Origin of the sequence: Wolbachia endosymbiont (group B) of Xylocampa areola (assembly GCF_964028205.1) — a bacterium.
Lineage (GTDB): Bacteria > Pseudomonadota > Alphaproteobacteria > Rickettsiales > Anaplasmataceae > Wolbachia.
Window position 1 is genome coordinate 865,073 of sequence record NZ_OZ034771.1, and the last position, 393,759, is coordinate 1,258,831.

The following is a 393,759-nucleotide window of genomic DNA, read 5'->3' on the forward strand; positions in this document are numbered from 1 at the left end:
TTTTTGGTATTTTTCTGCATTTAAGGTAAAAAGTCTTTTAACTGATTACATTAATGACGAAAAAGTTGATATTTCACATGATTTTAAGGGGTTTCCTTTTAACCTAGTTTTTCGTGTAACGAATCCAAAATTTTCTAATGAGCAATTAACTGTTTCATCTGAAGCTTTAATGATAAAAAACAGATTATTTGATAAGTCAGTATATATCTATATACCAAGCAATAAAGTAAACATTGCTGTCCGTAGTGATGAGAAAAAGAATATAAAGTGTCACACACACGTGAGTAGCCACTTTGTTGTTAAACTAAATGATTTACTATCTTCATTAAAATTCAACAGAAATAGCACTGTAATAGACTATATAGATACATTTCGTTACGAAGATTATGGATTAAAATGTGATGTTTTAGAAAATCAGCAAAGTGTTATAACTGAAGTGAATGATAAAAGTAATTACATTCAATTTCACTTTGATAAAGAACTGAATGAAAATACTAAACTAGAATTTGATTTTTATACTTACCGTTATAAACATACTGCAAGTCCTGAAAATTACCTTAGTGTCGACGCTAAATTAGATTATGAATTTGTAAACCATATTTCAGCTTCTAAGATTAATTTCAACATAGAAAAATTTTTGATTGAGAGTAATAACTTTTCTATTGCTGCGAATGGTGGAGTAAGTAATTACAATTTAGTTACATCTTCATTTGAAGATAAAATCAATGTAGCCATATCAAATTATAAAGAATTAATTTCGTTTGTGACTAATGATTCAAAGACTGCAGATAAATTGGAAAAATCAATATCTTCCTTATCAGAAAAAATCACTAATAACGACATTCAATTTTCAATAAAGTACGACAATAATGTAGGTTCAGGCTTTATTGGAAAATTATCCACTACTGATTTTATCACTCAATTCACCAAGAATGAGAATAGTAATTAGCTTACTTTTTACATTGATATTCCATTTAAGCATAAATGCTTTTACTTTGGATGATAAACTAAGAGACGAAAGCATGGAAGAGCGAGCAAGTAGCTTATTTGCAGTAATAAAGTGTCCAGTATGCTCTGGTGAATTATTATCCGAATCTGAGTCTCAAGTTGCATATGGTATGCGTAAGACAATTCGCAAGAAGATCAGTGATGGATATACTAACGAGCAAATAGTTTCAGAGTTAAAAAATTCTTATGGAGATTCAATTATCATTGTACCACCTGTAAAATCTAGTACCTACATTTTATGGTTTACTCCTTTTATAATTCTTCTTATTGGATGTTTTCTAGTACGAAAATCAGTTCAGAAAATAGATAAAGTAGTAAAAAGATAACTATAGAGTAAAAGTGAGTTTACAACAAATGCAAGTAGCTACTATACGAACATTTGAGTTTAGATCAAAGATTGTAAGGTTAAATCTTCCATCCAAATAACCACGCACTCTACCTGCTTATCTGGGTAGACTTCTTGCACTAAGGTTTTATAGATCAACATTTGCTTTTTTATTTCATTTGATGAGGAAATAGAAACGTTATGGTGTGATTTATAGTCAATTATGATTGCTTTGTCTTCTGTTATGCACAGTCTGTCTAGCCGCACTAATACTGGTTTTCCGTCAATTGTTCCACTAAGTGGAATTTCTGATTTGCCCTCCAAGTCGAACAGGTAATCATATTTTTCATTAAAGGTTAATATTTTGCTGTAAATTTCATCCTTATCTTCACTAGTGTTTATGCTATCAAGATATTTCCTAACCCAATTTTTTCTCCTGTCTTTCTCTATCTTGGGCATATATTGCAATATACTGTGAATTATTAAGCCTCTTGCATAGCTGTCTGTCGTCCCAATGCTCCTTTTTGTCATTCCAGCATTCTCATCTGTCATCCCAGTGCTTGACACTGGCTTTTTTTCTCCAGGTTCCAGCGTTACGTGCTGCAATGACATTGATAGGTTTGATGGAGGTGAAATCACTGGAACATCAAAATAATCACGTTTTTTATAAATAGAAGGGTAGTTTGCATTCATGCATAGCACTTCAACTTTTTCTTTAAATATCGGCTGTAAGTATAGTTTTTTCCTCTCATATAATGCTCCATATTGAATAACTAGATCATACCAAGAGCCCTTTTGCACTGGCTCTTTGCCTAAAATGTATAACTCATCTTCAGCACGCGTAAGTGCCACGTACAGCAAACGCAAATATTCGTTATAATCCTCTAGTTTTTTCTCTCTTTTTACTTGATTACAATAAGCATTACTATTTTTGCCACACCAAAATGGTGCTTCCGTTGCATCAAACAAAATATTTTCGCTGTTTCTTGGTACCGTATTTGTGTCAACTAAAAACACTATTGGAGCTTGTAGACCTTTTGATTTATGAATTGTCATTATTCGTACAGCATTGAGTTTTGATTGCATATCGTTTTTAATCTCAGGATTATTTTCTTTGATCCACTGAACAAATGCTTGAAGAGATGGGTGCTCAAATTGCAATACGAGGTTCATAAATTCGTCTAGAATCTCGAAGCACTCAAGACCTAGCCTTGCAGCAAATTTCTTCCTGCCTGTGCGCAATATATGAGTGAATAGTGTAAGGGGGGATTTTGTCTGAGATAAATTAATTAGATAGTTTAATTCATTAGAGATAATCTCCTGATAATCTTGAAGTTTTTCCCACAACGACTGTTCTTTACGATTGTATGCAATATTGAATAAATCATCCTCAGTGAAGTTAAATAGCGGTGATTTTAAAACATTTGCAAGAGCAAGATCATTTGCCTGGAGGAGCAAAAATTCAGCTAAAGCTATTAAGTCCTGCACAGCTATGTAATCCATAATTCTAAAATAATCTCGGCCTATAACTGGTACATTTACTTTTTTTAGTTCACTTATTATGTAATCAACTAACACATTTCGCTGCCGTACCAAAATCATAATATCCCTTGGTTCTATATGACGATCTTTGGCGACTAAAATCCGCCCTTCGTTTAACCAATTGTGAATTCTTTGGGCTATTGCCTGAGCAAGTAATCGATCCTTTACTACATAATCTTTCCTCTGTGTTAAATGAATTTGTAAGGCTTGCTGCTCTTCCTCTTCATATCCTGGCAGTAACGGCCAAATTTCAATGTATCCTTGATCGTTTTCTCTATATGGAATATGTTTTATCTTGTTATCATTGAAAGATATTTCTTCACGAAAATTGTTAAATATTCTGTCTACAAGCATCAAAACTTCTGGAGTTGAGCGAAATGACTTTTCAAGTTGACATGATACCCAATCTCTGCCACCGGTTTTCGTGTGAAAATATTGCTGCATGTAATTAAATAGATGGGGATTTGCTCCTTGAAATCTGTAAATGGATTGTTTTACATCCCCAACAACGAATAAAGTTCTCTTTTCGTCACCACCGGTAAAAAATTCATTGCAGAGATTTGTTATAATTTTCCATTGACTGATACTATTGTCTTGCGCCTCATCAACAAGAATGTGGTCTATTTTTTGATCTAGATTAAACAATATCCAATCTTTATAGCCTGGATTGCTAAGGAGATTTGTTGCTAAATTGATGATATCATCATAATCAAGCAGTGCATTCTTTGATTTTTCACTATTATATAGATCAACATATACTTTAAATATACTAAGTAAACTACTGGTTCTTCCGAATATTTGATAAGAATTTATGTCCTTTACATGGGTAAACAATGCATTTTGAATGCTTTCTATCATTTGCTCTACGTCTTCAAATTTTTCCAAAGCACCCTTTGTTATAATGGATGATATGCTCTTTTTTTCGTACGATTCTGATTTGAGAAATACTTTAGCTAAGTTCTCTATCTTGTTGTCATCCAAGTAGCTGACACTGGGATCCATATTTCTTTTTTTTTGGGTCCCAGTGTCAGCTACTTGGATGACAACATTTGGTACGGACGATTTTCTGCTATTACACCAATCATAAAGTATCGCACTGTAACTCTGATCTCTTTTGCTGCCCTCACTTAATATTTTAGCTAATCTTTTTATCTGCTCAATCGTTTCACTCTGTAAATCGTGAATCTTATCTGGGGCACTTAGTTTATCTTTGATATACCCTAAATTATTTTCTAGAGCTGATCTCTTTATACATAAGGTATAGAGCAAATCACTCAGCTTGTTTTCATCAAATTCAGCTGCAATGATATTTATATCGTCCTGCACAGTTTCATTATGAAGCGTTTTTTCAAATATGATGGAATGCAATTCTTTACATTCGCTCAACGTACAATTTGGAGCGATACCAGCTTCTGTAGGAAAGCTGGAGATTAATTTGTAACAAAAGGCGTGTATAGTTTGAATATTAAGACCAAGATTTTCCAGTTCAGAAAAAAGCCTTCTTGCTCTTGTTAAATAATCTTTATTTTCTCTGGTTACACACTGGGCTAATTGTTCTAAATCTGCGACCAATATACCCTCTGGATATATTGCCCACTTACTAAGTGTACTGTAAATGCGATCCTCCATTTCATTTGCTGCAGCATTGGTGAATGTTAAGCAGAGAATATTTCTCTTATTCTCTAATAGAAGTCTTAATACTCTGTCTATTAAGATCTTTGTTTTACCTGTACCAGCTGATGCACTTACCCATACAGAGAAGTTAGGATTTATGGCATTTGATCTCATTAGGAGTGTATAAAGTTTGACTGAAGTGGCATTTCAAGTATAGTAAATAAGATAGTGTTAGTGAAGATATACAGATGGAAAGTTTTTGTGTAAAGGCTCCTGCAAAGATCAATCTTTTTTTACATATTATAAATAGAGAAGAAAGAGGGTATCATTTAATTGAAAGTTTGGTTGTCTTTGCTAAACTTTCTAATTTTTTAGAGATAAAAGTAGGAGAAAAAAACTTTAGATATGATAACTCTACAGTTGAATTTGTAAATTCTGAGTTTAGAATAAATTATCGATATAATACTATAACGAGAGCAGTGAGTCTACTGCTTAGGCATGCTCCTGTACGCACTAAAGTCACTGTGAAGGTTGTAAAAAATGTACCAATTGCTGCGGGATTTGGTAGTGGTTCCTCAGATGCTGGAGCTGTGATACGCATGCTGGGAGAGCTTTGGAACATTGATAGGCAATTTTTAAATGATATAGCTTTAAGCGTTGGTGCTGATGTACCTGCAAGTATAGATAGTAAGCCAGTTTTTGTCAGAGGTGTTGGTGAGGAATTATGCCCCATTAAACAATGCTCTTTACCCACAAGTCTGGTACTTGTGAAACCGAAAAAAAAGTTTTTGAATACATCAGAAGTATTTTCCAAGTATAAAGAGGATTTCTCTCAGCCAATTAAGTGGAGTGATAACACTGAGGAGAATTTGTTAGAGCTTCTTAAAGAGACAAAAAATGACCTGCAAGAAGCAGCAATAAGTCTTGTACCTGAAATTCAGAATGTAATATCAACACTAGAGTCACAAGAAGGCTCTATACTTTCTCGTATGTCAGGTAGTGGTGTAGGGTGTTTTGGAATGTTTGATAGTGAAGAAAGTGCAAAAGCTGCAGCGGCAAATATCAAAAAGGAATATCCAGAATGGTGGGTGTGCGACACGGAATTAATGGTTTGATTTATGCCCTTAATTTCCAAGAAGAAAAATCTTATAGATGGTTACAGGGAAGAAAGATTTTGGGTGAATAATCAAGAATATCATGGCTCAATTATAATTTTTCCTGAAAAGGTGATTGAATTGAAAGAAAGTGATATAAATAACAAGGAGTATTTTAAATCTTTTTTAACAGAGGAAATAGAGATTTTGATAATAGGTACTGGTAAGATACGCGATTGTTCAATGAAGTCTTATCTTATGGAGCAAAAGAATTTAAATTTTGAATTTATGACGACGGGTTCTGCATGCAGAACCCATAACGTTTTAATATCTGAAGATAGATTTGTTGTCAGTTATCTGATAGCATGTTAGAGATATTTACACAGAGTTTTTTTATAAACAGTCTAATTGCGGTAATTATGATTAGCCTAGTCACAGGAGCTCTAGGGTCATTTATGATATGGCAAAGGTTATCGTATTTGGGTGATAGTTTGTCCCATTCTTCATTGCTTGGTATTGCACTTGCTTTGATCTTTAATATCAGCCCATCGGTAAGTATAATGCTCATTGCAATTATGTTTGCTATACTACTTTCTCTTAATTTTAATAAATTATACTCTGCTGATACGATATTGAACATAGTTACCAATGTAGTTTTATCATCGAGTTTAATACTTATGTCTTTTCTTCCATCAGGTAATAATAGTATTATTAGCTCACTTTTTGGTGACATATTAATGATTGACCAAAGTAGTATAATATCAATTTTTCTAACCTCCGTAATAGTTACTTTGATATTAATATTTAGATGGCGCTATTGGCTGATGATTTCGATTAATCAAGATTTGGCAACAGTTGAGAAAGTACATGTTAATTTTGTTAGGCTAGAATTTTTGATTATACTCGCTATCTTTATTGCAATTTCTGCTCAATTAATAGGAATATTACTCATTGCTGCATTTTTGTTAATACCTGCTGCATCAGCAAGACTCATTTCAAAAACTCCAATGCAAATGATTATTGTTGCAACAGTTTTTTCTGTGATTTCTGGAGTATCAGGTTTGATATTATCTGCAAGTTTTGACTTATTAACTGGACCTGCAATTATACTTATCGCAGCTGTGTATTTAATCATTGCTTATTTTATAAGATTGGTGTTAAGTAGATCGACTTAATTTTGGTCTCGGAAGTTCATAATTCATTAACAAATGAGTGTAACTATCTGAGCGTAAAGTAGTTTTTGCTACGTTGTTTTTATGTGCTAATTGTTAATTTGTGGAGTGAAAGATATGGCCGAAGGATTTTTTTCTAGATATATAGGACAGCCTATAAAAAATTTTTATAATTATGTTACGGGAAAGAAAGAAGTGTCTGATGATATGCAGAATACAGCAAATCAAGAAAGCTCAGAATTGTTGGAAACTGATGTGCAATCAAATGATGTACCACCAAATAGTGATAATATAATATAGATGGCATGAGAATCACGCCATCTAAAGTTAAAAAATTCCTTGAGAAACCCGATACTTTAAGTGGTGTATTAATTCATGGGAGTGACAATAGTAAGGTCGATATTTTTGTACAGGAAATAATTGCCAACTTGAATGAGTATTCAGTTCAGGTGATGGATTTTGCAGTAGTGAATAAGTCGCCTGGCTTGTTATTTTCCGAGTTGGCAAACATTTCGATGTTTACTAAAAAAAGGTTAGTTAAGCTGATAAATGTCAGTGGAAGTATATCTAAAGAGTTAAGAAACATATTGGATCATAATATAGGCGATCATTATATAGTAATGATAGCAAATGATCTTCCATATAGTTCTACAACTAAAAGTTATATGGAAAGCTCAAAAATTTTCGGTGTCATTACCTGCTATAAGGACAGCGGTAGTAATCTTTGTGATATTATATCAAGTTACTTGAAACAAAATGATATAGAGTGCACAAGTGAGATAATCTACCACTTGCAGTCTTATTTTAATCATAGCAAACTGCCTATATATTCAGAGCTTGAAAAATTAGTTTTATATCTAGGAAAAAGAAAAGATCTTAAACTTGCTGATATAGATCTATGCTTTTCAACCTCCGGCAATGATTATGTTACACTTGATAATCTGTGCTCTGCAATAGTGAGTAAAGACATGGGACAATTCATCAAAATTTCCGATGTATTGATATTACAAGAGAATTTTTCACCGATAGCATTAATCCGTATTATATCAAATTATTTTCTACGGCTAGAAAGCGTTTTGCTGTTAATACAAAATGGAATGAATGAACAAGCTGCAATTGACCAGCTGAGTCCTCCATTGTTCTTCAAACAATTGCAGAGTTTTAAATCTCATTTGAAAAGTTTGCAACTTTCAGAACTTAAGAAGATCTTAGAAAATTTGATGAGCTTGGAAGTGACTTGTAAAAGAACTGACTTGGACCATAAAATGATCTTTCAGCATGAGATTAACTATTGGTGTTATTCGTTCAGCAGAGTAGTAAAATAAGGTAGACGAGAAAAAACAACTAAATGTTGTCATGAAAGTAGCTGACACTGGGATGGCTTTGTTGCATCACTCAAGTAAAAAGAGCTAGCAGTTACTGACAAAATTCACTATAAGACAAGCATTTAACCTACGAAAGAAAAATATGTCACAAAAAATGAGAGTCAGTAACTGCCATGAATATAACAAATTTCTCCAAGAGAGGGGAAATATTTTTCATTTTATTAATGAAGCAATTGAGAATTGGTACGAAAAAGGTCCAAAAATGGCTGGTGGCAACTATATTTATAGCGATAAAGTTGTGATTTTAGTGCATATAGTCGCTAATCTCTTTAGAATTGGCTTAAGACAAACGGTAGGGTTTATAGAAGGGTATTTGCAGCAAATAGGAAAAAATTTGCAGATTATCAGCTATTCACAAGCTTCAAGGAGGTTTAGAAAACTCAATATTAAGATCAGTGACTGTAGAGTTAACAAAAATGATACGGAAGGTATTGAAATTGCCATAGATAGTACAAGTATCAGATAATACCCCTGGTCACAGTAAGGAAAATAGCGAAGTATCGCAGTTATAAACAGGTAAGAAAGCTGCATGTAATGCTGGAGATAGGTAGCAAAAAAGTCATAGCTGCAAAATATAGTAGAGGAGTTTATTCTGATCATTACGGAACCTGTGATCTTATTGAAAGAGTTGAAGCTCAATATAAGCACACTGTATGGAGATAGGGCATATAACCGAAAGAAATTATATAAATTGTGCAATGAACTTGGGATAAAGACAAAAATTCCTCTGCAAAATAATGCAGTAGAGCATCCAAAGTTAGACTATATGGCAGAGAGAAATGCTGCAATTAGACTAATAAAGTCATATGATAAAGATAATATAAAGATGTGGAAAAGGCAAATAAACTACGGAAAAAGATCTTATATAGAAAGTTTTTTCTCGCGACTGAAACAAATATTCGGATTTAATTTTCGTAACAAATCTGAGGTTAATCGTGAAAAGGAACTGCTACTCAAGTGTTATTTGCTTAACAAATTTACTGATTTTGGTATGGCTAAATTTGAAATAGTTACATGAATTTGTCGTAAATCACCACTACATGAAGTGTTATGCAACAAAGCCCACTGGGATCCAGAAATATGGGATATGTATAGAAGTTATTTTAAAATACAACGTTTTGGCGAGATTATGGATTCCAGTGTTAGCTACTTGAATGACAGGAGCAGAAACTGGAATGACAAGAAATCTAATATTTTCACATTTCCTGAACAATGCTTATTGGTGTCATTCAAAATACATTCGGTGCATTTAAACCTTTTGTATAATTCTTTGGCTTTCTTCTAACCTTGCAATAATGCTCTCTCTACCGATAAAAATTAATAATTTAGCGAGTTCTGGACCTGTTTCTGTTCCTGTTAAAGCGAGGCGCAACTGCATAAATAGATCTTTTGCCTTTATATCAATTGTCTGTCGAATATTTTTAACCCACTCTGATAATGTGTTTTCATTACAATCACCTTGAGGTAATGTGCTTAGCGCTATTTTTATAAACTCTTTATTAAGAACCACAGGTTCTATACCAAATTTGCATATTTTCCACCATTTGGCCACTTCAGAAAACTTTTCTATATTACTCCTTATAAAATACCAAAACTCTGAGCCAATTTGACTTAAACGATCTTGCACCATTTCAAATGGCATTTGTTGTAGCACTTTGCTATTTAGCTTATAAATTTCACTCAAGCTGAATTGTAAAGATGCTGAACTAAATTTTTTGATATCAAATGAGTCAATTAAAGACTGCATATCAATATAAGCTTCTATCGGATCAGATGTTCCAAGCTTTGCTAAATAGCTAGTTAGCGCCATTGATTCAATCTCATCTTCTCTTATGGACTTAATATCCAGCCCGCCTTTCCGTTTCGATATTTTGCTATCATCAAAGTGTAGTAAGGGAAGGTGGGCAAAGATAGGAATTTTCGCTTTTAATGCTTGAATCATTTGAATCTGAACTGCGGTATTAGTTACATGATCTTCCCCACGTACAACATGGGTTACATTAAAGTCAATGTCATCAATAACAGAAGGTAGCATGTACGTATAAATTCCATCTTCTCTTTTTACTACAGGATCGCTGATATGAATTGTTGCAATATTTATTTCGCCTTTAACTTCATCATTCCATTTTACAGTTTTATTTCTATCCAATTTAAATCTGAAATGTGGTTTTCGTCCTTCTTGCTCATAACGAATTTTCTCTTGCTCAGTTAAAAGCAACGCACCTTTATCGTAAACAGGGGGAAGACCTTGTTTTAATTGCAATTTTCGTTTAGTGTCTAATTCTTCTCTTGTTTCATAACATGCATAAATATGACCTTCTTTCATTAACTGTAAGAACACCTCGTTATAGCGCTCAAAACGCTCTGATTGCTTAAAACTTGAATTCCAATTTATGCCAATCCATTTTAGGTCTTCTATGATATTATCTACATATTTGATATCTGAACGCTCAAGATCAGTATCATCAAAACGTAGTAAAAATTTTCCATTTTGATTACGTGTGTACATCCAACAAATGAGTGCAGTGCGTATGTTTCCTACATGTAGGTAGCCAGTTGGGCTTGGAGCGAATCTTGTTAGCATTTAAATGATTACTTTAGTTTATTTTAATTTTATATAAATGTACTGCTAAAGCAAGATTCTTCTTTGTCTTGGTGTTAGTTGCTACAAAGTACAGCGAACATGAAACCTTTTTGTTAGAGTTCCATGATCTGCCTAAAATACTCTGAAAGCACGGCTTTAGTTATTTACTCTAAATATATTATACGTATACTTGTTATTAAATTAAATTTGAAATGATAAGAAATGAGTGAATTTAAATCAATCCGCAATATTGCAATAATTGCACACGTTGACCACGGAAAAACTACTTTACTTGATAACATGTTAAAACAAAGTGGCACGTTTCGTGAGAATCAAGAAGTTCAAGAACGAGTGATGGATAGTGGTGATCAAGAACGTGAACGTGGGATTACAATACTTGCAAAATGTACGTCAATAATGTGGGGTGATGAGAAAATCAATATCATTGATACACCAGGACATGCGGATTTTGGTGGAGAAGTGGAAAGGGTGCTCTGCATGGCAGATGGTGTATTACTACTGGTTGATGCTGCAGAAGGTCCAATGCCACAGACTAAGTTTGTGTTGTCAAAAGCACTAAAGGCAAATTTAAAACCGATTGTGATAATCAATAAGGTTGATCGACCAGACAGCAGAATTGATGAAGTACTAAATGAAATATATGAGTTATTTTTTAACCTTGATGCAACCAACGAGCAACTAGATTTTCCAGTACTCTATGCTTCAGGTAGAAATGGTTGGTGTGCTAAGGAGCTATCTGATGAGAGAAAAGATTTAAGCCCATTATTTTCAACGGTGATAGATTACATAAAACCTTCCGTTTATGATCAAAATGCACCTTTTGCTATGCTAGTTACTTTACTTGAATCTGATAAATTTCTTGGCAGAATATTGACAGGAAAGATTTACCAAGGAATCGCGCAAGTTAACTCAGATCTTAAGGTAATTGATCTTGATGGTCAAGTGGTTGAGCGAGGGAGATTAACTAAGTTACTCTCATTTTCTGGCTTAAAACGCGTTCCAGTAGAGCAAGCTGTAGCTGGTGATATCATTGCCATTGCAGGACTTGAGAAAGCTTCAGTTTCAGACACTATAGCAGCACCAGAAGTTACAACTGCGATCAGCTCAACTCCAGTTGACCCGCCAACAATGGCGATTACTATAAGCGTGAATGACTCACCTTTTGCTGGGCAAGAGGGAACAAAACTTACCTCAACTGTTATAAAAGATCGTTTATATGCAGAAGCAGAAACAAACGTTGCAATTACTGTAACTTTGGCTCCAAGTGGTGAAGCATTTGAAGTAGGTGGACGTGGTGAGTTGCAGCTTGGGGTACTGATTGAAAATATGAGAAGGGAAGGTTTTGAACTTTCAGTTTCACGGCCTCGAGTGCTGTTTAAAGAAGAAGATGGCAAAAAACTTGAACCTATAGAGGAAGTAGTAATTGATGTAGATGATGAGTATAGTGGAATCATCATGGAAAAACTTAGCTTTCGAAAAGGTGAAGTAACTGACATGAGACCTTCTGGTAGTGGCAGAACTAGGTTGACATTTTTAGTGCCATCAAGGGGATTAATTGGCTATCAAGGAGAATTTTTAACTGATTCTCGCGGCACTGGTATAATCAACCGTTTATTTCACAGTTATGCTCCACATAAAGGTTCAATTTCCGGAAGGCGTAATGGGGTTTTAATTTCAACAGACAAAGGCGAAGCAGTAGCGTATGCAATTTTCAATCTGCAAGATAGGGGAATTATGTTTGTTAAGCCACAAGATAAGGTATATTGTGGTATGATTGTCGGTCAGCATAGTCGTGACAATGATTTAGAAATAAATGTACTTAAAGGTAAGCAATTAACAAACGTAAGAGCTTCAGGTAGCGATGAAGCTATAAAGCTTACTCCACCAAAAATAATGACACTGGAGGATATGATAGCATATATAGACGATGATGAATTGGTAGAAGTAACTCCAAAATCTATACGTTTGCGTAAGAAGTTCCTCGATCCAAATGAACGTAAACGTGCAGGAAGGGCGAAGAATAAAGAGTAATCAACGTTCCTGATAAAAATCTGGATGAGCTACTCGGATAACACCATCATAAAGGGAACCAGTGTCAGTTACTTGAGCAGGTATTGGGATGACAAGAGAAGGCTACAAAGGTGTCATGCAAGTGGCTCATCCAGCTTTTTTATAATCATCGAAAACATTGTATTTTAACATTACTTTTATACTTATAAGTTTCTAGGCACTGGATTTGTTGTAGACTTACTCTATCACTTTACCCTCTTATTTTACCACTCTCCTGCCTATATATTTTTATATGAGGATTTTTGCAAAAGTTTCGCATTTTTTGTAACATGATTTTCAGTATGTGTAACCTAAATGCAAATTGATCACGAAACTAGTGTAATTATTGAGGCCATAGAGAAATTTGGTGGTGAGGCAAGGCTTGTTGGTGGATGTGTTAGAGATTCAATTTTACAGCGTGACATTCACGACATCGATCTTGCTACTAATCTGCTGCCTAATCAAGCAGTTAAAGCGTTAAAACTCCGTAATATAAAAACTATTCCAACTGGCTTAAAACATGGAACTATTACTGCGATTTTAAATAAAAGATCCTTTGAGATTACAACGCTAAGGCATGATATAAAGTGTGACGGTAGACATGCGAAGGTAGAATTTACTAATGATTGGCAAGCTGATGCTTCAAGGCGCGACTTTACGTTTAATGCTCTTTATGCGGACAAGCATGGCCATATATACGACTACTTTGGTGGCATTCAGGACTTAAAAACACGAAAGTTAAACTTTATAGGTAACGCTGAAGATAGGATTAAGGAAGACTATCTACGTATTTTAAGAGCGTTTCGTTTTCACGCTAAAATATGCATAGGAGATTTAAGTGATGAAATATTGGATGTGTGCAAAAAGCATTCGCACATGATTCAAAACCTCTCTGGAGAGAGAATAAGAGAAGAAATATTTAAACTCTTGGAATGCAATGATCCTGCTCCAACACTTAAGAGCATGCAAAAATCTGATGTTTTACAAAAAATTATTCCAAAAGAAGTAAAATGCGAAATTTTATCTTCACCACTTCTTATCAACACTAAACCTCCTATAAAACCCTCAGCGTATGTCCATACGCCTTTCCTAGATCCCACAATCGATGCACTAACAAAATTAGCTTTGCTTATTAGGACTGCTGAAGATAGAGCGAGTCTTGGGGAAGAAGTGAGCAAGTTTTTACGTCTTTCAAATAAGCAAAAGAAAAAGCTATTATTTTTATTATCAAACAATATTAAAACAGAGCTTTCAGAAAAAGAGCAAAAGAAATACATATCTTTATTTGGTAAGGAATTATATTGTGACTTAATGAAGATTTGTGGTATTGAGTCTGGAACAAATGTTGATGAGTATATTTTATTTGCCAATATATTCAATGTTCCAAAATTTCCTTTATCTGGGGATGATTTAATAATCATAGGTCATCAACCAGGAAAAAATTTAGGTAGAAACTTAGAATTGCTACGACAACACTGGGAAGACAGCTCCTACACTTTAACAAAGGAGGAGCTGATACTTTATGCTAAGAGCCTACTCTAGTTATCTAGCTAATCTCTTCATGTTTGATATAGTAGTGTGACTCATGGAAGAATTAGGTGTGTATTCTTTTTTAGCTTTATCTGTTAATTGATACTCGTTTACTCTTCCTTGAGTCTGATTACACATTCCCTGATCTGGGCATAAAAATTTATCTCTTATACTTGATGCTAGTTGTAACAACTCGATATTACTTGAAAAAAATTCCATTCTACCTTTTATTAACTCCTCCGAAACAATTTCTTGGAGATTGCTATTATCTTTGCTATGAAAGTTGTTCAAGACAGAATCTGTAATTGCATTAGCAGCTTCCTCATCCCAACTTAAATTTTTCATGCATTTTTTAATAGAAAATAACAGCTTGTCTTTTAACACACCATCACGTAACTCCTTATCTATATTTCCAATATTACAATATTTTTTGACAACTCCTTTAACTTCAGCTTCTATGATCTCACTTGCTAATTTTTTCAAATTATTTTTTAATAATTCAAGTAATTTATTGCTTTCAAATTTACCATCACTTTGATTTGATAGAGATTTTATAGTTTCACCAAGCACGTTATGGCAAAAGTGTTTTCCTTCAAGTTCAGGAAAACCTTTTTTCAACTCTCTATTTTTATGAGATAAAAATTCCTTGAGCTTCTTATTACTGAAAAGATCATAAGAACCATTTGAAAAGCTTGACTTCATAGAATGAAAAAGTGTTTTTTTTGTAGTAGATGCTATACTAATTGCATCTACCTCTTTAGTTTTTTTATCCATATCTTCTAACTTTGTATCAACATTTCTCTTCTCTTTTTTCAATTCCAGTAACTCTTGATTATTTAACTTTAGTTGTTTCTGTAACTGTTCTTGCGCAACTGACAAATTTTCCTTTAAGCTATCTATTTTAACTAACAGACCTCTTTTTTCTTCCTGTGGTTTTGTAATATCAGCTTTCGCTTGATATTCTGCTTGCTTACGTTCCTCTTGTAACTGCTCAATCTGCTTCTCTTTCTTTGCAGAAGTTTGCTTTAAGCTATCATCTATTCCAGCTGATTCCAACTCTTTACCTTTTTCTAATGTCTGTACTTGTTCTTGTAACTTTTTATTCTCTTCTTGTGAAGATTTTAATTTTCCCTCCAAATCTGCCTTTTGTTTCTTTATTTCAACGTTACTTTCTTCTAATTTCTGTGATTTTTCCTGCAATTTGTCAACTTCACTTTCTAAGACTTTTTTCTCCTCTTTAGCAGCATTTAGTTTACTACTTGAATCCTTTAATTCATCTTTTAGATTAGTCTTTTCTTGCACTAATTGTTGCTGAGTACTTTTCAATTTTTTTCTAAGATCCTCTAATTCAGCATCTTTTTCCTTAGCTTGTTCTAATTCTGCTTGTTTCTCCTCAAGTTGATTTTTTAATTCCTTTATTTTAGTATCATATTTGTTTTTCCACTCAATAGCTTTACTTTCTAAATCTGTGTTTTGCGCTCTTAGGCTTTCATTATCTTTCCTCACAGTTTCATTTATGTCTTTATTTTTATCAGTAAGTGAAGTAATTAAAGCGCCTTGTTTGTCTATTTTTTCCTCTCGATCAAGTATGATTTGCTGTTGTTCGTTATTTTTAGTCTCCATTTCCTTTTTCTCTTGTTCTAATACTTCATTTAATTGCGTTAATCTACCTATTTCCCCATCTTTTTCTTCTAACCCTACTGAGAGCATTTCTATTTTATTTGCAAATTCTTTGCTGCACTCAATTAATTCTTTCTGCAAATGTAATATCTCCTCAGACTTTTCCTTGAACTGTGCTAAAAATTCTTCTCCTCTTTTTCGTGCAATTTTTACCAATTCACTATAGTTCTTTTTAAGTCCTGCAAGTTTAGACTTTAACTCTTCATTTTCTAATTCTAAGTCTTCAATCTGCTGTGCTTGTGCTGCAAAAAATTTAGCAAATATTTCTTTTTCCTCTCCTAATGATTTTACTTGTTCTTTAAGTTTAGTAATTTCTTTCTCTTTTTTAGTTAATTCCTGATTTAAATTTGACTGATTTTCCTCCTTCTTACTACCTTCTTTCAACTTTTCTTTTAATCTCTCATTTTCATCCTTCAATTCCTTTTCTCTGTTAGAATTTAAAAGATCATCAGTCTGAACCACATTATCTGCAATATTGTAATGTAGGATACTCTTTGCCCATTGATTCCACTTTTCTGGCAACATTCGTCCAATTGTTTTTAGATATAGCCAAGCAAGCACAGTGGATAAGCTATATTTTTTTTCCTTTTGTTTAGGTTCGTAATTAACCTTATTGTTAGCATTTAGCATAAAATTACCTAATTTTTAAAGTATTGAAGTTATATATATTAATATAATTATTAAATAAATAATAATATAAATGTTAAATTGTGTGAAAATTTTTATAGATTTTAAGTAGAAATACACATGTTCGTAAGCACAGAATTTGCTTTTTCTATTGCTCTTGCTAACATTTCTTGTTCATTGTGCTGATTTTTCACGTTGATTACCTGAGCTGCCAAATTTGCAGGGAAAGTGACCAAACTAACTTCCCATAGCTCCACTTGTTTTAACACTCGAGCTCCGCTTTCATGATCAACATCATACTCTATTGGTATATAGCCAATCGAAAGCCCGTTAATAGTTCCAGTTTTGAGCATTAAATATGCTTCCTCTGCTTTTTGAATACCAAAAAGCAAATGTGCAGTTATATATAGGCCAATATCATTTTCGCAAATATCCGTAATATTACCTATAGGCTCGCTCGGATTGTGCTGCCAAAGAAGTTTTATCTGACTTTTATTTAAGTTATTCTTAAATGCTCCTGGTAATATCAGATCATTTTGCTTATCAACTATATTAAAAACGCTCGCATAGCCAGAAAATACTCCGTTTTCTTCTATGCTTTTTATTGATAATGGTGAATAGAGAAATTTCTTATTCATAAGTCCTCCTTGTAAATTATGGTATTGGGTTTGCCAGCGCTCTGAGCCAGCTTAAAATGTTGTATAGATTGTTTTCCTATATCTCAGGATGAGTATAAGGCACTACAATATAATTCTATTGTATGCAGTGCTTTGAAAATGTGGAAGTACTTTTTTAGTTATAAAATTTGTCATTTTATATACATAAGGGTAGGGTTTGTTGCACATTGGGTTGTTCAACAGCAGCGTTTTCCAGATTTGTAGAAACAGCTTCGTTTGTAGCTTTTCCTAGAAGGAAGCCAAATCCCAATGAAACAGCGGCTATAAAACCATTCATTAATGACTCTGTCCATGTTTCTCCCTCGTATTCTTGATAGATTTTAGAATATATCATTATTGGCTTCATTCGGGTTTAAATTTCTTCCCAACTCTTCTGATGTTTTCTCCCCAGCATCTTGGGATTTTGTTGATGAACTTTTCTGTAAGTTTTCTAATTCTTGTGCGTCCATCAACACCTCACTATTAAAGCTTAAGTACAAATTATACAGCACTATAATTGTTTAGTCAAGGTAAATACTAGTATATTAAGTAAATATTTACTATATTAATATGATTGCTTAAATTCACAACTAATTGTTTGGGGGAATAAAAAGATTGTGTTTTGTAGGTGATTTTCGTAGCGGAAGGTATTACCCCAGTTTTACAACACCCGGGGTAACGATAAAGAAGGAAGTAGGGAAAGTTATTTATAATAGTTTGAAGCTATTACAAGTTTATATGCTCTGTCCTTGAATATTTGTTTGTTCAATAGTAGTACTTTCCAAATTTGTGGAGATAGTAGCAAACATCCTTCTCGCTAAAGCCGTTGACAATGCAGCACCAATTCCAGCTCCAGTTGCAGCTATAAAACCAGGGCCTAATAATTCCATATTTGTTTCAGTGCTGCTGCTAGTTATATTGTTAATTAACATCATCGCGCCTGCTCCTAAAGCTGCTACTAACCCAATCCTTGACGGTTTACTTGTTGCATCAAGAGAATATTGTACTACTTCTCTAAGCTCTGAATTACTGTTTTTTAACGCTACTGCTATTGATGCTGGTAACATGACCATTATTGGCATGGATAATAGTCCTCCAAGTGTTGCACCAATAATTTCACTCGCTTTTGATTTTCCAAGATTAACTCCTAGATTAACTCCTAAGGCTGTTATACCTAATACTCCAATTGAGGTGATAATCCTTACATTTCTCTCTTCCATTTCTCTCACATGCGCCTCATATTGTATTGTAGCTTCTGCTACCGCTAACCCAATACTATTTGGTTGCTGTGGAATCTGATTTACTCGCCCTAACTCTTGTGAAGTTTTCCCTCCAATACTTTTGACGGCATCTTCTAAGTCTAATAACGATCTGTTATTTAACCTTACGTTATCTTGACTATCACAAAAGACAATGTAGTCTAAAATTGTCATTCTCAGATTATTCATTTCTATATCATCATTAATATGATCTTTTAATATACTTATAATCTCTAATGCTCGCTCCTTCATATCTCTTTCTTCTTCTGCACTAGCTGGTGCAAGTATGAGAAAAATTATTCTAAGCAACTCTAGTTGTAAGTTTTTTAAATCCATAATAATTATCATTAATATTGAGTTAAATAATATAGTACTATAATTACTTAATTAAGATTTATATTAATATATTAAGAAATAAGCACTAAAAAATGATATCCTTAGTCGTAAAATACAAAAAGAGCGGAGCACCCAGTGCCACAACACTGGATAACGATAAAGAAGGAAGTAGAGAAAGTTATATGTAATAGTTTAAAACTATTACAAGTTTATATGCTCTGTCCTTGAATATTTGTTTGTTCAATAGTAGTATAGCTCTTCTCATAATAGTCAGAATAAAAAAGCAGAATCAACAGCTTGACGGAAAGACTTAAAAATAGGGATATTTTTTCTAGCTCTGTTCTTTATAGCAAACCACTGATGCTCAATTTTGTTAAAGTCTGGAGAATATGGAGGAAGATAAAGAATTTCAGCACCAACTCCTTTAGCAAGATTATCTATTTTTTTAGATTTATGAAAAGTAGCGTTATCAAGAATTACAGTTTGGCCAGACCTTAAAATTGGAGTTAAAAACTGCTCAAACCAAGCCTCGAAAACATCCTTATTGCAATATCCTTCAAAGGTCAATGGAGCAATGATTTTCTCTTTATTTAGAGCTGCAATCATACTGACCCGCTGAGCTTTTTTACCTGATTTTAGTGAATGAAACCTCTCTCCTTTTCTGCAGTATCCGTATGGGTAGTCTTCTGTATTATCTATTCCAGATTCGTCAATATATACAAGATTTTCATGACGTTTTGTTGCTATAACCTTTGAAAAGTGAGCTCGCTTCTCTTCATTTCTTTCTTTATATCCGTAGGTCTTTTTTTCTTGTAAATCCAATATTTTTAAGTGCACGGTGAATCGTTTGTCTACTGATATTGCCCCAGAGTTTAGCCATCTCTGACTGAGTTTTGCCACCATGGTTTTTTGCAAATTTGGTAAAAACATTCCAGTCAGTAATTTTATGGTTATATCCTACGCTTCCAGGCTTTTTTGACTGAAAATCTCCCGTTTCCTTACGTCTTTTCTGCCACTCATATAGAGTTGTTTTTCCAATTTTAAATCTCTCGGCAACATTTGCTCTACTTTCTCCTTCATCCAATGCTTCCATTGCTTTTTTCCTTAAGTCGTAACTATACGCTGCTGGCATACAAACCCCACTACCATAAATCCATATCTTAACTTGTTTGGATTATTATGAGAAGAGCTATACTTTCCAAATTTTGTAAAGATTCAAATTCTTCTTGCATATCCAGTATGTCTTCTATTACTTGCTGATCTTCATCTCTTTCTTCTAATTGAAATGCTGCTGCTTCTTGAGGTGCTTCTAGCAGTTTTTTTAATATTTCTGTGCGCAGTTTCTCTGTTATTGATTTCCACTGTAGCATTACTAGCATTTCATTTTGCAGCACTGACATTTTCTGTAGTGTTTTCACTTTTTCTGACAGTCCTTTATTTTCTTTTTGCAATGCTTCTATTTTTCTTTGCTGATACTGATTATCTGAATTTGTCATTGGTAATCCATGCATAACCTACTCCAAGTTAAAATTTAGACATTATTAATTAAGTGATACAGTTTCTTTAGTCAATCAATATATTATAACATTAGGATTAACAACTAAAAGAATAGAATGAAATATCAGGCAATATTCCGTATAATTAAACTTTTAAGATGGAAAAATGACAATTCGTGTAGGAATTAATGGTCTTGGTAGAATAGGCAGAAGTGTATTGCGTGCTATTTTTGAAGTAGAAAACTATAGCGAGCAAATAGAAGTTGTGGCGGTAAATGGGTCACTCAGTGCTGAGCAGCATGCACATTTGATTAAATATGACTCTGTTCATGGCAAATTTAACGGCGATATTGATTTTAACGAGTCTGAAAATTGGCTATCTATAAATAGCAGGAAATTTTCTTTATATAGAGAACGTAGCCCTGAAAATATTCCTTGGAATGTTGATGTAGTACTTGAATGCACTGGTGCATTCAACAAGCGTGCGGAAGCAGCAAAGCATAATGCAGAGAGAGTAATTGTCTCTGCTCCAGTTTCAGATGCTGATGTAACTGTAGTTTACGGCGTAAATAACGATATGCTAAAAAAGGAGCATAAAGTGATCTCAGCAGGTTCTTGTACTACAAACTGTCTGGCTCCGATTGTACACATTTTACACTCCAATTTAGGTATAAAAAGCGGTTTTATGACCACTATACATGCCTATACGAATGATCAAAATATTCTTGATGGCAACCATAGAGACTTACGTAGGGCAAGAGCTTGTGGCCTTTCTATGGTGCCAACTACAACTGGAGCAGCAAAAACAATTGGTTCTGTTATTCCTGAGTTAAAGGGTAAGCTAGATGGTACTGCTATTAGAGTTCCGGTTAGCAACGTTTCTATGGTTGATTTTAAATTTTTAGCTGATAAGAGAGCAACAACTAAGGAAATAAACGAAATATTTAAGAATTCAGCAAATCATGTGCTTTCCGTATGTAACGAGCCTTTAGTTTCAATAGACTTTGTCCATAACCCTTATAGTGCAATTGTGGATTTAGCTGGTACATATGTCACAGGTGATATCTGTAGAGTTGCAGCATGGTATGACAATGAATGGGCTTTTTCACTGAGAATGTTAGATATAGCGTTATTGTAAAGTATGAACGAAAACTCACAAAAATATGCTTCATTTTATGAGCACTTTGCGGAACTTAGAAAAAGGGTTATTTTTTGCTTTCTATTTTTTTGTGTTACCTTCGGGTTTTGTTACTACTTTAAAGAAAATATATACCGCTTTTTACTTGCACCTTTAATAGAAGTTACAAAAGATAGTGATGATTTTTCTCTAATCTATACAGACTTAACAGAAGCGTTTTTTGTATATCTCAGGGTTGCAATAATGAGTGCACTGTTGTTTTCTTTTCCTGTGTTTGCATGGCAATTCTATATGTTTCTAGCACCTGGCTTATATAAAAGAGAAAGGGCGGTGTTATTGCCATACTTAATTGCAACACCGGTTTTGTTTGTAACGGGAGCCGCTGTAGTTTACTACTACATATTTCCCTTAGCCTGGAAATTTTTTATTGCTTTTGAACATAGCGGTAAATCTTTCGGTATACCAATAGAGTTTATGCCATCAGTTAGTGAATATTTAGACCTTGTTCTTCAATTCGCGTTCGCTTTTGGTACTGCATTTCAAATTCCAGTCATACTAACCTTAATGGTGAGAGTAGGGCTAATCACTGCACAAAGTTTGTCAAATAAACGGAGAATTGCGATAGTGGTAATTTTCATTATTGCTGCAATCTTAACTCCACCTGATGTACTAAGCCAAGTAGGGCTTGCAATACCAATGCTGGTATTATATGAGCTGTCTATTCTGATATGTAGATATATTGAGAAGAAAGCAAAGGATTGAATCAAGAATATTATTTATAAACAAAGAATGAGCACCAGAGCACTTTTTCTTGTTTGAGTGTTTTTGGCACCACAGTATTTTATTGACTTATTTACTTAAATGTATAATAATTAAAGTATATTATTATTTTGAATAGGAGAATTTTATATGCCAAAATATGAAGAATTAAACGAAACACAACAAGAATTATATGGTAAGTTACAGGCTGCGATGGAAGAACATGAGAATATTATTGATCTTCTTACAGGATTTTCAAAAGAGGATTTGGTGAAAATTCTTACTACTGTGAAATGTATAGAGTTGAAAGATGGTGAAGAACATACTCTAACACCGCTTGCCTACGCTATAAATCTTAAGAACTCGTTAAGTAGTCAGAGATATATTACAAATATTCTAAGTGTAGCTAAAGATAAAGATATATTAGAAAAAGTTCTTACTACTGCGAATATAAAGATCAAGCTCTCAAATGGTCAAGAATATACTTTAACACCACTTGTCCATGCTATTATTCTTGATAAACAGAGAGGCATTCAAGCTATCCTAAATGTAGCTAAAAGAAATAGTATATTAGAAAAAGTTCTTACTACTGCGAATATAAAGCTCAGGTCTTCAGGTAATCACGAATATACTCTAACACCCCTTACCTATGCTATAAATTTTACTAATCAGGAAGCTAGTCAGAAAAGTATTAAAGCTATTATAGATGTAGCTCAAGATAATGATATGTTAAAAAAAGTTTTCGCTAGTATAAAAAAAGATCATCTTAACAAAACCAAGAATATTTTAGAAATACTAAAAAATCAAGAGCAAGATGAAGAGCAAAAAGCTAAAATTGATGGTTGGCTAAAAATACTTGCAAAGAGCATATCTAGTTGTGAAAGTAAAGATGATCCTAACAAAAAAATGCACGATAGAGTTAAGGAGATATGTGAAAAGCAAGAGCAAGAGGATTGGAAATTAACCCTTGAAAGGATCGTGCCTAATCACAAAAATAAAGATATTTATTATGATGTACTTAAGGAAATTTTAGACTCATCATCAAAAGATCCACAGCAAATTGCTGATAGGCTAACAGTACTTAAAAAGATCATTTCTGGTTGTGAAAGTCAGGAACAATCTTTAGTAGATGAAAGCAGCATACCTAAAACTGAAGGAAATATAACTAAAGATACAGTAAAAACTACTAATAAACCAATAATAATTGGCTGTGTTTGTGGTGCCATAGCTGCATTGGCAGTTGGGTTAGGATTGTATTTTGGTGCTGCATTACCGATATTGACTATGATTGGCATAGCTATGGCTGCTGCTGTACTCACTGGACTTGTTGCTGGTGATATTACATATAAAATGTCAAAGCCTAGTGAGGATTTAAATAATGTTGATTTATTATCAGAACAAATTTATTTGAGTCTAGGCGTGTAACAGTAAGGAAGAAGATAATTCTTCCTTTTCTCAAAGTTTTTTTTGTTGATCATATATTCACAGAATTAAGTTCGATAGGTTGCTGTGTAAAAGATTGGGAAGTAGTTTTGTTAGTGTTGAAAATTATAGCTCTTTTCCTAATAGTCGGAACATGATGGAATAGGTAAAGTAGCGAGGAGATATAAATGCCAGCAGCATATAGTTATGATTTAAGGAAAAAAGCATTGGATGTAGGGGAAAGTAGAGCATTTGTAGCCAAGAAGTTTAAAGTTAACATTCTATGAATGGCAAAAAAGTGCAAGAAAATAGGCGATTTTAAATCAAAATGTAGATCCAATAGAGCGTGATTGATATCTTGCTAGTAATAGTGTAACAGCTTTTATTAAGATATTTTTTTGCCATACGGCAGCAATAACAAAGTTAGAAAATTGATGGCTGAATATGTTGGCATTGATAAACAGTATATTATGCTTCAAGCAATATTTACTTTAGTAGCTTCTACAACTTTTTTAGTATAGCTTCTCCTTGGTGCTGTGTACCAACAGCAGTATTTGCACTTGCTACGTGTTTCTTTGTTAAAAATGCTGTACATGCTGCATTTTCTGCAAAAGAACTTTCTCCTGAGTTTGCCGAAATTATTACTGAAAAAGTAGTAAATAATGTTGAGCTCAATGCAGAAGACAACTCTCAATCGAGAAGCTACTTGTATGAGACTGTGTTATATAGCGAAACTAGATTTCACTTTTACACACCTAGATAAGGGGTAAAAGCAGATACTAGAATGACGAAATCGTTATTCTGCTACGCATTATCGCCGTATAACTATAGCTATATATGAACTAAAAAAGTAATATTCACTAGATCTTAATATTTTAGATCTATATTTCAATAAAATATTACAATTAGTATGAATGATCCATTTAAAAGTGAGGATTATAAAAAAAATCTCGATTCTCTGATCAAAGCTATAAAGCTAGGGAATTCAGAGAAACAATATGGTAAAACAGTAACAGATTTATCTCATGCTTTAGAGGGTTTTACAGATAAGGCAGAAGATGTAGCTAAACTTGTTATACGTGATGACTTGAATAATTGTGTAAAGAAGGCAAATAAAAAGCCATTAATTCTTAGGATATTCAATAGAATATTAGGAAGAGATGTTTCGATTAGGAATATAAGTAATTTTATAAAAGATAAATTGCCTCCTTCAACTGCTAGAACAGCAATCGAATATACAGATGTTATTCAAAAAATTTCAGATTTAGAGCGAATAGAAAGAAGTCAAGATAAATATAGGTCATATGGAATAAATTTAGAAAATAGACAGCAAAAGAAAAATCTCTTATATGAGCGAGAAGATTCAGGTTATGGAGGTTCATTAAACGAAGATCCTGAGTATGAAGAAATATCAAATTATCAAGAGGAAAAGAGCAAATCTTTAACAAAAGATTTGCGTAATCTACAATCAATTAAAGAGGAGCCGATTTATGCAACAATTCCTAAAGAACATATAGAAGCAAAAAGAGAAAATAGGAAGAAACAACAACTTCAATCTCTTGCACCACCAAAACCACCAAGAGTACCACCAGTACCAGAGAAAATGTTTACTATCAATCAAAAAATTAGACAAGAACCGAAAAAAGATAAACCTGCAGTACCACCAAAGCCTAAAGATTTAGGCGAAAAAGTAAGCACAGAGCAAAAAATAGTAGTGGAAAAATCAGCTGAGAGTAACCCTACACTACCACTAAAATCTGAAAATCAAGATGGTAAAGAATCAGCAAAAAAAGCTGATGGACCAAAAGTACTAGTAGTTGCTATGAAAAAAGAAGTGACTCGCGAGAGTAGTAAAGTAAAGGCATTAAAAGAAAGATTTGAGCGAAATCAAGTAAAGAACGTGTTGCCTGCTGAAAACAAAACTGCTTCAGTAACACAAACGGATATCAGTGTGAAGAGAAAACAATCTCGTTCATTTCCAGTAGGGAATAAAAAATCTTCGATCAACCATCTTGCCAGCAAAAATTTACCTTCCACGAATGTAAGTGTAAAAGAAATGGTTAAAAAATTTGAAGGGAGAAAAGGTGAAAGATAGTAATATTTGGGTATTTCCCTACTCATGAAAATTAGCTCTTATCATAACATTTTCACAGCCATAAGAGGAAGTTTTTATAAGATTGGGGCTAAAGAAAACTTGCATGTAAATGTATCAAGGTATAAAATTATAAATATTAAGAATGAATAGGTTAGTTATGAATCTTGTAACAAAATCCGCTATCGATTTTACTGCTTCGGCTGTTCTTGCTAGTGGAAAAATAGTTGATGATTTCTGTTTAAGTAAACATATAAAGGATAAGTATGCTGTCCTTTTTTTCTATCCACTTGATTTTACTTTTGTCTGTCCAACTGAGTTGATATCATTTAGCAACAAAATAGAAGATTTTTCAAAACGTGATGTTGAAGTGATAGGAATAAGTATAGATTCAAAATTTTCACACTATAAATGGCGAAACACTCCAGTTAATGATGGTGGTATTGGAGAGGTTAGCTACAATTTAGTGTCTGATATCAAAAAGTCTATATCAAGAGACTATGGGGTCTTATATGATGACTCAATTGCACTAAGAGCAACTTTTGTTATTGATGATAAATTTGTTGTACGTCATCAATCGATAAATGATTTTCCTTTAGGGCGTAATATCGATGAATTCATTAGAATCATTGATGCAATAAAACATAATGAAGAGCATGGTGAAGTATGTCCAGCAGGGTGGAAAAAAGGCAAGCCTGCGATGCAGGCAAGCGATGAAGGAGTGGCTGATTATCTAAACTCACACAGTGCAGAATTATAAATTGAGTACAAAAGTTCTTATTATTGGATCTGGAGCAGCGGGTTATGCTGCTGCTATATATGCAGCACGTGCAAATTTAGAGCCAATTGTAGTAACAGGAATGCAACCTGGTGGTCAGCTTACAATTACTACGGATGTTGAAAACTATCCAGGTTTTATTTCTATACAAGGTCCAGAACTCATGGAACAAAAGAGGTTGCATGCAGAGAAGGCGGGAGCAAGAATAATAGACGATGAGATAAAAAGTGTAGAACAACTTGAGGATTCTAATGAGTATAGATTTAGATCTTGTGGTAATGCTAGTGACTACTATTCGAATGCAATTATAATCGCAGCTGGTGCGCAAGCGAAGTGGCTTGGCCTGGAGAGTGAAAAGAAATTTCAAGGTTACGGAGTTTCGGCATGCGCAACTTGTGATGGTGCATTTTTTAGAAATAAAGTTGTAGCTGTGGTTGGTGGTGGAAATACTGCTGTTGAAGAAGCAATATTTTTAACTCGATTTGCTAAGGAAGTTATACTGATACACAGGCGTGATAACTTAAGAGCAGAGAAAGTAATGCAAGACAGGCTCTTTAAAAATGATAAGATAAAGGTAATATGGAATCATACCGTAGAACAGGTTCTTGGAGAAGAAAATCCAAAAAAAGTTACTGGCATTACAATTAAATCGACGAAAACCAATACAGTTCAGGAATTAAAAGTGGATGGAGTGTTCATTGCAATTGGGCATGCGCCAAATACAGGTATTTTTAAGGGCTTTGTTGAAATGGATCAGCAAGGTTATATAATTACGAAACCTGGAACAACTCTAACCAGTAGGGCAGGGGTGTTTGCCGCTGGCGATGTTCAAGATAAGGTATATCGCCAGGCAGTAGTTGCAGCAGGTACAGGGTGCATGGCTGCACTTGATGCAGAAAAATTTTTGGAATCATAATTAGTTCTAAAATTTTTAACTAAATTACTTGCAATTTTCTTTGTTTTTTTTATAATTATGTTAATAAATTATAGGTTGAGGAGAATTTAGTATGCTTTCGGGAAGTAATGTAGATTTTAGAAGAAGGGTTGTTAGTGATGTAGGATTACGAACTCAAAATCAAACAACTTCAGGACAATCAACAACAAAATTATTTAAAGCTATTGATGATGAAAATCTAGGGGATTTTAAGCGAGCTCTGGCAGAAGGTGCGAATGTTAATGCGTTTGATGAGGGATATACACCATTAATGACTATTATCATGGGTGGTGATGATAGTCCTACAAACTTAAAAATGATGACTTTGCTTTTACAGCACCAGAATTTAAATGTTAATATTCAAGAAGCTAAAGAACTCAATACAGCTCTACATCTAGCTTTTCGTATGGAAAATAGGAGTTTCGTACAGATGTTACTTAGACATCCTGAATTGAATCCAGTCATTAGAAATGATTATGAAGATCGTTATGGGAGCAGAAAAAGTTACACTCCTAAAGAATATATTGAACAAATTGGGAGAGAGCAGGAGAAAGATTTTTCACATCTTACAAAAGAAATATAAAAAGCACAAACAGGAAAACAATTATTGAATGCTCTTTCTCATGGAAATTTCCATGAAGCAAAAAGACTATTAAATGAAGAATTCAACCCTAATTGCTGGAAAAGAAATTTCAATGGAGAAATAGAAACGCTGCTTAGCCTGATTATCAAATCATGTTTACAAGGAATAACACAAGATAACGAGGAAGTATTGACTAAACTTTTAGAACATAAAGACCTAGATTTTAATCAAATAAAACCGATACCAGCTATAGAGCAAAATCCATGGGTGAAGAAAATAATTGAGCAAGTTATGAAGGAGCGATTAACTGATGTTATTAATAAAAAAGATTTGGATGATGTAAAAGAATTAGTGGAAGATAACTGCTTCATAAATAGTGAAATTGTCATTGCTCTGTTGAGGAATGTTAATAATCCAATTGAATCTATTAAAAATTATCTCAATGAGAAATTTCCTGCAAGTATGGAACAGCCTTCAGCAAATGTACATAATGTTGCCCCGGAAATAAACGACGATTTGATTGCTCAAGAATTGCAGCAGCTCGAAAACCTTAGAGATGAGCTTGAAAGAACAAGAACTCAACTTAGAAAAAAAGAGCAAGAGTTGGGTAGGGTTGTAAGTGAAAGAACAAGAGACACTAACAAAATTTCACAGTTAGAAAGGGATTTTAGGCAGGAAAGATCAGCTCAGCAAACAAGGATTAACACTCTCACTGATCAAGTAGCTCGACTTACTAGAGAAAAAAGTCAACTTAAAAACCTTAGAGATGAGCTTGAAAGAACAAAAACTCAACTTAGAAAAAAAGAGCAAGAGTTGGATAGGGTTGTAAGTGAAAGAGACACTAACAAAATTTCACAGTTAAAAAGGGATTTTAGTCAACAGAGATCAGAACTTCAAACTCAAAATCAAGACTTAAATAACAAAAACAGAAAACTTTCAGAAGCAAGCATTTATAATAGAAGGCAAAGTAACTATGCCTCTGCCTCTTTTGTGTTATCTGGAGCGTTTGCTATTGGTGCATGTTTAACAATATCGAATTTAGAAATATGTATTTCACTTGCTGTAGCTGCATTTGTCTTCCTTACAATTGGATGCTACTGTTCATATAAAGCAAGTACAGTACTGAGTGATGTGATAAGCACTGAATTTGGTAATGTTATCAGTTTAAGATAGAGTTAAGGTTTTTACTTCTTGTCTAAACTCTTCTGAAAATTTTTGTACATCCTGAAAATACCTTGATAATTCGAGTGAATGTAAACCTGAGTGGTTTCAAGACTGAAATAGTTGTTGTAAACTTGCTTCTATTATCTTTTAGTTCAAGAAATTAAAAGTTTAACGATGAGAATTATAATTACAGACCAAAGTAAAAAGTAGGCTTTTCCATTTGATTTATTTTTCACCTGTAATTTTTTGTCAGCTATTAGGTTTAATTTTTCTATAAGGCTAAATATTCCCTGAATTGCTTTTATGGGATAAGAGCTTTTAATTTTTTCCCTATACCCTATTTTACTTTCATGTTGATTGTTTATCCATGTTTCAACTACTTTCCACATATTGATTTCTGGATAGACTTTCCTACATGTTCCTTCTAATAAAATCATAGTTTTCTGCAGCAATAACAATTGTGTTTGAACTTTCATATCAAAATCACCAGTTATTTTTAGTAGCTGAGTAAGTAATCGAGCAAATGAAATCTTCTGTATAGGCTGTCCAACAATGGGCTCACCTATTGCTCTGCAAGCTGTAACAAAATTTCTATGCTGTGATGGAACATAACCGGCTCTAAAGTGCATTTTTGCAACGTGATCATAATCCCTATTTAAAAAGCCTTTGAGTATCTCTATAACGTAATAGCATGTCTCACGATCTATTCTACCCATGATTCCACAATCCAGGGCAATAATATTGTTATTACTATCGATCATTAAATTTCCAGGATGCATATCAGCATGAAAAAAACAATCCCTATATACCTGATTACAAAAAGATTCTATAAGATTGATAGCTATTTGCTTTCGGTTATTCAGCTTTTCAACTTCGTATATTGGTATAGCTTCCATCCATTCTAATGTTAAAACCTTTTTTGAAGTTCTACTCCAATCTATTTCAGGTACGTAGAAACCTCTGTCATGTTTAGTATTTTCCTTCAGTTCCGAAGAGTGGGCAGCCTCAAAGCGTAGATCTAACTCTAATCGGCAAATTTCAGCAAAAGTTTTGACTAATTCAACTGGCTTCAGCCTTTTTGATTGTTCACTAAATTTTTCTGCAATTTCTGCAAGCCAAGAAAGCATTTTTATATCCCTTGAGAATGTTTTCTCAATATTTGGCCTCAAAACCTTTACAGCAACTTCCTTACCCTCAATTGTAACTGCTCTATGCACCTGAGAAATTGATGCTGCTGCAATTGGCTTTTCAGAAAAACTTGAAAAAATATCGCTTAATTTACAATTAAACTCACTTTCTATAGTTTTAACTGCTATTTTATACGAAAATGATGGCAATCTATCACATATCAATAGCAAGTTATTTGTTATGTCCTCATTTAAAATATCAGTGCGTGATGAAATGGATTGCCCAAATTTAATGAACACCGGACCTAATCTTTCAAGAGCACGCTTTAGTTTATGACCTTGTATTTTATTTATTGATTTTTTTGATGGTGGAAGTAAATAAGGTAACACATTGTAGCGTGTTAGCACTGTAGTTATTTGCAGAAGACGTAGAATATTTTGAATCATTTCGCTGCGTAACTGCCAAATATTTCATTTATCTCCATAATTTCATCAGGTTTACCTTGATAATAGATAGTATTATTTATGCAAATTATGTAATCTGAGGATGGTAGAGCAGAGTTAAGGTCATGAGAAGTCATGAGAATCGACACTGATCGTTCTTTTGCGATTTTATTTATAATATCATAAAATTTAGATCGTGCGTTAATATCCATTGCACTGACTGGCTCATCTAAAATGATCAAATCAGATTCTGAAATTAAACAGCGTGCAAGCAGCAGTAATTGTGTTTGTCCTGCAGAGATTTCTAATACTTGATTTTTTAGGATGTTACCGATACCAACCAATTCTATTGCTTCTGTAACAATGGGTTGATTTTTCTTCAATTTCTTCGAGGAGCTATTGAAAAGGAAAGACTCAACTGTTATTGGCATCAAATTACCAATACTAAAATTTTGTGGCATATAGCTAATTTTTATATTGTCAGCGAATACAATACTGCCAATAAAACCTTTATTTATACCAGCAACTGCTTTCACTAAAGAGGTTTTACCTCCGCCATTTGGACCAAGTATTGTAACTATATCTCCTCTTTGTACTGATATGTTGATATTATCAAGAACTTTTTTGTTACCGTATGAAAGAGTAAGGTTTTCTATTTTTAGAATGCAGTTATTGACACTACTTAATTTTTTGGCAAAAATTGACTTCTTCTCAACATTTATATGAGACATTTACTGTTTTTTTTTCTATTACTTTCATTTACATTATACTACAATAGTGCCTTTTCATCCAATTTAAAAATTGTAGCTACAATCAAACCTATACACTCACTTGTAGCTTCTGTTACAGATGGAATTTCAAAGCCAGAACTACTAATGTACGAAGTAGTGTCTGAACATAACTACATGCTCAGGCCTTCAGACGCAAGTAAATTAGAATCTAGCAATATTATATTTTATATCGATGATTCTTTGGAAACATTCATTAAAACTTTCGCTAAAGAAAATAAGAAGTTAATACCGCTATCAAGTGCAATCGATCTACTTCCTGCTCGAACACATTCATTTTCTAGTCACATTCAAGATGAAAAAGATTTGCATATTTGGCTGAGTCCTGAAAATGCAAAAAGTATGATACTTTCTATCAGTGCAACATTATCTAATATAGATAAAGAAAATGCCTATCGATACAATACTAACGCAGAGGAGGCTATAAGAAAGATAGACCAAGAAGTAGAAAAAATTACGAAAGAATTGGATGAGTTAAAAAATCAAAAATACATAGTTACTCACGATGCTTATCAATATTTCGAAAAATATTTTGATTTAAGTTACCCAAGCGCCATTCTTTCTATAGAAGAAGATTCTTACATAGGTATGAAGAGTTTAATGAAATTAAAAAAGGTAATGAAAGAGGAAAACGTTAAATGTATTGTTTCTCATTCACGAGAGGATAGCATAAAGCCTAATGTCTTTTCTAGTGACGTAAAAATGGTGATTCTTGATCCTATTGGATCAGATGTAGAGCCTGGAAAGGATGCATATCTAGATATAATCAGCAGCATTGCACAAAATTTCAAGTCTTGTTTCACTGAGTAATGAGTTCTTTTATCTATTCAGATAGCATTGCAAACTTAGTGCTTTCTATTCCAATCACAACTATACCGACATTATCTACCAGAAGTATATCATCCCAGTCTGGGATTCAGTTAAGTTGGTAAGCATAAAAATATTATGTTAAAGCACAATGTTCTTGATGAGATTAGGGCAAGCCAATGTCAGCTACTTGAATGACACCATTTGCTATGCCCTCAAAAATGAATGCTCGTACAGCTGTGTGCCAGCTACTTGCATCTGCTATTTTTACTCATAATTATCTTGCCTGAACGAACTTAAATTCAAGTAGTTAATCATAGAAACAAAAAAAAGAAGATAACCAATATCTTCTTTTACTCTAATTAAAAAGACATTGAATTGTAATTGTCTATTTCATCTGATATAAGCGATAATTTTATGCTCTCAAAACGGAGATTACTTGCAATATCTGTTAACTGTTCACTAAGTGTTACTTTTTCTGGTGAATGGTGTTCAGGAGCTTTAATATTTCTATTACAGTCAGCCTTACACCAAGATCTATTAATTTTTGTCAATAAATCATTACCCTCGTATTTATTTTCACACTGTCTGTGGCACAAATTAAGTAAATCAACACCATGCAATGTCAATGAAGCAGAATCTTGTGTAAATTTTACCATAATATAATCCTTAATCTTATTATATCTATATTAACATATAAATGTGAATATTATACTAATATAGTTACTTTTTATGGCAAGTGGTTTTTGGTTATTTTCTAAACTTTCTTTATAAAAACCATAGGCGCCTATTGGTTTTTAGCTAAAGTAAAGATCAAGTATCTGGAATTCTGGACATAAAATCCTCCTGTGTAAAAAAGATTAGAAAAAAAGTGCGGCGCACATACGACAGAGATTAAGTATGTGTGTGCACCTACGTACGCTGAAGAAGATACGCCACATTTTTTAATGAATTTAATGAAAAAAGTCTGCAGATAAAGATAAATTTTGAGCTCTTAAAATATCTTTTACTATGATTATAGTCAGATTTAAAATATGCGCAAGCAATTTTTTTCTGTAAAAGTTTAACAAAAGAATTCAAAAGTTTGTGAACAACCTCTAAGTGTATGGTCCCAGAGTGTGATGGTATATAGACTATCTGGATCATTTAAAGTGTCAGATCAAGTCCCATTTAAGCAATAAAAAGACCAGATCAGGACAAAAACGCTACCATTTTCAGCCCTTATTCAGGTGGCTCAATTTCCCGTAACTTATATAAGTTACCGTAATCTTTCAAAACCTCAAACAGACTTTCTCTAATGCAAAACAGTATAACTAGTGAGCAATAAGCTACACTCCTTTTAGCTGTAAGCTTTGCATGATAATATACTTACTTTAATTTTTCTTCTTTAAATAATACGTGTCTTCTGACCACTGGGTCATACTTCCTAAACTCGAGCTTCTTGGGAAGGTTCTTAGGATTACGTTTTTTTACACAAAAATAGCCTGTTAGTTTCTCTTCTCCAGTTTTTGTTGTTTTAGTTGCAGTGCTAACTAGCTTGACAAGCAAAGAAGCATTTTTTTTCGCCATAATTGTTAGTGACATAATAAACTCTATGCAAGTTTATTACGCAAAACACTGAAAGTCAACCCAATAATGCAGATCGCAAAATTCTTGACAATCAATAATATATTAAGTAGTATAAGAACATTTCAGAATGAAAAGTAGACGGTAAATAAGTGGTGAGTGATGGCAAAAGGTTATTGTTGATAGAAAGTACTACCTGTTCTAACGAGGTAAGGGTTGCCCTACTAGTTAATGGTAGGGTTGTAGAGTTTGAACAAGAATTCAAGGAAAAAAAACAATTAAGAGGTAATATATACGTTGCTTATGTAAAGCGTATAGAGCCTGCTTTGCAGGCCGTGTTCATTGAGTATGGAAAAAATAAGCAAGGTTTTTTGTCTTTTTCTGAGATATCTCTAAATTACTTTAATATTCCAGAAAAAGAGAAGGAAATTTTCCCTGATGAAGACTATTCGAGCGGTGTGGACTGTTCAAATGATAATTGCACAGAAGAAGGCCTAGATTCTACAGCTAGTAATGAATCCAGCAGTGGTTTTGTGAGGGGGGTACCTTTACATAGAAAATATAAGTTACAAGATGTGATTTCAGTAAATCAAAAGTTATTAGTTCAATTAACTAAGGAAGAACGAGGAAATAAAGGAGCTTCATTTACAACATACGTAACTTTGGTCGGTAGATACTGTGTTTTCATGCCCAATTCCATAAGTAGGGGTGGAGTATCTCGCAGAATTGAAGATACCAACGTTAGAAAACAGTTAAAGGATATATTAAATTCAATAAATTTACCAAAAGGCTCAGGTTTAATAGTAAGAACTGTTGGTGCAGGAAAAAGTAAGAAAGAAATTGAGCAAGATTACAATAATTTGACCTTATTATGGCAAAATATTCAGCAAAACTTCTCTTCTTTAAATGTTCCATCATTAATTTACAACGAAGCAGATGTAGTTATGAGATCTGTACGTGACTTTTGTAGTAATGATACAGAAATTATAGTATCTGATAGAGAAGTTTGTGAAGCGGTAAGAAAATACACTAAAAATGTGTTACAAGGAAAATTGCGTCCTAGATTATATAGAGGTTCTGTTCCAATCTTTACTTACTATCGAGTCGAAGATCAAATTTCTGAATTATATAGCAATAGAGTAGAATTGCCATCTGGTGGGTCTTTGGTGATAACCTTAACTGAGGCATTTGTTTCAATAGACGTAAATTCAGGGAAAATGACAGGAGAAGATAACATAGAAGAAACAGCTTATAGAACTAATATGGAGGCATTATCTGAAATATCAAGGCAAGCGAATCTCAGGGGCTTATCAGGGTTAATAGTTGTTGATTTTATTGACATGTTGAAACTTGAGTATTGCAAAAATGTTGAATTTGCTATCAAGCAGGCGTTTAAAGATGATAAAGCTAAAGTTCAATTTAGCTTTATCAATGACTTTGGTTTAATGGTCTTTTCAAGACAAAGAATTAAACCAAATATACAGGAAATTAATACTACAGAGTGCTTACACTGTAAAGGTATTGGAAGAGTGAAATCAAACGAAGTGGTTGTTGCATCGATACTAAGGGATTTGCAACATATTGCTAATAAAAATCAAAATAAGTCCTTTGATTTAATAGCACGCAGTGCAGTTATAGCGCACATTTTTAATAATAAGCGTGATATGGTTTCTACAATCGAAAAAGAGTTCAATATTACATTAAATGTTAGTATTGATAATAGTTTAGATGCAGATACATTTATTTTAAAGCAAGGAGACCATATTAATTTTAATGATTATAAGCCATTGCAGAATTCTGGATGTCAAATTGTGAATAGCAGGGATAAAGAAGCTGGTAAACTACCGGGCAACTTTTGGTTAACTAAATGGCTTTCGCGCCTTTTGGGCTCTAACAACTAAACGGGACTTGTAATTAACGAGTTTTATACTTATATATTTTACATCAGATAATATTTAAAAGGGAGTATTCATTATGGGAAGAGCAATAGGTATAGATCTTGGAACAACAAATTCTTGTGTTGCAATAATGCAAGGCAAGGATGCAAAAGTAATCGAGAATAAAGAAGGAGCAAGAACTACTCCATCTATAGTTGCATTTACTTCATCTGGAGAAAGGTTGATTGGCGCTCCAGCAAAAAGGCAAGCAACTACCAATGCAAATAATACTTTTTTTGCAACTAAGAGATTGATAGGTCGCCAATATAGCGATCCTGAAATGAAGAATCTAGGTGTACCGTATAAGGTATTTGCAGCAAAAAATGGTGATGCATGGGTTAAAACAACTGATGGTAAAGAATACTCTCCTAGTCAAATTGGTGCATTTATACTACAAAACCTGAAAGAAGCAGCTGAGGCTTATCTTGGGGAAGAAGTAAAGGATGCTGTGATAACAGTGCCGGCGTACTTCAATGATTCTCAACGTCAAGCAACAAAAGATGCAGGAAAAATTGCTGGATTAAATGTCCTCAGAATAATTAACGAACCAACTGCTGCAGCACTTGCTTATGGTCTTGATAAAAAGCACGGACACACAATAGTAGTGTATGATCTTGGTGGTGGTACATTTGATGTTTCAGTTCTTGAAATAGGTGACGGAGTTTTTGAAGTAAAGGCTACAAATGGTGATACTCACCTTGGAGGGGAAGACTTCGATAATGCAGTAGTAAATTATTTACTGGGTGAATTCAAGAAAAGTAATGGCATTGATTTGAAAAACGATCCAATGGCTATGCAAAGAATCAAAGAAGCTGCAGAAAAAGCAAAGGTAGAATTGTCAAGTGCAATGGAAACAGAAGTAAATCTACCGTTTGTTACAGCTGATGCAAGTGGCCCAAAACACTTAAATATGAAGCTAACAAGAGCAAAGCTTGAAAGTTTAGTGAATGATTTAATTGAAAGGACTATAATTCCTTGCAAAAAAGCTCTTGAAGATGCTGGTTTGTCTGCTAGTCAAATTGGTGAAGTAGTTCTTGTTGGTGGCATGACTCGTATGCCAAAAGTCATAGAGAAAGTTAAAGAATTCTTTGGCAAAGATCCACACAGAGGGGTTAACCCTGATGAAGTTGTAGCAATTGGAGCTGCAATACAGGCGGGAATCATTCAAGGTGATGTAAGAGATGTATTACTACTTGACGTAACTCCACTTTCTCTTGGTATTGAAACTCTAGGGGGAGTGTTCACTCCACTTATTGAACGTAATACTACTATTCCCACAAAAAAATCTCAGGTGTTTTCAACTGCAGAAGATAACCAAACAGCCGTTACAATTAAGGTACATCAAGGTGAAAGAAAATTGGCGATTGATAATAAACTGCTTGGTCAGTTTAGTTTAGAAGGAATACCACCTGCTCCTCGTGGGGTTCCTCAAATTGAGGTGACATTTGATATAGATGCAAATGGAATAGCGCATGTTTCTGCAAAGGATAAAGCTACTGGAAAAGAGCAAAAAATACGTATTCAGTCTTCAGGTGGTTTATCGGAGGATGAAATAAATCGGATGGTGAGAGAAGCTGAGGAAAAAGCACAAGAAGATGAAAAGCGTAAGAAATTTATTGAAGTGAAGAATCAAGCGGATAGTTTAGTTCATTCTACAGAAAAATCTTTGACAGAATATGGTGATAAAATTTCTCCAGAAGATAAATCTGCTATTGAGAATGCAGTTAATGAATTAAAGGAAGTTAGTAAGTCTGATAATATTGATGATGCTGATTCAATACAACAGAAGGTTACTAATCTTTCTCAACTTTCTATGAAGCTTGGAGAAGCTATGTATAAGGAATCTCAACAACAACAAGGTGGAGAAAGCTCATCCACAACAAATAATGAGGAAGAAAAAGTAGTAGATTCTGATTATCAAGACATGGATAATAAAGAAGAGAATAAGTAATTCGATTGTCATCCCAGTGCCCAGATACTGTGGGATGACAAGAGGAGCGTATTGTTGCTTAAAGGAACTATTGTGGATATTATTAAGACAATAGAAGAAAAATTACGCGATTCAATAGGTGTAATTGATATTAATATTATCGATGAATCAGCAAAGCATGTAGATCATTATTTTGTTTCTTCTTCGACACTACCTTCACATATCAAATTAGTATTAATATCTAACGACTTTTCTGGAATGAGCTCTTTAAAGAGGCATAAATTGATCTATGAATTATTAAAGAGTGAAATAGAGCGATTACATGCGATTTCTCTTCACTTGTATACGCAAAGCGAATACAATCTAAAAAATAAATAGTAGAAACGTGAGAGAAGAGTCTTTATTAGTTAAAGCAGGAAGAAAATTTAATGATTATAAAGGGTCGATGAACCCACCAGTTTATCATTCTTCTACTATATTATTTCCTACTTACAAGGACTACTTAAATGCAGCAAATGGAGAAAGTATATACGATGTAATCAATGATGGTGTTGCAAGGGATTACAGTTACAGTAATGTTGGTACGCCTACTGTTCATTATTTTTCAAATGCACTGGCTGAAATTGAGGGTAGGGGACAAGCACTCATCTACCCTTCTGGATTATTTGCACTTACTTTTGCTATTTTGACTTTCACTAAAGCAGGTTCACATGTCCTGATACAAGATAATAGTTATTATAGGCTAAAGAGATTTGCCGAAAATGAGCTACCAAAAAGAGGAGTAGAAGTAACTTTTTATAATCCGACACAGGATATAACTGATTTAGTTCAGAGTAATACTTCACTCATCATGATTGAGACTCCTGGTTCTATAACGTTTGAGATTTCAAATATAGAGCATATAGTAAAAGTTGCTAAAGCACGTGGAATCGTAACCGTTTGTGACAATTCATGGGCCACTCCTTTGTTGTTTAAGCCGCTTGATTATGGAATTGATGTTGCACTATACGCGGTGACAAAGTATCTAGCCGGTCACTCAGATTTAGTGATGGGAGCTATGGTTGCTGAAGGTAAAATTTTTAAATTGCTTTATGAGAGCTATAAAAATTATGGAGTCACCATTCAATCGCATGACTGTTACCTTGCACACAGGGGACTTAGAACACTGCAAACACGCATGAGGAAGCATCAAAGTACAGCAATGCAAGTAGCAAAGTGGCTGGAAAAACATCCAAAAATCAAAAAAGTCTTATACCCCGCACTTTTTTCCTATTCTCAGCATGATTTATGGAAAAGTTATTTCAAAGGGGCAAGTAGCGTATTTAGTATAGTACTCGATAGAGAATATTCATGTGAGGAACTAAGCTGCATGGTTGATCACATGAAAATTTTTGGCATCGGTGCTTCTTGGGGAGGATGTGACAGTTTGATATTACCAATAGAACATAGATCTATGTCAAGATCTGTAATGAATTCAGATTATGGTGGAAGTTTTGTGCGAATATTTTGCGGACTAGAAGATCCTGAAGATTTGATTTTTGACTTGAATACTGCATTAATAAGACTGCCATGTTCAAGTGTTAAAGATGATTGTGAGACTGAAAGAGCTACTGCATAACATTGTAAATGCTGACTTTGATATTGAAATCAAAGGCGTCACATGTAATCCTAAGAGAGTTAAAGAAGGTTACCTTTTTGTTTGTGTGTCAGAAAGGAGTAAAGAACACGTAACATGTCTTCCTAATGGATGTGTACACAACTGTGTAGACGTTGTAATACAAGGGGCCAAGAAAGATGTCATCCCAGTGCTCAGACACTGGGATCCAGAAAATTTAATTGTAAACAAGCATACTAGACAATTGTATAATGAAAACTGGATTCCAGTGTCCGCTACTCGAATGACAAGTACTCCAAGTTTTGCAGTGCTTTACCACTCGGACCCTCAAGGAATATACAGTGAAATAGTCAGCAGGTTTTATCAATTCAAACAACCTAAATATGTTGCTGCTGTAACTGGTACGAATGGTAAAACTTCAGTGGTGGAATTTTGTCGCCAGATTTGGCAAGATAATGTAGCGTCTATAGGAACACTGGGAACATGTGTCAATAATAATAGAAAAGATAATAGCCTTACAACGCCAAGTGCAGATGATCTTTATTCCACATTGCGTGACATAAATAATAAGAACGTAGAACACTTAGCATTAGAAGCTTCAAGCCATGGAATCGATCAATACAGAATCCATGGACTCAGGCTCAATGCTGCAGCTTTTACTAATTTCTCTCAAGATCATTTGGACTATCACAAAAGTATCGATGAGTATTTTGAGGCCAAGAAAAGGTTGTTTGATGAGGTATTGCCAAAAGAAAAAACAGCGATTTTAAATGCAGATATAGGCGAATATGGAGAGTTGCTCAACATAGCTGAAAAGCGTGGCAACAAAGTTATAACCTATGGAAAAAAAAACTCTGACATTACTTTATTAAAGCAGATACCCACTGCCAATGGTCAATACCTGACAATTCAAATCGGTGATGAAATTTATAACGCATTTTTTCCGATTTTTGGGCAATTTCAAGCATATAATTTGTTGTGTGCAATCGGTATAGTTATTTCATCTGGTATGGACTATCAAAGAATGTGTATAGATAAACTCGCTTCTCCATCTGGAAGAATGGAAAAAGTGAACACTTTTGCATTTGTCGATTACGCTCATACTCCAAGTGCACTCAAACAAGCTCTGTTGTCTTTAAAATGGCACTTCAATAAAAAGATAGTTCTAGTGTTCGGTTGTGGCGGGAATCGTGATCAAACAAAACGTGCAGAGATGGGTAAAATAGCACAAATGCTTGCAGGTAAAGTTATAGTCACAGATGACAATCCGCGTGATGAAGATCCGGGGAAAATTCGTCACGATATTTTGTTACATTGCCCTGATGCACTGGAGATAGGAGATAGAAAAAAAGCTATAGAGAAAGGTATAAATATAGCACATGATGAAAATATGATTCTGCTAGTTGCAGGAAAAGGACATGAAAGATTCCAAATAATAGAAGGCCAAGCCCTTGAATTTAGTGATGTTGAAGTTATTAGAGAGGGCCAAAAATTTGCTACTGCTGTTTTGCTCTCTCCTTCATCCAATGCCTGAATGGCTTTTTTCCTTAAGTCATAACTGTACGCTGCTGGCATTTTTACCTTCTTGTTACACTAAATCACTATCTTATCTTGTTCCTACTATTATGAGAAGAGCTATACAAGGATATGAAAGTGGAGATTGTGGTTACAAGATTAGTGAGAGAATATAGAAAAATTTAGGATGAAATATTGCGTGATATAGTTCATTTAGTGATAAAGGCTCTTACAGGTATAGTAGCGCTTCATAAGTAAGAATATTTTTACAAAGAATTTAATAATCACAATTTAGGCAATGATGAAAGTTCTTTAAGAAAAAAGTTTAATACTATCAAGAAAAGTTTGCATAGGCATAGCAATATAATACATAATAATCAAAATATTCCAAATTCTGTCAATTTATTTGCACAGTCAATCACTTGAGAATTCGGAAATTGATTTTTAAACCAAGTGTACTGGCGTTTTGCATAATGCCTTGTGTTTGTTTGAGCAATCTGTATTGCTTCGTCTAAAGTAATCTCCCCTTTTAAGTATCTTATAATTTCTGGTACTCCATGTGCTTTCATAGCTGGCAAATGTGGAGATGGGTTCATGCTAAGTAGGTTTTTTACTTCATCAATTGCTCCATTTTCAACCATTTCAATAAAACGAGAATTTATTTTTCGGTATATATCCTCACGTTTAGGTAGAATTGTATATACCTTAAAATTATTGAACAAAGGAGGCTGTCTATTTTCTTGCCATACAAAGATTGTCTTGCCAGTTTCAGTGATAACTTCAAGTGCTCTTGAGAGGCGATGTGAGTCATTAATAAATATTTTACCTTGAATCCTTGGATCTTTGCTTAGCACTAATTTGTAGAATTCCTCTTTACTTAAATTTTTTCTAAGTTCATTTACGTTTTCTCTCACTTCCTGGCTTATTTGTGGAATCGATGATAATCCCTTGATTAAGCTGCTAATGTAAAGCCCACTTCCTCCAGTGATGATCGGTATTCGTGAATTTTTCAGCGCGTTGTTAACTTCCCTATTTAAATCCTCTATCCATAAACCTACGGAATAATTTTCTCTTGCTGAAACATAACCGTATAGCCTATAAAATTCTTTCTGCTTTGGTGGTTGAGCAGTAATTACGGGAATCTCTTTGTATACCTGCTTTGAGTCACAGTTTATTATGCTAATGTTTTTATGCTTTTTTATCAAGTTATCGCATAATTCTGATTTACCTGAGGCTGTAATTCCTGTAATAATTACTATATTATCTTTCATTTATATTAATTTAACTAACCTATGATAGGGTGTAGTAAAAATTTGGATTCTACAATCTAAAATTTGGAGACTTTTATGGCAGAAAATGATAACGATAACTCGTTTACTAAGCGTTTTACAAATAGGACTTCTAATGAGACAAGAGGAGGTTTTTCCAGTAAGTATTCATCTCAAAATACCAAAGAACATGCACTAGGAGCAAAAGGAAAAATTTCTGAATTGGCAAACAAAAAAGCTGAAGCCAAGGAAGCTTTTTCTGAAAGTGGCGGCATAAAGAGTAAAAGCAGAACTATCAATGAAAGATCCTTTGCTGATGCAACAAGAAGAAGTAGATCAGATCTCATATATCTAGTTCGTGGTAAAGATCGAGGAAGATCAGCTTGGCACTATGTATTAGTTGATAAAGATAAAAGAGAAATGTTTCTGGCAAAAAGTAGAACTGGCTCTATAGATGTTGCAGATTATGGAGAGATTTTATATTCAGGATGGGGAGATGATCCACCACAGACGATAGTCGATAAAATCAATGAGGAGTTCGGATTGTAGTAAATCTGTTGTAAAAACGAGCAGTTGCTAATAAAATTTACTGTAAGTATACAACAGTAGCCATTTCGGTATCTTAATTGCTACCATATAGCGAGATAACTGTAAACCCAGAGCTATTGTAGACATAAGTTTTAGCTATATGGTATTTGAAGTAATAAATGCAATAAAAAATAATTTGTTAGCATGCTTTCCAACAGAGACAGTATATGCTCTTGCTTGTAATGCGCTAGGTAAAGAATCTATAGAAAAAATATACCGGATAAAGAAGCGTTCTCAAAACAAGCCACTCTCTATATTTGTTAGTGATGTTGATAGTTTGACAAATATAGCAAAGGTAAAAGAAGAATATATCAATTTAATAAACTACTTTTCTCCTGGACCAATGACCTATATTTTACCACTTCAAGATAACAGTATATTACCAAATGAGTTCTTTAAAGATAGTATAGGCATAAGAATTCCTGATCATCCTATTGCGATTTCAATATTAAATGAACTGAAAACTCCAGTAGTTGCAACTAGTATTAACATTTCAGGAGAAAAAAGTATATGCAAAGCAAGAGATATACCTCAGTCTATTAAGCAACACTTATCTGCAGTAATTGAAGATGATGAATTAGTTTCTGGTATAGAATCTACTATTATTGACTTAACTGGAGACAAGATTAAGGTTTTAAGAAAAGGTAAAATTTCATTACAAACAATAAATAACGAATTTTCAAACTAAGATCTATAGGAGAAAGAATGAAAAAGGTGATAGGCCACAACCAAGCAAAAAAAAAGATAATGAACAACTTGTCTGTTCAATCTTGGCTGATCTGTGGTAAAAAAGGCATAGGAAAAGCAACACTTGCACAATCCTTTTCTAATTGGTTTCTTATCAAAAATTACGATGAAGTAGCATTAGACTTACACATTGTTGAAGGTGATACAATAGGAGTGGAAAAGGTGAGAGAAATGAAAAATTTTCTGTACCTAAGCCCCATTCAATCAGAATATAAGATAGCTATAATAGATAGCTTGGAGGCAATGACTAGCAATGCTAAAAATGCAATATTAAAGATATTAGAGGAGCCGCCACAAAATTCTAAAATACTTATAATTAGCCATAAACTATATGATATACAAACCACCATCCGGTGTAGGTGCTTTCAGCTGAATTTACTTCCGTTAACTTACGATGAAACAAAGCAGGTTGTTTCATCTCAGTGTAAATTCGACGATAAAATATTTAGTGAGATCATTACTTTGTTTCCTGGAACTCCGGGAGTAATAATAAATGCAATAAACAGTGGTGCTTATGAGTCACATAAGCATTTTTATACATTTTTCCGTAATCTAAATAATTCTGATATAGTTAATAAAATAATTAATAGTGAAATTGAGCTAGAACTAGCATCACATATCATTCAAACCTCCATTTTAGAAAGTATAAAGAAAGAAGTAAATAATGTTGAAATTTTGCTAAGTCAATGGAAAGAAATAGATGAACTTTTCGTTGCTGCAAAGCAATTTCGCTTAGATAAAAAGCATGTTTTAGCTAATGTAGTTAACATCATGACACAAAAATATAATACTTTTAACATAAATTCATGATAAAATCCTGATAATTTAATACTTAAAGTATATAGTTTGACTGATAATAAATTAACTTTATGGCAATCAATAGAAGTTTTAACAAAAACCATATTGAACATGCAGAAAGAATTGAGTTTACTCAAGAATACAGCTTTAGACCAAGACGTCACTTTAGAAAAAGGGAAGGAGCTGTCAAGTGGTATCTATGAAGCAAATTTTAAGCTCAATAAGGCAATCAATATAGCTACTTTGCCAAAAATTGGCCATCGCATGCTCAGTGGCGAGTTAGTCATACTTAATCATATTACGAAAGAAGAAGTAAAGATTCCTAGAGATTTTCATTATCTTAAAGTTATTAAACTCAATCATGATGACTATAAACTAACGTTTTGTAATTTTTTAGGTAATGAGTTTTTTGAATATAAAAAGTATGATCCACAATATTCTGATCTTTCAGATGAATATAAATTCGTGGATTTTGGTAGTGTAAAAAAGACTAATAATCTAAAATTTAAGGAGTATGTTGGTCATGCACCTAAATTTTTTGCTGTAGAAGGTCTTATTGAGCCTGGATCTGAAAACCATGTAATTGATCTATTTGAGCTAGTCAGAGAAGGTAAAGGCAGAAAAGTGGGAACCCTTGCTGATGAATTTGGTTATTTTGATGATCAAAATAAATTACACTACTATAATTATCACAAAAGTGCAGAAAGTAATACTTATGATCCTGAAAGCTTCAGTGTAAAAATGATAAATTTAGATGTGAAGAAAATTGATAAATTTCATCTTATTGCAGAACAAGGTGATATAATCATTCATACTATTTTGGAAAATTTAGACATATTTTAAAGTTTTTTTAGAGTTATTATAATTAGGTTATGGAAGTTGAATCAGTAAAAAACAAAAGTTATTTCAGGAAAGCAGTAGAATGGTATTGCCACAGATACCTGTTCTGCGTTGTAGAAAGATCTTGGATGGCGTTAATAACGTTACTTCTCTTAGTATGTTTATTTTTATCATTACTAAACATATACCTATTACTTCCTGTTAAAAAAGATTTAAATTTTGTGAAGTACACGAACCACACAGAAGATGAGTTTTCTACAATACATAAACTTAGTTTTAGTAAAAAAGAAGATGAATACACTTCCATAGCAAGGTACTTGGTAAGTCAATACGTCGAAGCATACGAGTCCTCTCAGATCGTTGAATCAAAGTATCAAGAAAATTTTATAAAAAACAATTCTATATATAAAATCTATCAAGACTTTCAGGAAAAAGTAAACAATGAAGCTGTTTCATCCACAAAAAAAATTACCAACATAAACGTAACAACACTATCTATTGACCGATCGATCAAGGACTTAGTTAAATTTGCTGGAAATGCCACTGTACTTTTTGCAGCTGAGCAAAATAAGAAAATGAAAGACTATGCTGTGGAGGTTAGCTTTACTTTATCAAACATGAAAGCAACTCTAACTGGTATAATACCATTTAAATTTATTGTTAACGGCTATAAATACAGCTGATTACATTTAAAAAATTACTTGGTAGCTAAAAAAATAACTAAAGTGCATACAGCAGTAACAACTGGAGGTAAAATTAGAAGCATTGGTGTCTTTTTAATAAAATAATTTCTAGAAGGTTTTAAGAAAAAGGCATTGTAAATTATCGGTAAGAAGTATAGAGCGTTGAGTATAGTACTGACAATTAACACCAGAGCTACAAATACAGAAAGTGTTACATTACTAGAGTTAAAAACAGCTTGAAAAATGAAAAATTTGCTCCAAAAAGTCGGAGCAGGTGGTACCCCTATCATGGACAATGCACCTATAGTAAATGCTATCATACTAATTGGCATACTACGTCCTATACCGTGAATTCTATCTATGTATTTCTCACCTGTTTTCGTTATTATTGCTCCAGCAGTGAAAAATAAAGTGATTTTTGCAAATGCGTGGCAAACTAATTGAAAAATTGCAATCCTCATGCTAAATTCACTAAAAATTGAAGCGAACAATATAATATATGACAACTGAGAGATAGTAGAATAAGCAAGCAATTTCTTTAATTCCTTTTGCTTTAATGCAATTAACGATGCAGTAATAATAGTAAATCCAGCAGCGTACGGAAGCCATCCTCCAGCAAACCAACTTTGCTGTGCAAAACGTTGCATATTATCGATGCCAAAAGTGTATAATATAACTTTGATGATGATGAACACTCCTGATTTCACAACAGCAACAGCATGTAGTAGTGCGCTTACAGGAGTTGGTGCAACCATTGCTTTTGGCAACCAAAAATGCATTGGCATTAATGCAGCTTTTCCTATTCCATAAATCAGCATAGCAAAACACACTGCAATAAAAGTTATGAACGAAGTATCAAACTTGAATATTCCACCTCTTACAAAGTCTAAAGTATGGAATTCATTATATAAGAGACCTATTGCAGGAAAAAATAACACTAAAGAAGAGAAAAATAGTAAACCAAAGTAATAGCGTCCTGCAATTACTGATTCATTTGTTGAGTTGTGAGTAATCAGAGGGTATGTACTAATAGTTAGAAGCTCGTAAAAGACAAATGTAGTGAGCAAATCTCCAGAAAAAGCAATAAACATTGCACAGCTAATCGCTATTGAAAAAAAGCATAGAAAACTCGAGTAGTTACTATCAGCATAGTTATTTCGCATATAACATATTGCATATATACTGGTTAGTACCCACAAAAATGATATTAATAAACTGAATATTGCTCCACTAGACTCTAACTTTAAACTAATATGCAAATTATTACCAAAGTCCATGAGAATAAATTGAGAATGATCACCATACACCAAATATAAAGTGCATAGAGATGTATACGCAAATAGAAGCATAGAAGAAACAACAGTAATGCTATTGTTCACTCTGGGCCATTTACTAGTAAAAGAAATAGCTAATGCACTTAAAAGTGGGATCAACGCAGTAATTAACAAATAATTCTCAGTAATAAAAAGTGGCAAGGAAAGAGATATTAAAACAAAATCCATTAAGTAATTCATCTTTCTGTTTAGGTAAAGCTAAAATTATATTCAAGTTATAGAGAATTTGCTATTTTTTAGTTGTATATCGGAAGTGTTAAATAAACCATACGCATCAAGTTAAGAAAAAGTGGCGTAAGGAAGAAAGGAAATAAGAAAAAACTATTTTATATATTAAGTAATAAGGTTAGTAATTTATAGATCTTTCTAAAAAATCATCTTATCCTAGATAAGAATTTCCTAAAAAAATAAATGTAACAAATAAAATGCCAATCTTAAATATTGCTATGTTTCACGATAGCTTCTTAATTTGGCACGTATGGTTTGTTAAACACTTCCAGAATTACTCAAAACCGCTACAGACTATATCTTTCTGTATAATCTTTAAATGCACCTCTATTGGAGTCAAAATGTAGCTTCACACTGCCAATTGGCCCGTTTCTTTGTTTTGCAATGATCAGCTCTGCAATATTTCTAATTTTCTCCATTTTCTCTTGCCACTCTCGATGTTTATTACTTCCTTCATTTGGTTGCTTTCTTAATTCATAATATTCTTCTCTATAGAGGAACATTACTATATCTGCATCCTGCTCTATGCTTCCTGAATCACGTAAATCAGAAAGTTGTGGTTTTTTATCATCCCTTTGCTCAACAGAACGAGAGAGCTGTGATAGTGCAACAATGGGAATATTTAGTTCCTTTGCAATTGCTTTTAAACCCTGCGTCACTTCTGAGATTTCTTGCACTCTATTTTCACTACTCCTTTTTGTTGTTCCTCGAATTAATTGCAGATAATCTATAAATACCACCTCTACATTGTATAGTTGATATAGCAGTCGTATTCTGGTACGAAGGGCACTAATTGATAGAGCAGGAGTATCGTCTATTATGAAAGGTAATTCTGATAGATCTGTACTAGCATTAATGAATTCATGTAATTCAAAATCACTAATTCTCCCAGTCAGTGCCTTATAATAACCAATGCCTGAATCTATAGTAATCAATCTTGCGGTTAATTGCTCTGCTGACATTTCAAGTGAGAAAAAAGCTACGTAGTGTTGTTTATCTGTTCTTTTTTGCAAAATCTTACAAGCGTTAAGTGCGATGTTCAGTGCCAATGCTGTCTTTCCCATTGAGGGCCTTGCAGCTATAATTAACAGATCAGATTTCTGCAAACCACCAAGAAGCTGGTTTAGATCTTGAAGTCCGGTTGTAATACCTAGAGCCTCTGGGTTATTCTTCAGCTTGCTAATCTTCTCAACCACATCTTTAATTGAACTTGCAAGCTTTATGTATGTTTTCTCACCTTGCTTTTTTACTGCTAAATTGAACAATTTTGTCATTGCTTGCTCAATTTGTACCTGTGCAGGATTTTCGATGTCATAGTTATAACTATCGTCAATTGTCTCTTGTCCGAGCTTGATTAAGCATCTTCTTAAATAAGTATCACGGATTATTCTGGTCAAGCTATAGATATCAAGAGCAATACTTGCCTTCGCTGCAAGCTTTGCTAGGTACTCAACTCCACCACATTCGGCAAATGCTTTATCATTTTCAAAAAACATCTTAAGGCTTAGTTCATTGGCAACTATGCCGTGTTTTCTGGTTTTAGATATCTGGGTAAAAATGCTTTGATGTAGTGGATCGTAGAAATTGTCTGCTGCAATTATATCTTCAACTGCATCACAAATTCTATTATCACGAATCATTGCACCAATGAGCATTTGCTCTGCTTCTAAATTATGTGGCAATTTACATATTTCTTCTCTTGAATTAATAAGGTTAACTAATTCATTCATTTTAAGTTTTTAGAGTAATGATTGATTATTGTAGAATATTCAATCTCGACTTAAAAGAGAAAAAATTTGACTAATCCTGTGTTGCTTATAGCATTAAAATAGGCCCCTGTGGTGGAATGGTAGACACGGCAGACTCAAAATCTGTTGCTTGCAAGAGCATGCTGGTTCAAGTCCGGCCAGGGGCACTCAAACATTGGAAAGTGCTTTATGTTACACAAGTTTTTTAATCGTTCATTTGCCATTCTTTCTTCTATAAATGCTATTCAAAGGATAAAGAAAGATGAAAATGGAATATGTTACGTAACGGGACTTAGACGCTATTTGTCAGTGCTGCTTGATTTAATCATCATCGTTTTATTTTTACAGTTTTGCGGTCAGGCCTTAAATCAACTCTTTATGAGCTCGGAGAGCAGTAAAATATTAGGCCAAATTGCTGCAAAATATCAAATGCAGGTGCCACTATCTGCAGAGGAAACAGCAATGCAGAGTAAACTAATAAAGTTACTAGTTCTAAATCAGATAGTTCAATTTATTATGCTTTTTAGTTATGTAGCATATATGTGGATAAGATTTGGCGCTACACCTGGAAAATTCTTACTTGGACTTAGAGTTGTGAATGCACAAACTTTTGAAAAATTGACTCTGAAACAAGCAACAAAGAGGTTTTTTTCCTTCATATTGTCAACTGCACCATTATTCTTGGGTTTCATATGGGCAAGTTTCGATAAACGCTGCCAAACTTGGCACGATAAGATTGCAAATACAGCAGTTGTCACAAACAAAAGTCTTAAGTGTGATAAAATGAACTAAATTCGTTTAAAATAAGAAAATTTTAATAGTTTTATTGATAAATTTGATCAAATGCTTAATTAATGATATACTAAAATAGTAGGTAAAAAATATGCCAAGTATTACTCATGATCAAAGTATGGATTCTATTAGCGATAGTATTGTACATATTGATGATAATGAAATAAAAGAATGCGTAATTGAGGCACTAGAACCATTTAAGAACGAATTAGAAGCTCAAAGTTTTGACCTTAATGGGCTAGGAACTTCTGACCTAGTTAAAGCATGGAAGAAGATAGAAGATTTTAAAGGTGCTGAGTTAAAGGATGCTTCTGACCTTGCTGATCTGATAAAAGGGCAAATTGCAGAATTTGATGAAGAAAAATTATGGAAAATGTGTACCTTTAGCAAAATTTCCTATGGTGATGTGGATAGAAAATTAGAGAAAGGTAAATACAAAACTAAAAGGAAGTTTGAAGAAGAAGGTTATCAGATTATAAGATTTTACGATAATGAACTTATTGAAGATAAATATTGCTCAGATGTTGATTATAAATTAGAGCAACACGATGTTGGCTATGCTTTAACTGGTAAAAATTCATATAATCGAGATGCTGGTTATATTTTTATTAAAGATAACGAAGTAGATATAGCTTACCATGGCACTCGTGATTTAAATGATGTGAAGGAAGATCTGCGTGCTTCTTTAACTAAGTTGCCATTTTTGTCTGGAGATAATTATGTTCACTCTGGTTTTTACTCTCTATTCAAACGTTCTTGGCCCAGCGTACATAAAATATTACAAGGGCATGCTAATGATAAAGGATTAGCAATCAAAGATTTAAAAATCAATGTTACAGGCCATAGCATGGGAGGTGCTCTTGCTAGTATAACTGCTTTATGTCTTAATAAAACAGAAGGTGCTGAAGATGTTCATGTTGCAACTTTTGGCTCTCCAAGAGTGTTCTACAATGGTGCTGCTGAAGTTTACAATGAGTGTCTTGGACATAATACTATTAGAGTAGCTTGTCAATCAGATCCGGTACCATGTTTGCCACATGGTAATGCTGGTATGCACTATAAACATGTAGGTAAACCATTAAAATTAGAAACAGGTAAAACTCTGGAGTATTTAGAACTACACTATCATAAAATCGATACCTATTATAACCTTATTGAGAAAATAGAGCAGGAAAAATTTAAATCGGATAGCGAAGCATCTAAGTATCGTCATATTGCTTATATTTGTGGCCTATTTTACCATGCAGTTTTGTCATATGTTGATGTGGATGATAAGGAATTCTTTGAAGAAGTCAGAGAAGAAAATGAAGGCATTAAGCTTTCTGAGATACCAATTCAACGTGCTCCAAATTTAGAAGAGGAATTTAGACAAGGAAAACAAAAAGTAGCTCAGCTTACTAATGAAAAAATTCAACTAGAGGGAAGGTTAAATAGTATACAACAAAGTTTGGTTGGAAAAACTAAAGAGTTAGATGATGAAAAAGGAAAATTAACACAAGAACAACAGAAGACTAATCAACTCAATGATCAAGTAGATAAACTTACTGCAGAATTTAAAGGGACAAAAGATCAGCTTGCAGAAAACAAAGCAGAGTTGGATGAGCAAATTAGCAAAGTAACTAGGCTTAACGGTACTGTAGAAAAACTTGAAGAAACAAATGCTGGATTAGAAAGAAAGAATAGTAATCTGACTAATCAACTGAAGAAGCTTGAGAAAGCAAAAACTAAGCTAGAAGAAAAGGTAGAATGTGCAGAAAAAGAGCTAAAGGATGCTAGAGCTCAATTCAGAGAGAGTGAGGGAGGGCTAAGGGAAGTAAAAGCTCAACTTGAACAGGAAAATAGTAATTTGTCTAGTCAAGCAAGGGAGCTTGAAAGGAAATGTGAGCAAACAGAAGTTCAACTTGTAGCATCAAAGCAAAAATTAGCTGAAGAAACTAGTAAAGTCATGCAACTTAGCAAAGAATCTAATGAAGCAAGAGCTCAGCTTGAAAAGAAGAAAAAAGAGATTGGAAGGCTAAAAGATCAAGTAGATCAAATGACTATACAAAACAATCAATTGGAAGGGCGGCTGGATGATGCAAAGCAAGGTCTAATTGATAAAACTGATGAAGTAACCCGATTAACACAGGTTGCTGATACGCTAAATGGTCGGGTAGCTCAATTGACTACACAAAATGATCAGTTGGAAGGGCAGCTGAATGATGCAAGACAATCGTTCGCTGATCAAATAATGCAACGCGAAAATGAAAATAACGACTTAAAGACAAAGCTGCAAGAAATTGAAAACAAAAGTGAAGTACTAGAGAAGAGTCTACAGAAGCAATTTGAAAGCAAGAATGAAGAGCTAAGTGAAAAATTCTTGAAAGCAAGAACTTACAGTAAAAGGCAAGGTAATTATGCTTCTGTTTCTTTTGTATTATCTGGAGCACTTGCTGTTGGTACAAGTCTAACAATGGTTCATTTAGCAATGTGTGTTTCGCTTGCTGTAGCTGCATTAACTTTTCTTGCAGTAGGATGTTACTGTTCTTATAACGCAAATACCGCACTTAATAACGTTGAAATCGAAAATGGTAGTTATAGAATAGCTGCTTGAGTATTAATTTAAATATTCTTTATTGCTAGTTTTATATCATCACTTTAATTTGGTTGTATTTTACTAAAAAAACTTTAGATTTATTTTATAATCGATACTCAAATATGATTTGGAATTTATTGCAGACAGGGCAAAAGGAAGGCTATAAAATTGCGTATACCAATGCTCGTATTATTGACCCGGAAACTAAACTTGATATAAAAGGTTCATTATTGACTGAAGGGGGTAAAATTGTTGATTTTGGCGAATCATTATTTTCAACAAGTGGAGTTGATGAAATAATAGACTGTAAAGGGCTTGTTCTAATGCCAGGCCTTATTGACATTCACGTACATTTTCGTGAACCAGGTCAAGAGCATAAAGAAACTATACATACAGGCAGCAAATCTGCAGCTGCAGGGGGCGTTACAACTGTAGTTTGTCAGCCAAACACTGTTCCAGCGATTGATAGTGTTGTCTTGGCTCAGTATTTGAAATATAGAGCATTTGAAACTTCGCATGTGAATGTGGAATTTTACGCTAAAATCACCACTTCGGAAGAAAAATTAACTGAAATGGCACTCTTAAAGGAAGCAGGTGCAGTTGGTTTCACCGATGATGGTATGCCAGTTATGAATCCAATGATTATGAGACAGGCACTGCTTTATTCAAGTATGCTTGGTGTTCCTATTGCTCAACACGCAGAGGATTTAAATCTATCTGCTGGTGGCGCAATCAATGCAGGTAAAATTTCTGAAGAATTGGGAATAAAGGGAATCTTGAGTGCGTCAGAGTCGGTTATGGTAAATCGTGATATACTGCTAATGAAGGACATAGAAAATGTACACTACCATATTTTACATGTCTCTTCAAAAGATTCACTTGATGCTATTAAACGTGCAAAAGATTTGGGATTAAATGTTACATGTGAAGTAACTCCTCATCACTTTACTTTAACTGAAGATATAGTAAAACAACACGGAGCAATCGCAAAAATGAACCCGCCGCTTCGCACTGAAGAGGATCGTTTAGCTATGATTGAAGGTTTAAAGACAGGTGTGATTGATTGCATTGCAACCGATCATGCTCCGCATGATCTTAGTTCTAAAGATTTGCCACTTGAAAATGCTGCATTTGGTATTGTTGGCCTTGAAACAATGCTGCCCATTTCACTTGAACTATATCACAGTGGACAAATGGGTCTACTTGATGTGCTTGCAAAATTGACATATAAGCCTGCAGATATCATACATGTGCCACGTGGCCGCATACAGAAAAACCTTGCAGCGGACTTAATTTTAGTTGATTTGGATCATGAATGGAAAATTAAAGTTGACAACTTTGCTAGTAAATCAAAAAATTCCCCTTTCGATGGACGCAAAGTGAAAGGGCGCGTAATACGTACCGTTGTGTCTGGCAAAACTGTATATTTACAGAAGGATTAGTTATCATACAGTTGCGTTCTCAATTTCAATCAATTGTAAATATTCAATATAAGTGGTAAAATATAGCCACTGAATAAAAAATATATGCTAATTAGTACGACATCGGAGCTGGAGAATGCATGTGAAGAATTGATGGCAAAAGATCCAAAATTTATAGCAGTGGACACAGAGTTTATTAGAAACAATTTAACCTACTATCCTAGATTATCACTAATTCAAATTTCTTACGGAGAGAAGAGTTTTATTGTAGATGTGTTAGTACCGGGAATTGACTTATCGCTTATTAAGAAAATAATGCTGAATCGAGAAATAACCAAAGTTTTTCATAGTTGTCGGCAAGACATAGAATCCTTACTCACCGTGCTTAAATGTGTTCCTACTCCCATTTTTGATACCCAAGTTGCTGCTATGTTTTGTCATTATTATCACGACTTTATTGGTTATTCAAAAGTAGTAGAGCAATATCAGGGGGTAGCGCTGGATAAAATTAAAGCTAAAAATTCAGATTGGTTAAAACGGCCATTATCTGAGGATCAATTAGATTATGCAGTAAATGACGTGATACACCTATATGACCTACACCAAATATTGTGCAATAAACTTGAAGAAAATAATAGGATGGGCTGGTTTCAAGAAGAGATGGAATCAATAGTTGATGTCAATAAGTATTTGCATAATCCAAAAGATGCATGGAAGAGGATTAAATTTAATTATGAAGCAAATCCAAGGTTGATGTTAACTGTTAAAGCAGTTAGTGAGTGGCAAGAGACCTTAGCACAGCGTTACAATATAAATCGTAATAAGGTAGTCAATAATGCCGTAATAACTGGTTTAATTGAAAAAAACGTGGAACATATTGATGACATTTTAGATGACCTTAAGAGAAACACAAAAAATATAAAAGAGGAAGATTTATTAGAATTTATAGATATTTTCAATGAGAATGAGAAGGAATTTGTGCAGCAAAATTATACTCTGTCGGATAATTATGATAAATCTGTCTTTGATATACTCTCGATTATTTTAGAGAGCAAATGTAAGGAAAATAACATATCGAGAAAGTTAGTTTCGTCAAAAGATGAGTTAGCTGGATCAATATCTGGGAAGATAGATAAATTGTTCAAGGGATGGAGATATGATTTTTTCGGCAGATCAGTAGAATCGTTTTTGAATGCAGGCTCAAGGTTTGAAATTTTAATGGTAAAATCTGCTGATAGTACAGCTAAAATTCGGAGTAATCTTGTGGAGAATAACCGTATCACGTGTTGAGGTCTAACGAGTTTATTATATCTTTCACTTGAGAAAGAACATTTGCGCTGGTATCGATGATAAAGTCGCTCATTTGCTTTTTTTCTTCAATAGGGAGCTGAATACTAGACATTAGATCCAGCTTTTTTTTATCCATATTACGCTCACTAATCCTTTGAGCTTGCACAACGCTATCTGCATGGATAAAAACAATAAAATCGCAATACAAATGGAATCTCGTTTCCAGCAGGAGTGGAATGTCTAGAACTAGAAGTTTTCTGTTGTTTTCTTTCTCATGAGCAATAAAAAATTCTAATTCATTTTGCACAGCGGAATGTACTAAAGACTGGAATTGCTTCCAATTTTCATCATGTGCTAAAAAATATTTAGACAATACTGTTCTATCAATTTTTCCATTTACTACTACCCCAGGAAATTTTTCTTCTGCATAACTTATTATGTTTTTGTCCACTTTATAAAGCTGGTGTACGACAGAGTCAGCATCAAACAAAGCGGCACCAAATTCTTTAAAGCAATTGGCTACAAAGCTCTTTCCGACTGCAATTCCACCTGTTAGACCTATTATCATATATCAAAGACTTCTTAAAAAGAATATGTGTCGTAGCTGTTATGTCTACTTAAAACTGAATTTGTGTGCATTAAAAGAAAAGCTATTATTTTTTTAGCAATCAAGTAAAATAGAGTGAAAGATTAAGAGGAAATTTTGAAAAATAAGATAAAAAAGATAGCAATTTCAGGGAAGGAAGTATGGCCAATCATCGAGGGCGGCAAAGGCATTGCAGTCAGTGATGGAAGGTCAAGTGGAGCATTCGCTGCAGCAGATGCTGTTGGTACGTTTTCTGGTGCAAATGCTAAACTTATCGATGACAATGGCGAGCTGGTACCACTAATTTATAAAGGTAAAACAAGAAATGAAAAGCACGAAGAGTTAATTAAGTATAGTATTGAGGCTGGAGTTAGTCAAGCAAAAATAGCGAATGAAATATCAAAGGGTCGTGGAAGAATACATATGAACGTGCTTTGGGAAATGGGAGCAGCAGAACAAGTCCTTCATGGCATATTAGAAAAAGCAAAAGGCTTAGTTCATGGCATCACTTGCGGTGCTGGTATGCCTTACAGGCTTGGAGAAATTGCAGCTAAATATCAAGTTTATTACTACCCTATTATCTCATCGGCGCGCGCTTTTAAAGCGTTGTGGAAACGTGCTTACCAAAAAATATCTTCTTTTTTACTTGGTGGAGTAGTATATGAGGATCCGTGGCTTGCTGGTGGTCACAATGGCTTGAGTAATAGTGAAGATCCGGAATTACTACAGGCTCCATTTGAAAGAGTTGCAGAGCTTAGGTCTTTCATGAACGAAATTGGTCTTGCTGAAACGCCAATTGTTATGGCAGGGGGAGTGTGGCATTTAAAGGATTGGGAACATTGGTTTGAAAATTCACAAATCGGACCAATAGCTTTTCAATTTGGTACTCGTCCGCTTTTGACGAAAGAAAGCCCGATTTCTACAGAGTGGAAAAAGAAATTACTCACTTTAGAAGAAGGTGACGTATTTTTAAACAAATTTAGTCCGACAGGATTTTACTCATCTGCAGTAAGAAATAGCTTCATATATGAGCTACAGGAACGAAATTCACGTCAAATGAAATTTTCAGAAAATGTGAGTGGAGAGTTTAATAATGAATTTGCAATGGGTAGCAGAGGTAGAAAGATTTACCTCACTGCAAAAGACAAAGAGCTAGCAAATGCATGGATTAAAGCAGGGTATACAGAGGTAATGAAAACTCCAGATACAACTGTTATTTTTGTGACACCAGGCAAATTTGCGGAAATAAGACAAGATCAAATTAATTGCATGGGATGTTTAAGCCATTGTCTGTTTAGCAATTGGAAAGATCATGGTGACCATTCAACAGGGCGAAAGCCAGACCCACGGAGTTTCTGTATACAAAAGACACTGCAAAACATTGTACATGACGGCAATGTTGAAAATGAACTCATGTTTTCTGGACACAATGTGTACAGATTTAAGCAAGACCCATTTTATGAGAATGGCTACGTACCGACAGTAAAAGAATTGGTGGAAAGGATATTAACTGGGTATTAGGGTATGGTTGAATTGACAAGAAAACGTTACTCTGTTATAATAATTCTTTATTAATTTAATCTTAATTCTGGGGGAATTTTTATGCGTGATAGTGTTTTAAAAAGGTATGCACTTGCCTATATAAAAGAAAATGGCAGTGACAATGGTGTTCAAGAATTTTTATGTTTTTGTGCTATGCAAAATATTGAGAACTGGAGTGATAAAATTTTTGAAGATACGTATAAGGGATTTAAGCGCAGTAATCCAACTAATGATCAGCACAGTACAGAATATGATAGAAGCAATAGGCAACAAACTACAGGCCCTCAAGTCACGCACGTACATATAAACGATAATAGAGGTTTAGATTTTTGGGATTATTTACTACTTAGCAACCTGTTTGGTGGTCGTACTACAGTTATAAATAACCCTGGTTTTGATACTGTTAGCTACCAAAGCAGAGAAGATAAGAAAAAAGACTCAGAAGACAGCAGGAAATTATTAGCTTTAGGGATAGTAGCTGTAGTTGCGTGTGTTGCTTTCCATGCTTTAATGTGTGTTTGGTACAACAGCAGCGAAAAAACGGCTAGAAAGTCAGAAAAAATAGATTATCTAGATAGTCAACTTAAAATGTTCAAAAATATAGAATTTGCAGTTGGTGCAATTTCTTTAGCAGCTTTGATAGGTTGCGCTATTAACCCAGTCTTACCAGTTTGGGGTTTAGTCATTCTTGGCATTAATTCTCTTGTGTGTCTTGCTGGTGGTGTGGCTTTTCATATGAAACATAAGAAAGAGTCAGAAAATATTAAGAAGGCTGAAGAAGCGGTAATTAACTATCATAAATCAGAACCTGGATATGATTTGGGAGATTCTTCTAATCTTGAACCACCACCTCCTTACTCTCCTCAAGATCCTAATACTGCTCCAAGTGCTCCTTCTTATGATGGCACACCTGGGTATGCATTTGGTGATCCTAATGCGACACAACAGTTTGGAGGTTGTGCTGCTAAACCATAAGTTACTAATCGAGGATACCGCTGCAACGCGCAGCGGTATAATGGATTTTCAGATTGCTTGTCTGGTAGGATATGTATTGATTTTTATTACTAGTGCAGATACGATAAAGCTTTAAACTAGTACAAAATGGAGCAATTTGAGAGCTTTTACATCACTACGCCAATATATTACGTAAACGACAAGCCACATATCGGCCACGCATATACTTCCCTTATCTGTGATGTTGCAGCTAGATTTATGAAATTAGCTGGAAAGAACGTCAAATTTACTACTGGTACAGATGAACATGGACAAAAAATTGAAAAAGCAGCTAAAACAAAGGGAATAGAGCCAAAAGAATTTACAGATGAAATAAGTGTTACGTTCAGAAAATTAGCTGAGCTAATGAACTTTGATTATGATGATTTTATTCGCACCACAGAAGAACGTCATGAAAAAGCAGTTATAGCTCTGTGGAATAGGCTTGAAGAGAGAGGGCAAATATATCTGGATTCTTACTCAGGTTGGTATTCAGTTCGTGATGAAGCGTTTTATCAGGAATCAGAGTTGATATATGGCAGAGCGCCAACAGGTGCTGAAGTTCAGTGGATAAAAGAAGAGAGCTACTTTTTTCGTTTATCAAGTTGGCAAAATAAATTACTAGAGTTATACGAAAATCAGCCGAATTTCATCTTTCCTGAGAGCAGAAAAAACGAGGTGGTATCGTTTGTAAAATCAGGACTTACTGACCTTTCGATTTCTCGTACTAGTTTTAATTGGGGAATAAAAGTACCAGAGAATGACAAGCACGTAATTTATGTTTGGATAGATGCGCTCACTAACTATCTCACATCAATAGGCTTTCCTAATATAGAAGATGAGGAATATAAGAAGTTTTGGACAAACTCCTTCAACATTCATGTGATCGGTAAAGACATATTGCGTTTTCACGCTGTATACTGGCCAGCTATTCTTCTTGCAGCAGATTTACCACTGCCAAAGCAAATTGCAGTTCATGGTTGGTGGCTAAACGAGGGGGAAAAAATATCCAAATCCCTTGGTAACGTTATAGATCCAATTAATCTTGCAGAAGAGTTTGGTGTTGATCAACTACGCTATTTTCTCCTTCGGGAAGCAAGTTTCGGTCAAGATGGTAATTTCAGTAAGAAGAACATGATCAGCCGCATAAACTCAGAGCTGGCAAACAATATAGGCAATTTAGTGCAAAGAACAATTTCATTTCTGCACAAGCAATGCTTTGGAGTTGTACCAGTGGTCGATCGCAATTTGCTTAAAGATGATGAGAGTTTACAAAATTGCAAAGCCATAATTGATCAAGTAATGGATCATCTATCAAAGTATGAATTTAACCAGATTATACTCCTGATTATCAATATCTCTTCCAAGGCCAATGCTTACATAGATAAAAGTGCACCCTGGACACTCAGTAAAACCGATAGAGAGCGCATGAATTTAGTGATTTATAAATTACTCGAATATATCAGAATAATTGGTATTTTATTGCAGCCAATTGTTCCAAAGTCAGCAGAAATAATACTTGACCAATTACAGACTCCAAAAGAACAACGTGATTTAAAATCTCTGTGCAACGCATGTGTAAGCTTAGGTGTTACATTACCTAAGCCTACGCCGATTTTTTTGAGGTTTGATATTTAAAGAACCCTTAGTAAACCAGGCTGAATTGGTCGTTGTGTAGTTAATTTGCTTAGTTCAACAGAATCAACAAAGGTACCTTGCTGTTTTGATGTGTTTATACCGTTGTCTACTTTGGAAGAAATGACTTTATTTTTGTTTTGATCAAGCTGCTTTATGATCTCGGCTACAGGAGGATTTGATGAATCTTCTACCTCACCTGGTTTTGTTGAAGAAGAAGCTGAATATGGATAATTATCCCTATTCTTCATTTTCTCTTGTTTTATATTATCACACTGAAAAGACATAGAATCTTGGGATGTATCCCACTCTTCATCATCAGATACATTACTACTATTGCTCAATAAATTATTACTAGGGCTATTTAGTAATGGATTTTCACTGGACATTATATTCTTTAATACTATTGGTAAGTTTAGCGGTTTTACGGGTTTCTTTAGCTCTTTATTGGACGTGTTATTTGGTTCTATAAGTGATTCTTCCAAACTACAAAGAGAATCATCTTGTTTGTCTAAGGAATCTAGCTCTTCATCTTGAAAACCACTTTTATTTCTTTGCTTTAGAACTTTGCTTTTCAAACCCTCATTCATATAATTTCCTTGTTGAATACTCTCACTATTGTTTTGCTCTTTGTCAGTTTTTTGATTTTCAACTTTCCTTATTTGATGTACTTCTTTGTTTCGCGATTGTACGTCGCTCTCTTGCTTTTCAGCAACACTTTCCTCCTCTTGTTTTTGAGGTATTTTTAAACCATCCTTTGGAACTGGCTTCAAAATAACACCTTTTCTTATCTGTTCAAGCAGATCAGAACGATCATGCTTAGATTCATTAGCCTTTTTCGGTGCACCATTCTTAGGTTTCTCCGTATACTTGGAAGCTGTAGGAGGAGGCGGCGGAGATGGTAGTGGTGCAGCATTTTGTGGCAATGGAGGAGGTGGTGGAGGTAGTAGTGGTACAATGGGTATTCCAGACATTACTGGAAATGATGGTGTAGGAGTATTGCTATGTTCAAGTCCTTTTGCTTTCTGTAAATCTTGTGATTGTTTTCTACCAGGATCAACTCCTTTCTCGCTGTTTATTGCAGAAAGGTATGAATAGATAAGATATGCAGCTAAGCTCAACATAACCGATGCAGAAACAAAAGCAATAACTGCAGAAGAAACTGGCACTGCAGCACTACTTAATACTGCTGAAATGATAAAATACGTGCATACTCCAGCTACAGGACCGGATGTACACAATAACAAAATAGCAATTGAATATTTTAAGGCAGTTGCCTTTTTTTGTTCTGCTACAGATGACTTTTGATTTTCACTATCAGAGTGTACACCATTATGTTGTTCAGTCATAGGTTTTTTCGGCACACCCTGTTTAGTATTGCTTCTATCATTTTTAGTTTTGTCACTCGCATTATCTTCTTCTTTATGACTGAGCGCTATTTCTGGTTTCTGGATTCTTAACATGAGTACTATTCTTGCTTCCTTCATCTGCATTTTTGCTATCCACATTATTTTTTTCTTGTATTTTCTTAAATAGTGGATTTTCTGCAAAATTAAGAGATGATTGTTGAACAGGACTCTTAGATTGATCTCTTCTTGGCTTATTGCCACTGCTGCTTTTTTCTGCAGTAACACTAGGAGATTTTCCATCTTTATCGTTATTTTTCGCTGGCTTCCGATTTTTTTCCCAATTTGCAGGTGGTGGAGGTGGGGGTGGTGGCGGAGCTGATGATGGTGTGTTATTATTATTAGTAAGCATTTTTCTTCCTTATTATTAATATTATATTAATGATAATTAAATTATTAGTACTTTTCAATAATTTATGAGTAAGTTAATACTAAGATAATATATAATAAAAAGAAAAGAGAGAGGAGCAGTCTTCTAAGAAGAAATAGAAGCTGTTTTAAACCTCAAGTCATCACTTTGTTACTACAGCACATTATCGATGTTTTGGTATTCAGAATCATAAAAATAGCTTAGTGTTAGCTATTTTTATAATAACCTCTCTTAAACAATTGATATTTTACAGTGTTTTTGGTAAAATAATAGCTTAAGGCTTAGAATAAAAGTTTATGAGTGAAGCACAAGGTCCAAATATTGCAGAATGGCAGGCACAGCAGCAACACCAGGAAGCCGCTAGTGAGAAAAGTGGTTTCGGTCTTGGTCATAGTGACTCTGTTGCAACAATTGTGGATGGAATGAAGTGGATGTTCAACTTTCATGAAGGAGCAATTGCTGCTTATAATAATGTGTTTGAAGGTTTGGTAAGTGGTAGCAGTCTAGTAACGTTATTTGGGAAATCAGGTAATATGTTTGGCATAAAATTTCTTGAAAGTCTTGCTGAATATTTTTCAGGTGGAGGTGGAGAAGATATGCCATCAGAAGGAATGGGTATGGACTACGGTGATGAGGGGCATCATCCGGATGATTATCCCCACTCTAACAATGAAATAGCTCAAAGTGCTGATACTTGTAATGAAAAATAGATCAGCAAATTTTCAATCAACAACAGCTAAAGACCTTTCTGCAACGTTGATTTCTCTTATATCTGTAACTTCGTCATTCTGATTAAACGAAATTTGCAGAGACTTACTACTGTACTTCCTTTTTCCCAAGAAGTTAGCTTGTTTAATTTTATATGAGACATAGTACCAAACATTTTCGTCGAACTTTGATACTAGTGTTGGCGATCCTAAAGTATGAACCACTTTTTCTCTATCATCACCTACTTGTATTTTGCTCCACAGTTCAATATTAATGCCAGGAACTCCGTGATTGTGAATAGTGTGAGTGCAGCTCACTGTAAATAATAAAATAAAAGATATTAATACTCGCATTTCGTCAATTAATTATTTGAAATCATAATACACTGATAAACTATCTGTCGTCAAATTTCAAAAAAGTTAAATTGACTGATTCTCAATATCATTTAATATAATATTTACTTCAAAATAATTAGGTACCTTATGTCATTGCTAGAAGCAGATCCAATATACAAGCCTTTTAATTATCCTTGGGCATATGATGCATGGTTGCAGCAACAAAGGATACACTGGATACCTGAAGAAGTTCCGCTTGCTGATGATGTGAAAGATTGGAAAACTAAACTTTCGAATGTAGAGAAAAATTTATTGACCCAGATTTTTAGGTTTTTTACTCAAGCAGATATTGAAGTAAATAACTGCTATATGAGGCATTATTCAAATATATTTAAGCCAACAGAAATATGTATGATGCTTGCAAGCTTTTCCAATATGGAGACTATACACATTGCAGCCTATTCATACCTTCTAGATACGATTGGCATGCCAGAAAGTGAATATCAAGCATTCTTAAAATATGATGCTATGAGAAAGAAGTATGAATATATGTTAGAATTTGAGGAAAGTAAAAAGCAAGATAAAAAACATGTTGCTAAAACTTTAGCAGTATTTGGTGCCTTCACTGAAGGATTGCAGTTATTTGCATCATTTGCAATTTTGCTCAATTTTCAACGGTTTGGAAAAATGAAAGGTATGGGGCAAATAATTGCTTGGTCAGCACGTGACGAAACCTTGCACACCAATTCAATTATCAATTTGTTCAATACGTTTATTAAAGAGAATAATGAAATTTGGAATGACGAGTTCAAAGAAGAATTATATTCTGCATGTCACACTATTGTTGAACTTGAAGATGAATTTATAAGTCTTGCTTTTGATTTAGGAGATGTTGAAGGGCTATCTGCAGAGGAAGTGCGCAATTATATACGTTACATAGCAAACAGAAGGTTAACGCAATTAGGTCTTAAATCTATATATAATGTTAAAGATAACCCTATTCCGTGGCTTGATGAAATACTAAATGGCGTGGAACATACAAATTTCTTTGAAAATAGAGTAACAGAGTATAGCCGTGCAGCAACTCAAGGCACTTGGGAGGAAGCTTTTGCTAAAAACTATACAAAAAGTGAATAGCAGTAACTTCGGTTCTGTCGCATTTGTAGGGAAGTAGAAAAAAGAATGATATAATTGTCTAAAAATAAAGCAAAGATGTTTCGTATCAATAAAAAATTATTGCCATCCTTCAAAGGATTTAGCTTTTCAGCGATGTTATCTGTATACATGAAATGTCGATTCTCTTTGAGCTATCGAGATTTGGAAGAAATTATGAGTATAAGGGGAGCAAAAATTGACCATGCTACGTTACAAAGTGGGTTATCACCACTGATAGATTAGGCAGTAAGGAAAAGAAAGAAGCAGGTTGGTAGTAGTTGGAGAGACCTACATTAAATTAAACGGTAAATGGGTTTATTTATATAGAGCACTATTGGTAATACTGTAGACTTCCTCTTGTGTGTTAGTAGAGACAAGTCTGCAGCACTTGCATTCTTTCGTAAAGCCTTCAGGAGTAACTATCTTCCTGAGAAAATTGTCATTGATAAAAGCGGCAGTAATACTGCTGCTCTTGATGATTTGAATGCAGAAATTTCTGAAGATTATAGAATCACAGTTCTTCAAATAAAATATCTAAATAATATTGTTGAGAGGTTTATCAAGAAGCGAATAAAGCCTATGCTTAGTTTTAAAAATTTTCATTCCGCAAAGATTACTATTACAGGTATAGAAAATATTCGCATGATTCAGAAAAAACAAATTATCGGAGCTAATGACAATGTTTCTACTTTTGAGAATTTTGCTATGTTAATGGCTCTATAACTCCTATAATCCCAGCTTTAATGATCTTCTTTTCTATGGTTTATAGATGCAACAGAACCAGATAGGTTGCTGTGTAAAAATTTGGGAAATGTTTTTGTTAGTATTAAAAATTACATAATGTATATTATGGAAAATATAAGAAACACAAGCTTTCAGCAAGAGAAAATGCAATTTTTGGTCTTCTCAAACAGCATAAAAAAGTGCCTGTTGAACCTCCAGATTAATGCTCAAAAATGTTCAATTGATACTTTAAAAGTATTACTTTAAAAATACCTAAAGTATCACTTCAAAAGCACTTAAAAATTTTATCTTTTAGGAAAAATTTTCCAAGACTACCCCCTTATTGGCTTTTGTTAGAAAAATATTAAAACTATAACCAAATATGTAATCTTTTATATGATTGTATTAGCTTAGCTCCCTTAATGGTTGTTTCTTTTTTTTTTTTAAATATTAAAATAAATATAACTTTTCAGAGTTATCCACAGTTTTTTTGTTCTCAATTATATATATATATTAGTATTTGGAGATCATATTTATTATAGATCTCCAAAGTACTCAGAAATGTAAAATTATATACTCTACTAGGTTATCAACTTAGTTATTAACAATTCTGTGAATAACTTAAACAAGAAAAAGGGGCTTTTGCACGAGTTTATGGTTACACCTATTATCAGATCTAGGTACCCTAAATAGGATTAAGGGTACCTAACGAAGTAAAAAATTTCGAGAAAAAGGAAGAAGAAACTTCTTCGCTCTACTTAATTAAACTGATATACCTGTCGCTGTATTAGTTTCTTGTTTTACAGTGTCAAACCCTTTTGTCGTATAAACGGTATCTATACAACTCTTAGGCTTTAAAACATCGTACGTAATAGCACCAATCGTAGCTCCAACTAATAATGCAGCGACTAAAGCTATACCAATTATAGTCGGCAATGCCGTTAATGCGGCACCAGTACCAAAATACAATCCTAACCCAACTGCCAATGCAGTTATAGCACCACCAATAGCACCAAATTTCATTCCTTTCTTAGCTGCATTTTTCCTTAACTCACGGTTATCTCCAAAATCTAGTGTCCTTTCCATTCCCCTTAACGTTATTGTATTGAGCTCTTGTTCCAATTCGATTATCCTGATTTCTTCTAGAAAATTTTTATATTTACTTTTCTCTTGATCATCTTCCAGTTTCCCCATCTCTCTTTCTAAAGCACCTTTAATCATATTACGATCTGAATCTTCAGGTAAAGCTTTCCAAAACTCTTTTAATCCAAATTTGTCTTTGATTAAATCTAAAAATTCAGTTATATTAACTGAAGATTTCACAATAATATCAACCATTCTATAATCTTCGCGAATACCATTATCCGATTCTACAAAGCCAAGATCGATACTTAAAAATTCTTTTAATATATTTCTCTTTTTAACCATATCGAAAACGGCTGATTCGCAAATTTTATTATTACCAAGAAGATCGAATAAAAGGCTAACTCTTGTATAAGAAGAATCTTCGTCTCCTTTTTCACCTCTATATAATTTAAAAACAGCAAAAAGATCTTCTGTTTTAGCTTCTTCAAGTATTTGAACTATATCCTTAGTTCCGGTTCCTTTTATTACAAGCTCTAGATCATTGCATAAAGTTTTTTGTTCTTCTGTTAACGCCATATCAAACTCTCCTACTAAAAATAATAATATACTTTAATTATGATATATTTAAATAATAAAGTCAATAATTTAACTAAATATCACAAACACTTAAACAAGAAAAAGGGGCTTTTACTCGAATAGATATTTTATAACGTCTTAATGCTAACTCCACCGACATATAAATTTGCGTGGCTTTTTCCAGTATTAAGCAATGCAAGTCCAATATTGTCGACACTAGAGCGTAGTTCTCCTACTTCTTCATTATGTTCACTGATTACTTTAGTGCCAATATTTGGAAGTGCATTTTTTCCCTTAACAAGGTAAAGTTTCCTTCTGAATTTTTCTTGTCTGCTCATTCGATTTACAACTTCCTGACCTATATAGCACCCTTTATTAAAGCTTATACCATTTATCTTATCGATTAAATATTGCAGCGGAAATGATGAATTTTGCACCATATCTTTTGCTCCATCTGGGACAAGGTTTTTAATTCTAACTTTTTCATACTGAATAAAATCTCCAACCGGTTCTTTTATTTCATCTTCATGTATGATCCTCATTCCTAGCAGCTTGTGCCTTGGATCTTGAAAAATAACTTGTGACTTACTACTACACTTCGCCAACTTAGCATCAAATAAAACTCCAACCTTATATAGTGAACTAATGTCTTTAATCCTCACTCTAAGGTAAGTTTTGAGCAAGTCTAATTTTTCAATTATTTGCTGTAGATGGGCATTTTCACACTCCAAATAAATATATTTATCATGCTCAATGAGGAAAAAATCGTACAGATATTTTCCCTGAGGGTTGAGTAATAAAGAGTAAATTGCCTGCTGGCTACTTAGTTTATTAATATCATTTGTTATAACACCCTGAAGAAAATCTCTCGTATCTGGTCCGTATAAAGATATTAGACTACGGTTTGCTAGCGGTATGTAACCCATAAAACTTCTGTTCAAATCTTAATTATACACTTTTACTAACTCCAACCCTTGAAATGTAACCTTTAGATGACTACATAGAATTGTAGGTTAATCTATTAATGAGGAAACATAAATGTCAAGTGTAAATTTGAATGTATTAGATGATAACGTGCTAATAAAGCCTATTACTGAAGAAAAACAAGGTGGAATTGTACTACCATCAAGTGCTGAAAAGAAGCCTACTAAAGGTGAAGTTATAGCAATTGGTAGTGGTTCACGCAACTCAAGCGGAGAGCGTATAGCTTTAACTGTAAAAACTGGTGATAAGGTTTTCTACAGGCAGTGGGCTGGGACAGAAGTAGAGCATGATAATGAAAAGTATGTCGTGATGAAGGAGTCAGACCTACTTGCTGTTATCAAGTAGGTATTCCTATTTTACTAAACTAATGCGCTATATAGTGCATTATGTATTTTAATATTCTAAATTTTTTATTAATTTAAGGAGTGATAAAAATGGCTAACATAGTAGTATCAGGCGAACAGTTGCAAGAAGCCTTTCGTGAAGTTGCAGCAATGGTTGACTCAACGGTGGGAGCAACTGCAGGGCCTAGGGGAAATACAGTAGGAATTAGCAAGCCATATGGTGGACCAGAGGTCACAAAGGATGGCTATAAGGTAATGAAAGGTATAAAGCCTGAAAAACCATTACACTCTGCGATAGTAAGCACCATTGCTCAAAGTGCTTCTCAGTGTAATGACAAAGTTGGTGATGGTACCACAACATGCTCAATACTGACTAGCAATATGATAATGGAAGCTTCAAAGTCAATTGCAGCTGGAAATGATCGTATTTGTATCAAAAATGGAATACAGAAGGCAAAAGATGTGATATTAAAGGAAATTACATCAATGTCTCGCACAATTTCTTTAGAGAAAATGGATGAAGTTGCACAAGTTGCAATAATTTCTGCAAATGGTGATAAAGATATTGGTAATAGCATTGCTGATGCTGTTAAAAAGGTTGGAAAAGAAGGCGTCATCACTGTTGAAGAGAGTAAGGGTTCAAAAGAATTAGAAGTTGAACTTACAACTGGTATGCAGTTTGACCGTGGTTATCTCTCTCCATACTTTGTTACAAATAATGAAAAGATGAGCGTGGAGCTTGATGATCCATATTTGCTGATTACAGAAAAAAAACTTAATATTATTCAACCTTTACTTCCTATTCTTGAGGCTATTTTTAAGTCTGGTAAACCTTTGTTTATCATTGCAGAAGATGTTGAAGGTGAAGCATTAAGCACTTTAGTGATCAACAAATTACGTGGTCTAAAAGTTGCTGCAGTAAAAGCTCCAGGTTTTGGTGATAGGAGAAAGGAGATGCTCGAAGATATAGCAGCTTTAACAGGTGCTAAGTATGTCATAAAAGATGAGCTTGGAATCAAGATGGAAGATTTGACTCTTGAAGATCTTGGTACTGCTAAAAATGTTAAAATCACTAAAGACAATACCACAATTGTTAGTGAAGACAGCGACTGTGACAAACAAAACAGAGTAAATGCTAGAATTAACCAGATTAAATCTCAGATTGAAACTTCAACCTCTGATTATGACAAAGAAAAGCTAAGAGAGCGTTTAGCAAAATTATCAGGCGGCGTTGCTGTACTCAAAGTTGGTGGAGCAACTGAAGTAGAGGTAAAAGAACGTAGAGATAGAGTAGAAGATGCACTTCATGCAACAAGAGCTGCAATTGAAGAAGGGATAGTTCCAGGTGGAGGAGTTGCACTTCTTTACGCTGCATCTGCTCTTGATAAGCTAAAAGCTTCAAGCGATGAAGAGCAAATAGGTATCAACATTGTCAAAAAAGTTCTCAGTGCTCCAATCAAAAGATTGGTTAAAAATGCTGGTCTTGAATCTGCTGTTATAATTGACTATTTGATTAAGCAGAATGATAAAGAGCTTATATACAACGTTGAGGCTATGAACTACGCTAATGCATCAACAGCTGGTGTAATTGATCCGGCAAAAGTAGTTCGTATTGCTTTTGAAACGGCAGTGTCTGTAGCAAGCGCACTTATTACTACTGAATCTATGATAGTTGATCTACCAAACAAAGAAGAAAATGCTTCATCACCTATGGGTGCAGGAGCAATGGGCGGAATGGGTGGATTCTAAGTAAACAAGAGCCTTGGAGCAACTTGCTCCAAGGTATCTTTCTAGTTCTAAAAAGTCTTACATTTATAAAGGAAAGAAATTTGTGATTTTCTATGCAAAGCCACTACTATTTATATTTGTTACGTCTCTTTAATATTATAACTGCTTAAAAATAAAAAAATAATATATGAAAGTTATAATTGCTAGTATATTACTATTAGTATAATATTATATTAATAAATGATTTATATAATATTTTTATTATAATAGATAGAACTTAAATTATTTTCTTCATAAATAGAGTATTTATGAAAATACGTATATACTCAATCCTACTTTTACTTTTTTCTTGCACTCAATTGTGCGCTGAAGAAGAAGTTGCAAAATTTGATCTGCTCATTGGTAAGGTAAATAAAGCAAACCTTACCATTGAAGGCGCAATAAAGGTTACAATAAAACCAGGTTGGCATATATATTACAAAGACCCTGGAGATTTCGGCCTTCCTACTTCCTTTGACTGTCAGGGTAACATATCAAATATAGATATTCATTGGTCTACTCCCAAGGAACATGAAGATAAAGTTGGGGAAGTTACATTTGTTAGTAACATATATGAAGATATGGTGTTATTTCCCTTTAAAACTAATATCATTCCAAATCAGGAATATGTTGATATTAACTTTCATATAAAGTACGCAATATGTAAAGATAGGTGTATCCCTAAAAATGCCGAGATAAAAACCAGTCAACCACTAAAGGATTTTATGGATTCCGATATCAATAAACTCATAAATGAGTGGTATGAAAAATAGAGCTCCCAGCGAGCAAGTGATAGTTATACGATAGCTTAAAAATGTTATTCCTGTCCCTGAATTTTCCAATAAAGATCTTTCCAAAAATTTCGATCATGAAGCCTTTTGGTCCCCAAAAGGCTTCATTTCAATCAATAACGAAAATTATAACTTTGAAAGAGCTGCTTGCTTATTAACTCCTGTAGTGATTTGTATGCTTTCCACACTTGTTGAAGGATAAAATCCTTTTATTACTTCAGAGCCTTCTCGCTTTAAATATGACAATGCTTCATATAAAGGCTTCGCTTCATATTGTCTTCCTACTTTTACTTCTTTATTTGCAGCTAATTGCTCCCAAGTGACACCATTGCTTTCAATAAACTCTACAGCACCATTATCACTAATGATAATTTTCATTTCACACTCTTCTCCTTCAGCATACCAATTTAAAGTCATATAATATGAGCCGTTAGCTACTTCATAAATTCTTGTTCCATTCTCATCAACTCTGCAGCGTATTCCCCTTGTTTCACATTTGCTTTTACTAGGCAGCAATAATGTAATTCCATCTACACCATATTTTCTGCATATATCACTATTTAAAACATCAACCACATTTATTGATTTTGTAGGATCGCCAAGCATAATTCTGAGTGCAGGCTTAATCTTACCTTTCTTTCTACTTTCTTTAATTCCTATATATTCTAAAGTATTATCTTTTATACTTTCCTTTACATCTTTTGCAATTTTCTGAGCAATTGCACCTACGACATTTTTGCTATCGTACTTATTGGCATGTTTATATTCATACCTGCCATTAACCTCATATCTATACTTTTCCTGTCCTTCTTCATTGGAAAGTACAGTAGAAAAGTGTTTAAACCACTTTTCATCATCATCAATACTAACTTCTTCGTTCTTCTCTTCAGAATCGATAGTCACTTTACTACCTGGATTCACATTTTGAAAAAAATTATCTTTTAGGCGCAAATAAAAACGATTACTTTTATCAAAATAATCCTGATTATTAACTGCTTTTGGATTATCTACCACCATATTACCTCCACACATTAGCTATATAGAGGTATATATCAGTATTGACCTTCTAGGTCAACACTAAACAATAACGAAAACTATAGTTGTTTCTTTTCACCTGCTAAAGATTGTGCTTGTGCTCCATCTACACTTGTTGAAGGTTGCTTCTCAATATGTGTGATTTAGATATTCTCGTGCTTCATCACTATATTTAATGCTCTTGTAGCTTAAACTTCTTATCAACACCTTGCCTAAATGAAAATATTCCTATTTCTTGGAAAAATTTGTTATATTTACCTTGGTTACTGACTCTCATTTTTTATGATATATTTATCCTTAAGCGGTTAAATGGCTATTTTATAATGAATTTTGTCAGTAATCGCTAGTTTTTCTCCTGCTATGCAACAAAGCCCTCTGGCATCCAGATTAGACACTAAGTTGATAAGTATAAAAGCAGCTAACCTTATGTAAAAACACAATATTCCAGTGTTAAGCACTGGAATGACATTGTATGAACATTGTACCATATTACAATCAGTTGTGATTGGTATGACAAGATTAAGAGGTGCTAGAATAATGAAACCGAAGTCATACATAGAAAATAGGTTGGGTATTTTCAACTTTTGCTATATACTCAAGTAAAAATCTCTCTTTTACAGATGGATACAGTAAAGTTTGTTTTCTTACTGCCAACAATACTACTCATACTAGTTGCTGGTGTTTACCTATCGGTTAAACTAAAATGGTTACAGGTGTTTAGACTACCGTATGCCGTTTCACTTATTGGAGCTAAAAGAGGAGAAAATAAATTTTCTTCTATAGCCGCCCTGTTTACAATCTTAGGAGGAAATTTAGGAGTAGGAAACGTTTCAGGCACTGCTGTTGCTCTAAAAACCGGAGGACCAGGATCCATTTTATGGATGGCAATAATTATTGTTGTTACTTCTGTGATAAAATATGTTACTTGTTACCTAAGTATAAAAACCAGAAAAGAAAAAAATGGACGGTTTATAGGTGGACCTGTAGCCTACATGACTGATGCATTTAATTCTAGAAAAGCTACAGTTGTGTTTCTAGTTATTATGATGATGGTTTCAATAACAGTTGGTAACCTTGTTCAGGTAAATTCTCTATCAATACCACTCAGCATGGTAGATATACCTGTAGTCATTGGCGGCATTGTAATGGCCATAATATTTTTTGTTGTTGCAGCTCTCAGCTTAAAAAAAATTAAAATTTTTATATCGGCTATGATACCGATAATGACGGTAAGTTACCTCACACTTTGCGGTATCATATTATTTAAGTTTAGTGAAAATATTCTTCCTTCTCTAAAACTAATAACAAGCAATTTTTTTACAACTAGTAGCTTTAACTCTGGCTTATCTTTAGGTTTAATTTTAGAAATGTTGACTATTATTCAAGTAGGAACTCTGCGAGGTATTTTTGCAACAGATATAGGACTTGGCCTCGAAGGAATTGTACACTCCTCGATTACTCCTAAAAAAAATAACAATAAATTTATCATTGAACAAAGTCTAATCACAATAATATCTCCTTTTATAGTTGCACTCATAGTGTTCATTACAGCAATGGTACTGCTTGTCACAGATTCTTGGATTACTGATTTAGAGAGCACTAACATATGCATATTTGCTTTTAGAAAAGCTATGAATTGGCCCTATATTGACTATTTTATTATGACCATAATGTTTTGCTTTGCATTTACTACTATTTTTACTTGGTTTTTTTGTTCAAAACAAACAATACGCTATGTATCTATGGATAATAAATACACCAAAATCTGGACTGTAGTTTTTACCTTAATCATTCCATTTGGTGCAATTGGTGGAGTTAAGTTACTCTGGGATATCGCTGATATTTCAATTGCTGCTTTGCTACTCATAAACATACTTGCTATACTCAAGCTCACTTCTCAAGATCCAGAAGTATTTACTATGAGTAGCAAATACCTGAAGTTGCAAAAACAGAGCTAAAGCAATATTTTAAGTTGTCATCCCAGTCTGGAATCCAGCCTTTCATGAACTTCATCAAAAATTTTATGTTTTAACATAATACTTTTATGCTCACTAACTGAGTGCGACTGGATCCCAGTGGGCTTTGTTGCACAGCTCTTCGGATAGTGGGTAATGTATAATAAATTCATGAAGCTATATCAAACTTAGCCATGCCTATTTCAGTAAATTTGTTAAGCAAATAACACTTGAGTAGCAGTTCCTTCTCACGATTAATCTCAGATTTATTCCTAAAACTAAATCCAAATATTTGCTTCAGTCGCGAGAAAAAACTTTCTATATAAGATCTCTTCCAATAATTTATCTCTTTTTTCCACCTCTTCATACCATCTTCATCATATGACTTTATGAGCTTGATTGTAGAATTTCTCTCATTCATATAATCCAACTTTGGATGCTCTACTGCATTATTTTGCGGAGGAATCCTTGTCTTTATGTCAAGCTCATCGCACAGTTTGTATAACTTCTTTCGATCTATCTGCATATATCGTGCTTATGTTATACTTGGTATCCACTCTTTCAATAAGATCACAGGCTCCATAGTGGTCGGAATAAACTTCACTACTGTATTTTGCAGCTATAACTTTTTTACTACCTATCTCTAGCATTACATCTTGTTTGCTCATAGCGGCGATACTTTCTATCTGTACCATTTGCCTTACTATGGCCTGGAATATTATTGTAGATGCTGATACCTGTACTATCTATAGCAATTTCAATATCTTCCATATCGTTCTTATCAACTCTGCAGTCGTTGATTTTGATATTAAGCTTTTTAAACCTTCTTGAAGCCTGCGAATAGCTGATAATTTGCAAAATTTTCCCTATTTGCTCAAGATATTTCTCTATAAATCCCACTGTTTGCCTAAGACCAATCCTGAATAGATAGGTTATTATGTGAATTAGAATCACTACTTTGTCGCTGTAGACATTGTTGCCACCTGCTACTTTTGGACTATTTTCGTACCAATTTTCAATGGCATCGTTGATATAATGAAAAACATTTCCCCTTTCTTGAAGAAATTTGTTATATTCATTGCAGTTACTGACTTTCATTCTTATTGGTATATTTTTCCTTTGTCGGCTAAATATCTATTTTATAACAAATTCCATCAGTAACTGCCTGTTCTTTCCTTGAGTGGTGCAACAAAGCCATTCCAGTGTCACGCGCTGGAATGACATACTTTTTGGTGAAAATTACTCTTATATTATAACGTTTGTAGTTATGAATTTGACTATAGGATCAAGTCTAGAAAAATCTAGATTCCAGACTGGAATGACAACTTAAATTGCTTGATGTGAACATAAAATAGCTCATGTCATCACGTTAGCAATACAACTTCTTTAATAAAAACTAAATCAATTCCCGTAATAATTGTACTAGCTAAGGCTAAAAGGCAGAGGGTTATTAGTGAGGGAAAATATGAATACTCAAAGCACACAACAATATCATGAATTCATTCGAGGATTTTTTACTTTATTCGATGAAATAAAAAAGGAAGACGACCCAATTTATAATTCCAGAGTTGGTTTTAATGCAGTAAAGTTTCTAATAAAGCACTCCGTCTGGAATTTGGAGACAGATGAAGACAAAAATAAAGCTTATGAAGTTATTCTTCCAGAGCAGAACAAGATAAAGAAAGCCGAACAAAAGCTTGAAAGTGAAGTTAAAGCAAGGTTAAAAGAGTATGTTGATGATATCGCAGGAGTTTCAATATATGGCGATCACGCAAGTATTACACTGGGAGATGACAAAAAAGAGTTTAAAATCAGCGAGTTTTTAAATAGTGACTTTTGTCAGAAGAAAGGAATTTCGGGATTTTCAACGCTGCATAGTGATGGAAAGAGCGGAATGCACGGTTTTGTTGCCGAAGAAGGAGAGAAAAGAATAAGGCATTATGTTGTAACCGATGGTTCATATGAAATGACTTTGAATTGGCATGACAAAAATGGCAAAAAATGTACTATCAAAATCAAGATTGATAAAGATGGTGTAGATCTCACTGAACGTAATGGTGTTACTGAGGAACAATTAAAAGCAAACACAGATGTAAAAATAGGTGGCTTATTCCTATATCAAATACAATTCAAGGAGAAAGGACAAGAACAAGAGAATCAACAATCATCTGAAACTTTCATAGAAAATGATATTAGTAAAGGTGTTGGCGTTCAAGCTACTCAAGATCAAGAAGTTAAGTTTAAGCATGCAACGACTAGCACTACACATTCTAATAACGCATCTGCTAAAAAGATTCCACCGTCACTGCCAACTAGAACTAGTTCATTACCTAATAATCAGCAAAAAGGTGAGTATCAGCCAATACGGATTAATAGTGGAAATAACTACAATTCTCCATATTCTGATCATTCAAACAGTACTGCTTTCACCAAATCTGTAAGCCAAAATCAAAACGATAGGCAGTCTACATTTACTACGTTTGGATATACTGCATCTGGAAGCCGAAGATCAGATGAAAGTGAGCAAATATCTAATAATCGGCAAAAAGGTGCAATTTTTGATCCTACAACTAATGAAAGCACTGCAGCAGCACAAGACGTTGCATTCAAAAAAGTTAAAGGTGCATTTAAGTATGAAAACGCTAAAGAATCAAGCAATACTGGAAATAAGCAATCACTAAATGATGTAGCTTCGATTCTTGCATGGAAAGCAAAAAATGAGTTATTACGTAGTGAAAGTAAGTATGGTGAAGAATTTTCTGACTTCGAAGATGGTTGGAGCGATAACGAAGATGAGTATATAACGCTTTCAAAACCTCAATCAGATTATAAACAAGAAAAAGATTATCTTAGCACTAAGGAAAACGAAGAAAGAGGAAACGATGAACAAAAAGAAACCGAACAAGAAAATGAATCGCTAGAATACAGCTCAACAGATATAAAAACAAACGATTCGGGCTATTCATCTCCAACTCACTCTAATCATGAACAATCTCGAGTAAATTCTGGACAGTTAAAAGCGAGCCTAATGAATGTTGAACAAAGAGATTATACCCTACTTACGGAATTTACCAGTAGGTTGGATAAAGAAACTCAGAAATTCCCGCTAAAACCAGTAAATCAAAAGAAAATGAGTGAACAAACAAAAGAACATTTATTAGCAGCTGGATTGCTAAAAGACAATGCAGCGGAGGAAGAAATAAACGACTCAGGTTACTCATCTCCAACTTACACTAGCCACGATAATTTTCAGGTAAATCCTGAACAATTAGAGAGGAAATTAGAAACCATTGAACCAAAAGATACATTGGAAAAATTGAATAAAGGATTGAGAGACCAGGCTACTAAAGATTTATTCTCAGAAAGTATGTTGAAAGAAGTAAAAGAAGGTAAAAAATATGACCCTGTACGTAAGTTATTAGAAAGAAAAGTAGCAGAACAAGAAAATGATAATACTAATCTGACTATAGACAAAAATAGCGAACTATATAAATTGCTAGAAAAAGATGCAGCACAACTGAAAGCTGGAATAGTAGAAGAGGAAAGAAAAGATACTTTAACAGAATGCAATGATAGTCCTGATCGCAATAGAATTGCATTAGCAAATAGAAATAGAATCTGGGCTAAACTTATTGCTGAAGAAAAACAAAAAAAGGACAGTGGTATTAGTATAGGTTAAAGTAATTACTTAGCAAGCAATTGGTTTCATGTAATGGTAACCCTATTACAGAAGAGTAAGAACCACGTAAAAATAATACAAACATTCCCGCAAGGCCTTGTATGTTGCATCCCCCTGCCCTGTTTTTCCACTCTTCTGATGCTAAATAATATTTAATTTCTTGTTCGCTGAGACGCTTAAATTTCACTATTGTAACTACAGTCCTAATATGCTGTTTAGATTGATCAGGAATTAATAAACACACACTGGTGTATACTCTATGCCTTCTTCCTGATAACAAGCGAACGCATTTTTCTGCTTGTTCAACGTTTTCAGCTTTGAGCAATATCCTTCTACCACAAGCAACAACTGTATCCACACCAAGCACAAAGTAATTTGGATTTGCACTTTGTATTTTCTCGGCTTTACTTTTTGCCATACGGATTGAGTAATCTTTTGGCAGTTCTTTCTTCAAAGGCGATTCATCTATATCTGCTGGCAAAACCAAACCTGGCTTAATATTTATTTGTTTGAGTAAGGCTACTCGCCTTTCTGATGATGAAGCAAGAATAAGATTATCTAGAGATTGTTCTATCACTTTAGCCTTTTTATTATCCTACCCTTTCTTGCATTCCTATCATAAATACTCATCTCAACTAACACTCTATCGCCTATAATAATACGTATTTTACTTCTTCTCACTCTTCCTGATACATGACAGATAATCTCATGTTCATTGTCCAGCTTCACTCTAAATTCTGCTGCAGGTAGTAAAGCAGTTACTGCCCCTTCCACTTCAAAAATTGTTTTTGATTTGTCTTCTTTTATCATTGTCGTATTATAATTTAATAATCTTTTTCAGTCTACTATAGATTTTAAATTATTATCAATACAGGAGATTTTTATACTCTACTTGAGTATTGCTCTTGCAACTTAACTCCAATCATCTCCTTAACAATGCAAGAGGAAAGCGAGCTACCTACGCTTCTACTCTCTACTACCTTCTCAATAGAAGTTATTTTAGAAGATAAATCATTATCACAATTTTCCTCATCGCTATCAAGTCCACTATCAAAACTTGAAGATCTGGATAACTCTGTCTTCTTTTGTGAGGCACTATCAGGCTCACTAAAAACGTTTCCTGCTAGAGTATAAAATTGATGATTGAAGCTTCTTTGTTCAATAGAACTCATGTTAGAAGATAAACCATTATCACTACCATATCCGCCATCAGAGCTTGAAGATCTGAGTAACGTCATCTTTTCTTCCAGTGGAACACAAGACTCATTATTAGTCTCATTAAAAATATTTCTTGTTGGAGTATAAAATTGATTATTGAGGCTTCTTTGTTCATCAGCATGAATTTTTTCTCCCAGTCCATCAGCTATTTCTACAACTTTATCATCCCATTCATTCTCACACTCTAGCTTGCTTCTTAACTCTTCAACTTCCCATGCTAGTTTGCATATCCCTTGTTCATAAGATTCCAATTGTGCTTTATACTCATCTTTCAACTCTTGCACTTGAAGTTTTAAATTGCTTATATACTGCTCCTTTTCCTTCATTATGTGTGCTGCTTCTTTTAATTTGTCTTCTAACTCCTTCTTTTCTGTATTAACACCTTTTAGCTTACCCTCTAGCTTTCCTTTTGCTTCACATACATTTTTAAGTTCTTGTGCTTTCTCTTGTAACTCTGCTAACACACTTGCTAACTTTTCATCTTTTTGTGCCAGTTCAGTTTGCAATTCCGTGTTTTTTCGCTCTTCTTTTCTAAAACTGTTTTGTAAATCAGTTATTTGTTGTGAAGCAATTTCTGGTTGAGTTTCAGTGTGCTGTAAATTGGCTTCCAATGCATTGCTATTAATAGAAGGAGAAGAAGGAAGGCTATTATCAGCATCAACTTTATGATCTAACTTCCCCTCTGGTTCCTTACCTTGATAAGCCACCATAGATTCATTGTAAAGATTAATAGGAGTAGCCCTATTCTCTTCTAGTGATTCCATTACAGCATCGTATAAGGAGAGACCTTGAATATATAATTCATCGTTTTGCTTTATTAATTCTAGAATCTCCTTCGATGAAACAAAATCTTCACCATTAAATTTTAGTATTTCAGTTATGCCATCTCTACTCACATTCATAATCATGGTACACATTCCTGATCCATCTTTTGCAGGCCAAGTGCTTGTCATTTCATAATATGCACCTTCTTTAAATTCATAATATCTTTTCTTATCTTTTTTACGAGCGTGTATTTCATGTTTTTTATTGCAATAGATATTCAGTTCTTTAATATCTTTCTCTTGCTGTAAAACGTCACTAATCTTTGTTGGCTCACTATTGTCGTAATGAGTAAGGTTAATATTCAAAACTTTATTATTATTGTCAATTTCTTCACAGTAAACTTGAAAGTCCTCTTTCCATTTTCCAAAATACCTACTTGCAACTTCTTTTCCTTCCTTTACTAACTCTATGTATTTACCTATATTTTTCTCAAAGTCCTCATTAACAGGCTTTTCTCTTTCTTTTACTGCTTGATCCACGTACATTCGCTTAAAATCATTATCACCTATTAGATCATTAAAACGCCAATTATCATAAGCTTTTTGTATATCAGCAAAGTCCATCTTTTCTCTCAAAAGCGCTAATAAGCTTATCTTATCTCTCAAATTTTCTAACTCACAATCGAGAAAATCATCGAAACTGCATAACTTTTTATACAGTTCCCTATCTTCTATAATTGAGCGAAGAAATTTCATTATAGTAAGGTTCTTAATGGAAGGCTCATTTTTTTCTGCATCATTAATATAGCTTTTGAGAAATTGAAATATACCAAGCCCATCACTATCTTGGACAAACTTCTCTCTATCATTAACACAATTGTTGCCTTGTGATGAACATAATCTATTATGCAATTTTTGCAAGTCATGTATTGACTTAACTACATATTCTGCAACTGACAATTCTCTCAGCTGATCACTTGTTTTTTCCGCTCTTACTGCTTTGTCTCCCTTAGTCAAACCTGCAATCATAATACGCCTCCTTTAACTATGTTTATATTATAACAATCAACATGTATTTAAGAAAAATCACACTGCTCACTGTACGTTTACGCTGCTACTTTGCATAATAGATTGCTTGAAGTCACACAAGTATCGTTTTTTATTAGATAAAAGTTAACAAGACGTTTTCATAGATTTTTAAGCTTAATAACATCCTCTCTATTGGGACTAGTTGAAATTAGATGAATTGGTACACCTATTAATTCTTCTATTTTTCTCACATATTTCATCAAATTTGCAGGTAATTCCTTAACTGACCTTTTGCCTTGAGTTTTCTCTTTCCAACCAGGAAATTCTTCATATATTGGCTCTAATTCTTTTTGTATTGAATGTGATGCGGGTAAATAATCATACATTTTTCCGCCATACTTATAACCAGTGCCTATTTTAATAGTATCAAAAGAATCAAGAATATCTAATTTGGTTAATACAATGCTTGAAACTCCAGAGAGTTGTACGGCCTGGCGCACTAAAACTGCGTCAAACCATCCGCAGCGCCTTCTTCTATTGCTTACTGTTCCAAGTTCCTTACCTATAGAAAATAAGCTGTCTCCAATCTCGTTATTTTGTTCAGTAGGAAATGGACCATTACCCACTCTTGTTGTATACGCTTTTGCTACACCAATAATGTGAGCATTGTAGGATAATCCTGAGCCTGTTATCGCTTGCGATGCTACGGTATTACTTGAAGTAACAAAAGGGTAAGTTCCGTGGTCGATATCTAAAAATGCGCCTTGAGCGCCTTCAAATATTATTTTCTTACCTTCTTTCATAAAATCATTTAGTATCTTCCACACAGGTTTTTTATATAAAAGAATTTTTTCTGAAATCTCTTGAATTTCCTTTAATATTTCTTCTTTTTTAACTACCTGGTAGTTAAGTCCTTTTCTGATAGCATTATGGTAACTCAGGAGAGCATCCACTCTTTGATTGAGCTCATCTGTGTTTTCTAAGTCACAAAGGCGTATAGCTCTCCTGCCAACTTTATCTTCATAACATGGCCCTATCCCTTTGTTTGTTGTACCAATTTTGTGATTTCCGTTTAAATCTTCAAATAGCTTTTCCTTGTCCTTATGTACGCTAAGTATTAATGGACAGCTCTCGGATACCATCAAGTTGTTATAGTTTACGTCCACTCCTTTAACTTTCAATGACTCTATTTCTGAGACTAGAGCATGTGAATCAAGAGCAACACCGTTTCCTATAATAGATATTTTGTCCGCTCTCAAAACAGCAGAGGGCAGTAAATTTAATTTATAAACCTCATCATCTATTACTATAGTGTGCCCTGCATTATTTCCTCCCTGAAATCTCACAACTACATCTGCATTCTCAGAAAGATAATCTACTATTTTACCCTTGCCTTCGTCACCCCATTGCAGACCAACAATTACAATATTATTCATCACTATTTTCTAGATTAATACGTAAATATTAATGCAGCATGCTACAAATGAAAAGAGAAATCTACGCCTTTCCTATATCCCTAAAATAAAGAAATAGACTATCGACTTTTTTATATATTATAAAATTATTCATCATTATATGGTACAACTTACAGCATATTTATAGTAAGGTGTTAATTATGAAAGAGGCAAAGAAGAGTCCGGTAGTTAGATTAAAGGCCACAGCTAAAGAATTCAATTTTAGTAAATTAAGAGCAGATCAAGATAATAAATTAGCGAATTCCGGTGAAACAATGTTCTTAGATTTTCAAAGAATGAATTTTATTATTAATGAAAAAGAAATAGATAAAAATTTTATTATTGCATTTAAGGAAGGAGCTAAAGATTATAAAAATGAGATTTTTAACCGTGATAATTTTGATAACCTCTCTGAAGAAGGTAAAGCTTTTATGGAACCAGTACTTAAGGAGCTTGATCAAGATAGACTATCTGAAGTTTGGGAAAATCATTGTAATAGCCCTACAGTTGCTGATGAAAAAAAAATTGATGAATATAGAAAGGAATTTGAGAGATTTTATAACGCAGGGAGAAGCTCTTATCATCTATTCTCCAAAAAAGATTACCGTTCATTAGCAAAGGAAATTTTTAAGGAAATGTTTAGATACGCTGAAGCAGAAATCCCAAGTGATGCTATTTTAGAAGAGTTAGTCACCAATTGTAATCAAGCAGGGTATGGGGCTGGTATATTTAATGAATCTCATGCCGCACTCAGTAGTTGTAATTTAACTCCACACAGTCCTAAAAAAGTGCTAAACATTTACTGCACTGATCACAACCACATAAAAGTGAAGTCTGATATGGCAATGCCTATAACCACGCTTAACAATCCGAAAGAGAAAATATGTGACCTATCCAGCTCATTAGAATTCACACTTGAGTCTCAATATGGTGAAGACCTTGTAAAATATGGAGATGGTAAATTATCACTTACTATTCCTGAAGAGTTGAAAAACTATAAAGACAATGGCAAGACCTTGTTTGACACTATTAAAGAATATTTTCAGAAATTCTGTGCAAAATTAGGATTTAAACCTGAGGCAAAAATACAAATAGAGCATAGCTTAGGTACTCAAATCAAAGTAAACAACTATTTAGATGGTACAATATCTACTACAGGATCGGATGCAAATGAAAAATTTACCAATCTTTTAAAGAAAAATCTCAGAGAGAGGTTATTGGGATCAGGAGTTGCTCTAGGAGGTGAAGATGTTGATGATATTATTGAAGTCAGAGTATCTTCAATTATGGATCTACTGCGTGATTATACTAAATTGGAAGATAATAAAGAAAACAGAGAGTTATTAATAAGTGAAGTAGCAGATAATTTAGGGCTTTCCACTCAAGATAAAACAGCATCAGAAGTATTGATGGAATTAAACTCTTTACCTTCTTCGATAAAAGGTCAGGTTAATCATAATCAAGTGCAGTTTGTTGTAAATATTTTTACCAATTTAATTGTTGAAGGAAAAAGCGAAGTATACAAAGAAAAAAATGCAATTGATGCAATTCATCAGAAGATAGATAAGGCAATTGTTGAGCAAGAAAAAAGAGCAACCAACAAACAAGATATAGAGAATGATAAATGGACAGATAAAATAAAAAAACAGAGATTATCTATGGAATCACATGGGCATTTGCATTAAAGATACTGTGTACAGAGGCATAGTATGCTCAATTTTCGCCTTTCATTTAAAGCACTCAAATTGACCAAACACACTCAATCCAAAGCGTTTGTAGATTCGATATCTTGAGTAACTTGACGCAGAGAGAATTGTATACCTTAGTCAACTTTTCTAGCGGTATCCATAAGGTAAATCATTATTTGAGTGTTACACCCAAGCCCTCTTTATTTTCCTCTGTTATCAAGCTAAAAATACCATTTGGTTTCATTATGTATACGAAACTATTATGCTTGCAAGAAAAAAAAACCCTAAAAAAACTGGAAAAGAGAATAGGAATTTGACATAAGCTATTCCCAAATTTTCAATGTTCATATGGTTATAAGCAGTACAGCTATTAATCATCCATTATTGATATACCTGAATTATTCTCAGTAAATAAATCAAGTATAATGTTAGGTACTCTACCATCAACTATGTGAACAACCCCTGCACATTCTTCTACCATTTTAGTATATGACATAAGCCTTTCAACAAATTTTTCTCCTTTAATTTTTCCACAATCAATCGATTCTTTTAAATTTTTAATCAAGACTCTTCCATTGCCAACTTTGTTTATTTCTTCATCTGTATCACTCAAGATTATCATTTTAGATGCGTAAACTGCAAGTGCAATTGCACTTGCAGTGCTATCAGTATCAATATGATATGTTTCTCCATTTTTTCCATAACCGATAGGTGCAATAACTGGTATAGAATCTGATTCTTCAATAAAGAATAATATATCAGGATTGATTTCAGTTGGTCTACCGATAAATCCCATGTCTAGTATTTTTTCAATATTATTTAATCTATTTTCCCTAAGCGTAGTGCTTATCTTTTCAGCTTTTATGAGGTTGCCATCTTTTCCACATAGTCCAATAGCTGAACCACCAGCAGAATTTATATGCTGAACAATTTTTTTATTAATTGAACCACACAGTGCCATTTCAATGATTTTCATAGTGCTTTTGTCTGTAAGTCTGACACCATTTATAAACTTATCATTCATACCTAGCATTTTTAACACTAAGTTAATTTCATATTCTCCGTCATGAACTACCACCGGATTTATACCAAGCTGTTTCAACAGAACAACATTATGCGCAAAAGCACTAAGCAGCGTTTCATCTGAGATTATTACACTGCTGCATTTGATGATAAAAGTTTCGCCTACAAATTTAGGTATGTTAGACAGAACTTCAAATAATATTTCTGTTTTTTCCTTCAATGGCATCTTACCATTTAAAGATTCATCACTTTTCATTTTTTTATCTTGTAAATTTGAAAAACTCATCTCTTACCTTGGTGATTTTATGCTTAACACGAATGCTTATTTGATGAATTGATACATGTTCATTATTAACCCACTTTTGAGTATTTTCTAGAATAGCATCTAGACTTTCCTGATTCACTTTATCTATTTTTGTTAGCACAATATTAAAGTTAATATTATTACATATTAACCAATAAACAAAGTCTTTGTCTATTTCTTTTAATCCTACCTTGCTATCTATAAGCACAAACACTCTTTTTAGATTTCTCCTGTGAATTAGATAGTACTCAATTAGGTTTAAGTATTGTACTGCTTCTTCCTTGCTTGCACAAGAATAGCCATAACCCGGTAGGTCGACAATCCTAAACTTATCATTGTACATAGAGTAAAAATTTATTTGTCTAGTGCATCCAGGTTTAGAAGAAACTCTTGCAGCTTTTTTGCTGTTTATCAGCAAGTTGATTAAACTTGATTTTCCTACGTTTGATCTACCAGCAAATGCAATCTCTGGAGCCGACTCATCTGGTAATGATTTTTTGTCTGAAGCTCCAAATATGAAGCTGCAGATTGATGTTATCTGTTTTGCCATTATACTTAGGTAGAAATATTCGAGACAATTATAGTGTTATTGCTTGATATAAGAAATTTTTTATTTCAGTATATATTACTTACTTAAACAGCTGAAAACTAGACCTGTACTATATGGATATAGAGAATAATTTACAAGACTTAAAAAAAAAGTTTTCTGATGTAGAGAGAAATCTGGAAAACCCTACCAATTTGAGTCAAAAAGAATTCGTTAGTTTTTCAAAGGAATACTCTGAACTCAGACCAATTATCGAGATAATCGATGAATATAATATATTAAAAGAGGAAATTTCAGATTTAGAAGAAATCATGAAAGATGAGAACAGCGATGGTGATATAAAAGAGTTAGCAAAAGAAGAACTTCTTGAGAAGCAAAAGATAGTATTACCGAAAGTAAAAGCAAAACTAAAGTTGGCATTATTACCCAAAGATGAAGATGACTCAAGAAATGCAATATTAGAAATTAGAGCAGGCACAGGCGGAGAAGAAGCAGCATTATTTGCAGCGATGTTATTTCGTATGTATCAAAAATATGCAGAAAGAAGAAATTGGAAGTTTGAGCCAATAAGTATTTCTAATACAGGTATAGGTGGCTATAAGGAAGCTTCTGCACTCATTAATGGAACAGAAGTTTTTGCAAGACTGAAATTTGAGTCAGGGGTGCACAGAGTACAAAGAGTGCCAGAAACTGAATCCTCAGGAAGATTGCACACTTCCGCAGCTACTGTTGCAATATTACCTGAAGTAGAAGAGGTTGACTTTGAAATAGAAGAAAAAGATTTACGCATAGATGTTTATAGATCCAGTGGTCCTGGAGGGCAATCAGTGAATACAACTGACAGCGCAGTAAGGGTCACCCACTTGCCAACAGGGATAGTTGTAATACAGCAAGATGAAAAATCGCAGCACAAAAATAAGGCTAAAGCGCTCAAAGTGTTGAGAGCAAGGCTATACGAAATTGAAAGACAAAAAAAAGAAATGGAAAGGTCAACAATGAGGAAAAGCCAAATTGGTTCTGGAGATCGCTCTGAACGTATAAGAACTTATAACTTTCCACAATCAAGAATAACAGATCATAGAATTAATCTCACTTCACATCGACTAGAACAGATTATAAAAGAAGGTGAACTAGATGAATTTATTGAGGCATTGATTTCACGAAATGAAGCAGAAAGGTTGACTGGAGGGGGTAATGTTACTTTTTGATGGAAATTTGAAACAAAGCATAGGTATCAGGTTAAAAAGAAGTAAAGTTAGTTGTTCATAAGGTTGACAATTATTTAAATTTATGCTATAATTAGCAGCTCTATAACTTACAGAAACCATGGAAGTTGACTTTAATCAATATGTTAATAGTAACACCTTAGAGTTAAATAATCTATATGTATATATGGAAAAGCTAGTAAACTTTTTACAGAAAAAGCAAAATATTACAAGCTTGACTTTATCTAATTGTTATATTGATGCTCAGTGCGGAGAAGTTTTAAATGAAGCATTAGAGAATATTAATCTTCCAAATATTACTGAGTGTAAATTAACTTCTAGCATTATTGGCGCAGAAGGCTCAATAGCAATCACTAAATTGTTAAAGAATGGTAACTTTCCAAATCTTATTAAACTTGATTTAATTTCTAATGATATTGATGTTGAAAGTGGAATAATATTAATGAGTGCGCTAAGGGGTAGTAGTTTTTCAAATATTAAAGAATTTAATTTACTTTATGACAACGTCTGCAACGAAGGCATAGCAGCATTACGTGAATCATAGAACAACAATATGCTTCCAAATCTTATTAAGTTTAGTTTTCCCTTTAGTATTACTAATGATAACAAAGATATGGAAATGTCAAACGAATACCTATTCGGTTAATAGCATCATATAGAAAAAGGCAAGTTACATTTATTTGTTGCTGCTCATAGAACATCCAAATTCAACTATAGACCTGCTAAAAGGTGTAGGAAATCTTACTGCTATTGACATTATTGCGAAAATTCCATCAATTGATAACTTCCTATTCTGTGTAAAAAAATAAGAAAGGAGAGGAAAAAAAGGATTAGTTTCTTTTATGATTATCCAAGAAGTCTAGTCTAAATTCAAGTTTTGTGAATAGGCCTAGCGCTTAAATTTTTGATTAAAAAGGGACAAGTTTAGTAAAAAATAATGATATTATAAGTGGAACATAAAATAGTCCCACTGCAGTACTAATTAGGAGCAATAAAGTAGCTTTATCTGGTTGGTAATTTAAAATATTAGCAAGTATTATACTGGATCCAGAAATTGGAATAATAGCCAGTAACATCAGTGCTTTATAGATGCTTTCATCATATATACCTGTAACATGCTTGTCTAGTAAGACAATTCCCAAAACAAATAACGGCCAGAATATGTACTTTGCTACAATAGTGGTCAAAGCAAGCTTCCAATCTACTTTAAAATTTGTAATTTGTGCAATACTTATTCCAAGCAGCACCATTCCTAATGTGATAAATGTACTTCTGATATTTATCATAACATCCGTCAAAAAAGTGGGTATTTGTATATCATATATACTTAAAAAGAAGCCTAGAATCATCGCATATAATGAAGGAAGTTTGAGTAACTTTAATATGCATTCTTTTGCAGTATAGATACCATTTGCAGCTATATAAAATCCCAAGCTATTTTCAAATAGTGCCATTCCTATGTAACAGACAACATACACAGACACTGAATCTTCATCAAATAAAGCCATGGCAATCGGTAGACCAAAATAACCCATGCTTGTGCTGCCCGAGCTAAACGCTAATATGTTTCTCGTGTTGTCCTTAAATAAAAAAGAAGAAAGATAATACACTGATAAGGACATAGTACTACCTATAAACCATATCAAAATCGGCAGAGAAATTACTTTTAAATTAACTTCTGTATGAGATACTCCGTATAAAATCACTATTGGATTAGCTATATAAAAGAGTATTTGAGATATAGTATTTCTATCAATTTTAAGATATCTTCCTGCTAAGTAACCAATAAGTATTGTAATGTAAATAGGTAATATTTTGAGGAAAAGAGTGAAGAACATACTAGCCTATTGTGATATCTTTGCTGATAAAGTGATATTAGATTTTAAGGTATTGTAAAAGCAAGTAAAATTTATTTTCCAATTAATCAAGTTCATAGTTAGTTAAAAAAGATTCACTGAGTGCCAAAATTTGTTCTTATATAGGACTTAATAATGATATTTTTATGACTAAATTATGTTAAGTTTGTATAAAGCTCCTTGTATATTTTTATAAGCCACTTTTAGTAATTTAGGTAGATTGTTGAAAAAACACTCATCTTGAATGGTTCTCAGGAATTCTTGCCTTAATCATTAAAATCGCACTATTACTTTCCATAATTTTTTTAAAGCCAACTTTTTCGTAAACACGGATTGCACAAACATTTGCTATACCTGGGTCGACAAAGGCATTCTCATAAACTTTAAAGACAAATTTGTTTAAAAATATATTCAAAGCTTGTGAACCAACTCCTTTACCTACATAATTCAGCTCTCCGATATACCAGTCTATAGCAGCACAACTTTCTGGAAGTTCTAAAGTGTTATAGATCTGTTTAGGTGGGAAATCATGTTTGTTGTAATATTGAATATAACCAATATCAACTCCATCACAATTAATAATGAATGCGTGCATTGGTTTTTCAATAATTTGTGTCTTAAATTTCAAACGTTTGAATCCTTTAACGTAGTTGCTATATTTTTTCTCAATTAACTCTGGTGTCCAATTTATATCCGTATCCCACCACTTCTTTATATGGGGCATTTCTACCCATTTTAATAATAGTGAAAAATGTTCTTCTTTCAACGCTTTAAATGTGATATTTTTATTCATTAATTAAAGATTTTAAGTGTTACTACCGTTTTTATTAATTCTATCTCTAATTGCTAAGTTCATTGAAATTGATATTTCTGTACCTAGTTTTCCTGATATAGTACTCTATTTTAACGTACCGGAAGGCACAATTCAATTAACTATTGCTTATAATTTTTTAGGCGTTTGCATAGGAGGGTTATTTTTTGGTCCATTGTCTGAATGCTATGGCAGAAGAAGGATGATGATCATAGGCAACACTTTGCTACTCATCGGTGCTGTTGGCTGTGTTTTTGCGCTGTCAGTTTCTTGGCTTTTAATCTCTCGCTTTATTCAAGGCATTGGTGTTAGCACATCTGTAGTTGTGTTTGCAATTATTGCAGACAGCTATAAAGGCAACGAAGCAGTAAAATTTATTGGAATCATGAATTCTATTATCACAGTTCTCATAGCAATTGCACCAGTATTAGGCAGTTTCATCAACAAAATTGTTGGGTGGCGTGGTAACTATGCAAGTGTTGCAATACTTTGTTTCATCTCTTGGGTTTTGCTGCTTTTTCTGTTACCAGAAACAAAAAAGGACCGTGATATTTTTAGTCTAAAAAAAATGATGAAAGACTATAAAAAATTATTATCAAGTTCAAAATTTATGGTGTTGTCTTTGGCACAGAGCCTTTTTTCTGCGGCTTATATGTCATTCATTACTTGTGGCCCTTTTTTGTATATGGAAACTTTTGGTTTATCCAGCACTATTTATGCGCTACATCAAGGTGCAATGGTTGGGTCTTTCTCACTAATTAGCCTGTTTTCCAGTAAGATCTTAAAGAAACTTGGAGCAATTTGGTGTGTAATTTCCGGTACAGGCGTAATTGCTATTGGATCCCTATCACTTTTAATATTCAGTATAATCATGCCCAGTGCTTACTACTTAGTAACGCTGTCTATGGTTATTTTTTGTATTGGCTGTGGAATTTGTCAAGCAGTCATTTTCAATGCATCATTAAATATTTTCCCTGAAATGAAAGGCACAACTTCTTCTGCAATTTCATTTATTAGAGCTTCTATCATGGCTATTTTTATCGGCTTAACAAGCTACGTTTACGATGGTCAAGCAACCAGTGTAGCTATTCTTGTTTTTTTTGCAGTAGTTCTAATTTACTGTCTATTTATTGTTTTCAAGGTCTGGAAAAATCTATAATCACCATATAGATCCTTCTCATTTCTAGTTATTGCGGTAATATGTATTGTAACTTTGCTGGCTGCTCTAGATGTATCTCTTCCAAATCACCTAATCTATATTAGTTAAAGAGTATTATCTTGCTCATGCGTCTAAAGTTTGAGAGCCAATTTTCAGCAATCCAATCAAATTCCAATTTTTTTCAAACAACTGTTTCTTGCTATTTTTGTACCTTAAAAAATTTAGCTTACTTTTACGCTAGCTTGTTCAAATAGCATTAGTACGATTTACTTTTTTTGAATGTAGAGATTTTCTAGGGATTGTCCTCTTAAATTCTATAGTATCTTGTTTAACATTGAAACGAGAATCCAGTTTCAAGCATTGAAGTGACGAATCAAGAGCTGCTTTTATTCCACCACTCTCAACTACTCGAGTAGTGGACAATGGAATACGATTACTTTCGTTTATACTAATCAGCACGTCAAATTCTATGCTATTATTGTGTTGTTTGATGTTGCTAGCTCTAATTTTACCATTTCCAAACCAAAACTTTATAGAATTACTCGCATCATGATTGATGTCTGCAGAATCAGGCAAAATAGCAAAATTCGCGTTGTTTACAAATCTAGAAAACGCATTTTTGATGTCGTTAAATGTACCGTAATGGTCTATATGGTCGTCATTAATACTTGTTACAACAGCAATATCTGCAGGAATTTTTAACATAGTTCCATCAGACTCATCAGCCTCAATTAAGAAAATGTCACTTTTGCCAAGTTTTGCATTACTCTGATAGGAATTTAATATTCCTCCAACAATTACAGTGGCGTCAGCACCAGAATGATCAAAAATGGAAGCAATCATAGCTGTCGTCGTCGTCTTGCCACTTGAACCTGAAACTGCTATCACATATTTACCTTTCATAATTTTAACCAGCATGTCTGACCTATGCAAAACGGTTTTATTGTTATTTCTTGCTGCAACTAGCTCCACATTATCAGGTTTTATTGCGGAAGAATGTACAACTATTTGAGCTTGTCTAATACTACTTGCATCGTGACCAATATAGACCTCTATACCTAATTTTTGTAACCTATCTATATTGTCGTTTGATCGCGTATCACTGCCTTGAACTTTATAACTGGAATTATGAAGAATTTCAGCAATTGCGCTCATTCCAATTCCACCTATACCGATTATATGTATTACTTCTTTTTTAGTGCTGTGCATATTTGGCAGTAGACGTTTACTTATTACTAAATTTATTATAGTATAATTTAAAATCCTCATGGTATCGAACCATTTCACTAAGTACAATGATAAAAAAACTAGCCTTTCTATGTCTAATATTCGTTTTGATGAGTAGTTGTAGTTTTAGCAATAGGTGTAATCACACCGCAGGTCATTATAAAATTGGCAATAGCTATACAATAAATGGTATCACCTACCACCCAAAATACTGTAGCTGTTATGAGGAAGTAGGAATAGCATCGTGGTATGGAATAGAAGATCATGGCACAATTACAGCTAACGGTGAAGTGTTTAATCGTCACTTGATTTCTGCAGCACATAAGACCTTGCCCCTACCCTGCTTTGTTCGTGTTACTAATTTAGAAAATGGAAGAAAGCTTGTTATAAGAGTTAATGATAGAGGGCCATTTGTTGAAGGTAGAATAATAGACTTGTCAGAAAAAGCAGCACAAGTTTTAGGACTTCATAAGTCTGGGCTTGCGAAGGTAAAAGTCGAGTACTTAAGAAAGAGGTCAGAACAATTGATACAAAATACTCCTCATTACAAAAGGCAATATGAAAAAGAAATGCAGAAACGTCACCCAAAACAAAACAATGCAGAAAGTAAGGGATATGTAGCATTTTTTGTAAACGCTCAGGTAGCTAAATCAGCTGCATCAAAGCTTCGTAATCAAGGAATAGAAAATGTTAGATTGCTTTTCAAGAATGATCAATATTGCGTAAAAGTAAGTTAAAACCTGCATTACAGATTGTGTAGCATGACAGAAACTATTTGACAAATGAGAATGTTCCAAAAGCATGTGCGTTAAATTGAGAAACTATCGTGAAATATAGCAATATTTAAGATTGGTATTTTATTTGTTACATTTCAGGTAGTGACAGCTACCTCAGATGTAGCTGTAAAAAATAATCTACCACTTAAGAAATTTCATTAAAAAAAATAGCATAATCTTATTTCTCTAAAAAATACTATCTTCAACTTGAATATGTTGAAAAATATTTTGCGTATTATCCAAAAAGTCATCCTTTATAGCAGCTAGCTCGGATTGTTTTTGAGATAGATTATCTTCTATTGTTCTATTAAAACAATCAAGATCATTGCACTTTAGTTGAGAGCGCATGTCTCTATTTTCATATAAACCTCGTATAACGTCATAATATGCTCGAGTTTCATCAGTTTCTGGTTGTTGCTTTTCTTTGAGTATTGCCTTTAATTTTGAATCTATGTCTAATTCTCTTTTTATAGCTTCAGTAGAATTTTTATGATATTTTTCATAATCTTCAAAACTTTTTAATATTTTACCTTTGATTTCATTTTGTAACATCTTTAGCAAATCTTTAGCATGAGGTTTTTCAATTTTTTCCTTCCACTCATCATACGTATATTCTTGTCGACTACCATATTTTTTATCTTGACACTCACTTCCTATGTTAAACAGCTCTTTGTTACAGATTTTATCACCCTTATAAAAGTAATCGCTTATATTAATTTTATCGCTAGTTAAAGTTTGTCTAATTGCTGCTTTATTTTCTGCAAGTTCTTCTCTGTACTTGCTAATGCAATTTAGTAATTCTTTTTTGCAATCTGTAGTCATAATCTAGCTCCTTTAATAAAATTAGACCTAATTTAGTGTAAAATAATTAATATTTTATTACTATTTTGGTTATAACTAAGATAGTAATGAGAAGTTCAGTGTCTACAAAGTTCGTTTAAACTATTTTCAAAATGGGTATAATATAATTTTAGGTTAATAAAATGAATTACGATGTAATCATTTCAGGTAGTGGGCTAATTGGTCTTATTACTGCTATTGGCCTGAGTAATGACTCTGTATCTGTAGCCGTAATTGAGAAAAATAGTTTACCACGTGCAGTTGATGATAATCGAGCATTTGCCATTTCTCAAGGATCAAAAAAAATACTAGAAAAATTAGGGATTTGGCGGCTCTTAGAAGGCGAAACTGAACCAATACTTGATATATGCATATTAGATGGAGATAGTCCATTTACTGTGCATTATGACCATAAAATGGTTGGTGAAGAGCCAATGGGCTATGTAATCAAGAGCGCTATTATATGGAATGCAATCAATAAAAATTTTTTGCATAAACTCAATATATATTCTCCACGTTCCTATAAAACAATCTCTTGTGACGAAGGATACATGGAAGTTACTCTTGATAATGATCAAAAATTGATATCATCACTATTTATCTGTGCTGAAGGTAAAAACTCTAGGTTGCCAGAGTTGTTTTCTATACCAATGATAAAATTTGATTATAAACAAAATAGCATGGTATTTAATGTAAAACATGAATTACATCACCAAAACTTAGCTGTAGAGCGGTTTTTTCCTGGTGGTCCATTTGCAATTTTGCCAATGAAAGGTGGCTATACTTCTTCAATAGTTTGGACAGAAAAATGCGAAATTTCAAAAATGCTGATGAGCTTATCCGAAGAGGAATTTGTCATAGAACTCAAAAAAAGATTTGGTTCTTATTTGGGAGAAATTGAATTAGAGGGTGAAAGAAGATTCTATCCTTTGAGTTTTTCTTTTGCAAGAAAGCTGCATAAAAGCAGAATTTTGCTGATTGGCGATGCAGCACATTCAATCCACCCGGTTGCAGGTCAAGGACTTAACCTTGGAATGAGAGATGTAGAGAGTGTTATTAGACAAATAACTGCTGCAAAATCCTCTGGCATTGATGTTGGCAGTAATTATCTATTGAAGAAAATTTCATATGAGAGATACTTTGATAATTTTACTATGGCACTTGCAACTGATGGACTAAATAGAATATTTTCCAACAGAATACTTTGCGCTCAAGTTCTGAGAAATCTTGGTTTAATGGTAGTTGAAAATTCAGATTTTCTTAAAAAAAGCTTCGTTCGACATGCTATGGGGTTTATATAAATCATTAGATTTCTTTCATCATAATCAGGTATCATTAGAGTAGTTGACACTGGAGCTCAAATTCCATAATGTCATGCCAGTGCCCAGACACTGGCATCCAGAAAAATTTATAAGCAAACTTGAGTTATGCTAAATTTGATGAAACGAAAAACTGGATTCCAGTGGGCTTTGTTGCACCACTCAAGGAAAGAACAGGCAGTTACTGATGGAATTTGTTATAAAATAGATATTTAGCCGACAAAGGAAAAATATGCCAATAAGAATGAAAGTCAGTAACTGCAATGAATATAACAAATTTCTTCAAGAAAGGGGAAATGTTTTTCATTATATCAACGATGCCATTGAAAATTGGTACGAAAATAGTCCAAAAGTAGCAGGTGGCAACAATGTCTACAGCGACAAAGTAGTGATTCTAATTCACATAATAACCTATCTATTCAGGATTGGTCTTAGGCAAACAGTGGGATTTATAGAGAAATATCTTGAGCAAATAGGGAAAATTTTGCAAATTATCAGCTATTCGCAGGCTTCAAGAAGGTTTAAAAAGCTTAATATCAAAATCAACGACTGCAGAGTTGATAAGAACGATATGGAAGATATTGAAATTGCTATAGATAGTACAGGTATCAGCATCTACAATAATATTCCAGGCCATAGTAAGGCAAATGGTACAGATAGAAAGTATCGCCGCTATGAGCAAACAAGATGTAATGCTAGAGATAGGTAGTAAAAAAGTTATAGCTGCAAAATACAGTAGTGAAGTTTATTCCGACCACTATGGAGCCTGTGATCTTATTGAAAGAGTGGATACCAAGTATAACATAAGCACGATATATGCAGATAGATCGAAAGAAGTTATACAAACTGTGCGATGAGCTTGACATAAAGACAAGGATTCCTCCGCAAAATAATGCAGTAGAGCATCCAAAGTTGGATTATATGAATGAGAGAAATTCTACAATCAAGCTCATAAAGTCATATGATGAAGATGGTATGAAGAGGTGGAAAAAAGAGATAAATTATTGGAAGAGATCTTATATAGAAAGTTTTTTCTCGCGACTGAAGCAAATATTTGGATTTAGTTTTAGGAATAAATCTGAGATTAATCGTGAGAAGGAACTGCTACTCAAGTGTTATTTGCTTAACAAATTTACTGAAATAGGCATGGCTAAGTTTGATATAGCTTCATGAATTTATTATACATTACCCACTATCCGAAGAGCTGTGCAACAAAGCCATCCCAGTGTCAAGCACTGGGATGACAAGAAGAAAGAGTACTGGCATTACATTAAATGATTCTCCTTATTTTAGCATTAAACGCGATGAAGAAAATCATTTATAATCGCTATAGCAACTAGTGTTGAAACCTGACGTACCTTTTGGCTTGACAAACGAGAGTTTTTATCTGATTTGACAACAAGGGCTTCTAGATGACTTTGAAAGTAAATATTACTATGCTTATCTTCGATAGCTTCTATTAATCCGTCATTGGCAAACGCTGCAATTTTATATCCAAGTAGCTCTAGCCTTCTTCTATTCTCTGTAGTATTACTTACTGTACCTGAATGAGCATTCGGAAAATAAGTTGAAAACCAGCCATTTTGATTAGGTAGTAAAAATCTAGCTACCACTTTTTCCAAACTACTACCTGGAACAATTTTTATCTGCTGAAGAGGTATATTCTCTTTTTGTGGATAGGATGCTGATTTTAAATGATTCTTCTCATCATTAACAACATTTGTTATTTCAATTTCTTTTGCATGCATAATGTCTTGTAAACCACCGCATATGGCAAGCAAATGAATTGTAGGATTGTCATCTACTATTTTTACAATTGCTTCATTCACAAGCTGGCGGTAAGGGTTAAGAGCTGAATGAAAGTTATCTGAAATAAATATTCTGTTTATCTTTTGCTCTTTGATAAATTTTGCAACTTCAACTTTTATTCGATCTAGTATCAGCTTTTTTGCCAATATTTCATCTTGTTTTGCGAACTCTTCTTGGATTTCTTTTAGATTAATTATTTTGTCGTAGTCAATGAATATAGTTTTAACCCCAAAATTATTGAATATCTCATAGATATTTTGAGATTCATCTGTTTGCAATAAACCAACAATTATATTATAATTTACTGCATTTTCCACTGTCAAAGCAGGTAATTCTTTGTTTACTTTTTCACTATAAGCGATATTACTTAATAGTAGAAATGTAATTAATAGTATATTAAATATTCTATTGTAACATTTATACATTATTTCCTAAATAATTATATTAATATTATAATATATTATAGAACATTAAGAAAAAGAATGTGGCCTGAGCAGGAATCGAACCAGCGACACAAGGATTTTCAGTCCTTTGCTCTACCAACTGAGCTATCAGGCCAACTACGTACTTTCATTTTTAGATAAAAAACGTTATCATGTCCATCAAAAGTTTTTGAAGTATAGAAACAAAGAATGAACATTAGTAACAAAATAGGAATTTATCCTGGTACATTTGACCCCATAACTTTTGGGCACCTTGACATAATAAAAAGAGCATGTAAGCTAGTCGATAAGTTGATAATTGGTGTTGCAGAGAATGTTAATAAACATACTAATTTTGACATAAGACTGCGCACAAGCATGGCTAAAAATGAAGTGAAAGGAGCAGGAATTGATGCAGATATTATATCCTTTAATGGGTTGCTAGTGAAGTTTGCCAAAGAGCAAAATGCTTCTGTTATTATTAGAGGACTGAGAGCAGTATCGGATTTTGATTACGAGTTTCAAATGAGTTGGGTAAATTATAAGCTCTTTCCTGAAATCGAAACTATATTTCTTCCTGCATCTGAGGATACTCAATTTATCTCATCAAGTTTTGTAAAGGAAATAGCGAGATTAGGAGGAGATGTTAGCAACTTTGTGTCAAAAAGTGTCCAAAGTGAATTGATTAATCTAAATAGGGTAGAAAATGGAGAATAAGTATTTGTTGTCTTTTTTATTTCCAAACGAGTATGTTAGATGTGTAAAATATTGTAAGCTAAAGGAGAGACATGTTAAAAGTGAGGGATAATAATGTAATAGTTTGCTGCCGTGGTGATGAAAATGATGATGGTTCTGGTCATCCAATAGTATACTTACACAAAGAAGGAGAAATGTATTGTCCTTATTGTAATAAGTCAATGGATGAAATAGTGAGTGCCGAAGAATTTCAATCTGTTGAGGTGAAAGTAATAAGCAAGAAGGAAAGAACCAAAGGTTAATAGTACTTCATTTTTTTAGCTTATGTAAATAGCAATGAGAGGGGCAGTAAAAATGAAACTATCCATACGGTCGAGTACTCCTCCATGGCCTGGTATAATACCTCCACTATCTTTAACATTGTAAACTCTTTTGATGAGTGACTCAGTGAAATCTCCAAGTTGGGCTAGAATAGCAACTATCAAACCAATTATTGGAGAATAAAAAATTGGAAATAAACTCAAAAATATTGAGCCAAAAATTGTACACACTATTCCAGCTAAGACTGCACCAAAAAGTCCTAACCAAGTTTTCCCAGGGCTAATGATTGGACAAATTCTAGTTTTACCAAAATTTTTGCCGAAAAAATAGGCAGCAATATCGATGCTCCAAATAGTTAAGATAAGCCATACTAATGCATATTTTCCCTGTGGTAGATTATATAGGCATATTAGCGAGGCATTTGGTAGTGCGATTAATAGTAATGCGAAAATGTATAAGATTCTATTGCCCTGAGTTAGATTATACCATTCAAAAGAAGATAAAACTGCAATTGAAAAAATTAGTAGATAAAATGATAAATCACTGAAATATGTAGCAAAAGAAAATATGAGTAATATTACTATTGAGGACAATATTCTAACCATAAAGTTATTATCTACCATATTTTTTTTCTCTTTTTGTATAATCTTCTAGTGCTTTGGTCAAATCTTGACAAGAAAAATCGGGCCACAAAGTATCACAAAAATACAATTCAGCATAAGCTGCTTGCCATAATAAAAAATTGCTTAACCTTTTTTCGCCACCAGTGCGAATTAATAAATCCAATTTTGGCAAATCTTTAGTATACAGAAATTTTTCAAATTCCTCTTCCAATACGCAATCAATATTTCCTTTTATGACGTTGTTGATAGCATGTATAATTTCCTGCTTTGCTCCATAACTAACTGCAACAGTGAGTAATAGACCATCGTTCTTATGTGTCACTTCTTCTGCTTTTTTGATTTGATCGAATATTTTACTGGGCAATAGACTTAAATTGCCAATAAAATTTAACTTAATGTTACAATTGTAAATGAATTTCATTTTATCTTCATTAGTTAAAGTGTAGTAAAATAAATTAAATAGGTAGTCTGTTTCGTTTTCAGATCTGAGCCAATTTTCCATGGAAAATGCATACAAAGTTAAGTAAGGTATGGCCAGGACTGTGCAATGCTTAGCAATATCAAATGCAACCTCACTGCCTTTTCTATAGCCATCAATTTTTACCCTTCCTTGATTGTTTGCCCACCTACCATTACCATCCATAATAATTGCTAGATGTTTTGGCAGAGATTCTAGATTCAACATTTGAATTCAACCTGTTCTAATTAGCTTAATGTCTATATCTCTGTATGAAACGTTCACTATATCCACCTAAAACTATATTATTACTGAAAAATCATTGATAGTCTATATTACAAAAATTTTCTCAACCTCGGTGTCAGCTGCCAGTGATTTTACTAAGAAATATGGCAAAAATGGTCTAAATTGAGCGTGTTTTCTTAATTTGATGCGTATGGTTTATTTAACACCCTCTTAAATTTATAAAGCAAAACCTTGGATATAAACACTTTTTAAGCTATGTCATGATATGTAACTGACTTGCATTTTTTCTTTCCGTGTCCCACTTAAGACATTACTAGGCCCATTTTTATCTTCTAGTAGTTTTATAATATCGCTAAGACTAGAATGACTACACATGGATTTTAACTCTTCAAAAGGAGTAAAACCGATTCCATTAACAACTTTCTGATTTCCTAGTAATTCTATTGTATCTACGTAGTTAAGATTATCACGATAAAATATGAGTCGAAATTTTTTAATGTTAAAAGAAATGATATTCTCAACAACCTCCTGATTTTTTAGTAGTCTTACAATATCGCTAAAGAGAAACTTATCATTACAAAGTATGAATTTAAGTTTTTCATAATCAATAAAATTGATGTGCTCAACAACTTGTTGATTTTCTAGCAACCTTATAATCTTGTAACTGCTACTAGTATAATTGCTACTATTAAACTTATCGCTATTATGAATGAGTTCAAATTTTTCATAATCAATAAAACAGAGGTATTCAACAACTTTTTGATTTCCTAATAACTCCATAATATTTTCACCACTAAACTTATTACTCTTGAGTATAAGTTGAAGCTTTTTATCACCAATAGAGTTAATTCGATCAATAGAACTCTGATCTTTTAGTAATTCTGTAACATTTTGCTCACTAAGCTTACCATCACTCTCAACTATCATCCATTGAATAAGACGGATATTCCTAATATCATTTTGATTTTTTGGTGGTATTCCCACATCTGCATCGTTGCAAAACTGAACATCATCAACATGTTTTTCATTAATTCCTTTATTTCCTAGTGCTTCTTTAGCGAAGTTATTCGGATCATTTTTTTCATCTTCCTCGTAATCATAATATCCATAATTTTCTCCATTCTCCTCACTATCACTACTTTCGAATTCATTGTTGATATTGCAAATCTTTCCACCTTTTAGTATTTCTAGAATATTGTGCTCCGCAGGTGCATTATTTAGCATGGACCTAAACATTTCATCATCATAATCGTTGATGTGATTAACAATGCTCTCATCTAATAGTAATTCTTCAATACCTTTGTGACTAAACTTATTATGATACTTGCATAAGATTTTAAGCTTACTGTAATCCATTGAATTGATGCCATCAACAACTCTTTGATTTGATAGTAATTCTCTGTTATAAGTCTTACATATCAGTTGAAGTTTTTCGTTATATAAGTCTTCTGCATTGCCTGCCTTATCAAAATCCATAATCTTATTTCAATTTACTTAGTATTTTAATTTTGCATGTATTAGGAGGAAAGAATCAAGCATAAGGCCTAATGAATTTATTAGTTTATTTATGTTTCTTTTCATGTATAAATTTATAGAAAGTTTTATATAGAAGTTATTTTATGAGCAAAATTATAGAAATCAGAGCGCCAAAAACTCTTGGTGGTGAATCAGTTACGGAAGGTATAGTAAAAATAAAGAAAAATATCGGCGAAGCAGTAAAAGTAGATGACTTGATCTTTGAAATTGAAACTGATAAAACGGCGCTAGAACTAACTGCAGAAGCTTCAGGACAAATAACTGAATTTTTTGTGAAAGAAGATGATATAATTAGCCCTGATCAATTACTGGCAAAACTTGCTGCAGGAGAAGTAGAAGAAGAAGTGAAAAAAGAAGATAAAGGCGAAGGCCCTGATAAAAAAGATGCCCCTTCAGCTCGTAAAATTATGGAAGAAAATGCAATTAGTGCAGAAAATGTAAAAGGAACTGGCATGGGAGGTAGAATAACTAAAGCGGATGTGATAGACCATATGAGTAAAGCTGAACAACCTTCGGTAAAACAATATGAATCGCCAAAAAGTGTAGTAAGTGGAGAGAGAAGAGAAGAGCGAGTGAAAATGAGCAAAATAAGGCAAGTAATAGCTGCTCGTTTGAAAGCATCGCAAAATACTGCTGCAATACTGACCACGTTCAATGAAATTGACATGAAAAACGTCATGGATCTGAGGGCAAAGTATAAAGAAACTTTTGAAAAGAAATATGGAATAAAACTGGGTTTCATGTCGTTTTTTATAAAGGCAGCAGTGCAAGCACTAAAAGAAATTCGTGAGATTAACGCTGAGATTTCAGGTGATGAAATTGTATATAAAAATTACTATGACATAGGTGTTGCTGTTGGCACTGATAAAGGTCTTGTTGTACCAGTTATTCGTGATGCTGATCAAATGTCATTTGCTGAAATTGAACTAACTTTAGTTGCTCTTGGCAAAAAAGCACGAGAAGGTAAGCTGCAAGTATCGGAAATGGAAGGTGCAACATTTACTATCTCAAACGGTGGTGTATATGGTTCACTTCTTTCTACTCCGATAATAAACCCTCCGCAATCTGGAATACTTGGCATGCACTCAATACAAAATAGGCCAGTTGCTGTGAGTAGCTCAATTGAAATCAGACCTATGATGTACATTTCCCTCTCTTACGACCACAGAATAGTTGATGGCAAAGGAGCAGTTACTTTCCTTGTTAAAATCAAAAATTACATAGAAGATCCAAATAGATTGGTTTTGGAAATTTAAACAGATTAAAAAAAGACAAGTAAGTTTTTCTGAAGTTTTTAAGGTGGGTGTTACAGCTGTACAAACATTTGTTTATAAAGGTAACTTATACGAAAAATGGTCAGTACGAGCATTGTGATTTAGGCCTAAAAAATGCGAGTAGCCCATTTGGTGTTATCCAAGTAGCTGACACTGGGATCCAAATTGCAAGTAATGCATTAGGTTGGGTGAGTATAGGTCTTGCGTTATAGAATAACATCATTTACTATGTGCCATATTGCAATGTTTGTAAAGTTGTGTGTGTGGTCCACCAAAAGGGTGTCAGCTACTTGCATGACACTATCTGCTATTTTTCCTTATCTGAATGAATACAAAACGGTTTTTGGTTACTCACGAAATAGATTTGTCCATTTTGCTCTTATTATTTAAAACGCTTTTATGTCAAATATATCAAATTTTTATTGTCCCAAATTTGGGAGAAAAACCCTGGACTTGAAGTCCATCCTTTTAAGAATATAATTTTAAGGTGAAAAATCTGAAAGAATGTGGAATATTATAGAAAAAGCAGTCACTCTGTATATATATCACATAGTGTGGATAACAAAATATCGATATCCAGTACTAGTTGGAGATATTGGACAGAAAGCTAAAGAAGTTGTACAAGAAGTATGTGCAAATAATCAAGTAGAAATTATCAGAGGTAGAGTTGCGTCAAGTCATATACACGTATACGTTTCTGTACCCCCATACTTAAGTATTAGTAAGTTAGTGCAGTTAATAAAAGGAAAAAGTTCCAGAAAAATCCAGCAAAACTTTCCAGAGCTAAAAAAGAGATATTGGGTTGTGGGCAGTAGGCTACTTTGTCAGGACTAGCGGAAATGTAACTGACGAAATGATAAAAAATTATATTGAAAATCACTCTAAAAAAGAAGATAAATTTGGTGACTTTCAAGTCGAAAGTTAGCATTCTATGCTCTCTCTCAATCTTTGGATTTTAATCCATAGTGGTTGAATTGACATATGTTAAAAACATTCTAAGATAAGACTATTTATAGAATAAGGGGGTATATAATGTTAACTAATTCTTTTAAAAAAAGTTTTGAAGCTGTTCAAGGTATATCTGAATCAGTATCGAGTGATAAACCGAATAGGACTTTCAATTTTCCTCCGAATAATAGGGTGAGAGCAGATGATCATCCATTTTTAGGTACCAAGCATGACCGCAAAATTGAATATTTAGATTGTGATGATGAAGAGTCAAAAAGGCGAATTCTTGCTGATAGCTCTCCTTATAATTCAGAAAATGAAAATCACGGTAAATATCTAAAAGGCAAGATTATTGATGAAACTAAGCAAGAAATTGCTCAACACATAGAAAACAGTGATGTAGAATCTGTACAGCTTAGAGTGAGAAGTCCAATTAGAACTATGTTGACTGCAAGAACTGTGCTGAATGATAATAAAGGAAAAATAAACATTAGTAATATTTTAACTAATGATTTTTTTGAAAGCAATAGGATAACGGCGGTTACATTGTTGCTACCTGGAGATGAAAAAAGAGGAATGCGTGGACGAGTTGATGAGCATGGAGTAAGAATTTATGAAGTAGCTAATGGCTCATATAACATGACTTTGAATTGGTACGATGAAGAAAAAGAATGTAAAATGAAAATTAATATTAGTGATGACGGTTCTATCAAGCTTATTGAAAGCAATGATATCACTTGGGAGCAAATAGCTGCACATAAAGAAGTAAAAGTAGGAAAACAATACGAAGCGAAGTCCTTGTATGATGCACTATCCTACTTACGTAAAGAAGGTTCTGAAATAGTAAAAGTTTCACAGAATCCTTCAACAAGTATGGAAAGTGTGACTATATCAAAACAACTTTCTTCTGCTCAAGGAGTAAGTAAATAAGAAGACTTTATGAGCTGCTTGCAAATATAGGCAGCTTATATTTCAGTATCCTTATTTCATGTTCTCTAGAGTATTTTTATTTCCTGTAATCTTTTTATAAAAACCATAGGCGCCAGTTGGTTTTAAAGTAAAGGTCAAGTATCTGGAATTCTGGACATAAAATCCTCCTGTGTAAAAAAAGTTAGAAAAAAATGCAGTGCATATACGACAGATATACACTGAAGAATATATTTTTTAATAAATTTGATTAAAAAGTCTGCAGACTAAAGATAGATTTTGAGCTCTTAAAATATCTCTAATTGTAATTATAATGAGGTTGGAAATATGCGGAAGTAATTTTTATACGTTAGCTACAGTTAAAACATAATTGACTTTGCCTAGTTAATATTTCAAATTATAAAAAAGGCAAATAATTTCTATGATATTGCAGGGTAAAAAAGGGTTAATAACCGGAATAATAAATAAGAGGTCAATAGCATATGGTATAGCAAAGACTCTCTCAGAGCACGGAGCTGAGCTTGCAATCACTTATCAAAATGAAGTAATAAAAGAGAAATTATTACCAATAGCGAATGAATTAAATGTGGAGCTAACACTACATTGTGATGTTTCAAATGAGGAAATCATACATAGTGCTTTTAAAGAAATAGAGGAAAAGTGGGGTGCTATTGATTTTTTGGTACATGCAATAGCATATTCTGATAAAAATGAGCTCAATGGTAAATACGTCGATACTTCACTAAACAACTTTCTCAATGCAATGCATATATCGTGCTATTCTTTTACTGCTTTAGCAAAAAGCGCCGAAAAAATGATGTTAAATGGTGGTAGTTTACTTACTTTATCTTACTATGGTGCTGAAAAAGTTATGCCAAATTATAATGTGATGGGTTTATGTAAAGCAGCACTTGAAGCAAGTGTAAAATATATAGCATGTGATCTTGGGCCAAAGAACATCAGAGTAAATGCAATTTCTGCTGGTCCAATCAGAACTTTGGCATCTTCTGGAATAAGTGACTTTCACTCCATATCGGAATGGAATAGAATTAATTCTCCACTTAGACGCAATGTTACAATAGAAGATGTTGGCAAGGCAGCACTATACTTATTAAGCGACCTGAGTAGTGGTACAACTGGAGAAATTTTACATGTTGATTCAGGGTATAATGTTGTGGGAATGAAGATAGTAGACTAATACAGTACTGCAGATGCATGTGAAGCCTGTGTTTTTTTGTTATCCGAGTAATTGACATTGGAGCCCAGTGTCAGCTACTCGAATGACAACATTTTTTAATTAAATCTCGCACATTAACCATAGAGTTATTATTTTATAAGTATTTGTTGCTGCTGATCTTCTATTTTTACTTCCTCCATTTGGGTTAAGGGATTGTGCGTGAGGGTTGCTCTTGAAGTTGCCTTGCAAGGAAAAAGTCTTTTTCCTCCCGATCTTGGAGTTGCTTTGCAAGCAAGAAATCCTATTGTTCTTGTGTTTGTTTTGCTAAGACTTTATTCTTATTAAGCAGTGGTTAAAAATGAGCATGGCTTTTATTATAGAATGCTCCCCTATAGAAGTATATAGACTATGAAGACTTATCTTACAGGTTGTGGTACTTGTTGTTGATAAAATGTTTTTTCTACACGTGCTTCTTCCACACTGCACCTTCTTGATAAGACTGGCTCCTCAAGGCATTTTATACGTTGCTGTACATCATTAATGCACTGCCATATAACATCACCAATTTTTCCATCAGCATTTTTTGCCAATAACTCATCAAACTCCCTCTCAATCTCTACTCTCTCAGAGATATCCTTTGAAAGATCACAATATTCCAAAATTTCATCTATCTGAAGTTGTTTTGCTAATAGAAAGTCTTCTTGCTCCTGCTGCTGTTTTATTAACTCTTGAGTTACAATTTTAGCCCTAGAGTAATGATTTCCTTCAAGATATATTGTTTCTCTCTCTTTACTACCCCATAACTCGTCATTTAATTTATAACTCTCACGATTAAACATCTGATTTAGTTGATCATTGTTTATCATTTCAGGATTTGGTTCAAACTTTTGTTGTTTCTCTCTGCCGCTAACTTTACAATGGACATTAATTTCAATGTTGGCTAAAGAAGCTAATAATTGAATTTCTTCAATAAAAGGAAAATAACTTTTACTTTCTATTGCTTCTAGATAGGATTGATAGAGTTCAGGTTTGTCAAGAAATGAGCGTGTAATAAAATCACTGTTATATTCGGCATTATAGTCACTCTCACCAATGCCATCAAGAGCCTCTGCATATTCACTTAGATTAAGCACAGCTTGATTATGCGATATATTAAATTTGCTAACAGCTCTACTTACTAACCTCTTCACATTACCTTCAGCATTTTCAATTTTCCTATTTGTTTGCTTAACCAGACCCTTTATTTTATCAGACTTGCCAGTTAAATCCCCTGGCTTATTAAAAAACATATTAAAAACCTTTTCTAGCTGATCCTTTAAAGGAGCTGGCATACTTGGATCATCTAAAGACGTAAATCGACTTAAAAATTTGTGCCATTCCATTCTCATATCTTGCGCTCTTTCAGCTTTATATGTACCAGAACTGTTATCACCAAACACTGCATGAAAAAAGCAATTGCCATCACCTGCAGTATCATATTTAACTACTTGGTTATTAGAAGGTTCTTTTTCTACATTACTCTCTGAAGTCTTGCGTCCTTTAGCATTTTCAATACTGTCAAAACCATTTGGTAATTTCCGTTTTCTAAGCCCAACCATAATTTCTACCTTAATTCAAGCTATATGTTATTATATTAACTAACTTATTAATAAGTAACTAATTAGGTATAGCAAAAATTTTTTAATTATGCAATAATTAAGGCTTTAAATAGCAAATATGAGCTTTAACTGTGGTATAGTTGGGTTACCAAATATAGGAAAATCAACTTTATTTAATGCACTTACAGAGTCAAGTGCAGCTGAAGCTGCAAATTATCCTTTTTGCACAATCGAGCCAAATGTTGGCAAAGTGCCAATACGAGATCAGCGTTTGAAACAAATTGCCTCGATTGCTCACTCAGGGAAAATAATCTACAATCAACTGGAAGTTGTCGATATTGCCGGCTTGGTTAAGGGTGCGAGCAAGGGTGAAGGACTAGGAAATAAATTTTTGAGTCATATCAGAGAAGTTGATGCCATTGTTCATCTGCTCAGGTGCTTTACGGATGACGATATCAGCCATGTAAACAGTAAAATAGATCCAATATCAGATGCTGAAATAGTGGAAATGGAGTTAATTCTAGCTGATATTGATAGCATAGAAAAAAGGCTTCCTCAATTGGAAAAGAAAGCAAAGCAAGGTGATAAAGAGCTAAAGAGACAACTTGAATTAATGCAAGAGGTATTAGCTACTTTAAAATTAGGTAAACCGGCAAGAAGCTTGGAGAATATCGATGAAGATGAGATGAAGTTGCTTCAATTGCTAACAACAAAGCCTGTTATGTATGTATGCAATGTTGAAGATACGAATATCATAACTGGTAATGAACTATCTAAAAGGGTGGAAAAAATGGCGGAAGAAAATAAAAGCAAATTTTATTGTATTTCAGCGAAACTTGAAGCAGATATTGCAAATCTTGATAGTGAAGAGGAAAAACAGAATTTTTTATCAGAATTTGGCTTACAAGAATCAGGACTTGATGGAGTAGCACGTATTATGTATGAAGTGCTAAGTATGATAACTTTTTTTACTGTGGGCCCCAAAGAAGCACGTGCATGGCCAATAAAGATAGGATCAACAGCTGACAAAGCAGCAGGTGTAATTCACACTGATTTTGAAAAGGGCTTTATAAAAGCAGAAACCATAAGCTTTGAAGACTATATAAAATATGGAAGCGAATTAGCTTGCAAAGATGCAGGGAAAATTCGCTTCGAAGGCAGAGATTATATCGTGCAAGATGGCGATATAATGCACTTTAGGTTAATGTGTAGTATACATCTAACTACCAAAGTACCCGGGAGTCCAGCCTTTCTTTATGGCTTCCTCTTCGCTGATCTCATCTAGTTCCACGTCATGGAGAATGGAGCTAGGTGTTGTAACAACTTCTTTCCCCTGTGGTTGTATATTCTTCTCCTCCTCACATAGTACGTACTCCAGACGTTCTTCTAAAAATTCATGTAAAGCTTTACCTTCTATAAGCACATCTTCGTTTTGCTCATCTAATTTCAAAATTTCGTCTAGTTCAACATCTTTACCATTAATAGTTGCCTTACCAATCTCAATTTCACTAGGATTTACATTTAAACTAATAAAACAGTTAACAGAATTACCTTTCTCATCTTCTGCACTCCACCTAATTTTCATATCGCATGTTGCATCTTTTGCAAAATAGTAATTTCTTTTTCCATTATCATTCTTCTCAACCGTTGCTATTTTTTTATCGTTACTGTATATTTCTACTATCTTTACCTCATTTTTATTTCTTTCCATCCCTTCAATTTTGTCAGTGAAAAGACGGCTGATTTCTAAGCTACACCCAGGCTTAGAAATATTAATACTAAGATGATCATAATGATTAAGAGAACGTTTTGCATATGCGCATGGCACATAACATCCATCAAAAAAGGCAACTGCACTATCAGTTTTGAGAAATTCCTGTCCGTTACTCATCCCTTCTTCGACTCGAAGAAGATATCTACCCAACCTCTTTTTAAAATTCTTTCGCTTGTCTTCAGGAATAGACTTTTCATTCAATATACTTATTATTTCTTTTTGCTTACTTAATACTACATAATTAAAAAGGAAAATGTTCTTATTCCATCGATAATAATTCGCTATTTTGTCAAATGGATCTGCAGGCCAGCCTTTATTATAATTTACGTTATCCTTATCATCTTTACACAAATTATCCTTAAGGCCAAAATTCAATTTTCTAAAATCTGATAATACTTCTTCTACCCTATCTTCAAAAAATTGAAGTTTATTTTGAAATTCTTTCCCATAATTCATTTTCTCATTTATTTTAAGAAGATATTCACTAAATTTCTTCCTAAAATTTTCTTGATCTTTGTGGGCAAGCCTCTGATCTAATATATCTGTTATATATTTTCGCTTATTCAATATTACGTAGTTAAAAAGGTCACTTTTTTTCCTCCTTTCATAATCTTCTGCTATTTCGTTAAAACACTCATTACTGTTCTTAAAATCCAATTTTTTGAAGTCTTGGAGCACGTTTTTTACATCATCCTCACTAAATTGAAGATTTGTTTGAGGAGATGCGTCAGTTCTACTTTGATAATCAAGTTGAGGATTTTTTTTAGTAGATTGGACTAATAAACTTTCTGTGCTGTTAGAGAAAGAATGATTATTTTCTTCAGATTGAGAACTTTTCTTTTTAGACGTATTAGTAAAAAAATTAGTTAGTGAACTAAACATTAAGCACCTCTTAGTATTACTATTTAACTATAACTTAATGCCAAATGTTGTAAAGCTAAAATTAATATGTAAATTCATTTTTTTAAGACAATTATAAGTATCTTCCTTCTATAAAAATTTTATAATCAGCATATGACAAATGTTTAAGATATTGATTTTGTTTGTATTTTTATTACTTTACCAGGCAATATTATTAATGAATTAGTCAGACAAATATCTTGGCCAAACTTTACTCCATCCACAAACTCTCCATTTGTTACTCCAGTTGCAATGAACACTGATTCACTTCTTGCCATGTCTTTCACGGTGTAGATTTTTTCTGGGTCAGTGATATTCAAATTTTTTGCTCTTTCTTTTAATTGATCCGTGTCAAATATTAATCTTCCTTCTATCTGCCCACCGATTGAGCTTAGCGCTGCTGCTGCAAGCACTCCTTCTGGAGCTCCTCCTGTACCGATATACATATCGTGATTGCCATTTATTAGCGAAACTATGGCTGCAACATCACCATCATCTATTAATTTCACTTTTGCTCCTAGCTTCCTAATTTTTGCTATTAATTCATCATGTCTTTCACGTTTAAGTACAGTTACTATAAGATCACTTGCTTTACATCCTTTTGCCTTGGCTAAATTGTCCAGATTCTTCTCAATCCTATTTTTTAGTGAGACTACACCCTCTGGGAGATTTTTTCCCACTGCTATCTTTTCCATATAAACATCAGGTGCATGTAAAAAATTACCTTTTTTTGTTGCAGCAAGAACAGACATTGCTCCTTGTTTATAATGAGCGCAAATCGTAGTGCCCTCAAGTGGATCAACAGCGATGTCAATCTCAGGGCCACTTCCTGTGCCAACTTTTTCTCCGATATATAGCATCGGTGCTTCGTCCCTCTCCCCTTCCCCAATCACAATTGTACCATTTATTTCCATTGAGTTTAGCACCGTACGCATTGCATCAACTGCAACCTGATCGGCCTTTTTTTCATTACCAAGGCCTGCCAATTTATATGCAGCAAGTGCTGCAGCTTCGGTCACTTTCACTAACTTATAGGCTAAATCTTCCATCATTTACTCGAGAATTATAAATCAATATATATCATGCCATTTGAGACTGCAAGATTCCTTGACTGATTGTGGGAAAGTTAGTATAACATAAGCATTATAGTAGTGGGTTTAATTATGGCATATAGTGATGGTGATGTTAAGAAGTTTTATCGCAAAATAGCTGCAATTTTAAAATTTGATAATAAAGGGATTGCTAGTCTTGAAGATCTAACAAAGGAAGGAAGTTGGAAAGAAATTAATTTTCAAGATAAATGTGAAGGAGGCCATTCATTAGGAGATTTACTTCTAAAACTTGCAGATGAAAATGACAACCTACGTATTAAAGAATTTTTCCTTAAAAACGGATTCAAGCTTCCTGAGCAAGAACAAGTAACTGCTGATGAAAACAAGGAAAAGGAAGAGCAAAATACACCTAATTTAGAAGAAGATAGAGCAGAACTTAGCAACAAAAATGAAGATGATCAATTTTCTACTTCATACAACAAGATAAAGAAAATTGTAGCTAGCAACCCTAATATAACTGCTGAGGAGTTTTGTAATGAGCTTGAAAAAGAGAAAATAGATATAAAAATAACAAACCAAGATGGTTGGACTTTGCTTTATTATGCTGTCCGTTCAGAAGGACCTGGTATTATCGACGATCGCATTATATTCCTAAAGATTGTTGAGTTACTCACAAATTTAAACATCGGAATCGATTTTAAAGATACTGCTTCCAAAACTGTGTTGGGTACAGCTGCAATAAATAAACAAGCTGATGTTATAAAGATACTCTTGGATAGTGGTAAATTTAATGAAGAAGAAAAATTTAACGCTCTGCGTCTTGCTATTATTCAAGGCAATGTTCAAGAAGTTAAAGCATTTTTAGGTTATGTAAATGCTGAAAGCAGACAAGCAGCTTTAGAGTGTGCTGTGAATAATACACAAAATAATACACAAGAAGAAATTACTCAGGTACTTTTAAACTTTATTACACCAGAAACACCCAATGTAAAAGAAAATAGAGCAAAACCTTGCAGCAGTAATGGAAATATTGGTAATAGACCTGTAGCAACAGTGCCTCCAGTTAGTACTAACGGTAATAATAACAAAAATGAAACGCCTGTATCAACAAGGGCTGACCCAACTGTCACACCAAATAATGATAAGAAAGCTAACGGCTTTGTAGAGGCTCAATTTTCTCCACCACATGAAAAAGAAACTAAATACAAAAAAAGTAAGGAGAGTTTTTACGCCTCATTAAGGAGTGATGTTGTTGGAGTTGTTATTGCAGGATTGTTTGTTGCTGCTGCTGTGATGGTTCCATCTTTAGCTGGTGCATTAGTTTGCAGTGTCCTAGCTATTTTAGTTGTAATAGTAACTGGATTACATGTAAAAAATTCTACACTGCCAAGTTATAGAGCAATGGAAGAAAATAAGGTTGAGCATATAAACCCAAGCATGCAAACGCTGTAAGTTGAGAAACTGGGACTCTAACTCCTAGAACGGTGTTGTAAACCTGTGTTAGTTTCTTCTACTTTATTAAGATTAAGTGGGACTAGTGCGATTCGAACGCACGGCCTTCGGATTAGGAATCCAACGCTCTATCCTACTGAGCTATAGTCCCATGTCTTCTGCTATTTATGCAAAATTATAGCAAAAAGTCTCGCATTTTTCTAGGCACCCTGTACAATTAATTCACAATAATAAAAAATATTTCTGTATTTCTTGAATGTAATACTGTTATATTTAATAATACGATTCCAATTGAAAGATTAATGCTAGTTAACAATATTAGTTACTTTTATAGTAATCAAGATGGCTTTGCTTTAAGCAACATCAACATTCAAGTGAAGAAAGGAAGTGTTGCCTGTTTACTAGGTCATTCTGGCTGTGGCAAGTCAACAATTCTAAAATTAATCGCAGGAATAGAAAATCCAAAATCTGGAACCATTGTTATAAATGATAAATTAGTTGCAAGTAACAAAGTGTCAATTGCTATAGAGCGTAGAAATATCGGATTGATTTTTCAGCATTCTGCATTATTTCCTCATAAAACAGTAATAGAAAATATAACTTTTGCTATTTGCAGTACTTCTAAGAAAGAAAAATACCTTACTGCATTGGAAATCTTAAAGCTATTTAATATAGAAAAATATGAAAACATGTACCCTCATGCTTTATCAGGAGGACAGCAACAATTAGTTGCAATAGCAAGAGTAATGGCGCAAAATCCTGATGTTGTTTTGCTCGATGAACCATTTTCTAATTTAGATATACTGCTCAAATATCGAATAAGGCACCATATATTGTCACTTTTTAGAAGCAAAAATATTCCTGTACTCATGGTAACTCATGATCCGCAAGAAGCGTTGAAAGTTGCAGATTTTATTTACGTGATGAAAAATGGTAAAATTATTCAATCAGGAGTTCCTAGCTACATATACCACAGACCTAAAGATGATACGTTAGCAAAATTTTTTAGTGAGCTTCCTTTTACTCTACAGCTAAACTAAACTTAATGTTAGGCTAAAACTATTATAAGATAATTAAAAACTCTTGATTTATAATTTAATAAAAGTGATATAATTTATGTATCACTTGGCTTCAGTCAAGTTTTAATACCTAAAAGTTAATATTTTCAACGGAGGTACAAATGAGTTTAGGTCCATGGCAGCTGTTTCTAGTCTTAATAATAATCTTAGTTCTGTTTGGTGCAGGTAGGTTACCACAAGTTATGGGTGATTTAGGCAAAGGCATTAAAAACCTTAAACAAGAACTTAAGGATTCAGAGAAACTATCATCTAATGAACCAGATCGTTAGCTTCCTTATGTTTCGTGACACGCACTAAAGTGCGTGTCATTTGTTTAAACAAGGCTAAAGAATTGAAGAGGTATGATTGAAGTACAGTAATAATTATGTTAGTTAGAATGTTATTAAAGGTTAATCGTGGAAGAAAGTGAGAAATTGACTGAAGATAAAAAATTGGCCTCTGATATTCTAAAAGAGGTTGCAGATACCAATAACAACGATAGTGATAAAGTAACATTGTTCGACATCAAAACAGCTTTACATGAGCGCGGTTTTGGTATTTTAATAATCATCTTCTCTTTACCGCTATCAGTACCTATACCTGTTCCACCTGGCTATACAACCATTCTTTCTATACCTTTAATCTTATTTTCACTGCAGCTTCTATTTGGGTTTGATTCTCCTTGGATGCCTAATTGGCTAGAAAGGAAATCTTTTCAACGTTCAACACTAGCTCTCGTGGTAGAGAAAACTTCACCTATATTAAAAAAAATAGAAAAGTTCATGAAACCAAGAATGTCTTTTATTTTTCTTGGTCCGGGTGAAAAGATTCTAGCTTTTATGATGTTGCTTTGTGCAATAATAATAGCTCTTCCATTACCTTTTACTCACTTCCTTCCTGCAATTGGTATAACTCTTATTTCACTCGGCATTATGGGTAAAGATGGATTTTTATCTACGTTAGGAGTGTTAGTTTCATTCTGTGCGTTATTGGTTACCCTTATTGTAATAGTTAAAGGACCAAAACTTATAGCCGGAACACTTTCTCTTCTTAAAAGCCTTATAACTTAAAAGCTTTACAACACTTTAATAAAAGAATGAAGTACAGCATGAAATGAATAATCGATATTGAAATATAGCAATAACTATGTTAGTTAGAAGTTATATTGTTATTAAAGGGTAACTGTGGAAAAAAGTGTGAAATTGACTGAAGATAAAAAATTGGCCTCTGATATTCTAAAAGAGGTTGCAGATACTAATAATAACGATAATGATAAAGTAACATTATTTGATATTAAAACAGCTTTACATGAGCGTGGTTTTGGTATTTTAATAATCATCTTCTCTTTACCGCTATCAGTACCTATACCTGTTCCACCTGGCTATACAACCATTCTTTCTATACCTTTAATCTTATTTTCACTGCAGCTTCTATTTGGGTTTGATTCTCCTTGGATGCCTAATTGGCTAGAAAGGAAATCTTTTCAACGTTCAACACTAGCTCTCGTGGTAGAGAAAACTTCACCTACATTAAAAAAAATAGAAAAGTTCATGAAACCAAGAATGTCTTTCATTTTTCGTGGTCCTGGTGAAAATATTTTAGCATTTATAATGCTGCTTTGTGCATTATCGATAGCAATCCCACTTCCTTTAACTAACTTCATTCCTGCAATTGGTACAACTCTCATTTCACTGGGTATCATGAGCAAAGATGGATTTCTCTCTATAATGGGAGTATTAGTATCATTGTGTGGGTTATTACTTACTCTTGTCGTAATAGTTAAAGGACCACAGCTTATATTTGGAGCATTTTCTTTTCTAAAAAGCTTTGTATATGGTTAAGCTTTACAACACTTTAACAAAAAAAAAAGAGCCCTTTACACCGATCGATAAAGATCATATAAAAATGTACGTTTGTGGGCCAACAGTATATGATACAGCACATATAGGTAATGCACGTTCTATTGTTGTTTACGATGTATTATTTCGACTGCTTAAATTTTGTTATGGAAAAGTTACTTATGTGCGTAATATAACCGACATCGATGACAAGATAATCAATGCAGCAAATGAGAAAAATAGTAATATAGAAAGCATTAGCAAATATTACACTAAAACTTTTCATGAAGACATGGAAAGCATAAATTGTGCAGAACCAACATATGAACCAAAAGCAACGGAAAACATAGATAACATTATCAAGTTAATTGAGTCTTTGCTGCAAGCTGGTCATGCTTATGAATCCAATAAACATGTATATTTTAGTGTAGAATCTTACCCTGAATACGGCGTTTTATCAGGAAAAAAAATTGATGAATTAAACTACGGTAGTAGAGTTGAAGTTGGTGAAAATAAAAAACACCCAGGAGACTTCGTACTTTGGAAACCTGCAAACGAAACTGACTATAAACTTTCAAGTCACTGGAATAGTCCATGGGGAGAGGGAAGACCAGGGTGGCATATAGAATGTTCAGCAATGTCATATGCTTACCTTGGCAAAGATTTTGACATTCACGGTGGGGGTATAGACTTGCAATTTCCTCATCATGAGAATGAAATTGCACAGAGTAAATCTGCATTTGCTGAGTCAACGTTTGCAAAATATTGGGTACACAACGGGTTTCTTACGGTAAATGAAGAGAAAATGAGCAAATCCTTATTTAATATAGTCAAAGTAAGGGATTTGTTAGATAGTGGAATAAAGGGTGAAGTAATACGTTATGCGCTGCTTAAAACTCACTACAGAAAACCACTTGATTGGACAGAAAATGTTATCTCTGAGTCGCAAGAAACTTTAAACAAGTTTTATCGGTTATTACGTAGTACATGTATTGAGGAAAGTGATACAGAAGTCTCTAAAGATTTTATAGAGGCTTTGAAAAACGATTTAAACATTCCTGAAGCTGTAGCCATATTGCATGAAATGGCTACAGAAATCAATAAGACAAGTAATGAATATGAGAAGCTCAAATTAACTAAGAAGTTTGTTAAAAGCGCAAGGTTCATTGGTATTCTTGAGTCAAGTTATCAAGAGTGGTTTGCAAGTGGTGTGAGTCATCAAGAAATAGAAAGGTTGATAGACTTAAGAAAAGTAGCAAAACAAAATAAAGATTATGATACTGCAGACAAAATAAGAGAGCAATTGAAACAAATGGGGGTTACAATTTCTGACAACGAAGATGGTACAACAACTTGGTATGGAAAATTATCTCCTATTGTTTATAGATAGCCTAGTATCATCGCTTATCTTACCCATACATCAAGGTTTTGTACTTTACACTATGTTATGCTTTAGGTCAAACTACGATCAACTACTTATATTACTTTTTGGAGTATTAGGATCCAGTCTTGGTGGAATAGCTAACTGGTATTTAGGTAGAATAACAATTTTTATCAGAAGATCACATCACAAATTAGAGAATGAAGACAAAACACCAAAAATTGTAAGGCACCTACTGATTTGTGCAGTTGCATTGCTTTCGTGGGTACCAGCACTTGGAAGTGTGACTCAGATTTTATCCGGTTACTTCAAGTTAAACCTTTATATTCTTGTTCCCTTAATTATTTTATCTAACTTCCTCTGTTTGTTGTATCTAACGTTTACCATCTAACTAAACATCAATAAACAACTTTTCTTCTGGTCATATTGAGCTAAATTTCTTCTTCAAACTACCTTTTAAAATGCTTTTATTACTTTTTGTCATAATACGATCAAATACTCCTAATAACCTCTTAAGTAAGCTTGGGGTTAGCGAAGAGATAGGATTAACAGATACGTTGTTGTTTTTATCATCACCATTTGCTTTGTAGTCTATTGAAATAATCCCCCTACTCTTTCCACCAGTCAGAAGTTTTCCGATTATAGGGATTTTCAACAAAGATTTGTTAATTGAGTATGCCGGTATTACTTGTCCTTCAACCTGGAATTTATAACCCTTAATATCGAGCGTACCACTAGTGCTAATGCCTAGTTCCGCTCCTTCAAGCCAAGATTCTTCAATTTCAACAGTGCCATCTTTATATGAAAAAGGTGCATTACACTTATAAAAATGTACACCTTCGTTCTTTATAGCATTTACAATACCAGGCAGTGAAGACATTGATAATAAAGTGGTAAGCAGTGGAGCATCTTTGATATAGAAATTGCTGATAGATAACATACCATAATGTTCTCCATTTTCTCTCTTAGAAGATAGATAAAGAGATAATTTGCCATTTTTAACTGATTTACCAATACCTAAAGAACGCAAAAGCATACCTGAATTATCCGAATATATTTCAAGCCCTATTTCACTATGTTCTACTAGTATATTACTGTTATCTTCTAAAAACTGTCCTGTGAATTGACTTCCACTACAATCACCTTTAGCACAAGTTACATTTAGCTTAGCATCTTTTATGATAATTCCTTCTTTCATAATTATATTATCAACATTCATAGTAACTTCTATTTTGTTATTTAATCGATTACTATCTTTGCCAAGTAAACCTAACACATCACTTAAGTTGATTTTCTCACCGTGAATAGTTATGGCATTTTTCTCCTTACCTGATTCAATTTCTATACTAAAATTATTATCAGGTAATTTAAAGTTGCTAGAATTTAAATATAGATTTCCATTTTCTACTCTTCCGCTAAATTTTATGTCTAGATCATTTCCTACAACATCTAGTTTATCTATTAGTAACTTACCTACTCCTTTTAGCCTTGTAGAAAATAAAACTTCATTGTGATCTTCAAAATGGTTTTTCCACCCTAAGTAGCTTGAACGCAACTCGAGCTCTGATAAATCTATATTACCATTAACATACCCTGTTTTGTCTTGATACATTACTGACTCTATATTTGCATTGATATAGCCATCACCGAAATTAAGTATTTGAGCAGGCAAATCTCCAGTCAAACTCCAGGCAAAATTTTCATTTTTATTGCTACTTTTGAGGTCAAATAGCAGCTGTGTATTATTTACCATACCACTGCCATTTAAATCAATAAAATCTCCGCCGAAATCAAGCTTAATCTCATATTTACCAAGACTGCCATTATACGCGACAAAATTATCAATTTCAGAATGAAATTTGGCTAAAAAATCTACTTTTTTATCATCAGCATTTAAATTAAAAATGTGAAAACTGAATACAGATTTTGCTATTCCACCTATACTGTCCCTTGTAATCTTCATCATATCATCCAGCTTAAATTTTATAGGTTCATATAACCCATAAGCATCACTTACAGCCTGACCATTAATTGTGAGAACAGAATCCTCTTTATTAAGAGATTGCATCTCAATTTCGCCACCATCAATATTGAAATTCTGGAACTTAGCGCTATTTACAATAATTTTGAGATTGTTATCCTTGAGGGTTAACTCACCGTTCAAGTTCTCTACTCGTTCAAAATCCTCATCAAATTGAACGCTGCCATTTTCTATATCAGCAACAATTACAATACCTGACAGATCATCATTTATTAAACTATCGATTTTACCGTTAAAACTTATAATTGTATTTATAATATTCCCATCAATATTATTACAATACCACTTTCTAAATTCATTGTTCACTAGACCATCTGGTACATAAGTACATAAATCTTTTGCAACAAGTTTACTAATATTAACTCTAAGCAAAGCATGATTTGTGCCAAAGTTCATTTTACCAATCAAAGAAAGGTAAGTATCATTTAACTTAAAATGAAAGTTTTTTATGCTAATGATTTCATCACTATATGTCAAATTTACATTTACATTAGTCAAGGCTAAGTTTTTACCTGAGTGACTCTCTGTATTTAACACGTATATGTTTCCGTCCACAACTTCATCCTTTCCATTAATTCTAATTGAAAAGTTTCCTTTGAATCCTATTTCTTTGTCCAAATTGTAACTTTTAACTAGTGTGGAAAATTCGTTAAATAGCCCCAACTTTAGGTTATAGAATGTTCCATAGAAATTTAGTAAATTATTACGGTTTTTTATCGTAATGGATAAATCATCTAGAAACCCTTTACCTTCTTTTGTATGGACACGAATATCCAAAACATTGAAATCTTCCCCCTTCCCTACATATACTTTATCAATAAAAAATTCACCTTCCATGCTTTTATTGATAGCAATGTTAGTAATTTTAATCCTTGAGTCTGCATTGAAGTAGAAAAAAAATTTTCTTATTGTCTTTAGCAGATTTTTTGTACTACTCATCTTCTCTGTCATTACAGATGTTATCTCTTTGCTCTCCTCCCTCTTGATATATATGTGTACATTATCAGCTAAAACCTGAGAGAACTTTTTGGAACTTAACTTAAAGTGTACGAAAAGCTCAGGAACTTCTATTGTAAAATCAGGATTTGTTATTTTTAAATCTGTAATGACTAGCTTGCCATCTTGATGCCAAATAACCGAAGTACTCTCCATGCTGACATCCGAATTGGTAAATATCTTTAATATTTTTTTCTTTATATAAAAATTAATATAACTAATATTGATTTCTAGAGGTCCCTCACCTTTAAAAAAGATAAAGAAGCAGGATATAAATAATAAAATTATAGAAAATGATATAGTAATTTTTTTAAGCATTGATTATTGCTTTTCTTGCTAGAATATCAGCTTCCTCATTGTATTTGTCACCATTATGCGCTTTCACCCAATTCCAATTAATTTCGTGTTGCAAAGCAGCATTATCTAATTCTTTCCATAATTCTATATTTTTTACTGACTTCTTATTACTTGTCTTCCAGCCGTTCATTTTCCACTTATTTATCCATTCTGTTATACCGTATTTAATATAGAGGCTATCCGTATACAAACTGATATTACAAGGAAATTTTAATACCTTCAGTCCATTGATCACTGCTGTTAACTCCATTTTATTATTTGTAGTATTTTCTTCTCTACCACAGATGTTCTTTCTATGATTTTGAAATAATATGATTGCTGCCCACCCTCCTGTCCCTGGGTTACCAGAGCATGCTCCATCTGTGTATATTGTCACTTCCTTTTTCTTCATCTTTAACTGTAGTGAATTAATAAAGTATATCGTTGCTTCTATAAAATCACAATTTTTATAGATATAGAGGCAATTTAAGCCGCACCTTTAAATTTTATTATGGAAATAAAAAAAAGTGCTACAACGAGCATTATTAGAAGAGAAAGTAAAAGATAGTTTTTATGTTCTTTCATAGTTAAAATAAGTCAATAGAACAAAAAATAATACTAGCAAATAGAGAAAATAGATAAGAAATTGAGTAAGAAAACATTTTTTTCTGCGAGCTATGATTCTTAAGCCTTATAACTGATATGGCAAACCAAATAAAAACGCAACCTTCAATAATTGCCATACTGAGGTAGAATAATGACTTTTTCAAAAATAGTGCTGGGAGTAAGCTAGTTAATACCAACAATATACTATAAATTAATATATGTTTTCTTGTCTTTTTCGGTCCATGGATAACATTAAACATTGGTATCGATGCTTTTACATAGTCCTCAGATCTATTTAAAGATAGAGCCCAAAAATGTGGTGGAGTCCACATAAAAATTATTAAAAATAGAATAAAACTTTCCCAACTTACAGAGTCAGTTACAACCGCCCAGCCAATCATTGGAGGAAAAGCACCTGCTGCACCACCGATAACGATATTCTGCGGAGTACGCCTTTTTAGCCAAATTGTATATACGAAAACGTAAAATAATATGCTAACTGCAAGTAAAGCAGCAGAAATATAATTTACTGCTATTGCCATGATAAATACTGACAATATTCCAATAGTTATGCCAAACTCAAGCGCGCTTTCTGCAAAAACTCTACCTGAAGGTATAGGACGATTTTTTGTCCTCTCCATAACCAAGTCTATATCTCTGTCATACCACATATTTATTGCACCTGCAGATCCTGAACCAAGAGCAATGCACATAAGAGATATTAGTGCAAGGAAAGGATGAATGCTACCTGGTGCAGCAACCATTCCAGCAATTGCAGTAAACACTACAAGGTACATTATCCTTGGCTTCAGCAAATGCCAAAAGTCCAATATTGTCGATTCAACGTTTAACAAAGCACTTATATACACTTTATTTTACCACTGGTGGCTTTTCGAAAGTATGAAAAGGTGGTGGTGAAGATACCGTCCACTCTAAGGTATCACCCCCCCAAGGATTATCTCCATTTTTTTTGCCCCACTTAAAGAGATGTATAACTATAAATACAAAAAACATAACTGAAACAAAGGACATATATGAGCCAATTGAGGATATATAATTCCAAGGGATAAACGCGTCGGGATAATCAGGTATACGCCTTGGCATACCTGCTAATCCCAGGAAATGCTGGGGTAAGAAAGTGACATTGGTGCTAATAAAAGTGAGCCAAAAGTGTATCTTTCCTAAACACTCGTTATATTGCTTACCTGACATTTTGCCTATCCAATAATAAAAACCGGCGAAAGCTCCAAATAATGCAGCAAGCGACATGACATAGTGAAAGTGAGCAACGACATAATAGGTATCGTGCAAAAGCTTATCTATTCCACCGTGAGAAAGAATTATTCCGGTTATACCACCTCCAACAAACATGAAAATAAAACCTAATGCAAACAGCATTGGTGTCTTCAATTCAATCGCTCCACCCCACATAGTTGCAATCCAACTAAAGACTTTTACACCAGTTATAACACCAATGAAAATTGTGCTAGTGCTAAAAAATATAGCAGCATCCTCGCTAAGCCCAACAGTAAACATATGGTGAGCCCAAACCATGAAGCCAAACGTTGCTATTCCTATCATGGCATAAACCATTCCCATATAACCAAATACTGGCCTATGAGAAAAAGTTGACACAATCTGACTGATGATACCAAATGCAGGAAAAATAATTATGTAAACTTCTGGATGACCAAAAAACCAAAACAGATGTTGAAATAACACAGGATCACCACCACCAGCAGGATCAAAAAAGGAGGTACCTATATTACGATCAGTGAGCAGCATAGTTATAGCACCAGCAAGTACCGGTAAGGCAACAATTAACATAAATGACGTGAGTAAAATAGACCAAACAAATAGTGGTATCTTAGTTAGTGACATACCTTTTGCACGCATATTGAATATGGTAACTATAAAGTTGATCGCCCCAACAATTGATGACATACCAGCAACATGAAGTGCAAGTATAGCAAGATCAACTCCTGCACTTGGGTGAGACATGATTTGCGATAGAGGTGGGTATAAAGTCCATCCTGTTCCAGGACCTTCGCCAGCAAATACCGAGAGGATAAGCAAAATAAAAGATGAAACTAACAACCAAAAACTTAAATTATTCATACGAGGAAATGCCATATCTGGTGCACCAATCATGAGAGGTACGAACCAATTACCAAATCCTCCCATTAAGGCTGGCATTATCATAAAAAACACCATTATTACCGCATGCCCTGTAATCATTACGTTATATAGCTGGTAATTATTGTTAAGTATATTAATGTGCATTAGCTGAGTACGAATAATTACCGATAATAATCCACCAATAATTCCAGCTAATATGGAAAAAATAATGTATAGTGTCCCTATATCTTTGTGATTAGTAGAAAACAGCCAACGTCTTATACCTTTTGGTACATCACTCATATCTATACTCCAAACTTAACTTACTAATTTTTTATCTTCAATCCACTTATTAAAATCTTCTTTACTCACTGCTTCAACAACAATTGGCATAAATCCATGACCTTGACCACATAGTTCATAACATTGCCCATAATAAATACCGGGCTTTGTAACGTTAAACCATGCTTCATTCAGCCTACCTGGTATTGCATCAATTTTTATACCAAAAGCAGGTATTCCCCAGCTATGTATTACATCTCCTGCTGTCACTTGTAAACGAATATTAGTATTGATAGGTAAAATAACGTTATTATCAACAGAGAATAGTTTTAAATCTCTTTCGGTAAGGTCTTCTTTTCCTTTTATATAGCTGTCAAATGAAATACCTTGATATTCTGGGTACTTGTAACTCCAATACCATTGATGACCAATAACTTTTAGTGTTATGTCAGCTTTTGGCACTTTCTCCTGTAGTTTAATTAATTCAGCATTTTTAAAAGCCAATACCCCAACAATAATCGTTGGTATAACAAACCAGATAATTTCTACAAAGATATTATGAGTTATTTTACTGACATTTTTCACTTTGCCCTTACGAAAGCGAAATACTACATAAGCAAGCAGGGCCCATACAAAAAGCATAATTGCAATCATTACACTCATCACAAACGAATGTGACTTAACTACAACCTCCATTATCTCAGTTGCAGGCGCAGGAAATCCAAATTGCCAAGAAGTAGGAGCAGAAGCAATTGATATATTTGAGTAAAACATTATCAATAATGCAAGTAACTTCACCATATTTTTTGCTGTAAAACTAACTGTATAATAATATATATACACTTACTATGCAAACAGAGATTATAGAATTTACACAAGTGTTTTGCTAAATATTGAATCAAAAGTAAATGATGATTAATGTTTTTTTAGCATTTAATAAATATAATAATACGATACTAACTTGAGGAAAAAGCATTTACATGAATCTATTTTAAGTTAAAATATTATAATATTTTAAGTTAAGTATTTACTTTAAGGAAGTTCTATAATAAGTTTAATAGTGTCTGTTATTGCTAATAACCCTCTAGCCTCACACCTAAAAGCAGTAACAGACACTATTAAACTTTAAGTAAGTTTGCCTATTTATAATTCATTGAGGTAAAAATCTTACTAATTCCTTTAATTCTATTATACAGCTGAGTTTACTAATTAACCTTTAATGTTTACGTTAGCATTTGCATCTTAAATCAAAGATTTACATATTATAGAAAATAATTATAAAATAATACACTACTTGTGTGTAAATTTTTTTGCATATCAAACTCTGTAAACAAATTTTCTAGAAAAGCCAAATAAATTATCTCTCTATGAAAGATCTATCGAATGTTGCAATTATAGGTGTAAACAAGAACGATAAAAGAGTGCGAGATTGAGTAACTATATATACTTCTACTGGCATACCAGGATATAGGTATACGTTTTTAAATTGAGCAAGTTCTGATTTTGGTATCACCACTCGCACTGAATAATAACGCCCCATCCTTGGATCATCAAGAGCATCAGGGGAAATATGGTTTACTATACCGTTAATTAAACTTAAGCGACGTGCACTATAAGCGCTCAGCCTTACTTTAACTTTCAGCCCTTCTAGTCCGTCGATAGAGACTATATTGCTATCTTTCTTTTTTGCTGACAGTATCTCTTCTATGTTTCTGGTTAGAACTTTAGCATCTATTATTAGATCATCATCTGATGGTACTATACTCAGGATTGGGACTCCAGATTGTATAACACCACCTTCAGTGTGGTATCTTATATCTGTAACTATACCATCTTGAGGTGATTTAATTATTGTACGTGCTAACGAATCTTCAGCAACCATCAGCCTCTCTTTTAAGTCTGCAATAGATGTATTAACTTCCTTAAGCTCAGCATTTGCTCTTTCTTGAGCATCATTCTTCACATTTATAATCTCTAACTCATTTTCTCCAATCTTTTGCTGTACTTGAGATATTGCAGAACGGTAATGTCCAACTCTACCCTCAATTTCAGCAAACTGTTTTTCTAAAGCTAAAATGTGTGGTTTGCTTATATGGCCACTATCAAGTAATTGTCTTTTTGTTTCTAACTCCTCAGTTATCAAGTCATATTGCTTATGGGCTGCATTTAGTTGAAAATTTAGCCCTGCTAATTCATCATTTAACTGCTTTATACGTTGTTGCAGTATGTCAGTTTTTCCTAATATACTCTTTCTCTGAGAGTTGAACAACTTTACCTGATTCTTTATCGCTTTATTTACAAGTTCATCGTTAGATAATCTTTTAACCTCATCAGAAAATTCTAGCGTATCTAAGTCTCCCCTGATTGCAATAAGTCTTGCTTCAGTTGCCAAAAGTGATAAGAGTTTTTCTTTAATTATACTCAAATTTGCCTTTTCGTTAACATCACTTAATAAAACTAAAGGCTCATCTTTTTTAACTGCTTGACCTTCTTTTACTAAAATTTTGCTTATTATTCCCCCACCCAAGTGTTGCACTATTTTTCTATTTGAAGAGACAATAACTTCTCCACTTGCATGCACTGCTCCGTCAATTGGAGCTATAGCTGACCAAATACCACCTATTCCAAAAAAGATGAATATCACCACTAAACCAAAAAATAGTGGTCCCCATGTGACTTTTAGGACTTCATTTACGTTATTACTCTCACGTTTAAAAATAAAATTTATCATCGCATCAATCCATGCGAACGTCTTATCCAAAAATTGATATTTCTTCTTTCTATTTCCTGCCCTTTGCATATCTATATCATCACTACCAATTAGGCCTGTCAAAGAAAGTCCAGCACTAAGCTTTTTTAACTTACTCATTATAATACTACTGCGAATTCTTGTTAACCAGGATAACACACAAAAACAAAGAATCTATACCTTAAGTACTTTACTTAGACTACGGAACATCAGAATAAACTATTTAGTAACAATTCTTATACTCCATTCAATGGTTCATCATTAGGCTAGAAAATCAAAAAGGTTTTACAATAACCATAATAACTATAATTATTATTAACACTGTTACTGCTTCGTTTAAAACACGAAAATAAACGTGAGTTTTCTTATTCAAGCCCACTGCAAAATTTTTCCTATGCTTTGCAAGTAGGACATGAATAGCAAACATTAAGAATAATGCTAGCGCTTTTACATGAAACCACCCTTCGCGATATGCTTCCCTAATAATCATTAGCATAATTCCAAAACTAAGGGAGAAAAGCATTGCAGGGTTTATGATATATCTAAGGAGTCTCTTCTCCATTATTTGAAGTAAGCTGTCATTTTCTGACCCTGGTTTTACAGATGCATGGTAAACATAAAGCCTTGGCAAATAGAGCATACCTGCCACCCACATAATTACAGAGATAACGTGAAAAGCTTCAAGCCAGTGATAGTAGTCCATATAGATAGTATTATAAAATGTTAAAGATTTCTGGTATGATCTCAGTTTAATAAAAGAAAGTCAATATGAAAGCAGGAAATTTCACTAAAGAGCAAGTGATTGGGTTCTACAGAAAAATGCTTCTAATACGCAGATTTGAGGAAAAAGCAGGACAATTATACGGAATGGGATTAATAGGCGGATTCTGTCACTTATCAATAGGGCAAGAAGCAGTTGCAGTTGGGACTCAAGCTGCATCAAAACCTGGTGATGCTTTTATCACAAGCTATAGAGACCATGGCTTAATGCTTGCATGTAATTCTGATCCAAATGTTGTGATGGCAGAACTAAACGGCAAAGAAACAGGGTGTTCAAAAGGTAAAGGTGGCTCCATGCACATATTTGATGTTGAAAAAAATTTCTTTGGTGGACATGGAATAGTAGGTGCACAAGTCCCAATTGGTACAGGAATAGCATTTGCTAATAAATACAAGAAAAAAGATAACGTTGTATTCACATATTTTGGTGACGGTGCTGCAAATCAAGGACAAGTATATGAATCATTTAATATGGCATCTTTGTGGAAGTTACCTGTGGTTTATATCATAGAAAATAACGAATACGCAATGGGAACTTCTGTGCAAAGATCAACTTTAGTAACTGAACTATATAAAAGAGGAGAGAGTTTTGGTATTCCTGGAAAACAAGTTGATGGAATGGATTTTTTCTCTGTCTATGAGGTAACAAGTGAAATAGCTGAGCACGTACGTGGGGGAAAAGGACCTCTCTTGCTTGAAATGAAGACATATCGATATCGTGGCCATTCGATGTCAGATCCTGCTACTTATCGCTCAAAAGAAGAAGTTGAAGATATGAAGCAAAATCATGATCCTATAAGCACCCTAAAGCAGTATATAACAGACAATAAAATCGCTTCTGATGAAGAATGCAAAGCTATTGATAAGGAAATACGAGATTTAGTAAAAAAGTCAGAAGATTTTGCTAAAAATAGTAAAGAGCCAGGCATTGATGAACTATATACTGATGTTTATAAATTTGTTAGCTAATCAGTTGCCATCAAAATTATGTTTTGGCCTACTATAGATATTTTTTGGCAGCACTTAACTTTATTATATAACAGCCTAGTCAATAGAAACTGTAGTAACTCTTATATTATTGATATACACCGCTCTTGGATCATAGGTTAAATGAGTTTTATTTGACTTTTTGTGCTAGTTTGCAGAATATAAAGTTATTAATTGAATAAAATACATGACAAAAGAAAACTGGGAGACAGTAATTGGACTTGAGGTACACGCTCAGGTTTCTTCTAAGACAAAGCTATTTTCTAGTTCACTAACGGAATTTGGCACTGAGCACAATACTCAAGTTTCTCTAGTTGATGCAGCAATGCCAGGTACACTACCAGTATTAAATTATAGCTGCATAGAGCAAGCAATATGCACCGGACTTGCAATTTCTGCAGAAATTAATAAATGCTCTTACTTTGACCGGAAAAATTATTTTTATCCCGATTTACCACAAGGTTATCAAATAACCCAGTTCTTTGAGCCAATAGTTAAAAATGGCAAAGTTTTTATCAATAATAATGAAAAAGAAATAAGAATCGCAAGAATTCACTTAGAGCAAGATGCAGGAAAGAGTATTCATGAAGAAAGCAAAACTTACATAGATTTAAATCGTGCAGGTGTTGCTTTAATGGAAATTGTTTCAGAGCCAGATCTTCGTTCATCTGCAGAAGCTGCAGAATTCATGAAAAAATTGAGGCAGATTTTGCGTTACATCGGTTCATGTGATGGTGATATGGAAAAGGGGTCACTTCGCTGTGATGCAAATGTTTCTGTTCGCCCAAAGGGTAGTAGCACATTTGGCACTCGTTGTGAAATAAAAAACTTAAATTCAATACGTTATATTGTACAAGCTATAGATTATGAAGCACAAAGGCAGATCAAAATTTTGGAAAGCGGAGGAGAAATAAGTCAAGATACCTTATTGTTTGATGTCACTTTAGGAAAAACAAAAGTGATGAGAAGCAAAGAAGATTCAAGTGACTATAGATATTTCCCTGAACCTGATTTGCTACCTGTTGAAATAAACCAAGACAAAATTGATTCTATTAAATCATCTTTACCCGAGTTGCCAGATCAAAAAAAACTTCGATACATAGAGGAATTAGGTATCAATGAATATGATGCAGACGTTATCACTTCTGATAAAGAAATTGCCGATTATTTTGAAAAATTAGCAAAAAAGCATGATTCAAAGATTGCAGTTACCTGGTTAACCGTCGAGCTTTTCGGTCGTTTAAATAAAACAAATATTGATATTGTTAGCTCTCCAATTAAAGCAGATGCTTTATCCGAGCTCCTCGACTTTATCGTCGATGGAACGATCTCTGCTAAACTTGGCAAACAAGTTTTTGATATTATGTTTGAAACTGGCAAACCGGCATCTCTCATCATAGAAGAGCAGGACCTAAAACAAATAACCGATAGAGGTCAAATAGCAGAAGTTATCGACACAATCATCAATAGCAACCAAGATAAAGTTCAAGAATACAAAAGCGGTAAAACAAAACTATACGGATTCTTTGTCGGCGAAGTCATGAAACTTACCAAGGGAAAAGCCAGCCCTGATGTCGTGAATTCAATTTTAAATGAAAAATTAAGTAATTAGTCACATTTTTTTATTTACATAACAGCACATCTCGTAGATATTCCAAGGTCTTTGTTACGATATCTGTATATCATGACATATAACTTTTTTACCATTTGTTGGTACTGTTTTTAAAATTATGTGAGGTTGAGGATGCCTGAAACTTATCCTGCTTGGGGGTCAAAATGCTCTCGCCATGGTATTGACTATCAAGAGTTGTGGCTCATATTATTTCTCATGCGTGTGATGGATAAAAAATGTCCTTTCCTCCTAGATACAGAATTTAAGTCAGCTGCAGGCTTTGATGATGTTGTTCTCCAATGTAAGCAAAATAAAACAACAATACATAGGTTTGTGCAAGTCAAACACAACCAAGATGGAACTGAAAAAATCAGTGTAGGTAGCTTATTAACAAAGAGTGGTGAGTTTAATTTGTTGAAATACTTTATTGCTTATTTAAAGATCAAAAATAATGCAAAGTTTAGTGGTGGAACAAAGCATTTTCTTTTTGCTACGAATATGGATCTTGATTCACCATATTCAATACAACACGAAGTAAGAAATCTAAGAGCAATGTTAAGTGGAGAAAATAAAGGAAAAGAACTTTCATTTGTAAGAATAGACACAAAAGATGAGTTTCTGGATATAGGTGATAGTGCAAAATATAGAATTAGTGATTCAGATGGTAGTATTGCTCAATACTTGAAACAAAATATGGATTTTATAAAGCGTAAGATAGGTAAGGAAGTCAGCAATAAAGAGATAGAGGACTTTTTAAATGAACTGGTGTTCGTCGTTAACTTACCCCATGAAGCTCAGCTAAGAGAATTATTGCTAGGTGAGTTGAGTAGTAAGTTGAACAAAAAGTTTGGCTATACTGGTGACAATCAAATCTTTTGTAATGATCTTCTAAAAAAAATATCAGACTGGGTAAAAGATATAAAAGCGCGTCCTTTTTCGCACAAAGAGGGAGAAGAGCTTTTTCGAGAAGTGGAGCTATGGGCTAGTACTTTAGGTAAGATAGAACAAGGAGTAGAGAGAATAGAAAGAAAGGTTGATGAGATAGGAGAAGTATTAAATAATCAGCAAGCACGTAAAGAACCTATTTGGTTTAATATGAGGTATCCAGTTAAAACGTTTACTGGTAGAAGTAGTGAATTAAAAGCCTTACATAACGCACTACAAAGGAGTACGGGCAGGCAAGCGGTGATATCGCAGGTTGCTACTATTAGTGGTCTTGGAGGAGTGGGAAAAAGTGAGTTAGCTAGGAAATATGCTTACAAGTATGGAAAGTACTATGGTGGCAATGTTATATGGATAAACGCTGAAAACTTTGAAGATATGAAAAATTCTTTCTTGAGGTTAGCTGGGGATGATAGATTAGGCATTCCTCCCAAAGATAAGCACGGAAGGGACAAAACGATAGAAGCTATTGTTGAAGAAATATATGCTTTTTTTGCAAGAAGGGGAAGGAAAAGCCTATTCATTTTTGATAATGCTGAGGGATATAAAGGTATTAAAAGGTTTTTACCTTCATCTTTACATCCTAGGCATAAAAAACCTTATGTTTTAATTACTTCTCGTGACTGTAAGTGGAATGTGAGAGGAGAAGGTGATATAAAAGTAATACAATTAGATGAGTTTGGTGAAGTAGAAGCTTTAGAATTTGTTAGAAAAGCTTTGAACATAGAGAACAATTTACAGGATAGGGAAATAGAAGAGCTAACAAGAGAATTACAATATTTTCCATTAGCTTTAGGACAAGCAGTTGTATATATTCAAGATCGAAATGAGGAATCAAGATTAAGGGGTGATAAGAGATTTAAAATAAGTGATTACTTAAAAGAGTATCAACAAAATGCAGGTGAATTGCTTAAGAAAGGAGTTTATGAAAATGAAGATCGTTATACTAAAACAGTTTTAACAACTTGGAATGTCACGATGACATATATATGCAAGGAATATGGCTTTGAAGCATTAAGCATTCTTGAAATAATGGCCTATCTTGCTCCTGACAATATCTGCATCAAAGAAATTTTTTCAAAATTAATAACAGATGATAAGGCAAAGCTTTGGAATGCTGTTGAGTTACTTAATCGATATTCAATGATTAAATTAAGGGAAGGAGTAGTAAATATCCACAGGCTAGTACAAAAAGTAACAAGATTAGAATTGCAAGAGAAAGGTAGAGAGGAAGAAGTTCTTAGGAAAGCTCTGGAATTGATAAATAGTCAGTTAAAACGAGAAGAAGAAGCCTTAAGAGGAGGTCTGGATTTGACAAATACCGGTAGTATAACACAATACAGTGTGATTCATATTGCATCCACTTGGAAATATGCAAGTAAGTACAGTAGGTTGATTGATAATTTTTATTTTAATCATATTTGGGTATATCAACGCTATCCTAACTTTGAGCTTATTTTTCCCATAAAGGATACTAATTTACATCTACTTGTTGAAAGTAATGATTATGAAATAATTGAAACCATACTAACGCATATAGAGGACAAACATCCGGATAAGCTTTACGAAATCATTAATGCTAAAAATGGATATGGTTTTTCTCCATTGCATCTGGCTGCTATAAGGGAAGAGATGGATATGGTGAAATGCCTGATCAGCAAAGGTGCTAATGTTGATGCTAAAGATGGACATGATAGAACTCCATTATACTGGGCTATCGAGAGTGGAGGATTTGATATGGTAAAGCTACTGATCGATAAGGGTGCTGATATTGACGCTAAAGATGAAGATGGCAACACCCCATTATATGTAGCTGTTATTAGAGAGTTAGATATTGTTAAACATCTTATTGATAAAGGTGCTGATGTTAACACTAAAAACAAATATGGTGTTACTGCGCTACATGTTGCTGCTTATGATGGAAAGCTGAATGTTGTGAAATGCTTAGTGAATAAATGCGCTAACGTTAACGCTAATGCTGTGGAACTGTTTCGGAGTGGTACTCCATTACACTGTGCTGTACATAGTGGAAAACTGAGCATAGTAAAATGCTTGATTGACAAAGGTGCTTATGTTGATGCTAAAGATGGACATGATAGAACTCCATTACACTATTCTGCTTTGTTTGGAAGTTACGATATTGCAGCATACCTGATTCGAGAAGGTGCTTATGTTGATGCTATGGATAAAGGTGGTAATACTCCATTACACTGTGCTACTGTCAAGGAAAAAGTTGCTGTGGTAAGATATTTTGTAGAACAAGGTGCTGACGTTAACGCTAAAAATAATGAGGGAAAGACAGCATTGGATTATGTAACTGATAATCAAGAGCTTGTGGAGTTGCTTTTAACCCATGATGAAAGTGTTGAAGTAGCTTAAGAGAAAATTATTTATCTGTTTATTTTAACGTCCCAAAAATGTTTAACAAAAGTGTGTCAAACTGAATTTTTAGTTTAACTCAATTTTCAATAGATTTCTTGCATAAACAGGTGTCATCCCAGCTGGAACCCAATATCTGGATTCCAGTGTCACGCGCTGGAATGACATCAACTTTTGAATTCGAGTTATGCAAGAAATCCAACATATTAGGAACGACAATATCAGGTTGAGATGTAGTTCATATGTAAAGGTAACCTCTACTTTTCCTCAGCTTTCTTTCTAGGCTCTGTAAACAAAATTTTAAAGAAGCCATATAGTGTAGCTAGAGACATTTTTAGTCAACTGAGTAATTTTGTTCCTCTAGCCTGAGGTCAAAATAAATTTGAATGGGTTTCCCAGTACGTCAACAAGTGCATGAACTTTAGTCGCAAATCCCCGTCCTCAATTAATTTGACCTGCTAACATTTTGTACACAGAGCCTAGCTCTTTTGCTATTTGCTTGACTTGTTTCTTTACATAGCTTCTAATTTAAATTCTGCTGTCTATTCTCTTTCATTCATAACCTTTTGCAAAACGTTTTTGCTTTCTTCTCTGCTGGTCACTATTGCTTATATAAAGCAAGTACAGTACTGAATGATGTTGCAAGCACTCAGTTCGGCAATATTATCGATTTAAGACGAAGTTAAGATTTCGATTTTTTATTCAAACTCTTCTGAAAGTTTTTATACATATTGAAGACATCTTGATAATTTAGGTGAGTGTAAACTTGAGTAGTTTCAAGGCTTGAGTGGCCAAGCAGCTGTTGTATTGATCTTATGTCAATATCTTCCTGAAGCAAATGAGTAGCAAAACTATGGCGAAATGCATGTGGAGATAAAATTTCTGGTAAGTTTAAAAATCTTCTTATTTTTTGCAAACGATTAGCAACATAAGTTCTTCCCAATTTTTTTCCTCTTACCCCGACAAAAAGATGTCCCGCTTCGTCAAAGTGGGGACAAGCTTTTATATATTTTTGTATACACTTTTTTACTACTGGAAGAATAAATACCTGCCTTTGTTTATCTCCCTTACCTGTTACTATTAAACTTTCATTGCTAATATCACTAACCTTAAGATTCAGTGCTTCAGTGATTCTTAAGCCCGTACCATATAGCAGAACGACAATTGCAATTTCTCTTTTTACCACCCAAGGCTCGCCTAGATCAGGCAATTTCATTTCTTTCAATAGAGTTTCTATGTTAGATATTGAAAGTGCTTTAGGTAGAGTTCTTCTCTGAATTGGCCTTGATAAAGAAAATACCGCTTCATTATTTATTTCATAATTGTTTTTTATATATTTGAAAAAATTTCTGATTACTGACAATGCGCGAGTGTTAGATCTCGCATTTACACCTCTTGCATAACGAGAGGTAAACCAACTTCTCAGTTCAGGTATGCTTAATTTTTCTAAAGAGCCAACATTTACTTCTTCACCAATGTGAGTATTTAGGAAACTTATAAGATCCTTGAGGTCCCTCATGTATGACTCCAAAGTGTTTGGTGAGTAAGACCTGTTGTACTTTAGCCAATCATACCATTTTTCAATGATTGAACCGAGGTCCACAGTTACTTTTTAAAGAAAGCATCGATGCACGCATCCCTAAAGGCTTCATTTATATCAGGATGAGAGTGACAAATTCTGTATATATCCTCTGCTGCTGCACCATATGCCATTGCAACCGCTGCTTCATTGATTAGCGTATCAGCGTATGCTCCTATGATATGTACACCGAGTATTGTATCTGCTTTACTACAAGTCAGAACTTTCACGAATCCCTCAGCATCGTCAGTGACTTTTGCTCTACCGTTTGCAGCAAATTGACATTTACCAACTTTATACTTTCGACCAGCACTTTTTAGTTCTTCTTCAGTTTTACCGATTGAAGAAACTGCAGGGTGGGTGTAAATGACTGACGGTATGATTTCATAATCAACGTGAGGCAATTGCCTTGCTAGTATCTCTGCAACTGCCACCCCTTCTTCCTCAGCTTTGTGAGCAAGCATTGCTCCACCAATCACATCACCAATAGCAAATATTCCTTTTACGTTGGTTTCATAACTATTGTTGACTTTAATAAAGCCACGACTGTCTTTTTCTATTTTTTCAAGACCCTCAGAGCATGGTTTGCGCCCTGCTGCCACCAATACCTTATCCGCCTCTATAGTATTTGTTTGATTATCTTTTACAGAGCAAACTTTCACACTCAAAGAGTTACTACTTTGTTTTATTCCCTCAACTTTAGTGCTAAGTAAAAATTTTATTCCTTGTTTTTGTAGACTAGAAAGTAGAGACTTACTTAATTCTCCATCAATTGCTGCAGCGATTCTGTCAAAAAATTCTACTACAGTGACTTCAGACCCTAGCCTCCTCCATACAGAAGACATTTCAAGCCCTATTGCCCCGGCTCCGATTACGACAAGTTTTTTTGGTACTTCAGTTAAAGACAATGCACCAGTTGATGAAATAATACTTTTCTCATCGATATTAATTCCTGGCAAAGAAATAACGTCAGAACCGGTTGCAATTACTATATTTTTTGTCTTCAGTACCTTACCTTCAACTGAAACTTCAAGATTGCCTTGATCAAAAGAAGTAATTTTTCCAAGTCCATTGATCTTAGTAATTTTGTAAAGGTTAAACAGATATTCTATGCCTTTTCCAAGCTCCTGAACTCTAGCGTCTTTATAGCCTATCATTTCTCTCAAATCGAGACTTACATCCTTAACTTTTATGCCAAGTTTTGATAGATTATTTTTCGCGCTAGCATACTGATAAGAGGAATGGAGTAATGCTTTTGATGGTATACACCCAACTCGCAAACACGTGCCACCAAAAATGCTATTTTTGTCTATACAAGCAACTTTGAGTCCAAGTTTTGCAGCAGCAATAGCGCATTTGTAACCACCTGGACCACCACCTATAATAATCAAATCATAATCAGTCATAAAAAACAAACCTATTTTCTAAAGAATAAACACCATTTCCTTCAGTCGTTATATACATCTTACCATGGGTAAATACTGGAGCATGAAACACATTACCGGGTATTTTAATTACCCTTCCTGTACTTTCAGATCCAGGAAAAGCAAATATTGAACCTTTATTACTTGTTACCCAAAGCGTATGGGCATACATAATTGGAACAAACAATTGCACATTCTCTATAAAATCAGATGTCCAAACTGTTTTTCCACTTTGTATGTCGATGCCAATTACCTTATTATCTTTAGTCACCATGAAAATTCTTCCGCCTTCTTTTTGTTTCTCTGCAGGAATAAGAGGGCTATAATATGACTCAATGTTTGATATACTTTTTACTTGTAGTGGCCTTGACCATAAAATATTTCCTGAGTTTACGTCAATGCTATAAATATAAGAGTTGCTCGTAGCTATTAAGATATTATCGTGTACTCTAGGTGTAGTAGTTACATCTGTAAGCTGTGTATCCAAAAGGTTTGTAGCCAATTTTTGGCTCCACAATTTTTTACCGTCTTCATTAAAAGCTATCAATTCACCATTTGAAAATGGTGCTATTATTTTATCATTGGAGATTGCTGGTGAGATGGAATACAAACCTCGAACCTCATTTATACCATTTTGATAATTCCAAATGGAACTGCCATCTTTTATACTAAATGCATGCAGATAGTTATCAATAGTCAACACTACCAACTTATTGTTTATTACTACTGTTTTCCCTCTTACCGGAGCTCTTAATTCTTTTTCCCATTGAATCTCTCCTGTTTTCGCATCTATTGTGTGTAGAATGTTATCCACTATGAAGAAAACGTTTTCTTTGTAGCTCGATAAACTCATATTACCAATTTTTTTCCTACTTGAGAGGTATAATTTCCAATTTATAACTCTTGGGTTATCGATATCAAAGGAATATAAGGTACCGTGCTTGTCTGGTAAAATAACGCTATTTTCTGTAAGTATTGGAGCTACATATCCTTGAGATAATTTTTTATCTACTAAACTTATTCGTTCGCTTGCCATTGTATAGTTACTATACAATAACATTATCATGACAATTATTATTTTCATTATTTAGTGAAAACAAGATTCATTAATATACATACTAGAAACGTAAATCACAACGAAAATGTTCTTAATTGTGGATCAAAAGCATTAACGTAATGTCATACCATTATGTAAAGATTCTCTTACTGTAATAACTTTTATCAAGTATGGACTAAAAGAAATATCTATAGCTCAAACTAATGCTGTCAGTAATACTACTCCAATATGAAACAGGCAGCATTTTCAGGATGAAAGATATTGTTGTGATGTCATTCATTTGAACTACTCATATCAATTTGAAAAATGTATACTATCTTATGCTATAGTACCTAAAAATAAATGCTCAACATACAAAATAACGCTTCACTTTGCAGGCAATGGATATTCTTGGCAGTACTTGCTCTTGCTTGTTCTGGACTGCTGTCAATAATTGTTATTTTTCTACGATTGCCTTTTATTTCTTCTCTCATTCCTTCTGCACAATATATCTTTGATAATGCACTGGTGATACACGTAAATTTGTCAATTTTGGTATGGATGTGCTCTATAATATCTCTGCTCTTCATCATAAACTTAAAAAACACCAATCATTGGTTTAACTTCTCATGGATTCTCTCAATCCTTTCCATGCTGCTAATGTTTATATCTGCATTTGTTCCAAATACTGAAGTTATCAAAAGTAACTATATACCTGTATTACAAAACAAATTATTTTTACTTGGACTCAGTCTTTTCATTACCAGCATATTGATAAATACAGCTCTAGCCTACATATCAAATAAACAAGACTCATATCTTTCAATCGGACAAATTGGCCTGGTCATTATACTTGTGTCATCATTTCTTTGTGTTGTTTTAGCACATAAAAATATGCCTCCAGGTCTATATCACTCAGACAAGAATTTATTTTATGAATATCTCTTTTGGGGAGGCGGACATTTACTGCAGTTTGCCTTTGCTCAAGCAATGTTTTTAGTTTATTTGATCATACTGAATGCTCGCTATATTAGTCTAAATAAAATTACCATTTTACCACTATTTATAAACACAGTTTTGACCGTAGGTGCGCCGTTTATATACTTTATTTATTCGGCGGATAGTGCTGAATTGATACAGTTTTTTACCTGGCATATGAGAATTGCTGGAGCAGTTCTGCCGTGCTTTTTAACAATATTAGTGTATTGCAACATAAAAACTCTGCTCAATGATAAGGGCAATTATCTTCTTCACTCGTTTGTATTGTTCATTTATGGAGGTGTGCTTGGAGTGCTAACTATTGAAGGAAATGTCACTATTCCTGCGCATTATCATGGTTCTGTAGTTGGTATTACTATAGCTTTTATGAATTTTGTCTACTGGCTGTTACCAAAATTGGGCTGTAAAGAAATAAAAAGCTCCATAGTAAGATTACAGATTTATGCATATAGCTTGGGACATTTTCTCCACATTACTGGACTTGTTTGGCTTGGTGGATATGGTGCCTTAAGAAAAGTTGCAGATCTGCCAAGTATTTCATCAATGTTGGCACGTGCTTGTTTTATTACGGGTGGAGCTATATCAGTTATTGGTGGAATGTTATTCGTAATAATTGTGATTTTACATCTTCTTAAAGGCAAGGCTCGTACCAACTAACCCACAGAAACAAAACTAAAAATTTTAGTGTAAAATTACTATATTTACTTTGTACTATGGCTCAAACAACCTGCTTCAAATTTGGAAAGGCAGTGAAATGAAAAAAACTATATCAAGCTACACTGAATTCTTATTTGCTACTCCTTGTGGTTCTTGTGTTCCATTTACTTGAGAGCTAGGTTTCATTATTAAATCACCAGCTAAGAATGCAGATACTGTTGCTATAACAACGATTAACCACATGTCCAATTTATTTGTATGTTCAAGTGTAATATACACTACTAACCCAACAGCAAGACCAGTACTAGCAGTAGCGATATATGTTGCTTTTTCTTTTAGTTGTTTATTTGCTTCATTTTTGGTTTCTAATATTTTCTTTTCTTGCTGTAACTGCTGGATTTGAGTATTTATTTTTTGTTTCAGTTCATTCGACATTTCACTTTTGAGTTCATTTCTTATTTTATCTTTCAATGTAGTTATTGCCTCTTCTGGGCTTTTTTTATCTTTTAATTCCAGCACGTCTTCAAGCAATTCTACTAAGTCTACTTTTGCTGGGTGAGGCACATAGTATGGATTACTTAGAATATCTATAAGCTCTTTTAAGTTATGAAAGTTAAGCATAATAAACCTCAATACTAAAAATTTATTATGTAATACATTAAAAATTATAAGATCAAGAAAAATTTGTATCATAACAAGGCTAAATTAAATGGCAGACATTAAAATTGCTGTATTTGCTCAATTGTGATAACTTAAAGCTTAAAACTGAGAAATATTTATGTTAGAAGAAAAGTATAGCTTTAGGGAAATTGAAGACAAATACAACATATTATGGGAAGGGAGTAAAGTTTATAAATGGAATGGTGAAAAGGATAATACTTTCACTATAGATACGCCTCCACCAACGATATCTGGAAAGTTGCATATTGGTCATATATTTAGCTATTGCCATACGGACTTTATTGCAAGGTTTCAACGTATGCTGGGGAAAGATGTATTTTATCCAATTGGGTTTGATGATAATGGGCTTCCCACTGAAAGGTTAGTTGAGCAGACCTATAAAACCCGTGCAAAAGAAGTTGGCAGAGAAGAATTTATAGAGATGTGCCATGAAGTTATTGAGAAGTCAAAGCAGGAATTCAAGGAATTGTTTAAATCAGTCGGTATTAGTTATGACTGGAATTTAGAGTATCACACAATTAGTAAAGAAGCTGTGGCACTTTCTCAAATGTCATTCATTGATCTATATAATAAAGAGTATGCATACAAAAAAATGCAACCTATTCTTTGGGACCCAGTCGATAAAACTGCAATTGCACAAGCAGAAATAGAGGATAAAGTCTTTGAGTCATTTTTGAACACGATAGTTTTTTCCACTGAAGAAAATGAGCAGATTAAGATTGCAACTACACGGCCTGAGTTGCTTCCAGCATGTGTTGCAGTTTTTTGCCATCCAGAAGATGCACGCTACACTCAGCTGATTGGAAAAATAGCCGTGGTGCCAATAACAGGAGCAAAAGTTCCAATAATAGCTGATGATAAAGTTAAAATAGATAAAGGTACTGGGCTTGTTATGTGCTGTACGTTTGGTGATGAGCTCGACATATATTGGCAGCAAAAGCATGGTCTGCCGATGAAAATTATTATCGATCAGGATGGTAGGATAAGTCTAGATTCAGTGTATGGTAATAATAGATCCCAGTGTCAAGGCACTGGGATGACAAAGGGGAGTGACATTCCAGTGCTTGACACTGGAATCCAGCCATTAGAGGAGACACACGCTCCAGCGCGTGACGCTGGAATCTACGATGAAGTAAATGGCCTAAGAGTTAAAGAAGCAAGAAAGAGAATTATTGAAATCCTAACTGAAAAGGGCCTTTTAATAGAAAGCACTAGCATTTCTCATTCTGTTAAATGTGCTGAAAGATCTGGTGCGCCGCTTGAAATATTACCTACTTATCAATGGTTTGTCAAGACTTTAGAGCAAAAAACTCAAGTATTAGATAAAGTGAGTAAATGTAATTGGCATCCAGAATCTATGCGTAAACGTATAGAGGTGTGGATAGAAGGGCTAAGTTGGGATTGGTGCATCTCAAGACAGCGTTATTTTGGTGTACCATTTCCAGTTTGGTATTCAAAACGTAAGGGAGAAGAAGGCAAAATCATTCTAGCTGAAGTAAAGGATTTACCTGTAGATCCACTCAAAGATTTGCCGAAAGGGTATATTAAAGAAGAAGTTACTTCAGATCAAGATGTGATGGATACTTGGGCAACAAGTGCGATCACTCCTCAATTAAGTGCACTGGCAGTAAACAGTGAGCTCGGTTTACCAAGCCATCGGTATGATAAGATATTTCCTGCAGATCTGCGCAGCCAAAGCCATGAGATAATAAGAACTTGGGCTTTTTATACGATTTTGAAGGCACATTATCATGCAGATTCACTGCCGTGGAAAAATATCATGATTAGTGGTTGGTGTTTGGCTGATGATAAAAAAAAGATGAGTAAATCAAAAGGTAATATCATCACTCCTCATGTAATGCTTGAAACCTATGGAGCTGACGTAGTACGCTATTGGGCAGCAAACTCAAGACTTGGAGTTGACACAGTCTACTCTGAAAATATCTTCAAAATTGGCAAACGACTTGTTACGAAACTTTGGAATGCTAGCAAATTTGTTTCCATGTTTATGGAAAAACATCAAGCATTGAGCATAAATTCCATCAGTGAGACGATGGATAAGTGGATATTGTCCAAATTATATAAAGTGATAGAAAAAACGACGAACAACCTATTACAGTTTGAATACTGCGAAGCTTTGAGCGCAATAGAAGAATTTTTTTGGAAAGATTTTTGTGATAATTACTTAGAGTTAGTTAAAAAACGTGCATATGGAGATGCATTGGACAGCGAGGCAAACATGAGTGCGAAACAGAGTTTGGCATATGTACTAAATATTATTTTGCGGTTATTTGCACCATTTTTGCCATACATTACAGAGGAAATATATCATCAGTTGTATAGTTATAACTCCGTTCACAATAAAAGTAATTGGCCTAACAAGGAAGAACTTATCTATGATAAGTATTCTGAAGAAATGGGAGATAATTTCGTGCAGATATTAAACCTTGTGAGAAAAATAAAAGCAGATAATAACGTATCAGTTAAGCATCTTATACAAAAGTTGATGATAAAAGCGAGTGTAAAAGAGGATGAGTTAAATTATTCTGCTCAGCATGATTTGCAGTCAGTTTGCAATGCTGAAGTGATAGAATGGGTTGAGGGTACAGAAGCAGAGCTTATAACTGAGAATGGAAAATTTACTGTAAGTTTATTGATTGATGTAACTTAGCATTCGTATTACTATACTAATTATTTAGTTGTGAGGTAATAATGATTGGTAATTCATATAATAATAAAATTGAAGAGCAAAAAGATGATTATCATGACTTCATTCAAAGGTTTTTGTTTTTGCTCGGTAAGATAAAAGAAAAGAATAAATCAATTCACACTGCTGTAGCTAGTCTTCACATATTATCTTTTTTAATAAAATACAATGCCAATTTTAATGAAGATGAATTGTATAAAGCCGTTATCCAAGATTTCAATAATGTAAAGGAGGCGAGACCAGAGCTTCAAGATGAGGCTAAAAAAGTATTGAATGGGTATATTGCAAATGGTGTTGAAACAGTGTCAATATATGGTAGTTGTGCAGAAGTTAAATTGGGAGCTAATAAAAACAAATTCAAAGTCAGTGAGTTTTTGAATAGTAATTTCTGTCAAGATAATGGAATTTCAGGGTTTTCAACTCTGCATAGCAATGGAAAAAATGGAATGCACGGTTTTGTTTCTGAAGAAGGAATAAGGCACTATGTTGTAACTGATGGTGCATACGAAATGACTCTGAATTGGTGTGATGAGGACGGAAAAAAGTGCACTATTATAATTAATATTGATGCTAATGGTATAGAACTTATCGAGCGTAATCGTGTTACTGATGATCAATTGAAAGCAAATAAAGATGTAAAAATAGGTAACTTATTCTTGTATCAAATAAAATTTAGAAATAAGGAGAAAGGCAATCATAAATCATCTGAGATTGTGATAGAAAATAGTAATAGAAATATTAACATTCAAACAACTCAAGAAATTGAGCGTGGCATCAAAAAAGCTCAAATAGGTAGTACTAAAATGCAAGACAAAATTGCACAAGTTGTAGATGAAAGCTTAAACGAAAGAATTAATAAATTGGAAAAAGAAAATACAAGATTAACTGGAAATAATCAAACTATATTAGAACAATTACAGCAAAAAATGAGAGAGGTAGAGGAATTAAATGGAAAGGTAAGGGAAAAAGATGAAGTTTTGGCTGAAATAACACAAAAATTCGGGCAGCTAAGTGATTCGGTAGAGAGTGAATTTGAAAGGAGAAAAGTAGAGAAGGAAAAGTTAGAGGAGAAGTTAAGGAAAGCGCAAAAAGAGATACAAAAGTTAAGTAAAGAAAAAGCTGAATTAGTGCAAGAAAAGCAAGATTTAGAAGAATTTGCTGAAGGTCTAGATGTTAAAGTACAAAGACTAAAGGATCAAATAAGGCAATTAGAGTACAGTGTGGCTGTAGCAGTGAATGAAAATAAAAGATTAAAACAAAAATTGAATGATACTCAAAAAGAGTTGGATGGTAAGTATGGTGAAATCCAGAGATTAGAAAGTCAATCACACGAATTAGAAAGTCAAAAAATAACAGAATTGGAAATATACTTAGAAGAGAAAAAGAAAAAAATAGCAGAGTTAGAGGTGCTGTTGGAAGAAGAAAAGGGGGAAGTTTTTAGTTTAGAATCTAGATTATGTAATTCAGAAGAAGAAAAAAAACGATTACAAGAAAAGTTAAATGAAAAAACTCAAGAAGTGATTAAACTAACTGTAGATTTAGAAGAACTAAGTAAGCAATCGGAAGAGAAAGAAACTAAATATTTCAGTAGGATTAAAGAGTTAGAAAAAATTCTTAATAAAGAAAGAAAAAACAGTGAAGAGTTGGAAAATTATAGCATCAATCTGGAGGAAGAAAGTCAAATTCAACATGAAAAGTACAAAGAGTTACTATTTGAGAAGCATTCTATAAAAGAAGAAATTTCAGATTTGAATGATCAATCTTCATTAGTTCATCAGAATCGTGTGAGCTTAGCACAAGATTTGGCAAAAAACATGATATATTTGTTCAAAGAGAATGTAAGAGAAGGAGATAAAGTGATTATATCGCAGGAAACTGTATTAGAGATTTTGAATAGATTGGAGGAATTAATCAAGAATGTTGGAGTCAGTGATCAAGAAATAAAAGGAGTAATTGAAGAAATATCTGTACAAACTAATGATAGCCTTCCTCCTTCAGATATAAGTAATGGAGATTTATCAGCACTACCAAATAAAGAGCTGGATGAAGCTTCATATTCAGAAGATTTTGGATATTCTAGTAGATGTTCTACTCCTAGATGTTCTACTCCTGTCTGATGCCACCTTGCATTTTGAGTTTAGTTAGAATATCAACTAAAGTTTATCACTGGTAAAATTGTGATAAGTGTTCTCCTCTACAGGTAAGACAATTTTAATCAATATATACAAGACTGCTGCAGTTTTGTGTATAGGTGATGAGCAATTTACTTAATAAATATAATACATTTTATTTTATAGCTAGTTCTCTGGCTACTCTCACGTTACTTACATCTTTAGCGCTTATTAATGTACCTAGTTCTTTAATTCTCGCTTTAGCTGTATTATCTGTTTTGGCTTTTATGATTTTGTATAAAATAATTATTGACACTAGTAAAGTGGAGAAGAAATTTGCTCACAAAGAGCGTGAGTTGACTCAAGAAAAGCACAATTTATACGAGGAAGAAAGAAAATTTGGTCAAAAAATAGAAACTGAGAGGAAATCTTTTCTTAAAGAAAAAAAATCTTTGGAGGAGAAATTAGAAGCAAAAATGATCCATATAATTGGAATAACAGACGAATTAGAAAAAGTAACGAAGGAGAAAGATGAGCTTGCTGCACAAGAAAAAGAACTACTCCATAAAATCTCATATTTGTGTAAACAGTTACAGGAAAAAGAAGCTAATCTAACTGAGAGGAAAAAACTTATAATCGAATTGAAAAGAAAAATAGACAATGATAAATATGAGGAATTATATAAGGAAGTAGAGAAATTATCTAAAGAAAAAGAGGAGTTATCTAAGGAAATAGACAAATTACGTAAAGAGAAAGATATACTGTATATGAAAAAAGAAGAATTACATAAAAGAAAAGAAGAACTTTGTGTGAAATTAGATGAATTACAATGTAAATTTAAAGAAATTGATCAGAAAAATAAAAACTTATCTCAAGAGTTAAAAAGGAAATTTGAAGAGCTAGATAAAGCAGACGGTTTAATTAAAAATCAATCTTTTGAGTTAGACAGAATAAGACAAGATTGTAATAACGAAGTGAAAAATTTAAGAAATTCACTTTTAGAGCGAGACAGTCAAATAAAACAACTTCAATATGTGATAGATAAGATAGAAGAATCAATAAGAGAAAATGAAACAATTAAAGATTATAGCAAAAAAATAATATTAGGGGAGACTCAGAAAATAAAATTTATATTAGGGCAGCTTGTGCAATTCAAGCCAATGAAAGGTTCCAAAACATCGGAGGAAACGTCTGATTCTTTACAGGAAGATCTTGGATATGCCAGTCGTTCACCCACTCCGACCAGATTATCGTGTTCAGTGTCTGTACAAAGCATTGCAAGTGGACCAATCCCTGAATATGGATTGTAAAATGCAACAATTACTCTTATTATAAAAAAAATTATACAAGATAATGAACCCAATAATATGCGCACTGGATACACAAGATTTGAATGAAGCCATATCTTGGGCTAATGGTCTGCGTGATAAGGTTGGCATGGTAAAACTTGGGTTAGAATTTTTTGCTGCACATGGTCCTTCTGGAGTGAGAGAAGTTGCAAAATGCAATGTACCAATTTTTTTAGATCTAAAATTGTATGATATTCCAAACACTGTAGCTAGAACAGTTGAAGCAATAAAAGCTCTAGATGTTGAAATGCTAACATTGCATATCAGTGGTGGAACAAAAATGCTTAAAGAAGCACTAAGTATAGTGCAAGGAAAGAAAATAAAGCTAATTGGAGTAACAGTACTAACTAGTATGGGCAATGAAGATCTGAGTGAACTCGGAGTAGCAAGGGAGGCAAAATCACAGGTAATTTTGCTAGCAAAGCTTGCAAAAAAGATTGGACTACATGGAGTAGTTTGCTCTGCACTAGAAGCTCAAGAAGTGCGCCAAGAATGTGGTAAAGACTTTAAAATTATTACTCCAGGAATCCGTATGAATCGAGGTCATGATGATCAAAAAAGGACAGCAACACCAAAAGAAGCAATAAATTCAGGAGCTGATTATATCGTAATTGGCAGACCCATTACAGAGAGTAGCAATCCCGCAAGTAGTGCAGAGTTAATATTGAAATCCCTTACTGATTGAAGCAGGGCAGATATAGAGTAAAAGCAACAAACGGTATGTATCCGTTCAGCAGGGTGGCAAAACAAGGTAGACGAGAAAAGATAACTAAATGGGTCAGTGCTTGACCATTTTTCTTTTTTTTCTGGATTCCAGCGTCACGCACTGGAATGACAGGGCTGTGAGTGTCATCGAAGTAGCCGATACAGGCCTTTTTCTTCTGTCATCCCAGTGCCCTGAAACTGGGATCCAGTTAAATTTACAGGTATAAAAGTAATCAACGTTTCTGGTGATGATAGAAAAATGGATCCCAGCTTTATACGGCTACGTACTTTATTTGCACATTCTCCTACTCAGTGAAAAAAAGTGCTTGACACAAAAAAATGGATGCTGTATAGTACTGACAATTAAGTATAATACTTAGCGTGGTGTAATGCTACACTGTTTTTTTTACTTCAACAAGTAATCATTATCATTTTTCTCCCGTTACCAAGCAGCTTACGTTCATTTGTATCTACCATGAAGCCAATGCTAGAATCCAGAAAAAAGACCGGTGAATGGCAGGTACGAGCATTATACGTCACAGTTGTATGAACGTTGTTTACCATGAGGGCGCCTCCCAGCACTGGTTGTAAACAAGCGTTTGAGTTATACTAAGCTGCCATTCACCGGTCTTTTTTCTGAATGCAGGTTGCATGACAACGCTGAGATTACTGATAAAGATTACCTTCAAATTACAATAACTATTCTAATTTTATTTTTAAAGGAGGCTATTATGTCACTTACTGATATCGCTCACCGTGTTAATGAACTTGCTTCATCATGGGAGCAATTTAAATTAATAAATGATCGCAAACTAAAAGAAATCGAAAGCAAAGGACCTGAGCAGCTATGCAAGATAAATAGTAATATTGATAATTGCAAAGAGCGCTTAGATTTTATTGAAACTTCAGCTCAACGCCCAGAGATTAGCACAGATTTTAATACAGGTGATAAATATTTTTCTGATTATATCCGCAAAGGAATGGAAAACAGGTTATCACACAAAACCCTAAGTGGAGATGACAATGATATTGGAGGGTATTTAGTTACTCCTCACATTGTAAAACGGATAAACAAGCGTATAGCTGATTCATCTCCAATGCGGCAAATATGTTCTAGTCAAAGAATCTCTACTGAAACGCTGGATTATATTATAGAAGATTGTGACCGTGCTGGTGCAGGTTGGAGTGGTGAAACAGTAGAAGATGAAGATGGTGGCTATAAATCCAAATATGATTTTGCAAAAGACACAAGTACACCTAAAATTCAAAAGATTTCCATCACAACTTACGAGCTCTATGCTCAGCCGCAAATATCACAAAAATTGCTCGATGATGCATTTGTCAATGTTGAAAGTTGGCTTGTAGAAAAGGTTGCCGAAACTTTCAGTAAGAAAGAGAATGAAGCCTTCATTAAAGGTGATGGCACTTTTCAGCCTAAAGGAATTTTAACTTACGAAAATGGAAATGGTCATAATAAGATAGAGCAAATTAAAGCTGATAAGCTAGACAGCGACGCCATAATGATATTGTACTACTCTCTAAATGAACATTACTCTAAAAATGCATCATTTTTGATGAACAGGAGTACGTTAAAGGACGTGAGGCTACTAAAATCTGAAACAGGTCAGTATCTTTGGCAGCCGAGTTTATCGCTTGAAACTCCAGATACTTTGATGGGAATACCGGTATATCAATCTGCTGATATGCCACCTACAATGATTGCAGTAGCGGATTTCAAACAAGCTTATAAGATCGTGGATAACAGAGGAATGAGAATATTGAGAGACCCTTATACAAACAAACCTTATGTTAGATTTTTTGTTACTAAGCGTGTCGGTGGGGAGGTTGTCAACACCAGTGCTATTAAATTATTGAAAATTGCAAGCAAGTACTAAAATTTTTATGAAATAGTTGACATATTATACTTTTTATGTAATAATTAAATTATTGTTAATTTAAGGAGTAAAATATGTTAGAAAAAATAAAAGAGTTTTTTAAGTCGATTGCAAAAAAAATTGCATCAGGCTGGAAGTGGTTGTTTGGTGGTAAACCAAGTAATGCTAAACAAAATCTATCATCAGAGCAAGGAAAGTTTTCAAGCAAGACATTAACAAAAACTTTGGATAATACAGTTAATCATGAGAAGCCAGTAGCTGCAGATTATTCAATCCATAGTAATGGTGATGACAGTCGAGCTGAGATTACGCAATCTAAGGAACGTGATAAACTACCTATTATTGCCGGTATTTGTGAAAACACACCTGGAACGCTGGAACTATTTGTAAAGATAAAACATGCAAGTAAAGTTTTTTGTGGTGATATAGATCTTAGTGGTAATACTGATCTTAATTGGACTGATATTATTGATCGTTTAAAAGTATATACTCAACACGTCCAGTCCGAAAAAGGAGAAGTATTCCATATTACTTGTGATGAACCTAAAGGTGAGAAAAATGGTGTATTCTTGAATATAAAGTCAGTAGTATCTGGGGATAATAAAACTTCGTCTGACGAATTGGCCGCAATGAAGAAGATCTTAGGTCTGAATGAAAAGCAAGCAACCGTTGCCATAACTCAGATATCTAAAGATCCGATTATAGTTCCTAAATCAGAAATTGCTAGTTCTACAACAACACCAGCTGCTAGTAATGGTCTATGTGTTAGTGCATAATAATTGCTATAAACCCTTCAAAAGGAGCATCTTCTTTGGTGCTCTTTTTTTCTTTATACGTTCTCTATAGGAGAAAATTGACAAATTAAACTTTATATATAATAATTAAATTATTAATTTAAGTAGTAAAGTATGTGGGAAAGTATAAAAAAATTTTTTAAGTGGATTGCTGATCGTACAGGAATTTCATGGATTGCAAGAAAAATTTCATCAGGTTGGAATTGGCTGTTGAGTAGTAAAAAAAATACTACTCAAGAAAATACATCACCAGAAAGACCTTCAGGTGAGAATAAAAATAAAAGTAATACAATTCCAATTGTTAGCACCCCTATGCAAAATGAGACTGAAGAATCTGTATCTAAAACAGATATAAACGTCGAGCCAGCAGAAAATTTTCCAGAAAAATCAAATGATGAGCCTAAAGGAGTAGGTTATATTGAACTTGATGAAGATAATGACTTATTGTTAAATTTAGAAAAGGTTATAAAAGTTAAGGATTATAAATATAGTTTAACCGAGGACGAATCTTGGACTCAGCTTCTTATATATTTAAGGTGTGATAAAGGAGAATATTGCATTACTGGTAGTGGTAATAATTACTATGGCGTTTCTGAATATGTAATTGTAAAATCAGTACTAAAGAAGAAAGAAGATGGTAATTATATAGATGATGATAGAATATTAGTTCAAGACAATATTGAGCATGTGAAAAAAATGTTAGGATTGGAGAATGGTGTAACAAATGTTAAAGTAGATAGTATATCTAATCAGCCGTTTGAAGGTACAGCGTTGGAGCAGCATAATCTCAATCCTACTACGGCACAACAAGATGAAAAAGGTACAAAACCAAGTCCAACAATTGGAGTACCAGAAGCACAAACACATTGTACCTCTAATCCGAGCAAAGTAGGAAGCGGTATTATTAATTAGTAAACAAATCCTTCACAAAAGAGCACCTCCTTTGGTGCTCTTTTTCTTTATAAGTTTTCTCCATAGGGAAAATTGACAAATTAAATTTTATATATAATAATTAAATTATTAATTTAAGGAGTGGACATGTTAAAAAAAATAAAAAACTTTTTTAAGTGGATTGCTGATCGTACAGGAATTTCATGGATTGCAAAAAAAGTTTTATCAGGTTGGAATTGGTTATTTAGCAGTAAAGCAAATGCTGCTCAAAAAAATATATCACCAAAGAGACCTTTAGATGAGAATGTAAATAAAAATAATACGTTGCCAAAAACTCTAGATGGTAATCAACTAATACTGCCAAAGCAGATAGATAGACCCAAAGTTTGTCTTGAAGTTATCGATGGTGAACTACTATTAACTATGATAAATAAAAATTATACAATCCTTGAAGAGAAACATAAGAATCCATGTCAATATAATGAATTTCATGCATTTGTAAGATGTGAAAGTGGAGATTTTCATATTACCGGCCCTTATCTCTCACAGAAAAGTATAGGTGGTGAGAGGAAGTCTGTGTCAATAACTTCAGTAAAGAAACAAATTGATGAAGGTTCTGTATTAAGTAATCCATTAGAAATGATACGTGTATTAGGCTTAGGTAAAAACAAAGAGTTCGTTAAAGTGAATAAGATAAATTACAAGCCATTAAAAACAAAAAAAACATCAGTAGTAGGTGGGCTTGAATTTGAAGGGAATAACTTTTGGTTAAATTTGGAAGAGTGTATAAACATTAAGGATTATAAAAGTAGTTTAACCAAGAACGCATATCATCCTAAGTTTCTTGTATATCTAAAGTGTAATAAAGGAGAATATTGCATTACTGGTAGGAGTATTAATTCTCCTGAGTTTGCTAAACATTTAATTGTAGAATCGATAATAGAGAAGAACAAAGATGGGAAGTATATCGATAGCGATAAAATATTAGTTCAAGACAGTATTGAGAATGTGAAAAAAATGTTAGGATTGGAGAATGATGTAACAGAGATTAAAGTGGGTAGTATATCTAATCAGCCATTTGAATCTATAACACCTACTATTACGACACAACAAGCGGGTGACAATACAACTATTGATCCATTGGCAGTAACAAGAGAATCTTCTACTATCAACATTTTTAACGGAAACTTAGAACTACGTCTTGCAGATGATATTCAACAAAATCTAGAGGATTATAAGCATCCAAGAAACAAAGGTAAATATCGTATGAAAATACACTGCAATAAAAACGATTTTAATATTAATTTTAGTAAAAGAGATAACGATGATGGTTCCGTATCTCTAATTATTAATATACTACAAAAAGATAAACTCCAACTTTTTCATGTATGGCAAATGAAAAAGTCCTTAGGCTTCAAGAAAGGTTCAACATTTGTTGTAATAGATTCTATTGAAAGTTTTAAAGCGCCAACAAATAATGGCGTGCCAAGTTCAGAAACTACTAGTCTGGAAGCAAAGAACGCTAACTGTAATAAATCTCTATTAGTTAATGCACATAAAGAAAAAGATGAGCATAATACTGATGCTAGTCACAAGATAATACAACAAGAGGTTAATAATGAGGATAATGAACAAGAGAAGTTTTATTTTGCAGAAAAGGAATTAGATGATGATTTTCATGATGCACGAGAGGAGGACCTTTGTAATGTGTTAAAGGCACAACCTCGCTCAATAACTGGAGAACCAGAAGCACAAATACATTATATCTCTAATCCGAGCAAAGTAGGAAACGGTTATTAAAACAAACCCTTCACAAAAGAGCACCTCCTTTGGTGCTCTTTTTTTCTTTATAAGTTTTCTCCATAGGAGAAAATTGACTAATTACAATTTTTCGTATCAATTTTCAATAGATTCATCGATGTATAGCTATAGTTTTATCAGTGTAAGGCTAAATATGCTAAGCTTATAAAGATGACAAAGCTTCAAAAAAAGCCTAACATAGTGGAAAAAGCTTTATGAAAATCAAAGTTGGAGTAATAGGCTGCTTAGGCAGAATGGGTAAGAAAATACTCAATGAATTAATTACGAATACCAAAGTGGAAATAGCAGGTGCTGTTGCTCGCTTGGGCAGTGAGTATATAGGCTTAGATATTGGGCCTATTGTAGGCAATAATTGCAATTTAGGAATCAAAATTACAAGTTCTATTAGTGAGGTATTTGAATCGTCCGATGTTGTAATAGATTTTACAACTAAAGAATGTATGCTAGAATGCCTTAAGGCGGCCGTGAAATTTAAAAAACCGCTAGTTAGTGGCACAACTGGAATAGAAGGTCTAAATTTAAAAGAATATGCTGCTAAAGTTCCAATATTATGGTCAGCAAATATGAGTATAGGAGTTAATGTGTTGCTGAAATTGGTAAAAGAAGCTGCCAAGCTTTTAGGTAATGAGTATGACGTTGAAATTTGGGAAATGCATCACAATTTAAAAAAGGATTCACCATCTGGAACAGCTATAGAGTTTGGTAAAGCAGTTGCTAACGCTGCAAAAGTGGATTTTGAGCTCAATCAATATTCACATAATAATTCAAATATAAGAGGGAAAGGAGGAATAGGCTTTGCAGTATCTCGTGGAGGTGGAGTAATAGGAGATCACAGTGTCATGTTTGTCAATTCCGATGAACGAGTAGAATTAAATCACAAGGCAATTGATCGTACAACGTTTGCTAGAGGGGCGGTTCAAGCAGCAATATGGTTGTGCGAGAATAAAACTCCAGGACTTTATTCAATGCAGGATTTAGTATGAGCGATAAATACGCTTTCGTTAAAAATTTAAATCTTTGGTATGGCTCTAAACAAGTTTTATTCGATATAAATTTGAATATTTGCAAAAAGAAAGTCACAACTTTTATCGGACCTTCTGGGTGCGGTAAATCGACATTTTTGCGTTGTTTCAATCGTATGAATGATTACGTACCTGGATGTAGAGCGACTGGTGAACTGGTAATCGATGGGCTGGGTAATATATATTCACGTGATATGGATGTTGTATTGCTCAGAGCAAAAGTTGGTATGGTATTTCAAAAACCCAATCCTTTTCCAAAGTCAATATATGATAATGTTGCTTATGGGCCTAAATTGCATGGCATGGTGAAAAATAAGCAAAAATTAGATGAAATAGTAGAAAGTAGTTTAACTAAGGTTGGTTTATGGGAAGAGTTGAAAGATAGATTGCAAGATAGTGCACTAAATTTATCTGGTGGCCAGCAACAAAGATTATGCATTGCTCGTGCAATTGCAGTAAAGCCAACTATTTTATTAATGGATGAACCATGCTCTGCTCTTGATCCAATGGCAACCAATGCAATCGAAAATCTTATACAAGAATTGAAATTGAGGTTCACCATAATTATGGTAACTCATTCGATGAAGCAAGCTAAAAAATTATCTGACAGCATAGTTTTCTTTTGCAATGGCAAGATTGTTGAATTCGGAAGTACTCAAGAAATCTTTGAAAATGCTCAGTCTCCTTTAACGAAGGAGTATATTCTGGATCATTAGCTTAATAATTGATATTTTAATTTTTTCTATGTATAATTTTATCAAGTTTATTGTGATAGGGGGTTAAAATGTTTAGTACAAGTGAAGCAACAAAAAAGTTGTTTAAAGCTATTGAATTTCAAAATGCTAGTGGTGAAAGAATAACACCTGAGGAAGCTTGGAATCATTTTCAACAAGCATTGAAAGAAGGAGCGAATGTTAACGCTTTTGAGGATGGGATGACACCTTTGATGTGCATTATTTCAGCTTTTGTTACTAGTAATAACGAGGAACATCAATATTTAGAGCTTATGGCTAAGTTGCTTGTACAGCATAAAAAAATTGATGTAAATATTAAAAGCAAGCAAGCTGTTATGGAGAGAAGACCAAAGGAACATGATGGTTATCCAGTTTACGAATTTGAGGAGAGAGAAGTAGTAGATAGGAGTCCATATCTTCGCTGCATATACCTTGACAATTCACAACCTGTTAATGAAGGATTTATACCTCAAAATTATGCTCGTGCAGAGGAGGAAATTAAGACCGGCAAGAAGGAAAAAAATACAGCTCTACACATTGCTTGCAAGTTGGGAAATGTAAACATGATAGAAATATTACTTACACATCCAAATATCAAACCTAATATTAAAAACTATGAAAACAAAAGTCCAAGAAATTGTATTGCAGGACATGTCAAGAAAGCAATAGAACCAGAATTCCTAAAGATAGAAGCAGTCGCTCAAAAAAGGAAACAAACTAATTATGCTTGTGCTTTTTTGTTATCTGGAGTATTTGCTGTTGGTCTATGTTTCGTAGTTGACAACCCAGTTCCACTTGCTGCAACTTCGTTGCTTTTTTTTGCAATAGGATGTGGTTTTCTGTATAGAGCAAATACAGTTATTAATGATGTAAGCTTCTCTCAAGTTATTGTGAACGAACGTGCTAGTGATTTATCTGTTCAGGTAAGGTGTCATTCCAGCACTTGATGCTGGTTTTCATTTAATCTCATTGAATTTAGCATAAGCTCAGTTTACTTGTAAATTTTTCTGGATCCCAGTGGGCTTTGTTGCACCACTCAAGGAAAGAACAGGCAGTTACTGATGGAATTTGTTATAAAATAGATATTTAGCCGACAAAGGAAAAATATGCCAATAAGAATGAAAGTCAGTAACTGCAATGAATATAACAAATTTCTTCAAGAAAGGGGAAATGTTTTTCATTATATCAACGATGCCATTGAAAATTGGTACGAAAATAGTCCAAAAGTAGCAGGTGGCAACAATGTCTACAGCGACAAAGTAGTGATTCTAATTCACATAATAACCTATCTATTCAGGATTGGTCTTAGGCAAACAGTGGGATTTATAGAGAAATATCTTGAGCAAATAGGGAAAATTTTGCAAATTATCAGCTATTCGCAGGCTTCAAGAAGGTTTAAAAAGCTTAATATCAAAATCAACGACTGCAGAGTTGATAAGAACGATATGGAAGATATTGAAATTGCTATAGATAGTACAGGTATCAGCATCTACAATAATATTCCAGGCCATAGTAAGGCAAATGGTACAGATAGAAAGTATCGCCGCTATGAGCAAACAAGATGTAATGCTAGAGATAGGTAGTAAAAAAGTTATAGCTGCAAAATACAGTAGTGGAGTTTATTCCGACCACTATGGAGCCTGTGATCTTATTGAAAGAGTGGATACCAAGTATAACATAAGCACGATATATGCAGATAGATCGAAAGAAGTTATACAAACTGTGCGATGAGCTTGACATAAAGACAAGGATTCCTCCGCAAAATAATGCAGTAGAGCATCCAAAGTTGGATTATATGAATGAGAGAAATTCTACAATCAAGCTCATAAAGTCATATGATGAAGATGGTATGAAGAGGTGGAAAAAAGAGATAAATTATTGGAAGAGATCTTATATAGAAAGTTTTTTCTCGCGACTGAAGCAAATATTTGGATTTAGTTTTAGGAATAAATCTGAGATTAATCGTGAGAAGGAACTGCTACTCAAGTGTTATTTGCTTAACAAATTTACTGAAATAGGCATGGCTAAGTTTGATATAGCTTCATGAATTTATTATACATTACCCACTATCCGAAGAGCTGTGCAACAAAGCCATCCCAGTGTCAGCTACTAGGATGACAGGAGTATGAAATGGGTCTACTTGACCATTTAGTTGTCTTTTCTCGTCTACCTTATTTTATCACTCTGCTGAACGGATACCTTTATTTTCAATAATTTTGTTAGCAATAATACGGCTTTCAAAATCGACACTTATTATGTCGGATAGTGAGTTAATATCAGAGTACTTGTCAAAGTTTTCTATTGTTGATTTTACTACCTCTACTACTTCTAAAAAGCCGATTCGTGACTTCAAAAATTCGTTAACAGCTATCTCATTTGCAGCGTTCAAAACAATACTATTTGTATGTGGAGAAGAAGAATTTAACACTTCCATGCTTAGCTTTAGTGAAGAAAAACATTTGTGGTCTGGTTCTTGAAAGGTCAATTTTTTTTGTTTTGTTAAGTCTAACTTGTAGTTCAAAGTTGATCTTTCTGGCCAAGACAAAGCATATGCAATGGAAATTTCCATATCAGTTTCTGCAAGCACAGCAAAGCTAAACCCATCCTGGTAAACTACAACTCCATGTACTATCGATTCAGGATGCACTACTGCTTCAATTCTATTTGGGCTAATTTTAAACAAATGATGTGCTTCTATTATTTCTAGTGCTTTATTCATCATTGTTGCACTATCAACTGATATTTTCTTTCCCATTTTCCAAGTAGGGTGACTTAGTGCCTGATTTACTGTGATATTTCTTAATTGTTCAAGGCTATAATTTAAAAATGGTCCACCAGAGGCAGTGAGTATAATCTTTTCTACACATTTATCATCATTTTGCAAAACTTGAAAAATTGCGTTGTGTTCAGAGTCGATGGGAATTATTTGTACGCTCCTTTCTTTAGCTTTTTTAAGTAGTAACTTACCACCGCAAACAATACTCTCTTTGTTTGCTAGAGCAATAACTTTAGTACCGCTTTCTATAACCTTTATAACTGGCTCAAGGCCTGCGATGCCAACTATTGCAATAACTGAGAGATCAACGTGTAGAGAAGCAACATTTGCTAGACCTGGAGCACCAACTTCTACTTTGACGTTTGTACCAAGTAGATCTTCTTTTAAATCTTTGTAGAACCTTTCATCAGAAATGGCAGCATATTTTGCATTAAGTAGATTTGCCTGTTGTGCTAGCAGAGCAAAGTTAGAATTGGCACTTAGTGCTTCCACCTGATATTCTTCCTTTCTCTTTAAGAGCAAATCTACAGTCTTTTTTCCAATGCTTCCTGTTGATCCTAAAACTGAAACTTTTTTCACTAATTACAATAAAATCTTCTTAGTTATTTAGTAACCAAGCTCATGATCATCACCAACAGATGGTGAAGGACCAGGTGAAAAAGATTGGCCATGATGATCACCTGCATCATGCATATCATGCAAACCATCAGCACTATGAGCCATTTCATTGCTAGCGTGGGGATAATCATCCGGATGATGCCCCTCATCACCGTAGTCCATACCCATTCCTTCTGATGGCATATCTTCTCCACCTCCACCTGAAAAATATTCAGCAAGACTTTCAAGAAATTTTATGCCAAACATATTACCTGATTTCCCAAATAACGTTACTAGACTGCTACCACTTACCAAACCTTCAAACACATTATTATAAGCAGCAATTGCTCCTTCATGAAAGTTGAACATCCACTTCATTCCATCCACAATTGTTGCAACAGAGTCACTATGACCAAGACCGAAACCACTTTTCTCACTAGCGGCTTCCTGGTGTTGCTGCTGTGCCTGCCATTCTGCAATATTTGGACCTTGTGCTTCACTCATAAACTTTTATTCTAAGCCTTAAGCTATTATTTTACCAAAAACACTGTAAAATATCAATTGTTTAAGAGAGGTTATCTAAAAATAGCTGATACTCAGCTATTTTTATGATTCTGATTACTCTATACCAAAACATCGATGATGTGCTGTGGTAACAAAGTGATGACTTGAGGTTTAAGACAGCTTCTATTTCTTCTTAGAAGACTGCTCCTCTCTCTTTCCTTTTTATTTTATTATCTTAATATTAACTTACTCATAAATTATTGACAGATACTAATAATTTAATTATTATTAATATAATATTAATAATGAGGAAGAAAAATGCTTACTAATAATAATAACACACCATCATCAGCTCCGCCACCACCCCCACCTCCACCACCTGCAAATTGGGAAAAAAATCGGAAGCCAGCGAAAAATAACGATAAAGATGGAAAATCTCCTAGTGTTACTGCAGAAAAAAGCAGCAGTGGCAATAAGCCAAGAAGAGATCAATCTAAGAGTCCTGTTCAACAATCATCTCTTAATTTTGCAGAAAATCCACTATTTAAGAAAATACAAGAAAAAAATAATGTGGATAGCAAAAATGCAGATGAAGGAAGCAAGAATAGTATTCATGTTAAGAATCCAGAAACCAGAAATAGCGCTCAGTCAAAAGAAGAAGATAATGCGAGTGACAAAACTAAAAATGATAGAAGCAATACTAAACAGGGTGTGCCGAAAAAACCTATGACTGAACAACATAATGGTGTACACTCTGATAGTGAAAATCAAAAGTCATCTGTAGCAGAACAAAAAAAGGCAACTGCCTTAAAATATTCAATTGCTATTTTGTTATTGTGTACATCCGGTCCTGTAGCTGGAGTATGCACGTATTTTATCATTTCAGCAGTATTAAGTAGTGCTGCAGTGCCAGTTTCTTCTGCAGTTATTGCTTTTGTTTCTGCATCGGTTATGTTGAGCTTAGCTGCATATCTTATCAATTCACACCTTTCTGCAATAAACAGCGAGAAAGGAGTTGATCCTGGTAGAAAACAATCACAAGATTTACAGAAAGCAAAAGAACTTGAACATAGCAATACTCCTACATCATCATTTCCAGTAATGTCTGGAACACCCAGTGCACCGCCACCACCACCTCCTCCTCCTCCATCTTTAGGGAATAATTTCCCTTCTGGGCCTGCAACGGATGCTGATATGTTTGCAGAGATGAAGAGTAAGACACTAAAGAAAACTGATTCTTTTGCAGGTAAACCTGGGGGTCATAACGAAACTTATGCTTTGTTTGCAGAAATAAAAAAAGGAAAAAAACTCATGAGCAAGGAAGAGCGTGACAAGATTGAGAAGAAGAGGTTAAAAGAACAGGAAGCAAAGAAGTCAAGCAATAAAGGAGGTGGGCAACAAGAAAAAAAAGAAGATCTTATGGCTGATTTGAATAAAGTACTTCTGAAACGAAGGGCAGGCCTTCATGGAAAGCAAGGGAGCAACGTACAACAGCCAAGTAACCTGGACGGGGCATTCAATAAAATGTCAGATATGATCCCACCACCACGGAGTCGTAGTAGTAGTGTATCGAGTAGCAGTAGTGAAGAGTATGAACAAGATTGGAGCGATAATGAAAGTACATATTCAACACCTCTAAACCCTCAACTAGACAATAAAAAAAGAAGGGATAGTTCTGACAGTGGTCATGAATCTGATGATAATGTAAAACCTAAATCCACAACTCCACCACGTTCTACACTAAAGGCAGAGAAGCCACCGATATCGCCTAAGCCTGTTAATTCAAAAACGAAATCTGAAGCTTCTTCTCCAACAAAAACAAATACTGTGGAGCTAGCAAGTAGTGAGATGCAAGAATCGTCTACTGTTTCTGTTCAGGAAATCCGAAAGAGATTTGAATAATAAGGAAATGTCAAGAAAAGCACCATACACTTTCCTTCCTTTTTAAAATAAGTTTACCTAAAGGCCTGATTGTACTAAGATTGCTTAGTACAATCAGATTTATCAAATGCGTTTATCTCAATATTACCTGCCAACTTTAAAAGAAACCCCGGCTGGTGCTGAAATTATTTCTCATCAATATTTGTTACGTGCGGGCTTAATCAAGCAGACAGCATCTGGAATTTATTCTTGGCTGCCGCTTGGTCTTTTGGTACTTAAAAATATTGAAAATATTATCAGAGATGAAATTGGTGCAATTGAAGTGTTGATGCCTTGTGTGCAGCCAGCAAGTCTTTGGCGAGAGTCAGGACGTTACGATGATTACGGCAAAGAAATGCTACGTATTAAAGATAGGCATGAAAGCGATATGCTTTTTGGTCCAACACATGAGGAGGTGGTAACTGATTTGATTAGAAATACGGTAAAAAGTTACAAAGATTTACCACTTTGTTTATATCAAATTCAGTGGAAGTTTCGTGACGAAGTAAGACCTCGTTATGGCGTTATGAGAGGCAGGGAATTTCTGATGAAGGATGCATACAGTTTTGATGTAGATTACGAAGGTGCACTGAATTCATATAATTTGATGTATAAAACTTACATAAAAATCTTCAAACGAATGGGGCTTACTCCAATTGGAGTGAGGGCAGATACAGGACCAATTGGAGGAAATTTAAGTCATGAATTTCATATATTGGCAAACACCGGTGAGAGCACTCTATATTATGACAATAAACTTTTTGAATTACTAGAAAGCGAAGATATTGAAAGCCTGAAGAGCATATATGCAGTTGCAGACGATATGCATGATCCTGAAAGTTGTCCTATAACGCAAGAACAGTTAAATGTTAGCAAGGGTATTGAAATAGGGCATATTTTTTATTTTGGTGATAAATATTCGAAACCTATGAAGGCAAGTGTTACTTCTCAAGATGGAAAAAATGTTAACATGCATATGGGTTCGTATGGTATTGGAGTTTCAAGGCTTGTTGGCGCAATAATAGAAGCTTTCCATGATGATAAAGGAATTATCTGGCCAGAGGCAGTAGCTCCTTTTAAAGTTGGTTTGATCAATTTACAAACAAAAGTAACGGAGGCTGCAGATAAAATATACAAAGCTTTGAAAAGCGATGAAGTGCTTTATGATGATACAGACGAAAGTGTAGGAGTGAAATTTGCCAGAATGGATCTGATAGGCTTGCCATGGCAAATAATTATTGGAAAGAAAGCAGTAAGTGAAAATATAGTTGAAGTAAAAAATAGGGCAACTGGAGAGGTAGAGGAAATACAAGTTGAAGAAGCAATAAATCGTTTTAGCGCAAAATGATATACGGTATTGGCACTGACATAGTATATATACCCAGAATATTGAGAATATCACAAAAATACGGGGAAAAATTTCTCAATAAAGTCTATACTAAGAAGGAAATAGAGATAAGCAAAAAATATAATAGCCAAGAAGTAAGAGCAAAATATTTTGCTAAACGCTTTGCTGCAAAGGAAGCTTTTGTTAAAGCGCTAGGCACTGGATTCAGCCAAGGAATTATAATGAAAGATATAGAAATATACAGTAATATCAGGGGAAAACCACATCTTGCTATCACAAAGGATTTCATCTCGAAAGACTACAAGATACACCTTTCTCTAAGTGATGATCAAGATTATGCTACTGCGTTTGTTGTAATTTGCGTTGAGTAGATATTGTTTAGTACATATGATTTCAAAAATTTTTTTGAAATTATACTTTGACCTACACAGATCGACCTTTCTGTGAATCCTGGTTTCTGCTTTCTTCAACTTGTTTTGCAAAAGACGTCTCTTGTGTATTCATATGTTGAAGTGGTTTAGCAATTTCGCGCACAACAGCAGCAACTGCAGTTAAAAACGCCTTGAACAATCCACCTAAAACTCCACCAACTGCTTCTCTACCGTACATACGAGCTTGCTTTTCATTGTCATCAGCAGTTTCCCCTGCCCTCCTTCGTGGATCCATTCTATGAGCAATAACTGAAAACAACACCCCCCTAATTGAAGACTTCACTCGTGCTTTTGCCTTCTGAACATCCCCATCACTTGCTACTTCATGTTTTTCCCTACTATTCATTAGCTCCTTTTGTTGTTGAAAACTTAAGATCTCTTCCATCAGTTGTTTCTTTCTCTTTTCCAGAACTCTTTTCTTGGACTCTGATTTATCGCGAGTGTGTTTTGTGGTTTCAAGTTCTACATCAATATCCTCAGATGCTGCTTGGCTATATAAGGTTTCTATGAGCCTATCTATACTTCGCTTTACTTGCATAGTCCTTTCGTAACTATCTAAATTATCAACTCCTTCATCAATTTGACTTAAAATATCCTCGAAAGGTTTTAAATACTCTTTAAATTGCTCTTCGAGCTGATTTTCATTCTTCAAATTCCTTTCTCTTCTGTCATCGCTATTCTCTTCAACATTATCATCGCCTTCTTCGAAAAGATCCTCATCATTCATAATTTTTTTTAATTTATTCCCACTTATTATTATTGTATATGAAAAAATTAAATTAACACTAATGAAAAGTGTTCACAACTTCAGCACTGGCTAAAACTACAGTGAAGCTGTCAAAAGTGGCAGGATCATAATATCTCTCATACAATTCAACCGAACACCTGAGTTTTATCTTCTCCTTAGCATTAAAACTAATCTCATAATCATTATTAGAGTTTAACATTGCAGAATTACGCAATAATTCATCAGCCAATACTGAATTTAAAATGCCATTAATTTTTATTGTAATCTTTCTACTTCCAGCACAATCAAGCACTTTTCTCCAGCCAAAAGAGGAAATATCTTTCATCTCCTCTTTGTTATTACGCAAAGTAAACCTTAAGTTTCGTATATTATTCAGCACAACAAAATTATTGTCATGACCTTTAATTTTCAGCTGTAATTTGCTCATCGCTACCTCCTTGTATTAAAATATCAAAATTAATTGTTGAATGTAAAACTTCATCATGCTGATTTATAACACAATTACTTTCCAAAATGGTCTCACTACTAATGCTCTTTACCACCAAGCCAACATGCTTTATAGCAGCAAGCATGCTGCTTATATGATAAGTATATATGTCGCATGAAAATCTTACTTTTGTAGCAAAATTAGATAGCATATGCAGGTTAACATAATTTACTATGCGCAATCTCAGATAAGGAATAGTAACCTGCTTAGGCAGGTAATCATAGATGTTAGTAACATATTTCTTTAAATCAGAGTTTGCTTTTAATGCTGCATAAATACTATCATACAACTCATTTATAATTTGAATTTTTTCCATCTCACAGATACGTTTACGAAGATTGCAATTTGCAGGTACAACAGATGGTATCATCCTAGTGCTTACTGCACGAACATTATCTGTCAAGAAGATGTCATCCCATCCCCAGACACTGGTTCACTTTATAATGATGTCGTTCCAGTAGCTCTTTCTTGTAATCCCAGTACTGGGATCCAGGAATTTTATTAAGTTGGTAAGCATAAAAGTAGCCGTTTTATTTTAAAATACAACGTTTTGATGATCATGAAAAAACTGGATCCCAGTACTGGGATGACATCGAAGGGGCTACTCGGATGACACCATCTGTTGTATCTGCTATTGAATGACAAACAGGAACTACAAAACAACCTTTGGTTCGCGAAATGGAGAATACACCTTCTTTACCTCAGATAAATGGCTACTTACTTCTGATTCACGATTTTTATAGAGAGCAGAAACATGCTGTATAATACCTAGCTTTATTTGCTCAGGAACACTATCATAACCAGCTTCATATACAACATCAGCCCTTATTATGTTCAAATAATTGAAAAATTCAATATAGCTTCCTATATCACTAAAATAATAACTAAGTTTTCTATTCTTATCAGTAGCCAATATTATTTTATTCACAGGACCATAGCTTAAATAGATTCTACGAGGTATATAACCTTCATATGAAACTTGCCACGTTTGCTTTACTAGAGACTTTTCCATATGCCACTGAGCATAATCAGTTGCCATAAAAATAAAACTTGAAATCAACTTATCATCTTGATCATTTTCAATTCGTAAAAAAGATTTAACCTCTCCTAAAGTTACTGGAAAAGATTTAGGCTTAGACTTACGTTGTATATTTATGATTGGATACTTTAGTCTTGTTGACATAACAACCCTCCTTTTCTATATATAGCTAAAATAAGTAAGACTTATCTATAAAAAATCTTACTTATTTTAGTTATCACTTAATATTAAATTGCAGCAGCAACTCTATCGTACAAGTATATTGAGAAGAGAACGTATTAACGCTGTTTCTCCTTTTTTTAGGCCGGATTTTAGTAGATTGACATTCTGAGAATGAATGTTATTGAAAGTGAAGTTTAGCTCTTTAGCAAGTAGACTGCGAAATTTCTGCACACTTTCATATGCGATGTTTTCAAGTTCATGTGCAAACTTATCTTGAGCTACAGCTAATATGTCTTCAACTTTCTCATTGAACTCTTCTAGCTTTCTTTCCTTACCTTTAAAATTTTTCGTAAAAGTTTTCATATTAATTGGCCTCAACTATTCTTGTAATTATAATGACAATAAAAAGACTACCGAAGTAAAAAATTAGCACTACAATACTGCAAACAACAGCAGCACACCAAACCGGTTCACTTTATAGCGTAAATTCAAGTATGTCATTCAAGTAGCCCTTTTTTGTCATCCCAGTGCCCAGACACTGGGATCTAAGTTGCTCACAAGCAAACTAGCATAGAAAGGTGGTACAACGTTTTCGATGAGATTGCAGAAAGGCTGGATTCCAGCATCAAGTGCTGGAATGACACCCTCTATATAAACGTTAAGAAATTTACTAATAAAAAAAGGCAAAAGCGTTAGCTAGTTGTTACTCTCTCATCCTAAAAATTGGCGTTCTATACTGTATTTAAACATTTTATAAGCCCGCTTCAGCTTATATTAGGTAGAAATTGTTGTGAAGACATAAAGTGCACATAGCGGAAAGATTTATAAGACGCCAACTGTATAATACTTTTGTCGTTTAATCTGAACAGATTGAAGGTAATAAAACACTTTGAATTTTATAGTAAGGAAGCTGAAAGATTTGTCAAGTAGTTTTCTTATCTTTTACAGGCATAATTTACATGCTACAATCAAATTTTCATAACTGGTGAATAAAAATGCAAAGAGATAAAATTAAAGTAGAAATAAAAAAGTTATCACATGGCAAAAGCTTGCCTCTTCCCTGTTATGCAACTATGCAGAGTGCTGGCATGGATCTTTATGCTGCATTGGACGACTCTGTTATTTTAAATCCACTTGAAAGGTTACTTATTCCAACTGGCATTGTAATTGCAATACCAAACGGTTTTGAAGGACAAGTTCGCCCACGTTCTGGGCTTGCTGCAAAACATGGAATCACTGTCTTAAATTCTCCGGGCACTATAGACTCCGATTATCGAGGTGAAGTTAAAGTTTGCCTAATCAATCTAAGTAATCAGCCATATGAAATAAAAAGAGGAGATAGAATTGCACAAATTCTTATCACTCCTGTACCTGAGATAATTTGGAACAACATAGAAGAATTCTATGCAAAAGAAACTGCTCGCAATGAAGGAGGCTTCGGCTCAAGTGGTAGATAATTTATTGTTTATAAGTTGACAATAATAATTCTTTACATACAACTTTAATTAATTTAAATGAGGCAATTATGTTAATTTTTAAAAACCACCGTGGCCAGCTCCACAAAACAAATACTGCACTTTTAGTACTTACTTCTCTGTATGTTATAGGCGCAGCAGTAGCACTTTCATCACCATATTTGATGTCTTCAACTTATATACTTGTTCCACTTGCAGCTTTTGCAGCTACACCACTTGGAATGAGTGTTTTAGCATTTGTTACTGTTGCACTGATTAGTTTAGCAATATATTCCTTCATGAAAAATAATGAAATATCTGAACTTAAAGCTCCGAGAATTGTTGCTGGTAGCTCTCAAAGATACCTGATGTTGCAGGTAACAAATAAAGATCTTGAATTTATTGAAAAGAACTATAAGAACGAAAATGGTGAATATACTATAGATTTTACTAACTCAAAAGGCGAAGTATTCAAAGCTGAGAGTTATGGTCAGATCAGATATATTGGTAATCCTGATCCAATCTTGCTTGGCAACACTAAACTCCTTGATATACATCAGCTATACAAGAAGAAAGGGGATAGTACATTTGAACAGATAAATTGTGGACAGGAGTTAAAAACGTTAGGTTTAAACGTTGAAGAAAATAATGTTCAAGAACTAACCATCGAATTTGTGCCAAGCTCAATTGTTAAGTCACCAAAAGTTGAACACGAAAAGCCAGAAAGATTATTAATCAGCCAAGTATAAAAGGAATAAGTCTTCCCTTCATTTTTTAGTGTTAATGACTTAAACTTATTGTAGAAACTGTCTCAAAAAATAGATATTCACATACTTGTAAGAAATTTGCTAAGGATTTTTATTTAGTCTGACTGCATCCTTTACCTTATCTAACAACCCATTAATAAAGCCAATTTTGTTTGGAGCATCAAGTAAATCAGATGCAATGTTAGTATATTCATTAATAACAATTGGTGCTGGTGTATCAAAATCAATTAACTCACATACTGCAATACGCAAAATAGATAAGCTTATAAGATTTAATCGTGAAAGTGACCAGCTTGGGTGTAAATAAGACTCTATTATTTTATCATATTCTTCACTGCTTTTTATAACCTTACATAACAAGTTTTCTAAGAACTGATGTTCAAATTCTTCACATTCAAATATATCTTTCAACGTACTTATGTAGTCCTTAAGCTCACAATTTTCCAATTTAAAAGTGCTTTTGTTGTAACTTACAAAAATATTTGAATAAGCAATTTGTACAGCAAGAAATCTTGCCGTACTTCTTTTTATGCGCCACTTTTTATCTACTGGTTTTTCCTCCATTATTTTAATTTATTGTGTAGATCTATCATATGCAAAACAGTTGAGGCTGCATGGCCACCAACGTTCTTTTTATTTTTGTCAGCTCTAATTAGTGCTTTATCTTTGCTGTCAGCGGTAATTACGCCCATACCAAGGGGTATTGCATAATGCATAATAACTTCATTTAAGCCTTCGATTACTCCTTTACAAACGTATTTATAATGATCAGTTTCACCGCGAATCACGCACCCAAGAGCTAAATAACCGTCATAATTAGCATTCTTGCTTTTTACTGCAAAGAGAATTGTAGCTGGTATCTCAAATGCACCAGGAACTTCAATTATGTCATAGCTTGCATGACTTTCTTTTAATCTATCGACTGCACCTTCAAGCAAAAGGTTCGCTATTTCGGTATAATAAATTGAATTAACTATTAGTATTTTCGACATTTATCCCGACTTTTCTTGTTAAGAAGAACTTTATTAAGTATTGTTGAACCAGAGTTATAATATTACTAAATATCCAATATATTACCAGGCCGGCAGGAAAAGAAGAAAAAATAAAGACGGAAATGTAAGGTAAAAACTTCATAACATTTACTTGAATATCATCTTTACTGGTTTGATCTTTCTCACTTAGCTTCTGCTGAATTATCATGGTAGCGCCGAAAATTATAGGTAAAATGCCTATAGAAATAGGAAAGTTATAATTAAACAACCCAAATAATGTAAAAATGTTTGTTGGATCAGAAGCTGAAAGATCCTTAATCCATAAATAAAAAGGGGCGTGTCTCATCTCTATAGTAACAAATAATACTTTATACAGAGCAAAAAATACTGGTATTTGTATGAGCATAGGGAAAATGCTCGACATTGGATTTACATTGTTTCTCTTGAACAACGCAATTGTCTCTTTGTGCTGCTTTAAGCTGTCATTTTTGTACAACTCTTTTATACGAGTTAATTCAGGCTGCAGGCTTTTCACCTTGAACATCGAAATATATGATCTATTAGATAAGGGAAGCATCAAAAGTTTGATTACTAAAGTTAGCAATAATATTGCTAAGCCAAAATTTTTCAAAACAAAGTTAAAATATTCAAGCAGTAAAAACACCGGCTTGGTTATAAAATAAAGAACACCAAAATCTACAGCCTTATCAAACAAAGGTATATTGAGAGTGTCTTTATAAGAATCAAGTAAATTCAATTTCTTTGCCCCAGCAAAAAAGTAGTTCAGAGTAGAAACACTTGCACCAGGGAGTATGTGTTTGTAAGGTTTAACAAAATCTACTTGAAACTTATCAATGTTATTAACATTCGTATGCTTAATACTTACATTTATTTGATCAGATTTTTCAGGTATGATAGCTGTAAACCAATATTTATCAGCAAAACCAAACCAACTTTTTTCACTTGTGCTGGCCTTTATTAAACGTTTCTTGGAAATATCCTTATATGTCCACTCCTCTAGTTTATTGTTAAATGCACCTAGTACTCCTTCATGTGATATCCAATAGGATTCGTTAATATTATCACGTTTACGATTGATTTTACCATAGGGAACCAAAACTACATTATCTTTTGTATTGTTTTCAATAATTTGCTCAACTTTAAACATGTAGTTATCGTCAAGGCTAATTTTCATTCTAAATAAAATGCCATTTTCATTATCCCAAAATAAATTGACCTCTTTTTGATTGAGTTTATCTGCTTGCCATACTGTTTTAGAATCTGGAACTTTAATCTTTTCATTCGGATCGAGCCACCCAAATTCTGCGAAATATACATCTTTTGATTCTGCAGGTGACAGTAACACCACTTGTGGAGAAGAAGAACTCGGTTCTAAGTGGTAGTTAGTTAAGATTAAGTCATCAAACCTTGCACCTTTCAGAGAAATTGATCCTTCAAGCATGTTATTGGTTAAATTAACTCTCTGTTCTCTAGTAGAATTAATAATTTCAGAACGATTTTGGTATATCATAGGAGCAAGGTCGTTAGAAGATTCGATATGTTCAATATTTTCAATCGATGGTTGGCTTTGGCTCGTGTTAAGAAAATTATCATAAATAATATGCCATAATACTATAATCAATATAGAAAGAATTGTTGCTAAAATTAAATTTTTTGCTTCTGACATGAAATTAAATCGAACATACCTCCTTAAAGTATATATTAAATATTGTACTAAAACAATAAAATTTACTTATTTTTAATAATAGCTTTTAACGCTAATCTTAAAAATTTACTCTTATGGCTTCAAATTTTAATAATATGAATGCAGCAAAAAATCTAGTTATTTGGCTACTGATAATAGTCATTACTGCAATGTTTATTGATTCACAAGGGGATAAACTAAGCAATAGGTTTCTGAGCACTTTTCTACCGTACAAAGGAAGGGTTCAAAATGGCGGAAGTATTGAATTTACAAAGTCATACGATGGACACTTTTATATTCAAGCTCAAGTCAATGATCGTAATATAACGTTTTTGCTTGATACCGGAGCAACTGATATTGTTCTATCGCAAAAAGATGCGTTACATGCTGGTATTAACTTACAAAACATTCAAGACTTTAAAATATATGAAACTGCAAAAGGTCAAATAAAAGCTGGTGTTGTTCACATCCCTCAAGTTAAAATAGGAAATTTTTTAATTAATGATGTACACGCTAGTGTTAATACTCACTCTATGTCCCATTCATTACTTGGTATGAGCTTTTTGAGATATTTTCATTTCACTATTAGGGATAATAAGCTAATATTATATCGTAGTTAAACGTTCTATACTCTACTTATCAACGCTCTGCAGGTCAATATAGGAGCAGAGATAAATATTGCGGAACAGGTGCCGATTGCAATGCCAAAAGAAATGATTAAGCAGAAGTCTCTGACCACACCTGTACAAATCAGCACTAAAGGAAGAGCAGCAAGAAGAGTAGTACCTGAAGTTAACATAGTACGAAATAGTGTAGAATTAATGCTAGCATCAACTATTTCATCCATTTCTACATCTTTTCTATTTTTTTTATACTCTCGAATCCGATCGTATATAACCACTGAATTATTGATTGAATAGCCAATCACGGTAAGTAGAGCTGCAACTGATGAAATATTAAACTCAATACTCGTTAAGCTGATAAAGCCAAGAGTTAAAATCACATCATGGATCAGTGCCATTATTCCACCAAGTCCACACTGCCAGCTAAATCTAAGCCAAACATAAAAAAATATTCCAATAATTGCAATTAACATGGCTGATATCCCTTCAAATATCTGCGTTGAGCCTATTTGTGGACCAACATAATCTATTTTACGATAAGTTACTAAATTACCTAATTTGCTTTCTAATATACTTTTAACCTTTTTAATTTTATCTTCATCTCCCTCATCTTTAAACCGCACAACTAAGTTATCACCAGCTTTTGAACTCTGTATCGTAAATCCACTCTCTTTTAATATACCGAGAATAGCATCATCCTTGCTTGAAGATTTTATCTCTATCAAAATTCCACCTGTAAAGTCTATACCCAAATTCATTCCACGCAGCATAAAAGTAAGCATTGAAAAAATGATAAGAATAACGCTAACAAGTGCTGTCAAATTTCTATATTTACTAAATCTTATATCAAGATTATCTGGAATAAGTCTAATTGCCATATTTCCTACTTAAATTGTGATTTTATATACTTTTTAAGCAATCGACTAGCTATTTTCTCTTAGCTTATACTAATAATGATCTTTGATTTACTTAATCTACTTGAAAAAGATATTTGATCAAAAAAATGAAAACAGCCTGGTTGTCATTAATAAAGTGCTACTTAAACATCTTTTTTAATCGATTGATTTCATCAGCAAATTTTGGGTCAGTTCTTATGAAATTTTCCACTTGTTTGACTGCGTGTATAACAGTAGCATGATCTCTACCACCAAAATTTCTTCCAATATCTGGTAAACTTTTTTGCGTAAACTTCTTTGCGAAATACATAGCTATTTGTCTCGGCCTCGCAAGACTGCGGAGCCTTCTATTAGATTGCATATCTGCAATCTTTATATTGAAAAATTCAGCTATTTTTTTCTGTATTTCTTCTATTGTGATTGACCTATGATTTGACCTAAGAAGATCAATTAGGGTCTCACTAGCTGATTCTACTGTCATGCTTCTTCCAATTAAAGAGGTATGAGCAACCTTATTTAATGCTCCTTCTAGTTCTCTTATATTGGATTTTATATTCCTTGCCAAAAATTCTAGGACATCCTTTGGAACATACATATTCATTCGTTCCACTTTCGCCTGCAATATACCAAGTCTTAATTCAAAAGTTGTTTCATTAATATCTGCAACTAATCCCCAACCAAGTCGTGATTTTATTCTTTCTTCTACTCCATCAAGATCACTAGGAGACCTATCAGCTGATATAACCAATTGTTTATTTTGGTCTATCAATGCATTGAAAGTGTGAAAAAATTCTTCTTGTGTACTATCTTTACCACTGATAAATTGCACATCATCTACCATCAATACATCTACTGATCTAAATTGCTCTTTAAATAACATAATATCTTTGCTCCGCAGCGCCGTAATATATTGATACATAAATTTCTCTGCTGATAAATATACCACTTTTCTTTTTGCTGACGGAGAATTGACTATGTCCCAAGCTATAGCATGCATTAAATGTGTTTTACCAAGTCCCACTCCACCATATAGAAATAAAGGGTTGCTTCCTGATATTGGATCTATAGATTCCGCTACACGCTTTGCCGCTGTAAATGCTAACTCATTTGACTTTCCTACCACAAAATTATCAAAAGTGAATCTGGTATCTAGTGGTGAACCAAGATTATGATTATTTTCCTCTCTATTTTTTAGTATCGTATTAGAATTTGAATTTCTTTCTTCAATTAATTGAATATCAATAGAACATACACTTTGATCTTCGCTTTGCCATAATGACAATATTTTTTCCATGTAGTGAACTGTAATCCACTCCTTTATAAATCTTGTTGGTACAGACAACAAAACTTCTCCATTTCTGTTGCTGATAAATCTTAGTGAACTCAGCCAGCTGTTATATGTTGCTTCTCCATAGAGATTATGGAGATAATTTTGGATTTTTTCCCAAGTAACATTGTGGTCCGTTACTGTAATAATCTGATCAAAAAACATAGTAGAAACCTTAGGGTTAGTTAAGTTCATATACCACACCAAGAAAGAATAATAATCAGAAAGATGCAAGATAATCAATAGCTTACTGTAAGATAAAAAGCTAACACTACTTAATACATATCTAAAATTATGAGGATTTTTTGACGAGTTGTAAAGAGTATAAAAGCACTAAAATTGATCATTTTTTTGAAATAAAAACAATCAATTTGTAAATGTCGCTTGTACCGAGGATTAGAAGTATGTTATTAAAAAATAGTAATATATTATGTATAAATAAGATATTAAATTTACTGATAAATAAGTAAAGTACTTGTATAAATATAGCTGATTTAGTATAAATTTATTGAAGTAAATTTGTGATTATATTAAGTAATTTGAGTCATAATACTGTATTCGGTATTGAACTGGAGTTTTACACTGAGGGAATAAAAAAAGAATATTTATTTCTGAATAGCATCAAAAATAAAATAGCTTCTCTTGGATTTTTTTGTGAGAAAGAGAGTTCTTTAAACCAATACGAGATAAAAAGTGATTGTTATACGAGTCCTGATAATTTAATTATGCATTTTGAGTTAGTAAAAAAATTACTGATTGGAACAGCACAAGAGTTCGATGGTAATGTTTCTTTTAAAGCAAAACCTTATTTGGATAGAGCAGGCAGCGCACTAAATGTACATGTTAGCCTCATGGATTCAAATAATAATAACTTATTTTATGGCAATAAGCAAAAATATAGTGACCACCTGATTCACAGCATAGGTGGATTATGTGCAATGATGAAAAAACATATGTTGTTTTTTGCTCCAAATGATGATTCATATTTAAGATTTCAGTACCCAGATATTCATACTCCAACTACGATTAGTTGGGGAGTGAATAACAGAACTGCTGCGATAAGAATTCCCTATTTTGGCAACGATTCCAAAAGATGCCGCCTAGAGCACCGTGTTCCTGGAGCAGATTGTAACCTTGAAAAAGTACTCACAGCAATAATTGAAGGTATAGTTTTTGGTATAGAGAACAAAATTGCTCCGCCAAATAGAGTGTATGGCATTGCATCTGATCCTCAATATAAGATGGAAAGTTTGATATAGCAACTACCTGTTAAACCCTAACCCATTAAACTCCTTTGAGGTAATTGGCCATTCTAGCACTTTCCTCACATCATTATTTACATTCCCATACTGTAATAGCAAGTCTGCAGCAGATAGTTTCTGCGTACTTTTAGATGATCCAAGCCCTATATTGGTAAGGTTGCTCGGTGGCTGCTCAGGAAGTGGATTACCAAGTGCATCCATGTGTTTAGGTAAAGGTTCCATAACAATATTTGTAGCACTAGAAACGAAATGACTATCTGTAGTATCAGCACTTTTAGAAAGTGAATTACCTTTGAAATCCATATGTTTAGGTAGTCCATTTTTCATTTCTTCTTCTGCTCTTTTATTTTTTAATTCTTCTTCTAGCTCAGTTTCAGTTCTTTTTGGTTCTTTTACGGTATCTTTTTCTTCACCTTCATCAACACTGCTATACCCTTCATCTTCTGACATATCATCAGTTTTAACAGACTTAGGTCTTGCTTTATTAAGCAATGAAAGTAATGCGTAAGTAACTGCAGCAGCAGTAACTATAATGGCTATCTTTGCAGCAATGTGAATCATTGTTAAAAATACTAAAGTTGATGAAACACCAACCAACCCAGATACGATCGCTTTATTCTTGCCTTCTATCACACTTAAAACTGCTACCACAATAATCCCTCAAATACCATACTAAAGTCATATTATATAGAAATTTTCTTACGCTTGCAAAACTGTAAAAATTTTAATCATTTACATAAAGCTATATGAGGATTAATTAATATATAATTTATCTTAGCTATAATATGATATAAATACGTATAATGTTTGGCATGAAAAGCTTACTTGTAGAGAGGAATAGAACAGTAATATTATTGCTTATCGTGATTTTTACCTTCGGCTCATACACTTATATAAAGATGCCAAGAGAAAGCAATCCTGATATACAGATTCCTATAATTAGTGTATTTGTCGGGTTTCCTGGTATTTCTGTCGAGGATAGTGAAAAGCTATTAGTGCTTCCTATAGAAAATGAACTAAGATCCATCGAAGGTGTAAAAGAATTGAGAGCTTTTGCAACTAATGATGGTGCTCACATGATAATCGAATTTAGAACAGAGTATAATAATAAAGAAGTGCTCGATAATGTCCGTTCAAAGCTTTTAAACATAAAATCAAAATTACCTATTGAAGCAGAATCTCCGATAATCAATGAAATAGACTTGAGCTTATTTCCGATACTAAACGTTGGCTTGATTGGTAATTTGCCGGAAAGAACTTTAACTGAAATAGCACGCAAACTAAAGAAAGAAATAGAATCTCTGCCAAATGTTCTTAAAGTTGAAGTAGCAGGTATGCGTAAAGAAACAGTGGAAGTTATAATTGAGCCCACAGTTCTAACAAAATATAACATTCAATCAAATGAGATATTTCAAGCTATATCAAACAACAACAGATTGGTAGGAGCCGGATCACTAGAAAATGATACCGGTAAATATTCGATTAAAATATCAGGGTTATTAAAAGACATAGAAGATATTATGAATATTCCTATTAGATCTCAAAGTGATGCAGTTTTGAGAATCAAAGATATAGCAAAAGTATACCTTGGGTTTGAGGATCACCAAGGATTTGCTCGTATTAATGGACTACCTAGCATTGTACTAGAAATTTCAAAACGTAATGGAAAAAACATAATAGACACGGTAAATCAAGTAAAATACTTAATGGACAAAGCAAAAGATCAATTACCTGAAAATTTAAAAGTAGTTTATTTGAATGACCAGTCAAAAAATGTACGTGATGTGCTTGACGACTTGGAAAATGGTATAATATTTGCCGTATTACTAATATTAACCATAATAATGCTCTTTATGGGAACAAGGGCTGCTATTCTTGTTGCACTATCAATACCTGGCTCCTTTCTAATAGGAATAATGGCTCTTTACCTCATGGGTATTACTCTAAATATAGTTGTGCTCTTCAGTTTAATTATGGCAGTTGGCATGCTGGTTGATGATGCAATTGTAATCAGCGAATATGCTGATAGAAAGATGATTTGTGGCATGGATAAAGTAGAAGCCTTTTGCACCTCAGTTCATGATATGTTTTATCCAGTTTTATCATCAACATTGACTAAATTAGCAGTGTTTTTCCCTCTGTTACTCTGGCCCGATACAGTCGGTAAATTTATGCAGTACATACCAATTACAATAATTCTAACTTTAACTGGATCGCTAATTATGGCTTTGGTTTTTATACCAACACTTGGTGCAATATTTGGTAAACCTTCAATAACTTCAAAAAAAGAAATAATAAGAATGAGTGCTATAGAAAGTGGTGAGGTAAAAAATACTGGGCTTATAATAAGAACTTATGTACGTATGTTAGAGAAAGTCTTAGATCACCCCAAAAAATTTGTATGTGTTGTTGTGTTTGTTTTATTTTTGTCTAGTATATTATATTTTACTTTTGGTCCTGGATTAAAGTTCTTTCCGAATGTAGATTCAGATAACATTTTAATCAGCGTTAAAGTAAAAGAAAGCTTATCAGCCAAAGAACGAGATTTGATACTTAAGAAAGTAGAAGAACGTATTTTGGGTGTTGAAAAGGAAATTTATGTTTTTTATGCTCGATCAGGAAAATTTTCAGACAACGTTATTGCCAAAATTCAATTGGAACTTGTAGATTGGCGCTGCAGGCGCAAAGCTACGCAAATACTAAATGATATAAGGAGTAGTGTACAAAACATAAAAGGAGTAATAATTGATGTACAGGAACAAAAGTCAGGACCATCAGCTGACAAGCCAATACAAATTAACTTAAGCGGAAGTGCATCCAACTTGAATTCAGTAGCAGAGAAAATCCTAAAAATTATGGACCAACCTTCATCTGGATTTATAAATATTCAAGATAGTAGATCAGCACCTGAAATAGAGTGGAATATGAGTATTGATAAGAGTAAGGCTACAAGCTCTGGAGTAAGTGTTGCAACCATCGGTGATTTTATAAAGATGGTTACAAATGGAGTATTAATTGGAAAATATAGACCAAATAACACAGATGAAGAAATTGATATTGTACTACGCTTTCCCAGAAAGAATCGCAACATGAAAACTATAGATAACCTTTTTATTAATACAGCAAATGGACCATATTCTATGAGTAGCATAGTGAAATACGTTCCCGAAAAAAAGGCAAATAAACTAAGTAGGATTGATGGATCACGCACAGTAACAATCTCTGCTGACGTTGATACTGGCTATCTTGTTGATGAAAGAGTTAAGTTCATTCAAAATTCGATTACTCAAGACTGTAGTAAAGGAGTAAAGATTGATTTCAAAGGTGATAAGGAAGATCAACAAAAATCAGGAGCATTTTTATTAAAGGCTTTTATATTAGCAATTACATTGATGATATTGGTGCTAGTGGCACAGTTTAACAACATATACTATACATTTATCGTAATGACAGCAGTGTTTTTATCAACAACATGTGTATTTTTCATTTTCTTTCTTATTCAGAAAGTTTTTGTAGTTGTCATGTGTGGAGTGGGGATAATTGCTTTAGCAGGAATTATAGTGAATAATAATATACTATTGCTTGATGCCTTTCATCAGCAAATTAAGGTGCGCAAAAATAACATTAAGCAATGTATAATAAACGCTTCAATTTCTCGCATCAGGCCAATACTACTTACCGTTGCAACTACAGTTCTTGGTTTAATACCGATGATTACTAGGTTAAATATCAGTTTTTTTACGCTACAAATCACATATGATGCTCCATCAAGCCAGTGGTGGGTTGATATTTCAGCAACCATAGCAAGTGGAATATTGGCTGCAACGGTCTTAACTTTATTCTTTACTCCGGCATTGCTTATCATACAAAGACATGAAAAAACTTGACTTAAATTAGCAATCATTTAACATTTAAGATAGCGTTCTTTACCTGTTGAAGCTATAATTATAACTAATTAAATTGGATTTATTTATATGATTGCTAATCGTAAAAGCAGTGTTAATCAGAAAGGCAACAAGAATAACATAGTTGGAAGCCTTGATGTAATAAAAACAGCGGGAGAGCTCTCACTTCAAAAAGGTTTGGATTTTAATATTATAATAAATGCACTTAAAAGTGCTATCGAAGCAGTAGCTCAACAAAAGTATGGTAGCAAAAGTAAAATTGTAGTTAATATAGATAGAAACACAGGCAAAGTTACCTCATATAGACAACTAAAAGTCATTAATGATGAATCAAATGAAAATGAGTGTGACTTAATTAAGTTGACACAAGCTAAGTTAATAAAAGAAGATGCAAAAGTTGGAGATACTATTAGTGAATTGATTTCTCTTAACACTGATCTTGTTTCAGCAAGAATTGCCCAGCAAAAGATTTCTGAAATAATCAAAAATGAAGAGTTAAAAAAGCAATATGAGGAATTTAAAGATAAGGTAGGAGAAATGAGGTATGGCATCGTTAAACAAGTAGAATATTCAGATCTTATTATAGACATAAACGGAATTGGAGCATACCTCCCTTTACGAAACTTAATTGGTGGTGAGTCATTTCGTGAAGGCGATAAGGTTAAAGCTTACATACAGGCTGTTAAGCGCTCTGACGATGGACGTCAAATCATTCTTTCTAGGACTCATGAAGGCTTTTTAGAAGCATTGTTGAATCAAGAAGTACCAGAAATTGCTGACGGATTGATAACAATTAAAGGTATAGCTAGAGACGCTGGTTCAAGATCTAAAATTGCTGTTTTTTCATCTGATAGGAATATCGATCCAGTAGGTGCTTGCGTTGGAGTTAAAGGAGATAGAATAAAAACTATTATACACGAATTAAACGGTGAAAAAATCGACGTCATACATTACTCATCAGATTTGGGTCAATTTGTTATTAAAGCCATTACTCCTGCAGAAGTATCAAAGGTCATTATTGACGAAAATGAAAATTGTATAGAGTTAATAGTTGCTGAAGATCAATTGAGTTTAGCTATAGGAAAAAAGGGTCAGAATGTAAGATTAGCTTCAGAGCTTGTTGGATGGAAAATTGAGATATTAAGCACTCAGCAAGAATCAGAAAGAAGAAATAAAGAATTTAGTCAATGTTCAGTTTTATTTGCTGAAGCTTTAAACTTAGAAGAGATTATGGGCCAATTATTGGTAACAGAAGGTTTTTCAAGTGTAGAAGATATATCTAACACTTCAATTAAGGAACTTGCTTCAATAGAGGGCTTCAATGAAGATATTGCAAATGAACTTCATAATAGAGCAAATAATTACCTGAAAGCAGAGAATGATAGAAAAATAGAAGAGCTAAAAAATTTAGGTATGGAAGACGATGTAATCAACTTAGCCTTATCAATAGATAATAAAATTGCTCTTAGTAAACATAATATTAAAACTTTAGAGGACATAGCAGATTTATCAAATTATGAGTTTTGTAGCATACTCTCTTCCTCAACTAATAATAAAGACAATCTAAAAGATACAGCAGATTTAATAATCATAGAAGCACGTAAAAAGCTTGGATTAATATAAAAACAATATGAATAATGAAGATATCAGTAATAAAAAATTAACCCTACAAGGCTTAAGCAAGCTTAAATTAGACATTAATTTAAACTCTTTAGATAGTCAAAGTACTGGTACTACAATAGTAAAAAAAAGAAGAAAAATTCATTCTGCAGAAGAATATAGTTTATTTGACGAGAGTAAATTAGGCTCTTTAACTAAAAAAGAACAAATTTCCCGCATTAATGCTGTACAGAATGCTACTTTGCTGAAAGAAAGGAATCAGAGAGAACAAGAAGAGAAAATAAAAAAAGAAGAAAGCAATCAAGAAGTTGAAGATAAAAATGAATCACACTCTGTACCTAAAGAAATAAATAAGGAAGTTTTAAGTAATACTAACTCAGTTGAACAAAAAGAAGATAGTATTGAATATGAGAACAATGATAAAAAGTCTTTTAAAGCTAGCAAAGATATATACTCTAAGCATTCTAAGCTAGTAATTACACAGGCAATAGATGAAAGAAATGAATACCTCCCTGTATTTAAGCAAAAATTTGGTATAAGAAGTAAACAATCAAAGTTTACTAAGGGTAAAAATATATCAAGAGAAGTTATTATACCAGACAAAATAACTATCAGGGAGTTATCTATTCGTATGGCAGAAGATAGCAAGAATGTGCTAAAAATGCTCAAAGAAGAAGTTGGGGAGAGCTATAGAGTAGATGATCTAGTAGATCCAGATATAGCATGCGAAATAGCAAAAAAATTTAGTCATACGGCTAAACGAGTAAGTGATGCTGATAAAGAAAAGAATTTACTCTTCATAAGCAACAGAGAAAACTTACCTAAAAGACCAAAACCACCTATCGTTACTTTTATGGGACATGTGGATCATGGTAAAACATCATTGCTTGATGCATTTCGTGAATCCAATGTTGCAGAAAGAGAGTCAGGTGGCATCACTCAACATATAGGTGCTTATCAATTAACGACAAAAAATAAGCAAAAAATTACTTTCATTGATACACCAGGGCATGAGGCATTTACTGCAATGCGTGCACGTGGTGCCAATATTACTAATATAGTTGTGATAGTAGTTGCAGCTGATGATGGAATCATGAAACAAACAGTTGAAGCAATAAACCATGCAAAAGCAGCAAATGTCTCTATTATAGTTGCCATTAATAAAATTGATAAATCACAACCTGGCGATGTAGAAAGAATAATTAATAGTTTGCCTCAGTATGACCTCATCCCCGAAGAACTTGGTGGTGATGTTATAATTGTGCCAGTATCAGCAAAAAAGAAAATCAACTTAGATAAACTAGAAGAGGCAATTTTATTAATTGCTGAATTAATGACGCTAGAAGGAATAGAGGATTGTCGAGCACTTGGATGGGTAATAGAGTCCAAAATAGATAAAGCTAAAGGAATATCAGCTACATTAATAGTTGAAGAAGGAACATTAAAGATTGGTGACATATTGATAGTTGGTACAACATACAGCAAAGTACGCAGTATGGTTAATCACCTTGGTCAAAGAGAAAAAGCGTCACTACCTTCTACTCCAGTTGAAGTTACTGGTTTAAATGGTGTACCAAATGCTGGAGATAAATTTGTTGTTGTAAACTCTGAAAGGCAGGCTCGTGAAATTGTTGAATACAGGTTAGAATTAATCAAGAAAAAGCAAGAAGATTTAGACGAAAGTAATTTAGATATATTCAGTCGTAATGATAGTGAAACAGAAGAACTATCTGTAGTTTTAAAGTGCGATGTCACTGGTTCTATTGAAGCAATATCAAGCTCAATTGATAAGCTTGGTAAAGATCAAGTGAAATTAAATATTCTACACAAAGCAGTAGGAGGAGTAACAGATTCAGATGTGCTGCTTGCAGAAGCATCAAGCGCAGTAATTTTAGCTTTTAATGTAAAAGTGGATTCAAAAATCAGAGAATTAGCAAAACAAAAAGGTATAGAAATACATACTTACAATATAATATATGAGCTTATTGAAGACATGAGGATGTATCTAACTAAAATGTTAAAGCCTGTTACACGAGAGGTTCGTGTTGGTTCTGCATCTGTAAGGCAAATATTTAATTCATCCAAAGCCGGTAATATCATCGGATGTTATGTCACTGATGGAGTTATAAAAAAAGATTCTCTAATTAAGGTAGTACGTGGCAGCAAATTGGTGCATGAAGGAAAGTTAAAAGCACTACGTAGATTTAAAGATGACGTTAAAGAAGTGGGTGTAAATTTTGAATGCGGAATATCGCTAGAGGGTAATATCGATATTAAAGTTGGAGACATTTTGGAAGCTTATCAATTAGTGCAAGAAGAAAGGACGTTATAGTAGTTGAATATGAAAAAGGAAATTAGAAACCTAAAAGTAGCATCGGTATTACATAGGGCAATATCAAAAGTCTTAATGGAAGGTAATGTTCTTAATGAAAAAGTAGTAGTATCTGATGTAAAGCTAAGCAAAGATTTGAAGAAAGCAGATGTATATATTGTGTTATCTTCATTAAACATCCAAAATGATAATGATGATATCAGCACTGTTGTTAATGAAATGAACCAATCTGCATGGTCAATACGTAAATCTATATTGTGTTATGTTGATTTGCGATTTATACCTGAGTTAGTTTTTAAGCCTGATTTAGCATTCGATAATTTTGTCAATGTAAGCAAAATATTACATAATCACACTTAATTAATGTATTTCAACCATTATTTCTCATTAATGAGAATACACAGTTTAACAGGTTTGTGGCTTGTGCTATTTTCTAGCTTAAGCGGCATTCTTTTAGCCTCAACTTCTCTATCGTATCAGGCTCTTTTTCTCCTTGTTTTGTTTACTATAGGTGCATTTTTAATGAGACCCGCAGGGTGCATAATCAATGATATCTTCGATAGAGAAATAGATGCGCACGTTGAACGAACAAAATATAGGCCACTTGCAAGTGGTGCATTAAACATAAAGCAGGCTTTGGCTTTACTTTCACTGTTACTGTCTATTGCCCTGGTAATCTTATTATTAACCAATAAAACTACTCTTATACTTGGAATAATTTCAATGTGCATGATAGTTATCTACCCCTTGCTAAAGCGTTACGTTTGGTGGCCACAATTGTTTTTAGGGTTTACTTTCAACATGGGATCACTCATGGGTTCAGCAGCAATAACAAACCAGATTAGCATAGAATCCTTGCTATTTTATATAGGATGCGTCTTTTGGACGCTTAGTTATGATACTATATACGCTCATCAAGATAAAAAAGATGATGAGAAATTAGGAATGAAATCTACTGCATTATATTTTGGCAATACAACAAAATCTTGGTTGAAAAGATTTTATTTAATATCCTTAATGGCATGGTTGTACGCTGGTATACTATCATCATTAAATAACATCTTTTATATTGCTTTACTTGCCATAGGATTCATATTTCACCACCAACACAAAAATTTCAATCCAGACGATTCTAATCAATGCATGTCCATATTTAAAAATAATTCCCAGATAGGACTCCTGCTCTTTTTCGGTATCCTTTTAGATAGAATTCTAAATTCTACTTTTGTATCCGTTCAGATGCATGGCTAATGTGTAAATATCGAAGCAAAAATGGTGTCATTCCAGTGTCAAGTACTGGGATGACAGGGGATGACACCATTTATTTCTATGGCTGTCTTTTCTATCTTATTTTGTCACCCTGCTGAACGGATTCTACTTTTTAGAACATATCTTGAAAGGAAATCAGGAAGATAATATGATAGGATCAGTAAAAAATATATACCAGGTGATGTAAGTGACAAAGAATGGAAATTTCTTGAGCCAAGAGTTGCACAAGGTGTGGCCAAGAAAGCACAAAATAAGAACAATTATTAATGTTATACAATACATAATGAAAGGTATTTGCCAGTAGAGCAAAAGATTTTCCTCTATGGAAGACAGTGTATGATTATTTTTTTAGGTGGCGTAATAGTCACACATTGGTTGAATGCATACAAAACAAAGGCTAGTGTGCCCATTGATGTTATAAGATCAAATTACCAACCTTTTACTAGATGAAATCAAAAAGCTAAGGAATTAAGCCTTACCTTGATTTATTAAACCTCTATCCTGAATTAAATGACCTTGAACAGAAGTATTACTTAAATAACTTTGAGGCTCTAAGTTTATTTGCTGTTCTTCAACTTCTAATGTACTATCTCTATTGTGTAATATCTGCTCTATTGATTGATTTACTATTAAATCTAGTTCCTTATTAAATACAACCATAAATTTGTTAAACTTCTTTGGACTTAACTTACCTGTTTCTCTATCGTGGCATGCTTGCTCTACATATGAGTTTAAAAATCCTGAAATCTCATTAAACTTACCACCCGTGATTTTTGCAGTAACCTCTTTCTGCATTTCTACACAATCAATATTTAACCGATGCATTGATACCCCACTTTTTAATGCAGCTTGTTCTACTACTTTCTCAAATTCCTCTATAATATTTAATGCATAGCCCTGTGCTTCTAATGGTGATATAGACTGAACTACTGTGGAAATATACTTCTGACCTGTGATTTTCCTTATAAATACATCTAATAAAAGAAGTACACCGTTGTTATCAATACCTTGAACTGTAATAGCTTTAGAAGGTTCCATACTTATAGCTGCCTTAAAAGGAGAAGAAATAAACTGAAAAACACCTTTAACAGTATCTACTGTAGTGTAAGCAAAAATATTGATCCATGAAGATGGCTTGCTTGCTCCGCTTGTAACTCCTATTTTATCATTTTGCAATGAATTTTCATCTTCTTTTACAATACTACGGCGATTATGGACACCTATTGATAGAGAACTGCCTTCCTCTTGTGAGTATCGATGACGCCTATGTCTTATAAAATGTTGTGTAGTTTCTTCATTTTTCCTTATTCTTTCCTCTAGAAGGTTTCGTATTTCTAAGCTGTTTTCTTCATTAAGCGTATTTGCCATGGCTAAAGCTCCTCTAGCATCAACATAATCACTTTTATCAAGAATGAGCTTAACTATATTTAAATTACCATAAGCAGCTGCAAAGTGCAAAGATGTCCAACTATCTTTATTTTTAGCGTTAACGTCAGCATGTTTACTTATAAGAAATTTAGCTACTTCTAAATGACTGCTTTTAACAGCCCAATGCAAAGGAGTATTGCCATTATTGTTCTTAGCATCAATATCAGCTCCTTTGTTTATAAGCTCTTTTACTACATCTAACCTACCATAACTTGCAGCCCAGTGTAAAGGGGTATTACCATATTTGTTTCTTTCATTAATATTAGCTCCTTTCTCTATGAGCTTTTCTAATACATCTAAGTGATCATTTTTAGTAGCCAAGTGCAAAGGAGTACTGCCATTATTGTTCTTAGCATTAACATCAGCCCCTTCCTCTATAAGCTTTTCTATTACACTTAAGCTACCATAACCTGCAGCATAGTGCAGAGGGGTATTATTGTATTTATTCTGCTCATTAACATTAGCCCCTTTCTCTATAAGCTTTTCTACTATACTGCAGCGCTGGTTAAGAGCAGCCCAGTGCAGAGGAGTAGCATCGTGATTGTTCTTAGCATTAACATCAGCCCCTCCCTCTATAAGCTTTTCTGCTACCTGTAATTCATCTGCAAGAGCAGCTAAGTGCAGAGGGGTATTGCCATTATTGCCCCTGGCATTAACATCAGCCCCTTTATTGATAAGATCCGCAACTTGATTGGCATCTCCACTACGTACAGTAGCAAATAATTCATTAATCATTTAACCCTCCATAAAAACAACTCAATTTCAAAGTAAGAAAAAAATCTTTTTCTGAATAAAACAGCTACCTCATAATATAAAGAAAAATATTTTCACTATCATATTTATTGTACATAAAAAATTAATAGCTCAATATACTTTTCATAAAATACTCCATCTCTAAAACTTGTCAATCCCTATTTAGAAGTTTTTTTGATAATCTTTAATGAAAGTTCTTAACGAATTAATACTGACTTAATAGTATATATTACTAAAAATTTAAATAAAACAACCATTCCCAACAACTAAAACCGGCTAGTGAGAGAAGAGTTCGTTTTGGGATGGATTGGTCTGTTGCTGGAACTCAAGAACTGCTGCAAAAGGAAAGCCCCAGTTTTCATAGTAATTATGATATTAAAAAATCACGTTTAAAAATACTTTATACAAGTGAGAAACACCTCTTTTTGTTTTTGCAGCAGGTTTCCATGTATCCCTCTTTAATTAAGAGACTGACTAGCTCCTTGAGTTTGTTCAGTGTTTGGGTGATGAAGATTGCTGTTTACACCCTCGTTTCCAATTGTCTCTACAAACGCCTGTAATTTTAGTTTAGGAGCGTACCTCTTTTCAACATTAAAGTCTACAAAGTAAAATAGTGTATTATTTCGGACTCCTACTCTTTCTTCTTTAAAGTCATTTTTGTGCACCTCAAAAAATCTCTCCATGCCAAAGAATTTCGCCTTTTGAAAATCATATCTATAATGTGTTGATAGAAAATCCACCAATGGTTTATTATTGTGCAGGAAAATTTCTTTTTTTACTTCATCAGCCTTATTAATTAAAATATGTGCATATTCTGGATATAGCTTTTTTAAATTCTCTTCATTATCAAATTCATTACGTACGTTTTCATTTTGCTCCCATATGCCAGCCATTTTATTAACGTCATTTTTCCTCAAAAAGTCATATAGTGACTTATTTCTTTCTTTAATCTTTTTAACTTCTTCTTCACAATTTTTAAGATGCTGTAAATAATTGTTATACCTCTCGGTTGAAGTGGTTATAAATTCATTTTTCTTTTGTAAATTTTCCTCACTTACATATAAGCCAGCAACTTCTAGTCTTGCTATGTGATTTAGTATAACCTCACAAATATCTGTAAAGCCTATTTCAGTAGCCCGATGCAAAGGAGTTTTTTTATTCTTATCTTTTGCATTAATATCTGCTCCTAAGTCTATTAGAACTTTTACTATCTCTGTATAACCCTTTACAGCAGCTATATGCAAAGGAGTTCGTTCATTCTTATCTTTTGCATTAATATCTGCTCCAGCTTCTATTAGAACTTTTACTGCCTTTGTAGAGGAATATTCAGCAGCAGTATGCAAAGGAGTTCGTTCATTCTTATCTTTTGCATTAATATCTGCTCCAGCTTCTATCAATCTCACAATTTCCTTCATATTTAGTGTTCTAACAGCATCCAAAAGTTCTGTTGATTTCGTTTCTTCTAGTTGTGGCATAAATTATCTCTAAAAGTTTGCTTGACTTTTCTTTACTATTCCTAAATAAATTATTACTAATTTAGTATATCTTTTTGTTAAGAATTTAAACGATATATCTACTTTCAGCAGCCAAAATCAAGGGCTGTGAGAAGTGTTTTCTTTGGAATCGTATGGTCTACCACTTGTTCTACGCGAATTTATATCAATTTATTACTTTATTTCTCTGTTTTTTTGAAATTCCCCTCATAAAATTAAATAGCTTACTGTAAAATTATAGTCTTAAGTCCTTGTTTGCAGGTTGTACAGAGACGCTGTTAAATGAAGATATAGGTGACCTATGAGTTAAGTTAACTATGCTTTTATCTTCAAATTGCAATGCTTCACTTATATTTTTTAATTTTCTTTTTTTAGGTAGTGTATGTTCATCAAATGTCTCTAGGTTTCTTTTATGTGATTGTGTTTTTAAGTATGGAGCTGAGTACACAGTAGATTGAGGTTGATAGCAACAAATACTACTTGGGTAATAATTGTTAGTATAATGGTACAAATCATCGTTGAGTTCAAGTTTCACATTAGCTCCTTGTTCTAAAGAAAAAAGGGACCTAGCGCTGTCGTAGCAATGAAACTTAACATCGTAGTTCTGAGAAATATTATTACTAATATCCTCTAGATTCGTATTAACGTTATTCATTACAAGGTAGCGAACAGTGCTTGAGTGACCATATATATCAGCAAAGTGCAAAGGAGTCGTATGATCTTCATTCTGTAAATTTATATCAGCCCCATGCTCTACGAGGTAGCGAACAATTCCTAGGTAACCATACATAGCAGCAAAATGCAAAGGAGTCATACCATTCTTATCCTGTAAATTTATATCAGCCCCATGCTCTACGAGGTAGCGAACAATTCCTAGGTAACCATACATAGCAGCAAAATGCAAAGGAGTCATACCATCCTCATCCTGTAAATCTACTGTAGCCCCGTACGCTAGAAGGTACTCAAAAATCTCCAAGGAATTATGTTCAACAGCATAGTGCAAATAACCTTTACCTTCTCCATCTTGTAAATTTATACAAATCTCTTCTTCCTCTATAAAGTATCTAACGACCTCTAAGCAATTATTTTCAATAGCATAGTATAAAACAGTACTATCAAACTGAAAATGTTCGTTATCAATAAAATACCTAACTATTTCTAGTCGATTATGGAGAGCAGCACAGTCTAAAAGGGTAAGGCTCGGGTCATCACTTACCTTAAAATTAGCCCCTTTTCCTATAAAGTATTTAACTAACGCTAAATGACCATATATAACAGCATATTCTAAAGGAGTAGATCCATCTTTATCACCGATATTAACAATTTTACTTAATTTACTTAGATCTACATTCTCGAATATAAGCTTAATAACTTCTTCATTATCATCTATGGCCAGAAAATGTAAGATATTCATTCCATAATAATCAGATTCAATAAATTCATTAACTAACTTTTTATATTCACTTGCATAATTCCAAATGGATATGATATGGCTTACATTTTTACAGTTATTATTCATCAATGATGTCATTATTTTTCTTAAAAATTCTTCTTCTCTTTTTTCTTTTCTTTGCTCTAACCTTATAATTTTTTGTACTTCTTGATGAATTTTTGCTATCCCTTTCTCTAATCCAATCAATGAGAACTGATTAAGTAGATCAAGTGCATTCAAAACCCTTTGTTGATTTTCTTTTGATTCCCTCTTGAAAAAAATTTCTTTTGTATTAATTTGATTAGGGTCCAGGTAAGCCATGAATACTAAAATAACATATGCTTGCTGTCCAACATTTTTTTCTTCTTTTATTTTATCAATGTTAACCTTCAAAGCTTTAAAAGATTTTTTATTAACAACTTGTGTCTCCAAAAAATCAGTTTTTGATTGCTGAGCTACTCTATATTCCTCCAGATATTCTCTAATACTAAGACCTTTTTGTTTAATGCATGATGTTGCTGCTTTCAAATCTAATGGAAAACAATTAAACTCTTCTATTAACTCTGATATAGATTTACCTTGTGATTCATCTTCCCCTAAGGCTTTTCGAGTAAATTCCTCGGCTTCTTCTTTTTTTAAATTACCCAACTTTATTTCTTCTATATCTTCTATTTCTTCTTTCCAATTCTTGTTAGGAGAAGTAATTAAAACGTAAGGTTTTTCTCTATTAGAAAAAACAGGAAAGCTTGATGGCAAAAAATTTTCAATCTCCTTATAACTACTAGCATCATCGAAAACAAACAAACTTTTTGTGTCTTGAAGATACTCATATACATCCTCGACAATAGATTTAATGTTTCTCTCTCTCCTTTGCTCACTTTTTCTAGAAATCCCTAACCTTTCAGCCAACCCATGAAATGAATTTGAAAGCTTGTTATATGACGAGGCATCTATCCACATAATCCTTGCCCAAGTACCCTTACGCCTTTCACTAAACCCATAGCCTCTAGCAAGTTCGCTTTTCCCTATTCCAGACTTCCCACTAATTAAGACTACTCGTGACATTTTTACTTCTTGACTACTACTGTGTAACCTTAGGTTCAAATTTTTTACCACCTCTTTTCTTTCAATGAAATTTTCTGGTGTCTTGCCAAAACTATAGGAAAATTGACGCCTATCTTCATCTTGTTTTCTAAGATGTTCTTTTACATCTTCTATATCTTTCCTTTTCACAGGATCTTGTCCATTAATCTCCTTTAATATAAAACGAGCTAATTCTTCTTTTTTTTCATCATTTAAAATATACACATATCCTTCTATGGGTGCTTTAATGGATACATACTTTTGTTTTACCTCTTCCCACTTTCTTAACTCCCATTCAAAGGGAAGCCGATAGCCGTATTTTTCAGCACATCTATATTCCTCTAGATTATGTTCCTCAGAATTATATTGATAATAATTAACAGTTTCATCTTCTTCTTTTTTCTTTATTCCTACCCATTCATACAATTCTGAGGTTACTAAACTTTCACCACCTTGCTCATCTTTTATTTCATATCCAGGACGCGTAAAATATCCTTTCTTTTTTGACTTATCTAGAACAACACCTTGTGTTATAAGATCAACAGAAAAGTCTTGTTCCTCAGAAGTTAAAAGGTAATTCATTGTTCTATGTACAGCATCTATTGCTAACTTCTTAACTCTCCTATGATAAAAAGAGGGATTGATATCTACAACCTTTATGAATGGTTCCTCAAACCTGTGAAAAATTTCTAAGCCAGCTTTTACTAAAATCTCTCTCATTTCAGCTTTGTAGCAAGGTATAATTATTGTAAAAATATTTTTCGCTCTTTTCTTATGCTGTTTTCCTATAACACAATAATTGATACTCTCATTAACTTTAACACTAAATAATTTTAGTGGACTTGCTGGAATAGTATTATTCAAAATAGAATTAAAGCTGGCTGAAACTTTACTTATTTTTTGTATATTTGAATCTGGTTCTGCCTCCTCAAAATATTTAGATAATTTTTCCTCGAATTCTTTAACAAAAGTCTTAACAAAAAAAGTTGCTTTTTCCACTACTTCATTATCTGTAAGACTTATAACATTGGCTGTATCATTCGATGCGCTATACCATACACTACCGCTGCTTATAGATGAAGATCTTGTTACTCCAAGACTCTCTTGACTTGGTCCACACTGAAGTTCTCCACTAGATAATCTATCTTCATGATCAAGACCTCCTTTTGCTCCTATTGTTGACTCATCATCTACATAATCAATTCGATCATCTGCTACTTGTTCTCCTTTATTTCCTTTACCTAACATAAAACCCCCTATATTTTAATATTCATACTTGATTATTTTACCGTAAATCTCTTTTCTGAAGATTGGTTTTAATATCTAATTCATTTGATTCTTATACAGCTGTACTAAACTGCTCTACAAATTTACTGTAGAAACCTTACGGTAATCCTAGGTAACTTTAATTGCTGAGTAACAGTGTGCTTTTCTTTTGACTTCTGACTAAATTAGATATATTCTTAAAAAATCGAGAATTGCTTTCTGAGTGATATACATAATACAATGCATCTAACTCACACCTCATGTTTTCATTACGTTAGACTGCATTGTAGCTAAAAAGATCTAGCAAAGCAAGAATTTTTTTGCATACTTTAGCATCTTATTTTAGTTTTTATTTTAAAACTAAAGCAGCTCAGTTTCATGTACTTTTACTTCTTTATCGACTGTTATTTTTCTTCTTCAATGCACCTGTGAGTAATGATAACGTGGCAGTTAAAGCTTGTAAAGCAATTTTTATATAGCAAGATTCAGCTATTTAATAAAAAGATCGTGGCTAGACCAAAAAATATAAGAGCTGAGAGAATATCAGTTGTTGCTGATGTTAAGATTGAAGACGAAACAGCAGGATCGGATCTTAAACGATGAAGCATTATAGGAATAAAAGTGCCGATAAATGTTGCAATGATCGACATTGCAATCATGGAAACTACGAAAATGATCTCTACTTTTAAACTATGGAACCTTATTGCTAATACTACGAGCGAAATTGTAGATAAAATCACTCCATTTATAAGACCTATTAAAAATTCTTTCATCAGTATTCTTTTTGCATTTTGCTCAGTTAGATATTTTGTTGCGATTGCCCGGATAGTTAGTGTTACTGTTTGGGATCCTGCATTTCCGCTCATCGATGCAATGATTGGCATAATTATTGGCAGTACTATAAAACTTTGTATTACGTTATCGAAAAAGCCAACTACTATAGAACATATTGTTGCAGCTAAGAGGTTAAACAGTAACCAAGGTAGTCTTTTAATTATAGTTTTATGTATAGGGGCATTTATATCAGATTTAGAAGATACACCGCTTATTTTAAGCACATCCTCTTCTGCTTCTTGTTGAACAATTTTGATTACATCTTCAATAAGGATTACACCTATAATTTTACCATTCTTATTTACTACTGGAGCTGATAATAGAGAGTAATCTTTAAATATTCTTGCTACTTCTTCTTGGTCCATTCCAGTTTTAATTATTTTTATATCTTGACTCATTATCTCTTTTATTATTGTTTCTCCTGAGTGAGATATTACCTTATTTAAGTTGAAAATGCCTATGGGTTCTAATTTTGAGTTAATGATGAAAATTTGATAAAATGTTTCTGGTATTTTTTTATAGTTGCGCAAGAATTCCATTAGCTGATTTATCGTCCAATAATATGGAGCTATAACCATATTTTTATGTATCAACCTTCCTGCACTTTCTTCTGGGTATGATAACAATTCCTCTACTAATTTTTGAGTTGCATTGGGTAAGTAGTTAAGTATATTTTCTATAGACTTTCTATCTAAATCTTTCACTATAGCTACTATGTCTTCTATATCAAGAAGCATTAGTAACTTTGCTGTATTTTCTATTCCCAATATTTCTATGATCTCTACTTGTAAATCTGGTACTACATGTACTAAGGCATCACTTAACAAATGTTGATCGAGGATATTAACTAATTTCTCCCTGTGATCATTGATCGAAGTAGATAAAAAATAAGCTAACTGAACGCTATCTATCGTTTTTACAATATTACGAACATTCTCTAATTCTTGATTATCGAGAGACTCTATTAAATCATCAATAGCCTTTTTGTCTAAACCATAATGAGAACTTGTTTTAATATTCATTACTTTACCTTATTTTTTTAATAAATATACACACTTGATTTTATTGAACATTCAAGTATAATAAAATTATTTTGAATTAACTATTATATGGTTAAATTTCTATTTTGTTTGCTGTTATTGTTAGTGATAATAAATATATTAAAGTCTAAAGTATAATGAAAACCCATCCAGAAATCCTTGAATACTTTCAAGGCTTAAATAAAAGTATTTCTCTTATCAGGAGGTGTCTTTGACATAGAAAAATTGAAGTTGCGTCTTGAAGAGCTGGATTCTCAAGCGTCGAATGATAATCTGTGGCAAGATAATCAAAAAGCACAAGAGATTTTAAAAGAACGCTCTAAAATTAAGCATGAAATAGAATCGTTTTCAAAGCTAGAAAGCGATTACAACGATTCTATCAGCTTGATGAGATCTGCTATTGATGAGAATGATGAAGAATTTTTTTCTGAAGTTAAAGGTGAGTTAGTAAAGCTAGAGAAATTAATCAAACTTAAAGAGACAGAATCCTTATTTACTGGTGAAGCAGATAACAATAACTGCTTTTTAGAAATCCACTCAGGAGCCGGTGGAACAGAGAGCAATGATTGGACTGAGATGCTCATGCGCATGTATACAAGATGGGCAGAAATTTATCACAATTTTAAAGTTGAAGTTGTAGAAAAATTAGATGGTGATGCAGTTGGTATAAAATCTACAACAATAAAGATCATCGGAGAAAAAGCTTACGGGTGGGCAAAAAGCGAAAGTGGAGTTCATAGATTGGTTAGAATATCACCATTTGATGCAAATGGTAAACGTCATACCAGTTTTGCAAGTGTAGGAGTAACTCCAGTGATTGAAGATTCAATAGATATTGTTGTGGATGAAAAGGATTTAAAGATCGACACTTACCGTGCTTCTGGAGCAGGTGGTCAGCATGTCAATAAGACTGAAAGCGCGGTACGTATTACGCATATTCCAACAGGCGTTGTAGCTCAATGCCAAAATGGTCGTTCTCAACATAAAAATAAAGATGAAGCACTTAAACTACTTAAAGGACGTTTATATCAAATTGAATTGGAAAAAAAAGAACAGAAAATGGCCGAAGAATATGGCAAGAAATGCGATATAGGTTGGGGCAGTCAGATCAGATCGTATGTTATGCATCCATATCAAATGGTAAAGGATTTAAGGACTGGACATGAAGTTGGCAATATAAATTCCGTTTTTGATGGCAATATAGATTGTTTCATAGTTAGTGTATTGGAGTTAAAATGAGATTTATTAAAAAGCTAAGTTTTATGCTCTGCTAATAAGGGGAAAAGAAAACCAAAATCTATTGAGAAAAATGGAACAATTTTGTGAATATATCTATTATCCAAGTAGCTGATGAAAATGGCAACTCGTTTCTTATGGGCACAAAAATGTAATATGAAGAGAAATCTTCGTACATTAAGTTGTAGCGGTTCTGTCGCATCTATAAATTGTGGTACAAGAAGATCGTTAAACTGGGATTATGGGAGTTATAGAGCAATTAGCATAGCAAAATTCTCAAAAGTAGAAACATTATCATTAGCCCCGATAATTTGTCTTTTTTGAATCATACGAATATTTTCTATGCCGGTAATGGTAATCTTTGCGGAGTGGAAGCTCTTAAAACCAAGCATTGGCTTTATTCGTTTTTTGATAAATCTATGATCTTGTTCGACAATATTATTTAGATATTTTATTTGAAAAACCATGATTCTACAATCTTCAGAAATTTCTGTATTCAAATCATCAAGAGCAGCAGTATTACTGCCGCTTTTATCAATTACTACTTTCTCAGGAAGGTTATTCTCTCTAAAGGCTTTACGAAAGAACGCAAGTGCCGCAGACTTGTCTCTACGAGCACACAACAGAAAGTCTACAGTATTACCAATAGTGCTCTGTATAGATAAACCCATTTGCCGTTTAATTTAACGTAGGTCTCGTCCATTCTCCAGCTACTGCCAACCTGCTTCTTCCTTTTCCTTACCGCTTCATCTATCAGTGGTGATAACCCACCTTTGTAACGTAGCATGATCAATTTTTGCTCCCCTTATACTCAGCATTTCTTCCAAATCTCGATAGCTCAAAGAGAATCTACATTTCATATATACAGATAACATTATTATCTCTGCTGAAAAGCTAAATCCTTTGAAATATGGCAATAATTTTGAACTAATACGAAACATCTTTGCTTTTTTTTTAGATGATCATATCACTTCTTTTCTACTTTCCTACAAATGTTACATACCAGGATTTATAGATGCAACAGAACCAATAGAACTACCGGATTAGTAGACTATAAAGAACTAGAATCAAATATTTTATCATCTATAGCTAACCCAAGAAAGGTTTAGCTATATGGCAAAATTGGTTATAATGGTATAATAAGTAATGAGAAAGAAGAAGATGCCAAGTCCATATAGTGAGGATCTGAAAGAACGTGTTTTCAAAGTAGTCGATAAAAAAACAATGACGATAAAAAAATCAGTCAAATATTCAAAGTGAGCATAAAAACAATATATTTGTGGAGGAAAAGGAAAGAAGAAACAGAAACCATCTTCAGGCTATCACAAAGGATATGGCCATAAGATTAAAGATATGGATAGATTTATCAAATTTCTGGATGGATATTAGAATTGAAAAGATAATTGAAGAATTTTGTAATATGTGTAGAAGCACAGTATATAACTACCTTAGCAAAGTAAACTATACATATAAAAAAACTTTTCTTTATCGAGAAAGAGAAACGCAAAGAGTTCATAAAAAAAGTAGAAGAAAGAAAACTTGATATACATAGATGAGTCTGGAATAGAGGACAATGAATTTTATGAATATGGGTAGTCTCAAAGAGTCAAGAGGTTATTTGCCCAGGGTTTAAAAGAAAGAGGTAAGCATGATTGGAGCACTGAATGAAGGAAAAGTTAAAGCACCATGGATAATGGTTCTGTCGCATCTATAAATCCTGGTATGTAACATTTGTAGGAAAGTAGAAAAGAAGTGATATGATCATCTAAAAAAAAAGCAAAGATGTTTCGTATTAGTTCAAAATTATTGCCATATTTCAAAGGATTTAGCTTTTCAGCAGAGATAATAATGTTATCTGTATATATGAAATGTAGATTCTCTTTGAGCTATCGAGATTTGGAAGAAATGCTGAGTATAAGGGGAGCAAAAATTGATCATGCTACGTTACAAAGGTGGGTTATCACCACTGATAGATGAAGCGGTAAGGAAAAGGAAGAAGCAGGTTGGCAGTAGCTGGAGAATGGACGAGACCTACGTTAAATTAAACGGCAAATGGGTTTATCTATACAGAGCACTATTGGTAATACTGTAGACTTTCTGTTGTGTGCTCGTAGAGACAAGTCTGCGGCACTTGCGTTCTTTCGTAAAGCCTTTAGAGAGAATAACCTTCCTGAGAAAGTAGTAATTGATAAAAGCGGCAGTAATACTGCTGCTCTTGATGATTTGAATACAGAAATTTCTGAAGATTGTAGAATCATGGTTTTTCAAATAAAATATCTAAATAATATTGTCGAACAAGATCATAGATTTATCAAAAAACGAATAAAGCCAATGCTTGGTTTTAAGAGCTTCCACTCCGCAAAGATTACCATTACCGGCATAGAAAATATTCGTATGATTCAAAAAAGACAAATTATCGGGGCTAATGATAATGTTTCTACTTTTGAGAATTTTGCTATGCTAATTGCTCTATAACTCCCATAATCCCAGTTTAACGATCTTCTTGTACCACAATTTATAGATGCGACAGAACCGTTCTATTTGCTTGACTCATTTCAAACCTTCATTTTTTATATCAATTTATTACTTTTCTTTTCGGCTTGACACACTTTTTTGAACGTTCCCCACTTTTTCTATCAACTTTTCAAATTCTTCTACAGTTAAGCCTGTTATATTACGAAAATTTCTTGGGTGTTTCTTTATATTGTAGTAACTAAAGCTCATTTTTTTACCTTACTCTATCTGCTTATTCCTCTTCTACCTCTCTCCCATCATTTTATCATTACCTTTTGCAGCAGGTCTATTGATGCATGAGTCTGGAATCTAGGAATTCTGATTATATATTAAGTTAGTAAGTATAAAAGTTATGTAAAAATACAACGTTTTTAGTGAGATTACGGAAAGCCAGCGTCACACGCTGGAATGACATCTTTCTTGGTGGACTCAAACCATAATGTTTGTACGGTTGTGGACTTATAACTAAAGCAATCTAGAAAATTAATGATATTTTATTCCCCGGAGAACGCTCTATTTTGTTTTCCAACTCTAGTTCTAAAAGAGCCATTAGAGCTATGTTGGCAGAAAGTCCGCTTGCTAATATAAGTTCATCTATATCAACAGGTACAGAGTTAATATGATCAACTATAACATATTTTGCCTGTTGCAATTTTTCTTGTTTTTGGTTAACAGCATAGTGCTCAACATTAAATAGGTTTTTTTGCTGCGGAGGTAAACTAAACCTAATACTCTCTATTATGTCATCAGCGGATTCGATAAGCTTAGCACCGTTTTTAATTAAATAATTACTACCACTACAGCGTGAATCTAGAGGGAAACCAGAAACTGCAAATACCTCTCTCCCTTGATTTAAAGCAAAATCTGCTGTTATTAGAGAGCCAGAACGTTTCGATGCTTCAATCACTACAACACCCAGCGATAGACCAGATATAATTCGATTCCTTTGAGGAAAATACTGAGGTTTTGGTTTAGTAGCAAATGGAAGCTCAGTCATTACTAATCCGCCATTTTCAGTAATTTTTTTGTATAGATCAAAATTTTCTCTTGGGTATACTACGTCAATTCCGCTTGCTGTAACAGCAATAGTGGGGTAATTTTTGTATATTACACTGTTTGCTGCAGTATCAATCCCTCTTGCAAGCCCAGAAATTATGATGAAACCAGCTTGGCTTAAATCGAGTGCCAACTTATTGGCAAAATTTCTTCCATTCATTGAAGAATTACGTCCACCGATTATTGCAATTATCTCACGACTTAATAATGATACATCACCAAGTGTAGTTATTACAGGAGGAAAACCAGAGATATTCCTTAAAATGTCAGGGTAATCTGGATCACATGCTGGTGTTATTTTAGCTCCAATTTTTTCTGCATTCTTAATTTCTTCTCGTGCATTTTGAATTCCATAATCCTTGTTAGTCAACTTATTAAGATATTTAAGCACTTCATATAGCGACCCACATGCTCTAAGTATACTAAAGAACTTTACTGGTCCCACAGTTCTAGCCAAGCTTAGCCATATTTCTAATTCTTCGTTATTTAATTTATTTATCTTCATAAAAGGCTTGAATTTCTTATCAATTTAGTGTACCCAAGATAATGTAAATATACAGTGTTTTATGACGCATTTTGTTACAGATAAATGCATAAAATGTAAATATACAGACTGTGTGGAAGTATGTCCAGTTGACTGCTTTTATGAAGGTAAAAATATGCTCGTGATTAACCCAGATGAGTGTATTGATTGTGGAGTGTGTATACCTGAATGTCCAGTAGATGCAATTGTAACTGATGATTCCATAAAAGATATTCTAGAGCTAGATGAAGGCTTACTGAATAATGAACAAAAAATCTTTAAATCATTTTACAATATAAACGTAGAATATTCGCAAAAATGGCCAAACATTACAGCTAAAAAGCAATCCCTAGATACAGCAGAAGAGTATAAAGAAAAAAAGGATAAGACAGCTTATTTTGATGAAAATTTAGGGTCATAGAGTACAAAAATAGACTTACATTTTTTTGATTAAATAGACATTGAATTGTAAGCGTCTATTTCATCTGCCATAGACGATAATTGTGCACTCTCAAAACGGAGATTGTTTGCAATATCTATTAATTTCTCACTAATTTGTGAACGAGGTTCAGGCACTGGAAAGAAAACGTCACATCTAGCCTTGCATAGAGGTTTGTCTGTTTCATTGAACGCCTCTTCACAGTTTTTGTGGCAAATATGAGATAGGTTACGTGCCTGAAACGTTAATGAATTCGAGTTTTGTGTAGGTATAACCATAATATACTCCTAAATTAAAAAACTAACGCCACGGTAGCATTTATGTGTTAATAAAATTGTAATATTTATATCAGCATAATTACTTTCCAGATAAGTTTACTTTATTGAAAATTTCAGGAAAATATTGTACAATTACTCATGAACTTTGGTAAAACTTACGGCAAACGCTAATGTATCTTTCAGTAAAAAAACCGGTTCTGTCGCATCTATAAATCCTGGTATGTAACATTTGTAGGAAAGTAGAAAAGAAGTGATATGATCATCTAAAAAAAAAGCAAAGATGTTTCGTATTAGTTCAAAATTATTGCCATATTTCAAAGGATTTAGCTTTTCAGCAGAGATAATAATGTTATCTGTATATATGAAATGTAGATTCTCTTTGAGCTATTGAGATTTGGAAGAAATGCTGAGTATAAGGGGAGCAAAAATTGATCATGCTACGTTACAAAGGTGGGTTATCACCACTGATAGATGAAGCGGTAAGGAAAAGGAAGAAGCAGGTTGGCAGTAGCTGGAGAATGGACGAGACCTACGTTAAATTAAACGGCAAATGGGTTTATCTATACAGAGCACTATTGGTAATACTGTAGACTTTCTGTTGTGTGCTCGTAGAGACAAGTCTGCGGCACTTGCGTTCTTTCGTAAAGCCTTTAGAGAGAATAACCTTCCTGAGAAAGTAGTAATTGATAAAAGCGGCAGTAATACTGCTGCTCTTGATGATTTGAATACAGAAATTTCTGAAGATTGTAGAATCATGGTTTTTCAAATAAAATATCTAAATAATATTGTCGAACAAGATCATAGATTTATCAAAAAACGAATAAAGCCAATGCTTGGTTTTAAGAGCTTCCACTCCGCAAAGATTACCATTACCGGCATAGAAAATATTCGTATGATTCAAAAAAGACAAATTATCGGGGCTAATGATAATGTTTCTACTTTTGAGAATTTTGCTATGCTAATTGCTCTATAACTCCCATAATCCCAGTTTAACGATCTTCTTGTACCACAATTTATAGATGCGACAGAACCAAAACCCATACTCACCCAACCTAATCAATTACTTGCAATCTGGATTCCAGTTTTAAGCTACTCGGATGACAGAGAAAGGGCTACTTGCATGAAATGAAAAGGAGCACCGAGCAGATCACTTCTTCACAAAGATCTTATCAGCAACACGCATATCAATTATGCTCCAATTGCTAAAAGTAAAGTCGGTTGTATTTTGCAAGTGGCTTAAATAATCCCATGCGCTATAAGGATTATCTTCAGGCAATTTTACTGTGGAACTGTCATCGAGTATGATATTCCATCTTCTATTTCCTACATAAATACAAGAAGAAATATGATCACTTAATTGAGTTTTTCTCTCTAGTATATCTTTAATGAATTTTAGATTTGATAACGAATTTTGTCCTTTAATTACAACGAGGTTATCTATCGGGTAGTCATTTACGATCACTTTACCTTCAGAATCAATTACTGAAGTTCTGTTATCATCTTTCCAAAGAGCGAAAGGTGTATGTTCATCTACATCAATGTGTAAGGTATTAGGTAAAATTCTATAAATTTTTACATATTTTATCCATTTGCTTACAGATTGTATATTATCTGTTAGTTTTGAGAGTGATACATACATGATAGGTTGCGTTCTATCTACTAAACTTAGAATGTCCTTTTCATTTGTAAATTTGTTTCCAGTAACGGTTACTTTGTCGATTAAAAATCCATTGCTAAGTAATAAGCTCGATAAGCGATTGTTACACCAAGTAAAGTAGTAATTGAATCGATTTGTTATTTTATCAAGTGAACTATAAAGTACTAATGTGAGAAAAAGTGCAGTGATAATAACAAGAGCGCACTTGCGCAAAAAACTTCTTTGGCTTCTAGTAACATTGTTCAACATCGGCTTGATCTCTAATATTCCTGTGGTGTAAACTGTCTTCGACAATAATTTTGACTAATTCATTAAAATCAATTCCTCTTGTCAATTTTGCAATTTCTGGTACTAACGACAATTCAGTAAAGCCAGGATGTGTATTAACCTCAAGCATTTTTAAAGTGTTATTTTGGGGATTATAACGGAAGTCTGAGCGGGAAACAGTTTTACATCCTAAAAATTGATGAACTTTTAACGCGTGTTCCAAGGTTATTCTATATATGTTGTTAGGAATTTCAGCAGGAAATATATGTTCTGCAAATCCATCTGTATACTTTGCTTCATAATCATAGAATTTATTTTTCGGTCGTATTTCCATAGTGCCAATTGCTTCATTCAGTAATACAGCAGTATGTAACTCTATACCCGGTATGTATTCTTCTATGATCATCTTTTCCATTATAGTAGAACTATTATTTTTCAGCTCTAAGTAATCCTCATGTGAGAAAATCATGTGTACTCCAATGCTTGAGCCTTCGTTAATCGGTTTTAAGACGTACGGATAATCAACTTTAATATTATTTTTTAGCACATCTTCTCGACTAATTACATAGCCTCTTGGAGTGTCGATATTAAGAGAATGGAATATATGCTTTGACATCACTTTATTCATAGCAACAGCCGAAGCCATAACTTCTGAGTGTGTATATTTTATACCTAAAATCTCCAGTAAACCTTGAATACAGCCATCTTCACCATAAGGTCCATGTAGGGCAATAAAAGCAAGAGCGGGATTAGTTTTTTTAAGCTTTTGAGCAATGTTGCTATCAACATCTATTTCTATTGCATTATATGAAAGGCTATCAAGCGCCTTCTTTACTGCTTTTCCGCTCATAAGCGATATTTCTCTTTCGCAAGAAAATCCACCACTTAAAATTGCTATATTTGGAACCATAAGCACCCTAATATTTTGCTATATATCATATATAAAAGATACTTTTATCTTCAATAGAAAAAACGCTTTGAAAAATTCCACAGCTGTACAGATATTGAAACTTGCAGATGGTGTCATGCAAACTGGTTCCTTTATGATCAGACACCAGATTGCAAGTAAAACTGGAAGATCTTTTTCAGTAATATTCTTTAAAAATTTAATTTTGTAATCCACTTGATTTCCACTGGTTCTGTCGCATCTATAAATTGTGGTACAAGAAGATCGTTAAACTGGGATTATGGGAGTTATAGAGCAATTAGCATAGCAAAATTCTCAAAAGTAGAAACATTATCATTAGCCCCGATAATTTGTCTTTTTTGAATCATACGAATATTTTCTATGCCGGTAATGGTAATCTTTGCGGAGTGGAAGCTCTTAAAACCAAGCATTGGCTTTATTCGTTTTTTGATAAATCTATGATCTTGTTCGACAATATTATTTAGATATTTTATTTGAAAAACCATGATTCTACAATCTTCAGAAATTTCTGTATTCAAATCATCAAGAGCAGCAGTATTACTGCCGCTTTTATCAATTACTACTTTCTCAGGAAGGTTATTCTCTCTAAAGGCTTTACGAAAGAACGCAAGTGCCGCAGACTTGTCTCTACGAGCACACAACAGAAAGTCTACAGTATTACCAATAGTGCTCTGTATAGATAAACCCATTTGCCGTTTAATTTAACGTAGGTCTCGTCCATTCTCCAGCTACTGCCAACCTGCTTCTTCCTTTTCCTTACCGCTTCATCTATCAGTGGTGATAACCCACCTTTGTAACGTAGCATGATCAATTTTTGCTCCCCTTATACTCAGCATTTCTTCCAAATCTCGATAGCTCAAAGAGAATCTACATTTCATATATACAGATAACATTATTATCTCTGCTGAAAAGCTAAATCCTTTGAAATATGGCAATAATTTTGAACTAATACGAAACATCTTTGCTTTTTTTTTAGATGATCATATCACTTCTTTTCTACTTTCCTACAAATGTTACATACCAGGATTTATAGATGCGACAGAACCAAAAAAGGCCATACTGAAGGTAGCAATTTGTCAGTGATACTTGATATCTCTGCTGCCGATATTTTGTGTGATCATAAATTTCTTCAACATGCGACGCTATATCTCTGTACCCCATGCCGCTACCGCTAGATCCGTGCGAACTTTTCTTTATAGTAATTTTACTATATACTAAAATCACCTATATTAGCCCATTTAATCAATATCTATATACGAACTGTTTTGCCTAATTTTGTTGCAGAGATTTCAAAATTCTATTTTTATAACCCTATTTTTACGCACTTATTCTCGCAAATATACGATGTTTTTATGTTTTTGAAAAAGTAAACATTCAAGATTTTTATGGTGCTAATTTATAGTATATTTCTGAAGCTGAAGGAAATTAAATTAATTGTTAGTAACTTTCTGTAAAATATAAAAAATAAGTAAATCTTGACTTTATCTATTAAAAATGTAATAATTAAGTGGCATGACTTTTTAGGAGATCAAAAATAGATCTTAATAACCATACGTAAGGTAATAGCTTTGTAATGTGCTCATACAAGGAGTTAATAAGCTTTTTATAATAAAACATATTATTACTTTATAGTTTATATAATTTAATGTGATGGAGTTTTAAAATGAAATATCAAGATTTTGACTACTACGAAGCTCTAGGAGTTGATAATAGCGCTACGGAACTTGAAATAAAGAAGGCATATCGTAAGATAGCAAATGAATACCATCCTGATAAGGCTTTCAAATCTGATGAACAAGAGAAATACAGAACTTTGAAACAAACTTTAAGAGAAGGTATAGAACTTTTAGAATCAGAAAAAGAATTATTGAATAAGCTTGAAAAGAAAATTGAACCGTTCCTTAAGGCTGCTATTGCAAACGAAACGTTATCTAATCAGAATGAAAGAAAAGAGTATGATAGAGCAAAAGGGGTAAGAAAGAGTGGTTCAGCATCTTCTGATCCAGAAAAAAGGAATGGGTGTGACAAAAAAGAGGAAACAAAGAAGAGTTATCAAGCACCGAAAACGAATAAAAAGAAAGCTCAAGATATTGAATCTGAGTTATTTGATGCCATTTACTACAAAGATTTACAAAAAGCGAAGGGTTTAATAGAGAGATTAAATAATCTGGAAAAGAAGTTAAATGTACTTTCATCAATGTTACCTTATCTTATTGAAAATGCTTGTAGTAATGAAGATTGGTTCAAATTTTTTGAAGAGATTTTATCTTATAAACTCAACCTTGAAGCTTCCGTTTTTGATGGCACGGTTTTACAATATGCATGTCGTTTAAACAACATAAAGATTGTAGAGTTGCTGTTAAAAAATGGTGCTGATGTTAATAAAACTAATTTTAACAAAGAAAGAGCACCTATTTATTACGCACTAAAACACAATAATCACAAACTAGCAAGCTTGCTTTTTCAACATGGAGCAAAGATTAATGTGAGTGGTAAAATTGAGCAAAAAATTATTGCTAATAGCCATCTCTATAACATGAATACGATGGAAGCTCTATTGCAACATACTTCTCCTGAACAAAATACTCAAATATTAAAGCACCTTTTTACAAATAAAGATCCAATCAATAAGGAAATTGTAGCACTATTTGTCAATAAGGGAGCTAATGTCTTCGATGCAGAGTTATATAAAGCCTTTTATAGTAAGAATCTTGAAGCAGCAAGAAGTCTAATTAAAGATATTAAGAACTCCAATACGTGTTTCACTAGGGATCCTGAAAACTTCGGTTTCCTTGTTGAAATGGCTTGTAAAGATAATGAATGCTTCAAGTTTTTTAAAGAAGTTTTATCTGATAAAACGATTGAGATTAACCTTGATGTCAGTACTAAAAGATGTAAAGGTACAGCTTTACAATATGCGTGCAAATTGAAGAAAAAAGATGTTGCAGAGTTACTCTTAGATAATAGGGCTGATGTTAATAAGGTTGTTAATGACAGAACAGCAATCTTTTTTGCTACAATAAGATGCACAAATTCAGAAGAGGTTGAACTTGTAAGATTACTTTTAAACAGGGGAGCTGATCCTTATCTTGGAAAAATGAGTGCATATTCCTACTGCCTTAAAAATGAAGAATTGAAAGCATTGTTCGATCAGGATGAAAAATCCAGGTTATCTAAAGCTTTTAAAAATAAAGATCTTATAGCAGTAAAAGAATTAGTAAAAAAAGTCAAGGACCCTAGTACATATTTCAACACTGACTCCATATTTTTAGGCCATCTTGTTGAAAATGCTTGTGAAAATAGTGATTGGTTCAAATTTTTCGAAGAGGTTTTATCAGAGCAAAATAGCAAGATTGATCTCAACATCGATATTGATTCTTGTGGCACAGCTTTACATTATGCATGTAATCAGAAAAGCAAAAATGTCATGGAATTACTGTTGAAATATAAGGTTAATGTTAATAAAGTTGGTGGTTCTGCTAATCAACCGCCAATTTATTCTCTTTTGCAGCATAACAAGCATGAACTAGCAAGGTTGCTTTGTAATTTTGGAGCGACAACAAGTAGTATAATTCCTGAAGTCGAGGAAGCAATCAGTAATACCAGCTGGTACGATGCATATACTAATGAAACAATAAAAATCATAGTGGAAGGTGCTGGTTCTGCTGAGTATAGAACCAGAATACTAGAGAGCTTCTTTAACAATAAAACCTTGAAATCTAGAGATATCGAAATCATAGAATGGTTGCTTTTAAAATATTCAAACATTGACCATAATCTCAACTTGATGGAAACTGCTATTCACAAAGGTAATGATCAACTTATGCGATCATTCAATGAGGTTTTAGATTCCAGGTTATCTCGGCACTTGATATATCAAAGATTTGAAAAAGCAAAAGAGCTAATAAGGAAAGTTAAAGATCTTAATAAATGTGAAATAAAGCAGCACGATCTTGGACACGCAGACGATGTACTACTCCTTCGTTATCTTGTTGAAAAAGCTTGTAGTGATAATGATTGGTTCAAGTTTTTTCAAGAGATTTTATCAGAGCACAAAAGTAAGATTGATCTCAATCTCACTATTTTTCCTGTTCATGGTACAGCTTTAAACTACGCACGCCATAAGAAAAACAACGATGTTGAAAATTTGCTGTTGAAACATGGTGCTGGTGATTTTTGTCTTGGAAGTCCGAAAGCAATCTTTCAAGTTGAACAGCATGTAAAAGAGAACCCTTCTAAGAAGTTGCAAAATGATGAACAAGCTTCTCAACTAGAAGTTTTACCTGAAGTACTCAGTGTGAAAAGTAAGAAATCTGTTATAGCTGCTTCTTCACTAGTAGCAATATCTGGAATTATTTCAGGAATAGCTATTGCAGTTTACTCAGGAATGTTAGCGGTAGGAATAGCAGTTGGAATTTGTTGTCTAATTGCTGCTGCAGTCATATATAGCTCTTCTCATAATAGTCAGAATAAAAAAGCAGAATCAACAGCTTGACGGAAAGACTTAAAAATAGGGATATTTTTTCTAGCTCTGTTCTTTATAGCAAACCACTGATGCTCAATTTTGTTAAAGTCTGGAGAATATGGAGGAAGATAAAGAATTTCAGCACCAACTCCTTTAGCAAGATTATCTATTTTTTTAGATTTATGAAAAGTAGCGTTATCAAGAATTACAGTTTGGCCAGACCTTAAAATTGGAGTTAAAAACTGCTCAAACCAAGCCTCGAAAACATCCTTATTGCAATATCCTTCAAAGGTCAATGGAGCAATGATTTTCTCTTTATTTAGAGCTGCAATCATACTGACCCGCTGAGCTTTTTTACCTGATTTTAGTGAATGAAACCTCTCTCCTTTTCTGCAGTATCCGTATGGGTAGTCTTCTGTATTATCTATTCCAGATTCGTCAATATATACAAGATTTTCATGACGTTTTGTTGCTATAACCTTTGAAAAGTGAGCTCGCTTCTCTTCATTTCTTTCTTTATATCCGTAGGTCTTTTTTTCTTGTAAATCCAATATTTTTAAGTGCACGGTGAATCGTTTGTCTACTGATATTGCCCCAGAGTTTAGCCATCTCTGACTGAGTTTTGCCACCATGGTTTTTTGCAAATTTGGTAAAAACATTCCAGTCAGTAATTTTATGGTTATATCCTACGCTTCCAGGCTTTTTTGACTGAAAATCTCCCGTTTCCTTACGTCTTTTCTGCCACTCATATAGAGTTGTTTTTCCAATTTTAAATCTCTCGGCAACATTTGCTCTACTTTCTCCTTCATCCAATGCTTCCATTGCTTTTTTCCTTAAGTCGTAACTATACGCTGCTGGCATACAAACCCCACTACCATAAATCCATATCTTAACTTGTTTGGATTATTATGAGAAGAGCTATACTATTGTAATAACCCTTTAAACTCACTTGAGAATAGCAATGCTGAAGCTGTAGTAAATCAAATAACAGTGTAAAATTATAACTTAAGGGGTAAGGAGATATAGCAGGAGAGTTGGCTTTGTTACCTATGAAAGGTCGATTATACAAGCAACTTATTGAAAATCTTATTTTTTGTAATCAGTTTATCCAATTTAGTTGGAGTGTTAAGTTTACTAATCTTTCCATAATTGAGATTAAAGAATTGTAAATAATTTATAGATTCTTCCGAAGAAATTATCTTATTTTTTACTGGCAGACAGCTTGCTTAAACCCGTAAAACTTCTCCATCTGCTCATTCCACAACATCGGTATTTCTCTTAAATCAACTAATTTCAAATCTCTTGGCTGTTTCCCATTTACTATGTCTTCTTTAATCTTCGGAGCTAAATAATTCAACCTTAAAATTTGCTGTATACGTCTTGTACCTATATTAATTTTGGCACTCAGCTCCTTCACACTTTCGTATTTTCCCTCTTCTAGTTGCCGTTTCCACAGATGGGCTCTTACCACTGCTTTCAGTAGTGCATTGTTTGTTTTGCCTTCTGGCTCAGTTACTGTGCATTTCTTTCCTTTCTTTTTTATTGGTATAAATTCCACCTTATCCTCTAAACTCACCTCTATTCCATCTTCTTTTATCATTACTCCTTTTATTAACTTTTTCACTACTTCTTTCTGCTTTCCAAAATTTAAATTTTCCCATTTTTCTTCGGTCTTTTCTCTCCAATTTTCATATATCTGCTCCGCTTTTCTCATCACTTCTTTTTCTACTTCTCCTGCTACTATTGTTCGATTTACTGATTCACAATTCTTTCCCCTTAAGTGATTGTTGCATACATAATATCGGTACCTTTTATTTTCTTTTTTTGAGTATGTCAGTGTCATATTTACACTACAGCTCTTACACTTAATTATTCCCCTAAGCAGCGCTTCCTCATATTTTGCTTTTCTATATGGCTGATTACTTATCAATTCCTGCGCTTTTTGCCATTTTTCTTCCTCTATTATTGCTTCATGCTTTCCTTCATACTCTTTCTCATAATGCCTGATTTTTCCCATATATATTGGATTTGTTATTATTCTTCTCACCGTTGCTTTTTTAAAGATATCCGATTTTGTTCTGTAACCTTGACTATTTAATTCCCTTGCTAGTTCTGCCATTGACTTCAGCTCCAAATATCTTTCAAATATGTGCCCTACTATTTTCGCTTCTTTCTCATTTATTATTAATTCTTTATCTTTTACATCATATCCAAGCGGCAAAGTTCCCCCCATCCACAATCCCTGCTCCTTTGATGTTGCTATTTTATTTTTTACCCTTTCTACGATCATTTCTCTTTCTAGTTGTGCTGCTCCTGATAAAACTGTTTGTACAAATTTTCCCATTGGCGTATTATTGTCAAATATCTGCGTTACTGCTATAAAATTTACTCGATGTCTTCTAAAAAATGATGTTACTTCGATGCTGTCTTTTGTTTCTCTTGATAGTCTGTCTAGTGTGTACACTACTACACAATCTACCTCTCCTTTTTTTACATCTTCAAACAATTCCTTTATTGCTGGTCTTTCTAAATTCTTTCCTGAGAAACCTCAATCATCGTACCTTTTTGCCAATATTACCCAGCCTTCTCTGCTCTTTATGTACTTTTCACATGCTACTCGCTGCGCATCAAGACTATTAAACTTTTGTTCTAGACCATCTTCATTTGATTTTCTTGTATATATCGCGCATCTCATCTCTTTCAGCATTCTTTCTCCTTATCTCTCATTCCAAATAGAAGCGGCCCATTGTAACTCATTCCCATTATTTTTCCGGCTACTGCTGACAATGACGTAAAAAATTCTTCTCTGTAGATTAAACCCTTATCTGTTACCATTACCGCATGCGTCTCTTCCCCTCTCTCTAATATTAATTCTGTCCCTTCTACTGGTAATTTATCGCTACTTATTCTTTTTCCTTTCTCTAGCCGATCTGCCAGATACTCTAGTCTTTTTGTCCCCTTTCTTGACATTTCTCCATACGCTTTTTCCTGCATTCTATAAGCTAATCTTGGTATCAGATATTTCTTTGAGTATCTAGGCGCCTCTTCCCCATATACCTTCTTCCATATTTTTCTCATTTCACCCAAAGGTTTTTTCTCTAAATTCATTACTTTCTTTTCTATTTCTTTCTCCATATTTTTAGCCCTTCATAAATAGCTTTTCAATTCTGTCTATTTCTTTCTTCAATATTTCAGTGATCTCCTTACTGTTTTTCGCATAATCCATTGCTGTCATTCCAAATTTATCCGCTTGTTCTATTTCTCCTCCAGCCTTCACTAATTCTTTCACTATCTCTTTTTCGCCTATCATGCATGCAAGGTGCAGCGATGTGCATTTATTTCCATATTCTTCCGCATTTACATTCCCTCCTGATTTTATCAATTCCCTCACGATTTCTAGACGTTTCTCCGTTACCGCTAGGTGCAGTGCTGTGTATCCTTCTACATCTTTAGCATTCACATTCGCTCCTTTTTCGACTAATAATCTCACTGTTTTTGCGTCTACTGCATAATGTAGTTCCCTTTTCGTCTCTTTCTTTTTAAATGAGCTCTCTAATAGAGATTTCTCTTTCTTACCAAGCTTTATCATAATCTACCCCTACCTTTCTTTAAACCTAAGCCTTCCTTTTCACCACCTCATCTATCATCTCATTTACTTGGCTGATTATCTTGCTTGCTAAATTTTGACATTCTTTCTTTATTAACGATTTGTCTCTCTTCCTTATTTCTTCTATCTCTATTATTTTTAACTCTGGTAAATAACTCCCATTCAACATGTCTGCTATTTCTCCCACTAGCCCCTCTATTCCATAGCACGTCAGTTCTCTACTTTTTGTTATTCCTCCTTTTTCTCTCAAAAATTTACTTGCCTTTTCACTCTCTTTGCTATCACATAGGCAATACTTTTCACTTTCCCAGATGTAATACATTGGTGTTGCACCATACTTATTCAGTTGATTAACTTCAGCTCCTGCCTTTACTAGCTCTTTTATTATTTCAACTCCTGCTCCTCCTATTTTGCACGCAGAGTGCAGTGGCGTACATCCAGTAACATATTGAGTGGCATTTACTTCTGCTCCTTCTCTTAGCAGCACTTTTACATTTTCTAAGCTTTTCGCAAATACTGCACAGTGTAGTGGCGTATAACCATTTTTATCTCTTGCATTAACCTCTGCCCCTTTTTTTATTAATAATCTCACTGTTTTGTAATCAGAGATTTCTACTGCTTGATGCAAGATCGTCTCTCCTTCTTCATTTCTTTTATTAATATCGTTACTTGATACTTCTTTAAAAAACTTGCTAAAACTCATTTCATACCTCACAAAATTAGCTTTTCTAGCGCCAGACAAATTTCTTATATTTACCTGCTGCTATTCAAGTCATGTCCTTTTTAGCATGAGAAAGCAAGTCCTTTTCTTTTTATTTCATACACTTTTACCTATTATTAATATAATATATGAGGATCTAAATATAAGTACTTAACTTATTAGACATATTACTTGACTATTTTTCCAACTTCTGTGCAAATGTCTATGTTCGTGCCACTTCAGTACTCCTGGGTAAAATACTAAAATGTAATTTTCTAATTCGTGTATTGAGTCTTTTTGCTCTGAATCCAAATCATTTTTATAGTAAACGTTGTGTTCTGCCAAACCATATTTTGTAATCTTCTGATCTGTATAGTTTTCTATTTTGTAGTGGTGAGTAACGCTAAACCTTTCTAAAATTGGCTTGTGTTTTAAATTCCAACGTTGCCCTGAAAGTTTATCGTTTCCCAATACAAATTTATTTCCTTCTTCTTCTATTCTACCAACTGGAAAACAGCTATTTATTTCTCCTAATTTCCAGCTATCTGACAGTACAATCTGCGCTTTTGCAAATTTAATCGATGGTAATAAGCTTTGAGTTAGAGGATACAGGGCTTTTAAGTTATACCACTGATGACTTCTTTCATAAATGCCTTTGTAATCCTTTGTGTGAGGCTCTGTTTCCCCAAGCACTGCTACATTCAACCGATATATGTCATTACTAAATGCTTGTTCATAATGCTCTCTTAAATAGTTGTCTACAATCTCTACTAACGGACCTCTAGAACTGAAAAAATTTATTCTTCCAAACGATAACACTGGCCCATTTTTTTCAACTTTTATACCAGAGTAGTCTGATAACAAACTTCCAAATAAACTTTCATCTAAAATAAACCTATCAACGTTATAGTGATCATTGAAAATCCTCATTAGCCGCGATCTTGCTGGTAACGATAGTTTTGCAAGTTCTACTACTGCATCCACAAAAAAGTTATTTGGAACATCCCTTATCCCTATCTGCAGTTCAAAAAAATGTTTTCCAGGTGGCTCCTCAATGATTGTAATATCTTCTATATTTGCCCACTTTAGTGCTATTTTGAGTGATTCTGGGGTTCCTCTTAAACGCCGAAATTCTACCCCTTCTTTTATCGCTCTTCTTTTGTCTTTTGCCCAGCGTAGAATTTCTTCTAGGCCATATTCTTCGATTAACCAAGGTAATATTCTTTCTTCTAATCTAAATTTAAACCCTCTTATCCTGATTGGATCAACCCTATAATCTGTTGCATCTACTAGCGCTTTTTCTTGTTTTGTTGCATTTGGTGGCAGTAACATTAATTCAACTCAATCTTTAAATTTCTTAAGGCAGCACACTCATTCCCCAATACTACAACATCCTCTTTTGGCTCGATTAATTCTACGTTTTCTACACCATCTACAAATAAATTGGCTATTATCCATGATCTTGTAACATTCCATCCCAGCCTTCTATTTGCTTCAAACTTCTCAATAAACTGCTTCTTGATTTCCTCCTTCGATATTACAGGACTTATGCTCATTCTGCTGTGAATATCTATTTCCGTAATATTGCAACCAATTACTGTTATCGTATCTGTTAAAACCCTTATATCATCTCTAGTAACCTGCTTTTTTACAATTTCTAGTAGCTCTTCTGACACTATGCCAGTTGTGGATAATTGTGTTGATAAGATTGAAATTTGTACTTTCCCTGGTATAGTTGATTCCACTAGTGCATCTTTTACTCTACTATCTGCTGACAGTGCATGATATCGATAGTGTTCTTTGCTTCCACACGTGCTTGAGCCCACTATTTTTGCTTTTACCCTCTTTCTAAATCTTTCGTCCTCTTCTTCTTTTTGTCTTTCCACTCCATAAAACTCAGCCAAATTATCAAGATCTTCTCCCGTTGCAAATTTCAGTAAATTACCCTTTACAGCTTCGTTTATCCTTTGTCTGAGTAAAAGTTCTCGCCATGCTGCTACCTCCAGAATCTTTATCGCTGGATCACTTTCAACTAATGCTGTAAAACTTGCGTCACGCTTCACCAATTCTTCCCTCATCCGAGACAGAATTTCTTCGAAGTTCAGTGGCTCAATAATGTTAGGCTGCTCCATCTTTATACCACAACTCCATCAAAGCGAATATTTTTTCCACTTGGTAAGTACAATCCTTCTAGGTCAAACGTTACTTTTCCTTCTTTCACTTCTGTTATTTTTACTTTTTCTAACTTAAATCTTTTTTCCCATTTTTCCAGTGCTTCTGCTGTTGCTGCATAGATTTCCAAAGTTAAATCTCTATTTATTGGCTTATCTACTAATTCAAATAATCTTGACCCATAATCTCTCCTCATTACTCTGCTATTAATAGGGGTAGTTAAAATATCTACGACAGATTGCTTTAAGTGCTCTATTCCTTCCAATTCCTTTCCCGTGCTAGCATTCATGCCTCTCATTCTGCAAATACATTTTTGCTAACACCTATCACTTTAAAACTACACGATACCAAGTCTCCTGTTCTTGTTACTCCCATACCGTTCACAAATACGCTGTTTGACCCTTGCGTTAGTGTCTCCCCTATAGTCAAGATATCACCCCTACGACACACAGATCTACTATTTACAAATACGTCTTCACTTCCACTCATACAAACATGAACCGGTATTCCTGTACAATTATCCCCTACACAAACGATTGCTTTACCCATATGCTAGTTTAGATCTATTCTCCTTCCCTTAAGTTTTATTCTTTCTTTTGTCATTTCTATACTCGATTCTCCAGCTTTCAGTGTTATTTTATCTACTACTTCAATCTCTAAATGATGTTTATCTTTATCGTATGACAACTTTGTTCCATCTTGAAATGTTAAGCTACTCACCTCTTTTTTATTCTCTGATGCAGGGTATTTTTCCTGGTATATCCCTCCTAACACCACTCCTAACGATAATTCGCCAAGAGGAGAAAATATCATAACCTGTTCACCGATATCTGGTGGAGACCAATCTCTATCTTTTCCTGCTTTGCTCGTTATCCATGGTAAATAATCTGTTAAAAATTCTCCTATTTTAACTCTTACTTTTGCTTTTTCATAATCTATTTCTTTTACAACTCCTATACGAACAATGTTGGCCATTTTCCTCTGTAGTTCCGAAATTGCAAAATTATTTTCTAACATTTATTTCACCGATTTCTATTTTGTGTGGCATAAATTTTCCTTCTTTCCAAATAGATCGCCCTACGTGTATTGTATGCACCCATTCAACCATCCACACGAGATATGCATCTAATTCTGGCCTAAAATCATCTCCTCCTCCTGATATAAATTCTCCTGGTGAAACATTTTTCACGTTCCAAGTATTTTTATTTACTACTTTCGCAACCTCAGCAGCTAATGTTCTGACAATAAGAGAAGCATTTTCGATTGTGCTATCAATCACAATTCGTGCTTCAAATTTTGCTCTTAGCGCCAGCTCCTCTGTTCCTGGATCTTTTCCTTGCTCTAGACTTGATAATTCTATAAACACCGCTGGCGCTAATAATTCTTTTCTTATCGATGGATAAATTTCACAAGTTTGAATTGCTGATATTTCTTTCTTTAATGTAGTACAAATTGCATTATGCAAATCCTTCCAATTCATCATACTCTGCAGCTCAATTCACGTTTAAAAAATTTTGTAAAGACTTTCTCAACTTCATAATTAACAAGATTCCCTATTATTCTTGAAGCATCAGGTTCGAGTGGCAACTTAACTTCCTTTATTGGTAATGCTGCTCTTCCTTCACGTTTAAAAATACCGCTATTTCCTTTTGGCATAACTGCTGCAAATCCTCCTATAAACTCATGCTTTCCTACTTTCGATCCTCTTCTTGTTTTTTGTATTTTGCCAATTGTCGATGCTCTAATGTCATAGAGATTTGCTCTAATTGACACTTCTAATCTGCTAGTTTTCGCCTTAAAAATTCTTAATCTCTTTCTTATCAAACTTAATTTTATCTGCTTTTCCTCACTGATTTCCTTAGCTGCTTGCGCTTTTAACCATAGTGCCGTTTTGTTTAATGCCTTTACCGTTGCTAATTCTACTTTTCTTCTTTTAGCATTTACATTTTCTATTACCTCAACTTCTATATGAACAGACATTTTACACCCCAGACGCTTTTATTTTCCACGTTATTCCAGACTTGTCTCTAAGTGGCGGTGAGTGTACTTTATATCTTCGATCACCTATAACAAAAACATCTCCTACTATTGGCCTTAACACATCAAACGCACTTACTTCTAACGCTAAAGTTTCTTCCACAAATTGTCCTTCACCAATCTCGTATAATTTATCTGGCTGTTGCTTTAATACTTGTACCATGTATGACTTATCCTTTGATTTATACAAAGCCACTTCTCCTAAATGGGCAAAACAATCTTTTAGTAATCTCTTAATATTCTCTTGCATTCTTTCATAAGTATGCTAATAAGGTATATACTACTCTTGTGCCTCACCAACTTGTAGTTAATCTACCAGTATTGTTATGCTGCAACGACTTTTACTAATGTTCCTGGTCTGTGGCACACTGGCAGAGGATTTGACTGTGTATGTAAATCAGTTCCTCTATCAAACCTCCTTGGCTCTTGTTTTGCATATAGTGGCTGTCCAAGAGTATTTACTGTCTCATTAAAATCTGCTGGTGCAAAGTATGTTGTAAATGTGCTCGCTGTTCCTAGTGGAAAACAGTGCCCTGTATCTCTTTCTATAAATCTTCTTACTGTTCCTTCAGGATCAGTTGCTTGCCCTCTATATTCCTCAAATGTTATGCCACAGAAAGTAAATCCTGATCTCATATCGTTTCTCAGCGCTGCTCCTTCTTGCCATCTCTCGTATGCTTCTTTCACTTTACTATGCGAAGTTAGTGCATCAAAAAACTCAGGGCTTACCAAGGCATGAATTCCGGTCATATATTCGCCACTTAAGTTGTCTTCGATATGTCGCAATACCTCCAGACACTTACGCTTGACATCTGTTGTTGCTGTTCCAAGGGCAAAATTTACTACTTTTGGTGTGATTTCAAATTCGTTGTACAAATTTAATAATTCTGACCCGTCAGCATCAAGAATAATTCCCTTCAGCGCTCCCATTCGCAAATGCTCTAATGTTATTGCATGTTTGTTTCTCATTGATTGCAAATGATCAGTTATTACATCTGCAAGCGCTTTAAGTTCACTCTCTGATCCAAATGCCCTTATTCCTTGTACTTCTTCTGGCAGCACTACATCATCATGCGGAATGTGCGGAATCGTAAACGTTCTTACCTTTCTTTTTCCTCTTTTTCCTACTGTTGCTGGTGCTCCTGGTATTTGTGTTGGTAATAAACTTAATACTCCGTTGTGTTCTTCTATGGTAATATGTCTAAATCTTACTGACCTACTTGGAAACAAATTTAAATTTTCAACTCGTCCATAATTTATCGGCAATATATTCATCGCATTTGTTAGTGCCGTCATGCTAAATGCTGTATTTGTAAATGGATTTTGCATTCTTTTTCTCCTTATTAATTTTAGTTAAACTCCCTTGCGGATAATGATCCCTCGTCCTTCAAGTTGCTTTATTGCTGCAGCTTTCTGCTCTTCAGTGATATTTGCTGGCCATACAACTGCATGATCTGCTAGCATTGCTATACGCGTAATGATTACTGCTTTGGTGTTTTCCGTTGCGTTTATATCGCTTGTTATCACACCTATTGCTGTTTGTGTACCATCTGTGGCAGTTGGATTTATTATCTTAATCATGTTATCTTTATCGAGAGCCACTACTGTACCAAGTTTTAGATTTTGTCCCTTTGCTACTGTTATCTGATCTCTTGAATATAGACTTGACACCTCATACTTTAATAGGTCACCAAGATTATTTTGTTCGCTTATACAACTCATAAAATTTCCTCATTTATTTTCCCCTTTAGTTTTACCGCCATGTTTATAATTGTTGTACGCGGCAGTTATAAAAAAACTTAAATACTTGATTGTGCTCTAGCTTTAGCTACTTGTATCATCAAATCTTCTCCTGAATTCTGTGGTATTGCACTCAGTATCTCTGTCTTCTTTGTTCTCTCTGCAAGTAATTCCATTAAAACTTCCCTAGCTTGCTCAACACTTACACTTTGCTCAATAAATTCTCCTATCTTTTCTGGCATCTTCGATAAATTACATAAACGTATTAATTCAAGAACTTCAGTACGATACTTGGTTAAATTATCAGTTTCTAGGTCATTTGTAGTTTGTTCATTCATAGTAATACTCCTGTTTTTATTAATAGATGAAAGAATTGTCATTCCGTCTGCAAGGCCTATTTCTATTGCTCTCTCGCCAAAATATAGCCCTGCTTCTGTATTTTTTATTGCTTGTACAGAAAGTCCTCTGTTACGTGCTATAAGTTCAGTCAGAATTTCATATAAGCGATTTACTTCCTCCTCTAAACTTTTTAAGCTTTCTGAACTTATCGGCTCATGTGGATTTAAATCATTCTTTCTCTTGCCTGTAAAAATAGTTGTGTATTTTATTCCACATTTTTCATCAAACCCACTTTGATCTATATGACTTGCTATTACTCCTATACTCCCAACTCCTGAAGTGCGGGTGAGAAAAATCTTTTCAGCGCTAGAAGCTATAGCATATGCAGCAGAGTACGCATCATCGTTTGCTATTGCCACAATTCTCTTTTTTGCTCTTGCACTGTAGATAAAATCAGCTAAGTCGAAAATACCGTTTACTTCTCCTCCGGGACTATCTATGTCCAGTAAAATAGTCTCTATACTACTATCTTCTAATGCTTGCTTTACTTGTACTTCTATTTGCTCATATGATGTCATCCCGAGCATTTCATCAAACGCACCCGGTTTTTTAGTTAAAATTCCATGAATTGGTATAATTGCAGTTCTTTCTACGTTACTTTTGATGGAGTGATTTTTGAAAATTGGCTGTTTTTCTTTGTATAGCGATAGTAGCTCAAAACTCCTTGGTTCAAGCATTAATGGCTTTCCTAGCAATATCATAACCCTTTGCAATCAGAGTCAAACATTAAATTGAGACTATTTGCACGCTTTTGATCTTCTGCTATTTCTTGGTCAATTTCTTCTACATCGTAACCCATTTCTGATACTACTTCTGAGCGACTCTTGAAGCCATTTCTTACTGCCATTTGCTGTGCTTGCTGGTCTTTCAGTGGATCTACCCAATCAAATCCCTGTGGTATCCATTTTACTTCTTCTTTCGCTGCTTTTACTACTTTTTCATCTATACTCAGTTCTCCACAAAGTACTGCTAACTCTAGCCATTTACTCCATACTGGTCTGCAAAATTGAAATACCATAATGTTATGTTGCAGCATAGCACATCGACGACGAAACTCTATTAATCCTGCTCGAATGGATGAATAATTAACACCTGTTAAATCTCCTGTTAGCTGCTCATATGTTATTCCTGTACCTATTGCTATTGCCCTCAGTTGCTGTCTCATGAATGCTTCATAACTTCCTCCTACATCAGATGGTTCTGAAAATTTTATGTCCTCTCCTGGGTCTAAAAGTTGCATAGTTCCAGGTTCTAGGCCAGATAGTGCTACTCCTTGCTCATTACTTTCACCTTCTCCCATGATATTTGCCTCAGGGTCAAGTCTCGTAATAAACCCTGCAAACATCGCTGCTGTCTTTTTTCTTACTAATTCTGCATCATCGTATTGATCAAGCTCATAAAGCTTCAGCAGTATATTAGAAAGCCAAGGTTCCCCTCTAATCTGACCAGGTCTTAATGGTCTATAAATATGTAAAACATCATTTGCTGGCACTCTCACTGATTCTCCAAACGTACTTTCACCAGGGTGTTCTTTAAATAGGTAATATGCCTCTCTTTGCCCAAGCCTGTTAAACTCAATGCCATTACGGATTATGTTACCATTTGCTAAAGTTTGATTTGTTTTATTATCTAAATGTTCAGACTCAAGTACTTGCAGTTGTAGCGGTACAGAAAATCTATCCTCTAGCTTTCTCGTTCTTAAACGTACAAAACATTCTCCTCCCTCTATCATACTTCTGCATATCAGAGCTTGTAATCCATAAAAATCACTTACTCCGCTACTGTCTGCTTCATCTGTCCATTTTAGCCATAATTCTTGCACCTTCTTTCGAAATTCTCCATCTCTTGCTTTTGATTGTGGTTTTATTCCTGTTCCAATAGAGTTACTTACTATCGTATCAATTATATTTGCAGCGTAAGGATTTTTTCTCACCATATCACGTGATCTACTACGTAAAGTTTCAAGGTTTTGAGACAGCAAATTGTTTATACTTCCTAACTCTGGTTGAAAGTGAAAAAATCTTCTTCCTGAACCTGATGCATCCCACGCTGAACTTTTGATTTTTGGCTTACTAAATAGTTGTTTGAATGATTTGAGTAGCATTACTTCTCCTTATCTGAAATTTTTGATAACTCAGCCTCTAGCTCTTCTACTGTTGGTAAAGCTGTCTTTATATTCTCTGGTAGACTTTCAGTTATTCGGTATTCTGCTAGTCCTATTGGTTTTGTCATATCTTTTAGAGTGTATTTTGCTAGTACATCATTTTTAGATTTACATAAAATCAACCCTACAGATGGTTGATCTGTCTCGTGTTTTAGCAAGTCATCTACTGCTGAAAGGTAGAAATTCATTTTACCGGCGTATTCTGGTTTAAACTTATTATCTTTCAATTCAATTACTATAAAACAACGTAATTTTAGATGGTAGAATAATAGATCGACAAAGAAGTCTTCATCACCAACATCTAAATGAAATTGCCTACCTACAAATGCAAATCCTTCCCCTAGCTCAAGCAAAAACTTCTCTACATGGCCTACAAGACCTTTTTCTACTTCTCTTTCATGAGCGTCATCTCCTATACTCAAAAAATCAAAAATATATGGATCTTTTAATGTATAATGTGCTAAATCTGACTGGGGAGAAGGTAACTTATCTTTGAAGTTAGTAACAGCTTTTCCTTGACGTTTGTGCAATTCACGTTCGATTTGCATCACCATTATACTACGTGACCAACCGTGCTCTATAGCTTTTTGAAAATAAAATAGTCTTTCTTTTGGATCTTTTACTTTATCTAAAATAACTACAATATGAAACCAAGGCAATTGTGCAGCAACCTGCTGCGTAAATTCAGTATCTTGATATTCTGCAGCAAATTGACGCATATAAGTAAGATTCCTAGCACTAAATCCCTTCATTTCTGGAAATGCGCTTCTCAAATCCTTACTTAGCTGATCTATGATTTTAGCACCCCAACCATGTTCTTTTTGGCGCCTTAAGATCTCTGTACCAATATAGTGATAAAGCACAATGAGTTTGCTATTTACTGCTAGTGCTGCTTTATAACGACTAGTAGCAATCTGTTCTTTGAGCTGCTCTAAAAATTCTGTATATTCTTTTGCTATAATTTTTGTCATATGGGTCCTTTTAACGATTTTTATCATTATATGATCCCTTTACTCGTTGAAAAAACAATCTTTCTCTTCGGTTTCATTCCAACAATCTTTAGCTCAGCTTTAATACGTTGTCTTAAGTTTAGTAAATCATTTATCTGAACTTCAGCATATCTCACTACATGGTCACCATATGCAATTGATACTACTCGCTCTCCGTTTTGCAGCTTCTTTATCGCTTCTTCGACTTGAACTAAATACTCTTCGTTATACATTTTCCAGCCACTTACTCTGTCTTACTTTCTTAGGTTTTTTACTTTCTATTTTTCCACTTAAACTATTCCATTTACTCTCTGGCCAACGATCAATCCCAAGTGCTATTGATGCTGCTCTTGCGTAAATTCGGCAATCTAGTACTTCATTTCTTTCTCTTACCTTTTGCCACTCTTGTTTGGTGTATCCTTTCACCACTTTGCTGACTAATTGCTCTGCCGTTAGCTGCTTAAAATATTCAGGTGCATACTCAGGAAAATGACAATATCCAGGTAGAGCTTTTCCTTCTTCTTCTTTTAAAATATTAAGTAATTGAAAAAGCTCTGACTTTAATATCGATACTCCTACTGGCCAGAGCTTTATTCCTCTTTTTAGCTTTTGACCACCAACTGTTATATCTACTCTACTTGGGCTGCTAAGTGGCACTAGTGCTTTATTTACACCTTTGACTGCCATTACTCTTCCAGAGCCTTGATGGCCTCTTACCCAATTGTATACTTCTTGTGTTGCATACCCTGCATCAACCGCCATCATGCTTATCATGTATTCAAGCCCATTTTCACCGATAAAATGATGATTGAGTAACTCTGAAAGCTTTCCCCATACTTCTCCTCTTCCAGTATCACCTTCAAATACTCGGTAGTCTATTGACCAACTTTCGCGGCTTTTTCCCCATGCTACAACTTCTACTTCTAAACGATCTTTTTGGACATCTACTCCTGCTGTGAGAACTACTTAGCCTTTTGGTACTGTGCCAATCTGAAAAAATTCTCTTCTGTTAAATAATTGCTTCCAGTCTGGTACTTCTCCTTTATCTACCCAAGTTTCTCCAAGCGTAGTATTTATCCAAACTTTCAGTAATTGTTCACTTTCTTTTGCATGCAGAAAATCCTCTACTGCTTGTTGCCAGCTATACCAGCCAACTGGACTATAAAGACTTGAAAGGTGAAATCCTTTTTTCTCACCTTTTACTCTATTAGTAGGTCTCCATTCTCCACGCTCAAGCATCTCTGTCTTTTGATGATTTTCTATTTTGCCGCTACATTCAGTGCAGACATAATGTGCTGTTTTTGAATCATTATTCTCCCATTTTATTTGTGACCATTTTAATATTTGGTAATAATTACAATGCGGACATGGTACAAAAAAATATCTCTTATCTGTTGCTTCAAATTCTTTCTCAATTCTGCTTATTCCATGAATCGTTGGCGTTGATACTAAAAAAATCTTTCGCCGTGCAAATGTATTAGTACGGGCTATGCTGAGTAAAACTGGATCTCCTTCACCTCCCGAATCTCCTGGATAGGCATCTATCTCATCAAGAAAGAGATATTTTACTGGCATGGACCTGAGACCTACACTGCTATTTGCTCCGGTTATTACTACTATTCCACCTGGAAATTCCTTACTTTGTACAGTATTGCCTGAATCTCTTGATCTTGGGTCTTTTACTTTACTTTTTAAACATGGTGTACTTTCAATCAGTGGCGCAAATCTTCCTTTTGACCAACGCTTTCCCATTTCAACTGTAGGCTGTACTACCAACATTGGACCAGGAGTCTGATCTATGATGTAGCCTATCCAATTGTTACCAGCTTCTGTTCCTCCAATCTGCGCTCCTTTCATGAATTGGAGTAAAGAAGAACGTCTTGCTTATGATCAAGCTAAAAAACGTACCGATGATTATTTATCTAGTCTTGAAGAAAAACTTCATGAAGGCATCCAAATCGGCCATCAAAAAGGTAAAATTGAAGGTATAGCAGAGGGTGAACAACAGGCTAAAATAGCTGTGGCCAAAAATCTACTTAGTGCTGGAGTCTCTACTGACATCATATCACAAACCACAGGTCTTTCTCTTGATGAGATCAAACAGTTACAGGCAGAAAAGATCACATAGTCCCCTCAATTTATCGCTCTGCTCATTCCTTTAACTACTGATGTTCCATTTAAGAATATATCCGGCTTTTTAGATACCTCTACTTTCCTTGAAACTTCCTGATCTAAGACTTTAGAAGGCCTTTCTACTTTCTGTTGTAGCAGTACTGTTTCTTTTTCCTCTTTTAAATTGCTTCTCAAATGATCTAGAAACTTATCAGTTTGTTTAAGTTCTGGACATGCTTCTTTTGCAAATAAATATAAGGTTTTTGCTATTTCAGAAAATCTTCCATCTATTATTTTTCCAATTATAGCTGATTGCACTGCCACGGGATCAAAGTTTAGATTTGTCAATGATACTCCTGACTTAATAGCAGTTTTATTCAACACTTTCTCAAATCTATTTGTAACATTTAGTGCATAACCTCTCGCTTCTAATAAAGGTATAGATTGATCTACTGTAGATATATATTGTTTACCCGTAAACTTTCTTACAAGCACATCAAGTAACATTATCGTACCATTTACATCCATTTTTGCATCTACTTGTGAGATTGGACTTTTAGTACTTGATACTACTTCAGGTTTAGAACTTAATAATCCACTCACAGAGCTCCTTATCCAACCAAATAAATCATTTATCCATGAAGATGATCTTGTACCACTACTTGCTATTACCTCAGGTTGATTGTTTAAATCCATAACAAGAGATTTTCGTGATGAGTAAACATGATGATCCCTGTGATGATGACGACGTTTGCGGTGTTGTGTTGTTTCTACTCCTTCTTGATTAAAACTAAAAACATCATCGTACACTTGATCCTTATGTTCTTTTTTCACAACATTAACTTCTCTTGCTGTACTTATTTCTTTCTCATGATCTTTTAACACTATCTCTTTATCAACAAATTTTATTGATAACGTTTTCATCTTAGGTGTTTTATAGAATTTACTAAGTGTAATACTGCAAAAATCATCTTTAGTAATAGTCGAATCAAAAGCATTAGTTATTATTAGATCATGACCATTACTACGAACAAACGTATTGTTTCCTCCTTTTCTAGGCGTGATAAGCTCAGCATCTTTCTCCACATCTTGACCCGTTACCACAATAATTTCTTTATCCTTTTCAAAGATCAAAGGTAGTGGCTTTAATTCTAATTCAGAACTTATTTTCATAGGCGCACTATCTGAGATAATATGAAGATTTTCATACCAATCCAAACCGTCTTTTAATCTTACTGTTAGCACTTCTAATAAAAAACTTTGTCCCATTTCTGCTTCTAACCTAACTAGCAAATCATTTCCATCTTGAAAAATTCTTGGCAGATTAATATGTATTTTCAAATCATCTTGTATTATTTTTATCACGTTACGTAAATCTAACGTATCTATAGAACTTGCTTGATCAGGATTGTAGATGTTTATTTGTGGCATAGAAAAAATATTATGTTCATATCTTTGCTCACCTGAGGCTATAGTAATTACGTATATGTTTTTACCACCATTTCCAATTAAGTGACTGTTATAGATTGGATTATTGTAAATTACCTCACACTTCCCATAGCCAACAAGTATAGATTCATCACCATCTTGAACAGCGATAGTCATATTGAGTTTATTTGCTATAGCTGGGTAACTTTCTATAATTTCATCAATAGTTTTATTAGTATTCTGTATTGCATACAAGTTTCTTTCCTTACCTACTTTTATTTCAGCACTGTCTTTTAATTGATAGATTATATTGTTCATTATGTTATATGAGATAGATATACTAAAGTTACTATTTGCAACTTTTGAGGAAAAATCGAACTTTATACTATTGTGATCTTTAATATCAATACTCTGAATATCAGCAAGCAAGTAGTCGAATATAAACCTATGGTTATTTTCGAAATTAGCAAGTAATTTAACAGATGCACTACCTTTTTGAAATGGTACAATATAGTTAAAGTTACCTTTGAGTGCTAGATTATTTACTTCAGTGTAATTTCTAACTATTACTTGTATATCATAGACACAGTTATTATCTTTTATTTCCAAATAATCAAGTTGATCTTCCTTACCACCATTACCATCCAAGAATTTAGTTTCACATGCACTAAATATATGATCTGCCTTAGCTTTTCTACCAAGCACTCTTTCTACTGAATTAATTTGAAATCCAGAATAACCATATCTGTTGTACACAATAGTGCCAATATTTGTATTTAAATACACATTCACACTCACAGCTTCTTGAGCAAATCCAGTCAGATCTAAGGTATCAATTCCATCTTCTCCGTACAAGGACCCTTCTATCAGATCTCCCTGTAAAACAAAGATATCATTCTTATTTCCCCCATAATATTCTTTAGACCCATCATTCACTACAAATACGTTCGGACTATCCTTAAATCCCCTGGCATAATCTTCACCTTCTCCTAAATTAATTAGATTATATCCTTCTATCTTGTTATTAGATAAACCAATCGCATTTTCGCATAAATATGACCCATAATTTGGAGCAGGTTCGTCATTTCCCTGCGAGAAACAAAACAATTTTCCACCACTTGGATTATTCGGCCTTGCTCTACTCCATTTTATATCGGTTCCTTTTCCATCAAGCAGTACTTTACTGTCTAAGTCTATCTTAAACTTAACTTTGCATTCTTCAGTGTAAAGTGTAACATTAATTCTTCTCATGCATAATTCTCCAAATCCAGCGCCATCACACTGAAGCACTTGGTATGGCACCTGACGACAAGAACTAACAACTGATTGACCAGTAGGGAATACATAACTTTGAATATCATTATGCTGCTTCAAATACTCAAATCCTTGCTTAACTAATTGGTTGTAAAGTTGTTTTTCTTCTATTAATTCTTCTATATATTGTTCAGGTTGCATACCTATAAATGCACGCAATCCTTCAATAAATTTTTCTCTTCCACTTAAGTGAATCAATTGATCAATCTTATCAACTCTCTTTACTGCCATGTAAACATCAGTACCAATAAATACTACATCTCCAATTTCTGCTCCAATTAGTCCAGTAACACTTGATATTCCTTCTAATATTTCAAAACCTTCAGCAACTTCGATGCCAATCTCTGCAGTATTAACACCTAGGTAAATACTATCTCCTACTACGCCAACTAATTCTTCTTCCGTACCGTTTCTAAATGCTTCTACCTGATTTACCAGATCATAAACAACAAAGGTAGAAGTACCACGAGCAAGAAAAGAAGATGCTACTCTTAAAGATTTACCGAGTAATGCTTTTCCTTCTGAGAGTAAATTTAATCCTTTACGAGATGCAACTTCAGCAACTTTAGCAAATCCTTGACCACCGGCAATAAAGCCAACATTAATCGCTACACCCTGATAATCTCTGTTTAAAAAATCAGCTAAAATATTTTTAGCCATCATTCCATGCATAGTTATGCTAGAGATTTTTTTTACTCTATTTAAATGATTCATGACCTTCTGATTACTGGTAAGCCTATTGACCAAATTGCTAAACCTACCCTTAACTTGCACTTTATCTGCTAGCTCAATTAGCTGAGAACGTTTTTCTTCTGGTATATCTTTTATATAGTCAATAAACTTTTTACTATCTATTTTAATTTTACTAAAATCTCTTTTCTCATCTTTTTCTGTATTGAATTCATCTACGTCTTCCCAAGACAGTTCACATTTCCCAATTTTTGCTTCTCTTCTGTTCCTTAATGAACTCGTACTCGGCAAACATTCTTCAACTTTACTCCTTTGATATATTGCAGAAGCCCTTTCTAGTAAATCTTTTGCTCTCTGAACATTACCTAAAGCTCCATCGGCAATAGCTAAATCTTCTAAGGCTATAGCTACTTCAAAATGATTTTCTCCATAATGCTTCTCTAAAATAGGTAAAGCCCTTTCTAGCAACTTTTTTACTCCCTGAGTATCACCTAAACCTCTATAGGCGATACTCAAATTTACTAATATTTTACTTACTTCAACATGATCTCTTTCATGATATTTCTCTAAAATAGATAAAGCTCTTTCTAGCACCTCTTTTGCTTCCTGATTATCACCTAAGGCTATATAATCAGTGCCTAAACTTTCCAGAACCATACCTATTTCAAAATGCTCTTCCCCATAGTGCTTCTCTAAAATAGGTAAAGCTCTCTCTAGCAACTCTTTTGCTCCTTGATAATTATCAAAGTATCTATAGATGGTACTTAAATTTACTAATATTTTAGCTACTTCAACATGATTTTCTCCATAATGATTCTCTAAAATAGGCAAAGCTCTTTCTAGCAACTCTTCTGCTCTTCCATAATCATCTAAAGCTATATAAGTGATACCTTGATTTGTTTTAGCTATAGCTACCTGAAAATGATCTTCTCCATAATAATTTTCTAAAATAGGTAGTGCCCTTTCTAGTAACTCTTTTGCTGTCTGATAATCACCAAAACCTCTACAAGCAATACTAAGATTTACTAACATTTTAGCTGACTCAAAGTGCTCTTCTTCATAATTGTCACCTAAAATAGAGAATACTCTTTCTATTGACTTTTTCGCTCTTTCATAATCACCTAAAGATCCATAAGCAATACTCAGGTTTATTAGTACTTGAGCTAATGAAGAACGATCCTCCCGATAATGATTCTCTAAAATGGGAAAGGCCCTTTCTAGTAACTCTTTCGCTGTCTGATAATCATCTAAAGCTCGATAGCTGATACTCAGATTTACCAGTGTTCTAACTAATTGAAAACGCTCTTCTTCATAATCTTGCTTTTCAATTTTTAAAGCTCTTTCTAGCAAATCTTTTGCTCTTTGGTAATCACCTAAAACTAGATAACTGTTGCTTAGATTTACTAGTCTTTTAAATACTTCAAAATGATCTTCTCCGTAATGCTTTTCTAAAATAGGCAAAACCCTTTCTAGCAACTCCTTTTCTCTTTTGGGATTACCCAAATTAAAATACCCATCACTCATCCATGTCAACAAATTTTCAAGATAATCCTTTTCTATTTTTTCTTTATCTTGAGGGTTCTTTTTTAACCAACTATCTATACGTGATAAAAATGCCTCTAAGTGCGGTAATAATTCTCGTTTCTTTAAATAGTCTTCTAATTTATCACCATTATAAGGAAAACTTGCTCTGAGTAGCTCGAAAGTCTCTTTCATAACTTCCTTATTCTTACCTTTCTCTACCAACGCTATTTTTGTCACTTCTTGAACTAATTTATGAATACTCAACACACCTTGCTCTTGTTCACCATTAACCATAGAATATTTTATAAGTAAACGAACAGCAGACCTTAATTCCTCTTCATTATTTCCTGTCAAATCTAAAAAGAATTCTCTACTAATATTGTCAGGTGCAAGATAAGAGATAACATCAAGAATCCTTAAAGCTAAATTTCCATGCTTTTCATTGCTTGCTATCTTATCGGTTGTAATCTTCCAAGTTGTGAAAGTTGTTTTTGCATAGTTATTATCAATTCCTCTAAATCCTTCATAATTAAGCAAATCTTTCGCTTTTTTCTCATATTCCTTTAGGTAATCATCTATATCAAATTTTCTAGTAACTCTTTGATCTTCAATATATGATATTGCTTGCTGTATAGCTAAAGGAAAGTGTTGTAATTTCTCTACCAAAGCTTTTATCTTTTCATTTTGAGATTCATCTTCTATAATCAAGCCCTTTTTTACAAATTCTATCGCTTCTTCTGACTTTAATTCGTTCAGATTAATAACTTCTATCCCCCTTTCCCACTCTCGATTACGAGAAGTAATTAAAATATAAGGTCCATTACCACCCGGTAATGAATCATGAATTGGTAAAAACTTATTCAAATAATTACTTTTCTCGGCATCATCAAAAATAAACAAGCTTTTACTATTACTAAAAAAATTGTAAACTTCTTCTACGATAGATCTTATATCCTTTTCTTTTCCATTTGCATCTTTTGTATCAATTTTTAGCTTATCCTTCGCTAATCGAGTAAATGATTCAACAAGAGCTATCTCACTTTCAGCATTGATCCATATAACGTTGTCATAACAATCTTTACTATATTCTTGAACATATTGTCTAGCTAACTCAGTTTTTCCTATTCCTCCTAAACCGCTAATTGAGGTTATTTGTGATATTACTGTTACTTTTTCTGAATTAAGTTGTATCTTATTATGTAGGTCAATTAACTCTTCCCTTCTTCCAGCAAACAAAATTACTGGCTTTTTCACATTAAACCAAATAGGCTTTCTTACTTGCTCTCTTGCTACAACTGCATCATATATCTTATCAAGCTTTTTATCTATTTTCTCGAAACTTTTTTCACTTTCTTTCCTTCCTTCTACAATAGAATCTGCTATCTTGTGACGTTGCCTACTGGCTTCCTGATATTGACTCATTAATTCATCAAAGACTCCCTTAATCTCATTTTGATTACTTTCTATGTAACCTGATAACTCATTAAAATTCTTACCTATATAATCCTCTAATTCATTGAAGTTTTTTTCAGCTTCCTGTTCCATTTCTCCTTTGAATTTGCTTAGTAACCTCTCTTCGACTAACTTCGGATCTTGCTTATTAATCTCATTCAATAATTCATCTTCCCATTCTTCATTTGTTTTCCCATCTGACTTTAAAACATACCTATACTCTTCTCTGGGAGGATTTTCTTCACTGTATTCTTTCATGAATTTTTTTATTTTATTTTCCAACTCCCACTTCAAAAGAAGACGATAGCCATATTTGCTAGTATCACTCTTTCCGTCTATTCTCCTATAGTATTTATCAGCACGACCATCGCTCTTTATCGTTACTAATCCCGCTTTATCAAATATTTCTGCAGTATTCCATGAATTTTTACTTTCTAAAGTATGTCCTAGCTTAATATGAGGAACACCAGTGTAGGTTTGTTTATATCTTTTTGATTTTCCAAAAATAATACCCTCAGTAATTGAGGAAGCACAAAGCTCTTTTTCAGTATTTTTTCTATAGTAATCAACCACTCTATTCACAGCATCTTCTGCTAATTTTGTCATTGCTCTCCGCCAACTTCCTTCTGCTGTTACTTGTATAAATTGGCTCTCAAAACTTTGAAAGATTTCAATACCAGATTTTACTAACTCTTCCCTGACTTTGATTGGATCCTTTTTAAATATATACAATTGATCTATCAGCTTTTTAAGCTCTGCTCTATTATAACTACTACCAATGCTGGATATTGTTGCTCGAAGAATGTTAATTCCAATAAGAGGAATTACTTTTGATTCCGCTTCTCCTTGTTCTGTTCCACCTTTTCCTATATATATTATCATATTAACAAAATCAGCCCATTTACCTTGCTTTCCTCTTTGATTTTCTAGTCTCTTATAGTACTCTGATAAAGAGCGTTCATAAATAAAAACAAAATCTTCAACAAACTTTCTTAGCTTTTCATGTACTTCCTCCTCCTGTGCAGAAAGTCCTTTTACTTGATCAGAAAATTTTTTTAAATGTTCTTCTAGAGTCCTAATAATCTCTCCCTTATTTTGTTGCTTAGCAATATCTAGTGGAGTTTTACCTTGATTATTTTTAATATTTGGGTCTATACCAGACACATTCAAAAGAAGTTCAACAATGTCTTGATGATTTTTGCTTACAGCAACATGTAGTGGTGTATTACCACCATCATTGAGATCAATATCATTAATATTTTCTACTTGAGTAATTAACCCTTCAATTTCACTAATCTTATTTAGCTGAGGATTATCCGTTCTATGCTCACGTATCGCAAGAAACAACTTGGCAATATTAATATCATTAGGGTTATATTGACGTCTTATTCTATTTTTAAATTGAAAAGATTTTTCTTCCCTATCTAACTTAACTGCTTGTGAATCTGTCCTGAGATAATCTATTACCTTCACCATAAAGTTAATTACTTATTTTATATTTAAATTTAAGATCATATTAGATTTTATTATATATTAGTAAATGAAATCGATAATACAAGTAACTTTTATAGATATTGTATCTTTAGGCTATTTTATTTAAGTTTTTGAGTTAAGCTTGTAGAAGGGCTTTGTTCTATCTTTAAATTTCGTTTTTGCTATAAATCACCTAAAATTTTCTTTACTATTGTCAAATCAATTATTATTAATCTAGCAACATATTACACTAATAATTTAAATAAAATAACCATTTCTAGGACTCGAAATCAAGAGACGAGAGAAGAGTTTGTTTTAGGATGCGTTGGTCTACCGCTAGATCCGTGCGAACTTTTCTTTATATCAATTTATTATATAGTAAAAGCAGCTATATTAGCCTACTTCAGCCATATTTACATGCGAACCAATTTACTTGGCTTTGTTGCAAAAATTTCAAGCTTCTATTTTCATAACGCAGCTTTTGCTTAAATTGTTCTCACAAATATACGATCTTTTTATGTTTTTTGGAGAAAGTAAATAATTCAATTCCTTATAACACTAATTAGTATGGTCTTTTCATTAAATTTATCCTTTCAAAAAGACTATGCTTTATTCACCTGCTTTAATGGTATTATAATATTTTACACCTAAACCTACTCTATAAAAATTCACAATACGAATTAGTAAATAGATTATATTCAAATTGATTGTATTTATAATATATAGCGCATACAATATATTACTTGTTTATTTTAGTAGGGGGTATAGGTATGTTTAGTTTTAAGCAGGTAGTACAATATAATTTATTTGGTAGTAACGACCTTGAAGGCAATTCATCTTGTGAATTTGAAGATTTTCCTGAAGAGGTATTTGAGATTAGCAATGAAGAAAATCAAACAATAGATAGTTTAGAAAGCAAAATAGAAAATCTACAACAAGAAAATTTTGATCTTAAAAAAAATGTAGAGTTACAAAAACACTATAAGAAAAGAGTAGAAGAGTATTACGAAGAAGTAAGTGAACTTACCAGAAAAATGCAAACCCTAGAAGGGAAAATTAAAAAGCTTGAAGTTAAATTACAAAAAAAGACGAGAAGTTTAACTGAAAATGATCAAGACATCGAACAGCTAAAACAGAAAGTAGAAATGTTATTATTAGAAACTCAGAACAAAAGTGATGTAATTAAGAACTTAAATAACCAATTAAAAAAGGCAAAGAATGAAATTCAGTTAACAGACAAAATAAATGAAGAGTTACAGCAAAAACTGGATTTGACTGAAGCTGAGTTAAACAGAGTAAGAAAAGAAAGTACAGTGCTGATAAACAGTATAGAGGATTTGAAAGGTGACTATGAAAATCAGATATTAGAAAAAGAGAAGGAACTTAATGATGTAAGAGATCAATTTTGTATTTATTTATTAGAGTATAAAGAACTATTTGCAGAATTCAATAGACTGCAGAAGGAAAACGAAAGTTTAAAACAGAAAAATTTCTATATTAGTAATGAAGTGTCTCTTACAGATGAAATAAACAAAGAAAACGTAAGAGAAGAAATAGCAAAGCTTCAGTTTGTACCTGAAGTGAAAATTAAACATATTATTGATAATAATGACCAAGAATCAACCTTACCAGATAGAGAAGCAGAAAATTATCGAACAAGTGAAGATAAAAACCTTGAAAATAATGATTTCGAGATTGGATTATGGAATGAAGCTGACGATGAAAGTAGCGATGACCAGAAATCAACCTGGCTATATGGAAAAACAGAAAATTGTCGAACAAGTGAAGATGAAAACCTTGAAAATAATGATTTCCCAATTGAAGTATGGAACGAAACGGATAGTGAAAGTGACAATGTTAGCCCTTGCCCTGATTATGATGAAAGTTTTGGTAGGCGTTACAGTCAACTATTCTATGATGAAGCCATAATTCATAAAGAAAAAGATACTTTTGTTTTAATTCGTCAAAAAGATTCTTTTTCTTTAGCGAAAGTAAAACCGAATACAAGAGAAGAAGAAAAGTATGAAAGTATTTGGCAAAAAATAAATAAGATCCATGATTATCTGGACACTTTAGGTTACTCTGGTAGCGAAGAAGATTATGAGGAGTGCGAAAAAGAACTTGATAAAGTTATAAACGAAGCACTGAAACAAGGAATAATGTTCACTTTTCCATATAAATCTGATATGTCCTTGATAGATCGTATAGCTGACACATTCCCAAAGCTATATTTATCTGCTGACACTACTCGAATTTATGAGTTTTTACACAAGAAAAAAATATTTCAGATAATATCAGAAGGTGCATCTTTAAACAGATTTAGCGATGAAGAGCATGGAGATGTAGTAAACGTAATTTGTTCAGATAAAGATACCTTAGGTCAGCGAAAAGCAAACCTTTCAAAGCTGAAGGAGTTAGCACTTGAAAGTATTATAAGTAAAAATGAGCAAATTGATAAACATGACTTTGAACTAGAAATAGATAATGGATATTTTTGTATAGATTACCCACAAAATAGTACTATTGAAGTTGCAAAGATATTCAATAATCAAAAAGCTAAAGATTTAAATCTAAACATTGGTGTACTTCAAGTTGGAAAAAGTATAATTAGAGTTGAAAATATAGGAGGAAGTAGAAATTACACAGACGTATCAGGAGATAGCATTAGAATGTCTTTTACTACCGAAGTAGGAGAAATCAGTATTCATCTATGTCCTAGTGAGAAAGATAGTAATAAAATAGAGGTGAGGCTTGTCGATGAAGTAAGATTTAACAAGTTAGAGAATAAATCAAGTTTAGGGCAGAGTTGTCTGTTAGGGGGAAAAAGTGTTTTGACAGCTATAGAAAATGGATATTTCGAAAGAAATAGTAGTGTTTTTAAAGAGTCAGGTAAGACTATTAAACAGTCAGAGTGTACAATGGAAAATCCATCTAGCTTTCTAGAGGGGGTGAATAAAAATCAATTACTCAGAGTAAATGCAAGAGCTTATGGTCGGGGATTATGATAGTTGCTGTACATTGTAGATATAAAAATAAGGGGGATGAAGATGCGTTTTAATTTAGAGCCGGGAGGTGCTTTTTGTAATGGTAAAAATAAGCTTGTAACTGTTAAAATAAATGATGAAGAAAAGATTAATTTATCTGTAATAGTTTAGACTTAATCGGGAATGTTCAAAAAAGTGTGTCAAGCCGCATTTTTAGTTCAACTCAATTTTCAATCTGTTGGGAAAGAAGATGTCAAGTTGAGACATAGTTAAAGCCCAATTAGGGAGAGCCATAATCCACTTTTGCTCCACTTTTTTTATAGCACAATATACCAACTTATACAAGGCATTTGTACTGGTAAATGAGCCCTTGGTTTTAATGAATTTCCTGATTCATCTATGCAACCCCTCAATTGGATTGGTGGTATAAATTAGCCTTCTAACAGGGCCAGAATACTTAAAATAACCAGACAAATTTTCCCAATTGTTTTGCCACGATTTTATGACCAAAGGATATTTTTCACCCCATTTTTCTTCCAGCTCAAGCAAATAATTTTCAGCGATTTCTTTACTTGAAGCACGATATATTTTTTTCAAATCATTCATGAAAATTTTCACATCTTTGCTGGATACATATTTCAATGAATTTCTTATCTGATGCACTATACATATTTGTACTTCTGCTTTGGGAAATACACTATTTATAGCCGCAGGAAAACTTTTTAGACCATCAACACATGCAATCAGAATATCCTCTACCCCTCTCTCTTTTAGGTCATTTAACACTCCTAACCAGAACTTCACTTTCGGCTAAATAAAAGCCTAGTACTTCTTTTCTGCCATTTTGATCTATGCCTAATATATTATACATGCATTTACTTACGCAATGCCCGTCCTCCTTGACTTTGAAAAACATGCCATCCATGAATACTATTGGATATACAGATTGCAGTGGACGACTGCGCCATTCATTGATTAACGGCAGTAATTTGTCGGTAATACTTGATATCTCTGCTGCAGATATTTTGTGGTCATACATCTCCTCTACATGCGATGCTATGTCCCTATACCCTTACTATTACCCACAAATGTAAATGGACTTATAAATAAAGGATTAGAATATTAAAGTTTGTGAATATTGAGGGTATAAAAATGGCAAACAAGGGTAATGAATGGGCTAGAAATGAATTGGGGGATGCTGCACTTGGAGATAAAAGACTGACAGATCGATTAGTAAATATTGCTGATAGTTTAATAAGTTTACCTGAAAGTTCAATCAATCAAGCATGTGGAAGTTGGTCAGAAGCAAAAGCAGCTTATCGTTTTTTTCAAAATGAGAATGTAAAAGGAAGTGATATCTTAACATCGCATATTGCAAAAACTGTTGAAAGAACAAAAACTCATAAAAGGATTCTTGTGATTCAGGATACAAGTTGCATTTCATATATGGGACATGAAAAAATAAGAGGATTGGCAGTTGTTTCAAAAAAACAAAGTAAAGGTATTATGATGCACACAGCTTTTGCGATTAGTACAGAAGGCTTGACATTAGGAATACTAGACCAAAAGCTTTACTCGAGACCATCTATATCTAAAGAAGACCAAGAGCTAGAAAAAAGAAGACGTTGTAGAAACGTTAGTATTGAAGATAAAGAAAGCATAAAGTGGCTAGAAAGTTTAAAGAAAACAAATGAAATTATAGATTCAACTCAAACAGAAACTATAACGGTATGTGATAGAGAAGCAGATATTTATGATTTTTTTGAGCTTGCTTACCGTCTTAATTCAGCGGTTTTGATAAGAGCTTGTAGAAACCGAAACGTAAATAAAACATCTAGGTATTCTCGAGAAGAAAAATTATGGCAATTTATAGAAAGGGTTCCTTGTACTGGAAAAGTAGAAGTTGAAATTCCGGCTAGAGATAACAAGCCAAAAAGGATAGCATCTTTAGAAGTTATAGCACTTCTCATAATAGTCCAAAAAAGGTAAGATATGGATTTATAGTAGTGATGGTAAGCATGCCAGCAGCATATAGTTATGACTTAAGGAAAAAGGTAATGGAAGCATTGGATGAAGGAGAGAGTGGAGAAACTGTTGCCAAGAGATTTAAGATTGGAGAAACAACTTTATATGAGTGGAAGAAAAGACGTGAGAAAACGGGAGATTTTCAATCAAAAAAGCTTGGAAGCGTGGCATAAAATTACCGACTGGAATGCATTTGCCGAATTTGCAAATGAGCAAGGTGGCAAAACTCAGTCAGAGATGCTGGGGCAATATTAGTAGACAAACAATTCATCGAGCACTTAAAAATATAGGATTCACAAGAAAAAAAAGACCTACGGATATAAAGAAAGAAATGAAGAAAAGCGAGCTCAATTTTCAAAGGTTATAGCAACAAAAGAACCTAAAGAATTAGTATATATTGACGAATCTGGAATAGATAATACAGAAGACTACCCATACGGATACTGCAGAAAAGGAGAGAGGTTTCATTCACTAAAATCAGGTAAAAAAGCTCAGCGGGTCAGTATGATTGCAGCTCTAAATAAAGAGAAAATCATTGCTCCATTGACCTTTGAAGGATATTGCAATAAGGATGTTTTCGAGGCTTGGTTTGAGCAGTTTTTAACTCCAATTTTAAGGTCTGGCCAAACTGTAATTCTTGATAACGCTACTTTTCATAAATCTAAAAAAATAGATAATCTTGCTAAAGGAGTTGGTGCTGAAATTCTTTATCTTCCTCCATATTCTCCAGACTTTAACAAAATTGAGCATCAGTGGTTTGCTATAAAGAACAGAGCTAGAAAAAATATCCCTATTTTTAAGTCTTTCCGTCAAGCTGTTGATTCTGCTTTTTTATTCTGACTATTATGAGAAGAGCTATACTTGGCACTGAAGCAACGAATGCTGAGGTGATAAGAACACAGCTAGAGTATCTTTACTATGGAATTGTTTGGAGCAATGGTGGAAGTGATAATATTAATTATGTCAGCAGAATGATCTTAGGTCAGCTAGTACTTATTTCTAATATTATTAAGCGTGAAAAGTTAGGTAAACATATTTTTATTTATGATCAAAATGATAAAATGGTTACTGGATCACAGAAACGCCCAGAAGCAGCAAAAGAAAGTATTGAGGATTGTGTTACAACTATAGTGCTAACTTTAGGTAAGAAGGTGCTTATACTCAACATAAATGAAAAAAATGAATTTGCATTGAGAGTGCCAGATAATAAAGGAATTCCTATTGAAAATATTAGGAGAATTCAAAACGTCAATGACATAAAGATACAAGAAATAACCTGTAACTTATACAGTACGCCTAGTAATAAGAATCCATTTGATCAGTACTGTAATAAGAATAAGGGAATTACAGTAAATACGTATGACTCATTGGACAAATACAAAAGAGGTAAAGAAATTTTACAAGGTAATTTTACTCGAATTGTGGAAAATAAAAAATTTAAAGCAGCTTTGAGCAAAGCTATAGAATCTGGTAAATATGATGATTACAAAAAACTATTTGAAGAAATTTCTCATATACTACATCCTTTCAAATCATTAATAAGCAATGAGGCTACATTTCAAGCTGTATTGCATGGTTTATTTAGTAGCTACGGAGAAGATAATATAAAAGTTATTACTGAATTTCAAATAGGTGGTGGAGAGAAGTTGGATGTTATGTTGGTTATAAATGCTACTGATCAAAAAAAAGAATACCCCCCAGTTGGAATAGAGCTAAAATTTGCTAAGAAAGGAGAATTGGATAAAAAAGAAAAAGATGCTAAGGACCAGTTGAAAAGATATAAAGAAGGTGAAGCGTATAAGGTAATTACTGATGCTGGCAAAGTGAAACTGATATATGCTGTTTTTAATAAAGGTGCAACAGATGAAGGTTCCCTTATAAAAATTGGTAATGAGTTTGTAGAGGTAGATGTAAGACATAGCTCTGTGGTTGCTTTTGGTCAACAGCCAGGTAGTCTCCAACAACCTTATGTTAAACAAGCAGGTCTATCTCGAGCAGTTAATCAGTGATCTAGTCTTAAGAAATAGTCATCTTAAGTAGGTTATGCTGTCGGGAAGTTTTGTGACAAAGTTATAGAAGGAAAACAAAATGATCCTGATACGAGTACATGGAGTGCTGTTAAAAGTTCGTTTTCCGATACATTTATTACTAAGCATAATATGAATTACATTTATAGTAATCAATCTCCAGTGAATTCCTTAGATAGCTAAGAGCTAAAAGTATGTATTGTGTAAATAGTTACCAAGGCTGGAAGGTTTTGAACTTTTTTTCACAACACTGATGTTCTTGCTAAAATATTTTTGAAAAAGTTAGTTGACTTATAAATAATTCTCTACTAATACTGGCATGTGTTTGTTTATTCTGCTGAAGTGGCTCCGCAGGTTACTGTATAAACTTCAGCAGTTTCCGTGCTCCTTTAAAGCATCATGCTCTTATAGTAGTGATATCAAGTATAGGTCTTAACCATGTTGATTTATAGTAAAATTAGCTCAAATTTGGAGTCATAAGCAACTTTTAACCTCTCTATATACTCCATTGTTACTCACCATAAAAACTTAACAAAAGCTTAACGACGTGAGCAGTAAAAAGATTATGGTTATTGACTTAATGTTACATATCGCATACAATGTATCATATATCTTAGCTTAGAGGGATAAGTATGGGTGAGTCTACTGGGATAGTAAAATCTATCATCAATCTACTAAAGCCAAAATCCAAATCAGAACTATATGATTTCGAATATGAGTCCATTATAGAACATCTATCATCTAAAGAGCATTTATTAAATGAGCTGATGAATGATATGTGGTACTCAGGAGACTTACCATCAGTTAGAAATCATAATGAACTACCTTCTTTAATTGATAGCAAACTTGGACTAAGCGAGCAAATTTGTGTTTGGTTTGCTCTAGATCATGACCTTACACCAAGTCAAAAAAATTTAAACAAAAAGTTACTTAGTGCTCTAAAATGTTTAGCTTCTAACTGTGGTTCATTTGATAATACTGAGCCCCTTGAAGAATTTTTATATGATAATAGAAACAATAAAGATTTAAAAGTAATTCTTAACCTAAGAAGAGGAGAATCTCAATCAACAGTATTGCATGCAATTGCAGGAGCAAATATTGGTGGATTTCGTCGCATAGGAAATCAGGCTATAGATTTACTCTTAGAAGCAGGCGCAGATCCTAACATACAAGATAATAAAGGAAAAACACCATTATGCCTTGCTGCTGCCAAAGGTCATTACGATAATACAAACTCTCTCCTCTCAAAAGGAGCTAACCCTAATATAACAAGTAGAAAGGGTAAAACTCCACAACAAATAGCAACTAATAAACTCTGCTATAATATAGAAGAATTATTTTTAACTGATAAACAGAAAAAGATGAATAAGGAATTGTATGACTTACTTGCACTAGATTCAGACTGCACTAAAAATTTAAAGGAGTTTTTAAGTAAGCATAAAAGAGACTCAGACCTAAAAGTGGTGCTAAATATTCGGCACGGAATGGGTGAGTCAAAAGTGTTCTCATATGTTGAACGTTTTGCTTGGGACAATGAAGATCTTGCTCAAGAGTTAAGAAAAATATTTCTAGAAGCAGGAGCATTAGATTATGATAAAAATATTATTTATCGTCAGCAAAAGAAAGGACAGGTCAGTAAATTACTCGTTAATTTAACCTCAAATCAAAAGGAAAAGTTAAATGAGTTTTCTGATAAGGTGTTTCAGGCTCAAAACATGGCTGAACTTGAAGAGATTGTAAACGATGCTATAAAGTCTGGTGTACGATTAAACTATTCTCTTTCACAAGATTTCTTTTCAGGTAATGAATACACTTTTACCGATTATGTGATGAAAAAAATCAGTGAGTTGGAAAAAAATCCTAAAGTTGCTAGTAATATAATATGTCAATTAGTATCAAAAGGGGCAGTGTTTGGTAATACAGTTGATGCTAACACACTGACACCAGAATTTAAAGAGCATAAAACTAACCTAAAAAAAGCTTATATAGATTATGTTAGCAATTCTCATAAGTTTATTGAAATCGCAAAAAATGCAACCAATAGCGAGCTAAAAGATGTAAGAGTAGACAACTCCGTTTTTTACTTAGAATATTCTAAAGATAGTAAAATAGACATTATAAAGATAACAGATGGGACAAGGGATTTAGGTCTAACCGATGGGGATGTAAAGTGTGGAAGAAATATAGTAAAGATCGGTAAAAGTGAAGTAGAAATTAAAACTGAAGATGGCATAAGGAATTACACAGATCTTACAGAAGGCAGCGATATAGTATTAACTTTCTATACCAGTTTGGGAAATGTAGACGTTAGGCTGTATCCTGACGTACAGAATAAAAGCAAAATTATAGTAGAAGTGAGTAATAGAGAAGAAATATTAGAAAAATTCAAAGGTCGCGAAGAAGAGTTAGGCAATGATTGCGAGCTTGGTAACTACTGGGTCTACGATGCTATTGAACAGGGATATTTTGAAAGATCTGGTGGATTAATGCGTCCTGAAGTAATAAGCGAGTCTAACAACAAATGGACAGAACGTGAAGAGTTAAGAAGGACTTCTGATCCTAGGAGAGAAGTTTCTAGGTAGATTGATTTGCTAAAAAAGTTGAAGATTATTATTTAAATATAAACTACTATAATTTATAGGTTAAGGAGTTCGTACCAATGTCTTCTAAGAATACTCTTTTATGTTGTTTTTAAGCTGGCTACAAAATGAGGATATGGAACATACAATGGCTGGGCTGCCTTTTACACTCCAGATCTACTATTAAAATATGCAGCTAAAATTGGATACATTTTCTACCATTGTCGTATCTAGTCTGTTAAAATCTTCAATATTTATATTGATATCTTCGCATAATTAGGTGTCAACTTTTGTAACATTGATTTACTTTTCTATATCAATCTCAACATCTTTTGGTATGGTCCTTGATTCCTCTATATCAACTGCAGTAGCGGCAATTTGGCTATTTTTCCTATTTCTCAGCAATACCTTTCAATAGTTTTTGGTGTTTTCAGTTTCTCTCCTTTTGTTCTTTTTATAAATGGTGTAATTACGCCCCTAATCCATAAAATTTCTCTAATTGCTCACCCCACAGCATCGGTATTTCTCTTAAATCCACTAACCTCAAACCCCTTGGCTGCCTCCCATTTACTATATCTTCTTTAATTTTTGGTGCTAAATAATTTAATCTTAAAATTTGTTGTATACGTCTTGTACCTATATTAACTTTAGCACTCAGCTCTTTTATATTTGCGTATTTTCCTTCCTCTAGCTGACGTTTCCATAGGTGAGCCCTCACCACTGCTTTTAGCAATGCATTATTTGTTTTTCCTTCTGGCTCGATTACTGTGCATTTATTTCCTTTCTTCTTTATTGATATAAATTTTTCCTCTGATTCAGAACATAACTCTATTCCATCCTCTCTCACCAATACTGCTTTTATTAACTTTTTCACTACTTCTTTCTGCTTTCCAAAGCTTAAATTTTTCCACTCTTCCGCTTTTTCTCCCCGTTTTTCATATAATTGCTCTGCTTCTTTCATCACTTCTTTTTCTATTTCTCCAGCTACTATAGTTCGATTTACCGATTCACAATTTTTCCCTCCTAGATGATTGTTACATACATAGTATCGATACCTTTTATTCTCTTTTTTCGAGTATGTCAGTGTCATATTTACATCACAGCTCTTGCACTTAATTATTCCCTTTAGCAGCGCTTCCTCATATTTTGCTTTTCTATATGGCTGATTCTTTATTAACTCTTGCGCTTTTTGCCATTTTTCCTCTTTTATTATTGCTTCATGCTTTCCCTCATACTGTTTGTCATAATGCCTAATTTTTCCCATATATATTGGATTTGTTATTATTCTTCTCACCGTTGCCTTTTTAAAGATACCTGATTTCGTCCGGTACCCTTGGCTGTTTAACTCTCTTGCCAGTTCTACCATTGACTTCAGCTCTATATACCTCTCAAATATATGTTTTACCAACTTTGCTTCTTTTTCATTTATTATTAATTCCTTATCTTTCACATCATACCCAAGCGGTAAAGTTCCACCCATCCATAATCCTTGTTCTTTTGATGTTGCTATTTTATTTTTTACTCTTTCCACTATCATTTCTCTTTCTAGTTGTGCTGCTCCTGATAACACCGTTTGTACGAACTTTCCCATTGGCGTATTATTGTCAAATATCTGCGTTACTGCTACAAAATTTACTCTATGTCTTCTAAAAAATGACGTTACTTCGATGCTGTCTTTTGTTTCCCTTGATAACCTGTCTAGCGTATATACTACTACACAATCTACTTCTCCTCCTTTAACATCTTCAAATAACTCCTTTATTGCTGGTCTTTCTAAGTTTTTTCCTGAATATCCGCCATCATCGTACCTTTTTGCCAATGCTACCCATCCTTCTCGGCTTTTTATATATTTTTCACATGCTACACGTTGCGCATCAAGACTATTAAACTTTTGTTCTAGACCATCTTCATTTGATTTTCTCGTATATATTGCACATCTTACTTCTTTTAGCATTCTCTCTCCTCAATTTCCACTTTTGTCACGCATCCCGAATAATAAAGGTCCGTTGTAGCTCATTCCCATTATTTTCCCGGCTACTGCTGACAATGACGTAAAAAATTCTTCTCTGTAGATTAAACCCTTATCTGTTACCATTACCGCATGCGTCTCTTCCCCTCTCTCTAATATTAATTCTGTCCCTTCTACTGGTAATTTATCGCTACTTATTCTTTTTCCTTTCTCTAGCCGATCTGCCAGATACTCTAGTCTTTTTGTCCCCTTTCTTGACATTTCTCCATACGCTTTTTCCTGCATTCTATAAGCTAATCTTGGTATCAGATATTTCTTTGAGTATCTAGGCGCCTCTTCCCCATATACCTTCTTCCATATTTTTCTCATTTCACCCAAAGGTTTTTTCTCTAAATTCATTACTTTCTTTTCTATTTCTTTCTCCATATTTTTAGCCCTTCATAAATAGCTTTTCAATTCTGTCTATTTCTTTCTTCAATATTTCAGTGATCTCCTTACTGTTTTTCGCATAATCCATTGCTGTCATTCCAAATTTATCCGCTTGTTCTATTTCTCCTCCAGCCTTCACTAATTCTTTCACTATCTCTTTTTCGCCTATCATGCATGCAAGGTGCAGCGATGTGCATTTATTTCCATATTCTTCCGCATTTACATTCCCTCCTGATTTTATCAATTCCCTCACGATTTCTAGACGTTTCTCCGTTACCGCTAGGTGCAGTGCTGTGTATCCTTCTACATCTTTAGCATTCACATTCGCTCCTTTTTCGACTAATAATCTCACTGTTTTTGCGTCTACTGCATAATGTAGTTCCCTTTTCGTCTCTTTCTTTTTAAATGAGCTCTCTAATAGAGATTTCTCTTTCTTACCAAGCTTTATCATAATCTACCCCTACCTTTCTTTAAACCTAAGCCTTCCTTTTCACCACCTCATCTATCATCTCATTTACTTGGCTGATTATCTTGCTTGCTAAATTTTGACATTCTTTCTTTATTAACGATTTGTCTCTCTTCCTTATTTCTTCTATCTCTATTATTTTTAACTCTGGTAAATAACTCCCATTCAACATGTCTGCTATTTCTCCCACTAGCCCCTCTATTCCATAGCACGTCAGTTCTCTACTTTTTGTTATTCCTCCTTTTTCTCTCAAAAATTTACTTGCCTTTTCACTCTCTTTGCTATCACATAGGCAATACTTTTCACTTTCCCAGATGTAATACATTGGTGTTGCACCATACTTATTCAGTTGATTAACTTCAGCTCCTGCCTTTACTAGCTCTTTTATTATTTCAACTCCTGCTCCTCCTATTTTGCACGCAGAGTGCAGTGGCGTACATCCAGTAACATATTGAGTGGCATTTACTTCTGCTCCTTCTCTTAGCAGCACTTTTACATTTTCTAAGCTTTTCGCAAATACTGCACAGTGTAGTGGCGTATAACCATTTTTATCTCTTGCATTAACCTCTGCCCCTTTTTTTATTAATAATCTCACTGTTTTGTAATCAGAGATTTCTACTGCTTGATGCAAGATCGTCTCTCCTTCTTCATTTCTTTTATTAATATCGTTACTTGATACTTCTTTAAAAAACTTGCTAAAACTCATTTCATACCTCACAAAATTAGCTTTTCTAGCGCCAGACAAATTTCTTATATTTACCTGCTGCTATTCAAGTCATGTCCTTTTTAGCATGAGAAAGCAAGTCCTTTTCTTTTTATTTCATACACTTTTACCTATTATTAATATAATATATGAGGATCTAAATATAAGTACTTAACTTATTAGACATATTACTTGACTATTTTTCCAACTTCTGTGCAAATGTCTATGTTCGTGCCACTTCAGTACTCCTGGGTAAAATACTAAAATGTAATTTTCTAATTCGTGTATTGAGTCTTTTTGCTCTGAATCCAAATCATTTTTATAGTAAACGTTGTGTTCTGCCAAACCATATTTTGTAATCTTCTGATCTGTATAGTTTTCTATTTTGTAGTGGTGAGTAACGCTAAACCTTTCTAAAATTGGCTTGTGTTTTAAATTCCAACGTTGCCCTGAAAGTTTATCGTTTCCCAATACAAATTTATTTCCTTCTTCTTCTATTCTACCAACTGGAAAACAGCTATTTATTTCTCCTAATTTCCAGCTATCTGACAGTACAATCTGCGCTTTTGCAAATTTAATCGATGGTAATAAGCTTTGAGTTAGAGGATACAGGGCTTTTAAGTTATACCACTGATGACTTCTTTCATAAATGCCTTTGTAATCCTTTGTGTGAGGCTCTGTTTCCCCAAGCACTGCTACATTCAACCGATATATGTCATTACTAAATGCTTGTTCATAATGCTCTCTTAAATAGTTGTCTACAATCTCTACTAACGGACCTCTAGAACTGAAAAAATTTATTCTTCCAAACGATAACACTGGCCCATTTTTTTCAACTTTTATACCAGAGTAGTCTGATAACAAACTTCCAAATAAACTTTCATCTAAAATAAACCTATCAACGTTATAGTGATCATTGAAAATCCTCATTAGCCGCGATCTTGCTGGTAACGATAGTTTTGCAAGTTCTACTACTGCATCCACAAAAAAGTTATTTGGAACATCCCTTATCCCTATCTGCAGTTCAAAAAAATGTTTTCCAGGTGGCTCCTCAATGATTGTAATATCTTCTATATTTGCCCACTTTAGTGCTATTTTGAGTGATTCTGGGGTTCCTCTTAAACGCCGAAATTCTACCCCTTCTTTTATCGCTCTTCTTTTGTCTTTTGCCCAGCGTAGAATTTCTTCTAGGCCATATTCTTCGATTAACCAAGGTAATATTCTTTCTTCTAATCTAAATTTAAACCCTCTTATCCTGATTGGATCAACCCTATAATCTGTTGCATCTACTAGCGCTTTTTCTTGTTTTGTTGCATTTGGTGGCAGTAACATTAATTCAACTCAATCTTTAAATTTCTTAAGGCAGCACACTCATTCCCCAATACTACAACATCCTCTTTTGGCTCGATTAATTCTACGTTTTCTACACCATCTACAAATAAATTGGCTATTATCCATGATCTTGTAACATTCCATCCCAGCCTTCTATTTGCTTCAAACTTCTCAATAAACTGCTTCTTGATTTCCTCCTTCGATATTACAGGACTTATGCTCATTCTGCTGTGAATATCTATTTCCGTAATATTGCAACCAATTACTGTTATCGTATCTGTTAAAACCCTTATATCATCTCTAGTAACCTGCTTTTTTACAATTTCTAGTAGCTCTTCTGACACTATGCCAGTTGTGGATAATTGTGTTGATAAGATTGAAATTTGTACTTTCCCTGGTATAGTTGATTCCACTAGTGCATCTTTTACTCTACTATCTGCTGACAGTGCATGATATCGATAGTGTTCTTTGCTTCCACACGTGCTTGAGCCCACTATTTTTGCTTTTACCCTCTTTCTAAATCTTTCGTCCTCTTCTTCTTTTTGTCTTTCCACTCCATAAAACTCAGCCAAATTATCAAGATCTTCTCCCGTTGCAAATTTCAGTAAATTACCCTTTACAGCTTCGTTTATCCTTTGTCTGAGTAAAAGTTCTCGCCATGCTGCTACCTCCAGAATCTTTATCGCTGGATCACTTTCAACTAATGCTGTAAAACTTGCGTCACGCTTCACCAATTCTTCCCTCATCCGAGACAGAATTTCTTCGAAGTTCAGTGGCTCAATAATGTTAGGCTGCTCCATCTTTATACCACAACTCCATCAAAGCGAATATTTTTTCCACTTGGTAAGTACAATCCTTCTAGGTCAAACGTTACTTTTCCTTCTTTCACTTCTGTTATTTTTACTTTTTCTAACTTAAATCTTTTTTCCCATTTTTCCAGTGCTTCTGCTGTTGCTGCATAGATTTCCAAAGTTAAATCTCTATTTATTGGCTTATCTACTAATTCAAATAATCTTGACCCATAATCTCTCCTCATTACTCTGCTATTAATAGGGGTAGTTAAAATATCTACGACAGATTGCTTTAAGTGCTCTATTCCTTCCAATTCCTTTCCCGTGCTAGCATTCATGCCTCTCATTCTGCAAATACATTTTTGCTAACACCTATCACTTTAAAACTACACGATACCAAGTCTCCTGTTCTTGTTACTCCCATACCGTTCACAAATACGCTGTTTGACCCTTGCGTTAGTGTCTCCCCTATAGTCAAGATATCACCCCTACGACACACAGATCTACTATTTACAAATACGTCTTCACTTCCACTCATACAAACATGAACCGGTATTCCTGTACAATTATCCCCTACACAAACGATTGCTTTACCCATATGCTAGTTTAGATCTATTCTCCTTCCCTTAAGTTTTATTCTTTCTTTTGTCATTTCTATACTCGATTCTCCAGCTTTCAGTGTTATTTTATCTACTACTTCAATCTCTAAATGATGTTTATCTTTATCGTATGACAACTTTGTTCCATCTTGAAATGTTAAGCTACTCACCTCTTTTTTATTCTCTGATGCAGGGTATTTTTCCTGGTATATCCCTCCTAACACCACTCCTAACGATAATTCGCCAAGAGGAGAAAATATCATAACCTGTTCACCGATATCTGGTGGAGACCAATCTCTATCTTTTCCTGCTTTGCTCGTTATCCATGGTAAATAATCTGTTAAAAATTCTCCTATTTTAACTCTTACTTTTGCTTTTTCATAATCTATTTCTTTTACAACTCCTATACGAACAATGTTGGCCATTTTCCTCTGTAGTTCCGAAATTGCAAAATTATTTTCTAACATTTATTTCACCGATTTCTATTTTGTGTGGCATAAATTTTCCTTCTTTCCAAATAGATCGCCCTACGTGTATTGTATGCACCCATTCAACCATCCACACGAGATATGCATCTAATTCTGGCCTAAAATCATCTCCTCCTCCTGATATAAATTCTCCTGGTGAAACATTTTTCACGTTCCAAGTATTTTTATTTACTACTTTCGCAACCTCAGCAGCTAATGTTCTGACAATAAGAGAAGCATTTTCGATTGTGCTATCAATCACAATTCGTGCTTCAAATTTTGCTCTTAGCGCCAGCTCCTCTGTTCCTGGATCTTTTCCTTGCTCTAGACTTGATAATTCTATAAACACCGCTGGCGCTAATAATTCTTTTCTTATCGATGGATAAATTTCACAAGTTTGAATTGCTGATATTTCTTTCTTTAATGTAGTACAAATTGCATTATGCAAATCCTTCCAATTCATCATACTCTGCAGCTCAATTCACGTTTAAAAAATTTTGTAAAGACTTTCTCAACTTCATAATTAACAAGATTCCCTATTATTCTTGAAGCATCAGGTTCGAGTGGCAACTTAACTTCCTTTATTGGTAATGCTGCTCTTCCTTCACGTTTAAAAATACCGCTATTTCCTTTTGGCATAACTGCTGCAAATCCTCCTATAAACTCATGCTTTCCTACTTTCGATCCTCTTCTTGTTTTTTGTATTTTGCCAATTGTCGATGCTCTAATGTCATAGAGATTTGCTCTAATTGACACTTCTAATCTGCTAGTTTTCGCCTTAAAAATTCTTAATCTCTTTCTTATCAAACTTAATTTTATCTGCTTTTCCTCACTGATTTCCTTAGCTGCTTGCGCTTTTAACCATAGTGCCGTTTTGTTTAATGCCTTTACCGTTGCTAATTCTACTTTTCTTCTTTTAGCATTTACATTTTCTATTACCTCAACTTCTATATGAACAGACATTTTACACCCCAGACGCTTTTATTTTCCACGTTATTCCAGACTTGTCTCTAAGTGGCGGTGAGTGTACTTTATATCTTCGATCACCTATAACAAAAACATCTCCTACTATTGGCCTTAACACATCAAACGCACTTACTTCTAACGCTAAAGTTTCTTCCACAAATTGTCCTTCACCAATCTCGTATAATTTATCTGGCTGTTGCTTTAATACTTGTACCATGTATGACTTATCCTTTGATTTATACAAAGCCACTTCTCCTAAATGGGCAAAACAATCTTTTAGTAATCTCTTAATATTCTCTTGCATTCTTTCATAAGTATGCTAATAAGGTATATACTACTCTTGTGCCTCACCAACTTGTAGTTAATCTACCAGTATTGTTATGCTGCAACGACTTTTACTAATGTTCCTGGTCTGTGGCACACTGGCAGAGGATTTGACTGTGTATGTAAATCAGTTCCTCTATCAAACCTCCTTGGCTCTTGTTTTGCATATAGTGGCTGTCCAAGAGTATTTACTGTCTCATTAAAATCTGCTGGTGCAAAGTATGTTGTAAATGTGCTCGCTGTTCCTAGTGGAAAACAGTGCCCTGTATCTCTTTCTATAAATCTTCTTACTGTTCCTTCAGGATCAGTTGCTTGCCCTCTATATTCCTCAAATGTTATGCCACAGAAAGTAAATCCTGATCTCATATCGTTTCTCAGCGCTGCTCCTTCTTGCCATCTCTCGTATGCTTCTTTCACTTTACTATGCGAAGTTAGTGCATCAAAAAACTCAGGGCTTACCAAGGCATGAATTCCGGTCATATATTCGCCACTTAAGTTGTCTTCGATATGTCGCAATACCTCCAGACACTTACGCTTGACATCTGTTGTTGCTGTTCCAAGGGCAAAATTTACTACTTTTGGTGTGATTTCAAATTCGTTGTACAAATTTAATAATTCTGACCCGTCAGCATCAAGAATAATTCCCTTCAGCGCTCCCATTCGCAAATGCTCTAATGTTATTGCATGTTTGTTTCTCATTGATTGCAAATGATCAGTTATTACATCTGCAAGCGCTTTAAGTTCACTCTCTGATCCAAATGCCCTTATTCCTTGTACTTCTTCTGGCAGCACTACATCATCATGCGGAATGTGCGGAATCGTAAACGTTCTTACCTTTCTTTTTCCTCTTTTTCCTACTGTTGCTGGTGCTCCTGGTATTTGTGTTGGTAATAAACTTAATACTCCGTTGTGTTCTTCTATGGTAATATGTCTAAATCTTACTGACCTACTTGGAAACAAATTTAAATTTTCAACTCGTCCATAATTTATCGGCAATATATTCATCGCATTTGTTAGTGCCGTCATGCTAAATGCTGTATTTGTAAATGGATTTTGCATTCTTTTTCTCCTTATTAATTTTAGTTAAACTCCCTTGCGGATAATGATCCCTCGTCCTTCAAGTTGCTTTATTGCTGCAGCTTTCTGCTCTTCAGTGATATTTGCTGGCCATACAACTGCATGATCTGCTAGCATTGCTATACGCGTAATGATTACTGCTTTGGTGTTTTCCGTTGCGTTTATATCGCTTGTTATCACACCTATTGCTGTTTGTGTACCATCTGTGGCAGTTGGATTTATTATCTTAATCATGTTATCTTTATCGAGAGCCACTACTGTACCAAGTTTTAGATTTTGTCCCTTTGCTACTGTTATCTGATCTCTTGAATATAGACTTGACACCTCATACTTTAATAGGTCACCAAGATTATTTTGTTCGCTTATACAACTCATAAAATTTCCTCATTTATTTTCCCCTTTAGTTTTACCGCCATGTTTATAATTGTTGTACGCGGCAGTTATAAAAAAACTTAAATACTTGATTGTGCTCTAGCTTTAGCTACTTGTATCATCAAATCTTCTCCTGAATTCTGTGGTATTGCACTCAGTATCTCTGTCTTCTTTGTTCTCTCTGCAAGTAATTCCATTAAAACTTCCCTAGCTTGCTCAACACTTACACTTTGCTCAATAAATTCTCCTATCTTTTCTGGCATCTTCGATAAATTACATAAACGTATTAATTCAAGAACTTCAGTACGATACTTGGTTAAATTATCAGTTTCTAGGTCATTTGTAGTTTGTTCATTCATAGTAATACTCCTGTTTTTATTAATAGATGAAAGAATTGTCATTCCGTCTGCAAGGCCTATTTCTATTGCTCTCTCGCCAAAATATAGCCCTGCTTCTGTATTTTTTATTGCTTGTACAGAAAGTCCTCTGTTACGTGCTATAAGTTCAGTCAGAATTTCATATAAGCGATTTACTTCCTCCTCTAAACTTTTTAAGCTTTCTGAACTTATCGGCTCATGTGGATTTAAATCATTCTTTCTCTTGCCTGTAAAAATAGTTGTGTATTTTATTCCACATTTTTCATCAAACCCACTTTGATCTATATGACTTGCTATTACTCCTATACTCCCAACTCCTGAAGTGCGGGTGAGAAAAATCTTTTCAGCGCTAGAAGCTATAGCATATGCAGCAGAGTACGCATCATCGTTTGCTATTGCCACAATTCTCTTTTTTGCTCTTGCACTGTAGATAAAATCAGCTAAGTCGAAAATACCGTTTACTTCTCCTCCGGGACTATCTATGTCCAGTAAAATAGTCTCTATACTACTATCTTCTAATGCTTGCTTTACTTGTACTTCTATTTGCTCATATGATGTCATCCCGAGCATTTCATCAAACGCACCCGGTTTTTTAGTTAAAATTCCATGAATTGGTATAATTGCAGTTCTTTCTACGTTACTTTTGATGGAGTGATTTTTGAAAATTGGCTGTTTTTCTTTGTATAGCGATAGTAGCTCAAAACTCCTTGGTTCAAGCATTAATGGCTTTCCTAGCAATATCATAACCCTTTGCAATCAGAGTCAAACATTAAATTGAGACTATTTGCACGCTTTTGATCTTCTGCTATTTCTTGGTCAATTTCTTCTACATCGTAACCCATTTCTGATACTACTTCTGAGCGACTCTTGAAGCCATTTCTTACTGCCATTTGCTGTGCTTGCTGGTCTTTCAGTGGATCTACCCAATCAAATCCCTGTGGTATCCATTTTACTTCTTCTTTCGCTGCTTTTACTACTTTTTCATCTATACTCAGTTCTCCACAAAGTACTGCTAACTCTAGCCATTTACTCCATACTGGTCTGCAAAATTGAAATACCATAATGTTATGTTGCAGCATAGCACATCGACGACGAAACTCTATTAATCCTGCTCGAATGGATGAATAATTAACACCTGTTAAATCTCCTGTTAGCTGCTCATATGTTATTCCTGTACCTATTGCTATTGCCCTCAGTTGCTGTCTCATGAATGCTTCATAACTTCCTCCTACATCAGATGGTTCTGAAAATTTTATGTCCTCTCCTGGGTCTAAAAGTTGCATAGTTCCAGGTTCTAGGCCAGATAGTGCTACTCCTTGCTCATTACTTTCACCTTCTCCCATGATATTTGCCTCAGGGTCAAGTCTCGTAATAAACCCTGCAAACATCGCTGCTGTCTTTTTTCTTACTAATTCTGCATCATCGTATTGATCAAGCTCATAAAGCTTCAGCAGTATATTAGAAAGCCAAGGTTCCCCTCTAATCTGACCAGGTCTTAATGGTCTATAAATATGTAAAACATCATTTGCTGGCACTCTCACTGATTCTCCAAACGTACTTTCACCAGGGTGTTCTTTAAATAGGTAATATGCCTCTCTTTGCCCAAGCCTGTTAAACTCAATGCCATTACGGATTATGTTACCATTTGCTAAAGTTTGATTTGTTTTATTATCTAAATGTTCAGACTCAAGTACTTGCAGTTGTAGCGGTACAGAAAATCTATCCTCTAGCTTTCTCGTTCTTAAACGTACAAAACATTCTCCTCCCTCTATCATACTTCTGCATATCAGAGCTTGTAATCCATAAAAATCACTTACTCCGCTACTGTCTGCTTCATCTGTCCATTTTAGCCATAATTCTTGCACCTTCTTTCGAAATTCTCCATCTCTTGCTTTTGATTGTGGTTTTATTCCTGTTCCAATAGAGTTACTTACTATTGTATCAATGATATTTGCTGCATATGGATTTTTTCTCACCATATCACGTGATCTACTACGTAAAGTTTCAAGGCTTTGAGACAGCAAATTGTTTATACTTCCTAACTCTGGTTGAAAGTGAAAAAATCTTCTTCCTGAACCTGCTGCATCCCATGCTGAGCTTTTGATTTTTGGCTTACTAAATAGTTGTTTGAACGATTTTAATAGCATTTTGCCTCTTTGATTATGCAGCAGTTTGTTGCGCAATTTGACATTAAAAAATTACAGCAAGCTGCTGGAGAGTCTGGCTGTTAACACTTTATAAATTATGCATGAGGCTCTTGCACAAATACCAACGCTTATTCTGGGCTGCGTTCATAAATGTCCTTCCGATGTCCCATTGCAGTAATAGTTACTGTGTGTTTTGAGTAATTTATCCTATAAATTACACGATAATCACTTACTCGTATCCTAAAATACCCTTTGAATTCATGCGATAATGCTTTACCTATTGCTTTAGGGTTGGTTGCAAGACGACTATCTACAGCTCTTCTCACTCTAGATCTTATCGTTCGTGGTAATGCAAGAAAATCTTCCTCAAGAACTTTTTTTGAATAGATAATATCGTATCTCAGCTTGTATCTCCACCTTTAGACTGTTTTTGCAGATAATATTCTATTCCAATCTACATCCTCACTTCTAATTTCTTCATCACCTCTAGCATCACGCTCAAGAGAAAGCTTAGCCAACTTTATATCTACTTCATCTATTTCATCATCTTCTTCAGATAATTTACTTGCTTCAATTTCTTCTTCCACTAGGTCCTTTACAACCTCTTCTATAGTTCTATTTTGAACTTTTGCCATTTCTATAAGGTAGTGAGCAAATTCCCCCTCAAAATTTACATTAACATTAAGCCTTTCTTGACTTTGATCCATATTTTAACTAGAAAATACCAATTTTAAACTATAACATTTTTACACAATTTTGTCAATTCCCTTACTTGTCGCAATCACAATTCTTCTCTTCGGTCTCACACCTGCAACTTTCAGTTCAGCCTTAATACGTTGCCGTAGATTCAGCAGGTCATTTATCTGAACTTCAGCATATCTCACCACATGGTCACCATATGCAATTGATACTACTCGCTCTCCGCTTTGCAGTTTTTTTATCGCTTCTTCGACTTGACTTAAATATTCCTGATTGTACATTTTACTTCTCATTCAACCATTTACTTTGTCTCACTTTTTTAGGCTTTTTACTTTCCATTTTTCCACTCAAACTATTCCACTTACTCTCTGGCCATCTGTCTATTCCCAGTGCTATCGATGCTGCTCTTGCATAAATCCTACAGTCTAATACTTCATTTCTTTCTCTTACCTTTTGCCACTCCTGTTTGGTGTATCCTTTTACTACCTTGCTGACTAATTGCTCTGCCGTTAGCTGCTTAAAATATTCAGGTGCATACTCCGGAAAATGACAATATCCAGGTAGAGCTTTTCCCTCTTCTTCTTTCAAAATATTAAGTAATTGAAAAAGCTCTGACTTTAATATCGATACTCCCACTGGCCAGAGCTTTATTCCTCTCTTTAGCTTTTGACCACCAACTGTTATATCTACTCTACTTGGGCTGCTAAGTGGTACTAGTGCTTTATTTACACCTTTGACTGCCATTACTCTTCCAGAGCCTTGATGACCTCTTACCCAGTTGTATACTTCTTGCGTTGCATATCCAGCATCTACCGCCATCATGCTTATCATATATTCAAGCCCATTTTTACCGATAAAATGATGACTCAGAAGCTCCGAAAGTTTTCCCCATACTTCTCCTCCTCCTGTATCTCCTTCAAATACTCGGTAGTCTATTGACCAACTTTCACGGCTTTTTCCCCATGCTACAACTTCTACTTCTAAACGATCTTTTTGGACATCAACTCCTGCTGTGAGAACTACTTCGCCTTTTGGTACTGTGCCAATTTGAAAAAATTCTCTTCTGTTAAATAATTGCTTCCAGTCTGGTACTTCTCCTTTATCTACCCAAGTTTCTCCAAGCGTAGTATTTATCCAAACCTTCAGTAATTGTTCACTTTCTTTGGCATGGAGAAAATCTTCTACTGCTTGTTGCCAACTATACCAGCCAACTGGACTATAAAGACTTGAAAGATGAAATCCTTTTTTCTCACCTTTTACTCTATTAGTAGGTCTCCATTCTCCACGATCTAGCATCTCTGTCTTTTGATGATTTTCTATCTTTTCACCACATTCTATACATATATAGTGTGCTGTTCTTGAGTCGTTATTTTCCCATTTCATTTGTGACCATTTTAGAACTTGATAGTAATTACAATGCGGACATGGTACAAAAAAATATCTCTTATCTGTTGCTTCAAATTCTTTCTCAATTCTGCTTATTCCATGAATCGTTGGTGTTGATACTAAAAAAATCTTTCGTCGTGCAAATGTATTGGTTCGAGCTATGCTGAGCAGTACTGGATCTCCTTCTCCTCCTGAATCTCCTGGATAGGCATCTATTTCATCAAGAAAGAGATATTTTACTGGCATAGATCTCAGTGCTACACTGCTATTTGCTCCGGTTATTACTACTATTCCACCTGGAAATTCCTTACTTTGTACAGTATTCCCTGAATCTCTTGATCTTGGGTCTTTTACTTTACTTTTTAAACATGGTGTACTTTCAATCAGTGGCGCAAATCTTCCTTTTGACCAACGCTTTCCCATTTCAACTGTTGGCTGTACTACTAACATTGGACCTGGTGTTTGATCTATGATATAGCCTATCCAATTGTTACCAGCTTCTGTTCCACCAATCTGCGCTCCTTTCATGAATACTATTTTCTCCGCTGGAGAAGATGGAGATAGTGAATCCATGATTTCTTTTAAATAAGGAGTTCTTTCCGTTCTCCATTTACCTGGCTCTGATGCTGCAGTTGGCGCTAAAACTCGATACTCATTCGCCCACTCTGATACTTTAAGGTGCGGATCTGGCCTTAAACCTTCAGAAAAAGATGTAGCGTATATCATATTGCTAGCTCTTCACCATCATTAGATGATACTTCAACATCACTTAAAATAGAACTGCACTCACTTGTTTTCTCACTTTCGAGTTCAATAAACATTTTCTTTTCAAGTGCTTCTTCTATATACTTCTGAATTAAATTACTCATTATTATTGCAGCTATGAGCGCAACTATTCCCACCATTACCGCAGCTATAATGTTAGCCACTATCGCTATTGCGCATATTGTTATAGTGACACAGATGATATTGGTATATTTCTTTATTTTTTTGTCTGCTATTTTCCTTTCTTCAAAATATTTATTGCTCAATAAATGAAATGTTGGAAAGTTCTTCTGTCTTCCAAATAACACTATTTCTTTCTCTTTACTCAGTAGTTCTATTAATTTTGCATTGTTCGTTATTATTGCATACTGAAAAACATCCGTGGCATCTGCTCCTCTCTTTAGCAACAACTTTACTACGTTAAAGTGACCATGCTTTGCAGCAACATAAATTCCCGTTTTTCCACTCTCATCTACAGCATCTATTTCAACTCCTTCACCAAGAATACCGTCTATTAGGTCTTCATATCCTTTTCTGGCAGCTAAATGAAGCAAACTGTTTTTATCAGCTCCGTATCTATTACTTGCTAAAATCTTTACTATATCTAATCTATTTGCTTCTTTTGCATAACAAAATGGTGTCTTGCCATTATCATCCTTAATTAAAGGATCTATATCTTCTCGCGTTAGTAAAACTTCTATTGTTTTCAGCCTTTCAGCATAATGTAGTGGCGTTTTATTTTCATAATCTTGTAAATTGACCTTGGAATTCGGAGCATTTATTAAACACCTTACAATATCCAAACATAAATCTCTCTCATCATAATTACTACTACTTACAGCTACGTGCAAAGAAGATAATTTCATTGCATTTCTGCCGCTACCAGCTATATTGACATTCGCACCAAGATTTGAAAGTAATTTTACTACTTCTAGCTTCTTGTTGTTTACTGCATAATGCATTGCTGCATGATTTCTCACGTCAAGAACATCCTTATCCGCGTTTCCTTCTCTAATTAAAATTTCTACTATTTCTTCATGTCCAGCTCCTGCCGCTAAGTGTAATGGTGTATGTAGTAGAGCATTCTGCTCATTAACATTAACTCCTTTGTTGAGTAAAAACCTTACAGCATTTGCTTCATTCAACATCGCAGCTAAGTGAAGTAAGCTATCTCCCTCTGATCCATATTTATGATTGATTAGTGCTTGTAATATTTCTTCTCTTGCACAAGAAAGCGCACTTTTACCATCATCATCAGTGATCAGTGGATTAATATTTTTCCTGTTCAGTAAGAGTGCAACCATACCAAACTCGTTAATTTCTACTGCATAATGTAGCGGTGTCTTTCCATTTAATCCTCTGACATTAACATCTAATCCAGGTTAGACACTTTATTAATTCTAAACTTAAGTTAGCAGACATTATTTAAAACTTAATATTAGATAATTCTTGTAATGAGTTTGTAATCTCTTCAGTTAGCGCCATATGAATCTTTTCAGTGTCACTCAGTGATGCAAGTAGTGCTGAAACTCTATTTGGAATATTAAGCAAATTATTACGGACAACTCTTGCTACGTTAAATGCATCGCGCTTTACTTCCTCTACTGCTACAAGTTCTCCTATCTCAGCCTTAGCTTTCGCCTCAAGTAGTTTACCTCGTTCCATTTCATTTTTTATTCGAGTTTTAAGCAACATTGTGGAAAGGTTACTTGTATTTTCGTTTTCTGGATTTTTTCTCCTCAGTGGCTGACTTGGATCTCTTATTGTTTCTATAGCCCTGTTTGCTTGTTCTCGGTCAATGAGTCCATCCTCCAGCTCAACTATTCCTTTTTTTACTAAATAACAGACATATTGCTTTGATACTCCTATCTCCCTTGCCCACTCTGTTTGTGTTATTTTTTCCACTTTTTTTGCCCCTTTTTACGAATTTCCTTCTTGAATTTCTGCAAAAGTTTTACCAGTATCGGCTAAAATGGCATCTCTTCCCGTGTATACTTGCCAACGTTTTATGGTTACATCTACAAATTTTGAATCTAGCTCTATTGTTCTACAAATTCTTCCTGTTCTCTCACATGCAATCAGTGTGCTGCCAGAACCGCTAAATGGATCAAGTACTATGTCTCCAGATCTACTGCTGTTTACTATTGCTCTCTCCATTAGCTCTACTGGCTTCATCGTTGGATGTAGTGAGTTATGTATTGGCTTATCATAAAACCACAGATCACTTTGATTTCTTCCTCCATGCCACTCACGTTTATTGCCGCTTTTCCATCCATAGAGCATTGCTTCGTATTGTCTTTGATAATCTGATCTTCCTAGCGTAAAGTGATTCTTTGCCCAAATGATAAATGTTGACCAACGACCACCTGCTTCTTCAAATGCTTTTTGCAACGTCGAAAACTCTGATGATGATATGCAGATGTAAATTGCTCCTTTCGTATATGCTAAAATATTGGAACAGATGTAGTAGAGAAAAAGTTCGTACTTTTCACCTTGATTATCGTTTAGTATTTTTTTATCTTCTCTTTCCTGACTGCTACCGTAATCAACGTTATATGGAGGATCACATACGGTAATATCTGCCATTTTATTGTCTAATACCGCTTTATATGATTCAACTAAAGAGCTATCACCACAATAGATTCGATGATCACCTAAAATCCATAAATCCCCTGGTTTTGTTATTTCTACTTTTTTGTCATCAACAACTAAGTCAGAAAGATCTTCTTTTTCACTGTCTAAATCATCAAGAAAGTTTTGAACTTTTTCTAATTCAAATCCAGTCATTTTAAGATCAAACTGTAAATCTTCTAACTCTTGAATTTCCACTTTTAAAAGCTCATCATCCCACTTTGCCCAGTTAGCTGATTGATTTGCCAGTAATCGAAAAGCTTTAGTTTGTGGTTCATTTAAATTATCACTTAAAACCACAGGAATACTCTCCATACCAAGTTTTCTTGCTGCTTTAAGTCTTAAATGACCATCAACCACAGTGCCATCGCTTTTTGCAACTATTGGTATACGAAAGCCGAATTCCCTGATTGAAGCACACATTCTGTTTACTACGTCATCATTTTTACGAGGATTACGCTTATATTCGACGAGGTTTTCAACAGGATAGTAGTGGATTGCTAAATTCATATCTTAATAATTAAAAAGTTAATATTCAAAATATCTCTGACACTAGAAAAGGCCTGGGGTCAGCACCACCAAACCCGCCATTATGGCCGAAAGGACCCACTTTTTATGAGCTTATTAATATCTTTCCATAACATAGAACATCAAAGCTAAAGCATCTGCTTGATTATCATCTCTAGGTGAAAAACCTTTTTCACGTATCGCTTCAATAACTTCACTCTTACTTGCATTGCCTTTGCCTGTTATAAAGCGTTTTATAGTCTTAACAGGAACACTCTGATAGGGAATATGATTCTCTTCACACCAAGCAGAGAGAACTGCAAGAAAACCACCATAACAATGCGCTGCATCAGTTCCAAGGTGTCTTCTTACTTCCTCAAAATAAACTGTTTCAATACTTGGAAATTTTTCTTTCATTTCATTCAACCACTTACGAAAATTTAGAAATACCATGCCACCTCCACTGAAACGACTACCATGAAAACTTTTGCTTCCACTTTCAATTACTCCATCTGTTAGAATTGCCCAGCCCGTTTGCTTGCCAAGGTCGAGTGTTAGGATTGACATTTTCTTTGTGTTTGAAGCGTATAGAGGTAAACTAACCTCGTTGAAACAATGCCCTTCTATTATATATATACCGGATTTCTTACTACTTTTTCCGGGATTTTCTAAAAAAAAAGTTAAAATAATTTCAAAACTGCTCACCAGCTAAAGAATAAAGTAGATAGTTCTCTATTTTTAGAGTTTTACAGTTGCTTGTCTTTTTTACAAATAACCTATATGCTACTTGAAGTAAGGTAGAGTAGATATGATAATAAATGAAAACGAAATTTTATTATATACAACTCCAGATGGAGATGTAAGAATTGATGTTTTGTATCGAGATGAAAACATTTGGCTTACACAAAAAAGAATGGCGGAGTTATTTGGTGTTAACATTAGAACAATTAGTGAGCACTTACAGAACATATTTGCTAGTCAAGAGTTAGATAAAGATTCAGTTATCCGGATTTTCCGGAATACTGCTGAAGATGGTAAACAGTACCCTACACAATTTTATAATTTGGATAGCTATTGGTTATCGAGTTAATTCTAAAAAGGCTACATCTTTTAGAGTATGGGCTACGAAAATTTTAAAGATCAAAGGATTTGCATTAGATAGCGAACGGCTAAAAAACGGCCCAAAGTTTGGCAAAGACTACTTCAATGAATTACTTGAAAAAATCAGGAGCATCCGAACGTAGGTTTTACCAGAAGATTACTGACATTTATGCTGAATGCTCTGCAGACTATGATCCAAATTCAGAAATAACAAAACAATTTTATGCAAAAGTACAGAATAAATTATATTGATGGCCTAACTGCAGCAGAGCTCTCGAGTTGACCACAAAAAACCAAATATTGGGCTAACTACATGGAAAGATGGTTCTGGCAACAAAATTCATAAGAGTGATGTGAGTACTGCAAAAAACTACTTGACTGAAAAAGAGTTGAGTGCATATTGTTTCCTAGATTATGCGGAACTTCAAGCAAGAAAGCATCGGCTAATAAAAATGCAGAATTGGGTTGAAAAGTTGGATGCATTTCTATTGTTCAATGATTATGAAGTACTTAAAGATGCTGGTAAAGTTAGTGCTGAAGTTGCAAAAGCTCTAGCTGAAGGAGAATACGAAAAGTATAGAGTTATACAAACATGAATCTGACTTTGATGAATTAAGTAAAGAAAGTGAGAAAATAACTACAACAAAAACCAGCTTGTAGTTGAGCTATCTGTGTTTGATATCTTGTCTATCACCTTTTGTTTTAATTTCAAGGGGGGTGAAAAATTGTCCCCACCCTTTAGAAAGCCCCGTATCTCTGCTTTTTATCTACCAATAATATAGTAGAAATATAAGTCTTTGTCTCCATTATACTAGATAAACCTGGAGACGTAAATAAATAAATTTTGATCTTTGTCTCCATTTTAAGGTAGCTTCTGTTTCTTCTTTTATAGCAGCAACGACACCTATGCCTAAAGAACAAACAAATCATATCCTCTTTTTCCGGAATACTCAATAAATTGGCTGAAATCTTGAACGGAATACATATTGTAATTTAATTGTTAGGACATTTATATTATAAGCAAAGCAGAAATTTAATAACTAAAGGAGAAAACCTATGTTTTAAAGCTAGCCACAACTTTTAAGCAAAAAAATACTCCCCTGATTAAAGATCGCTTATAAAACAACTCTAAACTCAACTAAAAGGTATTTTAATTAATCTTACTATCACGAAAGAAACTTACATATAAGTTTAACACGGTTTTCATGCCTTGTAAAGAAAATTTTTTAAAAAGAATTTAACGTTTCCTGTCTCAAATCCTTTTTTTTTAGAGAGCTATCTATAAGAGTTAAAAAATTAAAGAATAAATAAGAATGAAAAATATAAAATATAAATAGGGTATTATTATATACCTTATTTTTATTATTTATAATAATAGGGTTTTTCTCTAAACTAAGAAACACTCAAAATCAGCCAAGGAACAGCCTTTTATGATATTATAGTAGTTTGCTTGACTTGTAACCTTAAATTATGTTAAACTCCCCTACAGTAGCCCACTTCTCAGCTTAATGAGATTTCATTTTCCAATCTAAAATGGCTTAAACTGCCAAAAGTCTATATAATCTCGAATCTAAAGTACTTAATTCACAAATAATTATTATTAATAGTTTTACTAATATAGCATTTTTACGGCTACCTCTTATAGACGGAAAATCTCTCACCTGGGTATATTGTAAACACGTTAAGCTCTATTAAAGTTTAATAGAAAAATCGTAATAAAAAAAATTTTAGAGCAATTCATATTTCAAACCACATTTACAGTATATATCTGTTATGGAGGAGAAGAAAAGTAGTAGATAGCTTATTTGATTATGTAAGTGTCTCATAAGGAAAGTATAGTATATTTTGCAACATAATGCAGATGCAACTTATAGGTGGCCTTTTTGTTTAAAGTTAAAATGAAATTAAATTTTGTAATTTTTTTGAGGAGTGTAAGTTGAGAGCAGAGCTAAATTTTCAATACCACCATTGTCCTTTACAGAATTTGCGTTACCTGTTCATTTTTGTAATTTCAATGAAAAATTTTTAGAGCAAATCATATTTCGGACTGCATTTTTAGTCGTTAGAAAAGTAGGTCATTTAGTGGAGTATGAAAGCGGAGTTGTGCAAAATTTTTTAAAAAAGTGAACAGTTTTTAGAATTTTTGTGAACATATATAGTAAGGAAATAGTGTAAGTTTAAAGTCAGATGTTTTTATAATAAGGAGTAAACGTGTTTTGGAAAAATTTCCCTCACTTCCGGAAAGATCGATAAGGGATCCGGTATACTATAGTCAATGGTACAGAAATATAAGCATCTCTTGAGTTATGTTAATAAGTGAACTTAGTTTATGCAGTAAGCAACTGTTATAAATTTTCTAGCATATAGGTATATTTACTTATTAAAGTAAGCTTCAAAATGCAAATCATTTGGCAAACCTACCAAATAACCAGATGAACTTACAAAGAGAAATACAAGAAAATCAATACCTTAAGAGAATTTCAAATGGCAAATAAAATTTCATTTGGCAAAATTGCCAATCGGCTCCAAAGCTGCGTATATGTGGAGGTTTAACCAAAATGTTAAATGGCAAATTTCCTTATATATAATATATATTACATACTATAAATATGTAATATATCAATGTGACAAAATAGAAGCATTATGATTATTTAATAGGAAGTTGACATAGTGAGGAAAATATTGTAGAATTATATTAGAGTATTTTGTCTTAAAAGAAAGAAAACTCTAAGAGCCTTCAATCTTACCTTTACTGTAAACCTGAACTGACTTCCTTCACTTATTAATATATTTTTCAAGCTTTGCCAAGAGAACCACCTACTACATTTTTTACTTCATGATAAGAGAACAAGACCGCAACCAATACAGCCTTGCTCAAAAACCTTTCAAACACTTAACTTTAAAAGGAGCTTCAACCTATGGTACAAGATTTTTTAACTGATGTCAAAGAAAAAAATACTTTAAATTATGATTTTAACGACGCTGTCTCACATTTAGAACCATTAGAACAATTTGATGTAGAAGAAATAAAAAGACAACTATTATTAAACATCAGATCATGCCTTTCTTATTTATTTCCAAGAGGAACTTTTCATGGTGACAAATTTCAGATAGGTGATGTACAAGGTAATAAAGGCAAAAGCCTCAAAGTTGAATTAGCGTATGGCAAGGTCGGATTATGGATTGATTTTGCAACTGGGGACGGTGGTGACATTATTGATCTTTGGGCAGCTGCACATGGGAAAAACGCTAAAATAGAATTTGTTGAAGTAATTTCTTCGATAAGTGAATGGATAGGATGTAACAAGCGACCTACTAAAGAGCAAAAGAGAATAACTCAATGGGACTATCTCGATCAGGATAATCAGTTGATTGCCAGCAAATATCGTTATGATACTGCTTCAGGAAAAAGTTATCAACCATTTGATGCTAAAAAATCTACCTTTACTGCACCTGAGATCAGGCCTCTGTATAACATTCCAGGCATCACTAAATCTGATAGAGTGATATTGGTAGAAGGGGAAAAATGTGCTGAGCTACTCATAGAACAAGGGATCACTGCAACAACAGCAATGTTTGGAGCAAAAGCACCTATTGAGAAAACTGATTGGACTCCACTTAAAGGTAAACACATTATTATATGGCCAGATAACGATGATCCTGGAAAAGATTATGCTCAAGAAGCCGCAAAAAAGCTTTCTGGTTTTGGAGTTGCATCACTTTCTATTCTCAAGATTCCTCAAGATAAGCCAAAATCTTGGGATGCTGCAGATAGTGTGCTAGAAGGAATGAACGTTGAAGAATTTATCCTTAACAACAAAAGCCCTTATTCTTCAAGAAAGTCAAAAAGAATTGATACTACAGTTTGGACCAATATCCCTCCAGAAAGAAAGTGGGTTATTAAGGATTGGCTCCCTGTAGGAAGTGTTACAGCTCTTTATGGTGATGGTGGTGTTGGAAAATCTCTCCTTGCTCAACAATTAATGACAGCCGCTGCTTTTGGTAAACCTTGGCTTGGAATAGATCTGGAAAAAATAAAGACATATGGTGTGTTCTGTGAAGATGATGAAGAAGAACTTTGGCGTCGGCAATGCGCAATAAATGAATTTTATCAATCAGGTATGGAATCTTCTGATTTTCAGGATAATGTTGGCTTATGGTCACGAGCAGGGCACAATAATCAACTTATGGTTTTTAATAACAAAGATACTGGTCAATTAACTACGTACTTTCAAGAGTTACTTGAGGATATTGAATCGTTTCAGCCGAAGCTTGTGATATTAGATACAGCAGCAGACCTATTTGGAGGAAATGAAAACGACCGTTCTCATGTGAGACAATTTATTCAAGGTTGTTGTGGTCGAATAGCTCAAGCAATAAAAGGAGCTGTTTTATTACTTGCCCACCCTTCTGATGCGGGAATAATACGTAAAACTGGCACAGGCGGTTCAACAGCATGGAATAATACAGTAAGGTCTCGTTGGTATTTGACTAGACCAGATAAAGCTAATGCTTCTCCTGATGAGAGAATTTTATCGCGCAAAAAATCTAACTATTCGCAGTGCAATAACGGGCAAATGACACTTTACTGGAAAAATGGGGCATTTGTACATGACAATTCAGTTTTAAATTCAGAACCAATAATCAGAGATCAATATAGTAAAAAGTTGGATTTAGAACGGATGAGAAAACATGAGGTTATCTTGAATTTAATTCGCAGTAGCGCATATCAAGGTAATATTTATACTGCTGGACAATTTGCAAAGCGTTTTGAAGGAGAAGAGGGGCTTGGCAGTGAGCGCAATATTAGAGAAAGAATAAATAATCTTGCAACTCTTGGACAGATTAAATTCTTTCGTAATGCTGCAGGATATGGGACCAATTCTAAATATGGATTTCTTTGTGTGCAGGATATGGAATTTAAAGTTTCAGTAGGAGATAAAGTAGAGCACAAGTTAATAAAGCCAACACATTACTATCTACAAGCAAATGGTGCGGTCTTGCCTATTAAAGATTTAGATGTTTTGTGGTAATTTTTCAAAAAGTTTCTGAAAATAGCAATTACTTTTATTCAAATTTTCAGGATGTTGAGAGCATTTAAGAGGGGCAAGTGAGTTTTCTAAAAAACCTTCATACAAAATTTTCTTTACAATGAATAAAAATGACGATAAAATCATGTGCAAGTTTATTTTATACTAATAGAATTAGTATAAGTACATTTTATTCAAATTTTAAAGGGCATTACAGACGCTAAAGAGATACAATCGATTGGGTTGGACACACTCGCTTTAGAACTTAATTACAGGCTTTTTGGTGAATTAAGCAGTAGTTACCTTATTTCAAACAGAGTGGTCTAAGAGGTTTCATCAATAAAAACCATACTTGAAAGTAGCACACACTCAATTATAACTATGGGGCGTCTCTTTCTAAAATTTTACTTAAGAATTACTACAGATGCTAATTTAACGAATTTTGTCTGTTCGATGGTAGTTATTTTCCTCTAGAAAATCAAAGTGGACTTTACATCTTACTAATTATAAATTAACTTACTACCTAATCAATTCCTGAATTATGTATGAGTAAAATTTTGATAATATTAGCAGCAGGAAAGAGCAGTAGAATGAATTCTGAATATTCAAAAGCATTACACCAAGTGGGAAATCTTACTCTTTTAGAACATATAATTTCTAATGCAAAATCGCTGAGTCTAAAAAGCTTATCAATTGTTGTTAACAACTCCCTTCTAAAAGATTTAGAAAACTTTGATACTCTAAAAAGTATAATCGATCAATACAATATAAAACTAATAATTCAAGAAGATATTACAGGCACTGGCACTGCAGTTAAAATTGCTCTAGAAAATCTGGAGGAGTTATCTGATCAAGACATAGTTTTAATACAGTATGGAGACACTCCTTTTATATCTAGCGATACAGTTATGAAAATGACTGATTGTTTAAAGTATAATAATTTAGTTCTTCTTGGATTCAATAGTCAAGATGAACAATATGGAAGATTAGTAATTGATAATTACGGAAATGTTCAAAAAATCCTAAAAAATGGAGATAAAATGCTTCTTGCAAACTCTGGAATAATGGCTTTATATGCTAAAGATCTCTTTACCTTAGTAAAAGAAATAAAATTCAATAATTCGACCAATGAATATTGTCTTAATGATATAGTGCCCATTGCAGCAAACAATAACTTGAGTGTAGGTTATGTAGTTTCTGATGAAAGAGAAGCAATGGGAGTAAATAATAAAGAGGATTTGATTAAAGCCGAACACTATTTTCAAGAAAGAAGGCAGCCAACTTTTCTTTCATAACTACATTTTTTTATTCATTAATTTAAGTTGACATTTGTTTTATACTGGTTTTATAATACCTTTTGATTCTTACTTGTAAGATAATTGGTACGACAAATTTTCCTATTTGTAGTGAGAGGGTATACATGGGGATATTAATAACAGGTGCTGCAGGTTTGATAGGGTCAACCTTGGTGAAAAAGTTAGAAAACCAGGGCCATGAAGTAATAAGCTGTGATATTAGGTTTCGCAACAATCCACTCAGTTTTTTTTCAGAAGATATAGTACCACTACTTGCTAAGTGTACAGGAATTATTCATCTGGCTGCAATTTCTCGAGTTATACATGGTGAACTTTATCCTGAACTGTGTAAAAAAATTAATGTTGATGGTACAATGCAGTTTTTAGGGTTATGTAAGTCACTTCCAAATAAACCATGGTTTATATATGCAAGTAGTAGGGAAGTCTATGGAGAGCAGAAGGAACTGCCGGTTACAGAATCTGCTAGTATCGATCCAATAAATAATTATGCCAAAGGTAAAGCATTTATTGAGAAGCAAATAACAAGTTTAAAAGATTTTAATGTAGCAATATTACGCTTTTCAAATGTATACGGTGGTTTACTAGATCATAACAGTAGAGTAATTCCCGCACTCTGTATTAATGCATTAAGAGGTGATCCAATTAAAATAGAAGGTAAAGAATGTGTTTTTGATTTTACCTACTTGGATGATGTTATAGAGGGTATATGCTTAACTGTTAAATATTTACAAAGTGAAAAATCTTCTCTTCCTGCTATTCATCTTACTACTAATAGCCCATGTACTTTAGAAAACTTAGCAAAAACAATATTAAAAGTCACGAAAAGTGATTCTAGAATTGATTTTTATCCTCCAAGAAATTTTGACGTAACTAAGTTCCATGGTGATTTTACTAGAGCTAAAGAGCTACTTGGTTGGTCTCCAAAGCATTCATTAGAAGTAGGATTAAGCAATTTTATAAAAAGTCTACAAAACAATATACAAGAGTATCCTAACAATATAGATATGGTAATATATGAAAATATTAAAAGTTATTCATGGTTACCCTCCTTATTATAGCGCTGGTTCAGAGGTTTACAGCCAAACTCTTGCTCATGAACTAGCAAATAACAATGAGGTACAAGTATTTACTAGGTATGAAAATAGCTTTTTACCTGATTTTTATTACACTACAGTCCTAGATCGTAGTGATTCTCGAATCTTACTGCATTTAATTAATATACCCATAGCTAAATATCGTTATAAATTTATTAATGAAGAAGTAGATATAAAATTTAAAAGAGTAATAGATAACTTTCAGCCAGATCTTATACATTTTGGTCATCTTAATCATCTATCAATTACTTTACCAGAAATTGCTTTTAAAGAAAATATACCTACAATTTTTACGCTACATGACTTTTGGTTAATGTGTCCAAGAGGAAGGTTTATTCAACGCAATTCTGAAGATTTATTACAGCTTTGTGATGGACAAAAGGATCAAAAATGTGCAACCCAATGTTACAAGGGATATTTTACAGGAGATGAAGAATTCCTGAATTCAGACCTAAATTATTGGGAACAATGGGTTGCAACTAGAATGAAGCACACAAGGAAAATAATAGACTATATAGATTACTTTATTTCCCCATCGAAATTCTTGATGGATAAATTTACTCAGGATTTTTATGTTCCGATAAACAAAATTTCTTATCTTGATTATGGTTTTGATCTCAATCGTCTTAAGAATAGAAATAGAGTACAAGAAAAAGAGTTTATTTTCGGTTATATTGGTACTCATACTCCCGAAAAAGGTGTTGATCTATTATTGAAAGCTTTTTCTCACTTATCATCTAAAGCAAAACTTAGAATTTGGGGAGCAGCAAGAGAAGAAACTAAAGCTTTAAAAGCGATTGCCGATCAGTTTTCACCTGTTGTTAAAGAAAGAATAGAGTGGATGGGAAGTTATGATAATAAGAATATAGTTACTGACGTATTTAATAAAGTTGATGCAATAGTCGTTCCTTCAATTTGGGGTGAAAATTCACCGTTAGTAATACATGAAGCACAGCAACTTAGAATACCAGTTATAACAGCCGATTATGGTGGTATGGCAGAATATGTAAGAGATGGACTATTATTTAAGCACAGAGATGCAAGTAGTTTGTCAGAAAAAATGCAAGTCCTATCTACAAATCAGGAGTTATACAATAAACTTACCCAAAAAGGCTATCCTTATACTAAAAATGGAAATATACCTTCTATGAGTGAGCATATTGAGAAACTTAACAAGATTTACCGTAATGCTATTGAAAAGAAAGGCAAATCAGTAGCTGTTAAACCCGGTCCTTGGAGAATTACTTTTGATACTAATCCAGATTACTGTAATTTTGCTTGTATAATGTGCGAATGTTTTTCACCATACAGCAAAGTTAAAGAAGAAAAGAAAGCTAAAGGAATAAAACCTAAGATACTGTCGATAGAAACTATCAGAAAAGTAATTAAGGAAGCAGCTGGCACACCTTTAAGGGAAATCATTCCTTCTACTATGGGTGAGCCTTTAATGTATAAAAGCTTTGATGAAATAATCAATTTGTGCCATGAGTTCGGCCTTAAGCTTAACCTCACAACCAATGGTTCTTTTCCCATTAAAGGAGCTAGAAAATGGGCTGAACTATTGGTACCAATTTTATCTGATGTTAAGATTTCCTGGAATGGGGCAACTAAAGAAACTCATGAAAGAATCATGAAAGGTTCAAAATGGGAAGTAGTGACAGAAAATTTAAAAACTTTCCTTGAAGTTAGAGATAAATACTTTAGCGATACAGGTGAAAGGTGTACCGTTACTTTACAATTAACATTTTTGGAAAGTAATTTACATGAACTCTATGACATAGTTAAGATGGCCATAAAAAACGGCATAGATAGAGTTAAAGGACATCATCTTTGGGCACATTTTGAGGAAATTAAGGATCTATCTATGAGAAGAGATGAGTTAGCAATTAGTAGATGGAATACAGAGGTGAGAAGGTTATATGAGCTTAGAGATAATATGCTATTACCAAATGGTAAAAAGATAAAATTAGAAAATTTTACAATTCTTTCTCAAGAAGGTATTAAGGATTTGGCTCCAGGTGGTCAATGCCCATTTTTAGGTAAAGAAGCATGGATAAACAATGAAGGAAAGTTTAGTCCTTGCTGTGCTCCAGATGAACTCCGTAAGACATTAGGAAATTTTGGTAATGTTAATGAGGTTAAACTCGAGGAAATATGGCAGAGTAGTGAGTACCTAAGCTTACAAAAGAATTATTTAAATTACAAATTATGCAAAACATGCAACATGAGAAAACCTTTGATCAATTAATCAAAGATAATCTTAAATCTATTAAAATTTCACCGTGTGAGAGTTTTCACGAATTACTAGGAAATCCTTTGTATGAAGATAGGTTTATAAAGGTTGGTAAATTTCATGAGCCCGGTCTTGCACCGGTTTATGATCAGACAGGTGCTTATCATATCAATGTAAGAGGAGAAGCAGTTTATCATCATAGATTTCTAAAAACTTTTGGATTCTACTTTAATAGAGCGGCCGTAGAAGATGATACAGGGTGTTACCATATTGATTCATCTGGATGTAGAGTATACAAACAGTCGTATCAATGGATTGGAAATTATCAGGAAGATATTTGTGTAGTTAGAAGACATGATAAATGTTTTCATATTAATTTAAATGGCAACAGGATTTATCAGGAGGAATATGATTATGTTGGAGATTTTAAGGATGGTATCGCTGTAGTCTATAAGGATGGTAAAGCTACACATATTAATCATCATGGAAAGTTAGTACATAATAAATGGTATAAAAAACTTAATGTTTTTCATAAAGGGTATTCTATTGCAGAAGATCAACATGGTTGGTTTCATATAGATATTAATGGTGATCCTGTTTACCAGCAGAGATTTAAAATGGTAGAAGCATTTTATAATGGGATGGCAAAAGTTGAAACTTTTGAAGGTGTGTTAGGACAAATCGATATTACCGGAAATGTAAAGTTTAGTATTTTTGATTTAGGTAAAGAATCTCAAGTGCATAGGATTTCTGCAGAACTTTCAGCCTTTTGGAAAACTTACCTAACAAGCGTTGCTATTGAACTTGATTTGTTAAATATTTTACCTGCAACTGTGCCGTTTTTATCTAAAAAGTTAAACATTATCGTACCAAATCTAGAAAGGCTGTTAAGGGCGTTGTGGGAAATAGGGTTTATTGATTACGATAAGGACGAGGACTTATGGAAACTATCATCAAAAGGTAAGTGTTTTAAGGAAATACCATTTTTGCCAAAAGCAGCAACAATGTGGGCAAGAGTTGCCGCTGAAAAGAATTGGTTAAAGATGGCCGATATACTAAAACAGAAGTCTATCTCTTCATTTGAATCTTTTAAGGAAAGAGAAGCATCAGAAGATAAGAAAATAGCATTTTACCAAGCATTACTAGGATATTCTAGGTTTGATACTAAAGAGTTTAATTCTAGAATTAATATAGATGATGCTAAGAATATATTGCTATTTGGTGTACACTCTTTATTTCTTGCTTATTCTGATATACACAATAAAGGTTCTATAGGCCTATATAACGAACATAAAGTACCAAGACAGTTAGTAGAAAATTTAAAAGTCAAACTTATAACTCAGGAAGAACTATCAGTTACAAATTATGAATTAGGTGTCTTTTGCCGCTTTCTACAGCACTATGATGATGATAAAGTATTGTCTTATTTAAAATTGGTCAAAGGAATATCTCGTATTTTATTGATAGAAACTATTTTAGATTACCGCTCTCCAACTGGAGGCTCTGTAGATATTAATGTCATGGTTGAAACAGGAGGTAAACTAAGAACATTAAACGATTGGGAAAAAATACTCAAACAAGTAAAAGGATTCAAAATTTTTGCTGTTTTACCTTTAACAGATTACTTATCAGTTATTGATGTCAGATGTTAATCACATGGAAACATTACAAAAAAATGGTTTTTTTATTATCAAAAATCTGGTTCCTTTAGAGCTAATAATTCAGTCTTTAAGTGATATAACAAATAAGATATCAAAGCTATCCCAAGAAATAAGTGTTTCAACTTCTGACTACTTAAACTGTACCGGCAGATGGGGCATGTTATCTCAAGTAACTGGAATTATCTCTCAAGCATTAGATAAAATTATTAAAAATTACCTTGAAAAGTCACTTCAGTGTCAGATACTGCAGAAAAAATCAAATGTTATATGTAAAACTGCTGATTTAATAGATGCAGTTCCCTTTCACCAAGACATCTCCTATAGTTTCAATGATCCTTACCACTTTTCCGTTTGGTTAGCTTTGAATAATGTAAGTGAAACTTCAGGTGCACTACAAATTATAGAAAACAGTCATAAATGGGAAATACAGCCTTTAGTTGATTTTTGGTACCCATATTTTTTTGATCAGTACTCAAACAACCGAGAAAATTACAAAATTAAGTCACTACCTATTTCAGCAGGAGATGCGATAGTTTTTGATTCACGGTTATGGCATGGTAGTGATAAGAATACAGATGCTAAAGATAGATTTGCTTATGTAACAAGGTGGATTATAAAAGATCAAGACCTTCCCTATGTGCCAAAACCTCAGCCTTCAGTTTTTGGTATACTCAATTGTGGTGAGTTAACAGAATCTATACTGAGAGAATGCTTGTCATTGTTTGGCTACCAGGAAAGTATAAAAGCAAAAAACATGGAAGAACTTATCAAGAGCTGGTTAGCCTTTATTACAGATACAACTACAAATATTTCTGAGATCGACACTACTGAGGCTAAGCGAGATTTATATAAGCTGCTTATTCTAAATCAAGCATCAGCACTACATGATGCTGGAGACATCTCAGGAAAAATATACAAAAATTTATGGTTTTCACTACTTGTATTTCTCAATAAAAAAGTCAACGTAGTGGAGCTAGCATTGTAAATGAACAGAAGTAGAGTTGATAGCTTCAAATGTGTATTGATGTTCATCTTGAATATAGTATCTAAATTCAAGCTTAATGTACTTATAATGTCTTTAGTTGCTCTGGTGGTAGCTGTTGATTTGTCTTTTAGAAAGTATTTAGTAAAAAATATTCTAGATACAGCTGTAAAATATCAGGAAGGTAATGTAATTGAAAATCTTTTATTACCTGTAAGCGCTTATCTTGGTATGGCATTACTTATCACTACTGCTTTTAGATTCTATGGCTATTTTGTTGACATTCGAATGTTTACCTTAATGCGTCAAAAAATAGCTGATATGTCTTTTTGTAGGCTACTCCAACAAGACCATTCCTATTATCAGAACAATTTATCCGGAAGTTTAGTACATAAGGCCAGTAACTTAATGGATAGTGTGATAGAGTTAATAAGATTGCTTATAGATTGTTTTTTCGGTTACAGCATAGCATTAGTCTTAGCTATTTATACCTTATCATTAGTAAACATAAAATTTGCAATCGCCACATTCACTTGGGTAAGCATTTTTATTTTAGTATCGATTTTCAGCTTTCGTGTACTTACTGAACTAGCTGATAATTACTCTAAACAAAATTCACAAGTAATAGCTAGTATAGCAGATAGTATTTTAAATGTTATATCAGTAAGGCTATTTTCTCAGCAAGCACATGAGAGACACAAATTTTTTCAAATATGCAAGAAAAGAACTATTGCAGAGAGAAAATTACAATGGGCATACTTTTGTCTTTGGTTTATATATGGCTATTCATTTGATATACTCCAAGCAGTAAACTTGTACTTTTTAATTTATGACTATCAATTGAACAAAATTGCAATAGGAGATATTGCTCTTGTACTTGGAATTAATATATCGATTATAGAGTTTCTTAACCATCTAACTAGGAATCTTACCCAATTTTCTACTCATTTCGGCAAAGTTTCAGATGCATTGCCAATCTTGACTACTGTACCAGAAATTCAAGATAAGGAAAATGCTAAAGAATTAAATTTATTAAGTGGAAGAATAACGTTTAATAATGTTTCTTTTTCTTATGAAGGTCAGGAGCCATTATTTCAAGATTTCTCAGTTACCATTAATCCTTGCGAAAAAGTAGGTCTAGTTGGTTATTCTGGAGGTGGTAAATCTACTTTTATAAACTTAATCCTAAGGCTATTTGATGTTAAAAAAGGTAATATACAGATTGATAATCAAATAGTATCAGAAGTTACACAGAGTTCTTTGAGGCAACAAATATCTGTAATACCTCAAGACCCATTGTTATTTCATGATACTATTTTAGCAAATATCATATATGGTAGACTTCAATCTACTATCGCAGAAATAATGAGAGCTGCAAAGCTGGCTGGTATTCACGATTTCATTATGACTCTACCAGATCAATATGGAACTACAGTCGGAGAAAAAGGCATCAAGCTATCTGGAGGAGAAAGACAAAGAATAATAATAGCCAGGGCATTTTTAAAAAACGCTCCAATATTATTTCTCGATGAACCAACTAGTCAGTTAGATTCTATAACAGAAAAAACAATTCAAATGAGTTTATTCAAATTGATGAAAAATAAAACTACGATTACTATAGCACACCGTATTTCTACACTTTTACACATGGACCGAATTCTAGTATTTAACAAAGGAAAAATTGTCCAAGATGGTAAACATGCTGAATTAGTTTCTAAGCAAGGTCTTTACAAGGAACTTTGGAATGCTCAAATTGGTTGTTTGAATGGCAAAAAATAAGATGGAAAAAATTATTGATCTGAGAAGTGACACTACAACTCTGCAGGGCTCCAACGTTATACATGCAATAAGTAATGCAACTGTTGGAGATTTTGCTTATGGTGAAGACAAAAGCTGTAATGACTTATCAGAATATTGCAAACAATTATTCAAAGTAGAAGAAGCATTATTTGTAACCAGCGGTATGCTTGCAAATAGATTAGCCATTGCCAGTCAAACAAGTCCTGGTGATGAACTAATAACTCATTATAATTACCACGTTAATTTTTTCGATAGCGCAGGCAATGCAAAAGTAAATAATATCGTATTTAATTGTATTAGAAATAATAGCGGAATCTTAGATGTTGATGAAGTAGAATATGCTATTAATTCTAAGCCGAGGTATAAAATTTTTGCTCAGGTGAGTCTTGTTTCTATAGAAAATAGTATAAACGGGTTTAATGGTAAAATTTATCCTTTTGAAAAACAAGTCGAGTTATATCACTTTTTAAAAGCTCACAATGTAAATCTTCATTTAGACGGTGCAAGAATATTTAATGCCCATATCGAAACAAATATTGCTTTAGCAGATTATGCTAAATATGTGGATACAATGAGCTTTTCTTTTACTAAAGGACTTGGCGCTCCTTTTGGTTCAATGCTTATGGGTAAAAGAGAGATAATTGAAAGGGCTAAAAAGCTACAGGTTTGGCTAGGTAGTGGTTATCATCAGATAGGGTATTGTGCTAATGCAGCAAAATACGTACTACAGAATAATATCTCTAGGCTTAAAGAAGATAATAAGCTCGCTAAATTGTTTGCAGATAAGATTAAAGAAATTCCACACATAAAACTGGTACTACCTTATCCAGAAACTAATATAGTAAGCTTCAGTATAAAAGCACTAAATGTAACTAATGAGGTTTTCTTGAGTAAGTGCCAAGCTTATGGTTTATTGCTTTTTCCTTGGCTCGAGTCTCATATAAGAGCAGTTACCCATCTTGGCACAAAGGAAACAGAAATCATGAAAGCTGCTGAAATTATAAAGGAGGTTGTGTTAAATTTAATATGAGAATAAAAATAGATTTCTTTAGCGATTCAAACACTGACCCTTCAGCTAAAATGAGGGAAGCGATGGCTAAAGCAAAAGTTGGAAACGAAGCTGCATGTGAAGATCCAACTGTAAACGAATTAGTGGCAACCGCATGTAAAATATTAGGTAAACCTGCAGGAATCTTTTTGATTTCAGGAACGATGTCCAATGTAATTGCTTATAAAGTACACATTCAAAAACCTGGTGATTACTTGCTGCTTGATGAAACTTCACATCCACTCATAGTACAATCTGGCTTGATCGCAGCCCAGGCACATGCCACTCCTTTGCCCATCAAAGGTACGAGAGGAATATTTACTGGAGAACAAATTGTTGAGTTTATTACTCGTCCTAGTTTAAGAAATATTCCGAGAGTTGGGCTTGTTTCTATCGAACAAACGACAAATTTTGGTGGTGGAGCTGTGTGGCCTTTAGAATATATTCAAGAGATCTCAAGTCTCTGCAAAGAGAATGACATATTCACTCATTTAGATGGAGCAAGACTGTTCAACGCTTGTGCTCATACTAAAATATCTCCAAAGGAGTATGCAAGTTATTTTGATTCGGTATTCATTGATTTTAGTAAAGGATTAGGTGCTCCAATGGGAGCAATATTGCTTGGAAGTGAAGAGTTTATTGAAAAAGCTTGGTACTATAAGTTTCAAATTGGCGGAGGTATGCACCAAGCTGGCATTATTTCAGCTGCATGTTTATATGCTCTACGTAATAATGTAAATTCTTTAGAAGAAGATCATAAAAAAATGCAGCACCTTATAGAAGGCCTAGACTCCATAGATCAAGTTATAATTGATATTGACCTATACAAAACTAATATAGCGTATTTCTCATTACGTAATAATTGTATATCTACTCAAGAATTAATAAACGTACTAATGACAAATTATGGAATTAGAATGGCTAACATCAAAGGTAAAATCAGAGCTATAACACATAGAGATATAAGCTATGAAGATATTAATACTACTGTATCTGCTATAAGAAAGATACTAAGTAATTTTCTGCACTAATTGTTTGCAAACTTCTTGTCAAACAATATTATACCAATATAGTATTATGCTAGCATCTGCATAGAGCTATTTGGGAATAGGTGTGAACTTTGTCTTCTTTCAATATTTACTATTCTTCTGTGGATATATGCTGCTTTATTTATCAAGACAAAGTATACCAATTGCTCTACCACTGTTAATAGATACTGACCATGTAAAATTAAGCTATTTTTTTGCCTGCTTTTCTTTTTTTTATGGAGTATCAAAATTTGTTAATGGAATAATCATGGACTCCAAAAATAATCCATTATTTATGTTTGGGCTATGCAATATTGCAACTGGATTATTAACCATTGGTATAACTTTATCATATAATAATCTAACTTTATTACTGTTAACATTAATATTATTAGCTTGGACACAAGGGTTAGGTTGGCCAGCTATTACCAAGTTTATGGTTACAAACTCTAGCATCTCTTCAATTGCATCATCATGGGGAGTTATGAGCGCATCTCAGCAACTTGGTTCTTGTATTACTTTAATTGTATTACCAAGTATAATTAAAATATATGATGCAAAAAGTGCATTTTTGTACTCTGGTCTCTTATGCTTACTTTTTGGAATTTATATAATATTAAAAGCATATTACAAAGAAAGTGCCAACTTTACTACCTATTATAAGGTGCAGAAATCTCAAATAGGTATCAAGGTAACAAGTTCCATATGGTTTCTATGTTGTGCTACTTTTTGTGCTTATATTATAAAAATGGGAATCTTCTTTTGGTTTCCTATAATTTTAAAGAATAAATTACAAATTTCTCTTGTACAATCCTCACTAATAACAGGCGTATATGATTTAGGTGGAATCCTTGGAACTTTAATAACAGGAAGAATTAGTGATATGTACTTCTTTCAAAATAGAAGCTTGCTGGCATCACTTTATATGTTGGGTATAGCACTCACTTTTATTGCAATGAACTTTGGTCAAAACATAATTCTTATGAACCTTGGTGCAATCTTATCAGGATTCTTTATATTTGGAGTGCAAGTACTGACAGGTGTTATAGCTGTAGAAATTGCTCCACAAAATAATGTATGTGCAATTGTAAGCTTAACAGGATTATTTGGGTATATTGCAAGTTCAATATTTTCATGCGTGCTCTTAGGAGTACTTGTTAAGCACTGTGGTAACAGTATTATGTTTTCATTTTTTTCCATTTGCTCTGTTGTTGCACTCGTTTGCTTTTCCATACTATCAAGCAAAGATCTAAAAAAACTAAGTAAAGCGGTGTAAAAAAAATTTCTCAACAGTTAAACTTTGTAGATAGATTTTTTACCCAAGGAATAAACATGGTAACCATATCTTAGTAATAGCTCGCTATCTAATAAATTACGGAAATCAAAAACATTAGGTGCAGCCATAATACTCTTTAAACTTGCAAAATCTTGATTTTTAAATTCTTTCCACTCCGTTAACAATAACAAGGCTTCCGCGTCCCTTGCAGCCCCTATAGCATTGTCCGCGTATTCTATATCCTTTAGAACTTGCCTAGCATTATCCATCCCCATTGGGTCATATGCAGTAATTTTAGCCTTGTTATTCACTAACAATTGTGCAATATCTATAGCTGGGCTATTTCTTACATCATCAGTACCAGACTTAAAAGTTAGCCCCCATATTGCTATTTTTTTATTTTGGACTCCATTTAATACATATTCTACCTTTTTAGCAATGTTTGTTATATGATTATAGTTAGATTCTTTAACTGAATTTAAAATTTGTAGCTTAACATTGTGGTCTTCAGCAAGCCTTATTAAAGCTGACAAATCTTTAGGAAAACATGATCCTCCAAATCCTGGACCAGCTTTGAGAAATTCCTTACCTATTCTATGGTCCATTCCCATACTGTTAGCTAAAAGGTCAATGTCTGCTCCTAATAGCTCACATAAACCTGCCATCTCATTGATAAAAGCAACCTTTGTTGCTAGAAAGGCATTAGAAGCATATTTAATCATTTCAGCAGTAACTGTATCAGTGACTATTAACGGAATATTCTTATCTATAAATGATCTATATATAACTTCTAGTTTTGCCCTAGCTAGCTTAGTTTTTACTCCTATTATTATCCTATCTGGGTATAAAAAATCTGATACTGCAGAGCCTTGCTTGAGAAACTCTGGATTAACTCCTAAATCAAAGTTATAGCCCTTATTAGATAAATAATTATGTATATTTTCTGCAGTACCAGGAGGAACAGTTGACTTTATCACTATTAAGCAATCTTGATTAACTCTCTCAGAAACTTCACTTACTGCATTATATACATTCTTTAAATTTGCATTTCCTAGGGAGTCTGATGGAGTATCTACAGTTACAAATACTACTTCTGTATTGGGATTTATTTGAGAATACGAATCAAAAAATCTTATCCTTTGTGACTTTATATTATTCTCTAAATAATCTGCTAATCCAGGTTCATATAAGGGAATTTTCCCTGATTTCAAAAGTTCAATCTTCTCAGTATTTATGTCAATGCAATCAACTTTATGGCCCTGCTCCGATAACATTGTACCAGATACTAAGCCTACATACCCTACTCCTATAATAGTTATGTGCATTTTATTATCACCTTAAAAATATAGCTTAGCATCTAAAATAAATACCATTAACAATTATAAACTTTTGTTGTTACATTATTTTTCTTAATTGCCTTACCTTCCGAATAAGCTATAAATAAGGTTGATGGTATTAATATCAAAGTACCATATAAAGCACTTTTATCAGGTAATTCATTAAATATAACGTATGCTACTATTGCAGAAATTATTAGCTCTATGTATCTATAAGGTGCAAGTGCAGTAGCATCAGTAAGAGCAAAAGCTTTTAACATGAAGAACAGAATTAGGTTTGAACTTATTCCTAAAATCAGCAGTAATACTAACTCCAACAAGGAAGGCATATGCCAATAAAATAACAAAGATGGAGTGGAAAAAATTGTTGTTGTTAGAGCTGAGTAAAATAATATACTTATTATTGTCTCCTTCATTACAAGCTTCTTATTAAGTACATCTAGTATAGCGAAGATTAATGCGGATACAATAAAAATAAGAATTTTAGGATTAAAATCCTCACTATAAGCTTTAGTAGTAATAGCAATACCAATAAAACCAATGACAGCTACTACCCATCTTTGCCAAATTATATTTTCTTCCAGAAAAGGAATTGCAAGAAGCATAACAAATAATGGTATTGAGAAACCTATAATTGTTGCAGTTACTATTGGGCAAATAGTCAACCCATAGGTCCATAAGGTCATTCCACAAAACAACAATGCACCTCTAGTTATTTGAATAGATATTCGACTTGTTTTACAAACTCCTATTCCATAGTAAAATATAAAAGGTATAAGAGTAATAGTGCTAAATAAAAAACGGAAAAAGATTATCTTAAAACTTTGAAGGTGTAAACCGAGACACTTTGATATAGTATCATTAACTACACTACTAAGTAAACTGAGTATAAACCAGGTAACTCCAAGCAAATAAGCTCTTAGTCTGTGATCCATAAAACTCCAAATTTAATATTTTATGAGATAACTTTACTGTACAAAAGATCAATAATAGAAAAGGTTTCTTCTATCTACTGTTTAACCATATTCATAAATATTTAGTAGAAATAATTTGAGAAGTGTTATATAAAATGCAGCTTTATTGCATAATTTTAATAAACAGAAATGCTAACTGATTTTTTTGTAATATATGATAATACTTGCGAATACTATCACATTATCAGGAAAAGTAATCGGGAGTACTGACGGCTGTGGCGATTTTACCAACTAGCTCCTCTGCTAGCATTAGCAATATGTGTTTTCAGCATCAATTTTAAAAGCATTAAATTTGAAGTTTATCAAACAACACGAATTAGCAGCAAAACTTTATGAAAATGCTTCAGTTGAGTTAGCTAAACAAGGATTTAGAATGGTTAATATATTGACTATTTTTACTTGTATCTTAAACACAATTCAATTTTCACACTCATCAGCAGTTAGGCCACTTGCTCGCAAAATAACATCAGTAGAAACACCCGCCTTCACTAGATTTTTCGCAACCTTGATCTTTTCTGTTTTTTTAACTTTCTCTTTGCTATTCTTCATATCCCTAGATAAAAATTTCTTCACTAATTCTTGCTCTTCAGTTTTTCTTAGTAAATTAAGTAGTTCACTATCTTCATTTGTTTTAGGCAGCAGAACTTTAATATTCACTGATAATCCTTCTGCTATTTGATATAATTTGTCAAATGATATGGCAGTGTATCCTATTTCATACTCGTGTATTTCCTTGAGTGTTAAACCAACTTTGTTTGCTAAATCTTTCTGAGTATACCTTTTTATCAATCTCCATTCTCTTATTCTTTGCCCTATTCTGTAGTATATAGAATCAGTGCAGACTTCTTTCTCTGTATTATCATACTCGTAAATAGATAAGCCGGTTGCTTGGGAAATTATGTCAACTGAAACCCCTTCTTTCACTAGATTTTTTGCTATTTCCAACCTTGCCTCTTCTTGATTAATTTTTTCGCTAATATGAACAAACCTGACTAATGAAGGTACTATTTTGCCTAACTTTTGATTCTCGTATATTTTCGTTAGATAGAGTATTTCCTCGTCTTCATAGCTGTCTTCCCTTACTATTACTGGTTCAGGTAATAAATCTACAACGTCAACTGATAATACTCTTGCTATTATATATAGTACTTCAATTGGAATAGGAATATACCCATCTTCATAGCTGTTTACTTCTTGGTATGTTAAACCTATTTGACTTGCTAATCCTATTTGAGTATGCCCTCGCATTAACCTACAATTTTCTATTCTTTGCCCTATTCCGTAACTAACATTGCTTGCAGAAACAAACATTTATCCTCCATTTAAGAAAAAAACTTTATTGCTATAATTTTTTTACGAGCTATCCATCTAAAACCATATCAATAGATAAACCTACCGCTTGCAAAATAGTATCAATAGAAATTCCCCCTTTTACTAGATCCTTTGCAACTTTAATCCTTTCTATCTCTCTCACTTTCTCCTCACAAATACGTATCCCTTCAAACAAAGATTTTATTAGTGCATGACGTAGTTCTTGGCTCTCAATTTCTTTGTATTCTTTAATCAAATTCGGTAGCTCATTTTCCACTTTACTACCTTCATCTTCCTCTGTTAGTAGATCTGTAATACTAATCGATAATGTTTCTGCTATCTCATATAATTTTCCCAGTGGAGTAGCTACGCGTCCTTGTTCATAGTTGCTTATTTCGTCACGTGTTGTACTCATTTTCTCCGCTAAATCCTTTTGAGTATACTCTCTCACTAGTCTCCATTCCTTTATCTTTTTGCCTATTTGGTAGTAGATAGAACCAACTTTTTCTTCAACACATTCATCAGCAGACAGACCAATTGTTTTTGCAACAATATCAACAGAAACTCCTGCTTTAACCAGACTCTTTGCAATTTTTATTTTTTCCGATTTTCTACTACTTTTCTCACTAACTTGGACAAATTTGGTTAGCAAACAAAACATCTTACGTAACTCCTGATCGTTAATCTTTTTATATTCTCTTACTAGATTTAATATTTCTTCTTCATCTTCAAGACAGCTTTTTGATACAGGAATAAGATCCGTAATACTGATTGATAGTGCCTCAGTTATAGCATACAACCTTTCAATTGGAACTCTACGATTCCCTTTCTCATATTGCAATATCACCCAGTATTTTACACCAATTTTCTCTGCTAAATCTTTCTGAGTGTACCCTCGCTCTAACCTCCAGCTTTTTAATTTTTCTCCCACTTTATAATCTAGACTTTTTTCCACAAAAAGAACCTTGCATATAATATTTTCTATTATAGCTCAAAGGCTCCAGATATAATAGCCAGACTCTGGAACCTTTAAATTAAAGTGCCCTACAAGTTTCTTTACTATTTTCACGTACTTTGTCTGCCCATGAAAACAATTTTTCACTTACTTCCTTCTGCTTTTCACTCCATATGCCACATCTAGTGAAACTACCTCTTTCTACCGCTTCTTTAAGTTTCACTCCTCCAAAGAGACAGTTTTTTCCTATTTCTTCGCCTCTTTTTTGTAACTCAGCCCACATTTCCTTATTTTCTACTCTCACTTGCACCTGATCTGCCTCTTGGTACAATATAATATTTAGCTTACCAATGCTTGTAGGAAATTCTAACATGATAGAGCTGCCATCTGAAATATCGGTATAGTTTCTTATACCTCCCTTCTCACTTTTAACTTCAACTGCATCATTACCAATTTTTAAGATATTACTTCCTAACTTTCTGTTTGCTTCCAGTATTTTGGCTACCTCTACCTTACTATTCCCAGAAAATTCTATATACGATGTTGTATTATCTATCTCAACATCTATTAATTCTCCTTCTTGCACAGCATTTTCGCCAGCTTCCTCTAGCTCTTCTAGTTGCTTATCTATCTGTGGCTGAACTTCTGGCTGTAGCTCATTATAGATTTCACCTATCAGTTTATTCTGCAGTAGAGTATCATGAAACTCTGCACCACTTAGCATTAATTTACGTATTAGCTTTTTACGATCAGCCTTATCAAATTTATGAAAATGTGTGCCCAGTATCACATATTCCGCGAAGCTCCATTCTCCATCATTACATGCATTTAGCCTTGCTCCAGAAGCTAGTACTTTGTCTATAACTTTGTGCAATTCATTTACGTTTTTTGCCTCTACTATAGAACTCTTAAACCAGCTCAGCTTCTCTGTATTTGGCTTTATTTTTTGCAAAGCTGAGGCAAATGGATTTTTATCTTCTTGATCACTTACAGGTTTTGTGCCATATATATAATCAAGTCCTTTTCCGTAGTTGATTTGAACGTTTCTGCTAGGGAAAGGCATTGTATCTTCCAGTTTTATCTCCTTCTGGCTATTAATTTTACTCACAAATTTAGACTGCTCTATATCAACGCTTTCAAGAGCACCAAATATTTTCTTGTGATTAACATTAGTCTTTTTATTCTGATCTTTACTAGTCATATAAACCTCATATTAAAAATACTTTTTAAGTGTACAATAAACTTTGTTATTATACATTATATTACTCATTATAAATTATAGTGAGCAGATTTGCAAATACTTTCTGCTATAACAATCCGTTTTCTCGAAAGCTAAAATAACCCCCACTTGTAATGATAATATGATCAAATAATCTAACGCTTACAGTACTACATGCTGCTGCTAAGCTCTTTGTTACTTCTTGATCTTCTTCTGAAGGTTCTAAACTTCCCCCAGGGTGGTTGTGTGACATTATTACTAATGTTGCATTCTTTATTAATGCTTTTCTTGTAATTTCCTTTATGTATACTGGTGCTTTTTCCATTTCACCAATATAGGATTCTTCTCCAATTAGTTGACGCCTTTTATTCAAGTACAGTATTTTTACACATTCCCTTTCTGAGTGGCCTATACTTACGTTTAAGTACTCTACTAGCCCTTGTAAGTCCATTATTGGCTCACTTTTGAGCTTTTCTCTCAGTACCCTTTCTAGTGTTTCCTTAACGCACATAATCATTGCTATTGAAGAATCAGTTACTCCTTCTATGACTTTCAGGTCATCCATTTCTCGGCCTAAAATCCTTCCTACTCCCGTATAAGTATTCACCAGATTTTTAGCAATTTCTTGAGCTTGCGGCCTTTCATGTACTGCACTTAGAAACGTTTCCATTATTTCACGATCAAGTAGTGCTTTGCCTTTGCTTTCTAATATTCTGAATTCTATTTCTTCTTTACTTTTATTCATATAATTTACCCTTCACTAACAACAAACTTTTTTTAAATATTTACTGCTGTTTTTTTATCAGCATTGGCATAGAGCCATAGCTTCCGAGTGAAGTCAAATCAATTTTTCAATCTTTTTTACTTATTTTTTCATTAAAAAGTAAAGATGTTAATAGATACTGATTTTTTTACTTAAATTTGTTGAATTTCGCCTAAAGAGAGGCCTGTTATTTGCAAAATAATATCGGTAGAAATTCCTTTTTTAACTAAGTTCTTTGCAATTTTGATTCTTTCTTCTTCTCTAATTTTCTCCTCACAAATTTGTATGCTTTTAAACATAGATTTTATTAGTACATTACGTAGTTCTTGGCTTTCAATCTTTTTGTATTCTTCAATTAAATTCGGTAATTCATTTTCTACTTTACTACCTTCCTCTATTAGAAGATCTGTAATACTAATCGATAATGTTTCTGCTATTGCATATAATTTATCAAGTGGAACAGCAACTCTTCCTTGCTCATAATTGCTTATTTCGTCACGTGTTGTACTCATTTTCTTTGCTAAATCCTTCTGAGTATATTCCCGCACTAGTCTCCATTCTTTTATCTTCTTTCCTATTTTGCAGTATATAGAACCTATTTTTTCTTCAACACATTCATCAGCAGAGAGGCCAATTGCTTGTGAAACAATATCAACAGAAATCCCTGCTTTAACCAGGCCCTTTGCAATTTTTACTTTCTCTGCTTTTTTACTACTTTTCTCACCAACTCGGGTAAATTTTGTTAGCAAGTAAAACACCTTGCGCAACTCTTGATCATTAATCGTTTTATATTTTCTTACTAGATTTAATATTTCCTCTCCCTTATCTTCAAAACAGATTTTTTCATTTGATACAGGAATTAGGTCTACAATACCAATCGACAATATCTCTGCTATAGCATACAACTTTTCAATCGAAATTTTACGTGTTCCTTTTTCATATTGTAGTACTACTTGATACGTTACACTGACTTTCTTCGCTAAATCTTTTTGAGTATATCCTCGCTTTAACCTCCAGTTCCTTACTTTTTGTGCTATCTGATACCTTATTGAGATGTTTGCCATAAATATTATACATGTTAATACTACCAAACAAAGATATACAAAAACTTCTATGTTTGCATTTTAGTTGAATATTTCTTCAGAATTGTGTATAATTATTAATGCTTTTTAGGTACTCTTGCTATGGCTCTCTCGAAGTTTCTGGATCCCAAGAATGATGTCGCATTTCGCCGTATCTTTGGCTCTGAAAAGAATAAAAATATCTTAATTCACTTCCTCAACGATATCTTAGGTTTTTCTACTTCTGATCAAATAATGGAAATTGAATTCCTTAGTACCATTATGGATCCTGAAATTGCCTCTGACAAACAAAGCATTGTTGATGTTCTTTGCAAAGACTCTATTGGTAATAGATTTGTTATCGAAATGCAACTCGCTCGTGATAAAGGCTTTGAGAAACGTGCTCAACTTTATGCTGCTAAAGCTTACTCTCGGCAATTAGATAAATCTGGTAATTACATTCATCTTCAGAAAGTCTTCTTTATTGCTATTTCCAATTGTAACCTTCTGCCTGAAGAAGTTGACTATATTTCTACTCATAATATACGCGATATCAAAACCAATGGGCATTACTTGAAAGATTTACAATTTGTCTTTATTGAGTTGCCTAAATTTACAAAAAATAAGGTAGAGCAATTAGAGAATACTACAGAGAGATGGTGTTTCTTTTTTAAATACGCAGAAGATACAACTGAAGAAGATCTAAAAAAGATAGCAGCAGAAGCTCCGATAATAAAGCTAGCATATGATGAATTAAATAGGTTCAACTGGTCAGAAAAAGAATTTATAGCCTATGAACAAGAGATAAAGCGTATTCGTGATGAACAGGCTGTCCTCGCTCAAAAACTCGATGATGCCACTCAAAAAGGTAGACAAGAAGGCATCCAAATCGGCCATGAAAAAGGCAGAAAAGCAGAGAAAATTGAGGTTGCAAAGAATCTACTTAAAGCAGGAGTTTCTATTGACATTATAACTCAAACTACTGGTCTTTCTGTTGATTATATTGAGAAAATTCAAGAAAAGAAGTTTTAGCCATAACGTTTTTTTATTAAACCCTCTATTCTGGTAATTTTAATATTGCAATCCATTCTAATTTCTGTATAATGCCTTTTTTACATGACACTGTTAATACTTAATAGGGGGGATAATGCCAACACAGAAAGAGCTTCGGGCTACGATGTCCAAAAAATTACAGGAAGCTATTAAACATCCAGATCCAGCAGTTGTTGCCGGGAGGAAGTCAGCTATCAAGAGATGGGTGGGAGTCCTTCAAGATAACTTTATGGAGCACATAAAATACTTTAAGGGTGATAAGTTGAAGTTTTTGCACAATGTATTTCAAGATGAAGGTTGCTGGTCAGGTGTAAGGTTGGATAATGCTGCTTTAGGTCAAAGGTTTACTGAAGAAAAAATAGGTGGAATAGATAATCCACTTCGCAAATATGAGATGGCTTGTAGTTACTGTGTAGTGGATAAAATTCATCCTCTCTTTCAAAAAAGATTTGAATCTTATAGGAACAAGTTTCCTCCTGGTGCATTTGATGGTAAAACTGAAACTGAATTTGGCAAATACGTACGAAACTCGTTACTAGATAGCATAAAGAGGAAAGGTCCTGTATTTGATTTCTGGATCGATAGAGAATCTGGGGAATTAAAGAAGTATGATGCAGTAGAAGGTTTTGACAGTGCTGTAAAACTTAAGTGGAGTGAAGGGGTAGAGTATTTTTATAATCATTTAAAAGAAGAAGATAAGGAAAAGAAGCTCACAGAAGCTATTCTTGCTCTTTCTCGCGTTCAATCTGTTGAGAAAGACGCCCCTATTTTAGATTTTTGTGTAAATAAGATAGTCGATAAAGATACTCTTTTACAGAAATTATCACAGAAAGATAAAGGAGTATATTCCCTTTTTGCTGAATTAATAGAGTCATGTTTTTTTGATACGGTTCATGATTTGGTACAGTGCTGGTGTTATAAAGAAGTTTCAGCAAGAGGAGACTGTTCGGACAAAATATTCTCACAGCGAGACTATGAGCTTTTTCTTTCCTCTCTTTCAGATGTGATGTTGAAAAATCCTGAATCAAATGTTCAAGCTAGATCTCTTATTATGGAATTTTGGGAATGTGGTAGCTTGTATCAATACAGAAAAGCTGCTGTTAATACTTCTAATTATACAGTTCCTACAAGTGGTGTATTTGCAGAGTTAATAGTCAATTGGAGACGAGAAGACATTTATAAGACTGATGAAGAAAAAGAAATAGAGAAAAAAGAAATATTAGATATGATGTCATTTGCCAAAGATTGCTTTCCTGAAAAGTTTGAGCTCTTTAAAAAACTAATAATAAGAGACCTTAGATTATGCGGTAGGGAAGGTAAAAGAGTAAATGTAGATTACGGTCTGTTTGCAGAAGAATTATTCTCTGAGTTAGAGAAAACAATTTTACCACCTGGTCCTGTAGGTGATGGTCCTTGCAGTAATTTGCGATCACGATCTAAAGCTCATGGTAGTAAGAAAACAACTTTGCCAGTTGATGATAGTCCGCAGTCTGAGCTTGGAACTCCTAGTGTAAGTGGTGTTTCTTCTTATAAGAAAAAAAGCGTCTTTACGCTTAGTGGTAATAAGTAATCCACTTATGAACTCTTGGTGTTTCTGGTCGTAGTAAATAAGGGGTATTTTGTATGAGTAATGGTGATGGACTTATTAGGAGTTTGGTGGATGGAGATCTTGAAGGATTCAGACAAGGATTTGAATCTTTTTTAGATCAATGTCCATCTTTCTTGTATCATGTAAGTGCAGGTCGTTTCCTTCCTGTATTCTTTTTTAGTATGTTTTCTACTGCACATGATGCTAATATCTTAAATGCAAATGAGAGAGTCTATTTTCGTTTTGATAACCATGGTGTTAATCCACGTAATGGTGAAAATCGAAATACGGCAAACCTAAAAGTTGCTGTTTATCGTGACGGACAGCAAGTTGTCAGATGCTACAGTATTTCTGATCGTCCTAATAGTGATGGGTTGAGGTTCAGTACAAGGGAGAGAAATGCTCTAGTACAAGAGATTAGACGGCAAAATCCAAATTTAAGGGAAGAAGACCTAAATTTTGAGCAATACAAAGTATGCATGCACGGAAAGGGCAAGAGTCAGGGAGAGGCAATTGCAACGGTATTCGAGGTAATTCGTGAAAAAGATCGTCAAGGTAGGGATAAATTTGCCAAATATTCAGCATCTGAAATCAATCTTATTAGACGGCTCTTAGGAGATCACAGACTAACAATTAAGGAAATAGAAGGAAGACAACTCAATCAAAATCAGCGTAGACAACTTGGTAGGTTGGTCAATTTTGCGCAAGTAGCACAGGGTCAACAAGGAATTGATAATTTTATGGAAATGCTAGCGAGTGATAGAAGACAAGATGTAAGAGATAGAATACGCAGAGAAATTTTGCCATACATAACTGACATCTATAATAATTACAGACAAGTACTGGAAAATAATATTGAAAATCGCAATCAAAGATTTGAGGGTCACGGGTTTTTATTAGGTTTCTTAGCAAATTTTAGTCATCGCTATACAATAGGCATCGATCTTGATTTATCTCCTAGAAACACACATGTTGCATTTCTTGTACGTCATCAAGCAGAAAGAGAAAATATTCCTATTGTTATTAATCTTGCTATATTTGACACACCGTCAGATGTTACATTAAACTGTGCCATAGGCTACGCTGGAAGGTTACACACTTCTTCATTTATACCTATCCATACTGAATCAAGAAATACTGTCTGTGTTGGATTAAATTTTAATTTAGATCTAGATCCTTTTAGTGTTGATACAGTAGAACTTCAACAGGATAGATTTCCTTTAGTACAAAGATTATTTGAGTGTTTGGAGAATGAAGGCATTAGAGAAAATGTTAGAGATTTCTTGCTTCACCATCTTCCTGCTGAAATACCAAGAAATGCAGAGAATTATAATAGAATATTTGATTGCATAACTGGCTTTGCTTTTGGAAGTAGTGCTTTTGATAGGCACCCTTTAGAACTAGAAGAGGAAGACGAAGCACCTATAACAAAGTACATATTTAGACATGGTGATGAGGGTTTAAGATGTTTAACTATGGTCTTTCATGCTGAAGGTTCTGATATAGTTATACTTCATATTAGAGCTCACGATGCGCAACAACAAGGAGCCATCAATTTACAGACTCTTAATGTTAATGGAAATGATGTTCATGTGTGGGAAGTTTCATGCACACTTAATAATCAACTTGAACTAGATATTGATCTACCAAATGACCTTGGTTTATATCACGATTACCAAAATAATAATGCAAATAATTTTCTTGCTGGTGATCTTGTACAAGTGCCCAATACTGAAAATGTACATAATACTTTAAATCAAGTTGTGAATGATGGCTGGAAAAATATAGCTCAGCATAGAGGATTATTTCAAGAGATCTCTGGAGCATTGATGCCGCTTGTGGATACAATAAATGTTAATAGTGAGGATAAGTTCCGTTCTATACTACATGGTACATTTTATGCTAGTGATAATCCTTATAAAGTGCTTGCTATGTATAAAGTTGGTCAAACATATAGTTTAAAAAGGGGGCAGGAAGAAGAAGGAGAAAGGGTAATACTCACAAGAATTACAGAACAGAGATTAGATCTTTTATTATTAAGACAACCTAGAGAGAATGACCTAGATACTCACCCAATTGGATATGTGTTAAGACTTGCTAATAATGCAGAAGAAGTAGGACAACAGCAAAATGATGCGAGACAAGAAATCGGAAGACTTAAGAAACAACACAGAGGATTTATACCTATTACTTCTGGAAATGAGGTGGTTTTGTTTCCTATTGTGTTTAATAGAGATGCACGCGAAGCAGGTAATCTTATACTTTTCCCAGAAGGGATAGGAAGAGAAGAGTATGTACACAAGCTTGATCGTCATGTTCGCGGTTCAAGACCAGGAGGATTAGTGGGACCTGAAAGTGTTATTGATGAGAATCCACCAGAAGGTCTATTATCAGATCAGACTCGTGAAAACTTTAGGCGTTTTTACGAAGAAAAAGCACCAGGACAAAATTCGATTTTTTTGCTTGATATAGGCGACAATCTACATGTTCCGTTTAGTTACTTGCAAGGTACTAGAGCACAGGTAATAGAAACATTAAAGTCAAGAATAAGGGGAGGTGGTACTCCTACAGCACAAGGAATATTACAACAAATAAATGCTATCCTTCGTAGAAACAACGCTCGTGAGATAGAAGATGTGCATGATCTACTTGCACTAGACTTTGCAACAGATAATCAAAATTATCGTTATTGGCTACAAACTCATGACATGTTTTTCGCTGCACAACAATATACTTTCTATGATGATCGATCTAATCCAACTAATAATCGTCATGATTTTACAATAACTTCAGTAGGAGTCGATGGAAATCAAAATGATCCAACAGGTAGGGGCTTATTAAGTAGTCACATAGCTAACTTTAAACAAAAAGTAGATTCGGGTGAAAAAGATAGATTAATTGCTATTATTAATGTAGGTAATCGTCATTGGGTTACATTAGTTATTGTACACCAAAATGGAAATTATTATGGGTATTATGCTGATTCACTTGGTCCAGATAGTGGTATTGACAATAATATTCGAGGAGCTTTAAGAGAATGTGATATTAACGATGATAATGTCCATAATGTTTCCGTTCATCAGCAAACAGATGGCCATAATTGTGGCATATGGGTATACGAAAATGCTAGGGATATTAACCAAGCTATTGATCAAGCTTTACAGGGAAATAATAACTTTGGAGAGAAAGGTGAGGGTATTATAGGTTATATACGTGGTCTTCTTAGTGTAGGCATTGGAAATGACACTAGACAATCTCAAAGAAATGAACAATACTTTAAAAATCGGAGAAGAAATATTTCACAATTATTCCAAAATGATCCTCTATCTTCTCCTAGGGGTAGACTGATTCAAGATCATCCAGGAATTCAACATGAAATTGATCCATTACTATTACAATTTTTAGGACTCCAATACCCACAGCGTGGAGGTGGAGGAGCATTACAATTAGGCGGAGAAAGAGTGATATCAATTGATTTTGGTAACCCGCAGTCTGCATTAGATAAAATTGATGGAGTGAGTAGAGTTTATAACCATAGCAATAGTAGAGGTAGTAGGTAGAAGTTAATAGGTGGATGAAGTTTTCTTTACTCTATATTTACGCATTGGTTGTAATCGGTCTTCTAGGTTGTTTCTGCATATTTTATCTTACTATTACCCACAAATATAAATGTTTGTTGCGTAGCTCTTAATGGCATAACTTTTGCTTGAAATAACTGTTTATATGGTGCAATTTACAGCTTTTAGTTGCTAAAATTATAACTCTTAGTTTAATAATTTTAATCCAATAAGCTTTCAGGTTAATAAAATTAAATTATTTGAGTAAATACAATACTATGTTTTTATTTGTGGGTAATAGTAAGATATTTTATGGTGGTGTTTATTAACAATAATATAGAAGACTATTATTAAGACTCTTGTCCGTAAAGCACCTTCATTTGCTCCTCTCATGAGAGTGATATTTCCTTCAAATCAGCTAGTTTTAGATGCTGAGGTTGTGTGCCGTTTAAAATGGCTTCCTTAATTTTGGGTATCAAATAATTTAAACGTAAGACCCATTGTAAAAGATAAGATTTAATTTGAAAGAAAAATTGATGTGGTTAAAACTTGACCTTGCGCAGTATAGGAATATTTTTTATAAAAAGAACAATATCGATTTGAAATGTAAAATTATCATAAATTTTTCTTTTTATTCTCAAATGAATTACTATTAATTTAGTAAACTATATTATTAATATCTCAAGTAAATCAACCATTTTCAGCGCTCAAAACCAAGTGCGGTGAGAACAAGTTTTTTTGGTATGGATTGGACTACCAAACGATACATACGAACTTTTCTAGATAATAATTTCATTATACGCTGAAATCAGCTATATTGGCTCACTTTTACTAAACCTACGTACGAACTGTTTTGCCTAAGCTTATGAAAATAATTTAAATCTTCTATTTTTATAACCTTATTTTTACGCGGCTTGTTCTCACAAATATAGGACCCTTTTTGCAATCTTAGGAAGAGTCAATAATTCAAATTTTTGTGGCACTAAAATAGGAATTTCTTTAGTTACAGCAAGGTCTATTTTTTCGTAAGTAAAAGTGTTTTACAATTAATTATTAGAATGAAAATATCATACTTGGCTCTCAAGAAATTTCCTGTTGTGCAGTGGTAAGGTTTGGAGAAAAAGATTGGCTTGGCAACGATAATTTACTAGACTAAAGTTTATATTAAAATACAAAATGGGGTTGCGGGTATGGAATCTGGTTTGGATCACAATTACAATAAAATACTTGATATATTAAAAGGTGCTATTAAAGGCGACGATAATCAAGTTAAAGCAAGAAAACACCTTAGAGTAGAAAGATGGTTGAGGGCTTATATTCAATTAATTGAAGATTTTGATGAGGAAAAACTAATTTTTTTTTCTGATATATTCTCTGATAATTCTTGTTGGGATGGAATAAAATTAAAGAATAAAGCTGTTGGTGAAAGGCTAACTGAAGAAAAAAATAAAAATGGAAAAGAAAATCCGCTTGATCTTGCAGATAGATATTACTTGGCATGTAAATATTGTCTAGAAGATAAGATTCCTGGATTATTTGAACAAGTATTTATGAGATTTAAGAGAAGTGCCTTTGAAGAAGATGGATCTGATGATGATCTGAGAAGAGAATTATTGGAAAATATCGAAGAAACTAGCCCTATAGAAGCTTTCTGGTCTTTTCTTATTGATAAGCAGATTGGAAAACTAAACGAATATAAATCAGTTGAAGGTTTGCAAAAATCCATACAGATAAATTCTAATAAAAACTGGGAAGAAGGTATAGAGTTCTTCTATAATAAATTACACAATGATTCCAGTATTTCTAGTCAAGATAAAGATGATCTGTTAATTGAAGCAGCTTTATCTGCAGTAAAGGGTTACAAAGAAGTAGACACCATAGAGTTTTGCCTGTCTAAAATGGATGATGAGCAAAAGAAAAAATTACTAGATAGAGATTATAAGGAAAATACTTATTATGCAGTGTTGAATGTGCTAGTAGGTCAGTATTACTTTGATTCTTTTATGGAATTAAGCCGATTGTGTAGTCAGATTGAATGTGAACGTTACACAACTTTTTTATCTTCATTATCAGATCAAGTACTGAAGAATCCAGATCTGTCTGAAGAAACAAAAAAATGTATGATGAATGTTTGGAAACGTATAATAAAATTAAAAACTCAAGACCGCGGGGAGCAATCTATTTCCTCTATTTTTGTAGACTATTCAGTTACATATACAATAGCAAATTTAATTGTGGATCCAAGTAGACAAGGGGTAAGTAAAGAAGAAATATTAGGGAAGATATTAAAGCACGTAAAAGAAATGAGTGGTGAAGAGATGATAAAGGTTAAAGATTCTGTATTAAGTAAAATTCAGTTATTTCATGGGGGTAAAAAATTGCAGTTAGGAGAACAAGTATTTTCTAAATTAGCTCAAGAAGCTTCTAAAGAATCAATTTTGCGTGAAGCTGGTGATACTTTGCCACAGTCAAGTCTCAGTACGACTGATACCCCATATAATATAAAATCTTTAAGCCATAGCAAATAGGAGTAATATGCCAAGTAATGTCAAGCCGCTTGAGTTGGTACAGCTTCTGTTAATGAGAAATAAATCAAAAGACGAGTTCCTAGATTTTCAAAAAAGGTTCCAATCGTTTATCAATCAATCTCCTTCTTTTTTGCATTCAGTTGGAAAGCCAGGCTTTTTCCCTAGTTTCTTTTTTGGTATGTTTGCTACTGTATTAGACACAGAACTTGCTACTAAAATTGGTATTAAAAAACTTCATTTTCGTTTTGATGATAATAGAACTTTAAAAATAGCTATATTAACTAATGAGGGACTTAAGTGTATAACGATGTCTGATCAAGTTGATGGTAACATGCATCTAAAGTTCTCTCAAGGAGAGTTAGAAAAAATAGCACAGAAATGGAAAATGGGAGCAGAGTTTGATAAACTAGAAAAAGAAGAGCATGAAATAACAATTACAGGAAAAGAAGTAAAGCACGGAAAGGTTGATCCAGCTTTTAGTAAAAAGACTGATTATTCACAAAAAGGTTTTACAGAAATAGAAAAAGATCGTGACCAACAAGACCTAGAGAGCTTAATTTCAAAATTGAGTAATCAAGATTTCGAAGAAGTAAAAAAGAACGCTAGAAGAATGTTTAATTATATTACAAATGTCTATAAGAAATATGAAAAAGAAACTCTATTTAGCGGTAAAGAATCAAGTCATCATGGGTTTTTAGCTGGGTTTTTGATAAATTTTAAGTATCGTTTTCACCTAAAACTTTATCTCGAATTATTTGCTGGAAAAGGTTACGCAGACATTATTTTGCTTGTGCGCGGTTCTGATAAGTCGCTAAGCTCTATTCCTATTATTATTGAGCTTAAAGCAGGTACTGGTGAGATAAGTACAGTGATAAAAGCATTGAAGCAAGCACAAGATTATGTTAAGGGCTCTTTTTCTAACTCTATAAGAATGATTACTATAGCTAATGAAGCTATTTGTGTAGGATTAAATTTTGACATGGTTCATCACGAAAATGTTAAAATTGATGTAGAAAATTTTCTTAGTCGAGAAGGTAATTCTGTAATAGAAAAGTTATAGCTCTTCTCATAATAATCCAAACAAGTTAAGATATGGATTTATGGTAGTGGGGTTTGTATGCCAGCAGCGTATAGTTACGACTTAAGGAAAAAAGCAATGGAAGCATTGGATGAAGGAGAAAGTAGAGCAAATGTTGCCGAGAGATTTAAAATTGGAAAAACAACTCTATATGAGTGGCAGAAAAGACGTAAGGAAACGGGAGATTTTCAGTCAAAAAAGCCTGGAAGCGTAGGATATAACCATAAAATTACTGACTGGAATGTTTTTACCAAATTTGCAAAAAACCATGGTGGCAAAACTCAGTCAGAGATGGCTAAACTCTGGGGCAATATCAGTAGACAAACGATTCACCGTGCACTTAAAAATATTGGATTTACAAGAAAAAAAGACCTACGGATATAAAGAAAGAAATGAAGAGAAGCGAGCTCACTTTTCAAAGGTTATAGCAACAAAACGTCATGAAAATCTTGTATATATTGACGAATCTGGAATAGATAATACAGAAGACTACCCATACGGATACTGCAGAAAAGGAGAGAGGTTTCATTCACTAAAATCAGGTAAAAAAGCTCAGCGGGTCAGTATGATTGCAGCTCTAAATAAAGAGAAAATCATTGCTCCATTGACCTTTGAAGGATATTGCAATAAGGATGTTTTCGAGGCTTGGTTTGAGCAGTTTTTAACTCCAATTTTAAGGTCTGGCCAAACTGTAATTCTTGATAACGCTACTTTTCATAAATCTAAAAAAATAGATAATCTTGCTAAAGGAGTTGGTGCTGAAATTCTTTATCTTCCTCCATATTCTCCAGACTTTAACAAAATTGAGCATCAGTGGTTTGCTATAAAGAACAGAGCTAGAAAAAATATCCCTATTTTTAAGTCTTTCCGTCAAGCTGTTGATTCTGCTTTTTTATTCTGACTATTATGAGAAGAGCTATACTTGGCACTGAAGCAACGAATGCTGAGGTGATAAGAACACAGCTAGAGTATCTTTACTATGGAATTGTTTGGAGCAATGGTGGAAGTGATAATATTAATTATGTCAGCAGAATGATCTTAGGTCAGCTAGTACTTATTTCTAATATTATTAAGCGTGAAAAGTTAGGTAAACATATTTTTATTTATGATCAAAATGATAAAATGGTTACTGGATCACAGAAACGCCCAGAAGCAGCAAAAGAAAGTATTGAGGATTGTGTTACAACTATAGTGCTAACTTTAGGTAAGAAGGTGCTTATACTCAACATAAATGAAAAAAATGAATTTGCATTGAGAGTGCCAGATAATAAAGGAATTCCTATTGAAAATATTAGGAGAATTCAAAACGTCAATGACATAAAGATACAAGAAATAACCTGTAACTTATACAGTACGCCTAGTAATAAGAATCCATTTGATCAGTACTGTAATAAGAATAAGGGAATTACAGTAAATACGTATGACTCATTGGACAAATACAAAAGAGGTAAAGAAATTTTACAAGGTAATTTTACTCGAATTGTGGAAAATAAAAAATTTAAAGCAGCTTTGAGCAAAGCTATAGAATCTGGTAAATATGATGATTACAAAAAACTATTTGAAGAAATTTCTCATATACTACATCCTTTCAAATCATTAATAAGCAATGAGGCTACATTTCAAGCTGTATTGCATGGTTTATTTAGTAGCTACGGAGAAGATAATATAAAAGTTATTACTGAATTTCAAATAGGTGGTGGAGAGAAGTTGGATGTTATGTTGGTTATAAATGCTACTGATCAAAAAAAAGAATACCCCCCAGTTGGAATAGAGCTAAAATTTGCTAAGAAAGGAGAATTGGATAAAAAAGAAAAAGATGCTAAGGACCAGTTGAAAAGATATAAAGAAGGTGAAGCGTATAAGGTAATTACTGATGCTGGCAAAGTGAAACTGATATATGCTGTTTTTAATAAAGGTGCAACAGATGAAGGTTCCCTTATAAAAATTGGTAATGAGTTTGTAGAGGTAGATGTAAGACATAGCTCTGTGGTTGCTTTTGGTCAACAGCCAGGTAGTCTCCAACAACCTTATGTTAAACAAGCAGGTCTATCTCGAGCAGTTAATCAGTGATCTAGTCTTAAGAAATAGTCATCTTAAGTAGGTTATGCTGTCGGGAAGTTTTGTGACAAAGTTATAGAAGGAAAACAAAATGATCCTGATACGAGTACATGGAGTGCTGTTAAAAGTTCGTTTTCCGATACATTTATTACTAAGCATAATATGAATTACATTTATAGTAATCAATCTCCAGTGAATTCCTTAGATAGCTAAGAGCTAAAAGTATGTATTGTGTAAATAGTTACCAAGGCTGGAAGGTTTTGAACTTTTTTTCACAACACTGATGTTCTTGCTAAAATATTTTTGAAAAAGTTAGTTGACTTATAAATAATTCTCTACTAATACTGGCATGTGTTTGTTTATTCTGCTGAAGTGGCTCCGCAGGTTACTGTATAAACTTCAGCAGTTTCCGTGCTCCTTTAAAGCATCATGCTCTTATAGTAGTGATATCAAGTATAGGTCTTAACCATGTTGATTTATAGTAAAATTAGCTCAAATTTGGAGTCATAAGCAACTTTTAACCTCTCTATATACTCCATTGTTACTCACCATAAAAACTTAACAAAAGCTTAACGACGTGAGCAGTAAAAAGATTATGGTTATTGACTTAATGTTACATATCGCATACAATGTATCATATATCTTAGCTTAGAGGGATAAGTATGGGTGAGTCTACTGGGATAGTAAAATCTATCATCAATCTACTAAAGCCAAAATCCAAATCAGAACTATATGATTTCGAATATGAGTCCATTATAGAACATCTATCATCTAAAGAGCATTTATTAAATGAGCTGATGAATGATATGTGGTACTCAGGAGACTTACCATCAGTTAGAAATCATAATGAACTACCTTCTTTAATTGATAGCAAACTTGGACTAAGCGAGCAAATTTGTGTTTGGTTTGCTCTAGATCATGACCTTACACCAAGTCAAAAAAATTTAAACAAAAAGTTACTTAGTGCTCTAAAATGTTTAGCTTCTAACTGTGGTTCATTTGATAATACTGAGCCCCTTGAAGAATTTTTATATGATAATAGAAACAATAAAGATTTAAAAGTAATTCTTAACCTAAGAAGAGGAGAATCTCAATCAACAGTATTGCATGCAATTGCAGGAGCAAATATTGGTGGATTTCGTCGCATAGGAAATCAGGCTATAGATTTACTCTTAGAAGCAGGCGCAGATCCTAACATACAAGATAATAAAGGAAAAACACCATTATGCCTTGCTGCTGCCAAAGGTCATTACGATAATACAAACTCTCTCCTCTCAAAAGGAGCTAACCCTAATATAACAAGTAGAAAGGGTAAAACTCCACAACAAATAGCAACTAATAAACTCTGCTATAATATAGAAGAATTATTTTTAACTGATAAACAGAAAAAGATGAATAAGGAATTGTATGACTTACTTGCACTAGATTCAGACTGCACTAAAAATTTAAAGGAGTTTTTAAGTAAGCATAAAAGAGACTCAGACCTAAAAGTGGTGCTAAATATTCGGCACGGAATGGGTGAGTCAAAAGTGTTCTCATATGTTGAACGTTTTGCTTGGGACAATGAAGATCTTGCTCAAGAGTTAAGAAAAATATTTCTAGAAGCAGGAGCATTAGATTATGATAAAAATATTATTTATCGTCAGCAAAAGAAAGGACAGGTCAGTAAATTACTCGTTAATTTAACCTCAAATCAAAAGGAAAAGTTAAATGAGTTTTCTGATAAGGTGTTTCAGGCTCAAAACATGGCTGAACTTGAAGAGATTGTAAACGATGCTATAAAGTCTGGTGTACGATTAAACTATTCTCTTTCACAAGATTTCTTTTCAGGTAATGAATACACTTTTACCGATTATGTGATGAAAAAAATCAGTGAGTTGGAAAAAAATCCTAAAGTTGCTAGTAATATAATATGTCAATTAGTATCAAAAGGGGCAGTGTTTGGTAATACAGTTGATGCTAACACACTGACACCAGAATTTAAAGAGCATAAAACTAACCTAAAAAAAGCTTATATAGATTATGTTAGCAATTCTCATAAGTTTATTGAAATCGCAAAAAATGCAACCAATAGCGAGCTAAAAGATGTAAGAGTAGACAACTCCGTTTTTTACTTAGAATATTCTAAAGATAGTAAAATAGACATTATAAAGATAACAGATGGGACAAGGGATTTAGGTCTAACCGATGGGGATGTAAAGTGTGGAAGAAATATAGTAAAGATCGGTAAAAGTGAAGTAGAAATTAAAACTGAAGATGGCATAAGGAATTACACAGATCTTACAGAAGGCAGCGATATAGTATTAACTTTCTATACCAGTTTGGGAAATGTAGACGTTAGGCTGTATCCTGACGTACAGAATAAAAGCAAAATTATAGTAGAAGTGAGTAATAGAGAAGAAATATTAGAAAAATTCAAAGGTCGCGAAGAAGAGTTAGGCAATGATTGCGAGCTTGGTAACTACTGGGTCTACGATGCTATTGAACAGGGATATTTTGAAAGATCTGGTGGATTAATGCGTCCTGAAGTAATAAGCGAGTCTAACAACAAATGGACAGAACGTGAAGAGTTAAGAAGGACTTCTGATCCTAGGAGAGAAGTTTCTAGGTAGATTGATTTGCTAAAAAAGTTGAAGATTATTATTTAAATATAAACTACTATAATTTATAGGTTAAGGAGTTCGTACCAATGTCTTCTAAGAATACTCTTTTATGTTGTTTTTAAGCTGGCTACAAAATGAGGATATGGAACATACAATGGCTGGGCTGCCTTTTACACTCCAGATCTACTATTAAAATATGCAGCTAAAATTGGATACATTTTCTACCATTGTCGTATCTAGTCTGTTAAAATCTTCAATATTTATATTGATATCTTCGCATAATTAGGTGTCAACTTTTGTAACATTGATTTACTTTTCTATATCAATCTCAACATCTTTTGGTATGGTCCTTGATTCCTCTATATCAACTGCAGTAGCGGCAATTTGGCTATTTTTCCTATTTCTCAGCAATACCTTTCAATAGTTTTTGGTGTTTTCAGTTTCTCTCCTTTTGTTCTTTTTATAAATGGTGTAATTACGCCCCTAATCCATAAAATTTCTCTAATTGCTCACCCCACAGCATCGGTATTTCTCTTAAATCCACTAACCTCAAACCCCTTGGCTGCCTCCCATTTACTATATCTTCTTTAATTTTTGGTGCTAAATAATTTAATCTTAAAATTTGTTGTATACGTCTTGTACCTATATTAACTTTAGCACTCAGCTCTTTTATATTTGCGTATTTTCCTTCCTCTAGCTGACGTTTCCATAGGTGAGCCCTCACCACTGCTTTTAGCAATGCATTATTTGTTTTTCCTTCTGGCTCGATTACTGTGCATTTATTTCCTTTCTTCTTTATTGATATAAATTTTTCCTCTGATTCAGAACATAACTCTATTCCATCCTCTCTCACCAATACTGCTTTTATTAACTTTTTCACTACTTCTTTCTGCTTTCCAAAGCTTAAATTTTTCCACTCTTCCGCTTTTTCTCCCCGTTTTTCATATAATTGCTCTGCTTCTTTCATCACTTCTTTTTCTATTTCTCCAGCTACTATAGTTCGATTTACCGATTCACAATTTTTCCCTCCTAGATGATTGTTACATACATAGTATCGATACCTTTTATTCTCTTTTTTCGAGTATGTCAGTGTCATATTTACATCACAGCTCTTGCACTTAATTATTCCCTTTAGCAGCGCTTCCTCATATTTTGCTTTTCTATATGGCTGATTCTTTATTAACTCTTGCGCTTTTTGCCATTTTTCCTCTTTTATTATTGCTTCATGCTTTCCCTCATACTGTTTGTCATAATGCCTAATTTTTCCCATATATATTGGATTTGTTATTATTCTTCTCACCGTTGCCTTTTTAAAGATACCTGATTTCGTCCGGTACCCTTGGCTGTTTAACTCTCTTGCCAGTTCTACCATTGACTTCAGCTCTATATACCTCTCAAATATATGTTTTACCAACTTTGCTTCTTTTTCATTTATTATTAATTCCTTATCTTTCACATCATACCCAAGCGGTAAAGTTCCACCCATCCATAATCCTTGTTCTTTTGATGTTGCTATTTTATTTTTTACTCTTTCCACTATCATTTCTCTTTCTAGTTGTGCTGCTCCTGATAACACCGTTTGTACGAACTTTCCCATTGGCGTATTATTGTCAAATATCTGCGTTACTGCTACAAAATTTACTCTATGTCTTCTAAAAAATGACGTTACTTCGATGCTGTCTTTTGTTTCCCTTGATAACCTGTCTAGCGTATATACTACTACACAATCTACTTCTCCTCCTTTAACATCTTCAAATAACTCCTTTATTGCTGGTCTTTCTAAGTTTTTTCCTGAATATCCGCCATCATCGTACCTTTTTGCCAATGCTACCCATCCTTCTCGGCTTTTTATATATTTTTCACATGCTACACGTTGCGCATCAAGACTATTAAACTTTTGTTCTAGACCATCTTCATTTGATTTTCTCGTATATATTGCACATCTTACTTCTTTTAGCATTCTCTCTCCTCAATTTCCACTTTTGTCACGCATCCCGAATAATAAAGGTCCGTTGTAGCTCATTCCCATTATTTTCCCGGCTACTGCTGACAATGACGTAAAAAATTCTTCTCTGTAGATTAAACCCTTATCTGTTACCATTACCGCATGCGTCTCTTCCCCTCTCTCTAATATTAATTCTGTCCCTTCTACTGGTAATTTATCGCTACTTATTCTTTTTCCTTTCTCTAGCCGATCTGCCAGATACTCTAGTCTTTTTGTCCCCTTTCTTGACATTTCTCCATACGCTTTTTCCTGCATTCTATAAGCTAATCTTGGTATCAGATATTTCTTTGAGTATCTAGGCGCCTCTTCCCCATATACCTTCTTCCATATTTTTCTCATTTCACCCAAAGGTTTTTTCTCTAAATTCATTACTTTCTTTTCTATTTCTTTCTCCATATTTTTAGCCCTTCATAAATAGCTTTTCAATTCTGTCTATTTCTTTCTTCAATATTTCAGTGATCTCCTTACTGTTTTTCGCATAATCCATTGCTGTCATTCCAAATTTATCCGCTTGTTCTATTTCTCCTCCAGCCTTCACTAATTCTTTCACTATCTCTTTTTCGCCTATCATGCATGCAAGGTGCAGCGATGTGCATTTATTTCCATATTCTTCCGCATTTACATTCCCTCCTGATTTTATCAATTCCCTCACGATTTCTAGACGTTTCTCCGTTACCGCTAGGTGCAGTGCTGTGTATCCTTCTACATCTTTAGCATTCACATTCGCTCCTTTTTCGACTAATAATCTCACTGTTTTTGCGTCTACTGCATAATGCAGAGCTGTTCTTTCCTTCTTGTCTCTTTCATAAATATTTTCATATGAGTTCTCTAATAATTCTTTTGCTGACTTATTAAATTTGCCAAACTTTAACATAATTTACCTCACCTTTTCTTTGACCTTTTTTTTAAGCTTTCCTTCTCACCACCTCATCTATCATTTCGTTTACTTGGCTCATTATCTCGCTTGCTAAATTTTTACATTCTTCCTTTATTAGTGACTTATCTTTCTTCCTTATTTCTCCTATCTCTATTATTTTTAGCTCTGGTAAATAACTCCCATTCAACATGTCTGCTATTTCTCCCACTAGCCTCTCTATTCCATAGCACGTCAGTTCTCTACTTTTTGTTACTCCTCCTTTTTCTCTCAAAAATTTACTTGCCTTTTCACTCTCTTTGCTATCACATAGACGATACTTTTCACTTTCCCAGATGTAATACATTGGCGTTGCGCCGTACTTATTCAGTTGATTAACTTCAGCTCCAGCCTTTACCAGCTCTTTTATTATTTCAACTCCTCCTATTTTGCATGCAGAGTGCAGTGGCGTACATCCACTGACATATTGAGTGGCATTTACTTCCGCTCCTTCCCTTAGCAGCACTTTTACATTTTCTAAGCTTTTCGCAAATACTGCACAGTGCAGAGGTGTATAACCATTTTTATCTCTTGCATTGATCTCCGCTCCTTTTTTTATTAATAATCTCACTGTTTTGTAATCAGAGATTTCCACTGCTTGGTGCAATATCGTCTCTCCTTCTTCATTTCTTTTATTAATGTTTTTAAACCCGTTACTTGATACTTCTTTAAAAAACTTACTAAAAGATTCTTTGCTAAACTTCATACTTACCTCACAAAACTAGCTTTTCTAGCGTTAGATAAATTTCTTATATTTACCTGCTGCTATTCAAGTCATGTCCTTTTTAGCATGAGAAAGCAAGTCTTTTTCTTTTTATTTCATACACTTTTACCTATTATTAATATAATATATGAGTATCTAAATATAAGTACTTAACTTATTAGAGATATTATTCGACTATCTTTCCAACTTCTGTGCAAATGTCGATGTTCATGCCACTTCAGTACTCCTGGATAAAATACTAAAATGTGCTTTTCTAATTCGTGTATTGAGTCTTTTTGCTCTGAACCCAAATCATTTTTATAGTAAACGTTGTGTTCTGCTAAACCATATTTTGTAATCTTCTGATCTGTATAGTTTTCTATTTTGTGGTGGTGAGTAACGCTAAACCTTTCTAAAATTGGCTTGTGTTTTAAATTCCAACGTTGCCCTGAAAGTTTATCGCTTCCCAATACAAATTTATTTCCTTCTTCTTCTATTCTACCAACCGGAAAACAGCTATTTATTTCTCCTAATTTCCAGCTATCTGACAGTACAATCTGCGCTTTTGCAAATTTAATCGATGGTAATAAGCTTTGAGTTAGAGGATACAGGGCTTTTAAGTTATACCACTGATGACTTCTTTCATAAATGCCTTTGTAATCCTTTGTGTGAGGCTCTGTTTCTCCAAGTACTGCTACATCTAATCGATATATGTCATTACTAAATGCTTGTTCATAATGCTCTCTTAAATAGTTGTCTACAATCTCTACTAACGGACCCCTAGATCTGAAAAAATTTATTCTTCCAAACGATAACACTGGCCCATTTTTTTCAACTTTTATACCAGAGTAGTCTGATAACAAACTTCCAAATAAACTTTCATCTAAAATAAACCTATCAACGTTATAGTGATCATTGAAAATCCTCATTAGCCTCGATCTTGCTGGTAACGATAGTTTTGCAAGCTCTACTACTGCATCTACGAAGAAGTCATTTGGTACGTCTCTTATCCCTACCTGCAACTCAAAAAAGTGTTTACCGGGTGGCTCTTCAATAATTATAATATCTTCTATATTTGCCCATTTTAGTGCTATTTTTAGTGATGCTGGAGTTCCTCTCAGTCTTTGAAATTTTACTCCTTCTACTATGGCTTTTCTTTTATCTTTTACCCAGCGCAATATCTCTTCTAAACCATATTCTTCTATTATCCACGACAATGTTTCCTCTTCCAATCTAAATTTAAATCCTCTGATACAGCTTGGATCAACCTTATAATCTGTTGCATCTACTAGCGCTTTTTCCTGTTTTGTTGCATTTGGTGGTAATAGCATTACTCAATCTTTAATTTTCGCAAATTTGCACACTCGTTCCCTAGTATCACAATATCCTCTTTTGGCTCGATTAATTCCACATTTTCTACACCCTCTACAAATAGATTCGCTATTATCCATGATCTTGTCACACTCCATCCCAGCCTTCTATTTGCTTCAAACTTCTTAATAAACTGCTTCTTGATTTCCTCCTTTGATATCACAGGACTTATGCTCATTCTGCTGTGAATATCTATTTCCGTAATATTGCAACCAACTACTGTTACTGTATCTGTTAAAACCCTTATATCATCTCTAGTAACCTGCTTTTTTACAATTTCTAGTAGCTCTTCTGACACCATGCCAGTTGTGGATAATTGTGTTGATAAGATTGAAATTTGTACTTTTCCTGGTATAGGTGATTCTACTAGTGCATCTTTTACTCTACTATCTGCTGACAGTGCATGATATTTATAATATTCCTTACTTCCTCCTGTTGACCAACCTGCTATTTTTGCTTTTACCCTCTTTCTAAATCTTTCATCCTCTTCTTCTTTTTCTCTCTCTACTCCATAAAATTCAGCCAAATTATCAAGATCTTCTCCCCTTGCAAATTTCAGTAAATTACTCTTTACTGCTTCGTTCATCCTTTGTCTGAGCAAAAGTTCTCGCCAGGCTGCTACCTCCAGAATCTTTATCGCTGGATCGGATTCTACTAACGCTGAAAAGGTTTCATCTCTACACACTAACTCCTCCTTCATTCTGGAAAAGATTTCCTCATAGCTTAGTTTTTCAATAATATTAGATGTCTGCATTTCTAAACAACTATTCCACTAATACCTATGAATTTGCCTTCTGAAAGATACATACCTTCAAGTACAAGAGTCATTTTTCCTTCTTTAGCTTCAGCAATCTTTACTTTTTCTAACTTAAATCTCTTCTCAAATTTCCCCAGTGCTTCTGCTGTTGCTGCATAGATTTCCAAAGTTAAATCTCTATTTATTGGCTTATCTACTAATTCAAATAATCGAGAACCATACTCTCTTCTCATAATACGTGATCCAATAGGAGTGGTTAAAATATCAGTAATTGATTGTTTTAAATGTTCTATTCCTTCCAATTCCTTTCCCGTGCTAGCATTCATGCCTCTCATTCTGCAAATACATTTTTGCTAACACCTATCACTTTAAAACTACACGATACCAAGTCTCCTGTTCTTGTTACTCCCATACCGTTCACAAATACGCTGTTTGACCCTTGCGTTAGTGTCTCCCCTATAGTCAAGATATCACCCCTACGACACACAGATCTACTATTTACAAATACGTCTTCACTTCCACTCATACAAACATGAACCGGTATTCCTGTACAATTATCCCCTACACAAACGATTGCTTTACCCATATGCTAGTTTAGATCTATTCTCCTTCCCTTAAGTTTTATTCTTTCTTTTGTCATTTCTATACTCGATTCTCCAGCTTTCAGTGTTATTTTATCTACTACTTCAATCTCTAAATGATGTTTATCTTTATCGTATGACAACTTTGTTCCATCTTGAAATGTTAAGCTACTCACCTCTTTTTTATTCTCTGATGCAGGGTATTTTTCCTGGTATATCCCTCCTAACACCACTCCTAACGATAATTCGCCAAGAGGAGAAAATATCATAACCTGTTCACCGATATCTGGTGGAGACCAATCTCTATCTTTTCCTGCTTTATTTGTTATCCACGGTAAATAATCTGTTAAAAATTCGCCTATTTTCACTCTTACTTTTGCTTTTTCATAATCTATTTCTTTTACAATTCCTATACGAACAACGTTTGCTAGCTTCCTATTTAGCTCTGAAATCGCAAAACTATGATCCAACATTTATATTTCCTACGTTTATTGTATGTGGCTTAAATTTTCCTTCTTCCCAAATAGATCGACCTACGTGTATTGTATGCACCCACTCAATCAACCACACTAAATACGCATCTAACTCTGGCCTAAATCCGTCAACTTCTGCAGAGATAAATTCTCCTGGTGAAACATTTTTCACATTCCAAGTATTTTTATTTACTACTCTTGCTACTTCTGTTGCTAATGACCTGACAACTAACGAGGAATCCTCGACTGTTCCATCAACTACAATCCTTGCTTCAAACCTGGCTTTCAAGGCTAATTCTTCTGTTCCAGGATCATGTCCTTTTTCAAAGCTGCTAAGTTCCACAAATACTGCCGGTGCTACTAATTCTTTTCTTATTGCTGGATAAATTTCACATGTCTGTATTGCTGATATTTCTTCCTTTAACTTAGTGCAAATTTCTTGATGTAAATCTTTCCAGAACTTTGTCATGCATATAATTTAACTCATGTAATGTATAAAATATTTTTCAAATACCTTTTCAACTTCATAATTAACAAGATTCCCTATTATCCTTGAAGCCTCAGGTTCTAGTGGCAACTTAACTTCCTTTATTGGCAATGCTGCCCTTCCTTCACGTTTAAACATACCGCTATTTCCTTTTGGCATAACTGCTGCAAATCCTCCTATAAACTCATGCTTTCCTACTTTCGATCCTCTTCTTGTTTTTTGTATTTTGCCAATTGTCGATGCTCTAATGTCGTAGAGACTTGCTCTAATTAACACTTCTAATCTGCTTGTTTTTGCTTTAAAAATTCTTAGCCTTCTTCTCATTAACGTCAATTTTATCTTCTTTTCCTCACTAATTTCCTTAGCTGCTTGCGCTTTTAACCATAGTGCCGTTTTGTTTAATGCCTTTACCGTTGCTAATTCTACTTTTCTTCTTTTAGCATTTACACTTTCTATTACCTCAACTTCTATATGAATAGACATTTTACACCCCAGACGCTTTTATTTTCCACGTTATTCCAGACTTGTCTCTAAGTGGCGGTGAGTGTACTTTATATCTTCGATCACCTATAACAAAAACATCTCCTACTATTGGCCTTAACACATCAAACGCACTTACTTCTAACGCTAAAGTTTCTTCCACAAATTGTCCTTCACCAATCTCGTATAATTTATCTGGCTGTTGCTTTAATACTTGTACCATGTATGACTTATCCTTTGATTTATACAAAGCCACTTCTCCTAAATGGGCAAAACAATCTTTTAGTAATCTCTTAATATTCTCTTGCATTCTTTCATAAGTATGCTAATAAGGTATATACTACTCTTGTGCCTCACCAACTTGTAGTTAATCTACCAGTATTGTTATGCTGCAACGACTTTTACTAATGTTCCTGGTCTGTGGCACACTGGCAGAGGATTTGACTGTGTATGTAAATCAGTTCCTCTATCAAACCTCCTTGGCTCTTGTTTTGCATATAGTGGCTGTCCAAGAGTATTTACTGTCTCATTAAAATCTGCTGGTGCAAAGTATGTTGTAAATGTGCTCGCTGTTCCTAGTGGAAAACAGTGCCCTGTATCTCTTTCTATAAATCTTCTTACTGTTCCTTCAGGATCAGTTGCTTGCCCTCTATATTCCTCAAATGTTATGCCACAGAAAGTAAATCCTGATCTCATATCGTTTCTCAGCGCTGCTCCTTCTTGCCATCTCTCGTATGCTTCTTTCACTTTACTATGCGAAGTTAGTGCATCAAAAAACTCAGGGCTTACCAAGGCATGAATTCCGGTCATATATTCGCCACTTAAGTTGTCTTCGATATGTCGCAATACCTCCAGACACTTACGCTTGACATCTGTTGTTGCTGTTCCAAGGGCAAAATTTACTACTTTTGGTGTGATTTCAAATTCGTTGTACAAATTTAATAATTCTGACCCGTCAGCATCAAGAATAATTCCCTTCAGCGCTCCCATTCGCAAATGCTCTAATGTTATTGCATGTTTGTTTCTCATTGATTGCAAATGATCAGTTATTACATCTGCAAGCGCTTTAAGTTCACTCTCTGATCCAAATGCCCTTATTCCTTGTACTTCTTCTGGCAGCACTACATCATCATGCGGAATGTGCGGAATCGTAAACGTTCTTACCTTTCTTTTTCCTCTTTTTCCTACTGTTGCTGGTGCTCCTGGAACTTGTGTTGGCAATAGACTTAAAACTCCGTTGTGTTCTTCTATGGTAATATGTCTAAATCTTACTGACCTACTTGGAAACAAATTTAAATTTTCAACTCGTCCATAATTTATCGGCAATATATTCATCGCATTTGTTAGTGCCGTCATGCTAAATGCTGTATTTGTAAATAGATTTTGCATTTTTTCTTTTCCCCCTTTGTGTTTTTTTATTGTTTAATATAGCCTTAGACTGCTTTACGGATAATGATCCCTCGTCCTTCAAGTTGCTTTATTGCTGCAGCTTTTTGCTCTTCAGTGATACCTGCTGGCCATACAACTGCATGATCTGCTAGCATTGCTATACGTGTAATGATTACTGCTTTGGCATTTTCTGTCGCATTTACATCACTTGTTATTACACCTATTGCTCCATCTGTTGCAGTTGGATCTATTATCTTAATCATGTTATCTTTATCGAGAGCCACTACTGTACCAAGTTTAAGATTTTGTCCCTTTGCTACTGTTATCTGATCTCTTGAATATAGACTTGACACCTCATACTTTAATAGGTCACCCAGATTATTTTGTTCGCTTATACAACTCATAAATTTCTCTCTCCTTAACTGCTTACCGCCGCTTTTATCAATGCTATATACGGCGGTTATAAAAATACTTTAACTCCTACGACTTCTTGCTACCTGTATCATTAAATCTTCTCCTGAATTCTGTGGTATTGCACTCAGTATCTCTGTCTTTTTCGTTCTCTCTGCAAGTAATTCCATTAAAACTTCCCTGGCTTGCTCAACACTTACGCCCTGCTCAATAAATTCTCCTATCTTTTCTGGCATCTTTGATACATTACATAATCTTATTATCTCTAAAATTTCTCTACGACAGTTCTCGTAGCCTTCCTCAGTTAACTCATTAGTTGTCATACTAACACTCCTATGATTATTGATAAATTCAAAAAATGTTGTAACTCCATCTGCAAGACCTATTTCTACTGCTTTCTCCCCAAAATATAGACCTGCTTCTGTTGATCGAATCTTTTCAATTGAAAGACCTCTGTTCCTTGCTATTAGCTGCAAAAACATTTCATATAGTCGGCCTACTTCTTTTTGTAAGCTTTCTAAACTTTCAGACGTCATTGGCTCATGCGGATTTAAATCATTCTTTCGATTACCAGCAAAGATTGTGGTATACTTAATACCTTGCTTTTCATCAAACCTACTTTGATCTATGTGACTTGCTATTACTCCAACACTTCCTACTCCTGAAGTTCTACTCACAAATACCTTTTCAGCGCTAGAGGCTATAGCGTACGCGGCAGAATATGCATCATCATTTGCTATCGCTATTATCATCTTTTTTCCTCTTGCACTATAAATAAAATCAGCTAAGTCAAATACTCCATTTACTTCTCCTCCTGGACTGTCTATGTCAAGTAGAATCGTCTCTATGCTTTTATCTTCTAAAGCACTCTCTATCTCTTCATGAATATTTTCATACGAAGTCATGTCTAAAATATGATCAAAAGCTTCTGTTTTTTTTGTCAAAACTCCATAAATACGTATTATTGCTATTCCTTTTGGGTTTATATGAAAATACTTTGAGTTCTTAAAGATAGGTTGTTTGCTGTTATATAATGATAGTAGTTCAAAGCTTCTTCTCTCTACCATTATTGGTTTATTTATCCACATCACCTTCCTTCCCTTTTATGATTAATGTCAGAATCGAAACAAAGTCCAAAAGAATTAGCACGCTTTTGATCTTCTGCTATTTCTTGGTCTATTTCTTCTACATCGTAACCCATTTCTGATACTACCTCTGCTCGACTTTTGAAGCCATTCCTTACTGCCATTTGCTGTGCTTGCTGATCTTTTAGCGGATCCACCCAATCAAATCCCTGTGGTATCCATTTTACTTCTTCTTTCGCTGCTTTTGCCACTTTTTCATCTATACAGAGTTCTCCACACAGTACTGCTAATTCTAGCCATCTATTCCATACTGGTCTACAAAATTGGAATACCATAATGTTATGTTGCAGCATAGCGCATCTACGACGAAACTCTATCAGTCCTGCTCTGATTGATGAATAATTAACACCCGTTAAATCTCCTGTTAGTTGTTCGTATGTTATCCCTGTGCCTATTGCAATAGCTCTCAGTTGCTGTCTCATGAATGCTTCATAACTTCCTCCTACATCTGATGGCTCTGAAAATTTTATGTCCTCTCCTGGGTCTAAAAGTTGCATTGTTCCAGGTTCTAGGCCAGATAGTGCTACTCCTTGCTCATTACTTTCACCTTCTCCTAAAATATTTGCTTCAGGATCGAGCCTTGTAATAAACCCTGCAAACATCGCTGCTGTCTTTTTTCTCACTAATTCTGCATCATCATATTGATCAAGTTCATAGAGCTTTAGCAGTATACTCGAAAGCCATGGCTCTCCTCTAATTTGCCCAGGTCTCAGTGGTTTATAGATATGTAAAACATCGTTTGCTGGTACTCTAACTGATTCGCCAAATGAGCCTTCGCCTGGATGTTCTCTAAATAAGTAATATGCCTCTCTTTGCCCAAGTCTATTGAACTCAATGCCGTTTCTTATTACATTACCATTGGCTAGTTTTTGATTACTTTTACTATCTAAATGCTCTGATTCCAGTACTTGCAGTTGTAATGGTACATATCCCTCCAGCTTTCTCGTTCTTAAACGTACAAAACATTCTCCTCCCTCTATCATACTTCTGCATACTAGAGCTTGTAATCCGTAAAAATCACTTATCCCATTACTGTCTGCTTCATCTGTCCATTTCAGCCATAATTCTTGTACTTTCTTTCGAAATTCTCCATCTCTTGCTTTTGATTGCGGTTTTATTCCTGTTCCAATAGAGTTACTTACTATTGTATCAATGATATTTGCTGCATATGGATTTTTTCTCACCATATCACGTGATCTACTACGCAGGTGCTCAAGGCTTTGAGAAAGCAAATTATTTATGCTTCCCGCTTCTCCTTGCCAATACATTACCCTTCTTCCTGAGCCCGCTGCATCCCATGCTAAACTTTTTATCTTTGGTTTGCTAAATAATTGCTTGAACGATTTTAACAGCATTACTTTTCCTTATCTGAAACTTTGGATAACTCAGCCTCTAGCTCTTCTATTGTTGGCAAGGCTGTCTTTACATTCTCTGGTAGATTTTCAGTAATTTTATATTCTGCCAACCCTATCGGTTTATTTATGTCTTTCAGTGTATACTTAGCTAGCACGTTATCCTTTGACTTGCATAAAATTAATCCTATAGATGGTTGATCTGTCTCGTGCTTTAGTAAATCATCAACGGCTGAAAGATAAAAATTCATTTTACCTGCATATTCTGGCTTGAAATCTTTGTCTTTTAGCTCAATTACTACAAAGCAACGTAACTTTAAATGGTAAAACAATAAATCAATATAGAAGTCTTTATTTCCAACATCTAAGTGAAATTGCCTACCTACAAATGCAAATCCTTCCCCTAGCTCAAGCAAAAACTTCTCTACATGGCCTACAAGACCTTTTTCTACTTCTCTTTCATGAGCGTCATCTCCTATACTCAAAAAATCAAAAATATATGGATCTTTTAATGTATAATGTGCTAAATCTGACTGGGGAGAAGGTAACTTATCTTTGAAGTTAGTAACAGCTTTTCCTTGACGTTTGTGCAATTCACGTTCGATTTGCATCACCATTATACTACGTGACCAACCGTGCTCTATAGCTTTTTGAAAATAAAATAGTCTTTCTTTTGGATCTTTTACTTTATCTAAAATAACTACAATATGAAACCAAGGCAATTGTGCAGCAACCTGCTGCGTAAATTCAGTATCTTGATATTCTGCAGCAAATTGACGCATATAAGTAAGATTCCTAGCACTAAATCCCTTCATTTCTGGAAATGCGCTTCTCAAATCCTTACTTAGCTGATCTATGATTTTAGCACCCCAACCATGTTCTTTTTGGCGCCTTAAGATCTCTGTACCAATATAGTGATAAAGCACAATGAGTTTGCTATTTACTGCTAGTGCTGCTTTATAACGACTAGTAGCAATCTGTTCTTTGAGCTGCTCTAAAAATTCTGTATATTCTTTTGCTATAATTTTTGTCATACGGTTCCTTTTAACGATTTTTATCATTATATGATCCCTTTACTCGTTGAAAAAACAATCTTTCTCTTCGGTTTCATTCCAACAATCTTTAGCTCAGCTTTAATACGTTGTCTTAAGTTTAGTAAATCATTTATCTGAACTTCAGCATATCTCACTACATGGTCACCATATGCAATTGATACTACTCGCTCTCCGTTTTGCAGCTTCTTTATCGCTTCTTCGACTTGAACTAAATACTCTTCGTTATACATTTTCCAGCCACTTACTCTGTCTTACTTTCTTAGGTTTTTTACTTTCTATTTTTCCACTCAAACTATTCCATTTACTCTCTGGCCAACGATCGATTCCAAGCGCAATAGATGCTGCTCTCGCATAAATTCGGCAATCTAGTACTTCATTTCTTTCTCTTACTTTTTGCCACTCTTGTTTGGTGTATCCTTTTACTACCTTGCTGACTAATTGCTCTGCCGTTAGCTGCTTAAAATACTCAGGTGCATACTCCGGAAAATGACAATATCCTGCTGGCACTTTCTCTTCTTCTTTTAAAATATTAAGTAGCTGAAAAAGCTCTGACTTTAATATCGATACTCCTACTGGCCAGAGCTTTATTCCTCTTTTTAGCTTTTGACCACCAACTGTTATATCAACTCTACTTGGGCTGCTAAGTGGCACTAGGGCTTTATTTACACCTTTAACTGCCATTACTCTTCCAGAGCCTTGATGACCTCTTACCCAATTGTATACTTCTTGTGTCGCATACCCAGCATCAACCGCCATCATACTTATCATGTATTCAAGACCATTTTCACCGATAAAATGATGATTTAAGAGCTCAGAGAGTTTTCCCCATACTTCTCCTCTTCCAGTATCACCTTCAAATACTCGGTAGTCTATTGACCAATTTTCACGGCTTTTTCCCCATGCTACAACTTCTACTTCTAACCGATCTTTTTGGACATCTACTCCTGCTGTGAGAACCACTTCACCTTTTGGTACTGTGCCTACGGGAAAAAATTCTCTTCTGTTGAATAATTGCTTCCAGTCTGGTACTTCTCCCTTATCTACCCAGGTTTCTCCAAGCGTTGTGTTGATCCAAACTTTCAGTAATTGTTCACTTTCCTTTGCATGCAGAAAATCCTCTACTGCTTGTTGCCAACTATACCACCCAACTGGACTATAAAGACTTGAAAGATGAAATCCTTTTTTCTCCCCTTCTTTTGCCTCTGTAGCTCTCCATTCTCCACGTTCTAGCATCTCTGTCTTTTGATGATTTTCTATTTTGCCGCTACATTCAGTGCAGACATAATGTGCTGTTCTTGAGTCGTTGTTTTCCCATTTTATTTGTGACCATTTCAGAACTTGATAGTAATTACAATGTGGACATGGTACAAAAAAGTATCTCTTATCTGTTGCTTCAAATTCCTTCTCAATTCTGCTTATTCCATGAATCGTTGGTGTTGATACTAAAAAAATCTTTCTCCGTGCAAATGTATTAGTTCGGGCTATGCTGAGTAAAACTGGATCTCCTTCTCCTCCTGAATCTCCTGGGTAGGCATCTATTTCATCAAGAAAGAGATATTTTACTGGCATAGATCTCAGTGCTACACTGCTATTTGCTCCGGTTATTACTACTATTCCACCTGGAAATTCCTTACTTTGTACAGTATTCCCTGAATCTCTTGATCTTGGGTCTTTTACTTTACTTTTTAAACATGGTGTACTTTCAATCAGTGGCGCAAATCTTCCTTTTGACCAACGCTTTCCCATTTCAACTGTTGGCTGTACTACTAACATTGGACCTGGTGTTTGATCTATGATATAGCCTATCCAATTGTTACCAGCTTCTGTTCCACCAATCTGCGCTCCTTTCATGAATACTATTTTCTCCGCTGGAGAAGATGGAGATAGTGAATCCATGATTTCTTTTAAATAAGGAGTTCTTTCCGTTCTCCATTTACCTGGCTCTGATGCTGCAGTTGGCGCTAAAACTCGATACTCATTCGCCCACTCTGATACTTTAAGGTGCGGATCTGGCCTTAAACCTTCAGAAAAAGATGTAGCGTATATCATATTGCTAGCTCTTCACCATCATTAGATGATACTTCAACATCACTTAAAATAGAACTGCACTCACTTGTTTTCTCACTTTCGAGTTCAATAAACATTTTCTTTTCAAGTGCTTCTTCTATATACTTCTGAATTAAATTACTCATTATTATTGCAGCTATGAGCGCAACTATTCCCACCATTACCGCAGCTATAATGTTAGCCACTATCGCTATTGCGCATATTGTTATAGTGACACAGATGATATTGGTATATTTCTTTATTTTTTTGTCTGCTATTTTCCTTTCTTCAAAATATTTATTGCTCAATAAATGAAATGTTGGAAAGTTCTTCTGTCTTCCAAATAACACTATTTCTTTCTCTTTACTCAGTAGTTCTATTAATTTTGCATTGTTCGTTATTATTGCATACTGAAAAACATCCGTGGCATCTGCTCCTCTCTTTAGCAACAACTTTACTACGTTAAAGTGACCATGCTTTGCAGCAACATAAATTCCCGTTTTTCCACTCTCATCTACAGCATCTATTTCAACTCCTTCACCAAGAATACCGTCTATTAGGTCTTCATATCCTTTTCTGGCAGCTAAATGAAGCAAACTGTTTTTATCAGCTCCGTATCTATTACTTGCTAAAATCTTTACTATATCTAATCTATTTGCTTCTTTTGCATAACAAAATGGTGTCTTGCCATTATCATCCTTAATTAAAGGATCTATATCTTCTCGCGTTAGTAAAACTTCTATTGTTTTCAGCCTTTCAGCATAATGTAGTGGCGTTTTATTTTCATAATCTTGTAAATTGACCTTGGAATTCGGAGCATTTATTAAACACCTTACAATATCCAAACATAAATCTCTCTCATCATAATTACTACTACTTACAGCTACGTGCAAAGAAGATAATTTCATTGCATTTCTGCCGCTACCAGCTATATTGACATTCGCACCAAGATTTGAAAGTAATTTTACTACTTCTAGCTTCTTGTTGTTTACTGCATAATGCATTGCTGCATGATTTCTCACGTCAAGAACATCCTTATCCGCGTTTCCTTCTCTAATTAAAATTTCTACTATTTCTTCATGTCCAGCTCCTGCCGCTAAGTGTAATGGTGTATGTAGTAGAGCATTCTGCTCATTAACATTAACTCCTTTGTTGAGTAAAAACCTTACAGCATTTGCTTCATTCAACATCGCAGCTAAGTGAAGTAAGCTATCTCCCTCTGATCCATATTTATGATTGATTAGTGCTTGTAATATTTCTTCTCTTGCACAAGAAAGCGCACTTTTACCATCATCATCAGTGATCAGTGGATTAATATTTTTCCTGTTCAGTAAGAGTGCAACCATACCAAACTCGTTAATTTCTACTGCATAATGTAGCGGTGTCTTTCCATTTAATCCTCTGACATTAACATCTAATCCAGGTTAGACACTTTATTAATTCTAAACTTAAGTTAGCAGACATTATTTAAAACTTAATATTAGATAATTCTTGTAATGAGTTTGTAATCTCTTCAGTTAGCGCCATATGAATCTTTTCAGTGTCACTCAGTGATGCAAGTAGTGCTGAAACTCTATTTGGAATATTAAGCAAATTATTACGGACAACTCTTGCTACGTTAAATGCATCGCGCTTTACTTCCTCTACTGCTACAAGTTCTCCTATCTCAGCCTTAGCTTTCGCCTCAAGTAGTTTACCTCGTTCCATTTCATTTTTTATTCGAGTTTTAAGCAACATTGTGGAAAGGTTACTTGTATTTTCGTTTTCTGGATTTTTTCTCCTCAGTGGCTGACTTGGATCTCTTATTGTTTCTATAGCCCTGTTTGCTTGTTCTCGGTCAATGAGTCCATCCTCCAGCTCAACTATTCCTTTTTTTACTAAATAACAGACATATTGCTTTGATACTCCTATCTCCCTTGCCCACTCTGTTTGTGTTATTTTTTCCACTTTTTTTGCCCCTTTTTACGAATTTCCTTCTTGAATTTCTGCAAAAGTTTTACCAGTATCGGCTAAAATGGCATCTCTTCCCGTGTATACTTGCCAACGTTTTATGGTTACATCTACAAATTTTGAATCTAGCTCTATTGTTCTACAAATTCTTCCTGTTCTCTCACATGCAATCAGTGTGCTGCCAGAACCGCTAAATGGATCAAGTACTATGTCTCCAGATCTACTGCTGTTTACTATTGCTCTCTCCATTAGCTCTACTGGCTTCATCGTTGGATGTAGTGAGTTATGTATTGGCTTATCATAAAACCACAGATCACTTTGATTTCTTCCTCCATGCCACTCACGTTTATTGCCGCTTTTCCATCCATAGAGCATTGCTTCGTATTGTCTTTGATAATCTGATCTTCCTAGCGTAAAGTGATTCTTTGCCCAAATGATAAATGTTGACCAACGACCACCTGCTTCTTCAAATGCTTTTTGCAACGTCGAAAACTCTGATGATGATATGCAGATGTAAATTGCTCCTTTCGTATATGCTAAAATATTGGAACAGATGTAGTAGAGAAAAAGTTCGTACTTTTCACCTTGATTATCGTTTAGTATTTTTTTATCTTCTCTTTCCTGACTGCTACCGTAATCAACGTTATATGGAGGATCACATACGGTAATATCTGCCATTTTATTGTCTAATACCGCTTTATATGATTCAACTAAAGAGCTATCACCACAATAGATTCGATGATCACCTAAAATCCATAAATCCCCTGGTTTTGTTATTTCTACTTTTTTGTCATCAACAACTAAGTCAGAAAGATCTTCTTTTTCACTGTCTAAATCATCAAGAAAGTTTTGAACTTTTTCTAATTCAAATCCAGTCATTTTAAGATCAAACTGTAAATCTTCTAACTCTTGAATTTCCACTTTTAAAAGCTCATCATCCCACTTTGCCCAGTTAGCTGATTGATTTGCCAGTAATCGAAAAGCTTTAGTTTGTGGTTCATTTAAATTATCACTTAAAACCACAGGAATACTCTCCATACCAAGTTTTCTTGCTGCTTTAAGTCTTAAATGACCATCAACCACAGTGCCATCGCTTTTTGCAACTATTGGTATACGAAAGCCGAATTCCCTGATTGAAGCACACATTCTGTTTACTACGTCATCATTTTTACGAGGATTACGCTTATATTCGACGAGGTTTTCAACAGGATAGTAGTGGATTGCTAAATTCATATCTTAATAATTAAAAAGTTAATATTCAAAATATCTCTGACACTAGAAAAGGCCTGGGGTCAGCACCACCAAACCCGCCATTATGGCCGAAAGGACCCACTTTTTATGAGCTTATTAATATCTTTCCATAACATAGAACATCAAAGCTAAAGCATCTGCTTGATTATCATCTCTAGGTGAAAAACCTTTTTCACGTATCGCTTCAATAACTTCACTCTTACTTGCATTGCCTTTGCCTGTTATAAAGCGTTTTATAGTCTTAACAGGAACACTCTGATAGGGAATATGATTCTCTTCACACCAAGCAGAGAGAACTGCAAGAAAACCACCATAACAATGCGCTGCATCAGTTCCAAGGTGTCTTCTTACTTCCTCAAAATAAACTGTTTCAATACTTGGAAATTTTTCTTTCATTTCATTCAACCACTTACGAAAATTTAGAAATACCATGCCACCTCCACTGAAACGACTACCATGAAAACTTTTGCTTCCACTTTCAATTACTCCATCTGTTAGAATTGCCCAGCCCGTTTGCTTGCCAAGGTCGAGTGTTAGGATTGACATTTTCTTTGTGTTTGAAGCGTATAGAGGTAAACTAACCTCGTTGAAACAATGCCCTTCTATTATATATATACCGGATTTCTTACTACTTTTTCCGGGATTTTCTAAAAAAAAAGTTAAAATAATTTCAAAACTGCTCACCAGCTAAAGAATAAAGTAGATAGTTCTCTATTTTTAGAGTTTTACAGTTGCTTGTCTTTTTTACAAATAACCTATATGCTACTTGAAGTAAGGTAGAGTAGATATGATAATAAATGAAAACGAAATTTTATTATATACAACTCCAGATGGAGACGTGAGAATTGATGTTTTGTATCGAGATGAAAACATTTGGCTTACACAAAAAAGAATGGCGGAGTTGTTTGATGTTAATATTAGAACAATTAGTGAGCATTTACAGAACATATTTGCTAGTCAAGAGTTAGATAAAGATTCAGTTATCCGGATTTCCCGGAATACTGCTGAAGATGGTAAACAGTACCCTACACAATTTTATAATTTGGATAGCTATTGGTTATCGAGTTAATTCTAAAAAGGCTACATCTTTCAGAGTATGGGCTACAAAAATTTTGAGAGATTTCATCATCAAAGGATTTGCATTAGATAGCGAACGGCTAAAAAACGGCCTAAAGTTTGGCAAAGACTACTTCAATGAATTACTTGAAAAAATCAGGAGCATCCGAACGTAGGTTTTACCAGAAGATTACTGACATTTATGCTGAATGCTCTGCAGACTATGATCCAAATTCAGAAATAACAAAACAATTTTATGCAAAAGTACAGAATAAATTATATTGATGGCCTAACTGCAGCAGAGCTCTCGAGTTGACCACAAAAAACCAAATATTGGGCTAACTACATGGAAAGATGGTTCTGGCAACAAAATTCATAAGAGTGATGTGAGTACTGCAAAAAACTACTTGACTGAAAAAGAGTTGAGTGCATATTGTTTCCTAGATTATGCGGAACTTCAAGCAAGAAAGCATCGGCTAATAAAAATGCAGAATTGGGTTGAAAAGTTGGATGCATTTCTATTGTTCAATGATTATGAAGTACTTAAAGATGCTGGTAAAGTTAGTGCTGAAGTTGCAAAAGCTCTAGCTGAAGGAGAATACGAAAAGTATAGAGTTATACAAACATGAATCTGACTTTGATGAATTAAGTAAAGAAAGTGAGAAAATAACTACAACAAAAACCAGCTTGTAGTTGAGCTATCTGTGTTTGATATCTTGTCTATCACCTTTTGTTTTAATTTCAAGGGGGGTGAAAAATTGTCCCCACCCTTTAGAAAGCCCCGTATCTCTGCTTTTTATCTACCAATAATATAGTAGAAATATAAGTCTTTGTCTCCATTATACTAGATAAACCTGGAGACGTAAATAAATAAATTTTGATCTTTGTCTCCATTTTAAGGTAGCTTCTGTTTCTTCTTTTATAGCAGCAACTCCAAACTTTTTTCCTTTAGATTCATCTACAAATTATTTATAGAGATTACCTAAAAATTCAACTTAAGAGTTTTAGATGAAAATAGTTATATTTCAATAAGACCTCCAAAATAACCAGCTCTGGTGATATATATTCACCGAAATTACAAAAACTGTTCACTTTTTTGAAAAAGTATTTTACAATAAATAAGAAATATGATAAAATAAGGTGAGGTTTTTTGTAGCAAGTAAAAGTTTAAGGTAAAAGATAATTTAGAAATGCCTCATAATCGAGTTTTAAGCTGCCTTACATAAGTAACTTAGTTCTTGGTAGTATAATTGTACCCTGGAGTCGTATAATCACTTTAAATTCGCACTAAATGCAATTGCCTCAAGGTTGTATTTTTTTCATTAAATTTAAGTAATGTTTTGTGGTAATCTCTCTAGGTCTTCTTCATTTCTATTTATCCAATATATTTTATATTTATTATTACTGTTATTATTTATTACTATTATATATATATAATATATAAGGGTTTTAGGAAGCTAGAATCCGCCTCACTGGCTGACTTTAGACATGTGGTTTCTAGGAACGCTTTTAGGAACGTAGGCAAAAAAGCTAGCTCTCACGCAGAATTTAGATTCCTGATTTCTAATTACTGATTTAGGAACCTAGGAATTAGGAATGTAATACAATCATTGATGGTGCTATTTCTTAAGTGCTAAGTTCTAGTTGAGTGGATGTAAATTGATAGTAGCTATATAGATTGAAATGGCAATAGAGAAAACTGGGTAAACTCTAAAATATTTTTACCCATAAAAAAAAACTTATCCTAACATTAAATTTTCCCTATAGCTAAAATCTTCAGCTCCAAGAGTGAATTTTCCTATACCACAAGCAAATGGTCCAGTTGGAATGTCAAGCCACTTATCCTCTCTTGAACCTGTAGACATCACTTTAACTAACTGCTTTACCTGCAAAAGTTCCTGTACCATACGCTCTAGTCTATCCCTTCCCATGCTGTGAAAAACTTCAGGTAGTCTATGGCGTTGCTTATATACTCCTGTGCTTCCTGTGTGAGTAAATGGATGCCCTGAAGCAGCAGATCGTGTAACTGCATCGATAAGACATATTTTAAGGTCTTTTTCACTAGCATTTTTAACTGTTAGTTGTATTGTTATATCTTCTAGTAGCCCTGTTTCCTGATTTCTTAGGTAAGTTCTTACAGTACGATCAGCTAACCCATTGGCCTTCACAACTGCCCCATGAAATAAAGCATTCTGTCTTGGTGTTTCTCCTACTGCCTTAAAGATCTCTAGCCTAGCTGTATTTTCTATTGGCCAAAAAGCGTATGAGCATCTAACACCATTAACAAGAGCAGAGGTACCTCTTATTGCATCTCTTGCTTGTTCAACAGTTAGTATAGGTTTTTCTCCCTTTGGTTTTCTCATGTGGTGAGCAGTAACAATTGAAGCTCCAGTACTATTTGCTAGATCAGACAATAGACACATCAGATAATCCCCTACAGCTGGGTCAGCATTTATATCTGCATGGATAAATGAAGCAAGTGGATCAAATACTATCAATTTCAGATCTTTAATTTCCTCGAGCTGTTTTATTATAGATTCGAATTCAGGAGAAACTTCGACAACTTTACCACGAACGTTTTTTAGTATTGTAAGTGATCCTCTGACGTTTGGCAGTGGTACAATAAATAGTTTGTCTTTATATTTTAATCTTTCACATTTAGGGTCAAGTCGTTCTAAGCGGCGATGTACTTCACCTGCATCATCTTCTGCTAAAAAGACTACCACTGATCCATGTTCAGTCACAAGCGAACCAAAACCACATATTTGATCTGTATCATTTACAACTTTGAGAGCCAAATCAAGTAGCAGCATTCCTTTTCCTGTGTCTCCCATAGCAGCAACTATTGAAGTAACGCCCAAAGGAAATATCCCTTCAACAAGAAATTTTTGCTCTGGTACTGGACCTACAAAGCGCTCTGCACTCCAATCTAAAATATTAAGTGGCTGTTTTATGGGTCTTTCTAAACTTTTCATATTTGAAGTATCAGTAGTTGGAATATCAGTAGCAGGTAAATTTATACATGGAGTTGAAGTTAAAAACTCTTTGACATCTATACCTTCCTCTACACAATCTGCAGCATCCCAGCCTTTTGTTTTATTTTGTGGAATATTAAGAACAACAAGTGATTCAACTCCGATTTCTAAAAGCTTTTTTTCAGCATTTTTAGCATATTTCTTACCTGCTTCATCATTATCTGGCCATATAATAATGTGTTTACCTTTAAGTGGAGTCCAATCAGTTTTCTCAATAGGTGCATTTGCTCCAGACATCGCTGTTGTTGCAGTTATTCCCTTCTCTATCAGCGCTTCTGCACATTTTTCCCCTTCCACCAGAACAATTTTATCAGACTTTAAGATTTCTGGAATATTATATAGAGGCCTTATTTCTGGTGATGCAAACTTAGATTGTTTGATATCAAAAGGCTTGTATACTTTTTTCTTTCCAGGAGGATCAGAACGATAAACTTTTACAATCACCTGACCATTTTCATCATAATAATTCCAACTTTGGGTAATAAATTTCTCGAAGTCTTCATCAACATATTCTCTGTATTTTTTATTATTTCCGAGCCATTCACTTATTGAAGCCATTACCTCAGGAAACTCTGTCCTTGCATTCTTTCTATGCACAGCTGCCCAAAGGTCGATAATGTCACCACCTTCTCCAGTTGCAAAATCATTCCATAATCCTGCTCTACTGCCACTTAGTTCTACTCTTAAACTTTGTCCTTTGTTACCATGCACATCACCTATTCGAAATTCATCACCATGAAAGGTCCCATTGGGGAAAAGGTAAGAAAGACAAGATCTTAAATTCAACAATAGTTGTGCTTTAATCTCTGGAACATTGTATGAAACACTCATAATTAACCTTTAAATTCGGAGTCTTGTTCTATATATTCACCGGATTTACAAAAACTGTTCAGTTCGTAGGTGCATTGTCTGATCAAAGTTTTGAGTGTCTGAGGTTTGAAAAAAGATTCCAGGTTTTCAGAGGGTAAAAAACTCACGATTGTCTGAGGTATTTTTTTCATGTCCTACAATATTTACTAAGAAAGTTTCATCCTTAAGTCTTTCATTTAAGGATACATCTTATGAAATCTAGAAACTCTTATTCAGGTATTGATCCTAAAGTTGTTAATTTAATAAAATTTTACGCAAAATGTTATAAGTCGCTTACTGATCAAGATATTGAAGACATAGAACAAGACCTCTTCTGTGAGTTTCTTTCATGCATAAATCAGTATGATAAGACTAAGGGCAGTCTTTCAACTTTTGCTAAGCAAGTTGTTAAAAATCGTATTAATAATCTAGTCCGTAAACACTCACGTACTACTCCTAAACTTGAAAATAATGTGCAACAGGAAAGTTACTGTTTTGAAGATGAATCGATACTACGTATTGATGTTGAGCAAATTATTTCAAAGTTACCAAAGAAGTGGCAGGTTTTATGTGAACAACTAAAACACCACAGCATTGCTGAAGTTGCAGACATGCACAATATGTCACGGACTACTTTGTACAACATTTTCAAGAAAATGCGATCTAAATTTGCACCTGTTTACGGAAAAAAGCATAAGAAAAATTGAACAGTTTTTTGAAATTTGGTGAATTTATATATGAGTGCATATAGGTAAAAACATGAAAATAATAAACAGCGAAGAAAGAGCAAAAATGGTCACAGGTGTGAAGATAGTAATCTTTGGCCCTTATGGAATTGGTAAAACTAGCTTACTCAAAACTCTCGATGAATCAACAACACTTTGCCTTGATTTTGAAGCAGGACTTCTAGCTGTACAAGACTGGAAAGGAGATTCAACTGAGATTCGCACTTGGAATGAGGCCAGAGACATTGCTTGCCTAATTGGTGGTCCTAATCCTGCATTAAAACCTGATCAAGCATATAGTCAAAGACACTATGAGCATGTATCTGGCAAGTACAAAGATCTTCTTTCTGAAGTTTCTAAATATCGATGTATTTTCATTGATAGTATAACTGTTGCATCACGTTTATGTCTTTTATGGGCAAGAATGCAACCTGAGTGTTTTTCTGATAGATCGGGAAAAGAAGACAAAAGAGCTGCCTATGGATTACTTGCGCAAGAAATGATGGCCTGGCTCAATCAGTTTCAACATATCAGAGACAAAGACATCATCATAGTTGGCACATTAGGTCAATATCTCGATGACTGCAATCGTCCAACTTGGCTACCTCAATGTGAAGGTGCTAAAACCGCAAGTGAAATTCCTGGGATAGTTGACGAAGTAATCAGTATGGTTGGAATCAAGAAAGATGATGGTACAGAGAGACGTTCATTTGTCTGTCAGACTATTAATACTTGGGGATACCCTGCTAAAGATCGCAGTGGCTGCCTGAATATGGTTGAAGAACCTCATTTGGGTAAATTACTTGCGAAAATTAAAGCCAAAACCTTGGCTCCTATTATTTAATTAAAAATTGGAGAATAATTATTATGGAACAAAGCTTTTTCAATATCGGTCAAAAAATTCCCTTTTTCAGTGTGAAAGAATACTTGAATGATCAATCGCCTATACCAGAAGATATAATCTCACCAAGAATTTTAACAAAAAGAGGCTTATTGGTACTGGGTGGCCCTCCTAAAATCGGCAAAAGTGACTTTTTGATCTCTTGGCTTGTCTACATGGCTGCTGGTAGATCATTTCTTGGTATGATGCCAAGTAGACCTTTGAAGATCTTCTACATGCAAACTGAAATTGAGTATGACTATATGAAGGAACGTTTGCAACAGCTTCAACTTGATAAGGAACTTTTGGATATAGCTGCCAATAACTTAATTATCACGCCAAGAGTGCAATTATCGCTTAGTAGTGAAGAAATAGATGAAATCAAAAATACTGTTAAAGAGCGTTTTAAACCTGATATTATCGCCGTCGATCCTCTTCGCAATATCTTCAACTCAAGTGAATATGGCAACGAAAATGACAACAGCGCTATGTTATTCTTCTTGCAAAAAACACTTGAGAGATTGAGAAATATTATTAATCCAGATTCGGGCATAATACTCACCCACCATACAAAAAAACTGTCTAAAAAGATGCTAGAAGAGGATCCATTTCAAGGGTTAAGCGGTGCTGGATCTTTACGTGGATTTTATAGCACTGGCATGGTGATGTTTGCTCACGATGAAGAAAGCACTACCCGTCAAATAGTGTTTGAGCTGCGAAATGGTGAACGTGTGGCAAGCAAGCTTGTCGATAAGATAAATGGTCGTTGGAAACTTGTAGACCAATGGAGTTGATTCTTTTTTTTACTTAATTTATAGGGAACAATATGCTAACAGATTTTTTAACTGATTTTAATAACGCGAAACTGCAAAGCAGTTTAATACCGAAAGGTATAACAGTCAAGGTAAAAATGGCAATAAAGCCTGGAGGTTATGAGAATTGGTTCACGAAAAGCTACACTACTGGCAGCATCTATTTAAACGCTGAATTTACTGTCACTGAAGGTCCATATGCAAAACGCAAGATTTTTCAGATTATAGGTGTCAAAAGTGGCAAAGCAAGCGTTGAAGGAGAAGATGTTTGGGGAGAATCTGGACGTTCTATGCTTAGAAGTATTTTAGAGTCAGCACGGAACATTCATTCAAATGACAGTTCAGAAAAAGCAGTTATTGCTAGAAAAGTCAACTCTATAGCTGATTTTAATGGGTTAGAGTTTACTGCAAAAGTTGGTATTGAAGCTGATAATAGGTATGGAAACAGGAATAGAATTGATACGATCATTACTCCTGATGAACCTCAGAGGGATGACTGGATACCTTTCTAAGCGAATAAAGAACCATATTTTTATCATAAATTATTGAAGGGCACCTTTTATGAATAGATCTCTAGAAGAAATAAAAGCGTTAGTAATTGATAGAATTGAAGAATACCTACTCTATTTACTACCTGGCGGTGAGTTTTACATTGGAGATTCACGTGGAGATAAAATAATAGTTGAGACAACAGGAGAAAGAGCAGGAGATTGTAGCCAAAATTAAAGGAGACGTAGTTGAATTTTTTACTTTCATTGCAGGTAAGCGCTGAACCGGTATATTTTAGAGAAGTATCCTTCTGCGTTTTCTGTCCAACATTAGCTTAGCTAGCACTTAAGTTAATGGTAGATGGATTAAGCCGATAGCCTGACCAGTTACATGCTTGTATCACATCATCGCGTTTTATATTTAGTCCCAAGGTGCTAGCTAGCTTTTCTGCTATTGTTTTTTGCATTCTATTAAGAGGTCTGCGCACTTGCTGTTCTGGGTCTTCAATACCTAAACTATCTGCTATTTGAATGATACTAAGAAATTTATATTCTTTAGCTGCTTCCAAATCACGCAAAAATTGTTTAAGTAATACTCTAAAGATGCGGATGCTTGAAGTTGCTTGTTTGCCTATAATTTCAACGTCATTAACATAAATAGTATTATCTTCAACTTTTAATCGCAGTATCTTTTTTTCTGGGAGAGTTGTTTCTTGCAGTGGAACATAAGGGAATGCTTGAAAAGAAACGTTAGGTAATAATTCTGGTACTCCTTTTTCAACTGCTTCGCTTAGTATTTGATTTAGAGTTTGATGTTCACAAATTAAATCAGCCATGGAAACAGTGTATAGGCTTAACAATATTTTTAAGTCTTCTTTTCCAAAAGTTATAAGAACAGCAACATTAGTTCTTAATCTATCTACAGTTAAATATGACTTATCAGTACATAAAGCTGGTATGATAATGCTTACTATTTTACTTTTAAAGCTTATATGATATATTCCATCTACTGCCTTTTCCCATATAAGACCTATCAACAATTTTTCAAACCAATTTATAATTTTTTCCGTATTGAGTTTAATTGAAAGCACAAGATAACGCTGTTTTTTATAAGTATCAGGAAAAATATCACGACCACAATCCTCGCAAGCTAGATCATTACAATCTTCATCAAAACCATGAGGAATGATAACCTCATTTTTGCAATAAGGATTTTGTATATTTGGAAAATCAAGATCTAAATCATTAGCGCAAACAACGAAATAATACTTCTCAAGCTTAACAAAATCAAGCTGACTGAGATACTCTGCAACCTCTATATAGTTTTCGTCAGGATTTACCCAGGACCTGTTTACTAACATAGTATCAATATCTTGAGAGTGTTTTCGACAAAACGGTAATTCCATAGCTATCTCTAATTAAAGACTTAAAATCATCTCGTTCTTTTCTATTGAGAACATATTCTGAGTAATCAATTTCTATATAATTTGCGTATTGCGTGTCTGTCTGAAAGGATAAAGTAACTTTTTTACTTTTGAACAATACTTTGATATGCTGAACAAGCGAAACATCATGCAGTACACTACCAACCGAAGGCTCTATCTTCTGCAACCACTCTTCAATATTATCCGTGTTTAACGTAAGATTAGTTTTAGATTGAGATGGACCAAATTTCAATTCAAATAGGCGAATATCAGGTACATGTTGTTTTACACAGTCATTCAAAAAAGTACTCACTTGTGCTGTTGTATTTTGGTGGCGCATGTTAGTAAATGAACATTCTCGTTGAAAATAACAGCTTGCTATTCTATTTGCTATTTTTAATCCTTGATCAAAACTTTGAATAGATAGGTTTACTTGGTTAGCGTTTAAAGCAAAGTCAATAATAATTCTACTAGGTTTATAACCGTGTATTACCTTATTTGAACTCATTACCAAATCTTCATCTTTACTAGCACGTCGTATAAATAAGTAAATACTATTTTGGTAGTAAAAGAGTTCTTGAAACTGACTTTCAAAACTATCATTTTCAGATAGATCATGCTGTTTTAATATTTCCTGTATCGTACTTTTTGATAAAAAATCCTTAAATGAAGTGGACTTTTGTCTTGGAGGATTTTTTAATACGAAAGGTAAAAAACCTTTTTTCTGCACTTGATTAAAGCAGAAAATTTGTTTCAGTAAGTTATGATTAATTATAAAGAGAGTAAACAACAAGGACTTTTTGTCATATTTGTTATTTTGCAACAGAAATGATTTCAGAAGATCTTGGCTTAATACAGACTGTGCTACTTCAGCTATAGTTGTTTCTGATTTTGCACGACTAAAACGATTGACTAAGTAATAATCAAACAGAGATTCAGAAATTTTAGTAAGCATTTTTCGCTTTTGCTGAGTTGAAATATCATCGCATTTTTCGTGGTCTTTAAATAATTGCCTATTTTGTTTATTCTGAAAATAGTGGTTAAAAATCACACTTAATTGTCTACCAGAAAGAGAATTAAGCCAACTTTCACGTAAACTTGGATTTTGAAAGTCCTTAAGCAAAAAGGATATTGGCATTTCTAAACTGCTTTCCCAAAACTCCTCACTAGCTATCATATATCTAAAAGTAAATATATTATGTCTAAAATAGATTAAAGATTAGTCAACAAAAATTTATTATGAAAAAAAAGAAGAATTTTCCTAAAAAAACTGAACAGTTTTTGTAATTTTGGTGAATATATATACAGGAGTCAAATTTTCAAATGTCAATACTCACACAATCAGGAAGAGCAGCAATAGCCGCAAGCATAAAAGAGCAATCTCTACATCTTGCCTGGGGCAGTGGTGATGCAAGCTGGGAAAGTAGTCATCAAGTCGAAAAAGTTTTTGTTGAGGATGAAATAGCTCTAGATCACCACACTATTAAAGATGTAAGGGTTTTTACAGGACAAACAACTTATCAGCCAAGTGTTGACTATACAGTTGATAGCAGTACTGGTGTAATTAAACGTACGGAAAATAGCTCTATTCCAGTAAGTGATAAAGTTACCATAGAGTACATTCAAAGCACACCACCTGAACCTATAAATTCTATAAAGCTCTTGAATGAACTTGGCAGACGTACTGCAGATGAAGTGCTATTCTGCACAGGTGATGAAAACGGCGAACTTATAACTCCTTCTGGAAGGTTTAGGCCTTCTGATGTACCAACCAATAATCTTTTTCTCAAATTCACTTTCGATTTCACGGATGCAGCAAATCGAGTAATCAGAGAGCTAGGGGTTATGGTTGGTACTAAAGTAAAAAAAGAATTACCTGAAGGACAGAGATATTTTGAACCTCAAGATATAGAAGACCATGGGATTTTATTGGTTTTGGAACATACCGTACCACTTATCAGAACTGCAGCAACCAGGGAAACTTTTTCATTTGTAGTGACTTTTTAACTATGACACTGAGTAGCTATTATAACCGCTTTAATCCTGACAAAGAATACGAAAAAAGCTTATTTCTTGCTGGAAGAGGTCTACAGTCTGCAGAATTAAATGAGACTCAGGAGTATGCTCTTTCTAAGCTTAAAGGCATAGGAGATGCAATATTTCGTGATGGTGATGTTGTAACAGGAAGTAATTGTATTATAGATAGAGAAACTGGTAAAGTTACACTTGAAAGAGGAAAAATCTATCTTCGTGGAGCAGTTAGAAAAGTCGAAAAAGAAGAGTTTGTTATTCCACTGAGTACCACAGTTCGTATAGGTGTTTATTATCTAGAATCTACAATTACAGAACTTGAGGACGAAAATCTTCGTGATCCTGCAGTTGGTACAAGAAACTATCAGGAAGTAGGAGCTGCAAGGCTTAAAGTTTCCACCATTTGGGGTTATCAAGCAGAAGGTCTTTCTCCACGTTTTTCTGAAGGAGAATTTTATCCAATTTATAACATTGAAAATGGAGTATTAATAGAACATTCACCGCCACCACAAGCAAACATAGTAACTACAGCTCTTGCTCGTTATGATAAAGAAGCAAATGGATCTTACGTAGTAAACGGTCTAGAAGTAATTTGTTTGCAGAGAGAAGAAGGGGACGAAAAGGGGAAAAAAATATTTGTGATTAATGAGGGCAAAGCTCATGTTGATGGCTATGAGATTGAACTTCCTCACAGTATTCGTGTTTCTTTTGATGACGATCCAGATATAAAATCAGTTGAATCAGAACCACATACTTTTCAGCCAAATAGCCAAAGAGTAATGGAACTGAAGGTGAATGATTTTCCAATAAGTGAAATTAAAAAAGTAGATATAACTGTTCAAAAAACCATTACCATTACTCACGGTTCATACTCAGGAGCTGTTGATCCAATACCTGACTCTGCGGTACTTGAGATTATTCAAGTTAAACAAGGCAATGTTATTTATGAAAATAGTATAGATTACAAACTAAACGCAGGAAACGTTGATTGGTCATTACCTGGTAAAGAACCAGCTCCTGGAAGTAGTTACCAAATAACTTATCGCTGCCGCACTCATATAAGCCCTGAAGATATAAGCGAAGAGGGATGTAAAGTAAAAGGAGCAGTTGATAACAGCTTGGTTCTGATTGATTACACCTGGAAAATGCCACGCTATGATTTAATTACTATCGATAGCAAAGGGGTGGTAAGGAGAATAAAAGGAATTTCCCATTCTTGGCAACCATCAATGCCTAAAGCACCTAGCGGACAACTTTTGCTCTGCTACATTCATCAGACATGGAAAAACGGAGAAAAAGAAGGGGTGAAAATAGTGAATAATGCTATTCATGCTGTACCGATGAATGAGCTTGAAGCAATGAAGAAGGGAATAAATGATCTTTATGCGCTGGTTGCACAGGAACGTCTACGCAATGATGCAAATTCAAGAGAACCTACCAGCAAAAAAGGAGTATTTGTAGATCCGTTCTTTGATGATGATATGCGCGATCAAGGAATTTCGCAGTTTGCAGCAATAGTAAATAGAGAGCTAGTTCTGCCAATAGATGTAGAAGTTGCAGATATTGAAAAAGGTGGGGAAAGATATCTTTTGCCATATGAACTTGAACCGGTACTGGAGCAGCTTTTACAGACTAAAGGAGAAAAGATTAATCCATATCAAGCTTTTGATCCAGTACCGGCACAAATTACTCTAAATAAAAACATTGACCACTGGACAGAGGTTACCACTAATTGGAAAAGTCCAGTAACCAGAGTATTTAATGTTAAAGAAACAACAGAGCTGCTGTCAAGTACTTCATATGAAACTGAATTTATGAGAGAAGCAGTACAGAATTTTGAGATCGAAGGTTTTGAGCCAAATGAAAAAATTAAAGAAGTAAAATTTGATGGCATTTCTATTATACCTATGGCATAGAGGAAAAAAAAGTGGAAGCTAACAATCAGGGAAAATTAAAAGGAAAGGTGAAAGTGCCGGCAAACATTCCAGCGGGTACTAAATTAGTACAGTTTTATGGCGATAAAGGAAGCTATGGAGAAACAACTTATACTGGTAAAAAAACAATTACCATAGAGGAAAGAAGAAGAGTTATCGCAGCAAGAAGAGTTGATCCTTTAGCGCAAACATTTACTCTAAATGAAAGTAGGCACATAGGAGGCGTGGAACTATGGTTTGTAAATAACGGCAAAAAACGTGTTGTTGTGCAGATTAGAGAAACAGCAGTGGGAATGCCCTCACAAACTGTCATTGCTGAAAGTTATATTGAGCCAAAAGATATAAAGATAGATGGCACAGCAACACGTATAGAGTGGTCACCAGTGTTTTGCCATGCAGAAGAGGAGTATGCAATAGTACTACTTACTGATGATGCAGATACTGCAGTAAAAATAGCAAAACTTGGCAAATATGATGCAGTAAATAGCCGTTGGGTAACAAGTCAACCATATCAAGTAGGAGTATTACTCTCATCAAGCAATGCAAGTACGTGGACACCGCATCAAAATTTAGATTTAACGTTTCGACTACTAGCTGCAAAATTTAGCGAAAATTCTCATGTTATTGATCTTGGCAAAGTTACAGCAACCAATACTTCAGATTTAATTGTTTTGACGAACGTCGAAAAAGTAGCATTTGATACCAATGTGGAATTTATCTTAACAGATGAAGAGGGAAAAGAAAACTTTCTGTCTGATAATTTACCACTCGCACTGCGTGAAAGATTATCTGGAAAGCTAACAGTAAAGGCAAATTTAAAAGGGTCAAAAGAAAAAAGTCCAGTGCTATATCCTGGGTTACAGCTAGTTATGGGTAATATAGGGGAAAAAGGAGATTATGTTACAAGAAGTATTACAGCAGGAGCTAACACCAAGATCACCATAACATATGATGCGCTAATACCTGGCACTGCAGATGTTAAAGCATATGTACAAAAAAACGTGGATTGGCAATTAGTAAATTTAACATCAGGAAAACCAATTGGAGAAAGCTGGGTGGAGAGAACTCATGTACTATCAAATTTTAGTGCTAATGAGACGAGGATAAAATTAGTTTTAAGTGGAACGGTTGTTTATCGTCCTAAAGTCAAAAATTTGAGAATTATTGTCACATAAACCAATGCCAAATGACCAAACCAAACGAGGATATCCACTGCCTCATCCAGAAAATATTGCAGTTCAAGATGTGGTACGTATCCGTACTACAATTGAGAAAATAGATGAAGATATCGCTAAAAGAGAGAATGAGCACAATCAGCTTAAAAAAGCATTTGATAAGCTCAGTTTTGAGAATTTTTTGAATTTTTGGAGTAATAACAGGTGACTATCGCCAAAGAAGTAGTTTATGCATTGCATCAGAGACTAAAAGATTTATCTGTAAATGCTACCCCTGATCAACTTGCCTATCTTGCAAAATCTCTAGAGTCTATTGCTGGGCAAAGTACAGTACTTGATATTGTACAGATGACTGATGCAAAATTAAAAGAGCTTCTTGACAGTAGCACAAGTCATTTAAATAAATTAGATAGTAGTAAAAACAATGCATTAGCGGCAATCTCTGAATTGGAGGGAAAGTCGTTAAAGAAAATAGATGAAAAAGGAATTACAAACTTATCACTACTTGATAGCAGAAAAGATTCACATGTTGCCACCATCAATAATGCCGGAGACTTAAATAGCATAAGAAACACATTAAATAGCCTTAAAGCCATAAGCGATATACCAACTGGTTCATCAATTATGAAGGAAATAAAAACCAGAGAAGACCAATTAAAAACACTCACAACTAAATTTAACTCGATTAATGATGTGCCAAATGGGTCATCAATTATAAAAGAGATAAGAAAGCGCAATATGGTTGAACCTGAATCATTACCTTTTCTGTTCGGCATTCTTAATCGATATAATGACTATGGTTGGTCTGATGATAATGGCTATTTCAAAACAGAATTAGGGCAGTGGTATAAAGATACAGCAAAAACCGACTATATGCTGCAGCTCCTTGCAGGTAGTAATACTTATGATTGTACGTATTCTAGTTTTTATCATCCACCACAGTTGTACTTCTTACAAGGAAGTAACGGTAAATTTCTGTACAGAAAAGCATTTTTACGTCGTAGTCACAGCTCAGATCAATACAGTTACCCATATGCACTACTTGGAGTAATATTTGTAAAAAACACTACAAACAGCGATAAAACGCGAACGCTTCATTTTAGTGGTTCATCACGTTGGAGTTCAGGATATGAAGGAGCAGGGTTATTCGTAGGAACACCTAGTCACGTTAATACTAATAAATCGGCAATCTCAGGAATAACTTGGACAAATATTTACAACTACTCAACTAATTCTGCAGTATTTAGTAGTTCAAATAATATTACTGTGCCAGCAAATAAGACAATAGCAATTTTATTTTACGCATCGCCATATTTTTACACATCTGATTATCACCATTACAGTTGGTTTATGAGGTGGAGTATTTATAACTTTCGGAGCAATTTTTTAACTACAGGGCTTGAGATAGATGTGGAAAGAACGCTAAAAGCTTGGCAATGTCCAGGATTATCTAACACGCATGAGATTTGGAGGTAACAAACAATGTCTATCTACATTAGATTTGAAAATGATAAACAAGTAGAAACAACAATACTTGAAAGCAAGCCAAAAGGTAAAAATTGGTATGAAGCGCCAAAAGATTTTGATTGGCAAAAAAGCTATTGTTTAACAGAAGGAGGCAAAATTGCTCAGCGAAATCAAGAAGACATTGAATTGGAGTTACTGCAAAATGCGAAGTTTTCTGCACTTTCTAATCTTCGTGCTTATTATGATAACTATACTCACCAATACGCAGGGCATTCTCACCAAAAAGCTAAATCTTATGAGATTCAAGCGAAAGCCGCAGAGAACATTTTAGCAGCACCAGAATCTATGAATGAAAAGGATGCGGAAATTATAGAGCCATTAGCAAAAGTACGTGGTATTACAGTTATTGAAATGGCAAGAATAATTGAAGAAAAAGTAAAAAAAGCAGTAAAAGAAATAATTAAATGTGAAGAGCTTGAAGATTTGGTCAAAAAGAAAATTAAAGAAGCCAAAAGCGAAGGAGAGCTAGAGGCTTTGCTCAATGATTTTAAACAAAGAATGCAAGAAAGTTAAAAAGAAAAAATGCCAGAAGAATTTTTACACGGAGTAAATGTTATTGAGATAACCTCAGGGGCAAGAACAGTACATACAGCTAAATCATCAGTGATAGGTGTAATTGGTAATGCACCTGAAGCCAATGAGCAAAAATTTCCACTGAATAAACCAGTACTGATAGAAGGAAGCTTAAAAGAAGTAGCAAAACTTGGAAAGAGTGGCAGTTTACCTTCTGCAGTAAACGGAATATTTTCCCAGATTGGTGCAACAGTAGTAGTTATTCGAGTTGAGGAAAGTGAAAACAGCGATCCAAAATTAAAAGAAGAAGAGACGCTGAAGAATATAATTGGCGGTGTTGATAAAGAAACTGGAGAGTATCAAGGGATAGAGGCATTCCTCAGCAGTGAAAGTATAATTCATGTTGCTCCAAGAATATTAATTGCACCTCAGTTTACTCATCAACTACCAGAAGATGGCAAAAATCCAGTGGTTGCAGCATTAATTCCTATAGCAGAAAAGCTGAGAAGCATAATAGTAGCAGATGGACCAAATACTAATGATGAAGAAGTAATAAAATGGAGAAAAAGTGTAGGCAGCTCAAGAGTTTACGTGATTGACCCATGGGTTAAGGTATTTATTGAAGGAAAAGAAGGAACCTTGCCAGCAAGCCCATTTGTAGCTGGTTTAATAGCAAAAGTAGATAGCGAACAAGGATTTTGGCACTCACCTTCAAATAAAGAGATAAATGGTATTGTTGGAACAAGCAGGCCTATTGATTTTACGCTCGGTAATACAAATTGCAGAGCAAACCACTTAAATGAAAATGAAGTAACAACGATAATTCATCAAAATGGCTATAGGCTTTGGGGAAATAGAACATGTTCAAATGACTCAAAATGGGCTTTTCTATCAGTAAGAAGAACTGCAGATTTAATCAACGATAGTTTACTTCGAGCTCATCTATGGGCAGTTGATCGCAATATTACCAAAACTTATATAGATGATGTAATTGAGGGGGTGAATTCTTATTTGGCCAATTTAAAAGCACAAGGAGCTATTATTAGCGGAAAATGTTATGCAACACCTGAACTCAATACACCGGCAAATATTGCAAGCGGGAAAGTATATTTTGATTTCGAATTTACACCACCATATCCAGCAGAACAGATTACTTTCAGGTCACATCTTGTGAGTGGTACAATATTATAAAAATGGGAGAAAGAGATGTTACCGAAGATTTTAAAGAATTTTAATGTATTCGTAGATGGTCGGGGTTATGCAGGAAAAATTGATGAGATAACGTTACCAAAGCTCACCATAAAAACCGAAGAATATCGTGCTGGTGGTATGGATATCCCAATAAATATTGACATGGGCATGGAAAAGCTTGAAGCAGATTTCACTTTTGCTGAATACGATACAGAGCTCTTTCGGCTATTTGGGCTGATAAATGGGAATTCAGTAGCTTTGACGCTCCGTGGTGGAATGCAAGGTAGTGGTAGCAATGATATTGAAGGAGTAATAATCAATTTAAGAGGCATTTTTAAAGAATTTGATTTTGGTAGCTGGAAACCTGCTGAAAAAGCAACTCTAAAGTGTACTGTAGCTGCCCATTACTACAAACTTACTATAGGTGGTAATGAATTAATAGAAATCGATGCTGAAAATATGATTAGAAAGATAAATGGTGTTGATCAGATGGCTTTGCTACAAACGGTTTTAGGCATATGAAAAGATTTCGAAATTTTATTTTAAGGAGGCAATAATGCACACTATAACACTAAACAACCCAATTACAGTTGATGGAATTTCTGTCTCAGAGTTATCGATGCGTGAACCTAAAGTAAGAGATTTACTTACTATAGAACGCATAGAAGGCGAAGCTTTGAAAGAGGTAGCTTTAATTGCTAATCTAGCATCTGTGCCAAAAGAAGTAGTTGAAGATTTATGTATTAAAGATTATGTAGAAATACAAAAGGTACTAAAAGATTTTTTGTCGCCGCTGGAACAGAGGAGTTAAGATTCAATATTTTAAAACTTAGCTCAACAACAGGAAGTGGAATTGAGCAAATTATTAATATGAGTATAAAAGAGTTTCTAAAGTGGTTAGAAGTAAGTGAAGGAGTAACAAAAAAATGTCAATGCTTTCAATAAAGATCGGTGCAACGTTAGATGGCAGTTTTAATAGTGCAATGACAGGTAGTACAGCAAAGCTTTCTAAGTTGGGTGATAGTATAAAGCAGCTTGATTCGTCAATGAAATCTGTTTCCAAATTTAAGCAACTAAATCATGATGCCCTTGAAGCCATGAAGAATTGGAAGGAAGCGGAGAAGAAAGCAAAAGAATCAGCTGCAGTAATTGCTAAAGAGAAGAAGGAAAAAAAAGAACCAAGCAAAGCACTGAGAAATGAATTCGAAAAATTGAAAGCATCGGCATCAAAGGCAAAAGAGGCTTATATCAAAAAGAGAGATACACTTCACACATTAAATGAAGAAATAAGGAAAAGTGGAAAGGATATTAAATCTTTAGTGAGGGATCAAACTAAACTTGGTTCATCTATTGAAGTACTCAAAGGGAAATACAATAAATTAGGATCTGTAATACAAAAACAGCAAAATGCTTTGGCAAAAAAAGCGCATTATAGATCACAAGTAATGGAGACTATAGGACTAGGGCTTTCACTTGCAGCGCCAATTAAAGTTGCGATTGACTTTGAGAGTGCCATGGCTGACGTTAGGAAAGTAGTAGAATTTAATGGTGATAATGAAGCTAATATATTTACTCGAAAATTGAAGAAATTATCCCGTGAAATACCATTATCGGCTGCAGAGTTAGCAAAAATAGCTGCAAGTGGTGGTCAGCTTGGTATCGACAAAGATAAGCTACTTGAATTTACCACAACAGTAGCTAAAATGGCCACAGCATTTGACATGTCTGCCGAACAAGCTGGTGATTCCATAGCTAAACTCGCTAACATTTATGGAATTGCAGTAGAGAAGATGGAAGGAGTTGGTGATGTTATAAATTACCTATCAGATAACACTGCTGCCAAAGCAAAAGATATGGTTGAAGCTCTAGCAATAGTTGGTGGTACTGCAAAACAGTTTGGTCTTGATATTAAGGAAACAAGTAGTTTAGTAAATGCCTTCGTTAGTTTAGGTAAACAACCTGAAAAAGCAGCAACTGCTATCAATGCTCTGCTTTCTAAACTTCAAACTGCTGAAGGGCAAGGAAAAGAGTTCAAAGCAGCATTGGAATCGATAGGTATCACTGCAGAGGAAATGTCACAAAAGGTTGCTGAAAACGGGCAAAACGCTCTACTTTATTTTTTTGAAACTCTAGAAAAAGTAGATAGACAGGAACGTTCACAAATCCTTCTCAATCTCTTTGGTCAAGAATATCAAGATGATATTGCATTAATAGTTGGAAGTTTGGAAGAATATAAAAAAGCAATAGATTTTGTGGCTGATAAAGAAAAGTATAACAAATCTATGCAAAAGGAATTTAATAACCGTGCAAGTACTACAGCAAATAATTTGCAGCTACTTAAAAATACAATAGCAGAGCTAGGAATGAACTTAGGGTCAGTTATGCTACCTCCTTTAAATTGGATAAGTAAGATTTTGAGGTCTATATCTATAGGTATAGCTTGGTTCGCAGAGAAGTGTCCAATTTTAACTACAGGAGTTATGAGCATAATTTCAGCTCTTATTATTGGCAAGATTGCAGTGGTAGGTTTTGGTTATGCATTTGCATTAGCTGGGGGTGGAATATTAACTTTTAAGGCTATTTTGCAGGGAACACTTTTACCAGTACTAACTTCGTTATCAGCGCGAGTAATTCCAGCAGTGATCATGGGACTGAAAGCTTTAACGCTAACCAATCCTATAGGAGCTGCTGTTGCTGGACTATCAGTTGGTGCAGCGCTTGTAATTGCTAATTGGCAAAAGGTGAAGGACTTTTTTTCAAGTATCTGGAAATCAATTACAAAACCTATAGAAAATTGGATTGGTATAGGAAAATTGTTTAATGATAATCCAATAAAAGCATTAGAGATACCAGTAGAAGCAAAAATAGGCAGTGCAACTAGTGAAAATAATGTTTTTAGTAAAGGAAATCCTTTATTGAATAATAATGCTTTTAGTAGAATTTCGAATAGTAGAACGAATATTGAAAGTGTGATTACAGAAAAAAGTTCTGTAGCAGATAATTCAGAGAAAGTTTTAAAAGACTGTGAAAAGTGTGAACAAAAAATTTTCAATCAAACTTTTACATTTAATATAAGTATAAAAGCAGAACCTAACCAAGATGTACGTAGTCTTGCTGATGCAGTAATAAAAAGAATAAGGGAAAAATCTCGTGATGTTTTATTTGATTCAATAGAACCAATTTACTAATGCTATCACTTGGTCAACATAAGCTTTCTCCAACAAGTGTAAGGTATAGTAAAGAAAATCGTTGGAGTACAATTGAGTGCATTGGTAAAATACCTTCATTACAAAATATTGGTCAAGGTGCAGAAAATATAGACTTAGAAGGAGTAATTTATTTCCATAATCTGAATGATTTAAATCAATTAAAAAGTATGAAAGAAACTGAGAAAAATCATGAACCAAGTATCTTAGTAGACAATTTAGGGAATGTTTTGGGAAGATTTGTTATTGTGCGGTTAGAAGAAAAGCAAACGTCGTATTTTCCCTGTGGATTACCAAAAAAGGTTGAATTTAGCTTAAGTTTAAGGAGTTATGTATGACAGTACATTATATAACCCGAGAAAATGAAATGTTAGATTACATATGTTTTAAGCACTATGGATATAGCTCTGGAGCAGTAGAAATAGTATTGGAGGCTAATCCTGGTCTTGCAGAGTATGGAAGTTTTTTGCCTACAGGATTAAAGATCAGGTTACCTAGAATACAAGAGCAATTAAAAAAATCGAAGTTAAAAGTGTGGGAATAAATGAAACCTGAATTTAGCATTGAAGGAATAAAAGATCATGTAATATCGGTGCATCTTACTGATGAATCTGGTACTATAGATGATGTTGCAGAGGTATGCGTTGATTATGGCAATGAAAATGTGGAAGTTCCAAATGAATTGAACATAGCACTAGGTTATAAGGAAACGGGAATCTTTCCAATGGGTGTATATACAGTTAACGAAGTGACAATACAAGGTCCACCTAAGACTCTACTAATCAAAGCTCATGCAACAAATTTAAGAATATCTTTAAAAGCAAAGGTATCAAAAGAATGGCATCAAATTACCATAGAAAACTTAGTGAAAGAAATAGCTCAAAAACATGGATATGGACATAAAGTTGCTGAGGAATTTAAGAATGTATTAATACCCCACATTAATCAGGTAGATGAAAGTGATATAAGTCTGTTAACAAAGATCGCAACAGAGCGTGAAGCAATGGCAAAGTTAGCTGGTGGGTATATATTGTTTATTTCAAAGAATATGGCAAAATCAGCCACAGGAAGAGCTTTAGGAACAATGACTATTAGACCTCAAGACACAATTAATTGGAAAGTGCATTTTACCGTACGTGATAAGTATAATTCAGTAGTAGCAAAATGGCATAGCTATGAAAAGGGCGAAACTATTAAAGAAACAGTTGGTAGCAGTGAACCAAGTTATATTATGCTGGAACTTTACTCAAATGCAGAGTCAGCACTAAGTGCAGCAAATGCCAAATTAAAACAATTGAAGCGTAACAATGAAACTTTAGATATAACTATGCCTGGTAATCCAGAGTTATTTGCAGAAGCTAAACTTAATCTTATAGGTTTCAATCAAGCAGTAGATGGTGAATGGATAGTTAATAGAGCGGAGCATACTTTAAATAGCTCAGGTTACCTTACTATGTTGTCAGCATCTTTGAGTAAGTAACGTTAAGGAAAAATAAGTATATAGTCTATTCAATGTAAAGAAACTACTGAATATGAGTCAACTGAAATGTAATGAAAAGGAAAAAATACATTTTGTATGGTTTATAATATTAATGGTATGTGTTGTTATTACATATTGCTACCAAAGATCTAAAGCTGCAGATAATTATAACAAAACATTACAAGTGGCTACTAATAATTGCAACTTAGAAATAGTAAAACTTTTAGTAAAAGACATGGCTCCAAACTTGAGTGGAACAACGTTACATTTTGCAGCAAGAAAAGGATGTTTAGACATTATCAGATTTTTAATAGAAGAGGAAAAAGTAAATATAAACGCACTTGATAGAAATGCATTTAAAAGAATAGCTTTACATCACGCTGCAGGTGAAGGACACCTAGAAGTTATTAAGTTTTTATTAGACAAAGGTGCAGACCCTACCATTAGAGACACAGATGGGAAAAACCCAAGAGATGTAGCTGTACTAAGATCAAGGCACAATAAAGATAAACCTTACAGAGAAATAATAAAGCTACTTGCAGAAGCAGAGGATCGATACGAATCAACAGAAAGTAATCACTAAAGCTGTAAGTTTTTTGATCTCCATATAAACTTCCAAAACTATCCATAACAAATTAATCTTTTCACATGAAAAAGCAAAAAGTTCCAATTACAGTAATTATCACGTTATTAATCCAAACCGTAGCAATCATATGGTGGTTATCCAAGTTAGACTCAAGGGTACAACTTCATGATAAACTTATTGAATATGGTTTAATGGAAAAGGTACTCGTACTTGAGGAAAGGGTGAAAAATCTTTCTGAGGAATTGGATGAATTCAAAGATAACTTAAAGTCTGGTGTATAATGCTTAGACTGCGATTGACGATTTTTCCAATTTTTGACGTATTGTTCAACTAGTGGAGAATCTCCTGTTATGATCAGTAGGTTTTCAGCATTTCTTTGCTGAGCGGCATCTGAAAAGTTAAATGATCCGGTTATGATTTTTTGCTCATCAATAATAATTACCTTGCTATGAGCAATAGCGGGTTTAAAGTCAATCCATATCGGAATTTTGTGCTCAAATAATTCGTTAATTACACTATGTTTTGAACTAGTTTGTGATTCATCTAGAATAACCTTAATATCAACTCCACGCTTTTTAGCTTGAACCAAGGACTCAGCAATAGGCTTTGAGGTAAATTGGTATGCCTGAACCAACACGGATTTTTTAGCATGATCCACGGAATCAATTATTAGGTTGGTGCAATTTTCTCCAGGAGTAAAACATACTGTAGTTTTTGGACAACTAGAAAATCCTGATAGAAGCAAGCAAGTTAATAAAACTAATAAATATCTACTCATGACTAAATACATCCTTTCAATTGACGGCGGAGGCATAAGAGGCATCATACCAGCCATAATATTAGCAGAAATAGAAAAGAGAGCAAGGAAGACAATTTCCCAGATTTTTGATCTTATGGCTGGTACTTCAACTGGTGGGATTGTTGTAGCAGGGTTATGCAGGAAAGATGAACAAGGAAATCCCCAATACTCAGCCAATGATTTAGTTGAATTTTACCAAGAATACGGGTCATATATTTTTAAATCTTCATTCTTCAGGCAATCAATATTATCTTGGTTTAACTGTGCACAATATCCATATAAAAATATTGAATTTGTACTGGATAAGTATTTTGGTGGTGATACTCTAAAAAACACTTTAAGTAATTTGCTAATTACAAGTTATGATATTCACAATAATCGTCCATTTTTCTTTAAAAGCTGGAAAGAAGGTAATATTAAGCTGAAAGATGCACTCAGAGCTGCAACGGCTGCCCCTACTTATTTCATACCAAAACATCTAAAAATCAACCACAAGGAAATGGTATTAGTGGATGGAGGGGTGTTTGCCAATAATCCAGCGGCTTGTGCATATGCAAGTGGTAAGAGGTTATTTCCAAATGATGATATTCTACTGTTATCGATAGGTACTGGCAGAACAGATAGAAGCATAGCCAATTCAAAGAGATTGGGAAAAATAGGCTGGATAAAACCACTACTACATGTGATGTTTGCCTCAAGTTTAGATGCAGTAAATTACCAACTTGATCAAGTTATAGGTGATAAATATATACGCATACAATCGCAACTAAAAATAGCATCACCTGACATGGATAATATTACATCAAAAAATATCAAATCTCTTCAGCAAGAGGCAAAGGCAATGATAGAGGACAATCAGGAACTGATAGATAAATTCTGTGATGTTATATCTTGATAAGTAGAGATGCCAAATTCTGCAGAGCTAAACAAGAGTTTAGAGTAGATATATTAACTACTTTTATTTATATCTTAATATATTATTTCTGAGTCAATAAACTATCGCTGTTTTTAACCCAGGTTAAATTTTGAAAGCATAATTTTCAAGCTCCTCAATAGATAAGTTCGTTATTTTAGAAATAGCATCAATAGAAACATTCAGCATATGTAGATTATTTGCAACTTTAATTGCCTCTGCTTTATAAATCTTTTCTTTGTAAACTTGCTTTCTTTGCGATAAAAATTCTACCCATATATCCAGTTCATCTCGTGATTCTTGATTGTCAATCTTTTTAGACTCTCTCACCCAACTTAATAGTTCGTTTTCTGCTTTATAATTATCTTCTTCATATTTCTTCATCAGATCTTCAGGATTAACTGATAACTTTTCTGCTATTTCCCATAATCTTTCACTTAAAATGGTAGCACTCCCTTGTTCATAGTGATGTATCTGTGAGGGTCCTATATCTAGCTTTTTTGCTAATTCTTCTTGAGTATACCCTCTTATTATTCTCCATTTTTTTATCTCTTGTCCTTCGTTTGAATGCTCAGAGCCTTTTTCCTCATCATATTCATCAGTTGATAAACCAGTTGCCCGATAGATAATATCATTATCAAATCCTACTTTCGCTAAGTTCTTGGCCATGCTTACCCTTGCAGCTTTTACATTATTTTCCTCTTCAGCTTGAATAAACCCAGCCAAGTCGCGAATCAACTTGCATGACTCTTGTCCCTTTATTTTTTCTATGAAATTGTACATCCATTCTTTGTTAAAAGAACAATTTTCTCTCAGTACTTTTTGTCTAGGAAATAAGCTGCCAACATGAACTGATAATGCTTCCGCTATTACTTTTAATTTTTTAGTTGGAATGCCACATGCTCCTTGCTCATATCTTAGTAATGTATGATATTTTATGCCTGTTTTCTCTACTAAATCTTTTAGGGTATACTTTTGTTTTAATCTCCAGCTTCTTACTTTTTGTGCTATTTTATATCTTATAGAGATATTTGCCATATCGTAACAATTTTACCGAAATAAACCATCTGTTATTTTACTATAACCTAAAATTTAGCTTATAAAGAAGTTGCAATTTTGTGGTTGTAAGTAAGAAGGGAAGAAAACCCTCCCCTCCTCATTGTTTAAAGTTTCCGGGAAGTTTCTTTACTACCTCCACACACCTTATCAACCCATGATAATGTTTCACTATTACTAATTGCCTTTATTTCTTCTTTTGCCTTTTCTTTATTCCACTTGCCACTCCTAGGGAAACTTCCTTTTTCTACCGCTTCTGTGACTGTCATTCCTCCAAAAAAGCAACCTTTTCCTATAACTTCCCCTCTCTTTTGTAGTTCAGACCACATTTCTTTATCTGCTACTCTGACCTCTACTTGACTGTCATTTTCCGCATTATGGTATACTACAATTTTTAGGCTACCAATACTTGTAGGAAATGTTATCTCAAATACACCTACGACAATGTTGCAAATTTTTATTTTCCTTTCCATTATGTCCAGAAGAGTTCGGTAGCTCTTTTACGCGAAATACCACATTTACGTCCTCAAGGTTAATTTCAATTCTCTTGACCAATGTTCTGATAATATCACGTTTAGTTAACCAGTCTGCGTTATCAAGGTTTAACGTAATATTGGAAGAAAAGTCTTCTAAATTGGCCACAACCAGAGTTACCTCCTGTTCTAATTCCTTTTGATAAAATATCTTTTTCTTCTCTTCTTTAATTGTTTTTAAGCTTTGTTTCATTGCTTTAATTCGTGGTTCAAATTCCTCTTGATTGATATATTCTTGAGCATAACTATCGATAAGTCTAGCAATACCACGTTTTAATTTATTTTCTTGTTTCTCTAGCAGGTCACTTTTTTGATCCAATGATGATTTTTTTAGTTCTGAAAGCCTACGCTTGTATTCTTCTAAAATCCTGTTTGGATTTTTCAATAACTGCTTAACCTCTTCCCACACAGCTGTTTCTAATGCATCTGAGCGAATGGGTTTATTGTCACAAATCTTATTACCACCAAAACGGTAAGAATCTTTACCACTACAACGGTAATATGCATAATGACCACCTTCTTCTTCTCGTCTACTTCTCATGCAAGTTCCGTAACATCCGTAATTACAACGCTTACATATGACTAAACCTTGTAGTAAGTACTTTGCTCCTCTTTTTCTTGTCCTTGCTACTTTTCTATTTTCAGCTAATTGTTCTTGAACAATATCAAATATATCTTCATCTACTATATTTGGCACTTTAATATAAATCCAATTTGCTTTTTCAACAGGATAGACAGAGTGGTTACTTTTTGGCTGCTCACAAGAGCCTTTCTGTGGTCTTACTTGCTTTAATCTTACTCCTAACCTTCTTCTACCAAAAGCTGCTTGTCCTTTGTAAGCAGGGTTTTTCAACATACTCCAAATTGTACCTTTATTCCAGCGTTCTTTTCCTTTTTGTGTCTTAATGGACATAGTATTTAGCCGACGACATACTTCCCCAATACTTGTTCTTTCTCTGCCTATCCACAAAAATACTTTACGAACGACATCAGCTTCTTTTTCGTTAATCTCAAATAAAGCTTGTCCTCCTCCCATATGCTTATCTATATAACGATAACCATAAGGAGCTCCTCCCATTACATTTACATAGCCTTTGTTAGCTGCATAGATTTTACCACGACGACTTCGTTCCATAATTTTCGCACGTTCATATTCTGCTATCATACCTTGCATTTGTAACAGTAATTGAGATTCTGGGTTACCGTTAATCTCATAATTTAAAAAAACCACTTTTGCTCCTGCTTTTTCAAATTCTTCAATCAGCACCATTTGATATGCATATTTTCTAGATAAACGATCAGGAGAATGAATGTAAATCTTATCAATTTTACCTTCTGTTACTTTATCACGTAATTTTTCTAAATCAGGGCGGACTAAATGAGATCCACTGTAGCCGTTATCAATAAATTTATACTCACTTAACAATCTGTATCCGTCCAGATTAATTTGCTTCTCTAAAGCTGCAATTTGACTTTCTATCGTATTTCCTTCTACTTGTTTCCCCGAAGAAACTCTCGCATATAAACATACTGTTACCATTTGACCCTCCTTGAATCCCATTTTTATGTTTTAAGTTTTTTTGACTTATTTCCTTTGACACTACCTTTTCATAAGCATCTGATAAGCATTGTTCTGCTAACCGATTAGGTTCATAGCTACAGCTAATTTGGATAGCTAATCTCTTGTTTCTCATGACTTTTCCTTGAAATAATATGTTCATATCATTCCTTAAAGCCGATGGTTAATTGATTATTAGCGCTATAAGTAAATCGGACTCTTGGTTCTGGACACAGAAGTTTTCGAGAAATGGTTTTCTCTAGTTTTATTTTTATGTTTTTTGCAACATTGTCGGTAGTGTAAAAGCACTATTGTCGGACACATCAACGTAATTCCTTTCACCTTCTTTTCCACTTCTAACTTCAACCTTACTATTCCCTATTTCTATAACATCACCTCCTAATTTTACCTCTCCTGTGGTTAACCCTAAATTTTTTGTACCTTCCAATACTCTTGCAATATTTACCTTGCTATTATCAGAAAATTTCATAAAAAATGTCTGATTGTCTATTTCCACATCCTCTATGATTCCCTCATTTTCAATAGCACTTTCACCGATTTCTCTCAATTCTTTAAGCCACTCATCTATCTGTGGACGAATCTCTTGATACAGTTTGTTATGCATTTCACTTATTCCCTTATCCTGCAATAGATCGTAACTGAATATTGCTCCATTTAGCATCAATTCACATATTATGTCTTCCTTCTCATTTTCTTTGCATTTGATCAAAGGCATTTTCGATATTACTGTATCAGCAAAACTCTTCTGCCCTTCGCTATACGCATTTATCCTGATTCCAGCACTTAGTGCTTGGTCTATAGTCTTGTTCAGTTCTTCTACGCTTTTTGCCTTTACCACTCTACTTTTAAACCACCTCAATTCTGCATTTTCACTTGCACTTGGCTCTATCTTGCTTAAAGATGGAATAAACGGATTTTGACGATTTGAAGATTTTTTGTTATAAACCTCACGTCCTTCTCCAAGATTGATTGATTTTTCAGAAACATCGCTAGGGGAAGGCACACCTTCAGGCTTCTCAAACCTGCTTTTATCATCAAATATTTTCGGATCAGTCTCGTCTACAAGTATAAGCTGCTGATTTTTTTTGCTAGTACGCCTAATAGCACTATATAGTCCTTTTGGTAATTTTTTAGAATCAATGATTAACTCATAAGTATTTCCATCCATATCATCAAATGATACTGCTTTTTTAGTAGTCATATAACCTCTCATATTAAGCATATTATTCAAGTCTATAGAGCAATTTATTGCTTTATAATTAACTTAATACGCAAATTATAAAAAGATCTTGTATATCTTGCAACTATTTATAATAAAAGAATAGCTTTATCAGGACTTTTATTCTTTAATCACAACTTAATATACAAACTATACAAAGATCTTTTATATTTTGTAATTCTCCAATATCTCTCTTCAGATTCTTGACTAAGTTTTTTTGCTACTTATGCTCTTTGTATTGTTTTGTAGTAGTTGGTAGCCAAACTTCTCAAGCAATTGAAACTTGTTTTATAACAGCTCTCTTTCCTTAAAACTGAAGTATCCTTTGTCTGTCATAATAATGTGATCCTCTAGTTCAATTCCCACTCCTTGACATGCTGATACTAATTCTCTAGTCATTACTTTATCATCTTCTGATGGTTCTAAACTCCCTCCTGGATGGTTATGAGCTAATATTATTGACGCTGCTTCCATTGATAACGCCTTTTTTACCACTTTCCTTTCAGATAGGTGTACCTCATCTATTGTACCAAAATACACTTCATCTCTTATAAGACGGTTCTGTTTATCCAAGTATATTATCAGGACAGCTTCTTTTGCTGAAAAGCCTATGTTTACCCTTACATACTCTATCAGCTTTTCTTGGCTATCCATTACCGGGCCTCTCTTTAAACCTTCTCTTAGTGCCCTCTTGTAAGCTTCTTTTACACATTCAATTGCTGCAGCTGCATGTTCGGTCATTCCTTCTATCATTTTCAGATCATCGATTTCTCGTCCCAAAATTTCTCCTATTCCCGGGCAGTTATCCATTAGAGTTTTAGTAACATCTTGTGCTTGCTTTCTGTCGTGAACTGCTCCTAGAAGCACTGACACTATCTCACGATCAAATAGAGCACTTCCTCCTCCACTCTGTAATACTCTCTCTATTTCTTCTGTAAGTTTTTCACTATTATTCATAAAATATACTCCTCGTTAATAACAAATTGTTTTTAATTATTTACTGCTTTATCAGCATTGGCATAGAGCCATAGCTTCCGAGTGAAGTCAAATCAATTTTTAAATCTTTTTTACTTATTTTTTCATGAATAGGTAAAGATATTAATACATATTTATTTTCAAGTTATGTAAAAAGGTTGTTGTTAATCAATTATTTTAGAAATAACATCAGTAGAAAAACCTAACTGAAGTAAATTATTTACAACTTTCATTCCCTCTATTTTATTAATCTTCTCTTTGTAAATTTGCTTTCTTTGCAATAAAAATTCTACCCATATATTTAGCTCATCTCGTGATTCTTGATTGTCAATTTTTCTATATTCCCTCGCCCAACTTAATAACTCATTTTCTGCTTCACCATCTTCATAATTATCTTCTTCCTTTATCAGATCTTCAGTATCCACTGATAATTCTCTTGCTATTTCCCATAACCTTTCACTCAAAACAGTAACGCTACCTTGTTCATAATGATGTATCTGTGAGGGCCCTACATTAAGCTTTTTTGCTAATTCTTCTTGCGTATAGCCTCTTATTATCCTCCACTTTTTTATCTCTTGTCCTCCATTTTGGCTTGCACAACCGATACTCTCTTTATCAGCATATTCTTCGATTGATAAGCCCGTTGCTCGATAAACAATGTCATTATCAAATCCTTCCTTAACTAAATTATTTGCAATTCTTATTCTTGCTGCTTTTATATTACTTTCTTCCTCAGTTCGGATAGATTTGGTTAATGCATAAATTGCTTTTCGTCCTTCTATTTTTTTGTATTTTTCTATGAAATTATACATTTCCTGGGTCTTGGCTTTGTCGAAACAACTATCTTCTTTTAGTACTTTTCGTCTTGGAAAGAGATTTCTAATAGGGATTGATAACGACTCTGCTAATATTTTTAACTTTTCAGTTGGAATTCCACATGTTCCTTGCTCGTATCTTATCAATGTATGATAGTTTATGTTTGCTTTGCCTGCTAAATCTTTCAGAGTATATTTTCTCTTTAACCTCCAGTTCCTTACTTTTTGTGCTATCTGATACCTTATTGAGATGTTTGCCATAAATATTATACATGTTAATACTACCAAACAAAGATATACAAAAACTTCTATGTTTGCATTTTAGTTGAATATTTCTTCAGAATTGTGTATAATTATTAATGCTTTTTAGGTTGATTTCTTATGGCTCTTTCGAAGTTTCTTGATGCACGCAATGATTATGCCTTTAAAAGAATATTTGGCACCGAGAAGAATAAAGATATCCTCATTCATTTCTTGAACGATATTTTAGGCTTCACTGGCTTAGCTGCTATTCACGATGTTGAATTCTTAGCTACTATTTTAGATCCCGAAATTGCCGCTAAAAAGCAAAGTATTGTCGATGTTCTTTGTAAGGACTCTCAAGGTTCAAGATACATTATAGAGATGGTGCGACCTGAAAGTCTTCGGTCATATTGTTTAAAAGGAGAGGAATTCATTCAGAAAGAAACTGAAAGGATTCTAAAACTTATTAAACCAGATGTTTTGCCGTCTGAGTCTACGCATCAGTGCGAATCGGGCAACCGGTTGGTGCCAAGCGATGCGGACAATGAACCTCCTCTTGAAAAAGAAGATGCTCAATCGTGAGAGGGGCATAAACTGCAAGCATCATGTGGTTGGAGGGCTAGGCTAGTGGTATGGTGAACGTAAGTGAAGCTTTATAAGTACCGATACGATGAAAGAGCTAAAGATGCTGATAAGCTCTGACCAAAAGGTAATGTGGATAAGTTACATTTTTCATTTCTAGATGTACGCAAATAATAACTCCACCGGTATAGAGAAGCCACCTAACCCACTGTTGTATGACTGGAGAAACAGGGTAAGCCTGTATTTTCGCCTACATGGCAAGCAAACCGCAAGGAATGCTGATGGAAGTGCAGGTAAAGGAGAATGGAGAAAGCGAATGCCATTTTGTAACGAAATGGATAGAATTTGTAACATTAATTCGCGTGAAAACGAGCAGACTTCCATTTGGTCCCTCGTGACAAGAAACTTTGTTAACCACTTAAGGTAGGAAAGCAGATGATTACAAGTAAACCTGTAAGTGCATCTACCGAAAGCTTTGAAGCATGGAAGCAATTGCCATGGAAGAAATGCCAGAAAGTTATTGTGAGGCTACAAAGACGTATTGTTAAGGCTGTCCAAGAAGGAAGATGGGGTAAGGTAAAAGCTTTACAACATCTTCTCACACGCTCTTTTAGCGGAAAAGCTTTGGCTGTTAAGAGAGTAACTGAAAACCAAGGAAAAACCACAGCAGGTGTAGATCGTCAACTATGGTCAACTTGCAATGCTAAATTTCAAGGAATAAAGCTGTTAAAACAAAGAGGATATAAACCTTCTCCGCTCAAACGAATTTATATCAGTAAATCTAATGGCAAAAGAAGGCCTCTCGGTATACCCACGATAAAAGATAGAGCGATGCAAGCATTATATCTGTTTGCTCTGGAACCGATAGCTGAAACGATCAGTGATCGTCACTCCTATGGCTTTAGACCTAAAAGATCCTGCGCGGATGCTATTGCTGCTTGTCACTTATTACTGGCAAGACGCAATCGACCACAATGGATACTAGAAGGTGATATCAAAGGGTGCTTTGACAACATTAACCATGAATGGCTTATGAAGCATATTCCTATGGAAAAGAAAATTCTTCATAGATGGTTAAAAGCTGGTTTCCTAGAATCGAAAACTCTGTATCCCACAACTGCTGGCACTCCGCAAGGAAGTATAATTTCTCCAATACTAGCTAACTTTACCTTAGATGGTCTTGAACAGTTATTAGAAAGTCGCTTTGGTAAATTAGGTAGCAAAAGAAGAGGAAAAATCAGAAGTGGAGTGAATGTAATCAGGTACGCAGACGACTTTATTATTTCAGGTTTCACACATGAAGTACTGGAAAAGGAAGTTAAGCCTTTAGTATCATCTTTTCTTCATGAGCGAGGTTTAATTCTGTCAGAAGAGAAGACAAAGATTACATCTATTACAACAGGGTTTGACTTTCTTGGTTGTAATGTACGTAGATATAATAAGAAGTTAATTATTAAACCTTCGAAAGAAAGTATTAAAAGACTTCTTAATAAAGCACGTACATTGATAAAAGCAAATATAGCGAACACTCAGGCTATTACACCTACGACAATGTTGCAAATTTTTATTTTCCTTTCCATTATGTCCAGAAGAGTTCGGTAGCTCTTTTACGCGAAATACCACATTTACGTCCTCAAGGTTAATTTCAATTCTCTTGACCAATGTTCTGATAATATCACGTTTAGTTAACCAGTCTGCGTTATCAAGGTTTAACGTAATATTGGAAGAAAAGTCTTCTAAATTGGCCACAACCAGAGTTACCTCCTGTTCTAATTCCTTTTGATAAAATATCTTTTTCTTCTCTTCTTTAATTGTTTTTAAGCTTTGTTTCATTGCTTTAATTCGTGGTTCAAATTCCTCTTGATTGATATATTCTTGAGCATAACTATCGATAAGTCTAGCAATACCACGTTTTAATTTATTTTCTTGTTTCTCTAGCAGGTCACTTTTTTGATCCAATGATGATTTTTTTAGTTCTGAAAGCCTACGCTTGTATTCTTCTAAAATCCTGTTTGGATTTTTCAATAACTGCTTAACCTCTTCCCACACAGCTGTTTCTAATGCATCTGAGCGAATGGGTTTATTGTCACAAATCTTATTACCACCAAAACGGTAAGAATCTTTACCACTACAACGGTAATATGCATAATGACCACCTTCTTCTTCTCGTCTACTTCTCATGCAAGTTCCGTAACATCCGTAATTACAACGCTTACATATGACTAAACCTTGTAGTAAGTACTTTGCTCCTCTTTTTCTTGTCCTTGCTACTTTTCTATTTTCAGCTAATTGTTCTTGAACAATATCAAATATATCTTCATCTACTATATTTGGCACTTTAATATAAATCCAATTTGCTTTTTCAACAGGATAGACAGAGTGGTTACTTTTTGGCTGCTCACAAGAGCCTTTCTGTGGTCTTACTTGCTTTAATCTTACTCCTAACCTTCTTCTACCAAAAGCTGCTTGTCCTTTGTAAGCAGGGTTTTTCAACATACTCCAAATTGTACCTTTATTCCAGCGTTCTTTTCCTTTTTGTGTCTTAATGGACATAGTATTTAGCCGACGACATACTTCCCCAATACTTGTTCTTTCTCTGCCTATCCACAAAAATACTTTACGAACGACATCAGCTTCTTTTTCGTTAATCTCAAATAAAGCTTGTCCTCCTCCCATATGCTTATCTATATAACGATAACCATAAGGAGCTCCTCCCATTACATTTACATAGCCTTTGTTAGCTGCATAGATTTTACCACGACGACTTCGTTCCATAATTTTCGCACGTTCATATTCTGCTATCATACCTTGCATTTGTAACAGTAATTGAGATTCTGGGTTACCGTTAATCTCATAATTTAAAAAAACCACTTTTGCTCCTGCTTTTTCAAATTCTTCAATCAGCACCATTTGATATGCATATTTTCTAGATAAACGATCAGGAGAATGAATGTAAATCTTATCAATTTTACCTTCTGTTACTTTATCACGTAATTTTTCTAAATCAGGGCGGACTAAATGAGATCCACTGTAGCCGTTATCAATAAATTTATACTCACTTAACAATCTGTATCCGTCCAGATTAATTTGCTTCTCTAAAGCTGCAATTTGACTTTCTATCGTATTTCCTTCTACTTGTTTCCCCGAAGAAACTCTCGCATATAAACATACTGTTACCATTTGACCCTCCTTGAATCCCATTTTTATGTTTTAAGTTTTTTTGACTTATTTCCTTTGACACTACCTTTTCATAAGCATCTGATAAGCATTGTTCTGCTAACCGATTAGGTTCATAGCTACAGCTAATTTGGATAGCTAATCTCTTGTTTCTCATGACTTTTCCTTGAAATAATATGTTCATATCATTCCTTAAAGCCGATGGTTAATTGATTATTAGCGCTATAAGTAAATCGGACTCTTGGTTCTGGACACAGAAGTTTTCGAGAAATGGTTTTCTCTAGTTTTATTTTTATGTTTTTTGCAACATTGTCGGTAGTGTAAAAGTAATTAAGTCACTCAACTCTCTACTGAGAGGATGGGGAAATTACTATCACCATGTGTGTGCTAAAAAAGCGTTTAGAAAAATCGACAATGAAATTTGGCATAGTTTATGGAAATGGGCAAAGAAAAGACATCCTCGTAAAGGATTACGTTGGATAAAGAATCGTTACTTCAAAGTAATGGGTCAACGCCAATGGGTTTTTGCTGCACCCATATGCAAGAACAAACCAAAAGAGATACGGTATTTAAGACTGCTTAAGCTGATTGATATACCTATCAGACGACATGTTAAAATCAGAGCGGATGCAAATCCCCTTGACTTAAAATGGAAAAAGTATTTTGATGAGAGAGTGAAACGAACAAGAATGTTAGCAAGCTCCTTTTCAAGAGAAGGTTCTCTACTGTTGGTGTCACCATTAAGAATGATGTTTCCTGAGGAATCATGAAGGACAAGCCGGTTCTAGAAAAGAAGAACTTAGATAAGGGGCTCAAGCGTAGTGTGGGGAAACCTGCATGCTGCGTTTCTAAGGGAGGGGGTAGTAGTAATACTGCTTCCTTACCTGACCAAGTAAATTTTTATGCAAAAATTATTATCAAAAAGTAGTAATGTAAGAGGCTTTACGTGCAATTAAATTTATTTAACAATAATCAAGTTGATTATTGTTGGCAAAATTATATCACCTTAGATGAAAATAAGCACGTATATAACTCAATAGTTAATGATTTATCTTGGAAATGCCTGATTCTTTTTGGACCTAACAGCTCTGGGAAAACTCACCTTGCTCATATCTGGCAATCAAAAAACGATGCTATTTTCATTGATGTAAATAATTTTGTAAGCGAAATGAAGTACAGCGATGCGTTTATTTTAGAAGATGTACAAAACATTAAAGATGAGGAAATGTTGTTACATTGTTATAATTACATGAAAGAAAATGATAAGAGACTGCTAATTACTTCTTCGATTTTACCGAAAAAGCTTAACTTCAAACTAAAAGATTTAAGCTCGCGAATATTATCAACTATCAGCGTAAAAATTTTACCTGCAAGCGAAGAATTATTAAGAATTATGCTAATAAAACAATTTTCAGATAAACAGTTAAAAATTGATCTAAAGGTAATTGATTATATTCTAGCAAGAATAGAACGTTCTTTCCACAGCATTAATAAAGTTATAGAAAAAATAGATAATGAATCTATAGGATCAAATGTAACCATTCCTTTTATTAACACTTTATTAAAAAAAAGTGCAAATTGATTCCTTTTTTTGTAAGGTATTTATTACATATATTAAAAATTTATTAATACCCATACAATAATGAAGTTGAAATCACTATTTCTTTATGTTAAAATTATAATAAATACTATGATATAATAAGAATAAACAGACATAGCTAAGGGAAATTTTATACGATAGTAAAACTTACTTTACAGGATGTTTTTTATAGACTCAATGTGATAATTGAAATATGGTAAAAATAAGATCAAATTTAAAAAAAAGGTTAAAACAAAGGTTTGTAGTACTTACTTTATTGATAAATGCTTTGTTTATCTCATATTTTCTTATAAAAAACACAAAAAATACTTTCAATCAAATTATAGTCAAAGAAATAAATATAGGAGCTGATAATGAAAAATAAACAACCACAAAATAAAAAAGAGAATCTTTACATCACGTATTACATAGATGCTTTGGTTTCTGAAAAATCCTCTACACAAAATACTTTGGAAAGTTATCGTTCAGATTTACACCAACTTGAAAAATTTTTATTAGAAGGAGGCACTACCTTAGTTGGTGCAAGTAAAGCTAATATTAAAGATTATGTAAACTTTTTACGTACACAAAAGAAATATAAAACTAGTTCTATATCAAGAAAAATATCTGCTATCAAAAATTTCTATAAGTGCCTATTTAATGATGGAATAATAGATTTTAATCCAGCACCGGCTAATGATAATGAATTAAGAAATCCAAAGGTTTCCCTTCCTTTGCCTAAGTATTTAAGTGTTCAAGAAATATTTTTGCTCATGGAAACAGTAAAAAAATCAGCAAGCGGATCGAATAAAGAGATAAGCAGTAAAAGGCTATGTGCAATTTTAGATATTCTTTACTCTTCCGGGATGCGTGTTTCTGAACTAATTAATATGAAGTTATGTGAAGTATTACATTTAGTAAACGGTAATGGTAAAGAAGGCTATATAATAATAAAGGGAAAAAGTAGCAGAGAAAGGCAAATCCTTTTTAATGAGCAAGCATTGCAAAGTCTTAAAAATTATTTATCAATTCGTGACAATCTGCTTCCTAACAACAAAAAATCTGATTGGCTATTCCCAGGTGATAAACCTAATAAACCCATTACAAGGCAAAGAGTTGGTCAATTAATAAAGGAATTAGCAAGAAAGTGCGATATTGATGAAAATAAAATCTCTCCACATGTGATTAGGCATTCTCTTGCTACCCATCTACTGAATAGCGGAGCAAATATTGTGCTGATACAAAAAATTCTTGGCCATACTAATCTTTCTACAACACAAATATATACTCATATTGCTAATGAAAAGTTAAAGGACAAATTAGCTGATTCTCATCCTATTACTCAGATGATCAATAATTAAACTTATTGCTTTTAGTTTTGTAGTAAAGTTAAATTCAAATAAGTTTACGTGTGTTTGTGATTGCAAGTTTATTGTTTAATTTACTCCTTATATTATGGGAAGTATTCTATACTTTAATTACTCTCCCTGTAATTTTCTTTCCTGAGTGTGTAATAACCATTTTCCTTGTTTGCTCGGTGAGAGTTGTATTATTCATGTTGCGTTTATTATGTGGCATTAAATATGAAGTGAGGGGAATGGAAAACATTCCTAAGCAACCTTTTATAATTGCATCTAAACACCAATCTCCATTTGAAACATTTATTTTTATACTACTCTTTAGAAAAGCAGTTTTTATTTTAAAACGTGAATTGAAATGGATTCCATTCATTGGTTTACATCTTATAGCGCTGAAAATGATTTTTATTAACCGTTCAGATGGTATCAGTTCTATACGCCATATAATTAAACTAGCAAAAATGCATATAAAAGAAAATAGAAGCATAATAATATTTCCTGAAGGCACAAGAACGACTATAAACCAAAATATAAAATATCAATCGGGTATTGCTGCTTTATATAGCGTATTATCTGTTCCTGTGTTACCGATTGCTTTAAACACTGGTTTGTTTTGGCCAAAAAGCATACTTTCTCTGAGAAAGAATCCCGGAAAGGCGGTAATAGAAATATTACCTCCCATATATCCTGGGTTAAACAAAAATGAATTCTTGCAAAGTTTAGAAAAAATCATTGAAGAAAGAAGTAGTAGATTAATTGCAGAAAAAACTGATATTGCAAATTAACAAAAAAACTTTATAATTAAAAGAAAAGTACAGGTATTAATATATGGCAAATCATAAGAGTGCTAAAAAAATGATGAAGGTAATAGCAAAGCGTACTTTAGTAAATAAGATGCGAAAAAGCAAAACTCGTACTGCTATTAGAAGATTAGTTGATATAATCAAGTCTGGTGACAAAGAGAATGTTGTCTTGGCATTTCGGAATGCTGAATCCAATTTACACAAATGTGTAAATAAAGGTGTCATTCATAGGAATACTGCTGCACGTAAAATAAGTCGCTTAAATGCAAAAGTAAAAGCATTGATGACCGCTTAATACGGTTAATGTAAAGTTAACTGTATTAATATATACTTTTCAGTTTGTATATTCTGTATAAAATTAAGTAGCTCAAGTGATGGATAAAAAAGCATTATTGGAACTAAGTAATGGGTCAAAAATTGATCTGCCCGTATTAAGTGGAACAGTAGGTCCTGACGTGTTAAATATTAAGGATTTATATAAGACGACAGGATTATTCACTTATAATCCGGGGTTTGTTTCCACAGCTTCATGCTCTTCCACAATTACATTCATTGATGGAGATGAAGGAGTTCTTAAGTATAGGGGACATGATATAGCTGATTTGGCAGAGAATAATAGTTTTACTGCTGTGATTTATTTATTGCTCTATGGTGAACTACCCAGTTCAGAGCAACACAAAAAATTTCTTCTCAAAATACAAGAATCATCCAAAGTATCAGAGCAAGTTACAAATGTAATCAAAGCATTTCCAAAAACTGCTCACCCTATGTCGATTTTAGTTGCATGTTTTGCAAATTTGTCAGCATCTTACCATGAAACACATGGCAACAATGTCAATGGTGAAGATTTAGATTTTGGAATTTCTGCAATAGCACAAGTTCCTGCAATTGTTGCAATGATTTATAGACATATCAACAATCAGGAATTCACAAATGCTAATAATAAATTAAGTTATAGTGAGAATTTCTTAAATATGATATTTGGCAGTGCTGTTAATAATACCCTTTTTGTAAAAGCTCTGGATAAAATATTTACTCTCCATGCTGATCATGAACAGAATGCTTCTACAGCAGCTGTCAGATTGGTAGGGTCAGCTGGTTCTAATCTATTTGCAAGCCTGTCTGCAGGAGTTGCTACACTTTGGGGTCCAGCACACGGTGGAGCTAATGAGGCAGTTATAAATATGCTAAAAGAGATAGAGCAAAGTGGAGATGTAGATAGATTCATTGAGAAAGCTAAAGATGATAAAGATCCATTTAAGCTAATGGGATTTGGACATCGTGTTTATAAAAACTATGATCCGCGCGCGCTTATATTAAAGGATGCTTGTCATGAGATTTTAAGCAAACTAGAGCAAAACAATGAATTACTTGAAATTGCAAAAAAACTTGAAGAAATAGCTTTAAAGGATGAGTATTTTATTACACGTAAGTTGTATCCAAATGTTGATTTTTATTCAGGTATAATAATGAATGCTATCGGTATCCCTTCAAGTATGTTTACACCCATTTTTGCACTTGCAAGAACCACTGGTTGGGTTGCCCAGTGGTATGAAATGGTAAACGATAAAGAAACCAAGATTTGTAGGCCAAGGCAGCTCTACCTTGGCAAATAACCTTTCATTCACAATTCATCTTTGAATAGCCTAATTTCCTTTAGCTATAAAATACAGCAAGATGATTTTTTACTAGTTGATGTCTGCTTTTTTGCAGAACATTGGTCAGGCTGTGATATAGAAGGTTGGTTAAATGTTGTTTTGGGCTTATTAAAAGAAGATCGTGCTGAAGATCGTGCTGAAGAAGGGCCAAAGCCACTATCTTTAGCCGAAGCATCATCCCCACCTTTACCTTCACCATAGTAGTCAGGCCTAAGGAATTTGCTTGTGTTTCCATTATGTGATTTACCTATAACTGAATTCTTAGGTGAACCAGCAAAACCACTATCTGCACTTGTATCTGCACTTGGTCCATCCGTCCCTACTTTTTCTTCAAGAGTTTGTGGTTTCATAGCTGGCACACGCGCAGGATCAATGGACAGTTTATAATCCTTGTTGATTACAGAGCTCTTTATGATCTTATCCATCACGCAGTAAGCAATGTCTGGGTTAGCAAAATCTATTCCGTACAATCCTTTACTATCACTATTCAATAGAGACTTCTGCGAAGTATAAGCTTCAACATTATTTAATACATCCATACCAAACATATTATTAACGTGATTCACTTCTTCTCTTGTTAAATATCTATTACCATTACTACCACTTACAATAGGAATTAAAACTGAATCTTCATCACCCCCTAAGTAAGAATTACGCACCATAAAATCAACTTGTATGTTTGCTTTACGAAACAAATCAACTACTGTAAACTTCAGAATCTTATGTATTTTATCCTCGGTATTTGGAGTATCAAAACAACGGCATGTCAGAGATACTTTATGCTTTACTATGTCTTTAACAAGCTTAGGATTATCAAAAATGCTTTTCTTTAGATATACATAATTTCCTTTCTCTTCTAAAAAATCCTTAGTTTTTTTAGGACCATTTTCATGACCTTTTATTCTCGATGAAAGCAAATCTACAAAAGAACGTTGCAAATTTCTATCAACACACTCCGCACCATATAGATAAGATCCCTTATCAAAGACTTCATCAATTATATTATAATCTACATGATTTTCTATCTCCTCCTCTATATCATCTGATAGATCCTCACAACCTAGTTCCGATTTTTTGTCTTCTTTTTCTTGCTCTTTAATAAGATCTGTTGTAAATCGCGCAAGTTCATTAGCTAGCAAAAACTTTAGATTAGAAACCACCTCTTTTCTCATTGGCACCAAAAATTTATTACCTACAGTCGATTTTCCTTGATCAAAGTTAAAAGGAAAAAACTTTGTATAAAAATTATCATCAAGAATACTTTCATCCGGACAAAATCTTTTTACTACTTTTTCTCTCATACTTTTCAAGTACCCCTTGCACTGATCAATAGTCATATTATTATCAAACGAGATAACAATATGATCATCCTTTACAGTACAATTAGTAAAAACATCATCACTAAAACGAAGAATACTATTAAATGCTTTTACTAATTCTCGATTTATTTCACTTTTATTAGGCATAACGCCACCTCTCTAATTAATCAACATAATTACTTACCACTCCTACTGGTGCCCTGACCACTAGATTGATTTTTCTTTCTTTCCTCTTCACGTCTAATCATGTCTCTAAAATCATCTATTTTCTTTGGATCTATTTTGCTCAGATCAACCCTTCCTCCTCCTGGAGCAGTATTATCAAATACTCTTTTGCCTGAACCATTGTTACCATGCATATCAACCTCTAAATTAAATTATTATGTAATGAGTATATTAAGAATCAATTATCAGCACAAGCAGTTTTTTAACATAAATTTTATTCACCATTTTTATACTCCTGGATTCCAGTATCAAGTATACAACTATACGAACATTGTGACAATTTCCGTAGCAAATGGTGTCATGAAAGTAGCTGACACTGGGATCCACTCTTCTTTTTTTCTGGATTCCAGTGTCAGCTACTTTCATGACAGGAAAATAGGCTACTTGAATGACAAGAGAGAGCTACTTGTCCGCCATGTCATTCCAGCACTTGATGCTGGAATCCAGATAAAAACCAGTCTGAAATGAAAAAAAGAGAGAGAACCTTTACACACCTCTCTCTTTGACTGAAGAAGCATGGTTTTCAACTCTCACATCATCAGTTAATCCTCCTGGCAATTCCACAGCAGCATTAGACTTTTGCTGACCACTAAGCTTTCTCTCGCAGGAAGATTTATTTAGCTTTTCTTTCTTTGTTTCCATTGTATCAACACGACATTTTTGTCTTTTAACTCTCCTGTGTTCCTTTCGCTCTGGAGCGGGTGGACAGACAGCTAATTTTGGTTTTTCAGTTTTCTCTTCTTTTGCTTCTTTCTTTTCTTTATTCATTTTCTCCAGTTTTGGTACTTCACTATTTTTGTGACTTATAACAGGTTTAGGTAGAGTGTCTACTAATTTTTCTATAGGCTTTGGTAAAATAGCACGTTCTTGCTTGTCTAGAACAATTGGCATTGGAACTTGAGATGAAAAATTAAAGAGGTGAACTGGCGCAACTTCATTCACTTTTGTTTCTATTTCTTGACGAACTTCTTTTGATTCTGTTTTTTCTGCTTTTTTGTCTCTTTTTTCCTCAGTTACATCTTGCTCTACTACTGCTGCTAAATCAACTGCAAAAATTTCTGCAAACATTGCAATGACTGAGCCCACGAGAAAAGTTTGAAGCTTCAATTTTAAATTTTGCAACGCTTGCAAACGTTCGAGTATTGCTATTTCTTCTTCAGGAGATAACTCACCGCTGAGTAATTTCTCCTGCAATTCTTTTATCTCTTTGTCTAGCCTTTTATCCCAACTTAAATCTAAATCTTTTTTGAAGATCTTTTTAACTAATTCCTTAAGCTTATCACGCAAAAACTTAATTATCGAAAGAAGCAGATTTTTCTCTTTCTTCTCCTTGAGCATTTTGTAGACTTTCGGATCTACATTTACTTCAAAAAGATTAAAGAGGGATTCAAAGAAATTTGCGAATACCCCTTGATTATCATCAGTAAAGTAATCCTCATTATCTTGTATCTGTAGCTCTACTTGAGATAATGTTTCATCAATGCAACTCGCAGCCTGACGCTCAAGCTCTATTCTCTTGAGCTCAGCTTTCCTAGCAAGCTCCTCCATGAATCCTTTTAATTCATTGAGTTTCTGCTCTGCAGAGAGATCTTGCTCTCTGATTCGATTAATGTAGATTGAGCTACCGTCCTCTTCGTTGTTATTGATTAAAAAATTTTTCATTGCTTTTTCTCCATTAATTGAATTACTGTTTCTATAATTGTTTAGAAGGCTTTTTACCATTTTATCTTAAGTCTATAAAATACAATAACTCAATCTTATAATATGAAGTATTTAATAAGTATTAATCTTAAAAAATATCAATAAATTATTGATATTTTTACATTCATACTATATACAGCCTAGCATATATTACGTAATTTTTCAAGAACATATTCACTATAACAGAAGACTTTCTTATTTGCCTCTAAAACACCTGCAAATCATATAATAAAAGAATATTATAATGTTTAATGTAATACTATACAATGTTATAAAATATAGTATAATACTAGCATACCACTGAATTAATGCTGAGATATTCCCTTGCTTGATCAGTTAAAACACGTCCTCTTGGTGTGCGCTTTACAAAACTGACCTTGATTAAATAAGGTTCTACTGTTTCTTCAATATTGCCAACATCTTCAGATAGTGCAATAGATATGGTGTCAATTCCAACAGGTCCTGAGGTGTTAAACAAAAATCTCAGATAATCCATATCTAATTTATTTAGTCCCATTTTATCTATACCCAATTTTGATAGTGCAGAACCGGCAATTTCACAGGTAATTTTTTTATCATCTTTTACTTCAACAAAATCTCTTATTCTTCTGAGTAATCTCAAAGCAATTCTTGGAGTACCACGGGCGCGGCAGGCAATTTCCTGCACAGCATCCTTTTCGATTTCAGCACAAAGAACTCTTGCACCTCTTTTTATAATATCAACCAGTTCCTCAAAAGAATAAAACTCAAGATGCAGGGGAATACCAAAACGATCCCTCAGCGGTGCAGAAAGCAGTCCAAGCCGTGTTGTTGCCCCAATCAGTGTAAATGGTGGTAAATCTATTCTTAAAGTTCTGGTAGATGGGCCCTCACCTACTAGTATATCTAGGCAAAAATCTTCCATAGCAGTATATAAAACTTCCTCAATGCTACGATTTAATCTATGAATCTCATCGATAAATAGAACATCTTTTGCATTTAAAGTAGTGAGCACTGCAGCTAAGTCCCCAGCTTTACTAAGCAATGGACCAGAAGTTGCACGAAAGCTAACCCTTAACTCCTTAGAGACAATTTGTGCTAAAGTTGTTTTACCAAGCCCTGGAGGACCATAGAGCAATACGTGATCCAAAGCTTCAGCTCTCGTCTGTGCAGCATTTATAAACACTTTTAAATTTTGTATTAAGTCTTTTTGCCCGACAAAATCATCAAGTTGCTCAGGCCGGATATTTAAATTACGTACATCTTCAGAGTATTCCTTACTACATGATATTGACTTCATATTGTTTTAAGCGCCATACGAATAATATCTTTAGTGTCCAAGTTTGGTGATTCATCTTCTATTTTTTTTATTGTATCATAAGCTTTTGTTCTTTCATATCCAAGATTGATCAAAGCTGAAAGAGCATCTTCACTAATTGAGTGAAAATGATTGTTATTTATCTCTAATTTACTTACTTTGCCATTCAGCTCAGTAATAATTCGATTTATGAGTTTCAGGCCAAGTCCACTCACCTTAAGTGCTAGTTTATCCTCATTTATAATTGCCAAAAACAGTTGCTCTGGAGTTAATTTGCTCAAAATTGACATTGCGGTTTTATAGCTGACACCGCTCACTTTAACTAATAAACGCAGACACTGCTGTTCTTCTTTACTTATAAAGCCATATAGCTGAGTAACGTTTTCTCTGCTATTTGCATAAGTGTCGATAAGTAATTTTACTCTACTTCCAATCGAACAAGCACTTAAAGTTTTGGCTGAAAGATATACTATGTAGCCAACATCATTCACATTCAGGATTATGTGATCGCTACACACCTCATCAACTATTCCTCTTAGATTTCCTATCATTTCTAGTACTTTATAAAATTCAGTTTAAATGCTCCTGAATCTTAGGTCAAGCAAACGAACATTATAGAAGTAGTTCCAGTTTCAATCATTGCAGACAAGTTTGCAGGAAATCTATTTTAATATGTTATTCCAGATCATTATGTAATTGAACCACAAGTTACTCCGATAGAAATAGAATTGCAGTCTCCTAACTTAGCTAAGTAATAGAAATTTCTATCTTTGGTGAAATAAAGGTAATTGTTTACTGTTTGCGAAAATATTTGCATAATTTAAGTAACATTACTTGATAAGAATTAACTATGGAGCTTAATAAGATTGCAGCATCGATTTTACTTTCTGGATTAATAATTATGATAGTTAGTAATGTAGTTGATATGCTCTACAACCCAGAGGATTATAAAATTGAACACCAAACAATAGTAGCAGCCAGCAATGAGCCTCAACAAAAGATTGAACAAGTGGCACTTGATATTGGAGAGCTCATGCAGAATGCTAGCTTTGAAAAAGGCAAGTCAGCAGCAAAAAAATGTATAGCTTGTCATAGTTTTGAGAAAGGTGGAATGAATAAAGTGGGGCCAAACTTATGGAACGTGGTTGGAAATAAAAAGGCCCATCTTGGCAGCTCATTCAATTACTCAAAAGCACTACTTGAAAAAGGTGGGAAATGGGAGTATGAGGAGTTATTTGCTTTTTTAAAAAATCCAAAAGCCTACATAAAAGGTACACGTATGGCATTTGCAGGCATTTCCAATCCACAAGAGATTGCAGATCTAGTCAGCTATTTGCGTTCGATGAGCGATAGTCCGGTTGCCTTGCCAAAGTAGTATGAATTATTGTAAATTACTCGATGGAAGTAATGGCCATATAGCATATCGAAAGCTACAAGGAAAGAAGGCTTCTATAGTTTTTTTTAGTGGTTTTGCATCCAATATGGATGGAACTAAAGCAACTGCCGTTTACAAATTTTGCCAAGAAAATGATATAGCACTTGTGCTCTTTGATTATTTTGGCCATGGTAATTCAAGCGGTGATTTTGCTGATTATACAATAAGTGATTGGCAAAAAAATTGTGCTAAAGTGATAAGTGAATTAACTAGCAATAAACAAATAATTATAGGTTCAAGTATGGGAGGATGGCTGATGCTGCTCACTGCTCTTCAATTTCCAGAAAAAATTGCAGCATTAATCGGCATATCGTCTGCTCCTGATTTTACTGAAGATTTGATATTCAAGCAATTGTCAGGCAAGCAAAAAGAAGAACTAGGTTCTAAAGGTGTAATAGATTTTACTTCGGAGCATTGTGCATACAAAATAACTAAAAATCTGATCGAAGACGGTAGAAAGAACCTTCTTTTAAACAGAGAAGCAATAGATATAAACTGTCCTGTGCGCTTATTGCATAGCATTAATGATAAAGATGTTCCTTATCAAACTTCATTGAATTTAGCTGAAAAAATTAAGTCAACAGACGTTGAAGTACACTTAATAAAATCAGCAGAACACAACATGTCTGATAATCATTCACTGAAAATTTTATTTAAGACCATCAGAGAATTTTTGCCAGGAGAAATATATAATTGAAGTAATTCAGATGTGTTTGTCGTAAGAGCTGCAGTTATAGCTTCAACAGTAGGCACTATTCTTGATCACCTCAACATTTTCTCTTGGCAATTCTTTAATAAATCGAGAAGTGCTCATTGGTTGCCACTGATTATTAATTTCCCTCCTATCTGCACATGAAATGATCAACCTTTCTTTTGCTCTAGTTATGCCAACATATGCAAGTCTTCTCTCTTCTTCCAAAGCTTTACCACTTTTATCTTCAAAAGATCTTTGATGAGGAAATAATCCTTCTTCCCAACCAGGTAAAAACACGCACGGGAATTCAAGCCCTTTAGCCGCATGAAGAGTCATAACATATACAGTGTCATCGCTATTCATATTATCCACTTCCATCACCAAACTAATATGCTCCAAGAAGGTTATAGTGCTGTCAAAATTCTTCAAAGATGAAATGAGCTCTTTAACATTTTCTATTCGCGCTAAACCCGTCACTCCTTCATTCTCAAGCATTTCCATATATCCTGATTGATTTGCTACGATTTTAACAAATTCATGCAGTGGTTTTACGCTTACTATTTCTTCCCAAGCTTTAATTTTATTTAAAAAATCATTTAGTGAGAGTTTAATTCTTTCGGTTACTTGATCACTATTAACCAATATTTTTGCTGCCTCAAAAAAAGAAATTTTGTTATCCTGAGCAGTCGTGTATATTTTCTTTAGAGTTGTAGCTCCTATGCTTCTTTTTGGACGATTTACGATCCTTTCAAAAGCGAGATCATCATTATTATTTGTAACAAGCCTCAAATATGCAATTATATCCCTTACTTCTTGACGTTCGTAGAATTTTACGCCACTTATAATCTTATAGGGAATTGAATATTTTATAAAATACTCTTCGAGAACTCTAGTTTGAAAAGTAGCCCTGACGAGCACTGCAATATCACTAAATCTGTATTTATTGAGTTTTAATATCTGTTCGCTTATGAACCTTGCTTCAGCCTTTCCGTCCCACAATTTGATTAGATTTACCTTTTCGCCTTCAATGTTTGTTGTCCACAATTTTTTTTCTAAGCGAGTCTTATTGTGATTGATCACATATGATGCAGTTGCAATTATGTGGGATGTTGACCTGTAGTTACACTCCAGTTTAACGGTTTTTGCATTTTTAAAATCATCGGAAAATTTCAAAATATTTTCAACTTCTGCACCACGCCAACTGTATATCGACTGGTCATCATCTCCTACACAGCAAATATTTGAATGCTCTTTTGCAAGGTATTTTAGCCAAAGATATTGTATTGCATTTGTATCTTGATACTCATCTACCATGACATACTTAAACTTGTTTTGGTAGTAGGACAGAACCTCGGTCTTTTTATTAAAAAGTTGTATGTTATATAACAATAAGTCACCAAAATCAACAGAGTTAAGGAATTTTAACCTTTCCTGATACTGGTAATAGACTTTAAGTGCAGTTACGTAAACTGGCCTAAATGATTGAACATCTTCCACTTCAGACGGCAATAAGCACTTCTCTTTCCATTGCTGAATAATATTCATAATGGTCTTATATTTTTCTGATAGGTAATCAGGATTTATTTCATTGATAATATTTTTTATTACCTGTAATTGGTCATCCACACCAATGATTGTAAAATTGGGGTTTAAGCCCACAATTTCTGCGTGCATGCGCAAAATTTTTGCTGCAATTGCATGGAAAGTGCCAAGCCATGGTATGTTTGTGCCCGTTAGCTCAAGTACCCTTGATACCATCTCATTTGCTGCTTTATTTGTAAATGTAACTGCTAATATCTCATCAGAATAAGCGTGACCGTTTCTAATTATGTGTGCTATTCTTGAAGTAATCGTTCTTGTTTTTCCGGTTCCGGCTCCTGCCAGTATCAAAACTGGCCCATTTATGTTAGTTACAGCTAATTGCTGTTCTGGATTTAACAGTGAGAGATAATCGTTCATTGAAGCTCTATAGATTATAACTTTATAAAGTTAAACCTATGATCCAAATATTGTAAAGGTCTTATTGAACATAACATTCAACTCATTCAAGTACTAGATATTTAAGCGTAGATCTATCTTGTTGGGGTAGCTTCAAGTGTATGGTGAGTAACAACAACTTGATTTGAGATATTGGCATCAAAACTTCTGCTTGTTTGATGAATAGGTGGAGTTTGAAATGGCTTAGGCTTACGATTCGGTTCCTTCATCTTTATTTCCTCAGCTTTAATAGGAAGTTTTTCTGGAACATAGAAGTTATGAATTTCAGCTCGTTCAGTGAAATTTTCATATGTTGCTTTCAACCAAGCTCCAATATCATATATAAAACCATATGCTTTTTCTTTAAATTCTATCAATGATCTACTGAAACTTGCTAATGTGTTATTAAAGTAAATTGTCATATAGTCTCTTGTGGTGTATTGATAACCTTCTCCATTTAATCTGCTATTTTGTGCGTTAGAACTATTGTTGCTTTTGAAGTAACCAAATATGTTATACATTTTGAGCTACCGCTGACTATTAATATACATACATTATATATTAATAAATCAAGATTGTCAAGAGTGTTTATTGCATTACTGAGGAGTTGAAGCTTGTAGTACGATATTTTCAAATCTTTAATATAGTATTGACTTTACAGCAACAATTACCTTAAGTTAGTAACTATTGTTGCAGTTAAAGTATCGATGCCTTTTTTCTTTTATTTTTTTGCAATTCTCAGCATTTTATCTGCTGTATGCGTAATTAGTGTAAGAAATCCTGTGCATGCAGTATTATTTTTAATTTTCACCTTCGTTAACTCTGCAGTTCTTTTCATTCTCCTTGGAGCTGAGTTCATTGCTATGATGGTGATGATAGTATACATCGGTGCGGTTGCGGTGTTGTTCCTCTTTGTAGTTATGATGCTCGATATTGACTACATAAGGTTGCGCCAGGGTTTTGCAAAGCATTGCACTCTTGGTGCTATGTTGTGTGTTGTGTTTTTTCTAGTCATCAGCTTTGTAATCCGCAGCTCAGCACCGAATATAAGCAATGTTATAAACTATAATACCAATAATGTGAAAGCTATTGGTAATTTGCTGTATACCGACTACATGTACGCTTTTCATCTTTCTGGTATTCTGCTGCTTGTTGCAATTGTCGGTGCAATTGCTCTTACTTTGCAGGACAAGAAAAAAGGAGTTAAAAAACAGAATGTATTAAAGCAATTGACACAATCTTCATCTGTAAAATTAGTTAAGGCTAAATTTGGAAAAGGAGTAGAATGGAAATAGGATTAAATCACTTTTTGATAGTTGCTGCTGTTTTGTTCACTATTGGAGTGTGCGGTATTTTCATCAACCGTAAGAGCATAATCAATATATTGTTATCAATAGAAATATTATTGCTGGCAATTAATATCAACTTAGTTGCTTTTTCTGCCTTTATGAATGATATAGTTGGGCAAATTTTTGTGATGTTTGTGTTGACTGTTGCGGCAGCAGAGTCAGGAGTTGGGCTTGCAATATTGGTTGTATATTATAGAAGCCGTGGCAATATAGATGTTGAACAAGCAAATTTAATGAAAGAATGATGGATATACTGAAATTAATAGTATTTTTGCCACTCTTTGGTTCGCTGTTTGCAGCACTTTTTAGAAGAGGTGTTTTTAGTCAGTTAGTTACAACGGCAGGGATTGGAATATCTGCAGTTTTATCTTGGTATGTTTTTCTCACCTTCTCTGAAAATTATCACTTGAGTTTATTTCCTTTATTTTCATTAAGTGTATTAAAAGTAAATTGGGCAATTAGTGTGGATGCTCTCTCATCCTTAATGCTTATTGTTATTACCACCGTTTCACTGGTAGTACATCTCTACTCTATCGGTTATATGGAGCATGATAAGGGGAAGTCGAGGTTTTTTTCTTACCTATCGCTATTTACGTTTTGCATGATTGTGCTGGTTGTAAGCGATAATTTCGTGCAGCTTTTTTTTGGCTGGGAAGGGGTTGGCCTATGTTCTTATTTACTCATAGGATTTTGGTTCCAAAAATATTCTGCAAATAATGCAGCAATTAAAGCATTTGTTGTGAATAGGGTAGGAGACTTTGCACTATTGATTGGAACCTTTCTTATTTATTATACATTTCACTCTTTGAATTTTACTGAAGTTTTTGACACAACTGATCTTCTTGGCACGCAGAACATTAGGGCATTCTGCTGTGAATTCAAAGTAACTCATATAATATGCATATTACTTTTTATTGGCTGTATGGGTAAATCTGCACAGCTTGGTTTACATGTTTGGTTGCCAGATGCAATGGAAGGGCCAACCCCTGTTTCTGCACTCATTCACGCAGCAACGATGGTAACAGCAGGTATATTTTTAGTAGCAAAATGTTCTCCATTATTTGAGCTATCAAATGTGGCACGAGAATTAATAGTTATTGTTGGGGCACTTACTGCTTTCTTTGCAGCTACGGTTGCGATTACTCAGAACGATATAAAAAAAATAATTGCTTATTCAACCTGCAGTCAACTTGGTTATATGTTCATGGCATGTGGGCTTTCTGCTTACAATGTTGCTATTTTTCATTTAATGACACACGCTTTTTTTAAAGCTCTACTATTTCTTGGTGCTGGCAATGTGATTCATGCAATGCATCATGAGCAAAACATTCAGAAAATGGGAAATTGCTGGAAGAAAATCCCTTGCACTTATACTCTCATGTGGATTGGATCTCTTGCGCTTTCTGGAATATTTCCATTTGCAGGTTTTTACTCAAAGGATTTGATAATTGAACATGCTTATAGCACGGATAGCTTTGCTTTTGTAATAAGCTTAGTTGTTGCATTCTTCACAGCGTTTTACTCTTGGAGGTTATTGCTTCTTGTGTTCCACAGCCAAAAACAAAGTAAAATTAATATACATGAGGCACCAAAGATTATGCTTATACCATTACTGATACTCGCTTTTGGATCAGTATTTTCTGGAATATGGGGAGCAAATATTTTGAACATAACTAGTAATGCGTTTTGGAAATCAAGTTTAGTGATGATTGATGAGCATGGAGTTCATAATTTCTTTATAAAACTACTGCCAACCTTAGCAAGCCTAAGTGGAATAGCACTTGCGTGCCTAATTTACCAATATCAAGTAATTAGGCAAATTAAGAGTAAATTTTTACTTAAGTTTTTGCAGAATAAATGGTACTTTGATGAGGTGTATGAGTTTGTTATAATTGCACCGATAAGGTTTATATCTAGGCTTCTATGGAAGTTTGATGTTAAGGCTATTGATTCATTTGGACCAAATGGTGTTGTAAGGTTGGTTAATGAATGTTCAAAAAGTTCTATAAAGTTACAAACTGGTTATATATTTGATTATGCATTTATTATGTTTGTTACTTTAATAATCGGTGCTTTATATATTATTGGAATTAAATAGAAGGTGTTGTTACTTAGTATATTCTTGCTTCCACTGATAGGAGCGTTGATTTTATCCTCGATCAGGATTAATCATCAATCTATACACCTAAAATTCCTTGCCCTATTTTTTGCTATACTTCCATTTTTGCTTAGCATTGTAGCTTGTATAGAATTTGATTATAACAATGCGGACTTTCAGTTTGTCAGCTATCCAATCAAGAATGTAGGAATAGGGATAGATGGTATATCGTTGCTTTTCCTTCTGCTTACAACTTTCTTGTTTGTAATTTGTATACTCTATAACTGCAAAATGAGTTATACGACCCTAAAAGCCTATATGGCATTATTTCTACTGCTTGAGAGTTTTGTAGTCGGTTTTTTCGTTTCACTGAATGCTATAAGCTTTTATGTGTTTTTTGAAGCTGTCTTAATACCAATGTTCTTTATTATTGGCATTTGGGGAGGGAAGCAAAGGATATATGCGACGTTTAAGTTATTTCTTTATACATTAACTGGCTCATTATTATTTCTACTGGGGTTAGTATACATCTATAGTGTTTTTGGAACGTTTAGTATACAAAAATTAGCTACATTAGTGCCAAGCCTTGATCTTGAAGTGCAGTCATTGCTGTGGATTACATTTTTTATTTCTTTTGCAATAAAAGTACCTATGTTTCCATTTCACACTTGGCTTCCTGATGCGCATGTGCAATCACCAACTTCTGGGTCTGTGATTTTAGCTGGCTTGCTTATTAAAATGGGGGGATATGGATTTTTAAGGTTTTCTATTCCAATGCTTCCTCAGGCAAGTTTGTATTTTTCAAATTTCGTTGTTGTGCTGAGCATTATTGCGGTGATATATGCTTCTCTAGTTGCGTTTGCTCAAGATGATATAAAGAAGTTAATAGCTTATTCTTCAATAGCACATATGGGGATCGTTACCGCTGGCCTCTTTTCATTTTGTGAGGAAGGAGTACTGGGTAGCATATTTCAAATGATTAGTCATGGCCTTATTTCTGCTGCTTTATTTTTGTGTGTTGGAATGCTATATACTCGAACTGGAACTTTGGAGATTGCAAAGTATTTTGGCATAGTAAACACAATGCCAAAATTTGGTTTTATGTTCATTTTATTTTCAATGGCTTCAATAGGGCTACCTGGAACATCTGGATTCATAGGTGAGTTTTTGGCTATGGTTGGAATGTTTAAGAGCATAGGGTTTCTTACAGGATTTATCGCACTTGGCACTATTTTAAGCGCAGTTTATATGCTGAATTTATGTAAGCAAATAATATGGGGGGTTAGCTATTCTAAATTATTAAATAATCGCTTGGATAGCATAGAATTTTCTGTCTTAATTCTGCTTGCAGTGTTTGTTATTTTGCTTGGATTCTACCCAACCCTTGCACTGAATTATTTGAAGCCATGTATGGCAAATTTGTTAGTCAAATATAATGCGCTATGAATTATATACAGATATTGCCGGAAACGTTCTCTATTATCTCCTCGTTAGTGTTGCTACTACTTGGAATTATATTTAACCGCCGAACTATCAACTTATTAGCACTTGGCTGCACAGTGGTAACTTTGATTATTTTAATTATTTCGGCAGAAAACAATGAAATTTTTCTCTTTAATTCGTTGTTAAAACTCAATTTATACATCAGGTCAGCCCAAGGGTTAATTCTCAGCACAGGAATTTTAATACTTTTGATGCTGAATTTATCAAAATATGACTATAAATATGAATTTTCAATACTGATTCTTTTTGCGCTATTTGGCATGATAACTTTGGTTTCAGCAAATAGTCTGATTTCTTTTTATTTAGCTTTTGAGTTGATGAGTATATCTTTGTATGTTCTTGCGAGCTTTAATAAAGATTCAGCTTATTCATGTGAAGCAGGAGTGAAATATTTTACACTTAGTGCACTATCTTCCTGCATTATGCTGTATGGAATGTCGCTGCTTTATGGATATACAGGACAAGTCAATTTCTCTGAGCTCGGTTCATTCTTGCAAAACCATCAGATAACTTATGGAATAGTTTTTGGGTTAGTTTTTATCCTTATTGGTTTGTGTTTCAAGCTTGCTATTGCTCCTTTTCATATGTGGGCTCCAGATGTCTATCAAGGTGCACCTACCATAGTAACTGCGTTTTTTTCTACGGCCCCAAAAGCTGCACTTGTAACATTTTTAATTCGACTGATGAATGAAGAGTTAGTAAATGTAAAAAGTTATGTTCAGCCTATTTTCTTATACTTTTCAGCATTGTCTGTGCTTATCTCAGCTTTTGGGGCCTTGCGTCAGCAAAACTTAAAAAGGCTGCTTGCTTACAGTTCAATTGGTCACATTGGTTTTATATTTGCTTCACTTTCTATTTTTACACAAGCAGGAACAGATAGTGCCTTAATGTATCTGGTGATATATATCATCACAAGCATAGGGCTATTCTCATATCTCGTACAAATTGACGATGACGATTGTGATATTGCAAATTTATCTGGTATAGGGAAGAAACGCCCAATTGTAGCATTTCATCTTTCTGTACTGTTACTCTCGATGTCGGGAATACCTCCACTTGCAGGTTTTATCGCTAAATTTTTTATATTCAAAAGTTTAATAAATTCTGGCTTTATCAGCCTGTCTTTGATCCTTGTAATATCGAGTGTGATATCATGCTACTATTATTTAAATATCATGAAAGTTATGTATTTTGATAAAGCTAGTGGTAATAAGGTTGCTTATTCTAAGAGTCTATTCATTATCACTTCAGTGGCTTCACTGATCAATCTCGTTCTTTTCTTGTATGTAGAAGATCTTGACTCACTCATTAAACTAAAGGGCTGACAAGGTGATCCTTGAAGGTTTTCGTATTTATCATTACAAAGAAGTTCCAAGTACTAATAAAGAAGCATTGGGTTTAATTGAGAAAGGGATATCAAATGAAACTGTCATTATTGCTGATAAACAAACAGAAGGCAGGGGACGCACTGGAAAAAGCTGGATTTCTCCAGAGGGTAATCTCTATGCGAGTTTGATAATTAACCAAGAAAAGGATGTCAGCAAATTGACAGAATTGACTTTTGTGACTGCTCTTGCTGTTGGAAATACTTTATTATCGTTAAATTTCTTGAATAATCAAACCCACTGCGGTGTCATTCCAGTGCGTGACACTGGAATCCATACTTTTTCTTCTGGATCCCAGTGTCAAAGCACTGGGATGACAAGAGATCAATTCATAAACGATCTCAATCTTCAACATAAATGGCCAAATGACATTCTAATCGATGGCAAGAAAATAAGCGGAATATTGGTTGAAAAAAAATCCAATTCAAATTGGCTCATTATAGGAATTGGAATTAATGTCAATCATGCGCCACTTCCAGGCACAACGTGCATTAGCAATTACGGTGAATCTGTGTCTAACATGGATCTATTAAAGGAATTAATAATAAATTTTAATAAGCTAAGAAAGCAATGGCTATTTGATGGGTTTTATGCTATAAGAGAAATGTGGTTAAAAAAAGCATTCAAAATGAATGAGCAAATCAGTGTAAAGTTAGCTGACAAATTGTATGAAGGAATTTTTGCTGATATAGATAAAAGTGGTAAATTGGTGTTGCAGCAAAAGGATGGAAGCTTAATTTATTTTGATGCAGGTGAGTTATTTATTGGCAGTGCATTATGAATACATATGTAATTTTTGCTTACCTTATTAGTTTCATACTGATTGGTGGAAATTTGATTTTTACCGTTTCTTGCTATACTAAAAGTAAAAAAATTCTAGAAAGCCTGAAAGATAATAATGAAGAAGAAACATAAGCGATTACTTATAACTTCAGGAATTTTCTGCTTTTTAAGTTGTGCAGTTTTTTTTATTTTAACAACGCTCAAAGAAAATATCTCATTTTTCTATACAGTAAGTGAGGCAATAGTTTTACCAAATAATCAAAAGCCAATCCGTGTTGGTGGAATGATTGTTGAAAATAGCGTGATACGGAGCGAAAGCGAAGTAATTTTTCAGATGACAGATTTTAATAAGAGCGTTATGGTGAAATATCAGGGAATACTTCCACCAATGTTTTCAGAAAAAAGTGGTGTTGTTGTACAAGGTAAAATGTTTGATAATGGTACCTTTCTTGCAGATACGGTGTTTGCAAAACATGATGAGAACTATAAGCCGAAAGTCCTAAAATAGATTTCCTAATTCAGTTGTATTGAAATGGTATGTGAAAGAAAGCAACAGCCTGCTAGCAAGCTGTTACTTTCCTAACTACCACAATATATCAGAGTGAGTTGGTGCTTCCCATTCTACGTTATTATGGTCAATTATTGCTGCTTTTAATCCTTCAACTTCTCCCCTTAGGTGATCAAGTTCTTCTGCCCATGTTCTATAGTTTTTATTATTATCAATAAATCCATCCTGTTGAATTAACTCATTCAAATGAGATAAACCTTTGGCCAAGCGTTGGTTTATATCAAGAGACTCTTTTCGAAGTTGTGCTATGTTGTTCATAAGTGAGGCATTCAAATCAGAAACAAACTTCTCATTTAAATCGTAGACTAACTTATCCATAACTTGATAGACGTAATGAATTGTTGCAATTTTATCTGCAATGTCCTCAAAGTTTGTGGGCTTAACTTCAACTTCTATATTGTCTATTTCTTTAAAGTTGAAATCGCTCATTTGGTTTATTATAGCTCTTCTCATAATAATCCAAACAAGTTAAGATATGGATTTATGGTAGTGGGGTTTGTATGCCAGCAGCGTATAGTTACGACTTAAGGAAAAAAGCAATGGAAGCATTGGATGAAGGAGAAAGTAGAGCAAATGTTGCCGAGAGATTTAAAATTGGAAAAACAACTCTATATGAGTGGCAGAAAAGACGTAAGGAAACGGGAGATTTTCAGTCAAAAAAGCCTGGAAGCGTAGGATATAACCATAAAATTACTGACTGGAATGTTTTTACCAAATTTGCAAAAAACCATGGTGGCAAAACTCAGTCAGAGATGGCTAAACTCTGGGGCAATATCAGTAGACAAACGATTCACCGTGCACTTAAAAATATTGGATTTACAAGAAAAAAAGACCTACGGATATAAAGAAAGAAATGAAGAGAAGCGAGCTCACTTTTCAAAGGTTATAGCAACAAAACGTCATGAAAATCTTGTATATATTGACGAATCTGGAATAGATAATACAGAAGACTACCCATACGGATACTGCAGAAAAGGAGAGAGGTTTCATTCACTAAAATCAGGTAAAAAAGCTCAGCGGGTCAGTATGATTGCAGCTCTAAATAAAGAGAAAATCATTGCTCCATTGACCTTTGAAGGATATTGCAATAAGGATGTTTTCGAGGCTTGGTTTGAGCAGTTTTTAACTCCAATTTTAAGGTCTGGCCAAACTGTAATTCTTGATAACGCTACTTTTCATAAATCTAAAAAAATAGATAATCTTGCTAAAGGAGTTGGTGCTGAAATTCTTTATCTTCCTCCATATTCTCCAGACTTTAACAAAATTGAGCATCAGTGGTTTGCTATAAAGAACAGAGCTAGAAAAAATATCCCTATTTTTAAGTCTTTCCGTCAAGCTGTTGATTCTGCTTTTTTATTCTGACTATTATGAGAAGAGCTATACTTCAAAGTTATTTTCGCTTTCTTGTTTACTGTTGTTACTCATGTTAGCTCCTATTGAAATGGCATATACAGACTGGTATGAGGCTGTTACTTTCTTATACTTTACAACATGTCATAATAGGGTGGTGCCTCCTCAGGTAACATATCATTTAATTTAGCGGTTAAATCTGCTAGATCTTTTTGTAACCCTTTACTTTTGTTGCCTATAATATCTTGCAAACTTGCAACTTTATCTTGCTCTTCTTTTAACATACTATTCAACCTATTAATAAGTTGTTCATTAATATTATTAGCTAATTCATCAAATGCTTTTTTAACAGTATCACCACTAACCGCTTTCTTAAAGTCCTGTATATCCTTACCACTACCTGTCTTAAGTGTAATAAGACCAAGAGCGCTTATAAGTTGTTCTTCATTATTAGCACTTTGTAAAAGGTTTTGCGAGTTCTCACTCATATAAATTACCTCCATAAATTATTAAAGTTTAAATTATTTTTTAGTTTCACATGCACACTGTTAATTTATCAATATCCAAGTTCACAATAAATTATCTATTATTGCAAACTCAGTATTCATATCTTGAAAAACGTAAGTTGATGGATGTGCATCATTCCAATTTGCTTCACTCTCCTCAGGAATCATTCGGTCAACCTTATCCAGAAGCTCTTTCATTTTTTCATTTTGCTCGTTAAATTTCTCCTTCAATGCATCAAGAATAGCTTTAGAATGACCTTTACTATCAAGATTACCAATCACAGATATAACTTTCTCGTGAGGCAATTTGTGAATAATATCTTTAAGCTCTCCTGCACCTAAATTATCCAAAAGTTCTTTAAACTGCTCATTAGACATATTGCGAGCAAAAGCTTGAAGTTTGTCTGGGTTGTCAGCTAAAGACTTAATGATAATCTGAATCTTATTAGAATCAGTTAAATCTCGAGCTACTATTGCAAGTTTATCGTGGTCTAGTTTATTAATTAAATTATGTAACCTATCTCCTTCTAAAGTGTGTACTAGGGCTGGAAGTTGCTCAGACCACAATTCCTTGGAAAGAATGGTCAAATGGTGCTCATCTAAATCTTTTGCTAATTCTACAAGCTGATAATCGTCTATATTATTGATAAGTGCCTTGAACTGATCGACTTTTAAATGAGGTAAAATTTCTCTTACTTGCTCTGGATTTAATTCTCTCACTAGGGCTCCAAGCTGATCATCATTTAAAATAGGAATAATTATTTGTAATTTTTCTGGATTTAGTTCATAAGCAAGAATATGTAATTGGTGATTGGTTAAATGACTCACCAAAGTTTTCCATTGATTATCTGTTAAGTGCTTTACTAAGTTCTCTATTTGGACTTCACTAAGAGTATGGGTAAGAGTTTCTAACTGATCTTCTGTTAGTCCCCCAACAAAAATTTTAGCAAACACCTTTGATAGTATTATATTCTCTGGTATTTTAGATAATATATTTTTTACTGTTTCTTCACTGACGTCCAGCCCAATATATTGTAATGCCTGATTGTCAGGTGAATTAACAATATTTCCTTGATAATCTGAGAAATAATATTTATAAGTATCAGACAATTCTTCCTGTGTTACATAAATGTACTTAGATCTCTCAGATTTAATATCATTACGCAAAGTACCAGAACAACCTTCTTCGCATTCTACAAAGTACGATTTCATTGATAGCTTGACTAACATATCATTATAATATACAAATGCACAACTGTTTTTTGTATAACATGGTTTATCTCTAGAAAAACTACCTTTCAAAGTATTTCCCTCTTCGTTCCTTATGCAATAAAAGGTATCTCCAAGGATGTTATTGCCGCATAATCTTATTGGTAATTCTATCGTTTCATCTTCTTTTCCCAGTTGCACAAGCTTAACTTTTTTAACCGATTGAAAAAGAGAAAATTCAGGCCAATAGACGTTGTTACCAAATCCTTTTGATAATTCCTCTCCGGGTACCATCTTAAAAACGCGTTTCTTGCTACTCATAAGTATTTCCTAATCAACTTAATTATAGCTATTCTAACATTTATTGATTAATTTATTGTTAAGTTAGTATATATCAGAATTATAATAACACACATTACTTGCATAAAGAAAAGTTACAGAAAGAGGGATTTTTTAGGAAACTAGTATAAAACACTCCTAGATTAAAATAAGCTGACTTTATGATACGCTAGAACCTATATTGGTGGAGGCAAGCGGGATCGAACCGCTGACCTTCTGCGTGCAAAACAGATGCTCTACCAGCTGAGCTATGCCCCCAATTCTTGCTTAAAGCATAAATCACTCACGCTGAAATGCAAGAAATATTTATTTGTGAGGCTATTGCTAAATAGTGCACAAATTCTGCATTTATGTATAATTCTCTATCTTTTTAGAGTTGTACGTCAGCTTTACCAAAATGAATCTTTGAATTAACAAGAAGTTTTCCTTCAAAAATTTTTAATTAAATTATCACTAATGCAGTACATTATGTAATTTATTTAACCACACATGAAAATTTTAGTTTGATTAAAACGGATAAAAACTATATTACTGTTTAGTGTAGCTGAAAAATAAAATGATCCCGTAGCTCAGCCGGTAGAGCAACTGACTTTTAATCAGTGGGTCACGCGTTCGAATCGCGTCGGGATCACTTAGAATCTTAAAAGCATGCTAAAAGAACAGGACAAAATATTCACAAACTTAAATGGTAAAGAAACACCACTACTTGAGGGTGCAAAAAAACGTGGTAGTTGGCAAAAAACAAAGGAATTACTGGATTTAGGATCAGAAAAAATCATTGAGGAAGTAAAGAAATCTGGCTTGAGAGGTCGAGGGGGTGCAGGATTTTCTACTGGCCTTAAGTGGAGCTTTATGCCTAAAAATACTTCAAAAGCGTATTTAGTAGTCAATGCAGATGAGTCAGAACCTGGTACGTGTAAAGATAGAGATATATCACGATATGAGCCACATAAGTTACTTGAGGGAATTCTTCTAGCTGGCAGAGCGATCAGCGCATCAGTTGCATATATTTATATCAGGGGTGAATTTTATAATGAATATTTAGTTCTAAAAAAGGCACTTGAGGAAGCCTATAAAGAAAACTTAATTGGAAAAAATGCCTGCAAATCAGGTTATGATCTTGATGTATTCATTCACAGAGGTGCAGGAGCTTATATATGTGGAGAAGAAACAGCTCAACTTGAATCAATTGAAGGAAAAAAAGGCTTTCCTCGCATGAAACCTCCATTCCCTGCAGGTGTTGGACTTTTTGGCTACCCAACCACAATAAACAACGTTGAAACTATAGCCATGGTTCCAGATATTCTAAATCGCGGAGGAGAGTGGTTTGCATCTCTTGGTAAACCAAATAATACTGGCACTAAGGTCTTTTGCATTTCAGGGCATGTAAATAATCCATGTAATGTTGAAGAAGAGCTCGGAATTTCACTGCGTGAATTAATTGAAAAATACGCAGGTGGAGTGAGAGGAGGTTGGGATAATTTACTTGCTGTAATACCTGGTGGGTCTTCAGTCCCACTAATTCCAAAATCTATATGTGATACTATTGAAATGGATTTTGATTCATTAAGGGCTGCACAATCAGGGCTTGGTACTGCTGCTGTAATAGTGATGGATAAATCAACTGACATAATAGCTGCAATAGAAAGATTATCACATTTCTATATGCATGAGTCCTGCGGACAATGTACACCATGCCGTGAAGGCACTGGATGGATGTGGAGGATTATGAGAAGAATGGTAGCAGGAAATATTAAACCTGGTGAAGTAGATAAGCTACTTGACCTTACAACTCAAATAGAAGGGCATACAATTTGTGCACTTGGCGATGCTGCAGCTTGGCCAGTTCAAGGATTAATCAGACATTTTCGTCATATAATTGAAGAGAGGATAGTAACTTAACTTATACTTTTAAATGATTTTACTACTTAGCAGCTAAAGTTAAAGAATATTGATTTCCTTCCCTTTTAGGTGCTAATTCTACTTTTGCAATATCTTCAGCGTCTCTAATTAGCCGTTCTAATTTTTTCAGTCCAACTTCAGTGTTTACAAGCTCTCTCCCTCTAAATCTCATTGTGACTTTAATTCTATGTCCATGCACAAGAAAATCCCTTGCTTGACGCAATTTTGTTTCGTAGTCGTGATCACCAATATTAGGACCCAGTTTAATTTCTTTTATAGTTAATGTTTTTTGTTTCTTTTTTGCTTCACTTGCCTTCTTTTTTATATCATACTTTTGTTTGCTATAGTCCAGAATTTTACATACTGGAGGAGTTGAATCAGGTGCGATTTCTACCAAGTCTAAATTAACACTTTGTGCAACTTCCAAAGCTTTTTCTATTGGAACAATTCCGACCATTTCACCACTATGATCAACTAAGCGTACCTCCTTAGCTGTGATGAGTTCATTAATTCTGTTTTTATTGTTCTTTTTGACTTGCAAATTTTAGCTCCATTAATTCAAATTAATAATCTTTAACAGCAATTCAGTAGCATTCTCCAAAGAAAAAGACTCCTGTTTTTCCGATCCTAAATTTCTCACTGACACAGTTTTATTTGTAACTTCATTTTTGCCTATGATCCATAATATAGGTACCTTACTTGAACTATGCAAACGTATCTTATAGCTAATTTTTTCATTGGTCAAATCAGTTTTGATTCTCACACCTTGTTCTTTTAAAACGTTGCTGATTTCTGTAGCATAACCGTCAGACTCATTTGTAATGGTCAGAATAGCAAGCTGTGTTGGAGCAAGCCAAACTGGAAATTTTCCTGCATAATTTTCTATTAAAATTCCAATAAAACGCTCAAAAGTTCCAAGAATTGCCCTATGTAACATGACAGGGTGATGCTTGTGCCCGTCTGTTCCTATATAAAAAGCTCCAAGCCGCTCCGGTAAAATAAAATCAACTTGCAACGTTCCACATTGCCAATTTCTACCTATTGCATCTTTCAAAATAAACTCTAACTTTGGACCATAAAATGCACCTTCACCAGGATTAAGTTCATAACTAAGCCCTGCTTCTTTAACTGCTTCAAGCAGTGCTCTTTCAGCTCTATCCCACACTTCATCATTACCTGATCTAGTATCTGGACGGTCTGAAAATTTCACAGAAATTTCATTGAACCCAAGTTCTGAATATACTTCTTTTAAAAGGTCACAAAACTTTACAGTTTCAGAATTCACTTGTTTTTCCATACAAAAAATATGTGCATCGTCTTGCGTAAAACCACGCACTCGCATCAGTCCATGCAATGAGCCTGAGCTTTCATTTCTATGGCATGTGCCAAACTCTGCCATACGTATCGGTAAATCACGATAGCTTCTGATGTGAGAATTAAAAATCTGCACATGACAAGGGCAATTCATGGGTTTTATTGCTAGCTTTTTACTTTCAGATTCATCAATAATGAACATATTTTCACGAAACTTATCCCAATGTCCCGATTTTTCCCACAGCTCTTTGCTTACTAAAATAGGGGTTTTCACCTCAAAGTAGCCATTGTTCATTAACTTTTTTCTGATGTAAGACTCAAGAACATTATATAAAGTATATCCCTGTTCATGCCAAAAAATCTGCCCAACAGCTTCCTCTTGAATGTGAAATAAGTCCATATCCTTAGCAATTTTGCGGTGGTCGCGTTTTTCTGCTTCCTCCAGACGTTTAAGATAAGTATTTAATTCATCCTTATTTCTCCACGCGGTGCCATATATTCTTTGCAACATTGGGCCCTTAGAATCGCCACGCCAGTATGCACCTGCCACTTTCATAAGTTTAAACGCTTTAACTCTGCCAGTTGATGGTGAGTGCGGACCACGACATAGGTCTACAAAGTTGCCTTGTTTATAAACAGTTAGGTTTTCGTTTTCTGGTATTGATGAGACAATATCAACCTTGTATCTTTCACCTATATCACTAAAGAAATCAATTGCCTGCTTACGAGTCCAAACTTCTCGGACGAATCTGTGGTTACTTTTTATAATTTCCTTCATTTTTTTTTCTATTGCAGCAAGATCGTCCGTGGTAAAGGTACGATCTGTAGCAAAATCATAGTAGAAACCATCTTGAATTGTTGGCCCGATAGTAATCTGAGTATTAGGAAAGAGCTCTTTTACTGCCTGCGCCATTATATGAGCAGCATCATGCCTTATTATATCTAAACCCGCTTCGTCACTCAGTTGTATTACCTCTATCTCTGTATCAGATTCAATTTCACGTGAGAGATCATACAACTCACCATTTACCTTAAAGGCAATTGCTTCTCTCAAAGCATCCGGTTGTAATATATCAAAGCCAGTGACTCTACCACTGTATTCTTTTACTTTTTGTTCGGCTAAAAAGGTAACTTTTATCATTCATTAGACCTTTTATCATCCCAGTGCTTGACACTGGGATCCATGTTTCTTTCTTTTCTAGATTCCAGCGCCACGCGCTGGAATGACACCAAAAGGTGAGCTACTGATCTTTCAGTTAAATAACAGTTGTACAAGAGATCTATTACATACTTGCTGTAAGAAATTTTAATTGTTGACATACCTAGTTAATAATACGGCCTATTCTTTTTTAACCTGAGTGCAATTGCTTCTTCCCAAACTTCACCATTACGCAATAGCTTTTCTTTATTGTACATTAGCTCCTCTCTTGTTTCAGTAGCAAATTCAAAGTTAGGACCCTCCACAATTGCATCAACTGGACATGCTTCTTGGCAAAGTCCGCAATATATGCATTTTGTCATGTCAATATCATAGCGTGTGGTGCGGCGACTACCGTCTTCTCTTTCCTCTGCTTCAATAACTATTGCTTGAGCAGGGCAGATAACTTCGCATAACTTACAAGCTATGCATCGTTCTTCACCATTTGGATACCTACGCAGCGCATGCTCACCACGAAACCTTGGACTTAAAGGGCCCTTCTCCATAGGATACCTCAAAGTAACCTTTGGTTTGAACATATATTTTAATGTAATAACAAACCCTTTAATTAACTCTACAGAAGACCAATACCAAGCTAATTTCTTGAGCATAATATTTAAAACTTGTGTCAGTCATTATAAATCATATTATCAGTTTTCAAAATAAATATTTTCATCTGGATGACTTTTGTAGTTTTTCTATACAATATATTTACTAATACTGCATTAATATGAATAAGTAATATAAGCAAAAATTTTTTAGATTAGGTATTTCGATTTCTTAAATTGCTAAGTAGTTTATATAAATAATGACAAACACAAATGAAACTATTTTTGCTTTGTCGACCGTATTTGGTAAGTCAGGAGTTGCAGTAATCAGAATTTCAGGCAACTACACCCTTAAAGCTTTAAATCATTTTCATATTAAGAAAAAAATCAAACCAAGATTTGCTACTTTAGTTGATCTATATGATGATTCCAATCAATTGATAGATAATGGAATAATCATCTATTTCCCTGCTCCAAACAGTTTCACTGGCGAGGATGTTATAGAGTTACAAGTGCATGGAAGCAAGGCCGTCATAAAAATCATCTTGGAGAAATTATCAAAAATTTTCGTTATGGCCAGGCCTGGAGAATTCTCACTTAGGGCTTTTCTAAATGGTAAATTTGACTTAACGCAAATAGAAGGAATTGCAGACTTAATTGATGCTGAAACGAAAATGCAAGCTAAACAAGCGATTAAGCAGATATCAGGAGAATTGGAGAGACTATACAGCAATTGGAGGCAAAGATTAATAACGATACAATCCAAAATCGAAGCATATATAGACTTTCCAGAGGACATTTGGGCAGAAAAAAGTGAATTGGAAAAAATTAATAATGAAGTGCAATCTCTCGTGCAGTTGATACAAGAGCATTTAAATGATAATAGACGGGGCGAAAGGTTGCGTGAGGGTTTACATATTGTAATAACTGGTGAACCAAATGTCGGTAAATCAACTCTGTTTAATTTCTTAGCCAAGCGTGATATTGCTATTGTTTCTGAATATGCAGGCACAACAAGAGATATACTTGAAGCTCATATTGACATTGGGGGATACCCAATCATTCTCTCTGATACTGCTGGAATTCGTGAGAGTTCAGATCCAATAGAATCAGAAGGTATAAGTCGAGCGAAAAAAAGGTCTTTTGAAGCTGATTTAAGAATAGAACTATTTCCTTTTGAACAGCGTCATAATATCAATTGCAACGTTGTAAATAGCGATACTATTTATGTATTGAGCAAAGCTGACGATGCAATTAATGACAGAAATATACTGATTGGCGGTGTAGATTTTCTACCTATTTCTATTTTAAAGGGAATAGGTACAAACAAGTTGATCTCTCTCATAAAAAAGAAGGCAGAGGAAAAATTTGGGCATGATAGAGACACTCCTGTGATTACTCGGCAAAGACATAGGAGTCACATGCAGAAAGCACTGGAACATTTACAACGTTTTAAAATCGATAATCCAATTGAGTTGATATCTGAAGACTTGAGGCTTGCTGCATTTGAACTTGGTGCAGTGATTGGAATTATTAATGTTGAGGAAATATTGGATAGTGTGTTTAGTAGCTTTTGTGTAGGCAAGTAAGATTTTTATAGATTGCTTGAAATTAAATATTGTGGTAAAAAAGAGGTGGACGGATGGCCGAGCGGTTTAAGGCACCAGTCTTGAAAACTGACGTACGGAAACGTACCATGGGTTCGAATCCCATTCCGTCCGCACTTACTTCTCAGATTTAAAATGTTAGTTAATTTTTAGAGCTTATTTAGATGGTTCATAACGCTGGAAATCTTATCTAATCTAGCCACATCTTTTAAAAATACATCCCTTTGTAAATTGACCTTGTTAGCAAAGAAAGCTAATATCTATAAATAGATCACCATCTGAATATGGAAACCGATATAGTAATAATAGGTGCAGGGCCTATTGGAATATTCACTGCTTTTCAAGCGGGAATGCTTGATATGAGATGTCATGTAATAGATGTTTTGGATCAAGCAGGAGGACAATGCACAGCTCTTTACTCAGAAAAGCCAATATATGATATACCTGGTTATCCTGTAATTACTGCCCAAAAATTAATTGAGCAGTTAATGGAGCAAGCTTCACCGTTTGAGCCTGTTTACCATTTAAGTCAAAAAGTGGAAAAGATTTCAAATAACGAAGGTGAAAACTTTACTATCATAACGAACATAGGTACAGAGGTAAAATGCAAAGCCGTTATCATTGCTGCAGGTAACGGAATGTTTGAACCTAACCGTCCACCCTTAAGTGGTATATTAGAATATGAAAATAAATCTGTATTTTATAGTGTAAATAAAATTTCTGATTTTCAGGACAAAACTATAGTCATTGCAGGGGGGGGTGATTCTGCGGCTGATTGGACTGTAGAACTTTCTAAAGTTGCGAAGAAAATTTATGTGATACATAGGAGAAAGGAATTTCGCTGCACTCCTGAAACTAGAAATAAATTAGAATCACTTGAAAATGACGGAAAGATAGAACTGGTAGTGCCATATCAATTACACGAACTAGCAGGAGGTAATGGGCAGTTGAGAGCAGTGATAGTAAAAAACATTGCCTCTAAGGAAGAAAGAGAAATATCCGCTGATTTTTTGCTGCCATTTTTTGGATTATCAATGAATCTTGGTCCAATAAACAATTGGGGTATAGAGTTAGAACATGGCCGCATAATTGTCGACCCAGCTACACTTAGAACCAGTAGAGATAGAATATATGCAATCGGAGATATAGCTACTTATCCAGACAAACTAAAATTGATACTAAATGGTTTTGCTGAGAGCGCCATGGCTTGTTATCACATATACAAAGTAATTCACAATTCTCCAGTTAATTTTCAATATTCAACTTCAAAGGGAATTCATCGAAATTAAAGAGTAAAGAGATCCATGAACCTGCATGCAGTTATCTCAAGCATAAGGGAATACAAACGAAAAAGATTACTTTACAAATTTCCCCAACTCCCTTATCATATCAATAAGAGTATTTATCCTTGTTTTTAATCTCTGCAGATTTAACAACAAAATTCAGTAAAAAACTCAGGTATATATTGGCAGATTACATAAAATTATAGCGGCTGCATGTCTTTTTTATTTTTTCTACATTCAGCCAAAATGCGCTTTAAATAAGCGTTAGCACATTATTACAATGCCAATTTACATTATTATAGGGTCAAAACTCGTTACACGGGGATTCTTTTGCCTTTTTTCTTCATTTGGTGAATTTCTTAATACTTGTAACTAAAGCTTCAGGCCAGCACTTGATGCTGGAATCCAGAAATCTTTTGAGCACAAAAGTTATGCTAGGTTTTGTTGGTAAGAAACCAGTGTCAGCTACTCGGATGACACCAAAGGGGCACTTGGATAGAGGCTACTTGAATAACACCATCATAAGGTGAACCAGTGTCAAACACTGGAATGACAAGGAAAGGGCTACTTGGATGACAAGAAAAAGGACGCTGATATGACACCAAAGAGGCTGACACCACCATAAAGTAAATTCCACTAACACTATAGGAGACTAACATGAACTTTTTAAAATTTATCGAACTATGCTTTCAAACGGTGATGCCGGGATGTGAGTATAACAATTATCAGTATATAAAAATCATAGCAGACAGGCTTGAAGCAGCAAGTGTTGGTGAAGTGAAGCGAATAATATTCAATATGCCTCCGCGCTCGATGAAGTCTATGTGCGTGAGTGTTGCATGGCCCGCATGGATACTTGGTAATCAGCCAACCGCAAGAATAATAGTTGCAAGCTATTCTCAGCGGCTTAGCGAAAAGCATTCGCTTGACACCAGGTGCGTGATGCAGTCTAGTTGGTATAGAGTGCTATTTCCAGAGGTAGAACTATGCAAAGACCAGAACACTAAATATAAATTTCAAACAGTGCAGAGAGGATGTAGGATTGCAACATCTGTTGGTGGAACACTGACTGGTGAAGGTGGAGATTTTATCGTCGTGGATGATCCACTGAGTTCCTCTCAAGCTTTGAGCGAGACGTTTAGAAAACGTGCCACAAACTGGTTCGATCAGACTCTAATAACCAGGCTTAATGACAGGAAAAAAGGAGTTATCGTTGTTGTAATGCACAGACTACATCAAGAGGATTTGACTGGGCATCTTCTCTCCAAACCAAGAAATATATGGCATCATGTTTGTTTGCCAATGATTTCTGAAAATAAGGAAATTATCTATTCAATCAAAAGATCCATTCTCCCTTCTCCTGTTCCTATTATTCAAGTAACTACAAATGAGTGCAAAAGCTCAACAGGCGCTACATCTTCAAGGATTTTATACTTAAAAAAGGAAGGTCAGCTGCTATATCCCCTAGATGTAGGAGAAATTGAAATGATAAAGGCTGAACTTGGGAGTTACGCTTTTGCTGCTCAATATCAACAAAATCCTCTGCCGCTTTCAAGTGGTATAATTAAGCAAGAATGGTTGAAACGCTATAGAAATTTTCCTGACAATCTCTCACATATAACTCAGAGCTGGGATACTGCAGTTTCAACAAACGATTCTAGCGGCTTTAGTGTCTGCACCACCTGGACAAAGGTGAATAATAAGTTTTATTTACTCGATGTATACCGTGCGAAGCTTGAGTATCCAAAACTTAAAGAACAAGTTCTATCACTAGCTGCAAGGTGGAAGCCACACGCAATTTTAATCGAAGCAAAAACAAGCGGTCAACAATTGATTCAAGAGCTAAAGACAATACCTGTTATTGAGATAGTGCCGCATAACAGTAAAATCGCTCGATTCCACCAGATTGTTCCGATAATAGAATCCGGCAAGGTTTTTCTGCCGCATCAAGCAATATGGCTCAGCGATTTTGAGTATGAAATTTTAATGTTCCCAGAAACCCGCCACGACGATCAAGTAGACAGCACTGTGCAATACCTTCAGTGGATGAGAGATAGTAGCTTCAGGGTTGCAGCTATACGAACATTGTGATTCAAGAGGCAATAATTTGCTACCCACAATTTCGATTATAAGCTCATTTAAAATAAATATTGATTTCTTATTTTAATTATTTAAAAATTAAAATAAATTATTTAAGATTAGGGTAAAAATTATGACAATAAATTATCAGCAGTGGCGGGAAATATTAAGTACGGTTAATAGTGATAATAAATTAGATAAAAGGAACGTAATTGAAAAAGTAAAAGAAGAGCTAAAGGCAAGCAATGAAGAGGTATTTAAACAGTGGGAAGAGAGTAATTTTTATGTAAATTATAAATTTGAAGTTGGAGATAATGAATTCATATTATTACATTTAACTGCTAAGTTAGGCTATACGAGCTTGACAAAGGCTTTAATAGTAACAAAAGGGATAGATGTTAATATAAAAGATAAAAATAAAAAGACACCTTTACATTTAGCTGCTGAAAATGGTTATAAAGAGGTAGTAGATGCTCTGTTGGAAAAAGATGAAATCAGGATTAATGAACAAGAAGATAAGGAGGGATGGACTCCTTTACATTTAGCTCTTATAATTGGCCATGCAGACGTGGTATACTCTCTCGTAAGAAACGGTGCGGATGTTAATATAAAAGATGACTATAGAGTGACACCTTCATCTTTGGCTATTCAAAGAGATTATGTATTTACTCCGCCAAAAAAACGTGAAGGCTCCTATGTTAATGTGAAAAATCATGCTAGAACTGCTTCTAGGAATTTAGCTAAAGAGGAAAAACAACGCACATCAGCAATTGCGAAAGGTTTTTTTGCCGGTAGTGCAACTGCATTATCAGGTGTTTTAATAGCGAAAGCACTTTCTGCAACTGGAATAGTTACAGCTGAGTCAAAACCCTCTACACCAATAGCAGTGGTTGCAGTTATAGCAACAGGACTAGCAGTTGGTGGTGCTACATATATGATGTTAAAGCCCAGTACTAAAGTTGATGGAGTAGCAGTCTTAATGGATGGGCGTCAAGAAGCTGCTAGCACTAGTAGGGTTACCTAGCACGTATTCGACCTAGCTGCATAAACTACTGATCATAGAAAATGACATTACAGGGACACTGGAATAACGTAGGAGAGAGCGCTGACAACTTTCGTTTAGGCAAGATTATATCTTGAAAAAATTAAGCTTTAGTGCTACTAAATATTGTAACTTCTATGCTGAAACCTGACTATGAATATGGAAAAAATACGCAATGCTAAAATAAAATTACCAATATTTCTCGATTATCAATCTACTACTAAAGTAGATCCTCGTGTTTTGGAGGTGATGATACCTTATTTTGGTGAGTTTAGTAATGCACACTCTCGTAGTCATTCATTTGGTTGGACAGCTGAGGAAGCAGTAGAAAAAGCAAGGAAGCACATTGCTGATTTAGTGAATGCAGACAGCAAAGAAATCGTCTTTACCTCGGGTGCAACCGAATCAAATAACATGGCTATCAAAGGTGTTGCTCATTTTTATAAGAATAAGGGAAATCATATAATAACTGTCTGCACGGAGCATAAGTGCGTTTTAGATTCTTGTCGACATCTGGAAAATGAAGGCTTTAAAGTTACATATTTGTCCGTTAAGCAAAACGGAATTATAGATTTGTTGAAACTTGAGGAGGCAATCACTGATAAAACAATTCTGATTTCAGTGATGATGGCAAATAATGAGATCGGAGTAATGCAACCTGTCAAAGAAATTGGTGCAATGTGTAGAAAGCATAATATATTTTTTCATACAGACGCTGCTCAAAGCTTTGGAAAAGTTCCAATAGACGTAAATGAAATGAACATTGATCTTATGAGCCTTTCTAGCCATAAAATTTATGGACCTATGGGAATAGGTGCATTATATGTCCGTAGAAAAAATCCTCGTGTTAGGTTGACGCCACTAATTAGTGGTGGTGGACAGGAGAGAGGCATGCGCTCTGGAACAGTTCCTACTCCCCTTGCAGTTGGTTTTGGTGAAGCGGCACGTATCGCTAAAGAAGAAATGGAAATAGAAGCAAGCAAATTAGAAGAGTTGAGAGATATTTTGTACAACAAAATAAAAGAGGCATTTCCTGATGTTGTTTTAAATGGTGACTACGAAAATAGGATTCCAGGTAACCTTAACTTAAGTTTTCCTTATGTTGAGGGTGAGTCTCTTATCATGGCAATCAAGGATTTAGCAGTAAGCTCTGGTTCTGCATGCACATCTGCATCTCTTGAACCTTCTTATGTCATAAGATCACTAAACAATGGCCACGATCTTGAGCATTCATCAATTAGATTTGGCCTTGGCCGATTTACAACTAAAGATGAAGTTCTATATGCAGCAGATCTTGTTACTAAAAATGTTGGACGGCTAAGAGAAATGAGCCCACTTTTGGAAATGGTACAAGAGGGAATAGATTTAAGCACCGTAAAATGGGATTCTCATTGAAGAATAAGACGTTAACCATTAGCAGAGTGATGGTTGTCTAAGCTCTTTCTATGGGTGAAATCGGAAACTTAGCTTTAAGTTCTTTGTAGATGCCACGGAACTAAGTAGCAATCCTATACATATTAAGCTCGCAGCAGTTGTGCTTCCGCCATAGGATAGAAATGGAAGTGGGTCACCTATTATAGGTAAAAGGCCTATTGTCATTCCAATGTTTATAAAGAAATGAGCACCAAAAAAGGCGAAAACCCCGATAGATATTAACTTAGAAAAATAATTTTTTGACCTGTAAGCGATAGAGAATATTATAGCGAGGAATGTGGTATAGAGTAAAATCAAAGTTATGCTGCCTAAAAAACCCCATTCCTCACTCAGTACCGCAAAAGCAAAATCTGTGCGTTTCTCTGGCAAAAATCCAAGTTGAGTTTGACTCCCATTAACAAATCCCTTACCAAATAAACCTCCTGAACCAATAGCTATTTGAGATTGCTGTGCATTATAACCTATTCCAAGTGGATCTACTGATGAATCCAAAAATGATAATATCCTTTGCTTGTGATAAGGGCGCAAAAAAGGCCAAATAGCTGGTATTGCGAAAATGCCAAGCGCTCCAAAAATTATTAAATGAGGTCTTTCCATTATTGCTGTGAATATAATTGATGCTCCTATAAACAATATTATTACAGCTGTTCCTAAATTAGGTTGCTTCAATACAAGGAATACAGGTAAGAAAATAATTATAAGTGGCTTAAATAAACTTTGAAATTTCATCATTTTATACACACTTTGTTTATTAAAATAACGAGCAAGTGCAAGTATTAAGCCCACTTTTACAAATTCTGATGGTTGTAAACTAATTGACCCAATTCTTATCCATCTTGTTGCACCCATTATATGCGAGCCAAAAAAATTTACTGCTAACAGCGCAATTACTGCTACTATGTAAAAAAAATAAGCGTGCTTCAAATAAAAATCTAGCTCTATAAATGACATAGCTATAGCAAGCAAAAAGAAGAAAGAGAATATGACCAATTGGTGAATTGCAAATGGAGCCCACTTTCCTCCAGCAGAAGAATATTGCACAACAATGCCAACGCAAAACAGAGCTATTACGTTAATGACTAATAATAAGTGAATCTTCTTCAGCTTATCCACAGCAAAAACTTTACAGACTTTGAGATACAATAAAACATAAGAAAATCAAAAAGCAAATTTATTAATTACCAACCGAATTGGACTACTATATATCCCAGTTATTACCGTTAAAATTGCCATAAATAATAGACAAAAGAGCATAAGCAATGGTACCTCATTAAGTGTCATTCCAGCGTTTGATGCTGTACTGTTTTCAAAATATATTTTCTCAACCATTCTCCACATATATATTAGTGCAAGAAAAGAGCCAGCAGCAAAAACTGCAAGGGAAATCCATGCATGAGATTCGATAATTGCTTTCATCATATACCACTTACTTACAAAGCCATTTGTCAAAGGTACACCGATTAATGCGAAACTAAGTAGAGTAAATGCAAGTGTTGTATAGGGCATTGACTTTTTTAGTCCTGATAAATTTTCTATTTTTGTCATACCAAACTTATAAGAAATACACCCTGCAGTCATGAATAAAGACGTTTTTATCATGCTATGATTTACTATGTGAAGAACTACTGAAAACAAACCTGCTTTTGAATTTAAACCCAGCATTAAAATTATATAGCCAATCTGACTGATACTGGAGTGAGCAAACAGTCTTTTTATATCTTTTTCGATCATTGCAGATATTGATCCAAATACAACAGCACAAAGCGCAAGGATGATCATCACGTTGCTTAGTGGTAAGAAAAAATTTTGCTGAAAAACAGTGTAAAAGATTCTAATAAAAACATATATCATCACTTTGGTTACTGTACCTGAAAAAAATATGCTAATGAAGCTAGGTGCTTCACTATATGCGTTAACCAGCCATCTGCTGAGTGGAAACAGTGCCATTTTGATTGAGAGACCAACAAAAATGAATAATGTACCAAGTCTTATGATGTTATTATCGTATAATGGTACTATTCTTTCAGCCATGTCAGACATGTTGAGCGTTCCGGTCATAGAGTATAAAAGGCCGATGCCAAACAAGTAAAATGTTGCTCCTACAGTACCACTAATGAGGTATTCAAATGCTGCAACTAAAGCTTTCTTATCCCTTCCCATTGAAACTAAAACATAAGAAGAAAGAGATGAAATTTCTAAAAAGACATAAAGGTTGAATATATCGTTTGTTACTAAAATTCCAAGTAATCCACTCAAGCACAGTAAAAATAGAGAATAAAAACCAATGATTTTGTTTTTGCTAATCTCTTTTTCATTAATATGAAAGCTATAAAGCACACTAATCAGCGCTATAAAATTCACCAAAGTTAGAATCAAGGAGTTCAATATGTCGATTCTCAACTCTATTCCGTATGGAGGAGCCCAATCTCCAAGATAATAAGTTATAATTTCACCATTGTATGTTTTCACTAGCAACATTAATGAAATAAAGAAAGTAGCTGCCGTTGTAAAAAAAGAGATAAACCAGGACACCTTATGTTTCCTGGTAAGAAAGCAGAACATCGATGCAATTATTGGTATAATAACTTGTAGAATTGGTAATTGCATTAAACTGTTGTTAATACATCGTTAAAGTATTAGTATATATAATACTTTTTGTTTTAATACCTTTATGTTATCTAAAATTTATAATGCAGTAACAAACTTATTAAGGAGAAAAGGTAAACTTATAGGTAGGGATGAAAACGTAAATTCTTACTATGAGTCAAGTAAAGGGAAAAGATGGGTAATATATGGTAATGTTTCTGAGCCCACAACAATTCCTCCAGAATGGCATATATGGCTGCATTATACTAATAATGAAGTACCAGTTAATAATAACAAAAGAAAAACTCCTAATTTAACAGGTACGAAAGGTGCATACTACCCAAATCAAAAGGTGAAAAACTACTATGAAAGCTGGAATCCTAATAATTAAAGATGCGAAGGTCAAATATACTTGAAATAATTGCTGGATCATTTGTATTAATTTTCACTATTTTTCTTGTCTTCTTCGCTATTAATAAGCTATCTTACATAAAGAGAAATTATAAGGATTGCTATAAAATACATGGCCTTTTTACTGATGCTAACGGTGTAGGGGTTGGTGATAGTGTCAAGATCTCTGGTGTAGAAATCGGAAGCATAACTGGTGTATCACTTGACAAAGCTACCTACATAGCACGAATCGATATGTGCATAAGCAGAGACATAAAGTTGCCAATTGATAGCTCAGCTCTAATCGCTAGTAGTGGAGTTGTTGGTAGTAAATTTGTTAATATATTACCTGGTGCAGATCCTAAATTAATTTCACACGGTGGTAAAATAGCGCATACTCAAGCTGAAGCAAATATGGGTGGAATAGTGGATAAAATTATTGGCATGTTTACAAAGTGAGAATAAGAACACATAAGCCAACTTGGCCTATGTACAATTAAGGGATTTTTCTATCAATAGCTTGAAGTTGTTCAGCGTTTGAATTATCAAGATTTCTGCTAGGTTTTACATTCCTAATAATCTCAACAAATGCTTGTACTTTCAGTATAGGAGTGTTTTTTTTACGTACTTAGGGAAGTGTTAAATAAACTGTATCAAACCGAGAAGTAATAATAAAATAGAAACAAAAAATGGAGGTTTGACAATGAGTCAAGCAAACAGAACTACCGGTTTGGTAGACTATAAAGAATTAGAAACAAATATCTTATCGTCTATACGAGAAGGAAGACCATTGACGGAAAGAGATGGTGCATTAACACCGTTTGTAAAAAGGCTACTGGAATCGAGTCTGGAAGGTGAAATAAAAAATCACTTGTCGGCTAAAAGCGAAGAAAATAACCGAAGAAATTGAAGAAATTCAAAGACTTTACGGACAAGTGTAGGTTCATTTGAGTTATTGACACCAAGGGATAGGGAAGGAAGCTTTGAGCCACAAGTAGTCAGAAAAAGGCAAACAACCGAACTTGAAGCAAAGGTTTTAAGTATATGCCAGTGGCATGGTATATAGAGATATAGCGTCGCATGTAGAAAAGATATAAAATATCTGTAGCAGAGATATCAAGTATTACTGATAAATTATTGCCTGTAATCAATGAGTGGCGTAGTCGTCCACTGCAATCAGTGTATCCAATAGTGTTTATGTTTTTTAAGGTCAAAGAAGACAGGCATTGCGTAAGTATAGCTCTTCTCATAATAGTCAGAATAAAAAAGCAGAATCAACAGCTTGACGGAAAGACTTAAAAATAGGGATATTTTTTCTAGCTCTGTTCTTTATAGCAAACCACTGATGCTCAATTTTGTTAAAGTCTGGAGAATATGGAGGAAGATAAAGAATTTCAGCACCAACTCCTTTAGCAAGATTATCTATTTTTTTAGATTTATGAAAAGTAGCGTTATCAAGAATTACAGTTTGGCCAGACCTTAAAATTGGAGTTAAAAACTGCTCAAACCAAGCCTCGAAAACATCCTTATTGCAATATCCTTCAAAGGTCAATGGAGCAATGATTTTCTCTTTATTTAGAGCTGCAATCATACTGACCCGCTGAGCTTTTTTACCTGATTTTAGTGAATGAAACCTCTCTCCTTTTCTGCAGTATCCGTATGGGTAGTCTTCTGTATTATCTATTCCAGATTCGTCAATATATACAAGATTTTCATGACGTTTTGTTGCTATAACCTTTGAAAAGTGAGCTCGCTTCTCTTCATTTCTTTCTTTATATCCGTAGGTCTTTTTTTCTTGTAAATCCAATATTTTTAAGTGCACGGTGAATCGTTTGTCTACTGATATTGCCCCAGAGTTTAGCCATCTCTGACTGAGTTTTGCCACCATGGTTTTTTGCAAATTTGGTAAAAACATTCCAGTCAGTAATTTTATGGTTATATCCTACGCTTCCAGGCTTTTTTGACTGAAAATCTCCCGTTTCCTTACGTCTTTTCTGCCACTCATATAGAGTTGTTTTTCCAATTTTAAATCTCTCGGCAACATTTGCTCTACTTTCTCCTTCATCCAATGCTTCCATTGCTTTTTTCCTTAAGTCGTAACTATACGCTGCTGGCATACAAACCCCACTACCATAAATCCATATCTTAACTTGTTTGGATTATTATGAGAAGAGCTATAAATACATGTAGAATATATTAGCAGAATGAAAGGAAAGAAGTTTTAGGTTTTTATATAGCAGAAAGTGAGGGAGCTAACTTTTGGCTAGGGATGTTAAATGACTTAAAAGAGAAAGGAGTAGAAGATATCCTGATTGTATGTGTAGATGGGCTAAAAGCTTTCCTACAGCAATAAACAGTGTATTTCCTAAAGCAGAAATACAACTATGTATTGTACATCAGATAAGAAATTCACTGAAATATGCATCGAGCAAAGATGTGAAAATTTTCATGAATGATTTGAAAAAAATATACCGTGCTGCAAGTAGAGAAACTGCCGAAAATTATTTGCTTGAGCTAGAGGAAAAATGGTGAGAAAAATATATAGCTCTTCTCATAATAGTGGAAACAGGATAAAATAGAGACTTAGGGTAATAAGAAGGTAAAAGTGCCAGCAGCATACAGTTATGACTTAGGGAAAAAAGCCATGAAGGAGAGAGTAAAACAGCAGTAGCAAAGAGGTTCAAAATCGGTAGAGTGACATTGTACAAATGGGAGAAAAGGCGGAAAGAAACAGGAATCGAAGAAACTGGGAAATAGAGGCTATAATCATAAAATCACCGATTGGAATGCGTTTGTAGAATTTATAAAAAAGCACGGCGGTAAAACACAATCAGAGGTGGCCAAACTCTGGGGCAATATAAGTCGTCAAACGATTCATAGAGCTCTAAAAAAATTTGGATTTACACGCAAAAAAAGATTTATGGATATGAAGAAAGAAACGAAGAAAAACGAGCTGAATTTCTGAAAGTCATATCGGCAGAGTCCCCTAAAAATTTGGTATATATTGATGAATCTGGTATAGACAATACAGAAGATTACCCATACGGATATTGCAGAAAGGGAGAGAGGTTTCATGCACTAAAATCAGGCAAGAAAACTCAGAGAGTTAGCATGATTGCATCTTTAAATAAGGGAAAAATCGTTGCACCTATGACGTTTGAAGGCTATTGTGATACAGAGGTTTTTAATGGCTGGTTCGAGCAATTTCTGGCACCAACTTTACAGCCTGAACAAACAGTGATTTTAGATAATGCAACTTTTCATAAGTCTAAAAAGATTGTCGAATTTGCCAAAAGGGTTGGTGCAGACATTCTGTATCTGCCTCCATATTCTCCAGATTTCAATAAAATTGAGCATCATTGGTTTGCTATAAAAAACAGAGCCAGGAAAAACATTCCTCTTTTTAAATCTTTTCGTCAAGCTGTCGATTCTGCTTTTCTTCATTTGTTTCCACTATTATGAGAACAGCTATACTTTAGTTTTGGGAAAATAATTGGGAAAATCTGTCTAGTTATTTTAAATATTCCGGCCCTGTAAGAAAATTAATTTATACCACAAATCCTATTGAAGGGTTACATAGACAGATCAGAAAATTTACTAAAACTAAGGGCTCATTTACTAGCACAAATGCCTTCTATGAACAGGTATATTGTGCTATAAAAAAGTTAGGAGAAAAATGGGCTATGCCTATACATGATTGGGCTTTGACTATGTCTCAACTTGATATCTTTTTTTCTTGTAGAGTTGAATTAAAAATGCGGCTTGACACAGTTTATTTAACACTCCCTTTTTGAAAGTTACAGATCGCTAAAAATATTTAAACAACTAATTTTTATAACTTTATACCAAAAAAACTATTCCCACCTTAATTATCAAACAGTAACGTATAGAACTACAAACTTTTGTATATTAAGAAATTGTTTAAATTGCATACCTGGCTACTATGTCTCCTACTTCCAAGATAAAGTACCTTTCACTAAAAAATATTGAATTTAATTTTTGTAATCACTTAAGTCTAGTATTATTTTGTTAATGTATCGTTCATTTGCATCCTTGATGATAAATTTTATACCATTTTTATATCTTATAACTTCATCTACAGAAGGTACCTTACCAGCAATTGAAAGAACCAAACCACTAAGTGTGGCATAATGCTCTTCAGAGTCACACAACTCTATTTTTAGATTTTCCTCTATATCCTTTATAAGGGCCCTTGCCGATATTTCAAACTTATTTTGAGATAATTCAGTAATGGTGTGTTCTGAATTTACCTCATTCTCGTTATCAATATTTGGTATCAATTCTTCTATAAGATCATTTATCGAAATTAAACCATCAGTTCCGCCATATTCATCCAGTACAATAGCTAAATATGACTTGGAAGATTTCATTCTAACAAAAAGATTTGTTGCTTTCATTGAGGCTGGGACAAATATTACATTTTGTATAATATTTCTCAGATTAAAATCTTTATTCTTATTGAAAATGATATCTTTTACGTAAAAAAAGCCTATTACGTTGTCAAAGTTATTCTTATAAGTTGGTATCTTAGCATGGTAAGTGTTTTTCACCTTCTTTATTACCTCATCCTTGCTCGATTCAATGTCTATTGCACATATCTCCTTACGTGGAGTCATTATATCCATGATACTACAATCACGGAATTTTAATAGACTATTAAGTATGTCAAGACCTGACAGATCACCCATTAATGCCTCAGTCGCACATTTTTTTAACACAGAAGTTTTGTTGAAGAGAAAGAAAAAAATTTTGTATGCTATTTTTTCTACTAAAGTTCTTTTCTTATTCAATTTATTCCCTTTAATGGTGAAAATATCTTTAGATAAGGTCTATCAAGAAAACTGTTATTAAATGTTTAATAAGCATGTGAATAATGTCAAATTAATTTGTGAATTATTTGTTAATATAAAATACTAACAATTGATCAACAACTTTCTCAACGACATATACATAATTGTGTAACAATACATGATAGTAAAGTATTTTCCGTAAAAGAAAATTACTAACATTATAAATATCTTACTTATACACATAAATTACAAGGCAAAATCAATAGTATATAGAAGTTATTAACATATTTATCCACAAGTTAAGTAACAATAATTTTTACTGAATTTTAAGTTAATAACAATTTATTGATAGAACTATTATTACTACTATACTTTAGTATAGAAAAAAGTAGATAAAATAGA

Annotated in this window: 348 protein-coding genes, 6 tRNA genes and 27 pseudogenes (1 of these 381 running past the window's edge); 192 read left to right on the forward strand and 189 right to left on the reverse strand. The window is 34.0% G+C overall.

From position 1 onward, the window contains the following. Both ABWU35_RS04235 and ABWU35_RS04240 read left to right on the forward strand, forming a co-directional pair. Positions 1 to 949: the 3' portion of a hypothetical protein gene (locus tag ABWU35_RS04235; RefSeq protein WP_007302682.1), read on the forward strand. Its footprint begins 65 nt before the window's first position; the window shows 949 of its 1,014 coding nt (coding positions 66-1,014); its start codon lies off the left edge, out of view; its stop codon occupies positions 947 to 949. Further along, positions 933 to 1,334 carry a cytochrome c-type biogenesis protein CcmH gene (locus ABWU35_RS04240; RefSeq protein ID WP_213863726.1) on the forward strand — a complete coding sequence of 134 codons (402 nt, stop codon included), beginning with the start codon at positions 933 to 935 and terminating at the stop codon, positions 1,332 to 1,334. Before ABWU35_RS04235 ends, ABWU35_RS04240 begins: the two co-directional genes overlap by 17 nt. A gap of 59 nt (positions 1,335 to 1,393) precedes the next feature. On the opposite strand, the gene ABWU35_RS04245 is transcribed toward ABWU35_RS04240, so the two are convergent. Next, a complete protein-coding gene (locus ABWU35_RS04245; RefSeq protein ID WP_019236371.1) occupies positions 1,394 to 4,663 on the reverse strand; it encodes a UvrD-helicase domain-containing protein in 3,270 nt (1,089 codons plus the stop codon). Positions 4,664 to 4,737: 74 nt separating this feature from the next. Between ABWU35_RS04245 and ABWU35_RS04250 the strand changes: the two genes are divergently transcribed. The 7 genes from ABWU35_RS04250 (at position 4,738) to ABWU35_RS04280 (ending at position 9,158) form a co-directional block, all read left to right on the forward strand. Continuing rightward, positions 4,738 to 5,604: a 4-(cytidine 5'-diphospho)-2-C-methyl-D-erythritol kinase gene (locus ABWU35_RS04250; RefSeq protein ID WP_007302685.1), complete on the forward strand. Its 867-nt coding sequence runs from the start codon at positions 4,738 to 4,740 to the stop codon at positions 5,602 to 5,604. A 3-nt stretch (positions 5,605 to 5,607) separates the two neighbouring features. Further along, positions 5,608 to 5,955, forward strand: a complete 348-nt coding sequence (locus ABWU35_RS04255) for an Mth938-like domain-containing protein (RefSeq protein WP_007302686.1) — start codon at positions 5,608 to 5,610, stop codon at positions 5,953 to 5,955. Further along, entirely contained in the window at positions 5,949 to 6,758 is an 810-nt protein-coding gene (locus ABWU35_RS04260) for a metal ABC transporter permease (RefSeq protein WP_019236370.1), read from the forward strand. Before ABWU35_RS04255 ends, ABWU35_RS04260 begins: the two co-directional genes overlap by 7 nt. A gap of 114 nt (positions 6,759 to 6,872) precedes the next feature. Beyond that, entirely contained in the window at positions 6,873 to 7,055 is a 183-nt protein-coding gene (locus tag ABWU35_RS04265) for a hypothetical protein (protein ID WP_007302688.1), read from the forward strand. A 5-nt stretch (positions 7,056 to 7,060) separates the two neighbouring features. Then, complete coding sequence (gene holA / locus ABWU35_RS04270) at positions 7,061 to 8,080, forward strand: DNA polymerase III subunit delta (protein WP_007302689.1); 1,020 nt, start codon at positions 7,061 to 7,063, stop codon at positions 8,078 to 8,080. A 142-nt stretch (positions 8,081 to 8,222) separates the two neighbouring features. Then, positions 8,223 to 8,606: a transposase gene (locus ABWU35_RS04275; RefSeq protein WP_012481752.1), complete on the forward strand. Its 384-nt coding sequence runs from the start codon at positions 8,223 to 8,225 to the stop codon at positions 8,604 to 8,606. Positions 8,607 to 8,750: 144 nt separating this feature from the next. Further along, entirely contained in the window at positions 8,751 to 9,158 is a 408-nt protein-coding gene (locus ABWU35_RS04280) for a transposase (protein WP_019236369.1), read from the forward strand. Positions 9,159 to 9,389: 231 nt separating this feature from the next. Here ABWU35_RS04280 and gltX read toward each other — a convergent pair whose 3' ends face one another. Continuing rightward, complete coding sequence (gene gltX / locus ABWU35_RS04285; RefSeq protein ID WP_019236368.1) at positions 9,390 to 10,724, reverse strand: glutamate--tRNA ligase; 1,335 nt, start codon at positions 10,722 to 10,724, stop codon at positions 9,390 to 9,392. A gap of 222 nt (positions 10,725 to 10,946) precedes the next feature. Here gltX and typA point away from each other — a divergent pair, with 222 nt between their 5' ends. Beyond that, a complete protein-coding gene (gene typA, locus ABWU35_RS04290) occupies positions 10,947 to 12,776 on the forward strand; it encodes a translational GTPase TypA (RefSeq protein ID WP_007302691.1) in 1,830 nt (609 codons plus the stop codon). Positions 12,777 to 13,109: 333 nt separating this feature from the next. After that, a complete protein-coding gene (locus ABWU35_RS04295; protein ID WP_264685476.1) occupies positions 13,110 to 14,336 on the forward strand; it encodes a CCA tRNA nucleotidyltransferase in 1,227 nt (408 codons plus the stop codon). On the opposite strand, the gene ABWU35_RS04300 is transcribed toward ABWU35_RS04295, so the two are convergent. The 7 genes from ABWU35_RS04300 to ABWU35_RS04330 all read right to left on the reverse strand — a co-directional run bounded on the left by ABWU35_RS04300 (position 14,337) and on the right by ABWU35_RS04330 (position 20,393). Beyond that, a complete protein-coding gene (locus ABWU35_RS04300) occupies positions 14,337 to 16,634 on the reverse strand; it encodes a hypothetical protein (RefSeq protein ID WP_264685475.1) in 2,298 nt (765 codons plus the stop codon). Between the two features lie 101 nt (positions 16,635 to 16,735). Further along, on the reverse strand, positions 16,736 to 17,269 hold the full coding sequence (locus tag ABWU35_RS04305) for an HK97 family phage prohead protease (protein ID WP_007302694.1): 534 nt from the start codon (positions 17,267 to 17,269) through the stop codon (positions 16,736 to 16,738). A gap of 175 nt (positions 17,270 to 17,444) precedes the next feature. Next, entirely contained in the window at positions 17,445 to 17,642 is a 198-nt protein-coding gene (locus ABWU35_RS04310) for a hypothetical protein (protein WP_019078576.1), read from the reverse strand. Then, on the reverse strand, positions 17,629 to 17,757 hold the full coding sequence (locus ABWU35_RS04315) for a hypothetical protein (RefSeq protein ID WP_019078577.1): 129 nt from the start codon (positions 17,755 to 17,757) through the stop codon (positions 17,629 to 17,631). The genes ABWU35_RS04310 and ABWU35_RS04315 overlap by 14 nt, the downstream gene beginning before the upstream one ends. 264 nt (positions 17,758 to 18,021) lie before the next feature. Next, complete coding sequence (locus ABWU35_RS04320; protein WP_007302696.1) at positions 18,022 to 18,882, reverse strand: hypothetical protein; 861 nt, start codon at positions 18,880 to 18,882, stop codon at positions 18,022 to 18,024. Between the two features lie 270 nt (positions 18,883 to 19,152). Then, positions 19,153 to 20,014, reverse strand: a protein-coding gene (locus ABWU35_RS04325) for an IS630 family transposase (RefSeq protein WP_265028085.1) whose coding sequence is annotated in 2 segments (ribosomal slippage) — positions 19,153 to 19,690 and positions 19,689 to 20,014 — 864 coding nt in all. Because the reading frame shifts where the segments join, the coding sequence is not laid out codon by codon here. Positions 20,015 to 20,042: 28 nt separating this feature from the next. Then, a complete protein-coding gene (locus tag ABWU35_RS04330; RefSeq protein WP_353275888.1) occupies positions 20,043 to 20,393 on the reverse strand; it encodes a hypothetical protein in 351 nt (116 codons plus the stop codon). A 151-nt stretch (positions 20,394 to 20,544) separates the two neighbouring features. On the opposite strand from ABWU35_RS04330, the gene gap reads away from it, so the two are divergent. The 4 genes and pseudogenes from gap to ABWU35_RS06140 all read left to right on the forward strand — a co-directional run. Next, positions 20,545 to 21,516 carry a type I glyceraldehyde-3-phosphate dehydrogenase gene (gene gap / locus ABWU35_RS04335; protein WP_007302698.1) on the forward strand — a complete coding sequence of 324 codons (972 nt, stop codon included), beginning with the start codon at positions 20,545 to 20,547 and terminating at the stop codon, positions 21,514 to 21,516. Between the two features lie 3 nt (positions 21,517 to 21,519). Beyond that, positions 21,520 to 22,278 carry a twin-arginine translocase subunit TatC gene (gene tatC / locus ABWU35_RS04340; RefSeq protein ID WP_149168864.1) on the forward strand — a complete coding sequence of 253 codons (759 nt, stop codon included), beginning with the start codon at positions 21,520 to 21,522 and terminating at the stop codon, positions 22,276 to 22,278. A gap of 147 nt (positions 22,279 to 22,425) precedes the next feature. Continuing rightward, a complete protein-coding gene (locus tag ABWU35_RS04345; protein ID WP_264685474.1) occupies positions 22,426 to 23,700 on the forward strand; it encodes a magnesium transporter in 1,275 nt (424 codons plus the stop codon). A gap of 185 nt (positions 23,701 to 23,885) precedes the next feature. Further along, positions 23,886 to 24,038, forward strand: a pseudogene (locus ABWU35_RS06140) (IS630 family transposase); the annotation flags it as partial. Positions 24,039 to 24,198: 160 nt separating this feature from the next. On the opposite strand, the gene ABWU35_RS04350 reads toward ABWU35_RS06140, so the two are convergent. Further along, a complete protein-coding gene (locus tag ABWU35_RS04350; RefSeq protein ID WP_214303414.1) occupies positions 24,199 to 24,384 on the reverse strand; it encodes a hypothetical protein in 186 nt (61 codons plus the stop codon). A 223-nt stretch (positions 24,385 to 24,607) separates the two neighbouring features. Here ABWU35_RS04350 and ABWU35_RS04355 point away from each other — a divergent pair, with 223 nt between their 5' ends. The 5 genes from ABWU35_RS04355 (at position 24,608) to ABWU35_RS04375 (ending at position 29,257) form a co-directional block, all read left to right on the forward strand. Continuing rightward, complete coding sequence (locus ABWU35_RS04355; RefSeq protein ID WP_007302701.1) at positions 24,608 to 25,792, forward strand: hypothetical protein; 1,185 nt, start codon at positions 24,608 to 24,610, stop codon at positions 25,790 to 25,792. Between the two features lie 157 nt (positions 25,793 to 25,949). After that, positions 25,950 to 26,549, forward strand: coding sequence for a peroxiredoxin (locus tag ABWU35_RS04360; RefSeq protein ID WP_007302702.1), 600 nt, complete (start codon positions 25,950 to 25,952; stop codon positions 26,547 to 26,549). Then, positions 26,536 to 27,483 carry a thioredoxin-disulfide reductase gene (gene trxB, locus ABWU35_RS04365; protein ID WP_213863721.1) on the forward strand — a complete coding sequence of 316 codons (948 nt, stop codon included), beginning with the start codon at positions 26,536 to 26,538 and terminating at the stop codon, positions 27,481 to 27,483. The genes ABWU35_RS04360 and trxB overlap by 14 nt, the downstream gene beginning before the upstream one ends. Before the next feature lie 91 nt (positions 27,484 to 27,574). Beyond that, positions 27,575 to 28,084 (forward strand): ankyrin repeat domain-containing protein, encoded by a 510-nt coding sequence (locus ABWU35_RS04370; protein ID WP_353275892.1) that lies wholly within the window; start codon positions 27,575 to 27,577, stop codon positions 28,082 to 28,084. Between the two features lie 24 nt (positions 28,085 to 28,108). Further along, on the forward strand, positions 28,109 to 29,257 hold the full coding sequence (locus ABWU35_RS04375) for a hypothetical protein (RefSeq protein WP_353275894.1): 1,149 nt from the start codon (positions 28,109 to 28,111) through the stop codon (positions 29,255 to 29,257). A 143-nt stretch (positions 29,258 to 29,400) separates the two neighbouring features. On the opposite strand, the gene ubiB is transcribed toward ABWU35_RS04375, so the two are convergent. Beyond that, positions 29,401 to 30,822: a 2-polyprenylphenol 6-hydroxylase gene (ubiB, locus tag ABWU35_RS04380; protein WP_012481747.1), complete on the reverse strand. Its 1,422-nt coding sequence runs from the start codon at positions 30,820 to 30,822 to the stop codon at positions 29,401 to 29,403. Further along, a complete protein-coding gene (locus ABWU35_RS04385) occupies positions 30,819 to 31,550 on the reverse strand; it encodes a metal ABC transporter ATP-binding protein (protein ID WP_007302706.1) in 732 nt (243 codons plus the stop codon). The genes ubiB and ABWU35_RS04385 overlap by 4 nt, the downstream gene beginning before the upstream one ends. Between ABWU35_RS04385 and ABWU35_RS04390 the strand changes: the two genes are divergently transcribed. Continuing rightward, positions 31,542 to 32,417, forward strand: coding sequence for a zinc ABC transporter substrate-binding protein (locus ABWU35_RS04390; protein WP_007302707.1), 876 nt, complete (start codon positions 31,542 to 31,544; stop codon positions 32,415 to 32,417). The two genes, ABWU35_RS04385 and ABWU35_RS04390, sit on opposite strands and share 9 nt — an antisense overlap. A 359-nt stretch (positions 32,418 to 32,776) precedes the next feature. On the opposite strand, the gene ABWU35_RS04395 is transcribed toward ABWU35_RS04390, so the two are convergent. Then, on the reverse strand, positions 32,777 to 33,073 hold the full coding sequence (locus ABWU35_RS04395) for a hypothetical protein (protein ID WP_007302708.1): 297 nt from the start codon (positions 33,071 to 33,073) through the stop codon (positions 32,777 to 32,779). 709 nt (positions 33,074 to 33,782) lie between these two features. Then, positions 33,783 to 33,983, reverse strand: coding sequence for a 50S ribosomal protein L33 (rpmG, locus tag ABWU35_RS04400; protein ID WP_012481745.1), 201 nt, complete (start codon positions 33,981 to 33,983; stop codon positions 33,783 to 33,785). Positions 33,984 to 34,132: 149 nt separating this feature from the next. Between rpmG and ABWU35_RS04405 the strand changes: the two genes are divergently transcribed. From ABWU35_RS04405 to ABWU35_RS04425, 5 genes are all read left to right on the forward strand, one after another. Then, positions 34,133 to 35,881 (forward strand): Rne/Rng family ribonuclease, encoded by a 1,749-nt coding sequence (locus tag ABWU35_RS04405; protein WP_007302710.1) that lies wholly within the window; start codon positions 34,133 to 34,135, stop codon positions 35,879 to 35,881. 73 nt (positions 35,882 to 35,954) lie between these two features. After that, the gene (gene dnaK / locus ABWU35_RS04410) at positions 35,955 to 37,868 is read left to right on the forward strand and encodes a molecular chaperone DnaK (protein WP_019236356.1); all 1,914 of its coding nucleotides are present in this window, start codon (positions 35,955 to 35,957) and stop codon (positions 37,866 to 37,868) included. A 72-nt stretch (positions 37,869 to 37,940) separates the two neighbouring features. Then, a complete protein-coding gene (locus ABWU35_RS04415; RefSeq protein ID WP_012481743.1) occupies positions 37,941 to 38,225 on the forward strand; it encodes a BolA family protein in 285 nt (94 codons plus the stop codon). Between the two features lie 7 nt (positions 38,226 to 38,232). Next, positions 38,233 to 39,465: a cystathionine beta-lyase gene (gene metC / locus ABWU35_RS04420; RefSeq protein ID WP_012481742.1), complete on the forward strand. Its 1,233-nt coding sequence runs from the start codon at positions 38,233 to 38,235 to the stop codon at positions 39,463 to 39,465. Then, positions 39,434 to 40,996 carry a Mur ligase family protein gene (locus ABWU35_RS04425; protein WP_017532610.1) on the forward strand — a complete coding sequence of 521 codons (1,563 nt, stop codon included), beginning with the start codon at positions 39,434 to 39,436 and terminating at the stop codon, positions 40,994 to 40,996. The genes metC and ABWU35_RS04425 overlap by 32 nt, the downstream gene beginning before the upstream one ends. A 358-nt stretch (positions 40,997 to 41,354) precedes the next feature. On the opposite strand, the gene miaA is transcribed toward ABWU35_RS04425, so the two are convergent. Continuing rightward, complete coding sequence (gene miaA, locus ABWU35_RS04430) at positions 41,355 to 42,248, reverse strand: tRNA (adenosine(37)-N6)-dimethylallyltransferase MiaA (protein WP_019236354.1); 894 nt, start codon at positions 42,246 to 42,248, stop codon at positions 41,355 to 41,357. Between the two features lie 75 nt (positions 42,249 to 42,323). Between miaA and ABWU35_RS04435 the strand changes: the two genes are divergently transcribed. The 5 genes from ABWU35_RS04435 to ABWU35_RS04455 all read left to right on the forward strand — a co-directional run bounded on the left by ABWU35_RS04435 (position 42,324) and on the right by ABWU35_RS04455 (position 45,901). Next, on the forward strand, positions 42,324 to 42,794 hold the full coding sequence (locus ABWU35_RS04435; protein ID WP_019236353.1) for a hypothetical protein: 471 nt from the start codon (positions 42,324 to 42,326) through the stop codon (positions 42,792 to 42,794). Between the two features lie 139 nt (positions 42,795 to 42,933). Further along, positions 42,934 to 43,521: an L-threonylcarbamoyladenylate synthase gene (locus tag ABWU35_RS04440; RefSeq protein WP_007302717.1), complete on the forward strand. Its 588-nt coding sequence runs from the start codon at positions 42,934 to 42,936 to the stop codon at positions 43,519 to 43,521. 17 nt (positions 43,522 to 43,538) lie between these two features. Beyond that, the gene (locus ABWU35_RS04445) at positions 43,539 to 44,390 is read left to right on the forward strand and encodes a DNA polymerase III subunit delta' (RefSeq protein WP_007302718.1); all 852 of its coding nucleotides are present in this window, start codon (positions 43,539 to 43,541) and stop codon (positions 44,388 to 44,390) included. A 36-nt stretch (positions 44,391 to 44,426) separates the two neighbouring features. Continuing rightward, the gene (locus tag ABWU35_RS04450) at positions 44,427 to 45,221 is read left to right on the forward strand and encodes a hypothetical protein (protein ID WP_019078583.1); all 795 of its coding nucleotides are present in this window, start codon (positions 44,427 to 44,429) and stop codon (positions 45,219 to 45,221) included. A 29-nt stretch (positions 45,222 to 45,250) separates the two neighbouring features. Continuing rightward, complete coding sequence (locus tag ABWU35_RS04455; RefSeq protein WP_007302720.1) at positions 45,251 to 45,901, forward strand: VirB8/TrbF family protein; 651 nt, start codon at positions 45,251 to 45,253, stop codon at positions 45,899 to 45,901. Between the two features lie 14 nt (positions 45,902 to 45,915). On the opposite strand, the gene ABWU35_RS04460 is transcribed toward ABWU35_RS04455, so the two are convergent. Both ABWU35_RS04460 and ABWU35_RS04465 read right to left on the reverse strand, forming a co-directional pair. Beyond that, complete coding sequence (locus ABWU35_RS04460) at positions 45,916 to 47,415, reverse strand: proton-conducting transporter membrane subunit (protein WP_372436128.1); 1,500 nt, start codon at positions 47,413 to 47,415, stop codon at positions 45,916 to 45,918. Positions 47,416 to 47,750: 335 nt separating this feature from the next. Further along, positions 47,751 to 49,193, reverse strand: coding sequence for a replicative DNA helicase (locus ABWU35_RS04465; protein ID WP_007302722.1), 1,443 nt, complete (start codon positions 49,191 to 49,193; stop codon positions 47,751 to 47,753). 102 nt (positions 49,194 to 49,295) lie between these two features. On the opposite strand from ABWU35_RS04465, the gene ABWU35_RS04470 reads away from it, so the two are divergent. The 5 genes from ABWU35_RS04470 to ABWU35_RS04490 all read left to right on the forward strand — a co-directional run bounded on the left by ABWU35_RS04470 (position 49,296) and on the right by ABWU35_RS04490 (position 55,289). Continuing rightward, positions 49,296 to 49,378, forward strand: a tRNA-Leu gene (locus ABWU35_RS04470). A gap of 22 nt (positions 49,379 to 49,400) precedes the next feature. Then, positions 49,401 to 50,003: an RDD family protein gene (locus ABWU35_RS04475; protein ID WP_007302723.1), complete on the forward strand. Its 603-nt coding sequence runs from the start codon at positions 49,401 to 49,403 to the stop codon at positions 50,001 to 50,003. Positions 50,004 to 50,094: 91 nt separating this feature from the next. Beyond that, positions 50,095 to 52,596, forward strand: coding sequence for a lipase family protein (locus tag ABWU35_RS04480; RefSeq protein WP_019236352.1), 2,502 nt, complete (start codon positions 50,095 to 50,097; stop codon positions 52,594 to 52,596). Between the two features lie 104 nt (positions 52,597 to 52,700). Then, complete coding sequence (locus ABWU35_RS04485; RefSeq protein WP_264685472.1) at positions 52,701 to 54,020, forward strand: dihydroorotase; 1,320 nt, start codon at positions 52,701 to 52,703, stop codon at positions 54,018 to 54,020. An 84-nt stretch (positions 54,021 to 54,104) separates the two neighbouring features. Beyond that, a complete protein-coding gene (locus ABWU35_RS04490; RefSeq protein WP_012481740.1) occupies positions 54,105 to 55,289 on the forward strand; it encodes a ribonuclease D in 1,185 nt (394 codons plus the stop codon). Here ABWU35_RS04490 and coaE read toward each other — a convergent pair. After that, positions 55,279 to 55,857 carry a dephospho-CoA kinase gene (gene coaE, locus ABWU35_RS04495; protein WP_007302729.1) on the reverse strand — a complete coding sequence of 193 codons (579 nt, stop codon included), beginning with the start codon at positions 55,855 to 55,857 and terminating at the stop codon, positions 55,279 to 55,281. The genes ABWU35_RS04490 and coaE overlap by 11 nt on opposite strands. Before the next feature lie 135 nt (positions 55,858 to 55,992). On the opposite strand from coaE, the gene ABWU35_RS04500 reads away from it, so the two are divergent. The 3 genes from ABWU35_RS04500 (at position 55,993) to metG (ending at position 60,048) form a co-directional block, all read left to right on the forward strand. Further along, positions 55,993 to 57,396 (forward strand): NAD(P)H-dependent flavin oxidoreductase, encoded by a 1,404-nt coding sequence (locus ABWU35_RS04500; protein WP_007302730.1) that lies wholly within the window; start codon positions 55,993 to 55,995, stop codon positions 57,394 to 57,396. An 81-nt stretch (positions 57,397 to 57,477) separates the two neighbouring features. After that, on the forward strand, positions 57,478 to 58,392 hold the full coding sequence (locus tag ABWU35_RS04505; protein ID WP_007302731.1) for a hypothetical protein: 915 nt from the start codon (positions 57,478 to 57,480) through the stop codon (positions 58,390 to 58,392). 126 nt (positions 58,393 to 58,518) lie between these two features. Then, positions 58,519 to 60,048: a methionine--tRNA ligase gene (metG, locus tag ABWU35_RS04510; RefSeq protein ID WP_019236350.1), complete on the forward strand. Its 1,530-nt coding sequence runs from the start codon at positions 58,519 to 58,521 to the stop codon at positions 60,046 to 60,048. On the opposite strand, the gene ABWU35_RS04515 is transcribed toward metG, so the two are convergent. After that, complete coding sequence (locus ABWU35_RS04515) at positions 60,045 to 61,538, reverse strand: WH2 domain-containing protein (protein ID WP_341818956.1); 1,494 nt, start codon at positions 61,536 to 61,538, stop codon at positions 60,045 to 60,047. The genes metG and ABWU35_RS04515 overlap by 4 nt on opposite strands. After that, positions 61,468 to 61,803: a hypothetical protein gene (locus ABWU35_RS04520; protein WP_264685471.1), complete on the reverse strand. Its 336-nt coding sequence runs from the start codon at positions 61,801 to 61,803 to the stop codon at positions 61,468 to 61,470. The genes ABWU35_RS04515 and ABWU35_RS04520 overlap by 71 nt, the downstream gene beginning before the upstream one ends. Positions 61,804 to 62,117: 314 nt before the next feature. Between ABWU35_RS04520 and ABWU35_RS04525 the strand changes: the two are divergent. Further along, positions 62,118 to 62,513 (forward strand): annotated as a pseudogene (locus ABWU35_RS04525) (hypothetical protein); the annotation flags it as partial. A 30-nt stretch (positions 62,514 to 62,543) separates the two neighbouring features. Here ABWU35_RS04525 and ABWU35_RS04530 read toward each other — a convergent pair. Beyond that, complete coding sequence (locus tag ABWU35_RS04530; RefSeq protein ID WP_007302809.1) at positions 62,544 to 62,882, reverse strand: outer membrane protein assembly factor BamE; 339 nt, start codon at positions 62,880 to 62,882, stop codon at positions 62,544 to 62,546. Positions 62,883 to 63,011: 129 nt separating this feature from the next. Between ABWU35_RS04530 and ABWU35_RS04535 the strand changes: the two genes are divergently transcribed. Further along, positions 63,012 to 64,001 carry a ribonucleotide-diphosphate reductase subunit beta gene (locus tag ABWU35_RS04535; protein ID WP_213863688.1) on the forward strand — a complete coding sequence of 330 codons (990 nt, stop codon included), beginning with the start codon at positions 63,012 to 63,014 and terminating at the stop codon, positions 63,999 to 64,001. Between the two features lie 75 nt (positions 64,002 to 64,076). Further along, positions 64,077 to 64,742: pseudogene (locus tag ABWU35_RS04540) on the forward strand (IS6 family transposase). A gap of 762 nt (positions 64,743 to 65,504) precedes the next feature. Here ABWU35_RS04540 and ABWU35_RS04545 read toward each other — a convergent pair. Both ABWU35_RS04545 and ABWU35_RS04550 read right to left on the reverse strand, forming a co-directional pair. Beyond that, positions 65,505 to 66,404: a hypothetical protein gene (locus tag ABWU35_RS04545; RefSeq protein WP_264685470.1), complete on the reverse strand. Its 900-nt coding sequence runs from the start codon at positions 66,402 to 66,404 to the stop codon at positions 65,505 to 65,507. A gap of 128 nt (positions 66,405 to 66,532) precedes the next feature. Further along, the gene (locus tag ABWU35_RS04550) at positions 66,533 to 67,330 is read right to left on the reverse strand and encodes a YgfZ/GcvT domain-containing protein (RefSeq protein WP_264685469.1); all 798 of its coding nucleotides are present in this window, start codon (positions 67,328 to 67,330) and stop codon (positions 66,533 to 66,535) included. Positions 67,331 to 67,442: 112 nt separating this feature from the next. On the opposite strand from ABWU35_RS04550, the gene ABWU35_RS04555 reads away from it, so the two are divergent. From ABWU35_RS04555 to ABWU35_RS04565, 3 genes are all read left to right on the forward strand, one after another. Beyond that, positions 67,443 to 67,733, forward strand: coding sequence for a co-chaperone GroES (locus tag ABWU35_RS04555; protein WP_007302813.1), 291 nt, complete (start codon positions 67,443 to 67,445; stop codon positions 67,731 to 67,733). Between the two features lie 89 nt (positions 67,734 to 67,822). Further along, a complete protein-coding gene (gene groL / locus ABWU35_RS04560) occupies positions 67,823 to 69,481 on the forward strand; it encodes a chaperonin GroEL (RefSeq protein ID WP_264685468.1) in 1,659 nt (552 codons plus the stop codon). A gap of 287 nt (positions 69,482 to 69,768) precedes the next feature. Then, positions 69,769 to 70,272, forward strand: a complete 504-nt coding sequence (locus ABWU35_RS04565; protein ID WP_007302815.1) for a protein-disulfide reductase DsbD domain-containing protein — start codon at positions 69,769 to 69,771, stop codon at positions 70,270 to 70,272. A gap of 144 nt (positions 70,273 to 70,416) precedes the next feature. Here the strand turns inward: ABWU35_RS04565 and ABWU35_RS04570 are convergent, their stop codons facing one another. Further along, positions 70,417 to 71,307, reverse strand: a complete 891-nt coding sequence (locus ABWU35_RS04570) for a hypothetical protein (RefSeq protein WP_007302816.1) — start codon at positions 71,305 to 71,307, stop codon at positions 70,417 to 70,419. 638 nt (positions 71,308 to 71,945) lie between these two features. Between ABWU35_RS04570 and ABWU35_RS04575 the strand changes: the two genes are divergently transcribed. After that, positions 71,946 to 73,283 carry an alanine/glycine:cation symporter family protein gene (locus ABWU35_RS04575; RefSeq protein WP_007302817.1) on the forward strand — a complete coding sequence of 446 codons (1,338 nt, stop codon included), beginning with the start codon at positions 71,946 to 71,948 and terminating at the stop codon, positions 73,281 to 73,283. A 166-nt stretch (positions 73,284 to 73,449) separates the two neighbouring features. Here the strand turns inward: ABWU35_RS04575 and ABWU35_RS04580 are convergent, their stop codons facing one another. The 3 genes from ABWU35_RS04580 to ABWU35_RS04590 are packed head-to-tail and all read right to left on the reverse strand — an operon-like array spanning position 73,450 to position 74,378. Then, positions 73,450 to 73,806 carry a transposase gene (locus ABWU35_RS04580; RefSeq protein WP_007301972.1) on the reverse strand — a complete coding sequence of 119 codons (357 nt, stop codon included), beginning with the start codon at positions 73,804 to 73,806 and terminating at the stop codon, positions 73,450 to 73,452. Beyond that, complete coding sequence (locus tag ABWU35_RS04585) at positions 73,766 to 73,948, reverse strand: hypothetical protein (RefSeq protein ID WP_265028073.1); 183 nt, start codon at positions 73,946 to 73,948, stop codon at positions 73,766 to 73,768. The genes ABWU35_RS04580 and ABWU35_RS04585 overlap by 41 nt, the downstream gene beginning before the upstream one ends. Next, positions 73,914 to 74,378 (reverse strand): transposase, encoded by a 465-nt coding sequence (locus ABWU35_RS04590; RefSeq protein ID WP_264685467.1) that lies wholly within the window; start codon positions 74,376 to 74,378, stop codon positions 73,914 to 73,916. Before ABWU35_RS04590 ends, ABWU35_RS04585 begins: the two co-directional genes overlap by 35 nt. A 367-nt stretch (positions 74,379 to 74,745) precedes the next feature. On the opposite strand from ABWU35_RS04590, the gene ABWU35_RS04595 reads away from it, so the two are divergent. Continuing rightward, positions 74,746 to 76,959 carry a hypothetical protein gene (locus tag ABWU35_RS04595; RefSeq protein WP_264685466.1) on the forward strand — a complete coding sequence of 738 codons (2,214 nt, stop codon included), beginning with the start codon at positions 74,746 to 74,748 and terminating at the stop codon, positions 76,957 to 76,959. On the opposite strand, the gene ABWU35_RS04600 is transcribed toward ABWU35_RS04595, so the two are convergent. From ABWU35_RS04600 to ABWU35_RS04615, 4 genes are all read right to left on the reverse strand, one after another. Then, a complete protein-coding gene (locus tag ABWU35_RS04600; RefSeq protein ID WP_007302819.1) occupies positions 76,946 to 77,536 on the reverse strand; it encodes a Maf family nucleotide pyrophosphatase in 591 nt (196 codons plus the stop codon). The genes ABWU35_RS04595 and ABWU35_RS04600 overlap by 14 nt on opposite strands. Next, complete coding sequence (gene infA / locus ABWU35_RS04605) at positions 77,533 to 77,769, reverse strand: translation initiation factor IF-1 (protein WP_007302820.1); 237 nt, start codon at positions 77,767 to 77,769, stop codon at positions 77,533 to 77,535. Before infA ends, ABWU35_RS04600 begins: the two co-directional genes overlap by 4 nt. 71 nt (positions 77,770 to 77,840) lie before the next feature. Next, the gene (locus ABWU35_RS04610; protein WP_264685465.1) at positions 77,841 to 79,970 is read right to left on the reverse strand and encodes a hypothetical protein; all 2,130 of its coding nucleotides are present in this window, start codon (positions 79,968 to 79,970) and stop codon (positions 77,841 to 77,843) included. Between the two features lie 158 nt (positions 79,971 to 80,128). Next, positions 80,129 to 81,406, reverse strand: a complete 1,278-nt coding sequence (locus tag ABWU35_RS04615) for an adenylosuccinate synthase (RefSeq protein ID WP_010401253.1) — start codon at positions 81,404 to 81,406, stop codon at positions 80,129 to 80,131. A 179-nt stretch (positions 81,407 to 81,585) separates the two neighbouring features. On the opposite strand from ABWU35_RS04615, the gene ABWU35_RS04620 reads away from it, so the two are divergent. Then, a complete protein-coding gene (locus ABWU35_RS04620; protein WP_264685464.1) occupies positions 81,586 to 83,109 on the forward strand; it encodes a hypothetical protein in 1,524 nt (507 codons plus the stop codon). Between the two features lie 373 nt (positions 83,110 to 83,482). Here the strand turns inward: ABWU35_RS04620 and argB are convergent, their stop codons facing one another. Next, positions 83,483 to 84,421, reverse strand: coding sequence for an acetylglutamate kinase (argB, locus tag ABWU35_RS04625; RefSeq protein ID WP_017531630.1), 939 nt, complete (start codon positions 84,419 to 84,421; stop codon positions 83,483 to 83,485). Next, positions 84,396 to 84,992 carry a ribosome biogenesis GTP-binding protein YihA/YsxC gene (gene yihA, locus ABWU35_RS04630; RefSeq protein ID WP_369800778.1) on the reverse strand — a complete coding sequence of 199 codons (597 nt, stop codon included), beginning with the start codon at positions 84,990 to 84,992 and terminating at the stop codon, positions 84,396 to 84,398. Before yihA ends, argB begins: the two co-directional genes overlap by 26 nt. A gap of 110 nt (positions 84,993 to 85,102) precedes the next feature. Here yihA and prfA point away from each other — a divergent pair, with 110 nt between their 5' ends. After that, positions 85,103 to 86,194, forward strand: a complete 1,092-nt coding sequence (gene prfA, locus ABWU35_RS04635) for a peptide chain release factor 1 (RefSeq protein ID WP_007302826.1) — start codon at positions 85,103 to 85,105, stop codon at positions 86,192 to 86,194. Positions 86,195 to 86,312: 118 nt separating this feature from the next. Then, on the forward strand, positions 86,313 to 86,756 hold the full coding sequence (locus ABWU35_RS04640; protein WP_012481725.1) for a hypothetical protein: 444 nt from the start codon (positions 86,313 to 86,315) through the stop codon (positions 86,754 to 86,756). A gap of 364 nt (positions 86,757 to 87,120) precedes the next feature. Here the strand turns inward: ABWU35_RS04640 and ABWU35_RS04645 are convergent, their stop codons facing one another. Both ABWU35_RS04645 and ABWU35_RS04650 read right to left on the reverse strand, forming a co-directional pair. Then, positions 87,121 to 88,050 carry an AEC family transporter gene (locus ABWU35_RS04645; RefSeq protein WP_007302828.1) on the reverse strand — a complete coding sequence of 310 codons (930 nt, stop codon included), beginning with the start codon at positions 88,048 to 88,050 and terminating at the stop codon, positions 87,121 to 87,123. 253 nt (positions 88,051 to 88,303) lie between these two features. Then, complete coding sequence (locus ABWU35_RS04650) at positions 88,304 to 88,861, reverse strand: GNAT family N-acetyltransferase (protein WP_007302829.1); 558 nt, start codon at positions 88,859 to 88,861, stop codon at positions 88,304 to 88,306. A gap of 16 nt (positions 88,862 to 88,877) precedes the next feature. On the opposite strand from ABWU35_RS04650, the gene ABWU35_RS04655 reads away from it, so the two are divergent. After that, on the forward strand, positions 88,878 to 90,038 hold the full coding sequence (locus tag ABWU35_RS04655) for a multidrug effflux MFS transporter (protein WP_007302830.1): 1,161 nt from the start codon (positions 88,878 to 88,880) through the stop codon (positions 90,036 to 90,038). 440 nt (positions 90,039 to 90,478) lie between these two features. On the opposite strand, the pseudogene ABWU35_RS04660 reads toward ABWU35_RS04655, so the two are convergent. Beyond that, positions 90,479 to 91,307, reverse strand: a pseudogene (locus tag ABWU35_RS04660) (Mur ligase domain-containing protein); the annotation flags it as partial. A gap of 26 nt (positions 91,308 to 91,333) precedes the next feature. Between ABWU35_RS04660 and ABWU35_RS04665 the strand changes: the two are divergent. Next, entirely contained in the window at positions 91,334 to 92,002 is a 669-nt protein-coding gene (locus ABWU35_RS04665) for a septal ring lytic transglycosylase RlpA family protein (protein WP_012481726.1), read from the forward strand. A gap of 225 nt (positions 92,003 to 92,227) precedes the next feature. Here the strand turns inward: ABWU35_RS04665 and ABWU35_RS04670 are convergent, their stop codons facing one another. After that, the gene (locus ABWU35_RS04670) at positions 92,228 to 92,863 is read right to left on the reverse strand and encodes a hypothetical protein (protein WP_019236334.1); all 636 of its coding nucleotides are present in this window, start codon (positions 92,861 to 92,863) and stop codon (positions 92,228 to 92,230) included. Between the two features lie 161 nt (positions 92,864 to 93,024). Between ABWU35_RS04670 and ubiH the strand changes: the two genes are divergently transcribed. The 4 genes from ubiH to ABWU35_RS04690 all read left to right on the forward strand — a co-directional run bounded on the left by ubiH (position 93,025) and on the right by ABWU35_RS04690 (position 95,373). Further along, a complete protein-coding gene (gene ubiH, locus ABWU35_RS04675; protein ID WP_264685463.1) occupies positions 93,025 to 94,182 on the forward strand; it encodes a 2-octaprenyl-6-methoxyphenyl hydroxylase in 1,158 nt (385 codons plus the stop codon). A 250-nt stretch (positions 94,183 to 94,432) separates the two neighbouring features. After that, positions 94,433 to 94,909: a transposase gene (locus ABWU35_RS04680; protein ID WP_019236989.1), complete on the forward strand. Its 477-nt coding sequence runs from the start codon at positions 94,433 to 94,435 to the stop codon at positions 94,907 to 94,909. After that, positions 94,875 to 95,057, forward strand: coding sequence for a hypothetical protein (locus tag ABWU35_RS04685; RefSeq protein ID WP_265028073.1), 183 nt, complete (start codon positions 94,875 to 94,877; stop codon positions 95,055 to 95,057). The genes ABWU35_RS04680 and ABWU35_RS04685 overlap by 35 nt, the downstream gene beginning before the upstream one ends. Next, positions 95,017 to 95,373: a transposase gene (locus tag ABWU35_RS04690; protein WP_007301972.1), complete on the forward strand. Its 357-nt coding sequence runs from the start codon at positions 95,017 to 95,019 to the stop codon at positions 95,371 to 95,373. The genes ABWU35_RS04685 and ABWU35_RS04690 overlap by 41 nt, the downstream gene beginning before the upstream one ends. A gap of 122 nt (positions 95,374 to 95,495) precedes the next feature. Here ABWU35_RS04690 and ABWU35_RS04695 read toward each other — a convergent pair whose 3' ends face one another. Both ABWU35_RS04695 and ABWU35_RS04700 read right to left on the reverse strand, forming a co-directional pair. Beyond that, positions 95,496 to 96,434 carry a gamma-glutamyl-gamma-aminobutyrate hydrolase family protein gene (locus tag ABWU35_RS04695; RefSeq protein WP_007302834.1) on the reverse strand — a complete coding sequence of 313 codons (939 nt, stop codon included), beginning with the start codon at positions 96,432 to 96,434 and terminating at the stop codon, positions 95,496 to 95,498. Positions 96,435 to 96,494: 60 nt separating this feature from the next. Continuing rightward, a tRNA-Phe gene (locus tag ABWU35_RS04700) sits at positions 96,495 to 96,567 on the reverse strand. A gap of 74 nt (positions 96,568 to 96,641) precedes the next feature. Here ABWU35_RS04700 and coaD point away from each other — a divergent pair. Further along, positions 96,642 to 97,148, forward strand: coding sequence for a pantetheine-phosphate adenylyltransferase (gene coaD / locus ABWU35_RS04705; RefSeq protein WP_007302835.1), 507 nt, complete (start codon positions 96,642 to 96,644; stop codon positions 97,146 to 97,148). Positions 97,149 to 97,219: 71 nt separating this feature from the next. Next, positions 97,220 to 97,429, forward strand: a complete 210-nt coding sequence (locus tag ABWU35_RS04710) for a zinc-finger domain-containing protein (protein ID WP_007302836.1) — start codon at positions 97,220 to 97,222, stop codon at positions 97,427 to 97,429. Between the two features lie 15 nt (positions 97,430 to 97,444). On the opposite strand, the gene ABWU35_RS04715 is transcribed toward ABWU35_RS04710, so the two are convergent. From ABWU35_RS04715 to ABWU35_RS04725, 3 genes are all read right to left on the reverse strand, one after another. Then, a complete protein-coding gene (locus tag ABWU35_RS04715) occupies positions 97,445 to 98,071 on the reverse strand; it encodes a phosphatidate cytidylyltransferase (protein ID WP_007302837.1) in 627 nt (208 codons plus the stop codon). Next, a complete protein-coding gene (gene uppS / locus ABWU35_RS04720; RefSeq protein WP_007302838.1) occupies positions 98,061 to 98,756 on the reverse strand; it encodes a polyprenyl diphosphate synthase in 696 nt (231 codons plus the stop codon). Before uppS ends, ABWU35_RS04715 begins: the two co-directional genes overlap by 11 nt. Positions 98,757 to 99,032: 276 nt before the next feature. Further along, positions 99,033 to 100,250 carry a hypothetical protein gene (locus ABWU35_RS04725; protein WP_007302839.1) on the reverse strand — a complete coding sequence of 406 codons (1,218 nt, stop codon included), beginning with the start codon at positions 100,248 to 100,250 and terminating at the stop codon, positions 99,033 to 99,035. A 143-nt stretch (positions 100,251 to 100,393) separates the two neighbouring features. On the opposite strand from ABWU35_RS04725, the gene odhB reads away from it, so the two are divergent. The 5 genes and pseudogenes from odhB to ABWU35_RS04750 all read left to right on the forward strand — a co-directional run bounded on the left by odhB (position 100,394) and on the right by ABWU35_RS04750 (position 104,657). Continuing rightward, positions 100,394 to 101,566 carry a 2-oxoglutarate dehydrogenase complex dihydrolipoyllysine-residue succinyltransferase gene (gene odhB, locus ABWU35_RS04730; RefSeq protein WP_007302840.1) on the forward strand — a complete coding sequence of 391 codons (1,173 nt, stop codon included), beginning with the start codon at positions 100,394 to 100,396 and terminating at the stop codon, positions 101,564 to 101,566. A gap of 68 nt (positions 101,567 to 101,634) precedes the next feature. Then, positions 101,635 to 101,796 carry a hypothetical protein gene (locus tag ABWU35_RS04735; protein ID WP_007302841.1) on the forward strand — a complete coding sequence of 54 codons (162 nt, stop codon included), beginning with the start codon at positions 101,635 to 101,637 and terminating at the stop codon, positions 101,794 to 101,796. Positions 101,797 to 102,090: 294 nt separating this feature from the next. Beyond that, positions 102,091 to 102,509, forward strand: a pseudogene (gene tnpA, locus ABWU35_RS04740) (IS200/IS605 family transposase). Positions 102,510 to 102,616: 107 nt separating this feature from the next. Then, on the forward strand, positions 102,617 to 103,462 hold the full coding sequence (locus ABWU35_RS04745; protein WP_007302842.1) for a hypothetical protein: 846 nt from the start codon (positions 102,617 to 102,619) through the stop codon (positions 103,460 to 103,462). A 418-nt stretch (positions 103,463 to 103,880) separates the two neighbouring features. Then, on the forward strand, positions 103,881 to 104,657 hold the full coding sequence (locus ABWU35_RS04750) for an enoyl-ACP reductase (RefSeq protein WP_007302843.1): 777 nt from the start codon (positions 103,881 to 103,883) through the stop codon (positions 104,655 to 104,657). 395 nt (positions 104,658 to 105,052) lie between these two features. Here ABWU35_RS04750 and ABWU35_RS04755 read toward each other — a convergent pair whose 3' ends face one another. Next, positions 105,053 to 106,234: a hypothetical protein gene (locus ABWU35_RS04755; RefSeq protein WP_019236331.1), complete on the reverse strand. Its 1,182-nt coding sequence runs from the start codon at positions 106,232 to 106,234 to the stop codon at positions 105,053 to 105,055. A 118-nt stretch (positions 106,235 to 106,352) separates the two neighbouring features. On the opposite strand from ABWU35_RS04755, the pseudogene ychF reads away from it, so the two are divergent. Further along, positions 106,353 to 107,435: pseudogene (gene ychF / locus ABWU35_RS04760) on the forward strand (redox-regulated ATPase YchF); the annotation flags it as partial. Positions 107,436 to 107,453: 18 nt separating this feature from the next. Here ychF and ABWU35_RS04765 read toward each other — a convergent pair. After that, positions 107,454 to 108,890, reverse strand: coding sequence for a hypothetical protein (locus ABWU35_RS04765; protein ID WP_264685462.1), 1,437 nt, complete (start codon positions 108,888 to 108,890; stop codon positions 107,454 to 107,456). A 143-nt stretch (positions 108,891 to 109,033) separates the two neighbouring features. Next, positions 109,034 to 109,957 (reverse strand): class II fructose-bisphosphatase, encoded by a 924-nt coding sequence (gene glpX / locus ABWU35_RS04770; RefSeq protein WP_007302771.1) that lies wholly within the window; start codon positions 109,955 to 109,957, stop codon positions 109,034 to 109,036. Positions 109,958 to 110,071: 114 nt separating this feature from the next. Here glpX and ABWU35_RS04775 point away from each other — a divergent pair, with 114 nt between their 5' ends. After that, positions 110,072 to 111,412: an ankyrin repeat domain-containing protein gene (locus ABWU35_RS04775; RefSeq protein ID WP_007302770.1), complete on the forward strand. Its 1,341-nt coding sequence runs from the start codon at positions 110,072 to 110,074 to the stop codon at positions 111,410 to 111,412. 77 nt (positions 111,413 to 111,489) lie between these two features. On the opposite strand, the gene ABWU35_RS04780 is transcribed toward ABWU35_RS04775, so the two are convergent. Beyond that, a tRNA-Arg gene (locus tag ABWU35_RS04780) sits at positions 111,490 to 111,563 on the reverse strand. Positions 111,564 to 111,714: 151 nt separating this feature from the next. On the opposite strand from ABWU35_RS04780, the gene ABWU35_RS04785 reads away from it, so the two are divergent. The 6 genes from ABWU35_RS04785 (at position 111,715) to ABWU35_RS06145 (ending at position 116,080) form a co-directional block, all read left to right on the forward strand. Next, the gene (locus ABWU35_RS04785) at positions 111,715 to 112,452 is read left to right on the forward strand and encodes an ABC transporter ATP-binding protein (RefSeq protein ID WP_007302769.1); all 738 of its coding nucleotides are present in this window, start codon (positions 111,715 to 111,717) and stop codon (positions 112,450 to 112,452) included. A gap of 140 nt (positions 112,453 to 112,592) precedes the next feature. After that, positions 112,593 to 112,760, forward strand: coding sequence for a twin-arginine translocase TatA/TatE family subunit (locus tag ABWU35_RS04790; RefSeq protein ID WP_006013840.1), 168 nt, complete (start codon positions 112,593 to 112,595; stop codon positions 112,758 to 112,760). Positions 112,761 to 112,886: 126 nt separating this feature from the next. Beyond that, positions 112,887 to 113,540 carry an exopolysaccharide biosynthesis protein gene (locus ABWU35_RS04795; protein ID WP_007302768.1) on the forward strand — a complete coding sequence of 218 codons (654 nt, stop codon included), beginning with the start codon at positions 112,887 to 112,889 and terminating at the stop codon, positions 113,538 to 113,540. A gap of 114 nt (positions 113,541 to 113,654) precedes the next feature. Continuing rightward, positions 113,655 to 114,311: an exopolysaccharide biosynthesis protein gene (locus ABWU35_RS04800; protein WP_007302767.1), complete on the forward strand. Its 657-nt coding sequence runs from the start codon at positions 113,655 to 113,657 to the stop codon at positions 114,309 to 114,311. Next, positions 114,304 to 115,698: a cysteine--tRNA ligase gene (cysS, locus tag ABWU35_RS04805; RefSeq protein ID WP_012481729.1), complete on the forward strand. Its 1,395-nt coding sequence runs from the start codon at positions 114,304 to 114,306 to the stop codon at positions 115,696 to 115,698. The genes ABWU35_RS04800 and cysS overlap by 8 nt, the downstream gene beginning before the upstream one ends. Next, positions 115,667 to 116,080 carry a YqaA family protein gene (locus ABWU35_RS06145; RefSeq protein ID WP_012481730.1) on the forward strand — a complete coding sequence of 138 codons (414 nt, stop codon included), beginning with the start codon at positions 115,667 to 115,669 and terminating at the stop codon, positions 116,078 to 116,080. Before cysS ends, ABWU35_RS06145 begins: the two co-directional genes overlap by 32 nt. Before the next feature lie 30 nt (positions 116,081 to 116,110). On the opposite strand, the gene ABWU35_RS04810 is transcribed toward ABWU35_RS06145, so the two are convergent. From ABWU35_RS04810 to hemJ, 7 genes are all read right to left on the reverse strand, one after another. Next, positions 116,111 to 119,044, reverse strand: coding sequence for an AsmA-like C-terminal domain-containing protein (locus tag ABWU35_RS04810; protein ID WP_007302765.1), 2,934 nt, complete (start codon positions 119,042 to 119,044; stop codon positions 116,111 to 116,113). Next, the gene (gene rnhA, locus ABWU35_RS04815; protein WP_007302764.1) at positions 119,037 to 119,474 is read right to left on the reverse strand and encodes a ribonuclease HI; all 438 of its coding nucleotides are present in this window, start codon (positions 119,472 to 119,474) and stop codon (positions 119,037 to 119,039) included. The genes ABWU35_RS04810 and rnhA overlap by 8 nt, the downstream gene beginning before the upstream one ends. A gap of 175 nt (positions 119,475 to 119,649) precedes the next feature. Continuing rightward, complete coding sequence (locus ABWU35_RS04820; protein ID WP_007302763.1) at positions 119,650 to 120,537, reverse strand: heme o synthase; 888 nt, start codon at positions 120,535 to 120,537, stop codon at positions 119,650 to 119,652. A 1-nt stretch (position 120,538) separates the two neighbouring features. Continuing rightward, entirely contained in the window at positions 120,539 to 122,089 is a 1,551-nt protein-coding gene (gene ctaD, locus ABWU35_RS04825) for a cytochrome c oxidase subunit I (protein ID WP_019236326.1), read from the reverse strand. Positions 122,090 to 122,104: 15 nt separating this feature from the next. After that, complete coding sequence (gene coxB, locus ABWU35_RS04830) at positions 122,105 to 122,869, reverse strand: cytochrome c oxidase subunit II (protein WP_007302761.1); 765 nt, start codon at positions 122,867 to 122,869, stop codon at positions 122,105 to 122,107. Between the two features lie 556 nt (positions 122,870 to 123,425). Beyond that, the gene (locus tag ABWU35_RS04835) at positions 123,426 to 124,937 is read right to left on the reverse strand and encodes an HlyD family type I secretion periplasmic adaptor subunit (RefSeq protein ID WP_007302760.1); all 1,512 of its coding nucleotides are present in this window, start codon (positions 124,935 to 124,937) and stop codon (positions 123,426 to 123,428) included. Positions 124,938 to 125,091: 154 nt separating this feature from the next. Continuing rightward, complete coding sequence (gene hemJ, locus ABWU35_RS04840) at positions 125,092 to 125,520, reverse strand: protoporphyrinogen oxidase HemJ (RefSeq protein WP_012481732.1); 429 nt, start codon at positions 125,518 to 125,520, stop codon at positions 125,092 to 125,094. A 65-nt stretch (positions 125,521 to 125,585) separates the two neighbouring features. On the opposite strand from hemJ, the gene pdhA reads away from it, so the two are divergent. From pdhA to ABWU35_RS04855, 3 genes are all read left to right on the forward strand, one after another. Next, positions 125,586 to 126,566: a pyruvate dehydrogenase (acetyl-transferring) E1 component subunit alpha gene (gene pdhA, locus ABWU35_RS04845; protein WP_052264837.1), complete on the forward strand. Its 981-nt coding sequence runs from the start codon at positions 125,586 to 125,588 to the stop codon at positions 126,564 to 126,566. Positions 126,567 to 126,771: 205 nt separating this feature from the next. Then, complete coding sequence (gatB, locus tag ABWU35_RS04850; RefSeq protein ID WP_264685461.1) at positions 126,772 to 128,196, forward strand: Asp-tRNA(Asn)/Glu-tRNA(Gln) amidotransferase subunit GatB; 1,425 nt, start codon at positions 126,772 to 126,774, stop codon at positions 128,194 to 128,196. 132 nt (positions 128,197 to 128,328) lie between these two features. After that, a complete protein-coding gene (locus ABWU35_RS04855; RefSeq protein WP_264685460.1) occupies positions 128,329 to 131,517 on the forward strand; it encodes an ankyrin repeat domain-containing protein in 3,189 nt (1,062 codons plus the stop codon). 682 nt (positions 131,518 to 132,199) lie between these two features. Here the strand turns inward: ABWU35_RS04855 and ABWU35_RS04860 are convergent. The 4 genes from ABWU35_RS04860 to ABWU35_RS04875 form a co-directional block, all read right to left on the reverse strand. Further along, the gene (locus tag ABWU35_RS04860; RefSeq protein WP_010401376.1) at positions 132,200 to 133,120 is read right to left on the reverse strand and encodes a tyrosine-type recombinase/integrase; all 921 of its coding nucleotides are present in this window, start codon (positions 133,118 to 133,120) and stop codon (positions 132,200 to 132,202) included. A 2-nt stretch (positions 133,121 to 133,122) separates the two neighbouring features. After that, positions 133,123 to 134,502: a dihydrolipoyl dehydrogenase gene (gene lpdA / locus ABWU35_RS04865; protein ID WP_007302754.1), complete on the reverse strand. Its 1,380-nt coding sequence runs from the start codon at positions 134,500 to 134,502 to the stop codon at positions 133,123 to 133,125. Continuing rightward, a complete protein-coding gene (locus ABWU35_RS04870) occupies positions 134,495 to 135,604 on the reverse strand; it encodes a PQQ-binding-like beta-propeller repeat protein (RefSeq protein WP_007302753.1) in 1,110 nt (369 codons plus the stop codon). Before ABWU35_RS04870 ends, lpdA begins: the two co-directional genes overlap by 8 nt. A gap of 305 nt (positions 135,605 to 135,909) precedes the next feature. Next, complete coding sequence (locus ABWU35_RS04875; protein WP_230440362.1) at positions 135,910 to 136,089, reverse strand: hypothetical protein; 180 nt, start codon at positions 136,087 to 136,089, stop codon at positions 135,910 to 135,912. Here ABWU35_RS04875 and ABWU35_RS04880 point away from each other — a divergent pair. Beyond that, a complete protein-coding gene (locus ABWU35_RS04880) occupies positions 136,010 to 137,212 on the forward strand; it encodes a cbb3-type cytochrome c oxidase subunit I (protein WP_231834429.1) in 1,203 nt (400 codons plus the stop codon). The two genes, ABWU35_RS04875 and ABWU35_RS04880, sit on opposite strands and share 80 nt — an antisense overlap. 117 nt (positions 137,213 to 137,329) lie before the next feature. Here ABWU35_RS04880 and ABWU35_RS04885 read toward each other — a convergent pair whose 3' ends face one another. Continuing rightward, positions 137,330 to 137,833: a hypothetical protein gene (locus ABWU35_RS04885; RefSeq protein WP_007302751.1), complete on the reverse strand. Its 504-nt coding sequence runs from the start codon at positions 137,831 to 137,833 to the stop codon at positions 137,330 to 137,332. Positions 137,834 to 137,990: 157 nt separating this feature from the next. On the opposite strand from ABWU35_RS04885, the gene ABWU35_RS04890 reads away from it, so the two are divergent. The 4 genes from ABWU35_RS04890 to pyrF all read left to right on the forward strand — a co-directional run bounded on the left by ABWU35_RS04890 (position 137,991) and on the right by pyrF (position 144,745). Beyond that, the gene (locus ABWU35_RS04890) at positions 137,991 to 140,564 is read left to right on the forward strand and encodes a valine--tRNA ligase (RefSeq protein ID WP_264685459.1); all 2,574 of its coding nucleotides are present in this window, start codon (positions 137,991 to 137,993) and stop codon (positions 140,562 to 140,564) included. A 41-nt stretch (positions 140,565 to 140,605) separates the two neighbouring features. Next, positions 140,606 to 142,717, forward strand: a complete 2,112-nt coding sequence (locus ABWU35_RS04895) for a hypothetical protein (protein WP_007302749.1) — start codon at positions 140,606 to 140,608, stop codon at positions 142,715 to 142,717. A gap of 137 nt (positions 142,718 to 142,854) precedes the next feature. Next, the gene (locus ABWU35_RS04900; protein ID WP_012481734.1) at positions 142,855 to 144,021 is read left to right on the forward strand and encodes a hypothetical protein; all 1,167 of its coding nucleotides are present in this window, start codon (positions 142,855 to 142,857) and stop codon (positions 144,019 to 144,021) included. Positions 144,022 to 144,064: 43 nt separating this feature from the next. Further along, positions 144,065 to 144,745: an orotidine-5'-phosphate decarboxylase gene (gene pyrF / locus ABWU35_RS04905; RefSeq protein WP_012481735.1), complete on the forward strand. Its 681-nt coding sequence runs from the start codon at positions 144,065 to 144,067 to the stop codon at positions 144,743 to 144,745. 431 nt (positions 144,746 to 145,176) lie between these two features. On the opposite strand, the gene ABWU35_RS04910 is transcribed toward pyrF, so the two are convergent. After that, complete coding sequence (locus ABWU35_RS04910; RefSeq protein ID WP_156220886.1) at positions 145,177 to 145,329, reverse strand: hypothetical protein; 153 nt, start codon at positions 145,327 to 145,329, stop codon at positions 145,177 to 145,179. A gap of 167 nt (positions 145,330 to 145,496) precedes the next feature. Here ABWU35_RS04910 and ABWU35_RS04915 point away from each other — a divergent pair, with 167 nt between their 5' ends. The 10 genes from ABWU35_RS04915 to ABWU35_RS04960 all read left to right on the forward strand — a co-directional run bounded on the left by ABWU35_RS04915 (position 145,497) and on the right by ABWU35_RS04960 (position 153,969). Continuing rightward, on the forward strand, positions 145,497 to 146,660 hold the full coding sequence (locus ABWU35_RS04915; RefSeq protein WP_007302745.1) for a phage major capsid protein: 1,164 nt from the start codon (positions 145,497 to 145,499) through the stop codon (positions 146,658 to 146,660). Between the two features lie 74 nt (positions 146,661 to 146,734). Further along, positions 146,735 to 147,436, forward strand: a complete 702-nt coding sequence (locus ABWU35_RS04920; RefSeq protein ID WP_012481736.1) for a hypothetical protein — start codon at positions 146,735 to 146,737, stop codon at positions 147,434 to 147,436. Positions 147,437 to 147,568: 132 nt separating this feature from the next. Then, positions 147,569 to 148,366, forward strand: coding sequence for a hypothetical protein (locus ABWU35_RS04925; protein ID WP_265014461.1), 798 nt, complete (start codon positions 147,569 to 147,571; stop codon positions 148,364 to 148,366). Positions 148,367 to 148,492: 126 nt separating this feature from the next. Beyond that, positions 148,493 to 150,145, forward strand: a complete 1,653-nt coding sequence (locus tag ABWU35_RS04930) for a hypothetical protein (protein WP_264685457.1) — start codon at positions 148,493 to 148,495, stop codon at positions 150,143 to 150,145. 215 nt (positions 150,146 to 150,360) lie between these two features. Next, complete coding sequence (gene dapB / locus ABWU35_RS04935) at positions 150,361 to 151,149, forward strand: 4-hydroxy-tetrahydrodipicolinate reductase (RefSeq protein ID WP_052264993.1); 789 nt, start codon at positions 150,361 to 150,363, stop codon at positions 151,147 to 151,149. Next, positions 151,146 to 151,904 (forward strand): phosphate ABC transporter ATP-binding protein PstB, encoded by a 759-nt coding sequence (gene pstB, locus ABWU35_RS04940; protein ID WP_010401422.1) that lies wholly within the window; start codon positions 151,146 to 151,148, stop codon positions 151,902 to 151,904. The genes dapB and pstB overlap by 4 nt, the downstream gene beginning before the upstream one ends. A 68-nt stretch (positions 151,905 to 151,972) precedes the next feature. Further along, complete coding sequence (locus tag ABWU35_RS04945) at positions 151,973 to 152,869, forward strand: ankyrin repeat domain-containing protein (protein WP_019236312.1); 897 nt, start codon at positions 151,973 to 151,975, stop codon at positions 152,867 to 152,869. A gap of 159 nt (positions 152,870 to 153,028) precedes the next feature. Continuing rightward, the gene (locus tag ABWU35_RS04950; RefSeq protein ID WP_019236989.1) at positions 153,029 to 153,505 is read left to right on the forward strand and encodes a transposase; all 477 of its coding nucleotides are present in this window, start codon (positions 153,029 to 153,031) and stop codon (positions 153,503 to 153,505) included. Next, positions 153,471 to 153,653: a hypothetical protein gene (locus tag ABWU35_RS04955; RefSeq protein ID WP_038227351.1), complete on the forward strand. Its 183-nt coding sequence runs from the start codon at positions 153,471 to 153,473 to the stop codon at positions 153,651 to 153,653. The genes ABWU35_RS04950 and ABWU35_RS04955 overlap by 35 nt, the downstream gene beginning before the upstream one ends. Continuing rightward, positions 153,613 to 153,969, forward strand: a complete 357-nt coding sequence (locus ABWU35_RS04960; protein WP_007301972.1) for a transposase — start codon at positions 153,613 to 153,615, stop codon at positions 153,967 to 153,969. The genes ABWU35_RS04955 and ABWU35_RS04960 overlap by 41 nt, the downstream gene beginning before the upstream one ends. Positions 153,970 to 154,101: 132 nt before the next feature. On the opposite strand, the gene dxr is transcribed toward ABWU35_RS04960, so the two are convergent. Further along, a complete protein-coding gene (gene dxr / locus ABWU35_RS04965) occupies positions 154,102 to 155,277 on the reverse strand; it encodes a 1-deoxy-D-xylulose-5-phosphate reductoisomerase (protein WP_264685456.1) in 1,176 nt (391 codons plus the stop codon). Between the two features lie 27 nt (positions 155,278 to 155,304). After that, positions 155,305 to 155,799, reverse strand: a complete 495-nt coding sequence (locus tag ABWU35_RS04970) for a hypothetical protein (RefSeq protein ID WP_007302735.1) — start codon at positions 155,797 to 155,799, stop codon at positions 155,305 to 155,307. A gap of 318 nt (positions 155,800 to 156,117) precedes the next feature. Here ABWU35_RS04970 and ABWU35_RS04975 point away from each other — a divergent pair, with 318 nt between their 5' ends. From ABWU35_RS04975 to ABWU35_RS04985, 3 genes are all read left to right on the forward strand, one after another. Then, a complete protein-coding gene (locus ABWU35_RS04975) occupies positions 156,118 to 157,701 on the forward strand; it encodes a hypothetical protein (protein ID WP_264685455.1) in 1,584 nt (527 codons plus the stop codon). A 106-nt stretch (positions 157,702 to 157,807) separates the two neighbouring features. Further along, entirely contained in the window at positions 157,808 to 159,067 is a 1,260-nt protein-coding gene (proS, locus tag ABWU35_RS04980) for a proline--tRNA ligase (protein WP_007302805.1), read from the forward strand. Next, on the forward strand, positions 159,064 to 159,438 hold the full coding sequence (locus ABWU35_RS04985; RefSeq protein WP_007302804.1) for a holo-[acyl-carrier-protein] synthase: 375 nt from the start codon (positions 159,064 to 159,066) through the stop codon (positions 159,436 to 159,438). The genes proS and ABWU35_RS04985 overlap by 4 nt, the downstream gene beginning before the upstream one ends. A 52-nt stretch (positions 159,439 to 159,490) precedes the next feature. Here the strand turns inward: ABWU35_RS04985 and ABWU35_RS04990 are convergent, their stop codons facing one another. From ABWU35_RS04990 to ABWU35_RS05010, 5 genes are all read right to left on the reverse strand, one after another. After that, positions 159,491 to 160,225, reverse strand: coding sequence for a hypothetical protein (locus ABWU35_RS04990; RefSeq protein WP_006013937.1), 735 nt, complete (start codon positions 160,223 to 160,225; stop codon positions 159,491 to 159,493). Between the two features lie 58 nt (positions 160,226 to 160,283). After that, a complete protein-coding gene (locus ABWU35_RS04995) occupies positions 160,284 to 160,673 on the reverse strand; it encodes a phage tail tube protein (protein WP_007302803.1) in 390 nt (129 codons plus the stop codon). After that, positions 160,648 to 161,103, reverse strand: a complete 456-nt coding sequence (locus tag ABWU35_RS05000; RefSeq protein WP_012481716.1) for a DUF3168 domain-containing protein — start codon at positions 161,101 to 161,103, stop codon at positions 160,648 to 160,650. The genes ABWU35_RS04995 and ABWU35_RS05000 overlap by 26 nt, the downstream gene beginning before the upstream one ends. Positions 161,104 to 161,385: 282 nt before the next feature. Next, positions 161,386 to 161,916 (reverse strand): head-tail connector protein, encoded by a 531-nt coding sequence (locus tag ABWU35_RS05005; protein WP_007302801.1) that lies wholly within the window; start codon positions 161,914 to 161,916, stop codon positions 161,386 to 161,388. Between the two features lie 102 nt (positions 161,917 to 162,018). Further along, positions 162,019 to 162,297 (reverse strand): hypothetical protein, encoded by a 279-nt coding sequence (locus ABWU35_RS05010; protein WP_007302800.1) that lies wholly within the window; start codon positions 162,295 to 162,297, stop codon positions 162,019 to 162,021. Between the two features lie 632 nt (positions 162,298 to 162,929). On the opposite strand from ABWU35_RS05010, the gene dut reads away from it, so the two are divergent. Both dut and ABWU35_RS05020 read left to right on the forward strand, forming a co-directional pair. Next, positions 162,930 to 163,391, forward strand: a complete 462-nt coding sequence (dut, locus tag ABWU35_RS05015) for a dUTP diphosphatase (RefSeq protein WP_007302799.1) — start codon at positions 162,930 to 162,932, stop codon at positions 163,389 to 163,391. 68 nt (positions 163,392 to 163,459) lie between these two features. Further along, entirely contained in the window at positions 163,460 to 164,137 is a 678-nt protein-coding gene (locus ABWU35_RS05020) for a hypothetical protein (RefSeq protein WP_007302798.1), read from the forward strand. A gap of 99 nt (positions 164,138 to 164,236) precedes the next feature. On the opposite strand, the gene nusB is transcribed toward ABWU35_RS05020, so the two are convergent. The 3 genes from nusB to yidC are packed head-to-tail and all read right to left on the reverse strand — an operon-like array spanning position 164,237 to position 166,834. Next, positions 164,237 to 164,719: a transcription antitermination factor NusB gene (nusB, locus tag ABWU35_RS05025; RefSeq protein ID WP_006014794.1), complete on the reverse strand. Its 483-nt coding sequence runs from the start codon at positions 164,717 to 164,719 to the stop codon at positions 164,237 to 164,239. Further along, positions 164,719 to 165,147, reverse strand: coding sequence for a 6,7-dimethyl-8-ribityllumazine synthase (locus ABWU35_RS05030; protein WP_052264871.1), 429 nt, complete (start codon positions 165,145 to 165,147; stop codon positions 164,719 to 164,721). The genes nusB and ABWU35_RS05030 overlap by 1 nt, the downstream gene beginning before the upstream one ends. Further along, complete coding sequence (gene yidC / locus ABWU35_RS05035) at positions 165,125 to 166,834, reverse strand: membrane protein insertase YidC (RefSeq protein WP_019236304.1); 1,710 nt, start codon at positions 166,832 to 166,834, stop codon at positions 165,125 to 165,127. The genes ABWU35_RS05030 and yidC overlap by 23 nt, the downstream gene beginning before the upstream one ends. A 113-nt stretch (positions 166,835 to 166,947) precedes the next feature. Here yidC and ABWU35_RS05040 point away from each other — a divergent pair, with 113 nt between their 5' ends. Continuing rightward, positions 166,948 to 167,472, forward strand: a complete 525-nt coding sequence (locus ABWU35_RS05040; RefSeq protein WP_007302795.1) for a TIGR02281 family clan AA aspartic protease — start codon at positions 166,948 to 166,950, stop codon at positions 167,470 to 167,472. A gap of 5 nt (positions 167,473 to 167,477) precedes the next feature. Here ABWU35_RS05040 and secF read toward each other — a convergent pair whose 3' ends face one another. Together secF and dnaA are read right to left on the reverse strand one after the other, a co-directional pair. Then, entirely contained in the window at positions 167,478 to 168,353 is an 876-nt protein-coding gene (secF, locus tag ABWU35_RS05045; RefSeq protein ID WP_007302794.1) for a protein translocase subunit SecF, read from the reverse strand. 157 nt (positions 168,354 to 168,510) lie between these two features. Beyond that, positions 168,511 to 169,893: a chromosomal replication initiator protein DnaA gene (gene dnaA / locus ABWU35_RS05050; RefSeq protein WP_012481713.1), complete on the reverse strand. Its 1,383-nt coding sequence runs from the start codon at positions 169,891 to 169,893 to the stop codon at positions 168,511 to 168,513. A gap of 326 nt (positions 169,894 to 170,219) precedes the next feature. Here dnaA and ABWU35_RS05055 point away from each other — a divergent pair, with 326 nt between their 5' ends. Further along, complete coding sequence (locus ABWU35_RS05055; protein ID WP_007302792.1) at positions 170,220 to 170,957, forward strand: glutamine synthetase; 738 nt, start codon at positions 170,220 to 170,222, stop codon at positions 170,955 to 170,957. 3 nt (positions 170,958 to 170,960) lie between these two features. Here ABWU35_RS05055 and ABWU35_RS05060 read toward each other — a convergent pair whose 3' ends face one another. Beyond that, a complete protein-coding gene (locus tag ABWU35_RS05060) occupies positions 170,961 to 171,611 on the reverse strand; it encodes a hypothetical protein (RefSeq protein ID WP_007302791.1) in 651 nt (216 codons plus the stop codon). Between the two features lie 161 nt (positions 171,612 to 171,772). Here ABWU35_RS05060 and ABWU35_RS05065 point away from each other — a divergent pair, with 161 nt between their 5' ends. The 5 genes from ABWU35_RS05065 (at position 171,773) to ubiA (ending at position 180,068) form a co-directional block, all read left to right on the forward strand. Further along, entirely contained in the window at positions 171,773 to 174,847 is a 3,075-nt protein-coding gene (locus ABWU35_RS05065; RefSeq protein WP_179943645.1) for an efflux RND transporter permease subunit, read from the forward strand. Between the two features lie 87 nt (positions 174,848 to 174,934). Then, complete coding sequence (nusA, locus tag ABWU35_RS05070) at positions 174,935 to 176,488, forward strand: transcription termination factor NusA (protein ID WP_149168891.1); 1,554 nt, start codon at positions 174,935 to 174,937, stop codon at positions 176,486 to 176,488. A gap of 7 nt (positions 176,489 to 176,495) precedes the next feature. After that, positions 176,496 to 178,817, forward strand: coding sequence for a translation initiation factor IF-2 (gene infB, locus ABWU35_RS05075; protein ID WP_264685454.1), 2,322 nt, complete (start codon positions 176,496 to 176,498; stop codon positions 178,815 to 178,817). 9 nt (positions 178,818 to 178,826) lie between these two features. Next, positions 178,827 to 179,177, forward strand: coding sequence for a ribosome-binding factor A (locus tag ABWU35_RS05080; protein WP_006015187.1), 351 nt, complete (start codon positions 178,827 to 178,829; stop codon positions 179,175 to 179,177). 3 nt (positions 179,178 to 179,180) lie between these two features. Further along, on the forward strand, positions 179,181 to 180,068 hold the full coding sequence (ubiA, locus tag ABWU35_RS05085; RefSeq protein WP_007302787.1) for a 4-hydroxybenzoate octaprenyltransferase: 888 nt from the start codon (positions 179,181 to 179,183) through the stop codon (positions 180,066 to 180,068). A gap of 486 nt (positions 180,069 to 180,554) precedes the next feature. Here ubiA and ABWU35_RS05090 read toward each other — a convergent pair whose 3' ends face one another. The 4 genes from ABWU35_RS05090 to mgtE all read right to left on the reverse strand — a co-directional run bounded on the left by ABWU35_RS05090 (position 180,555) and on the right by mgtE (position 189,397). Continuing rightward, positions 180,555 to 182,249 carry an ankyrin repeat domain-containing protein gene (locus ABWU35_RS05090; RefSeq protein WP_096097158.1) on the reverse strand — a complete coding sequence of 565 codons (1,695 nt, stop codon included), beginning with the start codon at positions 182,247 to 182,249 and terminating at the stop codon, positions 180,555 to 180,557. A 476-nt stretch (positions 182,250 to 182,725) separates the two neighbouring features. Continuing rightward, the gene (locus ABWU35_RS05095; RefSeq protein WP_264685453.1) at positions 182,726 to 183,742 is read right to left on the reverse strand and encodes an ankyrin repeat domain-containing protein; all 1,017 of its coding nucleotides are present in this window, start codon (positions 183,740 to 183,742) and stop codon (positions 182,726 to 182,728) included. 253 nt (positions 183,743 to 183,995) lie between these two features. Then, positions 183,996 to 187,523: an ankyrin repeat domain-containing protein gene (locus tag ABWU35_RS05100; protein ID WP_264685425.1), complete on the reverse strand. Its 3,528-nt coding sequence runs from the start codon at positions 187,521 to 187,523 to the stop codon at positions 183,996 to 183,998. A gap of 503 nt (positions 187,524 to 188,026) precedes the next feature. Beyond that, positions 188,027 to 189,397: a magnesium transporter gene (gene mgtE / locus ABWU35_RS05105; RefSeq protein WP_007302783.1), complete on the reverse strand. Its 1,371-nt coding sequence runs from the start codon at positions 189,395 to 189,397 to the stop codon at positions 188,027 to 188,029. A 155-nt stretch (positions 189,398 to 189,552) separates the two neighbouring features. On the opposite strand from mgtE, the gene prfB reads away from it, so the two are divergent. Further along, positions 189,553 to 190,654, forward strand: a protein-coding gene (prfB, locus tag ABWU35_RS05110; RefSeq protein ID WP_231834412.1) for a peptide chain release factor 2 whose coding sequence is annotated in 2 segments (ribosomal slippage) — positions 189,553 to 189,618 and positions 189,620 to 190,654 — 1,101 coding nt in all. Because the reading frame shifts where the segments join, the coding sequence is not laid out codon by codon here. 245 nt (positions 190,655 to 190,899) lie between these two features. Here prfB and ABWU35_RS05115 read toward each other — a convergent pair. After that, positions 190,900 to 191,592, reverse strand: a pseudogene (locus tag ABWU35_RS05115) (IS6 family transposase). Between the two features lie 841 nt (positions 191,593 to 192,433). On the opposite strand from ABWU35_RS05115, the pseudogene ABWU35_RS05120 reads away from it, so the two are divergent. Further along, positions 192,434 to 193,126 (forward strand): annotated as a pseudogene (locus ABWU35_RS05120) (IS6 family transposase). A 108-nt stretch (positions 193,127 to 193,234) separates the two neighbouring features. On the opposite strand, the gene ABWU35_RS05125 reads toward ABWU35_RS05120, so the two are convergent. Both ABWU35_RS05125 and dprA read right to left on the reverse strand, forming a co-directional pair. Next, entirely contained in the window at positions 193,235 to 193,375 is a 141-nt protein-coding gene (locus ABWU35_RS05125; protein ID WP_019078789.1) for a hypothetical protein, read from the reverse strand. 265 nt (positions 193,376 to 193,640) lie between these two features. Beyond that, positions 193,641 to 194,726, reverse strand: a complete 1,086-nt coding sequence (gene dprA, locus ABWU35_RS05130; RefSeq protein WP_007302781.1) for a DNA-processing protein DprA — start codon at positions 194,724 to 194,726, stop codon at positions 193,641 to 193,643. Between the two features lie 61 nt (positions 194,727 to 194,787). Here dprA and ABWU35_RS05135 point away from each other — a divergent pair, with 61 nt between their 5' ends. Next, positions 194,788 to 195,165: a ferredoxin family protein gene (locus tag ABWU35_RS05135; RefSeq protein ID WP_007302780.1), complete on the forward strand. Its 378-nt coding sequence runs from the start codon at positions 194,788 to 194,790 to the stop codon at positions 195,163 to 195,165. Positions 195,166 to 195,194: 29 nt separating this feature from the next. On the opposite strand, the gene ABWU35_RS05140 is transcribed toward ABWU35_RS05135, so the two are convergent. Beyond that, the gene (locus ABWU35_RS05140) at positions 195,195 to 195,461 is read right to left on the reverse strand and encodes a hypothetical protein (protein WP_007302779.1); all 267 of its coding nucleotides are present in this window, start codon (positions 195,459 to 195,461) and stop codon (positions 195,195 to 195,197) included. Between the two features lie 280 nt (positions 195,462 to 195,741). Here ABWU35_RS05140 and ABWU35_RS05145 point away from each other — a divergent pair. Further along, positions 195,742 to 196,434: pseudogene (locus ABWU35_RS05145) on the forward strand (IS6 family transposase). Positions 196,435 to 196,608: 174 nt separating this feature from the next. Here the strand turns inward: ABWU35_RS05145 and ABWU35_RS05150 are convergent. From ABWU35_RS05150 to ABWU35_RS06150, 4 genes and pseudogenes are all read right to left on the reverse strand, one after another. Then, a complete protein-coding gene (locus ABWU35_RS05150; protein WP_007302888.1) occupies positions 196,609 to 197,367 on the reverse strand; it encodes a cell division protein FtsQ/DivIB in 759 nt (252 codons plus the stop codon). Next, the gene (locus ABWU35_RS05155) at positions 197,348 to 198,301 is read right to left on the reverse strand and encodes a D-alanine--D-alanine ligase (protein ID WP_012481821.1); all 954 of its coding nucleotides are present in this window, start codon (positions 198,299 to 198,301) and stop codon (positions 197,348 to 197,350) included. Before ABWU35_RS05155 ends, ABWU35_RS05150 begins: the two co-directional genes overlap by 20 nt. A gap of 278 nt (positions 198,302 to 198,579) precedes the next feature. Beyond that, positions 198,580 to 199,272, reverse strand: a pseudogene (locus ABWU35_RS05160) (IS6 family transposase). A 98-nt stretch (positions 199,273 to 199,370) separates the two neighbouring features. Then, a pseudogene (locus ABWU35_RS06150) lies at positions 199,371 to 199,480 on the reverse strand (transposase); the annotation flags it as partial. Between the two features lie 496 nt (positions 199,481 to 199,976). Between ABWU35_RS06150 and ABWU35_RS05170 the strand changes: the two are divergent. Next, a complete protein-coding gene (locus tag ABWU35_RS05170; protein ID WP_410541909.1) occupies positions 199,977 to 202,808 on the forward strand; it encodes an ankyrin repeat domain-containing protein in 2,832 nt (943 codons plus the stop codon). Here the strand turns inward: ABWU35_RS05170 and ABWU35_RS05175 are convergent. From ABWU35_RS05175 to ABWU35_RS05270, 20 genes and pseudogenes are all read right to left on the reverse strand, one after another. Beyond that, a protein-coding gene (locus ABWU35_RS05175; protein WP_265028085.1) for an IS630 family transposase occupies positions 202,778 to 203,639 on the reverse strand; the annotation gives its coding sequence in 2 pieces (ribosomal slippage) (positions 202,778 to 203,315 and positions 203,314 to 203,639; 864 coding nt in all). The two genes, ABWU35_RS05170 and ABWU35_RS05175, sit on opposite strands and share 31 nt — an antisense overlap. Before the next feature lie 346 nt (positions 203,640 to 203,985). Continuing rightward, positions 203,986 to 205,485 (reverse strand): annotated as a pseudogene (locus ABWU35_RS05180) (recombinase family protein). Then, complete coding sequence (locus tag ABWU35_RS05185; RefSeq protein ID WP_353275920.1) at positions 205,479 to 205,913, reverse strand: DUF2924 domain-containing protein; 435 nt, start codon at positions 205,911 to 205,913, stop codon at positions 205,479 to 205,481. Before ABWU35_RS05185 ends, ABWU35_RS05180 begins: the two are co-directional and overlap by 7 nt. A 4-nt stretch (positions 205,914 to 205,917) precedes the next feature. Beyond that, complete coding sequence (locus ABWU35_RS05190; protein WP_265028113.1) at positions 205,918 to 206,367, reverse strand: ankyrin repeat domain-containing protein; 450 nt, start codon at positions 206,365 to 206,367, stop codon at positions 205,918 to 205,920. Between the two features lie 25 nt (positions 206,368 to 206,392). After that, positions 206,393 to 207,088: an ankyrin repeat domain-containing protein gene (locus ABWU35_RS05195; RefSeq protein WP_265028112.1), complete on the reverse strand. Its 696-nt coding sequence runs from the start codon at positions 207,086 to 207,088 to the stop codon at positions 206,393 to 206,395. A gap of 168 nt (positions 207,089 to 207,256) precedes the next feature. Next, positions 207,257 to 208,417 carry a phage tail protein gene (locus ABWU35_RS05200; RefSeq protein ID WP_019236496.1) on the reverse strand — a complete coding sequence of 387 codons (1,161 nt, stop codon included), beginning with the start codon at positions 208,415 to 208,417 and terminating at the stop codon, positions 207,257 to 207,259. Next, positions 208,417 to 209,217, reverse strand: a complete 801-nt coding sequence (locus ABWU35_RS05205; RefSeq protein ID WP_019236497.1) for a baseplate J/gp47 family protein — start codon at positions 209,215 to 209,217, stop codon at positions 208,417 to 208,419. Before ABWU35_RS05205 ends, ABWU35_RS05200 begins: the two co-directional genes overlap by 1 nt. 2 nt (positions 209,218 to 209,219) lie before the next feature. Continuing rightward, positions 209,220 to 209,555: a GPW/gp25 family protein gene (locus ABWU35_RS05210; RefSeq protein ID WP_264377328.1), complete on the reverse strand. Its 336-nt coding sequence runs from the start codon at positions 209,553 to 209,555 to the stop codon at positions 209,220 to 209,222. After that, positions 209,552 to 209,806, reverse strand: a complete 255-nt coding sequence (locus ABWU35_RS05215) for a PAAR domain-containing protein (RefSeq protein ID WP_015587734.1) — start codon at positions 209,804 to 209,806, stop codon at positions 209,552 to 209,554. Before ABWU35_RS05215 ends, ABWU35_RS05210 begins: the two co-directional genes overlap by 4 nt. A gap of 3 nt (positions 209,807 to 209,809) precedes the next feature. Next, positions 209,810 to 210,274 (reverse strand): phage baseplate assembly protein V, encoded by a 465-nt coding sequence (locus ABWU35_RS05220; protein ID WP_264685667.1) that lies wholly within the window; start codon positions 210,272 to 210,274, stop codon positions 209,810 to 209,812. After that, positions 210,261 to 210,737, reverse strand: a complete 477-nt coding sequence (locus ABWU35_RS05225; protein WP_041581447.1) for a hypothetical protein — start codon at positions 210,735 to 210,737, stop codon at positions 210,261 to 210,263. The genes ABWU35_RS05220 and ABWU35_RS05225 overlap by 14 nt, the downstream gene beginning before the upstream one ends. Continuing rightward, positions 210,737 to 211,237 (reverse strand): phage tail protein, encoded by a 501-nt coding sequence (locus tag ABWU35_RS05230; protein ID WP_265014497.1) that lies wholly within the window; start codon positions 211,235 to 211,237, stop codon positions 210,737 to 210,739. The genes ABWU35_RS05225 and ABWU35_RS05230 overlap by 1 nt, the downstream gene beginning before the upstream one ends. A gap of 1 nt (position 211,238) precedes the next feature. Beyond that, the gene (locus ABWU35_RS05235; protein WP_214303342.1) at positions 211,239 to 211,544 is read right to left on the reverse strand and encodes a hypothetical protein; all 306 of its coding nucleotides are present in this window, start codon (positions 211,542 to 211,544) and stop codon (positions 211,239 to 211,241) included. Between the two features lie 74 nt (positions 211,545 to 211,618). Next, the gene (locus ABWU35_RS05240; RefSeq protein ID WP_264685424.1) at positions 211,619 to 212,623 is read right to left on the reverse strand and encodes a major capsid protein; all 1,005 of its coding nucleotides are present in this window, start codon (positions 212,621 to 212,623) and stop codon (positions 211,619 to 211,621) included. A gap of 24 nt (positions 212,624 to 212,647) precedes the next feature. Beyond that, positions 212,648 to 213,016 (reverse strand): head decoration protein, encoded by a 369-nt coding sequence (locus ABWU35_RS05245; protein WP_265028109.1) that lies wholly within the window; start codon positions 213,014 to 213,016, stop codon positions 212,648 to 212,650. A 77-nt stretch (positions 213,017 to 213,093) separates the two neighbouring features. Continuing rightward, positions 213,094 to 214,134 (reverse strand): S49 family peptidase, encoded by a 1,041-nt coding sequence (locus ABWU35_RS05250; RefSeq protein WP_265028108.1) that lies wholly within the window; start codon positions 214,132 to 214,134, stop codon positions 213,094 to 213,096. Further along, positions 214,131 to 215,537 (reverse strand): phage portal protein, encoded by a 1,407-nt coding sequence (locus tag ABWU35_RS05255; RefSeq protein ID WP_353275926.1) that lies wholly within the window; start codon positions 215,535 to 215,537, stop codon positions 214,131 to 214,133. Before ABWU35_RS05255 ends, ABWU35_RS05250 begins: the two co-directional genes overlap by 4 nt. Then, positions 215,537 to 216,568, reverse strand: a complete 1,032-nt coding sequence (locus tag ABWU35_RS05260; RefSeq protein WP_214303338.1) for a YhcG family protein — start codon at positions 216,566 to 216,568, stop codon at positions 215,537 to 215,539. Before ABWU35_RS05260 ends, ABWU35_RS05255 begins: the two co-directional genes overlap by 1 nt. Before the next feature lie 26 nt (positions 216,569 to 216,594). Beyond that, positions 216,595 to 216,819 carry a gpW family head-tail joining protein gene (locus tag ABWU35_RS05265; protein ID WP_007302777.1) on the reverse strand — a complete coding sequence of 75 codons (225 nt, stop codon included), beginning with the start codon at positions 216,817 to 216,819 and terminating at the stop codon, positions 216,595 to 216,597. Further along, a pseudogene (locus tag ABWU35_RS05270) lies at positions 216,812 to 218,446 on the reverse strand (phage terminase large subunit family protein); the annotation flags it as partial. The gene ABWU35_RS05265 and the pseudogene ABWU35_RS05270, both read right to left, overlap by 8 nt. Here ABWU35_RS05270 and ABWU35_RS05275 point away from each other — a divergent pair. Beyond that, positions 218,442 to 218,714, forward strand: coding sequence for a hypothetical protein (locus ABWU35_RS05275; protein WP_019236979.1), 273 nt, complete (start codon positions 218,442 to 218,444; stop codon positions 218,712 to 218,714). The pseudogene ABWU35_RS05270 and the gene ABWU35_RS05275 overlap by 5 nt on opposite strands. A 5-nt stretch (positions 218,715 to 218,719) precedes the next feature. Here the strand turns inward: ABWU35_RS05275 and ABWU35_RS05280 are convergent, their stop codons facing one another. Beyond that, positions 218,720 to 226,582 carry a tetratricopeptide repeat protein gene (locus ABWU35_RS05280; RefSeq protein ID WP_264685421.1) on the reverse strand — a complete coding sequence of 2,621 codons (7,863 nt, stop codon included), beginning with the start codon at positions 226,580 to 226,582 and terminating at the stop codon, positions 218,720 to 218,722. 767 nt (positions 226,583 to 227,349) lie between these two features. Here ABWU35_RS05280 and ABWU35_RS05285 point away from each other — a divergent pair. Beyond that, entirely contained in the window at positions 227,350 to 229,584 is a 2,235-nt protein-coding gene (locus ABWU35_RS05285) for a hypothetical protein (protein WP_149168904.1), read from the forward strand. Between the two features lie 192 nt (positions 229,585 to 229,776). Here the strand turns inward: ABWU35_RS05285 and ABWU35_RS05290 are convergent. Continuing rightward, a pseudogene (locus tag ABWU35_RS05290) lies at positions 229,777 to 230,635 on the reverse strand (IS256 family transposase); the annotation flags it as partial. Between the two features lie 80 nt (positions 230,636 to 230,715). On the opposite strand from ABWU35_RS05290, the pseudogene ABWU35_RS05295 reads away from it, so the two are divergent. The 4 genes and pseudogenes from ABWU35_RS05295 to ABWU35_RS05310 form a co-directional block, all read left to right on the forward strand. Then, positions 230,716 to 231,519, forward strand: a pseudogene (locus ABWU35_RS05295) (IS4 family transposase); the annotation flags it as partial. Positions 231,520 to 231,581: 62 nt separating this feature from the next. Beyond that, a pseudogene (locus tag ABWU35_RS05300) lies at positions 231,582 to 232,428 on the forward strand (IS630 family transposase). Between the two features lie 5 nt (positions 232,429 to 232,433). Continuing rightward, complete coding sequence (locus ABWU35_RS05305; protein WP_265028116.1) at positions 232,434 to 233,597, forward strand: hypothetical protein; 1,164 nt, start codon at positions 232,434 to 232,436, stop codon at positions 233,595 to 233,597. Positions 233,598 to 234,247: 650 nt separating this feature from the next. After that, positions 234,248 to 236,197 carry an ankyrin repeat domain-containing protein gene (locus ABWU35_RS05310; RefSeq protein WP_265028115.1) on the forward strand — a complete coding sequence of 650 codons (1,950 nt, stop codon included), beginning with the start codon at positions 234,248 to 234,250 and terminating at the stop codon, positions 236,195 to 236,197. A gap of 466 nt (positions 236,198 to 236,663) precedes the next feature. Here ABWU35_RS05310 and ABWU35_RS05315 read toward each other — a convergent pair whose 3' ends face one another. From ABWU35_RS05315 to ABWU35_RS05430, 24 genes and pseudogenes are all read right to left on the reverse strand, one after another. Beyond that, positions 236,664 to 238,148 (reverse strand): recombinase family protein, encoded by a 1,485-nt coding sequence (locus ABWU35_RS05315; protein ID WP_265028114.1) that lies wholly within the window; start codon positions 238,146 to 238,148, stop codon positions 236,664 to 236,666. Between the two features lie 9 nt (positions 238,149 to 238,157). Beyond that, positions 238,158 to 238,589 carry a DUF2924 domain-containing protein gene (locus ABWU35_RS05320; protein ID WP_264687084.1) on the reverse strand — a complete coding sequence of 144 codons (432 nt, stop codon included), beginning with the start codon at positions 238,587 to 238,589 and terminating at the stop codon, positions 238,158 to 238,160. A 4-nt stretch (positions 238,590 to 238,593) separates the two neighbouring features. Continuing rightward, a complete protein-coding gene (locus tag ABWU35_RS05325; RefSeq protein ID WP_265028113.1) occupies positions 238,594 to 239,043 on the reverse strand; it encodes an ankyrin repeat domain-containing protein in 450 nt (149 codons plus the stop codon). Between the two features lie 25 nt (positions 239,044 to 239,068). Next, on the reverse strand, positions 239,069 to 239,764 hold the full coding sequence (locus tag ABWU35_RS05330; protein WP_265028112.1) for an ankyrin repeat domain-containing protein: 696 nt from the start codon (positions 239,762 to 239,764) through the stop codon (positions 239,069 to 239,071). A gap of 168 nt (positions 239,765 to 239,932) precedes the next feature. Continuing rightward, positions 239,933 to 241,093: a phage tail protein gene (locus ABWU35_RS05335; protein WP_019236496.1), complete on the reverse strand. Its 1,161-nt coding sequence runs from the start codon at positions 241,091 to 241,093 to the stop codon at positions 239,933 to 239,935. Beyond that, a complete protein-coding gene (locus tag ABWU35_RS05340; RefSeq protein ID WP_019236497.1) occupies positions 241,093 to 241,893 on the reverse strand; it encodes a baseplate J/gp47 family protein in 801 nt (266 codons plus the stop codon). The genes ABWU35_RS05335 and ABWU35_RS05340 overlap by 1 nt, the downstream gene beginning before the upstream one ends. A 2-nt stretch (positions 241,894 to 241,895) precedes the next feature. Then, the gene (locus tag ABWU35_RS05345; protein ID WP_264377328.1) at positions 241,896 to 242,231 is read right to left on the reverse strand and encodes a GPW/gp25 family protein; all 336 of its coding nucleotides are present in this window, start codon (positions 242,229 to 242,231) and stop codon (positions 241,896 to 241,898) included. After that, the gene (locus ABWU35_RS05350) at positions 242,228 to 242,482 is read right to left on the reverse strand and encodes a PAAR domain-containing protein (protein ID WP_015587734.1); all 255 of its coding nucleotides are present in this window, start codon (positions 242,480 to 242,482) and stop codon (positions 242,228 to 242,230) included. Before ABWU35_RS05350 ends, ABWU35_RS05345 begins: the two co-directional genes overlap by 4 nt. A 3-nt stretch (positions 242,483 to 242,485) precedes the next feature. Next, entirely contained in the window at positions 242,486 to 242,950 is a 465-nt protein-coding gene (locus ABWU35_RS05355) for a phage baseplate assembly protein V (RefSeq protein ID WP_264685667.1), read from the reverse strand. Then, positions 242,937 to 243,413 carry a hypothetical protein gene (locus tag ABWU35_RS05360; RefSeq protein ID WP_041581447.1) on the reverse strand — a complete coding sequence of 159 codons (477 nt, stop codon included), beginning with the start codon at positions 243,411 to 243,413 and terminating at the stop codon, positions 242,937 to 242,939. The genes ABWU35_RS05355 and ABWU35_RS05360 overlap by 14 nt, the downstream gene beginning before the upstream one ends. Further along, the gene (locus tag ABWU35_RS05365) at positions 243,413 to 243,913 is read right to left on the reverse strand and encodes a phage tail protein (RefSeq protein WP_265014497.1); all 501 of its coding nucleotides are present in this window, start codon (positions 243,911 to 243,913) and stop codon (positions 243,413 to 243,415) included. The genes ABWU35_RS05360 and ABWU35_RS05365 overlap by 1 nt, the downstream gene beginning before the upstream one ends. A 1-nt stretch (position 243,914) precedes the next feature. After that, positions 243,915 to 244,220: a hypothetical protein gene (locus ABWU35_RS05370; RefSeq protein ID WP_214303342.1), complete on the reverse strand. Its 306-nt coding sequence runs from the start codon at positions 244,218 to 244,220 to the stop codon at positions 243,915 to 243,917. Positions 244,221 to 244,294: 74 nt separating this feature from the next. Then, positions 244,295 to 245,299: a major capsid protein gene (locus ABWU35_RS05375; RefSeq protein ID WP_264685424.1), complete on the reverse strand. Its 1,005-nt coding sequence runs from the start codon at positions 245,297 to 245,299 to the stop codon at positions 244,295 to 244,297. A gap of 24 nt (positions 245,300 to 245,323) precedes the next feature. After that, positions 245,324 to 245,692, reverse strand: a complete 369-nt coding sequence (locus ABWU35_RS05380; protein WP_265028109.1) for a head decoration protein — start codon at positions 245,690 to 245,692, stop codon at positions 245,324 to 245,326. A 77-nt stretch (positions 245,693 to 245,769) separates the two neighbouring features. Beyond that, entirely contained in the window at positions 245,770 to 246,810 is a 1,041-nt protein-coding gene (locus tag ABWU35_RS05385; RefSeq protein WP_265028108.1) for a S49 family peptidase, read from the reverse strand. Further along, positions 246,807 to 248,213: a phage portal protein gene (locus ABWU35_RS05390; RefSeq protein WP_265028107.1), complete on the reverse strand. Its 1,407-nt coding sequence runs from the start codon at positions 248,211 to 248,213 to the stop codon at positions 246,807 to 246,809. The genes ABWU35_RS05385 and ABWU35_RS05390 overlap by 4 nt, the downstream gene beginning before the upstream one ends. 128 nt (positions 248,214 to 248,341) lie before the next feature. Then, a complete protein-coding gene (locus ABWU35_RS05395; RefSeq protein ID WP_237350101.1) occupies positions 248,342 to 248,539 on the reverse strand; it encodes a type II toxin-antitoxin system RelE family toxin in 198 nt (65 codons plus the stop codon). Positions 248,540 to 248,632: 93 nt separating this feature from the next. Next, on the reverse strand, positions 248,633 to 248,920 hold the full coding sequence (locus tag ABWU35_RS05400) for a hypothetical protein (protein WP_143688829.1): 288 nt from the start codon (positions 248,918 to 248,920) through the stop codon (positions 248,633 to 248,635). A gap of 39 nt (positions 248,921 to 248,959) precedes the next feature. Further along, positions 248,960 to 249,193, reverse strand: coding sequence for a gpW family head-tail joining protein (locus ABWU35_RS05405; RefSeq protein ID WP_143688830.1), 234 nt, complete (start codon positions 249,191 to 249,193; stop codon positions 248,960 to 248,962). A 1-nt stretch (position 249,194) separates the two neighbouring features. Further along, positions 249,195 to 251,024, reverse strand: coding sequence for a phage terminase large subunit family protein (locus tag ABWU35_RS05410; protein ID WP_265028106.1), 1,830 nt, complete (start codon positions 251,022 to 251,024; stop codon positions 249,195 to 249,197). After that, positions 251,021 to 252,485: pseudogene (locus tag ABWU35_RS05415) on the reverse strand (ankyrin repeat domain-containing protein). Before ABWU35_RS05415 ends, ABWU35_RS05410 begins: the two are co-directional and overlap by 4 nt. Positions 252,486 to 252,488: 3 nt before the next feature. After that, on the reverse strand, positions 252,489 to 252,968 hold the full coding sequence (locus tag ABWU35_RS05420) for a hypothetical protein (RefSeq protein WP_019236285.1): 480 nt from the start codon (positions 252,966 to 252,968) through the stop codon (positions 252,489 to 252,491). Positions 252,969 to 252,983: 15 nt separating this feature from the next. Further along, on the reverse strand, positions 252,984 to 254,204 hold the full coding sequence (locus tag ABWU35_RS05425; protein WP_264377320.1) for a DNA modification methylase: 1,221 nt from the start codon (positions 254,202 to 254,204) through the stop codon (positions 252,984 to 252,986). A 114-nt stretch (positions 254,205 to 254,318) separates the two neighbouring features. Continuing rightward, the gene (locus ABWU35_RS05430; RefSeq protein ID WP_026097221.1) at positions 254,319 to 254,768 is read right to left on the reverse strand and encodes a crossover junction endodeoxyribonuclease RuvC; all 450 of its coding nucleotides are present in this window, start codon (positions 254,766 to 254,768) and stop codon (positions 254,319 to 254,321) included. Between the two features lie 241 nt (positions 254,769 to 255,009). On the opposite strand from ABWU35_RS05430, the gene ABWU35_RS05435 reads away from it, so the two are divergent. The 13 genes and pseudogenes from ABWU35_RS05435 (at position 255,010) to ABWU35_RS05495 (ending at position 272,770) form a co-directional block, all read left to right on the forward strand. Then, complete coding sequence (locus ABWU35_RS05435; protein ID WP_265028124.1) at positions 255,010 to 255,291, forward strand: hypothetical protein; 282 nt, start codon at positions 255,010 to 255,012, stop codon at positions 255,289 to 255,291. Continuing rightward, a pseudogene (gene rhuM, locus ABWU35_RS05440) lies at positions 255,233 to 255,554 on the forward strand (RhuM family protein). Before ABWU35_RS05435 ends, rhuM (ABWU35_RS05440) begins: the two are co-directional and overlap by 59 nt. 47 nt (positions 255,555 to 255,601) lie before the next feature. Further along, positions 255,602 to 255,898: a virulence RhuM family protein gene (locus tag ABWU35_RS05445; RefSeq protein ID WP_264376582.1), complete on the forward strand. Its 297-nt coding sequence runs from the start codon at positions 255,602 to 255,604 to the stop codon at positions 255,896 to 255,898. 2,322 nt (positions 255,899 to 258,220) lie between these two features. Further along, entirely contained in the window at positions 258,221 to 260,335 is a 2,115-nt protein-coding gene (locus tag ABWU35_RS05450) for an AAA family ATPase (RefSeq protein WP_019236567.1), read from the forward strand. Between the two features lie 542 nt (positions 260,336 to 260,877). Beyond that, positions 260,878 to 261,627 carry an NTP transferase domain-containing protein gene (locus tag ABWU35_RS05455; RefSeq protein ID WP_264686213.1) on the forward strand — a complete coding sequence of 250 codons (750 nt, stop codon included), beginning with the start codon at positions 260,878 to 260,880 and terminating at the stop codon, positions 261,625 to 261,627. Between the two features lie 125 nt (positions 261,628 to 261,752). Next, positions 261,753 to 262,706 (forward strand): NAD-dependent epimerase/dehydratase family protein, encoded by a 954-nt coding sequence (locus ABWU35_RS05460; protein ID WP_264376250.1) that lies wholly within the window; start codon positions 261,753 to 261,755, stop codon positions 262,704 to 262,706. Next, the gene (locus ABWU35_RS05465) at positions 262,663 to 264,990 is read left to right on the forward strand and encodes a glycosyltransferase (protein WP_264377003.1); all 2,328 of its coding nucleotides are present in this window, start codon (positions 262,663 to 262,665) and stop codon (positions 264,988 to 264,990) included. Before ABWU35_RS05460 ends, ABWU35_RS05465 begins: the two co-directional genes overlap by 44 nt. Then, positions 264,951 to 266,627: a WG repeat-containing protein gene (locus ABWU35_RS05470; RefSeq protein WP_263858704.1), complete on the forward strand. Its 1,677-nt coding sequence runs from the start codon at positions 264,951 to 264,953 to the stop codon at positions 266,625 to 266,627. The genes ABWU35_RS05465 and ABWU35_RS05470 overlap by 40 nt, the downstream gene beginning before the upstream one ends. A gap of 4 nt (positions 266,628 to 266,631) precedes the next feature. Beyond that, a complete protein-coding gene (locus ABWU35_RS05475) occupies positions 266,632 to 267,621 on the forward strand; it encodes a phytanoyl-CoA dioxygenase family protein (RefSeq protein ID WP_319803486.1) in 990 nt (329 codons plus the stop codon). Continuing rightward, a complete protein-coding gene (locus ABWU35_RS05480) occupies positions 267,622 to 269,397 on the forward strand; it encodes an ABC transporter ATP-binding protein (RefSeq protein ID WP_155968450.1) in 1,776 nt (591 codons plus the stop codon). It abuts the gene before it with no gap. 1 nt (position 269,398) lies between these two features. Then, the gene (locus tag ABWU35_RS05485; RefSeq protein WP_211908672.1) at positions 269,399 to 270,448 is read left to right on the forward strand and encodes a threonine aldolase family protein; all 1,050 of its coding nucleotides are present in this window, start codon (positions 269,399 to 269,401) and stop codon (positions 270,446 to 270,448) included. Then, positions 270,445 to 271,497: a threonine aldolase family protein gene (locus tag ABWU35_RS05490; protein ID WP_264687303.1), complete on the forward strand. Its 1,053-nt coding sequence runs from the start codon at positions 270,445 to 270,447 to the stop codon at positions 271,495 to 271,497. Before ABWU35_RS05485 ends, ABWU35_RS05490 begins: the two co-directional genes overlap by 4 nt. Before the next feature lie 127 nt (positions 271,498 to 271,624). Further along, positions 271,625 to 272,770, forward strand: coding sequence for an MFS transporter (locus ABWU35_RS05495; protein ID WP_264686281.1), 1,146 nt, complete (start codon positions 271,625 to 271,627; stop codon positions 272,768 to 272,770). 17 nt (positions 272,771 to 272,787) lie between these two features. Here ABWU35_RS05495 and ABWU35_RS05500 read toward each other — a convergent pair whose 3' ends face one another. The 7 genes from ABWU35_RS05500 to ABWU35_RS05530 form a co-directional block, all read right to left on the reverse strand. Continuing rightward, a complete protein-coding gene (locus tag ABWU35_RS05500) occupies positions 272,788 to 274,095 on the reverse strand; it encodes a UDP-glucose dehydrogenase family protein (RefSeq protein WP_250120253.1) in 1,308 nt (435 codons plus the stop codon). Between the two features lie 47 nt (positions 274,096 to 274,142). Then, positions 274,143 to 275,042: a DMT family transporter gene (locus tag ABWU35_RS05505; protein WP_019236555.1), complete on the reverse strand. Its 900-nt coding sequence runs from the start codon at positions 275,040 to 275,042 to the stop codon at positions 274,143 to 274,145. A gap of 456 nt (positions 275,043 to 275,498) precedes the next feature. After that, entirely contained in the window at positions 275,499 to 276,392 is an 894-nt protein-coding gene (locus ABWU35_RS05510; RefSeq protein WP_250120255.1) for a helix-turn-helix domain-containing protein, read from the reverse strand. Between the two features lie 49 nt (positions 276,393 to 276,441). Continuing rightward, positions 276,442 to 277,347, reverse strand: a complete 906-nt coding sequence (locus ABWU35_RS05515) for a helix-turn-helix domain-containing protein (protein WP_019236554.1) — start codon at positions 277,345 to 277,347, stop codon at positions 276,442 to 276,444. A 79-nt stretch (positions 277,348 to 277,426) separates the two neighbouring features. After that, positions 277,427 to 278,548, reverse strand: coding sequence for a hypothetical protein (locus tag ABWU35_RS05520; protein ID WP_019236553.1), 1,122 nt, complete (start codon positions 278,546 to 278,548; stop codon positions 277,427 to 277,429). A 106-nt stretch (positions 278,549 to 278,654) separates the two neighbouring features. Continuing rightward, entirely contained in the window at positions 278,655 to 279,311 is a 657-nt protein-coding gene (locus ABWU35_RS05525) for a RadC family protein (RefSeq protein WP_264377317.1), read from the reverse strand. Between the two features lie 170 nt (positions 279,312 to 279,481). Beyond that, complete coding sequence (locus tag ABWU35_RS05530) at positions 279,482 to 280,393, reverse strand: helix-turn-helix domain-containing protein (protein ID WP_264336145.1); 912 nt, start codon at positions 280,391 to 280,393, stop codon at positions 279,482 to 279,484. 120 nt (positions 280,394 to 280,513) lie between these two features. On the opposite strand from ABWU35_RS05530, the gene ABWU35_RS05535 reads away from it, so the two are divergent. From ABWU35_RS05535 to ABWU35_RS05570, 8 genes are all read left to right on the forward strand, one after another. Further along, positions 280,514 to 281,422: an Rpn family recombination-promoting nuclease/putative transposase gene (locus ABWU35_RS05535; protein WP_019236550.1), complete on the forward strand. Its 909-nt coding sequence runs from the start codon at positions 280,514 to 280,516 to the stop codon at positions 281,420 to 281,422. Between the two features lie 115 nt (positions 281,423 to 281,537). After that, positions 281,538 to 283,013, forward strand: coding sequence for a hypothetical protein (locus tag ABWU35_RS05540; protein ID WP_019236549.1), 1,476 nt, complete (start codon positions 281,538 to 281,540; stop codon positions 283,011 to 283,013). Positions 283,014 to 283,066: 53 nt separating this feature from the next. Next, positions 283,067 to 286,591 carry a cytoplasmic incompatibility factor CifB gene (locus ABWU35_RS05545; protein ID WP_019236548.1) on the forward strand — a complete coding sequence of 1,175 codons (3,525 nt, stop codon included), beginning with the start codon at positions 283,067 to 283,069 and terminating at the stop codon, positions 286,589 to 286,591. Between the two features lie 1,187 nt (positions 286,592 to 287,778). Then, the gene (locus tag ABWU35_RS05550; protein ID WP_265028118.1) at positions 287,779 to 289,116 is read left to right on the forward strand and encodes a hypothetical protein; all 1,338 of its coding nucleotides are present in this window, start codon (positions 287,779 to 287,781) and stop codon (positions 289,114 to 289,116) included. 7 nt (positions 289,117 to 289,123) lie between these two features. After that, positions 289,124 to 290,176 carry a hypothetical protein gene (locus tag ABWU35_RS05555; protein ID WP_265028117.1) on the forward strand — a complete coding sequence of 351 codons (1,053 nt, stop codon included), beginning with the start codon at positions 289,124 to 289,126 and terminating at the stop codon, positions 290,174 to 290,176. A gap of 57 nt (positions 290,177 to 290,233) precedes the next feature. After that, positions 290,234 to 291,095, forward strand: a protein-coding gene (locus tag ABWU35_RS05560; RefSeq protein ID WP_265028085.1) for an IS630 family transposase whose coding sequence is annotated in 2 segments (ribosomal slippage) — positions 290,234 to 290,559 and positions 290,558 to 291,095 — 864 coding nt in all. Because the reading frame shifts where the segments join, the coding sequence is not laid out codon by codon here. A 5-nt stretch (positions 291,096 to 291,100) separates the two neighbouring features. Next, entirely contained in the window at positions 291,101 to 292,264 is a 1,164-nt protein-coding gene (locus ABWU35_RS05565; RefSeq protein ID WP_265028116.1) for a hypothetical protein, read from the forward strand. Positions 292,265 to 292,914: 650 nt separating this feature from the next. Continuing rightward, positions 292,915 to 294,864 (forward strand): ankyrin repeat domain-containing protein, encoded by a 1,950-nt coding sequence (locus tag ABWU35_RS05570; RefSeq protein ID WP_265028115.1) that lies wholly within the window; start codon positions 292,915 to 292,917, stop codon positions 294,862 to 294,864. Between the two features lie 466 nt (positions 294,865 to 295,330). On the opposite strand, the gene ABWU35_RS05575 is transcribed toward ABWU35_RS05570, so the two are convergent. The 23 genes and pseudogenes from ABWU35_RS05575 to ABWU35_RS05685 form a co-directional block, all read right to left on the reverse strand. Further along, positions 295,331 to 296,815 carry a recombinase family protein gene (locus ABWU35_RS05575; RefSeq protein ID WP_265028114.1) on the reverse strand — a complete coding sequence of 495 codons (1,485 nt, stop codon included), beginning with the start codon at positions 296,813 to 296,815 and terminating at the stop codon, positions 295,331 to 295,333. A 9-nt stretch (positions 296,816 to 296,824) separates the two neighbouring features. Next, complete coding sequence (locus tag ABWU35_RS05580) at positions 296,825 to 297,256, reverse strand: DUF2924 domain-containing protein (RefSeq protein ID WP_264687084.1); 432 nt, start codon at positions 297,254 to 297,256, stop codon at positions 296,825 to 296,827. Positions 297,257 to 297,260: 4 nt separating this feature from the next. Further along, positions 297,261 to 297,734, reverse strand: coding sequence for an ankyrin repeat domain-containing protein (locus ABWU35_RS05585; RefSeq protein ID WP_353275936.1), 474 nt, complete (start codon positions 297,732 to 297,734; stop codon positions 297,261 to 297,263). A gap of 31 nt (positions 297,735 to 297,765) precedes the next feature. Beyond that, positions 297,766 to 298,479, reverse strand: a complete 714-nt coding sequence (locus ABWU35_RS05590) for an ankyrin repeat domain-containing protein (protein ID WP_353275938.1) — start codon at positions 298,477 to 298,479, stop codon at positions 297,766 to 297,768. A gap of 167 nt (positions 298,480 to 298,646) precedes the next feature. After that, complete coding sequence (locus ABWU35_RS05595; protein WP_353272257.1) at positions 298,647 to 299,807, reverse strand: phage tail protein; 1,161 nt, start codon at positions 299,805 to 299,807, stop codon at positions 298,647 to 298,649. After that, positions 299,807 to 300,601: a baseplate J/gp47 family protein gene (locus ABWU35_RS05600; protein WP_265028122.1), complete on the reverse strand. Its 795-nt coding sequence runs from the start codon at positions 300,599 to 300,601 to the stop codon at positions 299,807 to 299,809. The genes ABWU35_RS05595 and ABWU35_RS05600 overlap by 1 nt, the downstream gene beginning before the upstream one ends. Positions 300,602 to 300,603: 2 nt before the next feature. After that, the gene (locus ABWU35_RS05605; RefSeq protein WP_264336175.1) at positions 300,604 to 300,939 is read right to left on the reverse strand and encodes a GPW/gp25 family protein; all 336 of its coding nucleotides are present in this window, start codon (positions 300,937 to 300,939) and stop codon (positions 300,604 to 300,606) included. Then, on the reverse strand, positions 300,936 to 301,190 hold the full coding sequence (locus tag ABWU35_RS05610; protein WP_015587734.1) for a PAAR domain-containing protein: 255 nt from the start codon (positions 301,188 to 301,190) through the stop codon (positions 300,936 to 300,938). The genes ABWU35_RS05605 and ABWU35_RS05610 overlap by 4 nt, the downstream gene beginning before the upstream one ends. Positions 301,191 to 301,193: 3 nt before the next feature. Beyond that, entirely contained in the window at positions 301,194 to 301,658 is a 465-nt protein-coding gene (locus ABWU35_RS05615; RefSeq protein WP_264377327.1) for a phage baseplate assembly protein V, read from the reverse strand. Continuing rightward, a complete protein-coding gene (locus ABWU35_RS05620) occupies positions 301,645 to 302,127 on the reverse strand; it encodes a hypothetical protein (RefSeq protein ID WP_264377326.1) in 483 nt (160 codons plus the stop codon). The genes ABWU35_RS05615 and ABWU35_RS05620 overlap by 14 nt, the downstream gene beginning before the upstream one ends. A gap of 9 nt (positions 302,128 to 302,136) precedes the next feature. After that, a complete protein-coding gene (locus ABWU35_RS05625; protein WP_264688677.1) occupies positions 302,137 to 302,628 on the reverse strand; it encodes a phage tail protein in 492 nt (163 codons plus the stop codon). Position 302,629: 1 nt separating this feature from the next. Beyond that, positions 302,630 to 302,935: a hypothetical protein gene (locus tag ABWU35_RS05630; protein WP_214303342.1), complete on the reverse strand. Its 306-nt coding sequence runs from the start codon at positions 302,933 to 302,935 to the stop codon at positions 302,630 to 302,632. A gap of 74 nt (positions 302,936 to 303,009) precedes the next feature. Then, positions 303,010 to 304,014, reverse strand: a complete 1,005-nt coding sequence (locus ABWU35_RS05635; protein WP_265028121.1) for a major capsid protein — start codon at positions 304,012 to 304,014, stop codon at positions 303,010 to 303,012. Positions 304,015 to 304,058: 44 nt separating this feature from the next. After that, the gene (locus ABWU35_RS05640; RefSeq protein WP_264377324.1) at positions 304,059 to 304,418 is read right to left on the reverse strand and encodes a head decoration protein; all 360 of its coding nucleotides are present in this window, start codon (positions 304,416 to 304,418) and stop codon (positions 304,059 to 304,061) included. Positions 304,419 to 304,487: 69 nt separating this feature from the next. After that, positions 304,488 to 305,513: a S49 family peptidase gene (locus tag ABWU35_RS05645; RefSeq protein WP_264377323.1), complete on the reverse strand. Its 1,026-nt coding sequence runs from the start codon at positions 305,511 to 305,513 to the stop codon at positions 304,488 to 304,490. After that, positions 305,513 to 306,925, reverse strand: coding sequence for a phage portal protein (locus tag ABWU35_RS05650; protein WP_264685591.1), 1,413 nt, complete (start codon positions 306,923 to 306,925; stop codon positions 305,513 to 305,515). Before ABWU35_RS05650 ends, ABWU35_RS05645 begins: the two co-directional genes overlap by 1 nt. Next, positions 306,925 to 307,956, reverse strand: a complete 1,032-nt coding sequence (locus ABWU35_RS05655) for a YhcG family protein (protein ID WP_096097252.1) — start codon at positions 307,954 to 307,956, stop codon at positions 306,925 to 306,927. The genes ABWU35_RS05650 and ABWU35_RS05655 overlap by 1 nt, the downstream gene beginning before the upstream one ends. 26 nt (positions 307,957 to 307,982) lie before the next feature. Further along, positions 307,983 to 308,207 carry a gpW family head-tail joining protein gene (locus ABWU35_RS05660; protein WP_007302777.1) on the reverse strand — a complete coding sequence of 75 codons (225 nt, stop codon included), beginning with the start codon at positions 308,205 to 308,207 and terminating at the stop codon, positions 307,983 to 307,985. Next, complete coding sequence (locus ABWU35_RS05665) at positions 308,200 to 310,026, reverse strand: phage terminase large subunit family protein (RefSeq protein ID WP_353275943.1); 1,827 nt, start codon at positions 310,024 to 310,026, stop codon at positions 308,200 to 308,202. The genes ABWU35_RS05660 and ABWU35_RS05665 overlap by 8 nt, the downstream gene beginning before the upstream one ends. Beyond that, positions 310,023 to 311,487: pseudogene (locus ABWU35_RS05670) on the reverse strand (ankyrin repeat domain-containing protein). Before ABWU35_RS05670 ends, ABWU35_RS05665 begins: the two are co-directional and overlap by 4 nt. Positions 311,488 to 311,490: 3 nt before the next feature. Next, positions 311,491 to 311,970, reverse strand: a complete 480-nt coding sequence (locus ABWU35_RS05675) for a hypothetical protein (protein WP_019236285.1) — start codon at positions 311,968 to 311,970, stop codon at positions 311,491 to 311,493. Between the two features lie 15 nt (positions 311,971 to 311,985). Beyond that, positions 311,986 to 313,206: a DNA modification methylase gene (locus ABWU35_RS05680; protein ID WP_264377320.1), complete on the reverse strand. Its 1,221-nt coding sequence runs from the start codon at positions 313,204 to 313,206 to the stop codon at positions 311,986 to 311,988. 114 nt (positions 313,207 to 313,320) lie between these two features. Beyond that, positions 313,321 to 313,770 carry a crossover junction endodeoxyribonuclease RuvC gene (locus ABWU35_RS05685; protein WP_026097221.1) on the reverse strand — a complete coding sequence of 150 codons (450 nt, stop codon included), beginning with the start codon at positions 313,768 to 313,770 and terminating at the stop codon, positions 313,321 to 313,323. A 241-nt stretch (positions 313,771 to 314,011) separates the two neighbouring features. Here ABWU35_RS05685 and ABWU35_RS05690 point away from each other — a divergent pair, with 241 nt between their 5' ends. The 3 genes and pseudogenes from ABWU35_RS05690 (at position 314,012) to ABWU35_RS05700 (ending at position 314,909) form a co-directional block, all read left to right on the forward strand. Beyond that, entirely contained in the window at positions 314,012 to 314,293 is a 282-nt protein-coding gene (locus ABWU35_RS05690; RefSeq protein WP_264376396.1) for a hypothetical protein, read from the forward strand. Next, positions 314,235 to 314,565: pseudogene (gene rhuM / locus ABWU35_RS05695) on the forward strand (RhuM family protein). Before ABWU35_RS05690 ends, rhuM (ABWU35_RS05695) begins: the two are co-directional and overlap by 59 nt. A gap of 47 nt (positions 314,566 to 314,612) precedes the next feature. After that, the gene (locus ABWU35_RS05700) at positions 314,613 to 314,909 is read left to right on the forward strand and encodes a virulence RhuM family protein (RefSeq protein WP_264376582.1); all 297 of its coding nucleotides are present in this window, start codon (positions 314,613 to 314,615) and stop codon (positions 314,907 to 314,909) included. Between the two features lie 1,110 nt (positions 314,910 to 316,019). On the opposite strand, the gene ABWU35_RS05705 is transcribed toward ABWU35_RS05700, so the two are convergent. Continuing rightward, a complete protein-coding gene (locus tag ABWU35_RS05705; protein ID WP_265028105.1) occupies positions 316,020 to 318,146 on the reverse strand; it encodes an AAA family ATPase in 2,127 nt (708 codons plus the stop codon). 230 nt (positions 318,147 to 318,376) lie between these two features. Between ABWU35_RS05705 and ABWU35_RS05710 the strand changes: the two genes are divergently transcribed. The 5 genes from ABWU35_RS05710 to ABWU35_RS05730 are packed head-to-tail and all read left to right on the forward strand — an operon-like array spanning position 318,377 to position 321,307. Next, on the forward strand, positions 318,377 to 318,871 hold the full coding sequence (locus tag ABWU35_RS05710; RefSeq protein ID WP_265028104.1) for an RNA polymerase sigma factor: 495 nt from the start codon (positions 318,377 to 318,379) through the stop codon (positions 318,869 to 318,871). Positions 318,872 to 318,923: 52 nt separating this feature from the next. Then, a complete protein-coding gene (locus tag ABWU35_RS05715; protein ID WP_265028103.1) occupies positions 318,924 to 319,733 on the forward strand; it encodes an ATP-binding protein in 810 nt (269 codons plus the stop codon). A gap of 23 nt (positions 319,734 to 319,756) precedes the next feature. Beyond that, positions 319,757 to 320,563: an AAA family ATPase gene (locus tag ABWU35_RS05720; RefSeq protein WP_265028102.1), complete on the forward strand. Its 807-nt coding sequence runs from the start codon at positions 319,757 to 319,759 to the stop codon at positions 320,561 to 320,563. Between the two features lie 32 nt (positions 320,564 to 320,595). Further along, positions 320,596 to 321,093: a hypothetical protein gene (locus tag ABWU35_RS05725; protein WP_265016888.1), complete on the forward strand. Its 498-nt coding sequence runs from the start codon at positions 320,596 to 320,598 to the stop codon at positions 321,091 to 321,093. A 49-nt stretch (positions 321,094 to 321,142) separates the two neighbouring features. Further along, on the forward strand, positions 321,143 to 321,307 hold the full coding sequence (locus tag ABWU35_RS05730) for a hypothetical protein (RefSeq protein ID WP_265016887.1): 165 nt from the start codon (positions 321,143 to 321,145) through the stop codon (positions 321,305 to 321,307). A 97-nt stretch (positions 321,308 to 321,404) separates the two neighbouring features. Here ABWU35_RS05730 and ABWU35_RS05735 read toward each other — a convergent pair whose 3' ends face one another. After that, positions 321,405 to 322,475 carry a hypothetical protein gene (locus ABWU35_RS05735; RefSeq protein ID WP_265028101.1) on the reverse strand — a complete coding sequence of 357 codons (1,071 nt, stop codon included), beginning with the start codon at positions 322,473 to 322,475 and terminating at the stop codon, positions 321,405 to 321,407. Further along, the gene (locus ABWU35_RS05740) at positions 322,435 to 323,670 is read right to left on the reverse strand and encodes a hypothetical protein (protein ID WP_265016950.1); all 1,236 of its coding nucleotides are present in this window, start codon (positions 323,668 to 323,670) and stop codon (positions 322,435 to 322,437) included. The genes ABWU35_RS05735 and ABWU35_RS05740 overlap by 41 nt, the downstream gene beginning before the upstream one ends. A 146-nt stretch (positions 323,671 to 323,816) precedes the next feature. Here ABWU35_RS05740 and ABWU35_RS05745 point away from each other — a divergent pair, with 146 nt between their 5' ends. The 15 genes from ABWU35_RS05745 to ABWU35_RS05815 all read left to right on the forward strand — a co-directional run bounded on the left by ABWU35_RS05745 (position 323,817) and on the right by ABWU35_RS05815 (position 336,417). Beyond that, a complete protein-coding gene (locus ABWU35_RS05745; RefSeq protein WP_265028100.1) occupies positions 323,817 to 324,500 on the forward strand; it encodes a hypothetical protein in 684 nt (227 codons plus the stop codon). Between the two features lie 2 nt (positions 324,501 to 324,502). Continuing rightward, on the forward strand, positions 324,503 to 326,440 hold the full coding sequence (locus ABWU35_RS05750) for a DUF4815 domain-containing protein (RefSeq protein WP_265028099.1): 1,938 nt from the start codon (positions 324,503 to 324,505) through the stop codon (positions 326,438 to 326,440). 11 nt (positions 326,441 to 326,451) lie between these two features. Then, positions 326,452 to 327,633 (forward strand): hypothetical protein, encoded by a 1,182-nt coding sequence (locus ABWU35_RS05755; protein ID WP_230609033.1) that lies wholly within the window; start codon positions 326,452 to 326,454, stop codon positions 327,631 to 327,633. Between the two features lie 4 nt (positions 327,634 to 327,637). Next, positions 327,638 to 327,841 carry a hypothetical protein gene (locus tag ABWU35_RS05760; RefSeq protein ID WP_230609283.1) on the forward strand — a complete coding sequence of 68 codons (204 nt, stop codon included), beginning with the start codon at positions 327,638 to 327,640 and terminating at the stop codon, positions 327,839 to 327,841. Beyond that, positions 327,838 to 329,109 (forward strand): hypothetical protein, encoded by a 1,272-nt coding sequence (locus ABWU35_RS05765; protein ID WP_230609034.1) that lies wholly within the window; start codon positions 327,838 to 327,840, stop codon positions 329,107 to 329,109. Before ABWU35_RS05760 ends, ABWU35_RS05765 begins: the two co-directional genes overlap by 4 nt. Positions 329,110 to 329,115: 6 nt before the next feature. Then, entirely contained in the window at positions 329,116 to 329,673 is a 558-nt protein-coding gene (locus ABWU35_RS05770; protein WP_230609035.1) for a hypothetical protein, read from the forward strand. Positions 329,674 to 329,682: 9 nt separating this feature from the next. Continuing rightward, positions 329,683 to 330,864: a phage tail sheath subtilisin-like domain-containing protein gene (locus tag ABWU35_RS05775; RefSeq protein WP_265028098.1), complete on the forward strand. Its 1,182-nt coding sequence runs from the start codon at positions 329,683 to 329,685 to the stop codon at positions 330,862 to 330,864. Between the two features lie 15 nt (positions 330,865 to 330,879). After that, entirely contained in the window at positions 330,880 to 331,386 is a 507-nt protein-coding gene (locus ABWU35_RS05780) for a phage major tail tube protein (protein WP_265028097.1), read from the forward strand. 34 nt (positions 331,387 to 331,420) lie between these two features. Next, complete coding sequence (locus tag ABWU35_RS05785) at positions 331,421 to 331,675, forward strand: phage tail assembly protein (protein WP_052264941.1); 255 nt, start codon at positions 331,421 to 331,423, stop codon at positions 331,673 to 331,675. A 115-nt stretch (positions 331,676 to 331,790) separates the two neighbouring features. Further along, on the forward strand, positions 331,791 to 334,052 hold the full coding sequence (locus tag ABWU35_RS05790) for a phage tail tape measure protein (RefSeq protein ID WP_230609038.1): 2,262 nt from the start codon (positions 331,791 to 331,793) through the stop codon (positions 334,050 to 334,052). After that, on the forward strand, positions 334,052 to 334,408 hold the full coding sequence (locus tag ABWU35_RS05795; protein WP_038536970.1) for a phage tail protein: 357 nt from the start codon (positions 334,052 to 334,054) through the stop codon (positions 334,406 to 334,408). Before ABWU35_RS05790 ends, ABWU35_RS05795 begins: the two co-directional genes overlap by 1 nt. Continuing rightward, complete coding sequence (locus ABWU35_RS05800) at positions 334,405 to 334,614, forward strand: tail protein X (protein ID WP_038536967.1); 210 nt, start codon at positions 334,405 to 334,407, stop codon at positions 334,612 to 334,614. Before ABWU35_RS05795 ends, ABWU35_RS05800 begins: the two co-directional genes overlap by 4 nt. Beyond that, positions 334,615 to 335,550 (forward strand): phage late control D family protein, encoded by a 936-nt coding sequence (locus ABWU35_RS05805; RefSeq protein ID WP_052264891.1) that lies wholly within the window; start codon positions 334,615 to 334,617, stop codon positions 335,548 to 335,550. Between the two features lie 52 nt (positions 335,551 to 335,602). Further along, on the forward strand, positions 335,603 to 336,133 hold the full coding sequence (locus ABWU35_RS05810; RefSeq protein ID WP_052264890.1) for an ankyrin repeat domain-containing protein: 531 nt from the start codon (positions 335,603 to 335,605) through the stop codon (positions 336,131 to 336,133). Between the two features lie 65 nt (positions 336,134 to 336,198). Further along, positions 336,199 to 336,417: a hypothetical protein gene (locus ABWU35_RS05815; RefSeq protein WP_264687462.1), complete on the forward strand. Its 219-nt coding sequence runs from the start codon at positions 336,199 to 336,201 to the stop codon at positions 336,415 to 336,417. Here the strand turns inward: ABWU35_RS05815 and ABWU35_RS05820 are convergent. Next, positions 336,408 to 336,914: pseudogene (locus ABWU35_RS05820) on the reverse strand (phospholipase D family protein); the annotation flags it as partial. The gene ABWU35_RS05815 and the pseudogene ABWU35_RS05820 overlap by 10 nt on opposite strands. Between ABWU35_RS05820 and ABWU35_RS05825 the strand changes: the two are divergent. Further along, positions 336,913 to 337,830 carry a patatin-like phospholipase family protein gene (locus ABWU35_RS05825; protein WP_230609042.1) on the forward strand — a complete coding sequence of 306 codons (918 nt, stop codon included), beginning with the start codon at positions 336,913 to 336,915 and terminating at the stop codon, positions 337,828 to 337,830. The pseudogene ABWU35_RS05820 and the gene ABWU35_RS05825 overlap by 2 nt on opposite strands. Positions 337,831 to 337,953: 123 nt before the next feature. Here ABWU35_RS05825 and ABWU35_RS05830 read toward each other — a convergent pair whose 3' ends face one another. From ABWU35_RS05830 to ABWU35_RS05855, 6 genes are all read right to left on the reverse strand, one after another. Then, positions 337,954 to 338,886, reverse strand: coding sequence for a helix-turn-helix domain-containing protein (locus tag ABWU35_RS05830; protein WP_230609044.1), 933 nt, complete (start codon positions 338,884 to 338,886; stop codon positions 337,954 to 337,956). Between the two features lie 125 nt (positions 338,887 to 339,011). Continuing rightward, positions 339,012 to 339,377, reverse strand: a complete 366-nt coding sequence (locus ABWU35_RS05835) for a hypothetical protein (RefSeq protein WP_230609046.1) — start codon at positions 339,375 to 339,377, stop codon at positions 339,012 to 339,014. Beyond that, positions 339,331 to 340,977: a recombinase family protein gene (locus tag ABWU35_RS05840; protein ID WP_230609048.1), complete on the reverse strand. Its 1,647-nt coding sequence runs from the start codon at positions 340,975 to 340,977 to the stop codon at positions 339,331 to 339,333. The genes ABWU35_RS05835 and ABWU35_RS05840 overlap by 47 nt, the downstream gene beginning before the upstream one ends. Before the next feature lie 289 nt (positions 340,978 to 341,266). Beyond that, entirely contained in the window at positions 341,267 to 342,217 is a 951-nt protein-coding gene (locus ABWU35_RS05845) for a hypothetical protein (RefSeq protein WP_230609049.1), read from the reverse strand. A 306-nt stretch (positions 342,218 to 342,523) separates the two neighbouring features. Then, positions 342,524 to 343,192, reverse strand: coding sequence for a RadC family protein (locus ABWU35_RS05850; RefSeq protein ID WP_052264929.1), 669 nt, complete (start codon positions 343,190 to 343,192; stop codon positions 342,524 to 342,526). Positions 343,193 to 343,374: 182 nt separating this feature from the next. Beyond that, positions 343,375 to 344,286: a helix-turn-helix domain-containing protein gene (locus ABWU35_RS05855; protein ID WP_230609051.1), complete on the reverse strand. Its 912-nt coding sequence runs from the start codon at positions 344,284 to 344,286 to the stop codon at positions 343,375 to 343,377. A 120-nt stretch (positions 344,287 to 344,406) separates the two neighbouring features. Between ABWU35_RS05855 and ABWU35_RS05860 the strand changes: the two are divergent. Continuing rightward, a pseudogene (locus tag ABWU35_RS05860) lies at positions 344,407 to 344,652 on the forward strand (PD-(D/E)XK nuclease family transposase); the annotation flags it as partial. 633 nt (positions 344,653 to 345,285) lie between these two features. Continuing rightward, a pseudogene (ltrA, locus tag ABWU35_RS05865) lies at positions 345,286 to 346,320 on the forward strand (group II intron reverse transcriptase/maturase); the annotation flags it as partial. Here ltrA and ABWU35_RS06155 read toward each other — a convergent pair. After that, entirely contained in the window at positions 346,297 to 348,030 is a 1,734-nt protein-coding gene (locus tag ABWU35_RS06155) for a recombinase family protein (protein ID WP_410541910.1), read from the reverse strand. The pseudogene ltrA and the gene ABWU35_RS06155 sit on opposite strands and share 24 nt — an antisense overlap. Before the next feature lie 377 nt (positions 348,031 to 348,407). Between ABWU35_RS06155 and ABWU35_RS05875 the strand changes: the two genes are divergently transcribed. From ABWU35_RS05875 to ABWU35_RS05905, 7 genes are all read left to right on the forward strand, one after another. After that, positions 348,408 to 348,797 (forward strand): group II intron maturase-specific domain-containing protein, encoded by a 390-nt coding sequence (locus tag ABWU35_RS05875; protein WP_353275954.1) that lies wholly within the window; start codon positions 348,408 to 348,410, stop codon positions 348,795 to 348,797. Beyond that, complete coding sequence (locus tag ABWU35_RS05880; protein WP_012481963.1) at positions 348,794 to 348,955, forward strand: hypothetical protein; 162 nt, start codon at positions 348,794 to 348,796, stop codon at positions 348,953 to 348,955. Before ABWU35_RS05875 ends, ABWU35_RS05880 begins: the two co-directional genes overlap by 4 nt. Before the next feature lie 18 nt (positions 348,956 to 348,973). Continuing rightward, positions 348,974 to 349,609 carry a DnaA ATPase domain-containing protein gene (locus ABWU35_RS05885; RefSeq protein ID WP_264685525.1) on the forward strand — a complete coding sequence of 212 codons (636 nt, stop codon included), beginning with the start codon at positions 348,974 to 348,976 and terminating at the stop codon, positions 349,607 to 349,609. Between the two features lie 371 nt (positions 349,610 to 349,980). Next, positions 349,981 to 350,967 (forward strand): site-specific tyrosine recombinase, encoded by a 987-nt coding sequence (locus ABWU35_RS05890; RefSeq protein WP_264685526.1) that lies wholly within the window; start codon positions 349,981 to 349,983, stop codon positions 350,965 to 350,967. A gap of 56 nt (positions 350,968 to 351,023) precedes the next feature. Then, positions 351,024 to 351,749 (forward strand): lysophospholipid acyltransferase family protein, encoded by a 726-nt coding sequence (locus ABWU35_RS05895; protein WP_012481964.1) that lies wholly within the window; start codon positions 351,024 to 351,026, stop codon positions 351,747 to 351,749. A gap of 43 nt (positions 351,750 to 351,792) precedes the next feature. Beyond that, positions 351,793 to 352,062 (forward strand): 30S ribosomal protein S20, encoded by a 270-nt coding sequence (gene rpsT / locus ABWU35_RS05900; RefSeq protein ID WP_007302369.1) that lies wholly within the window; start codon positions 351,793 to 351,795, stop codon positions 352,060 to 352,062. 79 nt (positions 352,063 to 352,141) lie between these two features. After that, on the forward strand, positions 352,142 to 353,383 hold the full coding sequence (locus tag ABWU35_RS05905) for a citrate synthase (RefSeq protein WP_353275956.1): 1,242 nt from the start codon (positions 352,142 to 352,144) through the stop codon (positions 353,381 to 353,383). Positions 353,384 to 353,427: 44 nt separating this feature from the next. Here the strand turns inward: ABWU35_RS05905 and ABWU35_RS05910 are convergent, their stop codons facing one another. After that, complete coding sequence (locus ABWU35_RS05910) at positions 353,428 to 354,891, reverse strand: hypothetical protein (RefSeq protein ID WP_264685527.1); 1,464 nt, start codon at positions 354,889 to 354,891, stop codon at positions 353,428 to 353,430. Positions 354,892 to 354,920: 29 nt separating this feature from the next. After that, the gene (locus ABWU35_RS05915) at positions 354,921 to 355,103 is read right to left on the reverse strand and encodes a hypothetical protein (protein WP_213863843.1); all 183 of its coding nucleotides are present in this window, start codon (positions 355,101 to 355,103) and stop codon (positions 354,921 to 354,923) included. Between the two features lie 28 nt (positions 355,104 to 355,131). Here ABWU35_RS05915 and ABWU35_RS05920 point away from each other — a divergent pair, with 28 nt between their 5' ends. Beyond that, the gene (locus tag ABWU35_RS05920) at positions 355,132 to 355,437 is read left to right on the forward strand and encodes a hypothetical protein (protein ID WP_264686270.1); all 306 of its coding nucleotides are present in this window, start codon (positions 355,132 to 355,134) and stop codon (positions 355,435 to 355,437) included. An 18-nt stretch (positions 355,438 to 355,455) separates the two neighbouring features. Here the strand turns inward: ABWU35_RS05920 and ABWU35_RS05925 are convergent, their stop codons facing one another. The 3 genes from ABWU35_RS05925 to ruvA form a co-directional block, all read right to left on the reverse strand. Further along, complete coding sequence (locus tag ABWU35_RS05925; RefSeq protein ID WP_264685528.1) at positions 355,456 to 356,691, reverse strand: hypothetical protein; 1,236 nt, start codon at positions 356,689 to 356,691, stop codon at positions 355,456 to 355,458. Between the two features lie 268 nt (positions 356,692 to 356,959). Next, a complete protein-coding gene (gene ruvB, locus ABWU35_RS05930) occupies positions 356,960 to 357,949 on the reverse strand; it encodes a Holliday junction branch migration DNA helicase RuvB (protein WP_007302374.1) in 990 nt (329 codons plus the stop codon). Beyond that, positions 357,946 to 358,518 carry a Holliday junction branch migration protein RuvA gene (ruvA, locus tag ABWU35_RS05935; protein WP_007302375.1) on the reverse strand — a complete coding sequence of 191 codons (573 nt, stop codon included), beginning with the start codon at positions 358,516 to 358,518 and terminating at the stop codon, positions 357,946 to 357,948. The genes ruvB and ruvA overlap by 4 nt, the downstream gene beginning before the upstream one ends. A 299-nt stretch (positions 358,519 to 358,817) precedes the next feature. Between ruvA and ABWU35_RS05940 the strand changes: the two genes are divergently transcribed. Both ABWU35_RS05940 and ABWU35_RS05945 read left to right on the forward strand, forming a co-directional pair. Continuing rightward, the gene (locus ABWU35_RS05940) at positions 358,818 to 359,342 is read left to right on the forward strand and encodes a c-type cytochrome (protein WP_007302376.1); all 525 of its coding nucleotides are present in this window, start codon (positions 358,818 to 358,820) and stop codon (positions 359,340 to 359,342) included. A 1-nt stretch (position 359,343) separates the two neighbouring features. Beyond that, positions 359,344 to 360,099, forward strand: a complete 756-nt coding sequence (locus tag ABWU35_RS05945; RefSeq protein ID WP_007302377.1) for an alpha/beta hydrolase — start codon at positions 359,344 to 359,346, stop codon at positions 360,097 to 360,099. Between the two features lie 42 nt (positions 360,100 to 360,141). Here the strand turns inward: ABWU35_RS05945 and ABWU35_RS05950 are convergent, their stop codons facing one another. Then, positions 360,142 to 362,055 (reverse strand): ATP-dependent helicase, encoded by a 1,914-nt coding sequence (locus ABWU35_RS05950; protein WP_007302378.1) that lies wholly within the window; start codon positions 362,053 to 362,055, stop codon positions 360,142 to 360,144. 113 nt (positions 362,056 to 362,168) lie between these two features. Next, entirely contained in the window at positions 362,169 to 362,594 is a 426-nt protein-coding gene (locus ABWU35_RS05955; RefSeq protein WP_007302379.1) for a hypothetical protein, read from the reverse strand. 186 nt (positions 362,595 to 362,780) lie between these two features. Here ABWU35_RS05955 and ABWU35_RS05960 point away from each other — a divergent pair, with 186 nt between their 5' ends. The 8 genes from ABWU35_RS05960 to ccmE are packed head-to-tail and all read left to right on the forward strand — an operon-like array spanning position 362,781 to position 369,699. Next, positions 362,781 to 363,368: an NADH-quinone oxidoreductase subunit J gene (locus ABWU35_RS05960; protein ID WP_012481965.1), complete on the forward strand. Its 588-nt coding sequence runs from the start codon at positions 362,781 to 362,783 to the stop codon at positions 363,366 to 363,368. After that, the gene (nuoK, locus tag ABWU35_RS05965; RefSeq protein WP_006012916.1) at positions 363,359 to 363,667 is read left to right on the forward strand and encodes an NADH-quinone oxidoreductase subunit NuoK; all 309 of its coding nucleotides are present in this window, start codon (positions 363,359 to 363,361) and stop codon (positions 363,665 to 363,667) included. The genes ABWU35_RS05960 and nuoK overlap by 10 nt, the downstream gene beginning before the upstream one ends. Beyond that, the gene (gene nuoL / locus ABWU35_RS05970) at positions 363,664 to 365,520 is read left to right on the forward strand and encodes an NADH-quinone oxidoreductase subunit L (protein ID WP_052265006.1); all 1,857 of its coding nucleotides are present in this window, start codon (positions 363,664 to 363,666) and stop codon (positions 365,518 to 365,520) included. Before nuoK ends, nuoL begins: the two co-directional genes overlap by 4 nt. A 3-nt stretch (positions 365,521 to 365,523) precedes the next feature. Then, complete coding sequence (locus ABWU35_RS05975) at positions 365,524 to 366,966, forward strand: NuoM family protein (protein WP_264685529.1); 1,443 nt, start codon at positions 365,524 to 365,526, stop codon at positions 366,964 to 366,966. Continuing rightward, complete coding sequence (locus ABWU35_RS05980; protein WP_264685530.1) at positions 366,963 to 368,348, forward strand: NADH-quinone oxidoreductase subunit N; 1,386 nt, start codon at positions 366,963 to 366,965, stop codon at positions 368,346 to 368,348. Before ABWU35_RS05975 ends, ABWU35_RS05980 begins: the two co-directional genes overlap by 4 nt. Before the next feature lie 4 nt (positions 368,349 to 368,352). Continuing rightward, a complete protein-coding gene (locus ABWU35_RS05985; RefSeq protein ID WP_007302384.1) occupies positions 368,353 to 369,189 on the forward strand; it encodes a biotin--[acetyl-CoA-carboxylase] ligase in 837 nt (278 codons plus the stop codon). Continuing rightward, complete coding sequence (locus ABWU35_RS05990) at positions 369,186 to 369,323, forward strand: hypothetical protein (protein ID WP_007302385.1); 138 nt, start codon at positions 369,186 to 369,188, stop codon at positions 369,321 to 369,323. The genes ABWU35_RS05985 and ABWU35_RS05990 overlap by 4 nt, the downstream gene beginning before the upstream one ends. After that, the gene (gene ccmE / locus ABWU35_RS05995) at positions 369,307 to 369,699 is read left to right on the forward strand and encodes a cytochrome c maturation protein CcmE (protein WP_012481969.1); all 393 of its coding nucleotides are present in this window, start codon (positions 369,307 to 369,309) and stop codon (positions 369,697 to 369,699) included. The genes ABWU35_RS05990 and ccmE overlap by 17 nt, the downstream gene beginning before the upstream one ends. A 75-nt stretch (positions 369,700 to 369,774) precedes the next feature. Here the strand turns inward: ccmE and ABWU35_RS06000 are convergent, their stop codons facing one another. Beyond that, on the reverse strand, positions 369,775 to 370,212 hold the full coding sequence (locus tag ABWU35_RS06000) for a hypothetical protein (protein ID WP_353275959.1): 438 nt from the start codon (positions 370,210 to 370,212) through the stop codon (positions 369,775 to 369,777). A gap of 47 nt (positions 370,213 to 370,259) precedes the next feature. Between ABWU35_RS06000 and ABWU35_RS06005 the strand changes: the two genes are divergently transcribed. Continuing rightward, positions 370,260 to 371,121 (forward strand): IS630 family transposase gene (locus ABWU35_RS06005; RefSeq protein WP_265028085.1). Its coding sequence is split into 2 segments (ribosomal slippage): positions 370,260 to 370,585 and positions 370,584 to 371,121, totalling 864 coding nucleotides; the frame shifts between segments, so codons are not numbered across the junction. Between the two features lie 122 nt (positions 371,122 to 371,243). Here ABWU35_RS06005 and ABWU35_RS06010 read toward each other — a convergent pair. From ABWU35_RS06010 to ABWU35_RS06020, 3 genes are all read right to left on the reverse strand, one after another. After that, entirely contained in the window at positions 371,244 to 371,597 is a 354-nt protein-coding gene (locus ABWU35_RS06010) for a hypothetical protein (protein WP_214303161.1), read from the reverse strand. A gap of 81 nt (positions 371,598 to 371,678) precedes the next feature. Next, complete coding sequence (locus ABWU35_RS06015) at positions 371,679 to 373,145, reverse strand: MgtE intracellular N domain protein (protein WP_264685531.1); 1,467 nt, start codon at positions 373,143 to 373,145, stop codon at positions 371,679 to 371,681. Between the two features lie 200 nt (positions 373,146 to 373,345). Further along, positions 373,346 to 373,421: transfer RNA gene (locus tag ABWU35_RS06020), tRNA-Ala, on the reverse strand. Positions 373,422 to 373,721: 300 nt separating this feature from the next. Between ABWU35_RS06020 and ABWU35_RS06025 the strand changes: the two genes are divergently transcribed. Both ABWU35_RS06025 and nuoF read left to right on the forward strand, forming a co-directional pair. Then, a tRNA-Lys gene (locus ABWU35_RS06025) sits at positions 373,722 to 373,794 on the forward strand. 17 nt (positions 373,795 to 373,811) lie between these two features. Then, on the forward strand, positions 373,812 to 375,065 hold the full coding sequence (gene nuoF / locus ABWU35_RS06030; RefSeq protein ID WP_214303163.1) for an NADH-quinone oxidoreductase subunit NuoF: 1,254 nt from the start codon (positions 373,812 to 373,814) through the stop codon (positions 375,063 to 375,065). A gap of 22 nt (positions 375,066 to 375,087) precedes the next feature. On the opposite strand, the gene infC is transcribed toward nuoF, so the two are convergent. From infC to nuoI, 3 genes are all read right to left on the reverse strand, one after another. Continuing rightward, positions 375,088 to 375,606, reverse strand: a complete 519-nt coding sequence (gene infC / locus ABWU35_RS06035; RefSeq protein WP_007302391.1) for a translation initiation factor IF-3 — start codon at positions 375,604 to 375,606, stop codon at positions 375,088 to 375,090. 12 nt (positions 375,607 to 375,618) lie between these two features. Further along, a complete protein-coding gene (gene thrS / locus ABWU35_RS06040; RefSeq protein ID WP_007302392.1) occupies positions 375,619 to 377,520 on the reverse strand; it encodes a threonine--tRNA ligase in 1,902 nt (633 codons plus the stop codon). Positions 377,521 to 377,705: 185 nt separating this feature from the next. Then, positions 377,706 to 378,188, reverse strand: coding sequence for an NADH-quinone oxidoreductase subunit NuoI (nuoI, locus tag ABWU35_RS06045; RefSeq protein ID WP_012481971.1), 483 nt, complete (start codon positions 378,186 to 378,188; stop codon positions 377,706 to 377,708). A gap of 197 nt (positions 378,189 to 378,385) precedes the next feature. Here nuoI and mnmE point away from each other — a divergent pair, with 197 nt between their 5' ends. The 6 genes from mnmE (at position 378,386) to ABWU35_RS06075 (ending at position 385,531) form a co-directional block, all read left to right on the forward strand. After that, entirely contained in the window at positions 378,386 to 379,714 is a 1,329-nt protein-coding gene (mnmE, locus tag ABWU35_RS06050; protein WP_007302394.1) for a tRNA uridine-5-carboxymethylaminomethyl(34) synthesis GTPase MnmE, read from the forward strand. A 47-nt stretch (positions 379,715 to 379,761) separates the two neighbouring features. Beyond that, positions 379,762 to 379,846, forward strand: a tRNA-Ser gene (locus tag ABWU35_RS06055). Between the two features lie 170 nt (positions 379,847 to 380,016). Beyond that, the gene (locus ABWU35_RS06060; protein WP_007302395.1) at positions 380,017 to 381,021 is read left to right on the forward strand and encodes an NAD(P)/FAD-dependent oxidoreductase; all 1,005 of its coding nucleotides are present in this window, start codon (positions 380,017 to 380,019) and stop codon (positions 381,019 to 381,021) included. Between the two features lie 651 nt (positions 381,022 to 381,672). Then, complete coding sequence (terL, locus tag ABWU35_RS06065; RefSeq protein ID WP_012481972.1) at positions 381,673 to 383,106, forward strand: phage terminase large subunit; 1,434 nt, start codon at positions 381,673 to 381,675, stop codon at positions 383,104 to 383,106. 121 nt (positions 383,107 to 383,227) lie between these two features. Then, positions 383,228 to 384,118 carry an ankyrin repeat domain-containing protein gene (locus ABWU35_RS06070; protein WP_007302399.1) on the forward strand — a complete coding sequence of 297 codons (891 nt, stop codon included), beginning with the start codon at positions 383,228 to 383,230 and terminating at the stop codon, positions 384,116 to 384,118. A 171-nt stretch (positions 384,119 to 384,289) separates the two neighbouring features. Next, entirely contained in the window at positions 384,290 to 385,531 is a 1,242-nt protein-coding gene (locus ABWU35_RS06075; RefSeq protein WP_007302400.1) for an IscS subfamily cysteine desulfurase, read from the forward strand. A gap of 48 nt (positions 385,532 to 385,579) precedes the next feature. Here ABWU35_RS06075 and rodA read toward each other — a convergent pair whose 3' ends face one another. Together rodA and ABWU35_RS06085 are read right to left on the reverse strand one after the other, a co-directional pair. Beyond that, positions 385,580 to 386,683 (reverse strand): rod shape-determining protein RodA, encoded by a 1,104-nt coding sequence (gene rodA / locus ABWU35_RS06080; protein WP_213863856.1) that lies wholly within the window; start codon positions 386,681 to 386,683, stop codon positions 385,580 to 385,582. A 45-nt stretch (positions 386,684 to 386,728) separates the two neighbouring features. After that, positions 386,729 to 388,177, reverse strand: coding sequence for a proton-conducting transporter membrane subunit (locus ABWU35_RS06085; RefSeq protein ID WP_007302402.1), 1,449 nt, complete (start codon positions 388,175 to 388,177; stop codon positions 386,729 to 386,731). 64 nt (positions 388,178 to 388,241) lie between these two features. Here ABWU35_RS06085 and ABWU35_RS06090 point away from each other — a divergent pair, with 64 nt between their 5' ends. The 3 genes and pseudogenes from ABWU35_RS06090 to ABWU35_RS06100 all read left to right on the forward strand — a co-directional run. Then, entirely contained in the window at positions 388,242 to 388,547 is a 306-nt protein-coding gene (locus ABWU35_RS06090) for an NADH-ubiquinone oxidoreductase subunit NDUFA12 family protein (protein ID WP_007302403.1), read from the forward strand. Between the two features lie 2 nt (positions 388,548 to 388,549). Beyond that, complete coding sequence (gene mlaD, locus ABWU35_RS06095; RefSeq protein ID WP_007302404.1) at positions 388,550 to 389,005, forward strand: outer membrane lipid asymmetry maintenance protein MlaD; 456 nt, start codon at positions 388,550 to 388,552, stop codon at positions 389,003 to 389,005. 244 nt (positions 389,006 to 389,249) lie between these two features. Next, positions 389,250 to 389,827 (forward strand): annotated as a pseudogene (locus ABWU35_RS06100) (transposase); the annotation flags it as partial. On the opposite strand, the gene ABWU35_RS06105 reads toward ABWU35_RS06100, so the two are convergent. After that, a protein-coding gene (locus tag ABWU35_RS06105) for an IS630 family transposase (RefSeq protein WP_265028085.1) occupies positions 389,802 to 390,663 on the reverse strand; the annotation gives its coding sequence in 2 pieces (ribosomal slippage) (positions 389,802 to 390,339 and positions 390,338 to 390,663; 864 coding nt in all). The pseudogene ABWU35_RS06100 and the gene ABWU35_RS06105 overlap by 26 nt on opposite strands. 92 nt (positions 390,664 to 390,755) lie before the next feature. On the opposite strand from ABWU35_RS06105, the pseudogene ABWU35_RS06110 reads away from it, so the two are divergent. From ABWU35_RS06110 to ABWU35_RS06120, 3 pseudogenes are all read left to right on the forward strand, one after another. Continuing rightward, positions 390,756 to 391,075 (forward strand): annotated as a pseudogene (locus tag ABWU35_RS06110) (transposase); the annotation flags it as partial. A gap of 76 nt (positions 391,076 to 391,151) precedes the next feature. Next, positions 391,152 to 392,008: pseudogene (locus ABWU35_RS06115) on the forward strand (IS630 family transposase). 20 nt (positions 392,009 to 392,028) lie between these two features. After that, positions 392,029 to 392,340 (forward strand): annotated as a pseudogene (locus ABWU35_RS06120) (transposase); the annotation flags it as partial. Positions 392,341 to 392,538: 198 nt separating this feature from the next. Here the strand turns inward: ABWU35_RS06120 and ABWU35_RS06125 are convergent. After that, on the reverse strand, positions 392,539 to 393,357 hold the full coding sequence (locus tag ABWU35_RS06125) for a transporter associated domain-containing protein (protein WP_007302250.1): 819 nt from the start codon (positions 393,355 to 393,357) through the stop codon (positions 392,539 to 392,541). Between the last annotated feature and the right edge of the window lie 402 nt (positions 393,358 to 393,759).

What these genes read in the sequence shown, in the direction of transcription:
- ABWU35_RS04435 (WP_019236353.1), top strand. Translation starts at nt 42,324, where the DNA reads ATGGCAGAAAATGATAACGATAACTCGTTTACTAAGCGTTTTACAAAT.
- ABWU35_RS05685 (WP_026097221.1), bottom strand. Translation starts at nt 313,770, where the DNA reads ATGTCAATCCTAACACTCGACCTTGGCAAGCAAACGGGCTGGGCAATT.
- thrS (WP_007302392.1), bottom strand. Translation starts at nt 377,520, where the DNA reads ATGATAAAAGTTACCTTTTTAGCCGAACAAAAAGTAAAAGAATACAGT.
- ABWU35_RS04985 (WP_007302804.1), top strand. Translation starts at nt 159,064, where the DNA reads ATGATATACGGTATTGGCACTGACATAGTATATATACCCAGAATATTG.
- ABWU35_RS05955 (WP_007302379.1), bottom strand. Translation starts at nt 362,594, where the DNA reads ATGTATAACATATTTGGTTACTTCAAAAGCAACAATAGTTCTAACGCA.
- ABWU35_RS04680 (WP_019236989.1), top strand. Translation starts at nt 94,433, where the DNA reads ATGCCAATAAGAATGAAAGTCAGTAACTGCAATGAATATAACAAATTT.
- secF (WP_007302794.1), bottom strand. Translation starts at nt 168,353, where the DNA reads ATGGCAATTAGACTTATTCCAGATAATCTTGATATAAGATTTAGTAAA.
- ABWU35_RS05140 (WP_007302779.1), bottom strand. Translation starts at nt 195,461, where the DNA reads ATGGTTATACCTACACAAAACTCGAATTCATTAACGTTTCAGGCACGT.
- ABWU35_RS05850 (WP_052264929.1), bottom strand. Translation starts at nt 343,192, where the DNA reads ATGAATAATAGTGAAAAACTTACAGAAGAAATAGAGAGAGTATTACAG.
- ABWU35_RS05730 (WP_265016887.1), top strand. Translation starts at nt 321,143, where the DNA reads ATGAATAGATCTCTAGAAGAAATAAAAGCGTTAGTAATTGATAGAATT.
- ABWU35_RS04520 (WP_264685471.1), bottom strand. Translation starts at nt 61,803, where the DNA reads ATGCTTACTAATAATAATAACACACCATCATCAGCTCCGCCACCACCC.
- ABWU35_RS05425 (WP_264377320.1), bottom strand. Translation starts at nt 254,204, where the DNA reads ATGAATTTAGCAATCCACTACTATCCTGTTGAAAACCTCGTCGAATAT.
- ABWU35_RS05245 (WP_265028109.1), bottom strand. Translation starts at nt 213,016, where the DNA reads ATGAGTTGTATAAGCGAACAAAATAATCTTGGTGACCTATTAAAGTAT.
- ABWU35_RS05210 (WP_264377328.1), bottom strand. Translation starts at nt 209,555, where the DNA reads ATGAGAGGCATGAATGCTAGCACGGGAAAGGAATTGGAAGGAATAGAG.
- ABWU35_RS05925 (WP_264685528.1), bottom strand. Translation starts at nt 356,691, where the DNA reads ATGGTAAAAAGCCTTCTAAACAATTATAGAAACAGTAATTCAATTAAT.
- ABWU35_RS06085 (WP_007302402.1), bottom strand. Translation starts at nt 388,177, where the DNA reads ATGCAATTACCAATTCTACAAGTTATTATACCAATAATTGCATCGATG.
- ABWU35_RS05320 (WP_264687084.1), bottom strand. Translation starts at nt 238,589, where the DNA reads ATGGAGAAAGAAATAGAAAAGAAAGTAATGAATTTAGAGAAAAAACCT.
- rpsT (WP_007302369.1), top strand. Translation starts at nt 351,793, where the DNA reads ATGGCAAATCATAAGAGTGCTAAAAAAATGATGAAGGTAATAGCAAAG.
- ABWU35_RS04955 (WP_038227351.1), top strand. Translation starts at nt 153,471, where the DNA reads ATGAGCAAACAAGATGTAATGCTAGAGATAGGTAGTAAAAAAGTTATA.
- ABWU35_RS05815 (WP_264687462.1), top strand. Translation starts at nt 336,199, where the DNA reads ATGAAAAAGCAAAAAGTTCCAATTACAGTAATTATCACGTTATTAATC.
- ABWU35_RS05570 (WP_265028115.1), top strand. Translation starts at nt 292,915, where the DNA reads ATGGGTGAGTCTACTGGGATAGTAAAATCTATCATCAATCTACTAAAG.
- glpX (WP_007302771.1), bottom strand. Translation starts at nt 109,957, where the DNA reads ATGGAAGATTTAGCCTATAAGTTAGTGAAAGTGACCGAAGCTGCAGCA.
- ruvA (WP_007302375.1), bottom strand. Translation starts at nt 358,518, where the DNA reads ATGATAGGAAATCTAAGAGGAATAGTTGATGAGGTGTGTAGCGATCAC.
- tatC (WP_149168864.1), top strand. Translation starts at nt 21,520, where the DNA reads ATGAACGAAAACTCACAAAAATATGCTTCATTTTATGAGCACTTTGCG.
- lpdA (WP_007302754.1), bottom strand. Translation starts at nt 134,502, where the DNA reads ATGACTGATTATGATTTGATTATTATAGGTGGTGGTCCAGGTGGTTAC.
- ABWU35_RS05385 (WP_265028108.1), bottom strand. Translation starts at nt 246,810, where the DNA reads ATGATATTGCTAGGAAAGCCATTAATGCTTGAACCAAGGAGTTTTGAG.
- ABWU35_RS05795 (WP_038536970.1), top strand. Translation starts at nt 334,052, where the DNA reads ATGCTATCACTTGGTCAACATAAGCTTTCTCCAACAAGTGTAAGGTAT.
- ABWU35_RS04970 (WP_007302735.1), bottom strand. Translation starts at nt 155,799, where the DNA reads ATGAGTGAAGCACAAGGTCCAAATATTGCAGAATGGCAGGCACAGCAG.
- ABWU35_RS05565 (WP_265028116.1), top strand. Translation starts at nt 291,101, where the DNA reads ATGAGAAGAGCTATACTTGGCACTGAAGCAACGAATGCTGAGGTGATA.
- coaD (WP_007302835.1), top strand. Translation starts at nt 96,642, where the DNA reads ATGAACATTAGTAACAAAATAGGAATTTATCCTGGTACATTTGACCCC.
- ABWU35_RS05680 (WP_264377320.1), bottom strand. Translation starts at nt 313,206, where the DNA reads ATGAATTTAGCAATCCACTACTATCCTGTTGAAAACCTCGTCGAATAT.
- ABWU35_RS05630 (WP_214303342.1), bottom strand. Translation starts at nt 302,935, where the DNA reads ATGCAAGAGAATATTAAGAGATTACTAAAAGATTGTTTTGCCCATTTA.
- ABWU35_RS05340 (WP_019236497.1), bottom strand. Translation starts at nt 241,893, where the DNA reads ATGGAGCAGCCTAACATTATTGAGCCACTGAACTTCGAAGAAATTCTG.
- ABWU35_RS04330 (WP_353275888.1), bottom strand. Translation starts at nt 20,393, where the DNA reads ATGCATGGATTACCAATGACAAATTCAGATAATCAGTATCAGCAAAGA.
- nusB (WP_006014794.1), bottom strand. Translation starts at nt 164,719, where the DNA reads ATGGAGGAAAAACCAGTAGATAAAAAGTGGCGCATAAAAAGAAGTACG.
- ABWU35_RS05575 (WP_265028114.1), bottom strand. Translation starts at nt 296,815, where the DNA reads ATGCTAAAAGAAGTAAGATGTGCAATATATACGAGAAAATCAAATGAA.
- ABWU35_RS05745 (WP_265028100.1), top strand. Translation starts at nt 323,817, where the DNA reads ATGTCAATACTCACACAATCAGGAAGAGCAGCAATAGCCGCAAGCATA.
- ABWU35_RS06090 (WP_007302403.1), top strand. Translation starts at nt 388,242, where the DNA reads ATGTTATCTAAAATTTATAATGCAGTAACAAACTTATTAAGGAGAAAA.
- ABWU35_RS04665 (WP_012481726.1), top strand. Translation starts at nt 91,334, where the DNA reads ATGATAAAAAAACTAGCCTTTCTATGTCTAATATTCGTTTTGATGAGT.
- ABWU35_RS04610 (WP_264685465.1), bottom strand. Translation starts at nt 79,970, where the DNA reads ATGATTGCAGGTTTGACTAAGGGAGACAAAGCAGTAAGAGCGGAAAAA.
- ABWU35_RS05260 (WP_214303338.1), bottom strand. Translation starts at nt 216,568, where the DNA reads ATGACAAAAATTATAGCAAAAGAATATACAGAATTTTTAGAGCAGCTC.
- ABWU35_RS05360 (WP_041581447.1), bottom strand. Translation starts at nt 243,413, where the DNA reads ATGAATTGGAAGGATTTGCATAATGCAATTTGTACTACATTAAAGAAA.
- ABWU35_RS05920 (WP_264686270.1), top strand. Translation starts at nt 355,132, where the DNA reads ATGAGTATATTAAGAATCAATTATCAGCACAAGCAGTTTTTTAACATA.
- ABWU35_RS05150 (WP_007302888.1), bottom strand. Translation starts at nt 197,367, where the DNA reads ATGTTGAACAATGTTACTAGAAGCCAAAGAAGTTTTTTGCGCAAGTGC.
- ABWU35_RS05940 (WP_007302376.1), top strand. Translation starts at nt 358,818, where the DNA reads ATGGAGCTTAATAAGATTGCAGCATCGATTTTACTTTCTGGATTAATA.
- ABWU35_RS06000 (WP_353275959.1), bottom strand. Translation starts at nt 370,212, where the DNA reads ATGAGAAGAGCTATAATAAACCAAATGAGCGATTTCAACTTTAAAGAA.
- ABWU35_RS05960 (WP_012481965.1), top strand. Translation starts at nt 362,781, where the DNA reads ATGCCTTTTTTCTTTTATTTTTTTGCAATTCTCAGCATTTTATCTGCT.
- ABWU35_RS05030 (WP_052264871.1), bottom strand. Translation starts at nt 165,147, where the DNA reads ATGTCGAAAATACTAATAGTTAATTCAATTTATTATACCGAAATAGCG.
- ABWU35_RS06070 (WP_007302399.1), top strand. Translation starts at nt 383,228, where the DNA reads ATGACAATAAATTATCAGCAGTGGCGGGAAATATTAAGTACGGTTAAT.
- ABWU35_RS05005 (WP_007302801.1), bottom strand. Translation starts at nt 161,916, where the DNA reads ATGTCAACAAGACTAAAGTATCCAATCATAAATATACAACGTAAGTCT.
- ABWU35_RS05065 (WP_179943645.1), top strand. Translation starts at nt 171,773, where the DNA reads ATGAAAAGCTTACTTGTAGAGAGGAATAGAACAGTAATATTATTGCTT.
- ABWU35_RS05230 (WP_265014497.1), bottom strand. Translation starts at nt 211,237, where the DNA reads ATGTCTGTTCATATAGAAGTTGAGGTAATAGAAAATGTAAATGCTAAA.
- ABWU35_RS05455 (WP_264686213.1), top strand. Translation starts at nt 260,878, where the DNA reads ATGAGTAAAATTTTGATAATATTAGCAGCAGGAAAGAGCAGTAGAATG.
- rpmG (WP_012481745.1), bottom strand. Translation starts at nt 33,983, where the DNA reads ATGGCGAAAAAAAATGCTTCTTTGCTTGTCAAGCTAGTTAGCACTGCA.
- ABWU35_RS04580 (WP_007301972.1), bottom strand. Translation starts at nt 73,806, where the DNA reads ATGCAGATAGATCGAAAGAAGTTATACAAACTGTGCGATGAGCTTGAC.
- gap (WP_007302698.1), top strand. Translation starts at nt 20,545, where the DNA reads ATGACAATTCGTGTAGGAATTAATGGTCTTGGTAGAATAGGCAGAAGT.
- ABWU35_RS04245 (WP_019236371.1), bottom strand. Translation starts at nt 4,663, where the DNA reads ATGAGATCAAATGCCATAAATCCTAACTTCTCTGTATGGGTAAGTGCA.
- ABWU35_RS04490 (WP_012481740.1), top strand. Translation starts at nt 54,105, where the DNA reads ATGCTAATTAGTACGACATCGGAGCTGGAGAATGCATGTGAAGAATTG.
- ABWU35_RS04585 (WP_265028073.1), bottom strand. Translation starts at nt 73,948, where the DNA reads ATGAGCAAACAAGATGTAATGCTAGAGATAGGTAGTAAAAAAGTTATA.
- ABWU35_RS04885 (WP_007302751.1), bottom strand. Translation starts at nt 137,833, where the DNA reads ATGCTTAACTTTCATAACTTAAAAGAGCTTATAGATATTCTAAGTAAT.
- ABWU35_RS05450 (WP_019236567.1), top strand. Translation starts at nt 258,221, where the DNA reads ATGGTACAAGATTTTTTAACTGATGTCAAAGAAAAAAATACTTTAAAT.
- ABWU35_RS05580 (WP_264687084.1), bottom strand. Translation starts at nt 297,256, where the DNA reads ATGGAGAAAGAAATAGAAAAGAAAGTAATGAATTTAGAGAAAAAACCT.
- ABWU35_RS05625 (WP_264688677.1), bottom strand. Translation starts at nt 302,628, where the DNA reads ATGTCTATTCATATAGAAGTTGAGGTAATAGAAAGTGTAAATGCTAAA.
- ABWU35_RS06015 (WP_264685531.1), bottom strand. Translation starts at nt 373,145, where the DNA reads ATGAGTAGCAAGAAACGCGTTTTTAAGATGGTACCCGGAGAGGAATTA.
- ABWU35_RS05825 (WP_230609042.1), top strand. Translation starts at nt 336,913, where the DNA reads ATGACTAAATACATCCTTTCAATTGACGGCGGAGGCATAAGAGGCATC.
- uppS (WP_007302838.1), bottom strand. Translation starts at nt 98,756, where the DNA reads ATGTTGAATCTAGAATCTCTGCCAAAACATCTAGCAATTATTATGGAT.
- ABWU35_RS06155 (WP_410541910.1), bottom strand. Translation starts at nt 348,030, where the DNA reads ATGGTAACAGTATGTTTATATGCGAGAGTTTCTTCGGGGAAACAAGTA.
- ABWU35_RS04910 (WP_156220886.1), bottom strand. Translation starts at nt 145,329, where the DNA reads ATGGTAAACAACGTTCATACAACTGTGACGTATAATGCTCGTACCTGC.
- ABWU35_RS04480 (WP_019236352.1), top strand. Translation starts at nt 50,095, where the DNA reads ATGCCAAGTATTACTCATGATCAAAGTATGGATTCTATTAGCGATAGT.
- ABWU35_RS05335 (WP_019236496.1), bottom strand. Translation starts at nt 241,093, where the DNA reads ATGTTACTGCCACCAAATGCAACAAAACAAGAAAAAGCGCTAGTAGAT.
- ABWU35_RS05195 (WP_265028112.1), bottom strand. Translation starts at nt 207,088, where the DNA reads ATGAGTTTTAGCAAGTTTTTTAAAGAAGTATCAAGTAACGATATTAAT.
- ABWU35_RS04455 (WP_007302720.1), top strand. Translation starts at nt 45,251, where the DNA reads ATGGAAGTTGAATCAGTAAAAAACAAAAGTTATTTCAGGAAAGCAGTA.
- argB (WP_017531630.1), bottom strand. Translation starts at nt 84,421, where the DNA reads ATGAGTTTTTCAAATTTACAAGATAAAAAAATGAAAAGTGATGAATCT.
- ABWU35_RS04975 (WP_264685455.1), top strand. Translation starts at nt 156,118, where the DNA reads ATGCTTACTAATAATAATAACACACCATCATCAGCTCCGCCACCACCC.
- coxB (WP_007302761.1), bottom strand. Translation starts at nt 122,869, where the DNA reads ATGGTGAAGTTACTTGCATTATTGATAATGTTTTACTCAAATATATCA.
- ABWU35_RS04255 (WP_007302686.1), top strand. Translation starts at nt 5,608, where the DNA reads ATGCCCTTAATTTCCAAGAAGAAAAATCTTATAGATGGTTACAGGGAA.
- ABWU35_RS05430 (WP_026097221.1), bottom strand. Translation starts at nt 254,768, where the DNA reads ATGTCAATCCTAACACTCGACCTTGGCAAGCAAACGGGCTGGGCAATT.
- ABWU35_RS05285 (WP_149168904.1), top strand. Translation starts at nt 227,350, where the DNA reads ATGTTTAGTTTTAAGCAGGTAGTACAATATAATTTATTTGGTAGTAAC.
- ABWU35_RS05720 (WP_265028102.1), top strand. Translation starts at nt 319,757, where the DNA reads ATGGAACAAAGCTTTTTCAATATCGGTCAAAAAATTCCCTTTTTCAGT.
- nusA (WP_149168891.1), top strand. Translation starts at nt 174,935, where the DNA reads ATGATTGCTAATCGTAAAAGCAGTGTTAATCAGAAAGGCAACAAGAAT.
- ABWU35_RS04615 (WP_010401253.1), bottom strand. Translation starts at nt 81,406, where the DNA reads ATGAATAATATTGTAATTGTTGGTCTGCAATGGGGTGACGAAGGCAAG.
- rnhA (WP_007302764.1), bottom strand. Translation starts at nt 119,474, where the DNA reads ATGAAGAAAAAGGAAGTGACAATATACACAGATGGAGCATGCTCTGGT.
- ABWU35_RS04395 (WP_007302708.1), bottom strand. Translation starts at nt 33,073, where the DNA reads ATGGTAAAATTTACACAAGATTCTGCTTCATTGACATTGCATGGTGTT.
- ABWU35_RS05240 (WP_264685424.1), bottom strand. Translation starts at nt 212,623, where the DNA reads ATGCAAAATCCATTTACAAATACAGCATTTAGCATGACGGCACTAACA.
- ABWU35_RS04535 (WP_213863688.1), top strand. Translation starts at nt 63,012, where the DNA reads ATGTCATTGCTAGAAGCAGATCCAATATACAAGCCTTTTAATTATCCT.
- ABWU35_RS05325 (WP_265028113.1), bottom strand. Translation starts at nt 239,043, where the DNA reads ATGATAAAGCTTGGTAAGAAAGAGAAATCTCTATTAGAGAGCTCATTT.
- ABWU35_RS05915 (WP_213863843.1), bottom strand. Translation starts at nt 355,103, where the DNA reads ATGCATGGTAACAATGGTTCAGGCAAAAGAGTATTTGATAATACTGCT.
- ABWU35_RS05315 (WP_265028114.1), bottom strand. Translation starts at nt 238,148, where the DNA reads ATGCTAAAAGAAGTAAGATGTGCAATATATACGAGAAAATCAAATGAA.
- ABWU35_RS04990 (WP_006013937.1), bottom strand. Translation starts at nt 160,225, where the DNA reads ATGAATGATGAGGATCTTTTCGAAGAAGGCGATGATAATGTTGAAGAG.
- ABWU35_RS05080 (WP_006015187.1), top strand. Translation starts at nt 178,827, where the DNA reads ATGAAAAAGGAAATTAGAAACCTAAAAGTAGCATCGGTATTACATAGG.
- ABWU35_RS05535 (WP_019236550.1), top strand. Translation starts at nt 280,514, where the DNA reads ATGGCTCTCTCGAAGTTTCTGGATCCCAAGAATGATGTCGCATTTCGC.
- ABWU35_RS05990 (WP_007302385.1), top strand. Translation starts at nt 369,186, where the DNA reads ATGAATACATATGTAATTTTTGCTTACCTTATTAGTTTCATACTGATT.
- ABWU35_RS04310 (WP_019078576.1), bottom strand. Translation starts at nt 17,642, where the DNA reads ATGATATATTCTAAAATCTATCAAGAATACGAGGGAGAAACATGGACA.
- ABWU35_RS05355 (WP_264685667.1), bottom strand. Translation starts at nt 242,950, where the DNA reads ATGTTAGAAAATAATTTTGCAATTTCGGAACTACAGAGGAAAATGGCC.
- ABWU35_RS05380 (WP_265028109.1), bottom strand. Translation starts at nt 245,692, where the DNA reads ATGAGTTGTATAAGCGAACAAAATAATCTTGGTGACCTATTAAAGTAT.
- ABWU35_RS06075 (WP_007302400.1), top strand. Translation starts at nt 384,290, where the DNA reads ATGAATATGGAAAAAATACGCAATGCTAAAATAAAATTACCAATATTT.
- ABWU35_RS05545 (WP_019236548.1), top strand. Translation starts at nt 283,067, where the DNA reads ATGAGTAATGGTGATGGACTTATTAGGAGTTTGGTGGATGGAGATCTT.
- prfA (WP_007302826.1), top strand. Translation starts at nt 85,103, where the DNA reads ATGGATATAGAGAATAATTTACAAGACTTAAAAAAAAAGTTTTCTGAT.
- ABWU35_RS04670 (WP_019236334.1), bottom strand. Translation starts at nt 92,863, where the DNA reads ATGACTACAGATTGCAAAAAAGAATTACTAAATTGCATTAGCAAGTAC.
- ABWU35_RS04960 (WP_007301972.1), top strand. Translation starts at nt 153,613, where the DNA reads ATGCAGATAGATCGAAAGAAGTTATACAAACTGTGCGATGAGCTTGAC.
- ABWU35_RS04835 (WP_007302760.1), bottom strand. Translation starts at nt 124,937, where the DNA reads ATGAGTAAGTTAAAAAAGCTTAGTGCTGGACTTTCTTTGACAGGCCTA.
- ABWU35_RS05350 (WP_015587734.1), bottom strand. Translation starts at nt 242,482, where the DNA reads ATGGGTAAAGCAATCGTTTGTGTAGGGGATAATTGTACAGGAATACCG.
- ABWU35_RS05620 (WP_264377326.1), bottom strand. Translation starts at nt 302,127, where the DNA reads ATGACAAAGTTCTGGAAAGATTTACATCAAGAAATTTGCACTAAGTTA.
- ABWU35_RS05810 (WP_052264890.1), top strand. Translation starts at nt 335,603, where the DNA reads ATGAGTCAACTGAAATGTAATGAAAAGGAAAAAATACATTTTGTATGG.
- ABWU35_RS05460 (WP_264376250.1), top strand. Translation starts at nt 261,753, where the DNA reads ATGGGGATATTAATAACAGGTGCTGCAGGTTTGATAGGGTCAACCTTG.
- dapB (WP_052264993.1), top strand. Translation starts at nt 150,361, where the DNA reads ATGAAAATCAAAGTTGGAGTAATAGGCTGCTTAGGCAGAATGGGTAAG.
- ABWU35_RS05505 (WP_019236555.1), bottom strand. Translation starts at nt 275,042, where the DNA reads ATGGATCACAGACTAAGAGCTTATTTGCTTGGAGTTACCTGGTTTATA.
- ABWU35_RS05510 (WP_250120255.1), bottom strand. Translation starts at nt 276,392, where the DNA reads ATGTTTGTTTCTGCAAGCAATGTTAGTTACGGAATAGGGCAAAGAATA.
- mgtE (WP_007302783.1), bottom strand. Translation starts at nt 189,397, where the DNA reads ATGAATATTAAAACAAGTTCTCATTATGGTTTAGACAAAAAGGCTATT.
- ABWU35_RS04370 (WP_353275892.1), top strand. Translation starts at nt 27,575, where the DNA reads ATGCTTTCGGGAAGTAATGTAGATTTTAGAAGAAGGGTTGTTAGTGAT.
- ABWU35_RS04755 (WP_019236331.1), bottom strand. Translation starts at nt 106,234, where the DNA reads ATGGTTGGGCTTAGAAAACGGAAATTACCAAATGGTTTTGACAGTATT.
- ABWU35_RS05705 (WP_265028105.1), bottom strand. Translation starts at nt 318,146, where the DNA reads ATGAGTGTTTCATACAATGTTCCAGAGATTAAAGCACAACTATTGTTG.
- coaE (WP_007302729.1), bottom strand. Translation starts at nt 55,857, where the DNA reads ATGATAATAGGTCTAACAGGTGGAATTGCAGTCGGAAAGAGCTTTGTA.
- ABWU35_RS04265 (WP_007302688.1), top strand. Translation starts at nt 6,873, where the DNA reads ATGGCCGAAGGATTTTTTTCTAGATATATAGGACAGCCTATAAAAAAT.
- ABWU35_RS05205 (WP_019236497.1), bottom strand. Translation starts at nt 209,217, where the DNA reads ATGGAGCAGCCTAACATTATTGAGCCACTGAACTTCGAAGAAATTCTG.
- ABWU35_RS04425 (WP_017532610.1), top strand. Translation starts at nt 39,434, where the DNA reads ATGATTGTGAGACTGAAAGAGCTACTGCATAACATTGTAAATGCTGAC.
- ABWU35_RS05370 (WP_214303342.1), bottom strand. Translation starts at nt 244,220, where the DNA reads ATGCAAGAGAATATTAAGAGATTACTAAAAGATTGTTTTGCCCATTTA.
- ABWU35_RS05905 (WP_353275956.1), top strand. Translation starts at nt 352,142, where the DNA reads ATGGATAAAAAAGCATTATTGGAACTAAGTAATGGGTCAAAAATTGAT.
- cysS (WP_012481729.1), top strand. Translation starts at nt 114,304, where the DNA reads ATGGTTAAGCTTTACAACACTTTAACAAAAAAAAAAGAGCCCTTTACA.
- ABWU35_RS05725 (WP_265016888.1), top strand. Translation starts at nt 320,596, where the DNA reads ATGCTAACAGATTTTTTAACTGATTTTAATAACGCGAAACTGCAAAGC.
- ABWU35_RS04890 (WP_264685459.1), top strand. Translation starts at nt 137,991, where the DNA reads ATGTTAGAAGAAAAGTATAGCTTTAGGGAAATTGAAGACAAATACAAC.
- ABWU35_RS04710 (WP_007302836.1), top strand. Translation starts at nt 97,220, where the DNA reads ATGTTAAAAGTGAGGGATAATAATGTAATAGTTTGCTGCCGTGGTGAT.
- ctaD (WP_019236326.1), bottom strand. Translation starts at nt 122,089, where the DNA reads ATGAGTGATGTACCAAAAGGTATAAGACGTTGGCTGTTTTCTACTAAT.
- ABWU35_RS04645 (WP_007302828.1), bottom strand. Translation starts at nt 88,050, where the DNA reads ATGTTCTTCACTCTTTTCCTCAAAATATTACCTATTTACATTACAATA.
- metG (WP_019236350.1), top strand. Translation starts at nt 58,519, where the DNA reads ATGGAGCAATTTGAGAGCTTTTACATCACTACGCCAATATATTACGTA.
- ABWU35_RS04545 (WP_264685470.1), bottom strand. Translation starts at nt 66,404, where the DNA reads ATGGCGTTAACAGAAGAACAAAAAACTTTATGCAATGATCTAGAGCTT.
- ABWU35_RS05645 (WP_264377323.1), bottom strand. Translation starts at nt 305,513, where the DNA reads ATGTGGATAAATAAACCAATAATGGTAGAGAGAAGAAGCTTTGAACTA.
- ABWU35_RS06060 (WP_007302395.1), top strand. Translation starts at nt 380,017, where the DNA reads ATGGAAACCGATATAGTAATAATAGGTGCAGGGCCTATTGGAATATTC.
- ABWU35_RS04355 (WP_007302701.1), top strand. Translation starts at nt 24,608, where the DNA reads ATGAATGATCCATTTAAAAGTGAGGATTATAAAAAAAATCTCGATTCT.
- ABWU35_RS05125 (WP_019078789.1), bottom strand. Translation starts at nt 193,375, where the DNA reads ATGAGCTTTAGTTACTACAATATAAAGAAACACCCAAGAAATTTTCGT.
- ABWU35_RS04690 (WP_007301972.1), top strand. Translation starts at nt 95,017, where the DNA reads ATGCAGATAGATCGAAAGAAGTTATACAAACTGTGCGATGAGCTTGAC.
- ABWU35_RS04810 (WP_007302765.1), bottom strand. Translation starts at nt 119,044, where the DNA reads ATGCTTAAAAAAATTACTATATCATTTTCTATAATTTTATTATTTATA.
- ABWU35_RS05170 (WP_410541909.1), top strand. Translation starts at nt 199,977, where the DNA reads ATGAAATATCAAGATTTTGACTACTACGAAGCTCTAGGAGTTGATAAT.
- ABWU35_RS05835 (WP_230609046.1), bottom strand. Translation starts at nt 339,377, where the DNA reads ATGGAAAGGAAAATAAAAATTTGCAACATTGTCGTAGGTGTATTTGAG.
- ABWU35_RS04260 (WP_019236370.1), top strand. Translation starts at nt 5,949, where the DNA reads ATGTTAGAGATATTTACACAGAGTTTTTTTATAAACAGTCTAATTGCG.
- ABWU35_RS05600 (WP_265028122.1), bottom strand. Translation starts at nt 300,601, where the DNA reads ATGCAGACATCTAATATTATTGAAAAACTAAGCTATGAGGAAATCTTT.
- ABWU35_RS05770 (WP_230609035.1), top strand. Translation starts at nt 329,116, where the DNA reads ATGTCTATCTACATTAGATTTGAAAATGATAAACAAGTAGAAACAACA.
- ubiB (WP_012481747.1), bottom strand. Translation starts at nt 30,822, where the DNA reads ATGATTCAAAATATTCTACGTCTTCTGCAAATAACTACAGTGCTAACA.
- ABWU35_RS04295 (WP_264685476.1), top strand. Translation starts at nt 13,110, where the DNA reads ATGCAAATTGATCACGAAACTAGTGTAATTATTGAGGCCATAGAGAAA.
- ABWU35_RS05605 (WP_264336175.1), bottom strand. Translation starts at nt 300,939, where the DNA reads ATGAGAGGCATGAATGCTAGCACGGGAAAGGAATTGGAAGGAATAGAA.
- ABWU35_RS04765 (WP_264685462.1), bottom strand. Translation starts at nt 108,890, where the DNA reads ATGTTTAGTTCACTAACTAATTTTTTTACTAATACGTCTAAAAAGAAA.
- ABWU35_RS05490 (WP_264687303.1), top strand. Translation starts at nt 270,445, where the DNA reads ATGAGAATAAAAATAGATTTCTTTAGCGATTCAAACACTGACCCTTCA.
- ABWU35_RS05095 (WP_264685453.1), bottom strand. Translation starts at nt 183,742, where the DNA reads ATGCCACAACTAGAAGAAACGAAATCAACAGAACTTTTGGATGCTGTT.
- ABWU35_RS04870 (WP_007302753.1), bottom strand. Translation starts at nt 135,604, where the DNA reads ATGAAAATAATAATTGTCATGATAATGTTATTGTATAGTAACTATACA.
- ABWU35_RS04685 (WP_265028073.1), top strand. Translation starts at nt 94,875, where the DNA reads ATGAGCAAACAAGATGTAATGCTAGAGATAGGTAGTAAAAAAGTTATA.
- ABWU35_RS04385 (WP_007302706.1), bottom strand. Translation starts at nt 31,550, where the DNA reads ATGTCTCATATAAATGTTGAGAAGAAGTCAATTTTTGCCAAAAAATTA.
- ABWU35_RS05280 (WP_264685421.1), bottom strand. Translation starts at nt 226,582, where the DNA reads ATGGTGAAGGTAATAGATTATCTCAGGACAGATTCACAAGCAGTTAAG.
- ABWU35_RS05225 (WP_041581447.1), bottom strand. Translation starts at nt 210,737, where the DNA reads ATGAATTGGAAGGATTTGCATAATGCAATTTGTACTACATTAAAGAAA.
- ABWU35_RS05715 (WP_265028103.1), top strand. Translation starts at nt 318,924, where the DNA reads ATGAAAATAATAAACAGCGAAGAAAGAGCAAAAATGGTCACAGGTGTG.
- ABWU35_RS06010 (WP_214303161.1), bottom strand. Translation starts at nt 371,597, where the DNA reads ATGAGTGAGAACTCGCAAAACCTTTTACAAAGTGCTAATAATGAAGAA.
- gltX (WP_019236368.1), bottom strand. Translation starts at nt 10,724, where the DNA reads ATGCTAACAAGATTCGCTCCAAGCCCAACTGGCTACCTACATGTAGGA.
- ABWU35_RS05710 (WP_265028104.1), top strand. Translation starts at nt 318,377, where the DNA reads ATGAAATCTAGAAACTCTTATTCAGGTATTGATCCTAAAGTTGTTAAT.
- ABWU35_RS04300 (WP_264685475.1), bottom strand. Translation starts at nt 16,634, where the DNA reads ATGCTAAATGCTAACAATAAGGTTAATTACGAACCTAAACAAAAGGAA.
- ccmE (WP_012481969.1), top strand. Translation starts at nt 369,307, where the DNA reads ATGAAGAAGAAACATAAGCGATTACTTATAACTTCAGGAATTTTCTGC.
- ABWU35_RS05980 (WP_264685530.1), top strand. Translation starts at nt 366,963, where the DNA reads ATGAATTATATACAGATATTGCCGGAAACGTTCTCTATTATCTCCTCG.
- ABWU35_RS04305 (WP_007302694.1), bottom strand. Translation starts at nt 17,269, where the DNA reads ATGAATAAGAAATTTCTCTATTCACCATTATCAATAAAAAGCATAGAA.
- ABWU35_RS05590 (WP_353275938.1), bottom strand. Translation starts at nt 298,479, where the DNA reads ATGAAGTTTAGCAAAGAATCTTTTAGTAAGTTTTTTAAAGAAGTATCA.
- ABWU35_RS05200 (WP_019236496.1), bottom strand. Translation starts at nt 208,417, where the DNA reads ATGTTACTGCCACCAAATGCAACAAAACAAGAAAAAGCGCTAGTAGAT.
- nuoI (WP_012481971.1), bottom strand. Translation starts at nt 378,188, where the DNA reads ATGCTCAAGAAATTAGCTTGGTATTGGTCTTCTGTAGAGTTAATTAAA.
- dnaA (WP_012481713.1), bottom strand. Translation starts at nt 169,893, where the DNA reads ATGAACTTAACTAACCCTAAGGTTTCTACTATGTTTTTTGATCAGATT.
- ABWU35_RS04440 (WP_007302717.1), top strand. Translation starts at nt 42,934, where the DNA reads ATGGTATTTGAAGTAATAAATGCAATAAAAAATAATTTGTTAGCATGC.
- ABWU35_RS04240 (WP_213863726.1), top strand. Translation starts at nt 933, where the DNA reads ATGAGAATAGTAATTAGCTTACTTTTTACATTGATATTCCATTTAAGC.
- dut (WP_007302799.1), top strand. Translation starts at nt 162,930, where the DNA reads ATGCAAAGAGATAAAATTAAAGTAGAAATAAAAAAGTTATCACATGGC.
- ABWU35_RS04930 (WP_264685457.1), top strand. Translation starts at nt 148,493, where the DNA reads ATGTTAAAAAAAATAAAAAACTTTTTTAAGTGGATTGCTGATCGTACA.
- ABWU35_RS05275 (WP_019236979.1), top strand. Translation starts at nt 218,442, where the DNA reads ATGAATTGGAGTAAAGAAGAACGTCTTGCTTATGATCAAGCTAAAAAA.
- ABWU35_RS05800 (WP_038536967.1), top strand. Translation starts at nt 334,405, where the DNA reads ATGACAGTACATTATATAACCCGAGAAAATGAAATGTTAGATTACATA.
- ABWU35_RS04555 (WP_007302813.1), top strand. Translation starts at nt 67,443, where the DNA reads ATGTCAAGTGTAAATTTGAATGTATTAGATGATAACGTGCTAATAAAG.
- ABWU35_RS05785 (WP_052264941.1), top strand. Translation starts at nt 331,421, where the DNA reads ATGCACACTATAACACTAAACAACCCAATTACAGTTGATGGAATTTCT.
- ABWU35_RS05235 (WP_214303342.1), bottom strand. Translation starts at nt 211,544, where the DNA reads ATGCAAGAGAATATTAAGAGATTACTAAAAGATTGTTTTGCCCATTTA.
- ABWU35_RS05530 (WP_264336145.1), bottom strand. Translation starts at nt 280,393, where the DNA reads ATGGCAAACATCTCAATAAGGTATCAGATAGCACAAAAAGTAAGGAAC.
- ABWU35_RS05855 (WP_230609051.1), bottom strand. Translation starts at nt 344,286, where the DNA reads ATGGCAAACATCTCAATAAGGTATCAGATAGCACAAAAAGTAAGGAAC.
- ABWU35_RS05405 (WP_143688830.1), bottom strand. Translation starts at nt 249,193, where the DNA reads ATGTACAATCAGGAATATTTAAGTCAAGTCGAAGAAGCGATAAAAAAA.
- mnmE (WP_007302394.1), top strand. Translation starts at nt 378,386, where the DNA reads ATGACAAACACAAATGAAACTATTTTTGCTTTGTCGACCGTATTTGGT.
- ABWU35_RS05615 (WP_264377327.1), bottom strand. Translation starts at nt 301,658, where the DNA reads ATGTTGGATCATAGTTTTGCGATTTCAGAGCTAAATAGGAAGCTAGCA.
- ABWU35_RS04785 (WP_007302769.1), top strand. Translation starts at nt 111,715, where the DNA reads ATGCTAGTTAACAATATTAGTTACTTTTATAGTAATCAAGATGGCTTT.
- ABWU35_RS04790 (WP_006013840.1), top strand. Translation starts at nt 112,593, where the DNA reads ATGAGTTTAGGTCCATGGCAGCTGTTTCTAGTCTTAATAATAATCTTA.
- ABWU35_RS04715 (WP_007302837.1), bottom strand. Translation starts at nt 98,071, where the DNA reads ATGGTAGATAATAACTTTATGGTTAGAATATTGTCCTCAATAGTAATA.
- ABWU35_RS05840 (WP_230609048.1), bottom strand. Translation starts at nt 340,977, where the DNA reads ATGGTAACAGTATGTTTATATGCGAGAGTTTCTTCGGGGAAACAAGTA.
- ABWU35_RS04360 (WP_007302702.1), top strand. Translation starts at nt 25,950, where the DNA reads ATGAATCTTGTAACAAAATCCGCTATCGATTTTACTGCTTCGGCTGTT.
- hemJ (WP_012481732.1), bottom strand. Translation starts at nt 125,520, where the DNA reads ATGGACTACTATCACTGGCTTGAAGCTTTTCACGTTATCTCTGTAATT.
- ubiA (WP_007302787.1), top strand. Translation starts at nt 179,181, where the DNA reads ATGTATTTCAACCATTATTTCTCATTAATGAGAATACACAGTTTAACA.
- ABWU35_RS05310 (WP_265028115.1), top strand. Translation starts at nt 234,248, where the DNA reads ATGGGTGAGTCTACTGGGATAGTAAAATCTATCATCAATCTACTAAAG.
- ABWU35_RS04595 (WP_264685466.1), top strand. Translation starts at nt 74,746, where the DNA reads ATGAATACTCAAAGCACACAACAATATCATGAATTCATTCGAGGATTT.
- ABWU35_RS04695 (WP_007302834.1), bottom strand. Translation starts at nt 96,434, where the DNA reads ATGTATAAATGTTACAATAGAATATTTAATATACTATTAATTACATTT.
- ABWU35_RS05830 (WP_230609044.1), bottom strand. Translation starts at nt 338,886, where the DNA reads ATGGCAAATATCTCTATAAGATATAAAATAGCACAAAAAGTAAGAAGC.
- ABWU35_RS04315 (WP_019078577.1), bottom strand. Translation starts at nt 17,757, where the DNA reads ATGGACGCACAAGAATTAGAAAACTTACAGAAAAGTTCATCAACAAAA.
- ABWU35_RS05250 (WP_265028108.1), bottom strand. Translation starts at nt 214,134, where the DNA reads ATGATATTGCTAGGAAAGCCATTAATGCTTGAACCAAGGAGTTTTGAG.
- ABWU35_RS05775 (WP_265028098.1), top strand. Translation starts at nt 329,683, where the DNA reads ATGCCAGAAGAATTTTTACACGGAGTAAATGTTATTGAGATAACCTCA.
- ABWU35_RS06145 (WP_012481730.1), top strand. Translation starts at nt 115,667, where the DNA reads ATGGAAAATTATCTCCTATTGTTTATAGATAGCCTAGTATCATCGCTT.
- holA (WP_007302689.1), top strand. Translation starts at nt 7,061, where the DNA reads ATGAGAATCACGCCATCTAAAGTTAAAAAATTCCTTGAGAAACCCGAT.
- ABWU35_RS05910 (WP_264685527.1), bottom strand. Translation starts at nt 354,891, where the DNA reads ATGCCTAATAAAAGTGAAATAAATCGAGAATTAGTAAAAGCATTTAAT.
- infA (WP_007302820.1), bottom strand. Translation starts at nt 77,769, where the DNA reads ATGATAAAAGAAGACAAATCAAAAACAATTTTTGAAGTGGAAGGGGCA.
- groL (WP_264685468.1), top strand. Translation starts at nt 67,823, where the DNA reads ATGGCTAACATAGTAGTATCAGGCGAACAGTTGCAAGAAGCCTTTCGT.
- ABWU35_RS05635 (WP_265028121.1), bottom strand. Translation starts at nt 304,014, where the DNA reads ATGCAAAATCTATTTACAAATACAGCATTTAGCATGACGGCACTAACA.
- typA (WP_007302691.1), top strand. Translation starts at nt 10,947, where the DNA reads ATGAGTGAATTTAAATCAATCCGCAATATTGCAATAATTGCACACGTT.
- ABWU35_RS05495 (WP_264686281.1), top strand. Translation starts at nt 271,625, where the DNA reads ATGCTGCTTTATTTATCAAGACAAAGTATACCAATTGCTCTACCACTG.
- ABWU35_RS05305 (WP_265028116.1), top strand. Translation starts at nt 232,434, where the DNA reads ATGAGAAGAGCTATACTTGGCACTGAAGCAACGAATGCTGAGGTGATA.
- ABWU35_RS04515 (WP_341818956.1), bottom strand. Translation starts at nt 61,538, where the DNA reads ATGCAGATGAAGGAAGCAAGAATAGTACTCATGTTAAGAATCCAGAAA.
- ABWU35_RS05410 (WP_265028106.1), bottom strand. Translation starts at nt 251,024, where the DNA reads ATGATATACGCTACATCTTTTTCTGAAGGTTTAAGGCCAGATCCGCAC.
- ABWU35_RS05220 (WP_264685667.1), bottom strand. Translation starts at nt 210,274, where the DNA reads ATGTTAGAAAATAATTTTGCAATTTCGGAACTACAGAGGAAAATGGCC.
- mlaD (WP_007302404.1), top strand. Translation starts at nt 388,550, where the DNA reads ATGCGAAGGTCAAATATACTTGAAATAATTGCTGGATCATTTGTATTA.
- ABWU35_RS04565 (WP_007302815.1), top strand. Translation starts at nt 69,769, where the DNA reads ATGAAAATACGTATATACTCAATCCTACTTTTACTTTTTTCTTGCACT.
- ABWU35_RS05010 (WP_007302800.1), bottom strand. Translation starts at nt 162,297, where the DNA reads ATGAAAACTTTTACGAAAAATTTTAAAGGTAAGGAAAGAAAGCTAGAA.
- ABWU35_RS05485 (WP_211908672.1), top strand. Translation starts at nt 269,399, where the DNA reads ATGGAAAAAATTATTGATCTGAGAAGTGACACTACAACTCTGCAGGGC.
- ABWU35_RS05215 (WP_015587734.1), bottom strand. Translation starts at nt 209,806, where the DNA reads ATGGGTAAAGCAATCGTTTGTGTAGGGGATAATTGTACAGGAATACCG.
- pdhA (WP_052264837.1), top strand. Translation starts at nt 125,586, where the DNA reads ATGAAAGCAGGAAATTTCACTAAAGAGCAAGTGATTGGGTTCTACAGA.
- proS (WP_007302805.1), top strand. Translation starts at nt 157,808, where the DNA reads ATGCGTTTATCTCAATATTACCTGCCAACTTTAAAAGAAACCCCGGCT.
- ABWU35_RS05660 (WP_007302777.1), bottom strand. Translation starts at nt 308,207, where the DNA reads ATGTATAACGAAGAGTATTTAGTTCAAGTCGAAGAAGCGATAAAGAAG.
- ABWU35_RS04250 (WP_007302685.1), top strand. Translation starts at nt 4,738, where the DNA reads ATGGAAAGTTTTTGTGTAAAGGCTCCTGCAAAGATCAATCTTTTTTTA.
- ABWU35_RS05480 (WP_155968450.1), top strand. Translation starts at nt 267,622, where the DNA reads ATGAACAGAAGTAGAGTTGATAGCTTCAAATGTGTATTGATGTTCATC.
- nuoF (WP_214303163.1), top strand. Translation starts at nt 373,812, where the DNA reads ATGCTAAAAGAACAGGACAAAATATTCACAAACTTAAATGGTAAAGAA.
- ABWU35_RS04900 (WP_012481734.1), top strand. Translation starts at nt 142,855, where the DNA reads ATGAGCAATTTACTTAATAAATATAATACATTTTATTTTATAGCTAGT.
- ABWU35_RS05375 (WP_264685424.1), bottom strand. Translation starts at nt 245,299, where the DNA reads ATGCAAAATCCATTTACAAATACAGCATTTAGCATGACGGCACTAACA.
- ABWU35_RS04995 (WP_007302803.1), bottom strand. Translation starts at nt 160,673, where the DNA reads ATGAGCAAATTACAGCTGAAAATTAAAGGTCATGACAATAATTTTGTT.
- ABWU35_RS04575 (WP_007302817.1), top strand. Translation starts at nt 71,946, where the DNA reads ATGGATACAGTAAAGTTTGTTTTCTTACTGCCAACAATACTACTCATA.
- ABWU35_RS05845 (WP_230609049.1), bottom strand. Translation starts at nt 342,217, where the DNA reads ATGACTACTAAAAAAGCAGTATCATTTGATGATATGGATGGAAATACT.
- ABWU35_RS05760 (WP_230609283.1), top strand. Translation starts at nt 327,638, where the DNA reads ATGCCAAATGACCAAACCAAACGAGGATATCCACTGCCTCATCCAGAA.
- ABWU35_RS05525 (WP_264377317.1), bottom strand. Translation starts at nt 279,311, where the DNA reads ATGAATAAAAGTAAAGAAGAAATAGAATTCAGAATATTAGAAAGCAAA.
- ABWU35_RS05390 (WP_265028107.1), bottom strand. Translation starts at nt 248,213, where the DNA reads ATGCTATTAAAATCGTTCAAACAACTATTTAGTAAGCCAAAAATCAAA.
- ubiH (WP_264685463.1), top strand. Translation starts at nt 93,025, where the DNA reads ATGAATTACGATGTAATCATTTCAGGTAGTGGGCTAATTGGTCTTATT.
- ABWU35_RS05550 (WP_265028118.1), top strand. Translation starts at nt 287,779, where the DNA reads ATGGAATCTGGTTTGGATCACAATTACAATAAAATACTTGATATATTA.
- ABWU35_RS04475 (WP_007302723.1), top strand. Translation starts at nt 49,401, where the DNA reads ATGTTACACAAGTTTTTTAATCGTTCATTTGCCATTCTTTCTTCTATA.
- ABWU35_RS04925 (WP_265014461.1), top strand. Translation starts at nt 147,569, where the DNA reads ATGTGGGAAAGTATAAAAAAATTTTTTAAGTGGATTGCTGATCGTACA.
- ABWU35_RS05185 (WP_353275920.1), bottom strand. Translation starts at nt 205,913, where the DNA reads ATGGAGAAAGAAATAGAAAAGAAAGTAATGAATTTAGAGAAAAAACCT.
- odhB (WP_007302840.1), top strand. Translation starts at nt 100,394, where the DNA reads ATGAGCAAAATTATAGAAATCAGAGCGCCAAAAACTCTTGGTGGTGAA.
- gatB (WP_264685461.1), top strand. Translation starts at nt 126,772, where the DNA reads ATGACAAAAGAAAACTGGGAGACAGTAATTGGACTTGAGGTACACGCT.
- nuoL (WP_052265006.1), top strand. Translation starts at nt 363,664, where the DNA reads ATGATGGATATACTGAAATTAATAGTATTTTTGCCACTCTTTGGTTCG.
- ABWU35_RS04530 (WP_007302809.1), bottom strand. Translation starts at nt 62,882, where the DNA reads ATGCGAGTATTAATATCTTTTATTTTATTATTTACAGTGAGCTGCACT.
- ABWU35_RS04345 (WP_264685474.1), top strand. Translation starts at nt 22,426, where the DNA reads ATGCCAAAATATGAAGAATTAAACGAAACACAACAAGAATTATATGGT.
- ABWU35_RS05400 (WP_143688829.1), bottom strand. Translation starts at nt 248,920, where the DNA reads ATGGATCAAAGTCAAGAAAGGCTTAATGTTAATGTAAATTTTGAGGGG.
- ABWU35_RS05345 (WP_264377328.1), bottom strand. Translation starts at nt 242,231, where the DNA reads ATGAGAGGCATGAATGCTAGCACGGGAAAGGAATTGGAAGGAATAGAG.
- ABWU35_RS05090 (WP_096097158.1), bottom strand. Translation starts at nt 182,249, where the DNA reads ATGATTAATGAATTATTTGCTACTGTACGTAGTGGAGATGCCAATCAA.
- ABWU35_RS04920 (WP_012481736.1), top strand. Translation starts at nt 146,735, where the DNA reads ATGTTAGAAAAAATAAAAGAGTTTTTTAAGTCGATTGCAAAAAAAATT.
- ABWU35_RS05020 (WP_007302798.1), top strand. Translation starts at nt 163,460, where the DNA reads ATGTTAATTTTTAAAAACCACCGTGGCCAGCTCCACAAAACAAATACT.
- ABWU35_RS04950 (WP_019236989.1), top strand. Translation starts at nt 153,029, where the DNA reads ATGCCAATAAGAATGAAAGTCAGTAACTGCAATGAATATAACAAATTT.
- ABWU35_RS04390 (WP_007302707.1), top strand. Translation starts at nt 31,542, where the DNA reads ATGAGACATTTACTGTTTTTTTTTCTATTACTTTCATTTACATTATAC.
- yidC (WP_019236304.1), bottom strand. Translation starts at nt 166,834, where the DNA reads ATGTCAGAAGCAAAAAATTTAATTTTAGCAACAATTCTTTCTATATTG.
- ABWU35_RS04550 (WP_264685469.1), bottom strand. Translation starts at nt 67,330, where the DNA reads ATGGGTTACATACCGCTAGCAAACCGTAGTCTAATATCTTTATACGGA.
- ABWU35_RS05640 (WP_264377324.1), bottom strand. Translation starts at nt 304,418, where the DNA reads ATGAGTTGTATAAGCGAACAAAATAATCTGGGTGACCTATTAAAGTAT.
- ABWU35_RS05190 (WP_265028113.1), bottom strand. Translation starts at nt 206,367, where the DNA reads ATGATAAAGCTTGGTAAGAAAGAGAAATCTCTATTAGAGAGCTCATTT.
- ABWU35_RS05610 (WP_015587734.1), bottom strand. Translation starts at nt 301,190, where the DNA reads ATGGGTAAAGCAATCGTTTGTGTAGGGGATAATTGTACAGGAATACCG.
- ABWU35_RS05950 (WP_007302378.1), bottom strand. Translation starts at nt 362,055, where the DNA reads ATGAACGATTATCTCTCACTGTTAAATCCAGAACAGCAATTAGCTGTA.
- ABWU35_RS05470 (WP_263858704.1), top strand. Translation starts at nt 264,951, where the DNA reads ATGCAAAACATGCAACATGAGAAAACCTTTGATCAATTAATCAAAGAT.
- ruvB (WP_007302374.1), bottom strand. Translation starts at nt 357,949, where the DNA reads ATGAAGTCAATATCATGTAGTAAGGAATACTCTGAAGATGTACGTAAT.
- ABWU35_RS05780 (WP_265028097.1), top strand. Translation starts at nt 330,880, where the DNA reads ATGTTACCGAAGATTTTAAAGAATTTTAATGTATTCGTAGATGGTCGG.
- ABWU35_RS04745 (WP_007302842.1), top strand. Translation starts at nt 102,617, where the DNA reads ATGTTAACTAATTCTTTTAAAAAAAGTTTTGAAGCTGTTCAAGGTATA.
- ABWU35_RS04485 (WP_264685472.1), top strand. Translation starts at nt 52,701, where the DNA reads ATGATTTGGAATTTATTGCAGACAGGGCAAAAGGAAGGCTATAAAATT.
- dnaK (WP_019236356.1), top strand. Translation starts at nt 35,955, where the DNA reads ATGGGAAGAGCAATAGGTATAGATCTTGGAACAACAAATTCTTGTGTT.
- ABWU35_RS05690 (WP_264376396.1), top strand. Translation starts at nt 314,012, where the DNA reads ATGATAATAAATGAAAACGAAATTTTATTATATACAACTCCAGATGGA.
- ABWU35_RS05790 (WP_230609038.1), top strand. Translation starts at nt 331,791, where the DNA reads ATGTCAATGCTTTCAATAAAGATCGGTGCAACGTTAGATGGCAGTTTT.
- ABWU35_RS05255 (WP_353275926.1), bottom strand. Translation starts at nt 215,537, where the DNA reads ATGCTACTCAAATCATTCAAACAACTATTTAGTAAGCCAAAAATCAAA.
- ABWU35_RS04445 (WP_007302718.1), top strand. Translation starts at nt 43,539, where the DNA reads ATGAAAAAGGTGATAGGCCACAACCAAGCAAAAAAAAAGATAATGAAC.
- ABWU35_RS05000 (WP_012481716.1), bottom strand. Translation starts at nt 161,103, where the DNA reads ATGATACCATCTGTTGTACCTGCAAATTGCAATCTTCGTAAACGTATC.
- ABWU35_RS04275 (WP_012481752.1), top strand. Translation starts at nt 8,223, where the DNA reads ATGTCACAAAAAATGAGAGTCAGTAACTGCCATGAATATAACAAATTT.
- pyrF (WP_012481735.1), top strand. Translation starts at nt 144,065, where the DNA reads ATGAACCCAATAATATGCGCACTGGATACACAAGATTTGAATGAAGCC.
- ABWU35_RS05465 (WP_264377003.1), top strand. Translation starts at nt 262,663, where the DNA reads ATGAAAATATTAAAAGTTATTCATGGTTACCCTCCTTATTATAGCGCT.
- ABWU35_RS04620 (WP_264685464.1), top strand. Translation starts at nt 81,586, where the DNA reads ATGAAAGAGGCAAAGAAGAGTCCGGTAGTTAGATTAAAGGCCACAGCT.
- ABWU35_RS05585 (WP_353275936.1), bottom strand. Translation starts at nt 297,734, where the DNA reads ATGTTAAAGTTTGGCAAATTTAATAAGTCAGCAAAAGAATTATTAGAG.
- ABWU35_RS05330 (WP_265028112.1), bottom strand. Translation starts at nt 239,764, where the DNA reads ATGAGTTTTAGCAAGTTTTTTAAAGAAGTATCAAGTAACGATATTAAT.
- ABWU35_RS05880 (WP_012481963.1), top strand. Translation starts at nt 348,794, where the DNA reads ATGAAGGACAAGCCGGTTCTAGAAAAGAAGAACTTAGATAAGGGGCTC.
- ABWU35_RS04320 (WP_007302696.1), bottom strand. Translation starts at nt 18,882, where the DNA reads ATGGATTTAAAAAACTTACAACTAGAGTTGCTTAGAATAATTTTTCTC.
- ABWU35_RS04460 (WP_372436128.1), bottom strand. Translation starts at nt 47,415, where the DNA reads ATGAATTACTTAATGGATTTTGTTTTAATATCTCTTTCCTTGCCACTT.
- miaA (WP_019236354.1), bottom strand. Translation starts at nt 42,248, where the DNA reads ATGAAAGATAATATAGTAATTATTACAGGAATTACAGCCTCAGGTAAA.
- ABWU35_RS05435 (WP_265028124.1), top strand. Translation starts at nt 255,010, where the DNA reads ATGATAATAAATGAAAACGAAATTTTATTATATACAACTCCAGATGGA.
- ABWU35_RS04895 (WP_007302749.1), top strand. Translation starts at nt 140,606, where the DNA reads ATGATTGGTAATTCATATAATAATAAAATTGAAGAGCAAAAAGATGAT.
- ABWU35_RS05665 (WP_353275943.1), bottom strand. Translation starts at nt 310,026, where the DNA reads ATGATATACGCTACATCTTTTTCTGAAGGTTTAAGGCCAGATCCGCAC.
- ABWU35_RS05740 (WP_265016950.1), bottom strand. Translation starts at nt 323,670, where the DNA reads ATGATAGCTAGTGAGGAGTTTTGGGAAAGCAGTTTAGAAATGCCAATA.
- ABWU35_RS05650 (WP_264685591.1), bottom strand. Translation starts at nt 306,925, where the DNA reads ATGCTGTTAAAATCGTTCAAGCAATTATTTAGCAAACCAAAGATAAAA.
- ABWU35_RS04855 (WP_264685460.1), top strand. Translation starts at nt 128,329, where the DNA reads ATGCCTGAAACTTATCCTGCTTGGGGGTCAAAATGCTCTCGCCATGGT.
- ABWU35_RS04775 (WP_007302770.1), top strand. Translation starts at nt 110,072, where the DNA reads ATGGCATATAGTGATGGTGATGTTAAGAAGTTTTATCGCAAAATAGCT.
- pstB (WP_010401422.1), top strand. Translation starts at nt 151,146, where the DNA reads ATGAGCGATAAATACGCTTTCGTTAAAAATTTAAATCTTTGGTATGGC.
- ABWU35_RS04590 (WP_264685467.1), bottom strand. Translation starts at nt 74,378, where the DNA reads ATGAAAGTCAGTAACTGCAATGAATATAACAAATTTCTTCAAGAAAGG.
- terL (WP_012481972.1), top strand. Translation starts at nt 381,673, where the DNA reads ATGAACTTTTTAAAATTTATCGAACTATGCTTTCAAACGGTGATGCCG.
- ABWU35_RS05805 (WP_052264891.1), top strand. Translation starts at nt 334,615, where the DNA reads ATGAAACCTGAATTTAGCATTGAAGGAATAAAAGATCATGTAATATCG.
- ABWU35_RS04465 (WP_007302722.1), bottom strand. Translation starts at nt 49,193, where the DNA reads ATGAATGAATTAGTTAACCTTATTAATTCAAGAGAAGAAATATGTAAA.
- ABWU35_RS05365 (WP_265014497.1), bottom strand. Translation starts at nt 243,913, where the DNA reads ATGTCTGTTCATATAGAAGTTGAGGTAATAGAAAATGTAAATGCTAAA.
- ABWU35_RS05040 (WP_007302795.1), top strand. Translation starts at nt 166,948, where the DNA reads ATGGCTTCAAATTTTAATAATATGAATGCAGCAAAAAATCTAGTTATT.
- dprA (WP_007302781.1), bottom strand. Translation starts at nt 194,726, where the DNA reads ATGAAGATAAATAAATTAAATAACGAAGAATTAGAAATATGGCTAAGC.
- ABWU35_RS05735 (WP_265028101.1), bottom strand. Translation starts at nt 322,475, where the DNA reads ATGGAATTACCGTTTTGTCGAAAACACTCTCAAGATATTGATACTATG.
- ABWU35_RS05100 (WP_264685425.1), bottom strand. Translation starts at nt 187,523, where the DNA reads ATGTTAGGTAAAGGAAATAAAGGAGAACAAGTAGCAGATGATCGAATT.
- ABWU35_RS05945 (WP_007302377.1), top strand. Translation starts at nt 359,344, where the DNA reads ATGAATTATTGTAAATTACTCGATGGAAGTAATGGCCATATAGCATAT.
- ABWU35_RS04945 (WP_019236312.1), top strand. Translation starts at nt 151,973, where the DNA reads ATGTTTAGTACAAGTGAAGCAACAAAAAAGTTGTTTAAAGCTATTGAA.
- ABWU35_RS05520 (WP_019236553.1), bottom strand. Translation starts at nt 278,548, where the DNA reads ATGACTAGTAAAGATCAGAATAAAAAGACTAATGTTAATCACAAGAAA.
- ABWU35_RS05555 (WP_265028117.1), top strand. Translation starts at nt 289,124, where the DNA reads ATGCCAAGTAATGTCAAGCCGCTTGAGTTGGTACAGCTTCTGTTAATG.
- ABWU35_RS04915 (WP_007302745.1), top strand. Translation starts at nt 145,497, where the DNA reads ATGTCACTTACTGATATCGCTCACCGTGTTAATGAACTTGCTTCATCA.
- ABWU35_RS04750 (WP_007302843.1), top strand. Translation starts at nt 103,881, where the DNA reads ATGATATTGCAGGGTAAAAAAGGGTTAATAACCGGAATAATAAATAAG.
- ABWU35_RS05500 (WP_250120253.1), bottom strand. Translation starts at nt 274,095, where the DNA reads ATGCACATAACTATTATAGGAGTAGGGTATGTAGGCTTAGTATCTGGT.
- ABWU35_RS04640 (WP_012481725.1), top strand. Translation starts at nt 86,313, where the DNA reads ATGGAAGTTGACTTTAATCAATATGTTAATAGTAACACCTTAGAGTTA.
- ABWU35_RS05135 (WP_007302780.1), top strand. Translation starts at nt 194,788, where the DNA reads ATGACGCATTTTGTTACAGATAAATGCATAAAATGTAAATATACAGAC.
- ABWU35_RS04505 (WP_007302731.1), top strand. Translation starts at nt 57,478, where the DNA reads ATGCGTGATAGTGTTTTAAAAAGGTATGCACTTGCCTATATAAAAGAA.
- ABWU35_RS05890 (WP_264685526.1), top strand. Translation starts at nt 349,981, where the DNA reads ATGAAAAATAAACAACCACAAAATAAAAAAGAGAATCTTTACATCACG.
- ABWU35_RS04570 (WP_007302816.1), bottom strand. Translation starts at nt 71,307, where the DNA reads ATGGTGGTAGATAATCCAAAAGCAGTTAATAATCAGGATTATTTTGAT.
- ABWU35_RS05655 (WP_096097252.1), bottom strand. Translation starts at nt 307,956, where the DNA reads ATGACAAAAATTATAGCAAAAGAATATACAGAATTTTTAGAGCAGCTC.
- ABWU35_RS05540 (WP_019236549.1), top strand. Translation starts at nt 281,538, where the DNA reads ATGCCAACACAGAAAGAGCTTCGGGCTACGATGTCCAAAAAATTACAG.
- ABWU35_RS05265 (WP_007302777.1), bottom strand. Translation starts at nt 216,819, where the DNA reads ATGTATAACGAAGAGTATTTAGTTCAAGTCGAAGAAGCGATAAAGAAG.
- infB (WP_264685454.1), top strand. Translation starts at nt 176,496, where the DNA reads ATGAATAATGAAGATATCAGTAATAAAAAATTAACCCTACAAGGCTTA.
- nuoK (WP_006012916.1), top strand. Translation starts at nt 363,359, where the DNA reads ATGGAAATAGGATTAAATCACTTTTTGATAGTTGCTGCTGTTTTGTTC.
- ABWU35_RS04650 (WP_007302829.1), bottom strand. Translation starts at nt 88,861, where the DNA reads ATGAATAAAAATATCACATTTAAAGCGTTGAAAGAAGAACATTTTTCA.
- ABWU35_RS04725 (WP_007302839.1), bottom strand. Translation starts at nt 100,250, where the DNA reads ATGGATTTTGATAAGGCAGGCAATGCAGAAGACTTATATAACGAAAAA.
- ABWU35_RS05750 (WP_265028099.1), top strand. Translation starts at nt 324,503, where the DNA reads ATGACACTGAGTAGCTATTATAACCGCTTTAATCCTGACAAAGAATAC.
- ABWU35_RS05475 (WP_319803486.1), top strand. Translation starts at nt 266,632, where the DNA reads ATGGAAACATTACAAAAAAATGGTTTTTTTATTATCAAAAATCTGGTT.
- ABWU35_RS05595 (WP_353272257.1), bottom strand. Translation starts at nt 299,807, where the DNA reads ATGCTATTACCACCAAATGCAACAAAACAGGAAAAAGCGCTAGTAGAT.